This is a genomic window from Atlantibacter sp. RC6, assembly GCF_014193285.1.
Lineage (GTDB): Bacteria > Pseudomonadota > Gammaproteobacteria > Enterobacterales > Enterobacteriaceae > Atlantibacter.
In genome coordinates this window covers 115,343-451,941 of the sequence record NZ_JACHZE010000004.1, presented here as the reverse complement: position 1 = coordinate 451,941, position 336,599 = coordinate 115,343, and the positions used below count along the sequence as shown (strand labels likewise).

At 55.6% G+C, this 336,599-nt stretch carries 313 protein-coding genes, 2 tRNA genes, 1 other RNA gene, 4 pseudogenes and 1 riboswitch (1 of these 321 cut by a window edge); of the genes and pseudogenes, 160 read left to right on the top strand and 160 right to left on the bottom strand.

The window, feature by feature from the left end; translation table 11 throughout:
* The first annotated feature begins 227 nt into the window (after positions 1-227).
* Positions 228-923 carry a FadR/GntR family transcriptional regulator gene (locus FHW74_RS12540; RefSeq protein WP_183170736.1) on the top strand — a complete coding sequence of 232 codons (696 nt, stop codon included), beginning with the start codon at positions 228-230 and terminating at the stop codon, positions 921-923.
* Between the two features lie 19 nt (positions 924-942).
* Positions 943-2,331: a multidrug transporter subunit MdtD gene (gene mdtD, locus FHW74_RS12535; protein WP_183170735.1), complete on the top strand. Its 1,389-nt coding sequence runs from the start codon at positions 943-945 to the stop codon at positions 2,329-2,331.
* A gap of 2 nt (positions 2,332-2,333) precedes the next feature.
* On the opposite strand, the gene rbsR is transcribed toward mdtD, so the two are convergent.
* The 7 genes from rbsR to kup form a co-directional block, all read right to left on the bottom strand.
* Complete coding sequence (gene rbsR, locus FHW74_RS12530; protein WP_183170734.1) at positions 2,334-3,326, bottom strand: ribose operon transcriptional repressor RbsR; 993 nt, start codon at positions 3,324-3,326, stop codon at positions 2,334-2,336.
* A gap of 3 nt (positions 3,327-3,329) precedes the next feature.
* Positions 3,330-4,259 carry a ribokinase gene (rbsK, locus tag FHW74_RS12525; protein ID WP_183170733.1) on the bottom strand — a complete coding sequence of 310 codons (930 nt, stop codon included), beginning with the start codon at positions 4,257-4,259 and terminating at the stop codon, positions 3,330-3,332.
* Positions 4,260-4,337: 78 nt separating this feature from the next.
* Positions 4,338-5,225: a ribose ABC transporter substrate-binding protein RbsB gene (rbsB, locus tag FHW74_RS12520; RefSeq protein WP_183170732.1), complete on the bottom strand. Its 888-nt coding sequence runs from the start codon at positions 5,223-5,225 to the stop codon at positions 4,338-4,340.
* Positions 5,226-5,251: 26 nt separating this feature from the next.
* Complete coding sequence (gene rbsC, locus FHW74_RS12515; protein ID WP_183170731.1) at positions 5,252-6,217, bottom strand: ribose ABC transporter permease; 966 nt, start codon at positions 6,215-6,217, stop codon at positions 5,252-5,254.
* 2 nt (positions 6,218-6,219) lie between these two features.
* Positions 6,220-7,722, bottom strand: a complete 1,503-nt coding sequence (gene rbsA, locus FHW74_RS12510) for a ribose ABC transporter ATP-binding protein RbsA (RefSeq protein WP_183170730.1) — start codon at positions 7,720-7,722, stop codon at positions 6,220-6,222.
* Positions 7,723-7,729: 7 nt separating this feature from the next.
* Positions 7,730-8,149, bottom strand: coding sequence for a D-ribose pyranase (gene rbsD, locus FHW74_RS12505; protein WP_183170729.1), 420 nt, complete (start codon positions 8,147-8,149; stop codon positions 7,730-7,732).
* 169 nt (positions 8,150-8,318) lie between these two features.
* Positions 8,319-10,187 carry a low affinity potassium transporter Kup gene (kup, locus tag FHW74_RS12500; RefSeq protein ID WP_183170728.1) on the bottom strand — a complete coding sequence of 623 codons (1,869 nt, stop codon included), beginning with the start codon at positions 10,185-10,187 and terminating at the stop codon, positions 8,319-8,321.
* Between the two features lie 243 nt (positions 10,188-10,430).
* Here kup and ravA point away from each other — a divergent pair, with 243 nt between their 5' ends.
* Together ravA and viaA are read left to right on the top strand one after the other, a co-directional pair.
* Complete coding sequence (gene ravA / locus FHW74_RS12495) at positions 10,431-11,924, top strand: ATPase RavA (protein WP_183170727.1); 1,494 nt, start codon at positions 10,431-10,433, stop codon at positions 11,922-11,924.
* Positions 11,921-13,372 (top strand): ATPase RavA stimulator ViaA, encoded by a 1,452-nt coding sequence (viaA, locus tag FHW74_RS12490; protein ID WP_183170726.1) that lies wholly within the window; start codon positions 11,921-11,923, stop codon positions 13,370-13,372. Before ravA ends, viaA begins: the two co-directional genes overlap by 4 nt.
* Positions 13,373-13,375: 3 nt before the next feature.
* Here viaA and asnA read toward each other — a convergent pair whose 3' ends face one another.
* Complete coding sequence (gene asnA, locus FHW74_RS12485) at positions 13,376-14,368, bottom strand: aspartate--ammonia ligase (RefSeq protein WP_183170725.1); 993 nt, start codon at positions 14,366-14,368, stop codon at positions 13,376-13,378.
* A gap of 152 nt (positions 14,369-14,520) precedes the next feature.
* On the opposite strand from asnA, the gene asnC reads away from it, so the two are divergent.
* The 21 genes from asnC (at position 14,521) to phoU (ending at position 34,728) form a co-directional block, all read left to right on the top strand.
* Positions 14,521-14,979 (top strand): transcriptional regulator AsnC, encoded by a 459-nt coding sequence (gene asnC, locus FHW74_RS12480; protein WP_125292920.1) that lies wholly within the window; start codon positions 14,521-14,523, stop codon positions 14,977-14,979.
* Between the two features lie 168 nt (positions 14,980-15,147).
* Positions 15,148-15,588 carry an FMN-binding protein MioC gene (gene mioC, locus FHW74_RS12475; RefSeq protein ID WP_183170724.1) on the top strand — a complete coding sequence of 147 codons (441 nt, stop codon included), beginning with the start codon at positions 15,148-15,150 and terminating at the stop codon, positions 15,586-15,588.
* A gap of 379 nt (positions 15,589-15,967) precedes the next feature.
* Positions 15,968-17,857 carry a tRNA uridine-5-carboxymethylaminomethyl(34) synthesis enzyme MnmG gene (gene mnmG, locus FHW74_RS12470; protein ID WP_183170723.1) on the top strand — a complete coding sequence of 630 codons (1,890 nt, stop codon included), beginning with the start codon at positions 15,968-15,970 and terminating at the stop codon, positions 17,855-17,857.
* A gap of 53 nt (positions 17,858-17,910) precedes the next feature.
* Complete coding sequence (gene rsmG / locus FHW74_RS12465; protein WP_183170750.1) at positions 17,911-18,534, top strand: 16S rRNA (guanine(527)-N(7))-methyltransferase RsmG; 624 nt, start codon at positions 17,911-17,913, stop codon at positions 18,532-18,534.
* 612 nt (positions 18,535-19,146) lie between these two features.
* Entirely contained in the window at positions 19,147-19,527 is a 381-nt protein-coding gene (gene atpI, locus FHW74_RS12460) for a F0F1 ATP synthase subunit I (protein ID WP_125292948.1), read from the top strand.
* 8 nt (positions 19,528-19,535) lie between these two features.
* Positions 19,536-20,354, top strand: coding sequence for a F0F1 ATP synthase subunit A (gene atpB, locus FHW74_RS12455; protein ID WP_183170722.1), 819 nt, complete (start codon positions 19,536-19,538; stop codon positions 20,352-20,354).
* Positions 20,355-20,404: 50 nt separating this feature from the next.
* Complete coding sequence (gene atpE, locus FHW74_RS12450) at positions 20,405-20,644, top strand: F0F1 ATP synthase subunit C (RefSeq protein ID WP_000429386.1); 240 nt, start codon at positions 20,405-20,407, stop codon at positions 20,642-20,644.
* Between the two features lie 70 nt (positions 20,645-20,714).
* The gene (gene atpF / locus FHW74_RS12445; RefSeq protein ID WP_002435552.1) at positions 20,715-21,185 is read left to right on the top strand and encodes a F0F1 ATP synthase subunit B; all 471 of its coding nucleotides are present in this window, start codon (positions 20,715-20,717) and stop codon (positions 21,183-21,185) included.
* A 14-nt stretch (positions 21,186-21,199) separates the two neighbouring features.
* Complete coding sequence (gene atpH, locus FHW74_RS12440; protein ID WP_183170721.1) at positions 21,200-21,733, top strand: F0F1 ATP synthase subunit delta; 534 nt, start codon at positions 21,200-21,202, stop codon at positions 21,731-21,733.
* Positions 21,734-21,745: 12 nt separating this feature from the next.
* On the top strand, positions 21,746-23,287 hold the full coding sequence (atpA, locus tag FHW74_RS12435; protein WP_183170720.1) for a F0F1 ATP synthase subunit alpha: 1,542 nt from the start codon (positions 21,746-21,748) through the stop codon (positions 23,285-23,287).
* Positions 23,288-23,337: 50 nt separating this feature from the next.
* Entirely contained in the window at positions 23,338-24,201 is an 864-nt protein-coding gene (atpG, locus tag FHW74_RS12430; protein ID WP_002435549.1) for a F0F1 ATP synthase subunit gamma, read from the top strand.
* Between the two features lie 26 nt (positions 24,202-24,227).
* Positions 24,228-25,610 carry a F0F1 ATP synthase subunit beta gene (gene atpD / locus FHW74_RS12425; RefSeq protein WP_125292913.1) on the top strand — a complete coding sequence of 461 codons (1,383 nt, stop codon included), beginning with the start codon at positions 24,228-24,230 and terminating at the stop codon, positions 25,608-25,610.
* A gap of 20 nt (positions 25,611-25,630) precedes the next feature.
* Positions 25,631-26,050, top strand: coding sequence for a F0F1 ATP synthase subunit epsilon (locus tag FHW74_RS12420; protein WP_043866215.1), 420 nt, complete (start codon positions 25,631-25,633; stop codon positions 26,048-26,050).
* Between the two features lie 30 nt (positions 26,051-26,080).
* Positions 26,081-26,245: a hypothetical protein gene (locus tag FHW74_RS12415; RefSeq protein WP_183170719.1), complete on the top strand. Its 165-nt coding sequence runs from the start codon at positions 26,081-26,083 to the stop codon at positions 26,243-26,245.
* 240 nt (positions 26,246-26,485) lie between these two features.
* Positions 26,486-27,856 (top strand): bifunctional UDP-N-acetylglucosamine diphosphorylase/glucosamine-1-phosphate N-acetyltransferase GlmU, encoded by a 1,371-nt coding sequence (gene glmU, locus FHW74_RS12410; RefSeq protein ID WP_183170718.1) that lies wholly within the window; start codon positions 26,486-26,488, stop codon positions 27,854-27,856.
* A gap of 170 nt (positions 27,857-28,026) precedes the next feature.
* The gene (gene glmS / locus FHW74_RS12405; RefSeq protein WP_183170717.1) at positions 28,027-29,856 is read left to right on the top strand and encodes a glutamine--fructose-6-phosphate transaminase (isomerizing); all 1,830 of its coding nucleotides are present in this window, start codon (positions 28,027-28,029) and stop codon (positions 29,854-29,856) included.
* Positions 29,857-30,165: 309 nt separating this feature from the next.
* On the top strand, positions 30,166-31,206 hold the full coding sequence (pstS, locus tag FHW74_RS12400; protein ID WP_183170716.1) for a phosphate ABC transporter substrate-binding protein PstS: 1,041 nt from the start codon (positions 30,166-30,168) through the stop codon (positions 31,204-31,206).
* A 114-nt stretch (positions 31,207-31,320) separates the two neighbouring features.
* A complete protein-coding gene (gene pstC, locus FHW74_RS12395; protein WP_183170715.1) occupies positions 31,321-32,280 on the top strand; it encodes a phosphate ABC transporter permease PstC in 960 nt (319 codons plus the stop codon).
* Complete coding sequence (gene pstA / locus FHW74_RS12390) at positions 32,280-33,170, top strand: phosphate ABC transporter permease PstA (protein WP_183170714.1); 891 nt, start codon at positions 32,280-32,282, stop codon at positions 33,168-33,170. The genes pstC and pstA overlap by 1 nt, the downstream gene beginning before the upstream one ends.
* A 45-nt stretch (positions 33,171-33,215) precedes the next feature.
* Complete coding sequence (gene pstB, locus FHW74_RS12385; RefSeq protein WP_183170713.1) at positions 33,216-33,989, top strand: phosphate ABC transporter ATP-binding protein PstB; 774 nt, start codon at positions 33,216-33,218, stop codon at positions 33,987-33,989.
* 13 nt (positions 33,990-34,002) lie between these two features.
* Entirely contained in the window at positions 34,003-34,728 is a 726-nt protein-coding gene (gene phoU / locus FHW74_RS12380; protein WP_183170712.1) for a phosphate signaling complex protein PhoU, read from the top strand.
* Between the two features lie 63 nt (positions 34,729-34,791).
* Here phoU and FHW74_RS12375 read toward each other — a convergent pair whose 3' ends face one another.
* Together FHW74_RS12375 and yieH are read right to left on the bottom strand one after the other, a co-directional pair.
* A complete protein-coding gene (locus FHW74_RS12375) occupies positions 34,792-35,193 on the bottom strand; it encodes a putative T6SS immunity periplasmic lipoprotein (RefSeq protein ID WP_183170711.1) in 402 nt (133 codons plus the stop codon).
* Between the two features lie 245 nt (positions 35,194-35,438).
* Positions 35,439-36,104 (bottom strand): 6-phosphogluconate phosphatase, encoded by a 666-nt coding sequence (gene yieH / locus FHW74_RS12370; protein ID WP_183170710.1) that lies wholly within the window; start codon positions 36,102-36,104, stop codon positions 35,439-35,441.
* 179 nt (positions 36,105-36,283) lie between these two features.
* On the opposite strand from yieH, the gene FHW74_RS12365 reads away from it, so the two are divergent.
* Positions 36,284-37,621, top strand: coding sequence for an NCS2 family permease (locus FHW74_RS12365; protein WP_183170709.1), 1,338 nt, complete (start codon positions 36,284-36,286; stop codon positions 37,619-37,621).
* Between the two features lie 33 nt (positions 37,622-37,654).
* Here the strand turns inward: FHW74_RS12365 and FHW74_RS12360 are convergent, their stop codons facing one another.
* From FHW74_RS12360 to FHW74_RS12350, 3 genes are all read right to left on the bottom strand, one after another.
* Positions 37,655-38,221: an NADPH-dependent FMN reductase gene (locus tag FHW74_RS12360; RefSeq protein WP_125292903.1), complete on the bottom strand. Its 567-nt coding sequence runs from the start codon at positions 38,219-38,221 to the stop codon at positions 37,655-37,657.
* The gene (locus tag FHW74_RS12355) at positions 38,214-38,996 is read right to left on the bottom strand and encodes a 4'-phosphopantetheinyl transferase superfamily protein (protein WP_183170708.1); all 783 of its coding nucleotides are present in this window, start codon (positions 38,994-38,996) and stop codon (positions 38,214-38,216) included. The genes FHW74_RS12360 and FHW74_RS12355 overlap by 8 nt, the downstream gene beginning before the upstream one ends.
* A 150-nt stretch (positions 38,997-39,146) precedes the next feature.
* Positions 39,147-40,865, bottom strand: coding sequence for a hypothetical protein (locus tag FHW74_RS12350; protein WP_183170707.1), 1,719 nt, complete (start codon positions 40,863-40,865; stop codon positions 39,147-39,149).
* A 261-nt stretch (positions 40,866-41,126) separates the two neighbouring features.
* Between FHW74_RS12350 and FHW74_RS12345 the strand changes: the two genes are divergently transcribed.
* Together FHW74_RS12345 and FHW74_RS12340 are read left to right on the top strand one after the other, a co-directional pair.
* Positions 41,127-41,450 carry a hypothetical protein gene (locus tag FHW74_RS12345; protein ID WP_183170706.1) on the top strand — a complete coding sequence of 108 codons (324 nt, stop codon included), beginning with the start codon at positions 41,127-41,129 and terminating at the stop codon, positions 41,448-41,450.
* Between the two features lie 15 nt (positions 41,451-41,465).
* Positions 41,466-41,732: a hypothetical protein gene (locus tag FHW74_RS12340; RefSeq protein ID WP_183170705.1), complete on the top strand. Its 267-nt coding sequence runs from the start codon at positions 41,466-41,468 to the stop codon at positions 41,730-41,732.
* Between the two features lie 58 nt (positions 41,733-41,790).
* On the opposite strand, the gene mnmE is transcribed toward FHW74_RS12340, so the two are convergent.
* The 5 genes from mnmE to rpmH all read right to left on the bottom strand — a co-directional run bounded on the left by mnmE (position 41,791) and on the right by rpmH (position 45,754).
* On the bottom strand, positions 41,791-43,155 hold the full coding sequence (gene mnmE, locus FHW74_RS12335) for a tRNA uridine-5-carboxymethylaminomethyl(34) synthesis GTPase MnmE (protein WP_183170704.1): 1,365 nt from the start codon (positions 43,153-43,155) through the stop codon (positions 41,791-41,793).
* 214 nt (positions 43,156-43,369) lie between these two features.
* Complete coding sequence (gene yidC / locus FHW74_RS12330) at positions 43,370-45,013, bottom strand: membrane protein insertase YidC (protein WP_183170703.1); 1,644 nt, start codon at positions 45,011-45,013, stop codon at positions 43,370-43,372.
* A gap of 2 nt (positions 45,014-45,015) precedes the next feature.
* Complete coding sequence (yidD, locus tag FHW74_RS12325) at positions 45,016-45,273, bottom strand: membrane protein insertion efficiency factor YidD (protein ID WP_072042720.1); 258 nt, start codon at positions 45,271-45,273, stop codon at positions 45,016-45,018.
* Positions 45,237-45,596, bottom strand: a complete 360-nt coding sequence (gene rnpA, locus FHW74_RS12320; RefSeq protein ID WP_002435532.1) for a ribonuclease P protein component — start codon at positions 45,594-45,596, stop codon at positions 45,237-45,239. The genes yidD and rnpA overlap by 37 nt, the downstream gene beginning before the upstream one ends.
* 17 nt (positions 45,597-45,613) lie before the next feature.
* Positions 45,614-45,754: a 50S ribosomal protein L34 gene (gene rpmH / locus FHW74_RS12315; RefSeq protein ID WP_000831330.1), complete on the bottom strand. Its 141-nt coding sequence runs from the start codon at positions 45,752-45,754 to the stop codon at positions 45,614-45,616.
* Positions 45,755-46,357: 603 nt separating this feature from the next.
* Here rpmH and dnaA point away from each other — a divergent pair.
* The 10 genes and pseudogenes from dnaA (at position 46,358) to FHW74_RS12265 (ending at position 59,081) form a co-directional block, all read left to right on the top strand.
* On the top strand, positions 46,358-47,737 hold the full coding sequence (gene dnaA / locus FHW74_RS12310) for a chromosomal replication initiator protein DnaA (RefSeq protein WP_125292896.1): 1,380 nt from the start codon (positions 46,358-46,360) through the stop codon (positions 47,735-47,737).
* A gap of 4 nt (positions 47,738-47,741) precedes the next feature.
* Positions 47,742-48,842: a DNA polymerase III subunit beta gene (gene dnaN, locus FHW74_RS12305; protein WP_183170702.1), complete on the top strand. Its 1,101-nt coding sequence runs from the start codon at positions 47,742-47,744 to the stop codon at positions 48,840-48,842.
* Between the two features lie 147 nt (positions 48,843-48,989).
* Positions 48,990-50,063: a DNA replication/repair protein RecF gene (recF, locus tag FHW74_RS12300; RefSeq protein ID WP_183170701.1), complete on the top strand. Its 1,074-nt coding sequence runs from the start codon at positions 48,990-48,992 to the stop codon at positions 50,061-50,063.
* Positions 50,064-50,091: 28 nt separating this feature from the next.
* Positions 50,092-52,506 carry a DNA topoisomerase (ATP-hydrolyzing) subunit B gene (gene gyrB, locus FHW74_RS12295; RefSeq protein WP_183170700.1) on the top strand — a complete coding sequence of 805 codons (2,415 nt, stop codon included), beginning with the start codon at positions 50,092-50,094 and terminating at the stop codon, positions 52,504-52,506.
* A 147-nt stretch (positions 52,507-52,653) separates the two neighbouring features.
* The gene (gene yidA / locus FHW74_RS12290) at positions 52,654-53,466 is read left to right on the top strand and encodes a sugar-phosphatase (protein ID WP_183170699.1); all 813 of its coding nucleotides are present in this window, start codon (positions 52,654-52,656) and stop codon (positions 53,464-53,466) included.
* Between the two features lie 276 nt (positions 53,467-53,742).
* Positions 53,743-54,432 carry a D-galactonate utilization transcriptional regulator DgoR gene (gene dgoR / locus FHW74_RS12285; RefSeq protein ID WP_183170698.1) on the top strand — a complete coding sequence of 230 codons (690 nt, stop codon included), beginning with the start codon at positions 53,743-53,745 and terminating at the stop codon, positions 54,430-54,432.
* 122 nt (positions 54,433-54,554) lie between these two features.
* Positions 54,555-55,172, top strand: a complete 618-nt coding sequence (locus FHW74_RS12280; RefSeq protein WP_183170697.1) for a 2-dehydro-3-deoxy-6-phosphogalactonate aldolase — start codon at positions 54,555-54,557, stop codon at positions 55,170-55,172.
* Positions 55,169-56,317, top strand: coding sequence for a galactonate dehydratase (dgoD, locus tag FHW74_RS12275; protein WP_183170696.1), 1,149 nt, complete (start codon positions 55,169-55,171; stop codon positions 56,315-56,317). The genes FHW74_RS12280 and dgoD overlap by 4 nt, the downstream gene beginning before the upstream one ends.
* Positions 56,318-56,406: 89 nt before the next feature.
* Positions 56,407-57,743, top strand: a pseudogene (locus FHW74_RS12270) (MFS transporter).
* Positions 57,744-57,824: 81 nt separating this feature from the next.
* On the top strand, positions 57,825-59,081 hold the full coding sequence (locus FHW74_RS12265) for a DUF3748 domain-containing protein (RefSeq protein ID WP_183170694.1): 1,257 nt from the start codon (positions 57,825-57,827) through the stop codon (positions 59,079-59,081).
* Here FHW74_RS12265 and FHW74_RS12260 read toward each other — a convergent pair.
* Positions 59,075-59,401 carry a YceK/YidQ family lipoprotein gene (locus FHW74_RS12260; RefSeq protein WP_183170693.1) on the bottom strand — a complete coding sequence of 109 codons (327 nt, stop codon included), beginning with the start codon at positions 59,399-59,401 and terminating at the stop codon, positions 59,075-59,077. The genes FHW74_RS12265 and FHW74_RS12260 overlap by 7 nt on opposite strands.
* A 304-nt stretch (positions 59,402-59,705) precedes the next feature.
* On the opposite strand from FHW74_RS12260, the gene ibpA reads away from it, so the two are divergent.
* The 5 genes from ibpA (at position 59,706) to FHW74_RS12235 (ending at position 63,264) form a co-directional block, all read left to right on the top strand.
* Entirely contained in the window at positions 59,706-60,119 is a 414-nt protein-coding gene (gene ibpA, locus FHW74_RS12255) for a small heat shock chaperone IbpA (protein WP_002435514.1), read from the top strand.
* A gap of 107 nt (positions 60,120-60,226) precedes the next feature.
* A complete protein-coding gene (gene ibpB, locus FHW74_RS12250) occupies positions 60,227-60,655 on the top strand; it encodes a small heat shock chaperone IbpB (RefSeq protein WP_183170692.1) in 429 nt (142 codons plus the stop codon).
* A gap of 154 nt (positions 60,656-60,809) precedes the next feature.
* The gene (locus FHW74_RS12245) at positions 60,810-62,471 is read left to right on the top strand and encodes a putative transporter (protein ID WP_183170691.1); all 1,662 of its coding nucleotides are present in this window, start codon (positions 60,810-60,812) and stop codon (positions 62,469-62,471) included.
* A 114-nt stretch (positions 62,472-62,585) separates the two neighbouring features.
* The gene (locus FHW74_RS12240) at positions 62,586-62,933 is read left to right on the top strand and encodes a YidH family protein (RefSeq protein WP_161658772.1); all 348 of its coding nucleotides are present in this window, start codon (positions 62,586-62,588) and stop codon (positions 62,931-62,933) included.
* Positions 62,926-63,264, top strand: a complete 339-nt coding sequence (locus FHW74_RS12235) for a DUF202 domain-containing protein (RefSeq protein WP_183170690.1) — start codon at positions 62,926-62,928, stop codon at positions 63,262-63,264. Before FHW74_RS12240 ends, FHW74_RS12235 begins: the two co-directional genes overlap by 8 nt.
* Here the strand turns inward: FHW74_RS12235 and emrD are convergent.
* The 3 genes from emrD to tisB all read right to left on the bottom strand — a co-directional run bounded on the left by emrD (position 63,261) and on the right by tisB (position 65,437).
* On the bottom strand, positions 63,261-64,445 hold the full coding sequence (gene emrD / locus FHW74_RS12230; RefSeq protein WP_183170689.1) for a multidrug efflux MFS transporter EmrD: 1,185 nt from the start codon (positions 64,443-64,445) through the stop codon (positions 63,261-63,263). The genes FHW74_RS12235 and emrD overlap by 4 nt on opposite strands.
* Positions 64,446-64,613: 168 nt before the next feature.
* A complete protein-coding gene (locus FHW74_RS12225) occupies positions 64,614-65,237 on the bottom strand; it encodes a histidine phosphatase family protein (protein WP_183170688.1) in 624 nt (207 codons plus the stop codon).
* 110 nt (positions 65,238-65,347) lie between these two features.
* Complete coding sequence (tisB, locus tag FHW74_RS12220) at positions 65,348-65,437, bottom strand: type I toxin-antitoxin system toxin TisB (protein ID WP_125292879.1); 90 nt, start codon at positions 65,435-65,437, stop codon at positions 65,348-65,350.
* A gap of 529 nt (positions 65,438-65,966) precedes the next feature.
* Here tisB and ivbL point away from each other — a divergent pair.
* The 4 genes from ivbL (at position 65,967) to FHW74_RS12200 (ending at position 69,341) form a co-directional block, all read left to right on the top strand.
* Positions 65,967-66,065 carry an ilvB operon leader peptide IvbL gene (ivbL, locus tag FHW74_RS12215; RefSeq protein WP_125292878.1) on the top strand — a complete coding sequence of 33 codons (99 nt, stop codon included), beginning with the start codon at positions 65,967-65,969 and terminating at the stop codon, positions 66,063-66,065.
* 112 nt (positions 66,066-66,177) lie between these two features.
* Positions 66,178-67,866: an acetolactate synthase large subunit gene (gene ilvB, locus FHW74_RS12210; protein ID WP_183170687.1), complete on the top strand. Its 1,689-nt coding sequence runs from the start codon at positions 66,178-66,180 to the stop codon at positions 67,864-67,866.
* Between the two features lie 3 nt (positions 67,867-67,869).
* The gene (gene ilvN / locus FHW74_RS12205) at positions 67,870-68,151 is read left to right on the top strand and encodes an acetolactate synthase small subunit (RefSeq protein WP_183170686.1); all 282 of its coding nucleotides are present in this window, start codon (positions 67,870-67,872) and stop codon (positions 68,149-68,151) included.
* A 101-nt stretch (positions 68,152-68,252) separates the two neighbouring features.
* Complete coding sequence (locus FHW74_RS12200; protein ID WP_183170685.1) at positions 68,253-69,341, top strand: AAA family ATPase; 1,089 nt, start codon at positions 68,253-68,255, stop codon at positions 69,339-69,341.
* 3 nt (positions 69,342-69,344) lie between these two features.
* Here FHW74_RS12200 and hybG read toward each other — a convergent pair whose 3' ends face one another.
* Genes hybG through hybO form a run of 7 tightly spaced genes read right to left on the bottom strand, consistent with a single transcriptional unit; the run spans position 69,345 to position 75,592 of the window.
* Complete coding sequence (gene hybG / locus FHW74_RS12195) at positions 69,345-69,593, bottom strand: hydrogenase maturation factor HybG (RefSeq protein ID WP_183170684.1); 249 nt, start codon at positions 69,591-69,593, stop codon at positions 69,345-69,347.
* 23 nt (positions 69,594-69,616) lie between these two features.
* Complete coding sequence (gene hybE, locus FHW74_RS12190) at positions 69,617-70,105, bottom strand: hydrogenase-2 assembly chaperone (protein ID WP_183170683.1); 489 nt, start codon at positions 70,103-70,105, stop codon at positions 69,617-69,619.
* The gene (locus tag FHW74_RS12185) at positions 70,090-70,587 is read right to left on the bottom strand and encodes a HyaD/HybD family hydrogenase maturation endopeptidase (protein ID WP_183170682.1); all 498 of its coding nucleotides are present in this window, start codon (positions 70,585-70,587) and stop codon (positions 70,090-70,092) included. The genes hybE and FHW74_RS12185 overlap by 16 nt, the downstream gene beginning before the upstream one ends.
* Entirely contained in the window at positions 70,587-72,287 is a 1,701-nt protein-coding gene (gene hybC, locus FHW74_RS12180; RefSeq protein WP_183170681.1) for a hydrogenase 2 large subunit, read from the bottom strand. Before hybC ends, FHW74_RS12185 begins: the two co-directional genes overlap by 1 nt.
* Positions 72,284-73,459 carry a Ni/Fe-hydrogenase cytochrome b subunit gene (hybB, locus tag FHW74_RS12175; protein ID WP_183170680.1) on the bottom strand — a complete coding sequence of 392 codons (1,176 nt, stop codon included), beginning with the start codon at positions 73,457-73,459 and terminating at the stop codon, positions 72,284-72,286. Before hybB ends, hybC begins: the two co-directional genes overlap by 4 nt.
* The gene (hybA, locus tag FHW74_RS12170) at positions 73,452-74,465 is read right to left on the bottom strand and encodes a hydrogenase 2 operon protein HybA (protein ID WP_183170679.1); all 1,014 of its coding nucleotides are present in this window, start codon (positions 74,463-74,465) and stop codon (positions 73,452-73,454) included. Before hybA ends, hybB begins: the two co-directional genes overlap by 8 nt.
* On the bottom strand, positions 74,462-75,592 hold the full coding sequence (hybO, locus tag FHW74_RS12165; protein ID WP_183170678.1) for a hydrogenase 2 small subunit: 1,131 nt from the start codon (positions 75,590-75,592) through the stop codon (positions 74,462-74,464). The genes hybA and hybO overlap by 4 nt, the downstream gene beginning before the upstream one ends.
* A 477-nt stretch (positions 75,593-76,069) precedes the next feature.
* On the opposite strand from hybO, the gene hypA reads away from it, so the two are divergent.
* Positions 76,070-76,411, top strand: a complete 342-nt coding sequence (gene hypA, locus FHW74_RS12160) for a hydrogenase maturation nickel metallochaperone HypA (RefSeq protein WP_183170677.1) — start codon at positions 76,070-76,072, stop codon at positions 76,409-76,411.
* Positions 76,408-78,645, top strand: coding sequence for a carbamoyltransferase HypF (gene hypF, locus FHW74_RS12155; protein ID WP_183170676.1), 2,238 nt, complete (start codon positions 76,408-76,410; stop codon positions 78,643-78,645). The genes hypA and hypF overlap by 4 nt, the downstream gene beginning before the upstream one ends.
* A 719-nt stretch (positions 78,646-79,364) precedes the next feature.
* Here the strand turns inward: hypF and nrfF are convergent.
* The 6 genes and pseudogenes from nrfF to nrfA all read right to left on the bottom strand — a co-directional run.
* Positions 79,365-79,742, bottom strand: a pseudogene (gene nrfF, locus FHW74_RS23020) (heme lyase NrfEFG subunit NrfF); the annotation flags it as partial.
* Positions 79,735-81,603 carry a heme lyase CcmF/NrfE family subunit gene (locus FHW74_RS12145; protein WP_183170749.1) on the bottom strand — a complete coding sequence of 623 codons (1,869 nt, stop codon included), beginning with the start codon at positions 81,601-81,603 and terminating at the stop codon, positions 79,735-79,737. The gene FHW74_RS12145 and the pseudogene nrfF, both read right to left, overlap by 8 nt.
* A 21-nt stretch (positions 81,604-81,624) precedes the next feature.
* Positions 81,625-82,575, bottom strand: coding sequence for a cytochrome c nitrite reductase subunit NrfD (gene nrfD / locus FHW74_RS12140; protein WP_183170674.1), 951 nt, complete (start codon positions 82,573-82,575; stop codon positions 81,625-81,627).
* Positions 82,572-83,243, bottom strand: coding sequence for a cytochrome c nitrite reductase Fe-S protein (gene nrfC / locus FHW74_RS12135; RefSeq protein WP_183170673.1), 672 nt, complete (start codon positions 83,241-83,243; stop codon positions 82,572-82,574). Before nrfC ends, nrfD begins: the two co-directional genes overlap by 4 nt.
* On the bottom strand, positions 83,240-83,806 hold the full coding sequence (gene nrfB, locus FHW74_RS12130; protein WP_183170672.1) for a cytochrome c nitrite reductase pentaheme subunit: 567 nt from the start codon (positions 83,804-83,806) through the stop codon (positions 83,240-83,242). Before nrfB ends, nrfC begins: the two co-directional genes overlap by 4 nt.
* A gap of 45 nt (positions 83,807-83,851) precedes the next feature.
* The gene (nrfA, locus tag FHW74_RS12125) at positions 83,852-85,297 is read right to left on the bottom strand and encodes an ammonia-forming nitrite reductase cytochrome c552 subunit (RefSeq protein ID WP_183170671.1); all 1,446 of its coding nucleotides are present in this window, start codon (positions 85,295-85,297) and stop codon (positions 83,852-83,854) included.
* A 561-nt stretch (positions 85,298-85,858) separates the two neighbouring features.
* Between nrfA and FHW74_RS12120 the strand changes: the two genes are divergently transcribed.
* From FHW74_RS12120 to FHW74_RS12105, 4 genes are read left to right on the top strand one after another with little or no spacing between them, the layout of a single operon-like run.
* On the top strand, positions 85,859-86,689 hold the full coding sequence (locus tag FHW74_RS12120) for an ABC transporter substrate-binding protein (protein ID WP_183170670.1): 831 nt from the start codon (positions 85,859-85,861) through the stop codon (positions 86,687-86,689).
* A gap of 1 nt (position 86,690) precedes the next feature.
* The gene (locus FHW74_RS12115) at positions 86,691-87,509 is read left to right on the top strand and encodes an amino acid ABC transporter ATP-binding protein (protein WP_183170669.1); all 819 of its coding nucleotides are present in this window, start codon (positions 86,691-86,693) and stop codon (positions 87,507-87,509) included.
* A complete protein-coding gene (locus FHW74_RS12110; protein ID WP_370528005.1) occupies positions 87,509-88,288 on the top strand; it encodes an amino acid ABC transporter permease in 780 nt (259 codons plus the stop codon). The genes FHW74_RS12115 and FHW74_RS12110 overlap by 1 nt, the downstream gene beginning before the upstream one ends.
* A 46-nt stretch (positions 88,289-88,334) precedes the next feature.
* A complete protein-coding gene (locus FHW74_RS12105) occupies positions 88,335-88,964 on the top strand; it encodes an amino acid ABC transporter permease (protein ID WP_221192331.1) in 630 nt (209 codons plus the stop codon).
* A 17-nt stretch (positions 88,965-88,981) separates the two neighbouring features.
* Here FHW74_RS12105 and map read toward each other — a convergent pair whose 3' ends face one another.
* Both map and FHW74_RS12095 read right to left on the bottom strand, forming a co-directional pair.
* Complete coding sequence (gene map / locus FHW74_RS12100; protein WP_183170667.1) at positions 88,982-89,764, bottom strand: type I methionyl aminopeptidase; 783 nt, start codon at positions 89,762-89,764, stop codon at positions 88,982-88,984.
* Positions 89,761-90,009, bottom strand: coding sequence for a ParD-like family protein (locus FHW74_RS12095; protein ID WP_125292857.1), 249 nt, complete (start codon positions 90,007-90,009; stop codon positions 89,761-89,763). Before FHW74_RS12095 ends, map begins: the two co-directional genes overlap by 4 nt.
* A gap of 396 nt (positions 90,010-90,405) precedes the next feature.
* Between FHW74_RS12095 and FHW74_RS12090 the strand changes: the two genes are divergently transcribed.
* A complete protein-coding gene (locus FHW74_RS12090) occupies positions 90,406-90,573 on the top strand; it encodes a general stress protein (protein WP_183170747.1) in 168 nt (55 codons plus the stop codon).
* Positions 90,574-90,794: 221 nt separating this feature from the next.
* Complete coding sequence (locus FHW74_RS12085; RefSeq protein ID WP_183170666.1) at positions 90,795-91,274, top strand: ferritin-like domain-containing protein; 480 nt, start codon at positions 90,795-90,797, stop codon at positions 91,272-91,274.
* A gap of 37 nt (positions 91,275-91,311) precedes the next feature.
* On the opposite strand, the gene FHW74_RS12080 is transcribed toward FHW74_RS12085, so the two are convergent.
* Positions 91,312-91,842 (bottom strand): hypothetical protein, encoded by a 531-nt coding sequence (locus tag FHW74_RS12080; RefSeq protein WP_183170665.1) that lies wholly within the window; start codon positions 91,840-91,842, stop codon positions 91,312-91,314.
* An 894-nt stretch (positions 91,843-92,736) separates the two neighbouring features.
* Between FHW74_RS12080 and FHW74_RS12075 the strand changes: the two genes are divergently transcribed.
* Positions 92,737-95,319: an EAL domain-containing protein gene (locus FHW74_RS12075; RefSeq protein WP_183170664.1), complete on the top strand. Its 2,583-nt coding sequence runs from the start codon at positions 92,737-92,739 to the stop codon at positions 95,317-95,319.
* Positions 95,320-95,372: 53 nt separating this feature from the next.
* Here the strand turns inward: FHW74_RS12075 and FHW74_RS12070 are convergent, their stop codons facing one another.
* Positions 95,373-95,672, bottom strand: coding sequence for a SymE family type I addiction module toxin (locus FHW74_RS12070; RefSeq protein ID WP_183170663.1), 300 nt, complete (start codon positions 95,670-95,672; stop codon positions 95,373-95,375).
* 141 nt (positions 95,673-95,813) lie between these two features.
* Between FHW74_RS12070 and FHW74_RS12065 the strand changes: the two genes are divergently transcribed.
* Positions 95,814-96,011: a toxin-antitoxin system HicB family antitoxin gene (locus FHW74_RS12065; protein ID WP_183170662.1), complete on the top strand. Its 198-nt coding sequence runs from the start codon at positions 95,814-95,816 to the stop codon at positions 96,009-96,011.
* 45 nt (positions 96,012-96,056) lie between these two features.
* On the opposite strand, the pseudogene rhuM reads toward FHW74_RS12065, so the two are convergent.
* Together rhuM and FHW74_RS12055 are read right to left on the bottom strand one after the other, a co-directional pair.
* Positions 96,057-96,593 (bottom strand): annotated as a pseudogene (gene rhuM, locus FHW74_RS12060) (RhuM family protein).
* A gap of 150 nt (positions 96,594-96,743) precedes the next feature.
* Positions 96,744-96,838 (bottom strand) — tRNA-Sec (locus tag FHW74_RS12055).
* 290 nt (positions 96,839-97,128) lie between these two features.
* On the opposite strand from FHW74_RS12055, the gene FHW74_RS12050 reads away from it, so the two are divergent.
* From FHW74_RS12050 to FHW74_RS12040, 3 genes are all read left to right on the top strand, one after another.
* A complete protein-coding gene (locus tag FHW74_RS12050; protein ID WP_183170661.1) occupies positions 97,129-98,532 on the top strand; it encodes a glycoside-pentoside-hexuronide family transporter in 1,404 nt (467 codons plus the stop codon).
* Positions 98,533-98,535: 3 nt separating this feature from the next.
* Positions 98,536-100,860 (top strand): alpha-xylosidase, encoded by a 2,325-nt coding sequence (yicI, locus tag FHW74_RS12045; protein WP_183170660.1) that lies wholly within the window; start codon positions 98,536-98,538, stop codon positions 100,858-100,860.
* 94 nt (positions 100,861-100,954) lie between these two features.
* The gene (locus FHW74_RS12040) at positions 100,955-101,392 is read left to right on the top strand and encodes a putative T6SS immunity periplasmic lipoprotein (RefSeq protein WP_183170659.1); all 438 of its coding nucleotides are present in this window, start codon (positions 100,955-100,957) and stop codon (positions 101,390-101,392) included.
* A 92-nt stretch (positions 101,393-101,484) separates the two neighbouring features.
* Here the strand turns inward: FHW74_RS12040 and fdhE are convergent, their stop codons facing one another.
* Genes fdhE through fdnG (FHW74_RS12020) form a run of 4 tightly spaced genes read right to left on the bottom strand, consistent with a single transcriptional unit; the run spans position 101,485 to position 107,029 of the window.
* Positions 101,485-102,414 carry a formate dehydrogenase accessory protein FdhE gene (fdhE, locus tag FHW74_RS12035; RefSeq protein ID WP_183170658.1) on the bottom strand — a complete coding sequence of 310 codons (930 nt, stop codon included), beginning with the start codon at positions 102,412-102,414 and terminating at the stop codon, positions 101,485-101,487.
* The gene (gene fdoI / locus FHW74_RS12030) at positions 102,411-103,046 is read right to left on the bottom strand and encodes a formate dehydrogenase cytochrome b556 subunit (RefSeq protein WP_183170657.1); all 636 of its coding nucleotides are present in this window, start codon (positions 103,044-103,046) and stop codon (positions 102,411-102,413) included. The genes fdhE and fdoI overlap by 4 nt, the downstream gene beginning before the upstream one ends.
* Complete coding sequence (gene fdxH / locus FHW74_RS12025; protein ID WP_183170656.1) at positions 103,043-103,966, bottom strand: formate dehydrogenase subunit beta; 924 nt, start codon at positions 103,964-103,966, stop codon at positions 103,043-103,045. The genes fdoI and fdxH (FHW74_RS12025) overlap by 4 nt, the downstream gene beginning before the upstream one ends.
* A gap of 12 nt (positions 103,967-103,978) precedes the next feature.
* On the bottom strand, positions 103,979-107,029 hold the full coding sequence (gene fdnG, locus FHW74_RS12020) for a formate dehydrogenase-N subunit alpha (protein WP_183170655.1): 3,051 nt from the start codon (positions 107,027-107,029) through the stop codon (positions 103,979-103,981).
* A gap of 200 nt (positions 107,030-107,229) precedes the next feature.
* Between fdnG (FHW74_RS12020) and fdhD the strand changes: the two genes are divergently transcribed.
* Positions 107,230-108,060 carry a formate dehydrogenase accessory sulfurtransferase FdhD gene (gene fdhD, locus FHW74_RS12015; RefSeq protein WP_183170654.1) on the top strand — a complete coding sequence of 277 codons (831 nt, stop codon included), beginning with the start codon at positions 107,230-107,232 and terminating at the stop codon, positions 108,058-108,060.
* On the opposite strand, the gene FHW74_RS12010 is transcribed toward fdhD, so the two are convergent.
* The 4 genes from FHW74_RS12010 to FHW74_RS11995 are packed head-to-tail and all read right to left on the bottom strand — an operon-like array spanning position 108,050 to position 112,764.
* Positions 108,050-109,795: a putative frv operon regulatory protein gene (locus FHW74_RS12010; RefSeq protein WP_183170653.1), complete on the bottom strand. Its 1,746-nt coding sequence runs from the start codon at positions 109,793-109,795 to the stop codon at positions 108,050-108,052. The genes fdhD and FHW74_RS12010 overlap by 11 nt on opposite strands.
* 2 nt (positions 109,796-109,797) lie before the next feature.
* Positions 109,798-110,859, bottom strand: coding sequence for an aminopeptidase (locus tag FHW74_RS12005; RefSeq protein ID WP_183170652.1), 1,062 nt, complete (start codon positions 110,857-110,859; stop codon positions 109,798-109,800).
* Positions 110,849-112,303 carry a PTS fructose-like transporter subunit IIBC gene (locus FHW74_RS12000; protein WP_183170651.1) on the bottom strand — a complete coding sequence of 485 codons (1,455 nt, stop codon included), beginning with the start codon at positions 112,301-112,303 and terminating at the stop codon, positions 110,849-110,851. Before FHW74_RS12000 ends, FHW74_RS12005 begins: the two co-directional genes overlap by 11 nt.
* 14 nt (positions 112,304-112,317) lie before the next feature.
* A complete protein-coding gene (locus FHW74_RS11995) occupies positions 112,318-112,764 on the bottom strand; it encodes a PTS fructose transporter subunit IIA (protein WP_183170650.1) in 447 nt (148 codons plus the stop codon).
* Between the two features lie 362 nt (positions 112,765-113,126).
* Here FHW74_RS11995 and FHW74_RS11990 point away from each other — a divergent pair, with 362 nt between their 5' ends.
* A complete protein-coding gene (locus FHW74_RS11990; RefSeq protein ID WP_183170649.1) occupies positions 113,127-113,564 on the top strand; it encodes a hypothetical protein in 438 nt (145 codons plus the stop codon).
* 169 nt (positions 113,565-113,733) lie between these two features.
* Here FHW74_RS11990 and rhaM read toward each other — a convergent pair whose 3' ends face one another.
* From rhaM to rhaB, 5 genes are read right to left on the bottom strand one after another with little or no spacing between them, the layout of a single operon-like run.
* A complete protein-coding gene (rhaM, locus tag FHW74_RS11985; protein ID WP_183170648.1) occupies positions 113,734-114,048 on the bottom strand; it encodes an L-rhamnose mutarotase in 315 nt (104 codons plus the stop codon).
* Positions 114,045-115,193 carry a lactaldehyde reductase gene (gene fucO, locus FHW74_RS11980; RefSeq protein WP_183170647.1) on the bottom strand — a complete coding sequence of 383 codons (1,149 nt, stop codon included), beginning with the start codon at positions 115,191-115,193 and terminating at the stop codon, positions 114,045-114,047. The genes rhaM and fucO overlap by 4 nt, the downstream gene beginning before the upstream one ends.
* A gap of 12 nt (positions 115,194-115,205) precedes the next feature.
* Positions 115,206-116,030 (bottom strand): rhamnulose-1-phosphate aldolase, encoded by an 825-nt coding sequence (gene rhaD / locus FHW74_RS11975; protein WP_183170646.1) that lies wholly within the window; start codon positions 116,028-116,030, stop codon positions 115,206-115,208.
* Between the two features lie 58 nt (positions 116,031-116,088).
* Positions 116,089-117,348 (bottom strand): L-rhamnose isomerase, encoded by a 1,260-nt coding sequence (gene rhaA / locus FHW74_RS11970; RefSeq protein WP_183170645.1) that lies wholly within the window; start codon positions 117,346-117,348, stop codon positions 116,089-116,091.
* Entirely contained in the window at positions 117,345-118,814 is a 1,470-nt protein-coding gene (rhaB, locus tag FHW74_RS11965; protein ID WP_183170644.1) for a rhamnulokinase, read from the bottom strand. Before rhaB ends, rhaA begins: the two co-directional genes overlap by 4 nt.
* 290 nt (positions 118,815-119,104) lie before the next feature.
* On the opposite strand from rhaB, the gene rhaS reads away from it, so the two are divergent.
* Entirely contained in the window at positions 119,105-119,941 is an 837-nt protein-coding gene (gene rhaS / locus FHW74_RS11960) for an HTH-type transcriptional activator RhaS (RefSeq protein ID WP_183170643.1), read from the top strand.
* Between the two features lie 128 nt (positions 119,942-120,069).
* On the top strand, positions 120,070-120,933 hold the full coding sequence (rhaR, locus tag FHW74_RS11955; RefSeq protein WP_183170642.1) for an HTH-type transcriptional activator RhaR: 864 nt from the start codon (positions 120,070-120,072) through the stop codon (positions 120,931-120,933).
* Here the strand turns inward: rhaR and rhaT are convergent.
* Together rhaT and FHW74_RS11945 are read right to left on the bottom strand one after the other, a co-directional pair.
* Complete coding sequence (gene rhaT / locus FHW74_RS11950) at positions 120,930-121,964, bottom strand: L-rhamnose/proton symporter RhaT (protein ID WP_183170641.1); 1,035 nt, start codon at positions 121,962-121,964, stop codon at positions 120,930-120,932. The two genes, rhaR and rhaT, sit on opposite strands and share 4 nt — an antisense overlap.
* Positions 121,965-122,161: 197 nt before the next feature.
* Positions 122,162-123,583, bottom strand: a complete 1,422-nt coding sequence (locus FHW74_RS11945) for an L-fucose/L-arabinose isomerase family protein (protein ID WP_183170640.1) — start codon at positions 123,581-123,583, stop codon at positions 122,162-122,164.
* Between the two features lie 285 nt (positions 123,584-123,868).
* On the opposite strand from FHW74_RS11945, the gene sodA reads away from it, so the two are divergent.
* The 4 genes from sodA to FHW74_RS11925 all read left to right on the top strand — a co-directional run bounded on the left by sodA (position 123,869) and on the right by FHW74_RS11925 (position 126,893).
* Positions 123,869-124,489 (top strand): superoxide dismutase [Mn], encoded by a 621-nt coding sequence (gene sodA, locus FHW74_RS11940; RefSeq protein WP_183170639.1) that lies wholly within the window; start codon positions 123,869-123,871, stop codon positions 124,487-124,489.
* 69 nt (positions 124,490-124,558) lie between these two features.
* Positions 124,559-125,248: a 6-hydroxyaminopurine reductase gene (gene yiiM / locus FHW74_RS11935; protein WP_255459906.1), complete on the top strand. Its 690-nt coding sequence runs from the start codon at positions 124,559-124,561 to the stop codon at positions 125,246-125,248.
* Positions 125,249-125,370: 122 nt separating this feature from the next.
* The gene (locus FHW74_RS11930; RefSeq protein ID WP_183170637.1) at positions 125,371-126,708 is read left to right on the top strand and encodes a Fic family protein; all 1,338 of its coding nucleotides are present in this window, start codon (positions 125,371-125,373) and stop codon (positions 126,706-126,708) included.
* Positions 126,705-126,893: a CcdB family protein gene (locus FHW74_RS11925; RefSeq protein ID WP_370528004.1), complete on the top strand. Its 189-nt coding sequence runs from the start codon at positions 126,705-126,707 to the stop codon at positions 126,891-126,893. Before FHW74_RS11930 ends, FHW74_RS11925 begins: the two co-directional genes overlap by 4 nt.
* Before the next feature lie 38 nt (positions 126,894-126,931).
* Here the strand turns inward: FHW74_RS11925 and lldD are convergent, their stop codons facing one another.
* The 7 genes from lldD to FHW74_RS11890 form a co-directional block, all read right to left on the bottom strand.
* Entirely contained in the window at positions 126,932-128,140 is a 1,209-nt protein-coding gene (gene lldD / locus FHW74_RS11920; protein ID WP_183170746.1) for an FMN-dependent L-lactate dehydrogenase LldD, read from the bottom strand.
* Complete coding sequence (gene lldR, locus FHW74_RS11915; RefSeq protein WP_161658725.1) at positions 128,140-128,922, bottom strand: transcriptional regulator LldR; 783 nt, start codon at positions 128,920-128,922, stop codon at positions 128,140-128,142. Before lldR ends, lldD begins: the two co-directional genes overlap by 1 nt.
* Complete coding sequence (lldP, locus tag FHW74_RS11910; RefSeq protein ID WP_161658724.1) at positions 128,919-130,574, bottom strand: L-lactate permease; 1,656 nt, start codon at positions 130,572-130,574, stop codon at positions 128,919-128,921. Before lldP ends, lldR begins: the two co-directional genes overlap by 4 nt.
* A gap of 334 nt (positions 130,575-130,908) precedes the next feature.
* A complete protein-coding gene (locus FHW74_RS11905; protein WP_183170635.1) occupies positions 130,909-131,271 on the bottom strand; it encodes a YibL family ribosome-associated protein in 363 nt (120 codons plus the stop codon).
* Between the two features lie 56 nt (positions 131,272-131,327).
* Positions 131,328-131,918, bottom strand: coding sequence for a mannitol operon repressor MtlR (gene mtlR, locus FHW74_RS11900; RefSeq protein WP_183170634.1), 591 nt, complete (start codon positions 131,916-131,918; stop codon positions 131,328-131,330).
* Positions 131,915-133,063, bottom strand: a complete 1,149-nt coding sequence (gene mtlD, locus FHW74_RS11895) for a mannitol-1-phosphate 5-dehydrogenase (RefSeq protein WP_183170633.1) — start codon at positions 133,061-133,063, stop codon at positions 131,915-131,917. Before mtlD ends, mtlR begins: the two co-directional genes overlap by 4 nt.
* Before the next feature lie 105 nt (positions 133,064-133,168).
* Positions 133,169-135,088, bottom strand: coding sequence for a PTS mannitol transporter subunit IICBA (locus FHW74_RS11890; protein WP_183170632.1), 1,920 nt, complete (start codon positions 135,086-135,088; stop codon positions 133,169-133,171).
* Between the two features lie 652 nt (positions 135,089-135,740).
* On the opposite strand from FHW74_RS11890, the gene FHW74_RS11885 reads away from it, so the two are divergent.
* The 6 genes from FHW74_RS11885 to yiaY all read left to right on the top strand — a co-directional run bounded on the left by FHW74_RS11885 (position 135,741) and on the right by yiaY (position 142,575).
* Complete coding sequence (locus tag FHW74_RS11885) at positions 135,741-136,076, top strand: DUF3302 domain-containing protein (protein WP_183170631.1); 336 nt, start codon at positions 135,741-135,743, stop codon at positions 136,074-136,076.
* Positions 136,077-136,078: 2 nt separating this feature from the next.
* A complete protein-coding gene (locus FHW74_RS11880) occupies positions 136,079-137,215 on the top strand; it encodes an HlyD family secretion protein (protein ID WP_183170630.1) in 1,137 nt (378 codons plus the stop codon).
* 98 nt (positions 137,216-137,313) lie between these two features.
* Complete coding sequence (locus tag FHW74_RS11875) at positions 137,314-137,922, top strand: glutathione S-transferase (protein WP_183170629.1); 609 nt, start codon at positions 137,314-137,316, stop codon at positions 137,920-137,922.
* A 69-nt stretch (positions 137,923-137,991) separates the two neighbouring features.
* On the top strand, positions 137,992-139,383 hold the full coding sequence (gene selA, locus FHW74_RS11870; protein ID WP_183170745.1) for an L-seryl-tRNA(Sec) selenium transferase: 1,392 nt from the start codon (positions 137,992-137,994) through the stop codon (positions 139,381-139,383).
* Positions 139,380-141,224 carry a selenocysteine-specific translation elongation factor gene (selB, locus tag FHW74_RS11865; RefSeq protein ID WP_183170628.1) on the top strand — a complete coding sequence of 615 codons (1,845 nt, stop codon included), beginning with the start codon at positions 139,380-139,382 and terminating at the stop codon, positions 141,222-141,224. The genes selA and selB overlap by 4 nt, the downstream gene beginning before the upstream one ends.
* 199 nt (positions 141,225-141,423) lie before the next feature.
* On the top strand, positions 141,424-142,575 hold the full coding sequence (gene yiaY / locus FHW74_RS11860) for an L-threonine dehydrogenase (RefSeq protein WP_183170627.1): 1,152 nt from the start codon (positions 141,424-141,426) through the stop codon (positions 142,573-142,575).
* 24 nt (positions 142,576-142,599) lie between these two features.
* On the opposite strand, the gene FHW74_RS11855 is transcribed toward yiaY, so the two are convergent.
* Complete coding sequence (locus FHW74_RS11855; RefSeq protein WP_183170626.1) at positions 142,600-143,484, bottom strand: ROK family protein; 885 nt, start codon at positions 143,482-143,484, stop codon at positions 142,600-142,602.
* Positions 143,485-143,700: 216 nt separating this feature from the next.
* Between FHW74_RS11855 and FHW74_RS11850 the strand changes: the two genes are divergently transcribed.
* On the top strand, positions 143,701-144,189 hold the full coding sequence (locus FHW74_RS11850; protein WP_183170625.1) for a 4Fe-4S dicluster domain-containing protein: 489 nt from the start codon (positions 143,701-143,703) through the stop codon (positions 144,187-144,189).
* A 4-nt stretch (positions 144,190-144,193) separates the two neighbouring features.
* Here FHW74_RS11850 and avtA read toward each other — a convergent pair whose 3' ends face one another.
* Positions 144,194-145,450: a valine--pyruvate transaminase gene (avtA, locus tag FHW74_RS11845; protein WP_183170624.1), complete on the bottom strand. Its 1,257-nt coding sequence runs from the start codon at positions 145,448-145,450 to the stop codon at positions 144,194-144,196.
* Positions 145,451-145,587: 137 nt separating this feature from the next.
* Entirely contained in the window at positions 145,588-147,624 is a 2,037-nt protein-coding gene (locus FHW74_RS11840) for an alpha-amylase (protein WP_183170623.1), read from the bottom strand.
* Positions 147,625-147,936: 312 nt separating this feature from the next.
* On the opposite strand from FHW74_RS11840, the gene FHW74_RS11835 reads away from it, so the two are divergent.
* Positions 147,937-148,758: a protein bax gene (locus tag FHW74_RS11835; protein WP_183170622.1), complete on the top strand. Its 822-nt coding sequence runs from the start codon at positions 147,937-147,939 to the stop codon at positions 148,756-148,758.
* Between the two features lie 53 nt (positions 148,759-148,811).
* Here the strand turns inward: FHW74_RS11835 and xylR are convergent, their stop codons facing one another.
* From xylR to xylF, 4 genes are all read right to left on the bottom strand, one after another.
* Positions 148,812-149,990 (bottom strand): D-xylose utilization transcriptional activator XylR, encoded by a 1,179-nt coding sequence (xylR, locus tag FHW74_RS11830; protein ID WP_183170621.1) that lies wholly within the window; start codon positions 149,988-149,990, stop codon positions 148,812-148,814.
* Between the two features lie 96 nt (positions 149,991-150,086).
* Positions 150,087-151,268 carry a xylose ABC transporter permease XylH gene (xylH, locus tag FHW74_RS11825; protein WP_183170620.1) on the bottom strand — a complete coding sequence of 394 codons (1,182 nt, stop codon included), beginning with the start codon at positions 151,266-151,268 and terminating at the stop codon, positions 150,087-150,089.
* Positions 151,246-152,787, bottom strand: coding sequence for a xylose ABC transporter ATP-binding protein (locus tag FHW74_RS11820; RefSeq protein ID WP_183170619.1), 1,542 nt, complete (start codon positions 152,785-152,787; stop codon positions 151,246-151,248). The genes xylH and FHW74_RS11820 overlap by 23 nt, the downstream gene beginning before the upstream one ends.
* Positions 152,788-152,854: 67 nt before the next feature.
* Complete coding sequence (gene xylF, locus FHW74_RS11815; protein WP_183170618.1) at positions 152,855-153,847, bottom strand: D-xylose ABC transporter substrate-binding protein; 993 nt, start codon at positions 153,845-153,847, stop codon at positions 152,855-152,857.
* A gap of 382 nt (positions 153,848-154,229) precedes the next feature.
* On the opposite strand from xylF, the gene xylA reads away from it, so the two are divergent.
* The 4 genes from xylA (at position 154,230) to FHW74_RS11795 (ending at position 158,615) form a co-directional block, all read left to right on the top strand.
* Positions 154,230-155,552, top strand: a complete 1,323-nt coding sequence (gene xylA / locus FHW74_RS11810) for a xylose isomerase (protein ID WP_183170617.1) — start codon at positions 154,230-154,232, stop codon at positions 155,550-155,552.
* A gap of 44 nt (positions 155,553-155,596) precedes the next feature.
* Entirely contained in the window at positions 155,597-157,051 is a 1,455-nt protein-coding gene (gene xylB, locus FHW74_RS11805; RefSeq protein ID WP_183170616.1) for a xylulokinase, read from the top strand.
* A gap of 107 nt (positions 157,052-157,158) precedes the next feature.
* Positions 157,159-157,701, top strand: coding sequence for a cysteine hydrolase family protein (locus FHW74_RS11800; protein ID WP_183170615.1), 543 nt, complete (start codon positions 157,159-157,161; stop codon positions 157,699-157,701).
* The gene (locus tag FHW74_RS11795) at positions 157,698-158,615 is read left to right on the top strand and encodes a GlxA family transcriptional regulator (protein ID WP_183170614.1); all 918 of its coding nucleotides are present in this window, start codon (positions 157,698-157,700) and stop codon (positions 158,613-158,615) included. The genes FHW74_RS11800 and FHW74_RS11795 overlap by 4 nt, the downstream gene beginning before the upstream one ends.
* On the opposite strand, the gene FHW74_RS11790 is transcribed toward FHW74_RS11795, so the two are convergent.
* Positions 158,608-159,603: an acyltransferase gene (locus tag FHW74_RS11790; protein ID WP_183170613.1), complete on the bottom strand. Its 996-nt coding sequence runs from the start codon at positions 159,601-159,603 to the stop codon at positions 158,608-158,610. The genes FHW74_RS11795 and FHW74_RS11790 overlap by 8 nt on opposite strands.
* A gap of 173 nt (positions 159,604-159,776) precedes the next feature.
* Here FHW74_RS11790 and FHW74_RS11785 point away from each other — a divergent pair, with 173 nt between their 5' ends.
* The 7 genes from FHW74_RS11785 (at position 159,777) to FHW74_RS11755 (ending at position 165,136) form a co-directional block, all read left to right on the top strand.
* On the top strand, positions 159,777-160,085 hold the full coding sequence (locus FHW74_RS11785; RefSeq protein WP_183170612.1) for a YsaB family lipoprotein: 309 nt from the start codon (positions 159,777-159,779) through the stop codon (positions 160,083-160,085).
* A gap of 161 nt (positions 160,086-160,246) precedes the next feature.
* The gene (glyQ, locus tag FHW74_RS11780) at positions 160,247-161,158 is read left to right on the top strand and encodes a glycine--tRNA ligase subunit alpha (RefSeq protein ID WP_183170611.1); all 912 of its coding nucleotides are present in this window, start codon (positions 160,247-160,249) and stop codon (positions 161,156-161,158) included.
* 9 nt (positions 161,159-161,167) lie between these two features.
* Complete coding sequence (gene glyS, locus FHW74_RS11775) at positions 161,168-163,237, top strand: glycine--tRNA ligase subunit beta (protein WP_183170610.1); 2,070 nt, start codon at positions 161,168-161,170, stop codon at positions 163,235-163,237.
* Between the two features lie 292 nt (positions 163,238-163,529).
* Positions 163,530-163,688, top strand: a complete 159-nt coding sequence (locus tag FHW74_RS11770) for a Hok/Gef family protein (RefSeq protein WP_183170609.1) — start codon at positions 163,530-163,532, stop codon at positions 163,686-163,688.
* 323 nt (positions 163,689-164,011) lie between these two features.
* On the top strand, positions 164,012-164,170 hold the full coding sequence (locus FHW74_RS11765; RefSeq protein ID WP_183170608.1) for a Hok/Gef family protein: 159 nt from the start codon (positions 164,012-164,014) through the stop codon (positions 164,168-164,170).
* A gap of 324 nt (positions 164,171-164,494) precedes the next feature.
* Positions 164,495-164,653, top strand: a complete 159-nt coding sequence (locus tag FHW74_RS11760; protein ID WP_183170607.1) for a Hok/Gef family protein — start codon at positions 164,495-164,497, stop codon at positions 164,651-164,653.
* Between the two features lie 324 nt (positions 164,654-164,977).
* Complete coding sequence (locus FHW74_RS11755) at positions 164,978-165,136, top strand: Hok/Gef family protein (RefSeq protein ID WP_183170606.1); 159 nt, start codon at positions 164,978-164,980, stop codon at positions 165,134-165,136.
* Positions 165,137-165,285: 149 nt separating this feature from the next.
* Here FHW74_RS11755 and FHW74_RS11750 read toward each other — a convergent pair whose 3' ends face one another.
* The 7 genes from FHW74_RS11750 to FHW74_RS11720 form a co-directional block, all read right to left on the bottom strand.
* The gene (locus FHW74_RS11750) at positions 165,286-165,576 is read right to left on the bottom strand and encodes an HTH-type transcriptional regulator (protein ID WP_125292777.1); all 291 of its coding nucleotides are present in this window, start codon (positions 165,574-165,576) and stop codon (positions 165,286-165,288) included.
* Positions 165,577-165,848: 272 nt separating this feature from the next.
* The gene (gene uca, locus FHW74_RS11745; protein ID WP_183170605.1) at positions 165,849-169,421 is read right to left on the bottom strand and encodes an urea carboxylase; all 3,573 of its coding nucleotides are present in this window, start codon (positions 169,419-169,421) and stop codon (positions 165,849-165,851) included.
* A 74-nt stretch (positions 169,422-169,495) separates the two neighbouring features.
* Positions 169,496-170,131 carry an urea amidolyase associated protein UAAP2 gene (locus tag FHW74_RS11740; RefSeq protein ID WP_183170604.1) on the bottom strand — a complete coding sequence of 212 codons (636 nt, stop codon included), beginning with the start codon at positions 170,129-170,131 and terminating at the stop codon, positions 169,496-169,498.
* Positions 170,125-170,844: an urea amidolyase associated protein UAAP1 gene (locus tag FHW74_RS11735; protein WP_183170603.1), complete on the bottom strand. Its 720-nt coding sequence runs from the start codon at positions 170,842-170,844 to the stop codon at positions 170,125-170,127. The genes FHW74_RS11740 and FHW74_RS11735 overlap by 7 nt, the downstream gene beginning before the upstream one ends.
* A 9-nt stretch (positions 170,845-170,853) precedes the next feature.
* A complete protein-coding gene (locus tag FHW74_RS11730; RefSeq protein ID WP_183170602.1) occupies positions 170,854-171,654 on the bottom strand; it encodes an ABC transporter ATP-binding protein in 801 nt (266 codons plus the stop codon).
* Between the two features lie 9 nt (positions 171,655-171,663).
* On the bottom strand, positions 171,664-172,476 hold the full coding sequence (locus FHW74_RS11725; RefSeq protein ID WP_183170601.1) for an ABC transporter permease: 813 nt from the start codon (positions 172,474-172,476) through the stop codon (positions 171,664-171,666).
* Positions 172,477-172,490: 14 nt separating this feature from the next.
* A complete protein-coding gene (locus FHW74_RS11720; RefSeq protein ID WP_183170600.1) occupies positions 172,491-173,546 on the bottom strand; it encodes a putative urea ABC transporter substrate-binding protein in 1,056 nt (351 codons plus the stop codon).
* 54 nt (positions 173,547-173,600) lie between these two features.
* Positions 173,601-173,695, bottom strand: a riboswitch (guanidine-I (ykkC/yxkD leader).
* Between the two features lie 312 nt (positions 173,696-174,007).
* On the opposite strand from FHW74_RS11720, the gene FHW74_RS11715 reads away from it, so the two are divergent.
* The 3 genes from FHW74_RS11715 to FHW74_RS11705 all read left to right on the top strand — a co-directional run bounded on the left by FHW74_RS11715 (position 174,008) and on the right by FHW74_RS11705 (position 177,861).
* Positions 174,008-174,718 (top strand): DUF3053 domain-containing protein, encoded by a 711-nt coding sequence (locus FHW74_RS11715; protein WP_183170599.1) that lies wholly within the window; start codon positions 174,008-174,010, stop codon positions 174,716-174,718.
* Positions 174,719-174,913: 195 nt separating this feature from the next.
* Positions 174,914-176,494 carry a PTS transporter subunit EIIC gene (locus FHW74_RS11710; RefSeq protein ID WP_183170598.1) on the top strand — a complete coding sequence of 527 codons (1,581 nt, stop codon included), beginning with the start codon at positions 174,914-174,916 and terminating at the stop codon, positions 176,492-176,494.
* Complete coding sequence (locus FHW74_RS11705) at positions 176,491-177,861, top strand: glycoside hydrolase (protein WP_183170597.1); 1,371 nt, start codon at positions 176,491-176,493, stop codon at positions 177,859-177,861. The genes FHW74_RS11710 and FHW74_RS11705 overlap by 4 nt, the downstream gene beginning before the upstream one ends.
* Positions 177,862-177,874: 13 nt before the next feature.
* On the opposite strand, the gene FHW74_RS11700 is transcribed toward FHW74_RS11705, so the two are convergent.
* Entirely contained in the window at positions 177,875-178,597 is a 723-nt protein-coding gene (locus FHW74_RS11700; RefSeq protein WP_183170596.1) for a MurR/RpiR family transcriptional regulator, read from the bottom strand.
* 78 nt (positions 178,598-178,675) lie between these two features.
* On the opposite strand from FHW74_RS11700, the gene FHW74_RS11695 reads away from it, so the two are divergent.
* Positions 178,676-179,869, top strand: coding sequence for an MFS transporter (locus FHW74_RS11695; RefSeq protein ID WP_183170595.1), 1,194 nt, complete (start codon positions 178,676-178,678; stop codon positions 179,867-179,869).
* 9 nt (positions 179,870-179,878) lie between these two features.
* On the opposite strand, the gene ghrB is transcribed toward FHW74_RS11695, so the two are convergent.
* The 6 genes from ghrB to FHW74_RS11665 form a co-directional block, all read right to left on the bottom strand.
* Entirely contained in the window at positions 179,879-180,856 is a 978-nt protein-coding gene (gene ghrB, locus FHW74_RS11690; RefSeq protein ID WP_183170594.1) for a glyoxylate/hydroxypyruvate reductase GhrB, read from the bottom strand.
* A 66-nt stretch (positions 180,857-180,922) separates the two neighbouring features.
* On the bottom strand, positions 180,923-182,203 hold the full coding sequence (locus FHW74_RS11685) for an MFS transporter (protein WP_183170593.1): 1,281 nt from the start codon (positions 182,201-182,203) through the stop codon (positions 180,923-180,925).
* 58 nt (positions 182,204-182,261) lie between these two features.
* Positions 182,262-183,221: a sugar kinase gene (locus FHW74_RS11680; protein ID WP_183170592.1), complete on the bottom strand. Its 960-nt coding sequence runs from the start codon at positions 183,219-183,221 to the stop codon at positions 182,262-182,264.
* 3 nt (positions 183,222-183,224) lie between these two features.
* On the bottom strand, positions 183,225-183,974 hold the full coding sequence (locus FHW74_RS11675; protein WP_183170591.1) for a sugar phosphate isomerase/epimerase: 750 nt from the start codon (positions 183,972-183,974) through the stop codon (positions 183,225-183,227).
* A 108-nt stretch (positions 183,975-184,082) separates the two neighbouring features.
* A complete protein-coding gene (locus FHW74_RS11670) occupies positions 184,083-185,102 on the bottom strand; it encodes a LacI family DNA-binding transcriptional regulator (RefSeq protein ID WP_183170590.1) in 1,020 nt (339 codons plus the stop codon).
* 113 nt (positions 185,103-185,215) lie between these two features.
* Positions 185,216-185,878, bottom strand: a complete 663-nt coding sequence (locus tag FHW74_RS11665) for an OmpA family lipoprotein (RefSeq protein WP_183170589.1) — start codon at positions 185,876-185,878, stop codon at positions 185,216-185,218.
* A 166-nt stretch (positions 185,879-186,044) separates the two neighbouring features.
* Between FHW74_RS11665 and FHW74_RS11660 the strand changes: the two genes are divergently transcribed.
* Positions 186,045-188,378 carry a molybdopterin guanine dinucleotide-containing S/N-oxide reductase gene (locus FHW74_RS11660; RefSeq protein WP_183170588.1) on the top strand — a complete coding sequence of 778 codons (2,334 nt, stop codon included), beginning with the start codon at positions 186,045-186,047 and terminating at the stop codon, positions 188,376-188,378.
* Here the strand turns inward: FHW74_RS11660 and FHW74_RS11655 are convergent.
* Together FHW74_RS11655 and tag are read right to left on the bottom strand one after the other, a co-directional pair.
* Entirely contained in the window at positions 188,341-188,787 is a 447-nt protein-coding gene (locus FHW74_RS11655; protein ID WP_183170587.1) for an N-acetyltransferase, read from the bottom strand. The two genes, FHW74_RS11660 and FHW74_RS11655, sit on opposite strands and share 38 nt — an antisense overlap.
* On the bottom strand, positions 188,784-189,347 hold the full coding sequence (gene tag, locus FHW74_RS11650) for a DNA-3-methyladenine glycosylase I (RefSeq protein ID WP_183170586.1): 564 nt from the start codon (positions 189,345-189,347) through the stop codon (positions 188,784-188,786). The genes FHW74_RS11655 and tag overlap by 4 nt, the downstream gene beginning before the upstream one ends.
* A 181-nt stretch (positions 189,348-189,528) precedes the next feature.
* On the opposite strand from tag, the gene FHW74_RS11645 reads away from it, so the two are divergent.
* The 6 genes and pseudogenes from FHW74_RS11645 to FHW74_RS11620 all read left to right on the top strand — a co-directional run bounded on the left by FHW74_RS11645 (position 189,529) and on the right by FHW74_RS11620 (position 196,240).
* Positions 189,529-190,239, top strand: a complete 711-nt coding sequence (locus FHW74_RS11645) for an autotransporter domain-containing protein (RefSeq protein ID WP_183170744.1) — start codon at positions 189,529-189,531, stop codon at positions 190,237-190,239.
* Positions 190,240-190,413: 174 nt separating this feature from the next.
* Positions 190,414-191,613, top strand: a complete 1,200-nt coding sequence (locus FHW74_RS11640; RefSeq protein ID WP_183170585.1) for an MFS transporter — start codon at positions 190,414-190,416, stop codon at positions 191,611-191,613.
* A 299-nt stretch (positions 191,614-191,912) separates the two neighbouring features.
* Entirely contained in the window at positions 191,913-193,589 is a 1,677-nt protein-coding gene (gene eptB, locus FHW74_RS11635) for a kdo(2)-lipid A phosphoethanolamine 7''-transferase (RefSeq protein ID WP_183170584.1), read from the top strand.
* Between the two features lie 89 nt (positions 193,590-193,678).
* Positions 193,679-193,755: transfer RNA gene (locus FHW74_RS11630), tRNA-Pro, on the top strand.
* 35 nt (positions 193,756-193,790) lie between these two features.
* Positions 193,791-193,923: non-coding RNA, RtT sRNA (locus FHW74_RS11625), on the top strand.
* Positions 193,924-194,257: 334 nt separating this feature from the next.
* Positions 194,258-196,240 (top strand): annotated as a pseudogene (locus FHW74_RS11620) (helix-turn-helix domain-containing protein).
* Here the strand turns inward: FHW74_RS11620 and FHW74_RS11615 are convergent.
* From FHW74_RS11615 to FHW74_RS11585, 7 genes are all read right to left on the bottom strand, one after another.
* A complete protein-coding gene (locus FHW74_RS11615) occupies positions 196,221-197,783 on the bottom strand; it encodes a sensor domain-containing diguanylate cyclase (RefSeq protein ID WP_183170583.1) in 1,563 nt (520 codons plus the stop codon). The pseudogene FHW74_RS11620 and the gene FHW74_RS11615 sit on opposite strands and share 20 nt — an antisense overlap.
* Positions 197,784-197,902: 119 nt before the next feature.
* Complete coding sequence (locus FHW74_RS11610) at positions 197,903-199,501, bottom strand: regulator (protein WP_183170582.1); 1,599 nt, start codon at positions 199,499-199,501, stop codon at positions 197,903-197,905.
* A gap of 17 nt (positions 199,502-199,518) precedes the next feature.
* A complete protein-coding gene (locus FHW74_RS11605; RefSeq protein ID WP_125292734.1) occupies positions 199,519-199,914 on the bottom strand; it encodes a glutamyl-tRNA amidotransferase in 396 nt (131 codons plus the stop codon).
* Between the two features lie 57 nt (positions 199,915-199,971).
* Positions 199,972-200,925 (bottom strand): carbamate kinase, encoded by a 954-nt coding sequence (locus tag FHW74_RS11600; RefSeq protein WP_183170581.1) that lies wholly within the window; start codon positions 200,923-200,925, stop codon positions 199,972-199,974.
* Positions 200,922-202,325, bottom strand: a complete 1,404-nt coding sequence (locus FHW74_RS11595; RefSeq protein WP_183170580.1) for a DUF1116 domain-containing protein — start codon at positions 202,323-202,325, stop codon at positions 200,922-200,924. Before FHW74_RS11595 ends, FHW74_RS11600 begins: the two co-directional genes overlap by 4 nt.
* A 3-nt stretch (positions 202,326-202,328) precedes the next feature.
* Positions 202,329-203,879 (bottom strand): acyl-CoA synthetase FdrA, encoded by a 1,551-nt coding sequence (gene fdrA, locus FHW74_RS11590; protein WP_183170579.1) that lies wholly within the window; start codon positions 203,877-203,879, stop codon positions 202,329-202,331.
* Between the two features lie 69 nt (positions 203,880-203,948).
* Positions 203,949-204,608, bottom strand: coding sequence for a cysteine hydrolase family protein (locus tag FHW74_RS11585; RefSeq protein WP_183170578.1), 660 nt, complete (start codon positions 204,606-204,608; stop codon positions 203,949-203,951).
* A gap of 239 nt (positions 204,609-204,847) precedes the next feature.
* Between FHW74_RS11585 and FHW74_RS23015 the strand changes: the two genes are divergently transcribed.
* On the top strand, positions 204,848-205,678 hold the full coding sequence (locus tag FHW74_RS23015) for a DUF2877 domain-containing protein (protein ID WP_183170577.1): 831 nt from the start codon (positions 204,848-204,850) through the stop codon (positions 205,676-205,678).
* On the opposite strand, the gene FHW74_RS11575 is transcribed toward FHW74_RS23015, so the two are convergent.
* A complete protein-coding gene (locus FHW74_RS11575) occupies positions 205,661-206,569 on the bottom strand; it encodes a LysR substrate-binding domain-containing protein (RefSeq protein ID WP_151602795.1) in 909 nt (302 codons plus the stop codon). The genes FHW74_RS23015 and FHW74_RS11575 overlap by 18 nt on opposite strands.
* A 729-nt stretch (positions 206,570-207,298) precedes the next feature.
* Between FHW74_RS11575 and dppA the strand changes: the two genes are divergently transcribed.
* The 9 genes from dppA (at position 207,299) to FHW74_RS11530 (ending at position 215,613) form a co-directional block, all read left to right on the top strand.
* Positions 207,299-208,903, top strand: a complete 1,605-nt coding sequence (gene dppA / locus FHW74_RS11570; RefSeq protein ID WP_125292720.1) for a dipeptide ABC transporter periplasmic-binding protein DppA — start codon at positions 207,299-207,301, stop codon at positions 208,901-208,903.
* Positions 208,904-209,018: 115 nt separating this feature from the next.
* The gene (dppB, locus tag FHW74_RS11565) at positions 209,019-210,038 is read left to right on the top strand and encodes a dipeptide ABC transporter permease DppB (RefSeq protein WP_183170576.1); all 1,020 of its coding nucleotides are present in this window, start codon (positions 209,019-209,021) and stop codon (positions 210,036-210,038) included.
* Positions 210,039-210,047: 9 nt separating this feature from the next.
* Entirely contained in the window at positions 210,048-210,950 is a 903-nt protein-coding gene (gene dppC / locus FHW74_RS11560) for a dipeptide ABC transporter permease DppC (RefSeq protein WP_183170575.1), read from the top strand.
* Between the two features lie 11 nt (positions 210,951-210,961).
* Positions 210,962-211,954, top strand: a complete 993-nt coding sequence (gene dppD, locus FHW74_RS11555; RefSeq protein ID WP_183170574.1) for a dipeptide ABC transporter ATP-binding protein — start codon at positions 210,962-210,964, stop codon at positions 211,952-211,954.
* A complete protein-coding gene (dppF, locus tag FHW74_RS11550) occupies positions 211,941-212,945 on the top strand; it encodes a dipeptide ABC transporter ATP-binding subunit DppF (protein WP_183170573.1) in 1,005 nt (334 codons plus the stop codon). Before dppD ends, dppF begins: the two co-directional genes overlap by 14 nt.
* Before the next feature lie 128 nt (positions 212,946-213,073).
* Complete coding sequence (locus FHW74_RS11545) at positions 213,074-213,817, top strand: cell filamentation protein Fic (protein WP_312972054.1); 744 nt, start codon at positions 213,074-213,076, stop codon at positions 213,815-213,817.
* 142 nt (positions 213,818-213,959) lie between these two features.
* Complete coding sequence (locus FHW74_RS11540) at positions 213,960-214,283, top strand: helix-turn-helix transcriptional regulator (protein WP_183170572.1); 324 nt, start codon at positions 213,960-213,962, stop codon at positions 214,281-214,283.
* Entirely contained in the window at positions 214,268-214,579 is a 312-nt protein-coding gene (locus tag FHW74_RS11535; protein ID WP_183170571.1) for a HipA N-terminal domain-containing protein, read from the top strand. The genes FHW74_RS11540 and FHW74_RS11535 overlap by 16 nt, the downstream gene beginning before the upstream one ends.
* The gene (locus FHW74_RS11530) at positions 214,579-215,613 is read left to right on the top strand and encodes a type II toxin-antitoxin system HipA family toxin (RefSeq protein WP_183170570.1); all 1,035 of its coding nucleotides are present in this window, start codon (positions 214,579-214,581) and stop codon (positions 215,611-215,613) included. Before FHW74_RS11535 ends, FHW74_RS11530 begins: the two co-directional genes overlap by 1 nt.
* A gap of 65 nt (positions 215,614-215,678) precedes the next feature.
* On the opposite strand, the gene FHW74_RS11525 is transcribed toward FHW74_RS11530, so the two are convergent.
* Complete coding sequence (locus tag FHW74_RS11525) at positions 215,679-215,870, bottom strand: toxin-antitoxin system HicB family antitoxin (RefSeq protein WP_183170569.1); 192 nt, start codon at positions 215,868-215,870, stop codon at positions 215,679-215,681.
* Positions 215,871-216,001: 131 nt separating this feature from the next.
* Between FHW74_RS11525 and FHW74_RS11520 the strand changes: the two genes are divergently transcribed.
* The 3 genes from FHW74_RS11520 to FHW74_RS11510 all read left to right on the top strand — a co-directional run bounded on the left by FHW74_RS11520 (position 216,002) and on the right by FHW74_RS11510 (position 217,422).
* Positions 216,002-216,532 carry a hypothetical protein gene (locus FHW74_RS11520; protein ID WP_183170568.1) on the top strand — a complete coding sequence of 177 codons (531 nt, stop codon included), beginning with the start codon at positions 216,002-216,004 and terminating at the stop codon, positions 216,530-216,532.
* 81 nt (positions 216,533-216,613) lie between these two features.
* Positions 216,614-216,904 carry a DUF1778 domain-containing protein gene (locus FHW74_RS11515; RefSeq protein ID WP_183170567.1) on the top strand — a complete coding sequence of 97 codons (291 nt, stop codon included), beginning with the start codon at positions 216,614-216,616 and terminating at the stop codon, positions 216,902-216,904.
* Positions 216,883-217,422 (top strand): GNAT family N-acetyltransferase, encoded by a 540-nt coding sequence (locus tag FHW74_RS11510; protein ID WP_183170566.1) that lies wholly within the window; start codon positions 216,883-216,885, stop codon positions 217,420-217,422. The genes FHW74_RS11515 and FHW74_RS11510 overlap by 22 nt, the downstream gene beginning before the upstream one ends.
* Before the next feature lie 24 nt (positions 217,423-217,446).
* On the opposite strand, the gene vapB is transcribed toward FHW74_RS11510, so the two are convergent.
* The 5 genes from vapB to pgaA form a co-directional block, all read right to left on the bottom strand.
* Positions 217,447-217,677 (bottom strand): type II toxin-antitoxin system VapB family antitoxin, encoded by a 231-nt coding sequence (vapB, locus tag FHW74_RS11505; RefSeq protein WP_183170565.1) that lies wholly within the window; start codon positions 217,675-217,677, stop codon positions 217,447-217,449.
* 142 nt (positions 217,678-217,819) lie between these two features.
* Positions 217,820-218,320, bottom strand: a complete 501-nt coding sequence (gene pgaD, locus FHW74_RS11500) for a poly-beta-1,6-N-acetyl-D-glucosamine biosynthesis protein PgaD (RefSeq protein WP_183170564.1) — start codon at positions 218,318-218,320, stop codon at positions 217,820-217,822.
* 2 nt (positions 218,321-218,322) lie between these two features.
* Positions 218,323-219,651 carry a poly-beta-1,6-N-acetyl-D-glucosamine synthase gene (gene pgaC, locus FHW74_RS11495; protein ID WP_183170563.1) on the bottom strand — a complete coding sequence of 443 codons (1,329 nt, stop codon included), beginning with the start codon at positions 219,649-219,651 and terminating at the stop codon, positions 218,323-218,325.
* Positions 219,644-221,662, bottom strand: coding sequence for a poly-beta-1,6-N-acetyl-D-glucosamine N-deacetylase PgaB (gene pgaB / locus FHW74_RS11490; RefSeq protein WP_183170562.1), 2,019 nt, complete (start codon positions 221,660-221,662; stop codon positions 219,644-219,646). Before pgaB ends, pgaC begins: the two co-directional genes overlap by 8 nt.
* Positions 221,663-221,671: 9 nt before the next feature.
* Entirely contained in the window at positions 221,672-224,128 is a 2,457-nt protein-coding gene (gene pgaA / locus FHW74_RS11485; RefSeq protein WP_183170561.1) for a poly-beta-1,6 N-acetyl-D-glucosamine export porin PgaA, read from the bottom strand.
* Positions 224,129-225,162: 1,034 nt separating this feature from the next.
* Here pgaA and hmsP point away from each other — a divergent pair.
* From hmsP to FHW74_RS11470, 3 genes are all read left to right on the top strand, one after another.
* Positions 225,163-227,157 carry a biofilm formation regulator HmsP gene (gene hmsP / locus FHW74_RS11480; protein WP_183170560.1) on the top strand — a complete coding sequence of 665 codons (1,995 nt, stop codon included), beginning with the start codon at positions 225,163-225,165 and terminating at the stop codon, positions 227,155-227,157.
* Between the two features lie 177 nt (positions 227,158-227,334).
* Complete coding sequence (locus FHW74_RS11475; RefSeq protein WP_183170559.1) at positions 227,335-228,621, top strand: dicarboxylate/amino acid:cation symporter; 1,287 nt, start codon at positions 227,335-227,337, stop codon at positions 228,619-228,621.
* Positions 228,622-228,818: 197 nt separating this feature from the next.
* Entirely contained in the window at positions 228,819-230,294 is a 1,476-nt protein-coding gene (locus FHW74_RS11470) for a pitrilysin family protein (protein WP_183170558.1), read from the top strand.
* Positions 230,295-230,352: 58 nt separating this feature from the next.
* Here FHW74_RS11470 and FHW74_RS11465 read toward each other — a convergent pair whose 3' ends face one another.
* Together FHW74_RS11465 and pdeH are read right to left on the bottom strand one after the other, a co-directional pair.
* Entirely contained in the window at positions 230,353-232,413 is a 2,061-nt protein-coding gene (locus FHW74_RS11465; protein WP_183170557.1) for an AsmA family protein, read from the bottom strand.
* Between the two features lie 65 nt (positions 232,414-232,478).
* Complete coding sequence (pdeH, locus tag FHW74_RS11460; RefSeq protein WP_183170556.1) at positions 232,479-233,252, bottom strand: cyclic-guanylate-specific phosphodiesterase; 774 nt, start codon at positions 233,250-233,252, stop codon at positions 232,479-232,481.
* A 229-nt stretch (positions 233,253-233,481) separates the two neighbouring features.
* Here pdeH and FHW74_RS11455 point away from each other — a divergent pair, with 229 nt between their 5' ends.
* Positions 233,482-234,414, top strand: coding sequence for a sugar kinase (locus tag FHW74_RS11455; RefSeq protein ID WP_183170555.1), 933 nt, complete (start codon positions 233,482-233,484; stop codon positions 234,412-234,414).
* On the opposite strand, the gene rsmJ is transcribed toward FHW74_RS11455, so the two are convergent.
* On the bottom strand, positions 234,386-235,165 hold the full coding sequence (gene rsmJ, locus FHW74_RS11450; protein ID WP_183170554.1) for a 16S rRNA (guanine(1516)-N(2))-methyltransferase RsmJ: 780 nt from the start codon (positions 235,163-235,165) through the stop codon (positions 234,386-234,388). The two genes, FHW74_RS11455 and rsmJ, sit on opposite strands and share 29 nt — an antisense overlap.
* Positions 235,166-235,173: 8 nt before the next feature.
* A complete protein-coding gene (gene prlC / locus FHW74_RS11445; RefSeq protein WP_183170553.1) occupies positions 235,174-237,216 on the bottom strand; it encodes an oligopeptidase A in 2,043 nt (680 codons plus the stop codon).
* 177 nt (positions 237,217-237,393) lie between these two features.
* Here prlC and FHW74_RS11440 point away from each other — a divergent pair, with 177 nt between their 5' ends.
* Both FHW74_RS11440 and gorA read left to right on the top strand, forming a co-directional pair.
* Positions 237,394-238,236 (top strand): 23S rRNA (adenine(2030)-N(6))-methyltransferase RlmJ, encoded by an 843-nt coding sequence (locus FHW74_RS11440; RefSeq protein ID WP_183170552.1) that lies wholly within the window; start codon positions 237,394-237,396, stop codon positions 238,234-238,236.
* A 71-nt stretch (positions 238,237-238,307) separates the two neighbouring features.
* Positions 238,308-239,660, top strand: coding sequence for a glutathione-disulfide reductase (gene gorA / locus FHW74_RS11435; RefSeq protein WP_183170551.1), 1,353 nt, complete (start codon positions 238,308-238,310; stop codon positions 239,658-239,660).
* A gap of 56 nt (positions 239,661-239,716) precedes the next feature.
* Here the strand turns inward: gorA and FHW74_RS11430 are convergent, their stop codons facing one another.
* The 6 genes from FHW74_RS11430 to FHW74_RS11405 form a co-directional block, all read right to left on the bottom strand.
* Positions 239,717-240,664, bottom strand: coding sequence for a bifunctional helix-turn-helix transcriptional regulator/GNAT family N-acetyltransferase (locus tag FHW74_RS11430; protein WP_183170550.1), 948 nt, complete (start codon positions 240,662-240,664; stop codon positions 239,717-239,719).
* A 65-nt stretch (positions 240,665-240,729) separates the two neighbouring features.
* Positions 240,730-240,981 carry a DUF3343 domain-containing protein gene (locus FHW74_RS11425; protein ID WP_183170549.1) on the bottom strand — a complete coding sequence of 84 codons (252 nt, stop codon included), beginning with the start codon at positions 240,979-240,981 and terminating at the stop codon, positions 240,730-240,732.
* On the bottom strand, positions 240,978-241,745 hold the full coding sequence (yjiL, locus tag FHW74_RS11420; RefSeq protein ID WP_183170548.1) for a putative 2-hydroxyacyl-CoA dehydratase activator YjiL: 768 nt from the start codon (positions 241,743-241,745) through the stop codon (positions 240,978-240,980). Before yjiL ends, FHW74_RS11425 begins: the two co-directional genes overlap by 4 nt.
* 9 nt (positions 241,746-241,754) lie before the next feature.
* Positions 241,755-242,906, bottom strand: a complete 1,152-nt coding sequence (locus FHW74_RS11415; protein ID WP_183170547.1) for a double-cubane-cluster-containing anaerobic reductase — start codon at positions 242,904-242,906, stop codon at positions 241,755-241,757.
* A 146-nt stretch (positions 242,907-243,052) separates the two neighbouring features.
* Positions 243,053-243,970, bottom strand: coding sequence for a manganese catalase family protein (locus tag FHW74_RS11410; protein ID WP_183170546.1), 918 nt, complete (start codon positions 243,968-243,970; stop codon positions 243,053-243,055).
* A 74-nt stretch (positions 243,971-244,044) separates the two neighbouring features.
* Positions 244,045-244,557, bottom strand: coding sequence for a ferritin-like domain-containing protein (locus FHW74_RS11405; RefSeq protein WP_183170545.1), 513 nt, complete (start codon positions 244,555-244,557; stop codon positions 244,045-244,047).
* A 675-nt stretch (positions 244,558-245,232) separates the two neighbouring features.
* On the opposite strand from FHW74_RS11405, the gene FHW74_RS11400 reads away from it, so the two are divergent.
* Positions 245,233-246,510 (top strand): MASE1 domain-containing protein, encoded by a 1,278-nt coding sequence (locus FHW74_RS11400; protein ID WP_183170544.1) that lies wholly within the window; start codon positions 245,233-245,235, stop codon positions 246,508-246,510.
* Positions 246,511-246,533: 23 nt separating this feature from the next.
* Positions 246,534-247,865 (top strand): HdeD family acid-resistance protein, encoded by a 1,332-nt coding sequence (locus FHW74_RS11395; protein WP_183170543.1) that lies wholly within the window; start codon positions 246,534-246,536, stop codon positions 247,863-247,865.
* Here the strand turns inward: FHW74_RS11395 and FHW74_RS11390 are convergent.
* Positions 247,862-248,599 (bottom strand): MipA/OmpV family protein, encoded by a 738-nt coding sequence (locus tag FHW74_RS11390; RefSeq protein ID WP_183170542.1) that lies wholly within the window; start codon positions 248,597-248,599, stop codon positions 247,862-247,864. The genes FHW74_RS11395 and FHW74_RS11390 overlap by 4 nt on opposite strands.
* Positions 248,600-248,618: 19 nt before the next feature.
* Positions 248,619-249,383, bottom strand: coding sequence for a DUF4105 domain-containing protein (locus FHW74_RS11385; RefSeq protein WP_183170541.1), 765 nt, complete (start codon positions 249,381-249,383; stop codon positions 248,619-248,621).
* Between the two features lie 99 nt (positions 249,384-249,482).
* On the opposite strand from FHW74_RS11385, the gene FHW74_RS11380 reads away from it, so the two are divergent.
* A complete protein-coding gene (locus FHW74_RS11380; RefSeq protein WP_183170540.1) occupies positions 249,483-249,704 on the top strand; it encodes a hypothetical protein in 222 nt (73 codons plus the stop codon).
* A 246-nt stretch (positions 249,705-249,950) separates the two neighbouring features.
* Positions 249,951-250,616, top strand: coding sequence for an ATP-dependent Clp protease proteolytic subunit (locus FHW74_RS11375; RefSeq protein ID WP_183170539.1), 666 nt, complete (start codon positions 249,951-249,953; stop codon positions 250,614-250,616).
* Here the strand turns inward: FHW74_RS11375 and FHW74_RS11370 are convergent.
* A complete protein-coding gene (locus tag FHW74_RS11370) occupies positions 250,609-251,571 on the bottom strand; it encodes a P1 family peptidase (protein WP_183170538.1) in 963 nt (320 codons plus the stop codon). The genes FHW74_RS11375 and FHW74_RS11370 overlap by 8 nt on opposite strands.
* Positions 251,572-251,586: 15 nt before the next feature.
* Positions 251,587-253,182 (bottom strand): STY4199 family HEPN domain-containing protein, encoded by a 1,596-nt coding sequence (locus FHW74_RS11365; protein ID WP_183170537.1) that lies wholly within the window; start codon positions 253,180-253,182, stop codon positions 251,587-251,589.
* A gap of 179 nt (positions 253,183-253,361) precedes the next feature.
* On the opposite strand from FHW74_RS11365, the gene FHW74_RS11360 reads away from it, so the two are divergent.
* Positions 253,362-253,904: a GNAT family N-acetyltransferase gene (locus FHW74_RS11360; protein WP_183170536.1), complete on the top strand. Its 543-nt coding sequence runs from the start codon at positions 253,362-253,364 to the stop codon at positions 253,902-253,904.
* Positions 253,905-253,924: 20 nt separating this feature from the next.
* On the opposite strand, the gene FHW74_RS11355 is transcribed toward FHW74_RS11360, so the two are convergent.
* Positions 253,925-254,683: an SDR family NAD(P)-dependent oxidoreductase gene (locus FHW74_RS11355; protein WP_183170535.1), complete on the bottom strand. Its 759-nt coding sequence runs from the start codon at positions 254,681-254,683 to the stop codon at positions 253,925-253,927.
* 119 nt (positions 254,684-254,802) lie between these two features.
* On the opposite strand from FHW74_RS11355, the gene FHW74_RS11350 reads away from it, so the two are divergent.
* The 3 genes from FHW74_RS11350 to FHW74_RS11340 all read left to right on the top strand — a co-directional run bounded on the left by FHW74_RS11350 (position 254,803) and on the right by FHW74_RS11340 (position 258,399).
* The gene (locus FHW74_RS11350; protein ID WP_183170534.1) at positions 254,803-255,702 is read left to right on the top strand and encodes a LysR family transcriptional regulator; all 900 of its coding nucleotides are present in this window, start codon (positions 254,803-254,805) and stop codon (positions 255,700-255,702) included.
* A gap of 53 nt (positions 255,703-255,755) precedes the next feature.
* A complete protein-coding gene (gene yhjD / locus FHW74_RS11345; protein WP_183170533.1) occupies positions 255,756-256,808 on the top strand; it encodes an inner membrane protein YhjD in 1,053 nt (350 codons plus the stop codon).
* A 271-nt stretch (positions 256,809-257,079) separates the two neighbouring features.
* Positions 257,080-258,399 (top strand): MFS transporter, encoded by a 1,320-nt coding sequence (locus FHW74_RS11340; protein ID WP_183170532.1) that lies wholly within the window; start codon positions 257,080-257,082, stop codon positions 258,397-258,399.
* 648 nt (positions 258,400-259,047) lie between these two features.
* Here FHW74_RS11340 and dtpB read toward each other — a convergent pair.
* Both dtpB and uspA read right to left on the bottom strand, forming a co-directional pair.
* A complete protein-coding gene (gene dtpB / locus FHW74_RS11335) occupies positions 259,048-260,517 on the bottom strand; it encodes a dipeptide/tripeptide permease DtpB (RefSeq protein WP_183170531.1) in 1,470 nt (489 codons plus the stop codon).
* Positions 260,518-260,754: 237 nt separating this feature from the next.
* Entirely contained in the window at positions 260,755-261,192 is a 438-nt protein-coding gene (gene uspA / locus FHW74_RS11330; RefSeq protein ID WP_125292672.1) for a universal stress protein UspA, read from the bottom strand.
* A 436-nt stretch (positions 261,193-261,628) separates the two neighbouring features.
* On the opposite strand from uspA, the gene uspB reads away from it, so the two are divergent.
* Positions 261,629-261,964 carry a universal stress protein UspB gene (uspB, locus tag FHW74_RS11325; protein WP_183170530.1) on the top strand — a complete coding sequence of 112 codons (336 nt, stop codon included), beginning with the start codon at positions 261,629-261,631 and terminating at the stop codon, positions 261,962-261,964.
* A gap of 46 nt (positions 261,965-262,010) precedes the next feature.
* Here the strand turns inward: uspB and pitA are convergent, their stop codons facing one another.
* Positions 262,011-263,507, bottom strand: coding sequence for an inorganic phosphate transporter PitA (pitA, locus tag FHW74_RS11320; protein ID WP_183170529.1), 1,497 nt, complete (start codon positions 263,505-263,507; stop codon positions 262,011-262,013).
* 227 nt (positions 263,508-263,734) lie between these two features.
* Here pitA and FHW74_RS11315 point away from each other — a divergent pair, with 227 nt between their 5' ends.
* Positions 263,735-264,925 carry an NAD(P)/FAD-dependent oxidoreductase gene (locus FHW74_RS11315; protein WP_183170528.1) on the top strand — a complete coding sequence of 397 codons (1,191 nt, stop codon included), beginning with the start codon at positions 263,735-263,737 and terminating at the stop codon, positions 264,923-264,925.
* Positions 264,926-264,927: 2 nt separating this feature from the next.
* Here FHW74_RS11315 and FHW74_RS11310 read toward each other — a convergent pair whose 3' ends face one another.
* The 5 genes from FHW74_RS11310 to fdnG (FHW74_RS11290) all read right to left on the bottom strand — a co-directional run bounded on the left by FHW74_RS11310 (position 264,928) and on the right by fdnG (FHW74_RS11290) (position 271,831).
* The gene (locus FHW74_RS11310; RefSeq protein ID WP_183170527.1) at positions 264,928-266,403 is read right to left on the bottom strand and encodes a HAMP domain-containing sensor histidine kinase; all 1,476 of its coding nucleotides are present in this window, start codon (positions 266,401-266,403) and stop codon (positions 264,928-264,930) included.
* Complete coding sequence (locus FHW74_RS11305; RefSeq protein WP_183170526.1) at positions 266,396-267,124, bottom strand: response regulator transcription factor; 729 nt, start codon at positions 267,122-267,124, stop codon at positions 266,396-266,398. Before FHW74_RS11305 ends, FHW74_RS11310 begins: the two co-directional genes overlap by 8 nt.
* Before the next feature lie 126 nt (positions 267,125-267,250).
* Entirely contained in the window at positions 267,251-267,892 is a 642-nt protein-coding gene (gene fdnI, locus FHW74_RS11300; RefSeq protein WP_183170525.1) for a formate dehydrogenase-N subunit gamma, read from the bottom strand.
* A complete protein-coding gene (fdxH, locus tag FHW74_RS11295; RefSeq protein ID WP_183170524.1) occupies positions 267,885-268,772 on the bottom strand; it encodes a formate dehydrogenase subunit beta in 888 nt (295 codons plus the stop codon). The genes fdnI and fdxH (FHW74_RS11295) overlap by 8 nt, the downstream gene beginning before the upstream one ends.
* Before the next feature lie 11 nt (positions 268,773-268,783).
* Positions 268,784-271,831, bottom strand: a complete 3,048-nt coding sequence (gene fdnG / locus FHW74_RS11290) for a formate dehydrogenase-N subunit alpha (protein WP_183170523.1) — start codon at positions 271,829-271,831, stop codon at positions 268,784-268,786.
* A gap of 929 nt (positions 271,832-272,760) precedes the next feature.
* Between fdnG (FHW74_RS11290) and FHW74_RS11285 the strand changes: the two genes are divergently transcribed.
* The 5 genes from FHW74_RS11285 (at position 272,761) to FHW74_RS11265 (ending at position 277,784) form a co-directional block, all read left to right on the top strand.
* Entirely contained in the window at positions 272,761-273,981 is a 1,221-nt protein-coding gene (locus FHW74_RS11285; RefSeq protein ID WP_183170522.1) for a SpoIIE family protein phosphatase, read from the top strand.
* Between the two features lie 7 nt (positions 273,982-273,988).
* Positions 273,989-274,570: a SiaB family protein kinase gene (locus FHW74_RS11280; protein ID WP_255459904.1), complete on the top strand. Its 582-nt coding sequence runs from the start codon at positions 273,989-273,991 to the stop codon at positions 274,568-274,570.
* Positions 274,563-274,979 carry a DUF1987 domain-containing protein gene (locus tag FHW74_RS11275; protein WP_183170521.1) on the top strand — a complete coding sequence of 139 codons (417 nt, stop codon included), beginning with the start codon at positions 274,563-274,565 and terminating at the stop codon, positions 274,977-274,979. Before FHW74_RS11280 ends, FHW74_RS11275 begins: the two co-directional genes overlap by 8 nt.
* Positions 274,973-275,737 (top strand): GGDEF domain-containing protein, encoded by a 765-nt coding sequence (locus FHW74_RS11270; protein ID WP_183170520.1) that lies wholly within the window; start codon positions 274,973-274,975, stop codon positions 275,735-275,737. Before FHW74_RS11275 ends, FHW74_RS11270 begins: the two co-directional genes overlap by 7 nt.
* An 832-nt stretch (positions 275,738-276,569) precedes the next feature.
* Positions 276,570-277,784: a diguanylate phosphodiesterase gene (locus FHW74_RS11265; RefSeq protein WP_183170519.1), complete on the top strand. Its 1,215-nt coding sequence runs from the start codon at positions 276,570-276,572 to the stop codon at positions 277,782-277,784.
* 43 nt (positions 277,785-277,827) lie between these two features.
* Here FHW74_RS11265 and FHW74_RS11260 read toward each other — a convergent pair whose 3' ends face one another.
* Entirely contained in the window at positions 277,828-279,660 is a 1,833-nt protein-coding gene (locus FHW74_RS11260; RefSeq protein ID WP_183170518.1) for a glycoside hydrolase family 15 protein, read from the bottom strand.
* A 35-nt stretch (positions 279,661-279,695) separates the two neighbouring features.
* A complete protein-coding gene (locus tag FHW74_RS11255) occupies positions 279,696-280,580 on the bottom strand; it encodes an SDR family oxidoreductase (RefSeq protein ID WP_183170517.1) in 885 nt (294 codons plus the stop codon).
* 503 nt (positions 280,581-281,083) lie between these two features.
* Here FHW74_RS11255 and FHW74_RS11250 point away from each other — a divergent pair.
* Positions 281,084-281,830 carry a transcriptional regulator gene (locus FHW74_RS11250; RefSeq protein WP_183170516.1) on the top strand — a complete coding sequence of 249 codons (747 nt, stop codon included), beginning with the start codon at positions 281,084-281,086 and terminating at the stop codon, positions 281,828-281,830.
* On the opposite strand, the gene FHW74_RS11245 is transcribed toward FHW74_RS11250, so the two are convergent.
* A complete protein-coding gene (locus tag FHW74_RS11245; RefSeq protein ID WP_183170515.1) occupies positions 281,825-282,325 on the bottom strand; it encodes a hypothetical protein in 501 nt (166 codons plus the stop codon). The genes FHW74_RS11250 and FHW74_RS11245 overlap by 6 nt on opposite strands.
* A gap of 461 nt (positions 282,326-282,786) precedes the next feature.
* On the opposite strand from FHW74_RS11245, the gene FHW74_RS11240 reads away from it, so the two are divergent.
* On the top strand, positions 282,787-283,200 hold the full coding sequence (locus FHW74_RS11240; RefSeq protein ID WP_238406878.1) for an NlpC/P60 family protein: 414 nt from the start codon (positions 282,787-282,789) through the stop codon (positions 283,198-283,200).
* On the opposite strand, the gene acpT is transcribed toward FHW74_RS11240, so the two are convergent.
* The 20 genes from acpT to FHW74_RS11140 all read right to left on the bottom strand — a co-directional run bounded on the left by acpT (position 283,197) and on the right by FHW74_RS11140 (position 300,328).
* Positions 283,197-283,805, bottom strand: coding sequence for a 4'-phosphopantetheinyl transferase AcpT (gene acpT / locus FHW74_RS11235; RefSeq protein ID WP_183170513.1), 609 nt, complete (start codon positions 283,803-283,805; stop codon positions 283,197-283,199). The genes FHW74_RS11240 and acpT overlap by 4 nt on opposite strands.
* A 2-nt stretch (positions 283,806-283,807) precedes the next feature.
* On the bottom strand, positions 283,808-285,037 hold the full coding sequence (locus FHW74_RS11230) for a beta-ketoacyl-ACP synthase (protein WP_183170512.1): 1,230 nt from the start codon (positions 285,035-285,037) through the stop codon (positions 283,808-283,810).
* Complete coding sequence (locus FHW74_RS11225; RefSeq protein ID WP_183170511.1) at positions 285,034-285,765, bottom strand: 3-ketoacyl-ACP reductase FabG2; 732 nt, start codon at positions 285,763-285,765, stop codon at positions 285,034-285,036. The genes FHW74_RS11230 and FHW74_RS11225 overlap by 4 nt, the downstream gene beginning before the upstream one ends.
* Entirely contained in the window at positions 285,762-286,238 is a 477-nt protein-coding gene (locus tag FHW74_RS11220; protein ID WP_183170510.1) for a 3-hydroxy-fatty acyl-ACP dehydratase, read from the bottom strand. The genes FHW74_RS11225 and FHW74_RS11220 overlap by 4 nt, the downstream gene beginning before the upstream one ends.
* Complete coding sequence (locus FHW74_RS11215; RefSeq protein WP_183170509.1) at positions 286,238-287,404, bottom strand: beta-ketoacyl-[acyl-carrier-protein] synthase family protein; 1,167 nt, start codon at positions 287,402-287,404, stop codon at positions 286,238-286,240. The genes FHW74_RS11220 and FHW74_RS11215 overlap by 1 nt, the downstream gene beginning before the upstream one ends.
* A 1-nt stretch (position 287,405) precedes the next feature.
* Positions 287,406-287,984: a DUF3261 domain-containing protein gene (locus FHW74_RS11210; protein ID WP_183170508.1), complete on the bottom strand. Its 579-nt coding sequence runs from the start codon at positions 287,982-287,984 to the stop codon at positions 287,406-287,408.
* Positions 287,981-290,305 carry an MMPL family transporter gene (locus FHW74_RS11205; RefSeq protein ID WP_183170507.1) on the bottom strand — a complete coding sequence of 775 codons (2,325 nt, stop codon included), beginning with the start codon at positions 290,303-290,305 and terminating at the stop codon, positions 287,981-287,983. The genes FHW74_RS11210 and FHW74_RS11205 overlap by 4 nt, the downstream gene beginning before the upstream one ends.
* Positions 290,277-290,879, bottom strand: a complete 603-nt coding sequence (locus FHW74_RS11200; RefSeq protein WP_183170506.1) for an outer membrane lipoprotein carrier protein LolA — start codon at positions 290,877-290,879, stop codon at positions 290,277-290,279. Before FHW74_RS11200 ends, FHW74_RS11205 begins: the two co-directional genes overlap by 29 nt.
* Complete coding sequence (locus FHW74_RS11195) at positions 290,876-291,298, bottom strand: thioesterase family protein (RefSeq protein ID WP_183170505.1); 423 nt, start codon at positions 291,296-291,298, stop codon at positions 290,876-290,878. The genes FHW74_RS11200 and FHW74_RS11195 overlap by 4 nt, the downstream gene beginning before the upstream one ends.
* A 3-nt stretch (positions 291,299-291,301) precedes the next feature.
* Entirely contained in the window at positions 291,302-293,008 is a 1,707-nt protein-coding gene (locus FHW74_RS11190; RefSeq protein ID WP_183170504.1) for a glycosyltransferase, read from the bottom strand.
* Positions 292,999-293,352: a hydroxymyristoyl-ACP dehydratase gene (locus tag FHW74_RS11185; RefSeq protein WP_183170503.1), complete on the bottom strand. Its 354-nt coding sequence runs from the start codon at positions 293,350-293,352 to the stop codon at positions 292,999-293,001. Before FHW74_RS11185 ends, FHW74_RS11190 begins: the two co-directional genes overlap by 10 nt.
* Positions 293,339-294,697 (bottom strand): acyl-CoA synthetase, encoded by a 1,359-nt coding sequence (locus FHW74_RS11180; protein ID WP_183170502.1) that lies wholly within the window; start codon positions 294,695-294,697, stop codon positions 293,339-293,341. The genes FHW74_RS11185 and FHW74_RS11180 overlap by 14 nt, the downstream gene beginning before the upstream one ends.
* Positions 294,694-295,284 (bottom strand): hypothetical protein, encoded by a 591-nt coding sequence (locus FHW74_RS11175; RefSeq protein ID WP_183170501.1) that lies wholly within the window; start codon positions 295,282-295,284, stop codon positions 294,694-294,696. The genes FHW74_RS11180 and FHW74_RS11175 overlap by 4 nt, the downstream gene beginning before the upstream one ends.
* Before the next feature lie 3 nt (positions 295,285-295,287).
* Positions 295,288-295,539 (bottom strand): acyl carrier protein, encoded by a 252-nt coding sequence (locus FHW74_RS11170; RefSeq protein WP_183170500.1) that lies wholly within the window; start codon positions 295,537-295,539, stop codon positions 295,288-295,290.
* 13 nt (positions 295,540-295,552) lie between these two features.
* Positions 295,553-295,810, bottom strand: a complete 258-nt coding sequence (locus FHW74_RS11165) for a phosphopantetheine-binding protein (protein ID WP_183170499.1) — start codon at positions 295,808-295,810, stop codon at positions 295,553-295,555.
* Positions 295,791-296,627, bottom strand: a complete 837-nt coding sequence (locus tag FHW74_RS11160) for a 1-acyl-sn-glycerol-3-phosphate acyltransferase (RefSeq protein ID WP_255459902.1) — start codon at positions 296,625-296,627, stop codon at positions 295,791-295,793. The genes FHW74_RS11165 and FHW74_RS11160 overlap by 20 nt, the downstream gene beginning before the upstream one ends.
* The gene (locus tag FHW74_RS11155) at positions 296,606-297,328 is read right to left on the bottom strand and encodes a beta-ketoacyl synthase chain length factor (RefSeq protein WP_183170497.1); all 723 of its coding nucleotides are present in this window, start codon (positions 297,326-297,328) and stop codon (positions 296,606-296,608) included. Before FHW74_RS11155 ends, FHW74_RS11160 begins: the two co-directional genes overlap by 22 nt.
* Positions 297,329-297,378: 50 nt before the next feature.
* A complete protein-coding gene (locus tag FHW74_RS11150; RefSeq protein WP_183170496.1) occupies positions 297,379-298,449 on the bottom strand; it encodes a methyltransferase in 1,071 nt (356 codons plus the stop codon).
* Between the two features lie 68 nt (positions 298,450-298,517).
* A complete protein-coding gene (locus FHW74_RS11145; protein WP_183170495.1) occupies positions 298,518-298,907 on the bottom strand; it encodes a hypothetical protein in 390 nt (129 codons plus the stop codon).
* A gap of 359 nt (positions 298,908-299,266) precedes the next feature.
* On the bottom strand, positions 299,267-300,328 hold the full coding sequence (locus tag FHW74_RS11140; RefSeq protein ID WP_221192321.1) for an AI-2E family transporter: 1,062 nt from the start codon (positions 300,326-300,328) through the stop codon (positions 299,267-299,269).
* A gap of 187 nt (positions 300,329-300,515) precedes the next feature.
* On the opposite strand from FHW74_RS11140, the gene FHW74_RS11135 reads away from it, so the two are divergent.
* Positions 300,516-301,724 (top strand): MFS transporter, encoded by a 1,209-nt coding sequence (locus tag FHW74_RS11135; protein WP_183170740.1) that lies wholly within the window; start codon positions 300,516-300,518, stop codon positions 301,722-301,724.
* A 61-nt stretch (positions 301,725-301,785) separates the two neighbouring features.
* On the opposite strand, the gene FHW74_RS11130 is transcribed toward FHW74_RS11135, so the two are convergent.
* The 4 genes from FHW74_RS11130 to FHW74_RS11115 form a co-directional block, all read right to left on the bottom strand.
* A complete protein-coding gene (locus FHW74_RS11130; RefSeq protein WP_183170494.1) occupies positions 301,786-302,265 on the bottom strand; it encodes a type VI secretion system tube protein TssD in 480 nt (159 codons plus the stop codon).
* Positions 302,266-302,470: 205 nt separating this feature from the next.
* Positions 302,471-303,175 carry a hypothetical protein gene (locus tag FHW74_RS11125; RefSeq protein ID WP_183170493.1) on the bottom strand — a complete coding sequence of 235 codons (705 nt, stop codon included), beginning with the start codon at positions 303,173-303,175 and terminating at the stop codon, positions 302,471-302,473.
* 243 nt (positions 303,176-303,418) lie between these two features.
* Complete coding sequence (locus FHW74_RS11120) at positions 303,419-303,976, bottom strand: DcrB family lipoprotein (RefSeq protein WP_183170492.1); 558 nt, start codon at positions 303,974-303,976, stop codon at positions 303,419-303,421.
* 71 nt (positions 303,977-304,047) lie between these two features.
* A complete protein-coding gene (locus FHW74_RS11115; protein WP_183170491.1) occupies positions 304,048-304,713 on the bottom strand; it encodes a 7-cyano-7-deazaguanine/7-aminomethyl-7-deazaguanine transporter in 666 nt (221 codons plus the stop codon).
* A gap of 171 nt (positions 304,714-304,884) precedes the next feature.
* Between FHW74_RS11115 and tusA the strand changes: the two genes are divergently transcribed.
* From tusA to FHW74_RS11090, 5 genes are all read left to right on the top strand, one after another.
* The gene (gene tusA / locus FHW74_RS11110; RefSeq protein ID WP_183170490.1) at positions 304,885-305,130 is read left to right on the top strand and encodes a sulfurtransferase TusA; all 246 of its coding nucleotides are present in this window, start codon (positions 304,885-304,887) and stop codon (positions 305,128-305,130) included.
* Positions 305,131-305,317: 187 nt separating this feature from the next.
* Positions 305,318-306,295 carry a TRAP transporter substrate-binding protein gene (locus FHW74_RS11105; protein ID WP_183170489.1) on the top strand — a complete coding sequence of 326 codons (978 nt, stop codon included), beginning with the start codon at positions 305,318-305,320 and terminating at the stop codon, positions 306,293-306,295.
* Between the two features lie 42 nt (positions 306,296-306,337).
* Positions 306,338-306,847, top strand: coding sequence for a TRAP transporter small permease (locus FHW74_RS11100; protein WP_183170488.1), 510 nt, complete (start codon positions 306,338-306,340; stop codon positions 306,845-306,847).
* Between the two features lie 11 nt (positions 306,848-306,858).
* Positions 306,859-308,145: a TRAP transporter large permease gene (locus FHW74_RS11095; RefSeq protein WP_183170487.1), complete on the top strand. Its 1,287-nt coding sequence runs from the start codon at positions 306,859-306,861 to the stop codon at positions 308,143-308,145.
* Between the two features lie 757 nt (positions 308,146-308,902).
* On the top strand, positions 308,903-309,286 hold the full coding sequence (locus FHW74_RS11090; protein WP_183170486.1) for a hypothetical protein: 384 nt from the start codon (positions 308,903-308,905) through the stop codon (positions 309,284-309,286).
* A 266-nt stretch (positions 309,287-309,552) separates the two neighbouring features.
* On the opposite strand, the gene zntA is transcribed toward FHW74_RS11090, so the two are convergent.
* Entirely contained in the window at positions 309,553-311,769 is a 2,217-nt protein-coding gene (gene zntA, locus FHW74_RS11085) for a Zn(II)/Cd(II)/Pb(II) translocating P-type ATPase ZntA (RefSeq protein ID WP_183170485.1), read from the bottom strand.
* Positions 311,770-311,864: 95 nt separating this feature from the next.
* Positions 311,865-312,491, bottom strand: a complete 627-nt coding sequence (locus FHW74_RS11080) for a lysoplasmalogenase (RefSeq protein WP_183170484.1) — start codon at positions 312,489-312,491, stop codon at positions 311,865-311,867.
* 141 nt (positions 312,492-312,632) lie between these two features.
* On the opposite strand from FHW74_RS11080, the gene FHW74_RS11075 reads away from it, so the two are divergent.
* Positions 312,633-312,992, top strand: a complete 360-nt coding sequence (locus FHW74_RS11075) for a DUF2500 domain-containing protein (RefSeq protein WP_183170483.1) — start codon at positions 312,633-312,635, stop codon at positions 312,990-312,992.
* A gap of 17 nt (positions 312,993-313,009) precedes the next feature.
* Here FHW74_RS11075 and FHW74_RS11070 read toward each other — a convergent pair whose 3' ends face one another.
* Together FHW74_RS11070 and rsmD are read right to left on the bottom strand one after the other, a co-directional pair.
* Complete coding sequence (locus FHW74_RS11070; RefSeq protein ID WP_183170482.1) at positions 313,010-313,276, bottom strand: DUF1145 family protein; 267 nt, start codon at positions 313,274-313,276, stop codon at positions 313,010-313,012.
* A complete protein-coding gene (gene rsmD, locus FHW74_RS11065) occupies positions 313,266-313,862 on the bottom strand; it encodes a 16S rRNA (guanine(966)-N(2))-methyltransferase (protein ID WP_183170481.1) in 597 nt (198 codons plus the stop codon). Before rsmD ends, FHW74_RS11070 begins: the two co-directional genes overlap by 11 nt.
* A 193-nt stretch (positions 313,863-314,055) precedes the next feature.
* Between rsmD and ftsY the strand changes: the two genes are divergently transcribed.
* From ftsY to rpoH, 4 genes are all read left to right on the top strand, one after another.
* Entirely contained in the window at positions 314,056-315,531 is a 1,476-nt protein-coding gene (ftsY, locus tag FHW74_RS11060; protein ID WP_183170480.1) for a signal recognition particle-docking protein FtsY, read from the top strand.
* A gap of 2 nt (positions 315,532-315,533) precedes the next feature.
* The gene (gene ftsE, locus FHW74_RS11055; RefSeq protein WP_183170479.1) at positions 315,534-316,202 is read left to right on the top strand and encodes a cell division ATP-binding protein FtsE; all 669 of its coding nucleotides are present in this window, start codon (positions 315,534-315,536) and stop codon (positions 316,200-316,202) included.
* Entirely contained in the window at positions 316,195-317,250 is a 1,056-nt protein-coding gene (gene ftsX / locus FHW74_RS11050) for a permease-like cell division protein FtsX (protein WP_183170478.1), read from the top strand. Before ftsE ends, ftsX begins: the two co-directional genes overlap by 8 nt.
* Positions 317,251-317,506: 256 nt before the next feature.
* Entirely contained in the window at positions 317,507-318,364 is an 858-nt protein-coding gene (gene rpoH / locus FHW74_RS11045) for an RNA polymerase sigma factor RpoH (protein ID WP_183170477.1), read from the top strand.
* Between the two features lie 445 nt (positions 318,365-318,809).
* Here the strand turns inward: rpoH and FHW74_RS11040 are convergent, their stop codons facing one another.
* Positions 318,810-319,613 (bottom strand): hypothetical protein, encoded by an 804-nt coding sequence (locus tag FHW74_RS11040; RefSeq protein ID WP_183170476.1) that lies wholly within the window; start codon positions 319,611-319,613, stop codon positions 318,810-318,812.
* A 122-nt stretch (positions 319,614-319,735) separates the two neighbouring features.
* Entirely contained in the window at positions 319,736-321,247 is a 1,512-nt protein-coding gene (locus FHW74_RS11035) for a PLP-dependent aminotransferase family protein (RefSeq protein ID WP_183170475.1), read from the bottom strand.
* Positions 321,248-321,362: 115 nt separating this feature from the next.
* On the opposite strand from FHW74_RS11035, the gene FHW74_RS11030 reads away from it, so the two are divergent.
* From FHW74_RS11030 to FHW74_RS11005, 6 genes are all read left to right on the top strand, one after another.
* Positions 321,363-322,622, top strand: coding sequence for a 4-aminobutyrate--2-oxoglutarate transaminase (locus tag FHW74_RS11030; RefSeq protein WP_183170474.1), 1,260 nt, complete (start codon positions 321,363-321,365; stop codon positions 322,620-322,622).
* Positions 322,623-322,881: 259 nt separating this feature from the next.
* Positions 322,882-323,985, top strand: coding sequence for a branched-chain amino acid ABC transporter substrate-binding protein (locus FHW74_RS11025; RefSeq protein WP_183170473.1), 1,104 nt, complete (start codon positions 322,882-322,884; stop codon positions 323,983-323,985).
* 269 nt (positions 323,986-324,254) lie between these two features.
* Entirely contained in the window at positions 324,255-324,560 is a 306-nt protein-coding gene (locus FHW74_RS11020) for a hypothetical protein (protein ID WP_183170472.1), read from the top strand.
* 854 nt (positions 324,561-325,414) lie between these two features.
* Positions 325,415-325,804, top strand: coding sequence for a CHAP domain-containing protein (locus tag FHW74_RS11015; protein ID WP_183170471.1), 390 nt, complete (start codon positions 325,415-325,417; stop codon positions 325,802-325,804).
* Positions 325,797-326,243 (top strand): DUF3828 domain-containing protein, encoded by a 447-nt coding sequence (locus tag FHW74_RS11010; protein ID WP_183170470.1) that lies wholly within the window; start codon positions 325,797-325,799, stop codon positions 326,241-326,243. The genes FHW74_RS11015 and FHW74_RS11010 overlap by 8 nt, the downstream gene beginning before the upstream one ends.
* 24 nt (positions 326,244-326,267) lie before the next feature.
* Entirely contained in the window at positions 326,268-326,792 is a 525-nt protein-coding gene (locus FHW74_RS11005; protein ID WP_183170469.1) for a hypothetical protein, read from the top strand.
* Between the two features lie 101 nt (positions 326,793-326,893).
* On the opposite strand, the gene panM is transcribed toward FHW74_RS11005, so the two are convergent.
* Positions 326,894-327,277 carry an aspartate 1-decarboxylase autocleavage activator PanM gene (gene panM / locus FHW74_RS11000; RefSeq protein WP_183170468.1) on the bottom strand — a complete coding sequence of 128 codons (384 nt, stop codon included), beginning with the start codon at positions 327,275-327,277 and terminating at the stop codon, positions 326,894-326,896.
* A 419-nt stretch (positions 327,278-327,696) separates the two neighbouring features.
* Between panM and livK the strand changes: the two genes are divergently transcribed.
* The 6 genes from livK to FHW74_RS10970 all read left to right on the top strand — a co-directional run bounded on the left by livK (position 327,697) and on the right by FHW74_RS10970 (position 332,883).
* A complete protein-coding gene (gene livK / locus FHW74_RS10995) occupies positions 327,697-328,809 on the top strand; it encodes a high-affinity branched-chain amino acid ABC transporter substrate-binding protein LivK (protein WP_183170467.1) in 1,113 nt (370 codons plus the stop codon).
* Between the two features lie 78 nt (positions 328,810-328,887).
* Positions 328,888-329,814: a high-affinity branched-chain amino acid ABC transporter permease LivH gene (gene livH / locus FHW74_RS10990; RefSeq protein ID WP_183170466.1), complete on the top strand. Its 927-nt coding sequence runs from the start codon at positions 328,888-328,890 to the stop codon at positions 329,812-329,814.
* A complete protein-coding gene (locus FHW74_RS10985; protein ID WP_183170465.1) occupies positions 329,811-331,088 on the top strand; it encodes a high-affinity branched-chain amino acid ABC transporter permease LivM in 1,278 nt (425 codons plus the stop codon). The genes livH and FHW74_RS10985 overlap by 4 nt, the downstream gene beginning before the upstream one ends.
* Positions 331,085-331,852 (top strand): high-affinity branched-chain amino acid ABC transporter ATP-binding protein LivG, encoded by a 768-nt coding sequence (gene livG / locus FHW74_RS10980; protein WP_161661103.1) that lies wholly within the window; start codon positions 331,085-331,087, stop codon positions 331,850-331,852. The genes FHW74_RS10985 and livG overlap by 4 nt, the downstream gene beginning before the upstream one ends.
* Position 331,853: 1 nt before the next feature.
* Positions 331,854-332,567, top strand: a complete 714-nt coding sequence (gene livF, locus FHW74_RS10975) for a high-affinity branched-chain amino acid ABC transporter ATP-binding protein LivF (protein ID WP_161661104.1) — start codon at positions 331,854-331,856, stop codon at positions 332,565-332,567.
* A gap of 88 nt (positions 332,568-332,655) precedes the next feature.
* Positions 332,656-332,883 carry a type II toxin-antitoxin system Phd/YefM family antitoxin gene (locus FHW74_RS10970; protein WP_183170464.1) on the top strand — a complete coding sequence of 76 codons (228 nt, stop codon included), beginning with the start codon at positions 332,656-332,658 and terminating at the stop codon, positions 332,881-332,883.
* Positions 332,884-332,977: 94 nt separating this feature from the next.
* Here FHW74_RS10970 and FHW74_RS10965 read toward each other — a convergent pair whose 3' ends face one another.
* A complete protein-coding gene (locus FHW74_RS10965; RefSeq protein WP_183170463.1) occupies positions 332,978-333,463 on the bottom strand; it encodes a GNAT family N-acetyltransferase in 486 nt (161 codons plus the stop codon).
* Entirely contained in the window at positions 333,454-333,753 is a 300-nt protein-coding gene (locus tag FHW74_RS10960) for a DUF1778 domain-containing protein (RefSeq protein WP_183170462.1), read from the bottom strand. The genes FHW74_RS10965 and FHW74_RS10960 overlap by 10 nt, the downstream gene beginning before the upstream one ends.
* 270 nt (positions 333,754-334,023) lie before the next feature.
* Between FHW74_RS10960 and ugpB the strand changes: the two genes are divergently transcribed.
* The 3 genes in view from ugpB to ugpE are tightly spaced (at most 60 nt apart) and all read left to right on the top strand, a layout consistent with a single transcriptional unit that may run on beyond the window.
* Entirely contained in the window at positions 334,024-335,337 is a 1,314-nt protein-coding gene (gene ugpB / locus FHW74_RS10955; RefSeq protein WP_183170461.1) for a sn-glycerol-3-phosphate ABC transporter substrate-binding protein UgpB, read from the top strand.
* A gap of 60 nt (positions 335,338-335,397) precedes the next feature.
* On the top strand, positions 335,398-336,285 hold the full coding sequence (ugpA, locus tag FHW74_RS10950; protein ID WP_183170460.1) for a sn-glycerol-3-phosphate ABC transporter permease UgpA: 888 nt from the start codon (positions 335,398-335,400) through the stop codon (positions 336,283-336,285).
* A protein-coding gene (gene ugpE, locus FHW74_RS10945; protein WP_183170459.1) for a sn-glycerol-3-phosphate ABC transporter permease UgpE crosses the window boundary here: on the top strand, positions 336,282-336,599 show its 5' portion. 528 nt of this gene lie beyond the right edge of the window; 318 of the gene's 846 nt are visible here — the first part of the coding sequence; it begins with the start codon at positions 336,282-336,284; its stop codon lies beyond the right edge, outside the window. Before ugpA ends, ugpE begins: the two co-directional genes overlap by 4 nt.

Genomic DNA, 336,599 nt, shown 5'->3' with positions numbered 1-336,599 from the left:
GCTGACCGGCCGGCCTGTTCGCCGTTGTTCCGTGTCAGTGGTGGCGCATTATAGGGAGTAATCAGAATCTGACAAGCCTATTTTTAAAAATAATTTCCGACCGTCTCTTTTTTATGCATATGACTCATTAATCCAGCAATTACATAGGCATTTGCTGTTTTTTGCATCGAACCCACGAGGCCGATGGCATACTACACCGTAAAACCTCTCTATAAAGGGAATGCCTTATGCCTTTATCTGCACAACAGTTAGCGGCCCAAAAGAACCTTTCTTACGTCCTTGCAGAGAAGCTGGCGCAACGCATTTTAAAGGGTGAGTACACACCTGGTACGATTTTGCCCGGTGAGATTGAGCTGGGTGAGCAGTTCGGCGTGAGCAGAACCGCGGTACGAGAAGCCGTAAAAACCTTAACCGCGAAAGGCATGGTACTCCCGCGTCCACGCATCGGCACTCGCGTGATGCCACAGAACAACTGGAACTTCCTGGATAAAGAGTTATTAGGATGGTGGATGACTCAGGAAAACTTTTCCGAAGTCATTAGCCATTTTCTGGTGATGCGCACCAGCCTTGAACCACAAGCCTGCGCGCTGGCAGCCCTTCATGGTACGGATACACAGAAAGCGGCGCTTAAAAATACCATGAGTGAAATGGTGGCGCTGAAGACGGCATTCGATCGCCAGCGCTGGGTTGATGTCGACGTTTCTTACCACGAACAGATCTACGAAATGAGCAGTAATCCCTTTCTGACCTCCTTCGCTGCCCTGTTCCATTCCATCTATTACAATTACTTCTCATCTATTACCCATAACGAAGTGATTAAGCTCGACGTTCATCAACAGATTGTCGACGCTATTCTCAGGGGCGATGGCGAAGCCGCCTCTTCCGCCTGTCGTGAACTGTTGCGGGAGCCCCACCAACCCTGAACGCGCTAATAAGGTATTCATGATTAGAAAAGCTCGCAGTATGGCAGGGCTGCCGTGGATTGCGGCGATGGCCTTTTTTATGCAGGCGCTGGACGCCACCATTCTTAACACCGCGTTACCCGCAATCGCCCACAGCCTGGACCGCTCGCCGCTGGCGATGCAGTCCGCCATCATTAGTTACACCCTGACGGTAGCGATGCTTATCCCCGTCAGCGGCTGGCTTGCTGACCGCTTCGGCACTCGCCGGGTGTTTATGATCGCCGTAATGCTGTTTACCCTGGGATCGCTGGCCTGCGCCCTGTCGCAGAATTTGGGTCAACTGGTGTTGTTCAGAGTGATGCAAGGCGTCGGCGGGGCGATGATGATGCCGGTCGCCCGACTGGCGTTGCTACGCGCCTATCCCCGCAGCGAGTTGCTGCCGGTATTAAATTTCGTGACTATGCCGGGGTTGGTCGGCCCGGTGCTGGGGCCGGTACTGGGCGGTGTGCTGGTTACCTGGGCCAGCTGGCACTGGATTTTCTTAATCAACATCCCTATCGGTGTCGCCGGTCTGCTGTATGCGCGCAAATACATGCCCAACTTTACGACGCCGCGCCGCGGGTTTGATATGGGTGGATTTTTGCTGTTCGGTCTGAGTCTGGTGCTGTTCTCCAGCGGGATGGAGCTCTTTGGCGAGAAAATTGTCGAGACCTGGCTTGCCGGCGTAGTGATCGCCAGCGGTCTGGCGCTGCTGGTCGCCTATATCTTTCACGCCCGTCGTCACCCCACTCCGATCATTGCGCTGCCGATGTTTAAAACGCGTACCTTCTCTATCGGCATCGCGGGCAATATCGCGTCGCGGCTCGGCACCGGCTGCGTACCGTTTTTGATGCCATTAATGTTACAGGTAGGATTCGGCTACCAGGCGCTGATCGCGGGCTGCATGATGGCGCCCACCGCCATCGGTTCGATTCTGGCAAAATCGCTGGTCACCAAAATCCTGCGTAACCTCGGCTACCGGAAAACCCTGGTGGGCGTCACACTGTTTATTGGTTTGATGATCGGCCAGTTCGCATTGCAGTCCCCTGCGATGCCGGTCTGGGCGCTGATATTGCCGCTGTTTATTCTGGGGATGGCGATGTCGATACAGTTCACCTCGATGAATACCATCACCCTTGCGGATCTCACCGATGAAAACGCCAGTAGCGGCAACAGCATGCTGGCCGTGACGCAGCAGCTTTCTATTAGCCTTGGGGTCGCGGTGAGCGCAGCAGTGCTGCGTTTTTATCAGAGCGATCAAACCACCAGCACCGTGGAACAGTTCCATAGCACCTTTATTACTATGGGAGTGATAACGCTGATCTCAGCGCTGGTGTTTATGCTGTTACGTCCGAAAGACGGACGTAACCTGATTAAAGAACGGCATTAAGCTTAAGACGAGCCGCGCGCGATGAGTTCCGGTGTTAATTGCAGGCGCTGCTGGGCAAGCCCCGGCTGCGCCATGCGATGGATCAGCACATCAATAGCCAGCTCCCCCAGTTCATCTTTCGGTTGATGAACGGTGGTCAGCGGCGGGGTCATATAGCGCGCGAGTTCAATATCGTCATACCCCACCAGCGCCATATCTTTCGGAATGCTCAGCCCGGCCTGATACAACGCCTGGTATGCGCCCACCGCCATCGCATCGTTGCCGGTAAAAACCGCTTCGGGCCGCTCGGGTAAGGCCAGCAGGGCGTTCATGGCGCTAAATCCGCTGGAAAACTCAAAGTCACCGGTGATCTCATAGCCGTCAGGAATGGCCAGCCCGGCGCGTGCCATGGCATTACGATAGCCGTCCAGCCGCAGCCGCGACGGCGTTTTATCCAGCGGCCCGGTAATACAGGCGATACGTCGATAACCTTTATCAATCAGGTGCTGGGTCGCGATTTCCCCCCCCAGCAGCGAGTTATCTTGAATCAGATCGCTGTCGCCGTCGAAAGGCGCCCAGTCCATCATCACGGTAGGGATAGAAGGATAACGCGTCATGATTTCGGCGGACGGCTGGTGCGTTTCGGTACATAACAGCAGCAGTCCATCGACGCGCTTTTGCAGCAGCGTTTCTAGATTGCTGTTCATGCGCTGTTCGTCGCCTTCGGTGTTGCACAGCACCAGACTATAGCCGCGCTCAAAGCAGCTGCGCTCCACGCCGCGGACGATTTCTGAGAAGAAGGGGTTGCTACTGGCGGTGATCAGCATCCCGATGGTGCGGGTCTGATTAAGCTTCAGGCTGCGCGCCAGCGCCGAGGGGGCGTAGTTCAGGGTTTTTACGGCGTCATTCACTTTTAAACGAATCGCCTCGCTCACGAAGCGATCGTTATTAATGACGTGAGAAACCGTGGAGGTGGAGACGCCCGCCAGGCGAGCAACATCCTTCATCGTCGCCAAGCGCTACCCCTGCTGTAGTAAGAAGTCGTCGATCTCGTGACGCCAGGGTACGGAAGGCTGCGCGCCGCGTCGGGTCACGGCAATAGCCGCAGCGGCATGGGCGAAGCGAATCGCTTCCGGCAGCGGTTTCTCTTCCAGTAAAGCGGTAACTAACGCGCCATTAAAAGTATCGCCTGCGGCAATGGTATCTACGGCATCAACTTTGAAACCCGGTACCCGCTGGCCCTGGCCGTCACGGCTGGCCCACACGCCACGGCTACCTAAAGTGATAATCACCGTGCCGATGCCTTTATCGTGCAACCGTCTGGCCGCTTGTGCGGCATCCTCATCGGTCGTCACTTTTACGCCGGTCAGCTTTTCTGCTTCGGTTTCATTAGGCGTGATAATGTCGACCAGGCTAAGCAGCTCGTCAGACAACTCACGCGCCGGCGCCGGGTTAAGGATCACGGTGGTGTTGTTCTGATGCGCGATTTTTGCGGCGGCGACCACGCTTTCCACCGGCGATTCCAGCTGCATTAACAGCGCGGATGCCTGGGCGATAAGGTCGTTTTGCGCAATAACGCGTTGCGGGGTCAGCGCGCCGTTGGCGCCAGCACTGATGCCGATGACGTTCTCACCTTCCGCGTTAACGAAAATGAGCGCCACGCCCGTGGATTCACCTTCAATGGTTTCCACCGGCGAAATATCAATATTATCGCTGGCTAACTGGGTGCAGACCCGACGCCCGGTATCGTCATCGCCTACGCAGGCAATAAACGCGATATCCGCGCCGCTGCGCCCGGCAGCCACCGCCTGATTTGCGCCTTTCCCGCCAAAAGCCACCTGGTACTGGCTGCCGGTCAGCGTTTCACCTGGCTTCGGGAAGGATTCAAGATTAAGGATATGGTCGGCATTGATACTGCCCAGAACAACCAGCTTGCCAGTAGTCTTCATTTTCGGGTTCCAGTCAAAATGCGCCACCCGAGTGGGTGGCGCGGTGCCCTGCTTTTCTAACTTTATGTAACGTTCGGCTTATTTGGTAACCAGCTTCAGCTCAACCGGGATTTGCTTCTCAACTTTTTCGCCTTTCAGCACTTTATCCGCGGTTTCTACGCCAATCACGCCAATCTGATCGGCCATCTGCGCCACGGTTGCGCCTAACTTACCGCCTTCAACCGCTTTTACGCCGTCAGCGGTGCCGTCAAAACCCACCACCAGCACGTCGGATTTACCCGCGGTTTGCAGCGCGCGCAGTGCGCCCAGCGCCATTTCATCGTTCTGAGCAAACACTGCCTGCACGTCCGGATGCGCGGTCAGCAGGTTTTGCATCACGTTCAGGCCCTTGGTGCGGTCGAAGTCCGCCGGCTGGCTTGCCAGGACGGTAAATTTATGGGCCGCAGTGGCCTGTTTGAAGCCTTCGCCACGCTCACGGGCCGCGGAGGCACCTGCGATACCCTGTAGCTCGATCACTTTCGCGCCGTCACCCAGTTTTTTAGCGATGAAGTCACCGGCCATTTTGCCGCCTGCAACGTTATCAGACGCCACGTGGCTGATTACGTCGCCTTTAGAAGCCATACGGTCCAGGGTGATCACTGGGATTTTCGCCTGGTTTGCCATCTTCACGGCGTTACCCACAGCGTCGGAGTCGGTTGGGTTGATCAGCAGTAATTTCGTTCCGCGAACGGTGAGATCCTGAACGTTAGCAAGCTCTTTCGCCGGGTTGTTCTGGGAATCCAGCACTACCAGGTTATACCCCAGCTTATCGGCTTCTTTCTGCGCGCCATCTTTTAATGACACAAAGAACGGGTTATTCAGCGTGGAGATAACCAGCGCGATCGTGTCTTTCGCCATGGCATTAGCGCTCACGGTGGCGCTTAACGCAACGGCAGAAACCAGGGTAGCCAGTTTTTTCATGTTCATAGTCAGATGTCCTGTAGAGTAATCAGTTACTGCTTTTTGTTGTCTACCAGTACCGCCAGCAGAATGACGACTGCTTTAACGATCATCTGGTAATAGGAAGAAACACCTAATAAATTCAGCCCGTTGTTCAGGAAGCCGAGGATCAGCGCACCGATCAGCGTACCTACAATACGGCCTTTACCGCCCGCCAGGCTGGTCCCGCCCAGCACCACCGCTGCGATGGCGTCCAGCTCGTAGCCGGTACCGGCAGTCGGCTGCGCGGAAGACAGACGCGCCACTTCAATAACACCCGCCAGCGCGGCCAGCATGCCGGACAGCGAATAAACGATGATTTTGACTTTATTAACGCTGATGCCGGACAGGCGCGTCGCCGCTTCGTTGCCGCCCAGCGCATAGATATAACGGCCCAGGCGAGTGTGATGCAGCATATACCAGGCGGCAAGGAATACCACCGCCATGATCCACACCGGCGTCGGGATGCCCAGCGGGCGGCCAATACCGAACCAGCCAAACAGATCGGCATTGTCAGAGAAGCCGGTATTAATCGGGCTGCCGTCGGTGTACACCATGGTGACGCCGCGCAGCAGCAGCATCATCACCAGCGTGGCGATAAACGCCTGGACGCGCCCTTTCGCGACCACGACGCCGGTTACGCCGCCAATCGCCGCGCCAAGCGCCAGCGCGCCCGCCACCGCCACCAGCGCGTTCACTTCCAGACCCACAATAGAGGCGGCGACCGCGCCGGTTAACGCCAGCAGGGAACCGACGGACAGATCGATACCCGAGGTGAGGATAACCAGCGTCATGCCCACCGCCATAATGGCGTTGACCGATGTTTGCTGCAGAATGTTGAACAGGTTATTCAGGGTAAAAAAGTTCGGGCTCATGGTGGAAACCACCGCGATGAGCACCAGCAGGGCAATCAGCGATTTTTGCTCTAACAGCCACGCTTTAGTGAAATAGCGACGGCCAGTGATAGTCTGGGTACTCATTGTCATACTCCTGCGCGGTTTAGCTTGCCAACAGCCGCCGCCATTAGCACTTCCTGAGTGGCCTGCTCGCGCGTGAATTCACCGCCGAGATGCCCCTCGTGCATCACCATGATGCGATCGCTCATGCCCAACACTTCCGGCATCTCAGACGAGACCAGAATGATGCTTAAGCCATCAGCTTTGAACTGGTTGATTAACTGGTAAATCTCTTTTTTGGCGCCGACGTCCACGCCGCGCGTCGGCTCATCCAGAATCAGCACTTTCGGGCGAGTCATCAGGCCGCGGGCAATCGCCACTTTCTGCTGATTACCGCCGGAGAGCAGGCCAATCGCCTGGTCCATGGACGGGGTTTTAACGTTAAACAGCCGGATAAAATCGCTGACCGCCTGTTGCTCGTCCTGATGTTTGAGCCCACCGCCGCTGCGGCTGAAATAGCGCAGCGCGGTTAAAGACATATTCTCTTTGACCGACATGCCCAGCACTAAACCATCGCGTTTACGGTCTTCAGAGATATACACGATGCCGTTCGCCAGGCCGTCCTGCGGCGAACGGGTCACCACTTCGTGGCCATCAAGCGTGACGTATCCGCTGGTGCGCGGCAGCGCGCCGTACAGTACCTTCATCAACTCGGTACGTCCTGCGCCCATTAGCCCGGCTACGCCAAGGATTTCCCCTTTGCGTAAGCTAAAGGAGACGTTGTTGACTCCAGGCCCGCACAGGTTATCAACCTTCAGCCGCACGTCGCCCGGCGCTTTGTCGAGGTGTGGATACTGGTCTTCCAGCTTGCGTCCCACCATCATTTCAATCAGCGTATCTTCGGTCAGCGACGCCACCTCGCGTTCAGCAATAAATTGCCCGTCGCGAAATACCGTAACGTCATCGCAGATCTCGAAAATTTCTTTCATGCGGTGGGAGATATAAACAATGCCGCGCCCCTGGGCTTTCAGCTCGCGGATCACGCGGAACAGCGATTCGGTTTCGGTATCCGTCAGGGCATCGGTGGGTTCGTCCATGATGATGACTCTGGATTCAAAGCTCAGCACCTTGGCGATTTCCACCATCTGCTGATCGCCGATCGAGAGTTCACCCACCAGCCGGTGGCTGTTAAAGCGCAGATTGAGTTTGGCGAGCAGCTTGTCGGCTTCGGCATACATGGTTTTCCAGTCGATTTTGCCAAACCGGTTAACGAATTCGCGGCCCAGGAAGATGTTTTCCGCGATGGTCAGCTGCGGGATAAGGTTGAGTTCCTGGTGGATAATGCCGATGCCCGCTTCCTGAGACGATTTCGGCCCGTTAAACGTGGTCTCCTGGCCCAGCCATTTCAGCGAACCAGCATCGCGTTGATAGATGCCGGTCAGCACTTTCATCATGGTGGATTTACCGGCGCCGTTTTCGCCGACCAATGCCATAACGCGGCCTGAATAGACATTCAGCGCCGCGCCGGAGAGGGCTTTTACACCGGGGAATGACTTATCAATCCCCTTGAGTTGCAGTAATGCGTCCATGTCGGCCTCAGAACGTTACGCCGGCACAGAGAATAATATTCGCATACGGGGAACACTCCCCGCTGCGAATGACCGCCTGGCTGGCAGCGGTGTTTACTTTGAACTGTTCATGCGTGATGTAACGAATTTCAATGGTATTTCCCTGGTGTTGTTGCAGTTGCTCAATGTGGCCGAGCAACGTTTCGTGGAGCTGCGGATTGTGTTGTTTAATTTCCAGCGCAAGGATCGCCGCTTCAACCTGCATCTCGGTAGTCACCACATCCAACACCTGCATAAAGGTGGGGACGCCCTGAGTCAGCGCCAGATCGACACGCTCAGTCGTTTTCGGGATGGGCAGCCCGGCATCACACACAACCACCGTATCGGTATGACCGAGACGTGAGATGACCCGAGAGATGTCAGCATTTAAAACGGTGCCTTTTTTCATGTCTTTGCTCCACTAGCGAAACGTTTCGCTGATTGCAGTGTAGTGAAGAAGAGGATCCAGAAACAATCGGCGCGTTACAGAAATGTGATCGCTATCGAAACGTTTCGCTCGCGTTTGTTGCAGGACGGCAAAAAGAAAAACGCCCCTTCACAGAAGAGGCGTTGATAAACTAGATTTCAACCTGAGTACCCAGCTCGATCACCCGGTTTGGCGGGATCTCAAACTGGTCGGGGGCGCGTAGCGCGTTACGCTGCAACAGCAGGAACAGCTTGCCGCGCAGGCGCAGATACCAGGGGCGTTTACCGATAATCAGCGACTCGTGGGACATAAAAAACGACGTCTCCATCATCCGGCAGCTCAGCCCTTCCAGACCACAGCGATGGAAGACTTCTTCCACGTTCGGCGTTTCGCGCCAGCCGTAACTGGCCACCACGCGCCAGAAAGTGGGCGATAGCTGTTCGATGGCCACGCGGCGTACATTGTGTACGTAAGGCGCATCTTCAGTACGCAGGGTTAGCAGGATCACGCGCTCATGCAGCACCTTGTTGTGCTTGAGGTTATGCAGCATCGCGAATGGAATAACGTTCAACGCCCTGGACATGTACACCGCCGTACCCGGTACGCGTACCGGCGGGGATTTTTCCAGCGAGGCGATCATCGCTTCCAGAGAATTGCCGTGTTCATGCATCCGGCGCAGCAGGCGAAAGCGCTCGCTTTTCCAGGTGGTCATGATGATAAACATCACCAGGCCTAACGTCAGCGGCAGCCAGCCGCCGGACAGCAGTTTTGACAGGTTGGCGGAAAACAGCGACACGTCAATACACATAAACCCGACGAACATCACCCCGAGCAGGATTTTGCTCCAGTGCCAGTTTTTATTGGCGACGGTGGTGAACAGAATCGACGTTAACACCATAGTGCCGGTTACCGCGATACCGTATGCCGCCGCCAGGTTACTGGAGTGTTCAAAGCTGACAATCACAATCACTACCGCGAAATAGAGCATCCAGTTAATGGCAGGGATGTAGATCTGCCCGGATTCCATTTCCGAGGTGTGAATAATGCGCATCGGTGAAAGATAGCCCAGACGCACGGCCTGGCGCGTCAGGGAGAATACGCCGGAGATCACCGCCTGCGAGGCAATAACCGTCGCCAGCGTGGCGAGAATCAACAGCGGGATCAGCGCCCAATCGGGTGCCAGTAAAAAGAACGGGTTCTTAATCGCTTCCGGCGTTTTCAGCAACAACGCCCCCTGGCCAAAGTAGTTCAGCACCAGCGAAGGCAGCACCACGCTAAACCATGCAATGCGGATCGGCAGTTTGCCGAAGTGGCCCATGTCGGCGTACAGCGCTTCAACGCCGGTAATCGACAGCACCACCGCCCCCAGCGCGAAGAAAGACACGGCCTTATATTCCACGAAGAAATGCACCGCCCATATCGGGTTTAACGCGTGCAGCACTTCCGGGTTGGCGATGATACTGCGCACACCCAGTACCGCCAGAATCAAAAACCAGGCCAGCATAATCGGCGCAAACAGTTTGCCCACCATCCCGGTGCCATGCTTTTGGATCATAAACAGCAGCGTCAGGACAATAATCGACAGCGGCACAATATAGGGATCAAGGGATGGCGCGGCGATCTCCAGACCTTCGATGGCCGACATTACCGAAATGGCCGGGGTGATCACCACCTCGCCATAAAAGAAGCTGCCGCCAATCAGGCCCAGAATAACCAACCAGGATGTTGCTTTGGCTGACGTATTGCGCCCTGCCAGCGACATTAGCGTCAAAATCCCACCTTCGCCGGCGTTGTCGGCGCGCATCACGAAGGTCAGATATTTAATGGAAACGACTACAATCAGCAGCCAAAAGATCAGGGAGAGGAAACCAAATACGGCGTCCCGCTCTACGCCAAAACCAAACTGGCCAGAAAGACATTCTCTTAACGTATAAAGTGGGCTGGTCCCGATATCGCCGTACACCACCCCGATTGCCGCAAGCGTTATCGCCGGCAGCGGTTGCTTATTATCAGCGCTCATAGACTAATCTTTTGGTTAGAAAACAGATGTGTGCTTAGTCCCTTGGCCCACAAAAAGCGCACAGTATGCACGATTAACGGCAAAATCGTACCCCTAAATAGAATCCAGCCTGTCCATGTCAAAAAAATAACCCTAAACTTCGTGCGCTTTTTTGACGATAAACGGGGCTTGTCTCGTGACTAAAACTGCAGGTATATAATTGCATGATAAGCCGTTTCCCCAGGGTAAGGACGCAAACTAATTATGGCTCAACCCCATTTGTTGGCTGAAAGAATTTCAAGGCTCGCCTCCGCGCTGGAAAAAGGACTTTTCGAACGCAGCCACGCCATCCGTCTTTGCCTGCTGGCGGCGTTAAGCGGCGAGAGCGTCTTTCTGTTAGGCCCGCCAGGCATCGCTAAAAGCCTGATCGCCCGCCGCCTGAAATTCGCTTTCGTCCACGCCCGCGCCTTTGAATATCTGATGACCCGCTTTTCCACGCCTGAAGAGGTGTTCGGCCCGCTGTCCATCCAGGCGCTGAAGGATGAAGGACGTTATGAGCGGCTAACCCAGGGCTATCTCCCTGAAGCGGAAATCGTGTTTCTTGATGAAATCTGGAAAGCCGGGCCCGCCATCCTGAACACGCTGCTCACCGCCATTAACGAACGGCGCTTTCGCAACGGGGCGTTCGAAGAAAAAATTCCCATGCGCCTGCTGGTGGCGGCCTCCAACGAACTGCCGGATGCGGATAACAGCCTGGAAGCGTTGTACGACCGGATGTTAATCCGGCTGTGGCTGGATAAAGTCCAGGACAAAGGTAATTTCCGCTCAATGCTGATAAGCCAGCAGGACGAGAATGAAAACCCGGTGCCCGCCGCGCTGCAAATCAGTGATGACGAATTTAATCAGTGGCAAAAAGAGATCGGCAATGTCGCGCTGCCAGACGACGTCTTCGAGTTAATCTTTCTGCTGCGCCAGCAGCTGGAAAACCAGCCGCATGCGCCTTATGTCTCGGACCGGCGCTGGAAAAAAGCCATTCATCTGTTGCAGGCCTGCGCATTCTTTAGCGGCCGTCACGCCGTGGCCCCCATCGACCTGATTTTACTCAAAGACTGCCTGTGGCATGACGCCGCCGCCCGCAATCTGATGCAGCAGCAAATGGAAATTTTGATGACCGGGCACGCCTGGCAGCAGCAGGCGATGCTGACAAAGCTTGGCGCTATTCAACAGCGTAGGATGCAGCTGGAGCAGCAAAAGAGCGACCAGAATGCCTTTACCGTGGTGAAACAGGGCGGGATGTTCAGCCGCCGCCCGCAATACCATCTGCCGGAAAGCTTGCAGGCGCCGGAACTGACGCTGCTGTTGCAAAAACCGCTTAAGCTTCATGATATGGAAGTTATTCACGTCACCCTCAATCGTGAACAGCTCGACCAGTGGCTGCAAAAAGGCGGGGAGATCCGCGGCAAACTCAACGGTATCGGCTTTGCGCAGATCCTCAATCTGGACGTAGACAACAGCCAGCATTTGCAGATCCGCGATGTCAGCCTGCAGGCCAGCCGCTTGTCATTGCCCGGCGCGCTGGCGGAAGGTATTCCGGCGGAAATTAAGCAGCAGATAGACGATCTGGATAACGAATGGCATCAGCAGCACAGCCGCTTCAGCGATCAGCAAAAATGTTTGTTTATCCAGCCCGACTGGCTGGGACGGATTGAGGCCAGCTTACAGGACGTCGGCGCGCAGATTAAACAGGCGCGTCAATGATTACCCTGGATACGTTAAACACGATTCTGGCTATCAGCGAAGGGGAATTAATTGAAGAACTGATTATCGCGCTGCTGGCTTCGCCGCAGCTGGCGGTGTTCTTTGAAAAGTACCCGAAATTAAAGAAAGCGCTTCATGAAGATATCCCGCGCTGGCGAGAGCAGTTAAAAAACCGGCTTCACGATGTGCCCGTGCCGGTTGAACTGGCGCAGGAAGTGCAGTGCTACCAACAAAGCCAACTGCTCTCTACCTCGCAACTGCTGGTCCAGCTACCGCAAATATTGTCCCGTCTGGAACAGCTTAACTCGCCGTTTGCCGCTCAGGCGGCGCAGCTCACCCAGGGCAGCCCCACGTTTACTCCCGCACTGCATACTTTATTTTTGCAGCGCTGGCGGTTAAGCCTGGTGGTGCAGGCCACTACCCTGAATCAGCAATTGCTGGAAGACGAGCGCGAGCAACTGTTAAGCGAAGTGCAGGAGCGCATGACACTCAGCGGCCAGTTGGAAAAGGTGCTGGTGGAAAACGATCACGCGGCGGGCCGGCTGTGGGACATGAGTGCCGGACAACTGAAGCGCGGCGACTATCAGCTGATCGTGAAATACGGGGATTTTCTCGCCAGCCAGCCGGAGCTGGAAAAGCTCGCGGCGCAGTTGGGGCGTTCCAGGGAGGCCAAATCCGTCCCAAAGAAGGATTCTCCGATGGAGACCTTCCGCACCCTGGTGCGCGAGCCGGCGACGGTGCCGGAGCAGGTGGAAGGTCTTCACCGCAGCGACGATATCCTGCGCCTGTTACCCCCTGAGCTTGCCACGCTGGGCATTACTGAACTGGAATATGAGTTTTACCGGCGGCTGGTGGAGCATGAGCTACTGACCTACCGGCTGCAGGGCGAAGCCTGGCGGGAGCGGGTCATCGAGCGCCCGGTCACCCATCAGGACGTAGACGAACAGCCGCGCGGCCCGTTTATCGTCTGCGTGGATACCTCCGGCTCCATGGGCGGCTTTAATGAACAGTGCGCCAAAGCGTTTTGCCTGGCGCTGATGCGCATTGCCCTGGCCGACAGCCGACGCTGCTTTATTATGCTTTTTTCCACCGAGGTGGTGAGTTACGAGCTCTCCCAGCAGGACGGCATCGAACAGGCCATTCGGTTTTTAAGCCAGCAGTTTCGCGGCGGTACGGATATCGCCAGCTGTTTCAGGTCGATTGTTGAAAGGATGCAGAGCAGCGTATGGCAGGATGCGGACGCCGTGGTGATCTCGGATTTTATCGCCCAGCGTCTGCCGGATGAGGTGGTCAGTCAGGTAAAAACGTTGCAGCGGGTGCATCAGCATCGGTTTCATGCCGTGGCGATGTCCGCACACGGTAAACCCGGCATCATGCGGATATTCGATCATATCTGGCGCTTTGATACCGGGATGCGTAGCCGCCTGCTAAGACGCTGGCGGCGTTAAGCCTTACAGCAGCTCGCTGACTTCAGCCTGAACGTGGGCAGGCCATACGCCACATTGTACCTGGCCGATATGCGGCAGTTGCAGCATCAGCATAGTCAAACGCGACTGGCCGATACCGCCGCCGATGGTCTGGGGCATTTCGCCGTTGAGCAGCGACTGGTGCCATTCCAGCGCCAGACGATCCTCATCGCCGGTGATCGCCAACTGGCGTTTCAGCGTATCGGCATCCACGCGGATACCCATTGAAGAGAGTTCAAACGCATCTTCCAGCACCGGGTTCCACACCAGGATATCGCCGTTCAGGCCGGCAAAACCGCCTTCACTGGACGTTGACCAGTCATCATAATCCGGCGCGCGCACGTCGTGACGTTTACCGTCTGCCAGTTTGCCGCCGATACCAATCAAAAATACTGCACCCAGTTCTTTGGCAATGGCACGCTCACGGCCTTTGGCATCCAGATCCGGGAAGCGCTGTTGCAGGGTTTCGCTGTGAACGAAGTGGATCTGCTCTGGCAGGAACGGCGTTAAGCCAAACTGCTCGCTTACCGCAGATTCGGTGGCTTTCATGGCAGACCAGATGGCTTCTACGGTCTGCTTCAGGGTGCCGAGATGACGTTCGCCATCGCCCATTACGCGTTCCCAGTCCCACTGATCCACATACACCGAGTGGATAGGCGACAGGCGATCTTCGTCCGGACGCAGCGCTTTCATATGGGTATACAGCCCTTCACCGGCGCTGAAGTCGTGCTGGCCGAGCGTTTTGCGTTTCCACTTCGCCAGGGAGTGCACCACTTCAAACTGCGCGTCCGGCAGGTTTTTCACCCGTACCTGAACGGCTTTCTCGCAGCCGGATAAGTTATCCTGAGTCCCGTCGCCGATGCGGCTCAGGATCGGTGCCTGAACTTCAATCAGGCCCAATTTTTCTTCGAGCTGGCGAGAGAAATGGGACTTCACGAAACTAATCTGACGCTGTTTTGCGATGTAAGCCGTTTTCATTATGTTTACTCCTGTCTGTCTGATAGCAAACATTTAGCAATAAAAAGGTTACTCAATTCAATAATCATCAATAAAAAAGGCCGAACGGTTTTTAATTCGTTAATTAAAGCGCCATAATGAAGGCGAATCGTCATTATCCATAAGGAAAACATATGGAAAATTATCAGATCGACAATCTGGATCGCGGCATCCTTGAGGCCTTAATGGCCAATGCGCGTACCGCTTATGCCGAACTGGCGAAACAATTCGGCGTGAGCCCGGGAACTATTCACGTGCGCGTAGAGAAAATGAAGCAGGCGGGGATTATCACCGGCGCGCGTATTGATATCAGCCCAAAGCAGCTGGGTTATGACGTGTGCTGCTTTATCGGCATCATCCTGAAAAGCGCCAAAGACTACCCTTCCGCGCTGGCGAGACTGGAAAGCCTGGACGAGGTGACCGAGGCGTATTACACCACCGGTCACTACAGCATCTTTATAAAAGTGATGTGTCGATCCATTGATGCGTTGCAGCAGGTACTTATCAACAAGATCCAAACAATTGATGAAATTCAGTCCACTGAGACGCTGATTTCCCTGCAAAACCCGATCATGCGGACGATCAAGCCGTAAAAAGATCTCTATTTATCAAAAACTTTACTCATCAAACTCACCGATCGTCGGCCTGTTTTCTAAAAGTCTGCGATCGGGCCGCTTGCTGCTATACCCATATTATCCACAGGTAGATCCCAACCCTCACACAGCGTACAATACGCGACGTTTTACAAAAGGTGGACGATCATGGCAGAGATTACCCTTATTAGCGGCAGCACCCTGGGCAGCGCGGAATACGTTGCCGAACATCTGGCGGAAAAGCTGGAAGAAGCGGGGTTCACCACCGATACCCAACATGGCCCGCTGCTTGACGACGTCAAGACTGACGGGGTTTGGCTGATTGTCACCTCGACGCACGGTGCGGGTGATGTACCGGATAATCTGGAACCTTTCTATACCGCAATAAAGGAACAGCGGCCCGATCTCAGCCAGCTGCGTTATGGCGCAGTGGGCATTGGCAGCCGTGAGTACGACACCTTTTGCGGGGCGATTGATAAAATCGACACGCTGCTGACCGAATGTGGGGCCAAACGTATTGGCGATCTGCTGAAGATCAACGTTCACGATCATGAAATTCCGGAGGATCCGGCGGAAATTTGGCTGGGATCCTGGAAAAATTTACTCTGATTGCTGAAAAGATCGCCGGTTGATTTGTGGATAAGTCTGCTCATAAGCTTGGATCAACCGGTAGTTATCCAAAGCATAACCCTGAGGGCTTGCTAGCCCTGTGTATAAACACCCATTCTGCACCCAGCTAATACCGCGTGGGATCACCGATCGTTCACAGCTAATGATCCCACCTAATGCATTGATCTTGATTGGCGATCGTCGGTTATCCACAGATATCGGCGATCCTAATAAGAGATCACAGTAAAACAGATCTCTAAATAAAAAGATCTTCTTTTAATTACCAACGATCCTGACGCTTTCTCGAAAGGCTAAACTTGAGTAGAATCCACGCCCCGGGATCGAAAACCCATTTGCCACACCACGAGGTTTATCCACCATGTTTTATCCGGATCCTTTCGACGTCATTATCATTGGCGGGGGTCATGCAGGTACTGAGGCCGCGATGGCCGCAGCCCGTATGGGTCAACAGACCCTACTTTTGACACACAATATCGACACGCTGGGGCAAATGAGCTGCAACCCGGCCATCGGCGGTATTGGTAAAGGACATTTGGTTAAGGAAGTGGATGCCCTCGGTGGCCTGATGGCGACCGCGATCGACAAAGCCGGTATTCAGTTTAGGATACTAAACGCCAGCAAAGGCCCTGCCGTTCGCGCGACGCGTGCCCAGGCAGACCGCGTGCTGTATCGCCAGGCAGTGCGTACCGCACTGGAAAACCAACCGAACCTGATGATCTTCCAGCAAGCAGTAGAAGATCTGATTGTGGAAAACGATCGCGTCGTCGGCGCAGTGACCCAAATGGGCCTCAAGTTCCGCGCCAAAGCGGTGGTGCTGACTGTCGGGACTTTCCTGGACGGCAAGATCCATATCGGGCTGGATAACTACAGCGGTGGCCGCGCAGGCGATCCGCCGTCGATTTCCCTGTCACGCCGTCTGCGGGAACTGCCGCTGCGCGTGAACCGCCTGAAAACCGGCACGCCGCCGCGTATTGACGCCCGCACCATCGATTTCAGCGTACTGGCGCAACAGCATGGCGATACGCCGCTGCCGGTGTTCTCGTTTATGGGCGACGTAAGCCAGCATCCGCAACAGGTGCCGTGCTATATCACCTACACCAACGAAAAAACCCATGACGTGATCCGCTCGAACCTCGATCGCAGCCCGATGTATGCCGGGGTGATCGAAGGCATCGGCCCGCGCTACTGCCCGTCCATCGAAGATAAAGTGATGCGCTTTGCCGATCGCAACCAGCATCAGATCTTCCTTGAGCCGGAAGGCCTCACGTCGAACGAAATTTACCCGAACGGAATTTCCACCAGCCTGCCGTTTGATGTGCAGATGCAAATCGTGCGCTCAATGCAGGGGATGGAGAACGCCAAAATTGTCCGTCCGGGTTATGCCATTGAGTACGATTTCTTTGACCCGCGCGATTTAAAACCGACGCTGGAAAGCAAATATATCCAGGGCCTGTTCTTTGCCGGGCAAATCAACGGCACCACCGGTTACGAAGAAGCCGCTGCGCAGGGGCTGCTGGCTGGCCTGAACGCCGGTCGTTTCTCTGCGGAGAAAGAGGGCTGGGCGCCGCGTCGCGATCAGGCTTACCTTGGGGTGTTGGTGGACGATCTGTGCACGCTGGGCACCAAAGAACCGTACCGCATGTTTACCTCCCGTGCCGAATACCGCCTGATGCTGCGCGAAGACAATGCGGATCTGCGTCTGACCGAAGCGGGCCGCGAACTGGGGCTGGTGGATGACGCCCGCTGGGCGCGCTTTAACCAGAAGCGTGAAAATATTGAACTGGAACGCCAGCGCCTGCGCGGCATCTGGATGGCGCCGTCGTCGCAAGGCGTACAGGACGTCAACGCCCAGCTGGCCTCGCCGTTATCCCGCGAAGCCAGCGGCGAAGATCTGCTGCGCCGCCCGGAAATGACTTACCAGCAGCTGGTGAACCTGACTCCGTTCGCGCCGGGCCTGGATGACGCTCAGGCCGCCGAGCAGGTGGAAATCCAGGTCAAATACGAAGGGTATATCGCCCGTCAGCAGGATGAGATCGAGAAACAGCAGCGCAATGAAAACACGCTGCTGCCCGCGACCCTGGATTACCGCCAGGTTTCCGGCCTGTCGAACGAAGTGATCGCCAAACTCAACGATCATAAACCGTCGTCAATTGGCCAGGCGTCGCGTATTTCAGGCATCACGCCTGCCGCCATCTCCATTTTGCTGGTATGGCTTAAAAAACAGGGTTTACTGCGCCGCAGCGCGTAACCGGACGTTAAATTCGGGCCAGCCTTAGGCTGGCCCTTTTCATGGATATCGTTGTGCTGAATAACTTAACGCGTCTGCTGGACGCCGCCGCCATCACGCTGACCGACCATCAAAAACAGCAGCTGCTGGCCTATGTCGGCATGCTGGATAAGTGGAACAAAGCCTATAACCTGACTTCCGTGCGCGATCCGGCACAGATGCTGGTGCGCCATATTCTCGACAGCATCGTCGTTGCCCCGTATCTGGAAGGCTCCCGGTTTATCGATGTGGGCACAGGACCTGGCCTGCCGGGCATCCCGCTGTCAATCGTCTGCCCGGATAAGCATTTCACCCTGCTGGATAGCCTGGGAAAACGCGTGCGTTTTCTGCGTCAGGTGCAGCATGAGCTGAAGCTGGAGAATATTGCGCCGGTGCAGAGCCGGGTTGAAGATTTCCCGGCGGAACCGCCTTTTGATGGCGTGATTAGCCGCGCGTTTGCCTCGCTGACCGATATGGTGAACTGGTGCCAGCATCTGCCTGCGCCGCAGGGGCGCTTTTATGCGCTGAAAGGCTTACGTCCTGATGATGAGATCGCGGCGCTGCCAGCCGGATTTGAGGTGGAAAAGGTCGTCGCGCTGAACGTGCCGGGGCTTGAAGGCGAACGTCATTTGGTTATGATTAAACCAAACAAATTTTAATAATTGTAAAAAATAGTAGAAAAAGTGCGATTAAGAAAGTGTTAAACGCCGCCTGTCATTCTTGTCCTGAATGACAGGAAATTTAACGCTTTTTTTACCAGAGCGTTGAGCAGGGCAGGGGAGAGACGGTTAAATTCGTTTTAAAATAATCAACCCTGAAAATATCAGCCTGCTAAAAATCCTTTTGATGGCGCATCGGGGTTTGTTAAAACCTGGGTTGATATGTCAATGAAAGGTTTTGATGGTGTATGGACTGATTTTAAAAAAATACCGGATAATACTATTAATTTTCAATAAGATGCATTTTTGGGTTTCAACTCTGATGCAGAATATTTGTTGGTTTAATTGTTTATTGTGTGATCTCCTGCACGCTTTAGAACACGGCCTTTGCGGATATTCCGCTTTTTTAGCGAACATAGCGCGTTTAATGAAAAGTTTAAAAATGCGCGTGCCGAAATTTATTTAAACATTTATTCACCTTTTCGCTACTTATTGTTTGAAATCACGAGGCCGCACCGTATAATTTGACCGCTTTTTGATGCTTGACTCTGAGCCTTAAAGAACGTTTTATACGACACGCGACATACCTCTTAGGGAGCAGGAGTAAACGTGATGTTTGTGTCGCTCTTTAGTGTCAATGTGGCTCGCAAGCTTCTGTTCATTCAGTTACTGGCAATAATGGCGATGGGATTGCTGTTTTGCTTCAAAGACCCCAGTTGGGGCGCGTCCGCCGTCGGCGGGGGCCTGGCAGTGTGGCTGCCAAACGCATTGTTTATGATTTTTGCCTGGCGTCACCAGGCGCAAACACCCGCTAAAGGCCGTGTGGCCTGGTCGTTCGCCGTCGGCGAAGTGTTTAAGGTGCTTGCGACCTTCGCGCTTTTGGTGGTGGCGTTAGCGTACTTCCACGCGGTATTTTTGCCGCTGATAGTGACGTGGGTTTCGGTGCTGGTTGTGCAGATACTGGCACCAGCTGTAATCAACAACAAAGGGTAAGAGGCATCATGTCTGCAGGAGAACTCTCTTCACCACAGGAGTACATTGGTCACCATCTGAATAACCTTCAGCTTGACCTGCGTACTTTCTCACTGGTGGATCCGCAAAACCCCCCGGCTACCTTCTGGACGCTCAACATCGACTCTATGTTCTTCTCGGTGGCTCTGGGTCTGTTGTTCCTGGTTCTGTTCCGTAAAGTGGCCAAACAGGCAACCAGCGGCGTGCCGGGTAAATTCCAGACAGCGGTCGAGCTGATTGTCGGTTTCGTACATGGAAGTGTTAAAGACATGTACCACGGCAAGAGCAAAGTTATCGCTCCGCTGGCCCTGACGATTTTCGTCTGGGTATTCCTGATGAACCTGATGGATTTGCTGCCAATCGACCTGATTCCGTACATCGCTGAGCATGTACTGGGTCTGCCGGCTATGCGCGTGGTGCCGTCTGCTGACGTGAATATCACCCTGTCCATGGCGCTTGGCGTGTTTATCCTGATTCTGTTCTACAGCATCAAAATGAAAGGCATTGGCGGCTTCGCTAAAGAGCTGACGCTACAGCCGTTCAATCACTGGGCATTCATTCCTGTCAACTTAATCCTTGAAGGGGTGAGCCTGCTGTCCAAACCGGTTTCTCTCGGTCTGCGACTGTTCGGCAACATGTATGCCGGTGAGCTGATTTTCATTCTGATTGCTGGTCTGTTGCCGTGGTGGTCGCAGTGGTTGTTGAATGTGCCCTGGGCCATTTTCCACATCCTGATCATTACGCTGCAAGCCTTCATTTTCATGGTTCTGACGATTGTCTATCTGTCGATGGCATCTGAAGAGCATTGATTTTTTACACAACACTACTGCGTTTTAACTGAAACAAACTGGAGACTGTCATGGAAAACCTGAATATGGATCTGCTGTACATGGCTGCCGCTGTGATGATGGGTCTTGCGGCAATCGGTGCTGCGATCGGTATCGGCATCCTCGGGGGTAAATTTCTGGAAGGCGCCGCGCGTCAGCCTGATCTGATTCCTCTGCTGCGTACTCAGTTCTTTATCGTAATGGGTCTGGTGGACGCAATCCCGATGATCGCTGTAGGTCTGGGTCTGTACGTGATGTTTGCTGTCGCGTAGTAAGCGTTGCTTTACTTGTTAAGTAAATTAAGCAATATCAGAACGTTAACTAGATAAGAGGCATTGTGCTGTGAATCTTAACGCAACAATCCTCGGCCAGGCCATCGCGTTTGTCCTGTTCGTTCTGTTCTGCATGAAGTATGTATGGCCGCCAATTATGGCTGCCATCGAAAAACGTCAAAAAGAAATTGCTGACGGTCTTGCTTCTGCTGAACGAGCTAAAAAGGATTTGGACCTTGCACAGGCCAATGCGACCGACCAGCTGAAAAAAGCGAAAGCTGAAGCTCAGGTAATCATCGAGCAGGCGAACAAACGCCGCGCGCAGATCCTGGACGAAGCGAAAGCGGAAGCCGAACAGGAACGTACCAAAATCGTGGCGCAGGCTCAGGCAGAAATCGACGCTGAGCGTAAACGCGCTCGCGAAGAGCTGCGTAAGCAGGTGGCTATGCTGGCCGTTGCTGGCGCCGAGAAGATCATCGAACGTTCCGTGGATGAAGCTGCTAACAGCGACATCGTGGATAAACTTGTCGCTGAACTGTAAGGAGGGAGGGGCTGATGTCTGAATTTGTAACGGTAGCTCGCCCCTACGCCAAAGCAGCTTTTGACTTTGCCGTCGAAAACCAAAGCGTAGACCGTTGGCAGGACATGCTGGCGTTTGCCGCCGAGGTGACTAAAAACGAACAAATGGCAGAGCTTCTCTCTGGCGCGCTGGCGCCGGAAACGCTCGCTGAGTCGTTTATCGCAGTATGTGGTGACCAGCTCGACGTTCACGGCCAGAACCTGATCAAGGTGATGGCTGATAACGGGCGTTTGAAGGTTCTCCCTGATGTTCTTGAGCAATTTATTCGTTTACGTGAGGCCCGCGAGGCCACCGTTGAAGTGGAAGTCACTTCCGCTAATGCGCTTAGCGAAGAACAGCTTGAGAAAATCAGCGTCGCGATGGAAAAACGTCTGTCACGCAAAGTGAAGCTGAATTGCAAAATCGATAAGTCTGTAGTGGCAGGCGTAATCATCCGAGCGGGTGATATGGTCATTGATGGCAGCGTACGCGGCCGTCTTGAACGCCTTGCAGACGTCTTGCAGTCTTAAGGGGACTGGAGCATGCAACTGAATTCCACCGAAATCAGCGAACTGATCAAGCAGCGCATTGCTCAGTTCAGTGTTGTGAGTGAAGCTCACAACGAAGGTACTATTGTTTCTGTAAGTGACGGTGTTATCCGTATCCACGGCCTGGCCGATGTGATGCAGGGCGAGATGATCTCCCTGCCGGGTAACCGTTACGCTATCGCACTGAACCTCGAGCGCGACTCGGTAGGTGCGGTGGTAATGGGTCCGTACGCCGACCTTGCCGAAGGCATGAAGGTGAAGTGTACTGGCCGTATTCTTGAAGTTCCGGTTGGCCGCGGCCTGCTGGGTCGTGTGGTGAACACCCTGGGTGCGCCTATCGACGGTAAAGGTCCGGTTGAGCACGACGGCTTCTCCGCCGTTGAAGCGATTGCACCGGGCGTTATCGAACGTCAATCCGTAGACCAGCCTGTACAGACCGGTTATAAGTCCGTTGACGCCATGATCCCAATCGGTCGTGGTCAGCGTGAACTGATCATCGGCGACCGTCAGACCGGTAAAACCGCGCTGGCTATCGACGCCATCATCAACCAGCGTGATTCCGGCATCAAATGCGTTTACGTTGCGATCGGACAGAAAGCGTCCACTATCGCCAACGTGGTGCGTAAGCTGGAAGAGCACGGCGCACTGTCTAACACCATCGTGGTGGTAGCAACCGCGTCTGAATCCGCTGCACTGCAATACCTGGCGCCGTATGCCGGTTGCGCAATGGGTGAATACTTCCGCGACCGCGGCGAAGATGCGCTGATCATTTATGACGACCTGTCCAAACAGGCTGTTGCTTACCGTCAGATCTCCCTGCTGCTGCGCCGTCCGCCTGGACGTGAAGCATTCCCGGGCGACGTATTCTACCTCCACTCTCGTCTGCTGGAGCGCGCATCCCGTGTTAACGCGGAATACGTTGAAGCCTTCACCAAAGGTGAAGTGATAGGTAAAACCGGTTCACTGACTGCACTGCCGATTATCGAAACCCAGGCGGGTGACGTTTCTGCGTTCGTTCCGACCAACGTAATTTCCATTACCGATGGTCAGATCTTCCTGGAAACCAACCTGTTCAACTCCGGTATTCGTCCGGCGGTTAACCCGGGTATTTCTGTATCTCGTGTAGGTGGCGCAGCGCAGACCAAAATCATCAAGAAACTGTCCGGTGGTATTCGTACTGCGCTGGCGCAGTATCGTGAACTGGCGGCGTTCTCCCAGTTCGCTTCCGACCTTGATGATGCAACCCGTAAGCAGCTGAGCCACGGTCAGAAAGTGACCGAGCTTCTGAAACAGAAACAGTATGCGCCGATGTCCGTTGCGCAGCAGGCTCTGGTGCTGTTCGCGGCAGAACGCGGTTACCTCGAAGATGTGGAACTGGCGAAAATCGGTAGCTTCGAAGCCGCTCTGCTGGCTTACGTCGACCGTGATCACGCTCCGCTGATGCAAGAAATCAACCAGACCGGTGGCTATAACGATGAGATCGAAGGCAAGCTGAAAGGCATCCTCGACTCTTTCAAAGCAACCCAGTCCTGGTAACGTCTGGCGGCTTGTCTTAGGGCAGGCCGCAAGGCATTGAGGAGAAGCTCATGGCCGGCGCAAAAGAGATACGTAGTAAGATCGCAAGCGTCCAGAACACGCAGAAGATCACTAAAGCGATGGAGATGGTCGCCGCTTCCAAAATGCGTAAATCGCAGGAAAGAATGGCTGCCAGCCGTCCTTACGCAGATACCATGCGCAAAGTGATTGGTCACCTTGCTCACGGTAATCTGGAATATAAGCACCCTTACCTGGAAGAACGCGACGTTAAGCGCGTGGGCTACCTGGTGGTGTCGACGGACCGTGGTCTGTGCGGTGGCTTGAACATTAACCTGTTCAAGAAACTGCTGGCGGAAATGAAAGCATGGTCAGATAAAGGCGTTCAGTGCGATATCGCAATGATCGGCTCGAAAGGCGTGTCGTTCTTTAATTCCGTTGGCGGGAACATCGTGGCTCAGGTGACTGGCATGGGGGATAACCCTTCCCTGTCTGAACTGATCGGCCCGGTAAAAGTGATGTTGCAGGCCTATGATGAAGGGCGTCTGGACAAGCTTTACATCGTCAATAACAAATTTATCAATACCATGTCTCAGGTTCCGACCATCACGCAGCTGCTGCCATTGCCAGCGGATGATGATGAGGAATTAAAACGCAAGTCCTGGGATTACCTGTACGAACCCGATCCGAAAGCGCTGCTGGATACCCTCCTGCGTCGTTATGTGGAATCTCAGGTTTATCAGGGCGTGGTAGAAAACCTGGCCAGCGAGCAGGCCGCACGTATGGTGGCGATGAAAGCCGCTACCGACAATGGCGGCAGCCTGATTAAAGAGCTGCAGTTGGTATACAACAAAGCTCGTCAGGCCAGCATTACTCAGGAACTCACCGAAATCGTCGGTGGTGCATCCGCGGTATAACCAGGTTAATTCGTAGAGGATTCAAGATGGCTACTGGAAAAATTGTCCAGGTAATCGGCGCCGTAGTTGACGTCGAATTCCCTCAGGATGCCGTACCGCGCGTGTACGATGCTCTTGAGGTGCAAAATGGTGATGAGCGTCTGGTGCTGGAAGTGCAGCAGCAGCTCGGCGGCGGTATCGTGCGTACCATCGCGATGGGTTCTTCCGACGGCCTGCGTCGCGGTCTGACTGTAGCAGACCTCGAGCACCCGATCGAAGTCCCGGTAGGTAAAGCGACCCTGGGCCGTATCATGAACGTGCTGGGTCAGCCGATCGACATGAAAGGCGACATCGGCGAAGAAGAGCGTTGGGCGATCCACCGCGCGGCACCGTCCTATGAAGAGCTGTCCAGCTCTCAGGAACTGCTGGAAACCGGCATCAAAGTTATCGACCTGATGTGTCCGTTCGCTAAGGGCGGTAAAGTCGGTCTGTTCGGTGGTGCGGGCGTAGGTAAAACCGTAAACATGATGGAGCTGATCCGTAACATCGCGATCGAGCACTCCGGTTATTCCGTGTTTGCGGGCGTGGGTGAACGTACTCGTGAGGGTAACGACTTCTACCACGAAATGACCGATTCCAACGTTCTGGATAAAGTATCCCTGGTTTATGGCCAGATGAACGAGCCGCCGGGAAACCGTCTGCGCGTTGCGCTGACCGGCCTGACCATGGCTGAGAAATTCCGTGACGAAGGCCGTGACGTTCTGCTGTTCGTGGATAACATCTACCGTTACACCCTGGCCGGTACCGAAGTATCCGCACTGCTGGGCCGTATGCCTTCTGCGGTAGGTTATCAGCCGACGCTGGCGGAAGAGATGGGCGTTCTGCAGGAACGTATCACCTCCACCAAAACCGGTTCTATCACTTCCGTACAGGCGGTATACGTACCTGCGGATGACTTGACTGACCCGTCACCCGCCACCACCTTTGCGCACCTTGACGCAACCGTGGTACTGAGCCGTCAGATCGCGTCTCTGGGTATCTACCCTGCGGTTGACCCGCTGGACTCCACCAGCCGTCAGCTGGACCCGCTGGTTGTTGGCCAGGAGCACTACGACACCGCGCGTGGCGTACAGTCCATCCTGCAGCGTTACCAGGAACTGAAAGACATCATCGCCATCCTCGGTATGGACGAACTGTCTGAAGAAGACAAACTGGTGGTAGCACGTGCGCGTAAGATCCAGCGCTTCCTGTCCCAGCCGTTCTTCGTGGCAGAAGTGTTTACCGGTTCTCCGGGCAAATACGTATCGCTGAAAGATACTATCCGTGGCTTTAAAGGCATCATGGAAGGCGAATACGATCACCTGCCGGAGCAGGCGTTCTACATGGTTGGCTCCATCGACGAAGCCGTGGAAAAAGCCAAAAAACTTTAACGCCTTAATCGGAGGGTGATATGGCAATGACTTACCACCTGGATGTCGTCAGCGCTGAACAGCAAATGTTCACAGGGCTGGTGGAAAAAATCCAGGTTACGGGTAGTGAAGGTGAACTGGGGATTTACCCGGGCCACGCTCCGCTGCTCACCGCCATTAAGCCTGGTATGATCCGCATCGTGAAGCAGCACGGTCATGAAGAGTTTATTTATCTCTCCGGCGGCATTCTTGAAGTGCAACCGGGCAACGTGACAGTGCTGGCAGATACCGCGATTCGCGGTCAGGATCTCGACGAAGCGCGAGCCCTGGAAGCGAAGCGTAAGGCAGAAGAGCACATTCGTAACTCTCACGGCGACGTGGATTACGCTCAGGCTTCTGCTGAACTGGCTAAAGCGATTGCCAAACTGCGCGTTATCGAGTTAACCAAAAAAGCGATGTAACACCGGCTTGAAAGATAAAATGCCAGTCTGATGACTGGCATTTTTTTTGCCTGCCAGGGCGCGTTTGGCAATGCGATTCTCGATCATCGCTTCATTATCACCTGTTTGGGTGGTTTCCTTCCTGAGAATGCCATTTACAGTAAATCCAACGGGATAATGATTCGCGAGGGGCCGCTATGCCTGGCGATGCGCTAACGCGGTTTATTATCCAGATAATTTATTATAAAAACTAAGTGCTGAATCACCGCTATGGCAATGAAATCGTCGCGTAAAAACATCCCAAAAACCGGAACGTGTTCATTAAATATCCGTTCGGGAAAGCAATATTTACGCTTAACGCGTAATATATCGGCAATCTATTTTACCGCGAAAAATATGTAGAATTTCCAAACGTAAATCGTTTTACTTCACTCACTTTACAGAGACAGGACGCGTATGGCGAACAGTGCGATGAGCGTGGTTATCCTTGCCGCAGGCAAAGGCACCCGCATGTATTCCGATCTTCCAAAAGTGTTGCATTCGCTTGCCGGCAAGCCGATGGTGCAGCATGTCATTGACGCCGCTACCCAGGTTGGCGCCCAGCGCGTGCATCTGGTGTACGGGCATGGCGGCGATCTGCTGAAACAAACCCTGAATAACGATGCCGTAAACTGGGTATTGCAGGCTGAGCAGTTAGGCACCGGCCATGCCATGCAGCAGGCCGCGCCGTTCTTCGCGGATGACGAAGACATTCTGATGCTTTACGGCGACGTACCGCTTATCTCCACCGATACCCTGGCGCGGCTGCGGAATGCCAAACCGCAAGGCGGTATTGGCCTGCTCACGGTTAAACTTGACGATCCGACGGGCTATGGCCGCATCACCCGTGAAAATGGCCAGGTGACGGGTATTGTCGAGCATAAAGACGCCAGCGATGAACAGCGCCTGATTAATGAAATCAATACCGGTATTTTGATTGCCAACGGCGCGGATTTAAAACGCTGGCTGTCGAAACTGACCAACGATAACGCGCAGGGTGAATATTACATCACTGACATTATCGCTCTCGCCTGGCAGGAAGGTCGCGAAATCGCCGCCGTGCATCCCGATCGCTTAAGCGAAGTGGAAGGGGTGAATAACCGTCTACAACTGGCGCGTCTGGAGCGAGTCTATCAGTCTGAGCAGGCGGAAAAACTGCTGCTGGCGGGCGTGATGCTGCGCGATCCGGCGCGTTTCGATCTGCGTGGCGAGTTAACCCACGGGCGCGACGTGGAAATTGATACCAACGTGATCATCGAAGGCAATGTCACCCTGGGCAACCGGGTAAAAATCGCTGCTGGCTGTGTAATAAAAAACAGCGTAATCGGCGATGACTGTGAAATCAGCGCCTACTCTGTAGTAGAAGATTCGCGTCTTGACGCGGCTTGCACCATCGGCCCGTTTGCGCGTTTACGCCCGGGAGCGGAGCTGGAAGAAGGCGCCCATGTCGGCAACTTCGTGGAGATGAAAAAAGCGCGTCTCGGCAAAGGGTCCAAAGCGGGCCATCTCTCCTATTTAGGCGATGCGGATATCGGCGCGAACGTCAATATCGGTGCGGGCACCATCACCTGTAATTACGATGGCGCAAATAAACATAAAACCATTATTGGCGACGATGTGTTTGTCGGTTCCGACACGCAGCTGGTGGCCCCGGTGACGGTGGCGCGTGGCGTGACGATTGGGGCGGGCACCACGGTTACCCGTAATGTTGAAGAAAATGAATTAGTCATCAGCCGCGTGAAGCAGACCCATATTCAGGGCTGGCAGCGTCCGGTGAAGAAAAAATAATTATCCTTGCTGTGAGGCGAGGCCGGGGTGAGAGAAAACCATAATTTCTCCGCCCCAAAAGCAGTACCACAATAATAACCCCACTCTCTACAAGGCTCGGGGCGCTCGAAAAGAGCAACAAAGGTCGACTGACAACCTATGGCATATCGCCATTATCAGGAAACAAAACTATGTGTGGAATTGTTGGCGCAGTCGCGCAGCGTGATATTGCAGAAATCCTTCTCGAAGGATTACGCCGTCTGGAATACCGTGGTTATGACTCTGCGGGGCTTGCGGTAATCAACAGCAGCGGAGAGATGACGCGTTTACGTCGTCTTGGCAAAGTTCAGATGCTGGCGCAAGCCGCACAGGAACAGCCTCTGCATGGCGGTACGGGCATCGCCCATACCCGTTGGGCTACCCACGGCGAGCCGTCGGAAACCAACGCGCACCCACATGTGTCCGATCACATTGTGGTTGTTCATAACGGCATTATTGAAAACCATGAACCGCTACGCGAGCTGTTGCAGGCGCGTGGTTACGAATTTGCTTCCCAGACTGATACCGAAGTGATTGCGCATCTGGTGCACTGGGAGCTGGAGCAGGGCGGCACCTTGCGTGAAGCGGTGCTGCGCGCGATCCCGCAGTTACGCGGCGCATACGGCACCGTTATCGTCGATACCCGCAACCCGGATGTGCTGCTGGCTGCGCGTTCCGGTAGCCCGCTGGTGATTGGCCTTGGCATGGGCGAAAACTTTATCGCTTCCGATCAGCTGGCGCTGCTGCCGGTGACCCGTCGCTTTATCTTCCTGGAAGAGGGCGATATCGCGGAAGTGACTCGCCGCACCGTCACCATCATGGACAAGACTGGCGAAGAAGTGGAACGTCAGGACATCGAATCCAATCTGCAGTATGACGCAGGCGATAAAGGTGTTTACCGCCACTACATGCAGAAAGAGATTTACGAGCAGCCGAACGCCATTAAAAACACCCTGACCGGGCGCATCAGCCACGGTGAAGTGGATTTAAGCGAGCTCGGCCCTCAGGCAAACGATCTGCTCTCTCAGGTTGAGCATATTCAGATCGTCGCCTGCGGGACGTCTTACAACTCCGGTATGGTGTCGCGCTACTGGTTCGAAGCGCTGGCGGGCGTCTCCTGCGATGTGGAAATCGCCTCTGAATTCCGCTATCGCAAATCCGCCGTTCGCCGCAACAGCCTGATGATCACCCTGTCTCAGTCTGGCGAAACCGCCGATACTCTGGCGGCGCTGCGTTTATCTAAAGAGCTGGGCTACCTCGGCTCGCTGGCGGTGTGCAACGTTCCGGGCTCTTCTCTGGTGCGTGAATCCGATCTGGCGCTGATGACCAAAGCCGGTACTGAAATCGGCGTGGCGTCCACCAAAGCGTTTACCACCCAGTTAACTGTGTTGTTGATGCTGGTGGCGAAACTGGCGCGTCTGAAAGGCCTGGATGCGTCTATTGAGCACGACATTGTCCACGGGCTGCAGGCGCTGCCGAGCCGTATCGAGCAGATGCTGTCCCAGGACAAACGTATCGAAGCGCTGGCGGAAGATTTCTCCGACAAGCACCACGCCCTGTTCCTGGGCCGCGGCGATCAGTATCCGATTGCGCTGGAAGGCGCGCTGAAGCTGAAAGAGATCTCTTATATTCATGCTGAAGCCTACGCTGCCGGTGAACTTAAACACGGCCCGCTGGCGCTGATTGACGCCGATATGCCGGTGATTGTGGTGGCACCGAACAACGAACTGCTGGAAAAACTGAAATCCAACATCGAAGAAGTGCGCGCCCGTGGCGGCCAGCTGTACGTCTTCGCCGACCAGGATGCCGGTTTTACCAGCAGCGACAATATGCACATCATTGAGATGCCGCATGTGGAAGAGGTGATTGCGCCAATCTTCTATACCGTTCCGCTACAACTCCTGGCGTACCACGTGGCGCTGATCAAAGGCACCGACGTGGACCAGCCGCGTAACCTGGCAAAATCCGTTACCGTAGAATAATCCCTCAAGCCTCACCGTCATGGTGAGGCTTTTTTTGGCTGTTTTTCACACAAAAAATCCCCGGTTTTTTTATGACAATCGGCTATCCCGAACTACCTTTTATCTTGTCACAAAAATAAAATTTTACTGCAATGCGGGTGTCATAATTTTGTCTATCCCTTTGATAATTATTTTGTTTTAGGCTCTTACTTTCGCGGGATTTTCGCTGTCATAAAACTGTCATAATTCGTACATTTAACTGTCACCAAAGTGTCCTATTTTGCTCATCGTAGCCACTAAACAACGAATTACGATCCAGCAGGAGACATTATGAAAGTTATGCGTACCACTGTCGCAACTGTTGTCGCCGCGACCTTATCGATGAGCGCTTTTGCCGTTAATGCTGCGGCGAGCCTGACTGGCGCCGGTGCAACCTTCCCTGCGCCGGTGTATGCCAAATGGGCAGATACCTACCAGAAGTCCACGGGCAGCAAAGTGAACTATCAGGGTATCGGCTCCTCCGGCGGCGTTAAGCAAATCATCGCCAATACCGTTGATTTTGGTGCCTCTGATGCGCCGCTGAGCGACGAAAAGCTTCAGCAGGAAGGCCTGTTCCAGTTTCCGACCGTGATTGGCGGCGTGGTGCTGGCGGTGAATCTTCAGGGCGTGAAATCCGGCGAACTGGTGCTGGATGGTAAAACCCTGGGTGATATCTACCTGGGTAAAATCAAAAAATGGGATGACGAAGCGATCGCTAAGCTCAACCCTGGCCTGAAACTGCCGTCTCAGAACATCGCCGTAGTGCGTCGCGCTGATGGTTCCGGTACTTCCTTCGTGTTCACCAGCTACCTGGCAAAAGTGAACGAAGAGTGGAAATCCAAAGTCGGCTCTGGCTCTACCGTTAACTGGCCGACCGGTCTGGGCGGTAAAGGCAACGACGGCATCGCCGCGTTCGTACAGCGTCTGCCGGGCTCTATCGGCTATGTGGAATACGCTTACGCTAAGCAGAACAACCTGGCGTACACCAAACTGGTTTCTGCTGACGGCAAACCGGTCAGCCCGACCGAAGAGAGCTTCTCTAACGCCGCAAAAGGCGCGGACTGGAGCAAATCCTTCGCTCAGGACCTGACTAACCAGAAAGGTGACGAGGCGTGGCCGATTACCTCCACGACTTTCATCCTGGTGCACAAAGAGCAGAAGAAACCGGAACAGGGCGCTGAAGTGCTGAAGTTCTTCGACTGGGCATTTAAAGATGGCGCTAAACAGGCCAATGACCTGGATTACGCCAGCCTGCCGGACAGCGTGGTTGAGCAGATTCGTGCGGCATGGAAAACCAATGTGAAAGACAGCAGCGGTAAAGCGTTGTACTGATTTGCCCCTGAGCCGCCGGGAAGAAATTTTCCGGCGGACGCATAACGGGTAATGGCAATACCCTGAAAACTGGCGATAATGCCGGTTTTCAGGGTTCTGACTAAAGAGTGAATTATGGCTGCCACTAAGCCTGCATTTACCCCTCCGGGGAAAAACGGTGACATGATATTCAGCGCGCTGGTAAAACTGGCTGCGCTGATTGTGCTATTGCTGATGGGCGGCATTATCGTGTCCCTGGTCATCTCCTCATGGCCAAGCATTCAAAAATTCGGCTTCTCCTTCCTGTGGACCAAAGAGTGGGATGCGCCGAATGACATCTACGGCGCGTTAGTGCCGATCTACGGAACCCTGGTGACCTCGTTTATCGCCCTGCTGATTGCGGTGCCGGTGAGCTTTGGTATCGCCCTGTTCCTGACCGAGCTGGCCCCGAACTGGCTGAAGCGCCCGCTGGGTATTGCGATTGAGTTGCTGGCGGCTATCCCGAGTATCGTTTACGGCATGTGGGGCCTGTTTATTTTCGCCCCGCTGTTCGCCACCTGGTTCCAGGAGCCGGTGGGCAATGTGCTCTCCACGATTCCGTTCGTGGGCGCGCTGTTCTCCGGCCCGGCGTTCGGTATCGGTATTCTGGCCGCAGGCGTTATCCTCGCCATTATGATCATTCCGTACATTGCCGCGGTAATGCGTGATGTGTTTGAGCAAACGCCGGTGATGATGAAAGAGTCGGCTTACGGGATCGGCTGCACCACCTGGGAAGTGATCTGGCGCATTGTGCTGCCGTTCACTAAAAACGGCGTGATTGGAGGCGTGATGCTCGGGCTGGGCCGCGCGCTGGGGGAAACCATGGCGGTGACCTTTATTATCGGCAACACCTACCAGCTCGACAGCGCCTCGCTGTATATGCCGGGCAACAGTATTACCTCCGCGCTGGCCAACGAATTCGCCGAAGCGGAATCTGGCCTGCACGTGGCAGCGTTAATGGAACTGGGCCTGATCCTGTTCGTGATTACCTTTATCGTGCTGGCGATTTCTAAAGTGATGATTATGCGTCTGGCGAAAAACGAGGGGGCACGCTAATGGCGACCATCGAATTAACCTCCTCTCAGGAGCTGGCGGAATCACGCCGCAAAATGCAGGCGCGCCGCCGGACTAAAAACCGCATCGCACTGACGCTGTCGATGGCCACCATGGCGTTCGGCCTGTTCTGGCTGATCTGGATTTTAGTCTCGACGATCACCCGCGGCTTTGACGGGATGTCGCTGGCGCTGTTTACCGAAATGACCCCGCCGCCGAACACGGCGGGCGGCGGTCTGGCGAACGCCCTGGCGGGCAGTGGATTACTGATCCTGTGGGCGACCGTTTTCGGTACGCCGTTGGGCATCATGGCGGGTATTTATCTGGCTGAATATGGCCGTAAATCCTGGCTCGCCGAAGTGATTCGCTTTATTAACGATATCCTGCTTTCCGCGCCGTCGATTGTGGTCGGCCTGTTTGTTTACACCATCGTGGTGGCGCAGATGGAGCACTTCTCCGGTTGGGCAGGGGTGATCGCACTGGCGCTGCTGCAAATTCCTATTGTTATCCGCACCTCCGAGAACATGCTGAAGCTGGTGCCGGATAGCCTGCGTGAAGCGGCTTATGCGCTGGGTACGCCGAAGTGGAAGATGATTTCCGCGATAACCCTGAAAGCCTCGGTCTCCGGGATTATCACCGGCGTTCTGCTGGCGGTGGCGCGTATTGCGGGGGAAACGGCTCCGCTGCTGTTTACCGCGCTGTCCAACCAGTTCTGGAGCACCGATATGATGCAGCCAATCGCCAACCTGCCGGTGACCATCTTTAAATTCGCCATGAGCCCGTTTGCCGAATGGCAACAGCTGGCCTGGGCCGGGGTACTGATTATTACCCTCTGCGTCCTGTTACTGAACATCCTTGCGCGCGTACTGTTCGCGAAGAGCAAACACGGTTAATTATTGCGGCGCGGCGGATGCGGCGTCGATGAGGAAAAGAAGACGATGAGTATGGTTGAACACACCCCCGGTAAAATTCAGGTTCGTGATTTGAACTTCTATTACGGGAAATTCCATGCCCTGAAAAATATCAGTCTGGATATCGCCAAAAACGAAGTGACGGCATTTATCGGCCCGTCCGGCTGCGGCAAATCCACACTGCTGCGTACCTTCAACAAAATGTTCGCGCTTTACCCGGAGCAGCGCGCGGAAGGCGAGATCCTGCTGGATGGCGAAAACATTCTGAACCACTCCCAGGATATAGCGCTGCTGCGCGCCAAAGTTGGGATGGTTTTCCAGAAGCCGACGCCGTTCCCGATGTCGATTTATGACAATATCGCCTTCGGCGTGCGTCTGTTTGAAAAGCTGTCGCGCAGCGATATGGACGAGCGCGTGCAGTGGGCTTTGACCAAAGCCGCATTATGGAATGAAACCAAGGATAAATTGCACCAGAGTGGGTACTCTCTCTCGGGTGGCCAGCAGCAGCGTCTGTGCATCGCACGCGGTATTGCCATCCGCCCGGAAGTCCTGCTGCTGGATGAACCCTGTTCGGCGCTCGACCCGATCTCCACTGGCCGTATTGAAGAGCTGATCACCGAGCTGAAGCAGGATTACACCGTGGTTATCGTGACGCACAACATGCAGCAGGCGGCGCGTTGTTCTGACCATACTGCGTTTATGTATCTTGGCGAATTGATCGAGTTCAGCAACACGGATGACATCTTTACCAAGCCGAAGATGAAGCAAACGGAAGATTACATTACTGGCCGCTACGGTTGATGGGGAGTTAACCATGGACAATCTGAATCTCAATAAACATATTTCCGGTCAGTTTAATGCGGAGCTGGAACATATCCGCACCCAGGTGATGACAATGGGTGGGCTGGTGGAACAGCAGCTCTCTGATGCGATTACCGCCATGCACAACCAGGATGGCGAGCTGGCGCAGCGCGTCATTGAGGGTGACCAGCAGGTCAACATGATGGAAGTGGCCATTGATGAAGCCTGCGTGCGCATCATCGCCAAACGCCAGCCTACCGCCAGCGATTTGCGCCTGGTGATGGCGATCATCAAGACTATTGCCGAGCTGGAACGTATTGGCGATGTGGCGGATAAAATCTGCCGTACTGCGCTTGAGAAATTCTCCCAGCAGCACCAGCCGCTGCTGGTAAGCCTGGAATCCCTGGGCCGCCACACCGTGCAGATGCTGCACGACGTGCTGGACGCGTTCGCCCGTATGGATCTGGACGAAGCGGTGCGTATTTACCGCGAAGATAAAAAAGTGGACCAGGAGTATGAGGGCATCGTGCGCCAGTTGATGACCTATATGATGGAAGATTCGCGCACCATTCCAAGCGTGCTAACCGCCCTGTTCTGCGCCCGTTCAATCGAGCGTATCGGCGACCGCTGCCAGAATATTTGCGAGTATATTTTTTACTTCGTGAAGGGCCAGGATTTCCGCCACGTCGGTGGAGATGAACTGGACAAACTGCTGGCGGGCAAAGACCCGAAAGAGTAAAGGCTATAGGGGAAAAGGTATTCAGACTGGGACGTTGAATACCTTTTTATTTTCACGAATGGATTATCTTTTTAACGTAACCTCTCCATCCTCCTGAAGATCAATCTGGAATTCTTTCCTGAATCTTAAACTGTCCGATGCCAGGGGGTTAAATGCTTCGGCTAATACTGAGTACACACCCGGTTTCCATTTAATATCCGGTGCATCAAGGCATTGATTTGGCTTTATAGTGCTCAGGATTTTTTGTTCAGGCGTAGCGGAAAAAAACTCCCAGTCTTTTATCCCCTTTCTATATATTGCCATTCCCTTATACTCCAGATTATTGTGATTTTTTTCTATGTCTGATGGTAAAGAGAAACAGACATTGTTTTTAATAATAGAAACGTTTAATTCATAATAGTAAGGCCTTTCCAGATGGCATCCACTCAAAAACGATACAAATGTTAAGCATAGAAATTTCTTCATGGTAGATTCCCTCTGTAAGCAGGGTCGATCAGGAAACGGCGCGTAGTCCATTCATAGCACTTCAGTAAATCAGGCCCCTTGCTGTATACCTCGAAAGAATTTGGATCCATAAAAATAACGCTGGCGAAAAATTCAACGAAGAAGAAAACGTTATGCAGAAGATAATTAGGAACTGTGCCCGGTTTCGTAAGAGGGCGGATTAGCGTTGCGCCACCCGCCCGGCAAAAAAAGTCGTTAATAGCTTCTTAGCGCGTCAAATCCCAACCGCGCGCACGCCACAATTCAGGCAACTGCGACAGCGAGGTAAACGCGGTGACTTTCGGGTGGTCGATCGGCTTGTTGTGCGGATCGGCGCAGAAGTAATACACCTCCATGCCCGCCGCTACGCCCGCCATCGCGCCTGCGGATGAGTCGTCCACCAGCACGCAGTTTTTCACATCGACCTGCATCGCATCGGCGGCGTGGTGCATGATTGCCGGGTCCGGCTTCCAGCGCTGAATGTCATACCCGCTGTACAGCAGATCCGGGAAGTGGTCGAGCATGCCGGTTTTACCCAGCGAATGCTGCATTTTGGTGACCGGGCCGTTTGAGACGATACACATCGGCACTTTCATCTTCTTCAGCAATTCTGCTGCGCCTTCAATTTCCACCAGTTCACTCTCAAACAGCCTGGCGACTTCGGCGCGATACACCGCTTCCAGATCGGCTTTGTTCAGATTCACGCCGTGCTGATTGCTGATGGTATCGATGATCTCGTAGAGCTTTATCCCCTTGAAGGTCTTATGCACCTCCTCCAGATCGAGCTGGATGCCATATTGCGCAAACATATGCACGTAAGCTTTAGAGCAGATCACTTCGCTGTCGACTAACGTGCCATCACAGTCAAAAAATACCGCATCAATCCGGGACATGCCGTTTCCTTTGTTAAGAATGAAACGGCATTTTAACTGATTGCGCAAATTTTTGCCCCACGCAAACGATCCCGTATAAGTAAAATCAATGAAAAAAAGTCTGTGATAGCCGTCAACCTGACGCTTTTTTGGTATAGGATAACCGGCGAATTTTCCCTCCTCATGTTCGGAAACTGATAATGAGCCAACAAAACGCTACTCCGGCTTCGCAACCGGGGGTGCTTGAGCGCGTGTTTAAACTGCGTGAACATGGCACAACCGCCCGTACCGAAGTGATTGCCGGTATCACGACTTTCCTGACGATGGTGTATATCGTTTTCGTTAACCCGCAAATTCTGGGCGCGGCTGGCATGGATACCAGCGCCGTCTTTGTGACGACCTGTCTGATCGCTGCTTTCGGCAGTATCCTGATGGGATTGTTCGCCAACCTGCCGGTGGCGCTGGCACCTGCGATGGGCCTTAATGCTTTCTTCGCGTTTGTGGTGGTGGGCGCGATGGGCCTCTCCTGGCAAATCGGCATGGGCGCGATTTTCTGGGGCGCGGTCGGCCTGCTGATCCTGACTATTTTCCGCGTGCGTTACTGGATGATCGCCAATATCCCGGTGAGCCTGCGTGTGGGCATTACCAGCGGTATCGGCTTGTTTATCGGCATGATGGGCCTGAAAAATGCCGGCATTATCGTGGCGAACCCGGAAACCCTGGTCACCATCGGCAATCTGACGTCCCACTCTACGCTGCTGGGCGCGCTGGGTTTCTTTATCATCGCTATTCTGGCGTCGCGTAATATTCACGCTGCGGTACTGGTCTCTATCGTTGTCACCACGCTGCTGGGCTGGATGTTGGGCGATGTGCAGTACCACGGGATTGTTTCCGCACCGCCGAGCGTAATGAGCGTGGTGGGCCAGGTGGATCTGGCTGGTTCGCTGAATATTGGTCTGGCAGGCGTCATTTTCTCCTTCATGCTGGTTAACCTGTTCGACTCTTCCGGTACGCTGATTGGCGTGACGGATAAAGCGGGCCTGACCGATGAAAAAGGCCGCTTCCCGCGCATGAAGCAGGCGCTGTATGTTGACAGTATCTCGTCGGTAACCGGTTCGTTTATCGGTACGTCGTCAGTGACCGCTTACATCGAATCCTCTTCCGGCGTGTCCGTGGGTGGCCGTACCGGCCTGACCGCGGTGATCGTCGGGTTGCTGTTCCTGCTGGTGATTTTCCTGTCGCCGCTGGCGGGCATGGTGCCGGGTTATGCGGCTGCGGGGGCGCTGATTTACGTGGGCGTGCTGATGACCTCAAGCCTGGCGCGCGTGAAGTGGAATGATCTTACCGAAGCGGTGCCGGCGTTTATTACCGCCGTGATGATGCCGTTTAGCTTCTCTATCACCGAAGGCATTGCGCTGGGCTTTATCTCTTACTGCGTAATGAAAGTGTTCACTGGCCGCTTGCGCGACCTGAGCGCCTGTGTAGTCGTGGTGGCGCTGCTGTTCACCCTGAAAATCGTGTTTATCGACGCGCATTAATCAACAGGGCCAGCAATGCTGGCCCTTTTCACATCAGTTACGCACTCGCTGAATATACTCCCCAAACGCCGTTAACTGCCCGGTCAGATGGTCCAGCGTGCTCTGGTCAATCACTTCGCCCGTCTGGGTATCGACTTTATTCTGGATCACCCCGCCCATAAACTCCGGCTTGTTCATCACCATGGCGTCGAGGAACACCAGGATCTGGCGCAGATGATACTGGCAGCGCGCACCGCCAATAGCGCCCATGGAGCTGGTCTGGATCAGCACCGGCTTGCCCGCCAACGGCTGGTTGGGCAGGCGCGACAGCCAGTCGATGGCATTCTTCAGGCCGCCCGGCACCGAATAGTTATATTCCGGCGTGACAATCACGACACCGTCGGCTTCGCGGATTTGCGCCGCGATGGCTTCCACGCTTTGCGGAAAACCTTCGTCCTGCTGGATATCGGCGTCATACAGCGGGATATCCGCGATGGTCGGCAACGCGGCGATGTCCATCCCTGCCGGAGCCAGCTTCGGCAGCGTGCGCGCAACCATGGCGTTAAACGAGCCTTTACGCAGGCTTCCCAGTAGTGTCACAACTTTTAGCGATTCAGACATGATGACTCCCTGACGTTACGGAATGCGAATGATTGAGTATATGAGCTTTTTCAGCCGGCAGGCTGGTAAAACGCATCAAGCGCGAGGCTTCATCGTTGCGACGGGTTGGAATGTCCGGCAGGATTTTCCAGTTCTGCTGGTGGTATTGCCAGAGCGTCAGCTTTTCGATCGCAGGCGAGGCGGCCACCGACCAGATCAGGATATCCTCCGCATCGCAAATCGATTCCACCAGGGGGCAGTCCGCCACCCGCAATTTACCCGCGGCGGGCTGGAGCTGTACTGTATCTGAGGTTTGCTCTTTCTCACCCATCATTTTCAGCAGGCTGTGGCGTAAAGTCACCAGTTGGGTTTTGGCTTCATTGGCGTCGTGTTGCCTGGCGATCCATGTCGTTTCATTGCTGGTGAACGGATAAGCCTGATCGCCGGTATTGGGCAGTGAAAACCCGCGCGTGGTACGTTGCAACGCCATATCCAGGCCGCAGCGTCCTTCCGTGGTCAGCGCGACGCCCACCATATTTCCGGCGTAAGCGATGGAAAAGTCCGCCAGCTCGCGATCCCGGAACTGTGGTTTACCCTGTGGCGTCATATCAAGGGGGGGAAGGGTTTTAATGCCAAAAAAGCGGAACATCATCTCGGCGAGCAACGAGCGGGAGGCTAAAAAGCGCTGGCGTCGGTGTTCGGGTAACTGTCGCGCCAGCTCAAGACTTGCGGCGCACAGTCGTGGAGATAAGGGGACATCGGGGCTAAACAGTCCTCGAACAAAATGCGTTGCCATTTGTCGCTCCGTGATAATGGTCTGAATGGTGAAACGATAATTCACATTATCGCGCATACGCCGTAGGTTTTAATGCGGTTTAGCGCCGATGAAAAGCCTGAAGTCGTCACTTTTACAATTAATTAAGTTAATGCTTACGACTAACCGCATTTATTGCGTGAATAAATCAGAGGGATCACTGATCTGTTGCTCCTTATCAGTACGATCCGGCGAGCGGATCGGGGATTTTTCCCACAGTGGCTTAAAGGCGTCCCTGGCTCCGCTGTAAGGGGCTAACTGATTGCTGGTCTGCTGTTGCTCGATCAGCGTGTCAATCCGCGCACTAATGACCTCTTTCACGCGATTATGGTAACGCTGTAACGAGTTGGGGCTGGTCCCTTTCGGCATTTTTAAATTTTTATCATTTTTGATTTTCTCATACACCCCATCCTTGATTTTCATTGCGTCGCCATTAGGGATACCGCGTTTAAGGTCGAAGCACTTGAGCCCTGCAAGCCATGCCTCAACGCTCACTTTCTCGGTGCGTTTTACATTGTGGCTCGTCAGCAGCACTTTGTTTTGCTGATACCACTTTTCAAATCCCATCACGCTTTCAGCGTCTCTTTCACGGGCCAATTCTCGTGGCGGCGTAAACAAATAATGATTGGAGGTATAGCCTTTCTTTTCTTCATCGGAAATGGAGGCGGGTAAACCCTGCGCCTTGTTAGCCGCCGCGTTGCGATAAATACGCATAAGGCAGTCGCTAAGGAATCGCGTTGCTTCCCCGAGGCTATTTTTCTGAATCAGTTCGAGGAGATTTTCTCTAAGGATGGTTATCTGGCAATAATCATCATTCCATGGTTGCGCGTCGTTTTCTTCCTTGTTGGCGTCAGCAGGCGGTATAACGGTACAAAGCTTCCACAAAAAAGGCATCCACTGCGGGGTTTTGAGATAAGCCATAATTTCCCAGAGCCAGTCACAGACATGCTTTGCCGCCGCATTGCGATACAAATCGAGCAGATGTTCCGCTTCGCGCTCATCGGCATTGCTTTGCACATCGCGGATAAATTGGCGTTTGTGCTGCTTAAGGATTTTATTGATCTCAGTAAAACCGGGGTTATCGCTGATTGTCGGCACTGGATTATAAATATGTACGCCGCCAAATCGTGAAAGCCAATCCGGTAACGCTGGGCGCTGGTTACGGTAGAGATAAACGAGCTGGAAAACAGCCTCAGACAGCAGCGTCAGCGGGTCGATAGCAAACCAGGCGTTAAGCTTTTCAATAAGCAAGTCTGCTCGGGACCAGGCAATCGACAGATCCTGATGACAATATCCCTGCCTTACTTCTGCCGGAATGGGTTCACTCCCGGCTTTGGCCTTAATCAGGATTTCAATCAGTTCGTCGTTAATAAACGCGCTTTCAGCCATCAGCGAATGACTAAAGCGGCCATGCCAGCTTTCAGGCTGTTTATTAATCTGCCCCCAGGTTTTGATACTGACCTGATTATTATCGAAGCCGTTGAAAAGTCGGCGCATTAAGATCAGGGCATAAAGCACGTCATCGACAGGTTTTTCTTTTTCTCCAATGACATAGCTATCGTGTTTATAAATTTCCGCGAGCTGCTCTTTTTTAGCGCAAAGGATACCGAGTAAACGATGCTGTTCAGCAAACCAGCCATGCCAGGCCGGATCCAGGGCCAGCTTACGTGCTTTGAATATCAGAAGCAGCAGTTGCTCACTGACGGCGTCGTAAATCTCCGCGAAGGGAGGCCGATCGGCAGTGAGCGTTAAAGCGAGTTCTTCCATTATGTTTTTCATGGCTGTTTTCTCATTTTTTTTTGTGATTTTTGTCACAAAATTTAGTTCTGCTGTTTTACCTGTCATGCCCACTTATTTCTCACGTTTAAATGTACGAGTGTGGGGATTTTAGGAAAAGCCAATTTTATAACCATCCAGATGAAATTGATGATCAATTTTATATTTTCTATAACATTAATCATCAAAATAGATTAAGTGATGATTTATTTTGTCATATTAATTATTTTTTAATCAAAATAAATCTATATTCCATTAATTTGATTTATTTGCGGTTGTTGAACATCATGCATCTCACAGAGCAATTCGGCTCTGAATCTCATAAAGGTGATAGCCATGTTTGACGATCTGATTGATTTTGTATGTGAAAACCCGTTTACGTCGCTTGCAGTCGCCGCCGCGACGGTAGCAACCGGCGGCCTGGCGCTGGCGGCGGCACCCGCGATTGGCGCAGCGGCCAGCGCGGCCGGATTAGGCGCTGCGGGCGGGACGCTATACGGGGCCGCAGCCTCCTCCGCCGGTCTGGCTGCTTTGGGTGGCGGCAGCCTGGCATCCGGCGGATTAGGTATGGCAGGAGGGAAAGCGGTGGTTGCCACGCTTGGCGCGGTATCTGGCGGTGGTACGTCCGGCGTTATCGCAAAACTGACGGCCAATAAATAATCAGGGAGAATCGCAATGTCTCTGTTTTCAGCACCACTTCGCGAGTGGAACCATAATAAAATTATACGATTAACCAATGCGGGTTTTAGTGATAACACGATTGCCAGCGCTATTAATGACGATCTGAAAGGACGCGAGATCCCGGTTGAAGTTAGCCTGACGGGGAGTGATATTACTTCCTACAAAACCATTGCCGGGCTGGCGGGAGATTACTCGTTGATTTCCGAAAGCAAAATGAGGGCGCTCTGCGATGTGCCTGAACCAGGCTTCTCGCCAGGCTGAGAAAAGAGTACGGATAATCCGGGTGTCGCAGGATTATCCGTTACTCTGGAAAGCCGTATTATTTACCAATACAAAAACTGGAGAAAATCCGCCCCAGCAAATCATCGGAAGTAAACTCCCCGGTGATTTCGCTCAGGCTCTGCTGGGCGAGACGCAGCTCTTCCGCCAGCAGTTCGCCTGCCCATGCGCCCAGCAGCTGCGCTTTGCCTTGCTCCAGATGCTGCGCGGCGTTTTCCAGCGCCTGCAAGTGACGACGGCGCGCCAGGAAGCCCCCTTCCATATTGGTATCAAAGCCCATGCTGCGCTTCAGATGGTCGCGCAGTACGTCTACGCCATTGCCGGTACGCGCCGACAAGCGAATAAGTGAGTGACCATTCACTTCGCTTAGACCCTGATGTTCGCCAGTGATATCCGCTTTATTACGCACCACGGTAATCGGTAATTTTTCCGGTAAGCGGGCAATAAAATCAGGCCAAATCGCCGCCGGATCGGTGGCGTCGGTGGTGGTGCCGTCCACCATAAACAGTACCCGGTCCGCCTGCTCGATTTCCTGCCAGGCGCGTTCAATGCCGATGCGTTCGACTTCATCGCTGGCCTCGCGCAGACCGGCTGTATCGATGATATGCAACGGCATGCCGTCAATATGGATATGCTCGCGCAGCACGTCGCGAGTGGTCCCGGCGATATCGGTGACAATCGCCGCCTCGCGGCCCGCCAGCGCGTTTAACAGGCTCGATTTCCCGGCGTTTGGCCGCCCGGCGATCACGACTTTCATCCCTTCACGCAGCAGGCTGCCCTGGCGCGCTTCAGCGCGTACCGCGTCGAGATCGGCCATTACGTCGTTAAGCTGCGCTTCGATTTTGCCGTCAGAGAGGAAGTCGATCTCCTCATCCGGGAAGTCGATAGCCGCTTCCACGTAGATTCGCAGGTGAGTGAGTGCTTCCACAAGTTGGTTTACACGGGTGGAAAAGGCACCCTGTAATGAGTTGAGCGCCGAACGCGCCGCCTGCTCGGAGCTGGCGTCGATCAGGTCGGCAATCGCTTCGGCCTGGGCTAAATCAAGTTTATCGTTCAGGAAGGCGCGCTCGGAGAACTCGCCGGGCTTCGCGATACGTACGCCGGGAATGGTCAGGATGCGCTTTAACAGCAGGTCAAGGATCACCGGGCCGCCGTGGCCCTGTAATTCCAGCACGTCTTCGCCGGTAAAGGAGTTGGGGCCAGGAAACCACAGGGCGATGCCCTGATCGAGGGCGGCGTTATCCACATCGCGAAACGGCAGATAGTCGGCATAGCGCGGTTTCGGCAGTTTACCCAGCACCGCCTGCGCCACGTCGCGCGCTTTCAGGCCGGAGATACGCAGAATGCCCACGCCGCCACGTCCCGGAGGAGTGGCCTGGGCGACGATAGTGTCGTTATGGCTCATGAAGTTTCTCTGTGGTTTCTGTCTTTTAATGCCAAATTATAAAAACAAAAAGGCGGTCAAATGACCGCCTTGTCTTAGATCTTATACGCGATACGCGAAATAATTTAAGTTGCAGGAAGGCGGCAAGCTTGTGAATCCCCAGGAGCTTACATCAGTAAGCGACTGGGGTGAACAAGCGCAGCCAACGCATCTGCAGCTTAAAGAATGAAGCGTATTAAGAGCTTTTCTTCTCGCGGCTGTGCAGACCACGTTTCTCCAGACCACGATAAATCAGCTGTTGCTGAAGGATGGTCACCAGGTTGCTGACGATATAGTACAGCACCAGACCTGACGGGAACCACAGGAAGAAGACCGTAAAGATGACCGGCATAAAGGTCATGATCTTCTGCTGCATCGGGTCGGTCACGGTGGTCGGCGACATCTTCTGGATGAAGAACATCGTCACGCCCATCAGGATCGGCAGAATGTAGTACGGGTCCTGGGCTGACAAGTCATGGATCCAGAGTGCGAACGGCGCATGGCGCAGTTCCACGGAACCCATCAGCATGTAGTACAGCGCAAGGAAGATAGGCATCTGAATCAGCAGCGGGAAGCAGCCACCCAGCGGGTTCACTTTTTCCGACTTGTACAGCGCCATCATTTCCTGGCTGATGCGTTGTTTATCATCGCCCAGGCGCTCGCGCATGGCCTGAATCTTCGGTTGCAGCAAACGCATTTTCGCCATTGAGGTGTACTGCGCTTTAGTCAGCGGGTACATCACACCACGAACGATAAAGGTGATAGCGATGATCGAGAAGCCCCAGTTGCCCAGGAAGCTGTGGATCCACTTCAGCAGCTTAAACAGCGGCTGAGAGATAAACCACAACCAGCCGTAATCCACGGTTAAATCCAGGTGCGGCGCAACGGCAGCCATTTTGTCCTGAATTTCCGGGCCAACCCACAGGGTGCTGCCCAGCGTGCCAGTCTGGCCAGGCTGAACCAGAACCGGTGCGGATTTATAACCAATCGCCGCCACGCCGTTACCCAGGTTAGCGGTATAGAAGTTATTCGCGCCGTCGTTGCGGGGTACCCACGCGGTGGCGAAGTATTGTTGCAGCATCGCCACCCATCCGCCGTTAGAGCTGACGTTCAGGTTCTCGTTATCGGCGATTTTGTCGAAGTTATATTTTTCGTACTTCTCGTCCGGTGTAGAGAACGCCGCGCCACGGAACGTGTGCAACGCAAAGTTATTGCTGCCGGTATCACGATGGCTTGGCAGATTGATGGTCTGCTTCAGCTGGCCGAAGGTAGACAGCTCAAGCGGCTTCTCACCGGCGTTCTGCACGCTGTAGCCCACGTTCACCGCATATTCACCACGCTTCAGGGTGAAGGATTTGGTAAAGGTGTTGCCTGCGGCATCGGTCCAGGTCAGCGGGATCACCAGCTCGTTCTGGCCGTCAGCCAGCGCAAAGCTATCGCTCTCAACGTTATACAGCGGACGCGCGCCGTTAGCCGGGTTATCCGGGCCATCGCGGCCAGTCAGGCCACTCTGTGCCTGGTAGATAAACTGCGGCGTGGTTTCCAGCAGTTGGAACGGTTCGTTAGAACCCAGCTCTTTCGGGTAACCCAAAAGCAGAGCCTGCTCAATATCACCACCACGGGTGTTGATGGTAAGAGACAGGACGTCGGTTTTAACCGTAATGAGTTTCCCCTGGCCACTGGCTGGTACGCCCTGGCTGGCACTACCCGCTGCGGTGGTCGTAGTCTGCGTGGTCTGCTGTTGCTGGGGCTGAGGATTTTTATCCTGCTCCCAGGCTTGCCAGATCATGAAAGACACGAACAACAAAGCGATGAGAAGGAGATTGCGTTGCGAATCCATCGTTAGTGTTCTCTGGTATCAAAAGGTCCTGGCGGGACGGGGTCGTCGCCACCTGGGTGTAAAGGGTGGCATTTTAATACGCGTTTCACTGTCAACCAACTGCCTTTTATCACTCCAAACCTGCGCAATGCCTCAATTCCGTAGTGAGAACAGGTTGGTGTGAAACGGCAGTGCGGCCCGAGAAGCGGACTTATCAGGCGTTGATAGACCCGGATGAGACCGATCAGGACTCGCGAGCCAGGCGACAATGGCGGCGCCATAACTTTTCCAATGCTTCCGAAAGCGCCCGATTATCGAGATCGGCAATACCGCGTTTGGCGACCACCACAAAATCCATCGGCGGGAGCTCATGCTGACGTAAACGAAAGCTTTCACGCGTCAGACGTTTAATCCGATTGCGCTCATGGGCTCGTTTAACGTTTTTTTTCGCGACGGTAAGACCGATACGGGGATGCCCCAGCGAGTTAAGGCGGCCGAGGATGGTGATTTGCGGCGTGCCAGCCCGAAGTGGCTGCTGGAAGACGAAAGTGAAATGATTGGGAGTTAACAAACGTAACTCCCTGGGAAATGCGAGCTTAACCACCAGGCGGTTAGCTTTTATTACTTAGAAACGGTCAGACGAGCGCGGCCTTTAGCACGACGACGTGCCAGAACCTGACGACCATTTTTAGTAGCCATACGAGCACGGAAGCCGTGAGAACGGTTGCGCTTCAGTACAGACGGTTGAAAAGTGCGTTTCATGGCGATTTCTACCTAAACTTGAATAAATTCACTGACTTTGCGTATGCGCGGACGGGCTGCCGAACGACTCACGTCGAAGTCATGGATGATTAAAGAGGCCGGATTGTAATAATTGTACACTCCGGAGTCAATTCACTTTCCTTATTTACCGCGCTTTTGCGCCCCGCAGAGCACGAAAAACACGCAGGAAACAGGCCGTAAAATCCGCGCCATAACGCGCCGGGTGGGGAATTATACGGGCATGAGAATAAAGTGCAAGGATCCGGCGGGATCCCCATGAGATCGTTTTCGCCGTTTTTGTACGATCGTCATTAAATTTTCCGATATAGCGGGCAATAAGACATACGCGCCCGCAACGATCGATTACACTTAGTCGGCCCGATCCCCCCTGTGGATAAATCAGGAAGAATCTGTGAGAAACAGAAGATCTCTGGCGCGCTTTACGCTATGATCCGCGGTCCCGATCGCGATCCGTTGATCCAGACATCGGGGTAATACCGCAGATAGCGGTTCACGCGCTCCCTTTTCGGGCTTGTCAGCGCGTGTCAACAATCATGAATGTTTCAGTCTTCGTCTATCGACGTTGTTCGAGTGGAGTCCGCCGTGTCACTTTCGCTTTGGCAGCAGTGTCTTGCCCGATTGCAGGATGAGTTACCAGCCACAGAATTCAGTATGTGGATACGCCCCCTACAGGCGGAACTGAGCGACAACACGCTGGCTTTGTATGCGCCAAACCGTTTCGTGCTCGATTGGGTCAGGGATAAGTACCTCAATAATATTAACGGACTGCTGAATGATTTCTGCGGTGCCGACGCCCCGCTGCTGCGTTTTGAAGTGGGAACCAAGCCCGTGGTGCGCAGTAATGCCATCCCGGCAAGCCAGGCGAAACCCGCTCAGGTTGCGCCTGCCGCGCCGGCGCGCCCGGCATGGGATAACGTGCCTGCGCCAGCGGAGCCGTCATACCGCTCTAACGTTAACGTTAAACATACCTTTGATAATTTCGTTGAGGGTAAATCCAACCAGCTGGCGCGCGCGGCGGCCCGTCAGGTAGCGGATAACCCCGGCGGCGCGTATAACCCGCTGTTTCTGTATGGCGGAACCGGCCTGGGTAAAACTCACCTGTTGCACGCGGTAGGCAACGGCATCATGGCGCGTAAGCCCAATGCCAAAGTGGTTTACATGCATTCAGAACGCTTCGTTCAGGACATGGTGAAGGCGCTACAGAACAACGCCATTGAAGAGTTCAAACGCTATTACCGTTCGGTGGACGCGCTGTTAATTGACGATATTCAATTTTTCGCCAACAAAGAGCGTTCACAGGAAGAGTTTTTCCATACCTTTAACGCCCTGCTGGAAGGCAATCAGCAGATCATCCTCACCTCGGATCGCTATCCAAAAGAGATCAACGGGGTGGAGGATCGACTGAAATCGCGCTTCGGTTGGGGGCTGACGGTCGCCATTGAACCGCCAGAGTTAGAAACGCGCGTTGCGATCCTGATGAAAAAGGCCGACGAGAACGATATTCGTCTGCCGGGCGAAGTGGCGTTCTTTATTGCCAAGCGCCTGCGATCCAACGTGCGTGAGCTTGAAGGCGCGCTGAACCGCGTGATTGCCAACGCCAACTTCACCGGCCGGGCGATTACTATCGACTTCGTGCGTGAAGCCCTGCGCGATCTGCTGGCGCTTCAGGAAAAGCTTGTCACCATCGACAATATTCAAAAGACGGTGGCGGAGTATTACAAGATCAAGGTAGCGGATTTGCTTTCCAAACGGCGCTCCCGTTCGGTGGCGCGTCCGCGCCAGATGGCGATGGCGCTGGCCAAAGAGCTGACCAACCACAGCCTGCCGGAAATCGGCGATGCGTTTGGTGGCCGCGACCATACCACGGTTCTCCATGCCTGCCGTAAGATTGAGCAGTTGCGTGAAGAAAGCCATGATATCAAAGAAGATTTCTCCAATTTAATCAGAACATTATCTTCGTGACGCTATGAAATTTACCGTTGAACGTGAACATTTATTAAAACCGCTCCAGCAGGTTAGCGGCCCGTTAGGCGGCCGTCCGACGTTACCGATCCTCGGAAACCTGCTGTTGCAGGTGACGGACGGGACCCTTTCGCTGACCGGAACCGATCTCGAAATGGAGATGATCGCGCGCGTGGCGCTGTCGCTACCGCACCAGGCGGGCGCGACCACCGTGCCGGCGCGCAAATTCTTCGATATCTGCCGTGGTTTGCCGGAAGGGGCGGAAATCGCCGTCACGCTGGAAGGTGATCGAATGCTGGTGCGCTCCGGGCGCAGCCGCTTCTCGCTCTCTACATTACCGGCGGCGGACTTCCCGAATCTGGACGACTGGCAAAGCGAAGTGGAGTTCACGCTCCCGCAGGCCACCATGAAGCGTCTGATCGAAGCGACCCAGTTCTCTATGGCTCACCAGGACGTGCGGTATTACCTGAACGGTATGCTGTTTGAAACCGAAGGCGAAGAGCTGCGCACCGTGGCGACCGACGGCCACCGCCTGGCGGTCTGCGCGATGCCGGTAGGGCAACCGCTGCCAAACCATTCGGTGATCGTGCCGCGTAAAGGCGTGCTGGAGCTGATGCGTATGCTCGACGGCGGCGACAGCCCGCTGCGCATTCAGATCGGCAGCAACAATATTCGCGCTCACGTTAACGACTACATATTCACCTCCAAGCTGGTGGATGGCCGTTTCCCGGACTATCGTCGCGTGTTGCCGAAAAACCCGGATAAACACCTGGATGCGGGCTGCGACCTGCTGAAACAGGCTTTCGCCCGGGCGGCTATTCTCTCTAACGAGAAGTTCCGCGGGGTGCGCCTGTACGTCAGCGAAAACCAGCTGAAAATTACCGCTAACAACCCGGAACAGGAAGAAGCCGAAGAGATCCTCGACGTGAACTACGCGGGCACCGAGATGGAGATCGGCTTTAACGTCAGCTATGTGCTGGACGTGCTGAATGCGCTTAAGTGCGAAAACGTACGCATTCTGCTGACGGACTCCGTATCGAGTGTACAGATTGAAGATGCCGCCAGCCAAAGTGCGGCTTACGTTGTTATGCCCATGAGACTGTAGTGGAAAATATCGGGCTATCTTACTTGCCATTTTCAACCTGGGCTGTGCTCGCCCCTGTCACGTACTTCGTGTACGCTCCAGGGTCTGCGCGCAGTCCGCGTTGAAACTGGCTGCGCCGATTACGCCCTGGCCCGAAGAAACCCATATATGTCACTGACACGTCTTCTCATTAAAGATTTCCGCAACATCGAAAGCGCGGATCTCCAACTTTCTCCCGGCTTTAATTTCCTGGTTGGCGCTAACGGCAGCGGCAAAACCAGCGTGCTGGAAGCCATTTATACGCTCGGCCATGGCCGGGCGTTTCGCAGTTTGCAGATTGGCCGGGTGATCCGCCACGAGCAACACGCGTTTGTGCTGCATGGCCGCTTACAAGAGGGCGAGCGGGAAACGGCGATCGGCCTGACCAAAGATCGCGATGGGGACAGCAAAGTACGCATCGACGGCACCGATGGCCATAAAGTGGCGGAACTGGCGCTGATGATGCCGATGCAATTAATTACCCCCGAGGGGTTTACTTTGCTCGGCGGCGGCCCCAAATACCGTAGAGCGTTCCTGGATTGGGGATGCTTTCACAATCAGGCGGGCTTCTTTGTCGCCTGGAGCAATTTAAAGCGGCTGCTCAAGCAGCGTAACGCCGCGCTGCGCCAGGTTACCCGCTACGAACAGCTTCGCCCGTGGGACAAAGAACTGATCCCGCTGGCCGAACAAATCAGCCAATGGCGTAGTGATTACAGCCGCGCCATCGCCGAAGATATGGCAGACACCTGCCAGCAATTTTTACCTGAATTCACGCTTACCTTTTCTTTCCAGCGCGGCTGGGAAAAAGAGAGTGATTATGCCGACGTGCTGGCGCGTAATTTTGAGCGCGACAGAATGTTGACCTATACCGCGCACGGGCCTCATAAAGCGGATTTTCGGATCCGTGCCGACGGCGCCCCGGTAGAGGACACGTTGTCCCGCGGGCAGCTCAAATTGCTGATGTGCGCGTTGCGCCTGGCGCAGGGTGAGTTTTTAACCCGAGAAAGCGGACGCCGCTGTCTCTACCTGATAGATGATTTTGCCTCTGAACTGGATGATGCACGTCGCGGCCTGCTGGCGAGCCGCTTAAAGGCGACTCAGTCACAAGTCTTTGTGAGTGCGATAAGTGCAGAACATGTGATGGATATGGCGGACAAAAATTCGAAGATGTTCGCCGTGGAACAGGGTAAAATAACGGATTAACCCAAGAACTAATGAGCGAGAAACGTTGATGTCGAATTCCTATGACTCCTCGAGTATCAAAGTCCTGAAAGGGCTGGATGCGGTGCGTAAGCGCCCGGGTATGTATATCGGCGACACGGATGACGGCACCGGTCTGCACCACATGGTATTTGAGGTGGTAGATAACGCTATCGACGAAGCGCTCGCCGGACACTGTAAAGACATCGTCGTCACTATCCATGCCGATAATTCCGTTTCCGTAACGGATGATGGCCGTGGTATTCCGACTGGCATTCACCCGGAAGAAGGGGTGTCTGCGGCGGAAGTGATCATGACGGTGCTCCACGCGGGCGGTAAGTTCGACGATAACTCCTATAAAGTTTCTGGCGGCCTGCACGGCGTAGGCGTGTCGGTAGTGAACGCCCTGTCCCAGAAACTTGAGCTGGTGATCCGCCGTGAAGGCAAAGTGCATCAGCAAACGTATATCCACGGGGTACCGGAAGCGCCGCTGGCAGTCACCGGTGATACCGACGCGACAGGCACCCAGGTGCGTTTCTGGCCGAGCCTGGAAACCTTCACCAACGTCACCGAATTTGAATATGACATCCTGGCGAAACGCCTGCGTGAGCTCTCCTTCCTGAACTCCGGCGTTTCCATCCGTCTGCGCGATAAGCGTGACGGCAAAGAGGACCATTTCCATTACGAAGGCGGCATCAAGGCGTTCGTTGAGTACCTGAACAAGAATAAAACGCCGATCCACCCGAACATTTTCTATTTCTCCACCGAGAAAGACGGTATCGGCGTGGAAGTGGCGCTGCAGTGGAACGACGGTTTCCAGGAAAACATCTACTGCTTTACTAACAACATTCCGCAGCGCGATGGCGGTACACACCTGGCGGGCTTCCGTGCGGCGATGACCCGTACCCTGAACGCCTACATGGACAAAGAAGGCTACAGCAAAAAAGCCAAAGTAAGCGCCACCGGCGACGATGCGCGTGAAGGCCTGATTGCCGTGGTGTCCGTGAAAGTGCCAGACCCGAAATTCTCCTCCCAGACCAAAGACAAGCTGGTCTCTTCCGAGGTGAAATCAGCGGTAGAACAGCAGATGAACGAACTGCTGGGCGAATACCTGCTGGAAAACCCGAACGACGCCAAAATCGTGGTGGGCAAAATCATTGACGCCGCCCGTGCCCGTGAAGCGGCGCGCCGCGCCCGTGAAATGACCCGTCGTAAAGGCGCGCTGGATCTGGCTGGCCTGCCGGGCAAACTGGCGGATTGCCAGGAACGCGACCCGGCCCACTCTGAACTTTACCTGGTGGAAGGGGACTCAGCGGGCGGCTCTGCCAAGCAGGGGCGTAACCGTAAGAACCAGGCGATCCTGCCGCTGAAGGGTAAAATCCTTAACGTAGAGAAAGCCCGTTTCGACAAAATGCTGGCTTCCCAGGAAGTGGCGACGCTTATCACCGCGCTGGGCTGCGGCATTGGCCGTGACGAATATAACCCGGACAAACTGCGCTACCACAGCATCATCATCATGACCGATGCGGACGTCGACGGCTCGCACATTCGTACCCTGCTGTTGACCTTCTTCTACCGTCAGATGCCGGAAATCATTGAGCGCGGCCACGTGTATATCGCCCAGCCGCCGCTGTACAAAGTGAAAAAAGGCAAGCAGGAACAGTACATCAAAGATGATGACGCGATGGATCAATACCAGATTTCTATCGCGCTGGATGGCGCTACCCTGCACACCAACGCCAACGCGCCTGCCCTGTCGGGCGAAGCGCTGGAGAAGCTGGTGGCCGAGTTCAACGCTGTGCAGAAGATGATCAACCGCATGGAACGCCGCTTCCCGCGTGCCCTGCTGAAAGAGCTGGTGTACCAACCGACGCTCGGCGAAGCGGATCTGTCCGATGAAGCCAAAGTGACCCGCTGGATTTCCCAGCTGATCACCGAGCTGAACGAGAAAGAAACCCACGGCAGCGTCTGGAAATACGATATTCGCGAGAACCAGGAACTGCATCATTTCGAGCCGGTGGTGCGCGTGCGTACTCACGGCGTTGATACGGATTATGTACTGGATAACGAGTTCGTTATCGGCGCGGAATACCGCCGTCTGTGTACCCTTGGCGAGAAGCTGCGTGGTCTGATTGAAGACGATGCGTTTATCGAGCGCGGCGAACGCCGTCAGCCGGTAGAGAGCTTCGAGCAGGCGCTGGACTGGCTGGTGAAAGAGTCGCGTCGCGGCCTGGCAATTCAGCGTTATAAAGGTCTGGGCGAGATGAACCCGGATCAGCTGTGGGAAACCACCATGGACCCGGAAAGCCGTCGTATGCTGCGCGTGACCGTGAAAGACGCGATTGCCGCCGATCAGCTGTTTACGACTCTGATGGGCGATGCGGTTGAACCGCGCCGCGCCTTTATCGAAGAGAACGCCCTGAAAGCCGCGAATATTGATATCTAACGTTTTTCCGGTCATCAAAATTCGCCGCTCATCCGAGCGGCGTTTTTTTTGGCTACCCTTAGCGGGCGCTCACTGGCGAATGAAGTGGTTTTTTTGTGAGCGGAATCGCGTTAGCATGAAACAAACCCACTACCTCAAAAGATCCCCATGACGATAAAACTCATCGCAATTGATATGGACGGCACGCTTTTGCTGCCCGATCACACCATTTCGCCCGGCGTTAAAGACGCTATCGCAAAGGCGCGAGCGCAGGGCGTTAACGTGGTTCTCACCACCGGCCGCCCTTACGCAGGGGTTCATAGCTACCTGAAGGAATTGCATATGGAGCAGCCGGGCGACTACTGCATTACCTACAATGGCGCGCTGGTGCAGAAAGCCAGCGACGGCAGTACCGTGGCGCAAACGCCGCTGAGTTATGACGATTATCGTTATCTGGAGAAACTCTCCCGGGAAGTGGGCTCGCATTTCCACGCTCTCGACCGTAACACGCTGTATACCGCCAACCGCGATATCAGCTATTACACGGTGCATGAATCCTTTGTCGCCACCATTCCGCTGGTGTTCTGCGAAGCGGAAAAAATGGATCCAAACATGACATTCCTGAAAGTCATGATGATTGATGAGCCTGCGGTGCTCGACAAAGCCATCTCACGTATTCCGGCAGAGGTGAAAGAAAAATACACCGTGCTGAAAAGCGCGCCGTACTTCCTTGAAATCCTTGATAAGCGTGTTACCAAAGGCACCGGCGTGAAATCTCTGGCGGATGCGCTGCACATCAAACCGGAAGAGGTGATGGCGATCGGCGATCAGGAAAACGATATTGCGATGCTCGAATATGCCGGTATTGGCGTGGCGATGGGGAACGCGATTGATTCCGTCAAAGCCGTGGCGAATTTTGAAACCAAAACCAACCTCGAAGACGGCGTGGCGTACGCCATTGAGAAATTCGTCCTGCAATAATCCCCGCTTATCCTGCCGCCTGGAGCCTTCCCGGCGGCCAGCTTCTCTGTCTCTCTGACGCTTTTACTCTCCCCGTATTCTCGTTGATGACCTCCGCGCTCCATTCTCGATCGTGGATTGTTGTTTTTGTGATCTAAATTGTAGTACAACAATATCATGTTGTACTACATTGTTACCGTCGTCATGGACGCTCGCTTCACGTTTGTACTTCAAAATTGAGGCGAAAACCGACGGTCACGGTAAAGTAAAGGGATGTGTGATTACCAGGGAAAAGCCATGACACTGACCAAAACCGATCGCATCGCGATAACGTTGGGCCGCCAGATTGTGAGCGGAAAATATGTACCGGGTGCAGCGTTACCCGCGGAAGCAGACCTGTGCGAGGAGTTTGAAACCTCGCGCAACATCATCCGCGAAGTGTTTCGCACGCTGCTTGCCAAGCGGCTGATCGAAATGAAGCGCTACCGGGGGGCGTTTGTCGCGCCGCGCAACCAGTGGAACTACCTCGACACCGACGTGTTGCAGTGGGTGCTGGAAAACGACTATGACCCACGGCTGATTAGCGCCATGAGCGAGGTGCGAAATTTGGTAGAGCCGGCCATCGCCCGCTGGGCGGCGGAGCGCGCCACCTCAAGCGATCTGGCCCAAATTGAAGCGGCGTTAAACGACATGGTGGCCAACAATCAGGATCGCGAGGCTTTTAACGAGGCGGATATCCGCTATCACGAAGCGGTGTTGGCCTCAGTGCATAACCCGGTTTTGCAGCAGCTGAATGTGGCGATCAGCTCATTGCAGCGCGCGGTTTTTGAACGGACCTGGATGGGCGATGAGGCCAACATGCCAAAAACCCTTCAGGAGCATAAAGCGTTATTCGACGCCATCCGTCATCAGGATGGCGACGCGGCGGAACAGGCGGCGCTGAATATGATCGCCAGCTCCACCCGCAGGCTTAAGGAAACTACATAACATCCCGATATAGCGCTATCGACTGGCTGTATACCGTCACCGAAAGCTCGCGTGGCCGGGATTTACCGCCCGCACACTTGAGGGCGACAACGCTTTTCAGGCAGGTATAAGGAGCATTGCCGATGCGATGGCAAACTGAACTTCCCCTCATCGCGATTTTGCGGGGCATCACCCCCGAGGAAGCCCCACAGCATGTGGGCGCGATTATTGCCGCTGGTTTTCAGGCGGTAGAAATTCCGCTTAATTCCCCGAACTGGCAGCAGAGCATCCCGGCGATGGTCGATCGCTATGGCGATAAAGCCCTGATCGGCGCAGGTACGGTGACTCAGCCAGAGCAGGTGGTCCAACTGGCGCAGATGGGCTGCAAACTGATCGTCACGCCCAATGTTAACGTGGGCGTCATCCAGCGCGCAGTGGAATACGGCATGACCGTTTGCCCCGGCTGCGCCACCGCCACGGAAGCTTTCGCGGCACTGGATGCGGGCGCGCAGGCGCTGAAAGTGTTCCCTTCCTCGGCCTTTGGGCCGGAGTACATTAAAGCGCTGAAAGCCGTATTGCCTGACGATGTGCCGGTGTTCGCCGTCGGCGGCGTCACGCCGGAGAACCTGGCGCAATGGCTGGACGCAGGGTGTATCGGCGCGGGACTTGGCAACGATCTTTACCGGGCAGGGCAGCCGCTCAGCCGTACCGAGGAACAAGCACAGGCATTTATTCATGCGTATCGAGAGGCAGTGAAATGAAAATAACCAAACTCACCACGTACCGGCTACCGCCCCGCTGGATGTTTTTAAAAATCGAAACCGACGAAGGCATTGTCGGCTGGGGTGAACCGGTGATTGAAGGCCGCGCCCGCACGGTTGAAGCGGCGGTTCATGAACTGGGCGAAATGCTGATTGGCCAGGATCCGGCGCGTATCAACGACCTGTGGCAGATTATGTATCGCGGCGGATTTTATCGCGGTGGCCCGATATTAATGAGCGCGATTGCCGGTATCGATCAGGCGCTGTGGGATATCAAAGGCAAAGTATTAAACGCGCCGGTCTGGCAATTAATGGGCGGCCTGGTGCGCGATAAAATTAAAGCCTACAGCTGGGTGGGCGGCGACCGTCCGGCGGAAGCGATCGCCGGGATTGAAACACTGCGTAAAATTGGCTTCGACACCTTTAAATTAAACGGCTGCGAAGAACTCGGCGTGATTGACGATTCCCGTAAAGTTGATGCCGCCGTTAATACCGTGGCGCAAATTCGTGAAGCCTTTGGCAATACCATTGAGTTTGGCCTGGATTTCCACGGTCGCGTCAGCGCGCCGATGGCGAAAATATTAATTAAGGAACTCGAACAATACCGCCCGCTATTTATTGAAGAGCCGGTATTAGCCGAGCAGGCGGAATATTATCCGCGCCTGGCCGCGCAAACCCATATTCCCATTGCCGCTGGCGAACGTATGTTCTCGCGCTTTGAGTTCAAGCGGGTGCTGGAAGCGGGTGGCATCGCTATTCTGCAACCCGATCTCTCCCACGCAGGCGGCATTACCGAATGCTTTAAAATCGCCGGGATGGCAGAAGCTTACGATGTCGGCCTGGCGCCGCACTGCCCGCTCGGCCCGATTGCGCTGGCGGCGTGTCTGCATATCGATTTTGTTTCCCGTAATGCTGTGCTACAGGAACAGAGTATGGGCATTCATTATAACCAGGGCGCAGAACTGCTCGACTTCGTTAAAAATAAACAAGACTTCGCGATGGATGGCGGCTATTTCCACCCGTTAATGAAACCGGGGCTCGGTGTGGAAATCGATGAAGAACAGGTTATCGAACGCAGCAAAAGCGTGACCGACTGGCGCAATCCATTATGGCGACACGCGGATGGCAGCGTCGCGGAGTGGTAATCACGCGCTCAGTAAAAGTGAAATAAAAACGCCTCAGTAATAGCCGTAAAAAAATAATTCGATACATCACCCTCTGTATTTCACAGGGCATGGTGAGGAGCCTCGCCATGCCAAAATCTGGAGACAGAACATCATGGATATCTCCGTAATTGCGGCAAAACCTACGCGCCGCCGCTACCTGACGCTGGTTATGATCTTTATTACCGTCGTGATTTGTTATGTCGATCGCGCTAATCTGGCGGTGGCGTCCGCTCATATTCAGGAGGAGTTCGGCATTACCAAAGCGGAAATGGGTTACGTCTTTTCCGCCTTCGCCTGGTTATATACGCTCTGCCAGATCCCCGGCGGCTGGTTTTTAGATCGCGTCGGGTCGCGTTTAACTTATTTTATCGCCATTCTCGGCTGGTCGGTGGCAACCTTATTTCAGGGCTTCGCCACGGGACTATTATCGTTGATAGGTTTACGCGCCATCACGGGCATATTTGAAGCCCCGGCGTTTCCTACCAACAACCGCATGGTGACCAGCTGGTTCCCGGAACATGAGCGCGCTTCGGCGGTGGGCTTTTATACCTCCGGGCAGTTTGTCGGCCTGGCGTTTTTGACGCCGCTGCTGATCTGGATCCAGGAGCTGCTGAGCTGGCACTGGGTATTTATTGTCACCGGCGGGATCGGCATCATCTGGTCGTTTATCTGGATAAAAGTTTATCAGCCGCCGCGCCGCAGCAAAGGCGTTAACCAGGCGGAACTGGAGTATATTCGCGACGGCGGCGGCCTGGTGGATGGTGACGCGCCGGTTGAGAAAAAAGCGCGTACGCCGCTCACTCGCGCCGACTGGAAACTGGTTTTCCATCGTAAATTGCTGGGCGTCTATTTAGGCCAGTTTGCCGTGACCTCAACGCTGTGGTTTTTCCTGACCTGGTTCCCGAATTACCTCACTCAGGAGAAAGGCATTACCGCATTAAAAGCCGGATTTATGACGACGGTGCCGTTCCTGGCGGCCTTCTTCGGCGTGCTGCTGTCCGGTTGGGTCGCCGATCGGCTGGTGCGACGCGGGTATTCGCTGGGCGTAGCGCGCAAAACGCCGATTATCTGCGGACTGTTAATTTCTACTTGTATCATGGGCGCAAACTACACCAACGATCCGGTGTGGATTATGACGCTGATGGCGCTGGCGTTCTTCGGCAACGGGTTCGCATCCATTACCTGGTCGCTGGTCTCCTCACTTGCGCCGATGCGCCTGATTGGCCTGGCGGGCGGGGTGTTTAACTTCGTCGGTGGTCTGGGCGGGATTACGGTACCGCTGGTGGTAGGCTATTTAGCGCAGGGTTACGGCTTCGCCCCGGCGCTGGTGTATATCTCGGTGGTCGCACTGATAGGTGCCTGCTCATACATTTTGTTGGTTGGGGATGTGAAGCGGGTCGGTTAATAAAATCAGACGCCTGCCATCGGGCGTCTGATTTTTTAGCGTACTATGATGGGCATTACCGCCATCTGAACGAGCCTGTCTATGAAACAACTCACTTTTGCCCCTCGCAACCATCAGCTCACCAATATCAATACCTGGACGCCGGACAGCCGCTGGCTGGTGTTTGACGTGCGTCCGTCCGGCGCCTCCTTTACCGGTGAAACCATTGAGCGGGTCAATGTAGAGACCGGAGAGGTGGAGGTGCTCTATCGGGCTACCGGGGGCGCGCATGTTGGCGTAGTGACGGTAAACCCGCAGAAAGCGCAATATGTGTTTATCCACGGCCCGGAAAACCCGGATAGCGGCTGGCAGTATGATTTCCACCATCGTCGCGGCGTGATGCTGGAAAACGGCAACGCCAAAAACCTGGATGCCATGGATATTACCCCGCCGTTTACCCCCGGCGCGCTGCGCGGCGGCAGTCACGTGCATGTGTTCTGCCCGGACGGGGAGTGGGTGAGCTTTACCTATAACGATCATGTGCTGCACGAATATGACCCGACACGCGATTTGCGTAACGTCGGCGTGGCGCTGCCTTTTGGCCCGGTGACGCCGCCCTGCGTTCATCCCCGTGAATACGCCGGGCAATACTGGTGCGCGCTGGTCAGCCGTACCACGCCAGAGCCGATGCCGGGCAGTGATGACATCAACCGCGCTTATGAAGAGGGCTGGGTGGGTGCATATGGCTATCGCAAGCCGGATGGCAGCATGCAGCGCCGGGCGCTGGCGTTTATTGGCGATACGCGTAGCGTGACGGGCGAGAAAGTCCCCGAACTGTTTATTGTGGATTTGCCGGAGCGTGAAGCCGACTGGCAGCAGGCTGGCGCTGAGCCGCTTGAAGGTACCGAAACGACATTGCCCGCGCCGCCTGCGGGTGTGATCCAACGGCGGTTAACCTTCACGCATTCCCGCGCCTGGCCGGGTCTGGCGACCTCGCCGCGCCACTGGGTGCGCAGCAATCCGCAGGGCGATGCCATCGCGTTTTTAATGTGCGATGAACAGGGCATCGCGCAACTGTGGCTGATCTCGCCAAACGGCGGTGAGCCGCAGCAGTTAACCACTGGCGAAGCGGGCGTGGAATCGGCGTTTAACTGGCACCCGAGCGGCGAATGGCTTGGTTTTATTCAGCAGGGAAGCGTGGTGCTGTGTGATGCCAAAACGGGTGCGATTACGCCACTGACGCAGCGGCACTCACCTTCCGGGGACGCGGTGGTCTTTTCACCTGACGGGAAAAACGTGGCCTGGATGGCGCATAAAGACGGTTATCAGCAGCTTTGGATGGCGGAAACCGGTCACTGATAGTTAGCAGGCGGGATCACGCTGTTAACGGCGTGATTCTTTTTTTCGCTCTCTTCAACCCGCGACTTCACCGACTTATCGGTACGGAAAACATCCCAGGGCAGCAAGACGGTATCCATCACCACTGTGAAAGGCAGATCCAGCGCGATCAGCGGCTTAAATCCCCAGCTGATGTCGTCAGCGCCCAGGTGATCGACGCTGGTGCGCGTCCCCGGGTAAACGCCTTTTTCGCCGCCGCCAGTGTGGGTCATTACGCTGGAGCAGCCGTTTAGTAGCGTAAGCGTGCAGCCGATCATCAAAATCCGTATAAATATTTTCATTGTCATTTTTACTTTGTGTTGTGGCAACGCGTTGATTAAGGAATAAGGCTTCGCTTCCTGAAAATTTACTGCCGTGACAATTTGTTAGGGTGACATTCTCGTCTTTTTTCCCCTGCGCTAAAACCAGTCTACGCAAAGAAACGTAAACCAACAAAAAATCCTCTGCTTTTACGCTTGAAATGGCGACAAGCACCACCATTTTACAGATACAGTCATCAAAGACGTGCCGACAGGACGTTTTGACTTACCGCCTGTCCCGCCGGGAAGGCAAATACTTACTCGCTGATTTCAGGAGCTTATTTTTATGCGTAATTTCGATCTCTCCCCGCTTTACCGTTCTGCGATTGGTTTTGACCGCCTGTTCAACCTGCTGGAAAACAACCAGAGCCAAAGTAACGGCGGCTACCCTCCGTACAACGTAGAGCTGGTTGACGAAAACCATTACCGCATTGCCATTGCCGTCGCCGGTTTCGCTGAGAGCGAACTGGAAATCACAGCTCAGGACAACATGCTGGTGGTGAAGGGCGCGCATGCAGCCGAACAGAAAGAGCGTACCTATCTTTACCAGGGTATCGCCGAGCGCAACTTCGAGCGCAAATTCCAGTTGGCTGAAAACATCCACGTTCGCGGCGCGAATCTGGTCAACGGCCTGCTGTACATCGATTTAGAACGCGTCATTCCTGAAGCGAATAAACCGCGTCGTATCGAAATCAACTAATTCCCTGGGCCGCGCCGTGCGGCCTTAATCCCCGTGCTTGCCGATTGGGAGCACACTGCGAGCGTGAGCTTGCAGGTATTTACTCGCTTCATTGAAGGAGAATAACCATGCGTAACTACGATTTATCCCCGCTTCTGCGTCAGTGGATTGGCTTCGACAAACTGGCTAATGCGCTGCAAAGCACCGCGGAAACCGCGACGTTTCCCCCGTACAACATCGAAAAAAGCGATGATAACCACTACCGTATCACCCTGGCGGTGGCGGGTTTTCGCCAACAGGATTTAGATATCCAGCTTGAAGGAACACGCCTGACCGTGAAAGGCACCCCGGAGAAACCGGAACAGGAGCCGAAGTGGCTGCATCAGGGTTTAGTGACTCAGCCGTTTAACCTGAGCTTCACCCTGGCCGAGCATATGGAAGTTTCTGGCGCCACCTTTAACAACGGTCTGCTGCATATCGACCTGGTGCGTCATATCCCGGAAGCCATTGCGCCGCAGCGTATCGCCATCAGCGAACGCCCCGCGCTGAATAGCTAATCCGTACCGCGCGCTCCCCACTTCGGGAGCGCGCCTCTTTGAACTACCCCTATCGTATTACATCCCCCCGTAAACTGTGCGCTAACCCCCATTCATTCCGCTATAGCTCTGCCAGAATCCCGGATAACAATCGTGAGTTTCACAGGGATCCGGTATGAGTGAGATAGCGTTAACGGTTTCGATCCTGGCGCTGGTGGCGGTAGTCGGGTTATGGATCGGCAATGTCAAAATTCGCGGGGTCGGGCTCGGTATCGGCGGCGTGCTGTTTGGCGGCATTATCGTCGGTCATTTTGTCGAGCAGGCCGGGATTGGTCTTAACGGCCATATGCTGCACTTCATCCAGGAGTTTGGGCTGATCCTGTTCGTATATACGATCGGCATCCAGGTCGGGCCGGGCTTCTTCTCCTCACTGCGCGTTTCCGGGCTGCGGCTTAATCTGTTCGCTATTCTGATTGTGGTGCTCGGCGGCGTGGTCACCGCCATTCTGCATAAATTGTTCGATATCCCCCTGCCGGTGGTGCTGGGGATTTTTTCCGGCGCGGTCACCAACACGCCTGCGCTGGGTGCAGGGCAACAAATCCTCGCCGATTTGGGCACGCCGACTGACATTGTTGATCAGATGGGGATGAGCTATGCCATGGCTTATCCGTTCGGCATTTGCGGCATTTTGCTTACTATGTGGCTGATCCGCATGGTCTTTCGCATCAACGTCGACAGCGAGGCGGCCCAGCACGACGCCAGCAACGGCTTCAGCCATGCCCAACTGCATACCATTAATATTCGCGTCGAAAACCCTAACCTGAATATGCTGGCGATTCAGGATGTCCCGATCCTGAACAGCGACACCATTATCTGTTCGCGGTTAAAGCGGGAAGAGATGCTGATGGTGCCGTCACCCAACACCGTGGTGCAGATTGGCGATTTACTGCATCTGGTGGGGCGTGAGAAGGATTTGCACAACGCGCAACTGGTGATCGGTAAAGAAGTGGATACCTCGCTGTCGACCCACGGCACCGAATTGCGCGTTGAACGGGTAGTGGTGACTAACGAAAAAGTTTTCGGAAAGAAAATCCGCGATCTGCAATTCAAACAGCGTTATGACGTGGTGATCTCGCGGCTTAACCGTGCCGGGGTGGAGCTGGTGGCAAGCAGCAACGCCAGCCTGCAATTTGGCGATATTTTGAATCTGGTGGGGCGTCCGGCGTCTATCGACGCCGTGGCGGCAGAAGTGGGCAACGCCCAGCAAAAATTGCAGCAGGTGCAGATGCTGCCGGTATTTATCGGCATTGGGCTGGGGGTGCTGCTGGGCTCTATCCCGCTGTTTATCCCCGGTTTCCCGGCTGCGCTGCGGCTGGGCCTGGCTGGCGGGCCATTGATTATGGCGCTGATCCTGGGCCGTATCGGCACCATCGGCAAGCTGTACTGGTTTATGCCGCCCAGCGCTAACCTCGCCCTGCGTGAACTGGGGATTGTGCTGTTCCTGTCGGTGGTGGGGCTGAAATCCGGCGGCGATTTTGTTGATACGCTGCTGGCCGGCAGCGGCGTGAGCTGGATTGCCTATGGCGTGATGATCACCGCCGTGCCGTTAATCACTGTTGGCCTGCTGGCACGGATTTTCGCCCGCATGAACTACCTGACCCTGTGCGGGATGCTGGCGGGCTCGATGACCGACCCGCCCGCGCTGGCGTTCGCGAATAACCTTCACGCGACCAGCGGCGCGGCGGCGCTCTCTTATGCCACGGTCTATCCGCTGGTGATGTTTTTACGCATCATCACGCCGCAGCTGCTGGCGGTGCTGTTCTGGGGAATGGGATAGCATGCGTCTTTCCCGTCAAAAACCGGCGTTAACAGCGCCGGTTTTTTTATCGATGAAATAATGCCAGGCTATAACAGATTTCCGGCTCCGTCGTGCCGGGCATAAGGAATGAACATGAAAATTTCGCAGATCGGAGAAGCGCCGGATTACCGCTTCTCACTTGCCAATGAGCGCACATTTTTGGCCTGGATCCGCACCGCGCTGGGGTTTCTGGCGGCGGGGGTGGGGCTCGATCAGCTTGCTCCGGAGCTCGCCACGCCGCTGGTGCGGGAAATCATGTCGCTGATGCTGTGTATTTTTTCCGGTGGTATCGCGCTGTATGGCTATTTGCGCTGGCTGAACAATGAAAAGGCGATGCGCCTGAAGCAGGATTTTGTTTATACCCGCAGTCTGAAAACCATCAGCGTCGCCATGATGCTGATTGCGGCAGTGGTGATTGCAATGGTGATACTCGGTGGCTGACCCGCAGCGCGACCCGGGGTTACAGCCCGAGCGCACCTCGCTGGCCTGGCTGCGCACGCTGCTGGGCTATGGCGCGCTGCTGGCGTTAGCGCTGCGCCACAGCTGGTACCAGGCAGGCGCGCTGTTCTGGCTGTCGCTGGTGATCCTGGCGTTGGTCAGCGCGCTGATTTACGTGTTTGTCCATAAACGCAACCTGATGGATATTGCGCGCTGCGACTTTTCAGACCGGCGCTCGCTGCGCGGCAAATTGCTCATTGCCCTGGCGGTGGTGATGCTGGCGCTGCTGTTTTGCGTGTCCCACTTGCATAACATTCTGACGCTATTAGGTTAAACCAGATGGCTTTGCTGCTGTTCGCGATGCGCCAACGGCAGCCAGCACAGCAAAATCACGCCGCCCATCGCCGTCATCAACATACCCAGGCTGCCTTGCCCGGTTTGCGGTAGCAGCGCGGAGAACCAGGCCAGTAGGCCGGAACCCACGTTTTGCAGGCCGCCGACCAGCGCGCCTGCGGTGCCTGCCAGGAATGGAAACGGCTCCATCGCGCCAGTGGTGGCGAGAGGGAACAGCATCCCCGCGCCAAAGAAAAACAGCGTCGCGGGCAGCAGCAAGGTCCAGATATTCATGATGCCAAACCAGCCGGGGATCCACATCATTACCCCGGCCAGCAGGCAGCTCAATACCGATTGCCACATCAGCGAGGCAAAGCGTTTATTCTGACGGCCTGCGTACCACGCGCCAAAAAACGCCGCGGGGATGGGCAGAATAAACAGCACGCTGACCACCATGCTGTTTAGCCCCAGCACCGCGCCCATCAACACGCCGGCGCAGGCTTCAAACACCGCGATACCCGCCAGCCCGCCAATCAGCATCAGCAAAAAGCAGTTAAACGCGGCGTTGCCGAACAGGGTTTTATAGCTGGCGATCAGTCGGGTACGCGGAGCCTGCGCTGGTCGGGTTTCCGGCATCCAGCGGGCCATACTGAACGTGACCATCACGCACAGCGCCAGTAGAAACGCAAAGCAGGCGCGCCAGCCCCATACCGTATCCAGCACGCCGCCGATCAACGGCGCAAGCAGCGGGCTGACTAAGATCCCCATATTCAAAAGGCTGTTCGCGTGGCGCAGCGCCGGGCCTTCAAACAGGTCGCGCGGCATAGTGCGCGCCATTACGCCCGCCACGCCGGTGCCCATGCCCTGTAACGCGCTGGCGGCGATCAGCACCGGCAAACTGGTGGTGCGCAACGCAATCAGCGTGGCCAGCATAAAAATGCTCATTCCCACCAGGATAACGGGGCGGCGGCCCACGCGGTCTGAGATCGGGCCGTAAATCAGTTGCGAAAGGCCGTAAGTCAGCAGATAGGCGGCCATCACGCTTTGCATTGCGCCTTCACGTACCTGTAAATCGCGGGCCATATCGGCAATCGCCGGGATATAAATGGTTTGCGCCATTTGCCCGACGGCAATAAGCATAATCAGCATTAACAGCAGATGAGAATTCGTCAGCTTTTTCATGGCGATAAAGAGTATTTCTTATTTCTATGATGGAGTGTTTTTCTGGATAGCACTTAAAAGCGAGAGGAATCTACCACAATACAGAGATATCGCCAGATCATCGCGGGCGACAGGGCGGGGTGGGATGTAAACGCTTTTCGGCAACAAATATTGCCAGAAAGCGCCAGATTACAGCAGATTACCGTTCAGCAGATGGGTTGCCAGACCCCAGTTTTCGATCTTCAGCGACTGGCCATGGCGAATCAGCGTTGAGTAACTGCAATTGTGCGGGCTGTAGCGGGTAAAGGGCACACGAAAATCCGCGCTATCTAATAGCCACAGTAATCCCGCCAGCGTATTACCGTGCGTAACCACGCAGGTATCGCCTTCAGCTTTCCAGCCAAGCAGCGCCTGACGCAGCCGGTTCGCCGCTTCCAGCACGCTTTCCCCACCGGGTGGAACCACCGCGACATCCCCCGCGAACAGCGCATCGCCCACGGCGGGCTCGCGTTCCAGAATCTGCGCGGCGCTGAGTGCCTGAAAATCGCCAAGGTGCTGTTCATGCAGACGTGGGTCGAGATGGAGCGTGGCGGAATGCGCCTGAGCAATGGCCTGTGCGGTGGTTAGCGCGCGCCGGGAAGGAGAACCGATCACGGCGTTGAAGGTGTAACCGTCCAATGCTCCAAGCAGTGCATCGATTTGCCGAAGCCCGCGTGCGCTGGTGGGGCTTTCAAGCTGCCCCTGCAAAATACCGCGCTGATTCCATTCGGATTCAGCGTGGCGCACCACAATAAAACGCACCGACTCGCTCACAGACTTTCCTTGGGGAAAGAGGCTACCTTATCACGTCAGCGAAACCTGAAAAAAGCTGGTGTTAAAGGAGGGCGGTTGCCCGCCCTCCTTTGGTGCGACTTGACCCTGAATCACCGGAGGTATTTCAGGACTGCATCAAGCAGTTGCAGCAATGCAACAATGAGTTTGAGGACAAGGATAACCCAATCCATTCCGCTCATACGCGTCTCCTCTGGTCAAGGAGCACGCCGCTGACGTACCTTTCCGTTGCCTGTTGCCAGCAGCTTTGTTGGCGTAACACAGTGTGCTCTCACGGGGTTAAGGCACTGACGGCACCACCCGTTTCAGCCAGGACTTGCTTTGCGCCGCATATCACGGCCCCGTATCGCACACGGTGAACAGCAACTTCAGTATAGATAAATGCTGTATAAATGAACAGTATTTTCTGGACGACTTACTCATTGAGATCTATAGTTAACTAGCCTGAAACCGCCGCAATGTTTGCGATAGCGGTCAATTGGTCGTATAGTTACTTAGTTGACGTAACACAGTGTGCTTTTGCGGCGACCATCCGCAAAACCGCTCCAAAAAACCTCGCTTCTCGCGGGGTTTTTTGTTTTTTACTTCTGCCCGGCTAAAAATGCATTTGTGATAAATCTCACGGATTTTTCCTCCTCTTAATAAACCTCTTGTCAGCCGCGTAGCGCTGTGTTTGTATAAATTTTACCGTTGATCGAGAACTGAGATCCCATGACCGCATTCATGCACGCTTCTGACCTACTACTAACCGCGCAACCTGCCGCGGTGGTCGTCGTGCGTGTGGTGGTGGTCGTCGGCAATGCGCCGTAGGGTCCCGAGTCAACGCATCGATTCCAAAAACCCCGCCGGCGCAACCGAGCGGGGTTTCTTGTTTATCTCGCCCGGAAAGTAAAGCTGGCCCAGAAAGAGAAAGGACTGGAGCATGGCGACAATGGGCACAACTTCCCCTACACAACGCTTTACTGGCGCGCAACTGATCGTTCATTTGCTGGAGCGTCAGGGCATTACTACCGTTACCGGCATCCCCGGTGGCACCGTGCTGCCGTTATACGACGCGCTGAGCCAGAGCACAAAAATTCGCCACATTCTGGCGCGCCATGAGCAGGGCGCGGGTTTTATCGCCCAGGGCATGGCGCGCACCCAGGGCAAACCGGCGGTGTGTATCGCCTGTAGCGGACCGGGTGCGACTAACCTGGTTACGGCGATTGCCGATGCGCGGCTCGATTCGATTCCCATGGTCTGCATCACAGGCCAGGTCGCAACCTCGATGATCGGCGCGGACGCGTTCCAGGAAGTCGACACCTATGGCATCGCCATTCCCATCACCAAGCACAACTACCTGGTGCGCCATATTAGCGAGCTACCACAGGTGATCAGCGACGCGTTTCGCATCGCCCAGTCAGGCCGTCCGGGGCCGGTATGGATTGATATTCCAAAGGATATTCAGAACGCGGAAATTGACATTGAGAGCTTCCCGGAGCCGGGCCGCTGTACGCTTGCCCCGGCGTTTAACCCGCAGCAGGTGGCCGATGCGGCGGCGATGATCAACCAGGCGAAGCGCCCGGTGCTGTATCTGGGCGGCGGCACCCTCAACGCCGCGCCGCAGGTTCGCAAGCTGGCGGAGCAGGCCAACTTACCGACAACCATGACGTTAATGGCGCTGGGCGTATTGCCCACCGATCATCCGTTGTCGCTGGGTATGCTGGGGATGCACGGCGCGCGCAGCACCAATTTTATTTTGCAGGAAGCGGATCTGCTGATTGTTCTCGGCGCGCGTTTTGATGACCGGGCGATTGGCAAAACCCAGGAGTTCTGCCCGAACGCCAAAATTATCCATGTAGATATCGACCGCGCCGAGCTGGGCAAAATCAAGCAGCCGCATATCGCCATTCAGGGCGATGTGGCCGACGTGCTGACTCAGCTGACACCGCGCGTTATGCTTGGCGAACGTGCGCCGTGGCGCGCGCTGGTGGCGTCGCTGCAACAGGAATTCCCGTTCAATATGCCCAACGCCGATGATCCACTGTGCCATTACGGCCTGATCAAAGCGGTGGCGGCCTGCGCGGAAGAGAACGCCATCATTACAACCGACGTGGGCCAGCATCAGATGTGGGTCGCTCAGACCTATCCGCTGCGCCGTCCGCGCCAGTGGCTGACCTCAGGCGGTTTGGGCACCATGGGTTTTGGTTTGCCCGCGGCGATTGGCGCCGCGCTGGCCGAGCCGGAACGCCAGATAATTTGTTTCTCTGGTGACGGCAGTCTGATGATGAATATTCAGGAGATGGCGACCGCCGCTGAAAACGGCTTGAACATTAAAGTGATCCTGATGAACAACCAGGCTCTCGGACTGGTGCATCAGCAACAAAGCTTGTTCTACCAGCAGAATGTGTTTGAAGCCACCTACCCGGGCATGACGAATTTCATCAAAATCGCCGAAGGTTTCGGGATGAGCAGCTGCGATTTAAACGCGGCGCATGACCCGCAGGCGGCGCTGCGTGAAGCCATGGCGCGCCCGGGGCCATGCTTAATCCACGTACGAATTGATGCCCAGGAAAAAGTGTACCCGATGGTTCCGCCAGGTGCGGCCAATACAGAGATGGTAGGAGAATAAGCCATGCAACAACAAAACGTAATTCTGGAACTGACGGTACGCAACCACCCTGGCGTGATGTCGCATGTGTGTGGGCTGTTCGCCCGCCGGGCGTTCAACGTGGAAGGCATTCTCTGCTTGCCGTTGCAGGACGGCGACCACAGCCGCATCTGGCTACAGGTGGCGGAGGACCAGCGGCTTGAGCAGATGGTCAGCCAAATCGACAAGCTGGAAGACGTGATCCAGATTATCCGTCATCAGGACGATCCGGGCGTATTCAACAAACTGGAATTGTTCTTCCAGTAATGAGCTGACTTTTTGCATCACGCGCAAAGTTACTTTACCCTCGGGCTGACGATACACGGCTGCGGCCTTAAAACCGCAGCCCGTTAGCCTGGCGGGTGTCTGTGATCAAAACGCTGCATATTGAAAATTACCGTTCCATCAAGCAGTTGTCGCTGGATCTTGAGCGGCTGAATATCGTTTTTGGGCCGAACGGCACCGGTAAATCCAACATCTATAAAGCCATTCATCTGATGCACAGCGCCGCGCAGGGGGCGTTCTCGCAGGATCTCGCCGCAGAAGGCGGCATTCTCAAAGTGTTCTGGGCCGGACATAGTCGCCGTGATGAAAAGCGCCGCGTCACCCTGGCGGTGGAAACCGACCGTTATGAATATGAACTCCAGTTCGGTTTTGTTGAGAAAGTACCCTATCCCTCGCTGTTCAACCTCGATCCGGTGATCAAAGAAGAGAGCATCTGGCTGAGCGATCATCACCGCCGGGCGTCGGCGCAGCTGATGCGCCGCAAAAATCAAGCGGTGTTTTTAAACAATGTTCATCACGAAAAAGTCACCCACAGCGGCACGCTGTATGAGAACGAATCGGTTTTCGGGCAACTGGGCGAGCCGCATCTGTACCCGGAAGTGTCGCAAATGCGCGAAGCGATGCGTAACTGGCGGTTTTACCATGAGTTTGCGGTATCGAAAAACTCCGCGCTACGTGAGCCGCAGGTGGGGTACCGCTCCCCGGTGTTAGCCAGTGATGGCGCGAACCTGGCGGCGGCGTTTCAGACCATCGTAGAAATTGGCGATGAAGGGCTGTTGATGGCGATCCTCGATCAGGCGTTTCCGGGCTGCCGGTTCTTTTGTGAAAATCCGGGCGGGCGCTTCCAACTGTTAATGCAGCGCGATGGCTTAACCCGCCCGCTGGAGCCTGCTGAATTTTCTGATGGAACGCTGCGTTTCCTGTGCCTGGCCGTGGCGCTGTTAAGCCCGCGCCCTCCGGCATTTATCGCCCTCAATGAACCGGAAAACAGCCTGCACCCACTCATGTTGCCCGCGCTGGCGAAACTGATCGCCGAGGCTTCACGGTTTTCGCAAATCTGGCTGACCAGCCACTCGCCGGAACTGGCAAACCTGATTGAGCAACACAGCCCATTCACGCTGTATCAGCTGGGGATGGAGGAGGGAGAGACGCGGGTGACGCGTCTCTCGTAGGCGTTAATGCAGTATGGCTTCACCGGTAAGGTTTTCTAACGCGCTGAGCATATCGCGCGCTTCGTCTTCGTCGAGAATACTCATGGCAAACCCGACGTGAACCAGCACCCAGCGGTTCAGCAATTCTCGCGGATGGTCTTCACACACCAGCGCGATATTCACCTGGCGCTGTACGCCGCTCACTTCCACCGTCGCCAGTTCATGGATTTCTTCCCCGACGGCAATAATTTTCCCCGGTACGCCCAGGCACATAAGCAACTCCTGTAAAACTTAACTCAGGCGACTTTACCGCGCAGTAAAGCCCGACGGCTCATATTGACCGGCGCGTCGCGTCGAACCGGTAACGACAGTGCCAGACTGACGCTGTTTTCCGCCAGCGTAATGGCTTGTTCAGCATTGAGATGCGGATCGAGTGGCGACATCAGCGAACAGGCGACGTAATGCAGCGCTGGCGTCAACTCGCCGACGCGAAACGCCATATCCCCCGCCGGAAAGGTCAGCGCCAGCCGGGAACCCACCTGACGGCGCGGCCATTGCTGGTCCGGGCCAGGCAGCACCACCAGCTCCAGCATCCACGGCGTTAACATCGCACCGACCCACTGGCCTTCGAAAAGCTGAAACCCGCAGGCTTTGATCGGCATATGCGCCTGATAAAACGGTAGCGCGGCCATTTGTTGTTCGGCGACGCGGTTAAACTGCGCCTCAAGCGCCGCCGCCGGGCTGCTGTGCCAGCCTTCTACGTCCCAGATCAGTTCGTCGCGCATGGTTCATCCTGCCGTTGTATTTCCATTCCATGTTCCGCCAGCAGACGCTGCACTTCCCGCAGCGCCACCGCCAGCGCCCGCTGGGCGGTGGCGGTCAGCGTCATGCCCGGCGCCAGAGACGCCGGTTCGATGCCAATCAGAATTAACTTCCGGGGGTACTCCCCGGTCATTTTCAGCGCCATCAACACATCGCACAGGCCAAGCTGGTGGGGGGAGAGTTTCTCGGTAAACAGCGCGGGCACCTCGTCATCTTCGAGGATAAACACGCTGCCCGCCTCGTGATTGCTGCGCACCGCATCCACCACGATCAGCAAATCCCGGTCCGCCATGGCTTCCATCAGCTCCATACCCGAGGTGCCGCCGTCAAACAGCTCGACCTCAGGGGGGATCTGATAATTCGCTTCGAGGGCTTCAATGGCGCGAACGCCAATGCCTTCGTCGCTCAGCAGCAGATTCCCAATCCCTAATACCAGTGTGCGCATTACAGCACCTTAACCTTGCTCAGCTCTTTGCCGGTGAGATCCACCATATGCACCGCGCAGGACATGCACGGGTCGAAGGAGTGCACGGTACGCACCACTTCCAGCGGTTTTTCCGGGTCGGCGACGGTGGTGCCGATCAGCGCGCGCTCGTAAGGGCCCGGCTCATCGTTAAAGTTGCGCGGTCCGGCGTTCCAGGTGGAAGGAACAACCGCCTGATAGTTGGCGATCTTGCCGTCTTTAATCACAATCCAGTGGGACAACATGCCGCGCGAGGCTTCTTCAAAACCCACGCCACGAATTTCGCCCGCCGGGAATTCCGGCTTCACAAAGGTCTCAACATCGCCGCGCTTAATGTTGTCGATCAGCAGTTGATATTGCTGGGTCAGCGAATCCTGCAACACCCCGGTACGCACGGCGCGGCCCAGAATACGGCCCCAGGTGGATTGCAGCTGATCCGGCGTCAGCGTCTGGCCGGTGAGGGTCTGGTACAGCTTGCTCATGCCTTCGTAATGGGCGACGGTGCCTTCGTGTTTCGCCGCCAGGCCGCACAGCAACCAGGCCAGCGGGCCGACTTCCACCGGTTTGCCGTAAAACGTCGGCGCTTTCACCCACGAGTATTTGCCGTCTTCCTGCCAGCCGGTGTACTGCGGATTGGTTTCGCCTTCCCACGGTTTCAGTGGCTTGTCATCTTTGTACCAGGCGTGTTTGCCACTCTCTTCGATGCCATCGATAAGGTATTTATCGGTATGGCTGGTGATGGGGCGGAAGGTGGTGAAATCGGCACCTTTCATATAGCCGCCCGGGATAGCGAAGGTTTCGCCTTTGCGATCAACCGGCAAATCCGGCACCGCCAGGTAGAAATCGGCGGCTTTACCCAGTTGCAGCCACTGCGGATAGCTGGCGGCAAAAATCACTGCGTCTGGCTTGTAAACCTGCTCGATAAAGTCGCCCAGCTTATCGATAAACGACTTCACGTACATCAGCCGCTCAAGGTTCAGCACACTCGGCGCGTCGAGGTTAATCGGGTTCGCCACGCCACCTACCGCCAGGTTCTGAATGTGCGGCGTTTTACCGCCGAGGATCGCCACGATGCGGTTAGCATCGCGCTGGCACTCCAGCGCCTGTAAATAGTGCGCCACGGCAATCAGGTTCACTTCCGGCGACAGCTTCATTTCGCTGTGGCCCCAGTAACCGTTGGCGAAAATACCCAACTGACCACTGTCCACCAGCGTCTGAATTTTCTGCTTCACTTTGGTGAATTCCGCCGCGCTGTTCAGCGACCAGGTGGAAACGCCTTTCAACATCGCTTCGGCTTTTTCCGGGTCGGCCTTCAGCGCCGAGGTGATATCCACCCAGTCGAGCGCGGAAAGCTGATAGAAATGCACGATATGGTCGTGGATCTGGTGCGCCGCCAGGATCAGGTTGCGGATGTACTGGGCGTTAACCGGGATCTCCATTTTCAGGGCATTTTCCACCGCACGCACCGAGGCGATAGCGTGGATAGTGGTACACACCCCGCAGATACGCTGCACGATAATCCAGGCATCACGCGGATCGTGGCCTTTAACAATCTCTTCCATGCCGCGCCACATAGTGCCGGAGGACCATGCCTTAACCACCTTACCCTGCTCAATTTCACAGTCGATCCGCAAGTGGCCTTCGATGCGAGTAATGGGATCAATAGTGATACGTTGACTCATAATTTTATCTCTTCCTTAATGCGTTCTGACCGGGCCTGTTGCGCAGGTAAAATTGGCAGTAAACGGGTAAGTAATATGTAGGCGGCGATTTCAACGGCGACAAAGCCGATGGAAATCAGGATTTCGCTGGCGGTGGGGAAATAGTGATAACCGTTGCCCGGGTCGTAAGCGATGAGCGAATAGTTCATACGCCACAGCGCCGCGCCGAGCAGCAGGCAGACCGCGCTGATAAACAGCCCGCGCGCGCTATGGCGCATCGCGCTTTGCAGCATCACCAGCGGCAACGCCAACAGCACGATTTCGGCGATAAACAGCCAGGCGTAGCGATCGCCGGCAAATACCAGCGGCAGTTTGCCGTGCCACACTACTTCGCCGATGCGCAGCACCAGGAACAGGCACAGGAATACTTTGATCACATTGGTGAGCTTACGGAACAGCGACGTTTCATCCTGTTTGACGGTATTGCTGGCTTTCAGCAGCGAGCCTTCGAAAATCACAATTGAAAAGCCCATAATGAACGCCGTTAACAGCGAGAACAGCGGCAGCAACTCGTAGCTTTGCCACAGCGGATGCACCTTATAGCCCGCCACGATCATCAACGAACCCATTGAGGACTGGTGCATGGACGGCAGCAGCGCCCCGAGGCCGATGATGAAAAACATGACGCTATTCAGACGGCGCAGCGACACTTTCCAGCCCAGCCGCTCCAACAGCGCAGGCAGCAGCTCAAGGCTCATCACGCCGATATAAATAGTCATACAGACTGCGGTTTCAAACAGCACCGAGTTAGGGTTGAAGTGCGCGGGCATAAAGAAGTTGGGCATATTCCAGTAGCGGCCCAGGTCGATGGTGATCGACAGGCCGCCCATAGAGTAACCGAACAAACTCGCCAGCAGCGCCGGACGGACCAGGTCGTGATACTCGCCGCGGTTGAAGACATACACTGCCCAGGCCAGCGCCCAGCCGCCGCAGGCGAAGCCGGTGCCAATCAACAAGTCGAAGGCAATCCAGATGCCCCACGGGTAGCCGCCGTTGAGATCGGAGACATCGCCAATCCCCATTACCAGACGTTTGGCGACCAGCAGGAAACAGATAATCACCAGCGGCGCGAGGATCTTGATACTGAAGGTCAACAGTTTGCCGCCGAGGGGACGAAGCGCATGGTTACTCATGGCTATCCTCCTTATGAGATGCTGCCTGCTGCTCCTGAATACGGGAGTTGCGGCGTACCAGGAACGTGATGCCCGCCAGCGCCGCCACCGGCAAAATCATGCCTTTATAGAGCGAATGCTGAACGTGCTCGGAACGCGCCCCGGTCGCCAGCGGATCGAGCGCGGGCAATCCAAAATGCTCAAATGGCACACCAGAAAGCACCAGCACTTGTGTACCGCCGCCTTCCATTTCGCCGTAAACGTGGCTTTGATAATGAGCAACCGGATGCAGATACACATCCTGGCCGTTCACCCGCTGGCGCGGGTAGGGGTACTCGCTGCCGGGCTGCTGGGCAAGACGTTTTTTGGCCTCTGCCATCAGCTCCTCGCGGGTGCCGAAAATCACCGCGCCGGTGGGGCAGACTTCGGTACAGCCGGGCAAACCGCCTTTATCGAGACGCTCAACGCCTTTCTGGTTGCACAATTCGCATTTGTGGATATAGCCGAACGGATGATCGTAATCGTATTTCGGCACGTTGAACGGGCAGGCCACCATGCAGTAGCGGCAGCCGGTACAAACGTCTTTGTCGTACTGCACGATGCCGGTTTTCGGGTTTTTGGTCAGCGCCGAGACCGGGCAGGCGGAAACGCAGTTCGGGTCGACGCAGTGCATGCACTGTTTCTTGATAAACGCGTAACCGTCTTTTTCCTGATTCTTGTGGGTGCCATCGCCGCTGCGCCAAATCTGAATGATGTTATTAGTGTAGGGGCTGAGCTTATCGTTCACCGACCAGGTGTTATCGCCGTGGGCATAAGTATCCCCACGGTATTCGTTGGTTTGCGGATGGTTAATTTGCTGGCATTTGCTGACGCAGGCCTGGCAACCCACGCACAGGGTCGAGTCAAACAACATGCCGAGCGCACCGGGGATCGGTGGCCGATTTTCAGCTGCGGCTTGTACGGCGGGAGCCATCCCTGCTAATACTGCGCCCCCGGAAGCCAGCTTAAAGAAGTGACGCCGGTTCAATGCTTCTCCTCCCGATCCGCAGCGGATTTATCGGCTGGATTTTTACGGCCAAGCTGTTTCACCGCCATTACGCTGACGCCGCCGACGGTGCCCACTACCGCGCCCAGCAGCCCGACCGCACTCATCGAAACCGCGCCGCCTTCCGGGCGATTCACCTCCGGCACCTGAGCGCGCGGCGTGGGCTGGTGCACTTCGGCAAGCTGGGAGATGCCTTTCTTAAAGCCAATGCCCTCTTCGTTACAGCCGTAGCAGGGGTGCCCGATACCGACCGGCCAAATTCCGCCGCCCACGTCGCAAAACTCCAGCGTTGAGCAGTTGCCGTAGGTTTCCGGCCCTTTACAGCCTAAATGGTACAGGCACCAGCCCTGACGGTGGCCTTCATCGCCGAACTCACGGGCAAAACGCCCGGCGTCAAAATGCGGGCGACGCTCGCAGTTCTCGTGGATCAAACGCTCATAGGCGAACAACGGACGGTTTTTGGCATCCAGCTTCGGCGGGCGGTTAAAGGTGATCACATGCGCCACGGTCGCCAGGAAGTTGTGCGGGTTCGGCGGGCAGCCGGGAATATTGATGACCGGAATGTTGGGAATCACATCCTGTAGCGACACCGCGCCGGTCGGGTTCACGCCCGTCGCCGGGACGCCGCCCCAGGCCGCGCACGAGCCGATGGCAATCACTGCCGCCGCATTGGCCGCCGCTTCACGGATATGCTCAACAATAGGTTTACCCGCCACCATGCAGTAAATACCGCCGTCTTTCAGCGGAATCGACCCATCCACCACCAGCACAAATTTGCCTTTGTACTGTTCCAGGGCGCGGTGTTTGTTTTCTTCCACCTGATGACCAAAGGCGGCGGAAAGTACCTCGTGGTACTCAAGGGAAATCACATCCAGCACCAGGTTTTCTACCGTGGGATGTGTTGAACGTAACAGTGATTCCGTACAGCCCGTACATTCCTGCGCACCAATCCAGACCACCGGCGGACGGGACGGCGAAGACATCGCTTCAACCATCTCTGCGGATGCGGTGCCTGTTAATCCCATCGTTGCCGACAATGCTGCACACAGCGTCATGAAATCACGACGTGAAATACCATTATGATAAAAAGCCTGTTGTCCTTCGGACATGCTGTTCTCCCGAAAGCCTCTGCTCTGCACACCCCGGATGCAGGAAAGCCATTTCCCTGCGGCGTGATGTATCACGAGCAAAAAGTCCTTGTTTTCGTTGTGGGCTATACAGTGAAACTTTTGATAATTATTTTTTTGACACTTATCAACGAAACTTTAATTCAGCTTCAGGGATGAACAATATTGTGAGACTGAACGTTTCAGTCGTTGTTAAAAATGAAAAATCCGATAATAGAAAAGGTAATTTTGCACGAAATATAACCCATAAGGGGTATGTGGAAATAATAGATTCTGTATTGAGAAGAATTATTAACAACCCGCGGCTGGGCGGGTTGTCACGGGGATAGATGATCACGTCGTTAAAATAATTTGTAAGAAAATTAGTAATTCTCTCTTGTTATCTGTCAATGAAAAATAACCGCTAATCACCCACAATAGATACATAAATTCTTAATTTTAAAATTCACACTTTAAAATATGCATGAATTATCGTTAGCCCAGGGCGTTATTCAGTTGCTGGAAGATCAGGCCGCTACCGGACATTTCCAGCGCATTACCCATGTCTGGCTGGAGGTCGGCGCGCTGGCATGTGTCGAGCTTTCCTCATTACAGTTTGGCCTTGAGGTGGCGCGCCGGGGAACCGTGGCGGCACAAGCGCAGTTTCATATTGATATTGTGCCGGCGAAAGGCTGGTGTTTTGCCTGTGGCAGCGCGTTTAACACCGGGCAGCACGCCTCGCCCTGTCCGCACTGCGGCTCCCGGGAGATCCAGATTGATAAAGGCAACGCGATGCGGGTACGTGAAATGGAGGTCGAATGACCCAGACTCCCGGCGTTCAACTGCATATACGCGGTAAAGTCCAGGGCGTCGGGTTTCGGCCCTTTGTCTGGCAACTGGCGCAGCGGTTGGATCTTAAAGGTGATGTCTGCAATACCGGTAACGGTGTGGTGGTGCGTATTGCAGGCAGCGAAGGGGATTTTGTCGCGCAACTGTACGCGCACTGCCCGCCGCTGGCCGCGATTCATTCCGTGGCGCGCAGCGAAATGGTCTGGGATGCCGCGCCGCAAGATTTCATCATCGTGCAAAGCCAGCAGTGCGCGATGGATACGCAAATCGTCCCGGATGCCGCCACCTGTCCGGCTTGCCTGGAAGAGATCAACACACCCGGTAACCGGCGTTACCGCTACCCGTTCACCAACTGCACCCACTGCGGCCCCCGGCTCACCATTATTCAGGCAATGCCTTATGACCGGGCGTATACCGTGATGGCGGCGTTTCCGCTCTGCCTGGACTGTGAGCGTGAATACCGTAATCCGCTGGACCGTCGTTTCCACGCCCAGCCGCTGGCCTGCCCGGTTTGCGGCCCGCAGCTTTTCTGGCGGCAGGGCGATCACACTCTGCATCGTGATGATGCACTGAATGCTGCTGTAGCGGCGTTACGGCGCGGCGAGATCGTGGCCATCAAAGGGTTAGGCGGGATGCACCTGGCGGTGGATGCGCGCAGCGACCGCGCGGTATTACGCCTGCGTGAACGCAAACAGCGCCCGGTGAAACCGCTGGCGGTGATGCTGCCGGATGGCGCTGGCCTGCCCGACGCGGCGCTATCGTTGTTGCATTCCCCCGCCGCGCCGGTGGTGCTGGTGGAGGCGCAAATCGTTTCCGGCCTGAGCCGTTATATCGCCCCCGGCCTCGGCGAAGTGGGCGTGATGCTGCCTGCTAATCCGCTGCAACATTTATTATTGCAGGAATATGGCGCGCCGCTGGTGATGACTTCCGGCAATCTGAACGGCAAACCGCCTGCCATCACTAATCAGCAGGCGCTGGATGAACTGGCGGATATCGCTGACGGCTGGCTGCTGCACAACCGTGACATTAATCAGCGCATGGACGATTCCGTGGTGCGCCAGAGCGGCGAAGTGATGCGCCGCGCCCGCGGCTATGTGCCCGACGCCATTGCGCTGCCGCCGGGTTTTGAAGGGCTGCCGCCGATACTGGCGGTGGGCGCGGATCTGAAAAACACCTTCTGTTTGCTGCGCGGCAACAGCGCCGTGCTGAGCCAACATCTGGGCGATCTCACCGAAGAGCGCGTCCCGGCGCAGTGGCAACTGGCGCTGAAAATTATGCGCGACCTGTATGACTTTACCCCGGCGCGGATCGTCGTGGATGCGCATCCCGGCTACATCAGCAGCCAGATGGGCCGCGAAATGGACCCGTCTGCGGAGGTGGTGTTGCATCACCACGCCCACGCCGCCGCCTGCCTGGCGGAGCACCAGTGGCCGCTGGACGGCGGCGCGGCGATCGCGCTGACGCTCGACGGTATCGGTTACGGCGCGGATGACCAGTTGTGGGGCGGCGAATGCCTGCTGGTGGATTATGTGCGCTGCGAACGGCTGGGCGGGTTACCGGCGGTGGCGCTGCCCGGCGGCGATCTGGCGGCGCGCCAGCCGTGGCGCAATCTGCTGGCCCAGTGGCAGGCGTTTGTGCCGGACTGGCAAACGTATCCTGACGCCGTGGCATTAACCGCGCATTGCTGGCAGGTGCTGGCGCGCGCCATTGAGCGGCAAATCAATGCGCCGCTGGCCTCGTCGACCGGTCGGCTGTTTGACGCAGTGGCCTGCGCGCTGGGCCTGGCGCCGGACGCGCAAAGCTATGAAGGCGAAGCCGCCTGTTGGCTGGAGGCGCTGGCGATGCAGGCAGTGAATACCGCGCATCCGGTCACGTTGCCGTTTATCAATGATGAACTGGATATGGCCACGTTCTGGCGCCAGTGGCTGGCCTGGCAAGCGCCAGATGCCGAGCGGGCGTATGCGTTCCATGACGCGCTGGCGCAAGGATTCGCGGATATGGCGCGCCATCACGCCCGGCTGCGGGGCATTAACACCCTCGTGTTTTCCGGCGGCGTGCTGCATAACCAGCTACTGAAGGCGCGCTTTACCCATTATCTGGCGGATTTCGATCTGCGCTTCCCGATGCAGCTTCCGGCAGGGGACGGCGCAGTATCATTCGGCCAGGTGGTGGTGGCCGCGGCGCGTTGGCTGCGCCATCAGCCTTGATTTTGCAGCATCTTCGCCATATTGATGGCTTCGATCAGCTTCGCCCGGTTAACGCGCGGCGAGTTGAGATCGAGCAGGCGCTGCCACTGGCTGATGGCTTCGGCGTAATCGGCATGCAGAAAGGCGTCGGACGCCAGCAGCATACGGGCGGTCACCTCGTTGCTGTCCAGCGCCAGGGCGTTGTCGATAAGCTGGCGGGTTTCGTCGGTCATCTTCTGCCCGGCCTGGTAGTAACGCACCGTGGCGAGCGCCGACCACAGCTCGGCATTTTCGCCGCGCAATAACATCGCGCGCTGATACGCCTGGTATGCGTTCTGGTAGCTGTTGCGGTAAAGATAGTATTCGCCCAGCTCTGCCCACAGCGTGCTGTCCTGCGGATTGGCGCGAATTTTTTGCTGAAGCGCCGCGAGCTGCTGCTCCACTATTTCTTGGTTGGTGAAATTAAGCAGCGGATCGGCCAGCCGTTTATGTTCGGCCATCACCGCCGGGGCGCGGCCCGATAACGCATACATTCCCCCGCTGATAAGCAGTACCGCGCCAAGCGATAGCCACACGGCGCGGGCAGGCAGCGCGCGCTGTGGCTGCCAGTTATCCGAAGGCGTGTCGGGAATATCCTGCGCCAGCTCTTGCTTTAACGCCTCGTCCTGAGTTTGCGCCTGGGCGTGGCGAGCAATTGCGCCCTGGGCGCGGCGGATCACATCGCCCTGCCTGCGCGCCCCGCGCCGCCGCATCCACCCCATCGCCAGGCCAATGCCCAGCAGCAGGGCCAGCGGCGTAAACCACAAAATGCTGGTTTCACGCTGTAGCCGTGGATTATAGCGAACAAACTCCCCGTAACGCGCCGTCATAAAGGACATGATCTCCGCTTCGGATTTGCCCGCTTCGGTCAGGGCGTAGACTTCATGGCGCATACTGACCGCCACCGGAGAATTGGATTCCAGCAGGCTCTGGTTCTGGCACTGCGGGCAGCGTAGCTGCCCGGCGACGTTCAGCGCCTGCTGCTGTTGTTCCGGACTGCGAAATTCCCAGGTATCCACCAGTTGCGCCTGGCACCACGGCGTGAGCAACACCCACAGCAGGACGATCAGCTTACGCATAGGCTTTTCTCCCGCGCCACCAGCCCAGCAGGGCGCCCGCTATCATGATCCCGGCGCCAAACCATATCCAGCGGATGCCGCTCTGCACGTAAAAGCGCATGGCGTAACGGTTGTCGCCGGTTTTTTCGCCCATCACCACATACCATTCGCTCAGCAGATCCCAGGCGATGCCCGGCTCGATCATTAACTGGCTGCGGGCGGTGTAAAAACGCCGCTCCGGGGCGACCTGGGCAATCGGCTGGTTATCCCGGCTGATATCGATAACCGCCTGCTCGGCGGTATAGTTTTTTCCGGCCAGCAGGTTCAGGGTGTGGAAGCGGAACTGGTAGCCCGCCACGCTGACCTGCTCGCCCTGAGTGACGTTCAGGCTCATTTCCTGTTTTTCGCCGGAGGAAAACACAATCCCCAGGGCGAAAATCCCGACGCCAGTGTGGGCCAGCAGCATCGGTAGCTGGCGCTTTAACAAGGCGGGTGAGGTCAGCCACTGGGCGCTCAATACCCAGCACACCAGCGCCGTGGCGCAGGCGACGATGATCCCGTGCGAATGCAGGGCCAGCGCGGCCAGCGCGCCAGCGGCGAGCGAACCGAACAGGCGCAGGCGCGTCCAGCGCGGGCTGCGTTTCCAGCCACTTCCCGCCGCAATTCCGAGGGTTAACAGCATTACCAGCCCGAACGGCAGTAGCACGGTGTTGAAGTAGGGCGCGCCGACTGAAATTTTGCCCCAGCCGAACAGGGTATACAGCATCGGATACAGGGTGCCTAACAGCACAATCACCACCACAGCGGTAAACAGCAGCAGGCACAGCAACAGCCAGGTTTCCCGCGACCAGCCCGCGAAGCGCGCCGCTGGTTTCCACTCTTTGGCGCGCCAGCCGTACAGCGCCAGCGCGCCGGCGCTCAGGGCGATAAACAGGGTAAACAGCGGCGCGGCCCGTTCGTTATCCAGCGCGAAAGCGTGCACCGACACCAGCACGCCTGAACGGACAATCAGCGTGCCCAGCAGGCTGAAAATAAAGCCAAAAATCGCCAGTAGCAGCGACCAGTGGCGGAACACGCCGCGCGCGCGGGTGGCGTACAGGCTGTGCATCAACGCGCTGGCGGTGAGCCACGGCAGCAACGAGGCGTTTTCCACCGGGTCCCAGAACCACCAACCGCCCCAGCCCAGCTCGCTGTACGCCCACCAGGAGCCGAGCACGATACCTGCGGTTAACGCGCTCCAGGCGGGCACCGTCCAGCGCCAGCACAGCCCGGCAATCGCCGCGTTAAATTCCCCACGCAGCAGGGCGGCAAGCGATACGGCGGCGGCAATGGTCAGGCCGCCGTAGCCCAGATACAGCAGCGGCGGATGCAGGATCAGCCCGAGATGTTGCAGCATCGGGTTTAAATCGCGCCCTTCGATGGCGGGCGGGAAAATGCGGGTAAAGGGGTCGGAGTACAGCAGCACGAAAATCAGCAGCGCGGCGGTAATGATGCCGGGCAGAGCGAGCGTCAGGGCGAAAAACGGGTCCTGCGCGTGGCGATAGCGCCAGGCGAACAGCGCGCTCCAGCCGGATAAACACAGCACCCACAGTAATAAAGAGCCTTCATGACCGCCCCAGACGGCGGCGAGCTTGAGGCCAAACGGCAACTGACGGTGGCCGTGCTGCGCCACATACACCAGAGTGAAATCGTCAGTGAGAAACGCCAGGATCAGCAGCCCAAACGCCAGCAGTAGCAGGCCGAACTGGGCGAGGGTAAGGGAACTGGCCAGGCGCGAAACGCCGGACCAGCGATAACGGTATCCGGCAAGCGACAGCCAGGCTGTCGCCGCCGAGATACCACAGGCCAGAAGCAGTGCTATAAACCCAATTTCGGGCAACATCAGTTCCACGCTTCACCCTGCTCACACAACGGTTAATTGCCCCGCATAGAGGATAAAAAAGCGCAGCAGCAACACGCCGGTCAGGCTGGCTCCGCTGATCAGCAGTACGCCGGAGGGCGTTGCGGCCTGCGGTAACAGGCGTTTTAGCAGCATCGGAATGAACAGCCCGATACCCACCACACCGATCCAGAACCACCAGGTCCAGAACCCGCCGCCGAGCGCCGCCGCCAGCGAACGCATTTTCCCGTCATCCCCTAACGCCAGGCCGACGAAAAACGCCCCCAGCAGGAAGATTTCCAGCCAAACCACCGGGGTTTCCAGCTTATGAAGAAAATGCGCTTCTTTGTTATGCGGGTCGCGGAACATGGCGAGCAACGCCACCGCCGCGCCGGATGAAATCCCCGAGAACAAAAACAGCGCCGGCAGGATCGGGTTGTTCAGCAGCGGATAGGATTTCAGCGCCGACAACAGGAAGCCGGTATACGCGCCGAGCAGCACCGCCAGTACCAGCATCAGCGTTTCGATGGGGCGCTGGAACGGCGTCAGCCAGCCGAGCACGGCGCGCACGAAGGTGAAGCGCGGCAGCCAGCGCTGTTGCAGCTTCAGCACGTCGCTTTCAAAGATTTTCGCCAGCCACACCACCATCACCGCCATGTAGACCTGGAACAGCATCACGCCCATCGACATTACCGAGGTCAGGCTGTAATGGAACATTAGCTTCCAGAAGGTCCAGGGCCGCGTCAGGTGCAGGATCAGGATCAGCAGACCGAGAATAATGGTGGTCGGCGCCAGCACCAGCGTGGTGCGAATCAGCGTACTTTGCGAACCGCCCAGCGTCGGGTGGTAACGGCGCAGCAGAATCGACAACGTCACCAGCCCGGCCGAAATACCGATCAGAAACAGATAGACGGCAATCGGCCAGTCCCAGACCAGCGATTCAAAATGGAACGGGGTTGGATTCACGGGGTTCATTGGGTGACCTCCCCATATTTAAACGGCACGCGGTACACCTTGGGTTTGGTGCCCAGCGCCAGCTTGTAGCGGTAGGTCGGTTTCTGCGCCAGCATCAACGAAATCTCGCTGTTGGGATCGTCGAGATTGCCGAAGGTCAGTGCGCTGGTCGGGCATGAAAGCACACAGGCCGGCAGTTTGCCTTCCTTGAGGTTAGTCTTGCGGCAAAAATCGCATTTATCCGCCGTTTTGTTTTCCGGATGGATAAACCGCACGCGGTAAGGGCAGGCGGCGATACAGTACTGGCAGCCTACGCACAGATCGGGGTTCACATCCACGATGCCGGTCGCCGCGTCGCGGAACGATGCGCCGGTCGGGCACACGTCCACGCACGGCGCGTGATCGCAGTGCTGGCAGGATTTCCGGAAGAACTGGTATTTCACATCCGGAAACTCGCCGATGGGGTCGCTCTGAATAATCGTCAGACGCGAGACCCCTTTAGGCACCTTGTTCACTTCGCGGCAGGCGTCCATGCAGGCCGTGCAGCCAATACACTTCGACTCGTCGTGGATCATGCCGTAGCGCACGCCGTTGATGGTGAGCGCCTGAGCAATTGAAACTCCCATCGTTCCGCTCACAGCGATCAATGCCCCCATTCTGGTAACGAATTGACGACGAGAGCATGTCATGGATGCTCCTTACCCAGATGAACCGAGGAGGGATTGAATGCGGGATTGTCACGCTGGTCGCGGTGGCAATCGACGCAAAGTTTGATCCGGCTCTTATCGTTCAGCGTTTGCATCGTGTCCTGCTTCGGATGCAGGTTGTGGCAGCTGGCGCAGGCGACTTTGGTGGCATGCACGTTATGCGGCCAGAACGCTTTTTGCAGCTGCTCCGGCAGGTGGCAGGCCATACAGACGCTGTTCTGCTGCTCGACGGTGTACATCGGATCGTTAAACCGCATGGCATCTTTCACGCCGTTGCGGTGCTCGGGCGAAATATTGCCGTGGCAGTTGGTACAGGTGACCGGCAAATTGTTGTTCGGGTTGATGGCTTGCGCATGCTTCCCGTGCATCCCTTCTTTTTCCTGCTTATGGCAATCCAGGCAAGCCTTATCGGGATTGCGCTGCTGCGTCACGGTATAGCTCGAATCGGTGTCTGCCTGGGAAGACGGCGCAGCCTGTACGGGTAATATCCATAAACAGCCTAACGCCAGCACCCCAGCAGTTAATAACGAACGTAATACGCTCATATTCACTCCGTATTTTTACCGCCCCTTGCGGGGCGGCATTAGGGGTTATTTGCCTTCGGTTCCCAGCAATCCGTTTTTACGCGCCTGATCGTCCCATTGCGGCACCACGGTTTTCAGGAAGTCCTGTTTCTCTGCGTTGATTTTCTGCATATCCAGGCCAATCGCCGCCTGGGCTTTGGCTTTGGTGGAGATATCCGGCAGTTTCACCTCTTCAGTGATGCCTTTGGTGGCCAGCAGACGAATCAGTTTGGCGCGGGCATCAGCGGCTTTATTCAGCGCAGTGCCGAGCATACGCAACGCTTCATCCGGCGCGTGCATATGAACGCCGTGCGAGGCGATTGCCAGGTCCCAGCGCCATTGCGCGTGGCGGATATCGGTCTGGATCGGCTTCATCTCTTCGTCAGTCGCGCCAGCATCCAGCGCGGCTTTCGCTTCGAAATGCGCGTGGACCAGCTGAACTTCCACTTTACGTTTCAGATCCTGAATCGCTGCTTTACGCTCGGCGACCACGGATTGCAATGCTTCTTTGGTCTGGGTGTGGCAGTTTTTACAGGTCTGATCGAAGGTATCGAACGGGTTGCCAATCTTATGGCTGGTAAACAGTTTGCCTTCGGCGTTCTGCATCTTCGGCATATGGCAGTCAATACAGGTCACGTTATTCTTGCCGTGAATACCTGCGCTCCAGGTTTCATATTCCGGGTGCTGCGCTTTCAGCATCGGGGTTTTCGACAGCGGGTTCACCCAGTCGGAGAAGGCGATGTCGTCGTAGTATTTTTCCATACCGTCAACGTTCGGGCCGTTATCCCACGGGAACTTCACCGCTTTGTCTTTACCGTCAAAATAGTATTCAACGTGGCACTGGCCGCAGACCATGGCCTGCTGATCCAGACGGCTGGCTTTGTCGAACGGTTTGCCGATGGTTTCCATGGCGCGCGCCGCATAAGGACGGGAGAGGGTTAACGCCGGTTTGCCTTTCGCAAAGTCGTCAGAAGCGGTGTTATGGCAGTCGGCACAGCCTAAATCGTTAACGATTTCCGGCCCGCCGCGCGCCCATTTACCGTGGAAGTAACCCGCTTCGCCTTCTTTCTGGATCAGGCGGGCCACGTCCGGGCTTTTACAGCTCCAGCAGGCCATCGGCAGCGGACCGTCTTCGGCGGTTTTCGGCGCGCCGGTACGCAGGGTTTCACGGACATCGGTGAGCGCATAAGCGTGGCCGCGCGGCTTGTTGTAATCCCGCGAGAACGGGTAGCCCGCCCACAGGATCACCATATTCGGGTCTTCCGCCAGCGCGTCTTCACGTTCAGATTGCTCGCTGGTGGATTTCCATGAATTGAATTGATCGGGGTGTTTATTGGCGAAAACCTCGTTATGCGCTTCAATTTTTGCGGGTGCGGTTGCAGCAGGAGCTTGTTCTGCGTGTGCCGGGCTTAACAACAATAAGCCGGCGAATAGACTCCAGAAGTAGGGAAGAAATTTGCTTATCCTGGCCATGAGCGTTCCGTCCAAAGTAAGCCGCGTCAGTGCGGTTATTTTTATTCACTAAAGGGAATGACAATAATTGCCATCTCGACATTGCTCTGAGCGTAAATTAGCAAAAACCACATTAAAAATATTGTTTTCGATCAAGAGTAAAGATAAGTCAGTAAATATATATGGAGAGAGGTAATGCTCATTGATAACAAGCAGTTAAGTAATTTTAGTTTATTGCAGTGAAATAAATGACGGCGCTTCCAGAATTAATAAAACGATCAGATCGGCGGTCACGAAATATTTAAAATACCCCCAAATGGGTATTGAACATGATGTGTATCAAAAATGCATGTTTAGCGCGATATTTAATTTAATGGAGTTTACCATGCCGGGATTTAGAAAATAAATATAGCGTCTTTGGTTACTTTATTATCCTTTAACACAACTTCCTGTAATGGTTAACACTCTGTTTACTAATAACCTTTTTGTATGTGTTAAGTCATTTTTGGCATTTGTCGAAGCGAAAAAGTTATGGGAGCGTAATACCACAAACTAATAAATACAGGGTAATCAGAGGAAACTATGGCACATCAATTTGGCAAACAGCGCAAAGCACTACTGGCTCTGGCAATGGTGGCATTAGGCGGTTTTGCCGCTTCATCCGCGCAGGCCGATCAATTAGCGGATATTAAGAAAGCGGGCGTCGTCAAAGTGGCGACATTTGATGCTAACCCGCCGTTTGGCTCCGTGGACCCGAAAACCCATCAAATCGTCGGCTACGATGTGGACTTCGCCAACGCGCTGGCGAAATCCCTTGGCGTGAAGCTGGAGCTGGTCGCCACCAACCCGGCGAACCGTATTCCTTTATTGCAGTCCGGCAAAGCGGATCTGATTGTGGCGGATATCACCATCACCCCGGAGCGCGCCCAGGTGATTGATTTCTCCACCCCGTACTTTGTTACCGGCCAGCAATTCCTGGTCCCGGCCAAATCTCCGGACAAGCTGGATGATTACAGCCGCGCGCGCATTGGCGCAGTCAAAGGCACCACCGGCGAGCAGGCGCTGCACCAGCGTTATCCGCAGGCGCGCGTGCTGGCGTATGACGATATCCCGCTGGCCCTGACCGCGCTGCGTAACGGCAACGTCCAGGCCATCACCCAGGACAGCACCATTCTGGCTGGCCTGCTGGCTGGCGCGCCGGATAAAGCCAACTTCAAGATCCTGCCGGATCTGCTGAGTAAAGAAGAGATCGGCGTTGGCGTGAAGAAAGGTGAAACCGCGCTGCTGAAAGCGGTGAATGATGAACTGGTAAATCTTGAGAAGAGCGGCGAAGCCAGCCGTATTTACGACACCTGGTTTGGCCCGTCTACCCAGACTCCGCAGCCGCGTTCCTTTACCATAGAAGCCAAGTAATATGCTGTCTGGCCTAATAACACGTTCCGCGGCATCGTCCGCGGATTTTTCACATCTGGAGCAGGCGAGCGTTGAGTTTCGCGATGTCGTGAAACAGTACGGCGATCACCGGGTACTGAACGGTATCAACCTGACGATCAATCAGGGCGAAGTGGTGGCGATCCTTGGGCCATCGGGCTCGGGTAAATCCACGCTGATCCGTCTGATCAACCAGCTTGAGCCGCTGAGCGGTGGCGACATCCTGATCGACAATAAACCTACCCATGGCATTGAGGGCCGCGCACTGCGTCAGCTTCGCAGCCGGGTTGGGTTTGTGTTCCAGCAATTCAATCTGTATGCCCATCTCACCGCGCGCCAGAATATCACCCTGGCGCTGGTGCAGGTCCACGGCTGGAAACAGGCGGCGGCAGACGCGCGCGCCCGGGAGTTGTTGCAGCAGGTCGGCCTGGCGGACAAAGCCGACCAACTTCCCGCACAGCTTTCCGGCGGGCAGCAGCAGCGCGTGGCAATTGCCCGTGCGCTGGCCTCCTCGCCGCAAATCATTCTGTTTGATGAACCCACCTCGGCGCTGGACCCGGAAATGATCGGTGAAGTGCTGTATGTGATGAAATCCCTGGCGCACAGCGGCATCACCATGATTGTGGTGACCCATGAAATGCAGTTCGCCCGGGAAATTGCCGATCGCGTGGTGTTTATCGACGGTGGCGACATTCTCGAAGTGGCCGCCCCGGCGCAGTTTTTTTCCGCGCCTCGACATCCCCGCGCCCAGCGCTTCCTGAAGAAAGTGCTCGACCCTTTACACCAGGAGCGGCCCGACTGATGTTTGATCTGGACTGGCAGGGAGTGCTGACCGGGCTTCCCCTGCAATGGATTATTTCGGGCTTCCTGACCACGGTGTGGGTGTCGCTCATCGGCATGGCGCTGGCCACCGTACTGGCAGTGCTGTTTCTGGCGCTGCGGCTGGCGGGCGGCGGCGCAGGGCGCGCCGTGGTGGCAAGCTGGGTATCGGTATTCCGCAATACGCCGCTGCTGGTGCAACTGCTGTTCTGGTACTTCGCGGCCTGGAACCTGCTGCCGCTGGCGGTGCGCGATTTTATTAACGCCGATCACAGCTGGTCGATTTTACCGGGTGACGTCTGGTGGCTGACGCCGGAATTTCTCTGCTCAGCCTGGGGACTGGGCGTCTTTACGTCGGCGTTTTTAATCGAGGAGATTGAAGCCGGCTTAAGCGCGGTGCCCAACGGCCAGCGCGAAGCGGCGCTGTCTCAGGGGTTTTCAACCTGGGCACTGTTTCGCTGCGTGCTGTTGCCGCAGGGGCTGGCAAATGCCTGGCAGCCGATTGTCGGCCAGTATCTGAATCTGATGAAACTATCGTCGCTGGCCAGCGGCATCGGTTTTGCCGAACTGACCTATCAGGTGCGCCAGATCGAAAGCTACAACGCCCACGCGCTGGAGGCGTTCGCCGTGGGCACAGTGCTTTATTTATTACTTGGCGTGGTGATGGGGGTGGTGCTCGGCAGGATCGGGCCGGGGAGCTTGCGAAGAAAAGCTGTCACTCAGCGCGCCATTGCGCAAAGCGAGGTGCAACGTGATCGCTAATATCACTGTGATTACCGATAACCTCGACTATCTGCTGTGGGGCCGGATGGCTCAGGGCGAGCCGGGTGGTGTGCTGTTAACCTTGATGATGGCGCTTGGCGCAGGCGTGCTGGCCTTGCCCGGCGGCATCGCGCTGGCGTGTCTGGCGTGGCGTTATTCTGGTGTGGTGCGGCGCGTGCTGTTTGCCTGGGCGGAGCTGATCCGCGGCATCCCGCTGATCTTCGTTATCTTCTGGTTGTGGTATTTGCTGCCGATGATGATGGGCATCGACCTGCCGGGCGCGGTGACGGTCACACTGGCGCTGGCATGGTTTACCTCGGCGTCGGTGATGCACTCGACGCTGGCCGGGCTTCAGGCCTTGCCGACCGGGCAATATGAAGCGGCCCAGACCCAGGGATTCAGCCCATGGCAGGCGCTCAGGATGATCCTGCTGCCGCAGGTGCTGCGTAATGTGCTGCCGTCGCTGGTGGGGATTTTTATCGGCCTGCTGAAAGACACCTCGCTGGCGTTTATCGTCAACGTGCCGGAGCTGACCACCGTCGCCGGGCAGGTGAACAGCCGGGTGCAGATTTACCCGGCGGCGATCTTTATCTTCGTCGGCGTGGTCTATTACCTGCTGTGCAGCGGGCTGGGCGTACTGGCCCGCCGCTGGCAGCGGCGGGCCCTACAGCCATAGCGAAAAACGCGTCTCTTTTATAGCGGCGCGTAATCTCCGACGCCATCCGGCCACGGTGTCAGCAGGTCATAACCGGTATCGGTCACCGCTACGGTATGCTCCCACTGGGCCGACAGCGAGCGGTCTTTGGTGACCACCGTCCAGCCGTCGCTCAGCACGCTGGTGGCGGGTTTACCGGCGTTAATCATCGGTTCGATAGTAAAAATCATCCCCGGCTCCAGCACAATGCCGGTGCCCGGCGTGCCGTAATGCAGGATCTGCGGTTCGTCGTGGTATTCACGACCCACACCGTGCCCGCAGTATTCACGCACCACTGAAAAACCGGCCTCTTCCGCCACGCGCTGGATCGCTGCGCCGATATCGCCGAGCGTCGCGCCCGGACGCACGGTTTTAATGCCTGCGACCATCGAATCGTAGGTCACGTCCACCAGACGGCGTGCGCGGATCGACGGTTCACCTACGAAGTACATGCGGCTGGTATCGCCGTACCAACCGTTTTTGATAATCGCCACATCGATATTGACGATATCGCCTGCCTTCAGCAGTTTGTCGGAGGGGATGCCGTGGCACACCACGTGGTTTACCGAGGTACACACCGTTTTGGTGTAACCGTGATAGCCGATATTCGCCGGGATCACCTTTAGCTCGTTAACCAGATAGTCATGGCAGATCCGGTCAATCTCATCGGTGGAGATGCCAGGACGCACATAGGGCGCGATCATCTCCAGCACGGCGGCGGCGGCATGGCCTGCGGCGCGCGCCATTTCAATTTCCTGTTGGGTATGCAGAACGATAGTCATTGCGCGGCGCCCTCTTTGGTTTCGGGAAGCGTGTCATCCAGTAACGCGGTGATATCCACGCCGCCTTTCAGTTCCGCTTGCACCAGCGCGCGAGCCAACTGCTGGTGGGTGAGATGCGGATAGAGTTCCGCCAGCATGCCGATTTTCATCCAGTGCTCCGCCTGAGCGTTAATAGAACGGCTCATGGCGTTGCTGGCGACACGCAGATTTTCATGCATCAAGTCAGAGATCTTAACGATACCCATAGGTCACCTATACGAAACATATACGTTTTGTATATTACCATGGGGATCTGTTGCTGGCGACAGCCGTTTAACACTGCCGGATACAGGATATATTTCTGGAAACTATAAGAAATTCTGATAGATCATTTTTTTAATAACGAATATTTAGATTGATTTTACCGAAATATGATCTCCAAAAATATTAAAAAGTATTAAAACGACACAATACTAAGGAGTTAGAATTTTTGCCCACATATTTAATGCTGAGATAAATCTTATTTGCAGGATATATTACCTGACGGCAGTGGATTTTATTCTTGCGTGAAGTGTGATGCAGGCTATAGTTAACACTGCTTGACGGGAATAACGCTTCCCAATTTATTAAAACTTTCACCAAAACATAATGAGGAAATTATTATGACTCAGCATCGTGGCGGTTCAGGTAATTTTGCAGAAGATAAACAGCGTGCTTCTGAGGCTGGCAAAAAAGGCGGCCAAAACAGCGGCGGCAATTTCAAAAATGACCCGCAAAAAGCATCCGAAGCGGGGAAAAAAGGCGGTAAAAGCAGCGGCGGTGGTCGCTAGGGCTGATACCGTTGGGTGAGTTAACCCACCTTTGAAATGAGCAGTCGTTTAATTACCTAATTAAATGAAGGTTGTTTCTATTATCCGCTTAATTATTTTTTAAGCGAAGCATACAAACGGTATCCCTTACGCAGAGAGTTTGCGTTCAGTGAAAAGGGGTACCGTTTTTTATTCCCTATAATTAACCGTAACGGCAAAGATGACGAGACGAGGAATATATTATGCCTTCAGTTAAGACACTTGAAGATCTATTTATTCACGAGCTGTCAGATATTTACAGCGCGGAGAAGCAAATTACCCGCGCGCTTCCAAAAATGGCACGTGCAGCAACCGATAAAAATTTGAAAGCGGCGTTTGAGGCGCACCTCGAAGAGACCCGCGGTCAGATTGAGCGTATCGACCAGATCGTTGAAGTGACAGAAGGTTTACGCATCCGCCGCATGAAATGCCATGCGCTGGAAGGCCTGGTTGAAGAGGCTCAGGAGATCATCGAATCGGTGGAAGCCGGTACGCTACGAGATGAAGGGCTTATCGGTGCGGCACAGAAAGTGGAGCACTATGAGATCGCTTCTTACGGGACGCTGCGTACTCTGGCGCTGAAGCTGGGTTATAAAGACGCAGCCAAACTACTGGAAGAAACCCTCAATGAGGAGAAAGCCACCGATACCAAACTGACCGGTATCGCGGAAGGTAATAAGTAGTCGCAGAGCGGGCCTGCGTAAGCAGGCCGTTTTGCCATCACTTCCAGCCCAGCGCCTCAACAATTGCCCGGCGATAGACCGTGTCGATCTGTGGAGGAACGCGCTGAACATAATCCCGCGCATGCTCGCGCGTGTCGCCTGTCAGGCTATCGAGATACGCCACGGCTTCTGTCACGGTGGGTGCCCGGCCTTCCATTTCTGCGCTTCTCACCGGCAGCGCCGTCCAGACCACGGCTTCGATCCCGCGCGCCTGCGCCCATTCCGCCAGCTCGCCTTCCGGCGTGTCGTCTATGATCAGCAACCCAATACCGTCTACACGATCTTCATCAATGCCTTCCCGCTGGCGTAATTCATCGCAGGCGACAGTGACATCTTCACTCTCCAGCCACGCCCAGAGCACCTGAACGGGCGCCGCGTTGACGCAGATCGCCGTTGCCAGTTCGCCGCCGTCGCTGACGCGCGAAAACTCTATCGGCAATAAAGGCCCGTCGGTTTTCCACTCTCCGACAACGGGTAAATTTTCCGGCTTCCAGATAAGCGAGCCCCAACCCAGACAAGCAATTTTCATGTGTGGTTCCTGAAACTAGACGACATCTGAAAAACTGTAGCAAAGCTACGTGGGTTCGCATCGGTTATGGGAATGTTCAGGAAAATAAACTGGCCGCCTTGGCGGAGGCGCTGAGTATGCGTTCCGCGCTTAGCGATTCAGATGGCAGCGAGGCGGGTAAGCAAAACAGTGAGGCCGCAATAGCAAATAATTGTATTTAAAATAGGGTGTAATGACAGGCGTCCTGAATGCGTTAATATCCACCTCAATAAGAGGCGTAATAGTTCTCACTGGAGGATATATCTTATATAACTGTAATTGTATGAGCAGCTATCACTAATAATCCTTTAAGGACCGTGTTTATCTGCTATAACGAAAAACGAAAGCTTTCCTTTCCCTATCCTAAATATTTTCATGCAATATTTTTCCTCTTTTTAAAATATTTGCGGATATCACATTGCTAATGAAATCAAGTTGCCTGGCTCTTTATGTCTCGCCTAAGATAATTAAAGTAAAGATGTCACGATTGAGAAAAAGTATGATATTTCCACAAACGCCGCCCAACGAGTCAGAATGCCTTAATTCACTATACCTTGTTGATTTATTGAGTAAAAAAACAATAAAGATTCTGCTCGGCTGGCGTGTATGATGAAATTAACCCTTTGTTTGCCCCTGGCTTCTCTAAGATTACTGGACAGGAAGCAGCCATGGGTGCTGCCCAGCGCAGGGATGGAAATACGCAACACCCCTTACCACAACTCATTTTATGCGCACACTATTCTCAGGGAATTCTCTACTTATATTAAATTTACGCTTAAAAGGGGGTGAGAACGACGCGCATTCAGGAGATATGGATTTACCAACAGGGCTACTTTGCAGGCAAATCTTTACACACCCACGAAGAGGTGGAAAAAAATGAACTGGCAGCGCATTCATCATGTAAGTACGTTTTCAGGGGAAACCAGCGGGATAGTAAAGAAGACATTTATTATCACCGCGGCGTTGTTGAGCGCTCTTTTTCTGGCAGCGATAGTGAGTCTTTTTTATATCGCCGATAGCCTGAACGAAAAAGCGGATGCCCGTAGCAGCATGCTTTTGCAAAAGGCGCTCACCAACCGACAGGACAAAATCCGCTCTAATTTGATGGATAATGCCGACTGGGGAGAGGCGTATAACCATCTTCACAAACAGGTTAACGTGCAGTGGGCGTGGGATAGCCAAAACCTTGGCGAGTCGCTTTACACTAACTATCACTACGAAGGGGTTTTTGTTCTCTCCCCGACGGGTGAAACCCGCTACAGCGTGATCGAGGGGCAGCTTGTTAACCTGGCTTTTGAGAAATGGCTGAACCGTAATGTCACCGCCGAGTTGATCAGCGAGCTCTCGCAAACCCAGGGCAAAGCCGTCTCACGGCTGCTGATGGCTAACGGTCAACTGACCTTGCTGGCGGCGGCGTGGATCACGGCAGGGGATGATGAAAGCATAACGCCCGTGGCGGGTGATGCGTCGATGATGGTCTTCGTTGATGTGCTGACGCCTGCCAAAATGCGGCAAATGGGTAATGAATACGGCATCCAGGATGCGCATACCTACGGCAGCATGTCGCAGATGAAACCCAATTACCGGGAAGCGCGGATTATTCTGCCCATCGATCGCGGTAATGTGCTGGTGGAGTGGCGAAGCGATAACCCTGGCAGGGAGATTATGAGCCGGGAGCTACCGTTAATCTTACTGCTGATTCTGTTGACAGTGACCTTCACCTGGGTAATGCGGCGCAACGCGATAATTAAAGCGCAAAAAAACGATGAAAACGTGTTTCTTCTGGAACAGAGCCGCCAGGCGCTGGCGGCAAGCGAACGGCGCTTTCGCGACGTCATCGAAGCCACTACAGACTGGATATGGGAAGCGGACAGCCAGTCGCGCCTGACGTGGCTCTCCGACCGCTTTTCCGGTATTACAGGTCATCATTCAGAGGCCTGGCTTGGCAGAAGCATGTTGGATTTCATCCCCAGAGATAAAATTGCTTTTACCCAATGGCTGCTTAACCCGCAGGCAGGCGGCACGTTCACCCTTAAAAAGGGCTGCTATTATTCTGCGCAGGGCCATCAGCGGTACTGCAATCTGGTGGCGAAACGCGCCATTATGGATGACGGCTCAATGGGGTTTCGCGGCACGGTAACCGATGTGACGCTGGAAGTCGAAGCGCAGGAACGCGTGGAGTATTTATCGCGCCATGATGAGTTAACGGGCTTGCCTAACCGGCTAAGAATGAAAGAGTTTTTAGAAGGTAAGCTGCGCTCGCTGCCCGATCCGGCACATCCGCTGGCAATGATTAGCCTCGACCTCGATAAATTCAAACCCGTTAATGATTTATTCGGGCATAACGCGGGTGATGAATTACTCAATGAAGTGGCCAGCCGGTTACGCGCCTGTACCCGTAAAGTGGATCTTGTCGCCCGGCAGGGTGGGGATGAATTCATCCTGATCTTACCGGATATTTACGTCCAGAAAGATATTGAGACCCTCTGCCAGCGCATCACTACAGAAATAAGCCGTCCTTTTCAGGTTAACGGAAACGATGTGCATATTAGCGTGAGTATGGGTATTGCGTTAGCGCCGCAGGATGCCATGGATGCCAGCGATCTGATTCGTTATTCCGATATCGCGTTATATAAGGCGAAAAATTCCGGGCGCAATAACTGGGTATTCTACAAGCCGGATATGGGGGAATATTTAATCCAGCGCCGGGAAATGGAAAAGGAGTTTCGTGAAGCGTTGAGTGAAGGGCAGTTCCAGCTGGTTTATCAGCCGCGTTACGACATTAAAACTTCGCGTATCGCTGCCGTGGAGGCGCTGGTCCGCTGGCAGCATCCGCGCCTGGGCTTGCTGATGCCCGATCAGTTTATTCCCCTCGCGGAAGAGACGGGCCTGATTATCGACATGAGCGATCGGGTGCTGGAAAAAGCCTGCTTCGACGGTTTGCGCCTTGCGCCAGATTTAAAGATTTCCGTCAATATTTCGGCAGTGGAATTTAATACCGGCGGGCTGGCGAAGCGGGTGAAAGCCATTCTGCAAAAAACCGGACTTGAGCCGTCACGGCTGGAGCTGGAAATAACCGAGAATGTGACCATTTCCAACCCTGACGCTACGCTTGAAACCATGACGCAGCTAAAAGATATCGGCGTGCGTTTTTTGATTGATGATTTTGGCACGGGATATTCGGCATTAAGCTATCTGAAGCGTTTCCCGTTTGATGGAATTAAGCTGGATAAATCCTTTGTATTCGCCATGGAGGAATCCGATAACGCCAAAATTATTGTTGAAAATATTATTGGCCTCGGTAAAGCCTACTCGCTGGCCATTACCGCTGAAGGCGTGGAAACGGCGGAGCAGTTAAAGCGGCTGAAAGAGTACCAGTGCGATGAAGCTCAGGGGTATTTTATCGGGCGGCCTGTGGCGTTGGATAAAGTCGATTTTAACGTGGAGTTTGGTGTGTGAGCGCTAAAGTTTAACGGTTTTAAGGCAGGCTTCACGCCTGCCCCGTTGCTTGATCAGGCGGCTTTAAATACGTCGCCGATCGAGCGTTTCATTTCCGTCAGTTTGCGGCGTGTAGTTTCTAACTCGGCGAGTAACTCTTCCTCACGCGAATTCATTGCCATAACCACCAGGCAGCCATCGCTGATTTTTACAGTGTAATGCTGACCGGGTTCAAACCCCGCCTCGCTGAGCCATTTACCGGAAAGGGTAATTTGCGGCGTGCTGGTCTCTCCGCCCTGCGGCCGATATCCCACAATAAGAGGTTTGTCTGTTCTGGAAGTGTGGGTGGATTTGGTAGAATGGTTGGTAGCCATGATCAACTCCGGTTTAGTTGGTGGTGGTTAGCCCCAGCCGGGTACTGGTAATACCCGGTTGGGGCGTTAAGGAAAAAGAAATTTTTCATTATTTGTACGTACAGTGATGAAAATCTTATAGCGAAACAAGAGGGATAAACAATGGTCAAGCGGGATGCAAAACACTCTAAAAATGGACCTTCACCAACCTTTCAGATTCGGATTACCCCTGAGCTAAAAGCGCAGTTTGAAGCGGCTGCAAAAGCGGAGGGCGTGAGTTTGGGGAATTGGTTTAAAAACTTAGGGAGAAAGGAATTAATGAAATTGGGAATGATTAATACTGACTCTAACGAATCTTAAAAAAAGAATGATAAATAAATATTGCAGTCAATTTCCTTTATTGGCTTATTTTTCCCAGCCTAACAATTCATTGATATTTTTCTCCCCTTCAGCCTCTTTTAACCGCCGCTGCTGCTCAGCAAACTTAACATATTCCGCCTGTGCCTTATCATCAGCTAGCTTCTTACTTATCTTTCCCGCGCCCTGCAAACCATCACGGTCATTAAGTTTCAGAAACTGATCCAGCTTTTCCTGCCAGTCTCGTAGAAAAACTTGCTGCGGCGTCGCGCCTGATCCTCAGCAAAATCCAGCCACATATTGACGACGCGGTAGGGTATTACGGCTTACTTTGCGAGTGCCTTCCTGTCGAACTTGTAAGTAAGACTTACAGGTTGAGTTTTGCTCAAGTTCCCCATCTTCATAAATTGCTTTGATGTGTTGAGTAATGGCCTGAGGAGTAATCTGGTAGAGATTCGCAATAGTCGCCTGGGGCAACCACAATGTATCTTGCTCAAAACGGCATTCAACACGCACTTCACCGTCATCACTGGTAAACAAAATAAATTCGCCTGCCGGGGATGGGATCAAATGTTTATCATCCATGTGCCGCCTCCGCTTTATCCGGGCTAAAAACGTGGTAGTTGGCTAAGTATGACAGAGAACCAGGATGAAACTCATCGCCAGTGATGTGTTTATTTGCTGGAAATCTTTTCTGGAAACAGGAGCGATTCACCGAGCGGAAAGAGAGAAAAGTGGCGGAAGATCACAGGAGTCGAACCTGCCCGGGATCGCTGGCGACCCCAACTGGATTTGAAGTCCAGCCGCCTCACCGGAGACGACGATCTTCCGAGCCTTCATTGCTACATGGAGGCCGGCGCATTATAGGCGCGTTTCAGGCGCTTACCAATACCCGCTGCGTTCTTTTTTCTCCCCCGTTGCGTAAACGCAAACTATCCGTCATGTGAATACAAAAACCCCATCCGTTAGGAAAACTAATTGATTTAAATATCAATGAGTTAATTCGATCACAGAAAACAATAAACATAAATAAATAACCAGAAAACACAATTCCATGCGTCCTCATGCAGGGCTAAAACACCCTAAGCGAAATTTACGCTGTGTGATAAGGATGGCCGCTATGAGCGATCAAGTGTTATCGGTTAAAGAGAAAATTGGCTACGGCATGGGAGATGCTGCCAGCCATATCGTGTTTGATAACGTCATGCTTTATATGATGTTTTTTTACACCGATATCTTCGGTATTCCCGCCGGGTTTGTCGGCACCATGTTCCTGTTGGCCCGCGCGCTGGATGCCATCTCCGACCCGGCGATGGGCCTGATTGCCGACCGTACCCGCAGCCGTTGGGGCAAGTTTCGTCCGTGGGTGCTTTTCGGCGCGTTGCCCTTTGGCGTGGTATGCGTGTTCGCCTACAGCTCGCCGGACCTGACTATGAGCGGGAAAATGATTTACGCTGCCGTCACCTATACGCTGTTGACCCTGATGTATACCGTGGTCAACATCCCGTATTGCGCGCTGGGCGGTGTCATCACCAGCGACCCGGAGCAGCGCATCTCCCTGCAATCCTGGCGCTTCGTGCTGGCAACCCTCGGCGGCATGCTCTCCACGGTGTTGATGATGCCGCTGGTGGAGTTGATTGGCGGCGATGATAAGGCGTTCGGGTTCCAGGGCGGTATCGCCGTGCTGGCGGTGGCCGCTTTCCTGATGCTGGCGTTTTGCTTCTTCACCACCAAAGAGCGCGTCGAAGCGCCGCCCAGCACCTCCACCATGCGCGAAGATTTGCGCGATATCCTGCAAAACGACCAGTGGCGCGTCGTCGGGCTACTCACCATCCTCAATATCCTGGCGGTGTGCGTGCGCGGCGGGGCGATGATGTATTACGTCACCTGGATTATGGGCGATGCGGCGCTGTTCTCCTGGTTCCTCGGGCTTTACTGCGTCGGCAACCTGATTGGCAGCGCCCTCGCTAAGCCGCTTACCGACTGGAAATGCAAAGTGAGCGTGTTCTGGTGGACTAACGCCGCGCTGGCGGTGTTGAGCGTCGCGATGTTCTTTGTGCCGCTGCAATCTACCGTCGTCATGTTCGTATTTATCTTTGCCATTGGCGTACTGCACCAGCTCGTCACGCCGATTCAATGGGTCATGATGTCCGATACCGTCGACTATGGCGAATGGCGTAACGGCAAACGCCTCACCGGCATCAGCTTTGCTGGCACGCTGTTTGTGTTGAAGCTGGGCCTGGCGCTGGGCGGCGCGCTGATCGGCTGGATGCTGGCGGGCGGCGGTTATGACGCGAGCGCGCATACCCAGAACAACGCCACTATTACCATTATTATTGCGCTATTTACGATTGTGCCCGGCATTTGCTACCTGCTGAGCGCCATCATCGCCAAACGCTTCTACACCCTGAAAACGCCGCTGCTACGCAATATCCTCAATGAGCTGGGTCAAAGCGCGCGCAGCCATCAACGGGAATTTGAAAAGTCACCGGTCAGCAAAGACCTGAATCATTCAGAGGGATAACAGATGAAAATCAGCGATGGAAACTGGCTAATCCAGCCGGGCTTAACGCTAACTCACCCACTTCAGGTGTTTGACGTTGAGCAGCATGGCAACGAGATGATTGTGTATGCCGCGCCGCGCGACGTGCGCGAGCGCACCTGGCAGCTCGATACGCCGCTGTTCACTCTGCGCTTTTTCTCGCCGCAGCAGGGCGTTATCGGCGTGCGTATTGAGCATTTTCAGGGGGTGATGAATAACGGTCCGCATTATCCTCTTAACGTACTGGGTAATGTGCCGGTTGAGATGCGTAACACGCCGGATTTTGCCGAACTAAAAAGCGGTAACCTGAGCGTGCGGGTTACCAAAGGCGAAAACTGGGCGCTTGATTTCCTGCGCGACGGCATCCGCATAACTGGTAGCCAGGTGAAAAACAACGGTTACGTGCAGGATAGCAATACCTCGCGTCAGTATATGTTCGAGCGGCTGGATCTCAGCGTGGGTGAAACCGTATATGGCCTGGGCGAGCGCTTTACCGCGCTGGTACGCAACGGCCAGACGGTGGAAACCTGGAACCGCGACGGCGGCACCAGTACCGAGCAGGCGTACAAAAATATCCCGTTTTATTTGACCAATCGCGGCTACGGCGTGTTAGTGAATCACCCGGAATGCGTGTCGTTTGAAATCGGCTCTGAGAAAGTCTCGAAAGTGCAGTTCAGCGTGGAAGGGGAGTATCTCGAATATTTCGTGATCGACGGACCGACGCCGAAAGCGGTGCTGGACCGCTATACCCGCCTGACGGGCCGCCCGGCGCTGCCGCCTGCGTGGTCGTTCGGGCTGTGGCTCACCACCTCGTTCACCACCAATTACAACGAAGCCACCGTAAACCGTTTTATCGACGGCATGGCGGAGCGCCGACTGCCGCTGCACGTGTTTCATTTTGACTGCTTCTGGATGAAGGCTTTCCAGTGGTGCGATTTTGAATGGGACCCGGCGACGTTCCCGGACCCGGTAGGCATGTTGAAGCGCCTGAAAGCCCGTGGCCTGAAAATTTGCGTGTGGATTAACCCCTATATCGGCCAAAAATCGCCGCTGTTCCGTGAAGGGATGGAAAAAGGCTATCTGCTGAAGCGCCCGAACGGCGCGGTGTGGCAGTGGGATAAATGGCAGCCCGGGCTGGCGATTGTCGATTTTACCAACCCGGCGGCGAGCGCGTGGTACGCAAGCCACCTGAAACGGCTGGTCAATATGGGTGTGGACTGCTTCAAAACCGACTTTGGCGAACGCATTCCTACCGATGTGGTGTGGTATGACGGCTCCGAACCGCAAAAAATGCATAATCATTACGCATTTATTTACAACGAGCTGGTGTGGAATGTGCTGAAACACACCGTCGGTGAAGAGGAGGCAGTGCTGTTTGCCCGCTCGGCGTCCGTGGGGGCGCAGCAGTTCCCGGTTCACTGGGGCGGCGATTGCTATGCCAACTACGAGTCCATGGCGGAGAGCCTGCGCGGCGGGCTGTCTATTGGGCTGTCCGGCTTTGGGTTCTGGAGCCATGATATCGGCGGCTTCGAGAATACCGCGCCCGCGCACGTCTACAAACGCTGGTGCGCCTTTGGACTGCTCTCCAGCCATAGCCGCCTGCACGGCAGCAAATCTTATCGGGTGCCATGGGCGTACGATGACGAAGCCTGCGATGTGGTACGCCACTTCACCGAACTAAAATGCCGCTTGATGCCCTATTTGTATCGCCAGGCGGTCACAGCGAATGCCAGCGGTACGCCGATAATGCGCGCCATGATGCTCGAATTCCCGGACGATCCGGCCTGCGATTACCTCGACCGCCAGTATATGCTGGGCGATTCTCTGCTGGTGGCCCCGGTGTTCAGCGAGGCGGGCGAGGTGGCGTTCTGGCTGCCGGAAGGGCGCTGGACGCATTTGTGGCACAACGACGAGCAGCGCGGTAGCCGCTGGCTGAAACAGCATCACGACTTTATGAGCCTGCCAGTGTACGTGCGTGACAACACGTTGCTTGCTCTCGGCAACAATGACCAAAAGCCAGATTACGCCTGGCATGACGGCACCGCGTTCCAGCTCTTTAATCTCGACGATGGGCGGGAAGCGCAGTGCGATGTGCCGATGGCGAACGGCTCCGTAGCCTTCACCCTGCACGTGAAACGCGAGGGCGATAAGTTGATGGTGCACGGCGAGGGCAACGCCACTAACTGGACGCTCTGCCTGCGCAATATTCACCAGCTTAAAGAGGTCGCGAATGCCCGTTCTTGCCCCGGTGAACTGGGCATCGTTATCACCCCGATCAGCGGCGAGCTGTCATTTAGCGTCACGCTGTAAATCATCTTCACTGCCGCCTTCGGGCGGCATTTACAAACGTGGGGTGAGAATGCCTTTTTTATGCTCAGAGCAAGAAAGTATACCGGCGTGATTGATGCAGGCTTGTCAGGCAAATATAAAGCAATTTTGTGAAGGTGAGATGATGAAAAAATTTTCACTTTTCCTCCTGTTATTGCTGACAGGTTGCCCAATGGGTGACCGCATTGGTTACATACCTGTAAAGGCATTAGTGTCCCATAATGATGTTTGCCTGCTATTGCCGGATGCACGCCGGAATGAAGAGCGATTTATTTCACGGATTACCGTGGAGGTCGCAGGAGAATCTGGGCAAGAGGCAACGCGAATTTTCCCGTCAAGTGGGGCCGGTCGGGTAAAACTGGTCTCGCCTTTTTGCCTGAAACCCTGGTTTGCAAACTATCCCTTTCACCCAGCAAAAGGGTATAGCGTGGCTCTCACCGCACTTAATGGAGAACAATACGTGGCGGGTTTTATATTTACTTCAGGCGAGGAAGCAAGCACTGCGGGAAAATAAAAAATGCGGCGGCCTGCGTGGCGTGGTGATCCCCGGGTTATTAAATTAATCCCCGCCCTCAACCGAAGACGGGAATCAACGCTACAGGGAAATTACTCCCCTTCACCCGGGAACAGGAACGGGTTGATGGAGCTGCGGGCGAAGCCCTCTTGTTCCATACGTGCGTCCAGCACCAGCGAGGCCAGGTCGTCCGCCACGGCGTCAACTTTCGGGTCTTTTTCCTGATACAGAATCTTCAGGTAAGTGCCGCAGTCGCCGCAGCTTTCCGCTTTAATCGCTGCCTGCTCGCTATCGAGCGACCAGTAATGCAGGTCGCGAGTTTGCTCGCAGTTACTGCATTTGACGCGCACCACGTGCCATTCGGTTTCGCACAGGTTGCAGTGCAAATATCGCAGGCCGTTGGTGGTGCCAATCTGCACGATGCTGGAAACTGGCATCGAGCCGCATACCGGGCAGAACTGGCGTTGTTCGCCATATTCCGCACGCGCTTTGCCAGGGATCAGGCTCGCCATTTGCGCCCAGTAGAGCGACAGCGCCGCCCAGATAAACGGGGCTTTGTCGCTGCTGACAGTGCCGAAATCGGCGTTGAACAGCGCGCTCGCCATCTCTTCCAGTTCCGGGCCAGAGGCCTTTTCCAGGTTTTCGATGACGGCCAGCGCCGTGCCGCTCATCTCCGGCTTCAGCTCGGCAATCATTGAGTGCAGCAGCTTCTGCCAGTGGGCGTCGCGCGGCAGGACATGGATATCCAGCGGCGGTTTGCCGAGTGCTGCGGCCTCTTTGATGCGTGCCGTTAAATCCATCTGCAGCGGATGGTCATACAGCACCACTTCCTGGGCATGGGCGATCAGCGCGGCGAAGCGCAGATAATCGCCCAGCGGGTTGCTTTCAGCCAGCTCGCGCAGACGCTCTGCGCGGCGGTTATAGAGGTTTTTCAGCCTGGGGAACAATAACGGCGGAATCATATCCGCCGTATGTTTTTCGCCCTTCTCCAGCTGATCTTGCGGGATGATGCGAATACTCATTCAGTCGATTTATCCTGTTTTTCGCGCACTTCGCGATACCAGCGCGGGTGATGTTTCTTCGCCCATGCGGAGGTGACCCAGCCTTCGACCATTGCGGTAATGGTGCCTTTCACCCACAGAGCGGCGTAAATATGCACCATAATAACCACAATCAGGGCGACCGCGGCAAACGAATGTACCATTAGCGCCACGCGGATCACCGGAATCGAGAAGACGGGAGCGAAATACGGGCGCCAGATAATGACGCCGCTCACCAACAGCAACACCAGGAAGATAATCGCCGCCCAGAAAACGCATTTCTGGCCGAAGTTATAACGTCCGGTGTCACCTACTTCATCGTTAACGATGATCTTACGAATATTCTTCGCCCAAAAGATATCCTCACGATTGATTAGATTGTGGTGCCAGTATCTAAAAAACATGATGATAAACGACGCAAACATCACCACCCCGACAAACGGGTGGACGATGCGCGCCAACTGCGGCGTCCCCATGATGTGCATCAGCCAGTTGAAGGAGGGGAACAGGAACCCCAGCCCGCTCACCGCCGCCAGGATGAAGCAGAAGGCGGTGACCCAGTGGTTAATGCGTTCGGGCGCGGTGTAGCGCACGATGGTGTGACGTTTCCTCATTTGCGCCCCTCCTCACGATCGTCACGAGGCGTGTCTTTCTCCTCATGAAGATTGTCTTCTTCATCATCCGCCCGGTTCGGGCCGACGCCGACATAGTGGAAAACGCTGGCGGCAAAGGTCGCGGCAAAGCCAATCGCGGCCAGCGGCTTCCAGACGCCTTTCCAGAATTTAACGGTGTCGCTGATTTCCGGGTTCTCCGGCAGCCCGTGATACAGATTCGGGTTGTCGGCGTGATGCAGCACGTACATCACGTGCGTCCCACCCACGCCCGCCGGATCGTACAGGCCCGCTTTGTCATAACCCCGGGTTTGCAGTTCCGCCACGCGCTCGCTGGCCAGCGCTTTCATGCTCTCTTTCGAGCCGAAATGAATCGCCCCGGTCGGACAGGTTTTCACACACGCCGGTTCCTGGCCCACGGTAACGCGGTCTACGCACAGGGTGCATTTGTAGACGCGGTTGTCTTCCGGGTTCAGACGCGGCACGTCAAACGGACAGCCAGCGATGCAGTAGCCGCAGCCGATGCACTGCTCGGACTGGAAATCGACGATGCCGTTAGCATACTGAATGATTGCCCCTTCCGCCGGGCAGGCCTTCAGGCAGCCCGGGTCCGCGCAGTGCATACAGCCGTCTTTACGGATCAGCCACTCCAGTTTGTCGTTCTGCTCCACTTCCGAGAAGCGCATCACCGTCCAGGATTTCGCGGTGAGATCCGCCGGGTTGTCATACACCCCGACGTTGTGCCCCACTTCGTCACGCAGGTCATTCCACTCGGAACAGGCCACCTGACAGGCTTTACAGCCGATGCAGGTGGTCACGTCGATAAGTTTCGCCACCTCTTGCTGGTGTTCCCGCGCGTGGGGCGCGGGAGTGAAACCGTTAGTCGCGGAACGACGGATAATGTCTTGCGATTGATAAGCCATAAGTCGTCTCCGTTACACCTTTTCCACGTTCACCAGGAACGCCTTAAATTCCGGCGTTTGGGTATTGGCGTCGCCAACAAACGGCGTCAACGTGTTGGCGATAAAGCCTTTTTTCGCCACGCCCTCGTAGCCCCAGTGGATCGGGATGCCGATGGTATCGACGTCCTGATTGTTCACTTTCAGGGTGCGAATACGCTTGGTCACCACCGCTTTGGCTTTGATATAGCCACGGTTAGAGGAGACTTTCACGGTATCGCCCTGGGCGATGCCCAACTTGTTCGCCAGCTTCTCGCCGATCTCCACAAACTGTTCCGGCTGGGCGATGCTGTTGAGCAGCGCGTGCTTGGTCCAGTAGTGGAAGTGCTCCGTCAGACGATAGGTGGTCCCGACATACGGGAACTTATCGGCTTTACCCATTGCTTCCAGGTCATGTTTAAAGACGCGGGCGGCCGGGTTGGAGACCACATTCGGGTGAAGCGGGTTGGTGCCGAGCGGCGTTTCAAACGGCTCATAGTGTTCCGGGAACGGGCCTTCGGCCATCTTATCGATAGCGAACAGGCGCCCCATGCCTTCCGGCTGCATAATGAACGGCCCGACATCGCTGCCTGGCGCCGCGGCGCTGTAGTCCGGAATATCTGCGCCGCCCCATTTCGCGCCGTCCCAGCGCAGCAACTGGCGCTTCGGATCCCATGGTTGGCCCTGCGGGTCAGCGGAGGCGCGGTTATACAGGATGCGGCGGTTAAGCGGCCACGCCCATGCCCAGCCCAGCGTGTTGCCAAGACCAGACGGGTCAGCGTTATCGCGGCGCGCCATCATGTTGCCTTCCGGCGTCCAGCTACCGGCGAAAATCCAGCATCCGCTGGAGGTGGTGCCGTCGTCGCGCAGTTGCGCGAAGCTGCTGAGCTGCTGGCCTTTCTTGACGATCACCGCGCCGGTCGCCGGGTCGGTGATATCCGCCAGCGCTTTACCGTTGCTTTCCATCGCCACTTCTTCCGGGGCCGGGTTATGCGGCGTCAGGAAGTTCCAGGTCATGTTCAGCACCTGTTCCGGGCAGGCTCCGCCTTCTTCGGCATACATTTTGCGCAGGCGCAGGAAGATACCCGCCAGGATCTCGCCGTCGTTCAGCGCGATGCCCGGTGCGTCCTGGCCTTTCCAGTGCCACTGTAGCCAGCGGCCAGAGTTAACGATCGATCCGTTCTCTTCGGCGAAGCAGGTGGACGGCAGACGGAATACTTCGGTCTGAATTACCGCCGAATCCACATCGTTCTGCTCACCGTGGTTTTGCCAGAAAGTGGCGGTTTCGGTGTTCAGCGGGTCGATGGTCACCAGGAATTTCAGTTTCGACAGCGCCGCAACGACCTTGTTCTTATTCGGGAACGAGGCCACCGGGTTAAAGCCCTGGCAGAAGTAACCGTTCACTTTGCCCTGGTGCATCATGTCGAAGTACTGCAACACGTCGTAGCCTTTATCCCACTTCGGCAACCAGTCGTAACCCCAGCTGTTCTCAGCCGTCGCTTTGTCGCCATAGAAGGCTTTCATCAGCGAGACGAAGAATTTCGGATAGTTGCCCCAGTAGTTCACCTGGCCTTCCAGCAGCGGTTTCGGCGTGTTGGCGGCGAGATAGGTCTGGAGATCCGGCTGGTTCTCGTTTGGCAGCGACATATAGCCGGTCAGGCTCTGGGACAGCAGGCCGAGGTCGGTCAGACCCTGAATATTGGAGTGGCCGCGCAGGGCGTTGACGCCGCCGCCTGCCATGCCCATATTGCCGAGCAGCAGCTGGATCATCGCCATGGTGCGGATGTTCTGTGCGCCCACGGAGTGCTGCGTCCAGCCCAGCGCGTACAGGAACGACGCGGTTTTGTCGTGAACGCTGGTTTCCGCGATGTATTCGCACACCTTCAGGAAATCCGCCTTCGGCGTACCGCAGATGTTTTCAACCACGTCCGGCGTATAGCGGGAAACGTGTGTTTTCAGCAGGTTCCACACGCAGCGCGGATGGCTCAGCGTCGTATCGCGTTTAGCGAAGCCGTTCTCATCCAGCTCGTAGTTCCAGGAGGTTTTGTCGTACTTGCGTTTTTCGGCGTCATAGCCGGTAAACAGGCCGTCGTCGAAGCCGTAATCTTCACGCACGATCAGGCTGGCGTTGGTGTACGCCTCAACGTATTCACGGTTGAATTTGTTGTTGGTTAACAGGTACAGCAATACGCCTGACAGGAAAGCAATGTCAGTGCCGGAGCGGATCGGGGTATAGAAATCGGCCACCGATGCAGTACGCGTAAAGCGTGGGTCAATAACGATAAGCTTCGCGCCATTGTGGATTTTGGCTTCCATCGCCCAGCGGAATCCCACCGGATGCGCTTCTGCCGCGTTCCCACCCATCACGACGATGAGGTTGGCGTTTTTCATATCTACCCAGTGGTTGGTCATCGCACCGCGACCAAATGTTGGAGCAAGACTTGCTACCGTTGGTCCGTGTCAGACACGCGCCTGGTTATCCACGGCTAACATGCCGAGGGCGCGGGAAAACTTCTGGGTTAAATAGCCGGTTTCGTTACTGGAGGCGGATGCGCACAGCATGCCCGTGGTGAGCCAGCGGTTTACCGTCACACCTTTGTCATTTTGCGCCACAAAGTTGGCGTCGCGGTCCTGCTTGATAAGCTTAGCGATGCGGTCAAAGGCCTCATCCCAGCTGATGTCCTGCCATTTATCAGAGCCTGGCGCGCGATACTGCGGGGCCTTAAGACGGCTTTCTGAGTGAATGAAATCGACTAAGCCTGCGCCTTTCGGGCACAGTGCGCCACGGTTGACCGGGTGGTCAGAGTCGCCTTCAATGTGAAAGATGGATTCTTTCGCGTTTTTTGCGCCGTCGCCGAGGCTGTACATCAACAGTCCACAACCAACGGAGCAGTATGTACAGGTGTTACGGGTTTCGCGGCTGCGCAGCAATTTATATTGCCGTGTTTCCGCAAGCGCGACGCTGGGGGCAAAGCCCAGCGCTGCTGCCGTGGTGCCTGCCATACCGCCAGCGCAGATCTTAAAGAACTGCCTTCTGCTGACCTGCATGGATCGCTCCTTGTTTTGACATTGTCACTTCCCCGCCGTTTTTCGCTATCCTGCGCACGAAATTCATTGGGTCTTTGTTTTTATTTTGCGGTTGTACCCGCAAAGGTTCAGAATTGCTGGATTAGCCCTCCTTCCGGGAGGGATAGTTCCCCCAGAATACCACAATAGTGTTAAGGGTGTTCTCATACGGTTAACAAAAAGTGAATAACGATCCTCTTGATAGCGTTGAAAATGTGACCAGGTTCACCGGTGTACGCGAATGTGAATTATGGAAACACGATGATCTCACCCACCCGAAAAGCGACTGGCTGGCGGAAGAGGTTCCCGTTGCGCTGGTTTACAACGGTATTTCCCATGTTGTGATGATGGCGACGCCGAAAGATCTTGAGCTTTTTGCGCTGGGCTTTTCGCTATCGGAAGGGATTATTGACTCCCCCCAGGATATTTTCGGGATGGATATTGTTAACAGCTGCAACGGCATCGAAGTGCAAATTGAGCTGTCCAGCCGCCGCTTTATGGGGCTGAAAGAGCGCCGCCGCGCGCTGGCGGGCCGCACCGGCTGCGGCGTGTGCGGCGTCGAGCAGCTTAACGATATCGGCAGACCGGTTGCGCCGCTGCCGTTTACCCAGACCTTCAACCTCAAAAATCTCGACAGCGTGGTCAGCCAGTTGCGTAGCGTGCAGCCTATCGGCCAGATCACCGGTTGCACCCATGCGGCGGCGTGGTTAAACCCCCAGGGCGACATGTTTGGCGGGCATGAAGATATTGGCCGTCATGTGGCGCTGGATAAACTGATGGGCCGCCGGGCGCGCGAAGGCTGGCGCGATGGCGCGGTACTGGTTTCCAGCCGCGCCAGCTATGAGATGGTGCAGAAATCGGCGCTGTGCGGCGTTGAAATCCTGATTGCGGTTTCTGCGGCAACCACCCTGGCGGTTGAGGTGGCGCAGCGCTGCAATCTGACGCTGGTGGGCTTTGCCAAACAGGGCCGCGCCACGGTCTATACTCATCCGCAGCGCATCGTTACTGGCTGATTAACGCGACAAACTCTTCATAGCTGCCAGCGCTGGCGATAGCGTGCGTATCATGGCGTTGCAGCATGCTGGCCAGATAACTGAATATTTTCAGTTCCTCACGGGCGGAAGGGCTGACGCAGGCCACCAGCAGGTGAAAGACCTTTTCATCATTCACTTTCACCGGATTCGCCAGTAATACCAGATAGCCGCGAAACTGCGGCTGTTTCTCGCTCCAGCTATGGGGCACCGCCACGTGGTTGATCACCAGATTATCGCCTTCGGTTTCACGCTGGCGTATCCGCCCGGCATCGGCGGCGGTGATCTGCCCGCGCGCCGTGAGCTTTTCGCACACCGCCCCGACAATATCATTCCAGTTTTCATGCGCTTGATTTTCGTAGTAAAAACTGTGCGCGGCAGGCAACCAGTCACTGATTTTCTGGCGAATCAGCGCCGATTCGAGATGCTCTTTGATCAGACTAATGCCTGCGGCGCCAATAATATTCTTGATGGTCAACACGTCCAGACCTGGAGAATCCACCACCGAATAGCTGTTGTTGATCACCAGCACGGGCGCGATTTCGACCCGCAGCGCGTTAAGCGCTGCGGGCGTGTTGACAATCATCACCCGGCAATTCAGCAGCTCCCGCTCAATCGCCATTTTATTGATGGTGGCGATAGCGTTTTGTTCGCACAGCAGGATTAGCGCGTATTTTTCACCGGGGTTGCGCTCCAGCGCGCAGGCGAAGTAGAGGCCAATAAGATCGCTGTCGAACAGGGTGATATCCAGTTGCTGACGCAGGCGGGCAATGAAGCCAATACTCAAATCAAAGGCCACCGGCCAGGCGGCGCGTAGCGGGTTCATGCTGCCCTGACGGCTTTCGCTGAGCCAGACCGGGGAAGCCGCGCAGCGGGTGATATGCCCGGTTAAATCATCAATAAGCTGCCCGTCGGCGGGTTCCAGCCGGTATTGTTTCATCAGGCTGTTAACGGCGTGTTCAATCCAGCTCCGATTCACGCGCGCGGCACACTGAGCCAGATCGCTGAGCAGAGCGCTGGCATGGCGTAGCCCGTTTTCGCCCAGATAAAGCCCGGCGGCGTCGTAGCGGGTGCGCACTGACGGCTCAATTTCTGTTTGCGGGCATAGCGTAAGCGCGTTGCGTAATACATAGACTGCCAGCAGTACCGAGGCCTGGTAGTCGTTGCTGATAACAGAAAAAGCAGGGTGGCTGTGCGGCGTATCGCGCAGCGTCTGATACAGGCGCGTCGTGATGCCTTGCGGCTGGAAAAGATCAGGATCTTTTTTAATCAGGTTCGCCAGAATCACTATGCGTTTTGTTTCCGGCTCATTAATAAAATGACCGGCGTTTGGTCGGCTGGCTAACGTAACGGTGCGCCCGAAGCGCTGTTTCAGCCGCAGCAGTTTATCGCTGACCATACTTTCCGGTATGGTCAGCGCATCCGCCAGGTGGGTGCGCGTCATAACGCCGTGAATTAACAACAGCGCCAGGATCTGGTCGTCGATGTCGTGACGCTGGAGCAGGCGAAAGTAGTTATGCCGGTCATAAATCTCCAGCTGGTAGCCGCCGTTACCCGGTTGAGTAATGGCGGCCGCGCCGCTCAGGGTGAAATTCACGTAATCGATATCCCGCAGCACCGTGCGCCCGGAAACCTCCAGCGCGCGGGCAAGCTGCGCCATCGGCTGTTTGTGCTGTTCGAGCAGATCCAGTAGCGCCAGTTGGCGGGCGTTCAGCATCGTTAGCGGAAATCGCGATAGGCAGCCACTTGCTCGCTGTCCAGTTGATTCAGCCACCGGGCGAGCGTGTTGAGCAGCGCGTCATAGTCCCGAATCGAGATCATCGCACTGTTGGCGTGCAGATAGCGCGTCGGCAGGCACAGCGAAATCACCGGTCGGCCACCGCCCATTACGTTGTAGCGGCCACCGTCGGTCGCGCCGGTTTTCATGGTGCACAACTGCCACGGCATCCACTCCGCTTCGGCATGTTCCTTGTACGCCGCCACCAGTTTCTGGTTCGCAAAATAGCGCTTATCGAACAACATGATCCCCGGCCCTGCGCCCAACTTCAGCGGGAAATGCACCGGGTCTATACCGGGAATATCGCCCGCCACGGCGGTATCCAGTACGATCACCAGATCGGGCTTGCTGGTTTCGGCTGAGGTCTGGGCACCACGCAGGCCGACTTCTTCTTCCACCGTGCCGGTGCCGAACAGCGTAATCTCAGGATTGTTCACGCGCTGCATCAGTTCGACCATCAACGCGCAGCCGACGCGGTTGTCCAGCGCTTTGGCGACGATGCGGTCATCGCCCCAGCGGGCGAAATTAGGCTGAGGGCTAATAAAATCGCCCACCGCGACGCCCCTTGCCGCCACCTCGGCAGCGCTGGCTGCGCCGATATCAATAAACATCTCGCCATGCTCGACGGGCTGCTGTTTCTGTTTATCACTCAGCGCGTGCGGGGCGATTGAGCCTATCAGGCCCGGGACGCTGACCCCGCTGCGGGTGCGGATCGCCACCTGATGATTCAGCATCGACTGGTTCCACCATGAGCCAATGGTATCGAAGCGGATAAAACCGTCGGCGCTGATGTGCTTAACGATAAAGCCCACTTCATCCATATGCCCGACGATGGCGATTTTCGGGCCGCGTGAGCCTTTACGGGCGATAACGCTGCCGAGGCCGTCAAAGTGGATTTCATCACTGACGCCCTCCAGCCGGGAGATTAACAGCTGGCGCACGTCATGCTCATCGCCGCTGACCGCGGTCGCCAGGCAAAGGGATTCCAGTAATTCAGTGTTCATGAGACAGCTCCTGTAGCGCCTGTTGACGGGCTTTATGTTTCATCCATGCGCCTTTCAGCAGCAAAATCAGGCCGATATTGAGCATCAGGCCAATCGCCAGCACCAGATAGAATGACCCGGCAGGCGACATCAGCCCGATAAACGGGTCGAAAACCCCAAGCCCCGGCGCGAGGCGTTTAATCCCAAAGGCAATCACCAGCATGCCGGTAATGCCGCCGCTCAGGGTGTTGGCGGTGATCATCGGCAGCGGCGCGGCTAAGGCGTAAGGAATGGCGGGCTCGGTCGCGACCGTCGCACCGACCACGATGGCGCTGCCGGCGGCGTCTTTCTCCTGCTGGGTAAACAGTTTCGGCGCAAGGTAAGTCGCAATCCCTGCGGCCATGGGGGGCATCAGCGCCACCACGCCGACGATGGCGTACCAGTCATAGATGTGCTTTTCGAGCAGCGAGAAGCAGAAAAACCACGCGGTTTTATTGATGGGGCCGCCCATATCAAAGGCCAGCATCGCGCCCACCAGGAAAGCCGCGCCCAGCTTCATAGACGGCGGAATGGTATTCAGAAAGTGCAGCAGACCATCCATCAGGCCGCCCATTACCGGGCCCAGCACGTAGTATGTCAGCACCCCAAACACCAACAGGGTGACGAAGGGAATAAACAGCGAACCGAGCAGCGGTTGCAACGCTTTACCCAGTTTCAGACGGCGGAAATAACGCACAAAGTAGCCAATCGCCAACCCCAGCACCACCGCGCCCAGAAAACCCGCGCCGGATTGCGTACCCAGCAGCGCTTTGTCGTTCGCCAGATAGCAAACCAGAAACGCGGGCGCGAACGCCGGTTTATCGCTCACCGACCAGGCGATATAGGCTCCCATAATCGGGATCATAAATTTGAACCCGAGGTAACCGATGGACTCGATAATCCAGGTGAACGACGGCGCGCCTTTGCTCATATCCTGATACGGCATACCCAGTTGCATCAGCATATTGGCGACGGCGACCAGCACACCGCCGCCAATCACAAACGGCAGAGCCGCCGAAACGCCCGCCATCAGGTGGCTCATGATGCTGCCGCTCTCGACTTCCTGTTTGCCGAGCCGCACGGCGCTGTCTGCCGCCATCAGGGTGGACTCGCTGGCTAAACCATTAAAAATCTGGTCGATATTCTTTAACGCTTTCGAAATGGCAATTTCGTAGACCTGTTTGCCCGCGAAGCGCGCGCGGTCTTCGCGGGTCAGCCCGCGGCCAATCGCCAGGATCACGTAATCGGCCTGGTCGATGTCTTCCGCGCTGAGCCGGTTTTCCACGCCGCTGGAGCCCTGGGTTTCAACTTTAATCACGTAACCCAACGCGCGGGCTTTTTGCTCCAGCGCTTCGGCCACCATATAGGTGTGTGCAATTCCTGCCGGGCAGTTGGTAATAGCGACAATCCTGATAGGCTTTTCCATATCGCGTCTCGCAGTTATTGAAGGGTGGCGTTAAGCAGCGCGACGATCTCCTGCTCGTTACCGGTTTTCAGTTGGGCGGTGAATTCCTGATGAATGATTTTTCGGCACAGCGTGCCGATCAGGCTGACCTGTGCGGCATCGGCATGTTCAGGCACGCCGAGACAGATCCAGCAGTTGACGGGTTGGTCATCCATGGATTTCCAGCCCACGCGCTGGGTGCGGCTGCGGGCAAACAGAATAAAGGGTCGCACCACGCAGGCATTTTTACCGTGGGGAACGGCCACGCCGCCGCCGAAACCGGTGGAGTGGATTTTTTCGCGCAGCAATAGCGTCTGCAAAAAGCGCTTCTGGTCGCTGACGTGGCCTTGCTGATAAGCATGATGGGCCAGCGCTTTCAAAACGGAATAGGCGCTGTTGCCTTCGATATCCAGGTTGATATCCGATGGGGTAATTAATGGCATAGCTTCACTCCCTGTGATAATGCCTGATGATTTTACGTTACCCTCGCGCGCGAACTAACACAGCATATGTCAGCGACGCACGACATTTTGATGATGAGTTGAATAAAAAAATTGTGCGACGTAACACATCCAGGAAAACAAATAATTAGGAAAAGGCCTTGGCGTAATTGATACCGGGATCTCAACCTGGCGCAGCTAAATTAATCAAGCTGAAAGCCAGCGTTGTAAGATTATCTTTTTAACTAATCAGAAAGTCGCACGGCTTACAACAATGTTGATTTACGGTAAAAAAATAACAGCGGCCCTTCTGTTGATTCACCCGTCGCTCCACGCTCTTATCATCCAGTGAGAACCTGGCTTACATGATGAAATTTAACACACTGTCGATGGTTTTTTTGCTTGTATCAGGCATAGCTAATGCTGCGGACTGCCAAACAACAGAGGAAATGGATACAGCCGAACAAGCCCTGAGCGCAGTACAAAACTGGCATGACCTGAATTCATTCTTTTTAACGTTTGAAAACTGCGATGATGGTTATCTCGCCGAAGGTATTTCAGAGGCTGTGGTAAAACGCCTGAGCGATAAATGGGAAAGTATCGATGAAATAAGCGTGATATCTGAGCAGAATAAACGCTTTGAACCATGGGTTATCACTCACATTAACACCACGGTTGGCGATCGCTATCTGGAAGAAATTTTTGAACACGCGAGGAATGATTGTCCCCAACATTCTAAGAATTTGTGCGAGAAACTGGGCAAGGCTTCTGAGCAAGCCATAAAAGAAATGCAAAATGAATAATGAGCCTGTCCATAATGCTGTGTAACAGGCATCGTATTAAAGGTGATTATTCAGGCGGTCACCGAACTCGATAATAAAACGACGCATTGCCAGTTTGCGCATTAATTCGCGTTAGCCAAAATAAAAACGCCCGACCGCGCATTGCGTGTCGGGCTTATTAATCACTACCTTAATCCAGGTAAAATACTTCTTTCAACTCTTCGCTCACCGGGCTGTTATCCGGATTGCTCGGCATCACTTCACGCATGTGTTTCCACCAGCGCTTGCACACGTCGGTATCCGCCACCGCATTCCAGCGGGCTTCTGACTCGATCTCTACGGTTGCAAAAAGCAGGTTACGCTGTGCATCGAGATAAATAGCGTAGTGATGAGCACCGTGCTGCTTAAGAACCGCCTCCAGTTCTGGCCAAATCGGCGAATGGCGGCGTTGATACTCTTCATGGGCATCGGGGTTCACCTGCATCACAAAGGCTTTGCGGATCATAACGCCTCCAGGTACAGCGCCCGCACTTCATCACGAGAGGCGGTACGCGGGTTGCATGGCGCACACGGGTCGGCCAGCGCTTTATCCAGCCAGCCTTTGATATCCGCGTTGGTTACGCCCAGCGCAGCGAAACCTGATGGAATGCCGACGCGGGCCGACAGGGCGCGGATCGCTTCGATGGCTTTCACGCTGGCCTGCTCGTCGCTCAGTCCGTGGGTATCCACGCCCATGGCCTGGGCGATACGCGCAAAACGGGCGACGGCGTTCGGGCGGTTAAAGTTCTCGATGACCGGCAGCAGGATCGCGTTACAGACCCCGTGCGGCAGGTTATGAGTCGCGCCCGGCTGATGCGCCAGCGCATGCACCAGCCCAAGCCCGGCGCTGTTAAACGCCATGCCCGCCAGATACTGCCCGTAAGCCATCATTTCGCGCGCTTGCAGGTTGTGACCGTTATCCACCGCCTGCGGCAGCCAGTGGCTGATTAAGCGGATCGCTTCCAGCGCGTTGGCGTCGGTCAGCGGATGCGCGCCCACCGAGACATAGGCTTCTACCGCGTGGGTCAGGGCGTCCATACCGGTCGCGGCGGTGACGGCGGCGGGGATATCCAGCATGACGCTGGCGTCATCCACGGCGATATCCGGGATGATATTCGGGTCGATAATCACCTCTTTGACCTGGCGTTCGCTGTCGATGATCACCGCGTTGCTGGTCATCTCCGCTGCGGTGCCTGCGGTGGTATTGATCGCGACCAACGGCACGCCCGGATGGGTGACTTTGCCGACGCCGGAGTAAGCGGTGGACGGCCCTGGATTGGCGGTCAAAATTTTCACCGCTTTGGCGGTATCAATCGGGCTGCCGCCGCCGAAAGCGATAATGTAATCGCACTGTGCGTTTTTAAAAGCCGCGAAACCCTGTTGCACCAGCGCTTCGGTCGGATTGGGGAATACGTCACCGAACAGATGATACGGCAGTTTATGGGCGTCCAGCGCGGTAAACAGGCTGTCCAGCAGACCCATTTTCACCAACTGGCCGTCGGTGACGATCAGCGCTTTGCCCCATTTTTTCCCGGCGATCAGTTTGACCATATCGCCAATCGCGCCTGCGCCGTGCAGGCTGATTTTCGGCAGTGCTAATAAAAAGCTCATGGCTGTCTTCCTTTACAGTTCCAGCGCGCTGGCGAGCGGGGTAACGCCAAAGCGTTTGCCCAGCGCGATCAGTTCATCGCGAGAGATGGTTTGTTTCATACCGCCCATGGAGATGACTTTCACCAGGATCTCGGCGGATTTCTCAGCGGTATCAATCAGGCCAAAGGCTTCGTCCAGCGTTGGACCGCTGCCGAAGACCCCGTGGAACGGCCACAGCACCAGCGAATGCTGACTCATTGATTGTGCGGTGGCCTGGCCGATTTCATCAGTGCCCGGCACCATCCACGGCAGAATGCCGACGCCGTCCGGGAAGACCACCAGGCATTCGGTGCTGCCTTCCCACAGTTTGCGGGTGATGACGTCGGTGCGGTTTTCCAGCACATAGGTAAGCGCAATCAGGTTAGTGGCGTGGCAGTGCATAATCACGCGGTCTTTGCCCTGGGTGGCTTTGATACGTTCGCAGTGGGAGAGGAAGTGCGCCGGAAGCTCAGAGGTTGGCACCGCGCTCTCTTCCAGACCCCACAGAATGTGATAACCCGCGCCGTCGCTGTCGACTTTGACAATGCCGAGGTTGGCCGCCGGGGCCAGTTGCACGTTGCGGAAGAATTTGCCGGAGCCGGTAACGATAAACGGCGTATTGGCCAGCAGCGGCATCGGCTGGCTCAGGGCGATATAGCGCGGTTGGGCGTAGAAATCAGCCTGATAATCCGCCAGATCCGCCTCATCCAGGCGCAGCGTTAAGTTGCCGCCGTTGCGCTCGTCCCAGCCCTTCAGCCAGGCGTCGGTGGTGGCTTTGATCATGCCCTGAACGAACCAGGAATGAATAATAGTCTGCATAGTGTTGTTTCCTTTACGGGGCCAGCCAGCGGCCCCTGTGAACCTGAGTCGTTATCAATTACGCGCGTTTGCGCAGGACGCTTTCTTCGTAAGCGCGCACGCTTTCCAGCCATTCGCTGCCTGCCGGAGTGTCGTTGCGCTGGCAATACATTTCCCATACCGCCTGCCACGGCAGGGATTTCTGCTCTTCCAGCAGCGCCAGACGGCCCGTGTAATCACCGTTCAGTTCCAGCTTGCGCAAGTGATCGGTCGGTTCCAGCAGGGCGCGCAGCAGGGCTTTTTTCATGTTGCGGGTGCCGATAACCCAGGCCGCGATGCGGTTAATCGAGGCGTCGAAGAAATCGAGGCCGATATGCACGCGGTCGAACAGGTCATGGCGAATGATTTCGCTGGCGATGGCCTGGGTTTCATCATCCAGCAGCACCACGTGGTCGCTGTCCCAGCGCACCGGGCGGCTAACGTGCAGCAGCAGGCGCGGCACATACAGCATGGCGGCGGAGATCTTGTCGGAAATCACCTCGGTCGGGTGGAAGTGGCCGGCGTCGAGGCACAGCGCGGTCTGGCGGCTGGTGGCGTAGCCCATGTAGAACTCATTGGAGCCGACGGTGTAGCTTTCTGCGCCAATGCCAAACAGTTTGCTTTCAACGGCGTCGATATGGTGGGCATCGTCGAACTTCTCGCTGATCACCTCATCCAGCGCGGCAATCAGGCGCTGGCGCGGGCCAAGGCGGTCCACCGGTACGTCTTTCATACCGTCCGGGATCCAGATATTCATCACCGACGGCGTTCCCAGTTGCTCGCCGAAGTAAGCGGAAATGCGGCGGCTGGCTTTACAGTGATCGATCCAGAACTGACGAATCTCATCGTTAGCGTGGGACAGGGTAAACCCGTCGGCGCTCAAAGGGTGCGAGAAGCAGGACGGGTTGAAATCGAGGCCAATATGCTGTTTCTTCGCCCATTCCACCCAGTTTTTAAAGTGCTCCGGTTTGATGGCGTTGCGCTCAACGGGGGTGTCAGATTCCAGATAAATGGCGTGCAGGTTCAGGCGCTTCGGGCCTGGGATCAGGTTCATGGCCTGCTCCAGATCGGCGCGCAGCTCGGTGGCGTTACGCGCTTTGCCCGGATAGTTGCCGGTAGCCTGAATGCCGCCGGTCAGCGATCCTTCCGGATTTTCAAAACCGGCGACGTCATCGCCCTGCCAGCAGTGCATGGAGACCGGCAGGCGATCGAGCGCCGCCAGGGCCTGTTCGGCATCGACGCCAACGGCGGCAAAACGCTGTTTAGCCAGTTCCCATGCCTGATTAATAGACGTAGTCATGCGCAAAGCTCCTTTGTTTGATGGGTTTGCTGAAACTGCGCAGCAACGCGGGCAATTTCGCTATGTTGATTGGGTGTGAAGGTCGTGAGTGAGCTGGTCTGTTTGATCACCCGGCGGAAGTCGTCGACGTCTGCGATGTCGTCGAGCGCCATCAGCTGGCAACCGATATTGCCCAGGGTCGAAGCCTCGATCGGCCCGGCGGAAACCGGGAGCCCGCAGGCGTCAGCGCACAGCTGGTTGAGAAAATGGTTCTGGCTGCCGCCGCCGACGATATGCAAACGGGTAAACGGCTTGCCGCGCAGCCGCGCCAGCTCGTGCAGCACATCGGCATACAGCAGCGCCAGGCTGTCGAAAATGGTGCGCGCCAGCTCCGCTGCGTTCTGCGGGACGGGCTGATGGCTCTCGCGACAGGCGGCCTGGATCTCCTGGCTCATGTTGTGCGGATTGATAAACCGGTCGTCGTTCGGATTAATCACGCAGCGGCAGGCCGGTAGCTGGCGGGCGCGTTCAATCAGCGCGGGCAGATCGGTGATGTTGTGCTCTTTGATGACGCGCTGTAGCAGCCAGAGCCCCATGATGTTTTTCAGCACCCGGTAGCGGCCTTCCGCGCCGCCTTCGTTGGTGATGTTGGCAGCCAGCGCGTCGGCGTGGGCGTAAGGCGTTTTGCTTTCAAAGCCCATTAGCGACCAGGTGCCGGACGAAAGATACGCGGCGTCTTTACCTTCCAGTGGCGCGGCGATCACGGCGCTGGCGGTGTCGTGGGTCGCGACCGCGACCACCGGAATAGGGTTACCCTGGGCGCACACCCAGTGACCCACCACGCTGCCCGGATGGCCTGGGGTGCCGAACCAGCGCGCCGGCACGCCTGCCCATTCCAGCAGCGCCTCGTCCCAGTTATCAGTGTTGATATTGACCAGTTGGGTGGTGGTGGCGTTGGTGTATTCCCAGTTCATCACGCCGGTGAGGCGATAGCACAGGTAATCGGGCATCAGCAGGGCATGCGCCACGCTGTCCACCAGTTCCGGCTGCTGTTGAGTCAGCGCACGCAACTGGTAAAGCGTGTTGAAGGGTAAAAACTGAATGCCGGTGCGGCGATAAATCTCTTCACGGCCCAGCGATTCGCACGCCTGTTGCATGATGCCGTCGGTGCGGCTGTCGCGATAGGCCACCGCCGGGCCGACGCGCTGGCCCTGGGCGTCCAGCAGCACCACGTCCACGCCCCAGGTATCAATGCCGATGCTGTCGATGGCGACGCCCTGCTCGCAGGCTTTTTGCAGGCCGAAACGGATGTCGCTTTCCAGCGCGTCCACGTCCCAGCAGTCAAACTGCCCGTCACGGATAAGCTGGTTAGTAAAGCGGTGGATCTCTTTTAATTGCAGGTCGCGGCTGGCGGTATCGAAGCGCGCCAGCATCACGCGGCCGCTTGAGGCACCCAGATCAACCGCAACGCTATGTCGAATAGACATGATGGGAATCCTTCTCTGAATCAATGCCCATCAGTCTAAAAACAAGCCCGGCGCGTCACCTTCTCGCCACTGACAATGTCAAACCTGCGTTGGCAACAAGGCAAAGGTGAACGTGAGTGAATTCACAGTTTGCATTTCATGCGTGTTGTGAGCCTTGCCGCAATTCCCGATCTTTCCCGCTGATTCTTAAAAAACGAACACAATTTGCGCTGTTTAGCGTCGAAAAATTAAGGTGCGGCCGGGGGCGGTTATCTACTATCAAGCGAAATTTCAGTGGGTGGGAGGCGAAAATGACCGTTTTAACCTGCAGCGATTATTTCCCATGCAGCGCCGCGACCGTGGCGATAGAACCCCGTTTGCCGCAATCGGCATTTCCAGAGCATCACCATGATTTTTATGAGATTGTCATCGTCGAACACGGCACAGGGGCGCACATTTTTAACGGGCAGCCCTATACCCTGAGCGGCGGCTCGGTATGCTTTGTGCGCGATCACGACAGGCACCTGTTTGAACATACCGAGAATCTGTGCCTGACCAATGTGCTCTATCGCGCGCCTGATGCGTTCAGCTTTCTTGCCGGGCTGGATAAATTGCTGCCTCAGGAGCAGGACGGCATATACCCGTCGCACTGGCGCGTGCCGCCACAAGTATTGGCGCAGGTGAAGAATTTGCTGGCTGATTTGGAGGCATTAGGAAACGCCACTGACACCCACAGCCTGGCCCAGCGTGAAATCCTGTTTATGCAGTTGCTGATCCAGATCCGCAAAGGTAGCCTCGCTGACCCGTCTGCTGGCGCAGATAACCGGTTAAATATGATGATCGGCTGGCTGGAGGAGCATTTTGCCAGCGAAGTTTGCTGGGAGACGCTGGCCGAACAGTTTGATTTGTCGCTGCGAACCCTGCACCGCCAACTCAAACAGCAAACTGGGCTAACGCCTCAGCGTTATCTGAATCGGCTGCGTTTGATGCGCGCCCGCCACTTGCTGCGTCACAGCGAAGAAAGCGTCACGGATATCGCTTATCAATGCGGTTTCGGCGACAGTAACCACTTTTCGACGCTGTTTAAGCGTGAGTTTTGTTTCTCTCCGCGCGATATCCGCCAGGGCCGCGATCGCCAGCTCCAGTAACGCGAACAACATCACCGTTTTTTGCCTCAGGAAATTCAATAATTTCCGATTGCGACCAGGCCCGCCCTGACAGGCTGTACGGCGGGCGACTTGTATACTTCCACATTGACTCACGCCGGGGGCAAACGTTGGCCGCTCAGTTGATCCTCAAAAAAGCCGATTTTTTCGCTTCGCCCATGCAGCCCGTGGCGGTGGCGGACCGTTACCCGCAGAACGTGTTCGCGGAGCACACCCACGATTTTTGCGAACTGGTGATGGTATGGCGCGGCAACGGTCTGCACGTGCTGAACGACCGGCCCTGGCGCATTACCTGTGGCGACCTGTTTTATATCAAAGCGGAAGATCGCCACAGCTATGAGTCGGTAAACGATCTGGTGCTGCATAACATCATCTACTGCCCGGAACGGCTTACCCTGAATGTGGACTGGGACGCATTGCTGAAACCGCAGGAACTCAACCCGCGCTGGCGACTGAACAGCCAGGGGATCGCCCAGGCGCGGCAAATCATTAGTCAGCTCGAACATGAAAGCCCGAAAGACGACGGGCTGTCGCGTACCCTCAGCGAAAGTCTGTTTCTGCAATTGTGCATTACGCTGCGCCGTCATCGCTATCAGCCGGATAGCACCGGTTCGCCAGATCAGGGTGAGGTGTTGGATTTGCTGATTGCCGCGCTGGATAACAGCGTTAATAACGCCTTTGATTTACAGGAATTTTGCCAGCGCCATCAGGTGCAGGAGCGCCCGCTGCGCCAGCGTTTCCGCCAGCAGACCGGGATGACCATCAACCATTATTTGCGCCAGTTACGGATTTGCCAGGCACAATATCTGCTACGCCATACCGAGATGCTGATTAGCGATATCGCGTCGCGCTGCGGCTTTGAGGACAGCAATTACTTTTCGGTGGTGTTTACCCGTGAAACGGGCGTGACGCCACGGTTGTGGCGTCAGCAGTGTCATGAATGGCTAAAGCGCGAGGGTGTACGTGAGGGTTAGTTCGCCATCCCCAGCCCCACGATATTGGCGGCGATGATAATCACCACGCAGCCGACGCTCAGCACACCCACCGGACGGCGTCCCGCCGATTTCCACTCTTTAAGGATCAGCCCCACCAGGCCGCCGCACAGTACATAGAAGCTCATGTGTAACATCCAGCTCATATAGTCGTACTGCGCCGGGATTTTGGCGTGGCCCCAGGCGTAAAAGAAGAACTGCAAGTACCACATCAGGCCGGCCAGCATTGAGAACAGCACGTTGCTGATGATCAGCGGCTTAGCCAGCGAGAAGTCGGCGCGTACCGACAGGTTCTGGACTTTCGCCAGGCGGATAAAGCAGAAGCCGAGGTTAATCACCGCGCCGCCGCCCATGATCACCACGTAGCTTGGCAAGGCGACATACAACGGATCGACGCCTAACGCCGCGGCGGCTTCATGCATCGGTTTTGCTGCGTCCATCGCAAACGACATTCCGGCGGAGAAAATGCCGCACATCACCGCCAGAATCAGCCCCTTCTTGAGGTTAAACTCTTCGGCTTTGATGCCCATCTGGCGCTCTTTCAGCTGGCCTGCGCGGGTGACGATAGCGACGCCAATCAGCGCGACCAGCACGCCAAGCAGCGTCATTTGCCCGCCAGGCGTGCCAATCAGTACGCCGAATTTGCCATTCAGGATCGGCGTCATCAGCGTGCCGACAATTAACGTAATACCGATGGCGATCCCGATGCCCATCGACATGCCGAGATAGCGCATGGTCAGGGCGTAGTTGATGTTGCCGATGCCCCACATCGCGCCGAACAAAAATACCGGCAGCAGTGTGGAAGCGCTAAACGAACCGTAGTAGGACCAGAAGTCAGGCAGCAGCGCGGCGCTGACCGCCCAGGGCAGGACAATCCACGAGACCAGCCCGCCCACTGACCACATGGTTTCCCATGACCAGTTTTTTACCTGTTTAAAGGGCGCGTAAAAACAGGCGGCGCTGGCCGCGCCAATAAGGTGCCAGAGGATCCCCATCGTTATTGCGTTACTCATTCTTTAATTCCTCATTTTGTCGAATGGCCAGGGGTTCGAGCACACCCCCAATGACGACGAGTTTAGGGATCCAGGGAAAGCGCTACCTTCGGGCAACTGCCGCGCGCACATCATAAATGGCAAAAAACAGCGGGTGGGTAAGACCGGGATCACAGTTCGAATTTTCTCCTCCCGGCGCAGGCCGGGAGGAGGGCGGGTCAGGCGATTTTTACTGCCGGGATAGCCAGCAGCCAGGCGAGTCTTTCCAGCAATGCGCCCTGATGACCGATGCCAATCGCGCAGTGGTGCGACGGGCCGCCGAGGCTCCAGCGAGTGGTAAAATCCCGGGCGCTGACGGGGAAGCGGTAGCGGCTATTGGTATTGCCGATGTCGAGCGTTTCTCCCGCCACGGCTTCGCCTTCGGCATATTGCAGGATCACGCGGTTATCCGCGTCTTCCACCACCGACAGGAACGTTACCGGGCCGGGCTTAACCGTCATCTGAATCGACACGCCCTTGCCGGGTTTACCGTGATACACCGGCAGCGGCACCAGCCGCACCTCGCCGTCCGCCATCAGCGGATGCGCCGGGCCGTCATGGCCCCACAGCACCACATCATCCTGAAATTCGATCCCATAAGGCTCTGAGAACGAACCGCCTGCACCCAGCAGTTGCATGATTTTCATCGCCAGTACGTTTTTGATTTCGTACTCGCCCGCTACCGGGATGCCGCGCCCGGTGAGCAGCGTGGTGCCCATGATCACGGAGGTAATGATGTTTTCACAGGCGTTGCCGTTACGTCCTTCGTAGTAATAGGCCAGCGCCGCCAGCTGGTTATTTTCCACCAGCGTATCCAGCGCACAGGCGGTCTGCACGGCGCGATCCAACTCCCTCTGCTCGCAGGCCGGATCGATCTGCATTACCTGCTCCAGCTCCTGCCATTTGGCCTGGGTTTGCGCCAGCGTGACGTTTTCCCGGTACTCCGCGACTTCGCACATCTCCAGCGGCTTAAAGCACACGCCAAGCCTGGCCGACAGATTGGTCATATTGCTGTACACATCCACCATGCCGTCGTAGTAATGCCCCAGCACGCCTACCTGTGCAGCCGCCAGGGCGCGCTGTACGTTCACCGCCTCAAGCCAGGCGTCGGTTTCTTGCCAGATGGCCTCATCGCCTTCCAGCGCGCCGACTAATAACTGATAACGGATGCCGGCGCGGTTAAACACGTTTGCCAGTTCCGGCGCGCTGCATGCCTGGCAATGCGCCAGCCATTCGCCGGTGCGGGCGCCGCGATCGGCAAGCGCCCGAATGGTGGCGTAGGGCAGGCCGGGTTCGGGCTGGAGTGCCAGGATAATCACTGGCTTATTGATTCGCTGCACCAGCGGCAGCACCGTGGCGCTGAGCGCGTAAGTGCTGAGGTAGAGGCAAATCACATCAACCGGCTGGCTGTTGAGTTTGGCGGTGAAAGCGTCGGCTTTAGCGATGCTGTCGATCAAGCCGCCATTGATGATATGGCGTTCAGGGGAGGAAAGGCGTTGGTGGATACGCGACAGATAGCCTGTCAGACGCTGTTCGAGACCGTGAAACTGCGGCCAGTAGGTGTCCAGACCCACCCCAAAAAGTGCGATATTTATCGTCATTTTTGTGCTCCAGGGAACATGAGGAGCATCGACTATGGCCTGTTTACCCGGTGGTAACCTTCGTATTTTTGCCACCCTGACAGCGACCTGGCAGAAAAACCGTTATCTCTGTGAAGTGCCTCGCAAACTGGCTTATTCCTGTTGTGAATAACCTTATAATAAATGCGGCATTGATAAACATTTTCAATATCATTTAATTAACTATAATGATCCCACTGATTACGCGGCGTTAACACACCGGTGCTGAAAAGTCCGTTTGCCGCCCGACAATAATGGAGATGAAAAATGAGCTATACACTGCCATCCCTGCCTTACGCTTACGACGCCCTGGAACCCCATTTCGACAAGCAAACGATGGAAATCCATCACACCAAACACCACCAGACCTACGTCAATAACGCTAACGCAGCGCTGGAATCCCTGCCTGAATTCGCTAACCTGCCGGTTGAAGAGCTGATCGCTAAACTGGATCAGGTTCCGGCTGACAAGAAAACCGTACTGCGTAACAACGCAGGCGGCCACGCGAACCACAGCCTGTTCTGGAAAGGCCTGAAAACCGGCACTACCCTGCAGGGCGACCTGAAAGCAGCCATCGAGCGCGATTTCGGTTCCGTGGAAAAATTCAAAGAAGAATTCGAGAAAGCAGCAGCGACTCGTTTTGGCTCCGGCTGGGCGTGGCTGGTGCTGAAGGGCGACAAACTGGCTGTGGTCTCTACCGCAAACCAGGATAGCCCGCTGATGGGCGAAGCGATCTCCGGCGCATCCGGTTTCCCGATCCTGGGCCTGGACGTGTGGGAACACGCTTACTACCTGAAATATCAGAACAAACGTCCTGACTACATCAAAGCCTTCTGGGAAGTGGTGAACTGGGACGAAGCGGCTGCACGTTTTGCTGCCAAAAAATAAGGTTGCAATATTGCAGTGATAAAGCGAGCCTGAGGCTCGCTTTTTTTGTATCCGCATAAGGAGCAGCAGATGCATTATCCCGCAGACATTTACATTGGCCAGGTGCGTGATTACCCCGGCAGCCGCCCCAGCGCCATCGCCAAGGTTCAGGTTGAAGGCGCGTTAACCCTGACCGAACGGGGGCTGACAGGCGATCAGCAGGCGGAAAAAGTGATCCATGGCGGACCGGATCGCGCGCTTTGCCATTATCCCCGCGAGCATTACGCCCGGTGGGCGCGCGAATTCCCGGCGCAGGCAGAGTTGTTTGTCGCACCGGCGTTTGGCGAAAACATCTCAACCGTTGGGCTCACCGAAGAGAACGTCTGTATCGGCGATATTTTCCGCTGGGGCGAGGCGCTGATTCAGGTCACCCAACCGCGCTCGCCGTGCTTTAAAGTCAATTTCCATTTTTCTATCAGTGATTTGTCATTGCTGATGCAAAACACGACCCGCACCGGCTGGTTATATCGCGTAATCCAGGCTGGCGCCGTCAGCGCCGATGCGCCGCTGGAACTGGCGTCCCGTACCAGTGACGTCAGCATTCGCGACGCCGCCGCTATCGCCTGGCATATGCCCTTTGATGATGAACAGTATCACCGCCTGTTAAGCGCGGCGGGGTTGTCGGTGAGTTGGACCCGAACCATGCAAAAGCGCCGTATTTCCGGGAAGATCGAAGATTATTCGCGCCGGTTGTGGGGGAGTGCGAAGCCAGCGGGGTGAGGTTTTTTTAGCCTTTTGCTTGTCTTGTAAGCGCATTCAGCCCATCATCACCTCAATTTCATTCGATTTTGAGGTGAAGCGTGAAGGTCACTCCTCCGCCGAAACGATTACCCCTGAGTGGGATGACCCCAGAATTCATCATGGATTACCTGGTGGAATACCGCCTGAAAGGTACGCCGTACCTCCATTACGATCAGCTCAAACGTCGAATTCGCGACGCAGAAAAACTGCTTTCCCTGTGGCAACATATTGTTATGGCGCGCCGTATTTCCGCCACGCAGCTTCCTTTGTTGCGCACTCGCGTTCCGTCAGCAAGAAACTGTATTCCCCGGATTAATATCACCGCACTGATCCAAAAATCGTGCTCTGTTGTTGACCGTTTAACCTCGTCTGCGGCTGAAACCGAACGTTATGAGAAATTCGACGCGGCAGATTATTTAATGGATGAGTTAACGCTGGCCGAGGCCATTGCCTCCAGTCAGCTTGAAGGCGCGGCGACGACCAGCCGGGTAGCACTGGAAATGCTTAAAGTCGGACGCATCCCGCGTGACGAAGGCGAGAAAATGATCATGGGGAATTACCGCATGATGAACTATGTCTCGGAGCGGGGAAGTGCGCCGTTTAATGTCGAAGAAATACAGGCGCTGCATCGGGTGGCCATTGAGGGTATCAGCGATGATAAATATACGCCCGGACAGTTCAGAACGGTGAACGATAAGATTGTCGTCGCCGATCATCAGGGGAATGTGATCCATACGCCTCCTGACGCAGGCACGCTACCCGACGCGCTGGAAAGTTTATGCGTTTTTATTAATACGCCGCATGAAAGCGCAGAAGATGAAACCTATCTCCATCCGCTGGTAAAAGCCTGCATTATTCATTTCATGATTGGCTATCTGCATCCTTTTAAAGACGGTAACGGCAGAACCGCCAGGGCGATGTTTTACTGGTATATGCTGAAATGCGGCTATACCGCGTTCCGCTATATCTCAATCTCTAAACTGTTAAAAAACGCACCGGCCAAATACGTCCGCGCATATCTTTACTCTGAAACGGATGAGATGGATTTAACCTATTTCGTCAACTATCAATGTGAGATTGTGTCACGCGCCGTGCAGGAGTATCTGGATTATATTCAACAGTTTATTCATACCCGTGTTGAGTTGCGCTCCTGGCTGTATGACTCGGGGATTTTCAGCCAGATCAACACCCGTCAGCGTGAATTAGCGACAATCGCTATTAATCAGCCCGGCATATTGTTTACCGCTGCGGAAGTCTGCGCACGGATGGGCGTATCCGAAAATACGGCCCGCGAGGATTTAAAGAAACTCACTGCGCTGGGCTTGATGAAAGCGATGAAAGAGGGCAAAGGCAACGTCTATCTTTCACCGCGCAGTCTGTTTGAGCTTAAAAAGTGGCGCGGGAAAAACGATAAAGCGGCGTCGGTACAGGACTGGTGATTATTTGCTTATGTAAAAAGTACATCATTACCCATTTGACGGTAGGATCTGAAAAATTTGTATTAATGACTCACGAACTCGCGAGTATTCCTGAAAGAGCGCTGGGTGAAGAAGTCTGCAGCATCATAATCCAACGTGATGTCATTAAATCAGCGTTGGATTTTCTGCTGGATGGGATCAGTTAAACAAACTCACCGCTCTCATCCCTGAGAGCAGTCCTGTATTACGCCGCATCCACGCGCTTCGACACGCTGGCGCTGGCAGCCGGTAACGACGCCAGCACCGAGGTAAATTCCGGGTCCGGCACCAGCGAATCGCGGCTGATTTCTTTAATCGATTTCGCGCCGGTCAGGGTCATCGCCACCCGCATCTCTTTCTCAATCAAGTTCAGCAGGTTCGCCACGCCCGCCTGGCCGTGGGTCGCTAACGCATAGAGATACGCGCGGCCCAGCAGTACGGTATCCGCACCCAGGGCGATCATTCGCACCACATCCAGACCGCTACGGATGCCGCTGTCGGCCAGAATGGCGATATCGCCTTTCACCGCGTCGGCAATGGCGGGCAGCGCGCGCGCTGAGGAGAGCACGCCGTCCAACTGACGACCGCCGTGGTTAGACACCACAATCCCGTCCGCGCCGAAGCGCACCGCGTCTTTGGCGTCTTCCGGGTCGAGAATGCCTTTAATCACCATCGGGCCATCCCAGAATTCGCGGATCCACTCCAGGTCTTTCCAGGAGATCGACGGGTCGAAGTTATTCGCCAGCCAGCCGATGTAATCTTCCAGCCCGGTGGGCTTGCCGAGATAGGCGGAGATATTGCCTAAATCATGCGGACGACCGTGCAAACCCACGTCCCATGCCCATTGCGGATGGGTCGCCGCCTGCCAGTAGCGGCGCATCGCCGCGTTAGCGCCGCTCATCCCGGAGTGCGCGTCGCGATAACGCGCGCCAGGGGTCGGCATATCCACGGTAAACACCAGCGTTGAGCAGCCCGCTGCTTTGGCGCGCTCCAGCGCGTTGCGCATAAATCCGCGATCGCGCAGAACATACAGCTGGAACCACATTGGGCGCTGAATTTTCGGCGCGACCTCTTCAATCGGGCAGACCGACACGGTGGACAGCGTAAACGGGATCCCTTTGGCGTCTGCCGCTTTCGCCGCCTGTACTTCGCCGCGCCGGGCGTACATACCGCACAGCCCGACCGGTGCCAGCGCCACCGGCATCGATAGCGTTTCGTCGAACAGCTTCGTTTCGAGGCTCAGGTCCGACATATTTTTCAGCACGCGTTGGCGCAGGGCGACTTGCGACAGATCGTCCACGTTGCGGCGCAGGGTATATTCGGCATAGGCCCCGCCGTCGATATAGTGGAACAGGAACGGTGGCAGGATACGTTGGGCGGCGGCGCGGTAGTCGCTGGCGGCGGAAATAATCATCATTCGTTCTCCCTGGGGTTATCGTCGATGTCGGGCAGGCGGGTGACTCGCGCCTGGCGCGCCACATCTTCATCAAGACGTTTAATGGTGGAATGAACAAAGCCAAGATGATGCGTCACGGCTTTGCGCGCCCGCTCGGCATCCCCGGCTAAAATGGCGTCCAGCACCTCGCGGTGCTGTTCGGTGAGCTGTGAAAAAATTGGCGGTTCGAGATACATGCGCTGGCGGCTCTGCATCACTGAGGATTGCAGCAAATCGAAAAAGCCGCGCATGGTCTGGAGCAACACCACGTTATGGGAGGCCTCCGCCACGGCCAGATGGAATCGCACGTCGGCCTGGGCGGCGAGATCCGGGTCATCGCGTTCGGTGAATTTCAGCGTGGCGTCAAAGCAGTAACGCAGTTTCTCTTTATCCGCTTCGGTGGCGCGCAACGCCGCGTGCCAGGCGGTGCTGGCCTCAATGGCGTGGCGGGCTTCGAGAATGTCATAGCGATAGCCCGGATCGTCCGCCAGCAGCGTTTTAATCGGCTGGACGATACGTTGTTCTGACCAGGGCTCAAGCTGATAGCGCACAAAGGTGCCGCCTCCCCGGCGGCTGACCAGCGTGCCTTCGCGAATCAAAATCTGTATCGCCTCGCGCACGCTATTGCGCGAGACGCCGAGGATCACCGCCAGCTGGCGCTCGGACGGCAGGCGCATCCCGCCGTCGAGCTGCTGGTCCGCGATCAGCGCCTGAATACGCTCGACCAGTTGGTCAGCCAGGCGCAGCGTGGTTATCGTCATGGAATCATCCAGGTTAAGACATAGGCCTGAAGTGTGGTGATTACGCCCACCATGCAGGTGAATATCAGGCTGTGTTTCACCGTGAAGCGGAACAGGTCCGATTCTTTGCCCACCAGCCCGACGGCGGCGCAGGCGATGGCGATAGACTGCGGCGAAATCATCTTGCCAGTGACCCCGCCGGTGGTGTTGGCGGCGACCATTAATACATCCGATACGCCAATCTGCTGGGCGGCGGTGGCCTGAAGCGCGGCGAACAGGGCGTTAGAAGAGGTATCCGACCCGGTCAGGAATACCCCCAGCCAGCCGAGGAACGGCGAGAAGAAGGTAAACGCCGAACCCGTGTGCGCCAGCGCTAAGGCAAGCGTAGACGACAGCCCCGAATAGTTGGAGATAAAGGCGAAGGCCAGAACCATCCCGATAGAGTAAATCGGCAACGCCAGCTCTTTTAACGTCTCGCCAAAGGTTTTGATCGCCGCGGCGGGTTTCATTTTCAGCCAGACGATGGAGATCAGCCCGGCGAACAGGATTGCGGTGCCGGTGGCGGAGAACCAGTCGAATTTGTACACCGCAGCGTACGGCGTGGCGGCGCTGACCACCGGCGGCATACGGGCCACCAGTTTGTCCAGATAGGGTACGGAAACGTTAATCACCATGTCGTACAGCGCGCCGCCAGGGGCGAACAGCGCTTTAAACGGCGGAATACTCCACAGCGTGACGGTGGCGGTCAGGAACAGGAACGGCGACCAGGCGCGAATCACCTGGCGAGCGGTGTAATTTTTGCGAGCCAGAGTCTGATCGACCACCGATGCGCCCATATCGCCGAAGCGGAAGATGCGTGTCGGCTGCCAGCGCTTCAGGAACAGCGTCAGGCACACCAGTGAAACCAACGAGGAGATGATGTCCGGCAGTTCCGGGCCGATAAAGTTGGAGCTGAGGTACTGGGCGATAGCGAAGGAGCCGCCTGCGACCATCACCGCAGGCCAGGTCTCTTTAATGCCGCGCCAGCCGTCCATAATGCCCATGATCCAGAACAGCACGATGATGGTCAGGAACGGCAGTTGGCGGCCCACCATCTGGCCGATTTCAAAGCTATCCAGGCCGGTTACCTGGCCCGCCACCAGAATAGGAATGCCCATCGCGCCAAACGCCACCGGCGCGGTATTCACAATCAGGCACAGCCCGGCGGCGTACAGCGGATTAAAACCGAGGCCCACCAGCAGCGCGGCGGTAATCGCCACCGGCGCGCCGAACCCCGCAGCCCCTTCAAGGAAGGCGCCAAAGCAGAAGCCGACGATCAGCATTTGTAGACGCTGGTCCGGGGTAATCGACAGTATTGATGAACGGATGATGTCGAACTGCCCGGTTTTTACCGAAATTTTGTAGACAAATACCGCCGCGATGATGATCCAGGCAATCGGCCACAGGCCGTAGAAGAAGCCGTAAATCACCGATGCAAAGGCGTTATCCGCAGGCATCTTGTAGAAGAACAGGGCAACCGCCAGCGCGATCGCCACGGTCCACGAAGCGGCGATATAGCCTTTCAGCTTCAGCTTAATCAGCGCGAAGAAGAAAAACAGGATCGGTAACGATGCGATAAGACTGGAAAGCCAAATGTTACCAGCCGGATCGTAGTTTTGTTGCCAGAGGCTCATGCAATTCTCCCGAGGACCGCAAATGCGCTACGCAAGGAGTCTCCGCTCAGCTTTGCGTCACGTTATTTGTAAAGGTGGTCCTACCAATAGTGTGATGTAGGGTTGGTGTCGATGAATGGTTAACCAAATGTTGCTTGTATGCAATGTGGTGGTAACGGGTATTTTGTGGCTTTGTGATTTTTGAGGGGAAATTTTTGCGAATTGGTAGGGCCACTTGGGTGGCATCCCACTTTGCATGAAAGGGATTAATCAGAAAAGGGGAGAGAGTTCGCGGCGGAACGAACAGAAAAACGTGCTGCACCAGCGTTAGCCACTGGTGCAGGTTGAGACAATGTTAAAACTCGCTCTTCGCAAAGCCGGTCATCTCTTTCAGACCCATTTCCCGGCCCAGCGCTGTCATCGGGTGCACCACCACCAGGCCGCGGACGCTTTTTTTCAGCTTGCCCATATCAGCCTGCTCTTTTTTAGTGATGGCGCGCTTAAACGGCATATTCATCAGCTTTTGCGCTTCTTTGCTGAGTTTCTGGCTGACCACGCCGTGCAGACGGGCGATTTCGGTTTCCAGAGTCTCTTTTTCTTTTTCCAGTTCGGCGTATTTATCTGCGTGCTCAACCAGCGACAGGCCTGCCTGCTGGTGGCGAATGGCGTCCAGACGATCGCTAAGACGTTTAATTTCGTTTTTTTCGACTTCTTTCATGATGATGACTCAAAACGGTGGGAATTAACTGCAAGGATACACTATTGTGCGCAGGCTTACTTCTGGAAGGCTTTTTTTAAGCTTACCCGGGAGATAAGCTCAGTCAGGGAGAGAACCATGGTGGAGCGGACGATCTGCTGGTAGCGCTGTTTCTGCATGGCGTTAAGCTCCGGATCGCCGCCTACGTCAAAAACCGGCGCGGGGGGCAGGGCGCTGACGCAATGCAACTCGCCAAACGGGCCGAGAATTTCATCATCCGTGAAGGCGTATTCGTTGCCGTCGTGATTCAATTCTTCACGCAGCGCCATTAATAACTCGCAGTCTTCATACTCGGCGCGGCTGATCACGCCAAGACCGTAGATGAGTTTTAATCGCACGGAAAGATCGCCCAGCGGGCCATCGCCGTCCAGCAGAGGTTCAACGGCGTATTTCACCGCGTAGTCATCTTTGCGGAAGACCTGAAGCACCAGGATATTAACCGCCTCGGTAAGCAATTCTACCGCGGCGATTAACAGGCTTCGGACGGTTTTGCCAGCATTCAGACGCTCAAGCACACGGTTTTCAAAGGCCTGTGTTTCTTCCATTTTTGCCTGCATATCTGACAATCTAAAAACGGGTGCGGGCTGCACCGCACCCGGACACATCATGGTTGCGCGTTGTACGCGTTAACTGCCGCCGCCACAACCTCGCTGTTGGCATCCAGACCGGCGATCTCAGCGAGCGTTGCCTGCGGGCCTTTCTCTGCCAGCATCTGCGCCAGCTCCTGAGCCTGCGGGTCCTGTTCGCTGCGATAGTGCATCGCGGCGGCAATCCCCAGCACCAGGTTGTCGTGCGGCAAACCGTATTCCAGCGTACCCAGCAGCGGCTTGATTAAACGGTCGCCCGCGCTCAACTTACGCAGCGGCTGGCGGCCTACGCGCTCTACGTCGTCTTTCAAATACGGGTTTTCAAAACGACCAAGGATTTTCTGGATATACGCCGCGTGTTTATCGGCATCAAAGCCGTAGCGCTTAATCAGCACCGCGCCGCTCTCGTCCATCGCGCCTTTCACCACGGCACGGATTTTCTCATCAAGAATGGCGTCGCGAATGGTCTGATGACCCGCCAGTTTTCCGAGGTACGCGGTTATAGCATGCCCGGTGTTAAGGGTGAAGAGTTTGCGCTCGACAAACGCCATTAAATTGTCGGTCAGCTCCATGCCCGGGATGGTCGGCAGATCGCCTTTAAACTGCGTTTTATCGACAATCCACTCGCTGAAGGTTTCTACCGTCACTTCCAGCGGATCGTGGGTGGCGGATTCGGAAGGCGGAACGATGCGGTCTACGGCGGAATCCACAAAGCCGACATGCTCATCCACCCACTCCTGATCGTCAGCCGCCAGTGCCGCCATCACATGGCCTTTGAGCTGGCTGGTGCCGCGCACCATGTTTTCACAGGCGATGATGTTCAGCGGGGCGGTGTTGCCGTTGGCTCTGCGCATCATCAGGCCTTTGGCGATGGCAGGCGCGATGCGCTCTAATACCACCGGGCCGACCGCCGTGGTGACTAAATCCACTTCAGAAATCAACGTAACCACATCGTCGCCAATGCTGCTGACCGCGTTCACGCCAGATACCGTGTCGACCTGTTCGTTTTCGCCGACGACGTGTACCTGATAGCTGTGACGCGCGTTCAACGCATCCAGCACGGTCTGGTTTACATCGGCGAAAGTGAGGCTGATACCCGCATCCGCGAGCAGTTTGCCGATGAAACCACGTCCAATATTACCTGCGCCAAAATGTAATGCTTTCATTGTCTGAACCTTCCTAAATTTGAATCACCCGAGAGGGTTGGGGTGAAGAGCCGAACGTCGTGCCCCTCACCCAAACCCTCTCCCGTGAAGGGAGAGGGAGAAGTGTTACGCTTTCTTACCGGCTAACAGGTCGAGAACTTCCTGAACGCTGGTGGTATTCGCCAGACGCTCAATTACGGTTTCATCATCCAGCGCGTTGGTCAGGCTGGTGATCACCTGGATGTGCTCGTTGTTGCGGGCCGCGATACCGATAACCAGACGGGCAATATCATCTTCTTCTTCGCCAAAACGCACGCCTTGCGGGTACTGGCAGAAGACAACACCGGTTTTCAGAACGCGATCTTTCGCTTCTACGGTGCCGTGCGGTACCGCGATGGACTCACCCAGATAGGTCGGGGTCAGTTTTTCACGATCCAGCATCGCCTCCACGTATTCCGGCTGCACGTAGCCGCCTTTTACTAACTGCTCGCCGGCAAAGCGAATCGCTTCTTCTTTGTGGCTCGCGGTACGGCCCAGGAAGATGTTTTCGGCGCTCAGCTTAAACAGGTGGCTATCGTTGGCGTCAAAGCTGTCCTGCAGGCTGGTGCGCACTTTCGCTTCGTTGTCAGTATGACGCTGCGCGGCAACCAGACGTTCAGTCAGGCTGGTGTACAGGCCGCTGTCCAGGAAGTTGGTCAGCGAAATGTGCTGCGCCTGCGGAGCCTGGCGCATTGCGCGCTCGGTCAGATCGCGGTGGGTGATCACCACATCCACATCAGACGGCAGGCTGTTAATCGCGCTGTTGGTCACGGAGATGTTGGTCAAACCCGCGTCCTGCACTTTCTTACGCAGCACGCCTGCACCCATGGCGCTGGAGCCCATACCGGCGTCGCAGGCCACGATGATTTTACGCACGTGGCTCAGGTCGTTGGTCACTTCGCCCGCAGACAGCGGATTCGCTACGCCTTTGGACTGCGCTTTCATATCCTGCATACGGCGGGTAGCGGCTTCGATGTCGTCTTCTTCTTTCACTTTGCTGGTTTTCAGCAGGATGGCTGCGATCACGAAAGAGACGCCCATTGCTGCGAAGATCGCCACCAGGTTAGCGAAGTAGGCCCCTTTCGGCGTCATGGCCAGCACCGCCAGGATAGAACCCGGAGAAGCCGGAGAAACCAGGCCGCCGTTCAGCACGCTCAGGCAGAACACACCGGTCATACCGCCGAAGATAACGGCGATCAGCAGACGCGGGTTCATCAGCACATACGGGAAGTAAATTTCGTGGATACCGCCCAGGAAGTGGATGATTGCCGCACCGCCCGCAGACTGCTTGGCGCTGCCACGGCCAAAGAACATGTACGCCAGCAGGATACCCATACCCGGGCCCGGGTTAGCTTCAATCAGGAAGAAAATAGACTTGCCGAGTTCATGAGACTGCTGAATACCCAGCGGCGAGAAGATGCCGTGGTTAATCGCGTTGTTCAGGAACAGAATTTTCGCCGGTTCAACGAAGATGGACGCCAGCGGCAACATCTCATGGACAACCATGAAGTTAACGCCTGCCGCCAGTGCTTTAGAGAGCACTTCTACCATCGGGCCAATGCCGAGGAACGCCAGAATCGCCAGGATCATACCGATGATGCCAGCGGAGAAGTTGTTCACCAGCATTTCAAAACCGGATTTGATCTTACCGTCAACCCAGTTGTCGAAATGTTTAATCGCCCAGCCGCCCAGCGGACCGGCAATCATTGCGCCGAGGAACATCGGCATATCCGCACCCACGATCACGCCCATGGTGGTGATCGCACCCACCACGCCGCCGCGGTCACCGCCAATCAAACGACCACCGGTATAACCGATTAACAGCGGCAGCAGATAGGTGATCATCGGACCGACCAGTTTCGCCAACGTTTCGTTCGGCAACCATCCGGTGGGAATAAACAGCGCCGTGATAATACCCCAGGCGATAAATGCGCCGATGTTTGGCATTACCATGTTACTTAGAAAACGACCAAAGCTTTGCACTCTGATCTTGATATCGGATGACATAAAACACCCCTTCTTATGTATTTACGCGCAGGCTTGCGGCCCGAGGTTTAGTGTGAACGTGGCGGCAGAGGTAGCCGGCTCAATGTCCTGGTGATGCGAAATCTGGCACTGAATCGTTCACCTGTCCAGTCGACGGAAAATAATGTGATTTAGATCTCCTTTTGCAGGGGGTAGGCCAGGTATATGGGGTGACGGAGATCACAAATACTCTGTGTAGAAAAAGAACAAAGGTAAAGAAAGCGCCGTTTTAGCGGGTTAAATGTGATAGTTATCACGTTTTGTCGCGGCTGGTTTGTTATTTGTTTGTGATGGTGATCACAATAAATTTTGACTCGGATTTAACTGAATGTGATCAACAGCAAACCTGACTATGGCATCAACGCAGCCTGTAACTTTGCGACATCCAGTGAGGGTCATCATCCTTCAGTATGATGCAAAGCGACCGTGGCTAAATTATTCTATTATTGAATTATCAAGCGGTACGGGCCTGCAATGGGCTACTTAATAACACTAAACCATGACAGCCAGATAACAGCGTTATCCCTCATTAAAACGCTGGCTGGCGTATTTCCACATCACGGATAACTAATGCTTTGTCCCTGATGCCCGACTGTGACGCGCGCGTCGGGTGGGTTTCTCGTGGGAGGCCGACATGTTTCTTAATTATTTCGCACTCGGTGTGTTAGTCGTGGTCTTTTTGGTGATTTTCTACGGGATAATCATTATTCATGACATTCCCTATGAAATAGCCAAAAAGCGTAATCATCCTCATGCGGACGCGATTCATGTCGCGGGCTGGGTCAGCCTGTTTACTCTGCATGTCATTTGGCCGTTCTTATGGATTTGGGCCACGCTTTACCGCCCCGAGCGTGGCTGGGGAATGCAGGATACTCAACGAATAGATGCGTTAAATCAGCGAATTATTGTGCTGGAAAACGAACTGGCGCGTCAGAAAACACTTCAAAAAACCAATGAAACGGGTGAATAATCATGGACCTACTTATTATTCTCACCTATGTCGCGCTGGCCTGGTTAATATTTAAAATCTTTAAAATACCCGTAAATAAATGGACCATCCCCACGGCAGCCCTGGGCGGCGTATTTTTGGTGGGTGCGTTAATTTTATTAATGAATTACAACCACCCTTATACGTTTACCGCGCAAAAAGCAGTGATCTCTATTCCCATCGTTCCCCAGGTCACGGGTGTGGTTGTTGACGTGACGCAAAAGCAAAACCAGCTCATTAAGAAAGGCGAGATGCTGTTTAAGCTCGACCCGACGCGCTATGAGGCCCGGTTAAGGAAATTGCAGGCGGATTTGGTTACCGCGGAAAACGCCACCAAAGTGCTGGAATCGCAATTGCAGGAAGCCGTAGCGATTACCGATCAGGCGACTGCCGAACGCGACAAATTCTTCAAAGATTATCAACGCTACTTGCGCGGCAGCCAGGCGAAGGTGAACCCGTTTTCCGAGCGGGATATTGATACCGCCCGCCAGCAATATCTGGCCCAGGAAGCGGTATTGAAAGCGTCGCTGGCCGATCAGCAGCAGATAAAAAGCCAGATTGACAGCCGGCTGTTTGGCGATCAGTCCGAAGTGGCCAGCCTGCGCGCTCAGGTCGCGGAAGCCACCTACAACCTGTCGCAAACCGTGGTGCGCGCCCCGGAAAATGGCTATGTCACTCAGGTTCTGGTACGACCCGGCACCTATGCGGCGGCGCTGCCGCTGCGCCCGGTGATGGTGTTTATCCCCGAGCAAAAACGCCAGGTGATTGCCGCATTCCGCCAGAACTCGCTGCTGCGCCTGCAACCCGGTGATGACGCGGAGGTGGTGTTTAACGCGCTGCCGGGGCAGGTGTTCCACGGCAAGCTGGCAATGATCAGCCCGATTGTCCCCACCGGCGCGTATCAGTCGCAGGGCACGCTGCAAACGCTCAACATTACGCCCGGCGGCGACGGGGTGATCGCGACGATTATCCTCGACCCCAGCGAAGATATCGATGCCTTGCCGGACGGTATCTACGCCCAGGTTGCCGTCTATTCCCAGCATTTCACCCATGTTTCCGTGATGCGCAAAGTGCTGCTGAGGATGACCAGCTGGATGCACTATCTCTACCTTGATCACTAATCCACAAAACGGGACGGCAAGTTGCTTTGCTGTCCTGCCATTTCGCCTGAACTGCGCCATACTTAACGCTTTATTGGCGTTTATCCAGGGAGTCAGTCATGAAGCTTGTCGGTAGCTATACCAGTCCGTTTGTACGCAAGATTTCGATCATCATGCTGGAGAAGGGGATCACGTTTGAGTTTGTCAACGATGCCCCGTATGAAGCGCAGAACAAAATCATCCAGTACAACCCGCTGGGCAAAGTGCCCGCGCTGGTGACCGACGACGGAGAGGTGTGGTTTAACTCTCCTATTATCGTGGAGTACCTGGAACTGCTGGGTATCGCCCCGGCGTTGTTACCGCGCGATCCCATGGCCTCGTTAAAAGTGCGCCAGATTGAAGCTCTGGCTGACGGTATTATGGATGCGGGGCTGGTCTCGGTGCGCGAGCAGGCTCGCCCGGCTGCGCAACAGTCTGAGACCGAGCTGCTGCGCCAGCGCGAAAAAATCAGCCGCAGCCTGGATACCCTGGAACATTACGTGGCGGACGGCACGCTGAAAGCCGATGAATTGAATGTCGCCACCATTGCCGTGGCTTGCGCCATTGGTTATCTCAATTTCCGCCGGGTATCGCCGGGCTGGTGCGTGGATCGCCCGAAGCTGGTGAAACTGGTGGAAACCCTGTTCCAGCGCGAGAGTTTTGCCCGTACTGAACCGCCAACGGCATGATCTCCTCCTGTGACAGGGGGTATTGCCCCCTGTACACTGATGGGCATTTTCCACAACCCATTCAGCGCCATGACCACAGAAAACCGTTCGCTCTATAGCCAGATCCCCTCCACGGACAGCCTGCTGCGGGATGCGGCTTTTCAACCGTTACTTGCACACTGGGGCCATACCCAGGTTGCCGATACGCTGCGCCAGCTGCAGGACGAGGCCCGGCACAGCGTGCGGGAATGCCATGCGTTGCCGGGCTGGTGCCAGCACTGGGCTGCTGCCTGTGAAAGCCGGTTAACAGCCGCCACGCAAAGTGCGTATCGCGCGGTGTTCAATCTCACCGGCACCGTCCTGCATACCAACCTGGGGCGCGCGTTACAGTCAGAAAGCGCCATCGAGGCCGTGACGAAAGTGATGCGGTCGGCGGTCACCCTGGAATACGATCTGGACGATGCCGGACGCGGTCACCGCGACCGGGCGCTGGCCCAGCTGTTGTGCGAGATTACCGGCGCGGAAGACGCCTGCATTGTTAATAATAACGCCGCCGCCGTATTGCTGATGCTGGCAGCCTGTTCCGCTGGCAAAGAGGTCGTGGTATCACGCGGCGAACTGGTGGAGATCGGTGGCGCATTCCGGATTCCGGATGTGATGCGCCAGGCGGGTTGCCAACTGGTGGAAGTCGGCACCACCAACCGCACGCATCCTGCGGACTACCAGCAGGCGATAGGTGAAAACACCGCCTTGCTGATGAAAGTTCACACCAGTAATTACCATATTGAAGGCTTTACCCGGGCCATCAGCGAAGCCGAACTGGTGCAACTGGCCGATCCGCTCGGCGTGCCGGTGGTGTCGGATTTAGGCAGCGGCTCGCTGGTGGATTTAAGCCGTTACGGCTTGCCCAAAGAACCGATGGTGCAGGAGCTGATTGCCGCTGGCGTCAGCCTGGTGAGCTTTTCCGGCGATAAACTGCTGGGCGGGCCGCAGGCGGGCATTATCGTTGGTAAAAAAGCGCTAATCGACCGCGTGCAGCGCCACCCGTTAAAACGCGCGCTGAGGGCGGATAAAATGACGCTCGCCGCGCTGGAAGCCACGCTGCGCCTGTATCAACATCCGGAAGCGCTCGAACAACAGCTTCCCACGCTGCGGCTGCTGACCCGCGATGCCGGGTCGATCCACCAGCAGGCGCAGCGCCTGCTCCCCGGTTTGCAGCAGCGTTTTGGCGATGCGTTCGACGTTGCCATCATGCCGTGTCAGTCGCAAATCGGCAGTGGCTCGTTGCCGGTGGATCGCCTGCCCAGCGCGGCGATAACCTTTACGCCTCGCGATGGACGCGGCGGCACGGCGGAAAAACTGGCTTGCGAGCTGCGCAATTTAACCACGCCAGTGATTGGCCGCATTTATGATGGACGGGTATGGCTGGATTTACGTTGCCTTGCCGATGAAGCGCGCTTTATGGAGATGTTGACCAAATGATTATTGCCACCGCAGGACATGTTGACCACGGTAAAACCACGCTGTTGCAGGCGCTGACCGGCGTAAACGCCGACCGTTTGCCGGAAGAGAAACAGCGCGGCATGACCATTGATTTGGGCTACGCCTACTGGCCGCAGGAAGATGGCCGGGTGATCGGTTTTATCGACGTGCCGGGCCATGAAAAATTCCTCGCCAACATGCTGGCGGGCGTAGGGGGGATCGACCATGCGCTGCTGGTGGTGGCGTGTGATGACGGCGTGATGGCGCAAACCGAAGAGCATTTAACCCTGCTGCAACTGGCCGGACGCCCCACGCTCACCGTGGTGTTGACCAAAGCGGATAGGGTCGACGATGCGCGCGTTAATGAGGTAAAAACCGAGGTGGAAAACCTGCTGGCGCGTATGAACTGGCCCGCGGCGGCGCTGTTTGTCACCGCCGCCACCCAGGCCCAGGGCATTGACGCGCTACGCCAACATATCCGGGAGCTGCAACCGCAGGCGCACCCGGTCGAGCACCGTTTTCGCCTGGCGATTGACCGGGCGTTTACCGTCAAAGGCGCGGGCCTGGTGGTGACCGGCACGGCGCTAAGCGGCGAAGTCAACGTCGGAGACACGCTGTGGCTGACGGGCGTTGATAAACCGATGCGGGTGCGCGGTTTACACGCGCAAAATACCGACACTCAACAGGCGCGCGCCGGGCAGCGCATTGCGTTAAATATCAGCGGCGACGCTCAAAAAGAGCAGATTAGCCGTGGCAACTGGCTGCTTTCCGCCGCGCCGCGCCATCTTTGCGATCGGGTGATTGTCGAGACGCATGCCCTGGCCGCGTTCCAGCAGTGGCAACCGCTGCATATCCATCACGCCGCCAGCCATATCACCGGGCGTATTTCCCTGCTCGACGAGCGCTTCGCCGAGCTGGTACTGGATACTCCCCTGTGGCTGTGCGACAACGATCGGGTGATTTTGCGCGATATCAGCGCCAGGCATACCCTGGGCGGCGGGAGAGTGCTATTGACCGATCCGCCGCGGCGCGGCAAGCGCCAGAGTGAATTTCTCGACTGGCTGGCGCGTCTCGCTGATGTACAGGACGATGCCGGGGCGTTGACGCTGCATCTTGAGCGCGGCGCAGTATCACTGCCGGATTTCGCCTGGCATCGTCAACTGACGCCACAGGGCCTGGCGGCGTTATTAAACCGGCCCGAGCGGCTACAGGCAGGCGAGCATTTACTGAGTGCCGAAGTGGCGGCGCGCTGGCAGCGTAAGCTGCTGGATACCCTCAGCTACTATCACGACCAGCATAGCGATGAACCGGGGCCGGGGCGCGAACGCCTGCGGCGTATGGCGCTGCCTTCGCAGGAGGAGCCGCTGGTGCTGGCGCTGATTGAGAAGATGCGCGAGACGGGGTTGATTGTCAGCTATCAGGGCTGGCTGCATTTACCGGGGCATCAGGCGGGCTTTACGCCCGAACAGCAGCAACGCTGGGATAGCATCGCCGGACTGTTTGGCGACGACCCGTGGTGGGTTCGCGATCTGGCCCGTGAAACCGGCACCGATGAGCAGGAGATGCGTAAATTTCTGCGTCAGGCGGCGTTACAGGGGCTGATTACCGCGATCGTAAAAGATCGTTATTACCGTAACGATCGGATTGTGATGTTCGCTGACCTGATCCGCCGCCTGGACAGTGAAAAGGGATCCACCCAGGCGGCGGATTTCCGTGACAGCCTGAACGTCGGCAGGAAACTGGCGATTCAAATTCTGGAGTACTTCGACCGTATCGGTTTCACTCGCCGTCGCGGTAATGAGCATTTATTACGGGATGCGGCGTTATTCGGCCATCGATAATGACGTGCTGGCGGAGCGAGGTATATATTTATGTATATGCCTCGCTTCAATTCATTATAATTAATAATAAATAACTTCTCATTTTCTATTAATTGCTATTTGTGGTGCCTTTTATTGTTGCTTTTTATTATCTGACGCTTTCTTTTTGAATTTCGCGGGTATATTACGGAAAAAGTTTTTAAATCCACCAAGGAAGAAAATGATGACATCCGTATTTTATATTCCTGCCGTCAATGTTATTGGCACGAACTCGTTAAATGATGCGTTAAATACTGCCCGCGATTATGGTTATAAAAGCGCGCTCATCGTCACCGATATTATGTTGGCAAAACTCGGCATGGCGGAGCAGCTCCAGCAAGCGCTGGCGGAACGCAATATCAAAAGTATTGTATTCGACGAAACCCATCCCAATCCGACCAGGGCTAATGTGCAAGCCGGTGTGGCGATGTTGCGCGCGAATTATTGTGATTGTGTGATTTCACTGGGCGGCGGTTCCCCGCATGATTGTGCAAAAGGGATTGCTCTGGTTGCCGCTAATGGCGGTGATATAGGGGATTACGAAGGCGTCGATCGCTCCTCTAAACCACAACTGCCGATGATTGCCATTAATACCACGGCGGGCACAGCGTCAGAAATGACCCGCTTCTGCATTATTACCGACGAGCAGCGCCATATAAAAATGGCGATTGTTGATAAACATGTGACGCCAGTGATGTCGGTTAACGATCCGGCCTTGATGATGGGGATGCCGAAATCCCTGACGGCAGCAACCGGTATGGATGCGTTAACCCATGCTATTGAAGCCTATGTTTCTACTGCCGCCACGCCAATTACCGATGCGTGCGCGCTAAAAGCAATTACCATGATTGCCAAAAATTTGCCGGTTGCCGTTGATGAAGGCGATAACATGGTTGCGCGTGAAGCCATGGCGTATGCGCAATTTATGGCGGGTATGGCCTTTAATAACGCCTCGCTCGGCTACGTTCACGCGATGGCGCACCAGCTCGGCGGCTTCTACGATCTGCCGCATGGCGTATGTAACGCCATCCTGCTGCCGCACGTTGAGCAGTTCAACAGCCGCGTAGCCGCCGCGCGTTTACGCGATTGCGCCGAGGCGATGGGGGTGGATGTCAGCGGCATGAGCGTACAGCAAGGCGCGCAGGCCTGCATTGAAGCCATTCGCCAACTGGCCAAACGGGTCAATATTCCGGCTGGGCTGCGCGACCTGCACGTCAAAGAGCAGGATTTCGCGACGCTCGCCACCAATGCGCTGAAAGACGCCTGCGGTTTGACCAATCCCATTCAGGCGTCACATGAAGAGATTGTGGCTATCTACCAGGCGGCATTTTAATTATTCGCCGTGACGCTCGCGCCCTCATTTGCGGGGCGCGATTTTTCTTTTCGCCTGCCATACCGCGCCGAGTCGCCCAGCCTGATTACCCAGTTGGCAGGGTTGGATCGGAACCTGCAAGTCATCCCATAGCTCAAAGGTCTCCAGATGACGCTTTAATAGCTGGAACACTTTCTCTTCTTCGCTGATTCCGCCGCCAATTAATACTACCTGCGGGTCAAACATTGAGATCACGCTATAGACGCCACGCGCCAGGTTGCGCGCCCATGCATTAATCGCTTCGCGTAAATGCACGTCGCTATCCATGCGTTCAAACAGTTCTTTGCCGTGGGGCATTTCATCCACGGACAACGCCAGCGCCTGGCGGCAGGCTTCCATTAGCCCGCTGGCGGACGCCACTTCATGCATGCACTCGCCGTTGTTGCCCACCGGGATCACGCCAAACTCCCCGGCGCGGTAGTGGGAGCCCCGGTAAAGCTCTCTGTCGAGAATAATCCCGCCACCGATACCCGTGCCAACAGTGATGCACACAAAGTTTTCAAAATCTCTGCCCGCGCCGCGCCACAGCTCGCCCAGCGCCGCGCAGTTGGCGTCGTTCTCCACGATGGCTGGCAAATCGGTCAGTTCGCCGAACAGTTCCAGCAGATTAACGCCATCCAGATAGTCCAGCGCGCCCGCTTTTGCGGCTTCTCCGGTGTGCGCATTGATATGCCCCGGAAAACTTACGCCAATACCGGTAATGTCGTGCTCTTTTTGATATGCCTCAACCACTTCCTGCCATTTTTTGCGGAACGTTTGCTCGTCTTCCGGCGTGTCGTACTCATCGGAAGTCAGTTCATTCCCTTCTTCATCCATCACGCCATGTTTGATGTGTGTCCCACCTACATCGAAGCCAATGAAATGCTGCATATGATTTTCCTTTCAGAGAGGCATACGATTAATTATGGCTGAGGCCCGCCAGCGGAGTGTAAATAAAGGTAATGGTTTAAAAACAGCAGGCTAGCCAGGATTTATCAGCAAACGATAAGCAGCGAGTGAAAACTGTCCGCTTTACCCGCCAGGATCAAAGAGAGTGGCAGGGGTTTTCTGGCAATCTGGCTCTTTTAGGGTCTGATGGAGTGGGAAATGAACCGCTTTATTGTTGCCGAAGCGAATAAATGTATTGGTTGCCGTACTTGTGAAGTGGCCTGTGTCGTCTCGCATCAGGCCGCGCAGGATTGCTCAGTGGTCAGCCCGGAAGCCTTTCAACCGCGTATTCGGGTGGTCAAGACCGGTATGCTGTCTACTGCCGCAGTATGCCGCCAGTGTGAAGACGCGCCGTGCGGCGCGGTGTGTCCCACCCAGGCGATTTCCCGCCGTGGGGATTTTGTTGATGTGGATCAGGCGCGCTGCATCGGCTGCAAAACCTGTATGGTGGCATGCCCTTACGGGGCGATGGAGGTGGTTACCGTCGCCGCGCATCAGGTGCAGGCGCTGAAGTGCGATTTATGCTGGCATCGGGACGCGGGCCCGGCGTGCGTCGAGGCGTGCCCAACATCGGCTCTGCGCTGTATGGACCCGAAACAGCTTGAGCAAATCAGCGCGGATAAACGCCGCCGGGCGGCGGCGTGGTAAGCCGTTATGCGCTGGCCTCTTGCCAGGCGAGCGCAATCTCTTCCGCCAGGATTTTCACCCCCGCCTCGATTTTTTCCAGCTTCGGCACATAGTTCATACGCATACACTGGTGGGTATGGGGCCACGGCTTATCAAGACCCGGAAAGAAGTAATCCCCCGGCACCATCAATACGCCGCGTTTTTTCAGGCGTTGATACAGCAGCTCGGTAGTAATCGGCAAATCTTTAAACCACAGCCACAGAAAAATCGCGCCTTCCGGTTTGTGGATCAAGCAACGCTCTTCCGGTAAATAGCGACGAATAACGGCAATCGTTTCCTGAACGCGCTGCTGATAAAACGGCTTGATCACCGTTTCAGACAGGCGCAGCAGGTCTTTACGCTTAATCATTTCACAGGCGATAGCAGGGCCGATGCCACCGGGCGCCAGGCTGATAATGCCGTTCATATTGCTGACGGCGGAGATGATCTTTTCATTGGCGATAATAATTCCGCAGCGGCTGCCCGGCAGGCCCAGTTTTGACAGGCTCATGCACAGAACTATATTCGGGTTCCACAGCGGGCGCGCTTCAGAAAAGATAATGCCCGGGAAGGGGACGCCATAAGCGTTATCAATGACCAGCGGGATGCCGTGCTGGTTGGCGAGAGCGTCCAGCTTCATCAACTCGTCATCGGTGATCACATTGCCGGTCGGGTTGGTGGGGCGCGAGACACAGATCATCGCGGTTTCCTCACCAATATGCAGATGCTCGAAATCCACGTGATATTTAAACTGGCCTTCCGGCAACAGTTCAATATTCGGACGCGCCGAGACGAAAAGCTCCTCCTCCAGGCCGGAATCCGCGTAGCCGATATATTCCGGCGCCAGTGGGAACAACGCTTTTTTAGTCGAGCCGTCCGCCTGACGACCTGCAAACAGGTTAAACAAGTAGAAAAACGCGCTCTGGCTGCCGTTTGTTAGCGCAATATTCTGTGGTTCGATATCCCAACCAAATTCTTCGCGTAGCATACCGGCGAGCGCGTCCAGCAGTTCGCTTTTACCCTGTGGGCCATCATAATTACAAAGCGCTTCAGTGACTTTGCCGGTTTCCAGCATCTCACCCAGGAGTTTCTGGAAATAGTCATTCATCTCCGGGATTTGCGCCGGGTTCCCACCGCCCAGCATGATTGCGCCAGGAGTACGTAACCCGTCGTTAAGGTCTTCCATCAGGCGCGTAATGCCTGCATGGCGGGTGAATTTGTCGCCGAAAAGAGAAAAAGTCATAGCCGTCTTGATATCGAATACTTATAAAAGAGGCTCACGATAACGCTACCTGTTCACCGGCGCAAACAGGCCAGTCCAGACAAGTATTGCCGATTATGCCAGACATGCGCGATATTCTGGCATAACCTGCTGCTGCATCACTTTTGCGGTTGACCTGCCCAGATCACCATCACCGTGTCGTCGCCCTGAACACGGCTAAAACCGTAGATCTTGTCATCGCTCAGCGGGATGTGTTTCCCTTCACCAATCGCCGGGTGGCGAGCGCGGAACTGAGCGATTTTCTGCCAGTGCGCCAGCGTCGCGGCCTGCGCACCTTCAACGTCCTGCCAGTTCATCGACGAACGGGTTCCTTGAAGCGGATCGGAACCGGTGGGGCCAAACGGGCGCGCCGTCTCGTCACCGTAAAAGATTTGCACCGCGCCGGGCGCTAACAGTAACAGCTCCGCCGCGCGGGTACCGCCTTCACGGAATAACCGGGTATCGTGCGAAGAGAGATAGCTTAAGACGTTAAACTGCTGAAGTTTGTCCGCCATCTGTTGCCAGATAGGGTCAATATTCGCCAGGCAATCCACCGCACCCGCCGCCTGTTCCTGATAATCAAAATTGATCATCGCGTCAAAGCCGTTACGGTAGTAATCGCTCTGCATGACGCCATGCCCCCAGGCTTCGCCAGTCATCCAGAAAGGCGCGTCGTCCAGCTTTTTATCTGGATTAGCGGCCTTCCATTCCCGCAGCGCGTCGTTGGCCTGATTTTTTAATTGCTGCCAGGCACCCATTTCAACATGCTTTGCAGTATCGACCCGGAAACCGTCAATGCCATAGTCACGCACCCACTGGCTGAGCCACTGGGTCAGATAATCACGCGGCGTAAAATTGGGGCGCTCTTTGGCCCGGGTGTCAGGTTTCTGGCTATAGAAATTCGGTAATCCGGTCGGCGTGATGGATTCGGTTTTCAAATCCGGTAGAAACGCCAGCGACATGGTGAGGTCGTCAAAGCCGGGGCTGTCGTAGTCGCCAATATCGGTACGGATCCAGTTTTTACCCCACCATTTCTCCCAGGCGGCTTTATCGCTGAAGTTGATGTAGTCATTAAAACTGTGCCAGCTCTGACCCGGGCCGGGTTTCCAGTCAGTCCAGTTCTCACCGAGGGTTTTGGTGATTTCATCGCCTTTCAGATACAGCGCGCCAAACTGGTATTGCTGCATATCCGCCAGGGTAGCGTAACCAGCGTGGTTCATAACGATATCAAAAAGAACGCGGATACCGCGCTGATGCGCGCCGTCAACCAGCTTCTGGAGATCGTCGCGGGTGCCCATATTGGCGTCGAGCGTGGTCCAGTCCTGGGTGTAATAACCGTGATAGGCATAGTGCGGGAAATCGCCTTTCGTGCCACCGCCGACCCAGCCGTGGATCTGTTCAAAGGGGGCGCTTATCCATAACGCGTTTACGCCAAGCGCCTGCAAGTAATCCAGTTTTTGCGCCAGACCCTGCAAATCGCCGCCGTGGAAGGTGCCGATCTCCTCCATGCCATCCTTGTGCCGCCCGTAGCTATTGTCATTATCGGGATTGCCGTTTTCGAAGCGGTCGGTCAGCACAAAATAGACGGTGGCGTTATGCCAGCTAAAGGGCGCTTTATCGCTCGTTTCTTCTGCTTCCAGCAGTAGCAACCCATTACTGCTTGCCGCCGGCATCAGGGTAATTTTGCCGTCGGTGACGGTCGCACTGTTGCCGCTGTAAAAATCGCGTACCTGTGAACCCTCTTCAAAGCGATCGTTAACCGAAACGGTCACCGGGCTGCCGTCCCATTTCGGGCACTGGCGAACCGCTGTCGCGACGGTTTGCGGTTCATCCTGTTTCACGCTCAGCATCAGGGTGGGCGTGCCCGAGCGGGTATCAATCTGCACGTGATAATTGCCGCTGCGGAACAACCGCCACTCAGGCGCGTCGCCCGTGCAGGGCGTAAGCGACAGCATCTGGTTTAATTTAATTGCTCCGCCTGGCTGCCAGCATTGTTCACCCTGGGTTAAGCGCAGGGGACGCTCACCTTTTTCCAGTGGGCCCTGGGCGCTAAAGACGCCGGGGCTTTGTTCTTCAAAAGCAGGGAGATCAGGCAGGCTCCACTGTGCGAACGCAGCACCAGGCAGCAGTAGCAGAACTAACAATGTTTTCTTCATCAGGCGGCTCACTCAAGGGTTTTGACTATTCTGGCAAAAATTTCGCCAGCGGGTCTCATCCTTGTTTCAGGGTTGCGAGGAGGAATCCACAGGATGAGTGAGCCATCTCTCATTTTTGCTTTTTTCTGCGATAAGCGTCAGATAAATCATTATTTTTGACTACGATAAGAAGGTCGTACGTGACAAGGTTTCGGATTTGTATTATTTCTTTTACTGCTCTTGAAGGTTATTTTTGGTAAGATTTGAGATTCGGTTCACAAATTTTTCTCATGAATAAGGTGTTGGAATGCGTTTATCCGACCAGGAGACCTAATGATATCGACTCGATTACGAACAATCGGGGCGGCGATACTCATCTTTTTCACCTATGCAGTTTCAGGTGAAGTGCTGGCAAAACAGCACACGACGAGTCACACAGCTCAGATTAAGAAAACCAGCGGTAAGCATCAGGCAAGCAGTAAGAAAGAGTATTCTCGCAATAGTGAAATAAGCGGTTCACTTCCTGATTTGCGAAAATACCCTTCCGGGACCCCAAGAAAAAAAGCGTTTCTCCGGACAGTCATGCCTTACATTACCAGCCAAAACGCGGTGATTACTGCGGAACGTAACTGGCTTATCTCTAAACAGTACGACGGGCGCTGGTCGCCGAGCGAACGTGCGCGCCTGAAGAAAATTGCCCAAAACTACGACGTAAAGTGGAACGGAAATACTAAGCGTATTCCGTGGAACACTTTGCTGGAGCGCGTAGACATTATCCCAACCAGTATGGTGGCGACGATGGCGGCGGCAGAGAGTGGTTGGGGGACGTCAAAACTGGCCCGTAGCAATAACAACCTTTTCGGCATGAAGTGTGCGAAAAGCCACTGCAACAGCGGGACAGGTAAAGTGAAAGGCTATTCGCACTTTGATTCTGTGAAAGAGTCTGTGTCGGCGTACGTGAACAATCTGAATACCCATCCGGCGTACTCATCGTTCCGTAAATCGCGTGCGCAGCTGCGAAAAGCGGATCAGGAGCTGACGGCGAGCAACATGATCCACAAGCTCCGGGGCTACTCCACCAAAGGACAGAGCTATAACAATTACCTGTTTGCCATGTATCAGGATAACCAGCGGCTGCTGGCGGCGAATATGTAATTCACCATTACGAACCGACAAAACCCGGCTAATCAGGCCGGGTTTTTTGTTGCCTAACGGGAAAACTCGCTATGCCGTTCACGGTAATCTTTCGGCGTAGCGTCGTACTCTTTTTTGAACACCGAATAGAAATACTGCAGTGACGGATAACCACAGATTTGCGAAATCTCGTTAATAGACAGCGAAGTTGATATCAGCAGGCTGCGGGCTTTGTGAAGTTTTTCTGCGTGCAGTACAGCGTGAATGGTCTCGCCAACCTCTTCTTTAAAACGCTTCTCAAGATTGGAGCGCGACATGCCGATGGCATCCAGCACCTGCTCAACTTTGATCCCCTTACAGGCGTGATTACGGATGTAATGCATCGCCTGAATCACTGCCGGATCGTGCAGAGAACGGTAATCCGTGGACTGGCGCTCAACCACTTTTACCGGCGGCACCAGCAAGCGTTGCAGCGGCAGGGTTTCATTGGCTAACAGGCGATGGAGTAGCTTCGCCGCCTGATACCCCATCTGGCGGGTGCCCTGCGCCACCGACGACAGCGCCACCCGTGACAGATAGCGCGTCAACTCTTCGTTATCGATACCAATCACGCAAATCTTCTCCGGCACCGGAATATGTAAATGCTCGCAGACTTGTAAAACGTGGCGCGCGCGGGCGTCGGTTACCGCGATAATACCGGTTTGCGGCGGCAGGGTCTGCAGCCAGTCCGCCAGCCGGTTCTGGGCGTGCTGCCAGTTATCTGGCGCAGTTTCCAGGCCCTGATACACCACGCCACGGTATTTCTCCTGGGCGACAAGCTGGCAAAACGCATGTTCACGTTCCGCCGCCCAGCGTTTGCCGCTGGATGCAGGCAAGCCATAGAAGGCAAAGCGGTGTACGCCTTTTTCTTTTAAATGGAGAAAGGCCTGTTCGACCAGCGCGTGGTTATCGGTAGCGATGTAATGAACCGGAGGATAGTGCTCAGGCTGATGATAAGAGCCACCCACGCCGACAATCGGCACGTTAACATCCGCCAGCAGGTGCTCGATCTCCTTATCATCAAAATCGGCGATAACGCCGTCACCTAACCACTCTTTAATATTATCGATACGCGCCCGGAAATCCTCTTCAATAAAAATATCCCAGCTCGATTGGGTCGCCTGAAGATATTCTCCTACACCCTCAACAACTTGCCGGTCGTAGGCTTTGTTTGCGTTAAACAGCAAAGTAATGCGGTGACGTTTTTCAAACATGACGTAGCCCTGACAGTTCTTCCCTTTCCTGAATAGCATAAATGACAAGATGCCGGAGATTTTACGCTCCGGCAGTGCGATCGGTTACGCAGTTTATTAGCCGCGTCGCTTGGTTGCAGAATCCATCCAGACAGCCAGCAGCAGAATCGCGCCTTTAACGATGTATTGCCAGAAAGTCGGCACGTCCATCATGCTCATGCCGTTATCCAGCGAGGCCATGATAAATGCGCCCATCACCGCGCCGGCAACGCTGCCGATACCGCCCGCCAGACTGGTGCCACCGATCACGCAGGCGGCGATAGCATCCAGCTCGGCAATGTTGCCGGCCGAAGGCGAGCCTGCGCCGAGCCGTGAACTTAATATCAACCCGGCAATCGCCACCATCAGGCCGTTAATGGCAAACACCGCCAGTTTGGTGCGCTCGACGTTAATCCCGGACAAACGCGCCGCTTCGATGTTGCCGCCAATGGCGTAAATGCGGCGACCAAAGGCGGTACGCGTTGCCATAAACATGCCGCCGAGCAGTAAAAACGCCAGGATCAGAACCGGAGTCGGCACACCGCGATAGTCGTTAAGCAGCCAGATTGCCCCCAGCACGATCACGGCGATTAACGCCTGTTTGCCCACCGTACCACTGGCGGCGTTAACCGGCAGCCCTAATGCCTGGCGGCGTACCCGGCCACGCCATTGCCACGCCATAAACGCCATCAGCCCGAGCGTGCCCACGACAAATCCAATACCGTTAGACAGATAGCTTTGACCGATTTGCGACATCGCATTACTGGTCGGCGAAACGGTCGTCCCGTTGGTGATGCCGATCAAGATGCCGCGAAACGCCAGCATGCCCGCAAGGGTAACGATAAACGACGGTACTTTACGATAGGCGACCCACCAACCGTTCCAGGTGCCAAGCAGCAGGCCGAGCGCCAGCGTGACCACCACGGTCAGCGGCAACGGCCAGCCCAGCCAGACGTCGAATATCGCCGCCGCGCCGCCCAGCAGCCCCATCATCGAGCCGACCGACAGGTCGATTTCCGCCGAGATAATCACGAACACCATGCCTACCGCCAGGATGCCGGTAATGGCGGTCTGGCGCAGCAGGTTCGAGACGTTACGCGCGCTGAGATACGCGCCTTCGGTCATAAAGGTAAAAAACAGCATAATCACGATGATGGCGGCGATCATGACAAACACTTGTAAGTTAAGCGCTTTCAGGCCACCGGGTGTTTTCGCCAGCGGAGCAGCGAGTTTTATTTCAGACAGGTTGCTTTTCGACATGGGGTTCGCTCCTCAGGGCCGCTTCCATTACCTGCTCCTGGGTCAGGTTTTGGTTGATCAGATTGGCTTTCAGACGTCCTTCATGCATCACCAGCACCCGATCGCTCAGGCCGAGCACTTCTGGTAATTCTGAAGATATAACGATGACGGCGATGCCTTGTTGCACCAGTTGGTTAATCAGCTTGTAGATTTCGTATTTGGCACCGATATCGATGCCCCTGGTCGGTTCATCGAGGATCAGAATGCGCGGATTGAGCAGCAGGCAACGGGCCAGAATGGCTTTTTGCTGGTTCCCGCCGCTTAACCGGCCAATCGCCAGTTCCGGTGATGACGTTTTCACCTTCAGCCGGGCGATGGACTGCAAAATGCACTGCTGTTCCGCCGCATCATCCAGGGTACTTACCGGGCCGGTAAAATCGCGTAATGAGGCCAGGGTGATATTTTTCCCCACTGCCATGACCGGCACGATGCCGTCTTTTTTGCGGTCTTCCGGTACCATCGCGATGCCGTGGGCAATGGCCTGCTGGCAGTTTTTAATCGAGACCGGTGCGCCATCGATAATAATGTTGCCCTCCCAGCGCCCAGGCCAGACGCCGAACAGGCATTGCACCGCTTCGGTCCTGCCTGCGCCGACCAGGCCAGCAATGCCGAGGATTTCCCCGCGCCGCAGGCTGAACGAGATATCGTTAACGCGTTTAATATGGCGATTCACCGGATGCCAGGCGGTCAGATTCTCCACGCGCAAAATTTCATCATGAATCTGATGCGGCTCGTTGGGGTAAAGCGAGGTTAACTCGCGGCCCACCATCATGGTGATAATGTCGCTTTCACTCATCTGCCCGGCATCGCGGGTGCCGATATGCTGACCGTCGCGGATCACGCAGATGGTGTTGGATATGGCTTTGACTTCGTTCAGCTTGTGGGAAATATAGATGCAGGCGATGCCGTGGTTTTGCAGATCGCGAATAATATTCAGCAGTACCGTGGTTTCCTGCTCGGTCAGCGAGGCCGTCGGTTCATCGAGGATCAGCAGCCGCACCTGTTTATTCAGCGCCTTGGCAATTTCGACCAGTTGCTGGTGACCAAGACCTAAATCCCCCACACGAGTATCAGGCGACAGATTCAGGTTCACTTGCGCCAGCAGCTTTTGGCAGCGCAACGTCATGGCGTCGTAATCCATCACGCCGTGGCGGGTGATTTCCGCGCCCAGAAAAATGTTTTCCAGAATGGTGAGGTGTTTAACCAGCGCCAGCTCCTGGTGAATGATCGCGATGCCTTTGCGTTCGGTATCGCGGATATGGCTCGCTTCGAGTTTTTCGCCGGCGAACCAGATTTCGCCGTCAAAACTGCCATGCGGATAAATGCCGCATAACACTTTCATTAATGTGGATTTACCGGAGCCGTTTTCTCCGCACAGAGAAAGCACTTCGCCTGCGTTGACGTTCAGGCTGACGTTATCCACCGCTTTCACAGCACCAAAGGCTTTGGTGATGTTTTTCATCTCGAGTAAGTAAGGCATGCCAACCCCGTTGTTCACGGTTGAATTCAGGCCGATAGCGCCCGCAAAGGCTGCGGGCGCCCAGAGATTACAAATCGCTTTGCTTGTGGAAGCCGTCTTTGATGACGGTAGATTCGATATTGGTTTTATCCACTTCGATAGGATTCAGCAGACGAGCCGGTACATCTTTCAGCCCGTTGTTCAACTTCGCGTCGGATTTTGGCGCTTGCCCATTACCCAGCTCGACAGCGATTTCTGCGGCGGTAGTAGCGAGTTCGGTAATCGGTTTATATACCGTCATGGTCTGGGTACCGGCAATGATGCGTTTCACGCCAGCCAGATCCGCATCCTGCCCGGAAATGGCGACTTTGCCCGCCAGCCCCTGGGCGCTCAGCGCCTGGATCGCGCCGCCTGCGGTGGCGTCGTTGGAGGCAACCACGGCATCGATTTTGTTATTATTCGCCGTTAAGGCGTTTTCCATGATTTTCAGCGCGTTTTCAGGCAACCAGCCGTCTACCCACTGATCGCCGACGATATGAATTTTGCCGTCATCGATAAATGGCTTCAGCACTTTCATCTGCCCGGCGCGGAACAGTTTGGCGTTATTGTCCACCGGCGAACCGCCCATCAGGAAGTAATTACCCTGCGGCACTTTATCGACCAGGGTTTTAGCCTGTAATTCGCCGACTTTTTCGTTATCAAAAGAAATATAAAAATCGATGTCGGCGTTATTAATCATTCGGTCATAGGCTAATACTTTAATTCCTTCGCGTTTGGCTTCCGCCACCACGTTGCTTAATACCTGGCCGTTGTAAGGAATGATCACTAATACATCCACGCCGCGGTTTATCATGTTTTCGATCTGCGACATTTGGGTTTCTTCGTTGCCATTCGCGGATTGTACAAACACTTTCGCGCCGAGCGCTTCCGCCTTATTGACGAAAATATCGCGGTCTTTTTGCCAGCGTTCCAGACGAAGGTCGTCAATTGCCATGCCGATTTTCACTTCTTTGGCGATGCCGCTCATGCTGGTGAGCAGCAAAGAAGCGCACAGGGTGAGGGCAAGGTTCTTTATCTTCATAGTGTTAATACCTGTTGTAGGGTGATAGTGGCGTATTACAACTCAGAGTAAAGAGACGTTCTTTTCAGTAAACGTTTAGAGTTTTGACCTGGAAGCAGCGAACCTTCAATTACAGATTTTCGTCCTGGCATTACGTTTTTTTGTTTGTTTTCTGTTTTATGACCGCGATCGAATTTTAAATTTAACAAATCACCTGGATTACCTGGTTCTGGATAATTCCTCGCACTTTTGTCATTTCTGTAAATAGAGTTTTTGTGACCGGTGGCGCGTTTGTGCATTATCTTAATGGCAGTGTGAAATAACGTAATTGAGGAACGGGCGGGTAATATCCAGGATTATTTTACACAGTGCTCGAACCCGCTCTCTGATTACGGAGTTAATTATGCAAAGTTATTTCGACCAGCTTGAACGTGTGAAATATGAAGGACCTGAGACATCGAATCCTCTGGCGTTTCGTCATTACAACCCGGACCAAAAGGTGCTGGGTAAACGCATGGAAGATCACCTGCGGTTCGCCGCGTGCTACTGGCACACCTTCTGCTGGAATGGCGCAGATATGTTTGGCGTCGGTTCTTTCGATCGCCCCTGGCAGCAACCGGGCGATGCGCTGGCGCTGGCGGCCCGTAAAGCGGAAGTGGCGTTTGAATTTTTCCATAAGCTGAACGTGCCGTACTACTGCTTCCATGATGTTGATGTCTCGCCGGAAGGGGCGTCGCTAAAAGAATATCTCAATAATTTCCACCATATGGTCGATGTGCTTGAGCAAAAGCAGCAGCAGTCAGGCGTGAAATTACTGTGGGGCACCGCCAACTGCTTCACTAACCCGCGCTATGGCGCAGGCGCGGCAACCAGCCCGGATCCGGAAGTCTTTTCCTGGGCTGCCACCCAAGTGGTGACGGCGATGAACGCCACGCACCGTCTGGGCGGTGAAAACTACGTGTTGTGGGGCGGTCGCGAAGGGTATGAAACGCTGCTTAATACCGATTTACGCCAGGAGCGCGAGCAGATTGGCCGTTTCATGCAAATGGTGGTTGAGCACAAACATAAAATTGGCTTCCAGGGGACGTTACTGATTGAGCCGAAACCGCAGGAACCGACGAAACACCAGTACGATTATGATGTGGCGACGGTATACGGCTTCCTGAAACAGTTTGGCCTGGAAAAAGAAATCAAGGTCAATATTGAAGCCAACCACGCTACGCTGGCCGGGCACTCTTTCCATCATGAGATTGCCAGCGCAATTGCGCTGGGCGTATTCGGTTCCGTTGATGCCAACCGCGGCGACCCGCAGCTGGGCTGGGATACCGACCAGTTCCCAATTAGCGTGGAAGAGAACGCGCTGGTGATGTATGAAATCATCAAGGCGGGAGGCTTCACCACTGGCGGGCTGAACTTCGATGCCAAAGTACGCCGCCAAAGTACCGATAAATACGATCTGTTCTATGGGCATATCGGCGCGATGGATACCATGGCGCTGGCGCTGAAAGTCGCGGCGCGCATGATTGAGGACGGCGAGCTGGATAGCCGCGTCGCCAAACGCTACGCTGGCTGGAATGGTGAACTGGGCCAGCAAATTCTGAAAGGGCAGCTCTCGCTGGAGCAATTAGCGAAGTACGCTGAACAGCAAAACCTGGCGCCGCGTCATCAGAGCGGGCATCAGGAGCTGTTGGAAAATCTGGTCAATCACTATCTGTTCGATCGTTAAACCCCCTGCGCCACAACGGTGGCGCTGATTAAGGAGTTGCCGCCATGTATATCGGGATTGATTTGGGAACCTCGGGCGTGAAAGTCATTTTGCTGGGCGAGGAGGGCGAGCTGCTGGCGACGCATTCCGAGCCCCTGACGGTATCGCGCCCCCATCCATTGTGGTCTGAGCAGGATCCCGAATCATGGTGGCAAGCCACCGACAAGGCCATGCAGGCGCTGGGCGCGCAGCATAGCCTGAAAGCGGTGAAGGCTTTAGGCATCGCGGGGCAGATGCATGGCGCAACGCTACTGGATAAACAACAGCGGGTGCTGCGCCCGGCGATATTATGGAACGACGGTCGCTGCGGTGAAGAGTGCCAACTGCTTGAGGCCAGAATTGCCGATTCCCGATCTATCACCGGCAACCTGATGATGCCGGGCTTTACTGCGCCCAAGTTGCTATGGGTGCAACGCCATGAACCGGCGGTATTTGAGCAGGTCGACAAGATTTTGTTACCGAAGGATTATCTCCGCTTGCGGATGACCGGTGAGTTTGCAGGCGATATGTCTGATGCCGCAGGAACGATGTGGCTGGACGTCGGCAAGCGCGACTGGAGTGACGAAATGCTGGAAGCATGTGGGTTAACGCGTCAGCACATGCCCGCATTGTTTGAAGGCAGCGAGGTGACCGGACGTTTAACGGCGGACATCGCCAACCGCTGGAATATGCCTGCGGTGCCAGTCGTTGCAGGCGGCGGCGATAACGCCGCGGGCGCAGTTGGCGTCGGCATTGCCGATGCCGGGCAGGCGATGCTCTCCCTGGGAACGTCTGGCGTCTACTTCGCGGTCAGCGAGGGTTTTCTGTCGAAGCCGGAGAGCGCGGTTCACAGCTTCTGCCACGCATTGCCTAAACGCTGGCACCTGATGTCCGTCATGCTGAGCGCCGCGTCCTGTCTGGACTGGGCAGCCAAACTCACCGGTTTGGGCAGCGTCCCGGCGTTAATTGACGCGGCAAAACAGGCCAACGTCGATGCTGGCCCGGTATGGTTCCTTCCCTATCTCTCCGGCGAGCGGACCCCCCATAACAACCCGAACGCCAAAGGCGTATTTTTTGGCATGACGCATCAGCATGGCCCGGCGGAGCTGGCGCAGGCGGTGCTTGAAGGGGTGGGGTATGCGCTGGCTGACGGCATGGACGTCGTCCACAGCTGCGGATTGCAACCAAAGAGCGTCACGCTGATCGGCGGCGGGGCGCGCAGTGAATACTGGCGGCAAATGCTGGCGGACATCAGCGGGCAAATCCTCGATTACCGCACCGGCGGCGATGTCGGCCCGGCGCTGGGCGCGGCGCGTCTGGCGCAGATTGCGCTTTCACCTGGGCGTCCGCTGCAAGATTTACTGCCGCCGCTGCATCTGGAACAGCAACATCAGCCTGACGACGCTAACTTTAACCGCTACAGCGAAAGACGTGAGACATTCCGGCAAATTTATCAGCAGTTAGCGCCGTTGATGAAGTAGCAGAGCGAGACGTCCTGGTTTTACCTTTCTTTGTCCGTTTTTGGTATTACCGGGCTTCAGATGCCTTGCCAGAATGGGGTTACACCCACTGAGCGAGGCGTCCTGAAATGTCACCATCCGCATTAATCAACATCGATACCCAAGTTTCTTTCTTTCATCGCGATTACTGGGAAGATAGCGACTTCTCTGATTTCCAGTTGGCGATTTCCCAACTCATTGCCGGTTGCCAAAAGCGGGACATCCCGGTGGTGGATATTTTCCACGTAGCCGATCAGGGGCCGTTTTCGCTGGAGTCCGGCTATGTGAAGCCGATGCCTTTTCTGACGCATCAGGCAGATATCACTTTCCATAAGCATGTTCATAACGCGTTTACCGACACGGGCCTGGACCACTGGTTACGCGTGCGCGGAATTAACCACCTGATTATTTGTGGGATACGCACCGAGCAGTGCTGTGAAACCACCACCCGCGTGGCGTCTGACCTGGGGTATCGGGTAAGTTTTGTCTCTGAAGCGATGCTGACCTTTGCGATGCGCTATAAAGACATTACGCTGGATAGCCAAACCCTGCGGCATCGTACTGAAACGGTGCTGGAAGGCCGATTCGCCACGGTGCAAACGGTCGCTGAATGCCTGGAGTCGCTGAGATGAAAACAGATGTCTGGTTTTTGGTGTTGCCCGGCACGCTGGCGCTGGACATGATCGGGCCTGCGGAAACGCTGGGCCTGGCAAGCGAAGCGTTCAGTCTGCATTACATTGGGCCGGAGCCGGAAGTTAGCACCTCGATCGGGTTGACTATGGGCGGCATCGGCCCGCTACCTGAACATCTACCGAAAAAAAGCCTGCTGGTGCTTTCCGGTGTCAGCGATTCTACGCGCTATTTCGATACGCCTCAGGCGGTAGAGGCGCGACGCTGGCTGGGCCGCCAACTTGCCGCTATCCAGTGCGGGGATATCCAGCTGGTCTGCGTTTGTTCCGGCTCGCTGCTGGCGGCGCGTTCCGGGCTGTTGCACGGCGTAGAATGCACCACGCATCACGATGTGATAACGCGGCTTAAAGCCGCTGAACCGGGCGCTATTGTGCGGGAAGGGCGGATTTTTGTTGAAGATCGCGGCATCTGGACCAGCGCGGGTATTACCTCCGGTATCGATTTATCCCTGCATCTGATTAACCGGCTGCATGGCCCACAGTTGGCGTTAGACGTGGCCCGGGAAATGGTGGTGTGGTTCCGCCGTTCGGGGGAGGACCCGCAGCTCTCGCCCTGGCTTCGCTATCGTAATCATATGCATCCGGCGGTCCATAAAGCGCAGGATCTGCTGTCGGGAGCGCCGGAATCTGAATGGCGGCTACCGGATATCGCCGCACGGGTGTTTGTCAGCCCGCGTCACCTGTCGCGCTTATTCCAGCAGCATCTGGGCATTAGCGTGCGCGATTATCTGGAGCAGCTTCGCCTGGCGCAGGCTGAACAACGCCTGTTACAAGGGCAGGGCGTTGAACAGGCCTGCCATGCGGCGGGATTTTCATCACCGCGCCAGCTGTATCGCGCCCGACAGCGCGCTAGCTAACCAGCTTTCGCGTATCAATCCGCTGCAACAGCACGGAAAGAATCAACGAACCGACCAGCGTGGCGCTAAAAATCCAGATGATATCCAGCACCGGCCAGTGCGTGATTTCAATATGGCGAGTGCGCAGCGCATGAATAAACAGAGCATGGAAGCCGTAAATGCCGAGCGAGTGGCGAGATATTAACGCCAACCCTGGCAATGGACGGGCGTTAAGCGTGTTTTTGACCACCACAAACAGGCTCAGGGCGGCGATAAACACCAGTGGCCCGCAGTAAAGATAAAAGGTGTCGCTGAAATTGCCCTGCCGCGCCAGTTCCGAATGCGTTCCCAGGCTGATTAACGTGACGCAGGTGATAAAGGCCAGCGCGGCGATAACGGTATAACGGCGATAATGTGTTTCCAGCATCCCAAGCGCGCGGCCCAATAACCCATACAGCACGTAATAAAACGTATCGCCATTGATATACAAGTTAACCGGCAGCCATTTCATGCCGTGGAAACTTTGCGGCACCGTATTGGGGTTTGCGATCACGCCAGCCACCAACAGCACGCCAAAAATCACCGGCAAGCCAACCTTTTTTACCGAAATCAATGGCGATAACAGGTAGATAACGATAATCGCGAAGAAAAACCACAGGTGATAAAACACCGGTTTTTGCAACAGATTGATGATCGATAACCGCGGGCTGATGGAGGTAAACAGTGTGATATAGAGAAACGCAACGGTGCTGTAAAACAGCAGACATAATCCGATGCGTAAAAAGTGGCGTCGTTCGGCGCTGCGTTCGCCGAAAAACAGGTAGCCAGAAATCATAAAAAAGAGCGGAACGCTGACGCGCGAGGCGGAATTCAAAGCATTGGAAAAATTCCAGCTAAAAGGCGTGACCACGTCGGCGTTGGTAATATACCAGGTCGTGGTGTGAATCATAATCACCATTAAGCAGGCGATACCGCGCAGGTTATCTATCCAGTTTATTTTGTGCTGCATTTTCTCCCCGGCTCATACTTTGCTATTCCGCTAGTGTCGGTCTATTAATTATCACTGTACTCGGGATCATTCCGAGTTTGCTTTCCAGGGCTTGCGAGGTGCCGCGCGGGCCAGCCACAATGCGTTCTGTCCTGAACGCACGTATAACCCCTCAATACGGATAGCAAAGTATAATGACTACGACACCCATACGCTTTTCTATGCTTGCCGCCGTCATCCTTCTTGCTGGTTGCGCCAGCCAGGAAACGCAGCCACAGCACGCCCAAAAAGCGAAAGTCACGCCGATGCATTCGCTGGCAATGGAAAACCAGTGCCGGGAAAACGCGGCCCATCGCTATAACCTCACTAGTCAAAATATCCATATTACCGATTTCGATGCATTCCAGGGCAGTTATGAAATGCAAGGTAGCACCGCACGCCATGAAGGTTTTACCTGCGCGTTCGATCTGGATGGGCAGTTTTTACACCTGTCGATGCGTTAATGCGCTTAACGGTGGGTAATAACCTTAAATAATCGCCGGAATTCCATCCTGAAGCCCGTTTTGACGCCCCGTTCCGTTGCCCCCGTGATGCAACGTTGAGCCTTTTGAGTATATACTGGTCGCTTCCACTTAAACCCACTCGTATCGCGTGCGAAATCAACATGCAAAAGTTTGATACCAAGACCTTTCAGGGCTTGATCCTGACCTTACAGGATTACTGGGCCCGCCAGGGCTGCACCATCGTTCAACCGCTGGATATGGAAGTCGGCGCCGGCACTTCACATCCTATGACCTGTCTGCGTGCGCTCGGGCCTGAGCCTATCGCTGCCGCTTATGTGCAGCCTTCCCGCCGCCCGACCGATGGCCGCTACGGCGAAAACCCCAACCGTTTACAGCACTACTATCAGTTCCAGGTGATCATCAAACCGTCGCCGGACAATATTCAGGAACTGTACCTCGGATCGCTGAAAGAGCTGGGTATGGACCCAACGATTCATGACATTCGCTTCGTGGAAGATAACTGGGAAAACCCGACGCTGGGCGCCTGGGGTCTCGGCTGGGAAGTATGGCTGAACGGTATGGAAGTCACTCAATTCACTTACTTCCAACAGGTTGGCGGCCTTGAATGTAAGCCGGTGACCGGTGAAATCACCTACGGTCTTGAGCGTCTCGCTATGTATATCCAGGGCGTGGACAGTGTTTACGATCTGGTATGGAGCGACGGCCCGCTGGGTAAAACCACCTACGGCGACGTGTTCCATCAAAATGAAGTGGAACAATCGACCTATAACTTCGAATACGCGGACGTGGATTTTCTTTTCACCTGCTTCGAGCAGTATGAGAAAGAGGCCCAGCAGCTTCTGGCGCTGGAAACCCCGCTGCCGTTGCCAGCCTATGAACGTATTCTGAAAGCCGCCCACAGCTTCAACCTGCTGGATGCCCGTAAGGCCATCTCGGTAACCGAGCGTCAGCGCTATATCTTGCGCATTCGTACGCTCACCAAAGCTGTGGCGGAAGCCTACTACGCTTCCCGTGAAGCGCTGGGCTTCCCGATGTGTAACAGAAACAATTAAGAGGCTGCCATGTCTGAAAAAACTTTTCTGGTGGAGATCGGCACTGAAGAGCTGCCACCAAAAGCTCTGCGCAGCCTGGCGGAATCCTTCGCTGCGAACGTTACTGCTGAACTCGATGCGGCCAATATCGCTCACGGCGAGGTGAAATGGTTCGCTGCGCCGCGTCGTCTGGCGCTGAAAATCGCTAATCTGGCGGAATCTCAGCCGGATCGTGAAGTGGAAAAACGCGGCCCGGCCATTGCCCAGGCCTTTGATGCCGAAGGCAAGCCGAGCAAAGCGGCGGAAGGCTGGGCGCGCGGCTGCGGTATTACCGTCGATCAGGCTGAACGGTTAACCACCGACAAAGGCGAATGGCTGCTGTATCGCGCTCACGTCAAAGGCGAAAGCGTTGAAGCGCTTCTGCCGGGCATGATCAGCGTTTCGCTGGCGAAATTGCCGATTCCGAAACTGATGCGTTGGGGCGCGTCCGACGTTCATTTTGTGCGCCCGGTGCATACCGTTACGCTATTACTGGATGACAAACTGATCCCGGCCAATATCCTCGGCATTCAGTCCGATCGCGTGATCCGCGGGCATCGCTTTATGGGCGAGCCGGAATTCACCCTTGAACGTGCCGATCAGTATCCGGATATCCTGCTGGAGCGCGGTAAGGTCATTGCCGACTATGAGCAGCGCAAAGCCAAAATCAAAGCCGACGCCGAAGAGGCCGCACGTAAAATTGGCGGCAATGCCGATCTGAGCGAAAGCCTGCTGGAAGAAGTCACCTCGTTGGTGGAATGGCCAGTCGTGCTGACCGCCAAATTCGAAGAGAAATTCCTGGCAGTACCGGCGGAAGCGTTGGTTTACACCATGAAAGGCGACCAGAAGTACTTCCCGGTATATGACAATAACGGGAAGCTGCTGCCTAACTTCATCTTTGTGGCGAATATCGAATCTAAAGATCCGCAGCAGATTATTTCTGGTAACGAAAAAGTAGTGCGCCCGCGTCTGGCGGATGCGGAGTTCTTCTTTAATACCGACCGCAAAAAGCGTCTTGAAGAGCATCTGCCGCGTCTGGAAACCGTGTTGTTCCAGCAGCAGTTAGGCACATTGCGCGATAAAACTGACCGTATTCAAGCGCTTGCCGGTTGGATTGCCGGGCAAACTGGTGCGGATGTGAATCATGCGACCCGCGCTGGCCTGCTGTCCAAATGCGATCTGATGACCAACATGGTGTTCGAGTTTACTGACACCCAGGGCGTGATGGGGATGCACTATGCCCGTCACGATGGTGAGGCGGAAGACGTTGCCGTGGCGCTGAACGAGCAGTACCAGCCGCGTTTCGCGGGCGACGCTCTGCCGTCTAACCCGGTGGCTTGTGCGGTGGCGATCGCCGACAAAATGGATACCCTGGCGGGTATTTTTGGCATCGGCCAGCATCCCAAAGGCGATAAAGACCCGTTTGCGCTGCGTCGCGCTGCGCTCGGCGTGTTGCGTATCATCGTTGAGAAAAACCTGCCGCTCGATCTGCAAACCCTGACGGAAGAAGCGGTACGTTTGTATGGTAGCAAGCTCACCAACGCCAACGTGGTTGATGACGTCATCGACTTTATGCTGGGCCGTTTCCGCGCATGGTATCAGGAAGAAGGCCATAGCGTGGATACCATCCAGGCCGTGCTGGCGCGTCGTCCGACCAAACCGGCGGATTTTGATGCCCGCATGAAAGCGGTATCGCATTTCCGTACCCTGGAAGCGGCTTCTGCGCTGGCAGCTGCCAACAAGCGTGTATCGAATATTCTGGCGAAATCCACCGAAACGCTGCACGACCATGTCCGCGCTTCGGTACTGAAAGAACCGGAAGAAATCGAACTGGCGCGTCAGTTGGTTATCCTGCGCGATAAACTGGAGCCAGCTTTTGCCAAAGGTGAATACCAGCAGGCGCTGGTGGAACTGGCCGCATTGCGCGCCCCGGTCGATGCCTTCTTCGATAAAGTAATGGTGATGGCAGACGATCAGGAGTTGCGCGTTAACCGTCTGACGCTGCTGTCTAAGCTACGCGAATTGTTCCTGCAGGTCGCGGATATTTCTCTGCTGCAGTAACGGTTGTTGTAGTAAATGAAAAAACCCGCTACGCAAGGCGGGTTTTTTATTTTTGACGTTATCTTAAAACATAATTATTTATTAAAAATAGCCGTTCTGTTACCGGTTAGACTAATTATGGATAAGTTAAAGATCGGTATTATCGTTGACGGGTGCTCAAGGCTATTTAGCCGGAGCATGACGCAAGGGTTGGATAGACGAAAGCCCCGTAATTAAATCCATTTAATTAACGGGGCCGCAATCCCAACTCCAAACAGTTGGATTGTAGCCCCTTCCAACGAAGGAGGCAATTATGCCTGTAAAGTATAAATACACATTTCTCTGCTTATTAGTGATATGTGTAACTATTCTCTGTTTTATCTGGATAGTGCAGGATCGGCTGTGTGAATTCAGCATTAAAGAGAAAAGCAGTGAATTACGGGCAGTGCTTGCCTGCGAAGCAGGGAGGTAAAGCAGTGCGGGAGATCGATCTCCCGCATTTCAGTCAACTGGCGGGTTGGGCCTGAAGGCACCCAAATTTATTCCTGGATATTGCTCCAGCCATTATCCGAAAACAATTTTATTTATCTAAAACACCAGTCTTATTAGCGGTTCCGTTAATTATTTACGTCATAAAAATGATTACTATCACTTCGGGTGCTCAAGGCTATTTAGCCGGAGCATGATGCAAGGGTTGGATAGACGAAAGCCCCGTAATTAAATCCATTTAATTAACGGGGCCGCAATCACACCCAAACAGTCTGATTGTAGCCCCTTCCAACGAAGGAGGCAATTATGCCTGTAAAATATAAATACACATTTCTCTGCTTATTAGTGATATGTGTAACTATTCTCTGTTTTATCTGGATAGTGCAGGATCGGCTGTGTGAATTCAGCATTAAAGAGAAAAACAGTGAATTACGGGCAGTGCTTGCCTGCGAAGCAGGGAGGTAAAGCAGTGCGGGAGAGCGATCTCCCGCATTTCAGTCAACTGGCGGGTTGGGCCTGAAGGCACCCAAATTTATTGCTGGATATTGCCCCAGCCATTATCCGAAAACAATTTTATTTATCTACAACACCGGCGTTATTAGCGGTTCCGTTAATTATTTGCGCCAAAAAACTCATTATTATCACTTCGGGTGCTCAAGGCTATTTAGCCGGAGCATGATGCAAGGGTTGGATAGACGAAAGCCCCGTAATTAAATCCATTTAATTAACGGGGCCACAATCACAACCGAAACAGTTTGATTGTAGCCCCTTCCAACGAAGGAGGCAATTATGCCTGTAAAGCATAAATACACATTTCTGAGTGTATTAGTGATATGTTTAACCATTCTCTGTTTTATCTGGATAGTGCAGGATCGGCTTTGTGAATTCAGCATTAAAGAGAAAAACAGTGAATTACGGGCAGTGCTTGCCTGCGAAGCAGGGAGGTAAAGCAGTGCGGGAGAGCGATCTCCCGCATTTCAGTCAACTGACGGGTTGGGCCTGAAGGCACCCAAATTTATTCCTGGATATTGCTCCAGCCATTATCCGAAAACAATTTTATTTATCTAAAACGCCAGTGTTATTAGCGGTTCCGTTAATTATTTGCGCCATAAAAATGATTACTATCACTTCGGGTGCTCAAGGCTATTTAGCCGGAGCATGACGCGAAGGTTGGATAGACGAAAGCCCCGTAATTAAATCCATTTAATTAACGGGGCCGCAATCCCAACACCAACAGTTGGATTGTAGCCCCTTCAACTGAAGGAGGCAATTATGCCTGTAAAGTATAAATACACATTTCTCTGCTTATTAGTGATATGCGTAACGCTGCTTTGTTTTATCTGGATGGTGAAGGATCGTTTGTGTGAATTCACTCTTAAAGAACAAAACAATGAATTACGGGCGGTCCTTGCTTACGAAGCAGGGAAGTAATTGCAGTGCGGGAGAGCAATCTCCCGCATTTCAGTCAACTGACGGGTTGGGCCTGAAGGCACCCACACTGATCTCTAAAAACACACAACCCCCGTTTTAAACGGGGGTTGTCACGACCAGGAAAACCAAAAGGATACAGAGCAATAAAATTATTCCATCAACTGCTTACTGAGCATCGGGTTCGCCTGAATCAGGCGCATCAGCTTCAGTTCGGTGCTGGAGGGTTTTACGCGTTTTGATTCCCATTCATGCACCATGGCAACACTCACGCCCATCACCCGGGCCAGGTCATCAACTTTCAGACCGGTACTCTTTCGCAGTTGTTCAAACTCGGAAAAAGCGGACGGTTTATGGGTCAGGGTCACTTTCTGTGAATCATCTTTAAAAACAATCTGCTCAAGGCTGCTGAGCAACTCAACCATTGGATCTTTATATTCCATTGAGAACTCCTCATAAATCACACTGCGGGATCGTGAACGCTAAGAAGCACATTAAGAATAGTCCCTAAATGCAATCAGGGATGGTTGCGTTGGTGATTAATCGCGCGATTAGATTTTTTTAAGCGGCAAATCGCGGTTAATTTCATGCTAACTGACTGATTATGCAAACCAATAAAGATTTAGAAAATTTATGTCTTTGGGTAGAAATAATGCGTAAATCACTCTGCGTCCGGGATCTGGCCTGCCGGTAAGATCGCCGGCAGGCCTGGACCTCAAGCGGCGCGTTCAATCACCATCAATAGTTGCCCCGCCTGTACCTGATTTCCCTGCTGACGCTGGAACGTCCGGATCGTTCCGGTAACGGGCGCGGTAATCGGGATCTCCATTTTCATGGATTCGAGAATTCCGATCAGTTGGCCTTCCGCGACTTTTTCTCCCGGCTTCACCAGCCACTGCCAGACGCTGCCTGCTACCAGGCTTTCAACGCCACAACAGCTGTCGGGGATAGTGTCGTCGCTGTCATTTTGCGCGTCGGATTCACTTTCAAAGGTAAACTGACCATCGGCGCGCCAGCGTGCCAGTTCCTCATCAAACGCTTTCTGACGTTTATCCTGGAAGGTGGCGATATCCGTTGCGTCCTGTTCCAGCATGTGTTGCCAGTCGCTCAGGCTGAACTCCCCCTGTTCGATACGCAAGGGATGGTCGCCCCACGGGAAGCGCTCGCGCAGCGTCAATAACTCCTCATGGCTGACCGGATAGAAGCGGATTTGGTCGAAAAAACGCAGTAGCCACGGTTGGGTGAAGACTTCCGTTTTACGATCGCGATTCCACATCTGTACGGTACGGCCCACGAACTGATAGCCGCCAGGTCCTTCCATACCGTAGACGCACAAATAAGCGCCGCCGATGCCCACCGAGTTTTCCGCCGTCCAGGTGCGCGCCGGATTGTATTTCGTGGTCACCAGACGGTGACGCGGATCGACCGGCGTGGCGACCGGCGCGCCGAGATAGACATCTCCCAGCCCCATCACCAGATACGAGGCGTTAAACACAATCTCTTTGACCTGTTCGACGCTATCCAGTCCGTTGATGCGACGGATAAATTCAATGTTGCTCGGACACCACGGCGCGCCGGGACGCACCGACTGGGTGTAACGGGTAATCGCCTCGCGGCAGGCGGCGTCGTCCCAGCTGAGCGGTAGCCAGACAGTGCGTGACGGCACTTTGGCGTCGCGCAGATCCCGCAACTGGAGATCGGCCTCGCGGATAATGGCGATCAGCGCATCGCGCGGGCACTGCGCCGGATCGAAATGGATCTGCAAAGAGCGGATCCCCGGCGTCATTTCCAGCCGCCCGGCGATCGACATGGCTTCCAACTGTTGCATCAGCGCGTGGACCCGAAAGCGCAGAGCGATGTCCAGCCGCTGCTCGCCATATTCCACCAGCAGAAAGCGGTCGCCCGCCGCCCGCACGGCAATGGCAGGCATACCGTCGCGAGCGTCGTCCTGCCATAAAATTGGCGATGGCAGAGCGTTAAGCGCTATATCACCCGATGCGCTGGCGGTTTGCTGCGTGCTGTCGGCCTCTTCCAGCGTAACCGGCGCAAAGGAGATCGTATCGCCAGCTTTCAGCTGGCCCAGCTTCCATAAATCCTGATGGATCACCGTGGCCGGGCAGACAAACCCGCCCAGCGACGGACCGTCCGGCCCGAGGATCACCGGCATATCGCCGGTAAAATCCACCGTGCCGAAGGCATAGGCGTTATCGTGAATATTGGATGGATGCATTCCCGCCTCGCCGCCGTCCGGGCGCGCCCAGGTGGGTTTGGGGCCTATCAGACGGATGCCGGTGCGGCTGGAGTTGTAATGCACCTGCCAGCGGGCCGCGAAAAACGCTTCAATATCCTGCCCGGTAAAGAATTCCGGCGCGCCATGCGGACCGTAAATCACCCGCAGCTGCCAGTGGCTGGTGATAACGGGGTAAGCATCGGCGGGCAGCGTGGCGTCAGGGCGGATCGCCGGTGCGGCGAGGTGGAGGACATCCCCCGCCCGCAGCGCCCGTCCGGCGTGGCCGCCGAATTTTCCCAGCGTAAAGGTACTGCGGCTGCCCAGGTAATGCGGGCAATCCAGGCCGCCAGCAATCAGCAGATAACTACGGCAGCCTGCGCCCTGTACCGCGCCGATTTTGAGGATCTGGCCTGCCAGCACGTTGACCACCTGGCGCATCGCGACTGGCGCATCGTCTAGCGTGGCGTCAATATCCGCGCCGGTCAGCACGATGGAGCAAGCCTGATTAACGCGCAGCGTCGGGCCGCGCAGCGTGATTTCCAGCCCGGCGGCGTCGTGCGGGTTTTGCAGCAGTTGGTTGCCCAGCTCAAATGCCAGGCTATCGAACGGGCCGGAGGGTGGCACGCCAACGTCCCAGTAGCCCACGCGGCCCGGTAGATCCTGGATCGTGGTTAGGGTGCCGCCGCTCAGCACGTCCAGGGTGGCGGGCTGCCAGCTCACATCGCCTAAGGTGGCGGTAATGACCTTGCCGTCGCGCACCTGCGGTAGCGTCAGCAAATGACGCAGCCAGTTCAGGTTAGTTTCGATACCGTAAAGCCGGGTTTGCTCCAGCGCGTTTTGCAGCGCCGCTAATGCCTGCGGGCGGCTGTCGGCATGGACAATCACTTTTGCCAGCATCGGATCGTAAAATGCCGATACCTCGCAGCCGCCGGAAATCCAGCTGTCGATGCGCAGTTGCGCTGCCTCCACGCTTTCCGGGAAAACCACTTCGCTGAGCAACCCGGCCACCGGCTGGAAATTTTTCGCCGGATCTTCCGCATACAGCCGCACCTGAATGGCATGGCCTTGTGGCGCAGTCATCAGCGTATCCAGCGCAGACAACGTTTGTGCCCCCAGTTCCACCATCCAGCGCACGATGTCTACGCCGTAGACCATCTCGGTGACGCCGTGCTCTACCTGTAGACGGGTGTTTACCTCCAAAAACCAGAACTGCCCGGAGACGTCGTCGTAGACATATTCCACGGTGCCGGCGCTGCGATAATTCACTGCCTGGCACAGGCGGATTGCGGTATCGTGCAACGCCCGACGGTTAGCGTCCGAGAGGCGCGGCGCAGGGGTTTCTTCAATCACCTTCTGATTGCGACGCTGGGCCGAGCAGTCACGTTCACCCAACGCGATCACGTTGCCGTTGCCGTCGCCGAAGACTTGCACTTCAATATGCCGCGCCCGGGCAATAAATTTCTCTAAAAAGACGCCATCGTCGGCGAAATTGTTACCTGCCAGGCGTTTTACGCGCGTAAAAGCTTCGTCAAGCGCTGCCGCGTCGTCGCAGCGTTGCATCCCAATGCCGCCGCCGCCCGCGGTGCTTTTCAGCATCACCGGATAACCGATTTTCTCGGCAGCTTGCTGCGCGGCTTGCGGCGTGGTTAACAGGCCGCTACCCGGTAGCAGCGGCACATGGTTTTGCTCTGCCAGTTCGCGGGCGCGGTGTTTCAGGCCGAACGCCGCCATTTGCTCGGTGGTTGGGCCGAGAAACACCACGCCCTCGCGTTCACAGCGCTCAACAAACAGAGCGTTTTCACTCAGAAACCCATAGCCCGGATGTACCGCTTGCGCGCCATGTTCGCGCATGATGGTGAACAGTTTGTCCTGATTGAGATAAGTTTCCCGCACGTTGCCATCACCTAATGAAATGGCGACATCCGCCTGGCGAACGTGCTCGGCGTGTTTATCCGCTTCGGCATACACGGCAATGGCGGTAATGCCCATTTGCTTCAGGGTGCGGATGATGCGCACCGCAATCGCGCCACGGTTGGCGATTAGAATTCGAGTTAACATAACCGGCTCTCCGGCGGGCAGGTCGTCCTGCGTTATTCATCGCGCTGTGTTGCGGGTCGTCCCGCAGCGCCGGATCACCACACCGTGACGGCGATGGGGGTCGGGTTATACCCGTTGCAGGGGTTGTTGAGTTGCGGACAGTTGGAGATCAGCACCAGAACGTTCATTTTGGCGACCAGTTCAACGTATTTCCCCGGCGCGGAGATGCCATCGGCGAAGCACAACCCGCCGTCCTGGGTGACCGGCACGTTCATAAAGAAATTGATGTTGTGGGTGATATCGCGGCGCGTCAGGCCGAACGCCGGGTGCTCGGCAATCGCCAGCATCCACGAGTCGCGGCAGGCGTGCATATGGCGCTTTTCAAGATCGTAACGCACGGTATTGCTTTCGGTGGCGCAGGCGCCGCCCAGGGTATCGTGGTGGCCACAGGTATCGGCGACGATCTCCAGCATCGGGCGGTCGTCGCTGGAGCGCAGCACCGTGCCGGTGGTCAGAAAGACATTGCCCTGGCCGCGTACCGTGTCCGACATGCTGTAGCGTTCCGCGATGTCATCGGCATTGAAAAACAGCGTATCCGCCGCCTGGTTGCCTTCCAGGTCGGTAATGCGCAGGGTTTGCCCTTCGGTGATGTTATACAGCCAGTAATCCCCAGCCTTAACGGTGGCGCGATAGATCGCATCCGCCGGATTGCGCGCGCTTTCGGTCAGCATGAGCAGGCTCCTTCGCTGAGATGATAAAGATGGTTGTTGCACAGCCCGCGCTGGTTTTCCGCGCGTTCGAGGCACTGCGCGGGAAGGGGTTTGCGCTCGCCGTCGATGCGGATGCCCAGCGGCTGGCGCGGGTACGCCGTCGCGTTGCTCAGCGGATGCGGGCAGGTGTGTAAAACGACCAGCGTATCCATGGCGAAACGCAGGGTGACGCTCGCGCCCGCTGCGCCCTGGCGCACCAGCTCCAGCTTGCCGTCATCGTTAGCGGCGACGTGGGCGAACAGGTTCAGGCAGGCCGCCATATCGCGTTTGCCAAGGCCGTATTTCGCCAGCTCTACCAGAAAGCTGTCGTAGCCGTTCTGGTGGCGATCGTTACGCGCCTGCTGGTAATCGCTCGCGCCGAACTGCCGTTCGGTCAGCGCCGCGTTGGCGGTACCACAGACCGTTTCATGCCAGCCGAAACTGTCCTGTTCGATGCCGCAAAAAATCCGCCCCATATCGGAGTAGAGGCAGTGGCCCGCCGTCAGCCGAAAGGTGTGCTGGCACTTCAGCGTATCGGGGGCGTTATAGCGTTCCAGCAGGTTTTCCGGGTTGTAAAACAGCACGCCTGCGTTGACCCCGCCCGCCAGGTCGGTCAGGGTCAGGGCGGTGCCCTGGCGCATCATCAGCGACCAGTGGCTGCCCGCCGGTAATTGAGTTTGATATGCGTTCATCATGGCTCCTTGTTAATGACCAAACAGCGCGGCGGGCTGTTCGGTAACGGGATACAGCGCGTCAGGGAACAGCGGCGTCACGCTGCCCGCGGGTTTGCGATCTAATGGGATGTCGTAGGTAATGCTCGCGCCATACGCTTCGGGGGCCTGCGGGTCGTGGCGCACTTTGTCGAATACCCACAGCCGCGAGCCCAGCGAGAACCCCTCTTTCAAATCGTGGGTGATCATAAAAATGGTCAGCTTGTGGCGCTCCCACAGTGAGCTGATCAGCACGTGCATTTCCGCGCGGATGCCGGGGTCCAGCGCGCCAAACGGCTCATCGAGCAGCAGGATGCGCGGCTGTTTCATCAGGGCCTGCGCCAGCGCCAGGCGCTGCTGCATCCCGCCGGAAAGCTGATGCGGATATTTATCCTGGGCGCCCAGCAAGCCGACTTGTTTCAGCATCACCCGCGCCTGCTCGCGGATCGCGGCGCGCTTGCGGCCCCAAACGCGGCCCAGCCATCGCGCCTGGCTGAACTCTTCCGCCAGCATCACGTTTTCAATGACCGTCAGGTGCGGGAATACCGAGTAGCGCTGGAACACAATGCCGCGTTGGGCGTCGGGCTCCTGAGCCAGCGGCTTACCGTCGAGCAAAAAGGTCCCTTTGGAGGGCGATTCGGTGCCGAGCAGCATTTTCAGAAAAGTGGTTTTACCGCAGCCGGACGCGCCGACGATGGTGATAAATTCCCCCTCTTCAACGCTGACGTTCAGCCGCTCCAGCACCACCTGGCTGTCGTACTCTTTTGCGACGTTTTTCAGTTCTAATAAAGGCATGGCAGCTCCTCAGCGGGCGTAGTACCAGGGGAAACAACGGCGGTTCACGACTCGCAGCAGCAAATCGAGGGCGAAGGCGAGCAGGGTGATCCAGGCGACGTAGGGCAAAATCACGTCCATCGCCATGTAACGGCGCATCAGGAAGATGCGGTAGCCCAGCCCTTCGGTCGCGGCGATGGCTTCCGCAGCAATCAAAAACAGCCACGCCGAGCACAGCGACAGGCGCACGGCATCAATCAGGCGCGGCATCAGCTGCGGCAGAAACACCCGCCACAGGATTTGTCCGCTGTGTCCGCCCAGCGTCTGGGCTTTGATCAGTTGCTCATGGGGGATCGCCATCGCCTGCAGCTGTAAATCGCGGATGATAAACGGCGTAATGCCAATCACGATCAGCACCACTTTCGACACTTCGCCGAGGCCGAAACAGATAAACAAAATCGGCAGAATGGCCAGTGGCGGGATCAGCGCCAGCGTGGTGATCAGCGGTGATAAAAAAGCGCGTACTGCAGGCAATGCGCCGCAAAACAGGCCAAAGGCCAGCGCGATAATTGCGCTGAGCACCGCGCCGCTCAGCAGACGCAGCAGGCTGGCGGCGGTGTCGGCCCACAGCAGGTACTCCCCGGTGCGCGGGCTGGGCGTAAACGCCATCCGGTCAATCGCGCTGAACATGGCATCAAAACCGGGCAGCAGTTTATCGGCGCTGTTAGCCGCCAGCCGCGCATCGGAGGCGATCAGGTAGACAAACAGCATCGCCAGGAGTGGAAGGGCGCCCAGCAGCACCCGGCTCATCGGCTGCGGTTGAAAGTTGATCATTTTGCGCATGGACGCCTCCGTGATTACAGTTGGTTGTTAGCCGCGAGGCGGACAAACTCGTCGCTAAAACGTAATTTGACGTTCTGGCTGTCGCCCCAGACGCCCGCAGGCGTTTCAATGCCCACCACGTCGGCGGATGGGGCGGCTTCGCCCAGCAAACCGTGGTTAAAAGAGAATTCCGCGACTTTCTGCATGGTGGTTTTCAGCTGCGGGCTGCTGGTGAAGGCCAGCGCCAGCTGTGGCGTGGTGAACAGGTGCGTGGCGGCCAGTTGTGCGTCGAAACCCGCCAGGTTGGTGCCCGCCGCTTCCCCCATCTGAGTGCGTGCCGCTTTGGCGGTTTCGCCGTCGCCCTGCATGGTTTTCAGGGTTTCAAACCACGCGCCAGTCAGCGCTTTGCCCAGTTCAGGATGTTTTTTCAGGGTGACGGTATTTACCACCAGCAGATCGAGGATTTCGCCGGGGATTTGCGCCGAGGTGAACAGCGTTTTCGCGCCCGGCTGTTTTTGTGCTTCAGCCAGCAGTGGGTTCCAGGTGACGATGGTTTTGACGTCTGGCGTGGTGAAAGCCGACACCAGATCCGCATCCGCCGTGTTCACTACTTTGATGTCTTTCTCGCTCAGGCCCGCGTTTTCCAGCGCCCGCGCCAGCAGATAGTGGGAAACGGAAAGCTCCACCAGATTCACCGGCTGGCCTTTCAGCGCCGCGACGCTGTCGGCGGATTTGGTCAGGATGCCATCATTGCCGTTAGAATAGTCGCCGATAATCAGCGCCGTGGAATCCACGCCGCCGCTGGCGGGCAGGGTCAGCGCATCCATGTTAGTCATGGTGCAGCCGTCAAAGCCGCCGGCGGTATACTGGTTTACGGATTCGATATAGTCGTTAACCTGCACAAACTGGATATCAATGTTGTATTTATCGGCCCATTTTTTGATGATGCCGCTCTGTTGGGCGTAATCCCAGGGCATCCATCCGGCATAAATCGACCAGCAGAGTTTGAAGGCGGGTTTCGCCGCGACGGCGGTGGCGCTAAACAGGACCAGCGCGGCGAGCAGAATGGCTTTGTGGCAGGCTTTAAACATGATGGTTCCTCTGACGTTGACGGAATAAGCAGGAGGGCGCGAACCAGTCGCGTATCCTCCCGGGCTTTTGTCCCGCCGTGTAACCGCCAGAGGGCGGTCGATCGCTCTCGGACCAGCGTCTTGCGACCGGAACCCTAGCGATCCATTTCCAGATTGTCAGGCGACGGCGGCGTACCGCCTGTCCCCCCTGCAGAGTTATCAGAGCAAGATGAATGCCAGTTTCGGTAATTCGTTAAAAAACTGTTGCAGTACAATAGGCTGCGTGGTTTGTCGCTGCCGACGGCGAAAAAACCGCTGCGTCATAGCGGTGCAATGCGGGTTCAGACGGCGCACCGTCATGAAGCAACGGATCAAGAGTTTGTGTTATGGGGGTATCATGCAGGGCGTGACTGCACTATCCTTGTCAACGTTGAAGGCATACGGGTTGTCGTGTGCGTATTTTTGGGTGAAGGAGTTTAAAGATGGCGACAGGTAAGTCCTGCTCTCGCTGGTTTGCGCCTTTGGCGGCGTTACTGATGGTGGTCAGCCTGAGTGGTTGCTTCGATAAAGAGGGCGATCAACGCAAAGCGTTTATCGATTTTCTGCAAAACACGGTGATGCGCAGCGGCGAGCGTTTGCCGACGCTGACGGCGGATCAGAAAAAGCAATTCGGGCCGTTTGTCTCTGATTACGCCATTATTTATGGCTATTCCCAACAGGTTAATCAGGCTATGGATGCCGGTATTCGTCCGGTGGTCGATAGCGTTAACGCCATCCGCGTTCCGCAGGATTATATGACGCAAAGCAACCCGCTGCGCCAGGCTAACGGCTCGCTGGGCGTGCTGAGCCAGCAGTTGCAGAATGCGAAGATGCAGGCTGATAGCTCTAAAGCGTCTTTGAAGCAAGCGGATGATTTAAAATCGGTTTACGATAAAGTTTATGAAAAAGTCGTGACTAATCCGGCGAATGCGCTGCAACCGCTGATCCCGGCGGCCCAGACCTTTACCCAGCAACTGGTGCAGGTGGGCGATTTCATTGGCCAGCAGGGTACTCAGGTGAGCTTTGTGGCTAACGGGATCCAGTTCCCAACATCGCAGCAGGCAAGCCAGTACAACCAGCTGATTGGACCGCTGGCTGCGCAGCATCAGGCGTTTAACCAGGCCTATTCCGCCGTAGTTAACTCGCTGCAGTAATCCCCCCGCTTCCTCATGCAACACGCGTGAGGAAGCTTTTTTTTGCCCCGGTCACGAAACTGGTGTGCATTTTCTGTCGCTTTGTGCCTATTTAACCGGTACAGGTTTCATTCCCGCGCCCCGCTTGTTATAACTTTCTCACTGGAAGTAATAAAAAAACGCACCTCACCCCTAACAAAAGCGTAAGGACATCCCATGTCTGAAATTCGGCAACGCACCGTGGAAAATATGCAAAAGTTTTCCAGAGCGATGATCGGCGCAGTATTATTTTTACCGGTAATCGGTTTAATTCTGGCACTCAGTTCGGTATTAACCAATCCCTCTCTGATCCCTGAAAACAGTGTTATTCATAATATCGGCCAGCTGCTGGGGGATACCTTCTGGCCGCTGTTTGGAAATTTAGGTTTATTATTTTGCGTGGGGATTAGCTACGGCCTCGCCAAAGATAAAAAAACCGAAGTCGCCCTGGTGGCGGTGATGTGTTTTATTATGTTTTTGGGCGCTAATCATTCCTGGCTGGAATTAACCCATCAGGTTGCACAAACCATCAACGGCGAATATTACGGCACCGGACAAACGCGATTGTTGGGTTTTGTGGTAGTGGATATGGGGGTCTTCCTCGGTATTATTCTGGGCTGCACGCTTGCGTGGGTTCACAATAACGTGTCGCAGATTGAATTACCCGGCGCGCTTTCCATGTATGGCGGGGCGAAATTAACCCTGATTGCCATGACGCCGGTGGTGTTGCTTTATGCTATCGCCTTTACCACTATCTGGCCAGTGATGACCCACGGCATTACCGCGCTGACCGGCTTTATGAAAAACGCCGGCGTGGCGGGCGTATTCGTCTACGGCTTCTTTGAAAAATTCCTTATCCCGACCGGCCTGCATCATTTTGTCTGGTCACCGTTCCAGTTAACCCAGATTGGCGGCACGTTAACGGTGGATGGACAGACGGTATCCGGCACCCAGGCGATTTTCCTCGCCTATATGCGCCACCCGGATTTAACGCCGCTGATGAACGATGCGTTGCGCTTTTCTCAGCAGGGCATGACCACCATCTTTGGCTTATCCGGTGCGGCGCTGGCGTTCTATCACACTGCCAGCCCGGCGAAAAAACAGATGGCGAAGGCCATATTATTACCGGCGATCATTACTTCTATTTTAACCGGTATTACCGAGCCGATTGAGTTTACCTTCCTGTTTGTTTCTCCGCTGTTGTGGGTGATCCACGCCACATTAACGGCGGCGTCCCAGGCAATTTGCGATTTGTTCAGCGTACGCCCCTGGGGTGCGTCCGGGTTAATTGAGTTTGTGATCTATAACCTACCGTTGCCGGTGGCATTAACCCGCTGGCCGTTATATATCGTGATCGGTATTGGGCAATTCGCCGCCTATTATGTGATATTCCGCACCCTGGTGGTGAAACTGAATCTGAAAACACCGGGCCGCGAAGATGACGATGAAGTGAAGTTGTACAGCAAGCAAGATTACCAGGCGAAAAATAAGCAAAAAAATAAAGACGTGACCGATGAAATCATTAAAGGCCTCGGAGGCCGGGAAAATATTCTGTCGGTTGACAACTGCTTTACCCGCTTGCGCGTAGCGGTAAAAGATTTAACGCAGGTTAATGACGCCATCCTTAAATCAACCGGGGCTAACGGCGTAGTGCGAAATAGTAATGAAGTACAGGTAATTTATGGCGTGAGAGTAGGGCAGATCCGCTCACGAGTGGACGTCTGGCTCGCGCAAACACCAACCGGGAGTAACGTATGAAATTAGCAGTATTAGGTGGCGGCGGTGTTCGCTCGGCATTTCTGGCCAAATCACTGGCATACAATGCCCATCGCATCAATCTTAAAGAAGTCGTTTTCCTGGACAGCTCTGAACAGAACCTGGCGCTGTTCGGCGAACTGGCGCGCTATGTGTTTACCACCATTCGCCCGGACATTGATTTCAAACTGACGCGCGATCCGCTGGTGGCGCTGAAAGACGCCAATTACATCATCACCACCTTGCGCGTCGGCGGTGATGAAAGCCGCATTCGCGACGAGCGCATCGCGCTGAATTTTAATACCCTCGGTCAGGAAACCACTGGCGCAGGCGGCTTCGCCATGGCATTACGCTCGGTGCCCGCCATTCTGGAATACTGCCGTCTGATTGAACAACATGCGGCCAGCGATGCGATCCTGTTTAACTTTACCAACCCGTCAGGGCTGGTGACGGAAGCGATTGTGAAGTCCGGCTTTACGCGCCGCGTTTACGGCATTTGCGATGCACCTTCAGAGCTGATCCGCGAGTTACCCGCCCTGCTGGGCTGTGAAGAGCGCGATCTGCGCGTGGAGTGCTACGGCCTGAACCATTTCTCCTGGTTTACCAACATCACGGTAAACGGCGAGTCGGTGACGGAAAAACTGGTCAATATGCCGGAACTGTATGCCCGTACCGCGATGCAATATTTCTCGCCGGAGCTGGTACGCCTGTGCGACAACCAGCTACTGAACGAGTACCTTTATTACTATTACTACAAAGAAGAAGCGCTGGCGGCCATTCAGGCATCCGGCGAGACGCGCGGCGAGCAGATCGCCCGCATCAACCGCGAAATGCGTGAAGAGCTGTCGGGTATTGATGTTAAAGCCGAGCCGCAACGCGCCTTTAGCGTGTGGATGAAGCACTATTTGCGCCGTGAAAACAGCTACATGCAGAATGAATCGCAGCAGGAGAAATTCCACACCAGGGAGCCCCTAACGCTGCAACAGTTTATCGAAGAGCCGGACACCGGCGGCTATGCGGGCGTGGCGCTGGACATTCTTGAAGCGGTCAACAGTAAAGAAACCAAACGCATTGTGGTGTCGATCCCCAATAACGGTACCCTGGATTTCCTGCGCCCGGACGATGTGATTGAGATCAGCTGCGACCTGAGCAAAGACGGGTTGAAGCCGGTCACGCCAGCTTATGTACCGCAGGCGCAGAAGAACATGATTGCCTGTGTGAAAGAGTACGAGCGGCTGGGCGTGGAGGCGATTCTTACCGGTGACCGTAGCCTGGCGGTGCGGGCGTTGATGGCGCATCCGCTGATCGGCTCATGGAGCCTGGCGGAAAAGCTGGTTCATGCCTACATCGATGAACCGAACAAGGCCTGAGAATAAAGGGGCGTTACGCCCCTTTCGTTTTTTGGTTAAACCACAGCTTCAGCAGATGCTCAAAGCCTAAAATACAGTAGCCGAAAAACGGATTGGACCAGTAAATATCATCATCATACTTTTGCGGGTCGTGGATAATAAACGCGGTATTTGCCTGAGTCGCCAGCGGGCTTTGATAATCCCCGGTAAAGCAGACGATATTGATATTTTTATTCTCCAGGGCTTTAAGCCAGTTTAACGCCGAGCTGCTGCGTCCGGATTTGGATATTATCCAGATGGAATCGAATTTGGCGGTGGTCTTTTGTTCGAGAATTTCATAATCGGGCCACAGCGCCAGGCTGGCATTCACGCCGGTGACCAGAAATTTATTATAAATATACTGGGCGATAAGCTGAGAAAATCCGCTGCCGTGAATGAGGATTTTTTCGTGGCTCAGGCTCTGGAGCAGGGTATCAAGGGATTCGGCGGGTTGTATGTTCATAAAATCGACATCATTAGTAACATCCCGTCGCGGCATTGTAATATTGAATTTGATGAAATAAACCATTTCCAGCCAGCCGCTAAATTTTAGTTTTTTAGCCAGCCGGACGAGAGTGGAAGGGTTGCTGTAACATTTTTCTGCAACGCTGCGCACCCCCTCTTTCAGACATAACTCAGGGTTATCCTGAATGTAATTCAGTACCAGTAATTCGGTTCGGGTGAATTTAATATCACGGAATAAATTTTGGATGTCCATTTTGCGCTCCAGATAATCCTCAAAACTTTATCACAAGACGGCGCGGGGCGGCATAACGCGAAAAGGAAATAACGGCAGATGGCGAAAACAACAGGGGTATTAATTCTGGTTTTCTTTTTATGGGGAACCATAACCGCAATCAATAGTACCTTACCGCTTTATTTTTTAGATTATTTCCAGCTCACCTGGCAACAGGCTATCAGCATGAACACGCTGTTTTATCTGGCGCCGTTTCTCACCTGTTTGCCCTGCGGATGGCTGTTATCCCGGTTGGGCTACCGACGCATGCTGTATAGCGCGCTGCTGTTAACGGCGGCAGGGGCGGTGTTACTGGCGTGTGGCCTGATGCTTTACCAGTTTCGCCTGAGCCAGGGCGCGGTATTTGTGATGGCGTCCGGCGTGGCGGCGTTGCAGGTGGTGACTAACCCTTATCTGGCGACGTTGAGCGGGCCGGAACGCCAGGTCAGCCAGTTGTCGCTGGCCTCGGCGCTCAATTCGCTGGGCACCACGCTTGCGCCATTAGCCGTCGCCGTCCTGTTGGCGAATTTCCCCCTTAACAGCACGCTGCATCAGGAACCGCTGCGCTGGCTGTGGATGGCGCTGGCGCTGTTTGCGGTACTGATTATCGCGCTGGGGAAAGCCAGCCGTCTGCCGGATGTCACGATACGCGTGGCGACGCCGAGTTTTCGCGCGCTGTTTCAGCGTAAGCGGATGATTTTCCATATTCTGGCGCTGTTTATTTACGTGGGCGTCGAGGTGTCGCTGGCGACCAGTACCGCCAACTGGTGGGTGCAGACCGGCGGCAAGCGCATCGATCAGGCGATGTCATTGATGGCGATTTACTGGGGCGGGGCGCTGGTCGGGCGATTAGTGTTCAGCGGCCTGGCGCATCGCATCAGCGTGCGGATGGCGACGCTGTGCATGACCTGGAGCGCTATGCTGCTGGTGCTGGCGGCAGTGATCCTGAATAACGCGCATGGCGGTTATTTATTGCTGATAACCGGTCTGGCAAACGCCATCCTCTATCCGGTGATTTTTAGCCAGTTGCTCAGGGATGCCCAGAATCAAGCCGGGCTGGCCTCGGCGCTGGCGATTATGGCGGGAATAGGCGGCGCGGCGCTGCCGTGGTTGCAGGGTGTGTTGATTGAGGGGGTGACGCTGCGGTACAGCTTTTTACTGCCAGTGGCGCTGTACGGGCTGTTGACGCTGTGGGCCGGTTTTCTGTGCCCGTCGCCGCGCGCTCAGCCGCTTTCCGAAGCAGAAAGCGGCTGAAAAGCACGATTAACCGTTCAGCACCTGCGGGTTAACGCAGTTCTTTTCGACTTTGCCGTTTAGCGCGTCGATCAGGTTATCCACCGCGCAGGCCGCCATGTTGTAGCGGGTTTCATGGGTGGCGGAGCCGATATGCGGCAGCGCCACCACGTTCGGCAACTTCAACAGTTCAGAGTCTACCGGCAGCGGCTCCTGCTCGAATACGTCCAGACCGGCGGCGTGAATTTCGCCGGCTTTCAGCGCCGCGATCAGGGCTTGTTCATCCACCACCGGGCCGCGACCGGCGTTAATAAACACGGCGGATGATTTCATGGCTTTAAACTGTTTTTCGCCGATCAGATGGTGCGTTTCGTCAGTCAGCGGCAGCACCAGGCAGACGAAATCGGATTCCGCCAGCAGGGTGTCGATATCGCAATAGCGCGCGTTGAAGCGCTCTTCGGCTTCGCTGTGATGGCGACGCGCGTTATACAGGATCGGCATGGAGAAGCCGAAGTGCGCGCGCTGCGCCAGCGCCAGGCCAATGCGACCCATACCGATAATGCCCATGGTTTTATGGTGCACATCAATACCAAACCAGTCCGGTCCGATGCTTTTCTGCCATTCGCCTTTCTTCACGCGTTCCGCCACTTCCACCGCGCGGCGCGCTGTCGCCAGCACCAGCGTCATCATGGTATCGGCTACGGTTTCGGTCAGCACGGTCGGGGTGTGCATCAGCGCCACTTTGCGGGCGGTTAACGCATCGACATCAAAGTTGTCGTAGCCCACAGAAATCGTCGAGGCGGCGCGCAACTGCGGCATCTTTTCCAGCAGGGCGGCATCGACATTCTGGCTGGAGCCCAGCAGGCCCTCCGCTCTGGCGAACAGATCCGCGTGTTTCGCCTGGCTTTCCGCGTTGATACTGTCGAGCTCGGTCACCTCAAAATGGTTTTGCAGGCGGGTAAGCAGGTCGTCGGGTAAGGATTTATAGAGAATTACAGACGGCTTCATTCACTCTCTCCGTGGAACGTGTCGGATGTGATGGCAAAACGGGCGGCCTGTCGCCGCCCGTTGCCTTTAAGCATGGCGTGCGCCTGCCGGAAGTTTTTGATGATTAGCAGGCTTAACAATCAGAGTAAGCCACACTGAGGCGAAAAGCGCCACACCCATAAAAATGTAGGAAGCAGACGGGCTGCCGGTCGCGCCGTTGAGATAGCCCACAAACCACGAGCCCACGAACGACCCCAGCGCGCCCATACTGTTGATCAGCGCCATCGCGCCGCCCGCCACGTTCTTCGGCAGCATCTCAGGGATAATCGCAAAGAACGGGCCATACGGCGCATACATCGCGGCACCGGCGATCACCAGCAGGGTGTAAGAGAGCCAGAAGTTATTCGCGCCAACCGCCCAGGAGCCGATAAAGGCGAATGCGCCGATCAACAGCAGTGGCCAGACGAACAGTTTGCGGTTCTGCATTTTGTCCGATGCCCAGGAGACCACAATCATCGCGATAGTGGCGGCCAGGTAAGGTACGGAAGAGAGCCAGCCCACTTCCACCATGCCCATATTTTCACTGCCGTTGCGGATAATCGACGGCAGCCACAGTACGAAGCCGTAAACGCCGATGCTCCAGGCGAAATATTGCATGCACAGCAGCACCACGTTGCGCGAGCGGAAGGCTTCGCTGTAGTTGCGCACGGCTTTAATGCCTTTTTGCTCTTCATCCAGCTGCGCCTGCAGGGCGGCTTTTTCGCTCTCTGCCAGCCAGGTCACCTGGTTCGGTTTGTCTTTCACCAGCGCCCACCAGCAGAAGGCCCAGATAATCGCCGGAACGCCTTCAATGATGAACATTTCACGCCAGCCGAAAGCCTGAATCAGGTAGCCGGAAACCACCGACATCCACAGCACCGTCACCGGGTTGCCGAGGATCAGGAAGGTGTTGGCGCGCGAACGTTCCGATTTGGTGAACCAGTTACTGATATAAATCAGCATCGCCGGCATGACCGCCGCTTCCACCACACCGAGGATAAAGCGGATGGCCGCCAGCATCGGGATGTTGCTGACCATCCCGGTCAATGACGCGCAGCCGCCCCACAAAATCAGGCAGATGAAAATCAGTTTGCGCACGCTGCGGCGCTCGGCGTACATCGCGCCGGGGATCTGGAAGAAGAAATAGCCGAGGAAAAACAGCGCGCCCAGCAGCGATGAGACGCCTTTGGTGATGCCGAGATCCTCGTTAATGCCAGCCGCAGACGCAAAGCTGAAGTTGGCTCGGTCAAGGTACGCCAGGCTGTAGGTGATAAACACGATGGGCATGATATACCACCAGCGTTTTGGCGCATTCGTTGGGCTTTTCATAATCATCTCTCTGTCGTCGTAGGGTAAAAGGCTAATGCTGAATCTGTTATTTAAAGGTTTACACACACAGCGCTGATTCGCGTTCGGCCAGTTCGGCGCGGCAGGGCAAGCCTTCGCTGTCCCCCTGCACCTGAATCGCCAGCGCGCCGATGGTATTGCCCCGGCGTACCGCGTCGCGAATCGAGAGTCCATCCAGCAAGCCGCTGATCACGCCGACGGCAAAGCCATCACCCGCGCCAACGGTGTCCACCACCTGCTCAACGCGGCAGGCGTCCACGCTCCCTTGCTCACCCTGAGCCGTTTTGAACCAGGCGCCATCCGCACCGGTTTTGATCGCCACGCACTGTACGCCGTGGTCGAGATAAAAGTCGGCAATCGCTTCGGGCTGGCGATAGCCGGTGAGAATTTCGCCCTCTTTAATGCCCGGCAGCACCCAGTTGGCCTGGAACGCCAGCTTGTTAAGCTGCTCCACCATCTGCGCTTCGCTTTTCCACAGCACCGGGCGCAGGTTCGGGTCGAAAGAAATCGTTTTGCCCTGGTTGCGGAACAGCGAGGCCGCATGGTTCAACAGCGCCAGTGACGTTTCGGACAGGGCTGCCGCCACGCCGCTCAGGTGCAAATGCCGCGCCGCGTTAAAGCCGATATAACCGGCATCTTCCACCGACAGATGGCTGGCAGCGGAGCCCTTACGGAAATATTCCACAATGGGATCGGTTCCATTTTCGGCTTTAGATTTCAACTGGAATCCTGTTGGATAGCGGTCGTCAATCGTTACGGCGCGGGTATCAATACCCTCGCGCTTCAGGCATTCGAGCACGTAGCGGCCATGAGAGTCGTTGCCGACGCGGCTGACCCAGCCGACGTTAAAACCGAGGCGGGCCAGGCCCGTCGCTACGTTGAGTTCCGCGCCTGCGACGCGCTTAATAAAGTGTTCGACGTTTTCCAGCGGGCCGGTTTCGGTGGCGACAAACATCGCCATGGCTTCGCCGACGGTGATGATATCCAGAGAGTCAGACATCGCTTAAACCTCGCGTAACAAATTAACGTAATGACGGGTAACCGCCGTCAGATCATCGCCTTCCAGCGGGAATTCGATCCCGCGCGGCACATCGCCCGGCAGCTGGCGCAGCAGCGCCAGCCAGCGCGGTTCGGCGTCATCCAGCGCTATGGCGTGGAAACGGGCATGGCGGGATTCGGCGGCTTTAACGTGGATATAGCTGACCAGCGGGGCCAGTTTGCTGGCGGCCACTTCGGGTGATTCGCCGACCCACAGCCAGTTGGCCATATCAAAGGTCAGGGTGACCGGCAGGTTCATTACCGATACGGCCGCCTGAAAGCGCTGCATTGGCGCGAGCTTGCCGTAAACGGTTTGATCATTTTCCACCACCAGCGCGACCGGCGAATCCGCCAGCAGCTCGCGCAGCGGTTCGGCTGCATGGCTGGACTGGAAATTACCCAGCGACAGCTTCAGCCAGTGCGCATTGAGGATCTGCGCTTCTTCCAGCAGGGCGGCAATATTGGGATTAAGCGCGCCGTTATCGCTAAACAGCGCCTGCGGCGCGGAATAGCAGGCTTTCAGATGGTGAGACGCGATAGCGGCGGCAAGCGTCGGGAGCGCATTCAGTTCCGGCCCGGACAGCAGTTCCCGGCGGATTTCCACGCCGTCGGCGCCTGCGCCAGCAATAATCGGCAGCAGCGCCTGTTGGCCGCCCATGGCAGTCACGCGCGAATTCCCGTAGGCCGCCGTAACAACAATAATCGCGTTTTTCATGGTTATTCCTCAGCGACGTTTTTTTCATCGATAAGGAATACGCTAATTGGAACCGGTTCCAAAGAAAAGGCGGGTATGACGAATTTATGATCGCCATCACGAAGCAAATTAACGAGACGTGGAGCCGCGTACGATAAGCTCGCCGGAGAAAACCTGCTCGCGAACGGCGTCGCTGGCACCTTCAATACGGCGCACCACTTGCTCCAGCGCGGCGTAACCGATCTGCCAGGTGGGCTGTTTCAGCGTGGTAATGCCGACGCCCGCCAGTTCGGCCCATTCCAGTTCGTCAAAACCGAGCAGGCCGATATCGCTGCCCCAGTGCAGGCCAATGCGCTTCAGGGAGCGGGCCACCTGCAACGTGAGCGCGCCGTTGGCGGAGATCACCGCTTTACGCATGCCGCGCCAGGTCTGGTGAAACTGGCGCAGCGTGTTATCGAGCTTTTCCGCTTCGTGCAGCGGGATTTCGGCATTCTGCGCCACAATGCCGGGGTAGCGCTGGGCGGTCTGCTCAAACGCCTGCAAGCGCTCGCGGCGGGTATTGACGGTGCCGAGCGGTTCGCTCAGGAACAGCAGCGCCTCAAACCCCTGTTCAATCAAGTGTTCGGTGGCGGTGGTCGCGGCCTGGTTATTGTCTAACCCGACGACGTCGCAGGCGAAATCCGGGATTTTACGGTCAATCAGCACCATCGGCAGCGAGGATTGTTGCAGGCGGTTCAGCCCCTCTTCGCGCATCCCCACGGCGTTGACCACGATGCCTTCCACCTGATAGCTGCGCAGCAAATCCAGGTAATGCAGCTCCTGATCCACTTCGTTATTGGTATTACAGACCAGCGGCGTAAAACCTTTTTCACGGCAGGCGGCTTCGATGCCGCTGAGCACATTCACAGAATAGGGGTTGGTGATATCGGCGATGATCAGCCCAATCAGCCGGGTGCGGCCACGCTTAAGCCCGCGCGCCATCTGGCTGGGGTGGTAATCGAGGGTGGCGATGGCCTGTTCAATGCGCGCCAGTAAATCGTCGGAAAGCAGGTGCTTTTCGCCGTTTAAATAACGTGAAACGCTGGTTTTACCGGTTCTCGCCGCTTTGGCTACATCGCTGATGGTTGCGCGCGCCGTGGATCGTGTCATCGCTGCCCCTGTGCCGTTATGCTCCAGACAATCCCTGTTTGCCTCCCGTTATGGGAGGCAAGGGGGAGGCAACAGTATCACACTTTTTGCGCCGGGCCAGCCAGCGCAGCGGTTTACTGAATCGGGGTCAGGGTGATTTCTACGCGGCGGTTTTGTGCTTTGCCTTCAGCGGTATCGTTGCTGGCAATCGGGTTCGCCGGGCCCATACCGCGGGTCTGGATGCGGTTGGCCGCCACGCCCTGGGTGATCAGCGCGCTGGCCACGGAATCGGCACGCTGTTGCGACAGACGCATGTTCAGGTCGCTGCTGCCGGTGCTGTCGGTGTAGCCCAGCACGTTAACCGCGGTTTTCGGGTACTCTTTCAGCACCATCGCCACGCCGGTCAGGGTGTTCGCGCCCGCCGGTTTCAGGTTGGCCTGGTTGCTGTCGAAGGTGACGTTATTCGGCATGTTAAGCACGATGTTATCGCCATTTCGCGTCACGCTGACGCCGGTTCCCTGCATTTTCTCGCGCAGTTTGGCTTCCTGCACGTCCATGTAATAGCCGACGCCGCCGCCGAGGGCCGCACCGGCCGCCGCGCCAATCAGCGCCCCTTTGCCGCGATCTTTTTTCGAGGAGGAGAGCGCGCCGACGCCTGCGCCAACTAGAGTGCCGATCCCCGCTCCGATGCCGGAGCTGCCGGCTTCACGCTCGCCGGTATAAGGATTAGTGGTACAGCCAGAAACTGCCAGTGCGCCGCTGATCACAGCCGCAAGAACCATTACGCGTTTTTTCATTATCAAATCCCAATGATTTATTTCGTTGCCACAACCGGGCGTAGCGGTTGATTATGACCTGTGAATAGTTAGAAAATTTTGGGAAGTCGTCTGATTTTGTCAGCGAAAGTAACGATGGGGTCGTCAGAACCCCGATTTTGACCTGCAAACACCGCCAGGAGCTGCTTTGGCCAATACATCGCAAACCACATCTGTGTTAACCGCCGCCCACTGGGGGCCGATGCGGGTAGAAACCGACGGGCAAACCGTTTTCTCTTCCGGCAGCGCGCTTAACACCCCGCATCCTAACTCGCTGCAAACCGCCGTGCCGGATCAGGTACACAGCAAAACCCGCGTGCGTTATCCGATGGCGCGCAAAGGCTTTCTGGCTAACCCGCAAAACCCGCAGGGCGTGCGCGGCGATGACGACTACGTGCGCATTAGCTGGGATCAGGCGCTGGCGCTGATTGACGCCCAGCATCACCGCATCCGCGAAACCTGGGGCCCATCGGCGATTTTCGCCGGTTCCTACGGCTGGCGCTCTAACGGCGTGCTGCATAAAGCCGCCACCTTGTTGCAGCGCTATATGAGCCTCGCAGGCGGCTATACCGGCCATCTCGGAGATTACTCCACCGGTGCCGCGCAGGTGATCATGCCCTACGTGGTGGGCGGCAACGAGGTGTACCAACAGCAGACCAGTTGGCCGCTGATCCTCGAGCACAGCGAGGTGGTGGTGCTGTGGAGCGCCAACCCGCTCAACACCCTGAAAATCGCCTGGAACGCCAGCGATGAGCAGGGCATCGGCTATTTTGAGGCTCTGAAAAACAGCGGAAAACGGCTGATTTGCATCGATCCGATGCGCTCAGAAACCGTCGAGTTCTTTGGTGACCGCATGGAGTGGATTGCGCCGCATATGGGCACCGACGTGGCGATGATGCTGGGCATTGCCCACACGCTGCTGGAAAACGGCTGGCACGATGCGCAATTTCTCAACCGCTGTACGGAAGGCTTTGAGCGCTTCGCCGCTTACCTGACGGGCGAGCAGGACGGCGTGGCGAAATCCGCCGACTGGGCCGCGCCGATTTGCGGCGTACCGGCGCAGACGCTACGTGAGTTGGCGCAGCTGTTCAGCCAGAACCGTACCATGCTGATGTCGGGGTGGGGAATGCAGCGCCAGCAGTACGGCGAACAAAAACACTGGATGCTGGTGACGCTGGCCGCGATGCTGGGGCAAATCGGCACGCCGGGCGGCGGGTTTGGTCTCTCTTATCATTTCGCCAACGGCGGCAACCCGACGCGCCGCGCGGCGGTGCTCGGCTCGATGCAGGGCTCGGTGAAAAATGGCGCCGACGCGGTGGAGAAAATCCCGGTCGCGCGCATTGTGGAAGCGCTGGAGCGCCCCGGCGAGGTTTATCAGCATAACGGCGAAGCGCGGCGTTTCCCGGACATCCGCATGATCTGGTGGGCGGGCGGCGGCAACTTCACCCACCATCAGGACACTAACCGCCTGATCAAGGCCTGGCAGAAGCCGGAGCTGGTGGTGATTTCCGAATGCTTCTGGACGGCAGCGGCGAAACACGCCGATATTGTGCTGCCCATTACCACCTCGTTTGAGCGCAACGATCTCACCATGACCGGGGATTACAGCAACCAACACCTGGTGCCGATGAAGCAGGTGGTGGTGCCGCAATACGAGGCCCGCAATGATTTCGACGTGTTTGCCGAACTGAGCGAGCGCTGGGAGCTGGGCGGCGGCGTGCGTTTCAGCGAAGGTAAAAGCGAACTGCAATGGCTGGCCGAGTTTTATGCCATGGCGCAGCAGCGCGGCGCAGCGCAGCAGGTGACGCTGCCGCCGTTTGAGGCGTTCTGGCAAGCCAACCAGCTGATTGAAATGCCGGAAAGCCCACAGAATGCCGAATTTATCCGTTTTGCGGCGTTCCGCGCCGATCCGCAGGCTAATCCGCTGAAAACCCCGAGCGGCAAAATCGAGATCTTCTCTCAGCGCATTGCCGATTACGGCTACGCCGACTGCCCGGGGCATCCGAGCTGGCTGGCTCCGGACGAATGGCACGGCAACGCCGAGCCGGGCCAACTGCAACTGCTTTCCGCTCACCCCGCGCACCGGCTGCACAGCCAGCTTAACTACGCGCAATTACGCGAGCAGTATGCGGTGGCCGGACGCGAGCCGCTGACGCTGCATCCGGACGACGCGCGTGCGCGCGGCATTCGCCATGGCGATGTGGTGCGGGTATGGAACAGTCGTGGGCAGGTGCTGGCGGGCGCGGTAGTGAATGACGGGATTAAGCCGGGTGTGATCTGCCTGCATGAAGGGGCATGGCCGGATCTGGATAAACAGGCGGGCGGCCTGTGTAAGCACGGCGCGGTTAACGTGCTGACCAAAGATATTCCCAGCTCCCAACTGGCTAACGGCTGCGCGGGGAACACAGCCCTGGCGTGGGTAGAGAAATATCAGGGGCCTTTGCTTAGCGTGACGGCGTTTGATCCGCCTGCCAGTGCATAATCCAGGTCGGATGTTGAGTCTCGTCCTGCCAGGCGCTGTCTTCAATACGAAAACCGTGGTGGTGGTAAAAATTCACCGCCACGGTGTTTTTCTGATACACCTCAAGGCTTAACGCGGCGTAGTGCCGCTTCGCCTCATTCAGCAGCGCGCTGCCGATCCCGCGCCCCGCCGCATGTTGCGCCACAAACAGCGCCCCGACAAACGACGCGTTCATCACGCTGATAAATCCCAGCAATTGTTCATTTTCCAGGTAAACCCAGGTCTGCGCGTCCGGCAGGTAGCTGTCGCGCACCAGCGGCAGGCTTTGCTGCCAGTAGAGCGGATCGATAAACGGGTGCGCCGCAGTGGTGCTCTCCAGCCAGACGTTGAGCAGCGCAGGCAGATCGGAGGGCTGGAATTCACGGATCATGTGTGATTCTCCGGATGGCAGAGGCAGCCGGTCACGTGGTCATTCACCAGCCCGCAAGCCTGCATAAACGAATAACAAATGGTGGAACCCACAAACTTAAAGCCACGTTTTTTCAGCGCTTTGGAAAGCGCATCCGACGCGGGGGTGGTGGTGGGGATTTCGCTCAGGGCGGCAGCCCGTGTCACCTGGGGCGTGTTATCGACAAACGACCAGACGAACTTAGAAAAAGGTTCGCCGTTGGCTTCCATCGCCAGAAAGGCCCTTGCGTTGTTAATAATGGCTTCGATTTTACCGCGATGGCGAATAATACCCGCGTCCTGAAGCAGCGTTTCTACGTCTTCAGCCTGCATTTGCGCAACGGCAGCAGGGTCGAACTGGTGAAAGCAGCGCCGATAGTTTTCGCGCTTTTTCAGCACTGTAATCCACGAGAGCCCGGCCTGCTGCCCTTCCAGGCAGATCATTTCAAACAGTTTCTGACTATCGGTTTGCGCAACGCCCCACTCGTTATCGTGATACGCAAGATACAGGGGGTCCTGGGTCACCCATCCACAACGCTGCATAAAATATCCCTCTTTTTGTTTAACCCTACTTGACGTCTGAGTGAAAAAGACAATAGTTAATTCAGGGCTATACCCTTCATAATTCAAGCCACAGTTGCGCAAATTATTCGGGTAACAAGCCTTCACTCAGGCAAAAAAATAAAAAACGCCGGATTTTGGCTCTTTCTGGAGTCGCATAATGATGACAACTATAGGTAGTGGCCGCCGCACGTTAAGCAGTGTGGCGATTTTTGCGTGTTGCATTTATTCACAAGGTGCTTTCGCCTGGCAGCAAGAATATAGCGTTGATGACCCTGAAAGTAATACGTTTGAGCGCTATACATGGGACAGCGATCACCAACCCGATTACAACGACATCCTGGCGGAACGCCTGAACGCGCCGCTGGATATGGCCTATTCGTCAGGCTTTAACCTTATTACTTCATCACAAAACAGCACCACCACGCAGCCGTCGACGCTGGGTGTCGGGCTGGCGATCCCGGTCTACAAAAATGTGACCACCGGGCCGGTCGCGTCCTGGCACTGGGACGGCAGCACCGCGTCGATGTTTAATGATTATGGCGACAGCATTTCGCGATCGGGTGACGCGGATCGGCTCTGGCATGCCAGCGTCAGCACCCTCGGCTGGCGGGTTGATTCGTCATTCGGCTACGTGCGTCCGTGGGCGCAGGTGAGCTACAACCAGCAGTACGGTGAAAACGTCTGGAAATCCCAGTCGGGGATGCATGCCGTTCCTGCGGCGAATCAATATGGCAACTGGATGGATGTCACGGTGGGCGCCGATATGCCGTTGAATAAAAATCTCGCGGCCTATGCGTCGTTTTCTCAGTCCGAAGGGATTATGGCCGGGGATATGACGTCCTATAACCTCGGGGTGAATGCCCGTTTTTAACGAGGATCTGCTTTCCAGACGCGGGGCGGGAATGGAATACAAGGCGTTTCATTCCCGTCTCGCGGCAGTTCATTCCGTTCTTACGGCACTTCATGGCGTTTTCCCCCCTGGCAGCAAGGGCTTTCGTTAGGCTTACAGGCAGATAACTTTCCCTTTCTGGATGAGATGACTGCCATGAACGCCCTACAAAATCGTACCCGTTGGCTTACCCTCTTCGGCACTATCGTGACTCAGTTTGCGCTGGGTTCTGTCTATACCTGGAGTCTGTTTAACAGCGCGCTTTCCGAAAAGCTGGATGTGCCCATCAGCCAGGTGGCGTTTTCCTTCGGGCTGTTGAGCCTTGGCCTGGCGATCTCGTCTTCCGTCGCCGGGAAATTACAGGAGCGTTTTGGCGTGCGCCGCGTGACCATCGCTTCCGGCCTGCTGCTCGGCCTGGGTTTCTTCCTCACCGCCCACTCCAGTAACCTGATGATGCTGTGGCTGAGCGCCGGGGTGCTGGTGGGGTTGGCGGATGGCGCAGGCTATTTGCTGACGCTCTCAAACTGCGTGAAGTGGTTCCCGGAGCGCAAAGGGCTGATCTCCGCGCTCTCTATCGGCGCTTACGGTCTTGGCAGCCTCGGTTTTAAATTTATCGACAGCCACCTGTTGGCCAGCGTCGGCCTGGAGCACACCTTTATGATTTGGGGCGCGATTGCCCTGGTGATGGTGGTATGCGGCGCGATGCTGATGACCGATGCGCCGAACCAGCCGGTTCAGTCGGTGAACGGCGTGACCAGCAACGACTTCACCCTCGCGGAATCCATGCGTAAACCGCAGTACTGGATGCTGGCGACCATGTTCCTCACCGCCTGTATGAGCGGCCTGTACGTGATTGGCGTGGCGAAAGATATCGCCCAAAACCTGGTGAACCTGGATGTGGCTTCCGCCGCGAATGCCGTGACGGTGATTTCTATCGCTAACCTCAGTGGCCGTCTGGTGCTGGGCATCCTGTCCGATAAAATGTCGCGTATCCGCGTTATCACCCTCGGCCAGATGATCTCCCTGGTGGGCATGGCCGCGCTGCTGTTCGCGCCGCTCAATGAAATGACCTTCTTCGCCGCGATCGCCTGTGTGGCCTTTAATTTCGGCGGCACCATTACCGTTTATCCATCGCTGGTCAGCGAGTTCTTCGGCCTGAACAACCTGGCGAAAAATTACGGCGTGATTTACCTGGGCTTCGGCATCGGCAGCATTTGCGGTTCCGCCATCGCCTCGCTGTTCGGCGGCTTCTACGTCACGTTCTGCGTGATCTTCGCGCTGCTGATTGTTTCGCTGGCGCTTTCCACCACTATCCGCCAGCCGCAGCGTCAGGTGCTCAAACACGCCCACGCCTGATTTATTGGTCTGCTAAAAGCCGCGCTGAAGCTTAAGCGCGGCTTTTTTTATGTTCTCGCTTCACCCTTCCCAGGTAGACGATTTTTAAGAAAAAAACAGTCTGGAGATGAGAATTCAGTAGCATTAATTTGTAAATTCATCGCCTGAATGCTAACTCCGCACAACTTTTACGTAGCGTTATGGTCTACTAGCCGCGCTCTCACCAGGAATCTTCCCGTTTTGCTGGTGCATTGTTGGTTATTAGAACTCGACGCCCGGTAACGGGTCAGAGAATTTTGTACCTGTCCCAGGGGCTTTACATGAAATACCTGAATTCGATGTCGCATCAGAAGCTGAGTTTTCTGATCGCGGTCTACATCGGCCTGTTTTTAAACTGCGCGGTTTTTATCCGTCGCTTTGACGGATACGCTCAAAACTTTACCGCCATAAAAGGAATTTCAGCCGTCGTGGAGCTGGTCGGCACGGTATTAGTCACCTTTTTCCTGTTGCGCATCCTGTCGCTGTTGGGACGGCGCGCGTGGAAAGTCCTTACCACGTTGATTGTTTTATTCTCGTCCGGCGCCAGCTACTACATGACCTTCCTGAATGTGGTGATTGGCTACGGGATTATCGCCTCGGTGATGACCACGGATATTGATTTATCCAAAGAGGTGGTCGGCTGGGGCTTCTTCGTCTGGATGGCGCTGGTGAGCGCGGTCCCGCTGTGGCTGATCTGGTTCAACCGCTGCGATGACACGTTATGGAAGCAACTCACCACCCGTGGCGTCCGGCTGCGCAGCGCGGGCGTAGTGATTATGGCAGGCCTGCTGGTGTGGGCGCCGATTCGTCTGCTGGATATGCAACAAAAGAATGTTGAACGCAGCTCAGGTGTCGATATGCCGAGCTACGGCGGCGTAGTGGCGAACTCTTATCTGCCGTCTAACTGGCTGTCGGCGCTGGGGCTGTATGCCTGGGCGCAAGTGGATGAGTCCAATGACAACAAATCGCTGATTAACCCGGCGAAAAAGTACAGCTATCAGGCCCCTGCGGATATTGATGACACTTACATGGTGTTTATCATCGGTGAAACCACTCGCTGGGATCACATGGGCATGCTGGGTTACCAACGCGATACCACGCCGAAACTCGCCAAAGAGAAGAATCTGGTCGCCTTCCGGGGTTACTCCTGCGACACCGCGACCAAGCTCTCGCTGCGCTGTATGTTTGTGCGCGAGGGCGGCGCGGAAGATAACCCGCAGCGTACCCTGAAAGAGCAAAACGTGTTTGCGGTACTGAAGCAGTTAGGCTTTAGCGCCGACGTGCTGGCGATGCAAAGCGAACTGTGGTTCTACAGCAACACCATGGCGGATAACATTGCCTACCGCGAGCAGATTGGCGCGGAGCCGCGCAACCGTGGCAAGCAGGTGGACGACATGCTGCTGGTTAACGAGATGCAGAACTCCCTTGCCGGGCACCCGAACGGCAAACACATGATTATTCTGCATACCAAGGGGTCGCATTATAACTATTTCCAGCGTTATACCCGCGATTACGCGACGTTCCAGCCTGAATGCATGGGCATCGATAAAGATTGCAGCAAACAGCAGTTGATTAACGCATACGACAACACCGTGCTTTACGTCGACAGCTTTATCGATAAAGTGATCGACCAGTTGCGTGATAAGAAAGCGATTGTGTTTTACGCGGCGGATCACGGCGAATCCATCAACGAGAAAGAGCATCTGCACGGTACGCCACGCAACATCGCACCGCCGGAGCAGTTCCGCGTGCCGATGATGGTATGGATGTCGGACAAATATCTGGAGAGCCCGGATCACCAGCGTTCGTTCCAGCACCTCAAGCAGCAAGCGGAGATGAAAGTGCCGCGCCGCCACGTGGAGCTGTACGATACCATCATGGGCTGCCTGGGCTACACCTCGCCGAACGGCGGCATCAATGAGAACAACAACTGGTGTCACGTCCCGGAAGGGAAGTAAGGTTGCTGGCTTTTCAGCCGATCGGATGGCTTTTTTTGATTAAGGGATTGACGGTTGGGGTGCGCGGCAGTAAGATGCGCCCCGCAATTCGGTGATTGGCGCAGCCTGGTAGCGCACTTCGTTCGGGACGAAGGGGTCGGAGGTTCGAATCCTCTATCACCGACCAAATTTTGAAAAACCCAACCGCAAGGTTGGGTTTTTTGCTTTCCGGGGTCAATGAGGATTTGAACCTCCGGGGGCAGGAGGTTCGAGTCGAGCGCAGCGAGACAACGTTGCGCAGCAACGGCCCGCAGGGCGAGCCGCACAGCGGCGAGTCATCCTCTATCACCGACCAAATTTGAAAACCCGCAGTGAAAACTGCGGGTTTTTTGCATCTGAGCTTCCGAGGATTTGAACCTCCGGGGGCAAGTCAAGCGAAGCAATATTCATTCTTTATCACCTTCCTAATGCAATAATCCCAACCATATAGCTAAGTTTTTTTCTCATAATTTACTGATAAATAAAATTTTTATTCCCCCTGTGTAGGCTTGGGTGGTATGAGTTCTGGACGTAGGCTGAAATTTCCGGATGCACCCCGGGCTTTTTATCTTGTTTATACAGTCAGATATTCGCCCTGGTTATCCTTATCTCTTTCTGGATGGTTAAATTAAACAGGTGCCAGATTAATTATGTTTCCTGTCAATGACCTGGTGGATTTACAAACACTTTCTGAATCGGTTGAGCTTGAATTTAAGTTGGCGCAGGGAGCAGAGGGAAAAGGTAAGCTCCCGGAGGATTTTTGGCGTACATACAGTGCAATGGCGAATACCCGTGGAGGTTATGTTGTTTTGGGCGTCAGAGAAAAGAAAGGAATCTTTATCATTGAAGGGATCAGCGATATTGCCACTGTTACTAAGCAGTTGTTTGATATTGTAAATAACAAAAAGAAGGTTAACGTCAACTTATTAACCGAGCATTCGGTTCAGATAATAAGTATTGATAATAAATCGATTATTGTTATTGAGATCCCTGCCGCAAGGCGCGAGCAAAAGCCGGTCTATCTTAACAATCAGCCCATGACGGAGACATATATCCGACGCCATGAAGGGGACTGCCATTGTTCGGAAGAGCAAATCAAAAGAATGTTGGCCGAGCAGGTTGAGGATAGTCGCGATGATAAAATCCTTGTCGGGTTTGACTTCAGTGATATCGATCAGAATAGTTTACGTGCATACCGGAATCTCTTTGCTATTGCTAAGCCTCAGCATCCGTGGCTGGAACTGGAGCTGATCGATTTATTCTGGAATATAGGTGGTTGGCGAAAGAATCGTCAGAGCGGAGAGGAAGGGGTCACTCTTGCCGGTATTTTGATGTTTGGTTCCTGGAACGCCATTCAGGATGCTGTGCCAAATTATTTCGTCGATTATCGTGAACGGGATGATGTGCAACCTGATTCTCGCTGGATCGATCGTATCTATCCTGATGGATCATGGTCAGGCAATGTCTTCGATTTTTATCGTCGGACATATCGAAAACTCATCACCGATCTGAAGGTACCTTTTGAATTACAGGACGGCATTCGTCTGGATGAAACAAAAGTTCATGAGGCTATCCGCGAAGCGCTTGTAAACACACTGGTTCATGCTGATTATACCGGTCGAAGCTCTATTTTAGTGGTCAGGCGCCCGGATCTTTTCGGCTTTCGTAACCCTGGATTGATGCGAATTCCCCCGGACATTGCCGTTAAAGGCGGGGAAAGTGATTGTCGTAATCGTCGAATGCATCAAATGTTTTTAATGATCGGTGCGGGCGAGCGTGCAGGTTCTGGTGTTCCCAAAATTATGAGTGGCTGGAAATGGGCAAACTGGCGCACACCAAAGTTATATGAAAAAACGGAGCCTTCAGAACAAACGCTGCTTGAACTGTCCATGATAAGCCTGGTATCACAAGAAGTGACAGACCGCCTCAATACATTGTTTGGCGAGCGGTTTTATCAGCTTGATGAACTGGAACGAATGATCGTGATTACGACGGCGACAGAAGGTTGGGTGAATCATGAGAGAGTCTGCCAGTTAACGACCCGGCATTCTCGTGATGTAACCCTGGCGTTTCCAAAGTTAGTGGATAAAGGTTTTCTTATCGCCAGTGGCGAAAAACGAGATAAATCATACAGTCTGCCGGGTATGGCGTTGCCCTCTCCAGAAGAGGTGTTTGCTAATGCGTTAAGCTCTGCCTCTGACTTAACGCATAACGCACAAGACTTAACGCATAGCGCCATTAACTTAACGCATAACGCTACCGATAGAAGAGTAGATAGCCATCAGAGAAGGGATGAACATGGGCGGTTTATTAGCCATCTGTTAGATAAGCCTTTCATTGATGATCTTGACGAATTAAGCGAGTAATTCAAAGAGATCCTTGAAGCGTTGACGGCTCCCGCGCGTCAACAACGGCGGTTGGATACTGCTGTGATGGAACAGCTTCTTATTAGATTGTGCGATGGACACTACTTGTCTGTCGCAGTTATGGAAATATTACTGGGGCGCAAGGCGCAGAGTATCCGTCAGAATTACCTGAAGCCTATGGTGGATTCGAAGCAACTGAAACTGGCATTTCCCAACAAACCTAACTCGCCCAGGCAAGGATATACGCTTATTTCGTTTCCTGATTGACAGCACCCGACGCACTCGTCGCCCGATTCCGCCCCTGTTCCTTCGACTGATACAACGCGCGGTCCGCACCCTGGATCAGCGCCGCCACATCCTGTTCTGAACCGCTGCCGATAACCGAATAGCAGCCTGCGCTGATGGTCACGATGGGCTCCTCATTATCGGTCGCCGGATGGGGTATTTTTTTATCGCTCACCCTACGCACCGCCCGCCAGGCCACTTTAAGCGCGTCTTCAACTGCCGTGTTTGGCAGAATAATGGCAAACTCCTCGCCGCCGTAGCGGGCCACCAGATCATCAGTACGCAGCGCCGCCCTTTCCAGTACATTTCCGGCAATACGCAGGCAGGCGTCGCCAGCCACGTGGCCGCAGGCGTCGTTGTAACGTTTAAAATAGTCAATATCGAGCAGGATCAGCGAAACGGGTTTCCCGGTCATTGCTGAATCCGCCAACGCTTGTTGCAGCGCGATATCAAATTTCCGACGGTTGGCCAGGCCGGTAAGGCCATCCACCATGGCCATGGTCTGGAGCGTCTGGTTTATCTTCACCAGGTCGTCTCGCAGGTGTGACATCTCAAGCTGGTCGTCGCTGTTGATCCGTACCTGCCTGAACACCACGCGCCCCATTACCAGCAGCCCGGCAAGCAGTAGCACGTTAATGAGCCAGTCGGTGAGATTCGATTCTATCCAGTGGCGGCGCAGCGCAGAGCGATCGAAGCCGGCGACCACCACCAGCGGATAGTTTTCGATACGGGCAAAGCCGTACACGCGCACAATTCCATCCAGCGCCGACAGCCAGGTGGCGCTTCCCTGGTCTACACGCACCAGTTCCCGTTTAAAGAGCGGGCTGTAAGACAGGTTCCGGTTGATTACCGTTTCAGTAAACGGGCGGACATACAACGCGGTGCCGTCCAGCAGCAGCAACGCCAGCAGGTCCTTGTTGCCCATTTCGAAATAAGCATAAAACTTTTTAAAGTAATCCAGCTTGATGGTCGCCAGGATCACCCCGGCAAAAGCCCCATCCGGATCGTTAATGCGCATGGAAACGGGGATGATCCAGTCGCCGGTAGTGCGGCTGCGGATCACGTGACCAATATGCGTGCCCGTCTGCCGGTTCTGTTTGTGATACATGAAATACTCGCGGTCTGAGTTATTCACATCCGGCTGGGCATAGTTAAACGAGGTGCTTTTCCAGTTACCCTGGGCGTCAAACACGAACAGGCCATGCAGTTGCGGCAGGCGGTCTTTCAGGTCGGAAAGCAGATAGTTATAGCGCGCGTCCGGCGCGTCATTCCCCACGGCGCGCCGGATCTGCTGGAGCGCCAGATCGGTTTGCAAAAAGGTATCTTCGGCCTGCCGGGCCTGGGAAATCGACAGGTTAATCGCCTCGCTTTCCGCCTCTTGTATGGTTCGTTCCCAGGAGAGGTATAACGAAAGAATATTGGCGGCGAGCGTGCCGATCAGCAAACAAGCGATAAAAACCGTCAGGGTCCTGCCAAGAGAAGTATCAAGCGCAAGCGTTCTGCTAATGTTCTGGCGAAAAGACAAATCACAGCTCCCGTTGAAAAAGTCTCCTTCTACAGCTTACCTATACTTAAGCATTTTTGCGGAGTTAAATGATAAAAAGCCCAACGCGAAGGTTGGGCTTTTAGGTTATCACATGTTAATCAATGCATCGGCTCGTCGCCGTTATCAATCGGCGACCAGTCGGTTTTACCATCGGCTTTGCTTTGTTGCAGGGCCATCACGATAAAGATCAGCGTGGCGACGCCATAGCCAAAGGTTACCGTCGGCGAGGCGTTAAACGCCATCTGGTGCCCGTGAATAAAGCCAAAGAACGAGAGAAGGGTAGCGGCTGCGGAATAGATTGCCGCCCAGTTAAAACGCCGGTCGATAATAAATGCCGCGATCGCGCCCAGCATCAGACCCGCCAGCACTGCACCGCCGCCGGTGGTCGCCATGCCATGATACAGCACGCCGTTATTGGCCATACTGGCGGCGATCTCTGCCGGTAGCTGTACGGGATTCGCGCCCGCCGCAGACAGTGCGCCATCTACCTGGGTTTTCGCCCATTCAGCGATGTTCGGCACCAGCGCCAGCACAATCGCCGGAGCATGGCGTTTTGGCGACACCTGGAACGCCTGCGCGCCAATTACCAGCCCGATAAACAGCAGGATCGGCACGATAGCGACCAGCGGAATAATCGACAGCAGCAGGGCGGTTAAGCCGAGGAAGCACACCAGCGCCATGCAGATACCGGTGCCGAGGGAGTAACCGATGCGCCCGCCCATGGCTTTCCAGCCCGGATGGCCGATATACACCGCTGGCGGGAACGGCGAACCCAGCAGTGCGCCGACAATCGCCCCCACGCCGTCTGCAGCCAGTACCGCGCGCAAATTGTAGCTGTCGCCGCCCACGGCCGCGGATTCGACGTTATTGAGAATTTCGGTGAAATTGAAAATACCCAACGGGATGGCGGTGACCAGCAATGGCCATACCAACTCCATCGGCACCGAGAACACATCCCCGGATATCGACGGCAGATGCAACGAGAAACGCTGTGCCGCTTCGCCCACCGCCGCCGGGTTCATAAGGTCGCTAAAGCCCAGCAGGGTCGCGCCCCAGCCCAGCACGCAGCCCACCAGCACCACCGCCAGACCGCCCGGCAGGCCGAACGGCAGACGGACGTTACCGACCCAGTTCAGCAGAATGATGGCGAAACAGACCACGCCGATCCACGCGGTATCAAACATCTGGTACGCCGGACGCATGGCGATAAACGCAATGGCGATGCCGGCCAGCGTGCCCAACATGGCGGCGCGCGGCGTGTATTTACGAATGGTTGGCCCAACAATCACCCCGGCCAGCACAATCACGCCGACGATCATCGCCCAGATGAGCCCGAGCTTCCAGGCCAGCATCCAGTCTTTGTGGATCAACAGCGTCGGCAGCATCACCACGAACACCACGATAAACATATGCGGCACACTGGGGCCATAAGGCAGGGCGGTGACATCGCTGCGCCCTTCGCGCTTCGCCAGTTTCCAGGCGAGCCAGGCGTAAAACAGGTTGCCGAGGGGCAGCGCGATCCCCAGCGCGGGCAGAATACGGCCAAACACCGTCTCCGCGGGGATTTGCGCCACGTACAGCGCCAGTCCGCTCAGGACCAGCACGTTTAACAGCACGTTAGTGAATAACCCGAAAAAGGCGTTGAGATCGCCCGGCACCCAGAGTTTGGGGCGAAAAGCAGAAGACTGAGAACCCATGATGCTCTCCTTATCTGTTATTCGTCCAGGAGCTGGCCGGTGTACGCGCGCCAGCCTCCCAGTTCGGTAATTTCCTTTTGACCTTCAACCAGCCAGGGCTCCGCTAACACCCCCAGCACCTCGCGCCCGTCGTCCAGCGCCACTTTGCCGATGCACAATCCGGCAGGTTCGTTTTGCAGGATTTGACCCAGCCCGGCAGGCGGCACGGCCCACAGCTCCAGCGCGATGCGTGCGCCTTCGCCCGGCGTGCGCAGCATGCCGGGATGGTCGTCATTGATAGTCCAGCAGCGGTAACACGGCGCGGTGTTAGCGTCGCTGACGAATTCGGCGCCGACCGCCAGCATGTTGGGGTTGAGCTTTAACCCCCGCATTAGCGTGCCGTTTACCGCCAGAAGAATGTTGCCGTTCATCATTACTGTTCCTTAAGTGTGTAGAAATGAGTTCCCTGGTGTTGGAAAAATGTCGCTAAATCAATCGGTAATGCGCGTGCCTTTGCGGCCAGCGACGGCATCGCCCATGGCTTCCGGGCTGGTGATAATGCCGGTTTTCCCCGGCGCGTGGCGTAGCCAGGTGACAATCGCTTCGACTTTCGGGGCCATGCTGCCCGCGCCGAATTCACCGGAATCCAGCAGCGCCTGCGCCTGTTCGCAGGTCAGCGTGTCGAGCCAGCGCTGCGCCGGCGTGCCGAAATTGATCGCCACCTGCTCCACCCCGGTTGGAATGAGCAGCATGTCGGCATTCAATTCCTGTGCCAGCAGTGCGGAGGCGCGGTCTTTATCGATTACCGCCTGTGCGGCGCTGAGCGTGCCGTCTTCGTTGCGGTAAACCGGAATGCCGCCGCCGCCGCAGGCGACAACCAGCACGTTGTCCTCCAGCAGGCGACGGATCACCGGGCTTTCGATGATTTGCAGCGGCTTCGGCGAGGCCACCACGCGCCGCCAGCCGCGTCCGGCGTCTTCGGCGATTGTCCAGCCCTGGCTGGCGGCCAGTTTTTCCGCCACGTCGCGATCCATATGCGCGCCGATGGGTTTATCCGGCGCGGTAAACGCCGGATCATGGGGGTCAATCAGCGTCTGGGTGACCAGCGCGCTGACCGGCGTGTCGCCGATGCCGCGCCGTTGCAGTTCGTTGTACAGCGCGTTCTGGAACATAAAGCCAATCGCGCCCTGGGTGTCGCCCACCGCGTACTCCAGCGGCACCACCGGCACGTCGTCCCGGGCGATTTCACTGCGCCGCAGAATGAACCCCACCTGGGGACCGTTGCCGTGAGTCAGCACCACGCGCCAGCCCGCTTCGATCAGCGCCACGACGTGATGAGCGGTCTCTTTGACCGCCTGGTACTGTGCGTCCAGCGAGACGGCGTCGCGGCTGCGGATCAGCGCGTTGCCGCCCACCGCCACAACGGCGATTTTTTTCTGGCTCATGGTTTCCCCTCCAGGGTTTCCGCCAGCGCGGCGAGGGCCTCGATAAAGCACGGCAGCGGCGCGGTGGTGATGCCTGCACCGATCTGGCCCACGCCTGCACGTTTATGGGCAATCCCGGTATTAATGACGGGCAGGATATTGCGGTCGATCACCCGACGCGCGTCGATGCCGCTACCGGAGCCGGCGAAGTTCAGCGCGGGCAGGGTAAAGGCCGGGTTTTGCGTCAGGGTGATTTCCTGCATGGTCATGCTGTGACGGGTGGCGTCCACCGGCGTGCCGCCGACGAATTTAACAATCGCCGGGGAGGCCGCCATGGCGAAGCCGCCAATGCCTGCGGTTTCCGTGATGGCCGAATCACCGAGATCCGCCGCCGCGTCTTCCACGCTAAAGCCCGGGAAAAACAGGCCATCGACCGGGTTGGCCGGGGCCTGGAACCAGCGGTTGCCGGTGCCGGAAAGTTGAATGCCGAAATTAACGCCGTTGCGCGCCATCACCGTCACCATCGAACTGAACGGTACATCGCGGGCGGCATCAAGCATGGCTTTACAGGCCGCCATCGACAGGTTCAGGAAGAAGTGGTCATTAGCGGCAATAAACGCCAGCGCCTCCGGGCCGTTCTCAATCCGCGCCAGCGCCGGGGCCACGCGTTTGAAGAACAGTCCGCTGGCGGCGGCGTTGCGGTTATGGCACTCGTCGCCCATATGCAGCGCCTGGGCGATCATCGGCTTCAGCTCAATGCTGCCGGTGCTTTCCAGCGCTTTGGCGAGCGCCGGGGCTAACACATCGCCCATCCAGCGCAGGCGGGTGAGTACTTCCTCGCCGTTAGCGCCGAAGCGTAAAACTTTGCCCAGCCCTTCGTTGAAGTTACAGAAGGTGCGGTTGCCGTGGGTGCGGTTTTCCACCACCCATACCGGCATCGACGGGCTGATAATCCCCGCCATCGGGCCGACTGCACCGTAGTGATGGCACGGCTCCAGGGCGATATCGCCGCGCGCCGCCATCGCCATCGCCTGGTCGACATCGCTGGCCCAGCCTTCATAAACAATCGCACCGGCGATGGCGCCCTGCACCGGGCCGCACATTGCCTGCCAGGCGATTGGCGGGCCGGCGTGGAGGATGCGTTTCTGCCCGTTGAGCGCCGGGATCGCCGCGCCGGCGGTGCTGATACCCACCAGTTCCGGCTGCGCTTCCAGATAGCGGGCAATGGCCTGTTCGTTAGCGGCGTTGACGCGCGGATCGTTAAGCAGCGTGGCGAGTTGCCAGTTGGCCTGTGCGTCGCCGTCGGCGACCGGTTTCCAGTTCAGGTGCAACACGTCGCCGCCCGCTTCGCGTAAATTATCGGCAAAACTGCTCAGCCCCATGCTGATCACGTTGAGCGGTTTTTGAAAAAGCGTAGTCATAATCTATTTCCGTAATTGAGCGACAAACGCCGCCATCTGTGCGGCCTGTACATTGCTGTCTGCGACCAGCACGCCTGCGTCGGTCAGGGCGGCGATCTGCTGCTGGCGCGACTGCGGGTCGCGTTCGGTGCCGCAAACGTGCGCGATAATCAGCAGATGGCGGCCCTGCTGTTGGGCGTTCTGCTGCGCCTCGCGTAGCAGTGGCAGCAGCCCGGCACAGGGATCGGCGCTGGCACCGTAGCCGAGCACCACGTCAAACAGCAGCACGGCAGTTTCCGGGCTGGCGGCCTCGCGTTTTAAGCGCTCATCGCGCAGGGTCGGGTCGATCATCGGGTGCGGGCGGCCCTGGGTGAATTCATCGTCGCCCATGTCGACAAAACTGTGGCCCTGGCCGCGATGGCTATCGTGTAGCGGCGTTGCGCCACGCACCGGCGAGTTGGATTCACAGGTCAAACCGCTGGCAATCAGCGCCAGTTGGGCTTCGTAACAGAAGGTGCCGCCCGCAAACACGCCGCGAATATCGCGCTGCCCGTCGGCCATTTTCCCGGCCTCGGCGCGCAATTTATCGCTCAGTTCGGCGGGGAGATCTTGCGGCGCGGGCGGCGTCTGGCCGCGCAGTACCGCCACGGAAACCTCGGCGGCGTGTTGCAGGCTATTGGCTGCCGTTACGCCATAGGGGGTGATCTGCTGGCTGTCCGCGCCGAGGAAATGCACCACCACCGGCTTACCGCAGCCTGCGGCGAGACGCAGCACCGTCCCGGCAACCGCAGGTGCGGGGGGCTTAGAGATCAGCGTGATCAGCCGGGTGTCGGGATCGTCGGCTAACAGGCGGATCGCCTGGATCATGCTCAGGCCGCCGATCTCCTCATGCAGATCGCGCCCGCCGGTGCCCAGCGCCTGGGAGACGCCTTCGCCGAGATGGTGAATGGCGCAGCTCACTTCCTGAAGCCCGGTGCCTGAGGCGGCCACCAGGCCGATAGCGCCGGGGCGGATCACGTTGGCGAAGCCGAGAGGTAGGTGGTTAACAATAGCGGTGCCGCAGTCCGGCCCCATCACCAGCAGGCCCTGTTCGGCAGCGTATTCTTTAATGGCGCGCTCTTCGTCTTCCGGCACGTTGTCGCTGAACAGCATCACGTTCAGGCCGTTTTGCAAGGCTTTCATCGCTTCGCCGCCTGCATAGCGGCCCGGTACGGAAATCAGCGCCAGCGTGGCGTCCGGCTGATCTTCCACACCCATGCTGATGCTGGTGGGCTCGCGCTGTTCAAGGCTCTGCTGGCCGTCGCGGCTGTTATCCGGGCGCAACAGCGCATCGGCCATCTCCAGCGCCGCTGCGCCGGTTTCGTCGTCTGCCATCAGGGCGATCAGCAAGTCGTTCGGGCGCGCGTCCATCTCAACGTTCATCCCGGCGTCGCGCATCCGCTCAATGTTGGCGTCGGTCGCCATCGCCACCGATGCCTGGCTGACGCCTTCAAAGGCGTTGAGTCTGGCGGAGACCTGCATCAAAGAAACCGAGTCTTTGTACAGGTTAGGGTAACTCTTGCAATGCAGTTTCATTATCAGTTCCTGAGATAATAGGGGGCCTGCACCGCAGCAAGCGGCGCAGAAAAATGTCCTCTGTGGGGATTAACGCAGGGCGTCGATAACGGCGTCGGCGTCGCTCACCCAGCCAACAATCGCGCCCTGGGCTTTGATCATCTCAAGGGCGGCCCGGTGAAATTCCGGGAAATATGACGCGCAGCAATCCTCGGGGATAAGCACTTCATAGCCCCGGTCATTGGCTTCCCTGGCGGTGGTTTGCACACAGACTTCGGTGGTGACGCCGCAAATAATCAGCGACCTAATGCCCCGGGCCTGAAGAATGAGGTGAAGATCGGTGGCGAAGAATGCCCCTTTGCCGGGCTTATCAATAATCGGCTCGCCAGCCTGTGGGTAGAGTTCAGGAATAATGTCGTGGCCGGGTTCGCCCTGGATTAAAATGCGCCCCATGCTGCCCTGCTGGCCGATAAAGGTTTTGCCGCCGCGCGTCAGTTTGGCTGCCGGGCAGTTACTGAGGTCCGGGCGATGCCCTTCGCGGGTATGGACCACAAAGAGCCCGGCGCGGCGCGCCGCGTCCAGCAGGCGGCGACAGGGATCAATCGCCCGGCGCAGCAGGGAAACGTCATTGCCCAGCGCTTCACCGAAGCCGTGGGGCTCGACGAAATCACGTTGCATATCGATGACGATAAGCGCGGTGGTCGCCGGGTCGAACGAATACGCAAAAGGTTGTGCATCAAGGGTTTTCATACCTGCTCCTTGCTGGTGTATGTTCTTTGGTCAGTGTAGGAAAGCGCCATGGCGCGCGCCCAAAAAGGATTTCTGGCTAACCCTCAAAAAAACTGAGGGCAGCGAGGTTTTAATGCAGGCACAATGGCTCAGGCCTTGCGGCCTCTGGCCTGGCGAAAACATCGCCCATAGACCATTACGGTAAACGTGGAAAAAGCAAAGCGCGAATTTGTGATCGCGATAGAAAAAGGCGGGGAAACGTGAACGGAAAACTGAACGATTTAACGGCTATTGTGATGTGCGACAGCGTACCGCAGCAGTTGAACGGCGGGGCGCTGGTGGTGCACTCGGTGTTTCATCACGCCTGTAATCTCACTACGCCGGACAATCATTTATTGACGCTGTTAACCCAGGACACCCCGCTGGCCCCTGGCGCGGTGCGGATGGCGTGCGCGGATTTGCGCCCGCGGTTTTCGGCTGGCGAGACGCTGAGGCAGCAGGCTGACGGCTCGTTTGCGACTGCGGGCTGCCGTTTAACGCTGGCGGACGTTCCCTGCCTGTCTACCCGCGTGCCGCACGATGCGGTTTTCCCGGAAAACTTACTGGCGCAACTGCGGGTATTTTTGCCCGTCATCGCGCCGGAGTACGGCATCTGGAATATTCTGCACAGCAGCAATGAACGGATGATGCAGGCGGTGCGGCAGTTGGCGGCCTGGCTGGATGATGATGCGCAAACGCCGGGCAACGCGCTAAAAACGCTGATCGGCGCGGGCGCGGGCCTGACGCCGTCCGGGGATGATTTTTTGCTGGGTATGCTGTTTGCGCTGAAAGCGACGCGCCATCGCCGCGTTGACGATCTGGCGGCGGCGATAACCGCCCTGTTGGATCGCACCACCACCATCAGCCGGGCGATGTTGTACTACGGCTGTCGCGGGCAGTTCGGCGAGCAGCTGCTGGCGCTGACCACGCCCACGAACATATCGCTGAATCACCGGTTATTGCGCGTGGCGGAATACGGCCATTCGTCCGGGCACGATATGTTGACCGGCCTGTTCTTTACCCTGCGCGCGCTGTCAGGCCAGCGGTTGTAAAAACTGCTGCTGGATAGCCGGTTTGCGTAACTGTTCCATCCACCAGGAAAAACAGGGGCGCGAATGTTCCGACGACCACGCGAGATAGAGCGGCGTCGGCTGTTTGGCTTCTTCGATGGTCATACAGACTAAGCGCCCGTCATCCAGCCACGGCTGGCAGATGTGATATGGCAGAAAACCGATCCCCAGCCCCGCCAGATGCATGGCGATTTTGCTGTGATAATCCGGGGCGACCAGCGCTTTTTGCCCGCGCAGCAGCCAGGCGACTTTCGGCTCCAGCCGCACCGAGGTGTCGCGGATACAGACCGCCGGCCACGGGCGTAAATCTTCAGCGCGCAATGGACGCTGGTACGCGGCCAGCGGATGATCAGGGCTAATGGCGAACACCCATTCCGCGGTGCCGATATCTTCACAGCGAATTTCGTTTCCGGCTTTTAAATTCGGCGCGCCAATGGCGATATCCGCGCGCTTATCCAGCAGCGCGTCCCAGACGCCGTCATGCACATCAATGGAAATATGAATTTCGGTTTGGGGAAAATGGCGTTCGCTGTCGCGCAATAATTCATAAATCGGCTTCATGCTGATGATGTTATTTAGCGACAGGCTCAGGCGCGTTTCTACGCCTGCGGAAATACGCTGGGTGGAAAAACTTAATTCATCCAGCTCCGCCAGAATCAGTTCACCCTTTTTAATAAAAAAGCGGCCAGCTTCTGTCAGGCGCAGTTGTTTTCCATCGCGCTCAAATAAACGCACGCCCAGACTGCTTTCCAGCTTATGCACGGTATAACTCAGGGCCGTCGGGACCTTATGTAATTCCTCCGCCGCTGCCGCAAAACTTCCGCAGCGCGCTGTGGTAATCACCACCTGGAGAGCCTGGGCCGTAATGTGCATAAACCTTCCTCCTCATAACGCGATAAAGACCTGTCAGGCTATCAGAATTAAATGGCTGAAACTGGAACTTAATTCGTTATTGATAATTAGCAACGTTTTTACCGCGGCATCACCGTTTTGTGACATTTTTCATTGAATTTTATTATGAATGCCGGTGTGGGTTTTTCGCTCTACTTATGGATAGCATCAGGATTTTTTGCTGAAAGGCGCAAACTTTTCGGCATTTAGCGTTCATATCTTCGCCATTGGCTAAGAAATTTCAAATATCGTCCACCAATGAATATAACTGGTAAGCACTGATAACCAGGACGATTATTCTGCCAGGTTGCCGGTAGCATAATTTTCCGTGCTGGAAATAGTGGCGCGAAGTTTTTTTAATCTTTGTCTGCCGTTTCTCACCCCGGTTGTAAATAACGGATACCTGTATTGACGTTTTCACATTCTGTTGACAGATTGTAGGGCGTGAGGGGCACTTTATGGACGATCTGTACTGCAACTCAGACATTCAAATGAAAGGATTCCCCATCCTCACATTGCCCTTCGGGCAGATTCCGTTAAGACCGGTAAAAAACAAAAAAAGGTCTGATGGTAATTACTCAACGTATTTCGGTTTACAGCTACGGTAACGCAGCCACACCCGGAGTTTCTCCCGGTGCGTACGCGTCCCCGCAGAGGCGTAAAACGGACCAGGGCGAGTAAACACAACACAAATCACATTGGAGCAGAATAATGAGTATTTCCTTGAAGAAGTCAGGGATGCTGAAATTTGGTCTTAGCCTGGTGGCGATGACTGTCGCAGCAAGTGTACAAGCGAAAACCCTGGTTTACTGTTCAGAAGGTTCCCCGGAAGGCTTCAACCCGCAGCTTTTCACCTCTGGCACCACCTATGACGCCAGCTCTGTGCCAATCTACAACCGTCTGGTTGAGTTCAAAACCGGCACCACTGAAGTGATCCCGGGTCTGGCTGAGAAATGGGAAATCAGCGAAGACGGTAAAACCTATACCTTCCACCTGCGCCAGGGCGTGAAGTGGCAGGACAGCAAAGAATTCAAACCGACGCGCGAATTTAACGCCGACGACGTAGTGTTCTCTTTCGATCGTCAGAAAAACGAGCAGAACCCGTACCATAAAGTGTCTGGCGGCAGCTATGAATACTTCGAAGGCATGGGCCTCCCGGCGCTGATTTCTGAAGTGAAAAAAGTCGACGACAAAACCGTTCAGTTCGTGCTGACCCGTCCGGAAGCGCCGTTCCTGGCGGACCTGGCGATGGACTTCGCGTCGATCCTCTCTAAAGAGTACGCTGACAACATGCTGAAAGCCGGTACGCCGGAGAAAGTGGACCTGAACCCAATCGGCACCGGTCCGTTCCAGCTGCAGCAGTACCAGAAAGACTCCCGTATTCTGTACAAAGCGTTTGAAGGTTACTGGGGCACCAAACCGCAGATCGACCGCCTGGTATTCTCCATTACCCCGGACGCGTCTGTGCGTTACGCCAAACTGCAGAAAAACGAATGCCAGGTGATGCCGTACCCGAATCCGGCAGACATCGCGCGCATGAAGCAGGACAAAAACATCAACCTGATGGAGCAGGCCGGTCTGAACGTGGGCTACCTCTCTTTCAACACCGAGAAGAAACCGTTTGACGACGTGAAAGTGCGTCAGGCGCTGACTTACGCGGTGAACAAAGAAGCGATCATCAAAGCGGTTTATCAGGGCGCAGGCGTTGCGGCTAAAAACCTGATCCCGCCGACCATGTGGGGCTATAACGACGACGTTAAGGACTACACCTACGACGTTGAGAAAGCCAAAGCGCTGCTGAAAGAAGCTGGTCAGGAAGGCTTTACCGTTGAGCTGTGGGCGATGCCGGTACAGCGTCCTTACAACCCGAACGCGCGCCGTATGGCGGAGATGATCCAGGCTGACTGGGCGAAAATCGGCGTTCAGGCCAAGATCGTGACCTACGAGTGGGGCGAGTATCTCAAGCGCGCCAAAGCGGGCGAGCATCAGGCGGTGATGATGGGCTGGACCGGCGATAACGGGGATCCGGATAACTTCTTCGCTACCCTGTTTAGCTGCGACGCGGCGAAAGACGGCTCCAACTACTCTCGCTGGTGCTACAAGCCGTTTGAAGATCTGATCCAACCGGCGCGTGCTGCGGAAGACCACAACAAGCGTATCGAGCTGTACAAACAGGCTCAGGTAGTGATGCACGACCAGGCTCCGGCGCTGATCATCGCTCACTCCACCGTTTACGAGCCTGTGCGTAAAGAAGTTAAAGGCTATGTGGTTGATCCGTTAGGCAAACACCACTTCGAAAACGTCTCTGTCGAATAATAAAAGTTAGCCAGTGCTTTTATTCCCTCTCTCCGCAGGGAGAGAGGGTGAAAGATTTGTGAGCAATACAATCCTGACGCGGCAACGCGCCGGGAGATTACTGAGAATTCGGGATATGCTGCAGTTCATCCTTCGACGCCTGGGGTTGGTTATTCCTACCTTCATAGGCATCACCCTACTCACCTTCGCATTCGTCCATATGATCCCAGGCGACCCGGTCATGATTATGGCTGGCGAACGCGGGCTCTCCCCGGAACGTCACGCTGAAATGCTGGCAGCGCTCGGTCTTGATAAGCCGCTGTGGCAACAGTACGTCAACTATATCTGGGGTGTGATGCACGGTGATTTAGGCATTTCGTTAAAAAGCCGTCTCCCGGTTTGGGAAGAATTCGTGCCTCGTTTCCAGGCCACCCTGGAACTGGGGGTATGCGCCATGATTTTCGCCGTTGCGGTGGGTATTCCGGTTGGGGTACTGGCGGCGGTAAAACGTGGCTCTGTTTTCGATCACACCGCCGTTGGCCTGGCGCTGACCGGCTACTCCATGCCGATTTTCTGGTGGGGCATGATGCTGATTATGCTGGTCTCGGTGCAGCTCAACCTGACGCCGGTTTCCGGGCGGGTGAGCGACATGGTGTTCCTCGACGACTCCAATCCGCTGACCGGCTTTATGCTGATCGACACCGCGATTTGGGGCGAAGAGGGCAACTTTATTGATGCGCTGGCCCATATGATTTTACCGGCCATCGTGCTTGGCACCATTCCGCTGGCGGTGATTGTGCGTATGACGCGCTCCTCAATGCTGGAAGTGCTGGGTGAAGATTACATCCGTACCGCGCGCGCCAAAGGCCTGACCCGTATGCGCGTCATCATCGTCCACGCCCTGCGTAACGCGATGCTGCCGGTGGTCACGGTGATCGGTTTGCAGGTCGGCACGCTGTTGGCGGGCGCGATCCTGACCGAAACCATCTTCTCCTGGCCGGGCCTGGGGCGCTGGCTGATTGATGCTTTGCAACGCCGTGATTATCCGGTGGTGCAGGGCGGCGTATTGCTGGTGGCGACCATGATTATCCTGGTCAACCTGCTGGTCGATTTGCTGTACGGCGTGGTGAACCCGCGTATTCGTCATAAGAAGTAAGGGGCCGTCATGTCACATGTTTCTGAGAATAAAGTGGTCGCTGCGCCGGTGCCGATGACGCCGATGCAGGAGTTCTGGCACTACTTCAAACGCAACAAAGGCGCGGTCGTCGGGCTGGCGTACGTGGCGGTGATGATTTTTATCGCCGTGTTCGCCAACTTTATCGCGCCCTATAACCCGGCGGACCAGTTCCGCGACGCGCTGCTGGCGCCGCCTGCCTGGCAGGATGGCGGTAGCCTGGCGCATATCCTGGGCACCGACGATGTGGGCCGCGATGTACTGTCGCGCCTGATGTACGGCGCGCGCCTGTCGCTGCTGGTGGGCTGCCTGGTGGTGGTGCTGTCGCTGGTGATGGGCATCGTGCTCGGCCTGGTGGCGGGTTACTTCGGCGGTATCGTTGATAACGTCATCATGCGCGTAGTCGATATCATGCTGGCGCTGCCCAGCCTGCTGTTGGCGCTGGTGCTGGTGGCGATTTTCGGCCCGTCCATTGGTAACGCCGCGCTGGCGCTCACCTTCGTGGCGCTGCCGCACTACGTGCGCTTAACCCGCGCGGCGGTGCTGGTGGAGGTGAACCGCGATTACGTGACCGCCTCCCGCGTGGCGGGCGCTGGCGCGATGCGCCAGATGTTCATCAACATTTTCCCTAACTGCCTTGCGCCGCTGATTGTTCAGGCATCGCTGGGCTTCTCTAACGCCATTCTCGATATGGCCGCCCTTGGCTTCCTCGGCATGGGTGCGCAACCGCCAACACCGGAGTGGGGCACCATGCTCTCCGACGTGTTGCAGTTCGCACAAAGTGCCTGGTGGGTAGTGACCTTCCCGGGTCTGGCTATCCTGCTGACGGTGCTGGCATTTAACCTGATGGGTGACGGCCTGCGTGATGCGCTCGATCCCAAACTCAAGCAGTAAAGAGGCACGAGATGGCGTTATTGAATGTAGATAAATTATCGGTGCACTTCGGCGACGAAGGCACTCCGTTCCGTGCCGTTGACCGTGTCAGTTACAGCGTGGAGCAAGGCCAGGTGGTGGGCATCGTCGGCGAATCCGGTTCCGGTAAGTCGGTGAGTTCGCTGGCGATTATGGGGCTGATTGATTATCCGGGCCGCGTGATGGCGGACAATCTGGCGTTCAACGGGTCGGACCTGAAACGCATTTCAGAAAAAGAGCGCCGTAATCTGGTGGGCTCTGAAGTGGCGATGATTTTCCAGGACCCGATGACCAGCCTGAACCCCTGCTACACCGTGGGTTTCCAGATTATGGAAGCCATCAAGGTGCATCAGGGCGGCAACAAGAAAACCCGCCGCCAGCGGGCGATTGATTTGCTAAACCAGGTGGGCATTCCCGATCCGGCGTCACGTCTGGATGTTTATCCGCACCAGTTGTCCGGCGGGATGAGCCAGCGTGTAATGATCGCCATGGCGATTGCCTGTCGGCCAAAACTGCTGATCGCCGATGAACCGACAACGGCGCTGGATGTGACCATCCAGGCGCAGATCATCGAGCTGCTGCTGGAGCTTCAGCAAAAAGAGAACATGGCGCTGATCCTCATCACCCATGACCTGGCGCTGGTAGCGGAAGCGGCCCACAAAATCATCGTGATGTACGCGGGGCAGGTGGTGGAAGCGGGTGACTCGCGGGATATTTTCCGCGCGCCGCGCCATCCGTACACTCAGGCGCTGCTGCGCGCGCTGCCGGAGTTTGCTCAGGATAAAGCGCGTCTGGCGTCGCTGCCGGGCGTGGTTCCGGGTAAATACGACCGCCCGAACGGCTGCCTGCTGAATCCGCGCTGCCCCTACGCCACCGACAAATGCCGCAGCGTAGAACCCGATTTGAATACCGTAGACAACGGTCGTCAGTCGAAATGCCATTACCCACTCGATGACGCCGGGAGGCCAAACTATGAGTACGCCTGAGGCCACCACGCAACCGCTGTTGCAGGCTATAGATTTAAAGAAACACTACCCGGTTAAAAAGGGGCTGTTCGCCCAGGAGCGGCTGGTAAAAGCGCTGGACGGCGTGTCGTTCAGCCTGGAGCGCGGCAAAACCCTGGCGGTGGTGGGCGAATCTGGCTGTGGTAAATCCACCCTGGGCCGTCTGCTGACTATGATTGAAACGCCCACCGGCGGCGAGCTGTATTATCAGGGCCAGGATCTGCTTAAGCACGATCCGCAGGCGCAAAAGCTGCGTCGCCAGAAAATCCAGATCGTGTTCCAGAACCCGTACGGATCGCTCAATCCACGTAAAAAAGTGGGCCAGATCCTCGAAGAGCCGCTGCTGATCAACACCGATCTCAGCAAAGACGCACGCCGTGAGAAAGCGCTGGCGATGATGGCCAAAGTGGGCCTGAAAACCGAGCATTATGACCGCTATCCGCATATGTTCTCCGGCGGCCAGCGTCAGCGTATCGCTATCGCCCGCGGCCTGATGCTGGATCCGGACGTGGTGATTGCTGACGAACCGGTCTCCGCACTGGACGTGTCGGTGCGCGCTCAGGTGCTGAACCTGATGATGGACTTGCAGCAGGATTTGGGGCTGTCCTATGTGTTTATTTCCCACGATTTGTCGGTAGTGGAACACATCGCCGATGAAGTCATGGTGATGTATTTAGGCCGCTGCGTGGAAAAAGGCACCAAGGATCAGATCTTCAACAATCCGCGTCATCCGTATACTCAGGCGCTGCTCTCCGCGACGCCGCGCCTGAACCCGGACGACCGCCGCGAGCGCATCAAACTCACTGGTGAGCTGCCGAGCCCGCTCAACCCGCCGCCGGGTTGCGCGTTCAACGCCCGCTGCCGCCGCCGCTTCGGCCCCTGCACCCAGTTGCAGCCGCAGTTGAAGTCTTATGGCGGGCAGTTAGTCGCCTGCTTCGCGGTGGACCAGGATGAGAACGGGGAAATCCGTTAAGTCCATCAGCCGGGATGATATCCCGGCTTTTTTTCGTCCACTCTTCAGTTCCCGCCTGTTGTGATACATTTTTGTCTCTTCCGAAGCGCTAACTTTACTGATCCGCGAAGCGACAAAAGGAGCTTACCGTGAGTACACACTCTTCCACGCCGCTGGGTTTTAGCTGGGATGCCAGCGTTCTTCCTGCTGTCACGCCAGGCACCACGCGCCGGGCGTTAGCGATCTATCAGCAACAGCTGGCGTCTTTTGTCTGGGATGCGGCGAAGCTGGAAAATAACCCGTTCACCTTTGTCGAAGTGCAAACGCTGCTGGATGGCGTCACCGTCGGCGGGCACAAACTTTCCGATGCAGAGCAGGTCACTAACCTGGCCGACAGCAGCAAAAAGCTGGTGGAACTGGTGAAGAACGGGCGCTTTGACCTGGATAAGCCCACGTTCATTCTGTTGCATACCATCGTGGCGCGTAACGAAGCGCTGGAATGGGGCGTGTTTCGCAAAGAAGGGGAGGAGACCAGCTACTCCCCGTATGTCGCGCTGGGAGAACAGGGGGAGCATCACCCTTTGCCCACGGTGGCGGGCGCGGCGGAGCTTAACCGGGTTTATGCTGAGGGCGTCGCCTTCATTAAAACGCTACCGCCTTTTGAGGGCGCGCTGGTGATGTTCCTGTTCGGCGCACTGCAACAGTTCTTTTTTGACGGTAATAAGCGCACCAGTCGCCATATGATGAATGGCTGGTTAATGAAGCATGGTTTTGATCCTATCAGCGTACCGGCTGCCCGGGCGCAGGAGTTCAATGACCGGATGGTGAATTTCTATGTTGGGAAAGACGCGACAGCGATGCTGGTGTTTTTAAATAGCTGCCGACGGAGTTGAACCTGTTAAATTGTCGGCATTTAAGCTCATTTATGAGCTTTTTATTTTATTTATCCCCTTAATGTATTTTTTATGAGCTATTTTATGTTTTTTGGTTTATGTTTGAGCTATTGACTTTAATAAATGAATACAAGGCTCATTTATGAACGAAAACACCCTTGCTTCTGTCACCTGGAAACTACAAGCGCTGAGCGAAGAGCTGGATAAGGTTCGTCAAAGCCTGTTAAACCATGACGTTGCTACGGCATCGGGTGACGCGCAGGCAGTCGACGCGCCCGCCGAGCTTGGCGTGTTGTTAAATGAACGCCGCAAACAGTTGGGCATCGATCTGGCGATGCTGGAACTGCAAACGGGCGTCTCGGTTTCTACCCTTAAACGGCTGTTTAAAGATCCTGAGCAGGTCAAATTCGGCACCGTGCTTGCGGTCGCCCGGGCGCTGGGAGTGAAACTATGTACCGCCGTGTGACCGTGCTGCTGTATGGCGAACCGGTTGGCGAGCTGATGCAGGATGCGACGGGGTTTCGCTTTACCTATCGCGATAACTATCAGGGGCCGCCGCTGTCGCTGAGCATGCCGGTCAATCAGCGCACCTTTCACTGCGCCACGCTACACCCCTTTTTTGTTTCACTGGCCCCGGAAGGCTGGCTCAGGAATCGCTATAGCCAGCTTCAACAGCGGGATGAAAAAGATCTGCTGGGGATGCTGATCGATAACGGTAAGAACCTGATTGGCGCCGTACAAATCAGGGCCGAGGAGGCGTAATGGCGAACTGTCGAATCTCTCTGAAGCCGCTGTATCCCCGCGATGAGGCGACGGGTTACTCTGCGCGCGGTTTAAAACACCTTACCGGTAATGGACGGGCCGATCCGCAGCTTCCTTTCTCCCGCAGTGAGTTTATCGCTGAACTGCCAAAAGCGCAGGCGGGGATGAGTATTTCCGGCTATCAGCCGAAATTACAGGTAGTGCATCACAACGGCGCGTTTAATGTGGTGGATCACCAGGGTGATTATATTCTCAAGCCCTCGCCAGCGGAGTTTCCTTTTCTGGCGGAAAACGAACATGCCACCATGACATTAATGTCGCGACTGGGGTTTACCGTACCGCCGCACGGGCTGGTACGTTTTGCTAACACTCAGTCAGACGCACAGGAGGAATACGCGTTTATCGTGCGCCGCTTCGACCGGGACGCCCAAGGAAAGGCATTGCATCAGGAGCAACTGGATGCCGCGATGAACGTCGGCGAAAAGTACGGCAAAATTCGTGAAGACGGCAAACAATACGTCAGTTATCAACAGCTGGCTGAGTTCCTGCTTGCGCATGTTAACGACAACCTGGCATTTAAAATCGACCTGTTCCGGCGTATTGCTTACGCTTATCTGCTCGGCAATAACGATATGCATCTGCGCAATTTCGGGCTGAGCCTGCCGATTGCAGGCGACCCTGAACTGGCGCCGATTTATGATTTTGTCAGTGTTGCGCCTTATCCGGCCGCGTTTAACAGCGGGTTTTTAGCATTGCCGCTTCTGCGCTGCGAAGAGGGGGAACAGGATCTGGCGCCGGGTATGAAAACGCAGTACGCCGAATATCTCGGCATAGATTTTTTACTGCTGGGTGAGGCGATGGGGCTGGCGCGTGCTGTGGTGTTACGCCTGTTTGACCAAATGCAAAAAGAGGCCATAACGGTTGAGAATGTTTATCGCGCGTCGTTTATGCCTGAAAGCGATGTGGAATCAGTATTGCAATGCTACCGGCACCGGCTCCATCGGATGATGAATGTGGATGAGCCGGAGCTATAAAAACTCTTTGCTTAACAGTGTCAGCGACCGTTGCCCTGTTACCAGGCAAAAATCTGATATTTGTCTTACCCCTTCGGCTCAATGCCTTTCTGCCGTAACGCCTCACGCGCCAGGTTTTTAAACCAGTTCGCCAGACTCACGCCTTGTGCTGCGGCTTCGGCGTCGAGTTGTTCACGTAATGCCGGGTCAATACGCATCCTGAATTGTGGAGCCTGTCCACCAATTGTCGATTTCTTATCTCTTTTTGCAATTGACAAGGGGTCACCTACAATTTAATTTAGCTTATGTAAGTGGTCACCCTAACACAGTGAAACCACCATAAACAACGCCCCGGCGTGCGCGAACACTACCGGGGCGTCTAACCACAATCGTTATACGGAGTAACGCTATGGCTAACGCTAATAGTACCACATTCGCTCGTCCTGAAATCATGCTCCCCGAGTCAGATACCGACTCTGCGATCCCGCTTCTGCTTTCTGCGCCGCTGGGTAACAGCCTGGATTTATTCGAGTTACTCGACCGCTGCCGTCATCATGCCGACGCGTTGCTTGAAAGCGACAATCACACCGAGCGCATGGCGCTGTGCGGGCGGTTGCTGGCCGGGCTGGACGTGTTAAGAAGCGCATTACAAGCGCCCTTACCGCCGCATCTGATCGACAGGCTCACCACCGATGCGGCCACGCCGGGCCACTATCGCTGCCCCCTCGCAACAGATTCCGAAACATTACGGGAATACTGCGCGGCGCTCACGCTGCTGTTATTACAACATCAGCAAACGGCGCAACAGCAAGAATCGGTGACCGGGCTGTTATCTGAATTAATCTCAGTGCTGGTGACGGATCTTAAAGCGCCACGCTTTGTTCAGACTGAGGCCGGGTTAATGATGATTGGCGGTGAAGGCGGAAAGGGCGTTCATTAAATGCCTGTACGCTGATGAAAATGGCATCAGTGTGGTTATAATGTACGGAGAATATCCGTACATTACTGTAAGCGACATGATATGAACACGATTAAAAAAGGGCGCTTTGACTTCCGTCTCGATGAAAAACTGAAGCAGCAAATGGAGGAAGCCGCCGGCCTGCTCTCTGTACCGGTTTCCTCATTTGTGACCGAAGCCATACGAGAACGTGCAGCCCGGGTGATCAATGAGCATCGTAGACTTCTGGTGGATGAACAAGCGTGGGATATGATCCATTCACTGCTGGAAAATCCTCCTGAACCCACCGATCGGCTGAGAGCTATCGCGGCCCGTTTTGATGATGAAGAGACATGGATGTGGCAGAAAAAATAACGCTCAGGATCGAGCCTTTTGATCTCAATAAAACCTACCGGTATGAGAATTTTTGCTGTGGTGTAATGCAGTTAGATAACTTTCTAAAACAGCAAATGCCCGTTCAGCAACAGCGGCGAATATTGCGCTGCTATGTGCTTGTGACGAATGAAACCGTACCGGAAATTTTGGGTTTTTATACCCTTTCCGGTGCCTCTTACGAAAGGGCGCATTTATCTGCCAGCCAGCAACGAAAACTCCCTTATAAAAATCTGCCCTGCGTATTGTTAGGCAGACTGGCGATTGATCAACGGGCGCAGGGCTATGGGTTTGGAGAAAAACTCATTTTCGATGCGATTAAACGTACCTGGCTAACGGCGGGGGTAGTGGGAATTTACGCATTATTTGTCGAGGCAAAAGATGAAAGCGCGGTGGCATTTTATCGATCGCTGGGGTTCGTTCTTTCTCGTCAGGATACGCGAACAATGTTCTTTCCGTGTAGCCAGTTTGAAAAACTCACAACGTTCGTTGCTTCGTAGATGGAGTATGGAGATACTTAAGCATCAAAAATCATCCCTGTTTTGCGCCGCCGGTTGGTCCCTGTCGGACATAAAGTCATCGCTGACTCCCTCGCCATCAAACCAGCTATCCCAGCGTTCTCCTGCGGGCGTGATGATACGGGTACGGCCAACTGCGACAATCTCAACATGCTTAACGTCTTCCGGTAACGAAACGGCTTTTGGCAAGCGAACCGCCTGACTGCGGTTGCTCTTGAATACCGTCGTTTTTCCCATCATGGCCTCCGCTATGTGTACAACTTTTAAACTATAAGATTAAAAGTCTCATGGGATATGTCAATGGGATATACATTTAATTGCGGCCACGAATCCAGACAAAAACGCCAGCGTTTCGCTGGCGTTTTCACTTATTGCCCCTCTACAACGTCGCGGGTGTCCTTTGGCGCAGCGGCGGGGACACCATTTGCAGCTTTAGTGGCGGGGCGGGCAGCAGGTTATCGTTGATCCCCTGCTTAATATCCACATACGAAATCCCGCCTGTAGAATTGTGATGCACCGTGAGCACGCGCGCTTTATTCAGCTCGGTGACCAGTTCCGGGGTGATATGGAAACTGACCGCCAGCTCTTTGGCCGCCAGCGCCGGACGGCGTTTGCGGCGCTCCACGCGAAAGCGTAGCTGGTTATATTTAGCCCACAGGATCAGCACCAGCCCGTTCATCAGCGCGATAAGGAAATACAGCGCCAGGGTAACCAGGGTGGATTCAAACGGGCGCGGCCCCATAAAGGCGTTTTCCGACAGCGCTTTAACCAGCCCAAGATAGATCAGATAAGCGAATCCCAGCCAGGCGGCAACGGTCATCAAAAAATCGATAAACTTCGGCAGCTTGCGCTGTTCAGTGAATATTAATGGATGTTCCATCGTTATATTCTCCCAATACCACGGTCAGGGCTCACCCAACGCGCGCGGGCGCGCTGGCGTTTCAACATGACTTTCGGGAAGGCCACGAGGGTAGTGAACAAACTCAGCATCCAGTACACCACCGGGAACCAAATCACCCAGAACAGCGAGCCGGCGATGCCCTTTTCATAGCGGCGCTCAATCAGCAGGCTGACCAGGAACTGCACTAAACACACCACGCCTAACATCAGCCCGGTAAAGGCCGGCGGGAACAGGCTGTGGATTTTCAGGTCTTCTGGCATCGGCACCAGGTAACCCAGCACAAACAGCGCCACGCTCATGGCGTAGGCAAAGGCCCAGGTGGTGGAGAGCGTAAACTCCCAGTACAGCGGCCACATGCGGCGATATTCCCAGGCGGCCAGGCGGCGCATATTCACCAGGAACACTTCCGCGCCGCCCTGCGCCCAGCGCAGACGCTGTTTCCACAGGCCTTTTAGCGTTTCCGGCATCAAAATCCAGCACAGCGCGCGCGGTTCGAAGAAGATTGACCAGTGGCGCAGCTGCAATTTCCAGCTGATATCAATGTCTTCGGTGATCATATCCGGGCTCCAGTAGCCCACTTCCGCCAGTGCGCTGCGGCGGAACGCGGCGATCACCCCGGAAACGGTAAACACCTGCCCGTAAATACGCTGGGTACGCTTAATCAGCCCGATGATGGAGGAGAATTCCCCCACCTGCACGCGGCCAATCAGCGTGGAGCGGGTGCGGATGCGCGGGTTGCCGGTCACCGCGCCGACGCGTGGGAACTGCAACAGCGGCGCGACCAGATAGGCGGCGGTATCGCGATCCAGCAAGGCATCGCCGTCGATACACACCAGGAAGTCGCTGCGCGCGGCGGCGGCCCCGGTTTTCAGCGCCACCGCTTTCCCCTGGTTTTCCGCCAGGTGGATCACCCGCAGGCGCGGATACTCCGCAGCCAGTTGGTCGAGCACCTCGGCGGTGTTATCGGAAGAACCGTCGTTAATGGCGATCACTTCAATGTTTTCATAGCGCTGCGCCATGGCGGCTTCTATCGTTTCCCGCGCGTTCAGCCCCTCGTTGTAACAGGGGATCAGAATGGAAATCAGCGGGTTGCCTTCCAGCACCGGCGGGGGCACATCTTTGCCCCACGGCCATTTGCGCTCGCGATAGAACCAGAAGTAAATCCCGCCGGTGATCCAGATGGCGGACATAAACAGCGGCCAGAAGAACACGAAGTTCAGCATCATTTCGCCGGTAAAGATCACCGCCACGCCGAGCGGGATACTGAATACCAGGCAAAGAACGAGAAAAGCTATTAAGCGATCAATCATTTTTCGGATACCAGTAAGATGAGAATGCCGGTCTGACTTGCGACATCTCAGGCTTATCGTTTATGAAATCATCAGGGTAGTAACCAAAGTGTCTGGCGCCGCTCATCTGGAGCTGCTTCATCCATTCGGCTAACTGCGCACCGCTGATTTCCGAGTGATTGTCATCCTTGTTCCAGTCCCTGGCCTGAAGTTCAAAGACCGTCTTATTCAGGGCATTCGGGTCTTTTGCGACTGTTCGTACCAGCTTATCCAGCCAGGCATTACTCTCGTTTAACGGCACGCCTTCCATAAGTGGCATCGCCATCGGCGCGACCCAGTCGTAGGTTGAGAGAAAATCGTTCATGTTTTGCGCAAACCAGGCTTCGCTTTCCGGTTCGAGGATCGGCATCGCGTAGATGTTGCGCGAGGTTTTGACATACGGGCCGCGGATCTCCCGCACCGCCTGAGTCAGGGAGCGGGTAAAGTCGATCAGATAGCGGCTCTTGTAGCGCGTCCAGCGCTGGAACGTATCCGGGTTGCTGCGAATATCGCTGATGGTGCCGTTGAAGCCCGCGGCGTGATAGGCGTTCATCGCCACCGGGCTGGCGTCTTCAAAATCCGTCAGCATCGCGTCGTCATGGAACAGCACGCCGCGGAACGACGCGTAGCGCGCCAGATCCTGGTAAAGCTGAGTGATTTGCTGGCGGCCTTGCGGGCTCCACGGTGATATCCGCTGATAGTGCTGCTTGCCCATGGCAATCCGATTGGTTTTCGGGTCCCAGGCCTGCACGCGAGGGATCGATTTTTCCAGGTCAACGGCCAGTACCGGCATCCATGCATACACCACCGCGCCCGCGCGGGTGGATAACTGCCAGGCCATATAGTTAAACAGATCTTCACGCACCGGCAGGACGCTGTTATTGAAGTACACCGATCGCACGGTGCCGTCGCCCGTCGGGTCGGCGAAGGCCTGCAAATAGACATGGGTGATTTTCATGTCGAATACGCGCTGGATCAGCTTGTCGATATTGCGTTTCTGCTGTTCCGGATTTTTGTCGTACACATAATCGAGATCGACATGCATCACGCGTTTCGGCCAGACTTCCTGCACCTGGTTCAGGGTGTTGGCGAATTCGCGGATATTCGGGTTATCGGAAATCAGCACGCGCGGAATACTGCTGAGATCGCTGGCGTTCGCCAGGCCGTCCTGGAGAGTGAACGCCATCTGGTAGCCATGTCTTTTGGCGATAGCCAGCGAGGTGCCATTGGACGCGCCGTATGGCCAAACCCAGGCGCGCGGTGCTTTGCCGGTGACCTGAGTGATTTTATCGGTAATGCGCACCACGTCGTTTTCGATACGTTGGGTGAACTGCTCGTCGGTTTCATATTTACCGGTGTTTTTGTCATACAACCGGTTGGCGACGGCGGGTAACTGGCTCCCCTGCGGGTTGGCCTGGCTGCCGTAGTGCGAGTTCCAGGTATGGGAACCGATTTCCACGAGGTGCGACTTGCTTAGCTCCCGCACCATATCCCAGGTGGCGAACTTCTTGCGCTCGGTCATCAGGCCGCCGAAATTCACCTTTTGGTTCGGCGGCGCGTCGACCCAGCTTCCCACCGGAGCCCACAGCGCAGGGAATTTATAGGCCTGCAACAGCGGCCAGACGCGGTCATAGAAACTGCGGTAACCGTCATCAAAGGTCAGTAATACGGCTTTGGCAGGCAACGGACGGACGCCATTATGGGCATCAAGAATTTGCTGAACGCTAACCGGGTGATAGCCGTGGTCGCGCAGCCAGGCCATCTGATCGTTCAGCGCACTGGTACGCACCGATAAATAGCGCTGATCGGCAGCGTTATCTTCCACGTCATGGTAGCCGAGTACCAGAAAGCTGTTCTGCGGCCAGGGGCGGTTCGCTTCCAGCTGCGGACGCTGATCCGGCGGCAGGAAACGGGGCTTTTGTGCGTTACCGCAGGCGGTGATCAGTAACCAGGACGCCACCAACAGTGCGATACGGAACACTTGTTTCAGCATGATTAATCCTTAAAACCGTACATTCAGATCAAAGGCGACGCCAAGGTTTTGCTCACGTTTCCCGTCGTAGGGACGTTTGTCCCAGGTCAACATGACGCCGGCATCGAAGGTATTGTTTAACTGCAACCGCTGACCGTATCCCACCTGGGTAATCAAACCGGTGTCGTAATTTTTCTGCCAGTAGGCACCTACGCCTGCGGCAAACTGTTGGCTCCATACCGTTTCGTAACGGCGGTACATGATGTGTTCCGCCTGAATCGCGGGCGTAACGGAAAAGTCCTGTTTCGGGTTGAAGTAGGGCACGTTCTCTTTGCTGTTGGTGCTGCCGTACAGGCTGGGGGTGAAATCGAGCGTGAAAGTCGGACGGGTCAACATCCGCTCTTTGCCGCTCAGGCCGAATTCCCAGCGGTTGTTGCCGTCAGAGAACCAGCTCGGCGCGACGCTGAGCTGGTATTCCCGGCGCTCGTTCTGATACCAGCGTACATACGCGGTGCCGCCATCCGCCGTTACGTCGTTACGCATGGCGCGCAGCGGGGTGTTTTGCGACAGCCGCTCGGCGGAACCGCCGACACGCCAGTTATCGTTGAAGTCGTGCCAGCCGGAGAGCCGTGCACCTAACTTATTGCCGCCGTTGTAGTTGCGGTTCGATAGCTCGGCTTCAACCCAGTAATCGCGGGCGCGCCATTCGATACCGCCCAGCGCATCCCGGGTAATGCCTTTGCCTTCTTCAAACTCGCTGTTGGCGTAGTTGAACCCGGCGAACAGCCGCCAGTTATCGCCCATCGGCGGGCCATAAATCGCCGAGTTGAGTGTGAAGTCGTGGCTACCGCTCACCGGGCTGTCGGAGTCAATGCCCTGCGAGCCGCTGATGCGCAGTTCCGATTTATGGTGAATATCGCGGATGCGGTCGAGACGCTGGGTGGCCGGATCTTCAGCGCTCCGGTCGACCACGTCATCGGTCAGCAGATCCATTTGCCGCCACTCCTGGAGATCGAGCGCGACGTAGGCCTGCTGGCGTTCCAGCTCCAGGTTAGAAGGCTCCAGCGCTTCGGCGATTTTCAACTCCCGCTCGGCGGCGCGGGGTAATCCGCGCGCGTCCAGTACCGACGCGTAGTTAATCACCAGCCCCTGGTTGCCCGGCGCGCTGCGCGCCAGGTTATAGCTGAGTTTTTCGGCGGCGGGCAGGTCGTTGGTCATCACCTCGTACTGCACCAGCAGGGTGCGGCCCAGTAGCCACTTATCGTTCGGCCCCGGCGTCGGCGAGCCGTAGAAGTGCCGCTGGTACGGGCTTTTTGCGAGGATCTGCCCCACTTCCTGCTGGGCTAAGGCGTAGTTCTCGCTTTCCATGTAGGCATAGAACAGATCCTGTTCATCGTCGGTGGGCAGGTTCACGGCGTTGGTTGGCCCGAACAGCTCGGAAAACAGCTTTTGCGCTTCCTGGGGTTTACGGTCGGCCAGATACGCCGAAGCGGCCCAGCGGCGGGCGTAATCCGGCACCGGTTTGCCGTCGGCCAACAGAGATTCATACTCGCTGACCACTTCGCTGTAGCGGTTACGGTTCAACAGCGCGCCGAGGCGGTCCACGCGGGCGCGGCGATATTCCACCGCGGCATCGGGATTGTCTTTCCATTTATTCAGCAACACGTCGTAACGGGCGAGGGCTTTATCGGCCACTAAAAAGCGTTCGCGCTCGTTGCGGGTGGAAGTGAAAGACATGCGTACCAGTTCTGCGGCGGCGTCGGCTTCCAGGGTGCGTTCAAATTGCGGAGAAATGTTGGCGGACTGCGACATATTCAGCGCCGGGCCGGAGATGCGGTTGGCCGACAGCGTGCCGAGCAGCGACTTTTCCAGTTCGGCATTAGTTGGCTCAATCCCTTCGGCGCGGGTGGTGGCGAACAGCGTATCCCAGCTTTTACCCTGCGAACGATACACATAAGCCAGCAGCTGATAGTTCCTGGCGCTTGGATCGGCGACCAGCATCGCTTCGGCCTCCTCCAGGGCGCGATAATTTTGCTTCGCGTCTGCCAGCGTCATGACCCAACCGACGTGCAGGTCCTCGTTTTTGGGCTCAATCTGGCGCGCCTGCTCCCATAAACTGAGCGAGGTATTCCACTGCTTTTGATTGCGATACGCCCGCGCGGCGGCAGCGACGCCCCTGACGGGGATATCCATACTGGTGTGATAGCGCTGCCAGACGCGGGTCACTTCCGCATCATTGCCTGACCATCCCGCCACCTGTAGCCAGTCGGCCACCTGGTTGGCATTCAGCTCATTTTGTTGTTCCTGGGCACGCATATAATCGAGCAACCCGCGCGTATTCCCTTCACGCGCCTGAATAATGAGTTGGTCGTAGTTGCTATCCGCTGCGTTTGCCAGGATGGGAAAAAATAAACATAAACCCAGAGCGCAGGACGCTCTTAAACCTTGCCTGAAGGCAATCTTTTTATATTGCTGTGCGGTACGCATAACACCCCTTATATTTTTTATTCCTGCCCGAGACAGTCAACGCTACACATTGCCTATTGCAATACGTACAAAACAAGGTCGGAGAATGACGAACTTTCCCCAGATTTCATAAGTAAATTCATACGAAAGGCTTATTGACCACCCGGTCAGAGATATTTGTGAAACTCCCTATTCACAGGTGAAAACGCAAAAATTATATCAAGCGAAATTTATGTGTCCAGATTATTTACAGCTTCAAAATTATTTCTTAACAAAGTTACTCAGGATTATAGTTAATCTTTTACCGCTGAAAGTATGATTCTTGAAAAATTAATTTTTCAGCAATCTATGTATATTCAATGACTTGTGATGTGGTGTTTCTTAAGAAAAATTAATAATTATTAATTTTAGCTGCTGCGTTGTTGGTCAAAAGAGTGACGCCGATCATGATCTCAGACAAACTTGCTCGTTCAGGCAAAGCCTTGTCCCTTATATATTTAAGCGGATTTTTGTACAATTTTGGACATGTTTCACGAGGGTTGTACACTTTGATTAGCATTATTTTGCTATTGCTTTTGCATCTCAAATGAAAAACCAGTGTATTTATATCCATAGTTGTTAATTAATTTCGCCAACGCGTGCGCTGGTGGATTAAAGGGCGGGAAATTATTCAAACGTCGTATTGCATATTTGACAAAATAAGCTACGCGCTATTTGTTTACCCCATGATGAATTACCTGGTGATTATTTCGATGCGGCAGGAATAATAATTCTGAGCTGTTCCCGGCGTTTCCCCGTGGATTATGCTCGCGCGATGTCGTTAATACAGTGGCTTACACTGGCAATAACCGCTAATGATGATGACCTTAGCGTCTATACTCTTCGCCAGAGGATAACAACAGGCGCAGACGATTTGCGTGCGGCGAAGGCGCAGCCGGATTAATCTTTAAAGCCCTGCCGGGCCTGATTAAAACTCCCCGCAATGCAGTATACTCTGGCCGCGCAGGGTAATGATGAGCGTATCCTGCGAGTAGCCGTATCTTTGGAGAAAGAGCTTGCGAGTCAGTCGTTCGTTAACGATAAAGCAGATGGCGATGGTTTCTGCCGTCGCTGTGGTTTTTATTTTCATTTTTGTTGTGATTTTGCTTTTCCATTTCGCACAGCAAAATCGTTATCACACCGCGATGCAGATGGAAAGCATTGCCCGTTCCGTGCGCCTGCCGCTTTCCGCTGCCGTGCTGAAAGCCGATATCCCGGAAGCCGAGGCCATCCTTAAGCAGATCAAACCCGCTGGCATCATCAGCCGTGCGGATGTGGTGCTGCCCAATCAGTTCCAGGCGTTGCGCTTGAGTTTTACGCCGGAAAGACCGATTCCGGTCATGATCGCGCGTATTTTTGAAATTCCGGTGCAAATCTCTCTGCCGCTCTATTCGCTGGAGCGCCCCGCCAATCCGCAGCCGCTGGCCTATCTGGTGCTGCAGGCGGACTCCTGGCGGATGTACAAATTCATAATCAGCGCCATTTCGACGCTGGTGACTTCGTGGCTGCTGCTGTCGCTGATGCTGTCTGTGGCGATCACCTGGTGCATCAACCGGCTGATGGTGCGTCCGTTGCGCAAACTGGCGCGCGAGCTCAACCATCTGGACGCCCAGGATGTGCTGGGGCACCAACTGACCCTGCCGCGCCTGCATCATGACGATGAGATTGCCATGCTGGTGCGCAGCTACAACCGCAATCAGCAAACGCTGCTGCGCCAGCACGAAGAAATCACCTCGCAGGCCACGCGCTTCCCGGCAACGGAATTACCCAATAAGCCGCTGTTGATGGCGCTGCTGGAGCAGTCCACCGGCAACAGCCACCCGCTGGCGCTGTTGGTGATTGCCTGCGAAACATTGCAGGACGTCGCGGGGGTATTAAATGAAGAACAGCGTGAAGTCCTGCTGCTGACGCTGGTGAGCAAACTCAAAGCGGCGCTGCCGCCGCGCATGGTGCTGGCGCAGGTCAGCCATTACGATTTCGCGATTATCGCTCACGGCGTAAAAGAGCCCTGGCACGCCATTACCCTGGCGCAGCGCCTGCAAAAAGAACTGGGTGAAAAGCTGCCGATTAACGGTATTCAGCTACGCCCCACCGCCAGTATCGGCATCGCTATGTTCTACGGCGGCCTGAGCCCGGAGCAGCTTTACCGTCGGGCGATATCCGCCGCCTTCAGCGCCCGCCGCAAAGGCAAAAACCAGATCCAGTTCTTCGATCCGGTACAGATGGCACTGGCGCAAAAGCGTCTGACCGAAGAGAGCGACATTATTACCGCGCTGGACAGCGATCGGTTCGCCATCTGGCTACAGCCGCAGGTGGATTTACGCAGCGGTGAACTGGTCAGTGCGGAAGTGTTGCTGCGCCAGAAACAGCCGGACGGTAACTGGACGTTGCCGGAAGATTTAATCGACCGCATTGAGTCCTGCGGATTGATGGTCACGGTGGGACACTGGATCCTGGAAGAGTCCTGCCGGCTGCTGGCGGCCTGGCAGTCGCGCAATATTGATTTGCCGCTGTCGGTGAACCTCTCGGCGCTCCAGTTATTGCATCACAATATGATGAACGACGTGCTGGAGCTGCTGTCGCGTTATCACATCAAACCGGGCACCCTGATCCTCGAAGTGACCGAAAGCCGACGTATCGACGATCCGGACGCGGCGGTTAACATTCTGCGCCCGCTGCGCCAGGCCGGGGTGCGCATTGCGCTGGATGATTTTGGCATGGGTTACGCCAGCCTGCGTCACTTGCATCATATGAAGTCCGTGCCGGTGGATGTGTTAAAAATCGACAGAAACTTCGTAGAAGGCCTCCCGGACGACCACAGTATGGTCTCCGCGATTATCGCGATGGCGAAAAGCATGGAGCTGGACGTGATTGCTGAAGGGGTGGAAAACGATGCCCAGCGCCAGTGGCTGGCTGACGCGGGTGTGGTCGTTGCTCAGGGATATCTGTTTGGCAAAGCGGTGACGCCAGCCGAGTTCGAAAAAAACTGGTTACCTCACCCGAAAGTATGAGGTTTTAACGCAGCGTGACGACATGGGCTGGTGCGAGTCAGCTCATGTTTTTTAACATTTATGTTTCAATTTTGATTCATTGTTATATCTGCGTCGTTTGGTGGGTGTTATTTTTAGCGCCACGGGTTGCATAAAGACCTTATGAAGTCTGTGGAAATCTCCTCGCAAGGACACCCTATGAAAATCTCATTATTCAAAAGTCTCTATTTTCAGGTTCTGGCCGCCATCGCTATCGGGATTTTACTCGGTCATTACTACCCTGAACTCGGCGCGCAGATGAAGCCGCTGGGCGATGCGTTCGTTAAGCTGATTAAAATGGTTATCGCGCCGGTTATTTTCTGTACCGTGGTGACCGGCATCGCGGGTATGGAAAGCATGAAAGCGGTAGGGCGCACCGGCGCGGTGGCGCTGCTCTACTTTGAAATCGTCTCGACGCTGGCGCTGATTATCGGTCTGGTGATCGTGAATATCGTGCAGCCTGGCGCAGGCATGAACGTCGACCCGGCCACGCTCGATGCCAAAGCCGTCGCCGTGTATGCCCAACAGGCGGAACAGCAGGGGATTGTGGCGTTCCTGATGGACGTGATCCCGAACAGCGTCATCGGCGCGTTCGCCAGCGGCAACATCCTGCAAGTGCTGCTGTTCGCGGTAATGTTTGGTTTTGCGCTGCATCGCCTGGGCAACAAAGGCCAGCTGATTTTCAACGTGATTGAAAGCTTCTCGCAGGTGATTTTCGGCATCATCAACATGATTATGCGTCTGGCCCCTATCGGCGCGTTCGGCGCGATGGCGTTTACCATCGGCAAATATGGCGTCGGCACCCTGGTACAGCTCGGCCAGTTGATTATCTGCTTCTATATCACCTGTATTCTGTTCGTGGTGGTGGTGCTCGGCAGTATCGCCCGGGCCACCGGCTTCAGTATCTTCAAGTTCATTCGCTATATCCGTGAAGAGTTGCTGATTGTACTCGGCACCTCGTCGTCTGAATCCGCGCTGCCGCGTATGCTGGATAAGATGGAAAGGCTGGGCTGCCGCAAATCGGTGGTGGGGCTGGTGATCCCGACAGGTTACTCGTTTAACCTCGATGGCACGTCGATTTATCTGACCATGGCGGCGGTATTTATTGCCCAGGCCACCAACAGCCATATGGATATTTTCCATCAAATCACGCTGCTGGTGGTGCTGTTGCTCTCCTCAAAAGGTGCCGCAGGGGTGACCGGTAGCGGATTTATCGTGCTGGCCGCCACCATTTCCGCCGTTGGGCATTTGCCGGTGGCAGGCCTGGCGCTGATCCTCGGCATCGACCGTTTTATGTCGGAAGCGCGTGCGTTAACCAACCTGGTGGGCAACGGCGTGGCGACAGTCGTGGTCGCGAAATGGGTTAAAGAGCTGGACCAGAAAAAGCTCAATGACACCCTGAATAACCGCGAAAGTAACGAAACGAAACAACAATTATCCTCTTGATATCACTCATTTGCCCGCGGCGGCTTGCCCTGGCCGCGGGCTCCTGCGCATAATTGCCCTAATTTTTACTTTTTAACGTGACGTTTTTCAGTTTGCGCGGTCAAACGCTGTAGCGAAACGTTACCTTAGGTGGCCCACGTAAAAAGGACGGGCCATCTTTGCTTGTTTTTAACCAGGAATGTTGATCAGGGGTTCACATGCAGGGCACATTTACTCGAATTTTCACCGGCGGCTTGCTGTTAGCTATCGTCGGTAACGTGCAGGCAGAAGCGCTCCAGCCGGACCCGGCATGGCAACAGGGCACACTTTCAAATGGTTTTCAGTGGCAAGTTCTGGCTACTCCGCAGCGTCCCAGCGATCGCATCGAAATCCGACTGTTAATCAATACCGGTTCACTGACTGAAAGCACCCAACAAACGGGTTATAGCCACTTTCTGCCCCGGGTTGCGCTGACCCAAAGCGGCAGCTTACAGCCGGTTCAGGCTCGCTCCATGTGGCAGCAAAGCGTTGACCCTAAACGCCCTATGCCGCCCGCCATCGTTTCTTACGACTTCACACAATACAATCTCAGCCTGCCGAACAGCCGCAATGATCTGCTAAAAGAGTCGTTAACCTGGCTGGCGGATGCCGCCGGCAATCTGAACATTACCCCGCAGAGCGTAACCCACGCGCTGCAAACTCAGGATATGGTGCTGACGGCACCGGCTGATACTAAAGAAGGCAGCTGGCGCTACCGCCTGAAAGGCTCGACGCTGTTGGGCCATGATCCCTCCGAATCACCGAAGCAACCGGTGGATGTTGAACATCTGAAGGCGTTTTATCAAAAATGGTATACGCCGGATGCCATGACGCTGATCGTGGTCGGCAATATCGACAGCCGCGCGGTTGCGGAACAAATTAACAAAACCTTCGGCAACCTGAAGGGCAAACGCGAAACCCCTGCGCCGGTACCGACGCTTTCTCCGCTGCGCCATGATCCCGTCAGCATTATGACAACCGCCGTGCGCCAGGACCGTCTTGGCATCACCTGGGATACGCCGTGGCAGCCGATCCGCGAATCCAGCGCGCTGCTGCGCTACTGGCGCGCCGATCTGGCCCGGGAAGCGCTGTTCTGGCACGTGCAACAGTACTTAACCCGCAGCAACGTCAAAGATCTCAATCTGGGCTTTGACTGCCGGGTGCTGTTCCAGCGCGCGCAGTGCGCTATCAATATCGAATCGCCGGGCGAGAAGCTGGACAGCAACCTGAATCTGGTGGCGAAAGAACTGGCGAATGTGCGCAGCAAAGGGCTGGCAAAAGAGGAGTTTGACGCGCTCATCACGCAGAAAACCGCCGAGCTGCAAAAGCTGTTCGCGACCTATGCCCGCACTGACACCGATATTCTGATTAACCAACGGCTGCGCACGCTGCAAAACCAGGTGGTGGATATCGCGCCGGAGCAATACCAGAAGTTGCGCCAGGATTTCCTCAACGGCTTAACGGTGGAGCAACTGAACCAGGATCTGCGCCAGCAGTTGTCTCATGAAATGGCCTTGATTCTGTTGCAGCCGAAAGGCGAGCCGGAATTTGATATGAAGGTGTTGAAAGCGACCTGGGACAAAATCATGGCCCAGGAACCCGTTATAGAAGAACCCACGCCTGAAGGCGATGCGGGCGCACCTGCCGCGCAGTAATGAAAAAACCCGGCGCTAAAGAGAGCCGGGTTTTTTGTTTTCGGGTGATTTCTTCACCTTATTTCTTCATCTGCGACAAAATCACCTGACACTGATTCGCTTCGCCTTCCGACGGAGAAATCAGCGCCAGCAGCGCGGCGGCCGGCGTGACCAGCGTCGCCAGCGCCGCAGCCACCGCACCGCGGGCAATCAACGGCCCCGGCTTCACGCCGTAATCCGGGTTTTTAAAGGTCCCGCGCACGTACAGCGGCGAGCGCAGCGTGACAATACGTATCCCTTTACTTTCCGGATCGATGGTTAAATCGAGCTGCTCCGAGGCGAAGCTGGCGGTGCCGGTGATGTTGACCACCGCGTTTTCCGTGTCGAACGCGAAGATTTGCGGGCGCGCCACGCCACGGCGGATATCCAGGTTAGCGGCGGCGCAGTTGACGCGGACTTCTTCATCACCAAAGATTTGCCCGACCAGGAAGTTACCCACGTTCAGACCGAGGATTTCCATCAGGTTGCGGCTAATCAGCCCGTCGTTCATCAGCAGCTTCAGATTACCGTCGCTGCTGCCCAGCAGGGCGGCGATTGAGTTGCCGGTGCCGCGGAACTCGGCATCGCCGTTCATTTCACCGAGGGTTTTCTGCATCAGTTCCACGTCCGGCATCAACTGTTTGAGCTTCAGGCGGCGCGCCTGGATATCGGCCTCGCCGCGCATCGGGTTTTGCTTGCCGTCGAGGTGGATGTTAGAGGCAATGGTGCCGCCCGCCATGCCGAATTTAAGCGGCTTGAGGCGCAAATCGCCGTTATTCAGCAGGATATGGGTGGAGAGATCGCTCAGCGGCAGAGTCGTGCTGTGCTCGATGCGCCGTCCTTTAAACCGCACATCGGCGTCCATGGTATCCCACTTATCCGTCTCGAACTTGTCATACGGCAGCACCTTGCCCGCTGGCTGCGTGGACTTTTCGCCTTTTTTCTGTTCGGACTGGCGGCTCTTCTCCGCGCCTTTACCGGTATCCACCCCAATCAGCGGACCTAAATCCGCCAGCCGCAGCTGGCGCGATTCCAGATCGCCTTCCAGTTTCGGACGTGGTTTACGCTGGCTGTAGGTTAGCGAACCGCGAATGTCGCTGTCGCCAATGCGCCCACGGAAGCCGCGATAGTCGTAAACCGAGCCTTTTTCGGCATCGATTTTCGCCACCAGCCGTCCATCGGTTTCGAACGGCGGGGTATCCGGCAGCAGGACGCCGGTCAGTTCATACAGCTCCCCTAATGAATCGCCGCTGAATTTAAGCTGGAGATCCACGCCGCCCATTTTCATGGGATCATTCACGGTGCCCTGAAACGCCACCCGTGTATTGCCGGAGCGAATATCGGCCTGCACCGGGAACGGCGTGCCTTCGCTGCGTAGCGCCAGCATACCGCCAATTTTCCCGCTGCCCTGGACGCTTTGCTGGTTATAACGGCCCTTCATTTTCAAACCAAAAATGTAATCGCCGGGTTTTTTATCGTCGTCTTTGGCTTTTTGGCCGCTCACTTCGCTGTACGGCAGCGGTTTACCTAGCGGATCCACCAGGATTTCCACATCGGCTTTAGAGACGCTGTCATCCACCGCGATGCGGCCCTCATCGAACAGAATATTGTCCAGACGGAACGACCAGGAAGAGGGTTGCTGTGGCTCGTCTTCGCTATCGCTTTTCGCCATATCGAAGGTCCAGTTATTGGTTTTTTCATTAATGCGGATCAGCCGGGCATCGGGTTTAACCAGCTTAATCCAGGGCAGATAAATGGTTTTCGACAGTAGCGCCAGCGGGGCCAGCGTGGCTTCCACGCGCGGCAGATGCACCATGGTGATGGCAGGGATGTCCGGCGGGTTGCCGAGGATAATATCGTTGGCGTACACATGGGGCCACGGCACCCAACTGCGCCAGCCCGGCTCGTCGCGGTTACGCGCCCAGGCGACGCTCAGATCGCCGCGAATAGCAAACGGACGGTTCAGTTCAGTAGAAACTTTTTGGTTGATGGTTGGCTTCAGCCGATTCCAGTCAAATGTCGCAATAACAATGACAATCACCACAACCAACAACAAAAAAGCGCCTGCTACTCCGCTTATAATTTTTCCGGTTCGCGTCATGCCCACCTCTGTCTGATTTCTGATTATCTTTTTTAATAAAGATAGTTCAGGCCAGAGAAAGGGCATCAGAGCAGCAGCATTTCTACCTCATCCAGGGTGCTGAAACAGACCGGACGCGACAGGTAATAGCCCTGGGCCGCCAGCGCGGGCGATCCCTGAACGTCCTGCCACTCTTCCACGGTTTCGATGCCCTCGACGATCACGCCATTGCAGTAGCGGTTCATCAGTTGCAGCAACTGAGTAAACAGATTGCGCCCTTCCGGCGTGGTGCGCAGCATGATAAACAGCTCGCGCGCCACTTTGATGTAGTCATAGCGCACCTCGCTTAAGGCCGAGAAATTCGCCATGCCGGTGCCGAAATCGTCCAGCCACAGCGGGCCGAATTCACTCATGCCCGCAAGGTTGGAGTCTTCTGGCAGGCGGATATGCTCCACCAGTTCAAAGCGCACCCAGGGCAGTTCGTTGACCAGTTGCAAAATGTCGCTGCGCTCGCGCATGGCGATAAGCGTGGGACCATCGACATTCACCGACGCCAGCACCTCGTGGCGCAGGAAGAAATTTTCCCGTTGCTGGAGCATCCGCAGCTGTTCTTCAATCACGCTCAGGCGCAGGCGTACCGGGATAGCGGCAAAATAGCGATCCGGCGCGATGCGCTGTTGTGGGGTGGCAGGATGCGTGACGACCGTCAACAGCTCCACGGCCAGCAGTTTGCCGTTGGTTTTATAGATTGGCTGATAAGTATAAGCACGCTCACACTGCAACCAATATCGATGCTCTTCTAAATTTTCGATACTCGCGGCGGGCATTGTCAGCCGGTGAGTGACCTGCTTTAACTTCATCGTCATCGTCCTGTTAAACGGGGTGACATACCTGGACATTGGAATTATCGGCCCCGCGCTTGAGAACTTTATGTTCCGGTCGACACCATTTCTGGCAGTTTTTTGGGGATTTAGTTTCGGGATCGCCACCTGGCTCAAAAAAATTATCGGAACATTGTTTTAAAATATTTGACGACTTTTCGTTCGCAGCACACACTGCGCATAATATTGATAATCCGGGTTGGCCACTATGTCGTTGAAAAAGATTGCCGTCATTGGCGAATGCATGATTGAACTGTCGCAGAAAGGCGCGGAAGTAAACCGCGGATTTGGCGGCGATACGCTGAATACCTCTGTTTATATCGCGCGTCAGGTTGATGCCCAGGCGCTGGGCGTGCACTACGTCACCGCGCTGGGTCAGGACAGCTTCAGCCAGCAGATGCTGGAAGCGTGGCAGGCTGAGCAGGTGCAGACGTCGCTGATCCAGCGTATGGAAAACCGCCTGCCGGGCCTGTACTACATCGAAACCGACGCCGCCGGCGAGCGTACCTTTTACTACTGGCGCAACGAAGCCGCCGCGCGTTTCTGGCTGGAGAGCGAGCAGGCGCCCGCCATTTGCGCCGAACTGGCGCAGTTTGATTACATCTATTTAAGCGGCATCAGCCTGGCGATCTTAAGCCCGGAAAGCCGTGAGAAATTGCTGGCGCTGCTGCGCCAGTGCCGCGCCAACGGCGGGAAAGTTATTTTCGACAACAACTACCGTCCGCGTCTGTGGGCCAGCAAAGAGGTGACCCAGCAGGTTTATCAGCAGATGCTGACCTGCACCGATATCGCCTTCCTGACGCTGGATGACGAAGACGCGCTGTGGGGCGAGAAGCCGGTTGATGAAGTCGTCGCCCGCACGCAGGCGGCAGGCGTCAGCGAAGTGGTGATTAAGCGCGGTGCGGATTCTTGCCTGGTGGCGATTGCCGGCGAGCCGCTGCTGGAAGTCCCGGCGGTGAAATTGCCGAAAGAGAAAGTGATCGACACCACCGCAGCAGGCGACTCGTTCAGCGCGGGTTATCTGGCGGTGCGTCTGACTGGCGGCGATGCCGAAGCGGCAGCGAAGCGTGGTCACCTCACCGCCAGCACCGTGATCCAGTATCGCGGCGCGATTATTCCGCGTGAGGCGATGCCGCAGTAATTGATGCCAGCGGCGGGTAGATATCGAAGCGATGGCTTTTGGTCGTCACCGCCGACTGGGTGGCGACGCCCGCCAGCGGCGGCGCATAGTCGGGGCGTTTGACCACAATGCGTTTGGTCGCCAGACGCCGGGCGGGTTCCAGTAATCCGTCCGCGTCGATATCCGGCCCCACCAGCGACTGAAACACCCGCATCTCTTTTTTCACCAGCGCGCTTTTCTGCTTGTGGGGAAACATCGGATCCAGATAGACCACCTCAGGTCGTGGCGTGATATTTTCCAGCGCCGTCAGGCTGGAGGCGTGGATCAGATGCAGCCGTTCCCGCAGCCAGGGGCCGATTTCCGGGTCCTGATAGCCGCGCGCCAGACCATCGTCCAGCAGCGCCGCCACCACCGGATTGCGTTCCAGCATCCGCACATGGCACCCCACCGACGCCAGCACAAAGGCATCACGCCCCAGGCCCGCCGTGGCATCCACCACATTCGGCAGATAATCGCCCTTAATGCCCACGGCTTTGGCGACCGCTTCGCCGCGTCCGCCGCCGAATTTACGGCGATGGGCCATCGCGCCGGAGACAAAATCGACAAAAATCCCGCCGAGCTTCGGCTCATCGCGCTTGCGTAGTTCCAGACGATCCGCCGTCAGCACCAGCGCCATCGGGTTATCCGCGTCGTGGTTCAGCCCCCAGCGCTGGGCCAGAAGTGATAAGGCGCCGTCTCCGGCGCCTGTTTCATCAATTAAACAGATGTTCACGAGGAGGGTTAACCCTTAATGCCATAGTGTTCCAGCATCGCATCCAGTTGCGGTTCGCGGCCACGGAAGCGTTTGAACAGCTCCATCGGCTCTTCGGAGCCGCCGCGGGTCAGGATGTGATCGAGGAACGACTGGCCGGTTTGGCGGTTAAAAATCCCTTCTTCTTCAAAGCGGGAATACGCATCCGCCGCCAGCACATCGGCCCACAGGTAGCTGTAATAACCCGCCGCATAGCCGCCTGCGAAAATGTGGCTGAAGGCGTGCGGGAAACGGCCCCATGACGGACCCGGGATCAGCGCGACCTGGCTCTTAATTTCTGCCAGGGTTTCGAGGATTTTCGCCCCGAGGTCCGGGCTGAACTCCGCATGCAGGCGGAAATCAAACAGGCCGAACTCCAGCTGGCGCAGGATAAACATTGCCGCCTGGTAGTTTTTCGCCGCCAGCATTTTTTCCAGCAGCGCCTGCGGCAGCGGTTCGCCGGTTTCATAATGGCCGGAGATAAACGCCAGCGCGTCCGGTTCCCAGCACCAGTTTTCCATAAACTGGCTCGGCAGCTCTACGGCATCCCACGGCACCCCGCTGATGCCCGCCACCCCTGGGGTTTCGATGCGCGTCAGCATATGGTGCAGGCCGTGGCCGAATTCGTGGAACAGGGTGATCACTTCGTCGTGGGTAAACAGCGCCGGTTTGCCATTCAGCGGACGGTTGAAGTTACAGGTGAGATAGGCCACCGGTTTTTGCAGCGAGCCGTCGGCTTTGCGCATCTGGCCGACGCAATCATCCATCCACGCGCCGCCGCGCTTGTTTTCACGGGCGTACAGGTCGAGATAGAAGCTGCCGCGCAGTTCGCCGCTGTCGTCATACAGCTCGAAGAAGCGCACATCCGGATGCCAGACGTCCACGTCTTTGCGCTCCTGAGCGCTGATGCCGTAAATGCGTTTAACCACTTCGAACAGGCCGTTAACGGCTTTGTTTTCCGGGAAGTAGGGACGCAATTGCTCGTCGCTGATGCTGTACAGGTGCTGCTTCTGTTTTTCACTGTAGTAGGCGATATCCCACGGATGCAGTTCGTCCACGCCGTGTTCGGCTTTGGCGAATGCGCGCAACTGGGCCAGCTCTTTTTCACCCTGCGGACGGGCGCGTTTTGCCAGATCGGTTAAGAAATCCAGCACCTGCTGCGGGTTTTCCGCCATTTTGGTGGCGAGGGATTTATGGGCATAGTTTTCGAAGCCCAACAGCTCCGCCAGTTCATGACGCAGCGCCAGGATCTCTTCCATAATCGGGCTGTTATCCCATTTCCCGGCGTTCGGGCCCTGGTCAGAGGCGCGGGTGCTGTAGGCGCGGTACATCTCTTCACGCAGCGCCTGGTTGTCGCAATAGGTCATCACCGGCAGGTAGCTCGGGATATCCAGCGTCAGCAGATAACCCTGCTGCTCTTTGGCTTCGGCCTGGGCTTTGGCGGCGGCCAGCGCGCTTTCCGGCATCCCGGCGAGCTCAGATTCATCGGCAACCAGCTTGCTCCAGCCCATGGTGGCGTCGAGCACGTTGTTACTGTAGGTGGAACCCAGCTCGGACAGTCGCGCAGCGATTTCGCCATAGCGCTGCTGTTTGTCTTTCGGCAGACCGATGCCGGAAAGTTCAAAATCGCGCAGGGCGTTATCCACCGCTTTTTTCTGCGCGGTATCGAGGGCGGCGTAATGCTCGCCGTCGCGCAGATCGCGATACGCGTTATACAGCCCTTCGTGTTGACCGACCCAGGTGCTGTATTCGGACAGCAGCGGCAGGGTTTGCTCGTAGGCTTCGCGCAGTTCCGGGCTGTTCTGCACCGAATTGAGGTGGCTGACCGGCGAGAAAATGCGCCCTAAACGATCGTCCACTTCCGCCAGCGGCTGGCACAGCGTCTCCCAGCGGTACGGCGCACCTTTCGCGACCACGTCTTCCACACGCTGACGGCAGGCATCCAGCGCTTGCGTCACAGCGGGCACCACATGTTCGGGTTTAATGGCGGAGAAGGGCGGCAACTCGAAAGGGACGAGTAATGGATTGGTCATAAGCGCGTTCCTGATTAAAAGGTAAGTGAAGCGCGTCAAGCGGCGCTTTGTTCATTGTGTGGTGATCTGGGGTTTAGTGTAGTGGATTTCAATGGTCGCCGTCGGCAATCCCCGGTCGGGTTAACTTTCCGGTATACTGTCGCCATACCCTTAAGATCCCATCTGGAAACGTTCTTCATGCTTAGCTATCGCCACAGCTTCCACGCCGGTAACCACGCCGATGTGCTGAAGCACACTGTACAAAGCCTTATCATTGAATCCCTTAAAGAAAAAGAGAAACCGTTTCTCTATCTGGATACCCATGCGGGGGCAGGGCGCTATCAGTTAAGCAGCGAACATGCGGAGCGTACCGGTGAATATCTGGAAGGCATCGCGCGCATCTGGCAGCAGGATGATTTGCCTGCGGAGCTGGAGCCGTACATCAGCGCGGTGGAGCATTTCAACCGTGGCGGGCAACTGCGTTACTACCCTGGCTCCCCGCTGATCGCGCGCCAGCTGCTGCGCCCGCAGGACAGCATGCAACTGACCGAGCTGCACCCCAGCGATTTCCCGCTGCTGCGCGCGGAATTTCAGAAAGACGACCGCGCTACCGTCAGCCGTTCCGACGGCTATCAGCAGTTGAAAGCCAAACTGCCGCCGGTATCGCGCCGTGGGTTGATTCTTATCGATCCGCCCTATGAAATGAAAACCGACTATCAGGCGGTGGTCACCGGGATTAAAGAAGGTTACAACCGCTTTGCGACCGGCGTGTACGCGCTGTGGTATCCGGTGGTGCTGCGCCAGCAGATCAAACGCATGGTTCATGCGCTGGAAGAAACAGGTATTCGGCGCATTCTGCAAATTGAACTGGCGGTGCTGCCAGACAGCGATCGGCGCGGTATGACCGCGTCGGGGATGATTGTGATCAACCCGCCGTGGAAGCTGGAACAGCAGATGAACAGCGTGCTGCCCTGGCTGCACAAAAAGCTGGTGCCTGCGGGAACCGGCCACGCCACCGTTAGCTGGATCGTGCCGGAATAATCGCAGCCATTGATGGAACCTATTGATTTCAGGTATACAATCGCGGCAATCAGACATTAAGGACCAGAATAATGACCAGACATTACGACTACCTCGCGATCGGCGGCGGCAGCGGCGGTATTGCCTCCATTAACCGGGCGGCCATGTACGGGAAGAAGTGCGCGCTGATTGAAGCCAAAGAGCTGGGCGGCACCTGCGTCAACGTCGGTTGCGTGCCGAAAAAAGTGATGTGGCATGCGGCGCAAATCGCGGAAGCTATCCATTTGTACGGCCCGGATTACGGTTTCGATACCACCGTGAATCATTTCGACTGGAAAAAACTGGTCGCCAGCCGTACCGCTTATATCGACCGCATTCATACCTCTTATGAGACGGTGCTGAAGAAAAACATTGTCGATGTGATCCGGGGTTTTGCGCGTTTTGTGGATGCGCATACCGTGGAAGTGAATGGTGAAACCATTACCGCGGACCATATCCTGATCGCAACTGGCGGCCGTCCGTCTATTCCGTCGATTCCCGGCGCGGAATACGGTATTGATTCCGATGGCTTCTTTGAACTGGACGCTATGCCAAAACGCGTTGCGGTGGTGGGAGCAGGTTACATCGCCGTTGAAATTGCCGGGGTGGTTAACGCGCTGGGCGCGGATACCCATCTGTTTGTGCGTAAACACGCGCCGCTGCGTAACTTTGATCCGCTGATCGTCGAGACGCTGGTGGAAGTGATCAATACCGAAGGCCCGACGCTGCACACGCAGGCGATCCCGAAAGCGGTAGTGAAAAACGCCGACGGCAGCCTGACGCTGCAACTGGAAGATGGCCGTAGCGAAACCGTTGATTGTCTGATTTGGGCGATTGGCCGCGAACCGGCGAACGACACGTTCAACCTGGAAGTAACAGGCGTTAAAACCAACGAAAAAGGCTATATCGTCGTCGATAAGTTCCAGAATACCAACGTTGACGGGATTTACGCGGTAGGCGACAACACCGGCGCGGTGGAACTGACGCCCGTGGCCGTTGCTGCCGGTCGCCGTCTCTCCGAGCGCCTGTTTAACAACAAGCCGGAAGAGCATCTGGATTACACCAACGTCCCGACCGTGGTGTTCAGCCACCCGCCGATCGGCACCGTAGGCCTGACCGAACCGCAGGCGCGCGAGCAGTACGGCGATGACCAGGTGAAAGTGTATAAATCGTCGTTCACCGCGATGTATACCGCCGTGACTTCGCACCGCCAGCCGTGCCGCATGAAATTAGTGTGCGTCGGCCCGGAAGAGAAAATCGTCGGCATTCACGGGATTGGCTTCGGGATGGATGAGATCCTGCAAGGCTTCGCGGTGGCGCTGAAAATGGGCGCGACCAAGAAAGACTTCGACAACACCGTGGCGATCCACCCGACGGCGGCGGAAGAGTTTGTGACGATGCGTTAATTCGCTGCCTGTGTTGTTGAGAACAGTGCCCACCTTAATGGTGGGCATTTTTGTTCTCAACGCCCCGCCCGCGTAAACTGTTGCTCCAGCATCTCTCTCCCCCACTGGTCGCCCTGCCATTCGCGGGCAAGCTGGAATCCAAACGACTCATACAGCCGACGCGCTGCATCAAGCCCGTTGAACGTCCAGAGTTGCGTGGCGGCGAACCCCTGAGCGTCGCAAAAATCCATCGCTTCACTCAGTAACCGACGGCCCATGCCGCTGCCGCGACAGTCGTCGTCGAGGATAAACCAGCGCAGGTGCGCTTCGTTATTACCCAGGTCCTCGCCGTCGATAGCAACCGACCCGACAATCCGCCCGTGATGCTTCACCAACCAGATCTGATTGCATGGCTTGTCCAGCCGCGTGCAAAACTCCGCCAGACCCGATGCGACCTTGCCTTCAAAGAAGTGCCCGAAATCATAATGTTTAGCGTAATAACTGCCGTGCATTTCGCTAATGCGGCCAATCATGCCGGGATGATACCCGGTGACAATTTCAAACGGGCTCGCCTCGCTAACGCGTGCGCCGTTTCGGCAGGCTTCCAGCGCCCGGGCATAGGCCGCCAGCCCACGGGCCACGGACTGTTGCTGTGACGGGTTAAGCTGCTCCAGCGCCTCGACCACCCGCATCGCGCCGTACTGGTTGATCCGGGCGACGCTTTCCCGCCCTTTTTCAGTGAGTTGCAGCTGCTTGACCCGCCCGTCCTGCGCCGACGGTGTCTCCTGCAACTCACCGGCGGCGATCAGTTTGCTGACCATCCGGCTGACGCTGGATTTTTCCAGCCCAAGGATTTGCACCAGTTGCGCAGCGGTAAGCGCGCCGTGGGCATCAATTTCCACCAGCGTATGAACGGCGGAAGGGGAATAGTCCGTGGCGGCAAGCGTGGTATTCATAAAGCCCAGCTCGCGAACCATCAGGCGCGAGGAGACACGAATATCGTTGATAATGGCAGAGTCGATCATGGCAGCATCTGAGAGCAGTAAATGGTTGTACAATGCAACCATTTGTTTGGATCGCTGTCAACATTTCATCCTGAGGGATACGTGGCGATGCATTTCCACTGTTCCCCCTCCACCCGATACACCGATTGCGTCAGCCCGGCCATAACCCACACCTGATACCCTTCTTCAGGGCAGATGATCCACACGCACAGCCCGCAGCCGCTACGCAGCTGGCGCGGGATATCCGTTACCCGAAACTCGGCCCCTGCCGCCTGTAGCGCCCGGCGGGTTTTCACCACGCCGAGGGTACTGTGGAACAGAAACAGGTATTCAGTCATCGGCGTTTCCCCGGCTGCTGGCCGATCAGCGCCGCGCCTACCGCCCCGGCATACTGGGCGTCGGGGTGGGTTTGCACCGTCATGCCCACATGCTCCGTCAGCTTTTCGACAAACACCGCACAGTGGCTGACGCCGCCGGTAAACAGCACCGGACCCTGTGCCGACAGCCTGCTGATAAAGTTTGCGCTGCGGCGCGCCATGGCGTTGACGATGCCCGCCAGAATAGCTTGCGGGGCGACACCCGCCGAACGCAGGCTGATAACTTCTGATTCCGCGAATACCGTACACATGCTGGTGATGGCGTGTGGCTCTACACCCTGGGTAATCGCGTCGAGCTGGTCAACGCTCGCGCCCAGGGTGCGGGAGATCACCTCCAGAAACCGCCCGGTACCGGCGGCGCATTTGTCGTTCATCAGAAAGTCGGTCAGATTGCCCTGTTCGTCGAGCTGGATCACTTTGCTGTCCTGGCCGCCGATGTCGATCACCGTGCGGGTCTCCGGCACTAACAGGCGCGCCCCCAGGCCGTGGCAGGAAATCTCCGTGACCTGTTTATCGGCAAAATCCACCAGCTGCCGTCCATAGCCGGTGAGCGTGAGGAAAGGGCGCTCATCCAGCCCGGCGCTGAGATTTTGCCAGGCGTCGCGGATCGCCGTGTCCGGGCGGAAAGGCGTCGGGCACAGGAAGCGGCGCACAATCACGCCGTCCTGCAACAAGACGCCTTTGGTAGTGGTCGAACCGGAATCAATACCTACTGATACAGCCACAACCGCTCCTTAAAGCATCTCGATAAAGGCCGCCACGCGGGTGCTGAGTTGACCGATATCTGATGTTGAGTAATCGGTCTCGATAGCGATATACGGGATGTTGTGGTTTTCACGCACGTGGCGCTTGATGGCCAGCGATTCCACGGCATAGGTGTGGCAGGCCTGCAAAATCACATCCACCACGCCGTCGGCCTGGTACTCTTCCACCATCTCACTAAGCAGTTTCAGGCGCTGATCGTTAGGAGAAATGCAGGAACAGCCGATCGCCAGATATTTGTCGGTGAGCGCGTCATAAACATCGCCCGTCTCATCCACGCAGTGTTCGGTGGCTTTCGCGCCGGTGCAGTTTTCAAAACCCACCACCCAACCGCCGTTCTCCTCAATGGCGCGCACCACTTTTTCCGCCGCGCCGCCGATGGGGCAGCCGGTGATCAGAATACGCGGGCGGGCTTCCAGCCGTTTGCCGTCCTGCCACTGCTGGCGCACGCGGGCCGCCATCTCGTTCAGTTCGTCGATCAGCGCGGGTTTGTCGAAGCGGAAGGTCGCGCCGTACACCACTTTAAGGATATCCATGCCGCTAAGAGCAGGCGGGTTAAGCTGCCCGACGTGGTAAAAATTGGCAGTCGCGCGGCGCTCCTGGTTTTTCAGCGCAATGGCCTCGCGCAGTGCCTGCTCGGTAATGGTTGCGCCAAAGCGCTGTTCAACCGCCTGTTTCAGGCGATGGATTTCCGCTTTCCACAACGCGCGGGACGCGGCATCGACGGCACTGTTCGGGAGTTGCATCACATGCACGGCCTTAAAATCGGCCATGTATTCGTACATCTTTTTCTTACCGTCGCAGGTGGTTTCACCCACCACCAGGTCGGAGAAATAGAAGTAGGGGCATTTGTCGGTTTTCCCGAAACCGTAGCTGCTTTTTATCAGCGGGCACAGGTTGCGCGGCAGATCTTTTTCGGCTTCTTCGATGGTTTCGTCAGAGGTGGAGCACAGCGAAACAACTACCGCGCCGGCAGCCATCGGGATCTCCTGGGGCATAAAGGTGCAATAGGTTCCAACCAGCGGAACGCCTTGCTCTTTGAGATCCATGACGGTGATAAAACCTTTCTGGCGGGCTTCTGAGAACTGATCGAAAATGGCGGGTAATTCAGTGATAAGAGACATATTTTTCCTTCCCCGTTACACGGGCGAGAGTAAAATTGGCTCCGCATTATAGACACACTGAATGAATGGATTTGTTGATCTCTGGCGGGTATAGCGCACTCGGGTGGGGGAGGTCGTGACGGCTCTGTGAGCCGTCACCTGTTATGTTATTTCTTCGGTTTTTTCACCGGAGATTTGCTGGCTGCGGCTTCATTTTCGATCGGCGGAACCGAACCGAGATCGGTGCCGGTCACCGGGTTAACCGACGGATCGGACGCGGTACGCGCAATCATGCTATCCAGATTGGCTTTCTGCGAGGCAGGCAGTTGAACGCTTGCCAGGCCATCGCCGCCATCTACGGCCGGTTGCGGATCGGCGACATAGGTGAAGTTCTCGTCAGAGTTCCAGCTGCCGCGCATGTCGTCGCCTTCAGACATATTGAAGTAAACGTTGGAGTATTGTTCGATCGGCGGCAACTTCCCGGCCGGGAAATTATTGCGAATCGAATACAACGCTTTCTCAAATGAAATCTGGTGCGCCACTTCACGGGTCATCAGGAAGCCCAGCGCATCTTTTACGCCAACGTCGTCGGTCAGGTTAATCAAACGCTCATAGATAATTTTGGCGCGGGCTTCAGCCGCAATGTTGGAGCGCAAATCTGCGGTGACTTCGCCGATGGTATCGATGTAAGCCGCGGTCCAGGGCACGCCCGCTGAGTTGACCAACGCCGGGCCGCCGCCATACAGCAGCGAGGTAAGATGGCTGTCGTTGCCGTTGCCAGTGATGGTGCGATAGAGCTCGCCCTCTTTTTCAGTGCCTTCGGCCAGGTCGCCTTTAGCACCTTTATTAAGCATCCCCACCAGTGAACCGATGATCTCCAGATGGCTCAGCTCCTCGGTGGCGATATCCATCAGCATATCTTTACGGCCCGGATCGTCATCTCCCAGCCCCTGAGTAAAGTAGCGGCACGCCGCCGCCAGCTCACCCTGCGGGCCGCCAAACTGTTCGAGCAGCAGGTTCGCCAGGCCGGGATTCGGTTCTGAAACGCGTACTGTGTACTGTAGTTTTTTGACATGTCTGAACATAGCTCACTCCGCAAAAGTAAAAGGCACTAAAATGCCCGCCTGGGTGGCGGGCATCTGGTATGCATAAGAAGGGATTATTTTTTGGCTTCGACGCCAGGGGCGGCGTCCCGCACCAGGAATTGCTCGGTAACATCGGGAATATGATTTAACGCCCACTCCGCCATGGCGATTTCCTGCTCGCGGATCTGTTCAAAGATGCGCGCGCCTTCCTGGTCACCGACCAGTTGCGCCGCCGCAATCAGCGAGGTGTAGCAAGCGACTTCAAAGTGTTCAAAGGCATAGCTGCTGATCGCGCCTTTCACCACTTCGTCATCGGCAAACATACCGCCCATCGCCTGACCGGTCGCTGCCATCTTGCCCATGACATCTTTGAAGGTGGAGTTGGATGTGTTGTGACGATCGATAACGGACTGAATCAGCGTTTGTTGCTGGCGAGTTTCTTCAATGTGCTGCTCAATGCGTGCTTTCAAATCCGGATAGTGCTCCAGACGTCCGGCCATTTTCTCAAGCATGGATTCAGCCTGTTTCTCCATCGCATGCGCATCTCTTACCCAGTCCAGATAGTTTTCTTCGTAAGTCGTTGCCATGATTATTCCTCTTAGATTAAACACCTTATCGAAAATCTCCCGGCGCGTTTTCGACACCCATGTTGCTGGTCGAAAATAACGGTCGGCGTATTCTCCGTTCCGTTCTGCAATAACAGAACCACCCACGGATAAATATCAGGTCTTCGATTTCGCGGTAGTTTTCTCAGACCGTAACCCATCGTTTTTTAATGAAAAATAATGAGTATTATCGTCGTGCCAGTTTTTTCTCTGGCCTGCATAAGGATAGACGCCAATGTCATATTGATCCTCGCCTGTGGTCAATTAGAATAGTTTCAGGATTTTTCTTAGAAGCGCTGAAATAAATATTTACAGTCCGCCTACATGCCGTTTTCTCGGCTTTGTCGCTGATAATATTTTATATATTTCGCTGATGCCGTTTTTCTGAAAGCGAAGCGGTAAATAAATTGTGTGTACAAAAATAAATTTCGAATTGGGCTTTTTGTCTGGCGCAGAAAATAACGGAAACCGGATCGGTAAAAATAGTGAAAACCCGGCGGCGAGATCAACCTCGTTTGAAAACCGGGTTTATATGATATATCGAGGCGCGGCGGGGGGATAAAAGCGCAAAATCAACACGGCGTTTACCTTGCTGCTATGAAATTTTTCGGATTATCGCCGATAATACTGACTTCATAAAACCAACGAGACGACCCTATGAAAGGCACACTCTCACCGTTTACGCATCAGGCCATTTCCTTTGCCATCTGGATGCTGATTTATTATCTGTCTGGCCTGATTTCGCTTCAGCTTGATGATCCGAGCCTGGATTTTTCCATCGTCTGGTTCCCGGCGGGCGTGGCGACGGCCGCGTTCCTGTGCGCGCCATGGCGGCAGTGGTGGCTGTTTCTCGCCGGTTTTGTGGCGCTCAATCTGCTGCTCAACAACACCACCACGGTGAACTTCCCCACCAACCTGATGTTCGCCGTGTTATCCATGCCGTCCACCATGGCTATCGCCTGGCTTGTCAGGCGGCTATCGCGCGAAGGCGACGACCTGCACCAAATTGTGATGTGGCTGGTGATGACGGTGCTGGTAAGCGTGGTGGACGCGCTGGTGCTGTCGTCCGGGCTGTGGTTCTTCCGCAATGAATCCTTTACCGGCACCTTCTGGCCGGGATTAATTGCCGACATCACCGGTATTTTCTTTGCCACCACGATTATTATGGGCTTCCTGAATAATCATCTGCGCACTGAAGGCATGCACCGCAGAATAGTGATTGCCGGGTGTTTTGTCTGGGTGCTGCTGATCCTGATTACCACCTGGATATTCAGCGATTCGGTGAAATATGTCACCGATGCGTTCAACGCTCACCGCTACGATGTGCTGCGTTTTGCCGCAGCCTGTATTCCTATCGTATTAACGGTGGCGCTGGCGATATTGTGGGGCAACCGGGGCGGCTCTTTTGCGTTATTAACCCTCGGCGCGATTGTTATCTGGTTTTCGATCCAAAAAATGGGTCCGTTCTTTATTAAAGGGCTGCGCACCGGCGAGCCGCTGCTGATTGCCCAGTGTTATTTAACCGCGACGGCGCTATTAATGGTGTTTATTCGGGTATTAACCCGCAGCGCCCAGCGGCTGGATAATCGCACCGGCGTACAAAGCGCGCGCGATGCGATTTATCAACTGAATCTGGTTACCGGGCAGTTGTACTGGGATCACACCCTGGATGTGCTTGACGACATCGCCACCGATGAACTGACCGATAAAGAAAAAATGCTGGCGCGCGTTCATCCGGACGATCGCGAGAAATTCCAGCGCCAGTGGCGCGATATCGGGCAGGCGCATAAGCTGCCGACGATCTCATTTCGCTTTAAAGATAAAAACGATCGCTGGGTGACCATCACCGATAGCGGCAACGTGCTGATTAATCATCAGGCGCAACCCATCATTATTGGCAACTGGCGAATCAGTGGCACCACCACATTCAGTTAAGCGCAGAGAGGCGGAGAGTCGTTATGTTACAAATCGCATTATTGCTTTTCGGTGCTCAATTTGTCCGTGATAAAGCCAAATATCTTTGGATTAGCGGCTTATTGTGGGGTATCGCAGGCGTATTAATCTTTATTGACGGCTTTGACGGCCAAACCTATTTCCCGTTGAAAACCTTTGGCATCGTATTGCTATTAGAAAGCCTGATCACCCTGAGCGTGGCGGCAAGCGGGATCGGCGCGCAAAAAGCGGTGCTTTATTTTAAAGGCGGCGTGTTTTTCTTCGTCTCGTTAATTATGCTGGTGGACGCCCGCTACAGTAATATTCTGCTGTCGGTGATTTTCGGCTTCTCGTATTTCGTAATCGGCCTGTTCGTGATTGCCTCCGCCTGGGTGGTGCGTTTCCCGCGTTGGCGCACGTCGCTGATTATGGGCTGCCTGCAAATTGCTTTTGCCGGGTTTTTAATCACCCATTCCAGCGCGACGGTGTCGTTTTTCCTGGGCGTATTAATGATCGCGGGCAGCATTAACACGCTGCGTGTGGCGATGCGGGCAAGGCAGTTGAAAAATGCCACCTCGGTGTTCCAGTTGATGGTGCCGCGTGAATTTGCCAAAGGCTTTACCACCAAAGTGAAAGGCAGCCCGGCACCGGATAAGGTCGCCGAGACGGTGACGCCAGCGCTGGAATTTACCTCGCCGTTGACGGTGCATATCTGGACGCCGGAAGGTTCCGCCAATGAACCGGCGGTGCCGCGCCCGGTGATCAACCGCTATATTGCCGCCGTGGATGCCCACGGCGTGATCTCGACCGGCCATGCGGCGCTGGAGGCCTCGCCCCATGTTTACGTGAGCCTGTACCCGGCGGAGGATATCGACCGCTCGCCGTCCGAGTTTTTCCGCCTGCTGAAAGCCACCCACGACAACGATATCGCCGGGAAATATCAGCCGGATTACGCGACTGAATCCAGTAACTGGTGCCATTCCGATAAAAAAATCCATTTCCACGGTTTTAACGGCGAGGCGCTGCACCGCTTCTGGACGAACTATCGAAAAGATGAAATTTATAATCTGACCTACCGCAACTGCTCAAGCAGCGTGGCGTATTCGCTGGAGGCCGCCCTCGATGGGGTGTTAGCCAACCGGCGGGGCAGCTGGCTGGCCACCCTGAAAGTGTTGTTTATGCCGGAGCTGTGGATTGCGTCGCAGGTGCGTAAAAGAGCCTTAACCATGGCCTGGACGCCGGGCCTGGTGATGGATTATGCCCGTGCGCTGAGCGCCATCGTGCATCCGGTTCCCCAGCCCTGGTATAAACGCATGCCGTGGAAATGGCGTTCCACGGCGCGGGACCAGGCGAGTTAAAACGACCAAACCAGCCCGGATTCAATATCAGCGAGGACGTTATCGTCCACCATTGGGCTGTGGCGAATGGTGGAGGGCAGGAAGGTGATACGCGGTTGCAGGTAAAAATGCAGATTATCGGTCACCTTCCAGTCTGCCGCCACCGCCAGCCAGGGCGCGAAGGCGTCATGCGGCGACCAGGCGTCCAGGCCGGATTTTGCGGACTCCCGCTCGCTGATACCGTAGTAATAGCGCGCCAGCTTGTCGCTATACCAGTCGACACCCGCCTGCGGGTAAATCGTTACCGGCTCGGCAACGATCTGCCCGGCCCAGGCTAACGTCGCCATCAGGCCATTGCTGGTATTGAGCGTGTCGCCAGAAAATTCCCCGCGAAACGCGCCGATGTCGGTGATGCGTTGATAGCTGACCCCGGCCATCATGGTGCTGTGACGGCTGTTCAACTGGCGGATTGCCCACTGGCGGGCGTTATCCGGATCGAATTCCACATCCAGATACCAGACGCGCGCTTTGAATTCATTTTTGTCGTCATTAACGAAATAGACGCCCGCTTCGGTGCCGTCCAGATAAACAATCTTATTGTCATAGCCCAGATAGGGGATAAGCGAATAGTCGGTTTTATAGCTTTTATAGGGGTTGAACTGCGCTTCCCCTTCGACGCCCAGGCCAATCTCCGCCGCCATGGCTCCGCTCAGCGGTAGCCATAGCGCCATCCCGATGGCAGCACTCTTTCTCATCGTGTTGAATCCTTTATTGTTATGGCTCACAGAAGCCTGGCCTTATCCGTTGTGAATAATCATCATTGAGGGGGCCGGTAACGGGCGCGACTTTGCTGTTGGCCCGTAACGCTTCAATGGTTAAGGTGTTGTCGAGCAACCCTAAATCGTAGCAATACCGATCGACATGGCCGCTAAACAGCACCATCCAGTTGTATTTGAAATCAGGCGCGGCTTTACGGCTGTGGCGTAAGATATTGGTGGTACAGTTATTTCTCAGCGTGTTGTAAAACTCATCGTTATTTTTCAGGCTGTTAATCCGCGCGGCATAATCTAAAAAAACCTGCCTGCATACCTCTTTGGTCACGTTAACCCGGTAAATATAGACGTCCTCTTTACGGACATTGGCCCGAATCCCGATTAAATCTCTTTCATCCGCGACCACGTAAATGAGTTCGTAAGCGTTGAAGAACCCTTTCCAGGTAGAATAATTTTGTGAAGCCCGACGTCGGGTTTCAATGGAAATCGCCACATAGTCGCCACTGGAAAAACCAAAAGAAAGAAACACATGAGCAATATGTCGGCTGGACCAGTAAGAGATAACCAGATCGACACTGGCGATATCATCCAGATTGAGCGTCTTGTCCTGCCATTCAAAATGCAGCGTATTATCGATCATCGAGGCATTGCGAAAGTTCCTGATGGTAAAGCTATTGTTTTGCCCAAACAGGATTTCCGGTTTTTCTTCATAACCGGGGAACCAGTGGATCTTGTTGTTATCCCGAAAGAATAACCGTTTAACCACCCCGCGCTCCTTATTTTTAACGCTATATTGATAATTGGTTGATAAATTCAGGCGTAAGCTTCAATCATTAAGCAAGCCCGCTACCCAATGGTGATCGTGATGAATCGTAATAACCGTAAAGTTAACCCATTTACTAAACCTAAATTTCTGGTGCTGATGGCGTGCATTTATTTTGTCATCATCCTGGGCTGTGACTATCTTTCTGAAATTGTACAGAAAAATATGGGCTATGCGCTGAATCCGCATATCGTTGCGCCATTGGTTATCGCCCTGGTGTCCTGGTTTGCCTACAAAGCCGTGACCGCCAAAAAAGCATCATAGCGTAAAGGAGAAAGAAAATGATCTTCTGAAAGAATACGTTTGATATCAACCTCCCGAGTTAAAGATAGCCCGTCATCGCCTGAAGCCTGACGGGCTATTTTATTATCAGCAATGGTCTGCCAGATATATTATATTTCATTAAAAATAATCTCCTCAGCGCAATGACTTTTTGTCAAATAAAACGGTATTTGTTACGCTACCTGAGCCTCATTCTTCTGACATGCTGTCTTTTATAAGGCCACCACAATGCGAAAAATAACCTCGTCGTTAATTATGCTGCTGGGTCTTTGTTCTTTTGGCAGTTATGGGCAATTAATTGAAATGAAAACAGAACGGCTGACGCCGCTGGACGTTTCCACCATCAAAATTGTCTATAATACCCCCGTCACTAATGCCAGTATCGCCGACTTAATGAAAGCGCTGGATGGCGTTACCATGAATTACCCGAACACCAAACAGGTCAGTCTGTATATCAATAGCCCCGGTGGGGATATGGATGCCGGTTATGCGGGATATGAAGCCATTAAAAACTTTTCATTGCCGATTGAAACCGTAAACCTGTCGCAAGTCGCCTCTGCCGCTACCCTGCTGTATTGCGCGGCGACAAACCGCCGCAGTATGCCTGATGCGCTGTTTCTTCTGCATCCTGCTGCGCTGACCATGCACAATGTTTCTGGCGATTTGAAGCCTAACGATATTAAAACGCTCAGCCAGTCGCTTTCCATGGGTAACAACTTCTTCGCCTCGATTTATAAAACCTGTACTAAATATGATGAAGCGGAGCTGGATACGATTTTATCCAGCGAAGCGAATCGCAAACTGTTGTATTACAAAGAGGCGCAAACCGAGGGGTTAATTACCCAGACGGCGACCGATATGAAACCCACCGACGTGGCGTACTACATTAATTAGCCGCCAGACCCCGTACCCCATGCGCGCTGCGCGCGGCGCGCACCCCATCCAGCACTGCGGCGGCCATCACGTCCGCCGCCAGCATCCCAACGATGTTAACGCTGGTATCCACGCCGCCGGTCGTGGCGGCAAACAGCGTATCGCCGTCGCTCAGGGTGTGCACCGGGTAAATGGTGCGCGCCAGGCCATCATGGGCCATTTGCGCCACTTTCTGCATCTGGCTTTTGGTGAAGGCGGCGTTACAACAGATAATCCCGATGGTGGTGTTGGTGCCTGCGCTGAAGTGACTGTCGCGGTTGTTGAGTACGCTGGCCGGTAAATCCAGCAGCTTGCCCTGCGCATCGCAGGCACCGGCGATAGTTTGCCCGGTATGCGGATCGCGAATTTCGCCAACCGCATTAACCGCTACCATCGCCGCGACGATCAATCCATCCGGCCCGGTTGCCGACGCCGTACCCAGGCCGCCCTTCATGGCTTTTTCCATCCCCATCATTTTGCCGATGGTCGCCCCGACGCCTGCGCCAGTATTGCCGGACGGGAACGGTTTTTCCGATGCGGCATTCACCGCGCGGTAACCCATCTGCGCATCGGGCCGTACCGCCGGGTCGCCGAAAGTTAAATCAAACAGCACCGCCGCCGGAACGATGGGCACTACCGTCACGCCGACATCAAAGCCGATTTTGCGCTGCTCCAGCCATTGCATCACGCCAGAAGCGGCATCCAGCCCGAAGGCGCTGCCGCCGCTCAGCACCACCGCGTGAACCTTGTCGATCAGATTCGTGGGATTGAGCAGATCGGTTTCGCGGGTGCCGGGAGCCGCACCGCGAACATCCACGCCGCACACCGCGCCGTCTTCAAACAGCACCACGCTGCAGCCGGTCTGTTTTAGCGCATCTGCGGCGTGGCCGACTTTAACTCCGGGGACATCAACAAGGCTGCCGTGTGCGTTTTGCATTTGCCTACCCTCCGGCTAATTGATTTCGCTATAGATCGCTTTCTGGATCGCCGCCCATTTTTCATCGCTTTTATCGCGGGTAGCGGCGGCGCGCGCCTGGGCCTGGGCCGCATCACTGGCCTGGCGCTTCACCACGGCGGGCGTGGTGCAGAACGCTTTCAAATACGTTTTACGAATTGCGGTGAATGGCTGCCCCTGCGACAGCGCGTGTCCGAGATTCGCGATCATCCGCCGACAGGGTTTAGGCTCGTTCATTTGCACACGATAGCTTAGCAGCAGATCCAGCACCTTATGTTGCTTGCTCGCCAGCGCCTGTTCGGTCCAGGAGACTTTCCATTCCATACCAGCCTGTAAAAATAATCGGGCTATACGGTCATCATCGCGGTCAATTGCGGAGCGAAAATGGTTTTCATCCCAGGCGATACCCAGACGATTTAATTGCTGGCGCGGCGTGCTCTCGCGCGCGTCGAGGGGTTCTACGGGGGCGGCATAAGCCACCGGTTGGCTTGCCGCCACGGGTTTGCGGGTCTGGTTTACCAGGTGCAGCCCACCCACGGCAATCGCCACCGCGACCAGCCCCACCGCGCTCCATAAAACGCCAACCACCAATTGTTCGCGCTGTTCGCGGGTGCGCGGCGGCTTGTGGCGTGGTGACTCGATCACATCGCGGATCTCGAAAATATCGCCGCTCATCGCCTGATGTTTTTGTGCGGCATCGGCAAACCAGGCCTCAAGCTCGTTATCATCACAGGCGTTGAAGCTGGCCGGATTTACCGGGGTTTTCCCCTGCACATGGTGTTGCTGTAGGGGCGCGGTGATGGCGGCGGAGTAATTCTCCAGCAGCGTCATCTGCACCGGGGAAAGCGGCTGCTGGCCCAGCGCGTGGTTGCGGATCAGACGCACATCGTCCAGAAACGTCAGCAGGGATTTACGCGGTTCAATCAGGAAACTTAACGCGCCGCTTTCCGGAAAATGGGCGGCGTAATGTTTGGCGAATTCTTTTTTATCCACTACCAACTGCGCCAGTTCGCTGAACTGCATGCCGCTGAGAATGTCGCCCGGTTTGGCGAATTTGAGCCAGCGCCGCACTTTGTTGGCCCCAAAGAGCAGCTTGAGATGGTTCACCAACGTGACCTCATCCGGCCAGGCCTCACGGATAAGCCCTGTCAGTGTTAACTCCAGGCTACGCAGTTGAACGCGCGCGGCGCGCGGCTGCGGCGGCTGGCTGAGCGCCAGTTCCGTGTTGTAATGCAGCAACGGTTGACGCAGGCGAACCCGTTCCAGCGTCGCGACAAAACGCAGCGCGGCAATCAGCGCCGTGGCGCTGACTTCAGCCCCGCTTTCATACTGCGGCACCAGCTGCTGGAGGTGGCGCAACTGGAGGGTAAACTGCGACAGCTCGGCATCGTTAATATGCAGCCGCTTTGCCACCAGACCCCAACTGCCGAGATGCTGGCGGGCATTATCCATCTGCTGTAAAAACCATTGCGGATCTTTGGCTTCCGCAACCGGGTTGCCGAGCAGCGAGAGGATGGCTTTTGACGCCTCACGGATCGCCTGCAAGGCCGCTTCGAATTGTTCTCTTGCGATAAGCTGTGCTGAACGAGTCATGGTTATCCTTACACTCGTTAATGCGCGACGCCGCTCTGTCCGGCATAGCGCCTGATTATTATGATTATGTATATTGTTGTGTTGAGACTTTCTGACAGTTAACTCAAAGATAGACCATTCACTCGTCATACCATCGGGCGAAAAGTGTTCCATATATTCTTTAATTAACAGGAGCCCGTGTGCAACCGGCAGACTACGTAACTTCAACCCGCATCACTTACCAGCAAATCACTCCGGAAGACTGGTCTTTTTTTGTCGCGCTGCAGCGCGATCCGCGTATTGCCCGCTATCTGGCATCGTCTCACGATGATGAGGCCCTGCGCGCCGCGTTTGACAGCCGATTGCCGCGATGGGAGCCGGGCAGCCGTCACTGGCTGTGCCTGGTGATGCGCGAAAAGCGCAGCGGTGAGCCGTTCGGCGTGACGGGGTTTATCGATCGCGGCGACGGGATTGCGGAAGTCGGGTATCTGCTGGCGACACGGGTGCATGGGCAGGGGCTGGGCTATGAGTCGTTGCAGGCGGTTTGCGACTACGGGTTTCAAATCTGCGGCTACCGGAAACTGGTGGCTACGGTGACGGTTGGCAATGAGCCGTCGAAGCGGGTGCTGGAAAAGGCCGGGTTTGTGCTGGAAGGGACGCTGCGGGAAAACTACTTTCTCGACGAGCGCTGGCAGGACGACTGGCTGTTCGGCCTGCTGGCGCGGGAATTCACGCCGGGCTGATGCCGCCCGGCGGTTAGCCATCAGATATACATTCCGCCTGACACTTCAATGCGCTGGGCATTCATCCAGCCGAGGCCGTCGCTCAGCAGCGCGGCGATGGCTTCGCCAATATCATCCGGCAGACCCACACGGCCTAAAGCGGTTTGCGCCGCGATAGCCTTGTTCAGTTCAGCGTTATCGCGCACGGCACCGCCGCCGAAGTCGGTTTCAATCGCGCCCGGGGCGATGATATTGGCGGAGATGCCGCGTGCGCCCAGCTCTTTGGCCTGATAGTGAGTAAGCACTTCCATCGCACCTTTCATGGCGGCGTAGGCCGAATAGCCCGGCAGGGCAAAACGCGTCAGGCCGCTGGAAACGTTCAGGATACGTCCGCCATTTTTCATCAGCGGCAACAGGTGCTGAGTTAAAAAGAATGGCCCTTTGAAGTGAATGTTCACTAACTGGTCGAATTGCGCCTCGGTAATATCGGTAAACGGCGCGTTAATACCGATCCCGGCATTGTTCACTAAATAATCAAAGTTGTCGCGCTGCCAGACGTGTTTAAGCTGTTGCTTCACTTCACTGGCGAAGGCGGCAAAGCTCTCGCTTTCGGCGACGTTAAGCTGTAATGCCAGCGCTTTCACGCCTTTTCTCTCAATTTCGCGCACCACTTCATCCGCGTCTTCACGCTTGCTGTTGTAGGTGAGGATAATAGCAATTCCCTTCTCAGCCAGCTTTAGCGCTGCGTTTTTCCCAAGGCCGCGGCTGCCGCCGGTCACAATTGCGATACGTTGCGTCATAAAAAACCTCGTCTGCGTTATCAGGGTGGTTGAGGGAAAGCTTATTAGCTGCTATGAAATCAATAAAGATGCCGCGCTGCGCATCACTGTTTCATTAATAACAACAATAAGCCCAACCGATGGATAAAATTCACGCAATGCAGTTGTTCATTCGGGTGGCGGATCTGGAGAGTTTTTCCCAGGCCGCGCAAACACTCGGACTCCCTAAAGGTAGCGTATCGCGCCAAATCCAGGCGCTGGAAAATGCGTTAGGCACGCGGTTGCTGCACCGCACCACGCGGCGGGTGCAGCTCACCCAGGACGGTATGGTCTATTACGAGCGCTGCCGCGATTTGCTGGCCAATCTGGAGGAGCTTGACGGGCTATTCCTGCACGATCCTTCCAGCGTCAGCGGGCGCTTACGCGTGGATATGCCGGTAGGTATTGCTAAAAATTTAGTGATGCCGAAACTACCCGCGTTCTTGCAACAGTATCCGGGGATTGAACTGGAGCTGAGCAGCAGCGACCGGCTGGTGGACGTGGTGCGCGAAGGGTTCGACTGCGTGGTGCGCGTCGGGCATCTGAAAGATTCGGGCCTGGTGGCGCGCCCGCTCGGCAAACTCACTGTCGTAAACTGCGCCAGTCCGGGCTATCTGGAACGTTTTGGCTTTCCGGAACGGCTGGAGGATTTAGAAGCCCACGCCGTGGTGCACTATTCCACGCATTTCGGCAGCCGCCCCCAGGGTTTTGAATACGCGATAGATAAGCAAACCCACTGGATAAAAACCGGCGGCATCTTAACGGTCAACAGCACCGAAACCTACCAGGCGGCGGCGCTGACCGGGCTGGGCATTATCCAGGTGCCGCGCGTGGGGATCAAAGAGGCACTACGCAGCGGGACACTGATTGAAATCCTGCCCCAGTACCGGCCGGAACCGATGCCGGTTTCGCTGCTTTACCCGCATCGCCGTAATCTGTCACGGCGGGTGCATTTGTTTATGGAATGGTTAGGCGGCGTGATGAAAGGTTACGTTGATTAACGTAAGTCTATACTTTTCCCATGACGTTTATCACTGACAAGGAATTGCGTGCAATGACAACACCGGAGAACACCCCGAAACGGCCAACCAACGATCTGGATTATAAGCCGGTGCCACAGCTGGATACCCGCTCTGAAGAGGCGAAAAAAGATCAGCCTGAACAGGGTGATAACCATGAAAAAGGCGAAGGGGCGATTGCGAAGGTCACCGAGACGGTGGAAAAACTGGAGCGCCGCCCGATGATTGCCCACCTGATTCGGGCCACGGAGCGTTTTAATGACCGGCTCGGCAACCAGTTCGGCGCGGCGATAACCTATTTCTCTTTCTTATCAATGATCCCGATTTTGATGGTGTCCTTTGCGGCGGCAGGCTTTATCCTGGCGTCGCACCCGACGCTGTTGCAGGACATCTTCAATAAAATCCTGATGAACGTCAGCGACCAGACGCTGGCGACCACGCTGAAAAGCACCATCAACACCGCCGTACAGCAGCGCACCACTGTGGGCATCGTCGGTCTCGCCGTGGCGCTCTATTCCGGGGTGAACTGGATGGGCAACCTGCGCGAGGCGATCCGCGCCCAGTCGCGTGATGTCTGGGAGCGCACCGCCCAGGATGAAGAGAAGTGGTGGGCCAAATATCTGCGGGATTTTGTGTCGCTGATTGGCCTGCTGGTGGCGCTGATCATCACCATTTCCATCACCTCCGTGGCAGGCTCGGCCCAGGAAATGATTATCCGCTGGCTGTATCTCGACTATATCCCGTGGCTGAAGCCGGTCTGGCAGCTAATTGGCCTGGCGATCTCTATGTGCGCCAACTTCCTGCTGTTCTTTTGGATTTTCTGGCGATTGCCGCGCCACCGCCCGCGTAAAAAAGCGCTGATCCGCGGCAGTATTCTGGCCGCCGTGGGTTTTGAGGTCATTAAAATCATTATGACCTGGACGCTGCCGTCGCTGATGACGTCTCCTTCCGGCGCGGCATTTGGCTCCGTACTGGGGATTATGGCGTTCTTCTACTTCTTTGCCCGTCTGACGCTGTTCTGCGCGGCCTGGATCGCCACTGCGGAGTACAAAGACGACAAGCGGATGCCGGGTAAATCCCACCGTTAATCGGGCCGGGCTGAAGTAAAACGCAAAAAACTTCAGCCCGGGCCAGCGTTTTAGACGATAAATCCATTCCGTAACTTTTCTTTAACCATTTTCTGGTGTTTTCTGCTAATTTAAAATTTGTGTGAAGCATTTCATAGAAGTGAAATTGCGAGCATGAAAATTATCCTCTTTTTGCCGCTTTTCTGAACAACTTCACGTTTTGTGGCGCATTGAAATGTGGCTTTTGCTATGCGTAATATGGAATTTCGTTTCACATAAATAAGAAAAATATATGCAAGCATCCATCACCACATCCGTTGATCACGACGCGCCTCCGGTTAACTCGCGCAGTAAAGTGGTTGTCGCCTCGCTCATTGGCACCGCCATTGAGTTTTTCGACTTCTACATTTATGCCACTGCGGCGGTTATTGTTTTCCCTCATATTTTCTTCCCGCAGGGCGACCCGACTGCCGCCACGCTACAGTCGCTGGCAACCTTCGCCATCGCGTTTGTGGCGCGTCCTATCGGTTCCGCCGTGTTTGGGCACTTTGGCGATCGCGTCGGGCGTAAAGCCACGCTGGTGGCCTCGCTGTTAACCATGGGTATTTCCACGGTGGTGATCGGCTTGTTGCCGGGCTACGAAACCATTGGCATATTCGCGCCGCTGTTGCTGGCGCTGGCGCGTTTCGGCCAGGGGCTGGGTCTGGGCGGCGAATGGGGCGGGGCAGCGCTGCTGGCTACCGAGAACGCGCCTGCCGGTAAACGCGCGTTGTATGGTTCCTTCCCGCAACTGGGCGCGCCGATCGGCTTTTTCTTCGCTAACGGCACCTTCCTGCTGCTGTCGTGGATTTTGACCGACGAGCAGTTTATGTCCTGGGGCTGGCGCGTGCCGTTCGTGTTCTCTGCGGTACTGGTGCTGATTGGCCTGTATGTGCGCGTTTCTCTGCACGAAACGCCGGTGTTCGCGAAGATTGCCAAAGCCAACAAACAGGTGAAAGTGCCCTTGGGTACGCTGCTGACCAAACATCTGCGCGTCACCATTCTCGGCACCTTTATTATGCTGGCGACCTATACGCTGTTCTATATCATGACGGTGTATTCCATGACCTTCAGCACCGCGGCGGCCCCGAATGGCCTGGGCTTCCCGCGTAACGAAGTGCTGTGGATGCTGATGATGGCGGTGATCGGCTTTGGCGTGATGGTGCCGATTGCCGGCGTGCTGGCGGATAAATTTGGCCGCCGTAAGAGCATGATCGTGATTACCACGCTGATTATTCTGTTTGCGCTGTTCGTGTTCCCGCCGCTGTTGCAGTCCGGCAACCCGGCTATGGTGATGGCGTACCTGCTGATTGGCCTGAGCATTATGGGCCTGACTTTCGGCCCGATGGGCGCGTTGCTGCCGGAGTTGTTCCCGACCGAAGTGCGTTATACCGGCGCGTCGTTCTCGTATAACGTGGCGTCGATCCTTGGCGCTTCCGTTGCGCCCTATATCGCCACCTGGTTACAGGCGAACTATGGGCTTTTCTACGTGGGTGTTTATCTGGCGTCAATGGCGGCGCTGACGCTGATTGCGTTGCTGCTGACCCATGAGACAAAGCATCAGGCGCTGTAAGCTCACTACCCAGCCTGAACACAGGCTGGGTAATTGCGACGCCTAAGGTAATATCATTAACAGGTTCCGTCATCGTAAACGGTGTTTACCTGGCTTTTTGATATTACCTTACCGTTGCTCTCAGTATATAAATCCCAGACGTTATCTTTCGCGCTTGCGCTCAACCGGTAACTTTCTTTGTGACCCAATAATCTGTATCCAACAAAATTTCTGTTAACCCCGGCATTAAGGGATTCCGCCTTCCCACTGATTTGAATGGATTGGTATGTATCAAACATTCGGTAAGTTATTTTGTTGCACTCTATATCACAGGGCGAACATTTCATATCCATCATGATTAACATGCTGCTGTTAGATAACACTATGCTGTATCCCTCACTTGAATAAGAAAAGCAGGGGAATAGCATCGAAACAAAAAAGGCTATCGCTTTCATTTTTTGGAATAAATCCCATTAAAAAAGACATTCCTCTCGGCATCTCGTCTGTTTATTAGCCCATGATTGATGTGTCCTTGGGAGTATTTTTATTGTTAATAAACCTGATTTAGTGATTTTTGAGATTAAGAAAAGACGTCATTCCTGAGCATCCTCGCCCCATGCCCTCGCTCTACAGAATGAGGCGAGAACATGGAGCAGAAAAATACACGACCTACTTCTCTTCCGGCGTGGCAATCATCCGGTTCAGCCACGGCACCATTAAGCCCATCACGATTGATACGCCCAGCGTTACCAGACCAATTTTGCTAAACACCCCGGTATAAATCGGCAGGGTTTGCAGCGGGTCGGTGATCCCTTCAGGAACGGCAGTAAAGGTGGCGACATAACCGCCCAACAGGAACGCGGCGGCCTGAGTCAGGAACCACATCCCGAGGATAAAACCCATCAGGTGCTGCGGCACCAGCGCGGCGACCATCGCCAGCCCCAACGCGCTGATCAGCAGCTCGCCCAGGCTCTGGAACAGATACACCAGCACGATAAACCACGGCGACGTCAGCCCCTGGGCATCGGCGAACCACATGCCTGCTGCAGCGGCAGTCAGGAAGCCGAGGGCGCACAGGAACATCCCGAGGGTAAATTTCATCGGCATGGTCAGGTCTTTGCCCCGGCTGCCCAGACGGGTATAAATCATCGCCAGCACCGGGCTCGCCACCACCACCCAGAACGGGTTCAGCGCCTGGAAACTCACCGGGTTAATGGTGAAGCCGAGGATCTCATGATGCACGTTGTTGATGGCGAAGAAGTTCAGCGAGGTGGGCATCTGAGCATAGAGGATGTAAAACAGCACCGCTTCCAGCATCAGGATAAACGCCACAAACATTTTGTTGCGCCCGGTTTTATCCAGCCGGAACGCTTCGCGGAAGAAGAAAATAATCACCACAATCGACAGCACAATCAGCACCAGATTGGCGACCTGTACGTTATGCATCAGCCAGGCGCAGAGGAAAATCATGGCGACCGTGCCCACCAGTACCAGCAGTAAATTTTTGAGGCGCATCGGCGCATGGTCCGGCTCGGAGCCGATGTGCTTCACCATGCCCCGGCAGGCGAAGTAAACCAGCAGGGCGATAATCAGCCCGATGCCGCACAGGTTGTAGGTCACCGCGTAGCCGTAGCGCTCGGCGATCACCGGTGCCAGCGACAGTGACAGCAGTGAGCCGATGTTGATCGACATATAAAACAGCGTAAAAGCGCCGTCGAGACGCGGATCTTTTGGCGGATAGCATTTGGACAGCAGGCTGGCGGGGTTAGCCTTAAACAGCCCGTTGCCCACCGCGATGGTGCCTAAAGCGATGAAGATCAATGAAGGCTGGTGTAGCGACAGCCCGGTCATAAAATACCCGATGGCCAGCACAATCGCGCCCAACACCAGGGTGCGTTTAGTACCGAGCAGGTGGTCGCCCACGTAGCCGCCGATAGAGATCAGCCCGTACACCAGCGCGGCGAACGCCCCGAAAGTGACAAAAGCCTGTTCCTGGGAGAAGCCAAGCTGCTGGACGAAGAAAACCGCCAGAATGCCCTGAACGCCGTAGTAGCCAAAACGCTCCCACAGCTCGACAAAAAAGATCATAAAAAAGGGTTTCGGCTGTTGCAGTAAGCCGACAGGTGCAGTGTTGTTCATTTTTCCGTTGCCTTAACGTGATGCCAGTAAAAGTATGGTCGCGGCCTCAGGATCGCGCCGCTTTGTCATTTGTCGGCGAGTAATGCCGGGTATACGCTTTAAAGCAGGTTATTGTATTGGCGAAAAACGATCGCAGCGGCAGATCACACTAATGAACTTATTGAAGTCAGTGGTTTACGTTGGCGGGCGGAAATAAAAACGCCCGCATCAGCGGGCGTTATGGGCAAGAATGGGCGATTATTCCTCTTCTTCGTCGCGCAGCGGCACAATCAGCATATCGATGTGCACGGTGTTGATCAGCTGACGGGCGGACGACATCAGTTTGCTCCAGAAGTCCTGGTGATGGCCGCACAGTACTAAATCGACGTCGTATTTTTTAATCGCATCAACCAGTACCTGGCCCAGATCGCCGCTGCCGCTAAGGGTTTCCGCAATCGGGTAACCGGCATTGGTGGACAGCTCAGTCAGCGCGTGGTGGGTTTCTTCAGAGATGCGTTTCTGCATATCGCCCAGATTGACGTCGATCAGGCCGGTGTAGAGATCGGAATAATTTACATCGACATGAATCAGTGAAACTTTGGCGTTATACGGGCGTGCCATGGAGACGGCTTTTTCGACCAGCACTTTACTTTCAGGGGAGAGGTCGACTGCGATAAGTATATGTTTGTAAGCCATAATTTTACTCCTTCCATAAGATGTCGATGACAATGGATCAGACAACGCTTTAGGTTATCGATGATGTCCTTGCCCCGCGTCCTGCATACCGCTCTCGCGGGAACCTGTAAACGATATCCTTCAGCCTGAAGCATGAGGATATAGAAAGACTTAAGCATAACGGTCTCTTTTTACCTTATCGCCCAGGAAGAAATCCGTCAATCCGCTGCGCCCGCATTCATTCTAAATCGAAATACAGATATCACGAATGATTGACCAGAACGATGTGGCAAAAAAATAACCTGATCTTCTACACTATTAAATGAGTCACTCGGGTAAATAAATGTGAACCCGATCGACTTTTGGTATCTCTCTCATTTGGAACGAGTTGACTGACTTGGTATCGGGGGTGCGGTTGTCCCGGGGAGGACTCCGTGGCTATCGCCGGGGAGGTGTTATGATAAGCACTGTTGCGCTGTTCTGGGCTCTGTGTGTGGTATGCATCGTCAATATGGCGCGCTACTTCTCATCGTTACGTGCGCTGCTTGTGGTGCTTCGTGGTTGTGATCCCTTGCTCTACCAGTATGTAGATGGCAGTGGTTTTTTCACATCCCATGGTCAGCCAAATAAGCAAATGCGTCTGGTCTGGTATATTTATGCTCAACGTTACCGCGATCATCATGACGACGAATTCATCCGCCGCTGTGAGCGAGTACGGTGTCATTTTATATTAACCAGCGCGTTGTGCGGTCTCGTCATAGTCTGCCTCATCGCGATGATGATTTGGCAGTAATAAAAAAAGCGGGCAATGCCCGCTCTTTTTTTAACCGCTTTCGCTATCAGATAAAGTGCAGCGAAATCCAGTACAGCACGCCAGAGAGCGCAATAGAGGCGGGCAGGGTGAAGACCCAGGCCATCAGAATGCTTTTCACCGTACGGCTCTGCAATCCGCCACCGTCAACCAGCATGGTGCCCGCAACGGACGATGACAGTACGTGCGTGGTGGAGACCGGCATACCGGTATAACTCGCTACCCCGATAGAAATCGCCGCGGTCATCTGCGCCGACATCCCCTGCGCGTAAGTCATGCCTTTCTTACCGATTTTCTCACCGATGGTGGTGGCGACGCGACGCCAGCCGATCATGGTGCCGATACCCAATGCCAGCGCCACCGCCATAATGATCCACACCGGTGCGTATTCGATGGTGTAGAGCAGGTCGGCTTTCAGCTCTTTCAGGTAACGTTTGTCATCTTTAGAGGTTTCCGGCAGGCCAGCCACTTTGTCGGCAGTATCAGAGATACACAGCAGCATACGGCGCATATGGCTGCGCTGTTCAATGCTCAGCTTGTCGTAGCTCTCAAGGCCGGTCAGCATGGTTTTGGCGCGTTGCAGGGCCAGCATGGCGCGGTTAGCGTCGCAGTGGAATTCCTGCGGTTGGCTCTTCACCTCTTCCGGCGTCGGGATCACCGGATTCATATCAATCACGTGTTTGATGGCTTCACCGTGCTGCTGGAAATAGCTCTCAACGTGGTTGATGGCGTCACGGGTACGGGTGATGTCGTAGCCAGAGGCGTTCATGTTGACCACGAAGCCTGCGGGCGCGACGCCAATCAGTACCAGCATAATCAAGCCGATGCCTTTCTGCCCGTCGTTAGCGCCGTGAGAGAAGCTCACGCCGATGGCTGACAGGATCAGTGCGATACGGGTCCAGAACGGCGGCTTTTTCTTGCCGTCTTTTTTCTCACGTTCGGCAGGCGTCAGGTGAATACGGGCGCGTTTTTTAGTGCCGCTCCAGTAGCGACGCAGCAAAAACACCAGGCCGCCTGCGAACACCAGACCGACGATAGGAGAAATAATCAGCGAGCCGAAAATATTGATCACTTTCGGGATATTTAATGCATCCACAACTGATGTGCCGGTCATCAGGGCGTTGGTTAAACCAATACCGATAATCGCGCCAATCAGGGTGTGGGAACTGGACGCCGGCAGACCCAAATACCAGGTGCCAAGGTTCCAGATGATCGCCGCCAGCAGCATAGAGAACACCATGGCCAGGCCATGTGCGGAACCTACGTTAAGCAACAGATCGGTGGGAAGCATATGAACAATGGCATAGGCTACGCTTAACCCGCCCAGCAAAACGCCGAGGAAGTTAAACACCGCTGCCATAACCACTGCCAGTTGCGAACGCATCGCTCGCGTATAGATTACGGTTGCAACTGCGTTGGCTGTGTCATGAAAACCGTTAATGGCTTCATAAAACAGGACAAAGCCCAGAGCAAGCAAAAGCAAAAGGCCGGTATGAAGATCCAGGCCGGCAAATAAATGTAGCATAGACGTTACGCCATCTTGAGGACATGAACGCGCCGCATTATCAGGGACTTTGGCGGCAGGGGCAAAGTGAAATATAGACTTTTTTTGATGCCTCGTCGCATAACGTCAACGATTGAAAAGATTTACCCTTTAAAAAACAATTGGCTGCATTCTTGCAAGGGCATATCGCTGGTGCGACCAGCTAAGAAACTTTACAATTCGCAACCTTACTTTCAGGGGAGCAGGGTGTGGAACAGTTTGATGCAGTGATTATCGGCGCTGGCGCGGCGGGGTTATTTTGCGCGGCGCAGGCCGGGCAGGCGGGATTACGGGTGTTGCTTCTCGACAACGGCAAAAAGCCGGGCCGTAAGATCCTGATGTCCGGCGGCGGGCGCTGTAACTTCACCAATCTGTATGTCGAACCGGCTGCCTACCTGAGCGCCAATCCGCATTTCTGCAAATCCGCCCTGGCGCGCTATACCCAGTGGGACTTTATCGATCTGGTAGGGAAATACGGTATCGCCTGGCATGAGAAAACCCTCGGCCAGCTGTTTTGCGACGACTCGGCGCAGCAAATCGTCGATATGCTGGTGGCGGAGTGCGGGAAAGGCAACGTCACGATGCGCCTGCGCAGCGAAGTGCTGGGCATTGAGCGCGACGAGCAGGGTTACCTGCTGACCCTGAACGGCGACAGCGTGCGCACCGCGAAACTGGTGATTGCCAGCGGCGGGCTCTCGATGCCGGGGCTGGGCGCGTCGCCATTTGGCTATAAAGTGGCGGAACAGTTCGGCCTGAAAGTATTGCCGACCCGCGCCGGGCTGGTGCCGTTTACCCTCCATAAACCGTTGCTGGAGGCGCTACAGGTGCTGTCCGGCGTCTCCGTGCCGTCGGTGGTCAGCGCGCAGGACGGCACCGTTTTCCGCGAAAATGTCCTGTTCACCCATCGCGGGCTATCCGGCCCGGCTATTCTGCAAATTTCCAGCTACTGGCAGCCGGGGGAAAAAGTCACCATTAATCTGCTGCCCGATTGCGATTTAAATGCCTTTGTTGATGAGCAGCGCAACGCGCATCCAAATCAGAGCCTGAAAAACACCCTGGCGATGCAACTGCCGAAGCGGCTGATCGAGATCCTCCAGCAAATGGGGCAAATACCTGACTGTACCCTGAAACAGCTTAATGCCCGCCAGCAGGAGGCGTTAGTCGAGCTGCTGACCGCCTGGCAGGTGCAGCCGAACGGCACCGAAGGTTATCGCACCGCCGAAGTGACCCTGGGTGGGGTGGATACCCATGAACTCTCTTCGCGCACCATGGAAGCCCGCAACGTGCCGGGGCTCTATTTTATCGGTGAAGTGGTGGACGTTACTGGCTGGCTGGGCGGCTACAACTTCCAGTGGGCCTGGGCATCGGCATGGGCTTGTGCGCAGGCGTTGACGGAGTAGCGCTACCCTGCCAGGGGCAGCGAAAATCGAAAACACGCGCCAGGCGTTTTATCGATGAGTCGGATATCGCAGTGATGGAGTTGCAGCATCCGGTGGACAATCATCAGCCCTAAACCGCCGCGATCCTGTCGGGATTGTTCGCTGGTCAGTGCCGAAGGCCGGACAAACAGCCGCGCCTGCAAGGATTCCGGAATGCCTTCACCGTTGTCCTCGACTTCCACTTCAATCTGCCCGCGCGCCTTCCACAAACGAAGCGTGACTTCACCGCCCGCTGGGGTATGGCGTAGCGCGTTATCCAACAGGTTAGTGAATACGCGTTCAATCATTGAGACGTCGGCATCTACGGCGGGCAGTTTAGGCGGCACATCAAGACGCAGCGTTATCTGGCGCGTTTCGGCCATCAGTTCGAACTTTTGCATCACGTCCTGCGCCAGTTCTGCCGCTGAGAACGGCTCCCGTAGCGGCTTGATACCTCCATGCTCCAGCCGCGCCAGTTCGAATAGCTGTTGAGAAAGGTGGCGCACTTTGTTGCCCTGGCGCAGCGCGATCTGTAACCATGTGCGGGCTTCATCTTCTGTCAGCGAACCCGCTTTTAGCGACAGCGTTTCCAGATACCCTAATAACGAGGTGAGCGGGGTGCGTAAATCATGGGAAATATTGGCGATGAACTCGCGCCGCTGGCGATCGCTGTTTGCCAGCTGATCCCACTGGCTGGAAATCTGCCGCGACAGTTCAATAAAGGTATTACGCAGCAGGATGAGTTCATTACCCTGCTCCCGCTGGGGGGCGAGCCTGGCGATTGCTTTAATGGCGGCGATAGAGTCCTGTTCCAGCGTACGCACCAGTTGAGTCAACTGACGCACCGGACGCGTAACCCACAGGTATACCAGCGTGCCTGCCAGCAGCCCCAGCGCCGTCACCAGAATCAGGGTCCAGACGATCACTTGCCAAAGCGTATGATTCCAGGCCTGCTGTGCCAGGCTGTTAAGTTTTTCGCCCTGTAAAATGATGTATAAATAGCCGACGGTGCGGCCACCTTGATCAATGGGCGCGACGCTAAACACCTTGCGTAAATCTCTGCTGCGCGGATCGTCACCGTAAAGCGGGAAATCCTGCCCGTTGAGATAAGCATGCAGCGGTTTCATCTCAACTGACTGGCGTTTAATGTGGCCAACAGGGGCGGCATCGGCCAATAACCGCCCATCGGTGGAGAGTAAATAGAGTTCTACGCTCGGGTTAAGCGTCATTAATCGATCGAATAATCCTTTCAGGCCTTCACGATTAATCTCGCCCTGGTCATTAATCAGTTTTTCACGGGCAACAATCTGGCTGGCTAAATTAGCGGAGAGTTGCTGAACCATGGTATTGCCATACTGGGTATTGCTGCGTAACTGCATCCAGCAAATCACCATGGCGCAGAGCAACAATAGCGTAGTGAAAATTAGCGTCAGGCGCTGGCTGAGGCTCAGGTTACGCATCGACAATTCCCTGCGGGCTGGCGCTGGTGAATTTATACCCTTTGCCCCATACGGTGAGAATATATTCAGGTTCGGAGGGATCACGTTCGATTTTAATGCGCAGCCGGTTGATATGCGTATTCACCGTATGCTCATAGCCGTCGTGCTGATAACCCCATACCTGCTCAAGTAAGTTCAACCTTGAAAAGACGGTGCCGGGATGGCGGGCCAGAAAATAAAGCAGCTCGAATTCGCGCGGCGTTAATTCGATATCCCTGCCGCGCAGGTTAACGGCACGCGCCAGCGGATCGATGGTTAAACCGCCCAAAGCGAGCGTACCGGCGTCGAGACGCAAATTCATCGCCATTGCCTCCTGGCGGCGCAGCAGCGCGTTAACCCGCGCGACCAGCTCCAGTATGGAAAACGGTTTTGCCAGATAATCGTCGGCGCCCATTTCCAGGCCCGATACCCGGTGCATTTCGCTGGTACGGGCGCTGATAATAATCACGGGCAGATAACGGGTCATCATGCGGATGCGGCGGCAAATCTCCAGCCCGTCTACCTCCGGCAGCATCAGGTCGAGGATCACGACATCCCAGGCGTGTTGATCGAGCCGCTCAAGCGCCCGCCCGCCGTGGCTTTCATGGGTAATCAGATAGCCTTCGTCGCGTAAATTCAACTGGAGCAGCTGCGCGATATCCTCATCATCTTCGACCAGCAAAATGCGCTTTGTTTTATCCATCATCCGCTCCTGTACACGCTAACACCCAAAAAGCATACACAGTAAGCCGCCGACGAGTTATCACATTTTGTTTAAACAAAAACGGCGCCCTCATCAGGCGCCGTTGTTATTTATTAAGCCCGCTCATTACTCCTGAGCGTCTTCCGCTTTCTGAACTTTGCGATACCAGCGCGGGTGGTGTTTAGCCGCCCAGCGGCGGCTGACTTTCCCTTCGATCATGCCTTTAATCGATCCTTTGACCCAGAACGCCATATACATATGGATCAGGATCGCATGGATCAGCACGATGGCCGACAGCGCGTGGATCAGCAGACTCCAGCGCACGATCCACATCGGGAAGAAGTGCGTGAAGTACGGACGCCAGATAATAATGCCGGTCACCAGCAGCACGAAAATCATGCTCATGATGCTCCAGAACATCATTTTCTGCCCGGCATTGTATTTGCCCACATCCGCCACATGATGTTCGTTGCCTTTCAGCACTTCCACAATGTTCTTCAGCCACGGCAAATCCTGCTTGTCCGGGATGTTATGTTTGACGAAGCGAACAAACATAAACATCAGCGCGAAGAAAATCAGCACGCCGAAGAAGGGGTGCAGAATACGCCCCATCTGCGGTGTCCCGAAGGTTTGCGTCAGCCATTGCAGGGTCGGGAAAAACAGCGCGATGCCCGATAACGCCACCAGGAAAAAGCAGATCACCACCGTCCAGTGACACGCCCGGTCGATAAAGCTGGTCCGAACGATCATCTTACTTTTCTTAGTCATGGTGCTCCTCCTCTTCGTCGTCATCGACTTCCTTGTTCGGACCGACGCCCACGTAGTGGAAAATCAGACCGGCGAAGGTCGCGATAAAGCCCGCAGCGGAAAGCGGTTTGAGGAGCCCTTTCCACAGGCTTATCGGCGTATCGATTTGCGGATCTTTCGGCAGGCCGTGATACAGCTCCGGCTGGTCATTGTGGTGCAGCACGTAAATCACGTGAGTGCCGCCCACGCCCGCCGGGTCGTAAATACCCGCGTGCGGGTAGCCGCGTTTTTTCAGTTTCTCCACGCGCTCGCTCGCCACTTCCAGCATCTCTTTCTTGGTGCCGAAGTGGATCGCGCCCGTCGGGCAGGTTTTCACGCACGCCGGCTCCTGGCCCACGCTCACCCGGTCGACGCACAGGGTGCATTTATAGACCCGGTTGTCTTGCGGATTGAGGCGCGGCACGTTGAATGGGCAACCCGCGATGCAGTAACCGCAACCGATGCAGTGTTCCGACTGAAAATCGACGATGCCGTTGGCGTACTGGATAATCGCCCCCGCAGACGGGCACGCCTTCAGGCAGCCCGGATCTTCGCAGTGCATACAGCCGTCTTTACGGATCAGCCACTCCAGCTTGCCGTTGGCGCGGGTTTCGCTAAAGCGCATCACCGTCCAGGCTTTGGCGGACAGGTCCGTCGGGTTGTCGTAGACGCCCACGCAGTGACCGACCTCAGCGCGGATGTCATTCCACTCCGAGCACGCCACCTGGCAGGCTTTACAGCCGATACAGGTGGAGACGTCGATAAGCTTGGCGACCTCTTCCTTGAAGTCACGCGCCTGAGGCGGCGGGGTCATTCCGTTGGTGGCGGAACGTTTAATAATGTCCTGAGATTGCATTGACATGAGTTCGCCCCTTACGCCTTCTCAATGTTAACCAGGAACGCCTTGTACTCCGGCGTCTGTGAGTTAGCATCACCGACCGGCGGCGTCAGGGTGTTCGCCAGATAACCCTTGCGCGCGGTGCCTTCAAAGCCCCAGTGCAGCGGGATACCCACGGTTTCAACCTGCTTGCCGTCCACGTTCAGAACCTGCAGACGCGGCGTCACCACCGCAACCGCCCGGATAAACCCGCGCTTGCTGCTGACCTTCACCGTATCGCCGCTGGCGATGCCTTTCGCTTGCGCGAGGGTTTCGCTGATTTCCACGAACTGCTCCGGCTGGGCAATGGCGTTGAGCAACGCATGCTTGGTCCAGGTGTGGAAATGCTCGGTTAAACGGTACGTGGTGCCCACATACGGGAACGCGTTGCGATCGCCGATACGTTTGGCGTCTTCCGGCAACAGGCGCGCCGCCGGGTTGGACACCACGTTCGGGTGCAGCGGGTTGGTGCCAATCGGCGTTTCCACCGGCTCGTAGTGTTCCGGGAACGGCCCTTCCGCCATTTTGTCGATGGCGAACAGGCGGCCCAGCCCTTCCGGCTGCATGATAAACGGACCGGTGCCGCTGCCTGGCGCGGCGGTGTTGTAGTCCGGGATATCGTTCCCGACCCACTTGCTGCCGTTCCATTTGATCAGCATGCGTTTGCTGTCCCAGGGTTTACCCATCGGATCGGCGGACGCGCGGTTATAAATGATGCGGCGGTTGAGCGGCCACGCCCAGGCCCAGCCGAGGGTATTGCCCAGACCGGACGGATCGCTGTTGTCGCGGTTCGCCATCTGGTTGCCTTTCTCGGTCCAGCTACCGGCGTAAATCCAGCAGGAAGAGGCGGTGGTGCCGTCGTCGCGCATCAGCGCAAACGAGTTCAGCAACTCGCCTTTCTTCGCCAGCAGGTTGCCGTTCGGATCGTACAGATCCGCCAGCGCCACGCCGTTGTTCTCTTTAGCGACTTCCGCCGATTCCGGGTGATCCGGGCGTTTGTAAGACCAGCTCATTTTCAGCAGCGGCTCTACGCCTTTGCCGCCTTCGCTGCGGTACAGCTCGCGCAGGCGATGGTACAGGCCCGCGAGGATCTCCCCGTCGTTCAGCGCTTCGCCAGGGGCATCCGCCGCTTTCCAGTGCCACTGCAACCAACGGCCGGAGTTGGCGATGGAGCCGTCCTCTTCCGCGAAACAGGTCGACGGCAGGCGGAACACTTCGGTTTGAATGCTCGCTGGATCGACATCGTTCATCTCGCCGTGGTTCTGCCAAAAGTTACTGGTTTCGGTAACCAGCGGGTCGATGACGATCAGGTATTTCAGCTTGCTGAGGCGGCTGACGATCTTGTTTTTATCCGGCAGTGACGCCACCGGGTTAAAGCCCTGGCAGATGTACCCGTTCACTTCGCCGCGATCCATCATGTCGAAGTACTTCATGGCGTCGTAAACCTGGTCCCACTTCGGTAGCCAGTCATAACCCCACTGGTTCTCTTTCTGGGCATCATCGCCATAGAATGACTTCATCAGGCTGACGAAGAATTTCGGATAGTTGCTCCAGTAGTTCACCTGATTCGGCAATGTCGCCACCGGCGTATTGGCCTTCAGATAACTTTCCAGATCGGCTTGCTTCTCCGACGGCAGCGTCAAATAACCCGGCAGGCTGGTGGACAGCAGTCCGAGGTCGGTCAGACCCTGAATGTTGGAGTGGCCGCGCAGGGCGTTTACGCCGCCGCCCGCCATACCCATGTTGCCGAGCAGCAGCTGGATCATCGCCATGGTGCGGATGTTCTGCGCGCCGACGGTGTGCTGCGTCCAGCCAAGGGCATACAGGAACGTGGTGGTACGATCCGGGGCGCTGGTGGAGGCCAGCACTTCACATACTTTCAGGAAGTCCGCCTTCGGCGTGCCGCAGATTTTCTCCACCATCTCCGGGGTGTAACGGGAAACGTGCTGTTTCAACAGGTTCCAGACGCAGCGCGGGTGGGTCAGCGTCTCGTCGCGCAAGGCGTAGCCGTTTTCGTCGAACTGATAGTTCCAGGTGGTTTTATCGTAGCGACGTTTTTCCGCGTCATAGCCGCTGAACAGACCATCCTCAAAGGAATAGTCTTCACGCACCAGCAGATTCGCGTTGGTGTAGTGCTTAACGTATTCGGCGTTAATCTTGTTGTTTTCGATCAGGTACAGCAAAACCCCTGACAGGAATGTAATGTCAGTACCGGAACGAATGGGGACATAGAGATCGGCAACCGACGCCGTGCGCGTAAAGCGCGGGTCGACCACGATCAGCGTAGCGTCATTGTTGTTTTTCGCTTCCATCGCCCAGCGGAAACCCACCGGATGCGCTTCAGCGGCGTTACCGCCCATCACCATCACGACGTTGGCGTTTTTGATATCAACCCAGTGGTTGGTCATCGCACCGCGACCAAATGTTGGAGCAAGACTTGCTACCGTTGGTCCGTGTCAGACGCGCGCCTGGTTATCTACCGCCACCATCCCTAAGGAACGTGCGAATTTCTGGGTCAGCATCCCGGTTTCGTTGCTGGCGGCAGACGCGCACAGCATGCCGGTGGTGACCCAGCGGTTCACCGTGGTGCCCGCCGCGTTTTGCTCGATAAAGTTAGCGTCGCGGTCCGCTTTCATCAGCCGCGTAATGCGGTTGAAGGCGTCGTCCCAACTGATGCGCTGCCATTTATCCGAGCCCGGCGCCCGGTATTCCGGGTAGCGCAGACGGCCTTCGCTATGAACGTAATCCAGCAACCCTGCGCCTTTCGGGCACAGCGCGCCGCGGCTCACCGGATGGTCCGGATCCCCTTCGACGTGGAACAGCGCGGATTTCGCGTTCATTGAGCCGTCGCCGAGGCTGTACATCAATAATCCGCAGCCAACGGAACAATAGGTACAGGTATTGCGGGTTTCGGTCGAGCGCAACAATTTATAGTCGCGAATACCCGCCAGTGCCGTTTTGGGCGCAAATCCCAGAGCGGCAACGGTGGTACCTGCCAGGCCACCGGCGCAAATCCGGAAAAATTGCCTGCGATTCACATCCATTGTTTACCCCATGTGATGGTGAATGTTTTTGTTTTGAACCTCATTCCTCAACCAAAAACAGAGGTTATTTTCTGTTCATCTTTATTGGTAAAGGGTGATGCCAGTGAAATAATCCTGCCGCTAACTAAAATTAATTACTCATTAATGGTTAGTTATTAGCCGGAGAAATTTCCCAGGTGTTGGGTGTTGGAAAAGCACCACATTGCAGAAATTGCCGTGCGAAAATTATCACAGACAAAAAGGTCTATTTTTGTTCAAGGTCAATTTGTAGGGTGGGTGTTACCGGGTGGGGGACGTTTTGTGATCTCAAATAGCGTTGTTAAAGCGGATTACATGTTGAGCATAAGATAAAAATGGCCGAACACAGCTAGTTAAAACAGAGGAATGATAATTTTTATGGTATTAATCCTATGAAAATTAAGCGATTTAAGTTAAATCTTTCTGGCTATTTTTTTAGCGATAAGAAGGCGTGCTTTGTGGCGTGAAAAAATATACTTAAAAGGGAGTATTTTCCGCAGTTAAATTATTCATCCATTTTGCTTTTTTAATTACCGATAAATTGTTAAATAATCGGCCAGACCGTCAATATCTGAAAAAATAACGGCATGTTAGCGTGTGAAAATGCCGGAGCGAGTCAATCTCTATTCTGAAAAATAAACCTGCGAAGCGGGGCGATGTGACTCGATTCAGCGTAACGTTCTTTATTTGATTTATTAGGCCGTGCCGCAGGCGAAAGTGATCGATTCACCGAAAATGCTGTCACAGTGATGCTGATGATGGCGCGCTTTTATCAGTAGCGACGACGCGGCGTGATTTTGGTTATGTGATTATTTTATCTTGATTTTAACCAAGCCGCGCCGCTGAGATAAAACTGTCACAATTGCCTCATACCCTGAGATAATTCTTACGGTAATGAGTCATCATCCATCATGGATTTACCTCTGGCAATGGTTTCTTCGTCACGTGAACTGAACGCAGGAATGCTGCGTATCGTGGTGCCGCACGTGACGCCCTCGTCCAGTAACCAACAGGTTATGGCGCTGTTTACTCACCACAAATCGTTGATTGGCCTGCCGGTGCTGGAGCTGAACCGGCCCATCGGCATGATCAACCGCCATATTTTCCTCTCCCAGATGAGCCGCCCGTTCTTTCATGAACTGTACGATCAGAAAAGCTGCATCGCGTTTATGGATAAAACACCGCTGATTGTCGAGGCCGACGCCGGGCTGGATTATCTGGCGGAGCGGGTGATCGAAACCGGCGATAAAGCGGTAACGGAAGGTTTTATCCTCACCGACGAGGGCCAATATGTGGGTATCGGGCTGGGTATCGACCTGATTAAAACCGTCTCTGAACGCCAGGCGAAACAGCACCAGCAAATTATGCAGAGCATTGAGTACGCCAGGGTGATTCAGGAATCGATGCTCAACCGCTCGCGCCAGTCGATAGAAAGCCACCTTGATGACTGGTGTCTGTACTGGCATCCGCGCGACTGCGTGGGCGGCGATATCTACGCCTTTTACCCGTTCGAACACGGCTGGCTTCAGGTGGTGGCGGACTGTACCGGCCATGGCGTGCCGGGCGCGTTTATGACCTTTATTTTCTCCTCGGCGCTGGAAAAAGCGCTGACCCAGGCACCGCCCCACGAGCCGGAGCGCCTGCTGAGCATTATTAATCAGCACATCAAACAAACCCTGAGCCAACTCCAGCCCAGCGCCGAAAAAAGCCAGTCCAATGACGGCTGCGACGCTATCGCGCTGTTTGTCGACACCGATAACCAGCAGCTGATATGGGCCAATGCGCAGATGCACGCCTTTCAACTGGCGAGCGACGCGGATGCGGTGGCCGTACTCGGCGGCGATCGCCAGGGCCTGGGCTATATCGATACCCCGTCGGACTATCAGTGGCAGCGCCATTGCTGTCCGCTCAGGCGCGGCGATCAGGTGCTGATTGTCAGCGATGGCGTCACCGATCAGCCTGGCGGCGAGCGTGGGATCATGTTGGGTAAGAAACGTATCCAGGCGCTGCTGTTGCAGGAGCGCGAACGGCCAATGGCGCAACGCTCCGACGCGCTGCTGGCGGCGCTAAAAAGCTGGCAGGGCGAACAGATATGCCGGGACGACATGACATGGTTTGGCTTTCGCTGGTGAGATGCAGATGAAAATGAACGATATTCAGGTAAAAGAAGCCGTGCTGATGCCCCTGTTCGGGCTGTCGCGCCACAGCGATGTTGCGCTGTTTTATACCGGCTATTTTTCCCAACAGAACATTATTGCGATGGGGGAGGTGATTCGGGTCTGGCTGGATAAGCACGAATCCTCGTCGGCGATACGCCGTCGGCTGTTTTCGGTATTTGTCGAGATGGGGCAGAACATTGTCCGCTACTCGTCGGATGAACGCTATCTGTGTACCGGCCAGGAGGAGCTGCGCTTCGGCTCGCTGTGCTTCCACACCGATCATCGCCACTACTACCTGGAAACCGCCAATCTGGTGAGCGAGGAGGCGTCCTCATTACTTCAGACCAACCTGGAAGTCTTGCGCACCATGACCCAGGAAGAAATTAAACAGGCCTGGAAACAGGGCCTGCGCAGCGAAGCGCCGCCGACCAGCAAAGGAGCCAATATCGGCTTGCTGACGATGGCGCGAGACACCAGCGAACCGCTGGAATATCGCTTACATCCACTGGCGGCCAGCCCATTGTCCGCCTTCCACCTGAAGGCAACCTTTTGCCATGACTGATACTACGTTAACCCCGTCCATTGCGCTTGCCGCCACGCACTCTACGCCGGAAGTCCATTTTGACTTTGCGGCCTGCCGCCTGATGATAAAAGGCGAAGCCTATCCGGAAAACGCCGCCGCGTTTTTTCGCCCGCTGCTGGAGGCGGTTGACACCTGGCTACAGGCGCGCGCCGCCGCGCCCCACAGCGTGGAGATCCACGTGGCGCTGAGCTACTTCAACAGCTCCAGCACCAAACTGCTGTTTGAGTTATTCGACTGCCTGAACCGCTTTGCGCAGGCCGGCAAACCGTGCCATTTGTACTGGTATTACGACGTTGAGGATGATATTTCCGAAGAGTTCGGCCAGGAGTTGAGCCTTGATTTCCCGGCGCTGAATGTCACGCCGATTGCGGATTTAAGCGCATGTTAGATATTAACGAACTGTTCAGGGATGAATTTTCGGTGCTGGAAGAGGCGCGGGAAGCTGCCGCCAACGCTTCGCTGCCTGCGGACGCCTGCCGCGAAGAGTTGCTGGTGCTGGCTCTGCGCTATCAGCGCCTGATCCGCGAATCTTACCGGCTTATCTCGCGCAGCGACCGCGCGGAGCGCGAGCTAAACCGCATCAACGAACAGTTGCAACAGCTGGCGAAACAGCTGGAATACGAAGCCACTCACGATCCGCTCACGGCGGTGTTTAACCGCAGCGCCATCATCAATCAGATTAACCAGGCGCTGACCCAGGGCAATGTGGCGCTGATCCTGCTGGATATCGACCATTTCAAACGCATCAACGATGAGCACGGCCACCCGATGGGCGATAAAGTGATTTGCTCGCTGGTGGCGCGGGTTCGCCGCGCGGTGCCGGAATTTGCCGCTATTGGCCGGGTGGGAGGTGAAGAGTTTACCATTCTGTTACCGAATGCGCGGATTGAGGATGCGATGATTACGGCGGGTTATATCCACGCGTCGTTAAACGCCTCGCCGCTGGATGCGCTGCCGGGGCAATTAGTGACTGCCAGTATTGGCGTCAGCCTCGGTTTACGCGACAGTGATTTTGAATCGTTATACAGCGCGGCGGATACCGCGCTCTATTGCGCTAAACACCGGGGGCGAAATCAGGTGGCGTTGCATGACGCTTTTTTTCGCGGCGTCGGTGAAACCCGGACACTCAAAATTTATTCAGCCTGAACAGATGATGTTTTTCCTTTTTTAGCCAGCCGGCGGGTTTATATATTACCCCGCCTTTGCGCAGGATCAGGCAAAGCTTATTACCAATGCGTACCGGGAAAAAAAGATCGTTTATCGCGCCCTGTTTATGAACCAGCCAATGCGAAAACATAATAATCTCCATTACCAGGTTGATGGTTGAGTATCAAAGTGTTAACGGAAACAACAAAACGTGAATCTGATTCACCGTTATTTTTAGAATAGCCGGCATTTTTTTGTATCAGAACAATCCTGAACCCACCGCCAAATAAACGAAGCGGCAAAAGCGACCGCAACGAAAATTAATTATTGATCTGGAAAATCCGCCAGTCTGGACCATACTTTATAGTCTGAAAAAGGTTATCAGAATATATTCACCATGAGTTCAGACAATTATTGAGGAGGCATAATGAAATTTTTCGCTCAGCTACAGGTAGACGAAAAAGAAAAAGACGATCCGACTAATGCGCCGGAATCAGGTGATAAGAAACCCGACCAGAAATAATGCTCATAAGCTTATGCCACCGGGACATATCCCCGGTGGTTCATCTTATTTCACTTATGTGATGAAATAATTTCATTTTAATGATATTTTCCCTTTCTTTTCATATTGCTATCCCCCGGTAAACCTTAAAAATCCTGTCTTTATCCCTTAATTGATTATGGCTTTTATGCGCATACTCCTCTGATTACTTTATTTCTTTGCCCGGCTGGTTGTTATTTCCAAAAAATTACAGGTATTCTGGGACGGCTTTCACTCGCGACACTTAGCTTGTCTCCTTAGCACGTCTCCTACGCAAAAGGACTTGATTTGATGCTTTCGACGTTAATCTACCGGAGTCGCTTACATTCAGGGTTTACTCCTGAACAATTACCGCCACTGGTGGCCAGGGCGCAGGCGAAAAATGAAAGCTTACAGGTCACAGGCATCCTGCTTTTTGACGGTACGCATTTTCTGCAAGTGCTTGAAGGGCCACTGGAATCGGTTAATTTCCTGTACCAGACCATCCGTCTGGACCCCCGGCATGACAGCGTGGTTGAGCTGATGCGCGATTATGCCCCGCGGCGGCGCTTTAACAATCTGGGTATGGAGTTAATCGACCTGCGCAGCGCGCAGCAAAGCGCCGTGTTCCGCACGCCGCTCATTAAAAGCTCGCGGTTTTTCGACCTGGCTGGTGAAGATCGCGTCTATAAGTTTATTAAAGCCTTTATTAAAGGCGACTGGAAAACGCTTCTTACGCACAGTACCGAACCGCGCGACTGGTCGTTCATCCAGGACAGCCGCGCCTTTGAATCGATTACCGTACCGCTGGCGTCGGCGCAGCCCTGCCAGTTTGCGTTGCAGCCCATCGTTGAGCCGTTGCAAGGCAAAATCAGCTCCCTTGAAGCTCTGATCCGCAGCCCGGACGGCGGTTCTCCCCAGCAATATTTCAACACCATTCCGCAAAATAAGCTGCACGAAGCCGATCTCTACTCCAAAGCCTGGGCTTTTGCGCTGGCCAGTAAAATCGGCATTGGCGAGCATAAAATTTCCATCAATTTGCTGCCGATGTCGCTGGTGACCGTGCCGAACGCCGTGAATATTTTGCTGGAGCAGATCGCCCGCAACGGCCTGGTGCCGGAGCAGGTCATTGTCGAGGTGACGGAAGATGAGGTGATTTCCCGCTTCGACGCCTTCCAGGTGGCGTTGCGCGAGCTGCGTTCAGCAGGCATCGGCCTGGCGATTGACGACTTTGGTTCCGGGTTTGCCGGGTTGTCGCTGCTCACCCGCTTCCAGCCGGATAAACTCAAAATCGACCGCAGCATCGTCAGCGATATCCACGTGCATGGGCCAAAGCAGGCGATTGTGCAGGCGATCCTGAGCTGCTGCTCGGCGCTGGAAATCAGCGTGGTGGCCGAAGGCGTGGAAAAGGTCGAAGAGTGGTGCTGGCTGGAGGCCGCTGGCGTTCAGCGTTTTCAGGGCTTTTTGTTCGCCAGACCGGTGCTCAACGGCGTGCCGAATGTGGTGTGGCCGCAAAGAGTACTGTAAACATCACCGCCGTTACGCGCATGGCGCAACGGCGGCATCACCGTTACTCATCCTCTTTCACCCAGAAGCGGTTCCCGGCGATACCGTCCGCCGCGCAGATCAGCGCCAGATGGCTTAAGCCCTGCGGGACGTTGCCGCGCCATTCACCGGTGCGAACATCGAACATCTCATTAAAGGTTTCAACGTTGCCTTTATGGCACAGCGTTCCCAGGATTTGATTCATATACTCGCGCGCTTTTTGCTGATCGCCCAGCCGCGCCCAGGCTTCTACCAGCCAGAACGAGCAGGCGACAAAGGTGCTCTCTTCGCGCTCCACGTCGCTGTAGCGGTAGAGCATCGGCGTGCCGTGCCCTAACTCTTTGACCATCGCGTCATAGGTGGATTTCATGCGATCGGGGTTAATCTTCAGCCCGTAATACCACACCAGCCCCAGCGCGGCGTCGAGTTTGTCCGTCCCGGCGTAAAAGGTATAAGCCTGCTTTTCTTCAGACCAACAGTGGGTCTCCACCCAGTCGCTGATGCGGGTTTTTTCCCGTTCCCAGCGGTGCTGCCAGGTTGTCTCGATATGGCCTTCCTCCGCCAGACGGATAGCGATATCCAGCGTGATCCAGCAGGCGATTTTGGAATGGGTGTAATGGCGGCGCTCGTGCAGTTCCCAGATGCCGGAATCGTCCTGCCGCCACAGATCGGCGCATTCGTTGGCGAGCTTGGCCAGCAGACGCGAGGTGGTCAGATCCAGAACGTGACCGGCATTGACGAACAAAAACGCCGTTTCCAGCATATCGCCATACATACTCAGTTGCTGTTGGCTTTGGGCGTTATTACCAAGCCGCACCGGCTGGGAGCCCATATAACCTTCCAGCGGCAGGAATTTTTCGTCCGGCACGATATCGCCGTCCAGGGTGTAGCAGGCCCGCAATGCGCCTTCGTGGCGCAGAATGGTCGCGGTCAGCCACGAGAAGGCCGCTTTACACTCCGCCAGCGCGCCAATAAACGCAAAGGCGCGAATAATCAGGCAGGCGTCGCGTATCCAGGCGTAGCGGTAATCGTAGTTCTTGATCCCGCCAATGCCTTCCGGCAACGAGGTCGTGGGGGCGGCGGCCAGCGCGCCAGTGGGTGAATAAAGCAGGAATTTCAGCGCCAACGCCGAGCGGTTAACGTGAGTTTTAAACTCACCCTGATAGGTTAAACTTTCAGTCCAGTGCCGCCAGGCGTGATCGCTGTTCTCGATGCGCTCGTCGATGGATTCCATGCTCGGCACCGCCAGCGGCTCTTTCTGGCTGACCAGTAGCGCCACCAGCGTTCGCTCGCCTTCAGACACACAAAAAGTGCCCTCAATCATCTGGTCGTCTTTAATCGAACACTCCATGTCATCCGGGGTGCGCAGCATCGCCATTAAATCGCCGATGTGCAGCACATCGCCAAGGCGTGAAGGGGCGATCCACGCCGCGCGCGTACAGGACGCTGTGCCGGGTACAAAACAGAGTTTGAGCGTCACGTTGCCTTTCACGCCCTCAACCCGCCGCGCCAGTTCACACCATGGCAGACGCCCGGCAAAGGTGCTATTCAGGGATTCAGTGATGCGCACCTCGCCGGTGGCGGTTTTAAAGCAGGTTTCCAGCACATTGCTGTTATCCCGATAGCGCCGTTCCGTGCAGTAGTCGCCCACCGGGGCTATCTGAAAATAGCCGCCTTTTTTGGCGTCCAGAATGCGGTCAAACAGGGCGGGCGAATCCATATTGGGCGCGCACCACCAGTCAATAGCTCCGTCTGGCGCGATCAGGGCGACGGAACGACCGTCGCCGAGAGCGGCATAGTCCCCCAGCCCCGCATAACCATTAATGCGTTGTTGATGGTGATAGGTCTGGTTTTTCATCAGGCAATCCCCTTGCGCCAGCAACGACCGTCTAATTATAGCGTTCCTGTACCACCGTCTGAGCACCATACCTGGCCAGACGCGAACGAGCAGGCGTCGGAGGCGAACGTCACGTACAGCGGCGCGATTTCCGCTGGCTGGCCCGGACGGCCCAGCGGCGCGGTGGCGCCGAACTGCATCACTTTCTCCTGCGGCTGACCACCGCTGGACTGCAACGGCGTCCAGTAAGGGCCTGGGGCAACGGCGTTAACGCGGATGCCTTTCTTGCCCAACTGTTTCGCCAGCGATTTGGTGAAGGCCACGTTACAGGCTTTGGTCTGGGCGTAGTCGAGTAAGATGTCGCTCGGGTTATAGGCCTGTACCGACGAGGTATTGATGATCACCGCCCCTTCCTGAAGATGCGGAACCGCGGCTTTGGTGATCCAGAACGGGGCATACACGTTGGTTTTAAAGGTGTCGTCGAAGGCATCGGTAGTGAGTTCTTCAATCGACTCACAATATTGTTGGCGTCCAGCGTTGTTCACCAGAATATCCAGACCGCCTAACTGTTGAACGGCTTTTTCAACAAGCTGTTGGCAAAAGGTTTCTGAACGAATATCGCCCGGGATCGCCACCGCTTTTTTCCCTTCCGCGGCGATTAACGCAATCACCGCAGCGGCATCGGTTTCTTCTTCCGGCAGATAATTAATCGCCACGTCTGCGCCTTCACGGGCAAATGCAATGGCCACTGCACGACCAATCCCGGAATCCCCTCCGGTGATTAATGCTTTTTTCCCTTCCAGTTTACCCGAGCCGATATAACTGGTTTCGCCATGATCCGGCAACGGCTTCATTTCAGATGCCAGGCCCGGCGCTTTTTGCGGTTGTTCAGCGAAAGGAGGGCGGGGATAGTTGAGATGGTGTTTATCATTAATCGTCATGGTTCGCGTCTCGTTTATATGTGGGATTAATAAAGGTAGACGCCAGGTGGCGAACCCGCGAATAGTTTTAATTTTTGTTCGGATATTTAATTGACTTTACACCGCTTTGCTTGCGTAATTTTCAGAATGTTCTATGAGGTAAAAAATAAATTCGCCGCTTTACGCTGTGTTTAAGTCGCCATAAAAACGACAACCAGCGAAAGAATATATTTTATTGGCATGGCGAATAATTGTAATTTTATCGGCGCAATGGATGAGATATTATTTTAAAGTCAATTAAACTACTCCTTAATAAGCAAACGAAGCGCCCGACATCGTACATATCATACATCATATATTTTCATGCGGTGTTTTTACTCCCTGATTGTATTAGGGAATAATTATTCAGGAAATTAATCTGGCTGGTTAATAAATAAACGTATATTTCCCCGCTATAAAAGTACACAATGGTCCTCCATCCCCGGATTAAATCCGACGGCCATTCCCCTCACTAAGGGGTTCGAATGAATACTTTTTCAACCGAAGCGATTTGCGCGATAACGGGTAGCCATCCTGCCTGTATTGAGCGTTGGTCAAAAGCGGGATTAATCAGCCTGCATGATTCACAAACCGGCTGGAAGATTGAGCAGATCGGCGATATTCATCGCGTCGTTGATATGGCTGCCAGTGGCGCATCGTTAACTGAAATTCGCGTCTGGCAATTAGAAGGCAAGCGCACCTGGACGGCAGGCTGGCCCGCCCATCGCGGCGAATTATTATGGCAACTGGAATATGGCTCCGATCGTGCTCTGGCGCGCTTGATGCGTAAAATCGACCATGAGTATTGTGGCGATGATTATATTAATCATGTTTTGCGGCCGTTAAATAAATGGCTGCGCCAGGAAGACACCCTTGCAGGCTCGGTGCGACGCCTTGCTCGTTTTCATGAGGCGGTATTACATCGCGCCCAGTGCGTCATGCGCGATGCTTATCGAAATAACCGTGTGCCGCTGTTTCTGGAAGCAGTAAGCATTGCCGACGAAACCGATGTCTGGTTGGAGGCGATCCGCCTGACGCGTCAGGGGTTTGGTGTCGAACTCTCCTTACGGGTCAGCGATAAGCCAGCGGTGTCTACCCAACGCTATCAGCATCACCTGCTGTGGTGCGGCCGCGGGATCAGTAGCAATAAACACAGCCAGTTCATTGAAAAACTCAACGCCGGGCAACCAATTCGGCTGTGTGGGCCCGATACCCGCGTCACGCTGTCATGACGGCGCGTGGTGAACGTGCTGTTGCTGAGTAAGCTGACGATAACGCGCGTCGGCTTGCTCCAGCATCTCCTCCGAAACCGAAACTTCCCATCCGCAGTGAAACAGATACCAGGCGACTTCATCCACCAGGGTAAACGCCATTAATCGCGTATTGCTGCCGCGAACAAATAACCCCAGCGTCAGAATACCCGGCAGATCTTCCTGAATACGGATTTCCGACAGGCGCGCCGGCAGACAGCGAAAGAATTGATCCAGCAAATTCTGGATGACGCTCTCCAGCGGCAGCCCCGGCGCGATGTACTGCGTGGGAAGCGGCGTCTCGACCGACAGGTATGACTCTTCGATGGCGTAAGTTCGCCCATATACCGCCAGCCGGGCATTCGCTTTATCAAAATTACGCGCCAGCCACGTTAAATTAATCAGCGCCATTTGTTTACGCGCGCACTGTTTAATACGTCGTAAATGTAATGCGTTTCGAACGATATTCAGCATCATTAATTGTCATGCCTTGCCAAATGCGAACCCGGTGTTGCTTATATTGTGTCGCTATTATGCGATTATGTTTGATGTAGTTTGCCGTAAACCCGCGATAACGAAAAATCAAATTATTATTGAAGGGGATAACTTCGGAATAATCCTGAACCAGACCTGTATTGCGAACAATTCATATTTTCATAAATTCTCCGTTATCTTGCTGAAATAGCTAACAATTACCTATTGCTTAATGGTTGTTGTAGAGAAAATTAATTGAGTAAAAGATAACCAAACTGGTAGTGTTCGCACCTCGAAAAGGTCATTCGAACCGGGGTATCCCGTCAGGTAAGGAGTGAATTATTCATTGATTAATGGTTATGATGAAGTCATTATTTTTTGTTTTATTCGTTATTATTTCGCGGGTAACCTTTGCGGCTGAATTAACCTCACCCATTCATACATCACCCTTTCATTTAACGCGAATGCATAGCGGGAAAATGTTTATTGCCCGTGATATGACCAATGAAGTATTGAAAGCGCGATTATTAAAACAATATTCCGCCTGGAAAGGCACCCGCTATCATATGGGCGGCAGCAGCCATCGCGGCGTGGACTGCTCAGCACTGATGCAGCATCTGTTTTCTGAATCTACTGCTTTATCGCTACCGCGCACCGCTGCGGAACAGTTGCGCCACGGCAAAGCGGTGTCGCGCGGCGAATTAAAGCCCGGTGATTTAGTGTTTTTCAAAACGGGCCGCAACCAGCGTCACGTCGGCGTGTTTATTGGCGGCGATGAATTCATTCACGCGTCGACCAGCCAGGGCGTAACGATTTCTTCCCTGAGTAATGAATACTGGCGTGCGCACTATCAGGCAGCGCGTCGCGTGGCGGCTTAAACGCCGGTCATCACGCTGAGGGTGAGCTCAAACGGATGCGCGGCGCAGACGGCAATCAGCGTCGTCGCGCCGTGATGCCATGCGGTAAAGAGATTTTGCTGGCTTAGCGATTCGGGCGACATATCCAGTGCCGCCATTTGCCAGACGCTGCCTCCGCGCTGTTTCAACACTGCTTCCCGCAACGTCCAGCCGCGCCAGAACGCCAGTAGTTGCTCGTCCTGCGGCAGGGCCGCTAAGCGACGAGACTCAGCCTCGCCAAAATAGTCGGCGGCGATGCGCTGCCAGGCGCGCCGCGGGCGCAGGATCTCGATATCCACGCCGACCGGCGCGCAATCGTCAATAACCAACACAATCCGATCGCCGCTGTGGCCGATATTGAAATGCGGCGCGCCGGGGCGAGTGAAAAGGGGTTTGCCATGGTGATGGTAAGTAAGCGCCTGCAAACTTTCTGACGGGCAGTGCGCCGCCAGCATCACCCGGCCCGCCAGCCAGGACGGGCGGCGCGGACCTTCGGGCGCTGCGGCGGCGATATCCGCTGGCAGCCAGCGCGCTACGACGTGCGGCGCGCTGAGCTGTGAAATCTCACCCTCAATCAGCCGTAGCATGGTTATGGCCAGCGGCGGATCACCAGCGACGTGTTGATGCCGCCAAACGCAAAGTTATTACTTTGCAGGAACTCGCAGTCGATATAGCGCGGCTCACCCATGATGTAATCCAGCGCGCCGCACTGCTCGTCAGGCTGCTGGAGGTTCAGGGTCGGGGCGAACCAGCCTTCACGCATCATCTCCAGGCTCATCCAGGCTTCCAGCGCGCCGCAGGCGCCCAGGGTGTGCCCAAAATAGCTTTTCAGCGAGGAGATCGGCGTTTGCGCGCCGAACAGCGCTGCGGTGGCCTGGCTTTCGGCGATGTCGCCGCGATCGGTGGCGGTGCCGTGGGCGCTGATATAGCCCATATCGCGTGGGCTGAGGCCCGCCATTTTCAGCGCTTTTTCGATGCAAATCTGCATGGTTTCCCGCTGCGGCTGAGTGATATGCGCCGCGTCGCAGTTGGTGGCGAAGCTGACGATCTCCCCGTAGATGGTCGCGCCACGCGCTTTGGCGTGTTCCAGCTCTTCAAGGATCAGCGTCCCCGCACCTTCGCCAATCACCAGGCCATCGCGGTTTTTATCGAACGGCGACGGCGTGGTTTTTGGCGCGTCGTTGCGCTGGCTGGTGGCGAACAGGGTGTCGAATACCGCCGCTTCCGACGGACACAGCTCTTCTGCGCCGCCCGCTACCATGACCGTCTGATAACCGTGGCGAATCGCTTCCCAGGCGTAGCCAATCGCCTGGCTGCCGGAGGTGCAGGCGCTGGAGGTGGGGATCACCCGGCCTTTCAACCCGAAGAACAGCCCGGTATTCACCGCCGTGGTGTGCGGCATCATCTGCACATAGGTGGTGCCGGTGATGTTGTTGGTGTGCTTTTCGGTCAGCATGGTGGCGAATTCGCTCACCGGCCCGGTGCTGCCAGTAGAGGAACCGTAGGCAATCCCGGTTTCGCCATTAGTGAGCACTTCCTCACCAATCAACCCTGCTTGCTCAAGGGCCAGTTCGGTAGCGCGGGTCGACATCAGCGACACCCGGCCCATGGAGCGGATGCGCTTACGGGTGTAGTGCTCCGGCAGGGTGAAATCGTCAATCGGCGCGCCCAGCAGCGTGTGCAGCCCATCGTAAACCTTCCATTCCGGCATCTGGCGCACTGCGTTCTCGCCCTGTTTCAGCCGTGCCGCCACCTGTTGCCAGGTTTCGCCAAACGCGGTGACGCCGGCCATACCGGTAATAACAACGCGACGCGTCATAACATGCCTCCGTTTACAGAGATAACCTGGCGGGTGACGTAACCGGCGATATCCGACATCAGGTAGCTGGCGAGCCCGGCGACTTCGTCCGCCTGGCCCATACGTTTCATCGGGATGATGCTCATCGCTTCTTTCAGCGCGGCCTCTTCCATCTCAATCATTCCGGTGTCGATCAGGCCGGGGGCGATGCAGTTAACGGTGATTTTGCGCTTCGCCAGTTCGATCGCCAGCGCTTTGGTGGCGCCGATAATCCCGGCTTTGGCGGCGCTGTAGTTCACCTGGCCGCGATTGCCCATGATGCCGGATACCGATGACAGGGTGATAATCCGCCCGCCGCTGCGCAGGCCGATCATCGGCATCACGCAGGGTTGGATCACGTTATAGAAACTGTCGAGATTGGTATGGATCACCCCGTCCCAGTCTTCGTCGCTTAGCGCCGGGAACGCGCCGTCGCGGGCGATGCCGGCATTGCTCACCACGCCGTACCACGCGCCGTGGGTCTCAATATCCTGTTCAATCGCCGTACGGCACTGCTCGCGGTTGCCCACGTCAAAACTCAGCAAACGGCCCTGGCCGCCCGCCGCTGCGATCTGTTCCAGGGTTTGCTGCGCGCCTGGCAGGTCGCGATGGTAATGCACGCCGACGGTAAACCCGTCCGCAGCCAGTTTAATGGCGATGGCCCGGCCAATGCCTTTACTGGCCCCGGTGACCAGAACTGAACGACTCATTGTGGTGATCCCTGGTTAAATAGCTGTGCTAATTCAGCCTCGTCCGGCTGAAAAGTATTAATACGCCCCGTCGCCACGGGCTGTCCGCATTGATAAATCGTCGCCTCGAAGCTGCCGAAACGGCTGTCCTGCATTAGTAGGTGTACCGCGATATCCAGCGTGGCGTCGGCGGGGAAGTGGCTGACTTTCGCTTCCAGATCCCGCGCGCCCAGCACCATGCCGAGGGAAATCCGCTTTTCGCCCTGCTGGTGGCGGTGCCAGCCGGACCAGACGCCGACGGTTTGCGCCATCAGCTCCAGCGCGTACCAGCCGGGCAGGCGGCCTTCGTCGTCGAGAAACGGCGCGAGTACGCCGTCGGCATTCAGCGCAACCCGGCAGCGGGCGCTGTCGGCGCTGACGCTGATGACCTCATCCAGCAATAGCATCGGCGCGTCGTGGGGTAAATAGTCGCCTGGTGTGAGGTAACCGCTCATCAACATCTCCCAATAATCAGGCTGGCGTTATTCCCGCCAAACGCGAAGGAATTCGACAAAATAACCGGGCGGGCCAGCGGCGCAGGCGCATGCAACAGCCCGCACGGCGGCAGGCTGTCGTCCGGCGTGGCGTCGCGGAAGTCCTGAGCTGGTAAATCCAGACCGCGCAGTAATATCAGCGCGCTGAGCGCCGCTTCGGTCACGCCCGCCGCGCCCAGGGTATGCCCGGTTAAATGTTTGGTGGAGCTACTCGGCGTGTCAGCGCCGAAAATCGCATTAACCACCCTGGACTCAATTTGGTCGTTAAGCGGCGTGGCGGTGCCGTGCAGGTTGATATAGCCGATATCCTGCGGCATTAGCCCGGCGTCCCGTAACGCCTGATGAATCGCCCGGATCGCCCCTTCACCTTCGGGATGCGGCGCGGAAATATGAAACGCGTCGCTGGATTCGCCCACCCCCAGCAGCGCCAGCGGTTGCGGCTCACGGGTGAGCAGCAGCAGGCCCGCCGCCTCGCCGATGGTGATGCCGCAACGTTCGCGGGCGAACGGTTGGCAAAGGGTGGTGGAAAACGACTCCAGGCTGTCGAAACCGTTCACCGGCATCCGGCTCAGCGAGTCCGCGCCGCCAACAATCGCCATGTCCGCCAGACCGGCTTCAATCAGACGGCGGCCGCTGATAATGGCGCGGGCGCTGGAGGAGCAGGCGGTGGAAAGGGTGTACGCCGGGCCCGACAGGTTCAGATACTGGCTCAGGAAACGCGACGGATCGCCCAGCTCCTGCTGGTAATAGTGCCAGTTATCGTCGCGCTCGCGGTGATGGTGATGGCTCACAAACCGATCGCCCTCATCCAGCCCGGAGGTACTGGTGCCGAGGATCACCGCCACGCGTTCGTTGCCGTAGCGGGCAATGGCGTCGTCCACCTGCGGCTGGATCTGCGCCAGCGCCGCCAGCAGTAGCTGGTTATTGCGCGAACGGTGGGCCGAAAGATGCGCTGGAATAGCGGGCAGATCGCCCTCTACGCCGCCCAGTACTGCGTCGTCGCCGTTAACCAGCCAGCCCTGGCGCGGCTTCATGCCCGGCGCGACGCCGAGCGCTAACTGACGGGCGATATCGTCGAGCGTGTTGCCCAACGCATTGACCATGCCGATGGCAGAGATATAAATCATATCAGTCACCAAGGTATTGAATGGTGATGTGGTAGTGGAACACGTGCTGCTGGATGCTGATCGGCTCGCGTTTGCCTTTGCGCAGCAGGTAGGTGATTTCCGTCACCAGGTTGCCGCTGGCGTCGCGCAGTTCGCGGCGATCGCCAATATCACGCAGCGTCCAGCCTTTCGGCAACTGGGTTTGCCAGGCGGCAATCGGCCAGTGGCTGAGCATCACATCTGCCAGCACCTGGCTGGCAGGCGGCAGTTGCGGCACCACAATCGACTGCTCGGTATGGATGCCGGCTTGATCGTAAGTCAGTAAAAACAGGCGGATGCCCACTGACGATAATCCGGCCAGCGAGAGCTTTTGCTCATCGGCGTTGAGCAGCACCAGCAGCGACTGGGTTTGGCCGTTAAAGCTGCCGGTCAGCAACTGCTGGGAATTCACCGCCGGGGTAATGCCCGGCGGCGGTAGCGTCACCTGCACCCCCGGCTTCAGCCAGGCTTTAGGGCGGGTTTCCGTCGGCGTGGAATGGCTGCATCCGGCGAGCCACAGCGCCGCAAGCAACAGGCCCGCGCGCCAGAGTGTCTGCTTCATCGTTTCTTTCTCTCTTTTCGGTCCGGCATCGCCAGCGGCGATAGCATGAAAGCGGTGAAGATGCCGCTGCACAACACAATCCCAAAGCTGGCAATCGCCTGGGTGCTGCTGAACACCAACATGCCGAGGGTCAACAGCGCGGTGATCATCGCCACGGTGACGGCGAGCAGCGAGGTCAGCGGCGTACCGCGTGGATTGCTGAAAAACAGCGTGTAGTTAATGCCTATCCCTAATACCAGCACTAATGCCAGCAGGGAAAACAGATTCAGGCTGTGACCGGTAAACGCCAGTACCGCCAGGCCGGTAGAGAGCGACAGCAGCGACGGCACCAGGCTTATCGCGCCTTTACGCAGGCCCAGCCGCGCCACTGCGCCGATGGCGATAATCACCAGCGCCACGCCCAGCAACCCGCCCAGCAGGGTGCGGTACAGCGCGAACAGGCTATCAAAGCTGGCTTTGCGATCCACCCACACCACGCCGGTGGCCTGGTGCGTCAGATTCTCCAGCGCGTCGCTGGCCGTTACGCCGTTAACCGGCACCAGCACGCCGCTCTGGCCGTTTTTCAGGGTGATCCACATCAGCCGCCAGCCTTCGCTCACCGGGCTGTTGAGCCACTGCTGCGGCGTGACCGTCATTGGGCGGATGTCGGGGTCATTGAGCGTAATGCCCGCCTGGCTCAGCACCTGGCGCACGGTCGGCACGCTCTGTTCGATCAGCGCCAGATCCTGCTGCTGGCGGGCGAGGGAGTTGAGCGGGATCTGCCGCCAACTGTCAATCAACCCCTGGTCTTTGGCCTGCGCCAGTACGGGCGTAAAGGCTTCGAGGCGCTGGAGCGTCTGCTCAGGATTATCCCCATACACCACGAACCACTTCTGGTCGACGCCCTGGCCGGTTAACGCGGTGATGGTTTTTTCCTGGGCCAGGATATCGGCGGGCAGCGCCTGGAGCTGGGCGATATCATCGTTCACTTTCAACAGGCTCAATCCGGCGACAGAAACAATGACCAGCGCCACCGGCAACCCGATGCGCAGCGCGTTATTACGCCGCCACGCCGCCAGCCAGCGCATCAGCCACACCATGCCCGGCACCGGGCGTACCGGCAAACGGCGGCACAGCCACGGATGCCAGAAAATCACCGTCAGGCACGAGGCGCTCAGCCCCGCCGCCGCGAACAGCGCCATCTGGCGGATGCCGGGGAACGGCGCGAGCATCATGATCAGATACGCCGCTACGGTGGTGAGCAGCGCCAGCAGCAGCGCGTTGCGCACTTTGGCAAGGCTTTGCCATGGCGACATCTCCGCGCCGTGCACCATCCGTTCGGTGAGATAGTAAAGCGTATAGTCCGCCGAGATGCCGATGATGCTCATGCTCATCACCAGCGTCATCAAATGCAGTTCGCCGAACACCAGCAGCACCGACACGCTGCCTGCCAGCGCGCCGACGCCCACCGACAGCAGGCACAGCAACAATGGCGTTACCGAGCGGAATACCGCGACAATCAGCAAAATCACCCCCAGCACCGTGGCGACGCCGAGCGTCGAGACATCATGCTTCGCCTGCTGGCTGGCGTAATCGCTGTAGAACAGCGTGCCGCGCGACAGCACCTGCGCCTGCGGGAATTCGCTTTTCAACTGAGCTTGCAGGGCGTTGAGCGTCTCCACCATCTGGTGGGTTTGCTGCATATCGAATGACGAGCCGGCCAGCTCGCCGTGCAATAAATACCAGTCATTGCCCTGCGTATCCTGGGCTACCAGCCAGCCGTTGAGCAGCCGCAGATGACTGGCGTTTTGCGCCAGATTCATCTGCGCGCCGCGCACCAGCATCAGCGGATCGTGCTGTAGCTCCTTGCCGCTAACCCCGGAAAACGCCGAATAGACCTGGGATAAAATCCACTGCGCCTGGGCGTTGCCGCCGTCCTGCAACCGGGCGCGGGTCGCGCTGTCGAGACTGCCGTTGCGGTGCGTAAAGAAGAATTCGCCCCACGCCTGCTGCGCGGCGGCGTCCACCGGACCGCCAACTTTCGCCAGCGCGGGCTGCTGGCGCAATAAATCCAGATAGCGCTGGGCGGCAGCCGGATCGGCCTGCTTGCCGGGGCTCACCATCCACACCAGTTGTTGGTCGAGGCGCTGCATAAAGCCGTCGTTAAGCGCAGGCGGCACCGCGCCCAGGCTTTGGCTCGGCAGCAGCGCCAGCACCGAACTGTTGATCCGCGCGCCGGGCAGCAGCGCCGCCAGCGTCGCTGCGAATAACAGGCAAACCGCCAGCCAGATCAGCGCGCCGCGGCGCCGCGGCTCAGAATGCAAAACGTTGGCGTTCGTCATCGGTCAGGGTCGCTGGCGTCAGGCGGTGTTGGCTAAAGGTGATGTGGGTTTTATCCCCCTGTTTATCGTCTAACTGGATGGCATCCAGATACGCGCTGCCGTTCAGCGTGATAGTGGCGAAAATTTTATCCAGCGGCGTGGTGATGGGCGTTAACACCAGTTGCCACGCGTTATTGCCTTTATCCTGGAAATCGAGACGGAAATTCTGCTCCAGCACCTTGCGGTCGGCCTGGAACAGGGCGCGCAGCAGGTGGTTGAACTGGAACATCTGCGGGTTGGTTTGCGCGGTGATGACCTGCGGCGCCTGGCCGTTGATCACTTGCACCATCTGGCTGTCGTTGAGCATCAGCGTCATCGGGAATGGCGCGGTTTGCTGCCACAGCAAGCCGTTATCCCGGGCGATGATCATCTCGCCGGAGGAGCGCAGCGGCTGGCGCATATCTTTAATCTGCCGCTCCTGCACAAAGTGCGCGCGTACCACCGGCTGCGAAGTAAAGCGCTGTTGTAGGTCATCCAGCGTAATGGCGTGCACCAGCGGGCTGAGGAGTAACAGGACCAAAGTCAGCGCTCTCATGGCGTCACTCCCATACGTTCGAAAAGAATGGCGGGGCTCACGAAGCAGAGTTCGCGGGTGGCTTCTTCCACCGCCACCTGGATGGTGTAACCGGTGGTGGTGCGTTTGCCGGTTGCGGCGTCGAAAATTTCATAGCCGATGCGCAGGCGGTTCTCAAACTCCTCAATGCGCGCCCGCACGCGGATGCGCTGCTCAAAAGTCAGCACATCGCGGTATTTCACCCGGGTATCGACCACCGGCCACAGATAGCCGGACTCTTTCATCTGGCGGTAGCCGTAATCAAACTGATTCAGCAGCGCTTCGCGGGCCACTTCGAAATAGCGGAAATAGTTGCCGTGCCACGCCACTCCCATCATATCGACATCGTGAAACGGGATGGCCAGCTCAACTTCGGCGGTAAAACGCGGATCGTTCAGCACCTGTTACTCCTTATCTTGCTGGCGCGCCGCGTCGGGCAACTGCCAGAAATCGAAAAAATTAAACCAGTCGAGCGGCGAGCGCAGGGCGTAGTGCTCCAGACGCGCGGCATAGCGATCAACCGCTTCCTGCAACGCTTGTTGGCGGGTGGCGCGCGGCAGCGTGAGCGGGCTGGCAAACGGCTCGCAGTGCAGGACCAGACGGCCCTGTTCACGCAGCGCGAACAGCAATACCACCGGGCAGCGCAGCGCCGAGGCCAGAATAAACGGCCCCTGGGGGAACGGGGCGGGGCGGCCCATAAAGCGGCTCCAGATCACTCGCCAGTCACCGCCGCGCTGCGGGTTGACCGCGATGCGGTCGCCAACAATCGCCACCCATTCACCGGCATCAAGCTTCTCTTTCAGCAGCATGGCGGTGTCGGGGCCGATATGGCTCACCGGGATCAAGTTAACGCCCGCCTGGGGCGCCATCTCTTCCATAATCTGCTTAAAGCGCCGGGCGTTATCGGTAAACACCAGCGCGTTAACGGTGCGCGCGCCGCTGCGCTGGGCCAGCGCCCGGCAGGCCTCCACATCGCCAAGATGCGAGGCGAGGATCAACTTGCCGTCCGGCCCGGTAATGTCCAGCACCGCTTCCGCGCCCGGTGCAAATACCACCTGCTTGCCGAGCTGCAACTCGCCGCGCCAGCTGGCGACTTTATCGAGCATTGCGCTGCCGAAGCGCAAAAAGTGGCGATAGCTGCTCAGGCGCTGATTGTCGTGGATTTGCCGCGCGGCCCGCTGTTGCGTCACCGTGTCGATCCACTGCTGCGAGGCGCGGCGCGCGTCGTGGGCCAGCAGCCAGTAAACGCCCACCACCGGGCGCAGCAGCAGTTCAAACGCGCCGCGTCCCAGTAAGCGCCAGACGGCCAGCATGATGCGCATTCCCATCAGGCCTTTGACCTCGTCAGTGCGCGCCCAGTGCTGGCGGCGTTTACGCATCAGCAGCCCCGGCGCGCGCGGCAGCATGCCGAAGAACAGCCGGGTGTGCATCCAGGAAATACGCAGGTTGTCGCGCAGGGCGTCGAAATGCGACAGCCCGTCCTGCGGGTAGGTGACGCGGGTCGGGATGAAATAGCTCGGATGGCCGCGCCAGTAGAGGCGCACCATCACTTCGGTATCAAAATCCATGCGCCTGCCAAGGGCGATGTGCTGCGCCAGCGCCAGGGTTGGCGCGACCGGATAGACGCGAAACCCGCACATGCTGTCTTTCAGGCTCAGGGACAGGGTTTCAATCCACACCCACACATGGGTAACCCAGCGGCCATACAGGCGCGAGCGCGGGATGGAGTCGTCATAAATCGGCTGGCCGGAAATCAGCGCGTCAGGGTGGCGTTCCGCCTCGGCCAGAAACTGCGGGATATCTTCAATGGCGTGCTGTCCGTCGGCATCCACCTGTACTGCATGGCTGTACCCGGCGTCGCGGGCCACTTCCAGCCCGCGGATCACCGCCGCGCCCTTACCGGCGTTTTGCGCCAGCCGCACCAGCGTCAGCGCCGGGAAATCGGTCTGCAACTGAGCCAGCGCTTGCCGGGTGGCGGCGTCGCTGCCGTCGTCCACCACAATGCACGGCAAACCGAACGGCGCGAGGCGCGTCAGCACCTGCGCCATCATCGCGCCGTGGTTGTAGCAGGGGATCACCACGCAGGGCGAGAACGCGTCGCTTACTGGCATAACCGGATTTTCCCGCTGCTGGCAGGCAGGCGCTGTTCACCGCACAGACGCTGATAGCTAAAGGAGAGCGTGTGGCGCTCCGGCTGCCAGTCGAGGGTCAAACACACCTCGTTGTCCGGCAGCAGCGGTGCCTGGAATTTCACATTAATGATTTTATGGAACCGGGCCTCCGGGGCCAGCAGTTCCCGGGCGTAATGCATTACCCAGTCAAGCTGGGCCACCCCCGGCAGCAGCGGCTGCACGGCGAAATGGCCTTTAAACCAGAACAGCGCCGGGTCGAGGCGCAAACAGATCTCCCAACGATGGGGAGCAAGCCGCGTGCGGGCAATTTCATGCGGGGTCATGGAAAAACTCCTGCAGTTGCGCATAGACGCGTTTATTCATGCTGTTAACCGGGATGGTGTCGATCACCCGCCAGTAGCGCGGGATCGCCACCGGCTCCAGCCACGGGATCAGCGCCTTGCGCCAGGCCAGCTCCAGCTGTTTGCCTGCGGCGGCGTTAAGACGGGCGCGGGTGGCGTCATCCACCACCACCAGCACGCCGATACCCTGGCGACCGTTGCGGGTGATGGGCAGGGCGGCGGCCTCAATGATGCCGTCCAGCGCCAGCAGCCGTTGCTCCACTTCGCACAGTGAAATGCGTTTTTCTTCGATTTTCACAACCCGGCCCCGGCGGCCATGCAGGCGAAACAGGCCGTTGTCTTCAAAGGCCAGATTATCGTCCAGCAGCAGTCCGGCGGGGTCGGGGATCAGTGGGGAGAACGCCCGCCAGGCGTCGTTTTCCTGCTCGAAGCGCATCCCGGCGAAGGGCAGCCAGGGCGTGTCGTCCTCGGCGCGATAGCGCCAGGCGAGAATGCCGGTTTCGGTGCTGCCGTAAATTTCATCCGGCGTGACGTTGGCCCATGCCCGCGTTTGTACCACATCGCCCCAGGGTAGCATGCCGCCAGCGGAGACAATCAGAGCGATGGGCGGCGGCGTCAGGGTGTGATCGAGCCGCTTTAAAAACGCCGGGCTGCTGATAAAGCCGTAGCGGTGGGTGGCGGGTAGCGCCACCAGTTGTTCGGCGTAATAGGTCATGGCGGCGTGCAGCGGCAAGCCGAGGGACATCGGCAGGAAGATGCGGAATGTCAGGCCGTAAAGATGCTGCGGCACCACCGAGGCGACAATCCGGCAGCCCGCCAGCCGTTCAGCGAAGCGTTCCGCCAGCAGCGCGGCTTCGCGATCAAGCGACGCGATGGGCTTGATCACCCGGCGCGGGGTGCCGGTGGATCCGGAGGTGAAGATCTCAACAAAACTCGCGGGGTCGATCGCCGGCAGGTCGATCGCCCCGGACGAACGCTTCGCTGAGGCCACCACCACCATCGGGCCGTTCCAGCCGAGGGTGCGGTCGCTCAGTACGCCGTGGAATAATTCCCGCTGCTCGTCCAGCAGCGACAGGCGGCTGTGGCCGGGGATCACCGGCGTTTTGCCCGCGTGCAGCGCGCCGAGCAGCGCGACGATAAACAGGTAGCTGTCTTCAAAGCACAGCGCCCAGCGCTCGCCGGGCTGCTTGCGCAGATGCCGGGCCAGGGTTGCGACGTCATGGCGCATCTGGCCCAGCGTCCAGGTGTGGTCGCCCAGCCAGGCGACGGGCGTGTCGTCGGGGCGTTGCGCGCTCAGCCACTGCGCCAGAGGTAAGGTGGTCATCATGATACATCCCGCTGGATCACGCGTTGGCGTACCAGCCATTCCCCCGCCATCAAAGCGCCCATCAACAGATAGGCGATCATGCCGTTCCAGAGGGTCCAGAGATCGGTGTCGCCGTACCAGCAGGTAAAGGTCGCGACACTGCCGTTAACAATAAAAAAGCCGCACCACAGTTGGGTGACGCGCCGGGTATAACGCACGCCCGCAGGCGGCAGATCCGGCTCTTTCAGGCGGGCGATACGCTCCACCAGCGGCATACTGCTCCACAGCGACGCGCCGAACATCCCCAGCAGCAGCGCGTTCACCACCACCGGATACCACAGCAGCAGGTGATGGCTGCGCAGGACCAGGCTCGCCACGCACAGCACCACGCCGGTCAGGGCGACGCTTTTGGCAATCAGCCGCAGCGGGCCGCCGCGTAGCCGCGCCTGGCGCAGGCGGATCAACAGCAGCAGCACCATCACCGGCAGCAGCCAGGCGAGAGCGTGATGCGTGATGCCGAACCAGATAATGAACGGCCAGGCGACCATCACCAGGGCGATGGCCGGCTGCGTCAGACGGCGCGCGGCTGTGAGGGCAGCGTGCAGCATCGGTTACGCGTCGTTCAGCAGACGCTCAACCGCGTCCACCACATCCTGAACGGTACGCACCGATTTGAACGTTTCCGGTTTGATTTTCTTACCGGTTTTCTTTTGCAGATGCACCACCATGTCCACGGCGTCAATGCTGTCGAGTTCCAGATCCTCATACAGACGCGCCTCAGGGGAGATCTCTTCGGCGGGGATTTCGAAAAGCTGGGTCAGAAGTGCGGAGACTTCCTGGTAAATCGCGTGTTTATCAACCATATCGTGCTCGTCTTCAGGCGCGTTGAGAATCAATGAAAGCAGCCAGTGTGGCGACGGAATAGAAATGCTGGCGCATCTCTTCGCTTTCGGCGGAAAGCACCACGCCATACTGGGTTTTCACGGCCAGCCCTAATTCCAGCGCGTCGATGGAGTCGAGGCCCAGACCATCGCCAAACAGCGGCGCGTTGGCGTCAATATCATCGGCGGACAGTTCGTCGAGGTTCAGGGTAGTGATAATCAGATTTTTGATTTCAGAGTAGAGCGCTTGCATCGTTGTTTCCTGGGCCAGGCGTCAGGCCTGGTGTTAATTGGTGCAAAAGGTGTCGATTAAGTTTGCGAGCCGCCAGCGCGGGCTCCTGATCCTGCGTCGGATCGTAAAAATGTTGGGTATGAATACGCTCGCGCACCACCACCTCGAACAGCGGTTTGTGGGGCGGCACGTCATACCAGCGGCTGTGCTTGTCCAGCAGATGTTCGCTGCACAGGATATGCACCACCCGTAAATCGCTGTGGCAGCGCACCGCGATATTGGCCGCGCCGCGCTGGAGCGTCAGCGGTTGGCCGGGCACGCTGCGGGTGCCTTCCGGGAAAATCAGCACGGTTTCGCCGCGGGCCAGCCGTTCGCGGCAGGCGGGCAGCAGCGCATCCGCCTGGTCGTTAACCAGGTAATCCGCCGCCCGCACCACACCGCCAAGAAACGGGTTTTTCAGCAGCGCGTTCTTTACCAGACAGTCGGTTTCCGGCATCACCGAGGCGATCAGCACGTAGTCGATCAGCGTCGGGTGATTGGCGACCACCAGGCAGCCGCGTTCGTTATCCAGCACCGATTTGCCTTCGATGCGGTAATCCAGCACGCCCACCGCCCGCGCCGCGCGCAGGAAGAAGCGAAAGCTGGCCGCGATGCTGCGGCGCGCCAGGCGGCGGCGCGTATCTGGATTACGCTGTACCAGCAGCAGAAGATTGAACCACACCACGGAGAGCAGCAGCCCGCCGAGGCCGAACAGCGCAAAGCAAACGCCGGTCATTACCAGACGCCACAGCCAGTTAACCTGCGCCAGAATGCGATTCATGATTTGCTCCACCGCCATTCTGCGCGTTCGCCGTCCACGCTGAACGCCGCGTCGTTTTTCAGCCAGCCGCGCAGGAACTGTAATCCCTGCGGCAGCGGCGCTTCACGGCGTTCATCGCGGGAATGGGTTTCACAGCGCAATGCCTCGCCCGCTTCCAGCACCAGCGCCAGCGACCACGCCCAGGTGGGCATATCGGCGGGCAGGTGGGGGTGGTAAAACCCGGGCAGCAGACCGTCGAAATCGACCATCAATACTCGCTGATAACCCGCCTGGAACAGCGTCAGCGCTTCAATCAATCCTTGCTGGAAGGTGTCCTGGCCCGCGGAGAGCGAGGACGACGTCAGCGGCTGCTTCGCGGTGATGGTCAGGTTGCCTACCGACGAGTTATGCACCGACATGGCGAAATCAGTGGGGGAGATAGGCTGCGCGGCGGCGATGGCGTCCAGAATGCGCAGATTGCGCTCCAGCTCGCCGTGACGGCTGGTAAACAGCACCGCATCCGGCGCGTGGCGGCGCAGCATCGCCAGACCGCTGTCCACCGCCAGGCGGCTGCCTGAGTTAAGACGGCGGCTGGTCATCATCGGCAATTCGCTGGGTTTGGCATAGGGGGACGCCGGATCGATTTCCCGATCCTGTTGCGCCCATGCGCGCCAGTCTGCGGCATCGCTGAGCCCCGGCGCTCTGGCTTGCCAGTCAATGATGTTAAGTGAAAATTTCATCTACACGCTTTCCGCGCTTTTTGTTTCTGTTTATGCAGCTACGCCGCCCGTTACGCTTTTTTGCGGCACACTAACAGCGTATGCCCAACGCCCAGATCGTCGAGCCGTTGTTCAATCTCAAACCCTGCCTGCTCCACCAGTTTGATAAACGTGGCGGCGCTATAAAAACGACTGTTGCCATTCGCCATCGTGGTGAAATAGAGCGATGACGCGTTCAGGCTGAATGCGGCGGCTTCAAATTTTTGCGCATCCCAGAACAGCTCCATGATGCAAACGCGGGCGCCGGGCTTCATGACCCTGGCGATATTCCCCAGCAGAGCGACGATCTGTTCTGCCGAGAAGCAATCAAGGAACTGGCTCATCCACCAGACATCGGCCTCATTGGGCAGCGGCGCGTCGCTGAGCATATCCACCGGATGGAAGTCGATACGATCGCTCAGACCGTTGGCCGCGATATTTTCCTGCGCCAGCGCAATTTGCTGCGGCAAATCCAGAATGGTGACATTCACCGCCGGATGATAACGGCAGCAGCGAATGGCCCATTTGCCGGTATTTCCGCCCACGTCGTACAGTTTTTCCGGCGCCAGCTCAAAGACATGCGGCAGTGCCGCGTTAAAAGCCGCGTCAGAATAATAGTGATCGAAGGCAAACCAACTGCTGCGCGCCGGTTCGGGTAATTGCGACAACGCTGGATAGATTGTCGGCCAGTCGCCAAAAACTTTTAGCCCTTCCGGTTTTCCGTTGCGCAATGCATCCTGGAGAAAAAACAGCCCTTGATAACAAACATCGCGGGTGAAATCCATATTCACGCGGGTCATCGGGTCGTGAAGTAAGAAATGTCCGACCTTAGCGATGTGATAATGTTCGTTTTGTTGGGTAACAATACGGCCGCTCAAACCCATATCCAGCAGTACGCTAACCGCATAATTATCGAGAGTACAATTTTCTTCGATGTTTTCTAATGTGGCTCCCGCTTTTCCCTGTTTATCGAGAAAACCGAGGATGCCGCTGTCACGTAATATCACCGCCGTTTGAAATAACATCGGCGCAAACGCGATGCGTTGCGCTTCGGTAATAGCGTCCAGCGCGGAGAGTGTATCCCGATCGTAGTGATGACGCACGGTGCGTTCCTTAACCAGAGGTAAACAAAAAAACCGGCCATACCCGGCCGGTTGTTAATTCATTGAAATTACAGGTTCGCGCCAGCGGACAGATTGATCTGAATATCCTGGTTCAGGTTATTAACCCAACGGTTGTAATTCTTATGAATTTTACCGTCGGCGGCTTTCAGGTTCAGGCTGCTGTCATAAATAATGGAGTAACTATTAGCAGAGTAAGGAATACGCACTTCGGCTACGTGATCGCGCGCCTGCAGGCGGCCTTTAATCAGACCTGCGCCCGCATCGGTCATCACCCACTTGCGCTGTACGCCCGCTTTCAGGATCGCGGTACGCACCTGTTCAGCGGTGTGTTTGCCGGCAACGGTGGCGTTAACCTGCTGGACCGGTGCGGTATTTGCGCAACCTGCCAGCGCCCCTGCGAAAGCGATAGCGGTTAAAAGCTTAACGATTTTCTTCATACGATCTCCATAGACGTTTCATCAATACAACCCCATTACCCAATGCGCCAAAACGCAATGAGCAAAAATGATTTGCTGGCTCACAAATACCAGTCAGTGAAACTGTGTAATGGACGGCGAAAACAGATGCGTTAGCTTTTATAGGTCATTAAAAATAATGATTTTTTCATCCGTTTAGGTTTTCGCTGTTCCTTCTGCTAATACACGTTGATTAACCTGAAGAGGTGTGATGGTAAATTATCAAAAAACATGACGCAATATTTTGTCTGATATCAGGCCATTCTTTTTCACACGAAAAAATAACGCGCCAGATATATTTCCTGACGCGTTATTTTTAACTACCAAAAGTGGTAGCTATTTTACCCGGGAAGCCGACTTTTAGGCCTGCCTGGCCCCAGCAATACGGCGACTTTACTGCCGCCCACTGTGGTTTCCATCCAGATTTTACACACGCTGGTTAACGGCACCGACAGCAGCATTCCCACCGGCCCCAGCAGCCATCCCCAGAACAGCAACGACAGGAACACCACCAGCGTCGACATTCCCAACCGGTGGCCCATCATGCGCGGTTCCACCATATTGCCCAGCACCATGTGCACCACCAGGAACAGCGCGCCCACCAGCATAAATTCATAGAAACCGTTGAATAGCAGCGCCTGGATCATCGGCGGGATCGCCGAGATCACCGAGCCGATATTCGGTATGTAGTTGAGCAAAAAGCCCAGCACGCCCCACATCAGAGCGAACTGTATACCCATTAATTCCAGACCCAGCCAGATAATCACCCCGGTCCACAGGCTGATTAACGTCTTCAACGCCAGATAATGGCTCACCCCTTTTAACGCGCGGTGCAGGCCCGCGATATGGATTTGCGGATTCGACAGGGCGAAACGCAGTTTGTACGGCACGTGGCGTACTTCAAACAGCATAAACACCACCGTCATGACCAGCAGCACAATGCTGGCCATCGCGCCGGAAAGTTGGGTCATCAACGCCGTGGCAAAGGTGACCATCTTTTCTGAGTCCATGCGCTTGAGCATCCGCTCCGGGGAGATATGCAGGTTCAGGAAGGGGAAAAATTCCTGCAAATTAAGCAGTTTACGCGTGAGTTCTTTGTTGTATTTAGGCAGCAGGGCGACAAATTCATTAAGCGAGGCCGCCAGCACGCCGAACAACAGCGTCAGGCCAATCAGCATAACTACTACCACAATGGTAATCGCCATGGTGCGATTAAATCCCCGGCGTAAAAACCAGGTGACTAACGGGTTAAGAACGATGGCGAAAAACAGCGCCAGCAGCATAGGCACTAAGATATCGGCAGCGGCATGTATACCCGCGAGGATAATCACCAGCGCCGCCAGTTTTTGCAGCATATGCAAACCGACTTTTTCGGTTGGGGGAGTCGTTATTTTTGGATTCATTTTTACCATCTGCGTGGGAAGTCCTTGATTCGCCCAACGCAGGGGATCTGCAATTAACAGGGCGACGGATAAAGTGTAGTGCGTGGCGTATAAGGTGATGGAGTAGATCGCTCTGAAAGTGATGGGTGTGAAGCGTTACGCTATCGGGGTTATACTCAACCCTCGTTTTACCATTCCGGTGATTGTCATGCCCGAAGCCGCTGAACCGGCAATAAGTGGATTGCGTTTAAATCTGCGCATCGTTTCTGTCGCTATCTTTAATTTTGCCAGCTATCTCACCATCGGCCTGCCGCTGGCGGTCTTGCCCGGCTATGTCCATGATGTCATGGGTTTTAGCGCCTTCTGGGCCGGGTTGGTGATAAGCCTCCAGTATTTCGCCACCTTGTTGAGCCGTCCTTACGCCGGGCGCTACGCTGACCTGTTCGGGCCGAAGAAAATTGTCATTTTTGGGCTTTGCGGCTGTTTTCTTAGCGGACTGGGCTATTTTGTGGCGGGGCTGAATACCGACGCCGCGCTGCTAAGCCTGATCCTGCTGTGCGCCGGGCGGCTTATTTTGGGTATTGGACAAAGTTTCGCCGGGACCGGATCGACGCTGTGGGGCGTGGGCGTCGTGGGTTCGCTGCACATTGGCCGGGTGATCTCCTGGAACGGAATTGTTACTTACGGCGCGATGGCGATTGGCGCGCCGCTTGGGGTGTGGATTTTCCATCTTGGTGGCATGAAGTTGCTGGCCGGGGTGATTATGGCGATCGCGCTGGTGGCTATCCTGTGCGCGCTGCCGCGTAAGCCTGTCACCGCCAGCAAAGGCAAGCCGCTGCCGTTCCGGGCCGTGCTGGGCAAAGTCTGGCTGTACGGCATGGCGCTGGCGCTGGGGTCGGCGGGTTTCGGCGTGATCGCCACCTTTATCACCCTGTTTTACGACGCGAAGGGCTGGGATGATGCGGCCTTCGCGTTAACCCTGTTCAGCGCCGCCTTTGTCGGCACCCGTTTGCTGTTCCCTAACGGTATCAACCGGTTTGGCGGATTAAACGTGGCGCTGGTCTGTTTTGCCGTGGAGATCGTCGGCCTGCTGTTAGTGGGCATGGCGTTCAGCCCATGGATGGCGAAACTGGGCACCTTCTTGACCGGCGCAGGCTTTTCGCTGGTGTTCCCGGCGCTGGGCGTGGTGGCGGTGAAAGCCGTTCCGGCGCAGAACCAGGGCAGCGCGCTGGCCACCTATACGGTGTTTATGGATATGTCGCTCGGCATCACCGGTCCGCTGGCTGGCTTACTGATGGCCTGGGCGGGGGTGTCGAGTATTTATCTGGCGACGGCGGGGCTGGTGGCGCTGGCGGCCGGGTTGACGCTGAAGTTGCGGGCGTCATCCCGTCATTCAGGCGCTGGCGCGGACCTTTAGGAACAATGGGCGCTTACAGCACTCAGGGCAGTACGTCGCCCTGAGTGCTTGTTATGGCACGTTAATACGTTGCCCGCTCATTCCAGGCATCGCTGTAAATGATGTTTCCGTCGCAATGCTTCCAGGTGATTTTCTCATAGCGCATAAGCACCGTTTCCAGGTGTGTTCCGGTGCCTGAGCCTGGATACAGGTCTGGTGTGATAGAGGTTATTTTCACATTTTCCAGGAGGATATTAAAATATTCCTGCTCTAAACCAGCCTCATTTATCTGGTACATCTTTATGACGGCTGATTTTAGTGTTCTTCCTGTACTCAGTGCCCGAAATAAAAGCGGGGTTACCCGATCAAATTCCTTCTGGAACATGACAGGCATATGTATGCGGGTACCCGTCAACTTACCTGTGTTTCCATCGACGGGAATATTGACGTTGTGAGTGAACGACTTTAACTCAATGGCACCTTCACGCCCGAACACAAGGGAGGAGCCGATCATGGGAGATCCGTTTTCATCTGTGAGAAGTAAATACGCTGGGTTTGACATAAAAACTCCTTTTTATAAAATTTAATCGTACTTATCAAAGCGACCGAAGATTATCGGATGAACAATAATAAAGACTATAAATGCAATGCCTGTTAGTAAGACCCAGTAGTCAGGCACCAGCCACAGGAATAACGAGGCGCACGCAAAAATATAAACAGGGAATAAGATATCCGTAAATAGAATCGATAGCAGACTCTTAAACATGTCACTTATCCTTTAGTTCGTCATAAATTGCCTCGAAATCTTTATAGAATCCCATTTGTACTTTCTTTATCAGGTCTGACAGAAAAGGCTCAATAAAATAGTAAAGCATCTCCAGCTGTGCAGCATACAAGATAGAGTAATACCTCGGGTCTACTGTTTTCAGGCGACGGGCAGCCAGAGCGCACTTTTGGTCTGCACCAATCAGTTGTAGCGCCATGACTACGTTAGGTACGCGTCGTGCAAGTCTTTCGACGACGACTTCTGAGAGTAAATCAGATGCCGAAAGAGATTTAACCAGCGCCAGAGCTATCGCTAAACGTGCGGCCTTGCTTGCCGCGATATTTTTAACTAACCCAGTGACTTTTGAATCCGTCTTACGAATGCGATTTTGTTCATTATTATTTTCAGAATCGTTTAAAATACTGACAAAATAGAGATAGAGCATGTATGCTATTACATCACGATATCGGTAAATAGACACAATGGAGAGATACATTCTCTTTTCTTCTGAAAGAAGCTCATCGCACACGTCGTGATAGCTGGGGAATAAGCACGATGAATACCAACTTACGCGCTCCATTCCTGAGTAAATATCAGAGCCGATCCCTTTTAATGCCTTCCACGTTCCAGCAACCCCTTGCTGTCCATAAATAGCCAGCTGCCGGTCGCTCTGAAACTTCATCTTTAAATAATCAGATGCCTGCATAACATATCCATGTAGAAAATGTGGTTATGCGAATATACATTGTAAGTCAAGGTCTGGGAAATTTTTTCAGTGAGTATAACTGGACGTCATAACAGGATTGTTTAAGGGTAAAAGGGATTAATCATCGCCAGCGAAGCGCCCGAATTCATCCACGAAATAATAGTTTTCGAACCTCCATAACTTCATCAAATAAAAAAGCCTGCCGGTTTTCACCGGCAGGCTTTTTACCGAAAGCGAATAATTTTATTTCACTTCCAGAGTATTAATAATGTTCTCAGCCTGGGCCTGCGCCTGCTGCTGGTTATCCGCCGGCAGGGTGATTTGCAGGGTCAGCAGTTTGTTATCCACTTTACCCAGCACCACGGAAGAGTACGCGGTCTGGCCTTTAGCAGAAATAATGCTGTCCAGCTGTTGCAGGGTGTGGCCTTTCACCTCGATGGATTTATTGGTCACGACCTGAAGCTGCGGATCGCGGCTACGCTGCTGTTCTTCCAGGCGCTTCGCCAGCACGTCGAGCCCTTCGGTGGTGTCGTCGCCGACAATCACAATCACCGCTTTCTGGCCAGTGGCGTCAGAGTAAACGTGCATATTGTTGGCCTGAGTGCCCAGCTTTCCACTCTGATCCGTCATATCCGCTGGCAGCGAAAAACTCAGTTTGCCGTCCAGCAGCGTCACCTGCTGTGTCGCCGCGTTGCTTTCGGCTGCGGCACCTTCCGCCGGCTTGCTGCTGTCATTGTTGTCACAGGCCGCCAGCCCCATCACCAGCAGGCCAATCCCGACATATTTAACCAGATTGCGCATTGAATTCTTCCTTTACGATAACGGTCAAGTGACCTTGTACCGCATCTTATCACAAGAATTCCTGGCGACCGTCAACCCAGCTGGAAGCGCGCGAAATCAGATTTATCTGCCAGTTTTTTCAACAGCATATTCAACAATACGCCGTACATCGGCAGGAAGAATACGATGCTGATAAGCACTTTGAAGCAGTAATCCACCAGCGCGATTTCCACCCAGTGCTCGGCCATAAAGGCATCCGGGCTGCGCCAGAAAGCGATAAAGAAGAATGCGAGAGTGTCGCTGACGTTGCCGAAAATGGTCGATGCGGTGGGAGCCAGCCACCAGCGGCGGCTTTTGCGCAGCCGGTTGAACACATGCACATCAAGGATTTGGCCCAGCGCGTAAGCCATAAAACTTGCCGTTGCAATACGCGCCACGAACAGGTTGAAGTGGGTTAATGCCTCAAAACCCTGCCAGCTTCCCATATAGAACAGTGAGGAGATACCGTAGGAAATTACCAGCGCTGGGATCATCACCGCAAAGATGATACGACGCGCTAACGGCGCACCAAAAATCCGCACGGTCAGGTCGGTAGCCAGGAAGATAAAGGGAAAACTGAATGCGCCCCAGGTGGTGTGAAAACCGAAAATCGTGATCGGTAGCTGCACCAGATAGTTACTGGACGTAATGACCAGTAAATGAAACAGCGATAGCCAGATAAGCGCATTGCGGCGCTGGCGTGATGTAAACGTCGTCATATTGTGACCTTTTTGTCGGATGGGGTGAGGGAACCCAGAATCAAAACCGCCGCATCATACTGCTTCAGCACATCTTTGCAATGGTTAATTTTAACGCAATCGTTAACCTCGCTTGCACCGACTCAATCGCAGGGTAAACTAATGCCGTTTTTTACCTTTCCCGAGATAACCATGACCGACCTTTTTACCCATCCTGACCATACCCTGGATGCCCAGGGGCTGCGCTGCCCGGAACCGGTGATGATGGTGCGCAAAACCGTGCGCGGCATGCAGACCGGCGAAACGCTGTTAGTCATTGCCGACGACCCTGCCACCACCCGCGACATTCCGGGTTTTTGCCGTTTTATGGAGCACGATCTGATCGCTTCACAGACGGAATCGCTGCCTTATCGCTACTTGCTGCGCAAAAAACACTAATCATTCTGGCGCAGAGATATAAAACTCTGCGCTGAACCCCTGGTGCATTCTCTTTAAACCCCTGTTTCAAATTTTGCTGCTTTTGTGAAGTGCTTCACCACGTCTTTTAACATCTTCGGCTAGTTTATAAGCGGAAAATCAAAACAACGTTTTACCTCTTACATCCGTACCTTCTGGAGCTGACCCGATGAAAAAGACTCTGATACCGGTTTTGGCCGGCCTGTGCCTCTCCACCGCGTTATTTGCACCAACCGTACTGGCGCAGACCATAAAAGCCGCCGACGTTCACCCGCAGGGTTATCCCAACGTGGTGGCCGTGCAAAACATGGGTGAAAAGCTCAAACAACAAACCAATGGCGAACTTGAAATCAAAGTCTTCCCTGGCGGCGTGCTGGGGGATGAGAAACAGATGATCGAGCAGGCGCAAATGGGCGCTATCGATATCATTCGCGTCTCAATGGCCCCGGTTGCCGCCATCCTGCCGGATATCGAAGTGTTCACTCTGCCGTATGTTTTCCGTGATGAAGACCATATGCACAAAGTGATCGACGGCGATATCGGCAAACAAATCGGTGACAAACTGACCAATAACCCGAAATCAAAACTGGTGTTCCTGGGCTGGATGGACTCCGGCACCCGTAACCTGATCACCGTGAAACCGGTCGTGAAACCAGAAGACCTGAAAGGGATGAAAATCCGTGTTCAGGGCAGCCCGGTGGCACTGGCTACGCTGAAAGACATGGGCGCGAACTCCGTTGCCATGGGCGTGAGCGAAGTGTACAGCGGTATGCAAACCGGCGTGATTGACGGCGCGGAAAACAACCCGCCGACCTTTATCGCCCACAACTACATGCCGGTCGCCAAGAACTACACCCTGAGCGGCCACTTTATCACGCCAGAAATGCTGCTTTATTCCAAAGTGAAATGGGACAAACTCAGCGCCGATCAGCAGCAAAAAATCTTGACCCTGGCCCGTGAAGCGCAAATGGAACAGCGCACACTCTGGCAAGCCTATAACACCCAGGCGCTGGAGAAAATGAAAGCGGGCGGCGTTCAGTTCCATGACATCGACAAAGCCGTTTTCGTTAAAGCCACAGAGCCGGTGCGCGCCCAGTTTGGCGACAAGCATCAGGATCTGATGAAAGCGATAGCAGACGTTCAGTGATCTCAGGCGCCGGCTTGCCCGGCGCATCTTCCCGGAGTACTTATGACCTCTTTATACATAAAGTGGATGGATCGCCTGTACCTGCTCGCCATGTTTGTGGCCGGGTTTTCACTGTTGGTCATGACCATCGTGATCCCGATTGGCATCTTCTCCCGCTACGTTCTGAACCGGGGTGAGTCCTGGCCGGAACCCATTGCCATTCTCTGTATGGTGACGTTCAGCTTTGTGGGCGCAGCGGTGAGTTACCGCGCCAATTCGCATATCGCCGTTAACATGCTGATTGACCGCATCCCGCCAGCCATGCAGCGCCTGTGCGCGAAACTGGTGGATATTTTAATGCTGGCTATTTCCGGGATCATGTTCTGGTACAGCGCTCTGCTGTGTATGGATCTCTGGGAACAGCCGGTGGCGGAATTTCCGATTTTGACCTCCGGGGAAAGTTATCTGCCGCTGCCGATTGGCTCAGCGATCATGATCCTATTCGTTATTGAGCGGCTGTTGTTCGGTTCCCAGGAGAATCGTCCGGTGGTGCTTATCGGCAATCACGGTTAACAGGGGCATTTATGGACGCGTTCGTTTTACTCTTTACCCTGGGTGTTTTGTTGGCGGTCGGCATGCCGGTGGCTTTTGCGGTGGGTTTGAGCGCCGTGGTAGGCGCGCTGTACATCGAACTGCCGCTGGAAGCGATCATGATTCAAATTACCAGTGGGGTGAATAAATTCAGCCTGCTGGCGATCCCGTTCTTTATCCTGGCGGGGGCGATTATGGCGGAAGGCGGCATCGCACGCCGCCTGGTGAACTTCGCTTATATTTTTGTGGGCTTTATTCGCGGCGGGTTGTCGCTGGTGAATATCGTCGCCTCGACCTTTTTTGGTGCAATTTCCGGTTCGTCGGTGGCGGATACTGCCTCCATCGGCAGCGTGATGATCCCGGAAATGGAGAAAAAGGGTTATCCGCGCGAGTACGCGGCGGCGGTCACCGCCAGCGGTTCGGTGCAGGCGATCCTGATCCCGCCCAGCCATAACTCAGTGATTTACTCGCTGGCAGCGGGCGGTACGGTGTCGATCGCTTCGCTGTTTATCGCGGGGGTTCTGCCGGGTCTGCTGCTGGGGCTAAGCCTGATGGTGCTGTGCATGGGCTTCGCCCACCGTCGCGGCTATCCGAAAGGCGAGCGCATTCCGTTCAAACAGGCGCTGAAAATTTTCTTCGATGCGCTGTGGGGCCTGATGACCGTGGTGATCATCATGGGCGGTATTCTCACCGGGGTGTTTACGGCAACGGAATCGGCGGCAGTGGCCTGCCTGTGGTCGTTCTTCGTGACTATGTTTATCTACCGCGATTACAAGTGGAATGAACTGCCGAAGCTGATGTTCCGCACCGTGAAAACGGTGACTATCGTCATGATCCTTATCGGTTTCGCGGCGGCTTTCGGCGCGGTAATGACCTATATGCAACTGCCGATGCGCATCACTGAGTTCTTCACTTCGCTGTCGGATAACAAATACGTCATTCTGATGTACCTGAACATCATGCTGCTGCTGGTGGGCACCCTGATGGACATGGCACCGTTGATCCTGATCCTGACGCCGGTGCTGCTGCCGGTGACCAATATGTTGGGCATCGACCCGGTGCATTTCGGGATGATCATGATGGTGAATCTGGGTATCGGCCTGATCACCCCGCCGGTGGGATCGGTGCTGTTCGTGGCGAGCGCGGTGAGTAAGCGCAAAATCGAAGATGTGGTGCGCGCTATGCTGCCGTTCTATGCCACGCTGCTGGTGGTGTTGGGACTGGTGACCTATGTCCCGGCGATATCGCTGTGGCTACCAAAAATATTGGGAATGATGTGATGTTGACTGGCGCCCGGCCGCTGTTGCCGGGTTTTTTGTCTACAGGCAAAAAGGCCGCAGGCTGTTACGCCTGCGGCCAGTTCGGGCGCATGTTGCCATCACAGCAGCGGTGACGCCCAGGTTAGCTTAGAAGCTGAAGAAATAACGGATCAGCGCGACCACAATCGGCCCGATGATCGACGTTAAGACCGCAAGCCAAAAGGCCTGTTTGAACGTCATATAACCGCCTGCGTTGCAATGGCAACCGTTCGCGGCTATCCTTAACTTGTCTAGAGATAGGATCGCCCCCGTTTATGTTGCCAGGTTTTATTACCAAACAACGTGCGGGGGTTTTCTTTATCCTGCGACTACGCCGCCGGGGAAGAAGCCCCCGCAACGCTGCACCTCACCAGTAAAACTGGCTGAAAATATCCTACGGAAAGAGTCCTTTAGAAAACATGGGTTATTATCTGTTTGTTTCCTGCCCAACAGCCCTTTTAATCCCAGCGCGATGGCGATGTTTTGCCGGGCTTTTTTATCTGCACAAAAAAGCCGCAGGTTGTTACGCCTGCGGCCAGTTCGGGCGCATGTTGCCTTCACAGCAGCGGTGACGCCCAGGTTAGCTTAGAAGCTGAAGAAATAACGGATCAGCGCGACCACAATCGGCCCGATGATCGACGTTAAGACCGCAAGCCAAAAGGCCTGTTTGAACGTCATATAACCGCCTGCGTTGCAATGGCAACCGTTCGCGGCTATTCTTTTGTTTGTGGAACAAGGAATGGCCCCCGTTATGCTGCCTGGTTTAATTACCAACAACGTGCGGGGGTTTTTCTTTATCCAGCAATTCACGCCGCCGGGGAAGAAGCCCCCGCAACGCTGCACCTCACCAGTAAAACTGGCTGAAAATATCCTACGGAAAGAGCCCTTTAGAAACCATGGGTTATTATCTGTTTATTTCCTGCCCAACAGCCCTTTTAACGCCAGCGCGATGACGATGTTTTGCCGGGCTTTTTATCTGCAGACAAAAAAGCCGCAGGTTGTTACGCCTGCGGCCAGTTCGGGCGCATGTTGCCATCACAGCAGCGGTGACGCCCGGGTTAGCTTAAAAGCTGAAGTAATAACGGATCAGCGCGACCACAATCGGCCCGATGATCGACGTTAAGACCCCAAGCCAAAAGGCCTGTTTGAACGTCATATAACCGCCTGCGTTGCAATGGCAACCGTTCGCGGCTATTCTCTTGTTGTCGAGACAAGGAATGGCCCCCGTTCAGTTGCATGGTTTAATTACCAACAACGTGCGGGGGTTTTTCTTTATCTGGCGACTACGCCGCCGGGGAAGAAGCCCCCGCAACGCTGCACCTCACCAGTAAAACTGGCTGAAAATATCCTACGGAAAGAGTCCCTTAGAAACCATAGGTTATTGTCTGTTTATTTCCTGCTCAGCAACCTTAACGCATTGGCGGTCACCAGCACTGTCGCGCCGGTATCGGCCAGTACCGCCAGCCACAGGCCGGTAATGCCCAGCAGCGTGGTGACAAGGAACAGCCCCTTTAACCCCAGCGCGATGGCGATGTTTTGCCGGATATTGGCATGGGTCGCGCGGGCAAGAGCGATCATGCCTGGCAGTTCCGTGAGGCGGTTATGGGTGAGGGCAGCGTCGGCGGTTTCCAGCGCCACGTCGGTGCCGCTGCCCATGGCGATGCCGATGGTGGCCTCTTTCATAGCTGGCGCATCGTTAATCCCGTCGCCCACCATCGCCAGCGGCGCGTGCTGGTTGAGACGGTTCACGTGCGCCACTTTATCAGCGGGCAGTAAGCCTGCACGGAATTCCAGACCCAGTTCGCTGGCTATAGCAGCGGCGGCGCGCGGGTTATCACCGGTGAGGATCACGCCCTGTATGCCGAGACCCTGCAATCGTTGAACCGCTTCTTTGGCATCGGGCCGTAGCGTGTCACGCAGCGCCAGCGTGCCCAGCCATTGATTGTCGCGCACCAGCGCTACCACTGTCTGGCCCTGGGCTTCCTGTTGCTGGATGGTGATCCGGGTTGTCTCGTCCAGAATCGCGGCGGGGAGCTTATCCGGCGCGCTTAGCAGATAGGTTTCGCCTTCAACCGTCGCCTCAATTCCGATACCCGCCAGGGTGCGCTGGTTGGTTGCCACGGGCAGGGTAATCCCCTGATTTTTGCAGCGTTCGATAATCGCCAGCGCCAGCGGATGCGTGGAGCCTTGCTCAACCGCTGCTGCCAGCCGTAACAGCATGTTTTCGTCCAGCCCTGGCGCCACAGAAATGCCCGTAACCTGCGGTTTGCCCTGCGTCAGGGTGCCGGTTTTATCAAACGCCACCTGGCGGATCTGGCCGAGCTGTTCCAGCGCCGCACCGCCCTTGATCAGCGCGCCGCGCCGTGCGGCGGCAGCCAGGCCGGAGGTAATGGCCGCGGGCGTGGAGATCACCAGCGCGCACGGACAGCCGATCAGCAGCAGCGTCAGCCCTTTGTAGATCCACGGCAGCCATGGCGCGCCCGTGAGCAGCGGAGGAAGCACGGCCACCAGCAATGCAAACAGCATAATGGCGGGCGTATAGATTCGACTAAACCGATCGATAAAGCGCTCGATAGGCGCGCGGCGTTCTTCGGCTTCTTCTATCAGCCGTAAAATCCGGTCAATGGCGCTGTCGCCGGGTTCGGAGATCACTCCCAGCGTCACCAGCCGGTCGACACTGGTGGCTCCGGCAGCCACGCTATCGCCCTGGCTGCGCTCTATGGGCAGCGATTCGCCGGTCAGGGCGCTTTCATCAAAACTGGCGAACGGTGAGAGCAGTTTGCCATCCGCAGGCAGCCTGCCGCCCGCCGCCACTTCAATCACATCACCGGGACGCAGTTCGCTCAGCGCCACCGTTTCACGCTGGTCACCGTTGAGGCGGGTCGCGGTTTCCGGTTTTAACGCTATCAGCGCGCTGACGCCCTGGCGGGCGCGGTTTGCCGCCCAGCCTTCTAACCGCTCGCCGATCAAAAACAGCAGCAGCACCATCGCGGCTTCGGCGGTCGCACCGATAAACAGCGCGCCGATGGCGGCCACGCTCATTAAGGTTTCGATGGCGAATGGGTTGCCGCTGCGTATCAGCCGTAGCGCCTGACGAGCGACAGGCCACAGGCCCACCAGCGTGGTGGCGATAAACGCGATTTCACCCAACGGCGGATTAATTTGCGCGACGCCCCAGCTCAGCGCCATCAGCACCATCAGGCCGATAAGCGGCAGGTTGTCGCGCCAGGTGAAGGGGCGGGACGCTACGGGCGCGGGGGAATGACTATCAGTCAGGGTATAGCCTGACTGACGGATCGCCTGCTCCACCTGTTCGCGCACATCGACACGCGCATCCACCAGTAATTTTTCGGTGGCGAAAACCACCTGCACCTGGCTGACGCCGGGGATTTGGCGCGCCGCGTTTTCTACTTTGCGGGCGCAGGCGGCGCAGTCCATACCCTGCACATGCCAGCTAAAGCGCCGGGCATCGTCAGAAGGCGGCGTCAGCGGCTGAGGCTCGCTGCATTGCCCGTCGGCGCAACAGGGCGTCTGTGTATTGAGCGGTTTAAATTTAACGGAACCAAACTGGGGAATGGGTTTGCCATCTGGCGTTGGGGTAGTCATGGCATCCTCCGGTAACGATAATTTTCTCATTACCGGAAGGGTACACTCTGGAGTGGACTCCAGAGTCAAGCCAATGATTAGCTTTTCTGCAAAATTTACAGATACAGCGAACGCACGATCAAAAAATGTCCGGCGAAATAGCAGGCCGAGGCGATGGCGTTATCTGCCGTAAAGCGCTTGCGGTAGTGGCTGCCCAGCCAGACCACGTTGCTTAACAGCAGCAGCGCCGCGCCGACAAACGCCGACAGGCTGGTATCGGTGGGGCGGAAGAACCACAGTTCACCTGCCAGCCACACCATCACCAGCGTCATGCCGACAAAGGTACAAATTGGCCAGCGCAGCTCTTCCAGACGCGTCCAGATCACGGCAATCAGCGCCACGCCAATCACCACCAGTGCCAGCGGCAGAGGCCAGTAGAATGACAGGGTCATCTGGCTGGCAAAATAAATGGTGTAGAGCAAATGAGACAGGAAAAACGCGCCGATGGCATAGAGCAGGCGTTCACGCGGCAACAGCGTCAGCGTATCGCCCACTAATGTCGCCAGCAGCCCGGCGACCACCAGATAGCCCAGCGCTTCAAACATCGGGGCCTGCCAGGCCAGCAGCAGTAACAGTAATAATGTGACGGGTTTAAATACCCAGCGTTGCCAGACCGGGCCTCGATAGGAGGCGTCCACATAAAGCCAGGCGGAAAAACAGACAGCAATAAACGACCAAAGCATGATAAGTCCCTGATTCAGTTATTGTAACGCGCACCCGTTGTGCGCGGCTCTGTCTTTCAGTCTAGTGGCCCGCCGGGGCAGATGACAATGCTTATCAGGCCAGAGTATTCTAAAAAGCGCGTTTTTGATGAGAGTGCCGTTATGAGTAAAATACCGCTTTTCCTGATAGTTATCATTGGGTTGATTGTGATATCGGCCTCCTTTCGCTATGTGCAGCAGCGTCGGGAGAATGCCAGCAACGAGGCCGCGCCGCAGCGACAAAAGCAGGTGGAGATCAGCAGCAAGCGAGAAAAGCCCGCCAATGACCGCCGCTCGCGCCAGCGTGACGTGACGCCGGCGGGCGAGACGATGCGTTATGAAGCCAGCTTTACGCCGTTACAGGGCGGGATGGAAATGACCTTCCGGCTTCAGGCGGCGGATTATCATCAGCTGACGGTGGGGGAGAAAGGCGTACTGGTTTATCAGGGGACGCGCTTTGTGCGTTTCGATGCGCAGCCGTAACCACGCCTGCGCCAGCATTACTTCAACTTTTGCTTTTTCTGCCAGGCCAGCAGCTCGAATACGCCAAACAGAAAAATGCGCATCTGTTCCGGTTTACCCATCGGCGGCGCGTTTTTGGGCTGAGTGGCTTTCAGCATTGCCAGTTGTAAACCATGCATCAGCACCATAAACACCAGCGCCACGTTGACGAAAATATTCAGCGGGCGCGGGAAAGGCTGGAAAAGATTCAGGATCAAAAAACCCCACACGCACAGCATCAATAGCCGTCCCAGATTAATCAGCATGTTCCGCTCCTTGCGTTTCACGTAAATAGAGGCGATAAGCCACCTGGCCCGCCACTTTTTCCCGGTGCAGCTGCCAACTGGCCGGCACTGGCGGCATGCCGTTCTCGACTTCGCTTTCGACGTAAATCAACGCCCCGTCCGCCAGCCAGCCGTTTTTCTCCAGCAGGCTTAATGTGTCGTCGAGTAAACCTTTGCGAAACGGCGGATCGATAAACACGATGTCGTGCGGCGTACCGGTTTGATTAAGGTAGTTCAGGGTATTGGTGTTGACCACCTTGCCGTTGGCGGCCTTTAACGTCGCGAGGTTTTTCTGTAGTTGCTGCGCCACGGGGCGTTCCATCTCCAGCAGGGTGGCGCTGGCGGCATAGCGGGACAGCGACTCCAGCCCTAACGCGCCGCTGCCGGCGAAGCAGTCGAGACAGCGCGCATCGACCATATAAGGGGCCAGCCAGTTGAACAGCGTTTCACGCACCCGATCGGTGGTCGGACGCAGGCCGGGGCTGTCGGTGACCGGCAGTTTTCGGCCTCGCCATTGGCCGCCGATAATACGAATCTGGCCGCTGCCAGAGGAGGTGGGTTTCTTCATGCTGTTCACTGGGCTTAATAATTTGGCCTGCTATTCTAGCGGCGCAAGCCGCCAGGTGAAACCTGAATCCGTCGGCGTGATGCGCTGGCGGGAAAGTGATAGAATAACGTATTCATTCGTAAAAAATTTAGCGCCCGCGATGTGATTGCGCGGTGAGGCTGCCAGGATTCAACAGCGAGGGGTGTAGTCGCCAATGGCAAAAGATAAAAAACGGGGCTTTTTTTCCTGGCTGGGTTTCGGCCAAAAAGAGCAGGAACCTGAAGTTGAACAGCAGCAGGTAACGGAACAAGAGGTTGAGAATCAGGTTACCGAACTGCCGCCGGAAACCGTCGAGCAGCCTGTTGCCGAGTCCGACGCGCCTGTTGCGCAAGACGTTGAAACGCCTGCCCCGCATACGCTGGAAGAATCGCAGGCCTTTGCGGAAGAGGTCGTTGAAATCACCGAGCAGCAGGCAGCGCAGGCGGAAGAACCGCAGCCGGTCGCTGATGATGTGGTCGAGGTGATTGAGCAGCCGCAAGAAACTGCGGTTATTGAACACGAAACCCTGCCGTTACCGGAAGAAGTACAGGCGCAAGAAATCGAGCCGGAAGAATGGCAGGCGGAGCAAGAGCCGTTAGCGGAAGCCGAGCCGGACATCAGCGACGAAGAGCTGGAAGCCCAGGCGCTGGCGGCGAGCCAGCAGGCGGAAGAACCGCTTGAGGAGTTGCAGCAGGCTGACGTGGTCGTCCCGGTCCAGGAGAAACCCACTAAAGAAGGGTTCTTCGCACGCCTGAAGCGCAGCCTGATTAAAACCAAAGAAAATCTTGGTTCCGGATTTATCAGTCTGTTCCGCGGCAAGAAAATCGATGATGATCTGTTTGAGGAACTGGAAGAACAGCTGCTGATTGCCGACGTGGGCGTGGAAACCACCCGCAAAATCATTGCCAGTCTTACCGAAGGTGCCAGCCGCAAGCAGTTGCGTGACGCCGAAGCGCTGTACGGTTTGCTGAAGGAAGAGATGGGCGAGATTCTGGCGAAAGTTGACGAGCCGCTGAACGTTGAAGGTAAAACGCCGTTTGTTATTCTGATGGTGGGCGTCAACGGCGTGGGTAAAACCACCACTATCGGCAAACTGGCGCGTCAATTCGAGCAGCAGGGGAAATCGGTGATGCTGGCGGCGGGGGATACGTTCCGCGCGGCGGCGGTCGAGCAGCTCCAGGTCTGGGGCCAGCGCAACAATATCCCGGTGGTGGCGCAGCATACCGGCGCGGATTCCGCCTCGGTGATCTTCGACGCGATTCAGGCGGCGAAAGCGCGCCATATCGACGTGTTGATTGCCGACACCGCAGGTCGTTTGCAGAATAAATCGCACCTGATGGAAGAGCTGAAGAAAATCGTCCGGGTAATGAAAAAACTCGACGAAGAGGCCCCGCATGAGATTATGCTGACCATTGACGCCAGCACCGGGCAGAATGCCATCAGCCAGGCCAAACTGTTCCATGAGGCGGTAGGTTTGACGGGCATTACGCTGACCAAGCTGGACGGCACGGCCAAAGGCGGGGTGATTTTCTCTGTTGCGGACCAGTTCGGTATTCCGATTCGCTATATTGGCGTTGGCGAACAAATTTCTGATTTGCGCCCGTTTAATGCGGGTGACTTTATAGAGGCACTTTTTGCCCGAGAGGATTAACAATGATTCGCTTTGAACAGGTCAGCAAAGCCTATCTTGGTGGGAGACAGGCTCTGCAGGGGGTGACATTTCACCTGCAACCTGGCGAGATGGCATTCCTTACCGGCCATTCCGGCGCCGGTAAGAGTACGCTGCTGAAGCTTATCTGCGGCATTGAACGCCCCAGTGCGGGGCAAATTTATTTTGCCGGTCATGAGATCAGCCGTTTAAAAAATCGTGAAGTGCCGTTTTTGCGCCGCCAGATTGGCATGATCTTTCAGGATCACCATCTGCTGATGGACAGAACGGTATTCGACAACGTGGCGATCCCGCTGATCATCGCCGGGGCCAGCAGCGAGGATATCCGCCGCCGCGTTAGCGCCGCGCTGGACAAAGTCGGCCTGCTGGATAAAGCCAAAAACTTTCCGATCCAGCTTTCCGGCGGTGAACAACAGCGCGTGGGCATCGCCCGTGCGGTGGTGAACAAGCCCGCTGTGCTGCTGGCGGATGAACCGACCGGTAACCTTGACGAAGCGCTGTCGGAAGGGATTTTGCGCCTGTTCGAAGAGTTTAACCGCGTGGGCGTCACGGTATTAATGGCCACGCATGATATGGGGCTGATTTCCAGCCGCCATTATCCAATGTTGACCCTGAGCGAAGGGCATTTGCATGGAGGCCGCCCCGGTGAATAAACGTGATGCGCTGAATGAAATGAAGCGCTTTGGCAACAAACTCAGCGGTTTTACCCGCCAGAAGATGGGCGGCGATAGCAACCGTCAGCCGCCGAAACGCGCTAAAGGCCAGCCTAACAAAGCAAAATCCCGCAAGGGCGGCGTTAACGAACAGTTCCGCTACGCCTGGAACGGCGCGCTACAGGATCTGAAAAGCAAACCGTTCGCCACGTTTTTGACCGTGATGGTCATCGCTATCTCCCTGACGCTGCCCAGCGTTTGCTACATGGTTTATAAGAACGTCAACCAGGCGGCGACCCAGTATTATCCTTCCCCCCAGATCACCGTTTATCTTGATAAAGCGCTGGATGACGATGCGGCCCAGCAGGTGGTGGGGCAATTGCAGGCCGAGCAGGGGGTTGAGAAAGTCAATTACCTGTCGCGGGATGAGGCGTTAGGCGAGTTCCGCAACTGGTCAGGCTTTGGCGGCGCGCTGGATATGCTGGAAGAAAACCCGCTGCCCGCGGTGGCGGTGATTGTCCCAAAACTGGATTTCCAGGGCACTGAATCGCTGAACACGCTGCGCGACCGGGTTGCGCGCGTGCAGGGCGTGGACGAAGTGCGTATGGACGACAGTTGGTTCGCCCGTCTTGCGGCCTTAACCGGCCTGGTGGGACGCGTGGCGGCGATGATTGGCGTGCTGATGGTCGCTGCGGTGTTCCTGGTGATTGGCAACAGCGTGCGGCTGAGTATTTTCGCCCGTCGCGACACGATTAACGTGCAAAAGCTGATTGGCGCGACCGACGGATTTATTCTGCGTCCGTTCTTATACGGCGGCGCATTACTCGGTTTTAGCGGCGCATTTTTGTCACTGATTCTTTCAGAAATTTTGGTGATGCGGTTGTCATCCGCCGTGACCGAGGTGGCGCGGGTGTTCGGGACCTCCTTTGATCTCAACGGCTTATCCTTTGATGAGTGCCTGTTGCTGCTGCTGGTGTGTTCAATGATCGGCTGGCTGGCAGCCTGGCTTGCCACTGTGCAACATTTACGTCACTTTACCCCCGACTAAAAAAAGTTTGGTATACTTCTCCCCTGCTACGAGTTCCCGTCCGCAGGGGAGCAGTACTCTACAAACCCTGCCGCGCTTTTTCATAGCGTTGTCACACTCTGTGTGTAAACTATTCACAAACCGACACGGAACTTGTGGATAAAATCACTGTCTGAAGAAAGAGTGGATGATATTCTCGTTGCTCATAAGAACTGGCCCGTTTGTTGCCTGATGGGGACAACGTACCGCCAGTCTGATAATGATTGAGAGGATTTGAATGACCAAAGAAATGCAAACTTTAGCGCTCGCTCCGGTAGGCAACCTGGAATCGTATATCCGGGCCGCCAATGCCTGGCCGATGTTATCGGCCGAGGAAGAACGGACACTTGCTGAAAAGCTGCATTACCAGGGCGATCTGGAAGCAGCGAAAAAGCTGATCCTGTCTCACCTGCGATTTGTTGTTCATATCGCTCGTAACTACGCGGGCTATGGCCTGCCGCAGGCGGATCTGATTCAGGAAGGCAATATCGGCCTGATGAAAGCGGTGCGCCGCTTCAACCCGGAAGTGGGTGTGCGTCTGGTGTCCTTCGCGGTGCACTGGATCAAAGCGGAAATTCACGAATACGTACTGCGTAACTGGCGTATTGTGAAAGTGGCAACCACCAAAGCGCAGCGCAAGCTGTTCTTTAACCTGCGTAAAACCAAGCAGCGTTTGGGCTGGTTTAACCAGGATGAAGTGGAAATGGTGGCGCGCGAGCTGGGCGTGACCAGCAAAGACGTGCGTGAAATGGAGTCGCGTATGGCGGCCCAGGACATGACGTTTGATATGTCGCCGGATGACGATACGCCGGACGGACAGCCGATGGCCCCGGTTCTCTATCTACAGGATAAATCCTCGAACTTTGCCGACGGCATTGAGGATGATAACTGGGAAGAGCACGCGGCGGATAAACTGTCTGATGCGATGCAGGGGCTGGACGAACGTAGCCAGCATATCATCCGCGCCCGTTGGCTGGATGAAGACAGCAAAACCACATTGCAGGAACTGGCCGACCGTTATGGCGTTTCCGCCGAACGTGTGCGCCAGCTTGAGAAGAATGCAATGAAGAAACTGCGCGCCGCTATCGAAGCCTGATAAGCGCTGACGATAAAAAATACCCCGTGAGAGATCATGGGGTATTTTTGTTGGGTTATCAGAGATTCGATCTATTACAAATATGATTCATTTTCCTGCTCTTTTTTCAATATAATATTTTAGGACATATAAGATACTTGTAGAAATACTATAAGACATGCCCATAAGTGAAATTCGTAATGGATGGCTTGTGAACCATAAAGAAATCATCAAAATCATTATGGTAATATACATATAAATAAATATTTTATTGTTGCTAAGTACCATTAGAAAAAACGATGGCAGCATAAAGTAAACAATGTAAAACCTTACGAATCCTAACGAAATGCCATGACTATGTGGTGAAAAATTTTTTATATATAGCGCGTGACCATAATCATGAATTATAATCATGATTACAGCACATATCGCAGCCACTGTAATTTTAGAGACATAAAAAAGGTAATTATTTGTCATTCCAGACACCATAGGTTTCTAACTCTTGTTCTGAGATAGGCCGAGCTAAGGTAGCTGCATCAATATCTGTGATTTGTTCTTTTTCATTAACAGATGAATCAAATGTGAGTGAACTAGCATAAGTATAAATACACTTTTTACTGGCAAATAGGGCGCCTCTCAACAAGAAGAAGTTATCGTATCGGTTTGTCCTGTCTGTTTCACTACTGAACGTTCCGTCAGCCCATTTCATCCCAGTTTTTATCACATACTCTATATTATGTAACGATCGATATGTATCTACTGCAAAAGGTATCTGACCAATGGCATCACTCCAGTAAGGTTGCCCCTCTATCATGACCATCAAATAATCGTCCCCGCCCTGGGAGTTGCTTTTCCAGTCTCCGGGCATATTGGGATAAAAAGAGGCCGAAGGACGATCTACCAAAGCGAAATCTGCAATTTGCTTCCAGGTGAAATGTTTATATGCATCAAATGTTTCAGGGCCAGTATTTAAATAAATCATTTCATGGTAATTATCGGCTAATGGTTCGAACCATTGCCAGGCATATTTATTATAAAGCTGTTGTGCAGTCAATATCTCAAATTTCTCATCTGATTTTTTGTTTAACGCTAAAGCAAAAAGTATATCGCCGTTGTTCCTGGTGATAATCTTACAACTCGGAATAATACATACTTCAATATAATTCTCTTCAACAGGGCGCGTAGTCGCTTTATATGTAAGAAAAGTTTTATTATCACGCGTAGTAAATAAATAATTTCGTCCATTGATGTAATGTATAGATTCCTTCATTTAATCATTCCGTAAAATAATGCTGACATTTAATGGTAATTAATTTCAAGTGGTTGTAATTGAAAATAAATGTGGAAAATTACACTATTAAAAATTTAGGCCCTAAATTCCTTTTTAGATCTTCACGGAATATCGATCATTTTAGGACAGAGGAACGCGTGCGGGCAAAACAACCGCACCGATGCCAACAGCCGTTCAAAGGCTTCTGGCATCTGTTCTTCGGTAATGCTGGCAAATCCCATCAGCAATCCCCGCCGTTTTTTATCTCCCACGTAATAGCGCGACAGCGCCCGCACCAGAATGCCCCGGGCGTTAGCATGGGCCGCAATCGCCACATCATCCGCCTCGCCTGGTAGATGCAAAATCAGATGCAGCCCGGCGTTGTCGTTGAAATCATTCAGCGCCTGTGGGCCAAACGCCTGAATAATTAACTGGCACAGCAGCGCCCGGCGTTTGCTGTACAGCAGGCGCATCCGGCGAATATGGGCGGTATACAGCCCGGACTCGATAAACTCCGCCAACGCGGTCTGGATCAGCGAATGCCCGCTGCGGTACAACTCGGCATGGGCTTTCCGGAATGATTCAGCCAGGGCCGGCGGCAGCACCAAGTACCCGAGCCGCAGTCCCGGATAGAGCGTTTTGCTGAAGGTGCCGATATAAATCACCGGCGCGTCGGACACCAGACCCTGGAGCGCCGGGATTGGCTGCCCGGAAAAGCGAAATTCACTGTCATAATCGTCTTCCACTATCCAGCATGGATGGCGCGCCGCAATGTTCAGCAGGCGCTGCCGCCGTTCCAGACTCATCACTGGCCCCAGTGGGTACTGGTGCGAAGGGGTGACGAAGATCAAGCGCGGAACTTCCTCCACGGTATCCGGAGGAGCCATCCCCGCCTGATCGACATCCACCGGGCAGAGCGTCACGTCATTCATCTGCAAAATATGGCGTATACCCCAATAAGAGGGTTCCTCAATCCAGGCGCGATCCCCCGGGTTGGTGAGCATTCGCGTCACCAAATCAATGGCCTGATGCACGCCTTCGACGATCAGGATCTGTTCAGCATTGCAGTTCACTGAACGGGCTACCCGCAAATACTCCACCAGCGCCTGTTGCAGCGCCGGTGAGCCGCCGTTATTGCTGTAAGTGAGCTGTCGGGGAGCGGGGCGGCGGCTGATGCGCGCCTGGATTTTACTGAAACGCTGATGGGGAAAAGCGCTGACGTCCGGCACGCCGGGAATAAACGCGCCCCACTGGCTTGGGCTGGCGCTGATGTTATCCAGCAATTGCTGCCCACGTCGGGAAAACGCGGGCGTCGTGGCGGGTTGCGATAGCGCATCGCCGCACGCCTGTGGGTGAAACACGTTATCCGGCAGGGTTTGCGCCACCCAGGTGCCGCTACCCTGGCGGGAGGTGACATAACCCTCCGCCAGCAGTTGTTCGTACACCGTGATCACGCTGTTGCGTGAAATCCCCAACTGCGCGGCCAGATCCCGCGAGGCGGGCAGGCGCGTCTGCGGGGCCAGGCTTTTATCGAGGATCGCCTGGCGCAGCGCGTTATATAACCGCCGATGCAAAAGCTTATCCGGCTGCGCCGCAAAGCGCACCAGCATTAAATCGCCCACCAGAGAATGCAATTGGATCCCTCAATCAATCAGGATTGGTACTCGATTATAGAACCAAAGCGCGCTAAATAAACCACAATGTAGTGTACATGTTGCATCAACGTAAAAGAGCTGCGGAGAGAAGAAAGTGAAAAATTCAGAACTAAATCAACGCCGTCAGAATGCAACGCCGCGCGGTATCGGCGTGATGTGCGGGTTTTACGCTGAGCGCGCGGAAAACGCCACGCTGTGGGACGTGGAAGGCCGGGAAGTGATTGATTTCGCGGCCGGGATCGCCGTGCTGAATACCGGCCACCGCCATCCGCGCCTGGTTGAGGCGATTGAAAAGCAGCTTAAGGCTTTTACCCATACCGCCTATCAAATCGTGCCCTATGAAGGGTACGTGTCGCTGGCGGAACGCATCAATGAACGCGCGCCCATTGAAGGACCGGTGAAAACCGCGTTTTTTACTACCGGCGCGGAAGCGGTGGAAAACGCCGTGAAAATCGCCCGGGCCAGTACCCGTCGCCCCGGTATTATCACCTTTAGCGGCGCGTTCCATGGCCGAACTTTTATGACCATGGCGCTCACCGGCAAAGTGGCCCCGTACAAGCTCGGCTTTGGCCCGTTCCCCGGTTCGGTGTTCCATGCCCGCTACCCCAATGATCTGCACGGTGTCAGCGTTGAGCAGGCGCTGGAAAGCCTCGAATACATCTTCAAAGCCGATATCGCTCCGGACCAGGTGGCGGCGATTGTGCTGGAACCCATTCAGGGCGAGGGCGGGTTTAACGTCGCGCCGCCACAATTTTTCAGCGCGCTGCGGCAGATTTGCGACCAGCATGGCATTCTGCTGATTGCTGATGAAGTGCAGACTGGTTTTGCGCGTACCGGCAAACTGTTCGCCATGGAGCATTACCCGGTGAAAGCCGATTTGATCACTATGGCGAAAAGCCTGGCGGGGGGAATGCCGCTATCCGCTGTGGCAGGGCGCGCCGAGGTGATGGACGCCCCCGCACCGGGCGGGCTGGGCGGCACCTACGCCGGTAACCCGCTGGCGATTGCGTCGGCCCATGCGGTGCTGGATGTGATTGACGATGAAAAACTGTGCCAGCGCGCGAATGAACTCGGCGCGCAGCTGAAAGAAGTGCTGGAGCAGGCGCAGAGCAAAGCGGTAGCCCAGGTGCGCGGGCTGGGGTCGATGATTGCCGTGGAGTTTAACGACCCGGCAACCGGTAAACCGTCGCCGGACATCACCCGCGAAGTTCAGCAAGCGGCGCTGGAGCAGGGGCTGCTGTTACTCACCTGTGGCGTATACGGCAACGTGATCCGCTTCCTGTATCCGCTGACGATCCCACAAGCGCAATTCACCCAGGCGCTAAATATTCTTAAACAGGTTTTACCGCGCTAATCCTGACGCGGCGAGGCGTTGTTGTTGCACTAATGTTGCAATAAGACCCCGCCGCGCTCACTTTCTGTTATTCACCCCACAAAATTGTTGTTCCAAAATTAGAAAAATGGGGTATGTTTTAGCAGAGTATGCTGCTCAGGCACCGGTGGCATCCCTCCTTTCTACTATCTAATGCTGCGCCTAAGTGCGATGGCGATATAATGTGCCAAATCAAAACAACAAAACAACTTCAACAACCACAACAATGGGGATCCTCAGGATGAAAATGACGGGTAAAGCGTTACTGGCGGGATGTATCGCTCTGGCGATGAGCAGCGCGGCAATGGCGGAAGATATTAAGATCGCCGTCGTCGGCGCTATGTCCGGCCCGGTCGCGCAGTATGGAGACCAGGAGTTTACTGGCGCAGAGCAAGCGGTTGCCGATATTAACGCCAAGGGCGGCATCAAAGGCAACAAACTGGTTATGACCAAATACGATGACGCCTGCGACCCGAAACAAGCGGTAGCGGTAGCGAACAAAGTGGTTAACGACGGCATCAAATATGTTATCGGCCACCTGTGCTCTTCTTCTACACAGCCAGCATCGGATATCTATGAAGATGAAGGCATTCTGATGATCACGCCAGCGGCGACTGCGCCGGAACTGACCGCGCGTGGTTATCAACTGGTGCTGCGCACCACCGGTCTGGATTCCGACCAGGGCCCGACTGCGGCTAAATACATCGCTGAGAAAGTGAAGCCGCAGCGCATTGCTGTTATTCATGACAAACAGCAGTACGGCGAAGGCCTGGCGCGTTCCGTTCAGGATAACCTGAAGAAAGCCGGCGCGAACGTGGTGTTCTTTGACGGTATCACCGCCGGTGAGAAAGATTTCTCTACGCTGGTGGCACGTCTGAAGAAAGAAAACATTGATTTCGTTTACTACGGTGGCTACCACCCGGAAATGGGCCAGATCCTGCGCCAGTCCCGCGCGGCAGGCCTGAAAACGCAGTTTATGGGTCCAGAAGGTGTGGCGAACGTATCCCTGTCTAACATCGCCGGCGAATCCGCGGAAGGCATGTTAGTAACCAAGCCGAAGAACTACGATCAGATTCCGGCGAACAAACCGATTGTGGACGCGATCAAAGCCAAGAAACAGGATCCGAGCGGTGCGTTCGTGTGGACCACCTACGCTGCGCTGCAATCCCTGCAAGCCGGCCTGAACCAGTCTGACGATCCGGCTGAAATCGCCAAATACCTGAAGGCTAACTCTGTGGAAACCGTGATGGGTCCGCTGTCATGGGATGAGAAGGGCGATCTGAAAGGCTTTGAGTTCGGCGTGTTCACGTGGCATGCCAACGGTACGGCGACCGACGCCAAATAATTTGCCTGTCACGTTCACGCAGCGCTGACGACATTAACAACCCCGATTACTTACTGATGTAAGTTTTCGGGGTTTTTATACAATACTTTGGATGCAATTCAATTACGCTCTGAATAAACCGTCATAAAGCATCATTTGGGCACATGATGGTTAATTGTTCCTTAACCTTAATTACACCTAATCACTCCTCCCTGCGTATTATTGAAGAGTTTATTATCTCACTAAAATTGAATTGAAAAGATATTTAACATTAATACAGGGACATAAGCATGTCAGAAGCAGAAAGGATTGCAAATAGAATAATTGAGGTCTTGCAACACAGAAAAAGTAAGTCTGTGTATATACGTTACACACAAAAAGTTGGCGAGGTAGTGTTAGATTTTACAAATGATATCTCCGCTATTGCTGTAAACTTCATTGATACTGATAATAGATATATCAATGAAGCAAATACATACAGGCTTCTTTATAGGTTAAAAAGAGGGTTACATGATGGAGAACTCAGTACGATACTAAATATAGTCTTAAAAAATTTTACCCGAGAAATAGAAGAAAGTAAGCGGAACTACATTTGAAATAATTTAGCGAAAGGCACTGGCAAACTGTTTATCAACGCCGCATTGATAAATGACTTAGCATCTATATTCACTCAAAAATTTATAGGACGTATGACTGCAGGGTTAATAATATCGACAATATACTCGATAGGTGGGTCGGTCTCCAGGGCGGTTTACACATCGGAAAAACTGAAGCAGGTTGACTATCAGATCTATAACGACCTCAGAGTAGCTGGAGATCTCGGCCTTTTTTATTTTCTTGTTGAAGCCTACGCTGGCCCATTCCTGGATGCTTTGATACTGAAAAAAATAATCCCGTCGCATGGGACGAGATTTTGGTTAGGCTTGCTCAGGGATTAGATAATCGGTAGTCAATTATCTTTCATTTTCCGGGTTGCCTTAATGCAAAAATAAAAGCAACCCAAACTAAAGAAGATAATAACGAGGTGCCCCGTGACTTCTGCATAGTTCAGGGCGGAAAGTCCCCCAACTGATTTTATATATATAAGAGTTACAATAAATGAATAAACCGCAAAAATCAAAAACAAAAACAGGATTAATGATATAATTTTCATTAGGATGTAGGTGATTTTTTTCATTGTAATACTTATAAAGATCCATTTGCCGAAAATTAATACTTAACAAAATACAATTAATGCATCCCATCTTAAACACATTGTACGCCAATTGTGGATGCGATCAAAGCTAAGATACAGGCTTCGATCTGCGATTCAATCACTTTCTAAACATTTCACTATAAATAATCATTTGAATCCATGATGGTTAATTGCCATTTACTCTTGGTTACACCCAAATAACAAGAGGACGCGTAAAGTTTGGCAGCATAAAAAAGTCAAACAAGGAAAGCATTGATGACATGGAATCCACTGAATGCCGTTAGCTACGCACGGGTGCACGCTTTACCCAAATCATCCGGTTACTGTGGGCGTTACGTTTCAAATGCGATACGCGCTGGTGGACTTAATCTACCAAATACTCATCATGCCAGGGACATGGGACGAACTCTGGAGCAAGCCGGCTTTTATGAAGTCCATGGAAATTTGAGAGAAGGTGATGTAGCGGTTATTCAATCACTCGGCATTACCGGCCATACAGACGGTCATACCTGTATTTATGATGCTCATCACCGCCAGTGGATAAGTGATTATCGGCAAACTCATGGCAGCGGAGAGGAAGGGATGTATTCTGGCCCTGAGTACAGAAAACGTCGGCCAGCTTATAAGATCTACCGCCATGATTAAGATAAATTATTCCGTCTTGCCTTTGTTTCTGTCCAGTGCTTTGACCTTTGCAGGTACTACGCAAATCGGGCCGGAAAAAGCTGCGCTTGAGTTTAACCGATGGTATCTGGATCAGATCCAGGATAACAAATATCCTCTTGATGGGCACGAGATTGAAAAATATGTCACTGCCGACACCCTACAAAACTTGCTTAAGATTTTTGCTCAGGAAGTAAGAACGGGAGACGCATTGATTGACGCTGATCCCTTTACCCAAAGCCAGGATATTCTGGAAGACTGGCCTACTAACATAACCGTGATTTCAAACACATTTGAACATGGTTGCCAGAATGTCTATGTCGCGTTCGGTAAGAGCCAAAAATACGTTCTTGCTGACTGTATGGTGAAAGAGGACGGTGTCTGGAAAGTAAAAAGCGTTACTCAGATTTCCAGTGACTGAAAAATTCCTTACAGAGACCGGTGAATGAAGAAACTATTTGCTATTGCCGTATCGCTGATGGCTTTCAGCGCTAACGCGTTATCCGCAGTGCCTTCATATGGTGCCCCAGCAAAGGCCGCCCTTGAATTTAATCAATGGTACCTTGGTCATTTCAAGAACATTGACTCACATCCTGTGGGAAAAGAGATGAGGAAGTACATTCCCATTGATGGAAAAGAGATAGAAAAGTACGTCACTGTCGATACGTTAAAAAAAGTGCGCAACAGAGATGCGCAAACACGCTTACTCGTGGAAAAAACGGGGGCTGATTTTACGTATGGCGACGAGGATTTCTTCACTAAAACCGAAGACATAATCAGCGATTGGCCAACGAATATTAATGTGATTTCAGCGGATTATGATCCGGTTTGCGCGACTGTTTATATTGCGCTTGGGAAAGAGCAAGATTATGTCGTCGCTGACTGCATGGTACAGGAAGAGGGTATCTGGAAGGTTCAATCTGTTGCAGCGTTCGTTAACAGGAACGCGTTTGATGACCCGCACCCTTGATCGCTTTTCTCAACAACAAAACAGCGTCGCAAAACGTTAGTTAAACGACGCGGTAGTTACAGCCCATCTCGCCCTGCGCTGTGATGTCGATCTCTCTCGATTTAGCGCTTCTCCCAGCCGCCTTCCTCGATCGAAAAGCCCAGCGCCTGCATAAACGCATTCATCACGTTGCGGTCTTCGACGCCGACGTCGGAAATCCACCAGTGGTTGATTGCGGGGTTATCGCGGATCACCTCTTCAATCAGATAGTGACCAACGCCACGCCGGCGCGTCACCTCGCGTACGCGCAGTGAATCCATCGCGCCCTGATCGCCGGTCAGCGTCACGCGGACCGCGCCCAGCAGCCGTTCATTAAAACGCGCGGCGTAAATACGGTGGCCTTCATCAATCTTCAACGATGCGCTGGAGTATTCCGGCCAAATTTTGCCCAGGTCGATATGGTCCTGCGGCGTAAAAGTCTGCAAACGAATAATAGTGAGTTTCATAGTGGCATCCCGAAGGCAGTTTTATCGGAGTGTATCCAAATTATTGACCATAACGCCTGCTCTTTTTTAATTCATAGAGTAGTTGAATAGTTTTTATCACGTATCAAAAGCAGTGCGAATATTCCAGGAATGAAATTTAACCAGGTTTTTACTCTGACAGGTAGTGATTTATTCGGCTTAATGCACCAATATTTTATGCTGGAATTACTGCTTTTTTTTGTTTAACTCTGGCTTAATCCAGAATATTATCTTTGCTTAATGTCATGATATATAGACGTTTTAGCCTGTGTAATAGCGAAAATTAGCGCTAACTCATTAAAGAGACAGGTAAAAATAGTGTTGTTTATAAAAACAGCAGAACATTTTTTAACCATAATAAAACCAGAAATTTACAACTGGCATGAATGGGGATGCACGGAATGAAATACAACGCGAAAACACTACTCGCAGGGATGGTTGCGCTGGCACTGACTCACACGGCAGCGGCGCAGGAGATTAAAGTCGCGGTGGTGGGGGCGATGTCCGGCCCGGTCGCCCAGTGGGGCGATATGGAATTTAACGGCGCGCGTCAGGCGATTAAAGACATTAACGCTAAAGGCGGCGTCAAAGGCGATAAGCTGGTGGCTGTAGAGTATGACGACGCCTGTGATCCGAAACAGGCGGTCGCCGTCGCCAACAAAATCGTTAACGACGGCATTAAATACGTGATTGGCCACCTCTGCTCTTCATCCACTCAGCCGGCTTCCGATATCTACGAAGATGAAGGCATTCTGATGATCACTCCGGGCGCGACCAACCCCGAACTGACCCAGCGCGGCTATCAGATGATCATGCGTACCGCCGGGCTGGATTCTGCACAGGGCCCGACGGCGGCGAAGTATATTCTGGAAACCGTTAAGCCGCAGCGTATCGCCATCATTCATGATAAGCAGCAGTACGGCGAAGGCCTGGCGCGTTCCGTTCAGGACGGCCTGAAAAAAGGCGGCGCCAACGTGGTGTTCTTTGACGGCATCACTGCGGGCGAGAAAGATTTTTCCGCCCTGCTGGCGCGCCTGCAAAAAGAAAATATCGATTTCGTTTACTACGGCGGTTATTACCCGGAAATGGGCCAGATGCTGCGCCAGGCGCGCGCCACCGGCCTGAAAACCCAGTTTATGGGCCCGGAAGGTGTGGGCAACGCGTCGCTGTCCAATATTGCGGGCGATGCGGGCGAGGGCATGTTAGTGACTATGCCGAAACGCTATGACCAGGAAGCCTCGAACAAGGCTATCGTCGATGCCCTGAAAGCCGAGAAAAAAGATGCCAGCGGCCCGTATGTGTGGATCACCTATGCCGCCGTACAGTCACTGGCGACGGCAATGGACAGAAGCGGTTCAAAAGAACCGGCTGATTTGATTAAGGACTTAAAAGAACACGGGGCTGATACCGTGATTGGGCCGCTGAGCTGGGATGAAAAAGGCGATCTGAAGGGATTTGAATTTGGTGTATTCCAGTGGCATGCCGACGGGTCGTCAACCAACGTGGTCAAATAAACGCTCGTGATAATTCGAGCATTCATTATTTATGCGACGTTGGATTGCTGACCTGAACGAGTGATAAAAGGTTACGTTATGTCCGAGCAGTTCCTCTATTTTTTGCAGCAAATGTTTAATGGCGTCACGCTGGGGAGTACCTACGCGCTGATCGCCATCGGCTACACCATGGTGTACGGCATCATCGGCATGATTAACTTCGCCCATGGCGAGGTGTACATGATTGGTAGTTACGTCTCCTTTATGATCGTAGCGGCGCTAATGATGATGGGTATCGACGCCAGCTGGTTGCTGGTGGGCGCAGCCTTTATCGGGGCGATTGTCATCGCCAGCGCCTACGGCTGGAGCATCGAGCGGGTCGCCTATCGACCGGTGCGTAACTCCAAGCGCCTGATCGCCCTGATTTCCGCCATCGGGATGTCCATTTTCCTGCAAAACTACGTCAGCCTGACCCAGGGCTCGCGCGATGTGGCGCTACCGAGCCTGTTTAACGGCCAGTGGCTGGTAGGCAGCAGTGAAAACTTTTCTGCCACCATCACCACTATGCAGCTGGTTATCTGGATCGTAACCTTCCTGGCGATGCTGGCGCTGACCCTTTTCATCCGATACTCCCGTATGGGACGCGCCTGCCGCGCCTGTGCGGAAGACCTGAAAATGGCCAGCCTGCTCGGCATTAATACTGACCGCGTCATCTCGCTGACCTTCGTGATCGGCGCGGCGATGGCGGCGGTAGCCGGGGTACTGTTGGGCCAGTTCTACGGTGTAATTAACCCGTACATCGGCTTTATGGCGGGGATGAAGGCCTTTACCGCTGCGGTATTGGGCGGCATCGGCAGCATTCCCGGCGCGATGATCGGCGGCCTGATCCTTGGGCTGACCGAAGCGCTGACCTCTGCCTACCTGAGTACTGAATATAAAGATGTGGTCTCTTTCGCCCTGTTGATTGGCGTCTTGCTGGTCATGCCTACCGGTATCCTGGGCCGTCCGGAGGTAGAGAAAGTATGAAACCGATGCATTTTGCCATGGCGCTGCTCTCTGCCGTGCTGTTCTTCGTACTGGCTGGCGTGATGATGGGCGTTCAGTTAAGCCTGTCCGGCACCAAACTGGTGGTGGATACCGCGTCCGTCATCCGCTGGGAGTGGATTGCCGTGGGCACGGCGGTGGTGTTCCTGTTCCAGCTGCTGCGCCCCTTGTTCCAGAAAAGCTTTAAAAACGTTTCCGGGCCGAAGTTCATTCTGCCTGCTATTGATGGTTCTACGCCGAAGCAGAAACTGTTCCTGGTGGCGCTGCTGGTACTGGCGGTAGCATGGCCGTTTATGGTGTCGCGCGGCACGGTGGATATCGCCACCTTGACCATGATTTACGTGATCCTCGGTCTGGGCCTAAACGTGGTGGTGGGGCTGTCTGGCCTGCTGGTGCTGGGTTACGGCGGTTTCTACGCCATCGGCGCGTACACCTTTGCGCTGCTGAACCACTATTACGGTCTCGGCTTCTGGACCTGCCTCCCGCTGGCGGGCCTGGTGGCCGCGGCGGCAGGCTTTCTGCTGGGCTTCCCGGTGCTGCGTTTGCGCGGCGACTATCTGGCGATTGTTACCTTAGGCTTCGGTGAGATCGTGCGTATTTTGCTGCTGAACAACACTGAAGTGACCGGCGGGCCGAACGGCATCAGCCAGATCCCGAAACCGACGCTGTTCGGCCTGGAGTTTAGCCGCACACCGCGCGAAGGGGGCTGGGATACCTTCAGCAACTTCTTCGGCATGAAGTACGACCCCAGCGACCGCATTATTTTCCTCTATCTGGTGGCGCTGCTGTTAGTGGTGATCACCCTGTTTGTGATTAACCGCCTGCTGCGTATGCCGCTGGGCCGCGCCTGGGAAGCGCTGCGTGAAGATGAGATCGCCTGCCGTTCCCTGGGCCTGAACCCGACGCGCATCAAGCTGACCGCGTTCACCATCAGCGCCGCGTTTGCCGGTTTCGCCGGGACGCTGTTCGCCGCGCGTCAGGGCTTTGTTAGCCCGGAGTCTTTCACCTTCGCCGAATCGGCGTTTGTGCTGGCGATTGTGGTGCTGGGCGGCATGGGCTCGCAGTTTGCGGTTATCCTGGCGGCTATCCTGCTGGTGGTATCGCGCGAGCTGATGCGTGATTTCAACGAATACAGCATGTTGATGCTGGGCGGCCTGATGGTGCTGATGATGATTTGGCGTCCGCAGGGGCTGCTGCCGATGACGCGTCCGCAGTTGAAGTTGAAGAATGGGCACGTTGAAGGAGAGAAAGCATGAGTCAGCCAATTTTAAGCGTCGAAGGCCTGATGATGCGTTTTGGCGGCCTGTTGGCGGTCAACAATGTCTCTCTGGAATTGCGCGAACATGAAATCGTGTCGTTAATCGGCCCGAACGGCGCGGGGAAAACTACGGTGTTCAACTGCCTGACCGGTTTTTATAAACCGACCGGCGGCACCATCAAACTGCGCGACAAGCATCTGGAGGGCCTGCCGGGCCAGCAAATCGCGCGCATGGGCGTGGTGCGTACCTTCCAGCACGTGCGCCTGTTCCGCGAAATGACGGTGATTGAAAACCTGCTGGTGGCGCAGCATCAGCAGTTAAAAACCGGTCTGTTTTCCGGCCTGCTGAAAACCCCGGCGTTTCGCCGCACCCAGAGCGAAGCGCTGGATCGCGCCGCCACCTGGCTCGACCGCATCGGTCTGCTGGCGCACGCCAACCGTCAGGCCAGCAACCTGGCCTACGGCGACCAGCGCCGTCTGGAGATTGTGCGCTGCATGGTGACCCAGCCGGAAATTCTGATGCTGGATGAACCGGCGGCGGGCCTGAACCCGAAAGAGACCAAAGAGCTGGATGAGCTGATCGTCGAGCTGCGCGACCATCACAACACCACCATCCTGCTGATTGAGCATGATATGAAACTGGTGATGGGGATTTCCGACCGCATTTATGTGGTAAACCAGGGAACGCCGCTGGCTAACGGCACGCCGGAGCAGATCCGTAATAATCCTGATGTTATCCGTGCATACCTGGGCGAGGCATAAGATGGAAAAGGTCATGTTGTCTTTTGACAAAGTCAGCGCCCACTACGGCAAAATCCAGGCGCTGCACGACGTCAGTTTGCAGATTAAGCAGGGTGAAATCGTCACCCTGATTGGCGCCAACGGCGCGGGTAAAACCACGCTGCTTGGCACGCTGTGCGGCGATCCGCGCGCCACCAGCGGGCGCATCGTGTTCGACGGCAAAGATATTACCGACTGGCATACCGCCAAAATCATGCGTGAAGCGGTGGCGATAGTGCCGGAAGGTCGCCGGGTGTTTTCCCGGATGACCGTGGAAGAGAACCTGGCGATGGGTGGTTTCTTTGCCGATCGCCAGCAGTATCACGAACGCATCGAGCGCGTGTACCAGTTGTTTCCACGCCTGCACGAGCGCCGTATCCAGCGCGCGGGCACCATGTCCGGCGGCGAACAGCAGATGCTGGCGATTGGCCGCGCCCTGATGAGCCAGCCGCGCTTGCTGCTGTTGGACGAGCCGTCGCTGGGCCTTGCGCCGATCATCATTCAGCAGATTTTCGACACCATCGAACAGCTGCGCGAAGAGGGGATGACCATCTTCCTGGTGGAGCAGAACGCCAACCAGGCGCTGAAGCTCGCCGATCGCGGCTACGTGCTGGAAAACGGTCACGTGGTTCTGGAAGATACCGGCGATGCACTATTGGCCAACGAAGCGGTGCGTAGCGCGTATTTGGGTGGCTAAAGCTTGAGAACCGCCGATCAAGGAGCCGCAAGGCTCCTTTTTTGTACGCTCTACTTGTACAATTAACCTGTACGCAAAAGGAGGTTCTATGCAAACGATGAATTACAGCGAAGCACGTCAAAATCTCGCCGCTGCGCTTGAAAGCGCTGCCCAGGGAACGCCAGTCACCATTACCCGAAGGGGACACAAGCCTGCGGTGATTATTAGCGCTGAAGAATTCGAGCGTTATCAATCCGCAAAGATGGATGCGGAATTTGCGGCCATTATGGCGATATATGGCAATGAGATCAGGGAACTGGCAGATACGTCGGGCTAACGGTTGCAGCCGCAGCAGGCCAGCTCACGCTGGAAGACATTGCCTTAAAATTGCAGTCATCAGGTTACAAGAAAATCCCAATGCCCTGAACCGGTTAGCTAAGCCGATACAACAAAGTATTTGGTGAAATCACTGACTGCACGAAGCCGTAATGTTGGTAAAAATGCATCGCCTTTTCGTCAATGACGTGAACCATAATGGCCTTAACACCAACATGCCCGGCAACCTTTTCTACCCGATCGGTCGCATCCTTTAACAGCCACTGTCCTACTTTATGGCGCTGATACGCGACATCAACGGCCAGACGACCCAACAAAATAACAGGGATAGGGTCTGGCATATTCTGACGTAAACCTCGGGTTGCGTGAGTATGATCGACAGAGCCAGACGCCAGACAGTAATACCCGACAACAATATGGGTTCCCGCCTGGCAAGTGACAAAAGTTCGGGACGCGTTCAGCGTCTGGTTCTTAAAAGCACGACGTACTAACCAGTCATTGAGCGCAGCATTGCCGCAGTCAAATTCCGTTAAGTCGTGCTCCTGTGTCAGTAATACCGGCTGCGTCACCTTTATTCCCATTCTGGCTTAACATCCTTTAAGCGGTTGCGTCCTTCAATATTTTCCAGCGGTGCTTCAAGCTGTTGAATAAAAGCGGCATAACGTTCATCGTCCAGCATAAAGACGCGCTGGTCGAGAATGATATTTTGGGCCTCGTTATAGGCCAGTTCCAGAATGAAATCGGTGCGCGATTTATTCACCAGCGTTGCGGCATAGTCGATGACGGCACGCTCTTCATCGCTGGCGCGGAGGTTGATTTGGTTTTCCCGTGGTAACTTTTTAGTACCGGCGGGGATGCGAGGTGAGGGCATATCGCCTCCTGTTAGTGCGAGTTCTAATGAATAAATAATAACCATGTGTACAGCAAAAAGCTATACACAGAGAAGGCATATTAAAAGTGCCCAGCGGTTCCCGTCATCTTTTCATCATCTCATCATCATCCTTTCGACATTTCCCCGGCATCTTGCTGTCACCGTTTTGTAATCAAAAGGTTATTTTTCTGTCATTCGCGCATGTCATGTTACCTCGCGAGCATAAAACGCGTGGTTTCGCGCATCCGGCACAACAAGAGAGATAACCGCATGACATCGTTACGTACAGCTTCAGCTCTGGCGATTGGGATGGCGTTTGCCAGTCAGTCTTTCGCTGCGACCACCATTCCGTTCTGGCATTCCATGGAGGGCGAACTGGGTAAAGAAGTGGAATCCTTAGCGCAACGCTTCAACCAGACTCACCCGGATTATCAGATTACCCCGGTTTATAAAGGCAACTACGAGCAGAGCCTGGCCGCCGGAATTGCGGCGTTCCGCACCGGAAATGCCCCGGCGATTTTGCAGGTGTATGAAGTGGGTACGGCGACCATGATGGCGTCGAAAGCCATCAAACCGGTGTACGAAGTGTTCAGCGATGCGGGCATTAAATTCGACGAATCCCAGTTTGTGCCGACGGTTTCCGGTTACTACACCGACGCAAAAAGCGGCCATCTGCTGTCGCAACCGTTTAATAGCTCCACCCCGGTGTTGTATTACAACAAAGACGCCTTCAAAAAAGCCGGTTTAGATCCGGAGCAGCCGCCGAAAACCTGGCAGGAACTGGCGGACTACACCGCGAAGCTGAAAGCCGCCGGGATGAAGTGCGGCTACGCCAGCGGCTGGCAGGGCTGGATCCAGATTGAAAACTTCAGCGCCTGGCACGGCCTGCCGGTCGCCACCGAGAACAACGGCTTTAACGGCACTAACGCGGTGCTGGAATTCAATAAGCCGGAGCAGGTGAAACATATCGCCATGCTTCAGGCATTAAACAAGAAAGGGGACTTCACCTATTTCGGCCGTAAGGATGAATCCACCGAGAAGTTCTATAACGGCGACTGCGCGATTACCACCGCCTCTTCCGGCTCGCTGGCCGACATCCGCCACTACGCCAAATTTAATTACGGCGTGGGGATGATGCCGTACGATGCCGACGCCAAAGGCGCGCCGCAAAACGCCATTATCGGCGGAGCCAGCCTGTGGGTGATGCAGGGTAAAGACAAAGAAACCTATAAAGGCGTGGCCGAGTTCCTCGACTTCCTGGCGCAGCCGGAAAACGCCGCCGAATGGCACCAAAAAACCGGCTATCTGCCGATCACCAAAGCGGCTTATGACCTGACCCGCGAACAGGGCTTCTACGATAAAAACCCTGGCGCGGATATCGCCACCCGTCAGATGCTGAACAAGCCGCCGCTGGATTACACCAAAGGGCTGCGTCTGGGCAACATGCCGCAAATCCGCACCGTGGTTGACGAAGAGCTGGAAAGCGTCTGGACCAACAAGAAAACGCCTCAGCAGGCGCTGGATGCCGCCGTTGAGCGTGGCAACCAACTGCTGCGCCGCTTCGAACAATCCACCAAATCCTGATAAGTCTCGCCCCTCACGCTGGCTACGCGCCGGGTGAGGGGTTTTTTATTGAGTAACGCTATGTCCTCATCACGCCCGGTATTCCAGTCCGGCTGGTTGCCGTATCTGCTGTTATTGCCTCAACTTGCCATTACGGTGGTGTTCTTTATCTGGCCCGCCGGGGAAGCGCTCTGGTATTCGGTGCAAAGCGTCGATCCCTTTGGCCTGTCCAGTGAGTTTGTCGGCCTGGATAACTTCCGCCAGTTGCTTAACGACAGCTATTACCTGGACTCGTTCTGGACCACCATTAAATTCAGCGCCATGGTGACGTTTTTCGGCCTGGTCAGCTCGCTGTTTTTCGCCGCGCTGGTGGATTATGTGGTGCGCGCCAGCCGCCTGTATCAAACCCTGATGCTGCTGCCCTACGCAGTCGCGCCTGCGATTGCCGCCGTGCTGTGGATTTTCCTGTTTAACCCTGGACGCGGGCTGATTACCCACTGGCTGGAGCTGATGGGCTACCAATGGAATCACGCCCAGAACAGCGGCCAGGCGATGTTTCTGGTGGTGTTCGCCTCAGTGTGGAAGCAAATCAGCTACAACTTCCTGTTTTTCTTCGCCGCGTTGCAGTCGATCCCCCGCTCACTGGTGGAGGCCGCAGCCATAGACGGCGCCGGTCCGGTGCGTCGGTTTTTTAAACTGTCGCTGCCGCTGATCGCCCCGGTGAGCTTCTTCCTGCTGGTGGTGAATCTGGTTTACGCCTTCTTCGACACCTTCCCGGTGATCGACGCCGCCACCGCCGGTGGGCCGGTGCAGGCCACCACGACGCTGATCTACAAAATCTACCGCGAAGGCTTTGCCGGGCTGGATCTGTCGGCATCAGCAGCACAGTCGGTGGTGCTGATGGCGCTGGTGATCGTGCTGACGGTGGTGCAGTTCCGCTACGTTGAAAAAAGGGTGCGCTACCAATGATAGAACACCGTCGCGGGCTGGATATCTTCAGCCACTGCATGTTAATCCTCGGTATCGCCGTGATCCTGTTCCCGATGTACGTGGCTTTTGTGGCCGCCACTCTGGACAGCAAAGCGGTATTCGAAACCCCAATGACGCTGATCCCCGGCGGCCATCTGTGGGAAAACCTCCGTCATATCTGGCAGCACGGCGTGGGGGCGAACAGCGCGCCGTTCGGCCTGATGCTGTTTAACAGCCTGGTGATGGCGCTGACCATCACGGTGGGCAAAATCGCGGTGTCGATCCTGTCGGCGTTCGCCATCGTCTGGTTCCGC

Excerpts from the sequence above, each read along its gene's own strand:
- FHW74_RS12540 (WP_183170736.1), top strand. The coding sequence starts at position 228 with ATGCCTTTATCTGCACAACAGTTAGCGGCCCAAAAGAACCTTTCTTAC.
- mdtD (WP_183170735.1), top strand. The coding sequence starts at position 943 with ATGATTAGAAAAGCTCGCAGTATGGCAGGGCTGCCGTGGATTGCGGCG.
- rbsK (WP_183170733.1), bottom strand. The coding sequence starts at position 4,259 with ATGAAGACTACTGGCAAGCTGGTTGTTCTGGGCAGTATCAATGCCGAC.
- rbsB (WP_183170732.1), bottom strand. The coding sequence starts at position 5,225 with ATGAACATGAAAAAACTGGCTACCCTGGTTTCTGCCGTTGCGTTAAGC.
- rbsC (WP_183170731.1), bottom strand. The coding sequence starts at position 6,217 with ATGAGTACCCAGACTATCACTGGCCGTCGCTATTTCACTAAAGCGTGG.
- rbsA (WP_183170730.1), bottom strand. The coding sequence starts at position 7,722 with ATGGACGCATTACTGCAACTCAAGGGGATTGATAAGTCATTCCCCGGT.
- rbsD (WP_183170729.1), bottom strand. The coding sequence starts at position 8,149 with ATGAAAAAAGGCACCGTTTTAAATGCTGACATCTCTCGGGTCATCTCA.
- kup (WP_183170728.1), bottom strand. The coding sequence starts at position 10,187 with ATGAGCGCTGATAATAAGCAACCGCTGCCGGCGATAACGCTTGCGGCA.
- ravA (WP_183170727.1), top strand. The coding sequence starts at position 10,431 with ATGGCTCAACCCCATTTGTTGGCTGAAAGAATTTCAAGGCTCGCCTCC.
- viaA (WP_183170726.1), top strand. The coding sequence starts at position 11,921 with ATGATTACCCTGGATACGTTAAACACGATTCTGGCTATCAGCGAAGGG.
- asnA (WP_183170725.1), bottom strand. The coding sequence starts at position 14,368 with ATGAAAACGGCTTACATCGCAAAACAGCGTCAGATTAGTTTCGTGAAG.
- asnC (WP_125292920.1), top strand. The coding sequence starts at position 14,521 with ATGGAAAATTATCAGATCGACAATCTGGATCGCGGCATCCTTGAGGCC.
- mioC (WP_183170724.1), top strand. The coding sequence starts at position 15,148 with ATGGCAGAGATTACCCTTATTAGCGGCAGCACCCTGGGCAGCGCGGAA.
- mnmG (WP_183170723.1), top strand. The coding sequence starts at position 15,968 with ATGTTTTATCCGGATCCTTTCGACGTCATTATCATTGGCGGGGGTCAT.
- atpI (WP_125292948.1), top strand. The coding sequence starts at position 19,147 with ATGTTTGTGTCGCTCTTTAGTGTCAATGTGGCTCGCAAGCTTCTGTTC.
- atpB (WP_183170722.1), top strand. The coding sequence starts at position 19,536 with ATGTCTGCAGGAGAACTCTCTTCACCACAGGAGTACATTGGTCACCAT.
- atpE (WP_000429386.1), top strand. The coding sequence starts at position 20,405 with ATGGAAAACCTGAATATGGATCTGCTGTACATGGCTGCCGCTGTGATG.
- atpH (WP_183170721.1), top strand. The coding sequence starts at position 21,200 with ATGTCTGAATTTGTAACGGTAGCTCGCCCCTACGCCAAAGCAGCTTTT.
- atpA (WP_183170720.1), top strand. The coding sequence starts at position 21,746 with ATGCAACTGAATTCCACCGAAATCAGCGAACTGATCAAGCAGCGCATT.
- atpG (WP_002435549.1), top strand. The coding sequence starts at position 23,338 with ATGGCCGGCGCAAAAGAGATACGTAGTAAGATCGCAAGCGTCCAGAAC.
- atpD (WP_125292913.1), top strand. The coding sequence starts at position 24,228 with ATGGCTACTGGAAAAATTGTCCAGGTAATCGGCGCCGTAGTTGACGTC.
- FHW74_RS12420 (WP_043866215.1), top strand. The coding sequence starts at position 25,631 with ATGGCAATGACTTACCACCTGGATGTCGTCAGCGCTGAACAGCAAATG.
- FHW74_RS12415 (WP_183170719.1), top strand. The coding sequence starts at position 26,081 with ATGACTGGCATTTTTTTTGCCTGCCAGGGCGCGTTTGGCAATGCGATT.
- glmU (WP_183170718.1), top strand. The coding sequence starts at position 26,486 with ATGGCGAACAGTGCGATGAGCGTGGTTATCCTTGCCGCAGGCAAAGGC.
- glmS (WP_183170717.1), top strand. The coding sequence starts at position 28,027 with ATGTGTGGAATTGTTGGCGCAGTCGCGCAGCGTGATATTGCAGAAATC.
- pstS (WP_183170716.1), top strand. The coding sequence starts at position 30,166 with ATGAAAGTTATGCGTACCACTGTCGCAACTGTTGTCGCCGCGACCTTA.
- pstC (WP_183170715.1), top strand. The coding sequence starts at position 31,321 with ATGGCTGCCACTAAGCCTGCATTTACCCCTCCGGGGAAAAACGGTGAC.
- pstA (WP_183170714.1), top strand. The coding sequence starts at position 32,280 with ATGGCGACCATCGAATTAACCTCCTCTCAGGAGCTGGCGGAATCACGC.
- pstB (WP_183170713.1), top strand. The coding sequence starts at position 33,216 with ATGAGTATGGTTGAACACACCCCCGGTAAAATTCAGGTTCGTGATTTG.
- phoU (WP_183170712.1), top strand. The coding sequence starts at position 34,003 with ATGGACAATCTGAATCTCAATAAACATATTTCCGGTCAGTTTAATGCG.
- FHW74_RS12375 (WP_183170711.1), bottom strand. The coding sequence starts at position 35,193 with ATGAAGAAATTTCTATGCTTAACATTTGTATCGTTTTTGAGTGGATGC.
- yieH (WP_183170710.1), bottom strand. The coding sequence starts at position 36,104 with ATGTCCCGGATTGATGCGGTATTTTTTGACTGTGATGGCACGTTAGTC.
- FHW74_RS12365 (WP_183170709.1), top strand. The coding sequence starts at position 36,284 with ATGAGCCAACAAAACGCTACTCCGGCTTCGCAACCGGGGGTGCTTGAG.
- FHW74_RS12360 (WP_125292903.1), bottom strand. The coding sequence starts at position 38,221 with ATGTCTGAATCGCTAAAAGTTGTGACACTACTGGGAAGCCTGCGTAAA.
- FHW74_RS12355 (WP_183170708.1), bottom strand. The coding sequence starts at position 38,996 with ATGGCAACGCATTTTGTTCGAGGACTGTTTAGCCCCGATGTCCCCTTA.
- FHW74_RS12345 (WP_183170706.1), top strand. The coding sequence starts at position 41,127 with ATGTTTGACGATCTGATTGATTTTGTATGTGAAAACCCGTTTACGTCG.
- FHW74_RS12340 (WP_183170705.1), top strand. The coding sequence starts at position 41,466 with ATGTCTCTGTTTTCAGCACCACTTCGCGAGTGGAACCATAATAAAATT.
- mnmE (WP_183170704.1), bottom strand. The coding sequence starts at position 43,155 with ATGAGCCATAACGACACTATCGTCGCCCAGGCCACTCCTCCGGGACGT.
- yidC (WP_183170703.1), bottom strand. The coding sequence starts at position 45,013 with ATGGATTCGCAACGCAATCTCCTTCTCATCGCTTTGTTGTTCGTGTCT.
- yidD (WP_072042720.1), bottom strand. The coding sequence starts at position 45,273 with ATGGCGCCGCCATTGTCGCCTGGCTCGCGAGTCCTGATCGGTCTCATC.
- rpmH (WP_000831330.1), bottom strand. The coding sequence starts at position 45,754 with ATGAAACGCACTTTTCAACCGTCTGTACTGAAGCGCAACCGTTCTCAC.
- dnaN (WP_183170702.1), top strand. The coding sequence starts at position 47,742 with ATGAAATTTACCGTTGAACGTGAACATTTATTAAAACCGCTCCAGCAG.
- recF (WP_183170701.1), top strand. The coding sequence starts at position 48,990 with ATGTCACTGACACGTCTTCTCATTAAAGATTTCCGCAACATCGAAAGC.
- gyrB (WP_183170700.1), top strand. The coding sequence starts at position 50,092 with ATGTCGAATTCCTATGACTCCTCGAGTATCAAAGTCCTGAAAGGGCTG.
- yidA (WP_183170699.1), top strand. The coding sequence starts at position 52,654 with ATGACGATAAAACTCATCGCAATTGATATGGACGGCACGCTTTTGCTG.
- dgoR (WP_183170698.1), top strand. The coding sequence starts at position 53,743 with ATGACACTGACCAAAACCGATCGCATCGCGATAACGTTGGGCCGCCAG.
- FHW74_RS12280 (WP_183170697.1), top strand. The coding sequence starts at position 54,555 with ATGCGATGGCAAACTGAACTTCCCCTCATCGCGATTTTGCGGGGCATC.
- dgoD (WP_183170696.1), top strand. The coding sequence starts at position 55,169 with ATGAAAATAACCAAACTCACCACGTACCGGCTACCGCCCCGCTGGATG.
- FHW74_RS12265 (WP_183170694.1), top strand. The coding sequence starts at position 57,825 with ATGAAACAACTCACTTTTGCCCCTCGCAACCATCAGCTCACCAATATC.
- FHW74_RS12260 (WP_183170693.1), bottom strand. The coding sequence starts at position 59,401 with ATGAAAATATTTATACGGATTTTGATGATCGGCTGCACGCTTACGCTA.
- ibpA (WP_002435514.1), top strand. The coding sequence starts at position 59,706 with ATGCGTAATTTCGATCTCTCCCCGCTTTACCGTTCTGCGATTGGTTTT.
- ibpB (WP_183170692.1), top strand. The coding sequence starts at position 60,227 with ATGCGTAACTACGATTTATCCCCGCTTCTGCGTCAGTGGATTGGCTTC.
- FHW74_RS12245 (WP_183170691.1), top strand. The coding sequence starts at position 60,810 with ATGAGTGAGATAGCGTTAACGGTTTCGATCCTGGCGCTGGTGGCGGTA.
- FHW74_RS12240 (WP_161658772.1), top strand. The coding sequence starts at position 62,586 with ATGAAAATTTCGCAGATCGGAGAAGCGCCGGATTACCGCTTCTCACTT.
- emrD (WP_183170689.1), bottom strand. The coding sequence starts at position 64,445 with ATGAAAAAGCTGACGAATTCTCATCTGCTGTTAATGCTGATTATGCTT.
- tisB (WP_125292879.1), bottom strand. The coding sequence starts at position 65,437 with ATGAGCGGAATGGATTGGGTTATCCTTGTCCTCAAACTCATTGTTGCA.
- ivbL (WP_125292878.1), top strand. The coding sequence starts at position 65,967 with ATGACCGCATTCATGCACGCTTCTGACCTACTACTAACCGCGCAACCT.
- ilvB (WP_183170687.1), top strand. The coding sequence starts at position 66,178 with ATGGCGACAATGGGCACAACTTCCCCTACACAACGCTTTACTGGCGCG.
- ilvN (WP_183170686.1), top strand. The coding sequence starts at position 67,870 with ATGCAACAACAAAACGTAATTCTGGAACTGACGGTACGCAACCACCCT.
- hybG (WP_183170684.1), bottom strand. The coding sequence starts at position 69,593 with ATGTGCCTGGGCGTACCGGGGAAAATTATTGCCGTCGGGGAAGAAATC.
- hybE (WP_183170683.1), bottom strand. The coding sequence starts at position 70,105 with ATGCGCGACGAACTGATCTGGGACGTAGAAGGCTGGCACAGCAGCCCG.
- FHW74_RS12185 (WP_183170682.1), bottom strand. The coding sequence starts at position 70,587 with ATGCGCACACTGGTATTAGGGATTGGGAATCTGCTGCTGAGCGACGAA.
- hybC (WP_183170681.1), bottom strand. The coding sequence starts at position 72,287 with ATGAGTCAACGTATCACTATTGATCCCATTACTCGCATCGAAGGCCAC.
- hybB (WP_183170680.1), bottom strand. The coding sequence starts at position 73,459 with ATGAGTAACCATGCGCTTCGTCCCCTCGGCGGCAAACTGTTGACCTTC.
- hybO (WP_183170678.1), bottom strand. The coding sequence starts at position 75,592 with ATGTCCGAAGGACAACAGGCTTTTTATCATAATGGTATTTCACGTCGT.
- hypA (WP_183170677.1), top strand. The coding sequence starts at position 76,070 with ATGCATGAATTATCGTTAGCCCAGGGCGTTATTCAGTTGCTGGAAGAT.
- hypF (WP_183170676.1), top strand. The coding sequence starts at position 76,408 with ATGACCCAGACTCCCGGCGTTCAACTGCATATACGCGGTAAAGTCCAG.
- FHW74_RS12145 (WP_183170749.1), bottom strand. The coding sequence starts at position 81,603 with ATGTTGCCCGAAATTGGGTTTATAGCACTGCTTCTGGCCTGTGGTATC.
- nrfD (WP_183170674.1), bottom strand. The coding sequence starts at position 82,575 with ATGAACCCCGTGAATCCAACCCCGTTCCATTTTGAATCGCTGGTCTGG.
- nrfC (WP_183170673.1), bottom strand. The coding sequence starts at position 83,243 with ATGACATGCTCTCGTCGTCAATTCGTTACCAGAATGGGGGCATTGATC.
- nrfB (WP_183170672.1), bottom strand. The coding sequence starts at position 83,806 with ATGAGCGTATTACGTTCGTTATTAACTGCTGGGGTGCTGGCGTTAGGC.
- nrfA (WP_183170671.1), bottom strand. The coding sequence starts at position 85,297 with ATGGCCAGGATAAGCAAATTTCTTCCCTACTTCTGGAGTCTATTCGCC.
- FHW74_RS12120 (WP_183170670.1), top strand. The coding sequence starts at position 85,859 with ATGGCACATCAATTTGGCAAACAGCGCAAAGCACTACTGGCTCTGGCA.
- FHW74_RS12115 (WP_183170669.1), top strand. The coding sequence starts at position 86,691 with ATGCTGTCTGGCCTAATAACACGTTCCGCGGCATCGTCCGCGGATTTT.
- FHW74_RS12110 (WP_370528005.1), top strand. The coding sequence starts at position 87,509 with ATGTTTGATCTGGACTGGCAGGGAGTGCTGACCGGGCTTCCCCTGCAA.
- FHW74_RS12105 (WP_221192331.1), top strand. The coding sequence starts at position 88,335 with ATGGCTCAGGGCGAGCCGGGTGGTGTGCTGTTAACCTTGATGATGGCG.
- map (WP_183170667.1), bottom strand. The coding sequence starts at position 89,764 with ATGACTATCGTTCTGCATACCCAACAGGAAATTGAAATGGCGCGCGCC.
- FHW74_RS12095 (WP_125292857.1), bottom strand. The coding sequence starts at position 90,009 with ATGGGTATCGTTAAGATCTCTGACTTGATGCATGAAAATCTGCGTGTC.
- FHW74_RS12090 (WP_183170747.1), top strand. The coding sequence starts at position 90,406 with ATGACTCAGCATCGTGGCGGTTCAGGTAATTTTGCAGAAGATAAACAG.
- FHW74_RS12085 (WP_183170666.1), top strand. The coding sequence starts at position 90,795 with ATGCCTTCAGTTAAGACACTTGAAGATCTATTTATTCACGAGCTGTCA.
- FHW74_RS12080 (WP_183170665.1), bottom strand. The coding sequence starts at position 91,842 with ATGAAAATTGCTTGTCTGGGTTGGGGCTCGCTTATCTGGAAGCCGGAA.
- FHW74_RS12075 (WP_183170664.1), top strand. The coding sequence starts at position 92,737 with ATGAACTGGCAGCGCATTCATCATGTAAGTACGTTTTCAGGGGAAACC.
- FHW74_RS12070 (WP_183170663.1), bottom strand. The coding sequence starts at position 95,672 with ATGGCTACCAACCATTCTACCAAATCCACCCACACTTCCAGAACAGAC.
- FHW74_RS12065 (WP_183170662.1), top strand. The coding sequence starts at position 95,814 with ATGGTCAAGCGGGATGCAAAACACTCTAAAAATGGACCTTCACCAACC.
- FHW74_RS12050 (WP_183170661.1), top strand. The coding sequence starts at position 97,129 with ATGAGCGATCAAGTGTTATCGGTTAAAGAGAAAATTGGCTACGGCATG.
- yicI (WP_183170660.1), top strand. The coding sequence starts at position 98,536 with ATGAAAATCAGCGATGGAAACTGGCTAATCCAGCCGGGCTTAACGCTA.
- FHW74_RS12040 (WP_183170659.1), top strand. The coding sequence starts at position 100,955 with ATGCAGGCTTGTCAGGCAAATATAAAGCAATTTTGTGAAGGTGAGATG.
- fdhE (WP_183170658.1), bottom strand. The coding sequence starts at position 102,414 with ATGAGTATTCGCATCATCCCGCAAGATCAGCTGGAGAAGGGCGAAAAA.
- fdoI (WP_183170657.1), bottom strand. The coding sequence starts at position 103,046 with ATGAGGAAACGTCACACCATCGTGCGCTACACCGCGCCCGAACGCATT.
- fdxH (WP_183170656.1), bottom strand. The coding sequence starts at position 103,966 with ATGGCTTATCAATCGCAAGACATTATCCGTCGTTCCGCGACTAACGGT.
- FHW74_RS12010 (WP_183170653.1), bottom strand. The coding sequence starts at position 109,795 with ATGCTGAACGCCCGCCAACTGGCGCTACTGGATCTGCTCGAACAGCAC.
- FHW74_RS12005 (WP_183170652.1), bottom strand. The coding sequence starts at position 110,859 with ATGAACACTGAATTACTGGAATCCCTTTGCCTGGCGACCGCGGTCAGC.
- FHW74_RS12000 (WP_183170651.1), bottom strand. The coding sequence starts at position 112,303 with ATGGAAAAGCCTATCAGGATTGTCGCTATTACCAACTGCCCGGCAGGA.
- FHW74_RS11995 (WP_183170650.1), bottom strand. The coding sequence starts at position 112,764 with ATGCCATTAATTACCCCATCGGATATCAACCTGGATATCGAAGGCAAC.
- FHW74_RS11990 (WP_183170649.1), top strand. The coding sequence starts at position 113,127 with ATGATGAAATTTAACACACTGTCGATGGTTTTTTTGCTTGTATCAGGC.
- rhaM (WP_183170648.1), bottom strand. The coding sequence starts at position 114,048 with ATGATCCGCAAAGCCTTTGTGATGCAGGTGAACCCCGATGCCCATGAA.
- fucO (WP_183170647.1), bottom strand. The coding sequence starts at position 115,193 with ATGAGCTTTTTATTAGCACTGCCGAAAATCAGCCTGCACGGCGCAGGC.
- rhaD (WP_183170646.1), bottom strand. The coding sequence starts at position 116,030 with ATGCAGACTATTATTCATTCCTGGTTCGTTCAGGGCATGATCAAAGCC.
- rhaA (WP_183170645.1), bottom strand. The coding sequence starts at position 117,348 with ATGACTACGTCTATTAATCAGGCATGGGAACTGGCTAAACAGCGTTTT.
- rhaB (WP_183170644.1), bottom strand. The coding sequence starts at position 118,814 with ATGTCTATTCGACATAGCGTTGCGGTTGATCTGGGTGCCTCAAGCGGC.
- rhaS (WP_183170643.1), top strand. The coding sequence starts at position 119,105 with ATGACCGTTTTAACCTGCAGCGATTATTTCCCATGCAGCGCCGCGACC.
- rhaT (WP_183170641.1), bottom strand. The coding sequence starts at position 121,964 with ATGAGTAACGCAATAACGATGGGGATCCTCTGGCACCTTATTGGCGCG.
- FHW74_RS11945 (WP_183170640.1), bottom strand. The coding sequence starts at position 123,583 with ATGACGATAAATATCGCACTTTTTGGGGTGGGTCTGGACACCTACTGG.
- sodA (WP_183170639.1), top strand. The coding sequence starts at position 123,869 with ATGAGCTATACACTGCCATCCCTGCCTTACGCTTACGACGCCCTGGAA.
- yiiM (WP_255459906.1), top strand. The coding sequence starts at position 124,559 with ATGCATTATCCCGCAGACATTTACATTGGCCAGGTGCGTGATTACCCC.
- FHW74_RS11930 (WP_183170637.1), top strand. The coding sequence starts at position 125,371 with ATGACCCCAGAATTCATCATGGATTACCTGGTGGAATACCGCCTGAAA.
- lldD (WP_183170746.1), bottom strand. The coding sequence starts at position 128,140 with ATGATTATTTCCGCCGCCAGCGACTACCGCGCCGCCGCCCAACGTATC.
- lldR (WP_161658725.1), bottom strand. The coding sequence starts at position 128,922 with ATGACGATAACCACGCTGCGCCTGGCTGACCAACTGGTCGAGCGTATT.
- lldP (WP_161658724.1), bottom strand. The coding sequence starts at position 130,574 with ATGAGCCTCTGGCAACAAAACTACGATCCGGCTGGTAACATTTGGCTT.
- FHW74_RS11905 (WP_183170635.1), bottom strand. The coding sequence starts at position 131,271 with ATGAAAGAAGTCGAAAAAAACGAAATTAAACGTCTTAGCGATCGTCTG.
- mtlR (WP_183170634.1), bottom strand. The coding sequence starts at position 131,918 with ATGATGTGTCCGGGTGCGGTGCAGCCCGCACCCGTTTTTAGATTGTCA.
- mtlD (WP_183170633.1), bottom strand. The coding sequence starts at position 133,063 with ATGAAAGCATTACATTTTGGCGCAGGTAATATTGGACGTGGTTTCATC.
- FHW74_RS11890 (WP_183170632.1), bottom strand. The coding sequence starts at position 135,088 with ATGTCATCCGATATCAAGATCAGAGTGCAAAGCTTTGGTCGTTTTCTA.
- FHW74_RS11885 (WP_183170631.1), top strand. The coding sequence starts at position 135,741 with ATGTTTCTTAATTATTTCGCACTCGGTGTGTTAGTCGTGGTCTTTTTG.
- FHW74_RS11880 (WP_183170630.1), top strand. The coding sequence starts at position 136,079 with ATGGACCTACTTATTATTCTCACCTATGTCGCGCTGGCCTGGTTAATA.
- FHW74_RS11875 (WP_183170629.1), top strand. The coding sequence starts at position 137,314 with ATGAAGCTTGTCGGTAGCTATACCAGTCCGTTTGTACGCAAGATTTCG.
- selA (WP_183170745.1), top strand. The coding sequence starts at position 137,992 with ATGACCACAGAAAACCGTTCGCTCTATAGCCAGATCCCCTCCACGGAC.
- selB (WP_183170628.1), top strand. The coding sequence starts at position 139,380 with ATGATTATTGCCACCGCAGGACATGTTGACCACGGTAAAACCACGCTG.
- yiaY (WP_183170627.1), top strand. The coding sequence starts at position 141,424 with ATGATGACATCCGTATTTTATATTCCTGCCGTCAATGTTATTGGCACG.
- FHW74_RS11855 (WP_183170626.1), bottom strand. The coding sequence starts at position 143,484 with ATGCAGCATTTCATTGGCTTCGATGTAGGTGGGACACACATCAAACAT.
- FHW74_RS11850 (WP_183170625.1), top strand. The coding sequence starts at position 143,701 with ATGAACCGCTTTATTGTTGCCGAAGCGAATAAATGTATTGGTTGCCGT.
- avtA (WP_183170624.1), bottom strand. The coding sequence starts at position 145,450 with ATGACTTTTTCTCTTTTCGGCGACAAATTCACCCGCCATGCAGGCATT.
- FHW74_RS11840 (WP_183170623.1), bottom strand. The coding sequence starts at position 147,624 with ATGAAGAAAACATTGTTAGTTCTGCTACTGCTGCCTGGTGCTGCGTTC.
- FHW74_RS11835 (WP_183170622.1), top strand. The coding sequence starts at position 147,937 with ATGATATCGACTCGATTACGAACAATCGGGGCGGCGATACTCATCTTT.
- xylR (WP_183170621.1), bottom strand. The coding sequence starts at position 149,990 with ATGTTTGAAAAACGTCACCGCATTACTTTGCTGTTTAACGCAAACAAA.
- xylH (WP_183170620.1), bottom strand. The coding sequence starts at position 151,268 with ATGTCGAAAAGCAACCTGTCTGAAATAAAACTCGCTGCTCCGCTGGCG.
- FHW74_RS11820 (WP_183170619.1), bottom strand. The coding sequence starts at position 152,787 with ATGCCTTACTTACTCGAGATGAAAAACATCACCAAAGCCTTTGGTGCT.
- xylF (WP_183170618.1), bottom strand. The coding sequence starts at position 153,847 with ATGAAGATAAAGAACCTTGCCCTCACCCTGTGCGCTTCTTTGCTGCTC.
- xylA (WP_183170617.1), top strand. The coding sequence starts at position 154,230 with ATGCAAAGTTATTTCGACCAGCTTGAACGTGTGAAATATGAAGGACCT.
- xylB (WP_183170616.1), top strand. The coding sequence starts at position 155,597 with ATGTATATCGGGATTGATTTGGGAACCTCGGGCGTGAAAGTCATTTTG.
- FHW74_RS11800 (WP_183170615.1), top strand. The coding sequence starts at position 157,159 with ATGTCACCATCCGCATTAATCAACATCGATACCCAAGTTTCTTTCTTT.
- FHW74_RS11795 (WP_183170614.1), top strand. The coding sequence starts at position 157,698 with ATGAAAACAGATGTCTGGTTTTTGGTGTTGCCCGGCACGCTGGCGCTG.
- FHW74_RS11790 (WP_183170613.1), bottom strand. The coding sequence starts at position 159,603 with ATGCAGCACAAAATAAACTGGATAGATAACCTGCGCGGTATCGCCTGC.
- FHW74_RS11785 (WP_183170612.1), top strand. The coding sequence starts at position 159,777 with ATGACTACGACACCCATACGCTTTTCTATGCTTGCCGCCGTCATCCTT.
- glyQ (WP_183170611.1), top strand. The coding sequence starts at position 160,247 with ATGCAAAAGTTTGATACCAAGACCTTTCAGGGCTTGATCCTGACCTTA.
- glyS (WP_183170610.1), top strand. The coding sequence starts at position 161,168 with ATGTCTGAAAAAACTTTTCTGGTGGAGATCGGCACTGAAGAGCTGCCA.
- FHW74_RS11770 (WP_183170609.1), top strand. The coding sequence starts at position 163,530 with ATGCCTGTAAAGTATAAATACACATTTCTCTGCTTATTAGTGATATGT.
- FHW74_RS11765 (WP_183170608.1), top strand. The coding sequence starts at position 164,012 with ATGCCTGTAAAATATAAATACACATTTCTCTGCTTATTAGTGATATGT.
- FHW74_RS11760 (WP_183170607.1), top strand. The coding sequence starts at position 164,495 with ATGCCTGTAAAGCATAAATACACATTTCTGAGTGTATTAGTGATATGT.
- FHW74_RS11755 (WP_183170606.1), top strand. The coding sequence starts at position 164,978 with ATGCCTGTAAAGTATAAATACACATTTCTCTGCTTATTAGTGATATGC.
- FHW74_RS11750 (WP_125292777.1), bottom strand. The coding sequence starts at position 165,576 with ATGGAATATAAAGATCCAATGGTTGAGTTGCTCAGCAGCCTTGAGCAG.
- uca (WP_183170605.1), bottom strand. The coding sequence starts at position 169,421 with ATGTTAACTCGAATTCTAATCGCCAACCGTGGCGCGATTGCGGTGCGC.
- FHW74_RS11740 (WP_183170604.1), bottom strand. The coding sequence starts at position 170,131 with ATGCTGACCGAAAGCGCGCGCAATCCGGCGGATGCGATCTATCGCGCC.
- FHW74_RS11735 (WP_183170603.1), bottom strand. The coding sequence starts at position 170,844 with ATGATGAACGCATATCAAACTCAATTACCGGCGGGCAGCCACTGGTCG.
- FHW74_RS11730 (WP_183170602.1), bottom strand. The coding sequence starts at position 171,654 with ATGCCTTTATTAGAACTGAAAAACGTCGCAAAAGAGTACGACAGCCAG.
- FHW74_RS11725 (WP_183170601.1), bottom strand. The coding sequence starts at position 172,476 with ATGCGCAAAATGATCAACTTTCAACCGCAGCCGATGAGCCGGGTGCTG.
- FHW74_RS11720 (WP_183170600.1), bottom strand. The coding sequence starts at position 173,546 with ATGTTTAAAGCCTGCCACAAAGCCATTCTGCTCGCCGCGCTGGTCCTG.
- FHW74_RS11715 (WP_183170599.1), top strand. The coding sequence starts at position 174,008 with ATGGCGACAGGTAAGTCCTGCTCTCGCTGGTTTGCGCCTTTGGCGGCG.
- FHW74_RS11710 (WP_183170598.1), top strand. The coding sequence starts at position 174,914 with ATGTCTGAAATTCGGCAACGCACCGTGGAAAATATGCAAAAGTTTTCC.
- FHW74_RS11705 (WP_183170597.1), top strand. The coding sequence starts at position 176,491 with ATGAAATTAGCAGTATTAGGTGGCGGCGGTGTTCGCTCGGCATTTCTG.
- FHW74_RS11700 (WP_183170596.1), bottom strand. The coding sequence starts at position 178,597 with ATGGACATCCAAAATTTATTCCGTGATATTAAATTCACCCGAACCGAA.
- FHW74_RS11695 (WP_183170595.1), top strand. The coding sequence starts at position 178,676 with ATGGCGAAAACAACAGGGGTATTAATTCTGGTTTTCTTTTTATGGGGA.
- ghrB (WP_183170594.1), bottom strand. The coding sequence starts at position 180,856 with ATGAAGCCGTCTGTAATTCTCTATAAATCCTTACCCGACGACCTGCTT.
- FHW74_RS11685 (WP_183170593.1), bottom strand. The coding sequence starts at position 182,203 with ATGAAAAGCCCAACGAATGCGCCAAAACGCTGGTGGTATATCATGCCC.
- FHW74_RS11680 (WP_183170592.1), bottom strand. The coding sequence starts at position 183,221 with ATGTCTGACTCTCTGGATATCATCACCGTCGGCGAAGCCATGGCGATG.
- FHW74_RS11675 (WP_183170591.1), bottom strand. The coding sequence starts at position 183,974 with ATGAAAAACGCGATTATTGTTGTTACGGCGGCCTACGGGAATTCGCGC.
- FHW74_RS11670 (WP_183170590.1), bottom strand. The coding sequence starts at position 185,102 with ATGACACGATCCACGGCGCGCGCAACCATCAGCGATGTAGCCAAAGCG.
- FHW74_RS11665 (WP_183170589.1), bottom strand. The coding sequence starts at position 185,878 with ATGAAAAAACGCGTAATGGTTCTTGCGGCTGTGATCAGCGGCGCACTG.
- FHW74_RS11655 (WP_183170587.1), bottom strand. The coding sequence starts at position 188,787 with ATGATCCGTGAATTCCAGCCCTCCGATCTGCCTGCGCTGCTCAACGTC.
- tag (WP_183170586.1), bottom strand. The coding sequence starts at position 189,347 with ATGCAGCGTTGTGGATGGGTGACCCAGGACCCCCTGTATCTTGCGTAT.
- FHW74_RS11645 (WP_183170744.1), top strand. The coding sequence starts at position 189,529 with ATGACAACTATAGGTAGTGGCCGCCGCACGTTAAGCAGTGTGGCGATT.
- FHW74_RS11640 (WP_183170585.1), top strand. The coding sequence starts at position 190,414 with ATGAACGCCCTACAAAATCGTACCCGTTGGCTTACCCTCTTCGGCACT.
- eptB (WP_183170584.1), top strand. The coding sequence starts at position 191,913 with ATGAAATACCTGAATTCGATGTCGCATCAGAAGCTGAGTTTTCTGATC.
- FHW74_RS11610 (WP_183170582.1), bottom strand. The coding sequence starts at position 199,501 with ATGGGTTCTCAGTCTTCTGCTTTTCGCCCCAAACTCTGGGTGCCGGGC.
- FHW74_RS11605 (WP_125292734.1), bottom strand. The coding sequence starts at position 199,914 with ATGATGAACGGCAACATTCTTCTGGCGGTAAACGGCACGCTAATGCGG.
- FHW74_RS11600 (WP_183170581.1), bottom strand. The coding sequence starts at position 200,925 with ATGAGCCAGAAAAAAATCGCCGTTGTGGCGGTGGGCGGCAACGCGCTG.
- FHW74_RS11595 (WP_183170580.1), bottom strand. The coding sequence starts at position 202,325 with ATGACTACGCTTTTTCAAAAACCGCTCAACGTGATCAGCATGGGGCTG.
- fdrA (WP_183170579.1), bottom strand. The coding sequence starts at position 203,879 with ATGAAACTGCATTGCAAGAGTTACCCTAACCTGTACAAAGACTCGGTT.
- FHW74_RS11585 (WP_183170578.1), bottom strand. The coding sequence starts at position 204,608 with ATGAAAACCCTTGATGCACAACCTTTTGCGTATTCGTTCGACCCGGCG.
- FHW74_RS11575 (WP_151602795.1), bottom strand. The coding sequence starts at position 206,569 with ATGCACATTACGGCCCAGGCTCTCCAGGTGGTGATTACCACAGCGCGC.
- dppA (WP_125292720.1), top strand. The coding sequence starts at position 207,299 with ATGAGTATTTCCTTGAAGAAGTCAGGGATGCTGAAATTTGGTCTTAGC.
- dppB (WP_183170576.1), top strand. The coding sequence starts at position 209,019 with ATGCTGCAGTTCATCCTTCGACGCCTGGGGTTGGTTATTCCTACCTTC.
- dppC (WP_183170575.1), top strand. The coding sequence starts at position 210,048 with ATGTCACATGTTTCTGAGAATAAAGTGGTCGCTGCGCCGGTGCCGATG.
- dppD (WP_183170574.1), top strand. The coding sequence starts at position 210,962 with ATGGCGTTATTGAATGTAGATAAATTATCGGTGCACTTCGGCGACGAA.
- dppF (WP_183170573.1), top strand. The coding sequence starts at position 211,941 with ATGAGTACGCCTGAGGCCACCACGCAACCGCTGTTGCAGGCTATAGAT.
- FHW74_RS11540 (WP_183170572.1), top strand. The coding sequence starts at position 213,960 with ATGAACGAAAACACCCTTGCTTCTGTCACCTGGAAACTACAAGCGCTG.
- FHW74_RS11535 (WP_183170571.1), top strand. The coding sequence starts at position 214,268 with ATGTACCGCCGTGTGACCGTGCTGCTGTATGGCGAACCGGTTGGCGAG.
- FHW74_RS11530 (WP_183170570.1), top strand. The coding sequence starts at position 214,579 with ATGGCGAACTGTCGAATCTCTCTGAAGCCGCTGTATCCCCGCGATGAG.
- FHW74_RS11520 (WP_183170568.1), top strand. The coding sequence starts at position 216,002 with ATGGCTAACGCTAATAGTACCACATTCGCTCGTCCTGAAATCATGCTC.
- FHW74_RS11515 (WP_183170567.1), top strand. The coding sequence starts at position 216,614 with ATGAACACGATTAAAAAAGGGCGCTTTGACTTCCGTCTCGATGAAAAA.
- FHW74_RS11510 (WP_183170566.1), top strand. The coding sequence starts at position 216,883 with ATGGATGTGGCAGAAAAAATAACGCTCAGGATCGAGCCTTTTGATCTC.
- vapB (WP_183170565.1), bottom strand. The coding sequence starts at position 217,677 with ATGGGAAAAACGACGGTATTCAAGAGCAACCGCAGTCAGGCGGTTCGC.
- pgaD (WP_183170564.1), bottom strand. The coding sequence starts at position 218,320 with ATGGAACATCCATTAATATTCACTGAACAGCGCAAGCTGCCGAAGTTT.
- pgaC (WP_183170563.1), bottom strand. The coding sequence starts at position 219,651 with ATGATTGATCGCTTAATAGCTTTTCTCGTTCTTTGCCTGGTATTCAGT.
- pgaB (WP_183170562.1), bottom strand. The coding sequence starts at position 221,662 with ATGCTGAAACAAGTGTTCCGTATCGCACTGTTGGTGGCGTCCTGGTTA.
- pgaA (WP_183170561.1), bottom strand. The coding sequence starts at position 224,128 with ATGCGTACCGCACAGCAATATAAAAAGATTGCCTTCAGGCAAGGTTTA.
- FHW74_RS11475 (WP_183170559.1), top strand. The coding sequence starts at position 227,335 with ATGAAAATCTCATTATTCAAAAGTCTCTATTTTCAGGTTCTGGCCGCC.
- FHW74_RS11470 (WP_183170558.1), top strand. The coding sequence starts at position 228,819 with ATGCAGGGCACATTTACTCGAATTTTCACCGGCGGCTTGCTGTTAGCT.
- FHW74_RS11465 (WP_183170557.1), bottom strand. The coding sequence starts at position 232,413 with ATGACGCGAACCGGAAAAATTATAAGCGGAGTAGCAGGCGCTTTTTTG.
- pdeH (WP_183170556.1), bottom strand. The coding sequence starts at position 233,252 with ATGAAGTTAAAGCAGGTCACTCACCGGCTGACAATGCCCGCCGCGAGT.
- FHW74_RS11455 (WP_183170555.1), top strand. The coding sequence starts at position 233,482 with ATGTCGTTGAAAAAGATTGCCGTCATTGGCGAATGCATGATTGAACTG.
- prlC (WP_183170553.1), bottom strand. The coding sequence starts at position 237,216 with ATGACCAATCCATTACTCGTCCCTTTCGAGTTGCCGCCCTTCTCCGCC.
- FHW74_RS11440 (WP_183170552.1), top strand. The coding sequence starts at position 237,394 with ATGCTTAGCTATCGCCACAGCTTCCACGCCGGTAACCACGCCGATGTG.
- gorA (WP_183170551.1), top strand. The coding sequence starts at position 238,308 with ATGACCAGACATTACGACTACCTCGCGATCGGCGGCGGCAGCGGCGGT.
- FHW74_RS11430 (WP_183170550.1), bottom strand. The coding sequence starts at position 240,664 with ATGATCGACTCTGCCATTATCAACGATATTCGTGTCTCCTCGCGCCTG.
- FHW74_RS11425 (WP_183170549.1), bottom strand. The coding sequence starts at position 240,981 with ATGACTGAATACCTGTTTCTGTTCCACAGTACCCTCGGCGTGGTGAAA.
- FHW74_RS11415 (WP_183170547.1), bottom strand. The coding sequence starts at position 242,906 with ATGTCTCTTATCACTGAATTACCCGCCATTTTCGATCAGTTCTCAGAA.
- FHW74_RS11410 (WP_183170546.1), bottom strand. The coding sequence starts at position 243,970 with ATGTTCAGACATGTCAAAAAACTACAGTACACAGTACGCGTTTCAGAA.
- FHW74_RS11405 (WP_183170545.1), bottom strand. The coding sequence starts at position 244,557 with ATGGCAACGACTTACGAAGAAAACTATCTGGACTGGGTAAGAGATGCG.
- FHW74_RS11400 (WP_183170544.1), top strand. The coding sequence starts at position 245,233 with ATGAAAGGCACACTCTCACCGTTTACGCATCAGGCCATTTCCTTTGCC.
- FHW74_RS11395 (WP_183170543.1), top strand. The coding sequence starts at position 246,534 with ATGTTACAAATCGCATTATTGCTTTTCGGTGCTCAATTTGTCCGTGAT.
- FHW74_RS11390 (WP_183170542.1), bottom strand. The coding sequence starts at position 248,599 with ATGAGAAAGAGTGCTGCCATCGGGATGGCGCTATGGCTACCGCTGAGC.
- FHW74_RS11380 (WP_183170540.1), top strand. The coding sequence starts at position 249,483 with ATGAATCGTAATAACCGTAAAGTTAACCCATTTACTAAACCTAAATTT.
- FHW74_RS11375 (WP_183170539.1), top strand. The coding sequence starts at position 249,951 with ATGCGAAAAATAACCTCGTCGTTAATTATGCTGCTGGGTCTTTGTTCT.
- FHW74_RS11370 (WP_183170538.1), bottom strand. The coding sequence starts at position 251,571 with ATGCAAAACGCACACGGCAGCCTTGTTGATGTCCCCGGAGTTAAAGTC.
- FHW74_RS11365 (WP_183170537.1), bottom strand. The coding sequence starts at position 253,182 with ATGACTCGTTCAGCACAGCTTATCGCAAGAGAACAATTCGAAGCGGCC.
- FHW74_RS11355 (WP_183170535.1), bottom strand. The coding sequence starts at position 254,683 with ATGACGCAACGTATCGCAATTGTGACCGGCGGCAGCCGCGGCCTTGGG.
- FHW74_RS11350 (WP_183170534.1), top strand. The coding sequence starts at position 254,803 with ATGGATAAAATTCACGCAATGCAGTTGTTCATTCGGGTGGCGGATCTG.
- yhjD (WP_183170533.1), top strand. The coding sequence starts at position 255,756 with ATGACAACACCGGAGAACACCCCGAAACGGCCAACCAACGATCTGGAT.
- FHW74_RS11340 (WP_183170532.1), top strand. The coding sequence starts at position 257,080 with ATGCAAGCATCCATCACCACATCCGTTGATCACGACGCGCCTCCGGTT.
- dtpB (WP_183170531.1), bottom strand. The coding sequence starts at position 260,517 with ATGAACAACACTGCACCTGTCGGCTTACTGCAACAGCCGAAACCCTTT.
- uspA (WP_125292672.1), bottom strand. The coding sequence starts at position 261,192 with ATGGCTTACAAACATATACTTATCGCAGTCGACCTCTCCCCTGAAAGT.
- uspB (WP_183170530.1), top strand. The coding sequence starts at position 261,629 with ATGATAAGCACTGTTGCGCTGTTCTGGGCTCTGTGTGTGGTATGCATC.
- pitA (WP_183170529.1), bottom strand. The coding sequence starts at position 263,507 with ATGCTACATTTATTTGCCGGCCTGGATCTTCATACCGGCCTTTTGCTT.
- FHW74_RS11310 (WP_183170527.1), bottom strand. The coding sequence starts at position 266,403 with ATGCGTAACCTGAGCCTCAGCCAGCGCCTGACGCTAATTTTCACTACG.
- FHW74_RS11305 (WP_183170526.1), bottom strand. The coding sequence starts at position 267,124 with ATGGATAAAACAAAGCGCATTTTGCTGGTCGAAGATGATGAGGATATC.
- fdnI (WP_183170525.1), bottom strand. The coding sequence starts at position 267,892 with ATGACTAAGAAAAGTAAGATGATCGTTCGGACCAGCTTTATCGACCGG.
- fdxH (WP_183170524.1), bottom strand. The coding sequence starts at position 268,772 with ATGTCAATGCAATCTCAGGACATTATTAAACGTTCCGCCACCAACGGA.
- FHW74_RS11285 (WP_183170522.1), top strand. The coding sequence starts at position 272,761 with ATGGATTTACCTCTGGCAATGGTTTCTTCGTCACGTGAACTGAACGCA.
- FHW74_RS11280 (WP_255459904.1), top strand. The coding sequence starts at position 273,989 with ATGAAAATGAACGATATTCAGGTAAAAGAAGCCGTGCTGATGCCCCTG.
- FHW74_RS11275 (WP_183170521.1), top strand. The coding sequence starts at position 274,563 with ATGACTGATACTACGTTAACCCCGTCCATTGCGCTTGCCGCCACGCAC.
- FHW74_RS11270 (WP_183170520.1), top strand. The coding sequence starts at position 274,973 with ATGTTAGATATTAACGAACTGTTCAGGGATGAATTTTCGGTGCTGGAA.
- FHW74_RS11265 (WP_183170519.1), top strand. The coding sequence starts at position 276,570 with ATGCTTTCGACGTTAATCTACCGGAGTCGCTTACATTCAGGGTTTACT.
- FHW74_RS11260 (WP_183170518.1), bottom strand. The coding sequence starts at position 279,660 with ATGAAAAACCAGACCTATCACCATCAACAACGCATTAATGGTTATGCG.
- FHW74_RS11255 (WP_183170517.1), bottom strand. The coding sequence starts at position 280,580 with ATGACGATTAATGATAAACACCATCTCAACTATCCCCGCCCTCCTTTC.
- FHW74_RS11250 (WP_183170516.1), top strand. The coding sequence starts at position 281,084 with ATGAATACTTTTTCAACCGAAGCGATTTGCGCGATAACGGGTAGCCAT.
- FHW74_RS11245 (WP_183170515.1), bottom strand. The coding sequence starts at position 282,325 with ATGATGCTGAATATCGTTCGAAACGCATTACATTTACGACGTATTAAA.
- FHW74_RS11240 (WP_238406878.1), top strand. The coding sequence starts at position 282,787 with ATGCATAGCGGGAAAATGTTTATTGCCCGTGATATGACCAATGAAGTA.
- acpT (WP_183170513.1), bottom strand. The coding sequence starts at position 283,805 with ATGCTACGGCTGATTGAGGGTGAGATTTCACAGCTCAGCGCGCCGCAC.
- FHW74_RS11230 (WP_183170512.1), bottom strand. The coding sequence starts at position 285,037 with ATGACGCGTCGCGTTGTTATTACCGGTATGGCCGGCGTCACCGCGTTT.
- FHW74_RS11225 (WP_183170511.1), bottom strand. The coding sequence starts at position 285,765 with ATGAGTCGTTCAGTTCTGGTCACCGGGGCCAGTAAAGGCATTGGCCGG.
- FHW74_RS11220 (WP_183170510.1), bottom strand. The coding sequence starts at position 286,238 with ATGAGCGGTTACCTCACACCAGGCGACTATTTACCCCACGACGCGCCG.
- FHW74_RS11215 (WP_183170509.1), bottom strand. The coding sequence starts at position 287,404 with ATGATTTATATCTCTGCCATCGGCATGGTCAATGCGTTGGGCAACACG.
- FHW74_RS11210 (WP_183170508.1), bottom strand. The coding sequence starts at position 287,984 with ATGAAGCAGACACTCTGGCGCGCGGGCCTGTTGCTTGCGGCGCTGTGG.
- FHW74_RS11205 (WP_183170507.1), bottom strand. The coding sequence starts at position 290,305 with ATGACGAACGCCAACGTTTTGCATTCTGAGCCGCGGCGCCGCGGCGCG.
- FHW74_RS11200 (WP_183170506.1), bottom strand. The coding sequence starts at position 290,879 with ATGAGAGCGCTGACTTTGGTCCTGTTACTCCTCAGCCCGCTGGTGCAC.
- FHW74_RS11190 (WP_183170504.1), bottom strand. The coding sequence starts at position 293,008 with ATGCCAGTAAGCGACGCGTTCTCGCCCTGCGTGGTGATCCCCTGCTAC.
- FHW74_RS11185 (WP_183170503.1), bottom strand. The coding sequence starts at position 293,352 with ATGACCCCGCATGAAATTGCCCGCACGCGGCTTGCTCCCCATCGTTGG.
- FHW74_RS11180 (WP_183170502.1), bottom strand. The coding sequence starts at position 294,697 with ATGATGACCACCTTACCTCTGGCGCAGTGGCTGAGCGCGCAACGCCCC.
- FHW74_RS11175 (WP_183170501.1), bottom strand. The coding sequence starts at position 295,284 with ATGCTGCACGCTGCCCTCACAGCCGCGCGCCGTCTGACGCAGCCGGCC.
- FHW74_RS11170 (WP_183170500.1), bottom strand. The coding sequence starts at position 295,539 with ATGGTTGATAAACACGCGATTTACCAGGAAGTCTCCGCACTTCTGACC.
- FHW74_RS11165 (WP_183170499.1), bottom strand. The coding sequence starts at position 295,810 with ATGCAAGCGCTCTACTCTGAAATCAAAAATCTGATTATCACTACCCTG.
- FHW74_RS11160 (WP_255459902.1), bottom strand. The coding sequence starts at position 296,627 with ATGGCGGTGGAGCAAATCATGAATCGCATTCTGGCGCAGGTTAACTGG.
- FHW74_RS11155 (WP_183170497.1), bottom strand. The coding sequence starts at position 297,328 with ATGAAATTTTCACTTAACATCATTGACTGGCAAGCCAGAGCGCCGGGG.
- FHW74_RS11145 (WP_183170495.1), bottom strand. The coding sequence starts at position 298,907 with ATGAAGAAAATCGTTAAGCTTTTAACCGCTATCGCTTTCGCAGGGGCG.
- FHW74_RS11140 (WP_221192321.1), bottom strand. The coding sequence starts at position 300,328 with ATGAATCCAAAAATAACGACTCCCCCAACCGAAAAAGTCGGTTTGCAT.
- FHW74_RS11135 (WP_183170740.1), top strand. The coding sequence starts at position 300,516 with ATGCCCGAAGCCGCTGAACCGGCAATAAGTGGATTGCGTTTAAATCTG.
- FHW74_RS11130 (WP_183170494.1), bottom strand. The coding sequence starts at position 302,265 with ATGTCAAACCCAGCGTATTTACTTCTCACAGATGAAAACGGATCTCCC.
- FHW74_RS11125 (WP_183170493.1), bottom strand. The coding sequence starts at position 303,175 with ATGCAGGCATCTGATTATTTAAAGATGAAGTTTCAGAGCGACCGGCAG.
- FHW74_RS11120 (WP_183170492.1), bottom strand. The coding sequence starts at position 303,976 with ATGCGCAATCTGGTTAAATATGTCGGGATTGGCCTGCTGGTGATGGGG.
- FHW74_RS11115 (WP_183170491.1), bottom strand. The coding sequence starts at position 304,713 with ATGACGACGTTTACATCACGCCAGCGCCGCAATGCGCTTATCTGGCTA.
- tusA (WP_183170490.1), top strand. The coding sequence starts at position 304,885 with ATGACCGACCTTTTTACCCATCCTGACCATACCCTGGATGCCCAGGGG.
- FHW74_RS11105 (WP_183170489.1), top strand. The coding sequence starts at position 305,318 with ATGAAAAAGACTCTGATACCGGTTTTGGCCGGCCTGTGCCTCTCCACC.
- FHW74_RS11100 (WP_183170488.1), top strand. The coding sequence starts at position 306,338 with ATGACCTCTTTATACATAAAGTGGATGGATCGCCTGTACCTGCTCGCC.
- FHW74_RS11095 (WP_183170487.1), top strand. The coding sequence starts at position 306,859 with ATGGACGCGTTCGTTTTACTCTTTACCCTGGGTGTTTTGTTGGCGGTC.
- FHW74_RS11090 (WP_183170486.1), top strand. The coding sequence starts at position 308,903 with ATGGCCCCCGTTATGCTGCCTGGTTTAATTACCAACAACGTGCGGGGG.
- zntA (WP_183170485.1), bottom strand. The coding sequence starts at position 311,769 with ATGACTACCCCAACGCCAGATGGCAAACCCATTCCCCAGTTTGGTTCC.
- FHW74_RS11080 (WP_183170484.1), bottom strand. The coding sequence starts at position 312,491 with ATGCTTTGGTCGTTTATTGCTGTCTGTTTTTCCGCCTGGCTTTATGTG.
- FHW74_RS11075 (WP_183170483.1), top strand. The coding sequence starts at position 312,633 with ATGAGTAAAATACCGCTTTTCCTGATAGTTATCATTGGGTTGATTGTG.
- FHW74_RS11070 (WP_183170482.1), bottom strand. The coding sequence starts at position 313,276 with ATGCTGATTAATCTGGGACGGCTATTGATGCTGTGCGTGTGGGGTTTT.
- rsmD (WP_183170481.1), bottom strand. The coding sequence starts at position 313,862 with ATGAAGAAACCCACCTCCTCTGGCAGCGGCCAGATTCGTATTATCGGC.
- ftsY (WP_183170480.1), top strand. The coding sequence starts at position 314,056 with ATGGCAAAAGATAAAAAACGGGGCTTTTTTTCCTGGCTGGGTTTCGGC.
- ftsE (WP_183170479.1), top strand. The coding sequence starts at position 315,534 with ATGATTCGCTTTGAACAGGTCAGCAAAGCCTATCTTGGTGGGAGACAG.
- rpoH (WP_183170477.1), top strand. The coding sequence starts at position 317,507 with ATGACCAAAGAAATGCAAACTTTAGCGCTCGCTCCGGTAGGCAACCTG.
- FHW74_RS11040 (WP_183170476.1), bottom strand. The coding sequence starts at position 319,613 with ATGAAGGAATCTATACATTACATCAATGGACGAAATTATTTATTTACT.
- FHW74_RS11025 (WP_183170473.1), top strand. The coding sequence starts at position 322,882 with ATGAAAATGACGGGTAAAGCGTTACTGGCGGGATGTATCGCTCTGGCG.
- FHW74_RS11020 (WP_183170472.1), top strand. The coding sequence starts at position 324,255 with ATGTCAGAAGCAGAAAGGATTGCAAATAGAATAATTGAGGTCTTGCAA.
- FHW74_RS11015 (WP_183170471.1), top strand. The coding sequence starts at position 325,415 with ATGACATGGAATCCACTGAATGCCGTTAGCTACGCACGGGTGCACGCT.
- FHW74_RS11010 (WP_183170470.1), top strand. The coding sequence starts at position 325,797 with ATGATTAAGATAAATTATTCCGTCTTGCCTTTGTTTCTGTCCAGTGCT.
- FHW74_RS11005 (WP_183170469.1), top strand. The coding sequence starts at position 326,268 with ATGAAGAAACTATTTGCTATTGCCGTATCGCTGATGGCTTTCAGCGCT.
- panM (WP_183170468.1), bottom strand. The coding sequence starts at position 327,277 with ATGAAACTCACTATTATTCGTTTGCAGACTTTTACGCCGCAGGACCAT.
- livK (WP_183170467.1), top strand. The coding sequence starts at position 327,697 with ATGAAATACAACGCGAAAACACTACTCGCAGGGATGGTTGCGCTGGCA.
- livH (WP_183170466.1), top strand. The coding sequence starts at position 328,888 with ATGTCCGAGCAGTTCCTCTATTTTTTGCAGCAAATGTTTAATGGCGTC.
- FHW74_RS10985 (WP_183170465.1), top strand. The coding sequence starts at position 329,811 with ATGAAACCGATGCATTTTGCCATGGCGCTGCTCTCTGCCGTGCTGTTC.
- livG (WP_161661103.1), top strand. The coding sequence starts at position 331,085 with ATGAGTCAGCCAATTTTAAGCGTCGAAGGCCTGATGATGCGTTTTGGC.
- livF (WP_161661104.1), top strand. The coding sequence starts at position 331,854 with ATGGAAAAGGTCATGTTGTCTTTTGACAAAGTCAGCGCCCACTACGGC.
- FHW74_RS10970 (WP_183170464.1), top strand. The coding sequence starts at position 332,656 with ATGCAAACGATGAATTACAGCGAAGCACGTCAAAATCTCGCCGCTGCG.
- FHW74_RS10965 (WP_183170463.1), bottom strand. The coding sequence starts at position 333,463 with ATGGGAATAAAGGTGACGCAGCCGGTATTACTGACACAGGAGCACGAC.
- FHW74_RS10960 (WP_183170462.1), bottom strand. The coding sequence starts at position 333,753 with ATGCCCTCACCTCGCATCCCCGCCGGTACTAAAAAGTTACCACGGGAA.
- ugpB (WP_183170461.1), top strand. The coding sequence starts at position 334,024 with ATGACATCGTTACGTACAGCTTCAGCTCTGGCGATTGGGATGGCGTTT.
- ugpA (WP_183170460.1), top strand. The coding sequence starts at position 335,398 with ATGTCCTCATCACGCCCGGTATTCCAGTCCGGCTGGTTGCCGTATCTG.